452 protein-coding genes, 5 tRNA genes, 2 other RNA genes and 1 riboswitch (1 of these 460 running past the window's edge) are annotated in these 461,373 nt (G+C 28.7%); of the genes, 191 read left to right on the top strand and 268 right to left on the bottom strand.

The features are described from left to right. From lysA to BM335_RS02595, 6 genes are all read left to right on the top strand, one after another. Positions 1–321: the final stretch of a diaminopimelate decarboxylase gene (gene lysA, locus BM335_RS02620; protein WP_090222814.1), read on the top strand. Its footprint begins 888 nt before the window's first position; the window shows 321 of its 1,209 coding nt (coding positions 889–1,209); the start codon falls outside the window, past its left edge; its stop codon occupies positions 319–321. Between the two features lie 378 nt (positions 322–699). Then, complete coding sequence (gene thrA / locus BM335_RS02615) at positions 700–3,144, top strand: bifunctional aspartate kinase/homoserine dehydrogenase I (protein WP_090222812.1); 2,445 nt, start codon at positions 700–702, stop codon at positions 3,142–3,144. Positions 3,145–3,147: 3 nt separating this feature from the next. Further along, entirely contained in the window at positions 3,148–4,068 is a 921-nt protein-coding gene (locus BM335_RS02610) for a homoserine kinase (RefSeq protein WP_090222810.1), read from the top strand. Positions 4,069–4,176: 108 nt separating this feature from the next. Further along, the gene (gene thrC, locus BM335_RS02605; protein WP_090222805.1) at positions 4,177–5,472 is read left to right on the top strand and encodes a threonine synthase; all 1,296 of its coding nucleotides are present in this window, start codon (positions 4,177–4,179) and stop codon (positions 5,470–5,472) included. Between the two features lie 51 nt (positions 5,473–5,523). Further along, positions 5,524–6,021, top strand: coding sequence for a DUF6265 family protein (locus BM335_RS02600; RefSeq protein WP_090222803.1), 498 nt, complete (start codon positions 5,524–5,526; stop codon positions 6,019–6,021). Beyond that, positions 6,022–7,155, top strand: a complete 1,134-nt coding sequence (locus BM335_RS02595) for a trans-sulfuration enzyme family protein (protein ID WP_090222801.1) — start codon at positions 6,022–6,024, stop codon at positions 7,153–7,155. It abuts the gene before it with no gap. Between the two features lie 2 nt (positions 7,156–7,157). Here BM335_RS02595 and BM335_RS02590 read toward each other — a convergent pair whose 3' ends face one another. Continuing rightward, positions 7,158–8,612 (bottom strand): aminopeptidase P N-terminal domain-containing protein, encoded by a 1,455-nt coding sequence (locus BM335_RS02590; protein ID WP_090222799.1) that lies wholly within the window; start codon positions 8,610–8,612, stop codon positions 7,158–7,160. Positions 8,613–8,768: 156 nt separating this feature from the next. Between BM335_RS02590 and gcvT the strand changes: the two genes are divergently transcribed. Further along, positions 8,769–9,851, top strand: coding sequence for a glycine cleavage system aminomethyltransferase GcvT (gcvT, locus tag BM335_RS02585; protein ID WP_090222798.1), 1,083 nt, complete (start codon positions 8,769–8,771; stop codon positions 9,849–9,851). Between the two features lie 50 nt (positions 9,852–9,901). Here the strand turns inward: gcvT and BM335_RS02580 are convergent, their stop codons facing one another. Continuing rightward, the gene (locus tag BM335_RS02580; protein ID WP_090222795.1) at positions 9,902–10,447 is read right to left on the bottom strand and encodes a 1-acyl-sn-glycerol-3-phosphate acyltransferase; all 546 of its coding nucleotides are present in this window, start codon (positions 10,445–10,447) and stop codon (positions 9,902–9,904) included. A 91-nt stretch (positions 10,448–10,538) separates the two neighbouring features. Here BM335_RS02580 and rmuC point away from each other — a divergent pair, with 91 nt between their 5' ends. After that, positions 10,539–11,861, top strand: a complete 1,323-nt coding sequence (gene rmuC / locus BM335_RS02575; RefSeq protein WP_090222793.1) for a DNA recombination protein RmuC — start codon at positions 10,539–10,541, stop codon at positions 11,859–11,861. 38 nt (positions 11,862–11,899) lie between these two features. Here the strand turns inward: rmuC and BM335_RS02570 are convergent, their stop codons facing one another. The 3 genes from BM335_RS02570 to glyA form a co-directional block, all read right to left on the bottom strand. Beyond that, entirely contained in the window at positions 11,900–12,610 is a 711-nt protein-coding gene (locus tag BM335_RS02570) for a peroxiredoxin (protein WP_090222790.1), read from the bottom strand. A gap of 162 nt (positions 12,611–12,772) precedes the next feature. Continuing rightward, entirely contained in the window at positions 12,773–13,177 is a 405-nt protein-coding gene (locus tag BM335_RS02565; protein WP_090222788.1) for a DUF2059 domain-containing protein, read from the bottom strand. 13 nt (positions 13,178–13,190) lie between these two features. Beyond that, on the bottom strand, positions 13,191–14,465 hold the full coding sequence (gene glyA / locus BM335_RS02560; protein WP_090222786.1) for a serine hydroxymethyltransferase: 1,275 nt from the start codon (positions 14,463–14,465) through the stop codon (positions 13,191–13,193). Between the two features lie 120 nt (positions 14,466–14,585). Between glyA and fahA the strand changes: the two genes are divergently transcribed. Next, complete coding sequence (gene fahA, locus BM335_RS02555; protein ID WP_090222784.1) at positions 14,586–15,881, top strand: fumarylacetoacetase; 1,296 nt, start codon at positions 14,586–14,588, stop codon at positions 15,879–15,881. Positions 15,882–15,977: 96 nt separating this feature from the next. Beyond that, a complete protein-coding gene (locus BM335_RS02550; RefSeq protein ID WP_317041014.1) occupies positions 15,978–17,171 on the top strand; it encodes a hypothetical protein in 1,194 nt (397 codons plus the stop codon). Between the two features lie 51 nt (positions 17,172–17,222). On the opposite strand, the gene ytxJ is transcribed toward BM335_RS02550, so the two are convergent. After that, positions 17,223–17,561 carry a bacillithiol system redox-active protein YtxJ gene (gene ytxJ, locus BM335_RS02545; protein WP_090222780.1) on the bottom strand — a complete coding sequence of 113 codons (339 nt, stop codon included), beginning with the start codon at positions 17,559–17,561 and terminating at the stop codon, positions 17,223–17,225. A gap of 131 nt (positions 17,562–17,692) precedes the next feature. Here ytxJ and clpB point away from each other — a divergent pair, with 131 nt between their 5' ends. The 8 genes from clpB to BM335_RS02505 all read left to right on the top strand — a co-directional run bounded on the left by clpB (position 17,693) and on the right by BM335_RS02505 (position 25,243). Further along, positions 17,693–20,281, top strand: coding sequence for an ATP-dependent chaperone ClpB (gene clpB / locus BM335_RS02540; protein WP_090222778.1), 2,589 nt, complete (start codon positions 17,693–17,695; stop codon positions 20,279–20,281). Positions 20,282–20,473: 192 nt separating this feature from the next. Next, a complete protein-coding gene (locus BM335_RS02535) occupies positions 20,474–20,902 on the top strand; it encodes an Hsp20/alpha crystallin family protein (RefSeq protein WP_090222775.1) in 429 nt (142 codons plus the stop codon). Positions 20,903–21,029: 127 nt separating this feature from the next. Next, positions 21,030–21,527, top strand: a complete 498-nt coding sequence (locus BM335_RS02530; protein WP_090222773.1) for a SixA phosphatase family protein — start codon at positions 21,030–21,032, stop codon at positions 21,525–21,527. A gap of 85 nt (positions 21,528–21,612) precedes the next feature. Continuing rightward, on the top strand, positions 21,613–22,071 hold the full coding sequence (gene smpB, locus BM335_RS02525) for an SsrA-binding protein SmpB (protein WP_090222771.1): 459 nt from the start codon (positions 21,613–21,615) through the stop codon (positions 22,069–22,071). Between the two features lie 7 nt (positions 22,072–22,078). Next, positions 22,079–22,987 carry a geranylgeranylglycerol-phosphate geranylgeranyltransferase gene (locus BM335_RS02520; RefSeq protein WP_090222769.1) on the top strand — a complete coding sequence of 303 codons (909 nt, stop codon included), beginning with the start codon at positions 22,079–22,081 and terminating at the stop codon, positions 22,985–22,987. Positions 22,988–22,989: 2 nt separating this feature from the next. Then, on the top strand, positions 22,990–23,571 hold the full coding sequence (locus BM335_RS02515) for a Maf family nucleotide pyrophosphatase (protein WP_090222767.1): 582 nt from the start codon (positions 22,990–22,992) through the stop codon (positions 23,569–23,571). A gap of 50 nt (positions 23,572–23,621) precedes the next feature. Further along, positions 23,622–24,575: a transketolase family protein gene (locus BM335_RS02510; RefSeq protein WP_090222765.1), complete on the top strand. Its 954-nt coding sequence runs from the start codon at positions 23,622–23,624 to the stop codon at positions 24,573–24,575. Between the two features lie 50 nt (positions 24,576–24,625). Continuing rightward, a complete protein-coding gene (locus BM335_RS02505; protein ID WP_090222762.1) occupies positions 24,626–25,243 on the top strand; it encodes an outer membrane beta-barrel protein in 618 nt (205 codons plus the stop codon). A gap of 69 nt (positions 25,244–25,312) precedes the next feature. Here the strand turns inward: BM335_RS02505 and BM335_RS02500 are convergent, their stop codons facing one another. Beyond that, positions 25,313–26,110, bottom strand: a complete 798-nt coding sequence (locus BM335_RS02500) for an FKBP-type peptidyl-prolyl cis-trans isomerase (RefSeq protein WP_090222759.1) — start codon at positions 26,108–26,110, stop codon at positions 25,313–25,315. A gap of 80 nt (positions 26,111–26,190) precedes the next feature. Here BM335_RS02500 and BM335_RS02495 point away from each other — a divergent pair, with 80 nt between their 5' ends. Genes BM335_RS02495 through BM335_RS02480 form a run of 4 tightly spaced genes read left to right on the top strand, consistent with a single transcriptional unit; the run spans position 26,191 to position 28,432 of the window. Further along, positions 26,191–26,562 carry an RNA-binding S4 domain-containing protein gene (locus BM335_RS02495; protein WP_090222756.1) on the top strand — a complete coding sequence of 124 codons (372 nt, stop codon included), beginning with the start codon at positions 26,191–26,193 and terminating at the stop codon, positions 26,560–26,562. After that, the gene (locus BM335_RS02490; RefSeq protein WP_317041013.1) at positions 26,549–27,337 is read left to right on the top strand and encodes an SDR family oxidoreductase; all 789 of its coding nucleotides are present in this window, start codon (positions 26,549–26,551) and stop codon (positions 27,335–27,337) included. The genes BM335_RS02495 and BM335_RS02490 overlap by 14 nt, the downstream gene beginning before the upstream one ends. Before the next feature lie 3 nt (positions 27,338–27,340). Continuing rightward, positions 27,341–27,928: a class I SAM-dependent methyltransferase gene (locus tag BM335_RS02485; protein ID WP_090222752.1), complete on the top strand. Its 588-nt coding sequence runs from the start codon at positions 27,341–27,343 to the stop codon at positions 27,926–27,928. Between the two features lie 6 nt (positions 27,929–27,934). Continuing rightward, entirely contained in the window at positions 27,935–28,432 is a 498-nt protein-coding gene (locus BM335_RS02480) for a phosphoribosyltransferase family protein (protein ID WP_177219138.1), read from the top strand. Here the strand turns inward: BM335_RS02480 and BM335_RS02475 are convergent, their stop codons facing one another. Then, positions 28,433–28,942 (bottom strand): shikimate kinase, encoded by a 510-nt coding sequence (locus BM335_RS02475; RefSeq protein WP_090222748.1) that lies wholly within the window; start codon positions 28,940–28,942, stop codon positions 28,433–28,435. A 123-nt stretch (positions 28,943–29,065) separates the two neighbouring features. Here BM335_RS02475 and BM335_RS02470 point away from each other — a divergent pair. The 7 genes from BM335_RS02470 to BM335_RS02440 all read left to right on the top strand — a co-directional run bounded on the left by BM335_RS02470 (position 29,066) and on the right by BM335_RS02440 (position 34,595). Then, positions 29,066–29,138, top strand: a tRNA-Lys gene (locus tag BM335_RS02470). A gap of 43 nt (positions 29,139–29,181) precedes the next feature. Continuing rightward, positions 29,182–29,266, top strand: a tRNA-Leu gene (locus BM335_RS02465). A 145-nt stretch (positions 29,267–29,411) separates the two neighbouring features. Beyond that, a complete protein-coding gene (locus tag BM335_RS02460; protein ID WP_090222745.1) occupies positions 29,412–29,792 on the top strand; it encodes a hypothetical protein in 381 nt (126 codons plus the stop codon). A gap of 131 nt (positions 29,793–29,923) precedes the next feature. Continuing rightward, on the top strand, positions 29,924–30,412 hold the full coding sequence (locus tag BM335_RS02455; protein WP_090222742.1) for a hypothetical protein: 489 nt from the start codon (positions 29,924–29,926) through the stop codon (positions 30,410–30,412). A gap of 252 nt (positions 30,413–30,664) precedes the next feature. Beyond that, positions 30,665–32,896 (top strand): ATP-binding protein, encoded by a 2,232-nt coding sequence (locus BM335_RS02450; RefSeq protein WP_245780592.1) that lies wholly within the window; start codon positions 30,665–30,667, stop codon positions 32,894–32,896. A gap of 21 nt (positions 32,897–32,917) precedes the next feature. Then, positions 32,918–33,709, top strand: coding sequence for a Rossmann-fold NAD(P)-binding domain-containing protein (locus BM335_RS02445; protein ID WP_090222739.1), 792 nt, complete (start codon positions 32,918–32,920; stop codon positions 33,707–33,709). A gap of 64 nt (positions 33,710–33,773) precedes the next feature. Then, the gene (locus tag BM335_RS02440) at positions 33,774–34,595 is read left to right on the top strand and encodes a carboxypeptidase-like regulatory domain-containing protein (protein WP_090222737.1); all 822 of its coding nucleotides are present in this window, start codon (positions 33,774–33,776) and stop codon (positions 34,593–34,595) included. Positions 34,596–34,693: 98 nt separating this feature from the next. Here the strand turns inward: BM335_RS02440 and BM335_RS02435 are convergent, their stop codons facing one another. From BM335_RS02435 to BM335_RS02345, 19 genes are all read right to left on the bottom strand, one after another. Continuing rightward, positions 34,694–35,521: a prohibitin family protein gene (locus BM335_RS02435; protein WP_090222735.1), complete on the bottom strand. Its 828-nt coding sequence runs from the start codon at positions 35,519–35,521 to the stop codon at positions 34,694–34,696. Positions 35,522–35,611: 90 nt separating this feature from the next. Then, positions 35,612–36,748, bottom strand: a complete 1,137-nt coding sequence (locus BM335_RS02430) for an efflux RND transporter periplasmic adaptor subunit (RefSeq protein ID WP_090222732.1) — start codon at positions 36,746–36,748, stop codon at positions 35,612–35,614. Positions 36,749–36,757: 9 nt separating this feature from the next. Further along, complete coding sequence (locus tag BM335_RS02425) at positions 36,758–41,086, bottom strand: CusA/CzcA family heavy metal efflux RND transporter (protein ID WP_090222729.1); 4,329 nt, start codon at positions 41,084–41,086, stop codon at positions 36,758–36,760. A gap of 79 nt (positions 41,087–41,165) precedes the next feature. After that, positions 41,166–41,543 carry a hypothetical protein gene (locus BM335_RS02420; protein ID WP_090222726.1) on the bottom strand — a complete coding sequence of 126 codons (378 nt, stop codon included), beginning with the start codon at positions 41,541–41,543 and terminating at the stop codon, positions 41,166–41,168. Between the two features lie 130 nt (positions 41,544–41,673). Continuing rightward, positions 41,674–43,701, bottom strand: a complete 2,028-nt coding sequence (locus tag BM335_RS02415) for a hypothetical protein (RefSeq protein ID WP_090222722.1) — start codon at positions 43,699–43,701, stop codon at positions 41,674–41,676. Between the two features lie 11 nt (positions 43,702–43,712). Further along, positions 43,713–44,459 (bottom strand): 3-oxoacyl-[acyl-carrier-protein] reductase, encoded by a 747-nt coding sequence (gene fabG / locus BM335_RS02410; RefSeq protein WP_090222718.1) that lies wholly within the window; start codon positions 44,457–44,459, stop codon positions 43,713–43,715. 92 nt (positions 44,460–44,551) lie between these two features. Further along, entirely contained in the window at positions 44,552–46,951 is a 2,400-nt protein-coding gene (locus BM335_RS02405) for a glycoside hydrolase family 31 protein (protein WP_090222717.1), read from the bottom strand. 137 nt (positions 46,952–47,088) lie between these two features. Further along, positions 47,089–48,996 carry a 1,4-alpha-glucan branching protein GlgB gene (glgB, locus tag BM335_RS02400; RefSeq protein ID WP_090222715.1) on the bottom strand — a complete coding sequence of 636 codons (1,908 nt, stop codon included), beginning with the start codon at positions 48,994–48,996 and terminating at the stop codon, positions 47,089–47,091. 3 nt (positions 48,997–48,999) lie between these two features. Further along, entirely contained in the window at positions 49,000–50,262 is a 1,263-nt protein-coding gene (locus tag BM335_RS02395) for a glucose-1-phosphate adenylyltransferase (protein ID WP_090222713.1), read from the bottom strand. Between the two features lie 3 nt (positions 50,263–50,265). After that, positions 50,266–51,675: a glycogen synthase gene (locus tag BM335_RS02390; protein WP_090222711.1), complete on the bottom strand. Its 1,410-nt coding sequence runs from the start codon at positions 51,673–51,675 to the stop codon at positions 50,266–50,268. Positions 51,676–51,838: 163 nt separating this feature from the next. Beyond that, positions 51,839–54,103 (bottom strand): aconitate hydratase, encoded by a 2,265-nt coding sequence (locus tag BM335_RS02385; RefSeq protein ID WP_090222708.1) that lies wholly within the window; start codon positions 54,101–54,103, stop codon positions 51,839–51,841. A 179-nt stretch (positions 54,104–54,282) separates the two neighbouring features. Next, positions 54,283–54,585: RNase P RNA component class A (gene rnpB, locus BM335_RS02380), an RNA gene on the bottom strand. A gap of 161 nt (positions 54,586–54,746) precedes the next feature. Beyond that, positions 54,747–55,868, bottom strand: coding sequence for a molecular chaperone DnaJ (dnaJ, locus tag BM335_RS02375; RefSeq protein WP_090222707.1), 1,122 nt, complete (start codon positions 55,866–55,868; stop codon positions 54,747–54,749). Positions 55,869–55,878: 10 nt separating this feature from the next. Continuing rightward, positions 55,879–56,406 (bottom strand): nucleotide exchange factor GrpE, encoded by a 528-nt coding sequence (locus BM335_RS02370; RefSeq protein ID WP_090222703.1) that lies wholly within the window; start codon positions 56,404–56,406, stop codon positions 55,879–55,881. A 128-nt stretch (positions 56,407–56,534) separates the two neighbouring features. After that, a complete protein-coding gene (gene murA / locus BM335_RS02365) occupies positions 56,535–57,848 on the bottom strand; it encodes a UDP-N-acetylglucosamine 1-carboxyvinyltransferase (protein WP_090222701.1) in 1,314 nt (437 codons plus the stop codon). 21 nt (positions 57,849–57,869) lie between these two features. Next, positions 57,870–58,484, bottom strand: coding sequence for a DUF4290 domain-containing protein (locus BM335_RS02360; protein WP_090222697.1), 615 nt, complete (start codon positions 58,482–58,484; stop codon positions 57,870–57,872). Positions 58,485–58,551: 67 nt separating this feature from the next. Beyond that, positions 58,552–60,879: an ATP-dependent helicase gene (locus BM335_RS02355; RefSeq protein ID WP_090222694.1), complete on the bottom strand. Its 2,328-nt coding sequence runs from the start codon at positions 60,877–60,879 to the stop codon at positions 58,552–58,554. A 69-nt stretch (positions 60,880–60,948) separates the two neighbouring features. Beyond that, a complete protein-coding gene (locus BM335_RS02350; RefSeq protein ID WP_090222692.1) occupies positions 60,949–62,172 on the bottom strand; it encodes a hypothetical protein in 1,224 nt (407 codons plus the stop codon). A 115-nt stretch (positions 62,173–62,287) separates the two neighbouring features. After that, complete coding sequence (locus BM335_RS02345) at positions 62,288–63,676, bottom strand: OmpP1/FadL family transporter (RefSeq protein WP_090222690.1); 1,389 nt, start codon at positions 63,674–63,676, stop codon at positions 62,288–62,290. A 298-nt stretch (positions 63,677–63,974) separates the two neighbouring features. Here BM335_RS02345 and BM335_RS15645 point away from each other — a divergent pair, with 298 nt between their 5' ends. Next, on the top strand, positions 63,975–64,496 hold the full coding sequence (locus tag BM335_RS15645) for a DUF7935 family protein (protein ID WP_177219137.1): 522 nt from the start codon (positions 63,975–63,977) through the stop codon (positions 64,494–64,496). Positions 64,497–64,544: 48 nt separating this feature from the next. On the opposite strand, the gene BM335_RS02335 is transcribed toward BM335_RS15645, so the two are convergent. After that, on the bottom strand, positions 64,545–66,446 hold the full coding sequence (locus tag BM335_RS02335) for a TonB-dependent receptor plug domain-containing protein (protein ID WP_090222688.1): 1,902 nt from the start codon (positions 66,444–66,446) through the stop codon (positions 64,545–64,547). Positions 66,447–66,535: 89 nt separating this feature from the next. After that, a riboswitch (cobalamin riboswitch) is annotated at positions 66,536–66,746 on the bottom strand. Between the two features lie 68 nt (positions 66,747–66,814). On the opposite strand from BM335_RS02335, the gene BM335_RS02330 reads away from it, so the two are divergent. Continuing rightward, positions 66,815–67,939, top strand: a complete 1,125-nt coding sequence (locus BM335_RS02330) for an ABC transporter substrate-binding protein (RefSeq protein ID WP_090222686.1) — start codon at positions 66,815–66,817, stop codon at positions 67,937–67,939. Here the strand turns inward: BM335_RS02330 and BM335_RS02325 are convergent. The 10 genes from BM335_RS02325 to BM335_RS02280 all read right to left on the bottom strand — a co-directional run bounded on the left by BM335_RS02325 (position 67,931) and on the right by BM335_RS02280 (position 80,317). Continuing rightward, positions 67,931–70,561: a DNA gyrase/topoisomerase IV subunit A gene (locus BM335_RS02325; protein ID WP_090222684.1), complete on the bottom strand. Its 2,631-nt coding sequence runs from the start codon at positions 70,559–70,561 to the stop codon at positions 67,931–67,933. The genes BM335_RS02330 and BM335_RS02325 overlap by 9 nt on opposite strands. 1 nt (position 70,562) lies before the next feature. Next, entirely contained in the window at positions 70,563–72,419 is a 1,857-nt protein-coding gene (locus BM335_RS02320) for a DNA topoisomerase IV subunit B (protein ID WP_090222681.1), read from the bottom strand. 116 nt (positions 72,420–72,535) lie between these two features. Next, on the bottom strand, positions 72,536–73,630 hold the full coding sequence (gene ychF, locus BM335_RS02315) for a redox-regulated ATPase YchF (protein WP_090222679.1): 1,095 nt from the start codon (positions 73,628–73,630) through the stop codon (positions 72,536–72,538). Positions 73,631–73,803: 173 nt separating this feature from the next. Further along, positions 73,804–75,273 carry an IMP dehydrogenase gene (gene guaB / locus BM335_RS02310; RefSeq protein ID WP_090222677.1) on the bottom strand — a complete coding sequence of 490 codons (1,470 nt, stop codon included), beginning with the start codon at positions 75,271–75,273 and terminating at the stop codon, positions 73,804–73,806. Positions 75,274–75,333: 60 nt separating this feature from the next. After that, positions 75,334–75,831, bottom strand: a complete 498-nt coding sequence (locus BM335_RS02305) for a hypothetical protein (RefSeq protein WP_090222675.1) — start codon at positions 75,829–75,831, stop codon at positions 75,334–75,336. Beyond that, complete coding sequence (locus tag BM335_RS02300) at positions 75,831–76,355, bottom strand: FMN-binding protein (protein WP_090222672.1); 525 nt, start codon at positions 76,353–76,355, stop codon at positions 75,831–75,833. The genes BM335_RS02305 and BM335_RS02300 overlap by 1 nt, the downstream gene beginning before the upstream one ends. Before the next feature lie 95 nt (positions 76,356–76,450). Continuing rightward, entirely contained in the window at positions 76,451–77,593 is a 1,143-nt protein-coding gene (locus BM335_RS02295; RefSeq protein ID WP_090222670.1) for a porin family protein, read from the bottom strand. Between the two features lie 162 nt (positions 77,594–77,755). Next, positions 77,756–78,619 carry a hydroxymethylglutaryl-CoA lyase gene (locus BM335_RS02290; RefSeq protein WP_090222668.1) on the bottom strand — a complete coding sequence of 288 codons (864 nt, stop codon included), beginning with the start codon at positions 78,617–78,619 and terminating at the stop codon, positions 77,756–77,758. A 20-nt stretch (positions 78,620–78,639) separates the two neighbouring features. Next, positions 78,640–79,260, bottom strand: a complete 621-nt coding sequence (locus tag BM335_RS02285; RefSeq protein ID WP_245780591.1) for a LysE family translocator — start codon at positions 79,258–79,260, stop codon at positions 78,640–78,642. A gap of 13 nt (positions 79,261–79,273) precedes the next feature. Then, a complete protein-coding gene (locus tag BM335_RS02280; RefSeq protein ID WP_090222663.1) occupies positions 79,274–80,317 on the bottom strand; it encodes a GDP-mannose 4,6-dehydratase in 1,044 nt (347 codons plus the stop codon). Positions 80,318–80,453: 136 nt separating this feature from the next. Between BM335_RS02280 and ftcD the strand changes: the two genes are divergently transcribed. Next, the gene (ftcD, locus tag BM335_RS02275; protein WP_090222660.1) at positions 80,454–82,145 is read left to right on the top strand and encodes a glutamate formimidoyltransferase; all 1,692 of its coding nucleotides are present in this window, start codon (positions 80,454–80,456) and stop codon (positions 82,143–82,145) included. Between the two features lie 63 nt (positions 82,146–82,208). Here ftcD and aroQ read toward each other — a convergent pair whose 3' ends face one another. After that, positions 82,209–82,622 carry a type II 3-dehydroquinate dehydratase gene (aroQ, locus tag BM335_RS02270; protein ID WP_090223231.1) on the bottom strand — a complete coding sequence of 138 codons (414 nt, stop codon included), beginning with the start codon at positions 82,620–82,622 and terminating at the stop codon, positions 82,209–82,211. 57 nt (positions 82,623–82,679) lie between these two features. Then, entirely contained in the window at positions 82,680–83,237 is a 558-nt protein-coding gene (locus BM335_RS02265; RefSeq protein WP_143102372.1) for a porin family protein, read from the bottom strand. A 99-nt stretch (positions 83,238–83,336) separates the two neighbouring features. On the opposite strand from BM335_RS02265, the gene xerD reads away from it, so the two are divergent. Continuing rightward, positions 83,337–84,233, top strand: a complete 897-nt coding sequence (gene xerD, locus BM335_RS02260; RefSeq protein ID WP_090222654.1) for a site-specific tyrosine recombinase XerD — start codon at positions 83,337–83,339, stop codon at positions 84,231–84,233. Between the two features lie 91 nt (positions 84,234–84,324). On the opposite strand, the gene rny is transcribed toward xerD, so the two are convergent. The 4 genes from rny to BM335_RS02240 form a co-directional block, all read right to left on the bottom strand. Beyond that, positions 84,325–85,893: a ribonuclease Y gene (gene rny / locus BM335_RS02255; RefSeq protein ID WP_090222652.1), complete on the bottom strand. Its 1,569-nt coding sequence runs from the start codon at positions 85,891–85,893 to the stop codon at positions 84,325–84,327. 50 nt (positions 85,894–85,943) lie between these two features. Next, a non-coding RNA gene (gene ssrS, locus BM335_RS02250) (6S RNA) lies at positions 85,944–86,051 on the bottom strand. Between the two features lie 53 nt (positions 86,052–86,104). Beyond that, the gene (locus BM335_RS02245; protein WP_090222649.1) at positions 86,105–86,401 is read right to left on the bottom strand and encodes a cell division protein ZapA; all 297 of its coding nucleotides are present in this window, start codon (positions 86,399–86,401) and stop codon (positions 86,105–86,107) included. A gap of 13 nt (positions 86,402–86,414) precedes the next feature. Next, on the bottom strand, positions 86,415–86,705 hold the full coding sequence (locus BM335_RS02240; RefSeq protein ID WP_090222647.1) for a hypothetical protein: 291 nt from the start codon (positions 86,703–86,705) through the stop codon (positions 86,415–86,417). 164 nt (positions 86,706–86,869) lie between these two features. Here BM335_RS02240 and BM335_RS02235 point away from each other — a divergent pair, with 164 nt between their 5' ends. Together BM335_RS02235 and BM335_RS02230 are read left to right on the top strand one after the other, a co-directional pair. Continuing rightward, positions 86,870–88,582 carry a M23 family metallopeptidase gene (locus tag BM335_RS02235; protein WP_245780590.1) on the top strand — a complete coding sequence of 571 codons (1,713 nt, stop codon included), beginning with the start codon at positions 86,870–86,872 and terminating at the stop codon, positions 88,580–88,582. Positions 88,583–88,585: 3 nt separating this feature from the next. Then, positions 88,586–91,036, top strand: coding sequence for a TonB-dependent receptor (locus BM335_RS02230; RefSeq protein WP_090222644.1), 2,451 nt, complete (start codon positions 88,586–88,588; stop codon positions 91,034–91,036). Positions 91,037–91,044: 8 nt separating this feature from the next. Here the strand turns inward: BM335_RS02230 and BM335_RS02225 are convergent, their stop codons facing one another. The 3 genes from BM335_RS02225 to bcp all read right to left on the bottom strand — a co-directional run bounded on the left by BM335_RS02225 (position 91,045) and on the right by bcp (position 93,636). Continuing rightward, positions 91,045–91,440, bottom strand: a complete 396-nt coding sequence (locus BM335_RS02225) for an HU family DNA-binding protein (protein WP_090222642.1) — start codon at positions 91,438–91,440, stop codon at positions 91,045–91,047. A 360-nt stretch (positions 91,441–91,800) separates the two neighbouring features. Further along, on the bottom strand, positions 91,801–93,003 hold the full coding sequence (locus tag BM335_RS02220) for an NHL repeat-containing protein (protein ID WP_090222640.1): 1,203 nt from the start codon (positions 93,001–93,003) through the stop codon (positions 91,801–91,803). A 177-nt stretch (positions 93,004–93,180) separates the two neighbouring features. Then, positions 93,181–93,636, bottom strand: a complete 456-nt coding sequence (gene bcp / locus BM335_RS02215) for a thioredoxin-dependent thiol peroxidase (protein WP_090222638.1) — start codon at positions 93,634–93,636, stop codon at positions 93,181–93,183. Between the two features lie 126 nt (positions 93,637–93,762). Here bcp and nth point away from each other — a divergent pair, with 126 nt between their 5' ends. Continuing rightward, the gene (gene nth / locus BM335_RS02210; RefSeq protein WP_090222636.1) at positions 93,763–94,410 is read left to right on the top strand and encodes an endonuclease III; all 648 of its coding nucleotides are present in this window, start codon (positions 93,763–93,765) and stop codon (positions 94,408–94,410) included. Positions 94,411–94,461: 51 nt separating this feature from the next. Then, positions 94,462–94,617, top strand: coding sequence for a hypothetical protein (locus BM335_RS15640; RefSeq protein WP_177219136.1), 156 nt, complete (start codon positions 94,462–94,464; stop codon positions 94,615–94,617). Here BM335_RS15640 and BM335_RS02205 read toward each other — a convergent pair. Continuing rightward, the gene (locus tag BM335_RS02205; RefSeq protein WP_090222633.1) at positions 94,612–96,519 is read right to left on the bottom strand and encodes a S9 family peptidase; all 1,908 of its coding nucleotides are present in this window, start codon (positions 96,517–96,519) and stop codon (positions 94,612–94,614) included. The two genes, BM335_RS15640 and BM335_RS02205, sit on opposite strands and share 6 nt — an antisense overlap. A 250-nt stretch (positions 96,520–96,769) precedes the next feature. On the opposite strand from BM335_RS02205, the gene BM335_RS02200 reads away from it, so the two are divergent. The 9 genes from BM335_RS02200 (at position 96,770) to BM335_RS02155 (ending at position 108,039) form a co-directional block, all read left to right on the top strand. Beyond that, positions 96,770–98,077, top strand: a complete 1,308-nt coding sequence (locus BM335_RS02200) for a sensor histidine kinase (RefSeq protein WP_177219135.1) — start codon at positions 96,770–96,772, stop codon at positions 98,075–98,077. A 358-nt stretch (positions 98,078–98,435) separates the two neighbouring features. Then, positions 98,436–99,209, top strand: a complete 774-nt coding sequence (locus BM335_RS02190) for an XRE family transcriptional regulator (RefSeq protein WP_090222628.1) — start codon at positions 98,436–98,438, stop codon at positions 99,207–99,209. Further along, a complete protein-coding gene (locus BM335_RS02185) occupies positions 99,209–100,612 on the top strand; it encodes an exonuclease domain-containing protein (protein WP_177219134.1) in 1,404 nt (467 codons plus the stop codon). The genes BM335_RS02190 and BM335_RS02185 overlap by 1 nt, the downstream gene beginning before the upstream one ends. A gap of 38 nt (positions 100,613–100,650) precedes the next feature. Then, positions 100,651–101,667, top strand: a complete 1,017-nt coding sequence (gene mgrA, locus BM335_RS02180) for an L-glyceraldehyde 3-phosphate reductase (protein WP_090222626.1) — start codon at positions 100,651–100,653, stop codon at positions 101,665–101,667. A gap of 108 nt (positions 101,668–101,775) precedes the next feature. Next, positions 101,776–103,296 (top strand): bifunctional GNAT family N-acetyltransferase/carbon-nitrogen hydrolase family protein, encoded by a 1,521-nt coding sequence (locus BM335_RS02175; protein ID WP_090222625.1) that lies wholly within the window; start codon positions 101,776–101,778, stop codon positions 103,294–103,296. A gap of 8 nt (positions 103,297–103,304) precedes the next feature. Continuing rightward, positions 103,305–104,363 (top strand): magnesium/cobalt transporter CorA, encoded by a 1,059-nt coding sequence (gene corA / locus BM335_RS02170; protein WP_090222624.1) that lies wholly within the window; start codon positions 103,305–103,307, stop codon positions 104,361–104,363. A 74-nt stretch (positions 104,364–104,437) separates the two neighbouring features. Next, a complete protein-coding gene (locus tag BM335_RS02165) occupies positions 104,438–105,994 on the top strand; it encodes an NAD(P)/FAD-dependent oxidoreductase (protein ID WP_090222623.1) in 1,557 nt (518 codons plus the stop codon). 101 nt (positions 105,995–106,095) lie between these two features. Further along, a complete protein-coding gene (locus BM335_RS02160; protein ID WP_090222622.1) occupies positions 106,096–107,349 on the top strand; it encodes a DEAD/DEAH box helicase in 1,254 nt (417 codons plus the stop codon). A gap of 75 nt (positions 107,350–107,424) precedes the next feature. Beyond that, positions 107,425–108,039, top strand: a complete 615-nt coding sequence (locus BM335_RS02155) for a fumarylacetoacetate hydrolase family protein (protein ID WP_090222621.1) — start codon at positions 107,425–107,427, stop codon at positions 108,037–108,039. Positions 108,040–108,066: 27 nt separating this feature from the next. Here BM335_RS02155 and BM335_RS02150 read toward each other — a convergent pair whose 3' ends face one another. Genes BM335_RS02150 through BM335_RS02130 form a run of 5 tightly spaced genes read right to left on the bottom strand, consistent with a single transcriptional unit; the run spans position 108,067 to position 113,437 of the window. Further along, a complete protein-coding gene (locus tag BM335_RS02150) occupies positions 108,067–109,296 on the bottom strand; it encodes an ABC transporter permease (RefSeq protein ID WP_090222620.1) in 1,230 nt (409 codons plus the stop codon). A 2-nt stretch (positions 109,297–109,298) separates the two neighbouring features. Further along, positions 109,299–110,477 (bottom strand): ABC transporter permease, encoded by a 1,179-nt coding sequence (locus BM335_RS02145; RefSeq protein ID WP_090222619.1) that lies wholly within the window; start codon positions 110,475–110,477, stop codon positions 109,299–109,301. Beyond that, complete coding sequence (locus BM335_RS02140; RefSeq protein WP_090222618.1) at positions 110,470–111,462, bottom strand: HlyD family secretion protein; 993 nt, start codon at positions 111,460–111,462, stop codon at positions 110,470–110,472. Before BM335_RS02140 ends, BM335_RS02145 begins: the two co-directional genes overlap by 8 nt. Before the next feature lie 7 nt (positions 111,463–111,469). Next, a complete protein-coding gene (locus BM335_RS02135) occupies positions 111,470–112,852 on the bottom strand; it encodes a TolC family protein (RefSeq protein WP_090222616.1) in 1,383 nt (460 codons plus the stop codon). Then, positions 112,853–113,437, bottom strand: a complete 585-nt coding sequence (locus BM335_RS02130; protein ID WP_177219133.1) for a TetR/AcrR family transcriptional regulator — start codon at positions 113,435–113,437, stop codon at positions 112,853–112,855. A 111-nt stretch (positions 113,438–113,548) separates the two neighbouring features. Between BM335_RS02130 and BM335_RS02125 the strand changes: the two genes are divergently transcribed. The 3 genes from BM335_RS02125 to BM335_RS02115 are packed head-to-tail and all read left to right on the top strand — an operon-like array spanning position 113,549 to position 117,080. Next, entirely contained in the window at positions 113,549–114,121 is a 573-nt protein-coding gene (locus BM335_RS02125; RefSeq protein WP_090222611.1) for a pentapeptide repeat-containing protein, read from the top strand. Between the two features lies 1 nt (position 114,122). Next, the gene (locus BM335_RS02120) at positions 114,123–116,444 is read left to right on the top strand and encodes a GH92 family glycosyl hydrolase (RefSeq protein WP_394332761.1); all 2,322 of its coding nucleotides are present in this window, start codon (positions 114,123–114,125) and stop codon (positions 116,442–116,444) included. 9 nt (positions 116,445–116,453) lie between these two features. After that, positions 116,454–117,080: a class I SAM-dependent DNA methyltransferase gene (locus BM335_RS02115; RefSeq protein WP_090222605.1), complete on the top strand. Its 627-nt coding sequence runs from the start codon at positions 116,454–116,456 to the stop codon at positions 117,078–117,080. On the opposite strand, the gene BM335_RS02110 is transcribed toward BM335_RS02115, so the two are convergent. Beyond that, positions 117,077–117,841 (bottom strand): MBL fold metallo-hydrolase, encoded by a 765-nt coding sequence (locus BM335_RS02110; protein WP_177219132.1) that lies wholly within the window; start codon positions 117,839–117,841, stop codon positions 117,077–117,079. The two genes, BM335_RS02115 and BM335_RS02110, sit on opposite strands and share 4 nt — an antisense overlap. A gap of 383 nt (positions 117,842–118,224) precedes the next feature. Here BM335_RS02110 and BM335_RS02105 point away from each other — a divergent pair, with 383 nt between their 5' ends. From BM335_RS02105 to BM335_RS02075, 7 genes are all read left to right on the top strand, one after another. Further along, the gene (locus BM335_RS02105) at positions 118,225–119,340 is read left to right on the top strand and encodes a Re/Si-specific NAD(P)(+) transhydrogenase subunit alpha (RefSeq protein ID WP_090222600.1); all 1,116 of its coding nucleotides are present in this window, start codon (positions 118,225–118,227) and stop codon (positions 119,338–119,340) included. Between the two features lie 3 nt (positions 119,341–119,343). Beyond that, a complete protein-coding gene (locus tag BM335_RS02100) occupies positions 119,344–119,652 on the top strand; it encodes an NAD(P) transhydrogenase subunit alpha part 2 (RefSeq protein WP_089376657.1) in 309 nt (102 codons plus the stop codon). Continuing rightward, the gene (locus BM335_RS02095) at positions 119,652–121,040 is read left to right on the top strand and encodes an NAD(P)(+) transhydrogenase (Re/Si-specific) subunit beta (RefSeq protein WP_090222598.1); all 1,389 of its coding nucleotides are present in this window, start codon (positions 119,652–119,654) and stop codon (positions 121,038–121,040) included. Before BM335_RS02100 ends, BM335_RS02095 begins: the two co-directional genes overlap by 1 nt. A gap of 121 nt (positions 121,041–121,161) precedes the next feature. Then, a complete protein-coding gene (locus tag BM335_RS02090; protein WP_090222595.1) occupies positions 121,162–122,616 on the top strand; it encodes a nicotinate-nucleotide adenylyltransferase in 1,455 nt (484 codons plus the stop codon). 57 nt (positions 122,617–122,673) lie between these two features. Beyond that, positions 122,674–123,216: an RNA polymerase sigma factor gene (locus BM335_RS02085; protein ID WP_090222592.1), complete on the top strand. Its 543-nt coding sequence runs from the start codon at positions 122,674–122,676 to the stop codon at positions 123,214–123,216. Between the two features lie 33 nt (positions 123,217–123,249). After that, complete coding sequence (locus BM335_RS02080) at positions 123,250–123,870, top strand: hypothetical protein (protein WP_090222589.1); 621 nt, start codon at positions 123,250–123,252, stop codon at positions 123,868–123,870. Between the two features lie 10 nt (positions 123,871–123,880). After that, positions 123,881–124,336 carry a sensor of ECF-type sigma factor gene (locus BM335_RS02075; RefSeq protein WP_143102371.1) on the top strand — a complete coding sequence of 152 codons (456 nt, stop codon included), beginning with the start codon at positions 123,881–123,883 and terminating at the stop codon, positions 124,334–124,336. Positions 124,337–124,364: 28 nt separating this feature from the next. Here BM335_RS02075 and BM335_RS02070 read toward each other — a convergent pair whose 3' ends face one another. After that, on the bottom strand, positions 124,365–125,990 hold the full coding sequence (locus BM335_RS02070; RefSeq protein WP_090222583.1) for an ABC-F family ATP-binding cassette domain-containing protein: 1,626 nt from the start codon (positions 125,988–125,990) through the stop codon (positions 124,365–124,367). A 157-nt stretch (positions 125,991–126,147) separates the two neighbouring features. Here BM335_RS02070 and BM335_RS02065 point away from each other — a divergent pair, with 157 nt between their 5' ends. After that, positions 126,148–127,539 carry a hypothetical protein gene (locus BM335_RS02065; RefSeq protein ID WP_090222580.1) on the top strand — a complete coding sequence of 464 codons (1,392 nt, stop codon included), beginning with the start codon at positions 126,148–126,150 and terminating at the stop codon, positions 127,537–127,539. Positions 127,540–127,630: 91 nt separating this feature from the next. Continuing rightward, positions 127,631–129,454: a DEAD/DEAH box helicase gene (locus BM335_RS02060; protein WP_090222578.1), complete on the top strand. Its 1,824-nt coding sequence runs from the start codon at positions 127,631–127,633 to the stop codon at positions 129,452–129,454. 54 nt (positions 129,455–129,508) lie between these two features. Here the strand turns inward: BM335_RS02060 and rocD are convergent, their stop codons facing one another. Further along, the gene (rocD, locus tag BM335_RS02055; RefSeq protein WP_090222576.1) at positions 129,509–130,747 is read right to left on the bottom strand and encodes an ornithine--oxo-acid transaminase; all 1,239 of its coding nucleotides are present in this window, start codon (positions 130,745–130,747) and stop codon (positions 129,509–129,511) included. 234 nt (positions 130,748–130,981) lie between these two features. Between rocD and BM335_RS02050 the strand changes: the two genes are divergently transcribed. The 11 genes from BM335_RS02050 (at position 130,982) to BM335_RS02010 (ending at position 138,486) form a co-directional block, all read left to right on the top strand. Further along, positions 130,982–131,410, top strand: a complete 429-nt coding sequence (locus BM335_RS02050; protein WP_090222573.1) for a c-type cytochrome — start codon at positions 130,982–130,984, stop codon at positions 131,408–131,410. 70 nt (positions 131,411–131,480) lie between these two features. Then, on the top strand, positions 131,481–132,890 hold the full coding sequence (gene rlmD / locus BM335_RS02045) for a 23S rRNA (uracil(1939)-C(5))-methyltransferase RlmD (protein WP_090222570.1): 1,410 nt from the start codon (positions 131,481–131,483) through the stop codon (positions 132,888–132,890). Between the two features lie 5 nt (positions 132,891–132,895). After that, on the top strand, positions 132,896–133,345 hold the full coding sequence (locus tag BM335_RS02040) for a DUF6452 family protein (protein ID WP_090222567.1): 450 nt from the start codon (positions 132,896–132,898) through the stop codon (positions 133,343–133,345). Beyond that, positions 133,320–134,003, top strand: coding sequence for a DUF6048 family protein (locus BM335_RS02035; protein ID WP_245780589.1), 684 nt, complete (start codon positions 133,320–133,322; stop codon positions 134,001–134,003). Before BM335_RS02040 ends, BM335_RS02035 begins: the two co-directional genes overlap by 26 nt. Positions 134,004–134,039: 36 nt before the next feature. Continuing rightward, positions 134,040–134,987: an isopenicillin N synthase family dioxygenase gene (locus BM335_RS02030; protein ID WP_090222565.1), complete on the top strand. Its 948-nt coding sequence runs from the start codon at positions 134,040–134,042 to the stop codon at positions 134,985–134,987. Beyond that, complete coding sequence (locus BM335_RS15635; protein WP_177219131.1) at positions 134,984–135,157, top strand: hypothetical protein; 174 nt, start codon at positions 134,984–134,986, stop codon at positions 135,155–135,157. Before BM335_RS02030 ends, BM335_RS15635 begins: the two co-directional genes overlap by 4 nt. A gap of 28 nt (positions 135,158–135,185) precedes the next feature. Further along, positions 135,186–135,536 carry a translation initiation factor gene (locus tag BM335_RS02025; protein WP_090222561.1) on the top strand — a complete coding sequence of 117 codons (351 nt, stop codon included), beginning with the start codon at positions 135,186–135,188 and terminating at the stop codon, positions 135,534–135,536. A gap of 4 nt (positions 135,537–135,540) precedes the next feature. Beyond that, entirely contained in the window at positions 135,541–136,413 is an 873-nt protein-coding gene (locus BM335_RS02020) for a nucleoside phosphorylase (RefSeq protein WP_090222559.1), read from the top strand. 50 nt (positions 136,414–136,463) lie between these two features. Beyond that, entirely contained in the window at positions 136,464–136,619 is a 156-nt protein-coding gene (locus BM335_RS15630) for a hypothetical protein (protein WP_177219130.1), read from the top strand. Between the two features lie 143 nt (positions 136,620–136,762). After that, positions 136,763–137,695, top strand: coding sequence for a peptidylprolyl isomerase (locus tag BM335_RS02015; protein ID WP_090222556.1), 933 nt, complete (start codon positions 136,763–136,765; stop codon positions 137,693–137,695). A 98-nt stretch (positions 137,696–137,793) separates the two neighbouring features. Continuing rightward, positions 137,794–138,486 (top strand): tetratricopeptide repeat protein, encoded by a 693-nt coding sequence (locus tag BM335_RS02010; protein WP_090222553.1) that lies wholly within the window; start codon positions 137,794–137,796, stop codon positions 138,484–138,486. Positions 138,487–138,527: 41 nt separating this feature from the next. Here the strand turns inward: BM335_RS02010 and BM335_RS02005 are convergent, their stop codons facing one another. Then, positions 138,528–141,209 (bottom strand): TonB-dependent receptor, encoded by a 2,682-nt coding sequence (locus BM335_RS02005; protein WP_090222551.1) that lies wholly within the window; start codon positions 141,207–141,209, stop codon positions 138,528–138,530. 161 nt (positions 141,210–141,370) lie between these two features. Here BM335_RS02005 and BM335_RS02000 point away from each other — a divergent pair, with 161 nt between their 5' ends. The 4 genes from BM335_RS02000 to BM335_RS01985 all read left to right on the top strand — a co-directional run bounded on the left by BM335_RS02000 (position 141,371) and on the right by BM335_RS01985 (position 148,083). Continuing rightward, on the top strand, positions 141,371–141,838 hold the full coding sequence (locus BM335_RS02000) for an Mpo1 family 2-hydroxy fatty acid dioxygenase (protein ID WP_090222548.1): 468 nt from the start codon (positions 141,371–141,373) through the stop codon (positions 141,836–141,838). A gap of 7 nt (positions 141,839–141,845) precedes the next feature. Continuing rightward, positions 141,846–144,734, top strand: a complete 2,889-nt coding sequence (locus tag BM335_RS15970; protein ID WP_143102370.1) for an OmpA family protein — start codon at positions 141,846–141,848, stop codon at positions 144,732–144,734. Positions 144,735–144,740: 6 nt separating this feature from the next. Further along, positions 144,741–145,082 carry a tRNA-binding protein gene (locus tag BM335_RS01990; protein ID WP_090222545.1) on the top strand — a complete coding sequence of 114 codons (342 nt, stop codon included), beginning with the start codon at positions 144,741–144,743 and terminating at the stop codon, positions 145,080–145,082. 103 nt (positions 145,083–145,185) lie between these two features. Beyond that, entirely contained in the window at positions 145,186–148,083 is a 2,898-nt protein-coding gene (locus BM335_RS01985) for an FAD-binding and (Fe-S)-binding domain-containing protein (protein WP_090222542.1), read from the top strand. Positions 148,084–148,116: 33 nt separating this feature from the next. Here BM335_RS01985 and BM335_RS01980 read toward each other — a convergent pair whose 3' ends face one another. The 16 genes from BM335_RS01980 to BM335_RS01905 form a co-directional block, all read right to left on the bottom strand. Further along, positions 148,117–148,620, bottom strand: a complete 504-nt coding sequence (locus BM335_RS01980; RefSeq protein WP_090222539.1) for a GNAT family N-acetyltransferase — start codon at positions 148,618–148,620, stop codon at positions 148,117–148,119. A 63-nt stretch (positions 148,621–148,683) separates the two neighbouring features. Continuing rightward, positions 148,684–149,880: an outer membrane beta-barrel protein gene (locus BM335_RS01975; RefSeq protein ID WP_090222536.1), complete on the bottom strand. Its 1,197-nt coding sequence runs from the start codon at positions 149,878–149,880 to the stop codon at positions 148,684–148,686. Between the two features lie 33 nt (positions 149,881–149,913). After that, positions 149,914–150,582, bottom strand: coding sequence for a DUF4919 domain-containing protein (locus tag BM335_RS01970; RefSeq protein WP_177219129.1), 669 nt, complete (start codon positions 150,580–150,582; stop codon positions 149,914–149,916). A gap of 130 nt (positions 150,583–150,712) precedes the next feature. Beyond that, positions 150,713–151,075 (bottom strand): DUF2200 domain-containing protein, encoded by a 363-nt coding sequence (locus tag BM335_RS01965; protein WP_090222531.1) that lies wholly within the window; start codon positions 151,073–151,075, stop codon positions 150,713–150,715. A 1-nt stretch (position 151,076) separates the two neighbouring features. After that, positions 151,077–151,499, bottom strand: coding sequence for a DUF3788 family protein (locus BM335_RS01960; RefSeq protein ID WP_090222528.1), 423 nt, complete (start codon positions 151,497–151,499; stop codon positions 151,077–151,079). A gap of 175 nt (positions 151,500–151,674) precedes the next feature. Then, positions 151,675–152,319 (bottom strand): hypothetical protein, encoded by a 645-nt coding sequence (locus BM335_RS01955; protein ID WP_090222524.1) that lies wholly within the window; start codon positions 152,317–152,319, stop codon positions 151,675–151,677. A 131-nt stretch (positions 152,320–152,450) separates the two neighbouring features. After that, entirely contained in the window at positions 152,451–153,113 is a 663-nt protein-coding gene (locus tag BM335_RS01950; protein ID WP_143102369.1) for a hypothetical protein, read from the bottom strand. Between the two features lie 141 nt (positions 153,114–153,254). Continuing rightward, entirely contained in the window at positions 153,255–153,872 is a 618-nt protein-coding gene (locus BM335_RS01945) for a hypothetical protein (protein ID WP_218157797.1), read from the bottom strand. A gap of 183 nt (positions 153,873–154,055) precedes the next feature. Next, positions 154,056–154,619 (bottom strand): hypothetical protein, encoded by a 564-nt coding sequence (locus tag BM335_RS01940; RefSeq protein WP_090222517.1) that lies wholly within the window; start codon positions 154,617–154,619, stop codon positions 154,056–154,058. A gap of 152 nt (positions 154,620–154,771) precedes the next feature. After that, positions 154,772–155,674, bottom strand: a complete 903-nt coding sequence (locus tag BM335_RS01935) for a DUF2167 domain-containing protein (protein ID WP_090222514.1) — start codon at positions 155,672–155,674, stop codon at positions 154,772–154,774. A gap of 155 nt (positions 155,675–155,829) precedes the next feature. Beyond that, complete coding sequence (locus BM335_RS01930) at positions 155,830–156,687, bottom strand: hypothetical protein (protein ID WP_090222511.1); 858 nt, start codon at positions 156,685–156,687, stop codon at positions 155,830–155,832. Between the two features lie 158 nt (positions 156,688–156,845). Beyond that, positions 156,846–157,841, bottom strand: a complete 996-nt coding sequence (locus tag BM335_RS01925) for a DUF262 domain-containing protein (protein ID WP_090222508.1) — start codon at positions 157,839–157,841, stop codon at positions 156,846–156,848. A 1-nt stretch (position 157,842) separates the two neighbouring features. Then, positions 157,843–158,451: a hypothetical protein gene (locus BM335_RS01920; RefSeq protein WP_090222506.1), complete on the bottom strand. Its 609-nt coding sequence runs from the start codon at positions 158,449–158,451 to the stop codon at positions 157,843–157,845. A gap of 162 nt (positions 158,452–158,613) precedes the next feature. Next, on the bottom strand, positions 158,614–159,069 hold the full coding sequence (locus BM335_RS01915) for a hypothetical protein (protein WP_143102368.1): 456 nt from the start codon (positions 159,067–159,069) through the stop codon (positions 158,614–158,616). A 1,327-nt stretch (positions 159,070–160,396) separates the two neighbouring features. Beyond that, positions 160,397–161,593 (bottom strand): C40 family peptidase, encoded by a 1,197-nt coding sequence (locus BM335_RS01910; RefSeq protein WP_090222500.1) that lies wholly within the window; start codon positions 161,591–161,593, stop codon positions 160,397–160,399. Between the two features lie 8 nt (positions 161,594–161,601). Continuing rightward, a complete protein-coding gene (locus BM335_RS01905) occupies positions 161,602–164,232 on the bottom strand; it encodes a valine--tRNA ligase (RefSeq protein ID WP_090222497.1) in 2,631 nt (876 codons plus the stop codon). 114 nt (positions 164,233–164,346) lie between these two features. On the opposite strand from BM335_RS01905, the gene BM335_RS01900 reads away from it, so the two are divergent. Further along, complete coding sequence (locus BM335_RS01900) at positions 164,347–164,790, top strand: DUF1573 domain-containing protein (protein WP_090222494.1); 444 nt, start codon at positions 164,347–164,349, stop codon at positions 164,788–164,790. Positions 164,791–164,830: 40 nt separating this feature from the next. Here the strand turns inward: BM335_RS01900 and BM335_RS01895 are convergent, their stop codons facing one another. Beyond that, positions 164,831–166,027, bottom strand: coding sequence for a PDZ domain-containing protein (locus BM335_RS01895; protein WP_177219128.1), 1,197 nt, complete (start codon positions 166,025–166,027; stop codon positions 164,831–164,833). A gap of 303 nt (positions 166,028–166,330) precedes the next feature. On the opposite strand from BM335_RS01895, the gene BM335_RS01890 reads away from it, so the two are divergent. Then, the gene (locus BM335_RS01890; protein WP_090222490.1) at positions 166,331–167,521 is read left to right on the top strand and encodes a pyridoxal phosphate-dependent aminotransferase; all 1,191 of its coding nucleotides are present in this window, start codon (positions 166,331–166,333) and stop codon (positions 167,519–167,521) included. A gap of 4 nt (positions 167,522–167,525) precedes the next feature. After that, the gene (gene murB / locus BM335_RS01885; protein ID WP_090222488.1) at positions 167,526–168,527 is read left to right on the top strand and encodes a UDP-N-acetylmuramate dehydrogenase; all 1,002 of its coding nucleotides are present in this window, start codon (positions 167,526–167,528) and stop codon (positions 168,525–168,527) included. Between the two features lie 59 nt (positions 168,528–168,586). Here the strand turns inward: murB and BM335_RS01880 are convergent, their stop codons facing one another. Then, entirely contained in the window at positions 168,587–169,723 is a 1,137-nt protein-coding gene (locus BM335_RS01880; protein ID WP_090222486.1) for a cysteine desulfurase family protein, read from the bottom strand. A gap of 82 nt (positions 169,724–169,805) precedes the next feature. Between BM335_RS01880 and BM335_RS01875 the strand changes: the two genes are divergently transcribed. Further along, positions 169,806–170,306 carry a hypothetical protein gene (locus BM335_RS01875; protein ID WP_090222483.1) on the top strand — a complete coding sequence of 167 codons (501 nt, stop codon included), beginning with the start codon at positions 169,806–169,808 and terminating at the stop codon, positions 170,304–170,306. Here the strand turns inward: BM335_RS01875 and BM335_RS01870 are convergent, their stop codons facing one another. After that, positions 170,307–170,873: a DNA mismatch repair protein MutS gene (locus BM335_RS01870; RefSeq protein ID WP_090222481.1), complete on the bottom strand. Its 567-nt coding sequence runs from the start codon at positions 170,871–170,873 to the stop codon at positions 170,307–170,309. Between the two features lie 102 nt (positions 170,874–170,975). Here BM335_RS01870 and BM335_RS01865 point away from each other — a divergent pair, with 102 nt between their 5' ends. From BM335_RS01865 to BM335_RS01855, 3 genes are read left to right on the top strand one after another with little or no spacing between them, the layout of a single operon-like run. Then, entirely contained in the window at positions 170,976–171,608 is a 633-nt protein-coding gene (locus BM335_RS01865) for a low molecular weight phosphatase family protein (protein ID WP_090222479.1), read from the top strand. A gap of 50 nt (positions 171,609–171,658) precedes the next feature. Then, entirely contained in the window at positions 171,659–171,931 is a 273-nt protein-coding gene (locus tag BM335_RS01860; protein ID WP_090222477.1) for a CD225/dispanin family protein, read from the top strand. 49 nt (positions 171,932–171,980) lie between these two features. Beyond that, entirely contained in the window at positions 171,981–172,340 is a 360-nt protein-coding gene (locus tag BM335_RS01855; protein ID WP_218157796.1) for a DUF2752 domain-containing protein, read from the top strand. A gap of 1 nt (position 172,341) precedes the next feature. On the opposite strand, the gene BM335_RS01850 is transcribed toward BM335_RS01855, so the two are convergent. From BM335_RS01850 to BM335_RS01840, 3 genes are read right to left on the bottom strand one after another with little or no spacing between them, the layout of a single operon-like run. Further along, positions 172,342–173,187, bottom strand: coding sequence for a phosphatase PAP2 family protein (locus tag BM335_RS01850; RefSeq protein WP_090222473.1), 846 nt, complete (start codon positions 173,185–173,187; stop codon positions 172,342–172,344). Between the two features lie 35 nt (positions 173,188–173,222). Next, the gene (locus BM335_RS01845; protein ID WP_143102365.1) at positions 173,223–173,633 is read right to left on the bottom strand and encodes a hypothetical protein; all 411 of its coding nucleotides are present in this window, start codon (positions 173,631–173,633) and stop codon (positions 173,223–173,225) included. Continuing rightward, the gene (locus BM335_RS01840) at positions 173,630–174,202 is read right to left on the bottom strand and encodes an RNA polymerase sigma factor (protein WP_090222469.1); all 573 of its coding nucleotides are present in this window, start codon (positions 174,200–174,202) and stop codon (positions 173,630–173,632) included. Before BM335_RS01840 ends, BM335_RS01845 begins: the two co-directional genes overlap by 4 nt. Before the next feature lie 138 nt (positions 174,203–174,340). Here BM335_RS01840 and BM335_RS01835 point away from each other — a divergent pair, with 138 nt between their 5' ends. After that, positions 174,341–174,697: a DUF6249 domain-containing protein gene (locus BM335_RS01835; RefSeq protein WP_177219127.1), complete on the top strand. Its 357-nt coding sequence runs from the start codon at positions 174,341–174,343 to the stop codon at positions 174,695–174,697. A 65-nt stretch (positions 174,698–174,762) separates the two neighbouring features. Here the strand turns inward: BM335_RS01835 and folE are convergent, their stop codons facing one another. The 7 genes from folE to nadC form a co-directional block, all read right to left on the bottom strand. Continuing rightward, a complete protein-coding gene (gene folE / locus BM335_RS01830) occupies positions 174,763–175,437 on the bottom strand; it encodes a GTP cyclohydrolase I FolE (protein WP_245780588.1) in 675 nt (224 codons plus the stop codon). 63 nt (positions 175,438–175,500) lie between these two features. Next, positions 175,501–176,871 carry a histidine--tRNA ligase gene (gene hisS, locus BM335_RS01825; protein ID WP_090222461.1) on the bottom strand — a complete coding sequence of 457 codons (1,371 nt, stop codon included), beginning with the start codon at positions 176,869–176,871 and terminating at the stop codon, positions 175,501–175,503. Between the two features lie 43 nt (positions 176,872–176,914). Continuing rightward, complete coding sequence (locus BM335_RS01820; protein ID WP_090222459.1) at positions 176,915–177,391, bottom strand: DUF4271 domain-containing protein; 477 nt, start codon at positions 177,389–177,391, stop codon at positions 176,915–176,917. Then, positions 177,388–177,960: a DUF4126 domain-containing protein gene (locus BM335_RS01815; protein ID WP_090223222.1), complete on the bottom strand. Its 573-nt coding sequence runs from the start codon at positions 177,958–177,960 to the stop codon at positions 177,388–177,390. Before BM335_RS01815 ends, BM335_RS01820 begins: the two co-directional genes overlap by 4 nt. 5 nt (positions 177,961–177,965) lie before the next feature. Beyond that, a complete protein-coding gene (gene kdsB / locus BM335_RS01810; RefSeq protein ID WP_090222457.1) occupies positions 177,966–178,700 on the bottom strand; it encodes a 3-deoxy-manno-octulosonate cytidylyltransferase in 735 nt (244 codons plus the stop codon). Between the two features lie 4 nt (positions 178,701–178,704). Next, on the bottom strand, positions 178,705–179,631 hold the full coding sequence (locus BM335_RS01805; RefSeq protein ID WP_090222455.1) for a YihY/virulence factor BrkB family protein: 927 nt from the start codon (positions 179,629–179,631) through the stop codon (positions 178,705–178,707). Then, positions 179,628–180,488 carry a carboxylating nicotinate-nucleotide diphosphorylase gene (gene nadC / locus BM335_RS01800; RefSeq protein WP_090222453.1) on the bottom strand — a complete coding sequence of 287 codons (861 nt, stop codon included), beginning with the start codon at positions 180,486–180,488 and terminating at the stop codon, positions 179,628–179,630. Before nadC ends, BM335_RS01805 begins: the two co-directional genes overlap by 4 nt. Before the next feature lie 75 nt (positions 180,489–180,563). Between nadC and rlmH the strand changes: the two genes are divergently transcribed. Genes rlmH through BM335_RS01775 form a run of 5 tightly spaced genes read left to right on the top strand, consistent with a single transcriptional unit; the run spans position 180,564 to position 184,494 of the window. Continuing rightward, positions 180,564–181,037, top strand: a complete 474-nt coding sequence (rlmH, locus tag BM335_RS01795) for a 23S rRNA (pseudouridine(1915)-N(3))-methyltransferase RlmH (RefSeq protein ID WP_090222451.1) — start codon at positions 180,564–180,566, stop codon at positions 181,035–181,037. After that, on the top strand, positions 181,030–181,617 hold the full coding sequence (locus BM335_RS01790) for a non-canonical purine NTP diphosphatase (protein ID WP_090222446.1): 588 nt from the start codon (positions 181,030–181,032) through the stop codon (positions 181,615–181,617). The genes rlmH and BM335_RS01790 overlap by 8 nt, the downstream gene beginning before the upstream one ends. Next, positions 181,611–182,645 (top strand): FecCD family ABC transporter permease, encoded by a 1,035-nt coding sequence (locus BM335_RS01785; RefSeq protein WP_090222441.1) that lies wholly within the window; start codon positions 181,611–181,613, stop codon positions 182,643–182,645. Before BM335_RS01790 ends, BM335_RS01785 begins: the two co-directional genes overlap by 7 nt. Beyond that, on the top strand, positions 182,645–183,442 hold the full coding sequence (locus BM335_RS01780) for an ABC transporter ATP-binding protein (protein ID WP_090222439.1): 798 nt from the start codon (positions 182,645–182,647) through the stop codon (positions 183,440–183,442). The genes BM335_RS01785 and BM335_RS01780 overlap by 1 nt, the downstream gene beginning before the upstream one ends. Before the next feature lie 32 nt (positions 183,443–183,474). Next, complete coding sequence (locus tag BM335_RS01775) at positions 183,475–184,494, top strand: M28 family metallopeptidase (RefSeq protein ID WP_090222437.1); 1,020 nt, start codon at positions 183,475–183,477, stop codon at positions 184,492–184,494. A 33-nt stretch (positions 184,495–184,527) separates the two neighbouring features. On the opposite strand, the gene holA is transcribed toward BM335_RS01775, so the two are convergent. Continuing rightward, positions 184,528–185,532 carry a DNA polymerase III subunit delta gene (holA, locus tag BM335_RS01770; RefSeq protein ID WP_090222435.1) on the bottom strand — a complete coding sequence of 335 codons (1,005 nt, stop codon included), beginning with the start codon at positions 185,530–185,532 and terminating at the stop codon, positions 184,528–184,530. A 29-nt stretch (positions 185,533–185,561) separates the two neighbouring features. Here holA and BM335_RS01765 point away from each other — a divergent pair, with 29 nt between their 5' ends. Beyond that, the gene (locus BM335_RS01765) at positions 185,562–186,002 is read left to right on the top strand and encodes a type I restriction enzyme HsdR N-terminal domain-containing protein (RefSeq protein WP_090222433.1); all 441 of its coding nucleotides are present in this window, start codon (positions 185,562–185,564) and stop codon (positions 186,000–186,002) included. An 18-nt stretch (positions 186,003–186,020) separates the two neighbouring features. Here BM335_RS01765 and BM335_RS01760 read toward each other — a convergent pair whose 3' ends face one another. From BM335_RS01760 to bshB1, 3 genes are all read right to left on the bottom strand, one after another. Next, entirely contained in the window at positions 186,021–186,689 is a 669-nt protein-coding gene (locus BM335_RS01760; RefSeq protein WP_090222430.1) for a hypothetical protein, read from the bottom strand. Between the two features lie 121 nt (positions 186,690–186,810). Then, positions 186,811–186,886 (bottom strand) — tRNA-His (locus BM335_RS01755). Positions 186,887–186,937: 51 nt separating this feature from the next. Further along, positions 186,938–187,654, bottom strand: a complete 717-nt coding sequence (gene bshB1 / locus BM335_RS01750) for a bacillithiol biosynthesis deacetylase BshB1 (protein WP_090222428.1) — start codon at positions 187,652–187,654, stop codon at positions 186,938–186,940. A 225-nt stretch (positions 187,655–187,879) separates the two neighbouring features. On the opposite strand from bshB1, the gene BM335_RS01745 reads away from it, so the two are divergent. The 9 genes from BM335_RS01745 to BM335_RS01705 all read left to right on the top strand — a co-directional run bounded on the left by BM335_RS01745 (position 187,880) and on the right by BM335_RS01705 (position 199,644). Beyond that, complete coding sequence (locus BM335_RS01745; protein ID WP_090222426.1) at positions 187,880–188,719, top strand: leucine-rich repeat domain-containing protein; 840 nt, start codon at positions 187,880–187,882, stop codon at positions 188,717–188,719. 129 nt (positions 188,720–188,848) lie between these two features. Continuing rightward, positions 188,849–189,310, top strand: a complete 462-nt coding sequence (locus tag BM335_RS01740) for a MarR family winged helix-turn-helix transcriptional regulator (protein ID WP_177219126.1) — start codon at positions 188,849–188,851, stop codon at positions 189,308–189,310. A 2-nt stretch (positions 189,311–189,312) separates the two neighbouring features. After that, positions 189,313–190,434: an efflux RND transporter periplasmic adaptor subunit gene (locus BM335_RS01735; protein WP_090222421.1), complete on the top strand. Its 1,122-nt coding sequence runs from the start codon at positions 189,313–189,315 to the stop codon at positions 190,432–190,434. After that, complete coding sequence (locus BM335_RS01730; RefSeq protein ID WP_090222419.1) at positions 190,434–193,613, top strand: efflux RND transporter permease subunit; 3,180 nt, start codon at positions 190,434–190,436, stop codon at positions 193,611–193,613. The genes BM335_RS01735 and BM335_RS01730 overlap by 1 nt, the downstream gene beginning before the upstream one ends. Continuing rightward, positions 193,600–194,919, top strand: a complete 1,320-nt coding sequence (locus BM335_RS01725) for a TolC family protein (protein ID WP_090222417.1) — start codon at positions 193,600–193,602, stop codon at positions 194,917–194,919. Before BM335_RS01730 ends, BM335_RS01725 begins: the two co-directional genes overlap by 14 nt. A 192-nt stretch (positions 194,920–195,111) precedes the next feature. Beyond that, the gene (gene ppdK, locus BM335_RS01720) at positions 195,112–197,841 is read left to right on the top strand and encodes a pyruvate, phosphate dikinase (RefSeq protein WP_090222415.1); all 2,730 of its coding nucleotides are present in this window, start codon (positions 195,112–195,114) and stop codon (positions 197,839–197,841) included. 78 nt (positions 197,842–197,919) lie between these two features. Continuing rightward, positions 197,920–198,681: a Rossmann-like and DUF2520 domain-containing protein gene (locus BM335_RS01715; RefSeq protein WP_090222413.1), complete on the top strand. Its 762-nt coding sequence runs from the start codon at positions 197,920–197,922 to the stop codon at positions 198,679–198,681. After that, positions 198,665–199,192, top strand: a complete 528-nt coding sequence (locus BM335_RS01710) for a KdsC family phosphatase (RefSeq protein ID WP_090222410.1) — start codon at positions 198,665–198,667, stop codon at positions 199,190–199,192. Before BM335_RS01715 ends, BM335_RS01710 begins: the two co-directional genes overlap by 17 nt. A 17-nt stretch (positions 199,193–199,209) precedes the next feature. Next, on the top strand, positions 199,210–199,644 hold the full coding sequence (locus BM335_RS01705; protein WP_090222408.1) for a DUF2147 domain-containing protein: 435 nt from the start codon (positions 199,210–199,212) through the stop codon (positions 199,642–199,644). A 32-nt stretch (positions 199,645–199,676) separates the two neighbouring features. On the opposite strand, the gene BM335_RS01700 is transcribed toward BM335_RS01705, so the two are convergent. Continuing rightward, positions 199,677–200,318, bottom strand: a complete 642-nt coding sequence (locus BM335_RS01700) for a protein-L-isoaspartate(D-aspartate) O-methyltransferase (protein WP_090222405.1) — start codon at positions 200,316–200,318, stop codon at positions 199,677–199,679. Between the two features lie 86 nt (positions 200,319–200,404). Between BM335_RS01700 and BM335_RS01695 the strand changes: the two genes are divergently transcribed. From BM335_RS01695 to BM335_RS01685, 3 genes are read left to right on the top strand one after another with little or no spacing between them, the layout of a single operon-like run. Continuing rightward, entirely contained in the window at positions 200,405–201,364 is a 960-nt protein-coding gene (locus BM335_RS01695; protein ID WP_090222403.1) for a Gfo/Idh/MocA family protein, read from the top strand. 1 nt (position 201,365) lies between these two features. Continuing rightward, positions 201,366–202,142, top strand: coding sequence for a PhzF family phenazine biosynthesis protein (locus BM335_RS01690; RefSeq protein ID WP_090222400.1), 777 nt, complete (start codon positions 201,366–201,368; stop codon positions 202,140–202,142). Positions 202,143–202,151: 9 nt separating this feature from the next. Next, positions 202,152–203,039, top strand: coding sequence for a 3-hydroxyacyl-CoA dehydrogenase family protein (locus tag BM335_RS01685; protein ID WP_090222398.1), 888 nt, complete (start codon positions 202,152–202,154; stop codon positions 203,037–203,039). A 34-nt stretch (positions 203,040–203,073) separates the two neighbouring features. On the opposite strand, the gene BM335_RS01680 is transcribed toward BM335_RS01685, so the two are convergent. The 5 genes from BM335_RS01680 to BM335_RS01660 form a co-directional block, all read right to left on the bottom strand. Then, positions 203,074–203,454, bottom strand: coding sequence for a hypothetical protein (locus BM335_RS01680; RefSeq protein ID WP_090222395.1), 381 nt, complete (start codon positions 203,452–203,454; stop codon positions 203,074–203,076). 181 nt (positions 203,455–203,635) lie between these two features. Continuing rightward, the gene (locus BM335_RS01675; RefSeq protein ID WP_090222393.1) at positions 203,636–204,745 is read right to left on the bottom strand and encodes an efflux RND transporter periplasmic adaptor subunit; all 1,110 of its coding nucleotides are present in this window, start codon (positions 204,743–204,745) and stop codon (positions 203,636–203,638) included. 46 nt (positions 204,746–204,791) lie between these two features. Further along, positions 204,792–206,039 carry an ABC transporter permease gene (locus BM335_RS01670; RefSeq protein WP_090222391.1) on the bottom strand — a complete coding sequence of 416 codons (1,248 nt, stop codon included), beginning with the start codon at positions 206,037–206,039 and terminating at the stop codon, positions 204,792–204,794. A gap of 2 nt (positions 206,040–206,041) precedes the next feature. Further along, positions 206,042–207,271, bottom strand: a complete 1,230-nt coding sequence (locus BM335_RS01665) for an ABC transporter permease (protein WP_090222389.1) — start codon at positions 207,269–207,271, stop codon at positions 206,042–206,044. A 3-nt stretch (positions 207,272–207,274) separates the two neighbouring features. Beyond that, positions 207,275–207,967 carry an ABC transporter ATP-binding protein gene (locus BM335_RS01660; RefSeq protein WP_090222386.1) on the bottom strand — a complete coding sequence of 231 codons (693 nt, stop codon included), beginning with the start codon at positions 207,965–207,967 and terminating at the stop codon, positions 207,275–207,277. Between the two features lie 101 nt (positions 207,968–208,068). On the opposite strand from BM335_RS01660, the gene BM335_RS01655 reads away from it, so the two are divergent. Continuing rightward, positions 208,069–208,482 carry a thiol-disulfide oxidoreductase DCC family protein gene (locus tag BM335_RS01655; protein ID WP_090222385.1) on the top strand — a complete coding sequence of 138 codons (414 nt, stop codon included), beginning with the start codon at positions 208,069–208,071 and terminating at the stop codon, positions 208,480–208,482. A gap of 7 nt (positions 208,483–208,489) precedes the next feature. On the opposite strand, the gene BM335_RS01650 is transcribed toward BM335_RS01655, so the two are convergent. Further along, positions 208,490–209,797 carry a dicarboxylate/amino acid:cation symporter gene (locus tag BM335_RS01650; RefSeq protein ID WP_090222383.1) on the bottom strand — a complete coding sequence of 436 codons (1,308 nt, stop codon included), beginning with the start codon at positions 209,795–209,797 and terminating at the stop codon, positions 208,490–208,492. Positions 209,798–209,897: 100 nt separating this feature from the next. Then, the gene (locus BM335_RS01645) at positions 209,898–210,389 is read right to left on the bottom strand and encodes a hypothetical protein (RefSeq protein WP_090222380.1); all 492 of its coding nucleotides are present in this window, start codon (positions 210,387–210,389) and stop codon (positions 209,898–209,900) included. 142 nt (positions 210,390–210,531) lie between these two features. On the opposite strand from BM335_RS01645, the gene BM335_RS01640 reads away from it, so the two are divergent. Both BM335_RS01640 and BM335_RS01635 read left to right on the top strand, forming a co-directional pair. Beyond that, on the top strand, positions 210,532–211,152 hold the full coding sequence (locus tag BM335_RS01640; protein WP_090222378.1) for a DUF937 domain-containing protein: 621 nt from the start codon (positions 210,532–210,534) through the stop codon (positions 211,150–211,152). Positions 211,153–211,259: 107 nt separating this feature from the next. Further along, positions 211,260–211,571: a DUF6787 family protein gene (locus BM335_RS01635; RefSeq protein WP_090222375.1), complete on the top strand. Its 312-nt coding sequence runs from the start codon at positions 211,260–211,262 to the stop codon at positions 211,569–211,571. Here BM335_RS01635 and BM335_RS01630 read toward each other — a convergent pair. From BM335_RS01630 to BM335_RS01620, 3 genes are all read right to left on the bottom strand, one after another. Beyond that, a complete protein-coding gene (locus BM335_RS01630; RefSeq protein ID WP_090222373.1) occupies positions 211,558–211,845 on the bottom strand; it encodes a hypothetical protein in 288 nt (95 codons plus the stop codon). The genes BM335_RS01635 and BM335_RS01630 overlap by 14 nt on opposite strands. A 45-nt stretch (positions 211,846–211,890) precedes the next feature. After that, positions 211,891–212,520, bottom strand: a complete 630-nt coding sequence (gene msrA / locus BM335_RS01625) for a peptide-methionine (S)-S-oxide reductase MsrA (RefSeq protein WP_177219125.1) — start codon at positions 212,518–212,520, stop codon at positions 211,891–211,893. Between the two features lie 138 nt (positions 212,521–212,658). After that, complete coding sequence (locus tag BM335_RS01620) at positions 212,659–213,681, bottom strand: threonine aldolase family protein (protein WP_090222371.1); 1,023 nt, start codon at positions 213,679–213,681, stop codon at positions 212,659–212,661. A 45-nt stretch (positions 213,682–213,726) separates the two neighbouring features. Here BM335_RS01620 and prfB point away from each other — a divergent pair, with 45 nt between their 5' ends. From prfB to BM335_RS01595, 5 genes are all read left to right on the top strand, one after another. Further along, positions 213,727–214,836, top strand: coding sequence for a peptide chain release factor 2 (gene prfB, locus BM335_RS01615; RefSeq protein WP_090222369.1), 1,110 nt, complete (start codon positions 213,727–213,729; stop codon positions 214,834–214,836). Continuing rightward, entirely contained in the window at positions 214,826–215,461 is a 636-nt protein-coding gene (locus BM335_RS01610; RefSeq protein ID WP_090222367.1) for an HAD family hydrolase, read from the top strand. The genes prfB and BM335_RS01610 overlap by 11 nt, the downstream gene beginning before the upstream one ends. Positions 215,462–215,615: 154 nt before the next feature. Continuing rightward, positions 215,616–218,006, top strand: coding sequence for a TonB-dependent receptor (locus BM335_RS01605; protein ID WP_090222365.1), 2,391 nt, complete (start codon positions 215,616–215,618; stop codon positions 218,004–218,006). A 35-nt stretch (positions 218,007–218,041) separates the two neighbouring features. Next, positions 218,042–218,380, top strand: coding sequence for an arsenate reductase (glutaredoxin) (arsC, locus tag BM335_RS01600; protein WP_090222360.1), 339 nt, complete (start codon positions 218,042–218,044; stop codon positions 218,378–218,380). 219 nt (positions 218,381–218,599) lie between these two features. Then, a complete protein-coding gene (locus BM335_RS01595) occupies positions 218,600–221,071 on the top strand; it encodes a TonB-dependent receptor (protein ID WP_090222357.1) in 2,472 nt (823 codons plus the stop codon). A 58-nt stretch (positions 221,072–221,129) separates the two neighbouring features. Here BM335_RS01595 and BM335_RS15620 read toward each other — a convergent pair whose 3' ends face one another. From BM335_RS15620 to BM335_RS01565, 6 genes are all read right to left on the bottom strand, one after another. Then, positions 221,130–221,297 (bottom strand): hypothetical protein, encoded by a 168-nt coding sequence (locus BM335_RS15620; RefSeq protein ID WP_177219124.1) that lies wholly within the window; start codon positions 221,295–221,297, stop codon positions 221,130–221,132. Positions 221,298–221,417: 120 nt separating this feature from the next. Next, entirely contained in the window at positions 221,418–223,025 is a 1,608-nt protein-coding gene (locus BM335_RS01585) for a fumarate hydratase (RefSeq protein ID WP_090222351.1), read from the bottom strand. A 527-nt stretch (positions 223,026–223,552) separates the two neighbouring features. Continuing rightward, positions 223,553–224,098 (bottom strand): pyridoxamine 5'-phosphate oxidase family protein, encoded by a 546-nt coding sequence (locus BM335_RS01580; protein WP_090222349.1) that lies wholly within the window; start codon positions 224,096–224,098, stop codon positions 223,553–223,555. A gap of 149 nt (positions 224,099–224,247) precedes the next feature. After that, positions 224,248–225,681: an amidohydrolase family protein gene (locus BM335_RS01575; protein ID WP_090222346.1), complete on the bottom strand. Its 1,434-nt coding sequence runs from the start codon at positions 225,679–225,681 to the stop codon at positions 224,248–224,250. Positions 225,682–225,840: 159 nt separating this feature from the next. Beyond that, positions 225,841–226,635, bottom strand: coding sequence for a cation efflux transmembrane domain-containing protein (locus BM335_RS01570; RefSeq protein WP_090222342.1), 795 nt, complete (start codon positions 226,633–226,635; stop codon positions 225,841–225,843). Positions 226,636–226,734: 99 nt separating this feature from the next. After that, the gene (locus BM335_RS01565) at positions 226,735–227,622 is read right to left on the bottom strand and encodes a hypothetical protein (RefSeq protein ID WP_090222340.1); all 888 of its coding nucleotides are present in this window, start codon (positions 227,620–227,622) and stop codon (positions 226,735–226,737) included. A gap of 335 nt (positions 227,623–227,957) precedes the next feature. On the opposite strand from BM335_RS01565, the gene BM335_RS01560 reads away from it, so the two are divergent. The 3 genes from BM335_RS01560 (at position 227,958) to BM335_RS01555 (ending at position 229,210) form a co-directional block, all read left to right on the top strand. Then, positions 227,958–228,368, top strand: coding sequence for a DNA-binding protein (locus BM335_RS01560; protein WP_090222337.1), 411 nt, complete (start codon positions 227,958–227,960; stop codon positions 228,366–228,368). 212 nt (positions 228,369–228,580) lie between these two features. Further along, positions 228,581–228,805, top strand: coding sequence for a hypothetical protein (locus tag BM335_RS15535; protein WP_143102364.1), 225 nt, complete (start codon positions 228,581–228,583; stop codon positions 228,803–228,805). Continuing rightward, positions 228,806–229,210 (top strand): integrase core domain-containing protein, encoded by a 405-nt coding sequence (locus BM335_RS01555; protein ID WP_394332760.1) that lies wholly within the window; start codon positions 228,806–228,808, stop codon positions 229,208–229,210. Positions 229,211–229,365: 155 nt separating this feature from the next. On the opposite strand, the gene BM335_RS01550 is transcribed toward BM335_RS01555, so the two are convergent. Further along, a complete protein-coding gene (locus tag BM335_RS01550; RefSeq protein ID WP_090222332.1) occupies positions 229,366–229,986 on the bottom strand; it encodes a hypothetical protein in 621 nt (206 codons plus the stop codon). A 793-nt stretch (positions 229,987–230,779) separates the two neighbouring features. On the opposite strand from BM335_RS01550, the gene fumC reads away from it, so the two are divergent. After that, positions 230,780–232,177, top strand: a complete 1,398-nt coding sequence (fumC, locus tag BM335_RS01545; protein ID WP_090222329.1) for a class II fumarate hydratase — start codon at positions 230,780–230,782, stop codon at positions 232,175–232,177. A 71-nt stretch (positions 232,178–232,248) separates the two neighbouring features. Here fumC and BM335_RS01540 read toward each other — a convergent pair whose 3' ends face one another. Together BM335_RS01540 and pta are read right to left on the bottom strand one after the other, a co-directional pair. Continuing rightward, on the bottom strand, positions 232,249–233,439 hold the full coding sequence (locus BM335_RS01540) for an acetate/propionate family kinase (RefSeq protein WP_090222327.1): 1,191 nt from the start codon (positions 233,437–233,439) through the stop codon (positions 232,249–232,251). Further along, positions 233,439–235,532, bottom strand: coding sequence for a phosphate acetyltransferase (gene pta / locus BM335_RS01535; protein ID WP_090222324.1), 2,094 nt, complete (start codon positions 235,530–235,532; stop codon positions 233,439–233,441). Before pta ends, BM335_RS01540 begins: the two co-directional genes overlap by 1 nt. Positions 235,533–235,685: 153 nt before the next feature. Here pta and hutI point away from each other — a divergent pair, with 153 nt between their 5' ends. After that, positions 235,686–236,924, top strand: coding sequence for an imidazolonepropionase (gene hutI / locus BM335_RS01530; RefSeq protein ID WP_090222321.1), 1,239 nt, complete (start codon positions 235,686–235,688; stop codon positions 236,922–236,924). Here hutI and BM335_RS01525 read toward each other — a convergent pair. Together BM335_RS01525 and BM335_RS01520 are read right to left on the bottom strand one after the other, a co-directional pair. Further along, positions 236,921–239,386 (bottom strand): polysaccharide biosynthesis tyrosine autokinase, encoded by a 2,466-nt coding sequence (locus BM335_RS01525; RefSeq protein ID WP_090222319.1) that lies wholly within the window; start codon positions 239,384–239,386, stop codon positions 236,921–236,923. The genes hutI and BM335_RS01525 overlap by 4 nt on opposite strands. A gap of 8 nt (positions 239,387–239,394) precedes the next feature. Continuing rightward, positions 239,395–240,180 (bottom strand): polysaccharide biosynthesis/export family protein, encoded by a 786-nt coding sequence (locus BM335_RS01520; protein WP_090222317.1) that lies wholly within the window; start codon positions 240,178–240,180, stop codon positions 239,395–239,397. A gap of 86 nt (positions 240,181–240,266) precedes the next feature. Here BM335_RS01520 and BM335_RS01515 point away from each other — a divergent pair, with 86 nt between their 5' ends. From BM335_RS01515 to secA, 4 genes are all read left to right on the top strand, one after another. Next, positions 240,267–241,043: an O-methyltransferase gene (locus BM335_RS01515; RefSeq protein WP_090222315.1), complete on the top strand. Its 777-nt coding sequence runs from the start codon at positions 240,267–240,269 to the stop codon at positions 241,041–241,043. Positions 241,044–241,074: 31 nt separating this feature from the next. After that, the gene (locus tag BM335_RS01510) at positions 241,075–241,650 is read left to right on the top strand and encodes a cob(I)yrinic acid a,c-diamide adenosyltransferase (protein WP_090222313.1); all 576 of its coding nucleotides are present in this window, start codon (positions 241,075–241,077) and stop codon (positions 241,648–241,650) included. Between the two features lie 89 nt (positions 241,651–241,739). Then, complete coding sequence (locus BM335_RS01505) at positions 241,740–241,961, top strand: DUF2795 domain-containing protein (RefSeq protein WP_090222311.1); 222 nt, start codon at positions 241,740–241,742, stop codon at positions 241,959–241,961. 169 nt (positions 241,962–242,130) lie between these two features. Continuing rightward, positions 242,131–245,469 (top strand): preprotein translocase subunit SecA, encoded by a 3,339-nt coding sequence (gene secA / locus BM335_RS01500; protein WP_090222309.1) that lies wholly within the window; start codon positions 242,131–242,133, stop codon positions 245,467–245,469. Between the two features lie 56 nt (positions 245,470–245,525). On the opposite strand, the gene ppk2 (BM335_RS01495) is transcribed toward secA, so the two are convergent. The 10 genes from ppk2 (BM335_RS01495) to BM335_RS01450 form a co-directional block, all read right to left on the bottom strand. After that, positions 245,526–246,317: a polyphosphate kinase 2 gene (gene ppk2, locus BM335_RS01495; protein ID WP_090222305.1), complete on the bottom strand. Its 792-nt coding sequence runs from the start codon at positions 246,315–246,317 to the stop codon at positions 245,526–245,528. Position 246,318: 1 nt separating this feature from the next. Then, a complete protein-coding gene (gene ppk2, locus BM335_RS01490) occupies positions 246,319–247,176 on the bottom strand; it encodes a polyphosphate kinase 2 (RefSeq protein WP_090222303.1) in 858 nt (285 codons plus the stop codon). Positions 247,177–247,181: 5 nt separating this feature from the next. Then, complete coding sequence (locus BM335_RS01485; RefSeq protein WP_090222301.1) at positions 247,182–247,901, bottom strand: sulfite exporter TauE/SafE family protein; 720 nt, start codon at positions 247,899–247,901, stop codon at positions 247,182–247,184. Between the two features lies 1 nt (position 247,902). Then, the gene (locus tag BM335_RS01480; protein WP_090222298.1) at positions 247,903–248,355 is read right to left on the bottom strand and encodes a FixH family protein; all 453 of its coding nucleotides are present in this window, start codon (positions 248,353–248,355) and stop codon (positions 247,903–247,905) included. After that, complete coding sequence (ccoG, locus tag BM335_RS01475) at positions 248,356–249,771, bottom strand: cytochrome c oxidase accessory protein CcoG (RefSeq protein ID WP_090222293.1); 1,416 nt, start codon at positions 249,769–249,771, stop codon at positions 248,356–248,358. It lies immediately after the preceding gene. A gap of 153 nt (positions 249,772–249,924) precedes the next feature. Further along, complete coding sequence (locus BM335_RS01470; RefSeq protein WP_090222291.1) at positions 249,925–250,572, bottom strand: cbb3-type cytochrome c oxidase N-terminal domain-containing protein; 648 nt, start codon at positions 250,570–250,572, stop codon at positions 249,925–249,927. Beyond that, positions 250,565–250,759: a CcoQ/FixQ family Cbb3-type cytochrome c oxidase assembly chaperone gene (locus tag BM335_RS01465; RefSeq protein ID WP_090222289.1), complete on the bottom strand. Its 195-nt coding sequence runs from the start codon at positions 250,757–250,759 to the stop codon at positions 250,565–250,567. Before BM335_RS01465 ends, BM335_RS01470 begins: the two co-directional genes overlap by 8 nt. 6 nt (positions 250,760–250,765) lie before the next feature. After that, positions 250,766–252,934 carry a cytochrome-c oxidase, cbb3-type subunit I gene (gene ccoN, locus BM335_RS01460; RefSeq protein WP_090222287.1) on the bottom strand — a complete coding sequence of 723 codons (2,169 nt, stop codon included), beginning with the start codon at positions 252,932–252,934 and terminating at the stop codon, positions 250,766–250,768. A gap of 21 nt (positions 252,935–252,955) precedes the next feature. Continuing rightward, a complete protein-coding gene (gene ccoS, locus BM335_RS01455; protein WP_090222285.1) occupies positions 252,956–253,165 on the bottom strand; it encodes a cbb3-type cytochrome oxidase assembly protein CcoS in 210 nt (69 codons plus the stop codon). Positions 253,166–253,260: 95 nt separating this feature from the next. Continuing rightward, complete coding sequence (locus BM335_RS01450) at positions 253,261–255,636, bottom strand: heavy metal translocating P-type ATPase (protein WP_090222283.1); 2,376 nt, start codon at positions 255,634–255,636, stop codon at positions 253,261–253,263. Positions 255,637–255,771: 135 nt separating this feature from the next. Between BM335_RS01450 and BM335_RS01445 the strand changes: the two genes are divergently transcribed. Further along, the gene (locus tag BM335_RS01445) at positions 255,772–256,458 is read left to right on the top strand and encodes a Crp/Fnr family transcriptional regulator (protein WP_090222281.1); all 687 of its coding nucleotides are present in this window, start codon (positions 255,772–255,774) and stop codon (positions 256,456–256,458) included. Between the two features lie 78 nt (positions 256,459–256,536). Here the strand turns inward: BM335_RS01445 and BM335_RS01440 are convergent, their stop codons facing one another. The 3 genes from BM335_RS01440 to BM335_RS01430 form a co-directional block, all read right to left on the bottom strand. Next, complete coding sequence (locus BM335_RS01440; RefSeq protein WP_090223217.1) at positions 256,537–257,781, bottom strand: cysteate-C-fatty acyltransferase; 1,245 nt, start codon at positions 257,779–257,781, stop codon at positions 256,537–256,539. Between the two features lie 155 nt (positions 257,782–257,936). Then, complete coding sequence (locus BM335_RS01435) at positions 257,937–258,974, bottom strand: cysteate synthase (RefSeq protein ID WP_090222278.1); 1,038 nt, start codon at positions 258,972–258,974, stop codon at positions 257,937–257,939. A gap of 84 nt (positions 258,975–259,058) precedes the next feature. Next, positions 259,059–261,122, bottom strand: a complete 2,064-nt coding sequence (locus BM335_RS01430) for a S9 family peptidase (RefSeq protein WP_090222275.1) — start codon at positions 261,120–261,122, stop codon at positions 259,059–259,061. A 71-nt stretch (positions 261,123–261,193) separates the two neighbouring features. Between BM335_RS01430 and BM335_RS01425 the strand changes: the two genes are divergently transcribed. Beyond that, positions 261,194–261,514, top strand: a complete 321-nt coding sequence (locus BM335_RS01425) for a YbaB/EbfC family nucleoid-associated protein (RefSeq protein ID WP_090222273.1) — start codon at positions 261,194–261,196, stop codon at positions 261,512–261,514. 15 nt (positions 261,515–261,529) lie between these two features. Here BM335_RS01425 and BM335_RS01420 read toward each other — a convergent pair whose 3' ends face one another. After that, entirely contained in the window at positions 261,530–262,957 is a 1,428-nt protein-coding gene (locus BM335_RS01420) for an ATP-dependent DNA helicase (protein WP_090222270.1), read from the bottom strand. Between the two features lie 109 nt (positions 262,958–263,066). Between BM335_RS01420 and BM335_RS01415 the strand changes: the two genes are divergently transcribed. The 3 genes from BM335_RS01415 to rsmD are packed head-to-tail and all read left to right on the top strand — an operon-like array spanning position 263,067 to position 265,169. Further along, positions 263,067–263,801, top strand: coding sequence for a hypothetical protein (locus BM335_RS01415; RefSeq protein ID WP_090222268.1), 735 nt, complete (start codon positions 263,067–263,069; stop codon positions 263,799–263,801). Continuing rightward, positions 263,767–264,615: a DUF3822 family protein gene (locus tag BM335_RS01410; RefSeq protein ID WP_090222266.1), complete on the top strand. Its 849-nt coding sequence runs from the start codon at positions 263,767–263,769 to the stop codon at positions 264,613–264,615. The genes BM335_RS01415 and BM335_RS01410 overlap by 35 nt, the downstream gene beginning before the upstream one ends. Beyond that, positions 264,615–265,169 carry a 16S rRNA (guanine(966)-N(2))-methyltransferase RsmD gene (gene rsmD, locus BM335_RS01405; protein WP_090222263.1) on the top strand — a complete coding sequence of 185 codons (555 nt, stop codon included), beginning with the start codon at positions 264,615–264,617 and terminating at the stop codon, positions 265,167–265,169. The genes BM335_RS01410 and rsmD overlap by 1 nt, the downstream gene beginning before the upstream one ends. On the opposite strand, the gene BM335_RS01400 is transcribed toward rsmD, so the two are convergent. The 5 genes from BM335_RS01400 to BM335_RS01380 form a co-directional block, all read right to left on the bottom strand. After that, on the bottom strand, positions 265,166–266,119 hold the full coding sequence (locus BM335_RS01400; protein WP_090223215.1) for an AAA family ATPase: 954 nt from the start codon (positions 266,117–266,119) through the stop codon (positions 265,166–265,168). The genes rsmD and BM335_RS01400 overlap by 4 nt on opposite strands. Before the next feature lies 1 nt (position 266,120). Beyond that, a complete protein-coding gene (locus tag BM335_RS01395; protein WP_090223213.1) occupies positions 266,121–267,500 on the bottom strand; it encodes a peptidylprolyl isomerase in 1,380 nt (459 codons plus the stop codon). Position 267,501: 1 nt separating this feature from the next. After that, positions 267,502–268,350, bottom strand: coding sequence for a peptidyl-prolyl cis-trans isomerase (locus tag BM335_RS01390; RefSeq protein WP_143102363.1), 849 nt, complete (start codon positions 268,348–268,350; stop codon positions 267,502–267,504). Between the two features lie 3 nt (positions 268,351–268,353). Further along, positions 268,354–269,961 carry a peptidylprolyl isomerase gene (locus tag BM335_RS01385; RefSeq protein ID WP_090222258.1) on the bottom strand — a complete coding sequence of 536 codons (1,608 nt, stop codon included), beginning with the start codon at positions 269,959–269,961 and terminating at the stop codon, positions 268,354–268,356. A gap of 104 nt (positions 269,962–270,065) precedes the next feature. Beyond that, a complete protein-coding gene (locus BM335_RS01380) occupies positions 270,066–270,347 on the bottom strand; it encodes a DUF493 family protein (protein ID WP_090222255.1) in 282 nt (93 codons plus the stop codon). A 116-nt stretch (positions 270,348–270,463) separates the two neighbouring features. Here BM335_RS01380 and BM335_RS01375 point away from each other — a divergent pair, with 116 nt between their 5' ends. The 5 genes from BM335_RS01375 to BM335_RS01355 all read left to right on the top strand — a co-directional run bounded on the left by BM335_RS01375 (position 270,464) and on the right by BM335_RS01355 (position 274,953). Then, entirely contained in the window at positions 270,464–270,997 is a 534-nt protein-coding gene (locus BM335_RS01375) for an AAA family ATPase (protein WP_090222253.1), read from the top strand. Then, a complete protein-coding gene (locus tag BM335_RS01370; protein WP_090222251.1) occupies positions 270,997–272,895 on the top strand; it encodes a RecQ family ATP-dependent DNA helicase in 1,899 nt (632 codons plus the stop codon). The genes BM335_RS01375 and BM335_RS01370 overlap by 1 nt, the downstream gene beginning before the upstream one ends. Continuing rightward, positions 272,892–273,836 carry a methionyl-tRNA formyltransferase gene (fmt, locus tag BM335_RS01365; RefSeq protein ID WP_177219123.1) on the top strand — a complete coding sequence of 315 codons (945 nt, stop codon included), beginning with the start codon at positions 272,892–272,894 and terminating at the stop codon, positions 273,834–273,836. The genes BM335_RS01370 and fmt overlap by 4 nt, the downstream gene beginning before the upstream one ends. A 186-nt stretch (positions 273,837–274,022) precedes the next feature. Continuing rightward, complete coding sequence (locus BM335_RS01360; RefSeq protein WP_090222248.1) at positions 274,023–274,295, top strand: HU family DNA-binding protein; 273 nt, start codon at positions 274,023–274,025, stop codon at positions 274,293–274,295. Between the two features lie 100 nt (positions 274,296–274,395). After that, positions 274,396–274,953 carry a YqgE/AlgH family protein gene (locus tag BM335_RS01355; protein ID WP_090222245.1) on the top strand — a complete coding sequence of 186 codons (558 nt, stop codon included), beginning with the start codon at positions 274,396–274,398 and terminating at the stop codon, positions 274,951–274,953. Here the strand turns inward: BM335_RS01355 and BM335_RS01350 are convergent. After that, a complete protein-coding gene (locus tag BM335_RS01350) occupies positions 274,945–275,763 on the bottom strand; it encodes an aminotransferase class IV (RefSeq protein ID WP_090222242.1) in 819 nt (272 codons plus the stop codon). The genes BM335_RS01355 and BM335_RS01350 overlap by 9 nt on opposite strands. 74 nt (positions 275,764–275,837) lie before the next feature. After that, positions 275,838–276,221 carry an START-like domain-containing protein gene (locus BM335_RS01345; RefSeq protein WP_090222240.1) on the bottom strand — a complete coding sequence of 128 codons (384 nt, stop codon included), beginning with the start codon at positions 276,219–276,221 and terminating at the stop codon, positions 275,838–275,840. 127 nt (positions 276,222–276,348) lie between these two features. Between BM335_RS01345 and BM335_RS01340 the strand changes: the two genes are divergently transcribed. The 3 genes from BM335_RS01340 to BM335_RS01330 all read left to right on the top strand — a co-directional run bounded on the left by BM335_RS01340 (position 276,349) and on the right by BM335_RS01330 (position 277,950). Further along, positions 276,349–276,422, top strand: a tRNA-Met gene (locus BM335_RS01340). 43 nt (positions 276,423–276,465) lie between these two features. Then, on the top strand, positions 276,466–277,650 hold the full coding sequence (locus BM335_RS01335) for a tyrosine-type recombinase/integrase (RefSeq protein WP_090222238.1): 1,185 nt from the start codon (positions 276,466–276,468) through the stop codon (positions 277,648–277,650). Between the two features lie 12 nt (positions 277,651–277,662). After that, positions 277,663–277,950, top strand: coding sequence for a hypothetical protein (locus BM335_RS01330; RefSeq protein ID WP_090222236.1), 288 nt, complete (start codon positions 277,663–277,665; stop codon positions 277,948–277,950). Between the two features lie 47 nt (positions 277,951–277,997). Here BM335_RS01330 and BM335_RS01325 read toward each other — a convergent pair whose 3' ends face one another. The 12 genes from BM335_RS01325 to BM335_RS01270 are packed head-to-tail and all read right to left on the bottom strand — an operon-like array spanning position 277,998 to position 290,014. Next, on the bottom strand, positions 277,998–278,651 hold the full coding sequence (locus tag BM335_RS01325; protein WP_218157795.1) for a hypothetical protein: 654 nt from the start codon (positions 278,649–278,651) through the stop codon (positions 277,998–278,000). Position 278,652: 1 nt separating this feature from the next. Further along, positions 278,653–279,063 carry a DUF5675 family protein gene (locus BM335_RS01320; protein WP_090222231.1) on the bottom strand — a complete coding sequence of 137 codons (411 nt, stop codon included), beginning with the start codon at positions 279,061–279,063 and terminating at the stop codon, positions 278,653–278,655. Continuing rightward, a complete protein-coding gene (locus tag BM335_RS01315) occupies positions 279,063–279,584 on the bottom strand; it encodes a phage holin family protein (RefSeq protein ID WP_090222228.1) in 522 nt (173 codons plus the stop codon). The genes BM335_RS01320 and BM335_RS01315 overlap by 1 nt, the downstream gene beginning before the upstream one ends. 19 nt (positions 279,585–279,603) lie before the next feature. Next, on the bottom strand, positions 279,604–280,107 hold the full coding sequence (locus BM335_RS01310; RefSeq protein ID WP_090222225.1) for a DUF7103 family protein: 504 nt from the start codon (positions 280,105–280,107) through the stop codon (positions 279,604–279,606). Position 280,108: 1 nt separating this feature from the next. Further along, complete coding sequence (locus BM335_RS01305) at positions 280,109–280,624, bottom strand: hypothetical protein (RefSeq protein ID WP_090222223.1); 516 nt, start codon at positions 280,622–280,624, stop codon at positions 280,109–280,111. Positions 280,625–280,633: 9 nt separating this feature from the next. Next, positions 280,634–282,055 carry a BspA family leucine-rich repeat surface protein gene (locus BM335_RS01300; protein WP_090222220.1) on the bottom strand — a complete coding sequence of 474 codons (1,422 nt, stop codon included), beginning with the start codon at positions 282,053–282,055 and terminating at the stop codon, positions 280,634–280,636. A 3-nt stretch (positions 282,056–282,058) separates the two neighbouring features. Beyond that, on the bottom strand, positions 282,059–282,757 hold the full coding sequence (locus tag BM335_RS01295; protein ID WP_090222218.1) for a hyaluronate lyase N-terminal domain-containing protein: 699 nt from the start codon (positions 282,755–282,757) through the stop codon (positions 282,059–282,061). An 11-nt stretch (positions 282,758–282,768) separates the two neighbouring features. After that, the gene (locus tag BM335_RS01290) at positions 282,769–282,960 is read right to left on the bottom strand and encodes a hypothetical protein (protein WP_090222212.1); all 192 of its coding nucleotides are present in this window, start codon (positions 282,958–282,960) and stop codon (positions 282,769–282,771) included. Beyond that, on the bottom strand, positions 282,960–284,669 hold the full coding sequence (locus BM335_RS01285) for a hypothetical protein (protein ID WP_090222209.1): 1,710 nt from the start codon (positions 284,667–284,669) through the stop codon (positions 282,960–282,962). The genes BM335_RS01290 and BM335_RS01285 overlap by 1 nt, the downstream gene beginning before the upstream one ends. Then, positions 284,666–285,031: a hypothetical protein gene (locus tag BM335_RS01280; RefSeq protein ID WP_090222206.1), complete on the bottom strand. Its 366-nt coding sequence runs from the start codon at positions 285,029–285,031 to the stop codon at positions 284,666–284,668. Before BM335_RS01280 ends, BM335_RS01285 begins: the two co-directional genes overlap by 4 nt. A 5-nt stretch (positions 285,032–285,036) precedes the next feature. Further along, positions 285,037–286,257 carry a DUF5977 domain-containing protein gene (locus BM335_RS01275; RefSeq protein ID WP_090222204.1) on the bottom strand — a complete coding sequence of 407 codons (1,221 nt, stop codon included), beginning with the start codon at positions 286,255–286,257 and terminating at the stop codon, positions 285,037–285,039. A 4-nt stretch (positions 286,258–286,261) separates the two neighbouring features. Then, positions 286,262–290,014: a phage tail tape measure protein gene (locus BM335_RS01270; protein WP_090222201.1), complete on the bottom strand. Its 3,753-nt coding sequence runs from the start codon at positions 290,012–290,014 to the stop codon at positions 286,262–286,264. A gap of 88 nt (positions 290,015–290,102) precedes the next feature. Here BM335_RS01270 and BM335_RS01265 point away from each other — a divergent pair, with 88 nt between their 5' ends. Next, complete coding sequence (locus BM335_RS01265; RefSeq protein WP_090222199.1) at positions 290,103–290,702, top strand: hypothetical protein; 600 nt, start codon at positions 290,103–290,105, stop codon at positions 290,700–290,702. A gap of 371 nt (positions 290,703–291,073) precedes the next feature. Here the strand turns inward: BM335_RS01265 and BM335_RS01260 are convergent, their stop codons facing one another. The 11 genes from BM335_RS01260 to BM335_RS01210 form a co-directional block, all read right to left on the bottom strand. Next, the gene (locus tag BM335_RS01260) at positions 291,074–291,643 is read right to left on the bottom strand and encodes a hypothetical protein (RefSeq protein WP_090222196.1); all 570 of its coding nucleotides are present in this window, start codon (positions 291,641–291,643) and stop codon (positions 291,074–291,076) included. 223 nt (positions 291,644–291,866) lie between these two features. Then, positions 291,867–292,313 (bottom strand): hypothetical protein, encoded by a 447-nt coding sequence (locus BM335_RS01255; protein ID WP_090222194.1) that lies wholly within the window; start codon positions 292,311–292,313, stop codon positions 291,867–291,869. 53 nt (positions 292,314–292,366) lie between these two features. Further along, positions 292,367–292,891 carry a hypothetical protein gene (locus tag BM335_RS01250; RefSeq protein ID WP_090222189.1) on the bottom strand — a complete coding sequence of 175 codons (525 nt, stop codon included), beginning with the start codon at positions 292,889–292,891 and terminating at the stop codon, positions 292,367–292,369. Between the two features lie 3 nt (positions 292,892–292,894). Further along, positions 292,895–293,281, bottom strand: a complete 387-nt coding sequence (locus tag BM335_RS01245) for a hypothetical protein (RefSeq protein WP_090222187.1) — start codon at positions 293,279–293,281, stop codon at positions 292,895–292,897. After that, positions 293,271–293,699, bottom strand: coding sequence for a hypothetical protein (locus tag BM335_RS01240; RefSeq protein WP_090222185.1), 429 nt, complete (start codon positions 293,697–293,699; stop codon positions 293,271–293,273). The genes BM335_RS01245 and BM335_RS01240 overlap by 11 nt, the downstream gene beginning before the upstream one ends. After that, positions 293,687–293,968 (bottom strand): hypothetical protein, encoded by a 282-nt coding sequence (locus BM335_RS01235; protein WP_090222183.1) that lies wholly within the window; start codon positions 293,966–293,968, stop codon positions 293,687–293,689. Before BM335_RS01235 ends, BM335_RS01240 begins: the two co-directional genes overlap by 13 nt. Continuing rightward, on the bottom strand, positions 293,961–294,287 hold the full coding sequence (locus BM335_RS01230) for a DUF6706 family protein (RefSeq protein ID WP_090222180.1): 327 nt from the start codon (positions 294,285–294,287) through the stop codon (positions 293,961–293,963). The genes BM335_RS01235 and BM335_RS01230 overlap by 8 nt, the downstream gene beginning before the upstream one ends. Next, positions 294,287–295,585 (bottom strand): major capsid protein, encoded by a 1,299-nt coding sequence (locus BM335_RS01225; RefSeq protein WP_090222178.1) that lies wholly within the window; start codon positions 295,583–295,585, stop codon positions 294,287–294,289. The genes BM335_RS01230 and BM335_RS01225 overlap by 1 nt, the downstream gene beginning before the upstream one ends. A 4-nt stretch (positions 295,586–295,589) precedes the next feature. Beyond that, the gene (locus BM335_RS01220; protein WP_090222176.1) at positions 295,590–295,958 is read right to left on the bottom strand and encodes a hypothetical protein; all 369 of its coding nucleotides are present in this window, start codon (positions 295,956–295,958) and stop codon (positions 295,590–295,592) included. Between the two features lie 10 nt (positions 295,959–295,968). Further along, on the bottom strand, positions 295,969–296,658 hold the full coding sequence (locus BM335_RS01215; RefSeq protein ID WP_090222174.1) for a hypothetical protein: 690 nt from the start codon (positions 296,656–296,658) through the stop codon (positions 295,969–295,971). Positions 296,659–296,738: 80 nt separating this feature from the next. Next, positions 296,739–297,077: a hypothetical protein gene (locus BM335_RS01210; RefSeq protein WP_090222171.1), complete on the bottom strand. Its 339-nt coding sequence runs from the start codon at positions 297,075–297,077 to the stop codon at positions 296,739–296,741. Between the two features lie 20 nt (positions 297,078–297,097). On the opposite strand from BM335_RS01210, the gene BM335_RS01205 reads away from it, so the two are divergent. Continuing rightward, the gene (locus BM335_RS01205; RefSeq protein ID WP_090222168.1) at positions 297,098–297,295 is read left to right on the top strand and encodes a hypothetical protein; all 198 of its coding nucleotides are present in this window, start codon (positions 297,098–297,100) and stop codon (positions 297,293–297,295) included. On the opposite strand, the gene BM335_RS01200 is transcribed toward BM335_RS01205, so the two are convergent. The 17 genes from BM335_RS01200 to BM335_RS01120 all read right to left on the bottom strand — a co-directional run bounded on the left by BM335_RS01200 (position 297,284) and on the right by BM335_RS01120 (position 311,282). Next, entirely contained in the window at positions 297,284–298,948 is a 1,665-nt protein-coding gene (locus BM335_RS01200) for a hypothetical protein (protein WP_090222167.1), read from the bottom strand. The two genes, BM335_RS01205 and BM335_RS01200, sit on opposite strands and share 12 nt — an antisense overlap. 58 nt (positions 298,949–299,006) lie before the next feature. Beyond that, positions 299,007–299,252, bottom strand: coding sequence for a hypothetical protein (locus tag BM335_RS01195; protein WP_090222165.1), 246 nt, complete (start codon positions 299,250–299,252; stop codon positions 299,007–299,009). 11 nt (positions 299,253–299,263) lie between these two features. Further along, positions 299,264–299,470 carry a hypothetical protein gene (locus BM335_RS01190; RefSeq protein WP_090222162.1) on the bottom strand — a complete coding sequence of 69 codons (207 nt, stop codon included), beginning with the start codon at positions 299,468–299,470 and terminating at the stop codon, positions 299,264–299,266. Continuing rightward, on the bottom strand, positions 299,470–300,837 hold the full coding sequence (locus tag BM335_RS01185) for a phage portal protein (RefSeq protein ID WP_090222159.1): 1,368 nt from the start codon (positions 300,835–300,837) through the stop codon (positions 299,470–299,472). Before BM335_RS01185 ends, BM335_RS01190 begins: the two co-directional genes overlap by 1 nt. A gap of 11 nt (positions 300,838–300,848) precedes the next feature. Then, entirely contained in the window at positions 300,849–302,366 is a 1,518-nt protein-coding gene (terL, locus tag BM335_RS01180) for a phage terminase large subunit (protein ID WP_090222157.1), read from the bottom strand. After that, complete coding sequence (locus tag BM335_RS01175; RefSeq protein ID WP_090222155.1) at positions 302,350–302,862, bottom strand: terminase; 513 nt, start codon at positions 302,860–302,862, stop codon at positions 302,350–302,352. Before BM335_RS01175 ends, terL begins: the two co-directional genes overlap by 17 nt. Positions 302,863–302,998: 136 nt before the next feature. Then, on the bottom strand, positions 302,999–303,214 hold the full coding sequence (locus tag BM335_RS01170; RefSeq protein ID WP_090222152.1) for a hypothetical protein: 216 nt from the start codon (positions 303,212–303,214) through the stop codon (positions 302,999–303,001). 36 nt (positions 303,215–303,250) lie between these two features. Continuing rightward, a complete protein-coding gene (locus tag BM335_RS01165; RefSeq protein WP_090222149.1) occupies positions 303,251–303,865 on the bottom strand; it encodes a Mom family adenine methylcarbamoylation protein in 615 nt (204 codons plus the stop codon). Further along, a complete protein-coding gene (locus BM335_RS01160; protein ID WP_090222147.1) occupies positions 303,862–304,446 on the bottom strand; it encodes a ParB N-terminal domain-containing protein in 585 nt (194 codons plus the stop codon). Before BM335_RS01160 ends, BM335_RS01165 begins: the two co-directional genes overlap by 4 nt. An 11-nt stretch (positions 304,447–304,457) precedes the next feature. Further along, a complete protein-coding gene (locus BM335_RS01155; RefSeq protein ID WP_090222145.1) occupies positions 304,458–304,748 on the bottom strand; it encodes a hypothetical protein in 291 nt (96 codons plus the stop codon). A 184-nt stretch (positions 304,749–304,932) separates the two neighbouring features. Further along, positions 304,933–305,005: transfer RNA gene (locus BM335_RS01150), tRNA-Met, on the bottom strand. A 71-nt stretch (positions 305,006–305,076) separates the two neighbouring features. Then, positions 305,077–305,394 carry a hypothetical protein gene (locus BM335_RS01145; protein WP_218157794.1) on the bottom strand — a complete coding sequence of 106 codons (318 nt, stop codon included), beginning with the start codon at positions 305,392–305,394 and terminating at the stop codon, positions 305,077–305,079. 52 nt (positions 305,395–305,446) lie between these two features. Further along, positions 305,447–305,818 (bottom strand): VRR-NUC domain-containing protein, encoded by a 372-nt coding sequence (locus BM335_RS01140; protein ID WP_177219122.1) that lies wholly within the window; start codon positions 305,816–305,818, stop codon positions 305,447–305,449. Between the two features lie 447 nt (positions 305,819–306,265). Then, positions 306,266–307,555: a DNA methyltransferase gene (locus BM335_RS01135; RefSeq protein WP_090222138.1), complete on the bottom strand. Its 1,290-nt coding sequence runs from the start codon at positions 307,553–307,555 to the stop codon at positions 306,266–306,268. A gap of 12 nt (positions 307,556–307,567) precedes the next feature. Then, positions 307,568–308,680, bottom strand: a complete 1,113-nt coding sequence (locus BM335_RS01130; RefSeq protein ID WP_090222136.1) for a hypothetical protein — start codon at positions 308,678–308,680, stop codon at positions 307,568–307,570. Between the two features lie 2 nt (positions 308,681–308,682). Next, positions 308,683–309,291, bottom strand: coding sequence for a hypothetical protein (locus BM335_RS01125; protein ID WP_090222133.1), 609 nt, complete (start codon positions 309,289–309,291; stop codon positions 308,683–308,685). Further along, positions 309,291–311,282 (bottom strand): AAA family ATPase, encoded by a 1,992-nt coding sequence (locus BM335_RS01120; protein ID WP_090222131.1) that lies wholly within the window; start codon positions 311,280–311,282, stop codon positions 309,291–309,293. The genes BM335_RS01125 and BM335_RS01120 overlap by 1 nt, the downstream gene beginning before the upstream one ends. A 364-nt stretch (positions 311,283–311,646) precedes the next feature. Here BM335_RS01120 and BM335_RS01115 point away from each other — a divergent pair, with 364 nt between their 5' ends. From BM335_RS01115 to BM335_RS01105, 3 genes are all read left to right on the top strand, one after another. Then, on the top strand, positions 311,647–311,862 hold the full coding sequence (locus BM335_RS01115; RefSeq protein ID WP_090222129.1) for a hypothetical protein: 216 nt from the start codon (positions 311,647–311,649) through the stop codon (positions 311,860–311,862). A 138-nt stretch (positions 311,863–312,000) separates the two neighbouring features. Next, complete coding sequence (locus BM335_RS01110) at positions 312,001–312,255, top strand: DUF2188 domain-containing protein (protein ID WP_090222127.1); 255 nt, start codon at positions 312,001–312,003, stop codon at positions 312,253–312,255. A 6-nt stretch (positions 312,256–312,261) separates the two neighbouring features. Next, positions 312,262–312,882 carry a hypothetical protein gene (locus tag BM335_RS01105; RefSeq protein WP_090222125.1) on the top strand — a complete coding sequence of 207 codons (621 nt, stop codon included), beginning with the start codon at positions 312,262–312,264 and terminating at the stop codon, positions 312,880–312,882. A 149-nt stretch (positions 312,883–313,031) separates the two neighbouring features. On the opposite strand, the gene BM335_RS01100 is transcribed toward BM335_RS01105, so the two are convergent. The 25 genes from BM335_RS01100 to BM335_RS00985 all read right to left on the bottom strand — a co-directional run bounded on the left by BM335_RS01100 (position 313,032) and on the right by BM335_RS00985 (position 327,990). Continuing rightward, positions 313,032–313,310, bottom strand: a complete 279-nt coding sequence (locus BM335_RS01100) for an ASCH/PUA domain-containing protein (RefSeq protein WP_090222122.1) — start codon at positions 313,308–313,310, stop codon at positions 313,032–313,034. A 13-nt stretch (positions 313,311–313,323) separates the two neighbouring features. Continuing rightward, positions 313,324–313,569 carry a hypothetical protein gene (locus tag BM335_RS01095; protein ID WP_090222120.1) on the bottom strand — a complete coding sequence of 82 codons (246 nt, stop codon included), beginning with the start codon at positions 313,567–313,569 and terminating at the stop codon, positions 313,324–313,326. Position 313,570: 1 nt separating this feature from the next. Further along, positions 313,571–314,347 carry a DNA adenine methylase gene (locus tag BM335_RS01090; RefSeq protein WP_090222118.1) on the bottom strand — a complete coding sequence of 259 codons (777 nt, stop codon included), beginning with the start codon at positions 314,345–314,347 and terminating at the stop codon, positions 313,571–313,573. A 274-nt stretch (positions 314,348–314,621) separates the two neighbouring features. Beyond that, entirely contained in the window at positions 314,622–314,828 is a 207-nt protein-coding gene (locus BM335_RS01085) for a hypothetical protein (protein WP_090222116.1), read from the bottom strand. A gap of 15 nt (positions 314,829–314,843) precedes the next feature. Continuing rightward, positions 314,844–315,212 carry a hypothetical protein gene (locus BM335_RS01080; protein ID WP_090222113.1) on the bottom strand — a complete coding sequence of 123 codons (369 nt, stop codon included), beginning with the start codon at positions 315,210–315,212 and terminating at the stop codon, positions 314,844–314,846. Next, entirely contained in the window at positions 315,205–316,104 is a 900-nt protein-coding gene (locus BM335_RS01075) for a hypothetical protein (RefSeq protein ID WP_143102360.1), read from the bottom strand. The genes BM335_RS01080 and BM335_RS01075 overlap by 8 nt, the downstream gene beginning before the upstream one ends. Beyond that, a complete protein-coding gene (locus BM335_RS01070) occupies positions 316,025–316,804 on the bottom strand; it encodes a hypothetical protein (RefSeq protein WP_090222109.1) in 780 nt (259 codons plus the stop codon). The genes BM335_RS01075 and BM335_RS01070 overlap by 80 nt, the downstream gene beginning before the upstream one ends. A 17-nt stretch (positions 316,805–316,821) precedes the next feature. After that, positions 316,822–318,483, bottom strand: coding sequence for a DEAD/DEAH box helicase (locus tag BM335_RS01065; RefSeq protein WP_090222106.1), 1,662 nt, complete (start codon positions 318,481–318,483; stop codon positions 316,822–316,824). 1 nt (position 318,484) lies between these two features. Then, positions 318,485–318,940 (bottom strand): hypothetical protein, encoded by a 456-nt coding sequence (locus BM335_RS01060; protein WP_143102359.1) that lies wholly within the window; start codon positions 318,938–318,940, stop codon positions 318,485–318,487. 5 nt (positions 318,941–318,945) lie between these two features. Next, entirely contained in the window at positions 318,946–320,562 is a 1,617-nt protein-coding gene (locus tag BM335_RS01055; protein WP_090222102.1) for a ParB/RepB/Spo0J family partition protein, read from the bottom strand. 54 nt (positions 320,563–320,616) lie between these two features. Continuing rightward, positions 320,617–320,799: a hypothetical protein gene (locus tag BM335_RS01050; RefSeq protein ID WP_090222100.1), complete on the bottom strand. Its 183-nt coding sequence runs from the start codon at positions 320,797–320,799 to the stop codon at positions 320,617–320,619. Then, the gene (locus BM335_RS01045) at positions 320,792–321,427 is read right to left on the bottom strand and encodes a hypothetical protein (protein WP_090222097.1); all 636 of its coding nucleotides are present in this window, start codon (positions 321,425–321,427) and stop codon (positions 320,792–320,794) included. Before BM335_RS01045 ends, BM335_RS01050 begins: the two co-directional genes overlap by 8 nt. 14 nt (positions 321,428–321,441) lie before the next feature. After that, positions 321,442–321,699: a hypothetical protein gene (locus BM335_RS01040; RefSeq protein ID WP_090222095.1), complete on the bottom strand. Its 258-nt coding sequence runs from the start codon at positions 321,697–321,699 to the stop codon at positions 321,442–321,444. Positions 321,700–321,718: 19 nt separating this feature from the next. Beyond that, positions 321,719–322,054 carry a hypothetical protein gene (locus BM335_RS01035; RefSeq protein ID WP_090222092.1) on the bottom strand — a complete coding sequence of 112 codons (336 nt, stop codon included), beginning with the start codon at positions 322,052–322,054 and terminating at the stop codon, positions 321,719–321,721. After that, entirely contained in the window at positions 322,051–322,491 is a 441-nt protein-coding gene (locus tag BM335_RS01030; protein ID WP_090222089.1) for a NinB/YbcN family protein, read from the bottom strand. The genes BM335_RS01035 and BM335_RS01030 overlap by 4 nt, the downstream gene beginning before the upstream one ends. A 107-nt stretch (positions 322,492–322,598) precedes the next feature. Beyond that, positions 322,599–322,823: a hypothetical protein gene (locus BM335_RS01025; protein ID WP_090222087.1), complete on the bottom strand. Its 225-nt coding sequence runs from the start codon at positions 322,821–322,823 to the stop codon at positions 322,599–322,601. A 2-nt stretch (positions 322,824–322,825) separates the two neighbouring features. Next, positions 322,826–323,563, bottom strand: coding sequence for an MBL fold metallo-hydrolase (locus BM335_RS01020; protein WP_090222083.1), 738 nt, complete (start codon positions 323,561–323,563; stop codon positions 322,826–322,828). Then, the gene (locus BM335_RS01015) at positions 323,563–324,444 is read right to left on the bottom strand and encodes a recombinase RecT (protein WP_090222080.1); all 882 of its coding nucleotides are present in this window, start codon (positions 324,442–324,444) and stop codon (positions 323,563–323,565) included. Before BM335_RS01015 ends, BM335_RS01020 begins: the two co-directional genes overlap by 1 nt. A 104-nt stretch (positions 324,445–324,548) precedes the next feature. Continuing rightward, positions 324,549–326,561, bottom strand: a complete 2,013-nt coding sequence (locus BM335_RS01010) for an AAA family ATPase (protein ID WP_090222078.1) — start codon at positions 326,559–326,561, stop codon at positions 324,549–324,551. Positions 326,562–326,622: 61 nt separating this feature from the next. Beyond that, entirely contained in the window at positions 326,623–326,838 is a 216-nt protein-coding gene (locus BM335_RS01005) for a hypothetical protein (protein ID WP_090222075.1), read from the bottom strand. Positions 326,839–326,843: 5 nt separating this feature from the next. Next, positions 326,844–327,032 (bottom strand): hypothetical protein, encoded by a 189-nt coding sequence (locus BM335_RS01000; RefSeq protein ID WP_090222072.1) that lies wholly within the window; start codon positions 327,030–327,032, stop codon positions 326,844–326,846. Continuing rightward, entirely contained in the window at positions 327,032–327,259 is a 228-nt protein-coding gene (locus tag BM335_RS00995) for a hypothetical protein (RefSeq protein WP_090222069.1), read from the bottom strand. The genes BM335_RS01000 and BM335_RS00995 overlap by 1 nt, the downstream gene beginning before the upstream one ends. Beyond that, a complete protein-coding gene (locus tag BM335_RS00990; RefSeq protein ID WP_090222067.1) occupies positions 327,260–327,496 on the bottom strand; it encodes a hypothetical protein in 237 nt (78 codons plus the stop codon). It lies immediately after the preceding gene. Positions 327,497–327,500: 4 nt separating this feature from the next. Continuing rightward, positions 327,501–327,650 (bottom strand): hypothetical protein, encoded by a 150-nt coding sequence (locus tag BM335_RS15615; protein WP_177219120.1) that lies wholly within the window; start codon positions 327,648–327,650, stop codon positions 327,501–327,503. Between the two features lies 1 nt (position 327,651). Further along, entirely contained in the window at positions 327,652–327,990 is a 339-nt protein-coding gene (locus BM335_RS00985; protein WP_090222065.1) for a response regulator transcription factor, read from the bottom strand. Between the two features lie 156 nt (positions 327,991–328,146). Here BM335_RS00985 and BM335_RS00980 point away from each other — a divergent pair, with 156 nt between their 5' ends. From BM335_RS00980 to BM335_RS00970, 3 genes are all read left to right on the top strand, one after another. Beyond that, positions 328,147–328,851 (top strand): helix-turn-helix domain-containing protein, encoded by a 705-nt coding sequence (locus tag BM335_RS00980; RefSeq protein ID WP_090222063.1) that lies wholly within the window; start codon positions 328,147–328,149, stop codon positions 328,849–328,851. Positions 328,852–328,870: 19 nt separating this feature from the next. Continuing rightward, positions 328,871–329,428 carry a DUF4468 domain-containing protein gene (locus BM335_RS00975; protein WP_090222061.1) on the top strand — a complete coding sequence of 186 codons (558 nt, stop codon included), beginning with the start codon at positions 328,871–328,873 and terminating at the stop codon, positions 329,426–329,428. A gap of 210 nt (positions 329,429–329,638) precedes the next feature. Next, entirely contained in the window at positions 329,639–329,890 is a 252-nt protein-coding gene (locus BM335_RS00970) for a hypothetical protein (protein WP_090222059.1), read from the top strand. 304 nt (positions 329,891–330,194) lie between these two features. Here the strand turns inward: BM335_RS00970 and BM335_RS00965 are convergent, their stop codons facing one another. The 14 genes from BM335_RS00965 to BM335_RS00895 all read right to left on the bottom strand — a co-directional run bounded on the left by BM335_RS00965 (position 330,195) and on the right by BM335_RS00895 (position 344,555). Then, the gene (locus tag BM335_RS00965) at positions 330,195–332,420 is read right to left on the bottom strand and encodes a CocE/NonD family hydrolase (protein WP_218157793.1); all 2,226 of its coding nucleotides are present in this window, start codon (positions 332,418–332,420) and stop codon (positions 330,195–330,197) included. Between the two features lie 34 nt (positions 332,421–332,454). After that, positions 332,455–333,075 (bottom strand): hypothetical protein, encoded by a 621-nt coding sequence (locus BM335_RS00960; RefSeq protein WP_090222056.1) that lies wholly within the window; start codon positions 333,073–333,075, stop codon positions 332,455–332,457. 118 nt (positions 333,076–333,193) lie between these two features. Continuing rightward, the gene (locus BM335_RS00955; RefSeq protein ID WP_090222053.1) at positions 333,194–333,916 is read right to left on the bottom strand and encodes a LytR/AlgR family response regulator transcription factor; all 723 of its coding nucleotides are present in this window, start codon (positions 333,914–333,916) and stop codon (positions 333,194–333,196) included. Beyond that, entirely contained in the window at positions 333,903–334,991 is a 1,089-nt protein-coding gene (locus BM335_RS00950; RefSeq protein WP_090222051.1) for a sensor histidine kinase, read from the bottom strand. Before BM335_RS00950 ends, BM335_RS00955 begins: the two co-directional genes overlap by 14 nt. A gap of 113 nt (positions 334,992–335,104) precedes the next feature. After that, the gene (locus tag BM335_RS00945) at positions 335,105–335,734 is read right to left on the bottom strand and encodes a CatB-related O-acetyltransferase (RefSeq protein ID WP_090222048.1); all 630 of its coding nucleotides are present in this window, start codon (positions 335,732–335,734) and stop codon (positions 335,105–335,107) included. A 167-nt stretch (positions 335,735–335,901) separates the two neighbouring features. Continuing rightward, positions 335,902–336,351, bottom strand: coding sequence for a hypothetical protein (locus BM335_RS00940; RefSeq protein ID WP_090222044.1), 450 nt, complete (start codon positions 336,349–336,351; stop codon positions 335,902–335,904). A gap of 620 nt (positions 336,352–336,971) precedes the next feature. After that, positions 336,972–337,943, bottom strand: coding sequence for an alpha/beta hydrolase family protein (locus BM335_RS00930; protein ID WP_218157792.1), 972 nt, complete (start codon positions 337,941–337,943; stop codon positions 336,972–336,974). Positions 337,944–338,417: 474 nt separating this feature from the next. Beyond that, entirely contained in the window at positions 338,418–339,824 is a 1,407-nt protein-coding gene (locus BM335_RS00925; protein WP_090222035.1) for an alpha/beta hydrolase family protein, read from the bottom strand. A gap of 112 nt (positions 339,825–339,936) precedes the next feature. Beyond that, positions 339,937–340,389: a cytidylyltransferase family protein gene (locus BM335_RS00920; RefSeq protein WP_090222032.1), complete on the bottom strand. Its 453-nt coding sequence runs from the start codon at positions 340,387–340,389 to the stop codon at positions 339,937–339,939. A 116-nt stretch (positions 340,390–340,505) separates the two neighbouring features. Then, complete coding sequence (locus BM335_RS00915) at positions 340,506–341,162, bottom strand: hypothetical protein (RefSeq protein WP_090222030.1); 657 nt, start codon at positions 341,160–341,162, stop codon at positions 340,506–340,508. Further along, positions 341,146–341,637, bottom strand: coding sequence for an RNA polymerase sigma factor (locus BM335_RS00910; RefSeq protein ID WP_090222028.1), 492 nt, complete (start codon positions 341,635–341,637; stop codon positions 341,146–341,148). The genes BM335_RS00915 and BM335_RS00910 overlap by 17 nt, the downstream gene beginning before the upstream one ends. Positions 341,638–341,737: 100 nt before the next feature. After that, the gene (locus tag BM335_RS00905; protein ID WP_177219118.1) at positions 341,738–342,784 is read right to left on the bottom strand and encodes a serine hydrolase domain-containing protein; all 1,047 of its coding nucleotides are present in this window, start codon (positions 342,782–342,784) and stop codon (positions 341,738–341,740) included. Between the two features lie 64 nt (positions 342,785–342,848). Then, entirely contained in the window at positions 342,849–343,949 is a 1,101-nt protein-coding gene (locus tag BM335_RS00900; RefSeq protein WP_090222025.1) for an acyltransferase family protein, read from the bottom strand. A 12-nt stretch (positions 343,950–343,961) separates the two neighbouring features. Then, positions 343,962–344,555: an ankyrin repeat domain-containing protein gene (locus BM335_RS00895; protein WP_090222024.1), complete on the bottom strand. Its 594-nt coding sequence runs from the start codon at positions 344,553–344,555 to the stop codon at positions 343,962–343,964. 237 nt (positions 344,556–344,792) lie between these two features. Between BM335_RS00895 and BM335_RS00890 the strand changes: the two genes are divergently transcribed. The 5 genes from BM335_RS00890 to BM335_RS00865 all read left to right on the top strand — a co-directional run bounded on the left by BM335_RS00890 (position 344,793) and on the right by BM335_RS00865 (position 352,179). Further along, positions 344,793–346,886, top strand: a complete 2,094-nt coding sequence (locus BM335_RS00890) for a helix-turn-helix domain-containing protein (RefSeq protein WP_090222021.1) — start codon at positions 344,793–344,795, stop codon at positions 346,884–346,886. A gap of 200 nt (positions 346,887–347,086) precedes the next feature. Beyond that, entirely contained in the window at positions 347,087–347,347 is a 261-nt protein-coding gene (locus BM335_RS00885; RefSeq protein ID WP_090222018.1) for a heavy-metal-associated domain-containing protein, read from the top strand. Positions 347,348–347,350: 3 nt separating this feature from the next. Continuing rightward, positions 347,351–348,640 (top strand): APC family permease, encoded by a 1,290-nt coding sequence (locus BM335_RS00880; RefSeq protein WP_090222016.1) that lies wholly within the window; start codon positions 347,351–347,353, stop codon positions 348,638–348,640. Between the two features lie 800 nt (positions 348,641–349,440). Next, positions 349,441–351,090: a MutS-related protein gene (locus BM335_RS00870; protein WP_090222011.1), complete on the top strand. Its 1,650-nt coding sequence runs from the start codon at positions 349,441–349,443 to the stop codon at positions 351,088–351,090. A 198-nt stretch (positions 351,091–351,288) separates the two neighbouring features. Beyond that, positions 351,289–352,179 carry a lysophospholipid acyltransferase family protein gene (locus tag BM335_RS00865; RefSeq protein ID WP_090222008.1) on the top strand — a complete coding sequence of 297 codons (891 nt, stop codon included), beginning with the start codon at positions 351,289–351,291 and terminating at the stop codon, positions 352,177–352,179. A 161-nt stretch (positions 352,180–352,340) separates the two neighbouring features. Here the strand turns inward: BM335_RS00865 and BM335_RS00860 are convergent, their stop codons facing one another. The 9 genes from BM335_RS00860 to BM335_RS00820 form a co-directional block, all read right to left on the bottom strand. Beyond that, on the bottom strand, positions 352,341–353,165 hold the full coding sequence (locus BM335_RS00860; RefSeq protein WP_245780587.1) for a hypothetical protein: 825 nt from the start codon (positions 353,163–353,165) through the stop codon (positions 352,341–352,343). Positions 353,166–353,169: 4 nt separating this feature from the next. Continuing rightward, positions 353,170–354,552, bottom strand: coding sequence for a phosphoglucosamine mutase (glmM, locus tag BM335_RS00855; protein ID WP_090222005.1), 1,383 nt, complete (start codon positions 354,550–354,552; stop codon positions 353,170–353,172). A 105-nt stretch (positions 354,553–354,657) separates the two neighbouring features. Next, positions 354,658–356,523, bottom strand: coding sequence for a 30S ribosomal protein S1 (rpsA, locus tag BM335_RS00850; protein ID WP_090222002.1), 1,866 nt, complete (start codon positions 356,521–356,523; stop codon positions 354,658–354,660). A gap of 284 nt (positions 356,524–356,807) precedes the next feature. Continuing rightward, positions 356,808–357,761, bottom strand: a complete 954-nt coding sequence (locus tag BM335_RS00845) for a sugar phosphate isomerase/epimerase family protein (RefSeq protein WP_090222000.1) — start codon at positions 357,759–357,761, stop codon at positions 356,808–356,810. An 8-nt stretch (positions 357,762–357,769) separates the two neighbouring features. Next, entirely contained in the window at positions 357,770–358,522 is a 753-nt protein-coding gene (locus BM335_RS00840) for a LytR/AlgR family response regulator transcription factor (protein ID WP_090221998.1), read from the bottom strand. A 96-nt stretch (positions 358,523–358,618) separates the two neighbouring features. After that, positions 358,619–358,933, bottom strand: a complete 315-nt coding sequence (locus tag BM335_RS00835; RefSeq protein WP_090221995.1) for a 2TM domain-containing protein — start codon at positions 358,931–358,933, stop codon at positions 358,619–358,621. 11 nt (positions 358,934–358,944) lie between these two features. Then, a complete protein-coding gene (locus BM335_RS00830) occupies positions 358,945–359,232 on the bottom strand; it encodes a 2TM domain-containing protein (protein ID WP_090221992.1) in 288 nt (95 codons plus the stop codon). 51 nt (positions 359,233–359,283) lie between these two features. After that, positions 359,284–360,627, bottom strand: a complete 1,344-nt coding sequence (locus BM335_RS00825; protein WP_090221988.1) for a 2TM domain-containing protein — start codon at positions 360,625–360,627, stop codon at positions 359,284–359,286. Positions 360,628–360,657: 30 nt separating this feature from the next. After that, positions 360,658–361,086: a DUF2141 domain-containing protein gene (locus BM335_RS00820; RefSeq protein ID WP_090221986.1), complete on the bottom strand. Its 429-nt coding sequence runs from the start codon at positions 361,084–361,086 to the stop codon at positions 360,658–360,660. A 236-nt stretch (positions 361,087–361,322) separates the two neighbouring features. Between BM335_RS00820 and BM335_RS00815 the strand changes: the two genes are divergently transcribed. The 6 genes from BM335_RS00815 to lipA all read left to right on the top strand — a co-directional run bounded on the left by BM335_RS00815 (position 361,323) and on the right by lipA (position 367,757). After that, positions 361,323–363,428: an elongation factor G gene (locus tag BM335_RS00815; RefSeq protein ID WP_090221984.1), complete on the top strand. Its 2,106-nt coding sequence runs from the start codon at positions 361,323–361,325 to the stop codon at positions 363,426–363,428. 341 nt (positions 363,429–363,769) lie between these two features. After that, positions 363,770–363,955, top strand: coding sequence for a membrane or secreted protein (locus tag BM335_RS00810; RefSeq protein ID WP_090221982.1), 186 nt, complete (start codon positions 363,770–363,772; stop codon positions 363,953–363,955). Between the two features lie 2 nt (positions 363,956–363,957). Next, the gene (locus BM335_RS00805; RefSeq protein WP_090221980.1) at positions 363,958–365,064 is read left to right on the top strand and encodes a glycosyltransferase; all 1,107 of its coding nucleotides are present in this window, start codon (positions 363,958–363,960) and stop codon (positions 365,062–365,064) included. Further along, a complete protein-coding gene (locus tag BM335_RS00800) occupies positions 365,058–365,624 on the top strand; it encodes an RNA polymerase sigma factor (RefSeq protein ID WP_245780586.1) in 567 nt (188 codons plus the stop codon). The genes BM335_RS00805 and BM335_RS00800 overlap by 7 nt, the downstream gene beginning before the upstream one ends. Continuing rightward, on the top strand, positions 365,621–366,850 hold the full coding sequence (locus BM335_RS00795) for an NRAMP family divalent metal transporter (RefSeq protein WP_245780585.1): 1,230 nt from the start codon (positions 365,621–365,623) through the stop codon (positions 366,848–366,850). Before BM335_RS00800 ends, BM335_RS00795 begins: the two co-directional genes overlap by 4 nt. A gap of 34 nt (positions 366,851–366,884) precedes the next feature. Further along, the gene (gene lipA / locus BM335_RS00790; protein WP_090221978.1) at positions 366,885–367,757 is read left to right on the top strand and encodes a lipoyl synthase; all 873 of its coding nucleotides are present in this window, start codon (positions 366,885–366,887) and stop codon (positions 367,755–367,757) included. A gap of 457 nt (positions 367,758–368,214) precedes the next feature. Here the strand turns inward: lipA and BM335_RS00785 are convergent, their stop codons facing one another. After that, positions 368,215–368,802: a sigma-70 family RNA polymerase sigma factor gene (locus BM335_RS00785; RefSeq protein ID WP_090221977.1), complete on the bottom strand. Its 588-nt coding sequence runs from the start codon at positions 368,800–368,802 to the stop codon at positions 368,215–368,217. Positions 368,803–369,073: 271 nt separating this feature from the next. Between BM335_RS00785 and uvrA the strand changes: the two genes are divergently transcribed. Next, positions 369,074–371,863, top strand: coding sequence for an excinuclease ABC subunit UvrA (gene uvrA, locus BM335_RS00780; RefSeq protein WP_090221974.1), 2,790 nt, complete (start codon positions 369,074–369,076; stop codon positions 371,861–371,863). A gap of 36 nt (positions 371,864–371,899) precedes the next feature. Continuing rightward, entirely contained in the window at positions 371,900–372,907 is a 1,008-nt protein-coding gene (locus BM335_RS00775; RefSeq protein ID WP_090221972.1) for a glycosyltransferase family 2 protein, read from the top strand. Here BM335_RS00775 and BM335_RS00770 read toward each other — a convergent pair. The 8 genes from BM335_RS00770 to nusB form a co-directional block, all read right to left on the bottom strand. Then, positions 372,894–373,523 (bottom strand): L-threonylcarbamoyladenylate synthase, encoded by a 630-nt coding sequence (locus BM335_RS00770; protein ID WP_090221969.1) that lies wholly within the window; start codon positions 373,521–373,523, stop codon positions 372,894–372,896. The genes BM335_RS00775 and BM335_RS00770 overlap by 14 nt on opposite strands. A gap of 73 nt (positions 373,524–373,596) precedes the next feature. Beyond that, complete coding sequence (locus tag BM335_RS00765) at positions 373,597–374,292, bottom strand: response regulator transcription factor (RefSeq protein ID WP_090221967.1); 696 nt, start codon at positions 374,290–374,292, stop codon at positions 373,597–373,599. A 12-nt stretch (positions 374,293–374,304) separates the two neighbouring features. Further along, positions 374,305–375,876, bottom strand: coding sequence for a sensor histidine kinase (locus BM335_RS00760; RefSeq protein WP_090221964.1), 1,572 nt, complete (start codon positions 375,874–375,876; stop codon positions 374,305–374,307). A gap of 80 nt (positions 375,877–375,956) precedes the next feature. After that, positions 375,957–376,556: a dephospho-CoA kinase gene (coaE, locus tag BM335_RS00755; protein WP_317041008.1), complete on the bottom strand. Its 600-nt coding sequence runs from the start codon at positions 376,554–376,556 to the stop codon at positions 375,957–375,959. After that, positions 376,556–377,521, bottom strand: coding sequence for a CdaR family protein (locus BM335_RS00750; protein ID WP_090221958.1), 966 nt, complete (start codon positions 377,519–377,521; stop codon positions 376,556–376,558). Before BM335_RS00750 ends, coaE begins: the two co-directional genes overlap by 1 nt. 70 nt (positions 377,522–377,591) lie before the next feature. Then, the gene (gene yajC / locus BM335_RS00745) at positions 377,592–377,912 is read right to left on the bottom strand and encodes a preprotein translocase subunit YajC (RefSeq protein ID WP_090221956.1); all 321 of its coding nucleotides are present in this window, start codon (positions 377,910–377,912) and stop codon (positions 377,592–377,594) included. Positions 377,913–377,939: 27 nt separating this feature from the next. Further along, positions 377,940–378,392, bottom strand: coding sequence for a DUF1573 domain-containing protein (locus BM335_RS00740; protein WP_090221954.1), 453 nt, complete (start codon positions 378,390–378,392; stop codon positions 377,940–377,942). A 29-nt stretch (positions 378,393–378,421) separates the two neighbouring features. After that, positions 378,422–379,360 (bottom strand): transcription antitermination factor NusB, encoded by a 939-nt coding sequence (nusB, locus tag BM335_RS00735; protein ID WP_090221951.1) that lies wholly within the window; start codon positions 379,358–379,360, stop codon positions 378,422–378,424. Positions 379,361–379,536: 176 nt separating this feature from the next. Between nusB and BM335_RS00730 the strand changes: the two genes are divergently transcribed. Next, positions 379,537–381,291: an ABC transporter ATP-binding protein gene (locus BM335_RS00730; RefSeq protein WP_090221949.1), complete on the top strand. Its 1,755-nt coding sequence runs from the start codon at positions 379,537–379,539 to the stop codon at positions 381,289–381,291. Between the two features lie 82 nt (positions 381,292–381,373). Then, the gene (locus BM335_RS00725; RefSeq protein ID WP_090221946.1) at positions 381,374–381,745 is read left to right on the top strand and encodes a PUR family DNA/RNA-binding protein; all 372 of its coding nucleotides are present in this window, start codon (positions 381,374–381,376) and stop codon (positions 381,743–381,745) included. A gap of 107 nt (positions 381,746–381,852) precedes the next feature. On the opposite strand, the gene sucC is transcribed toward BM335_RS00725, so the two are convergent. Both sucC and BM335_RS00715 read right to left on the bottom strand, forming a co-directional pair. After that, complete coding sequence (gene sucC, locus BM335_RS00720; protein ID WP_090221944.1) at positions 381,853–383,046, bottom strand: ADP-forming succinate--CoA ligase subunit beta; 1,194 nt, start codon at positions 383,044–383,046, stop codon at positions 381,853–381,855. 159 nt (positions 383,047–383,205) lie between these two features. Continuing rightward, complete coding sequence (locus BM335_RS00715) at positions 383,206–383,901, bottom strand: Crp/Fnr family transcriptional regulator (protein WP_090221938.1); 696 nt, start codon at positions 383,899–383,901, stop codon at positions 383,206–383,208. Positions 383,902–384,059: 158 nt separating this feature from the next. Between BM335_RS00715 and BM335_RS00710 the strand changes: the two genes are divergently transcribed. The 9 genes from BM335_RS00710 (at position 384,060) to BM335_RS00675 (ending at position 392,820) form a co-directional block, all read left to right on the top strand. Then, positions 384,060–384,302: a hypothetical protein gene (locus BM335_RS00710; RefSeq protein ID WP_090221936.1), complete on the top strand. Its 243-nt coding sequence runs from the start codon at positions 384,060–384,062 to the stop codon at positions 384,300–384,302. 63 nt (positions 384,303–384,365) lie between these two features. Further along, on the top strand, positions 384,366–384,506 hold the full coding sequence (locus BM335_RS15610; protein ID WP_177219117.1) for a hypothetical protein: 141 nt from the start codon (positions 384,366–384,368) through the stop codon (positions 384,504–384,506). Between the two features lie 145 nt (positions 384,507–384,651). Beyond that, on the top strand, positions 384,652–387,066 hold the full coding sequence (locus tag BM335_RS00705; protein WP_090221933.1) for a DUF5916 domain-containing protein: 2,415 nt from the start codon (positions 384,652–384,654) through the stop codon (positions 387,064–387,066). A gap of 38 nt (positions 387,067–387,104) precedes the next feature. Then, positions 387,105–387,767 (top strand): ABC transporter ATP-binding protein, encoded by a 663-nt coding sequence (locus BM335_RS00700; protein ID WP_090221931.1) that lies wholly within the window; start codon positions 387,105–387,107, stop codon positions 387,765–387,767. Between the two features lie 10 nt (positions 387,768–387,777). Continuing rightward, the gene (locus tag BM335_RS00695; protein ID WP_090221928.1) at positions 387,778–388,512 is read left to right on the top strand and encodes a 5'-methylthioadenosine/adenosylhomocysteine nucleosidase; all 735 of its coding nucleotides are present in this window, start codon (positions 387,778–387,780) and stop codon (positions 388,510–388,512) included. A gap of 42 nt (positions 388,513–388,554) precedes the next feature. Then, positions 388,555–390,513, top strand: coding sequence for a BatA domain-containing protein (locus tag BM335_RS00690; RefSeq protein ID WP_090221926.1), 1,959 nt, complete (start codon positions 388,555–388,557; stop codon positions 390,511–390,513). Further along, positions 390,510–391,763 carry a dihydroorotase gene (locus tag BM335_RS00685; RefSeq protein ID WP_090221923.1) on the top strand — a complete coding sequence of 418 codons (1,254 nt, stop codon included), beginning with the start codon at positions 390,510–390,512 and terminating at the stop codon, positions 391,761–391,763. The genes BM335_RS00690 and BM335_RS00685 overlap by 4 nt, the downstream gene beginning before the upstream one ends. A 13-nt stretch (positions 391,764–391,776) precedes the next feature. Next, complete coding sequence (locus BM335_RS00680) at positions 391,777–392,106, top strand: DUF4870 domain-containing protein (protein ID WP_090221921.1); 330 nt, start codon at positions 391,777–391,779, stop codon at positions 392,104–392,106. Positions 392,107–392,166: 60 nt separating this feature from the next. Beyond that, positions 392,167–392,820 carry an alpha/beta hydrolase gene (locus BM335_RS00675; RefSeq protein WP_090221919.1) on the top strand — a complete coding sequence of 218 codons (654 nt, stop codon included), beginning with the start codon at positions 392,167–392,169 and terminating at the stop codon, positions 392,818–392,820. Between the two features lie 27 nt (positions 392,821–392,847). On the opposite strand, the gene BM335_RS00670 is transcribed toward BM335_RS00675, so the two are convergent. Continuing rightward, the gene (locus BM335_RS00670) at positions 392,848–393,249 is read right to left on the bottom strand and encodes a hotdog domain-containing protein (protein WP_218157791.1); all 402 of its coding nucleotides are present in this window, start codon (positions 393,247–393,249) and stop codon (positions 392,848–392,850) included. 180 nt (positions 393,250–393,429) lie between these two features. Here BM335_RS00670 and ppgK point away from each other — a divergent pair, with 180 nt between their 5' ends. Next, positions 393,430–394,161, top strand: a complete 732-nt coding sequence (ppgK, locus tag BM335_RS00665) for a polyphosphate--glucose phosphotransferase (protein WP_090221917.1) — start codon at positions 393,430–393,432, stop codon at positions 394,159–394,161. Between the two features lie 99 nt (positions 394,162–394,260). Here the strand turns inward: ppgK and BM335_RS00660 are convergent, their stop codons facing one another. Genes BM335_RS00660 through BM335_RS00635 form a run of 6 tightly spaced genes read right to left on the bottom strand, consistent with a single transcriptional unit; the run spans position 394,261 to position 400,367 of the window. Beyond that, a complete protein-coding gene (locus tag BM335_RS00660) occupies positions 394,261–395,592 on the bottom strand; it encodes a DUF58 domain-containing protein (protein WP_090223192.1) in 1,332 nt (443 codons plus the stop codon). 2 nt (positions 395,593–395,594) lie between these two features. Next, entirely contained in the window at positions 395,595–396,581 is a 987-nt protein-coding gene (locus BM335_RS00655; RefSeq protein WP_090223189.1) for an AAA family ATPase, read from the bottom strand. After that, positions 396,568–397,776 (bottom strand): DUF4350 domain-containing protein, encoded by a 1,209-nt coding sequence (locus BM335_RS00650; RefSeq protein ID WP_177219116.1) that lies wholly within the window; start codon positions 397,774–397,776, stop codon positions 396,568–396,570. The genes BM335_RS00655 and BM335_RS00650 overlap by 14 nt, the downstream gene beginning before the upstream one ends. Position 397,777: 1 nt before the next feature. After that, positions 397,778–398,518: a DUF4129 domain-containing protein gene (locus BM335_RS00645; protein WP_090221912.1), complete on the bottom strand. Its 741-nt coding sequence runs from the start codon at positions 398,516–398,518 to the stop codon at positions 397,778–397,780. A 3-nt stretch (positions 398,519–398,521) separates the two neighbouring features. Then, positions 398,522–399,409, bottom strand: a complete 888-nt coding sequence (locus tag BM335_RS00640; RefSeq protein ID WP_090221910.1) for a hypothetical protein — start codon at positions 399,407–399,409, stop codon at positions 398,522–398,524. Beyond that, on the bottom strand, positions 399,399–400,367 hold the full coding sequence (locus tag BM335_RS00635) for a stage II sporulation protein M (protein ID WP_090221908.1): 969 nt from the start codon (positions 400,365–400,367) through the stop codon (positions 399,399–399,401). Before BM335_RS00635 ends, BM335_RS00640 begins: the two co-directional genes overlap by 11 nt. Before the next feature lie 107 nt (positions 400,368–400,474). Here BM335_RS00635 and BM335_RS00630 point away from each other — a divergent pair, with 107 nt between their 5' ends. From BM335_RS00630 to BM335_RS00615, 4 genes are read left to right on the top strand one after another with little or no spacing between them, the layout of a single operon-like run. Next, complete coding sequence (locus BM335_RS00630; RefSeq protein ID WP_090221906.1) at positions 400,475–401,191, top strand: RDD family protein; 717 nt, start codon at positions 400,475–400,477, stop codon at positions 401,189–401,191. Next, positions 401,191–401,802: a trimeric intracellular cation channel family protein gene (locus BM335_RS00625; RefSeq protein ID WP_090221903.1), complete on the top strand. Its 612-nt coding sequence runs from the start codon at positions 401,191–401,193 to the stop codon at positions 401,800–401,802. The genes BM335_RS00630 and BM335_RS00625 overlap by 1 nt, the downstream gene beginning before the upstream one ends. Continuing rightward, positions 401,803–402,435 (top strand): NUDIX hydrolase, encoded by a 633-nt coding sequence (locus tag BM335_RS00620; protein ID WP_090221900.1) that lies wholly within the window; start codon positions 401,803–401,805, stop codon positions 402,433–402,435. It begins immediately after the preceding gene. 42 nt (positions 402,436–402,477) lie between these two features. Beyond that, a complete protein-coding gene (locus tag BM335_RS00615; protein WP_090221898.1) occupies positions 402,478–403,284 on the top strand; it encodes a lysophospholipid acyltransferase family protein in 807 nt (268 codons plus the stop codon). Positions 403,285–403,333: 49 nt separating this feature from the next. Here the strand turns inward: BM335_RS00615 and BM335_RS00610 are convergent, their stop codons facing one another. Further along, positions 403,334–403,804, bottom strand: a complete 471-nt coding sequence (locus BM335_RS00610) for a Dps family protein (protein WP_090221896.1) — start codon at positions 403,802–403,804, stop codon at positions 403,334–403,336. A 105-nt stretch (positions 403,805–403,909) separates the two neighbouring features. Between BM335_RS00610 and BM335_RS00605 the strand changes: the two genes are divergently transcribed. After that, a complete protein-coding gene (locus BM335_RS00605) occupies positions 403,910–404,857 on the top strand; it encodes a LysR substrate-binding domain-containing protein (RefSeq protein WP_090221894.1) in 948 nt (315 codons plus the stop codon). Here BM335_RS00605 and BM335_RS00600 read toward each other — a convergent pair. Next, positions 404,854–405,066: a hypothetical protein gene (locus BM335_RS00600; protein WP_090221892.1), complete on the bottom strand. Its 213-nt coding sequence runs from the start codon at positions 405,064–405,066 to the stop codon at positions 404,854–404,856. The two genes, BM335_RS00605 and BM335_RS00600, sit on opposite strands and share 4 nt — an antisense overlap. A gap of 119 nt (positions 405,067–405,185) precedes the next feature. Continuing rightward, the gene (locus BM335_RS00595; RefSeq protein WP_090221890.1) at positions 405,186–405,452 is read right to left on the bottom strand and encodes a hypothetical protein; all 267 of its coding nucleotides are present in this window, start codon (positions 405,450–405,452) and stop codon (positions 405,186–405,188) included. Between the two features lie 472 nt (positions 405,453–405,924). Between BM335_RS00595 and BM335_RS00590 the strand changes: the two genes are divergently transcribed. Further along, positions 405,925–406,290 (top strand): hypothetical protein, encoded by a 366-nt coding sequence (locus BM335_RS00590; protein WP_090221887.1) that lies wholly within the window; start codon positions 405,925–405,927, stop codon positions 406,288–406,290. Between the two features lie 36 nt (positions 406,291–406,326). Here BM335_RS00590 and BM335_RS00585 read toward each other — a convergent pair whose 3' ends face one another. Then, positions 406,327–406,779 (bottom strand): peroxiredoxin, encoded by a 453-nt coding sequence (locus BM335_RS00585; protein WP_090223186.1) that lies wholly within the window; start codon positions 406,777–406,779, stop codon positions 406,327–406,329. 192 nt (positions 406,780–406,971) lie between these two features. Here BM335_RS00585 and BM335_RS00580 point away from each other — a divergent pair, with 192 nt between their 5' ends. From BM335_RS00580 to BM335_RS00570, 3 genes are read left to right on the top strand one after another with little or no spacing between them, the layout of a single operon-like run. Beyond that, complete coding sequence (locus tag BM335_RS00580; protein ID WP_090221884.1) at positions 406,972–407,976, top strand: adenosine deaminase; 1,005 nt, start codon at positions 406,972–406,974, stop codon at positions 407,974–407,976. Positions 407,977–408,015: 39 nt separating this feature from the next. Continuing rightward, positions 408,016–408,606, top strand: coding sequence for a hypothetical protein (locus BM335_RS00575; protein ID WP_090221882.1), 591 nt, complete (start codon positions 408,016–408,018; stop codon positions 408,604–408,606). Between the two features lie 52 nt (positions 408,607–408,658). Continuing rightward, positions 408,659–408,862 carry a YgaP family membrane protein gene (locus BM335_RS00570; protein ID WP_090221880.1) on the top strand — a complete coding sequence of 68 codons (204 nt, stop codon included), beginning with the start codon at positions 408,659–408,661 and terminating at the stop codon, positions 408,860–408,862. A gap of 49 nt (positions 408,863–408,911) precedes the next feature. Here the strand turns inward: BM335_RS00570 and BM335_RS00565 are convergent, their stop codons facing one another. From BM335_RS00565 to idi, 3 genes are read right to left on the bottom strand one after another with little or no spacing between them, the layout of a single operon-like run. Further along, entirely contained in the window at positions 408,912–409,325 is a 414-nt protein-coding gene (locus BM335_RS00565; protein WP_090221878.1) for a 6-pyruvoyl trahydropterin synthase family protein, read from the bottom strand. Continuing rightward, entirely contained in the window at positions 409,309–409,605 is a 297-nt protein-coding gene (locus BM335_RS00560; protein WP_090221876.1) for a hypothetical protein, read from the bottom strand. Before BM335_RS00560 ends, BM335_RS00565 begins: the two co-directional genes overlap by 17 nt. A 4-nt stretch (positions 409,606–409,609) precedes the next feature. After that, a complete protein-coding gene (gene idi, locus BM335_RS00555) occupies positions 409,610–410,128 on the bottom strand; it encodes an isopentenyl-diphosphate Delta-isomerase (RefSeq protein ID WP_090223184.1) in 519 nt (172 codons plus the stop codon). Between the two features lie 125 nt (positions 410,129–410,253). Between idi and BM335_RS00550 the strand changes: the two genes are divergently transcribed. Beyond that, positions 410,254–411,840, top strand: coding sequence for a peptide chain release factor 3 (locus BM335_RS00550; RefSeq protein ID WP_090221873.1), 1,587 nt, complete (start codon positions 410,254–410,256; stop codon positions 411,838–411,840). A 128-nt stretch (positions 411,841–411,968) separates the two neighbouring features. After that, positions 411,969–412,187, top strand: coding sequence for a hypothetical protein (locus BM335_RS00545; RefSeq protein ID WP_143102358.1), 219 nt, complete (start codon positions 411,969–411,971; stop codon positions 412,185–412,187). A 4-nt stretch (positions 412,188–412,191) separates the two neighbouring features. Here the strand turns inward: BM335_RS00545 and BM335_RS00540 are convergent, their stop codons facing one another. Then, positions 412,192–413,427: an ABC transporter permease gene (locus BM335_RS00540; RefSeq protein ID WP_090221868.1), complete on the bottom strand. Its 1,236-nt coding sequence runs from the start codon at positions 413,425–413,427 to the stop codon at positions 412,192–412,194. A gap of 8 nt (positions 413,428–413,435) precedes the next feature. Between BM335_RS00540 and BM335_RS00535 the strand changes: the two genes are divergently transcribed. Beyond that, positions 413,436–414,683 (top strand): exo-beta-N-acetylmuramidase NamZ family protein, encoded by a 1,248-nt coding sequence (locus BM335_RS00535; RefSeq protein WP_090221866.1) that lies wholly within the window; start codon positions 413,436–413,438, stop codon positions 414,681–414,683. 28 nt (positions 414,684–414,711) lie between these two features. Here BM335_RS00535 and BM335_RS00530 read toward each other — a convergent pair whose 3' ends face one another. The 3 genes from BM335_RS00530 to BM335_RS00520 all read right to left on the bottom strand — a co-directional run bounded on the left by BM335_RS00530 (position 414,712) and on the right by BM335_RS00520 (position 418,041). Next, the gene (locus BM335_RS00530) at positions 414,712–416,097 is read right to left on the bottom strand and encodes a M16 family metallopeptidase (RefSeq protein ID WP_090221864.1); all 1,386 of its coding nucleotides are present in this window, start codon (positions 416,095–416,097) and stop codon (positions 414,712–414,714) included. Between the two features lie 2 nt (positions 416,098–416,099). After that, positions 416,100–417,413 carry a M16 family metallopeptidase gene (locus BM335_RS00525; protein ID WP_090221861.1) on the bottom strand — a complete coding sequence of 438 codons (1,314 nt, stop codon included), beginning with the start codon at positions 417,411–417,413 and terminating at the stop codon, positions 416,100–416,102. A gap of 130 nt (positions 417,414–417,543) precedes the next feature. Beyond that, positions 417,544–418,041 (bottom strand): YkgJ family cysteine cluster protein, encoded by a 498-nt coding sequence (locus BM335_RS00520; RefSeq protein WP_090221859.1) that lies wholly within the window; start codon positions 418,039–418,041, stop codon positions 417,544–417,546. A 75-nt stretch (positions 418,042–418,116) separates the two neighbouring features. On the opposite strand from BM335_RS00520, the gene BM335_RS00515 reads away from it, so the two are divergent. From BM335_RS00515 to BM335_RS00495, 5 genes are all read left to right on the top strand, one after another. Then, positions 418,117–419,640, top strand: a complete 1,524-nt coding sequence (locus BM335_RS00515; RefSeq protein ID WP_090221857.1) for a serine hydrolase — start codon at positions 418,117–418,119, stop codon at positions 419,638–419,640. Between the two features lie 53 nt (positions 419,641–419,693). Beyond that, complete coding sequence (argS, locus tag BM335_RS00510; protein ID WP_090221855.1) at positions 419,694–421,463, top strand: arginine--tRNA ligase; 1,770 nt, start codon at positions 419,694–419,696, stop codon at positions 421,461–421,463. 102 nt (positions 421,464–421,565) lie between these two features. Next, positions 421,566–422,954: a dihydrolipoyl dehydrogenase gene (gene lpdA / locus BM335_RS00505; RefSeq protein WP_090221853.1), complete on the top strand. Its 1,389-nt coding sequence runs from the start codon at positions 421,566–421,568 to the stop codon at positions 422,952–422,954. Positions 422,955–423,092: 138 nt separating this feature from the next. Then, positions 423,093–423,530, top strand: a complete 438-nt coding sequence (locus BM335_RS00500) for a hypothetical protein (protein WP_090221851.1) — start codon at positions 423,093–423,095, stop codon at positions 423,528–423,530. Positions 423,531–423,544: 14 nt separating this feature from the next. Next, on the top strand, positions 423,545–423,964 hold the full coding sequence (locus tag BM335_RS00495) for a hypothetical protein (RefSeq protein ID WP_090221848.1): 420 nt from the start codon (positions 423,545–423,547) through the stop codon (positions 423,962–423,964). Positions 423,965–423,970: 6 nt separating this feature from the next. On the opposite strand, the gene bshC is transcribed toward BM335_RS00495, so the two are convergent. From bshC to BM335_RS00480, 3 genes are all read right to left on the bottom strand, one after another. Then, positions 423,971–425,569: a bacillithiol biosynthesis cysteine-adding enzyme BshC gene (bshC, locus tag BM335_RS00490; RefSeq protein WP_090221845.1), complete on the bottom strand. Its 1,599-nt coding sequence runs from the start codon at positions 425,567–425,569 to the stop codon at positions 423,971–423,973. Positions 425,570–425,574: 5 nt separating this feature from the next. Continuing rightward, a complete protein-coding gene (locus tag BM335_RS00485) occupies positions 425,575–426,237 on the bottom strand; it encodes a methyltransferase domain-containing protein (protein ID WP_090221843.1) in 663 nt (220 codons plus the stop codon). 74 nt (positions 426,238–426,311) lie between these two features. Then, positions 426,312–427,016, bottom strand: a complete 705-nt coding sequence (locus BM335_RS00480; RefSeq protein ID WP_090223181.1) for a Dph6-related ATP pyrophosphatase — start codon at positions 427,014–427,016, stop codon at positions 426,312–426,314. Positions 427,017–427,114: 98 nt separating this feature from the next. Between BM335_RS00480 and BM335_RS00475 the strand changes: the two genes are divergently transcribed. Further along, entirely contained in the window at positions 427,115–429,574 is a 2,460-nt protein-coding gene (locus BM335_RS00475) for a M14 metallopeptidase family protein (RefSeq protein ID WP_090223178.1), read from the top strand. A 49-nt stretch (positions 429,575–429,623) separates the two neighbouring features. On the opposite strand, the gene rimO is transcribed toward BM335_RS00475, so the two are convergent. From rimO to BM335_RS00440, 7 genes are all read right to left on the bottom strand, one after another. Beyond that, the gene (gene rimO, locus BM335_RS00470; protein WP_090223175.1) at positions 429,624–430,934 is read right to left on the bottom strand and encodes a 30S ribosomal protein S12 methylthiotransferase RimO; all 1,311 of its coding nucleotides are present in this window, start codon (positions 430,932–430,934) and stop codon (positions 429,624–429,626) included. Between the two features lie 88 nt (positions 430,935–431,022). Continuing rightward, a complete protein-coding gene (locus BM335_RS00465) occupies positions 431,023–432,672 on the bottom strand; it encodes an amidase family protein (RefSeq protein ID WP_090221841.1) in 1,650 nt (549 codons plus the stop codon). 82 nt (positions 432,673–432,754) lie between these two features. Then, positions 432,755–433,708 (bottom strand): signal recognition particle-docking protein FtsY, encoded by a 954-nt coding sequence (ftsY, locus tag BM335_RS00460; protein ID WP_090221838.1) that lies wholly within the window; start codon positions 433,706–433,708, stop codon positions 432,755–432,757. 86 nt (positions 433,709–433,794) lie between these two features. After that, positions 433,795–433,947, bottom strand: coding sequence for a DUF4295 domain-containing protein (locus tag BM335_RS00455; RefSeq protein WP_090221835.1), 153 nt, complete (start codon positions 433,945–433,947; stop codon positions 433,795–433,797). Between the two features lie 9 nt (positions 433,948–433,956). Continuing rightward, positions 433,957–434,142: a 50S ribosomal protein L33 gene (gene rpmG, locus BM335_RS00450; protein WP_090221834.1), complete on the bottom strand. Its 186-nt coding sequence runs from the start codon at positions 434,140–434,142 to the stop codon at positions 433,957–433,959. A 7-nt stretch (positions 434,143–434,149) separates the two neighbouring features. Further along, positions 434,150–434,389 carry a 50S ribosomal protein L28 gene (gene rpmB / locus BM335_RS00445; RefSeq protein WP_090221832.1) on the bottom strand — a complete coding sequence of 80 codons (240 nt, stop codon included), beginning with the start codon at positions 434,387–434,389 and terminating at the stop codon, positions 434,150–434,152. A gap of 80 nt (positions 434,390–434,469) precedes the next feature. Continuing rightward, complete coding sequence (locus BM335_RS00440; RefSeq protein WP_090221829.1) at positions 434,470–435,714, bottom strand: competence/damage-inducible protein A; 1,245 nt, start codon at positions 435,712–435,714, stop codon at positions 434,470–434,472. 99 nt (positions 435,715–435,813) lie between these two features. Between BM335_RS00440 and BM335_RS00435 the strand changes: the two genes are divergently transcribed. After that, positions 435,814–436,227, top strand: a complete 414-nt coding sequence (locus tag BM335_RS00435) for a hypothetical protein (protein ID WP_090221827.1) — start codon at positions 435,814–435,816, stop codon at positions 436,225–436,227. Positions 436,228–436,265: 38 nt separating this feature from the next. Here BM335_RS00435 and BM335_RS00430 read toward each other — a convergent pair whose 3' ends face one another. Beyond that, positions 436,266–436,877: a fumarylacetoacetate hydrolase family protein gene (locus BM335_RS00430; RefSeq protein ID WP_090221825.1), complete on the bottom strand. Its 612-nt coding sequence runs from the start codon at positions 436,875–436,877 to the stop codon at positions 436,266–436,268. A 22-nt stretch (positions 436,878–436,899) separates the two neighbouring features. Continuing rightward, entirely contained in the window at positions 436,900–437,739 is an 840-nt protein-coding gene (locus tag BM335_RS00425) for a 1,4-dihydroxy-2-naphthoyl-CoA synthase (RefSeq protein ID WP_090221823.1), read from the bottom strand. A gap of 172 nt (positions 437,740–437,911) precedes the next feature. Between BM335_RS00425 and BM335_RS00420 the strand changes: the two genes are divergently transcribed. Continuing rightward, positions 437,912–440,296 carry a GAF domain-containing protein gene (locus BM335_RS00420; RefSeq protein WP_090221821.1) on the top strand — a complete coding sequence of 795 codons (2,385 nt, stop codon included), beginning with the start codon at positions 437,912–437,914 and terminating at the stop codon, positions 440,294–440,296. Here BM335_RS00420 and BM335_RS00415 read toward each other — a convergent pair. Beyond that, positions 440,288–441,523 carry a Pycsar system effector family protein gene (locus BM335_RS00415; RefSeq protein ID WP_090221818.1) on the bottom strand — a complete coding sequence of 412 codons (1,236 nt, stop codon included), beginning with the start codon at positions 441,521–441,523 and terminating at the stop codon, positions 440,288–440,290. The two genes, BM335_RS00420 and BM335_RS00415, sit on opposite strands and share 9 nt — an antisense overlap. Before the next feature lie 71 nt (positions 441,524–441,594). Here BM335_RS00415 and BM335_RS00410 point away from each other — a divergent pair, with 71 nt between their 5' ends. From BM335_RS00410 to BM335_RS00400, 3 genes are read left to right on the top strand one after another with little or no spacing between them, the layout of a single operon-like run. Then, entirely contained in the window at positions 441,595–445,293 is a 3,699-nt protein-coding gene (locus tag BM335_RS00410) for a metallophosphoesterase (RefSeq protein ID WP_245780583.1), read from the top strand. A 12-nt stretch (positions 445,294–445,305) separates the two neighbouring features. Continuing rightward, on the top strand, positions 445,306–446,508 hold the full coding sequence (locus tag BM335_RS00405) for an alpha/beta hydrolase (RefSeq protein ID WP_090221813.1): 1,203 nt from the start codon (positions 445,306–445,308) through the stop codon (positions 446,506–446,508). Positions 446,509–446,530: 22 nt separating this feature from the next. Then, entirely contained in the window at positions 446,531–447,688 is a 1,158-nt protein-coding gene (locus tag BM335_RS00400; protein WP_090221810.1) for a C1 family peptidase, read from the top strand. A 30-nt stretch (positions 447,689–447,718) separates the two neighbouring features. On the opposite strand, the gene BM335_RS00395 is transcribed toward BM335_RS00400, so the two are convergent. Together BM335_RS00395 and menD are read right to left on the bottom strand one after the other, a co-directional pair. Further along, positions 447,719–448,135 carry a S1 RNA-binding domain-containing protein gene (locus BM335_RS00395; protein ID WP_090221808.1) on the bottom strand — a complete coding sequence of 139 codons (417 nt, stop codon included), beginning with the start codon at positions 448,133–448,135 and terminating at the stop codon, positions 447,719–447,721. A 4-nt stretch (positions 448,136–448,139) separates the two neighbouring features. Beyond that, a complete protein-coding gene (menD, locus tag BM335_RS00390; protein WP_090221806.1) occupies positions 448,140–449,807 on the bottom strand; it encodes a 2-succinyl-5-enolpyruvyl-6-hydroxy-3-cyclohexene-1-carboxylic-acid synthase in 1,668 nt (555 codons plus the stop codon). Between the two features lie 147 nt (positions 449,808–449,954). Between menD and BM335_RS00380 the strand changes: the two genes are divergently transcribed. Further along, positions 449,955–451,082: an AraC family transcriptional regulator gene (locus BM335_RS00380; RefSeq protein WP_143102357.1), complete on the top strand. Its 1,128-nt coding sequence runs from the start codon at positions 449,955–449,957 to the stop codon at positions 451,080–451,082. 198 nt (positions 451,083–451,280) lie between these two features. On the opposite strand, the gene BM335_RS00375 is transcribed toward BM335_RS00380, so the two are convergent. Both BM335_RS00375 and BM335_RS00370 read right to left on the bottom strand, forming a co-directional pair. Beyond that, a complete protein-coding gene (locus tag BM335_RS00375) occupies positions 451,281–452,354 on the bottom strand; it encodes a chorismate-binding protein (RefSeq protein WP_245780582.1) in 1,074 nt (357 codons plus the stop codon). Between the two features lie 27 nt (positions 452,355–452,381). Continuing rightward, positions 452,382–452,798, bottom strand: coding sequence for a PaaI family thioesterase (locus BM335_RS00370; RefSeq protein WP_090221798.1), 417 nt, complete (start codon positions 452,796–452,798; stop codon positions 452,382–452,384). Positions 452,799–452,873: 75 nt separating this feature from the next. Here BM335_RS00370 and BM335_RS00365 point away from each other — a divergent pair, with 75 nt between their 5' ends. After that, on the top strand, positions 452,874–453,374 hold the full coding sequence (locus tag BM335_RS00365) for an IS1096 element passenger TnpR family protein (RefSeq protein ID WP_090221796.1): 501 nt from the start codon (positions 452,874–452,876) through the stop codon (positions 453,372–453,374). Between the two features lie 35 nt (positions 453,375–453,409). Here BM335_RS00365 and BM335_RS00360 read toward each other — a convergent pair whose 3' ends face one another. Continuing rightward, positions 453,410–454,474 carry a hypothetical protein gene (locus tag BM335_RS00360; protein WP_090221794.1) on the bottom strand — a complete coding sequence of 355 codons (1,065 nt, stop codon included), beginning with the start codon at positions 454,472–454,474 and terminating at the stop codon, positions 453,410–453,412. Between the two features lie 87 nt (positions 454,475–454,561). Between BM335_RS00360 and BM335_RS00355 the strand changes: the two genes are divergently transcribed. The 4 genes from BM335_RS00355 to BM335_RS15605 all read left to right on the top strand — a co-directional run. Beyond that, complete coding sequence (locus tag BM335_RS00355) at positions 454,562–455,464, top strand: ABC transporter ATP-binding protein (RefSeq protein WP_090221791.1); 903 nt, start codon at positions 454,562–454,564, stop codon at positions 455,462–455,464. Next, positions 455,464–456,291 carry an ABC transporter permease gene (locus tag BM335_RS00350; RefSeq protein ID WP_090221789.1) on the top strand — a complete coding sequence of 276 codons (828 nt, stop codon included), beginning with the start codon at positions 455,464–455,466 and terminating at the stop codon, positions 456,289–456,291. The genes BM335_RS00355 and BM335_RS00350 overlap by 1 nt, the downstream gene beginning before the upstream one ends. Before the next feature lie 62 nt (positions 456,292–456,353). Further along, positions 456,354–459,713 (top strand): T9SS type B sorting domain-containing protein, encoded by a 3,360-nt coding sequence (locus BM335_RS00345; protein ID WP_090221787.1) that lies wholly within the window; start codon positions 456,354–456,356, stop codon positions 459,711–459,713. A gap of 70 nt (positions 459,714–459,783) precedes the next feature. Then, a partial coding sequence (locus tag BM335_RS15605) for a PKD domain-containing protein (protein ID WP_245780581.1) occupies positions 459,784–461,373 on the top strand: 1,590 nt, incomplete at its 3' end.

Here is a 461,373-nt window from a genome sequence, read left to right as displayed (position 1 = left end):
ATCAGACCAATGATGTATGATAGTTACCACCATATTCACAATATTTCAAATCCAAATGGCAGAGAACGCTACTATTCTGTAGTTGGTTATATTTGTGAAACAGATACTTTTGGAAGCAATAGAAGAATTAGTGAAATTAGAGAAGGTGATGTTTTATGTTTTAACAATGCCGGAGCCTATTGTTTCTCAATGTCATCAAACTATAATTCGCGTTTTAAACCTGCTGAAGTGTTGGTGTATAATGGCAAGGATTATTTGATAAGAAAAGAAGAAACTTTTGAAGATTTATTAAAAAATCAGATAATTATTGATATAGAATAAAAGAACAACTCCGGAATTTATTTCGGAGTTTTTTATTATTCGTAAAAAGTACTTTGAAATATTAGTTAGAATATAGTTGAATTGTAATAAAAATAAAATTTCAACAAAAATTAAGATAAAAGTTTGCTGTTTTAAAAAAACAAGTAAATTTGTGGTATGCAAAATCAAAAATCAAATATTAATTTATTAAACACACAAATTGTGTGTGATTTTACAATTGCTATTACTACAACTACAACAACCCTTTAGGGGTTCTATTCTATTCATATCATCGTATTTATATTCGTTTTCATTAAAAAATGAAACAAGGAATATTATTAAAAAACAATCAGTTTAAAATCACGAAATTTATATAATTTCTATTCATAAATTAAAAAGATGAAAGTATTAAAATTTGGAGGCTCTTCGGTTGCTTCTTCTGAAAATATTAACAAAGTAATAAATATAGTTAAAGATAGTTCGTATAAAAATAACATAGCATTGGTAGTTTCAGCACTTGGAGGCGTGACAGATTTGTTATTAGAAGCTGGAAATTTTGCTTGTAAAAACAACGCAAAGTATTTAGAAAGTTTTAAAATTATTGAAGAAAAGCATTTACAAGTTACTAGAGAATTAATTCCTGTAAATAATCAAAGTGGTGTTTTAGGAACCGTAAAAAAAATGCTAAACAAATTAGAAAACACCTTAGAAGGTGTGTTTTTAATTAATGAATTATCTCCTAAAACTTCTGATAAAATTGTGAGTTTTGGTGAGTTATTATCTTCATATATTATTTCTGAAGCATTAAAAAACAAGAATTTAGATGTCGTTTTAAAAAATTCTCAAGAATTAATAATTACCAATGAAAATTTTTCAAACGCAGCTGTTAAATTTGATAAAACAAATGTAGCTATTGAAGATTTTTTTAATGATAACAAACACAAAATAGTTGTTTTACCTGGTTTTGTAGCTTCCACTGAAAATGGCGAAAATTCAACATTAGGTCGTGGTGGATCAGATTATACTGCAGCTATTGTTGCTGCAGCTGTAAATGCTTCAATATTAGAAATTTGGACGGATGTTAGTGGTATGTTTACTGCAAATCCTAAAATAGTAAAAGAGGCATTTCCTATAAAAAACATTTCATATCAAGAAGCTATGGAATTGTCGCATTTTGGAGCAAAAGTATTGTATCCACCAACAATTCAACCAGTACTTAAAAAAGAAATTCCAATTAGCATTAAAAACACTTTTGATGCCAAAGCTGAAGGCACTTTAATTACAAAAGTTTCTAGCAACACAAATCCAATTAAAGGGATTAGTCATATAGAAAATATGGCATTAATTACGTTAGAAGGTAGCGGAATGGTTGGTATTCCTGGTTTTTCAAAACGATTATTTGGTGCACTTTCTGAACAAAAAATTAATGTTTCGTTAATTACACAAGCATCTTCAGAACACTCAATTTGTATAGCCATCAGCAATAATGATGTAGATAAAGCAAAGGAAGCTATTGATACTGAATTTAGCTATGAAATGGAACATCATAAAGTGGATGAATTAGTGATTGAAAAAAACAATGCTATTATTGCATTGGTTGGTGATAATATGAAAAGCCACCAAGGCATTAGCGGTAAAATGTTTAGTACTTTAGGTAGAAACAACGTAAATATTAGAGCTATTGCGCAAGGCGCTTCAGAAAAAAATATTTCTGCAGTAATTTCGCATAAAGATATTAAAAAAGCATTAAATTCTTTACACGCTGAATTTTTTGAAAATCAAACCAAACAATTAAATTTATTTGTTGTTGGTGTTGGTAATGTTGGAGGTAAACTAATTGAGCAAATTAGAAAACAACAGCAATATTTATTAGACAATTTAAGAGTTCAGGTTAGGGTAATTGCATTAACAAATTCTAAAAAAATGGTTTTTAATGAAGATGGAATCGATTTAGAAAACTGGAAAAGTGCTTTAGAGAAAGGTGAAGTTTTAAATATGGATACTTTCCACAACAATGTAACAGTCCTAAATTTACGAAATAGTATTTTTGTAGATAATACTGCCAACGAAAATATATCTAAATTATATGCTAACTATTTAAAGCAAAGTGTTGCTGTTGTAACTTGTAATAAAATAGCTTGTTCATCTAATTATGCAAACTACCAAAAGTTAAAACACTTGGCGCGCGAGTACAATGCTCCTTTCTTATTTGAAACCAATGTTGGAGCTGGATTGCCAATAATAGACACGCTTAAAAATTTAATTGCATCAGGAGATAAAGTAACTAAAATACAAGCAGTTCTATCAGGTAGCTTAAACTTTATATTTAATAATTTTAATGAAGATTCTGCATTTTACGATGTTGTAAAACAAGCGGGTGTTGAAGGTTATACAGAACCAGATCCACGAATAGATTTAAGCGGTGTTGATGTGATGCGAAAAATTTTAATTTTAGCTCGTGAAAGCGGAACAAGATTAGAATTAGAGGATATCAAAAATAATTCCTTTTTACCTAAAGCTTCATTAGACGCTAAATCTGTTCCTGATTTTATGGAAACATTAAAAACAGAAGCTGCTCATTTTAATAAAATTCAACAAAAAGCTGCTGCAAACAATTGCAGATTAAAATTTGTTGCAGAATTTGATAATGGAACCGCAAATGTTGGTTTACAAGAAATTCCTTCAGATCATCCGTTTTATAATTTAGATGGAAGCGATAATATTGTGTTATTTTTTACAGAAAGATATAGTAAACAACCTTTAATTATAAAAGGTGCTGGCGCTGGTGCAGATGTAACTGCTTCAGGCTTATTTGCTGATATTATTAGAATTGGAAACAATTAAATTATGGAACAAATAAAAATATTTACACCTGCTACTATTGCCAATGTTTCCTGTGGATTTGATGTTCTTGGTTTGGCTTTAGATACTGTTGGTGATGAAATGATTATTAAAAAAGTTGCTAAAAAAGGAGTAACAATCACAAAAATAATCGGTCAAAATTTACCATTAGAAACACATAAAAATGTTGCAGGTGTTGCTGCATTAGCTTTACTTTCAGAAACAAATTGTGAGTTTGGTTTTGAAATAGAAATTATAAAAAACATAAAACCAGGAAGTGGTATTGGTAGTAGCGCCGCAAGTTCTGCTGGTGCTGTTTGGGCAATCAATGAAATTCTTGGAAAACCTTTTAATACAACAGATTTAGTCCGTTTTGCAATGGAAGGTGAGCGTTTAGCAACTGGCGTACCACACGCGGATAATGTTGCTCCTGCCCTTTTTGGCGGATTTACATTAGTTAGAAGTTATCAACCTTTGGATATAATTAGTATTCATACTCCAAACGAATTATTTGCCACTGTAATTCATCCACAAATTGAAGTAAAAACTTCAGATGCTCGTGAAATACTAAAAACCACCGTTTCTTTAAAAGATGCCATAAAACAATGGGGAAATGTTGGCGGATTAATAAGTGGTTTATATACAGAAGATTACGATTTAATTGGGCGATCGTTAGAAGATTATATTATTGAACCTATTCGCTCTATTTTAATTCCAGCTTTTGATACTGTGAAGCAACAGTCGTTAAAAGCCGGAGCTTTAGGATGTGGAATTTCAGGTTCTGGTCCATCCATTTTTGCGTTAAGTAAAGGTGAAGAAACAGCTAAAAAAGTAGCAGACGCAATGAAAATGGTGTATGAAAAAGTAGGCATTGATTATGATATTCATGTATCTAAAATCAATAAAAAAGGAATAAAAATATTATAAAATATTAATTAACGTCAACCTGAAATTATTTCAGGTTCTCATCAATGGTATAAATTAGCACATTGAGATTCTGAAACAAGTTCAGAATGACTTATAAAATTAAATAAAATGAACTATTATAGTTTAAATAAAAAAGCACCAAACGTATCTTTTAAAGATGCCGTAATTAAAGGTTTAGCTCCGGATAAAGGATTATATTTCCCTGAAAGTATTACACCTTTAGCAAAAGAATTTTTCAATCATATTGAATATTTCACCAATAATGAAATTGCATATGAAATTATTAAACAATTTGTTGGTGATGAAATTCCTGAAAAGGAATTAAAAAAAATTATTGCTGAAACATTGGTTTTTGATTTTCCTATGGTTGAAATTGAAAAAAACATTTCAACATTAGAATTATTTCACGGACCAACAATGGCTTTTAAAGATGTTGGTGCACGCTTTATGGCACGTTGTTTTGGGTATTTCAATAAAGATGAAAATAGTACTAAAGTTACTGTTTTAGTTGCAACTTCTGGTGATACTGGTGGCGCAGTAGCCAGCGGATTTTTAGGTGTTGAAGGTATAGATGTTGTTATTTTATACCCAAGCGGAAAAGTTAGCGAAGTACAAGAAAAACAGCTAACAACACTTGGCAAAAACATAAAAGCACTTGAAGTTGATGGTACTTTTGATGATTGCCAAGCTATGGTTAAAAAGGCTTTTTTAGATACTGAATTAACTTCAGTAAAAAATTTAACTTCAGCCAATTCAATTAATGTTGCTCGTTGGTTACCTCAAATGTTTTACTTTTTCATTGCTTACAAACAGTTAAAAAATAAACGTAGAAAAATTGTTTTTTCCGTCCCAAGTGGAAATTTTGGAAACATTTGTGCAGGAATTATGGCACAACAATTAGGCTTACCTATAAAACAATTTATTGCATCGACAAATATTAATGATATTGTTCCAAATTATTTAGAAACGGGTATTTACACTCCAAAACCATCAAAGCAAACCATTTCAAATGCAATGGATGTTGGTGATCCTAGTAATTTTATCAGAATTCAGGAAATTTATAAAAATGATGATACTTTATTAAAACAACATTTAACATCGTATTCTTTTACTGATAAAGAAACAAAAAAAGCGATGGTTAATATCAACAAGAAATCTGGATATATTGCCGATCCTCATGGAGCAGTTGGTTATTTAGGGTTGAAAAAATACTTTAAAAATAAAAAAGCACAAGGCATATTTTTAGAAACTGCGCATCCAGTTAAATTTTTAGATGTTGTGGAGCCTGTTTTAAATACAACAATTGAGTTTCCTGCACAAATTCAGGAAGTAATAAATAAGAAAAAGGTGACAATTAAAATTTCTAAATACGAAGAATTAAAACAATTTTTATTGAAATCGTAATTCATAAATTTTAAAATAAAAATAGTAGATTAGCTAGATAAAAATCATTTTATGAAAAATTATCTAGCTTTTTTATTTTGTATAGTTGCACTTAATTTATTTTCTCAAAACACTTTAAAGTATGAAGATTCAAAAGAAACATTTAAAGCTAGTATTGATAATGTTTCTTGGATTGCAGGTTATTGGGTTGGAGAAGCTTTTGATGGTGATATAGAAGAAGTTTGGACAAATCCGTTAGGAAATTCTATGATGGGTTCTTTTAAATTAGTAGTTGATAATGTTATTCAATTTTATGAATTATGTACTATTTCAGAAGAAAATGAGACCTTAGTTTTTCGTTTAAAACATTTTCATAACGATTTAAAAGGATGGGAAGAAAAAGATGAAATGATTGAAGCTCCATTGGTTAAAATTGAAAATAACAAAGCCTATTTTCATAAATTTACTTTTGAAAAAATAAGTGAAACGGAATTAAATATTTATGTTTTGTTTGAAGAAACTACTGGAAATGAAACTGAAATGAAATTTAATTATAAATTAAAACATTAAATGAAATCAAAACCAAAATTTGAAACTTTAGCCATTGAAAGCACAAAAAATGAGTTTTTAAATGCGCAACCAATAAGCACTCCTATTTATTTATCCAGCACTTACAAAAGAAATAATGACGGGTCTTATAATAACGATTTTGTATATTCTAGAACCGACAATCCAAATAGAAAAATTTTAGAAAAAAGTATTGCTTCGCTTGAAAATGGAAAATTTGCATTTGCATTTGCATCAGGAATGGCGGCAGTGCACGCTACAATTCAAAGTTTAAAAGCTAATAGTCATATTTTACTTCCTGATGATATTTATTTTGCGATTCGAAAATTAGTAGACGAAGTTTTTAAAGATTGGAATTTAACCTATGATTTAGTTGATATGACTAATTTACAAGCTGTAGAAAAAGCTGTAAAATCAAATACTGCGCTTATTTGGGTTGAATCTCCATCTAATCCGCAATTAAAAATTAGTGATATTGAAGCCATTTCAAAAATTGCAAAAAAGTACAACATACTTTATGCAGTTGATAATACATGGGCAACTCCGGTTTTTCAAAATCCTTTAGAATTAGGTGCTGATATTGTGGTTCATTCTACTACAAAATATTTTGGTGGACATAGTGATGTTTTAGGTGGTTGTGTTGTTGTAAATGATGAAAAAATTGCTGAAAAAATAAAAGCTATTCAATCTTTATCTGGAGCAGTTCCTGCTCCTTTTGATTGTTGGTTGATTGCTAGAGGAATTCAAACCTTGCCTTTAAGAGTTCATAAACAAACGGAAAATGCGTTAAAATTAGCGCAATATTTAGAAACTCATCCTAAAATTGAACAGGTTTTATATCCTGGTTTGGAAAGTTTTCCTCAACATAAATTAGCTAAAAAACAGCAGAAAAATGGTTTTGGTGCCATGCTTTCTGTATTAATAAAAACATCAAAAGAAGAAACCCTTATAATCTCCACAAAACTTAACTATTTTACAACTGCAACTAGTTTAGGAGGCGTTGAAAGTTTGGTTGAACATCGAAAATCTGTTGAAGGTGGTGATACAAGTCCAACCCCAGATAATTTGTTAAGAATTTCTGTTGGAATTGAACATATTGATGATTTAATTGCAGATTGGCAACAAGCCTTAAGCTAGATTTAATCTAATTTTGGTAAAATAAAACTATCTAAAACACTTGGTAATTGCATAGCGGCTTCAATATCATCAGAAGTTCTTGGCGCTAATACCGATAAATTTACTGGTCCGTTTTTAGTAATTAAAATATCATCTTCAATTCTTATGCCTATTCCCCACCATTTTTCATCACAAGGACTTCCTTCTGGAATATAAATTCCAGGTTCCATAGTAACTACCATATTTTCTTCAAATTTATTGTAGTTTCCAGGATCGTGAACATCTAACCCTATATGATGCGAAGTTCCGTGTGGAAAATATTTATGGTAGGCTTTTTCTGAACTTATTATTCCTAAATCTGCTAAACCTTTGTTAATAATTTTTATAGCAATTTTGTTTGGAGTGCTCATATCTGTTCCAATGGTATATGCTGCAATTCCAGCTTCTTGTGCTTTATACACTAAATCGTAAATTAATTTTTGCTCTTTAGTAAATTTCCCATTTGCAGGAATGGTTCTAGTAACATCGGCAGTATAACCGTGGTATTCCGCCCCTAAATCCATTAAAATTAAATTAGAATCACCTATATTAGTTTTAGAATTTTCAACATAATGTAAAATACAACCATTATTTCCAGCACCAACAATTGACGGATACCCTTCATATTCAGCACCATATTTTTTATATATAAATTCGTGCACACCTTGCGCTTCTGTTTCAGACATATCGGGATGCATTGCTTTCATCATTTCTAACTGTCCGACAGCTGAAATTTCAACAGCTTTTTTAAGTAAAACTAATTCTTCTTTTGTTTTTACCTCACGCAGTGTTGCCATAAAGCCTTTTAACGACTTGGTATCAATTCGTTTTTTGGTTTCATTATAAATTTTATCATTGTCATTGTTTTCAATGGTAATATAATCAAATGAAACTTTTTCTTTAAAAGTTTTAATTAAATCGAATAAATCAGCTGTATCACGAGTATCTCTCACATCATTTTTAAACTGTTCAAATAAAATTTTATCAAATTTTGAAAAATCAATTTCAAAACTCTTAAAATCACCACCATTAAAAACAATTCTAAATCCTAAATTATCTTGTGCACCTTTTACTCCGAGCCTTTTTCCTGTCCACATTTCAGCATATTCATTTCGCTCTTGTACAAATAGTACTTCATTAAAAGTTTTTCCTTGAATATTTTGCTCATCTTTAAATACCATCAATAATGCATGTGGTTCTTTGTAACCTGTTAAATAATAGAAGTTTGGATCTTGGTGATACACATATTCTACATCATTTGCTCTGTTTCTTACTGCATTTGCAAAAAATACCGCAACGCTGTTTTTAGGAAGCTCTTTTCTTAAGGCTTCTCTTCTCTCTTTATGAAACTCTTTTGTTAAATAATCTTGCGGTAAGTAAGGATTTTGTGCGTTTAATGAAACTACAAAAAAGAAAATAATGAAGTGTTTAAAATTCATCAGATAAATATTTTTTTCAAATATAGCTAAAAATAATAGCTTCAAAACAAAATAGATTTTGTATTCAACACAATTTATAAATAAGATAATAAAAAGGTAAATAAATACCATTTGAATTATTGAATAATTAGTATTTTTGTTACAAATTTATATTAAATGAAAAATACAGCGTTAACACATATTCATGAATCTTTAGGGGCAAAAATGGTGCCTTTTGCTGGTTATAATATGCCAGTACAATACGAAGGAATTAATATTGAACACGAAACCGTTAGAAACGGTGTTGGTGTTTTTGATGTTTCACATATGGGTGAATTTTTCCTAAAAGGAGAAAATGCATTACAATTAATTCAAAAAGTTACTTCTAATGATGCTTCTTTATTGCATATTGGAAAAGTACAATATAGCTGTATGCCAAATAATGAAGGTGGAATTGTTGATGACTTGTTGGTATATCAAATTGGAAATGAGGAATATATGCTGGTAGTAAACGCTTCAAATATTGAAAAAGATTGGAATTGGATTTCTAAACATAATAATTTACATGTTGAGATGATTAACAAATCTGATGAAATATCTTTATTAGCAATTCAAGGTCCTGATGCTGCTGAAGCGTTACAACCTTTAACTTCAATTGATTTATTTAATATGAAGTATTACAATTTTGAAATTGGCACTTTTGCTGGTATTGAAAATGTAATAGTTTCTGCTACAGGTTATACTGGCTCTGGCGGTTTTGAAATCTATTTTAAAAATAAAGATGCTGAACAAATTTGGAATAAAGTTTTTAACGTTGGAGAAAAATTTGGGATAAAACCAATTGGATTGGCAGCAAGAGATACTTTGCGTTTAGAAATGGGATTTTGTTTATATGGAAATGATATAAACGATACAACATCGCCTATTGAAGCTGGTTTAGGTTGGATTACAAAATTTACCAAAGATTTTATAAACTCTGAAAATTTAAAAAACCAAAAAGAAACTGGAGTCACAAAAAAATTAGTTGCTTTTGAAATTTCTGATAAAGGAATTCCTCGTCACGGTTATGAAATTGTAACAGAGAATGGCGAAATTATTGGCGAAGTAACTTCTGGAACTATGAGTCCTTCTTTAAAAAAAGGAATTGGAATGGGTTATGTTACAAAAGAATTTTCAAAAATTGGTACACAAATAGGTATTCAAATTAGAAATAAAGCAATTCCTGCAGTTGTAGTTAAATTGCCATTTTATAAAGGATAAACACTTTTTATACAAAAAAAGGAACTAAAATTTAGTTCCTTTTTTTTGCTTTATAAATTAAAATTCTCTGGAATTTTACCTTTAACACCTGAGTAAAATTGATAAAAATGCTTAAAATCATTTTCCATAGAGTCCGTTAAATAATACGGTTCTGCAATTTTCACTTGTTTTTTGCCAAAATCTAAAGTAGCCATAACAATAGGAACATTTGCACCTTTTGCAATGTAATAAAAGCCTGTTTTCCATTCATCAATCTTTTTTCTTGTGCCTTCTGGCGATAATGCTAAAACAAAGTTTTCGTTTTGATTAAAAACATTTACAATGGCCTGTACTTTATTAGTACTTTCACTTCTGTTTACAGGTGTTCCGCCTAACCATCTAAAAATAAATCCAAATGGTGGCTTAAATAGTGAAGCTTTCCCAATATAATTTATTGGTGCTTGATGAATCCATTTTACTAAAATACCTAAAGGAAAATCTTGCCAATGCGTATGTGGAGCAGCTATAATTACATATTTTTTTAAATTTTTTGGAAAAACGCCTTCAATTTTCCATCCTAAAATTGTAATGAGTAAAAATTTTGCAAATAATTTCATAAGGTTGTTAATAACTACTTTCTTATTTTTTATGTAGTAATTATTACGGCAAATATAAAAATCTTAATTTAGTAAACTAATTAAATTTAAAATGACACCAACTTTTTTATATTTTTTAATTGCTATTGTTTGTTTAATTTTTGGCTTTATAATTGGCAAATTACTTACTAAAAGCACGCTAGAAAAACTAACTTCTGAACTTGAAATACGAAATAAACTTTTACTTGAAGAAAAAGAAGTTACTAAACTTATTTTAAATACTTTAAGTGAAGAGAAAAATACATTAAGTAAAGAAAAACACGAAATTGATTTGTTGTATAATCAAAAAATATCTGAGCTTAAAAATTTAGAAGATAAATTGCAAGAAAATAAAAATGAAGTTGAAAAATTACAAGATAAATTTTCTAAAGATTTTGAGATTTTAGCCAACAAAATTTTGGAAGAAAAATCAACTAAATTCACAGAACAGAATAAAGAAAACTTAAAAAATATACTAAATCCACTTCAAGAAAAAATACAAACTTTTGAGAAAAAAGTAGAAGAAACTCATAAAGAAAGTATTGATTATCATGCAGCTTTACGTCAACAAATTGTTGGTTTAAAAGATTTAAATCTTCAAATGAGTAAAGAAACTATCAACCTAACAAAAGCATTAAAAGGTGACAGCAAAATGCAAGGAAATTGGGGTGAATTGGTATTAGAGCGAGTTTTAGAAAAATCTGGTTTAGAAAAAGATAGTGAATATTTTGTACAACAAAGTTTTGTAAATGATGAAGGAAAACGCATAATGCCCGATGTAGTTATTCATTTACCAGATGAAAAGAAAATGATTATAGATTCTAAAGTTTCCTTAACCGCTTACGAGCAATATGTAAATGCAGAAGATGATACTGAAAAAACTCATTTTATTAAAGAGCACGTAAACTCTTTAAAAAGACATATTGAACAGTTAAGCGATAAAAAATATGAAGATATTTATAAAATTGATTCACCCGATTTTGTGTTGCTTTTTATACCAATTGAACCGGCCTTTGCTGTAGCATTAAATTTTGACAATCAACTATATAATAAAGCCTTTGAGCGAAATATTGTAATTGTAACACCAACTACACTTTTGGCTACTTTACGCACTATTGATAGTATGTGGAACAATGAAAAACAACAACGTAACGCTATTGAAATTGCGTTGCAAGCGGGTAGATTGTATGATCAGTTTGTAAATTTAACCGATGACTTAATTAAGGTTGGAAATCAATTAAAAACTGTACAAGGTTCTTATGATGGTACTATGAAAAAACTTACAGGAACTGGTAATTTAATTAGAAAAGTGGAAAGCATTAGAAAATTAGGCGCCAAAGGAACTAAAAATTTTAATGATAAATTGTTAGAACGTGCTGAAGAAGCTGATGAATAAATAAAAAATCCCACTTTAAAAGTGGGATTTTTATTGCTTTATTTTTTAAGAACTTTCTTTAAAACAACATCCTTATCTAATTTTCTAGTACAGAAATACCAATCTTTACAATCCATATCTTCTTTTCCTTGCATTCTATCTTCTGCTGAACCACATGAACCTGCTGGTCCAATTATAACATCATCTCCAGGTTCCCAGTCTGCCGGAGTTGCAACTCCAAATGCATCAGCAGCTTGTAACGCAATAATTACTCTATATAATTCGTCAAAGTTTCTTCCTAAACTTAATGGATAATAAATGATGGCTCTAATAATTCCTTTTGGATCTACAAAAAATACAGCTCGCACAGCTTTTGTAGAATCTTCATTTGGCTGAATCATACCATATTTTTTAGCAACTTCCATAGTGATATCTTCAATCAATGGAAATTTAACTTCTACATTTTTCATTCCTCTGTACTCAATTTTATCTTTTATTGAGCGTAACCAAGCAATGTGACTGTACAAACCATCAATAGATAAACCTACCAATTTACAATTTGCTTTTAAAAATTTTTCTTCCATAGTTGCAAACGTCATAAATTCTGACGTACAAACTGGCGTGAAATCTGCAGGATGACTGAATAATATTACCCAATCTCCTTTATAATCATTAGGGAAATGAATGTTCCCTTGTGTAGTAACGGCTTTAAATTCAGGAGCTTTATCTCCTATTCTTGGCATTGATGTAATTTCTTGTTGTGTTTCCATTTTAATAAATTTATAATTTAATACTGTATTTAGTAAATACAATAACAATTAAAATTACTGAAAGCTATTTAAAGAATTGTAACCAAAATCACCTATTTTTATTAATACTAAAGCAAAAAAAATCCCGCATAATGCAGGATTTTTATAGTTGTTAAAAATTATTTATTGATATTTTTGCAATATACCTTGTAATTTCATTCCCCAAGCTTGTCCAGCAGCCATACCTTTTTGACTTAAGTCACCTGTTTTAGCAGCTAATTTTTTTCCTACAGGAGTATCATAAAAAGCTAATAATTCTTTTATTTCATTGTGAGAAAATTCTTCTTTATAAATTTCAGCCATAGCAGCAAATAATTCAGGAAAAGTAGCTTTAATGTCTGCTACTAAATCATCTTTTTTGTCCTCAGCAACCATTCCAGAAAATTGATCAATTACTGGAGAAAATGCCGATTCTGAAACTATTTTTACTAATTTTTGTGCATCTGCTGTATAAGCATCTTCTACTTCTTGTGCATTAATTGTTATTGAAAAACATACAAACGCTACTAATAATAATACTTTTTTCATAATTTTTTTGTAATTAAAATTTAAATAATGGTCTGTGTGACATCATTTCATTTACTTTTTCTGCTACTTGTTCTAAAATGGCTTCGTCTTCAAAATTATTTATTACTTCATCAATTAAATCAACAACTGCAACCATGTCTACTTCTTTTAAACCTCTAGTAGTTACTGCAGCAGTTCCAACTCTTATTCCAGAAGTTACAAATGGTGATTTATCATCAAAAGGAACCATATTTTTATTTACCGTAATATCCGCTTTTACCAATGCGTTTTCAGCATCTTTACCACTAATGTTTTTATTTCTTAAGTCAATTAACATGCAGTGATTGTCCGTTCCTCCAGAAATAATTTGGTAACCTTTACTTACTAAAGCCTCAGCCATAGCTGTTGCATTTTTCTTTACTTGAATTTGATAGTGTAAAAAGTTATCTGTTAATGCTTCACCAAAAGCAACAGCTTTAGCAGCAATAACGTGTTCTAATGGTCCTCCTTGATTTCCAGGAAAAACGGAAGAATCTATTAAACTAGACATTTTTTTAAGCGTTCCGTTTTTTAATTTTTGACCAAATGGATTGTCAAAATCTTTTCCAATCATAATAATTCCACCACGTGGTCCACGTAAAGTTTTGTGAGTTGTAGTGGTTACAAAATGACAATGAGGAATTGGATCGTTTAAAATTCCTTTAGCAATTAAACCTGCTGGATGAGAAATATCCGCTAAAAGCAACGCTCCAACTGAATCAGCAATTGCTCTGAACCTTTTAAAATCTATATCTCTAGAATATGCAGATGCACCTGCAATAATTAATTTTGGTTTTTCAATTTCGGCAGTTTCCTGAATTTTATCATAATTTAAAACGCCAGTTTCTTTATCAACACCATAAAAAGATGTCTTATACAATTTTCCTGAAAAGTTAACTGGAGATCCGTGTGTTAAATGTCCACCATGTGAAAGATCAAAACCTAAAATTTTATCTCCTGGATTTAAAACTGCTTGATAAACTGCTGCATTTGCTTGTGAACCAGAATGCGGCTGTACATTAACATATTCTGCACCAAATAATTCTTTAGCTCTATCAATAGCAATTTGTTCAACTACATCAACAACTTCACAACCACCATAATAACGTTTATTTGGATAACCTTCAGCGTATTTATTTGTTAAAACAGAACCCATAGCTTCCATAACTTGTTCACTTACAAAGTTTTCTGAAGCAATTAATTCTAATCCATTTATTTGTCTTTCTTTTTCGTCTTGAATTAAATCGAAGATAATTTGATCACGTTGCATTGTTGTTTAATTTTATAAAAGTTAAAATAATGGCAAAAATACTAATTTCATTTTGCATTTAATAAGAAACTTCTATATTTGGTAAGAATATATAAATAACTATTTAAATAGTTCATAATTATGCAAATTTCAGCAAATAATCCAACTAGAAAATCGTGGCTACCAGTAAGTGAAGGTTGTGATTTCCCAATACAAAATATTCCATTTGGTGTATTTTTAACAAAAGATGATATAATAACTATAGGAACAAGAATAGGAGAATATGTAATAGATTTAGGAGCTTTTCATCAATTAGGCTATTTTAAAGGAATTCCATTAACAGATGATATGTTTATGCAAGATTCTTTAAACGATTTTATTTCTGATGGTAGAAAAACATGGCGATTGGTTAGAAATAGAATTGCAGATGTGTTTGATGCTAAAAATCCAGCTTTAAGAGATAATGCAAAACATAAAGAGGTTATTATTTTTGATATAAAAGATGTTGAAATGCTATTACCAATTAACGTTGGTGATTATACCGATTTTTACTCTAGCAAAGAACACGCTACAAATGTAGGTTTAATGTTTAGAGGTAAAGAAAATGCATTAATGCCAAACTGGTTGCATGTACCTGTTGGTTACCACGGTAGATCATCTTCTATTGTAGTTTCAGGAACTTCAATTAGAAGACCTTACGGACAAACGTTGCCTGCAGGTAAAGAAAATCCAATTTTTGGACCTTCACAAAAAGTTGATATGGAACTAGAAACTGCATTTATAACAACTGATGTAAATAATTTAGGTGAACCAGTTCCTGTTGATGAAGCCAGCGAATATATTTTTGGAATGGTGTTGTTTAATGATTGGAGCGCACGCGATATTCAAAAATGGGAATATGTACCATTAGGTCCATTTATGGGGAAAAATTTTGCATCAACAATGTCTCCTTGGATTGTAACTATGGACGCTTTAGAACCTTTTAGATGTGAAGGTCCAAAAAAAGAATTTAAACCACTTCCCTATTTACAACAAAAAAGAAAAGATACTAGTTACGATATTAAATTACAAGCGTTTTTAGCAACTGAAAATGGAGAAAGTAACTTATTAACTGAAACTAATTTTAAATACATGTATTGGTCAATGTCTCAACAATTAGCACATCATACAGTGAATGGTTGTAATGTTAGAGCAGGTGATTTAATGGGAAGCGGCACAATATCTGGACCAACAAAAGGCAGTTTTGGATCTATGTTAGAACTTACTTGGGGAGGAAAAGAACCTCTAACTTTAAAAGATGGTAGTACAAGAACCTTTTTTAATGATGGAGATAAAGTAATATTAAAAGGATATTGCACAAAAGATAATGTGAGAATAGGTTTTGGAAATTGCTCAGGTAAATTATTACCACCTATAAAATATAAATTCCCTATTTAATAATATACTATATATAAGCCCTTTTATTAATTTATAAAAGGGCTTTTTTATGTACATTTGGCATTGAAATTGTATACATGTATTTAAAAATATTTTATGATAAAAAAACTACTCCTTTTCACTTTAAGCATTACTACCATTGTAAGTTGCTCAAGTATTAAAAAAACGCAAGAGGCTTTAAATTATGGTAACTATGATCAAGCAATACAAATTGCAGTAAAAGAACTTAGAGAAAATAAAACAAAGAAAAGTAATCAGGATTATATACTTATGCTTGAGGAAGCTTTTGAAAAAGCTACATTAAAAGATATTGAAAACATTACTTTTTTAAAAAAAGATGGGAATCCTGCAAATTTTGAAACCATTTATAATACGTATTTAAATTTAAAAAATAGGCAAGAATTAATTAAACCATTACTTCCTTTACCAATTTTAAGCAAAGGTAAAAACGCTAAATTTTCATTTACAGATTATACCAATGAAATTTTAGCAACTAAAACAAAATTGTCTGATTATTTATATGCAAATGCTAAAAACTTATTAAAATCATCATCAAATAAAGAAGATTTTAGAAAAGCTTTTGATGATTTAAATTATTTAGATAAAATAAATCCGAATTTTAAGGATGTTCGCGATTTAATTGAAGAAGCACATTTTAAAGGAACAAATTTTGTGTATGTTTCACTTCAAAATAAATCTGACAAAGTAATTCCAATGCGTTTAGAAGAAGATTTATTAAATTTTGACACCTATAAATTAAACGATTTATGGACTGTTTATCATAACAACAAGCAGCCCAAAACAATTTACGATTTTGAAATTGAAATTAGTTTTAGAGAAATTAATATTTCTCCAGAACAAGTAAAAGAAAAACAAGTTGTAAAAGAAAAACAAGTGGTTGATGGTTGGAAATATTTAATTGATAAAAACGGTAATACTGTAAAAGATAGTTTAGGAAAAGCCATAAAAGTAGACAAATACAAAACAATTGTTTGTAAAGTTGAAGAAATTACGCAGTTTAAATCAGTACAAATAGTTGGGCAAATTAAATATATAGATTTAATTACCAATCAGTTAATAAAGAATTTCCCTTTATCCAGTGAATTTATTTTTGAACATAAATACGCCACCTATTCTGGTGATAAAAATGCGTTGGAAAAAGAATATTTAAATTTATTATCATATAAATTTATACCTTTCCCAAGCAATGAACAAATGATTTATGATACTAGTGAAGATTTAAAAAATAAAATTAAAAGTATAGTTTCACAAAATAAAATATATTATTAATTGAAAACTAATAACGTTAAAAGAGCATTTAAAAAATTAAATGCTCTTTTTTTATTTACCAAGTTGAAATTTTAAACTTTCAACGGATATATCTCCGTGAGAAGCCGTAAAAATTACTTTACCATTTTTTAACAACAACAACTGTGGTGATTGATGTAAAACATCAAAATCACCTGCAATATTATTTGATATTTCTCTAAATTTTAATAAATCTAAAAAATACATTGTAATTTCTGATTCTGGTATATCAAATTCTCTTTCAAAATTTTTCAAAACCATTCTGCTAATTCCACAGCGAGTACTATGTTTAAAAATGGCTATATATTCATTTTCAACATTGGCTTTAATAGCTTCTAATTGTTGGTTATTTGTTAAGGCAATCCAATTCATAATAGTTCTTTTTTAAGGTCAAATTGTCCGTAAACAACTAAAAAATAAGACAAAATGACTTATTTTAAGCATTTATGCGATGTGGAATATTTTTTGACATGACAAATATAGAAACAAAAAAATAATACGTTATGAACTTTAATAAATTTACAATAAAATCGCAAGAAGCTATACAAAAAGCACAACAACTTGCAGAAAATTACGGACATCAACAAATAGAAAATTCTCATATTTTAAAAGGAATTTTTGAAGTTGATGAAAATGTTATTCCTTTTATTTTTAAAAAATTAGGGATTAACATTGAACTACTTAAAAGTTTAATAGACAAAACATTAGAAAGTTACTCAAAAGTTACTGGTGGCGAAATATCATTATCTAGAAATGCATCAAAAATGCTGAATAACGCCACAGATGAAGCATCAAAAATGAATGATGAATTTGTGTCTATTGAGCATTTATTACTGGCACTTTTAAATACTAAAGATACAACATCACAAATTTTAAAAGACCAAGGAGTTACAGAAAAAGGTTTAAAAATAGCCATTGATGAATTACGAAAAGGAAGTAAAGTTACCTCGCAAAGTGCCGAAGAAACTTACAATTCCTTAAATAAATATGCTAAAAATTTAAATCAATTAGCCAAAGATGGAAAATTAGATCCTGTTATTGGTAGAGATGAAGAAATTAGAAGAATTTTACAAATTCTATCACGCAGAACAAAAAATAATCCAATGTTAGTTGGTGAGCCAGGTACAGGTAAAACTGCCATTGCTGAAGGTTTAGCACATAGAATTGTAAAAGGTGATATTCCAGAAAATTTAAAAGATAAGCAAATTTATTCGTTAGATATGGGCGCACTAATTGCGGGCGCAAAATATAAAGGTGAGTTTGAAGAACGTTTAAAATCTGTAATAAAAGAAGTGACTTCTGCTGAAGGAGAAATTGTGCTTTTTATTGATGAAATTCACACTTTAGTTGGTGCTGGTGGCGGACAAGGAGCTATGGATGCAGCAAATATTTTAAAGCCTGCATTGGCAAGAGGTGAACTAAGAGCAATTGGCGCAACAACATTAGATGAGTATCAAAAATATTTTGAAAAAGATAAAGCACTTGAGCGTAGATTTCAAAAAGTAATGGTAAATGAGCCAGATACCGAAAGTGCTATTTCTATTTTACGTGGTATTAAAGAAAAATATGAAAATCATCATAAAGTACAAATTAAAGATGATGCCATAATTGCTGCTGTAGAACTTTCTCAACGTTATATTTCTAACCGTTTTTTACCAGATAAAGCTATTGATTTAATGGATGAAGCGGCTGCTAAATTACGTATGGAAATCAATTCAAAACCTGAAGAGTTAGATGTTTTGGATCGTAAAATTATGCAAATTGAAATAGAAATCGAGGCAATTAAACGTGAAAATGATGAAAAAAAATTAGCTAGTTTAAAAGAGGAATTAGCCAATTTAAAAGAAAAGCGAAATGAAATTAATGCTAAATGGGTAAGTGAAAAAGAATTGGTTGACAGTATCCAAGCAAGTAAAGAAGCTATTGAAAACTTTAAGCTTGATGCTGAGCGTGCAGAACGTGAGGGCGATTATGGTAAAGTTGCAGAAATAAGATATGGGAAAATTAAAGAAGAACAAGAAAAGTTAGACAAACTTCAAGTCGAATTAAATGAAAATCAAAGTTCCGCTTTAATAAAAGAAGAAGTCACAAGAGATGATATTGCAGAAGTTGTGGCAAAATGGACTGGTATTCCCGTAAGTAAAATGCTGCAAAGTGAACGTGAAAAATTGTTGTTATTAGAAGATGAATTACACAACAGGGTTGTGGGTCAAGAAGAAGGAATTGCTGCCGTTGCTGATGCTGTACGACGTTCTAGAGCAGGTTTACAAGACTCTAAAAGACCCATAGGAACGTTCCTGTTTTTAGGAACAACCGGGGTTGGTAAAACAGAATTAGCAAAAGCATTGGCTGAATATTTATTTGATGATGAAAATTCGCTAACTAGAATAGATATGAGTGAATATCAAGAGCGTCACTCTGTTAGCAGATTAGTTGGTGCGCCTCCAGGATACGTAGGTTACGATGAAGGTGGGCAATTAACAGAAGCTGTAAGAAGAAAACCATATTCTGTTATTTTATTAGATGAAATTGAAAAAGCACATCCTGATACTTTTAATATTTTATTACAAGTATTAGATGAAGGAAGATTGACTGACAACAAAGGAAGATTGGCTGACTTTAGAAATACTATTATAATAATGACTTCTAATATGGGTTCTCAAATTATTCAAGAACGATTTGAAAAAATGGATATGAAAAATAGAGATGCCATAACAGATGTTACCAAATTAGAGGTTGTTGCTTTATTAAAACAAACAATTAGACCAGAGTTTTTAAACAGAATTGATGAAATTGTAATGTTTACACCTTTAAATGAAAGTGAAATAAAACAAATAGTTAAATTACAATTAAACGGTTTAATTAAAATGTTAAAAGCGCAAGATATTCAAATTGAATATACGGAAGACTTGGTAGATTCATTAGCAATAAAAGGATTTGACCCTCAGTTTGGTGCACGCCCTGTAAAGAGAGTTATACAAAAAGAAGTTTTAAATGAATTATCAAAAGAAATTCTATCTGGTAAAGTAACAGCAACCAGTCGTATTTTATTGGATGCTTTTGATGATAAAATTGTGTTTAGAAACAAGTGATTTCATTTGTAATTTTTTAGAAAAACTGACAAAAAATATTGTCGGTTTTTTTTAATTAAAACATTAATTGTCAGATGTATAATGTCATTTTATCAGTTATTCTGTTTTTTTGACATAAATTTTAAAATGGCATTTATTTTGCTTTTTATTAAATAAATAAAACATATTGTTTAACCTTAAAATTATAATATTATGTTAGTAAAAACATCCGGTATTCCTGTAATACCAACAATATTTGATGATTTCTTTAGAGATTGGTCTAGTTCTAATTTTTCAAGAACAAATACAACTTTACCAGCTGTAAATATTAAGGAAGACGATGAACAATTTGTAGTGAAAGTTGCTGTTCCTGGAATGGATAAAAAGGATTTTAATATTAATTTAGACAACAACATTTTAACTATTCAATCGGAAAAAGAAGCTGAAAATAATGATGAAAGTGAAAATTATACTCGTAAAGAGTACAGTTATCAATCATTTAGAAGAAGTTTTACTTTACCTAAAAACGTAGTAGATAGCGATAAAATTGAAGCTAACTATGTTAATGGCGAATTGCAAATTATAATTCCAAAATTAGAAATTGCAAAACCAAAACCAATAAAACTTATAGAAGTTAATTAATTATTTAAAAGGCAGTTTAATTAAACTGCCTTTTTTTATTTCATAAATTTTAAAAATTGGAAATTAACTTTTAAATAGATACATTTATTTTCATAATGAAATTTTCCACTTCAATAAAAAAATTCAAATGAGAAAAATAGTATTGTTAATTATATTTTTAGGTTCAGTAGCATTGTATTCACAAGAAAATATGACTACTACGTATTATTTTATTCGGCACGCTGAAAAAGTACTAAAACCATCAGAAAATAATCCGGAATTAACAAAAAAAGGTAAAAAGCGTGCAGAAAATTGGAGTAATGTTTTTAAACACGTAAAGTTTGATATGGTTTTTTCTTCAAATTTTAAAAGAACAATTGCTACTGCCTCTCCTACTGCTAAAAGTAAAGGCTTAAAAATACAATTATACGATGCTAAAAATGCTATTAACAAAAAGTTTCTAGAAAATACTAAAGGTAAAACAGTTTTAATTGTTGGGCATAGTAATACAATTCCAAATTATGTAAATAAACTAATTGGCAAAAAAAAATATTTAGATATTTCAGATTCAAATAATTCGAACCTATACATTGTAACAGTTAACAACAAAACAGTAAACAACATATTGTTGAAAATTCCTTTTTAAACTAAAAAGTTGTTTAAAAAACATACAATTTATACACAACTAGAAATACAATTAATTTTATAATTTGTAGTACATTTGCCTTAGTATGCAAAAAAATATCAACATAAAAAATAAAAAAGCTCGTTTTGAATACGAGATTTTAGATAAATATATAGCAGGCATTCAATTAACTGGAACCGAAATAAAATCCATTCGCGAAAGCAAAGCACGTATTACCGAAAGTTTTTGTGAGTTTAATGAAAAAGGTGAGTTATTTGCCGTAAATATGTATATTGAAGAGTATTTATATGGCAACGCTTATAATCATCTTCCAAAAAGTGAACGTAAACTTTTATTAAACAAAAACGAATTAAAAAAGTTATATAAAGAAGTTCAAAATGTTGGGTTAACTATTATTCCTCTTCGTTTGTTTTTAACTGAAAAAGGTTGGGCAAAATTGGAAATTGCACTTTGTAGAGGTAAAAAGAATTACGATAAACGTGAAAATATTAAATCTCGAGAAAATAAAATTAATTTAGATAGAATTAAAAAGAATTTTAATTAAACCAATAATGCAGTTATCCGCTTTTTTTAATTTAATTAGATGGAAAAATTTACTGCTTATTATATACATTCAAATTGCTATTAAATTTTTATTTTTTCCAAATTTTGATATAGGTACTAATCTAACTAATTTTCAATTTTTTATACTATTACTAGCAATTTTAAGCATTACCGCTGCAGGTTATATTATAAATGATATTTTTGATATTGAAACCGATAAAATTAACAAACCTAAAAAGTTGATAATTAGCGTAATTTTTAATGAAGAAACTGCTAAAAGATGGTATTTATATTTAAACACAATTGGTATTTTCTTCGGAATTTTTATATGTTTAAAAATTGAAAAACCATCACTTTCATTCATATTTATAGGAGCTGCACTACTACTCTATTATTATTCAAAAAAACTAAAGTCACTTCCTTTAATTGGTAATTTAATCGTTGCTCTTTTGGTTTCAATTAACGTACTTATTTTACTAATTTTTGATTTAAATACTACTGGTAGTGTTACTAATTTAAATTATGTAAAAACGACTATATTAATTGTAACCTTTTTTGCATTTTGCATCAATTTCATACGAGAATTAGTTAAAGATATAGAAGATATAAATGGCGATTATAAACTAAAAATGAATACATTACCTATTTTAATTGGAATAAAAAGAACAAAAAATATTATTAGTATACTCTGTGTTTTTTTAATATTTTTATTGGTTTTATTTTTAAATTATTTTACTTCTGGACAGATTGTTATTTCATTATATATTATAGTTTTTATACTACTTCCAATATTGTATGTTACTATAAAAATTAATAAAGCTAAATCCCAAAAAAAGATACATACAATTAGTTCATTATTAAAATTAGTGATGTTTTTTGGAATCAATATATTAATAATTTTATCAATTATACATTAAAAATGCTTGTAGAAAAATTTAAAAACAACACTATAATTTTAGCATCTGCTTCACCTCGCAGACAAGAATTATTTAAAGAATTACAAATTCCTTTTACAATTGAAGTAAAATCTATTAATGAAGTGTATCCAACAAATTTAAAAGGTGAAGAAATTACCAATTATTTGGCCACTTTAAAAGCAAAAGCTTTTGAAACTTCTATTGCTGAAAATAACATTGTAATTACATCAGACACTATTGTTTGGCTAAATAATAAAGCGCTTGAAAAACCAAAAAACAGCAACGAAGCTATAGAAATGCTTCAAAAAATATCTGGAAAAAGTCATAAAGTAATTACATCTGTTTGTATAAAAACAATTGCTAAACAAGTGGTATTTTCTGACACTACAGTTGTAAATTTTAAACAATTAAGTACAGAAGAAATTAACTTTTATGTTGAAAATTATCACCCTTTTGATAAAGCCGGTGCTTATGGAATTCAAGAATGGATAGGTTTTATAGGAGTTACAAGTATTGAAGGTAGTTATTATAACGTTATGGGATTACCTGTTCATAAATTATATCAAGAATTAAAAATTTTATAAGTAGTACTCATTAATAATCATTATTTTTGAGCCGTTTTAATAAATAAAAAATGAAAAAATACACATTTACAGAAAAGAAAGATACCAGATCGGGATTTGGAGCAGGTTTAGCTGAATTAGGAAGAACAAATCCTAATGTTGTTGCATTATGTGCTGATTTAATTGGTTCATTAAAAATGGAAAAATTTATTGAAGAAAATCCAGAAAGATTTTTTCAAATTGGTATTGCGGAGGCAAATATGATTGGTATTGCTGCTGGTTTAACAATTGGAGGTAAAATTCCATTTACAGGAACATTCGCAAACTTTTCAACAGGAAGAGTGTACGATCAAATTCGTCAATCAGTAGCTTATTCTGAAAAGAATGTGAAAATTTGCGCATCACACGCTGGTTTAACTTTAGGTGAAGATGGTGCTACACATCAAATTTTAGAAGATATCGGGCTGATGAAAATGTTGCCAGGTATGACAGTAATTAATACTTGCGATTACAACCAAACAAAAGCTGCTACTATTGCAATTGCTGATTACCACGGACCAGTTTATTTACGTTTCGGACGTCCAGTTGTTCCTGTTTTCATGCCAGAAAATGAAAAATTTGAAATCGGAAAAGCTATTCAATTAACTGAAGGAACCGATGTTACTATTGTTGCAACAGGTCATTTAGTTTGGGAAGCATTACAAGCAAGTGAGCAATTAGAAGCTATGGGAATTAGTGCCGAAGTTATTAACATTCACACCATAAAACCTTTAGATGAAACTGCTATTTTAAAATCTGTTGCTAAAACAGGTTGCATTGTAACGGCTGAAGAACATAACATTATTGGCGGTTTAGGTGAAAGCGTTTCAAGAGTATTGGTTCAAAATAATTTAGTTCCTCAAGAATTTGTTGCTGTAAATGATAGTTTTGGAGAATCTGGAACTCCTGCACAGTTAATGGAAAAGTACGAATTAAACGATAAAGCCATAGTAAAAGCTGTTCAAAAAGTAATTTCCAGAAAATAAAGGCATAATTATTGCGTTTTAAGTAGTGAAAACAATAAAATTAAAATCTTATGAAGAAAAAAATTCTATTACTTACAGCTACTTTTCTGTTTTTTTTAATTTCAGCTCAAGCCCAAAGTAGCTTTGGTTTAAAAGGCGGTTTAAGTTACAATTCTAATGGTGATTTAAGTGAATTTACTACTGAAGCAAATTCAATTATTAAAGATAAAGGAAAAGGTAAATCTGGGTATAATATTGGAGTTTATGGTAAAATTGATTTAGGTAATTTATATATTCGTCCTGAATTAGTTTATACAAAAACAACCAGTGAATACGAATTAAATTCTGGAAACCAAGATTTTGAATTATCTAAAATCGACGCACCAGTTTTACTTGGTTTTGAACTTATTGGTCCTTTAAGTGTTTTTGCGGGTCCATCATTTCAATATATTTTAGATAATAATATAAATGGTATTGATTTTGACAAAGTTGAAAACGAATTTACAATGGGATTAAATATTGGTGCTAGTTTAGAATTTGGAAGATTAGGAATTGATGTTAGATATGAAAGAGGTTTAAATGAGAATGAAGCAAAATTTGTTAGCAACAACACAAACTTTAAATTAGATACTAGACCAGAGCAAATTATTGTTAACCTTTCATTTAGTTTAACGAAGAGTAATAAGTAAAAATATAACTAAGCATAAAAAAAGCTTCTCAATTGAGAAGCTTTTTTTATGATATACTAAATTGATATTTTAATTATCTGGATCTAAATAATTTGGAGTCCCATCTTGATCATCATCATCTGTTAAACTTTCATTTTTAGTTAATATTCCATCACCATCATCATCAGTATCAACATAATTAGGAATTCCATCATTATCAGTATCGTCATTCTTCACATTACCATCACCGTCAATATCTTCATCTATAGATAAAATTCCATCATTGTCATGGTCAGCATAATTTACATCGTGTAATTCAATTTTAAATACTAATGGTGAATTTTCTGGAATTACACCTTGTGCACTGTTTGCATATGCAAGTCCTGAAGGAATAAATAAATAACCTTCACCGTAATTTTCAAAATGAAAAGATTCATCAGTATTAACTACTTTTGTTCCACCTTTAAATTTTGTAAATCCATAACTCCATCCATCAATTAAATTTGTTAAAGAAAACCAACTTAAGCTAGCGTTTGAATCAAAAACAATACTATCTAAAGTTATTCCTGCATACTTCGTTAAAATTGAATCTGGCCTTTTTGGACTTATTGTAGAACCTTCATTTTCAATTAAATAATACAATTTATAAGAAATATCATCTTTTGAAACTGTCATAACATCAACCTGGCTCATTAAAGGAGTTTCTCCATTTGTAATAGTCCATATTGCGCCATCATCGTTTAAATAATGTGACTGTAAATATTCAATTAAACTAACATCATCAATTTCAGCTTGTGCTACTGCATCAAAAGGTTCTTTATTATCTTTTCCACAAGCAAAAATTAATAGGCCAAAAGTTGCTATAAAAAATATGTTTTTAATTTTCATTTATATTGTTTTTTAAGGAGCGCAAGATACTATTTTCATACCTTTGGAAAAAGATAAAAAGTAAATTTTAACTTTATTATATGAGAATTGATAAATATTTATGGTGTATCCGTTTTTATAAAACTAGAAGTATTGCTACAGAGGCTTGTAAAAAAGGACATGTAAAAATTAATGGCGATAGTGTAAAACCATCAAAAATTGTGTTTAGTGGCGAAAAATTAACTGTTAGAAAAGATCAAATTAACTATCAAATTCAAGTATTAGATATGCCTACCAGCAGATTAAGTGCTAAATTAGTAGATTTATATAGAAAAGATATAACACCTGCTGAAGAGTTTGAAAAGTTAGATTTATTAAAATATTCTAAAGATTTTTACAGAAAAAGAGGCACTGGAAGACCTACAAAAAAAGACAGAAGAGATATTGAAGATTACCAAGATGATGAAGATTAATTTACAACATAAAAGAGCACTTGTTGGGGGAAGTACTCAAGGCTTAGGAAAAGCAATTGCCTTAAAATTAGCAAAATGTGGAGCCTCCGTAACTTTAATGGCTAGAAATGAGCAAAAATTAAAAACAGTTTTAAATGAATTAGACACAAGTTTAAATCAAAAACATAACTATTTAGTAGTTGATTTTTATGATTTTTCTTCATTTGAAAAAATTACAACCAACTATTTTAAAAATAATACTATTGATATTTTAATAAATAACACCAATGGCCCAGAAGCTGGAGGCGTTTTTGAAAAAGAAATCATTGATTATCAAAATGCATTTGATTTACTGTTTAAAACAACCAACCATTTAACCATGTTGGCATTACCACAAATGAAATTAAATAATTTTGGAAGAATTATAAATACAACTTCCATATCTGTAAAAACTCCACTTTTGCATTTAGCACTTTCAAATACTATTCGATCAGCAGTAGTAATGTGGGCAAAAACATTATCAATAGAAGTTGCAACTTATGGAATAACTGTAAACAATATTTTAACTGGAATATTTGATACAGAAAGAATTAAACAATTAAATAAATTTCAAGCTCAAAGTAAAAACATTTCATTAGAAGAAAATTTGAAATTAATTACCGATGATATTCCTACTGGAAGATTAGGAAAACCAGAAGAATTTGGATATTTAGTTGCATTTTTAGCATCTGATTACGCTGCATATATTACCGGAACAAATATTCCAATTGATGGTGGTTTAATAAAATCTATTTAAAAAATGAATTCAAGGTTTAATAAAGATTATTGGGAAAATAAATATAAAGAAAATGCTACTGGCTGGGATATTGGTTATGCTTCTACTCCACTAACAACATACTTTAATCAACTTACAAATAAAGACTTACGTATTTTAATTCCTGGTGGAGGAAACTGTTATGAAGCTGAATATTTATTTGAACATGGATTTAAAAACGTATTTGTTATTGATATTGCTTTACAACCTTTAAAAAATTTAAAAAAGCGTTTCCCAGATTTTCCTGATGAGCATTTAATTCACGATGATTTTTTTAACCATTCCGAAACGTATGATTTAATTATTGAACAAACTTTTTTTTGTGCTTTAGATCCTAATTTAAGAACCGCATATTGTAATAAAATGCACAACTTATTAAATAAAAATGGTAAAGTTATCGGGCTGCTTTTTAATTTTGAACTTACCGAAGTTGGTCCACCATTTGGAGGAAGTATTGTAGAATACACAAAACTATTTTACGAAAAATTTTCAATAAATGTATTAGAAAGATGCTATAATTCTATAAAACCTAGAGATGGAAGAGAATTGTTTTTTATCTTTGAAAAAAATTAAATAACCATGGATAGTTCTATCATATTAACAAATGAGCAAATTCAAAATAAAACAAGAAGAATTGCTTATCAAATATACGAAACTAACAGTAACGAAAAAGAAATTATTATAGCCGGAATTAATGGAAATGGCTATGTATTTGCTCAAAATATAGTTAAAATATTAAAAGAAATTTCTACTATAAAAATTGTTTTGTGTGAGGTGAAAATTGATAAAAAAAATCCATTAAAAAAGGTTGAAACAGATATACCTTCTAATGATTATAAAAATAAATCTTTAGTTTTAGTTGATGATGTTTTAAGTTCAGGAACAACATTAATGTATGGAATTAAACACTTTTTAGAAGTTCCGTTAAAAAAATTTAAAACAGCAGTTTTAATAAATAGAAATCATAAAAAATATCCAGTAAAAGCAGATTTTAAAGGAATTTCGTTATCTACATCTATGCAAGAGCACGTTGCTGTGGTTTTTGAAAAAAATAAGGCGCTAGCAATAATTGAGTAATTAAATAAATGTCATTATTTCTTTTGAAACTTCACTAATACTTTTATTATTAACTAAAATGGTATTATCAGATCTTTCATAAAACTGATTTCTTTCAAATAAATGCTTGGCAATAAACTCCTTTAAATTATTTGTTCCTAAAGTAGCAACTAAAGGTCTTTTAGATGTTTCACCAATCAATCTTTCGTAAATAGTGTTTATAGATGCGTTTAAATAAAAAGATTTGGATTTATTTTTAATTATTTCCATATTATTTCCATAGCATGGTGTTCCGCCTCCTAATGAAATTATTAAATTTTTATCAAAATTTAATAATTCTTTTAAATATTCACCTTCTTTAATTCTAAAATATATTTCTCCTTTTAATTTAAATATTTCAGAAATACTTAATTGTTCTTTTTTTTCTATAAAATCATCTAAATCAACAAATTGAATATTTAATTCTTTAGCTAATAATTTACCAACTGCAGATTTACCACTTGCCATATAGCCTAATAAAACAACTTTCATACTCTTAATTTTGAGCTTTAAAATTTAAAAAAACAAATATCGGTTAAAAAACTACATAAAAAAACTTGTCATATATAACTATTGGTTATATATTTGCACTCGCAATTGCGAAAAAGGAAGAATGACCTGGTAGCTCAGTTGGTAGAGCACCTCCCTTTTAAGGAGGTGGTCCTGGGTTCGAGCCCCAGCCCGGTCACAAAAGGTCAAGCCAAGTGCTTGACCTTTTCTTTTTTAATTTAGCGCGTGTGGCGGAATTGGTAGACGCGCCAGCTTGAGGGGCTGGTATTCGCTTAGAATGTGCTGGTTCGAATCCAGTTACGCGCACTTAAAATTAAATTTATACAATAATTATAGACTTTAAATATTGTTGTAAGTTCCTTACCCATCTTTAAAATAAGTTTTTTTAACTTTTTTTATAAAAAAATACAGTTTTGGTTTTTTGAATTAAAAAACGATTTACATTTGTGTCATGAAAAAATGGTTTTTTTTAAGTATTATTTGCTTACTTTCAGTGCACTACTGCTTTGCAACTGAAGGTATTGATAAAACTGTTCAAATTAAATCCAACATTTCTCAAACTAAAATTAGTAAACTTCAAAAAGATACTGGTTTTACTTTTGTAGCTTCTACAATAATAACATCTATTGCGGAAAATGAAAGTTCTTTACAAGAATCTAGTCAATCTCAAATTTCCACATTTAAAAATAATTCGAATAATTTTTCACTTTTTTTAAAAATAACTGAAGAAATTTATTCAAGTACCTTTTCGCAATACACAACTGCTTTTTATAATTTTTTAATAAAATATAGAAAAACAGATCTTATATATCCTTTCCATTATTTTTGGTGATTTTATTTTAACACTTACGTATTTTAAAGCATCATAAACAGCTATTTTATATTTAAACACATCATATGTGCATAAATTTAGTTTTATATGCTATTGATTTTTAAATAAATAATTAAATAAAACATAATATAATGGATTCAAGTACACTTATAATTGGATTAGTAATGGTTGCGCTTTGCACCTTACCATTTATACTATCAGGAAATAGTAGAACAAAAAATGAACAAAAAATTAAAAATGCTTTTTTTGAATTAGCAACTAAAAATAATACAACCATTTTACAAAATGATATTTGGTATAAATCTGCAATTGGCATAAATACTACCAGTAATGAATTGTTTTTTTATAGAAAAATTAAAGACACTGAAACTTCAGAAATAATACAATTATCTGATTATCAAAAATGTAAAATAATGAAATTAAATGACAGTAGTAATCATATTGAATTATTACAGTTAGTTTTAACATCAAGCTCTTCAAATAAACCAGAAATAGTTTTAGAATTTTATAATGCAGAATTAAACCCTCAACTAAATAAAGAGGTACAATTAATTGAAAAATGGTCGAAATTAATTAATGATACTATTCATTCTTCAATAAAAATTAAAAAAGCAGTTTAAATACACTCTAGAGCACATTTAATAAAATTTTAAATTATTAAATGTGCTCTAAAATATATTAAAATCTTTAGTCAACTACTTTAAAAGAATTATTATATTTAGTTTATTGTAAGTGACATAAGTCAATTATTAATAAAATTAAATTTTAGAAATTTGCATACATCTTTAGTGTGAGTTTTTAAAATTTATCAGATGTAATCATATTTAAATTTTACAAAACTTAAAACATAAGTCTTATTTAAACTATACTTAATGGATTTTGATAAAAATAGAATTGAGCAAATGAATTATAATAAATTCACTTTATCATTTCCTGAAGAGAAAGAAATTTTATATCGAAAAAAATATTTTAAAGACTCACTTTTACAACTAAGAATTGCACTGCTTTTACTTGCAACTATATACGGTTTATTTGGGTTTTTAGATTTTCAAATATTTCCTGAATATGCTGATATATTTCTTAAAATTAGATTTTTAGTTGTAATTCCTTTTATTTCATTTGTTTTAATATTTTCATTCTCTAAAATATTTCAAAAGTATTGGCAAGCATTATTAATAATTAGTTTTATTGTTGGTGGGACTGGTATAAGTGTAATGACCATGTTTGAACCTGAAAATTACTCATATTATGCGGGCTTAATGTTGGTTTTTTCGGCTGGATATTTTTTTATTAAATTACGTTTTTTTTACGCCACTATTGCTGGTTGGATTACGTTGATTATTTTTAACATACTTGCTATCTTTATTATACAAGCACCGCTAATAGTTATTATATCTAATAATTTCTTTTTTATTAGCGCTAATGTTATTGGCATGGTTGCTAGTTATAATATTGAATTTCAAAAACGTAATAACTTTCACTTAAACCAAAAATTAGATGATGAAAAACTATTAATTGAAAAATTAAATAAAAATTTAGAAAAAAAAGTAACGGAAAGAACTCAAGAATTAACCCTTGCAAAAGAAATAACTGAAGCAATAAATTCTAATATTACGGCAATTATTGAAGGTACAACAAATAGCATTTGGGCTTTTGATAATGATTATAATATTTTATACATAAACCATGTATTTCAACAAGAATTTTACAATTCTTTTAATGTGCTATTAACACAAGGCTCTAATTTAGTAAAAGGACTTCCTGAAAATTTAAGGCCAATTTGGAAACCAAGATACGACAGAGTATTAATTAACGAGCAGTTTTCTATTGAAGATATTGTAGATTCACCAAACGGAAAAATATATATACATATTGATTTTAACCCAATTATAAAAAACGGAAAAGTAATTGGTGGTTCATGTTTTGGAAGCAATATAACTGAAAGAAAACTTATAGAAGAGGAACTTTTAAATGCAAAAGAAAACGCTGAAAAAAGCGATAAATTAAAATCTGCATTTTTGGCGAATATGAGTCATGAGATACGAACTCCAATGAACGGTATCTTAGGATTTTCATCACTATTGCAAGAACCACACCTTTCAGGAGAAAAACAACAAAAATATCTTGAAATTATTGAAAAAAGCGGAAATAGAATGCTTAATATTATTAATGATATTATAGATATTTCGAAAATAGAATCTGGATTAATGCAAGTTTCAATAAAAAAAGTAAATATTAATGAGCAGTTAGAATATATTTATTCCTTTTTTAAACATGAAGCTGAGAATAAAGCTTTACAACTTACTTTGCTAAAAACACTTCCAGATGAAGATGTGATTATAAAATCAGATCCTGACAAACTATCTGCAATACTTTCAAATTTAGTTAAAAATGCAATCAAATATACTTCAAAGGGATCTATAGAGTTTGGATATCATAAAAAAGAAAATAATATTGAATTTTTTGTAAAAGATACAGGTATTGGTATTCCAAATGATAAGCAGAGTGTAATTTTTGAAAGATTTATTCAAGCCGACATAGCTGATAAAATGGCAAGGCAAGGTGCTGGATTAGGATTATCAATATCCAAAGCATTTATAAAAATGCTGAATGGTGAAATTTGGGTAGAAAGCGATGAAAATAAAGGAAGTACTTTTTATTTTACACTTCCTTACTCCAATAACATATCAAAGCAAACAACTGCAAATAATAAAGTTCAATCAACCAATACTAAAAATCTAAATCTTAAAATTTTAATTGCAGAAGATGATGAAACTTCCTCATCGTTACTTTCAATTTTAGTAAAAGAAATTAGTAGTGAAATAATTACTGCTTTTGATGGTGTTCAAGCTGTTGAAATTTGCAAAAAGAATCCTGATATTGATTTAATTCTTATGGACATTCAAATGCCAAATTTAAACGGATTAGTGGCAACAAAACAAATAAGACAGTTTAATAAAAATGTAATTATTATTGCTCAAACTGCTTATGGCCTTTCTGGAGATGAGGAAAAAACAATTGAAGCAGGTTGTAATGGTTATATTTCAAAACCAATTGATAAGGATAATTTATTTGCATTAATTACAAAATACTTTAAAAATTAGTAAGTTTGTACAAAAAGTATATTGAATAAAACAATAAGTATTTTAGGATGTGGATGGTTAGGATTACCAACAGCAAAACAATTAGTTAAAAACGGTTATTTTGTAAAAGGTTCTACAACTTCTGAAAATAAAATTAACCTATTTAAAGATTTAAAAATTGAACCGTATTTAATTTCATTAGAAAATTTATCAAATTCTAAAATTTCTGATTTTTTAAAATCAGAAATTCTCTTAATTGCAATACCTTCTAAAAATATTGATGGTTTTAAAAAACTACTCACTTACATCAGCACATCCACAATAAAAAAAGTGATTTTCATAAGTTCAACATCTGTTTACACTGCTAAAAATAATATAGTTACAGAAAAGGATGTTTTAGAATCTTCACCGCTTTTAGAAATTGAAAACCTTTTTTTAAAAAATAAACAATTTAAAACAACCATTATACGTTTTGCTGGTTTATTTGGCTACAATAGAAAACCGGGTAACTTTTTTATGAATGGTAGAGTTATTCCTAATCCTAATGGTTTTGTAAACATGATTCATCAAGATGATTGTGTAAATATTTTATATGAAATAATTTCAAAACAAATTTGGGGTGAAATATTTAATGCTTGTGCTGATATACATCCAAATAGAAGAGATTATTATATAAAAGTTAAAAGTGATATTGGTGTTGAACAACCTGTTTTTGAAGAAAAAGACAACAGTCCTTTTAAAATAGTATCAAATAAAAAACTAAAAAAAGCATTAAATTATTCTTTTAAATATCCTGATCTTTTAAAAATAAATTATAATTCTCCAGACTTATAAAAGTGAATTATTTTTTAATTATAATTAACATTATTTTATAAGATTAATAGTAATATTGCATATGATGAAAAAATTATTATACATAGCCATAATCCTTATTTCATTTGATGGAATTTCTCAGCAAATAAAGTTAAAGGACTCATTAAAACCACTAGAACACACATTTCCTCTATATGGACAAATAGTGGATTTTTCAGACAAACAGCCTTTAAAAGCTGCCAATCTGTTTAATTTAAATAGTGTTATTGGAACAGTAACCAATGATGAAGGAAATTTTGAAATTCCTACAGCGGTTAATGATACTTTATATATTTCCTATTTAGGCTATCAATCTATAAAATTGAAAATTACTAATGATTTGTTAAAAGGAAATGAATTAGTAATAGAATTGCATGAAAAAGCAGAACAACTAAAAGAAGTTGTAGTAAAATCGCATAAACTTATTGGTGTTTTAGAAATTGATGCAAAAAATGTACCTAAAGATAAGTATGCTCGTATACACATAAATGGAATTCCTCAAACTTATGAAGTTGGTGTTAAACAAGCTAAAAGTTACAATTCTGCAGTTGACGCATTGTTTAGACCAATTGATTTTATTTACAATAAGTTTGGAAAAAAACCACAACAGTTAGCAAAGCTTAAAAAACTAAGAGATCAAGATGAGTTAAGATCTTTATTAGAATCAAAGTTTAATAGAGAACTCATGATGGAATATTTAGAATTGGATGAAAATGAGTTGAACGAATTATTAAATGAATGTAATTATTCTGATTATTTTATTAAACAAGCCAGTGATTTACAATTAATTGAAGCCGTACTTTTATGTTATGAGAATTATAAAGCCATAAAAAAAGGAAGTACTATTAAAGAAAAAGACAAACAATAATTTTTAAAGATTATTTCAATAAAACTTATCATAATAATAAATGCCTGATAAAAAATTATCAGGCATTTTTATGCATTATATAAAATGGAAATTTATAATTAATTATTTCCCAATATTAATGGTAAACCATCTTTAGAGCTACCAACAATAACCACTTTACTATTTGGAGATTTTGAAAGCTCTAATGTAGCTTCAATACCTTTATCTTGTAAAATTTTATCAGTTAATGATGCACTTAAAATTTTATTTGCATCAGCTTTACCTTTTGCTTCAATAATTTGTTTTTGAGCTTCCTTTTGTGCAGTTACCAATCTAAATTCGTATTCTAAAGATTCTTGCTCTTGTTTTAATTTGCGTTCAATTGCATCTTTAATTGTAGCTGGTAGTGTTACGTCACGTACCAAAACTTCGTTTAATTGAATGTATTGTACATCAAGAATTTTTTTAGTTTCTTCAAAAATTTCACTTTGTATAACATCTCTTTTGCTAGCATATAACTGTTCTGGTGTATAACGACCTACAACACTACGTGCAGCAGAACGCAAAGCAGGTTTTATAACACGTTCTAAATAATTTTCACCTTTTTCTTGATGTAATTTTCCTAAATTTTCGTGTTGAGGAACATACCAAGCAGAAACTTCTAAAATAATATCCAATCCGTTAGAAGAAAGAACTTTCATTTTTTCAGATAATTCTTGTTGACGCACTTCATAAATAACTACACTATTCCAAGGTGCTACAATATGAAATCCTTCACCCATTGCTGGTTCATCTATTACTACTCCTCCATCAAAACGTTTCCACAAAACACCAGATTCACCGGCATCAATAGTTACTGTAGATTTAGAAAGAAATATTATTAAAACTATTCCTAATATAATTAAAGGCATTAAACTTTTAGGCAATTGTAATTGTCCGTTACTCATCTTTATTTTTTTTAAAATTTTATCAAAAATACGAAACAGAAGTTAGATATCTTAATTAAAATAGAATATTCGGCATCAATCATTCAATGTTTATTCTTCTAAAGGAGTAAAAACACCTTTCACTAAAATTTGTTTATCTTTTAATGAATTTTCAGAATCTAAAACTTCTACAAAATTTTCATTTTTTAACCCAATTTCAACAGTTCGTTTTTCAAATTGATAATTTCCATCTTTCTGTTCAGTTAGCAGCAAAATAGCATAAGAATTATCTTCTTCAATTATTGCAGAAATTGGTAAAGCCATTCTTTGTAATTCATTAGTAACAATTTCAGCTTCTACAAACATGCCTACTAAAAAATCTTGTTTCTCGTTTTCTAAATGTCCGTGTACTTTTACCGTTCTATTTTTTTCGTCAATAGCTTTTCCAATTAAATGCACTTCGGCATCGTACCAATTTGTTGAGTTTTCCGGTAATTTAAAGCGTATTTTTTGGCCTTCTTTAACGTTCATTACATCTTTTTCAAAAATGACCAATTCAATATGTTTATGCAAATCATCAATAATTTCAACCAACACATCAGATTCATTCATAAATTTCCCAACACTTGCATACACTTGTGTTACACTACCATTTATTGGCGCATAAACTGGAATTGTACTTGTAAATTTACCAGCTTTTACATTGTTTATATTAATATTCATCAACCTTAATTTTTGCCCTAAACCATTAAATTGAGCCAACGAACTTTTATAATCACTCTCAGCTTTTAAATAATTTTTTTCTGAAGTAATTTTTTCATTAAATAAGGTTTTCTGACGTTCAAATTCGTTTTTTAAATACGTAAGCGTTTCATTCAACTCTAAATAATTTTGTTGAATTTCAATAAAATCTGGATTTTCAATAGTTAGCAATAATTGTCCTCTTTTAACTTTTGTACCAATTAATAAGTGTGAAATTTTAACATAACCGCCCATTATAGCACTTACCATTGCTCTATCAGTTGGTGGCACATCAATAAATCCGTTTGTTTTTATAGTTTCTGCAAACGTTTGATGTTCCATTGTTTTTAATTCCATTCCAGCACTTTTAAACTGAGCGTCTGAAACTGCTATTAAATTTGGATTTTTAGTAGTTTCAGTTACTTCTGTTTCTGATTCTTTTGAATTGTTACAAGCAGAAAATATGAAAATTGAGATTGCAACTATTGTATATATAAAATTTTTCATTGTTGAAGATTAAAGGTTTAAATAATTAATTTCTAAAGCAATTTGATTGTATGCGTTTAAATACATTAAATAATCAATTTGTAACTGATTGGCATTTTCAATACTTTGTATATATTGAAAAAAGTCTATTTCACCATTTTTATAACTTGCTGTGGCAGTCTTCAAAATAGCGCTGGCAATAGTGTTTCCATTTTCATTAAAATACGTTAATTGCGCTTCGTTTTTTTGTAACTCTTCCATTAAAATCGCGTATTTAGATTTTAACTTGAAATTAGCTTCTAACGATTCTTCTTGAGCAATATCGTATGCTATTTTTTTTGCTGAAATTTTACTGGATTTTCCCCAAAATGCTAATGGAATTGTGATACCTGCCTGAAAACTATTCACTGAATGATTGGTTGAAACATCTTCACTTCTAAAGTAATTAAAATGTAAATCTGGCAATAATTGCTGTATTTCCAACCCTTTTTGAGCCTTAAATAATTTAGAATTTTCTGTATAATATTTATTAATTAAATGATTTTCTAACTGCTGTTCTTTAATAGTTATTTTATGCAATTCTGAAGTTGAAATTTCAAAATCTTCATCTTTCTGCAATAATTGTTTTAAAGTTTGATAGGCAATTAAAATATCATTTTTAAGCTGATTTAATTGCAAGCTAAATTGCTTAAATTTTGCTTTTGAAGTAATCATTTCTAAATAATTAGACTCGCCCAATTCAAACTTTCGTTGCGCTGCATTTGAAAAATTACTATATAAACTGTCCATATATACTAAATATTCTAATTTTTTATTTAGAAATACAATTTGATAATATGATTTTGATACCTTTTTAATCAATTCATTTTTAGCTATTTCAAACGAAATTTCCGACATATTAGTTGATAAATTTGCCGTTTTATTTCGTGCAAAATACACCGTTGGAAACTCAATAGTTTGACTAAAACCATACGTTTCATAAGGTTTACCATCAACTCCTAAATTGGTTCTGTCTTTTAAATAATAAACACTTGTTTTATCAATATCAAAAGCACTCATTTTTGATTTATTAGATTTATCAATTTCCAAAGATTTTATTTGCAGTTGTTTGTTATTTTCTACAGCTATAGAAATTGCATCGTCTAAACTAATCGCTTTTATTTGTGAAAAACTAACTACTGGAATTAGTAACAATAACAATAGCAAAGTTTTAGTAATTTTCTTTTTTCGTTTCACTTTTATTAATTTTTTATCAAACAAAGCATATAAAACTGGTAACACTACCAAAGTTAAAAATGTAGCAGTTACCAAACCTCCAATTACTACAGTTGCTAATGGACGCTGAACTTCTGCTCCAGCATTTGTGGAAATTGCCATTGGTAAAAACCCTAAAGCAGCGGCTGCGGCAGTTAAAATTACAGGGCGTAAACGTTCTTTTGTACCTTTTAAAATACGTTCGTGAACATCATCAAAACCTTGTTCTTTAAGTGATTTTAAATGCTCAATTAACACAATACCATTTAGTACGGCAATACCAAATAATGCAATAAAACCAACTCCTGCAGAAATACTAAAAGGTAAATCACGCATCCATAAAAATAATACGCCTCCTACTGCAGAAAGCGGAATTGCTGAGAAAATCATTAAGGCATCTTTAATTGAATTAAATGCAAAATGCAACAATATAAATATTAATAATAATGCAATAGGAACAGCTAATTTCAATCGTGCTTTTGCGCTATTTAAATTTTGAAACTGACCACCGTAAGAAACTGTGTATCCAACTGGCAACTTAACATCTGCTTCAATAATAGTCTGAATATCTTTCACAACTGACTCCATATCTCTATTACGTACGTTTACACCAATTACTATACGACGTTTGGTATTATCTCTAGAAATTTTTGCTGGACCTTTTGTGTACTCAATAGTTGCTACTTCGTTTAATGGAATTTTATAACCAGATGGTGTGTCAACATATAAATTTTTAAGATTATCAATATTTTTTCTGTAATCTGCTTGCAAACGAACTACCAAATCAAAACGACGTTCACCTTCAAAAACACTACCCATTGTATGTCCAGCAAAAGCCATAGACACAATTTGATTTAAATCTTGAATATTTAAACCATAACGCGCCACTTTATCTCTTTTATAACTTACTGTCATTTGTGGTAAACCATCAATTTTTTCTACAATAATATCCGATGCACCTTCAACGTTTACAATCTTATTTCTAATTTCATCGGCTTTTGATGCTAGAATAGCTAAATCTTCACCATAAATTTTCACAGCAACATCAGATCTAACACCCGTAATTAATTCGTTAAAACGCATTTCAATAGGTTGCGTAAATTCAAAATCAATTCCTGGTATAATGGCAAGTTTCTCTTTAAATTTATCAGCTAATTCATCTTTTGAATCTGCTGAAACCCATTCGCCTTTTGGTTTTAATTTAATAATTACGTCACTTTCTTCCATAGACATTGGATCGGTTGGTACTTCCGCTGCACCAATTCTAGAAACAACTTGATCTACTTCAGGAAAATTTTCTAATAATATTTCCTCAATTTTGGTTGTAATTTCAGTAGTTTTTGTTAAAGTTGTTCCAGTTTTTAACACTGGTTGAATAACAAAATCACCTTCATCTAAGGTTGGAATAAATTCTCCACCCATAGTAGAAAATAAAGCGACTGTTCCAAATAATAAAGCAACAGACATTGCAATAACTGCTTTTTTATGTTTTAATGCCCATTGAATAACAGGCTCGTACATTGCAGTAAAAAAGGCCATTAAACGTTTAGAAACGTTGTTTTTAGTAACTTTTTCGGGTTTTAAAATAATAGAAGATATTACTGGAACGTACGTAAAACATAAAAACATTGCGCCAATTAAAGCAAAACTAAATGTCATTGCCATCGGTTTAAACATTTTTCCTTCAACCCCACTTAACGATAAAATTGGTATAAAAACTATTAAAATAATTAACTGTCCAAATACTGCTGAAGTCATCATTTTTGAACTGCTTTTATACGTAATATCATCAATTATTTCTTGACTTTCATATTTAGATAACTGCAATAATTCAGCTCTGCTACTCGTAATTTTAAAAGCAATATATTCAACAATAATAACAGCTCCGTCTATAATTATACCAAAATCTATGGCACCTAAACTCATTAAATTTGCATCAATATTAAAAATGTACATTAATGAAATTGTAAAAAGCAAGGCTAACGGAATTACAGAAGCAACCACAATACCCGATCTAAAACTACCTAATAATAAAATTACTACGAAGATTACGATAATTACACCTAAAATTAAATTTTCGGCAACAGTAAAAGTTGTTTTTCCAATTAACTCACTTCGCTCTAAAAAGCCATTGATATAAACGCCTTCCGGTAGTGATTTTTGAATTTCAGCAACACGTTGTTTTACTTGATCAATTACTTTATTAGAATCTCCATCTTTTAACATCATTACCTGACCTAATACCTTCTCTCCTTCTCCATTACCAGTAATAGCACCAAATCTATTAGCCGAACCAAAGTTTACATCTGCAATATTTTTGATTAAAATAGGAACTCCTTCCACATTTTTTACAACTATATTTTCAATATCCTCTAAAGATTTTATCATTCCTTCACCACGTACAAAATAACTTTCATTGGCTTTTTCAATATAACCACCACCGGCAACGCTATTGTTTTTTTCAATTGCTTCTAAAATTTCCGCATGAGAGATATTCATCGATTTTAGTTTCTCCGGATTTAAAGCAACTTCATACTGTTTTAAAAAACCACCCCAAGTATTTACTTCTACTACTCCAGGAATACCAGATAATTGACGTTTAACCACCCAATCCTGAATGGTACGTAATTCCATTGCGGAATATTTTCCTTTAAATTCAGGCTTAGTTTCTAACGTATATTGATAAATTTCTCCTAAACCTGTAGTAATTGGCCCCATTTCTGGTGTTCCAAATCCTTCAGGTATTTTTTCTGAAGCTGTTTTAATTTTTTCGGCTATTAACTGTCGTGGCAAATAAGTACCAATTTTATCTTCAAAAACAATGGTAACAACCGATAACCCAAATTTTGAAATAGATCTAATTTCTGTAACACCCGGTAAATTAGCCATTTCTAACTCAACAGGATATGTAATAAATTGTTCCACATCTTGTGTTGATAAATTTCTGGAAGTAGTTATTACCTGAACCTGATTATTTGTAATATCAGGTACTGCTCCAATTGAAATTTGGGTGAGAGAAAACAATCCAAATCCAAAAATTGCAGCGGTCATTAATAATATAATAAGCTTATTATCAATACTTGACTTAATAATTTTTTGTAACATAATGTATTAATTAGTAATGAGTAGTATTGAAAACCAAAACCATGATTCTCAAATTTATTAATAAAAAAACGAAGCTATGTTACTTTTGTGGAGGTTGTAAAAAGTTGTTTGTGAATTGATTTGATGTAGGTTCTTTGTATATGAAGTTTTTAGTATTAAAACCTATTTCAAGATTAGATACATTTAATTTTAAATTATTCATCACAAATAATTGCATATGAGAATCGGAATGTTGATGCTTAAATGGTAAATCTTTGTGTTCTTTATGTTTTTCTTGATGAGAATTTGATTTATTACCATAATGTAAATCAATAAAATTACCAAAGTTATCTCCATTCTCAATATGACAAGTAATATGATTTATTAAAGTAGGTAATTTGTATACATCATCTATTTCAAAGTTAAAACTTTGAAATAATATAGTAAATGATAATATAAATGCGCCAATTTTACCCACAAATACAATAATATATATTGAGATTATAATATGATGCTAAATGTTTCGAAATTAAATTGAATTAATAAAATTATTTTGATAAGGTTTATTGATAGTGCTATTTGATAAATTTATTGAATGTGATAAAATATTAAATTTTTCCATAATATTTACGCATAAACCACTCTATAGTTAATAAAATTACAATAAAAGCAAGCAACCATTTCCACTCAATTAGTGGAGTTTTTTCAATGGTTGATTTTTGGATGATTTTATAAGAATCATTTAATAAAAGTTGCTGTATAAGCTTATTTTCCTGATTATTATAAAAAATAGTACCATTGGTATTTTGTGCTAAAATCTTTAAATCTTGTGGGTTAGAATTACTAAATTGTTGCTCAACATCAAAAGGTAATACTTTAAAAATTCCAGAAACTGTTTCTTTTTGATTTTCTACCGATACAGTATAATTATAATCTCCAGCCTTTAAATCAGATAGTTCTAAGTTAAAACTATTAAATTCCAATGCAAAAGGAACTTTCTTTAAAATTGTTTTATTATTGTTAAAAACAGTAATCCATAGCTTACTTCTATCATCAAAATTTAAGTTTTTATCTAAATAACTTGCTGAAATACTAATAGTTTCATTTGTATAATACATCGGCTCAATAACTACATTTAACCTTTTATTCAACTGAGTTGAAGATAAATATTGAATTAAGTTAGCTATAAATCCATCAAACTGTTCAAAAGATCTATTTTCTTTAAAATTATTCATTCTCCATTGCCAACTATTTTCGCCAAATAAAATGGCCCCTTTTTGGTTGGCAACTTCATACGTTGCTAAAAGTGGTTTTTGCAACGTAATAGTTCCAATTTTTTGATACAACAATGTGTTGTAAGTACTGGAAAAATTTACTTCACCAAATAAATCTTCTAAGGGTGCAAAACTGTTAAAATCAATTTCATTCGTTTGAAAAATTGCGTATTCTTTATTTAATACTGGACTATATTTTTCTGATTGATTTGTAACTGTTTTTGAAAATATTTTTTGTGCAGAATTTAAAAAATTCCAGTCAGTACTTAAACCTGTAATTATAAAATGGTTTAGTTTTTTATCAACTACTTCTTTAAAAACAGCATTAAACTTATTGTTTGGCTGATATATTATAATCAATTGATAATCAATTAATTTTAAATTTTTATTATCAATATTTAAAATAGTAACAGACCGTTGTTTATTACTTTCAATAGCTTTTTTTAACATCCCTAAATCTGGATGAGTAATTGATGTTAACAACAAAATTTTAGTCTGATCTTCAATGACATTTACACTAAATATTTTTGAATTATTCTCTTTGTTTTTTTCATTTACAAGTGGCTCTATTACAGCAGTATAATATTGATTTCCACTTTGTTTAGATGTTATAAAAAACGATTCAGTATGTACTTTTTTTGTTGTCGAAAATTCTATCTGCTTGTTATAAACTACTTTATTATTGTGGTAAACCTTAAATGTTTTAGTTACTGATTTATCGCCATTATAATTTATAAAAACTTCAACTGGTAAATTATTATTTATATATGTAAATTGATTAACATTTAATTGATTGATAAAAATATCTTCTACAATTGTAGTATCTCCAACAATAAATGGATAGACAGGACTTTTATAATTAGCAAACGCTACATTATTACCAAGGGTTTGATTACCATCAGTAATAATTACAATTGGATTTGTTTCATCTTTATATAACTTTGAAAATTCCTTAAATGGAAGTTGTAAATTTGTTTTACTCTCTTTAAATGAAAGGGAATCTAAAGTATTTAATTGAGTGCCAAATTGATAAAAATCAACTTCAAATTTATCGTTTAAGGCAGTATTATTTTTTAATAATTCTACAAAATTTAAAACATTTTCAGATTGTGATTGGTGTTTTATAGAACTTGAATTATCAATAGCAACCAATAATTTTGGTTTTATAGTTTCAATAATCCGTTTTTTTACACTTGGATTTATGAGTAAAATAAAAATTGAAAACAAGGCTAAAAAACGTAAAAAAGAAAGCCAATAATTTAATTGGCTTCTTTCTTTATTTTTAAAAATATATTGAAACCCAGCGATACCTACTGCAACAAAAAAAGCTAAAACAATAAATATCAACACTTTAGTTTCCAATTATTTATGTTTTATGTTAACATACCACCATCAACACTTAGTGTTTGTCCAGTAATATATGAACTCATGTCAGAAGCTAAAAATACGCAAGCATTGGCAACATCTTCAGGAGTTCCACCTCTTTTTAATGGAATAGCATCTCTCCATCCTTGTACAACATCTTCATTTAATTTTCCAGTCATTTCAGTTTCAATAAATCCTGGTGCAATGGTATTACAACGTATATTTCTTGATCCTAATTCTAAGGCAACAGATTTTGTGAAACCTAAAATTCCAGCTTTTGACGCAGCATAATTTGCCTGTCCTGCATTTCCTTTTATACCAACTACAGAACTCATATTAATAATAGAACCAGCACGTTGCTTCATCATTGGACGAATAACGGCTTTTGTTAAATTAAATACAGACTTTAAGTTTACTTCAATAACTGTATCAAAATCTTCTTCAGAAATACGCATTAATAAATTATCTTTTGTAATTCCTGCATTATTAATTAAAACATCAATCGTTCCAAATTCTTTTAAAACATCATTAGCAAGTTGTTGAGCTGCTTCATAATTTGCTGCATTAGATTGGTAACCTTTTGCTTTAATACCAAAAGACTCTAATTCTTTTTCTAAACTATTTGCTGCTTCAACAGAAGAACTATAAGTAAATGCTACGTTAGATCCTTGTTTAGCAAATTCTAATGCAATTCCTCTGCCAATACCTCTAGTGGCTCCTGTTACTAAAGTTGTTTTATTTTCTAAAAGTTTCATTTTTAATTTTTTAATTTTTATAAGTTCAAATATACACAATTGATATAAAAAAAGCTTCTATTAAGAAGCTTTTAGATATTGCATATTAATATTTATTTACCTGTTATATATAATTCTCTAAACTCTTTTGTAACTTCAAAAGTGACAACGCCATTTATTTTTGATATATCTATGGCTTCATTATCAACTTCAATTTTATCAATTTTAAATGGTAAGCCATGTATGTTGATTTTAAAAGAATTATAAGAAGTTATAAATTTACCGGATTTAAACTGTTGAATTGTTAATGAATTGGGTTTACCAACTTGGTTAAAATTACGTAAACTATATCTTCCTTTTTTGTAATCGTAACCATCACCTGCATCTTCATAAACTTCTGAAGATTCTTTTCCTTCTTTATAATAAACATCTAATTCTAATTGCTCAATAATCTTTTCACCAACATATTGTTGAATTGGATACTTTGGTATAATCGCTCCTTCCTTTACAAAAATTGGCATACTATCAATATCCGCATCAACCCAAACTTCTTCTCCACCAATCATTATTGAATTATCCCAAAAGTTGTACCATCTTCCTCTAGGAATATACATTCTTCTACCTTTTGAATTAGGCTCAATAATTGGACATACTAATATTTTTTCACCAAAAATAAATTCGTCATTTCTATAATGTGTATTCGAATCTTCTTGATCAAAAAGTACTAACGACTTTAAAATTGGAATTCCTTCATCTGCATATCTCCAAAATGTAGTGTATAAATATGGTAATAGTTGGTACCTTAATTCAATAAATTTTCGAACAATATCAGTTACAGTTTTTCCAAAAACCCAAGGTTCTTGGTCACCGTGATCACCTGATGAGTGTACTCTACAAAAAGGATGAAATACGCCTAATTGAATCCAACGTGCAAATAATTCTCCGTTTGGTTGTTCTGCAAATCCACCAATATCTGATCCTGCAAAAGAAAAACCAGACATACTCATACGTTGTGCTTGTTGGTTAGCAATAGATAAATGATCCCAAGTTGCAACATTATCTCCTGTCCATGTTGATGTATAACGTTGCGTACCTGAATAAGCTGCTCTTGTAATTACAAAAGGACGTTTTGGGTAGCTAAATTTCTTTAAACCATGATATGTAGCACGTGCCATTTGCATTCCATAAATGTTATGTGCTTTTCTATGGCTACAAGGATTTCCGTCATAATCATGACGAACATCATCTGGAAAAGATTTTCCTGGAACATCCATAACGGCTGGTTCATTCATATCATTCCAAACACCTGCAACTCCAATATCTTCAATTAACTCTTTAAAAAGTTCACTCCACCATTCACGAACTTCAGGATTTGTAAAATCTGGGAAATAGCACTCACCTGGCCAAACTTTTCCTTTCATATAAGGACCGTCGGCACGTTTACAAAAATAATCTTTTTCTAAACCTTCTTTAAAAACACTGTAATCATTATCAATTTTTATTCCTGGATCAATAATAACAATAGTTTTAAAACCATCATCTGCCAATTCTTTTACCATTTTTTTGGGATCAGGAAAGTATTCTTCACTCCAAGTAAAGCATCGGAATCCTTCCATATAATCTATATCTAAATAAATAGCATCACAAGGAATTTGCAATTCCCTAAATTTTGAAGTTATTTCTTTTACTTTAGATTCTGGATAATAACTCCATTTACATTGATGAAATCCTAATGCCCAAAGCGGTGGAATATGTTGTGGACGCCCAGTTAAATCGGTATAATTTGACACAACTTCTGTCATTTCAGGACCGTAAATAAAATAGTAATTCATTTCACCACCTTGCGCCCAAAAACTTGTGATGTTTCTTCTTTCATTACAAAAATCAAAATAACTTCTGAATGTGTTATCAAAAAACACTCCATAAGATTTTTCATGATGAATGGCTGTGTAAAAGGGAATTGTTTTATAAATTGGATCTGTTCCTCTGCCATAAGCGTAAGAATCTGTTACCCAATTTTGAAAACGTTTGCCTTTTAAATTATTTTCAACAGGTTTATCACCTAATCCATAATAATTTTCTCCTTGTTGTGATTTTAATGACATTTTTACAATATCACCACCAATTTCATAACTTTCTTCCCAATGAAATCCTAATTCATCTTCACAAATTAAGGTATTGTCTTTTACATCAAAAATAGTTTTACGCATATCAATCTTAGATATATGGCATACTAATTTTGAAGTAGTAATTATATATTTATCGTCATCTTCAGTAATTTCTAAATGGTTGTAACCTTTACTTGCATATATAGTAATTGCATAAGAAAAGTCTTTATCAAACATTCCTGTTGTACTATATCTAAAACGCAAAACACTATCTCTTTCGATAGTTAATTGTAGTACAACACCGTTTTCACTTTTAAAGTACAGAACGTTTACGTGCTTTTTGTAAAAAATTATTTTTGAAGGAAATAAGTTTCCTTTATATTCTAATTCAGTGTTTAAAATCATATTCTTTTCATTTAATCTAATTGCAAACGTACTAAAAAACTTAAGTTTTACTACTTTCTTTTCAATAAAAATGCACCTATAATTTTTCGAGATTTATAAAATTATAGGTGCAATTTTTTAATTAGTTAAAAACTATTCTATTTTAACTGTAAAATGATGATTCCTAAGGGCGGCAAGGTTAATTCAGCTGAATATTCTCTACCATTCCATGGTTGCTTTTTACTTGTTATTTGTTTTAAATTTAATATACCACTTCCACCAAACACTTCACTATCACTATTAAATATTTCTTTTAACTTAGATTTGTTTGGGACTCCAACTCTATATTTTTGAATTGGGTTTGGTGTGAAATTGCAAATAACTAATACATTGTCTTCTGGTTTATCTCCTTTTCTGATAAAAGATATTACGGAGTTTTCTGTATCATCATAACTAATCCATTCAAAACCAGCTTGTGTAAATCCGTTTTCAAATAACGCCGGTGTTGTTTTATATAGTTTGTTTAATTCTCTAAAATAATTTTGTGTTTTTTTATGAGGTTCAAATTCTAATAAATTCCAATCTAAACTTTTTTGAAAATTCCATTCATTATACTGGCCAAATTCACCTCCCATAAACAATAATTTTGTGCCAGGATGCGTAAACATACAACCATAAAGCAACCTTAAATTTGCAAAACGTTGCCATTCATCACCAGGCATTCTTCCTAAAATAGAATTTTTACCGTATACTACTTCATCGTGTGAAAGTGGTAACATAAAATTTTCAGTAAAAGCATAGGCTAAACTAAAGGTTATTTCATTTTGATGATATTTTCTATAAATAGAATCTTTTGCAAAATATTGTAAAGTATCGTGCATCCATCCCATCATCCATTTCATTCCAAAACCTAAACCTCCAGCAAATGTTGGTTTTGATACCATTGGAAATGCTGTTGATTCTTCTGCAATTGTTTGAACATCGGGAAAAGAGCTATATACTTCAATATTTAATTCTTTAAAGAATGAAATAGCATCTAAATTTTCATTTCCACCATATTCATTTGGTTCCCATTCACCTTCTTCTCTAGAATAATCTAAAAACAGCATAGATGCAACTGCATCAACTCTTAAACCATCAGCATGATATTGGTCTAGCCAAAAAATAGCATTACTAATTAAAAAAGCACGAACTTCATTTCTGCCATAATTAAAAATTAAACTTTTCCAATCTTGATGGTATCCTTTTCTTTTATCTGGATGCTCATATAAATGCGATCCATCAAAATAACCTAAACCGTGAACGTCTTCAGGGAAATGTGAAGGAACCCAATCTAAAATTATTCCAATTCCGTTTTGATGTAATTTATCAACTAAAAATTTAAATTCTTCAGGATATCCAAAACGAGATGTTGGTGCAAAATATCCTGTAATTTGATAGCCCCAAGAAGGATCGTAAGGATATTCCATTATTGGCATAAATTCTACATGAGTAAAATTCATATCTTTTAAATAGGCAACCAATTCATCTGCTAATTCAAAATAAGATAACGATCTATCTTCTTCCGCTTTTTTTCTCCAGGAACCTAAATGAATTTCATAAACAGAATATGGCGATTTTAATGAATTATGCTCTTTACGAGTTTTCATCCAATTTTTATCCTTCCATTTATAAGTGTCTTCCCAAACTACTGATGCTGTTTTAGGAGGATGTTCACAACGTCTAGCGTACGGATCAGCCTTTTCACTTATATATCCTTGATTGTTTGAGTGAATTTTGTATTTGTAGATAGTTCCTTTTCCAACATTTGGTATAAAACCTTCCCAAATACCTGAAGAATCCCATCTAACATTTAATTTAAATTCGCCATCTACCCAATGATTAAAATCTCCAATAACTGACACCTGATTTGCTGTTGGTGCCCAAACTGAAAAATAAGTTCCTTTAACTCCATCAACAACTACAGGATGTGAACCAAATTTTTCATACAACCGAAAATGTTTTCCTGCCTTAAATAAATTGATATCAAAATCTGTAAATAAACTATACGATTGTACTTTACTCATAATTTAAATTATAAAACCATTAGGAATTATTGCATCTTTTTTAACAACTACAATACCATCTCTTACTACATAAGTGTCTGTTTCACAATCTGGTAAATGTTTACCTCCATTAATTCTAACATCATCTCCAATGCAACAATTTTTATCTAAAATGGCATTTTTAATAAAACATCTAGCTCCAATACCCATAGAGACTACATTTGGATTTACAATATCTTCAAGTGGTTGATAATAATCGGCTCCCATCATATAAGTATTAATCACAGTTGATTCAGCATCTATCCTAGATCTAACACCTATTACTGAATGTTCAATTTTACCTGCATTTATAATACAACCATCTGCAACAACTGTTCTATCTAAAATAGTTCCAGAAATTTTAGTTGTTGGTAACATTCTAGCATGCGTATATATTGTTCTTTCTCTACAGTATAAATCAAACTTTGGAAAGTCATCGGTTAATCCTAAATTGGCGTCAAAGAAAGAATCTATATTACCAATGTCTGTCCAATATCCTTCATATTGATAACTAAACACTCTATTTTTGTCAATAGCTTGTGGAATTATTTCTTTACCAAAGTCATTGGTATCTGGGTTTTCCATTAATTTAATCAATAAATCTCTATTAAAAATATAAATACCCATAGAAGCTAAATAATCTCTTCCTACTTTTTGCATATCATCACCAGTATCTGAAGTCCATTCTGGTAATAATTCAGCAGCTGGTTTTTCTATAAAAGATGTAATTGCGTCTTTTTTATCAGTTTTTAATATTCCAAAAGAAGTAGCGTCTTTTGCATTTACAGGAATCGTAGCTATGGAAATTTCAGCTTTATTTTTTATATGAGCGCTTACCATTTCATTAAAATCCATTTGATACAATTGATCTCCAGAAAGTATTAAAGCGTAATCAAAATCATGACTCACAAAATGGTGCATACTTTGTCTAACTGCATCTGCTGTTCCTTGAAACCAAGTACTGTTACCTGGTGTTTGTTCAGCTGCTAAAACATCAACAAATGCCGAGCTAAAAAAACTAAAGTGATATGTATTTTTAATATGCCTATTTAACGACGCTGAATTGAATTGTGTTAATACAAAAATTCGCTTAATTTCAGAATTAATACAATTTGAAATAGGAATATCTACTAACCTATATTTACCTGCAATTGGTACAGCAGGTTTTGAACGTGTTGCAGTTAGTGGATATAATCTGGAACCTTGTCCACCTCCTAAAATAATTGCTAATACTCTTTTTCCTGACATAATTTATCCTTTTAATGATTTGTATAATTTGATATATTCTTTTGCGGAAGCATCCCAAGAGTGGTCTATACTCATTATTTGCTTTCTTATTTTTTTAAATTTAGTTTGATTTTTATATAAATCTAACCCTCTTGAAATTGCATGAACAATTTCAGAAACTGTTACGTTTTGATGACAAATTCCAAAGCCATTTTCTTCAGAAATATCTATAACGGTATCTTTTAAACCACCAATATTTCTAACAATTGGTATTGTTCCATACCTTAGTGCGTACATTTGATTTAAACCACAAGGTTCTACACGCGATGGCATTAATAGAAAATCTGCGCCTCCATAAATTATATGAGATAATTTTTCATCATATCCAATATATGCGTTGTAAACTCCTTTGTGTTCTTCTTTTAATTTTTCCAATTGTTCTTCAACATCTTTGTTTCCAGAACCTAACAATAAAATTGAAATATCTTTATTTATCAATGCATTTCTAAAAACCTCTGGGAATAAATCAGATCCTTTTTCACCTACTAATCTTCCAATAAAAGCGAATAATGGTTTTTCAAAATCTAAATTAAATTCATCACATAGCCATTTTTTTTGAGCGTTTCTACCAGATTGAACAGTTTTAATTGAATAATTTTTTATTAGATAAGTATCTTTTTCAGGATTCCAAACATCCGTATCAATTCCATTTAATATTCCAACACATTTTGCGCTTTCATCATTTAACAACCATTCTAAACCATTTGCAGATAGTTTTAATTCTTCCATATAACTAGGTGAAACGGTATTTACTCTCCAAGCACATTTTAATGCTGCAGCCATTGGATTTATACAACCGCCCCAATCTAACAATCCTACATTAGAAAAATCAAATTCAGGAATTAATCCAACCTTATCATGTGAAAACCATCCTTGATATTGTGCGTTATGAATGGTGAAAATTGTAGGTATTTTATTTAAGTCTTTATATTTTAATGATTGTGAAATCATAAACGGCGTTAAACCTGTATGATGATCGTGACATTGAATAATAGTTGGTTTCTTTTTCCAAGTTAATACCCAATCTAATGCAGCAATTTGAAATGCTAAAAATCGATCAGTATCATCATTAGAGTACACATACTCTTTAAATAAAAGCTCAGGTATATCAACTAAAAATAAATCATAACCTAACGTGTTATTTTCAATTGAAACTATTCTGTATTCAAATGCTGTCTCTCCTAATTTTACTACCGATTTAAATTCTTCAATAAATTTATTTTCTTTAGTAAACTTATTATTATAAAAAGGCATTATTACTTGAGATGTAACATTTTTTGAATTTTGATATTTTGGAAGTGCTCCTACCACATCAGCTAATCCACCAACTTTAGCAATAGGATAACATTCAGCACTTATATGAAGTATTTTCATAATTTTTTTGATAAAAAAAGTAGTTTTTAAGAGTAATCTATATTACTAAAAATGTAAAGAAATTCCTAATAAAATAGTTATAAAAAAATGCGGGTTTATAAAAAATAAAAGAGGAACATAATGTTCCTCTTTTATTAAAATATTTAAATAGTTAATACACTAATTAACAAGCATTTTCCTTTTTAATTAAATTTAAGGCTGAACCTTCATTATACCAAGCAATTTGACCTTGATTGTATGTGTGATTTAATTTAATTGTGTCTTTATTACCGTTTTCGTGAACAATTTCAAGTGTTAATTGTTTTCCTGGTGCAAATTCATTTAAATCAATAAAGTTAAATGAATCATTTTCTTGAATTAAATCGTAATCAGTTTCATTTGCAAAAGTTAAGCCTAACATACCTTGTTTTTTAAGGTTTGTTTCATGAATACGTGCAAAAGATTTTACAATAACGGCAGCAACACCTAAATGACGTGGTTCCATTGCCGCATGCTCTCTTGATGATCCTTCACCATAATTATGATCACCTATTACAATTGATTTAACTCCAGCAGCTTTATAAGCTCTTGCTGTATCTGGTACTGGACCATATTCTCCTGTTAATTGATTTTTTACAGAATTGGTTTCTTTATTAAATGCATTTACTGCTCCAATTAAACAGTTATTAGAAATATTATCTAAATGTCCTCTGTAACGTAACCAAGGTCCAGCCATTGAAATATGATCTGTTGTACATTTACCAAAAGCTTTAATTAATAATTTAGCATTTGTAATAGAATTACCAATTGGCTCAAAAGGAGTTAGTAATTGAAGTCTATCAGAATCTGGTTTTACAATTACACTTACTCCAGAACCATCTTCATAAGGTGCTTCGTAACCAGCATCTTCAACTGCAAATCCTTTTGGAGGTAATTCTAATCCTGTTGGTTCATCAAAAGTAACTTCTTCTCCATTTTTATTAATTAATGTATCAGTCATAGGGTTAAAATCTAATCTACCAGCAATTGCAATTGCTGCAACCATTTCTGGAGAAGCCACAAATGCATGTGTATTTGGATTTCCATCCGCTCTTTTAGAAAAGTTTCTGTTAAAAGAATGAATTATAGTGTTTTTTTCTTGCTTTGACGCTCCTTCTCTATCCCATTGTCCAATACAAGGTCCACAAGCGTTTGTGAAAATTTTAGCATCTAAATCTTCAAAAATCTTTAATAAACCATCTCTATCGGCAGTATATCTAACTTGTTCAGAACCAGGGTTAATACCAAACTCTGCTTTAGCAACCAATCCTTTATCTACTGCTTGTTTTGCAACTGAAGCTGCTCTTGACAAATCTTCGTATGATGAATTTGTACACGATCCAATTAATCCCCATTCAACTTTTAATGGCCAATCATTTTTTGTAGCTTTTTCTGTCATTTCACCAACCACTGTAGTTAGGTCTGGTGTAAAAGGACCATTTAAATGAGGTTTTAATTCTGAAAGGTTTATTTCTATAACTTGATCAAAATATTTTTCAGGATTTGCATATACTTCATCATCTCCAGTTAAATAAGAAGCAATTTTATTTGCTTCATCTGCTATTTCATTTCTATCAGTAGAACGTAAATAACGCTCCATAGAGGCATCATAACCAAAGGTAGAAGTTGTTGCTCCTATTTCAGCTCCCATATTACAAATGGTACCTTTTCCAGTTGCTGATAAAGATTTAGCACCTTCACCAAAATATTCAACAATGCAACCTGTTCCTCCTTTTACAGTTAAAATTCCTGCAACTTTTAAAATTACATCTTTTGGTGCAGACCAACCGGAAAGCTTACCTGTTAATTTAACACCTATTAATTTTGGAAATTTTAATTCCCAAGCCATTCCAGCCATAACATCTACAGCATCAGCTCCACCAACACCTATCGCAATCATTCCCAATCCACCTGCATTAACTGTATGTGAATCTGTTCCAATCATCATTCCTCCAGGAAATGCATAATTTTCTAAAACTACCTGATGTATTATTCCTGCTCCTGGTTTCCAAAAACCTATTCCGTATTTATTTGATACTGAGGCTAAAAAATTAAAAACCTCACTACTATTATTTAATGCGGCTTGTAAATCTTTATCTGCTCCTATTTTAGCTTGAATTAAATGGTCACAATGTACAGTTGTTGGAACAGCAACTTTGCTTTTTCCCGCTTGCATGAATTGTAATAACGCCATTTGAGCTGTTGCGTCTTGACAAGCAATACGATCAGGAGCAAAATCTACATAATCTTTACCTCTTTCAAATGCTGTGGTTGCTTTTTCATCCCAAAGGTGATTGTATAATATTTTTTCAGCTAACGTTAAAGGTTTACCAACAATGGATTTTGCAGCGTCAACACGTTCTGCCATTCTTCCATAAACACCTTTAATCATTTCAATATCAAAAGCCATATCTATAATAATTTATTTAGTTATTTTAATTGTGCGAAGTTACAAAAAATCATTCCTTTTATTGTGTTTTCGTTACCTACAAAAGCATTTTTAGAGATATAAATATTAAGTGTGTACTTTTTTTTATTATAGATAAAAATCACCTACGAAAACGTTGTAAATATTAGGAATATGATAAAAAACTAAGTAGGTCTATAAGCCGAATTTTGTACTTTTAATAAGTTCTTATCATTTATCTAGACAATAAATTACTTTATTGCTCAATCTGCCTACCCCTTGAAATAGAACGAGTAGCTCTAAAATTTCAATATACATGGCATTGCACCGCATAGAGTTTACCTGGTTTCACTACAGCCTAACTGTACTTGCTTTCTGTTGCACTTGTCCTCAGCTCACGCTGGACGGATGTTATCCGCTATGCTACTCTGTGGTGTCCGGACTTTCCTCTTCAATAAAATTGAAGCGATAAGACGACCTACTTAATTTTGAGCAAAAATACGTTATTTATATATATAAAAAAACCCACTCAAAGTTTGAGTGGGAAAATTGCTATGAAAAAGAAAAAGTGTTATCATTTATTTCGCTGATAACACTTCAAATATAATTTATTTTTCGTTAAACTGAAAATAAAATAAATACTTTTTTATGAGAACATATCTTTTACTTTTTCAAAAAACGATTTATCAAATTTTGATGGATTTGGTTTAAAATTTTCATCATTTTGCATTTCTTCAAAAAATTTCTTTTGTTCTTTATTTAAACTCTGTGGAGTCCAAACATTTACATGGACTAACAAATCGCCATTTCCATAATGATCAATGCTTGGCAACCCTTTACCTCTTAGTCTTAAAATTTTACCAGATTGTGTTCCTGGTTCAATTTTAATTTTTACTTTACCAGTAACAGTATCAATATTTTTATTAGCTCCAAGTACTGCCTCTGAAAAATTAATATACAAATCGAAATGTAAATTAGTACCTTCTCTTTTTAAGCTATCATGTACTTGTTCTTCAATAACTACTATTAAATCTCCATCAATAGAATTATTACCTGGCGCTGCATTTCCTTTACCGTTTACTTTTAACTGAACACCTTCAGTAACTCCGGCAGGAATTTTAATAGAAACTGTTTCTTCTTTAAACTCTAATCCTTGTGCATCAGCATTTTTTGATGATTTATCTAAAATCTCACCTGCTCCTTGACACGAAGGACAAGTAGATGCTGTTTGCATTCTACCTAAAATAGTGTTTGTAACTCTCATTACTTGCCCTGAACCATTACACGTTGTACATGTTTTAAATGTAACCCCATCGGCCAAGACTTTTCTTCTAACTTTTACTTTCTTCTCAACTCCACTAGCAATTTCTTCAAGGGTTAATTTTACTCTAATACGTAAATTACTTCCTTTAACTCTCGCTCTTCCTCTAGATTGACCACCGAAACCTCCAAATCCACCACCAAAAGCACTACCAAAAATATCTCCAAATTGGCTGAATATATCATCCATATTCATTCCGCCTCCGCCAAAACCACCTTGACCGCCTTCAAAAGCCGCATGACCATATTGATCATATCTCGCTTTTTTATTTTCGTCACTTAAAACTTCGTATGCAGCGGCGGCTTCTTTAAATTTTTCTTCAGCCTGTTTATCCCCTGGGTTTTTATCTGGGTGATATTTTATAGCCATTTTTCTATAGGCTTTTTTTATTTCGGCTGGTGTAGCATTTTTTTCAATACCCAATACTTCGTAATAATCTTTCTTCATTTTTATAAAATTATTGTCCTACTACTACTCTAGGATATCTTATTATTTTATCTCCTAATTTATAACCTTGTTCTACTACATCTATTATTTTACCTTTTAAATCTTCACTTGGCGCAGGTATTTGAGTTATAGCTTCATGAAGTTCTACATCAAAAACATCTCCTGATTTTACACCTATTGGTGATAATCCTTTCTGCGATAATGAATTACGTAATTTATTATTAATTAATTCCATACCAATTAGCGCAGCTTCTTCATTTGTTTTTTTCAATTCGGCTAAACCTCTATCAAAATCATCTAAAATAGGCAGTAAAACTGTCATTAATTCCTCATTGGCAGTTTTAAATAGCTCTATTCGTTCTTTTGATGTTCTTTTTTTGTAATTCTCAAATTCAGCAAATAATCGTAAAAACTTATCTTTTTCTTGACTTACTTCTTTTTTTAGCTGCTCTTCAATGCTAATATCTTGAACTTCAGGCTGAATTTCTTCATTTTCAGAAATTTCTTTTTCTGCCTTTGTATCTTTCTTTTTGCTCATATTAATTGCTTAAAATTTTTCTCAATAATTTATTACAAAAGTATTGCCAATATTGATTTTATGACAATCTGACACTTTTTTATAACAAATTGAATTGTTTAAATTAGAATTGTTTAAATTGTGAAGTTTTAATTTGCAGCAACTCTTGTTATTTTAGCACCAATTGCACGTAATCTTTCGTCAATATTTTGATATCCACGATCAATTTGTTCAATATTGTGAATGGTACTTTTCCCTTTTGCTGAAAGTGCTGCAATTAATAATGAAATTCCTGCTCTAATATCAGGTGAAGTCATAACTGTAGCTTTTAAACTAGATTCGTGATTCATACCAATAACAGTTGCTCTATGCGGATCACAAAGTATAACTTTTGCTCCCATATCTATTAATTTATCAACAAAAAACAAACGGCTTTCAAACATTTTTTGATGTATTAAAACGCTTCCTTTTGCTTGAGTGGCAACAACTAAAATAATACTTAATAAATCTGGAGTAAATCCAGGCCAAGGTGCATCTGAAATTGTTAAAATTGATCCATCAATAAAATTTTGGATTTCATAATTTTCTTGTTCAGGAATAAAAATATCATCGCCTCTTCTTTCTAAATTAATACCTAATTTTTGAAAAACACGCGGTATTAAACCTAAATTATCCCAACTTACATTTTTAATGGTAATTGAAGACTTAGTCATAGCAGCCATACCAATCCAGCTACCAATTTCAATCATATCAGGTAAAATTCTATGAGAACAACCGCCTAAATTTTTAACACCTTCAATTTTTAATAAATTAGAACCAACACCAGTAATTTTAGCTCCCATACTATTCAACATTTTACATAATTGTTGAATATATGGCTCACAAGCTGCATTATAAATAGTAGTAATTCCTCTTGCTAAAACGGCTGCCATTATAATATTTGCAGTACCCGTTACTGAAGCTTCCTCCAACAACATATCAGTTCCTGTTAAATATTCTGCTTCAACTCCATAAAATTTTTCATCGGTATTGTATCTGAATTTTGCACCTAAATTAATAAAGCCTTCAAAATGCGTGTCTAATCTTCTTCTTCCTATTTTATCTCCTCCAGGACGAGGAATATATCCTTTTCCAAAACGCGCCAATAAAGGACCAACAATCATAATAGAACCTCTTAAAGAACTTCCATCTTTTTTAAATTTATCAGATTCTAAATACTCTAAATCAATATCATCAGCCTGAAACTCATAAGTATCTTCATTTAACCTATTTATTTTAACGCCTAATTCACCAAGTATAAAAATAAGTTTATTAACATCAATAATATCTGGAACATTGCTTATTGTAACTTTTTCTGGAGTTAAAATAACACTACAAATTACTTGAAGGGCTTCATTTTTTGCACCCTGAGGAGTTATACTACCACTTAATTTATGACCTCCTTCTATTACAAATGTTGACATTAATTTTGATTTAAATAATTACTACTTCTTTTTCTGGCGATTATTTTTATTGGTATTTGATTTTCTTTTGCGCATTAAATCTTTAACTTCTGATAAATTTTCATTACGCTTATCTAAATCAATTTTTCCATTAGAAAGTTCTTTTAAATGTTTAAAAATCACTTCATCTTCAACAGTATCTTTATTCCAATTTAAATAACATTTTTTCATATGGTTTGCAATTGCATAATATAATGCAGTTCTAGCTTCACCTTCTTCCCAGGTTAAAGCCGTATCAATCATTGTTTGAATGTTATTTCCATAAAAACGATATTTAGAATCGTAATTTGGATAAGCTAATCTATCTGGTTTAGCTTGTAAAACTTCCCTTTCTGGTTTTTCATAAGGAGATTCTACATCCAATTTAAAATCGGACATAATAAATAATTGATCCCAAAGTTTATGTTTAAAATCGGGTACGTCTCTTAAATGTGGTTGTAAATTTCCCATTACGTGCACAATTGCTTTTGCCATTTTATTACGTTCTTCAACATCTTCTAAAGCAATACAATGATCTACTAATTTTTGTATGTGTCTTCCGTATTCTGGGATTATTAAATGCGATCTTTCAGCATTGTATTCTAAATCAAATTCCATATATCTTTACTTCGTTATTTTAATATTGCAAATTACAATATATAAATTGGTTTTACAATGTAAATATTTAGCTAATTATAGTAAGCTTTGCAAATTGTAGTAATAATTTTTTAACACCTACCGATGCAAATCTAATTTCTGCTTTTTGATTTGCTCCTGAACCTTCTAAACTTAGCACTTCACCTTTTCCAAATTTAGTATGTGAAACTATTGCTCCAACGGAAATGTTAGCATCAAATAAATTAATAGGATTGTTAGTAGTTTTAACCACTTTTTTTAAGTTTTTTGGAGGTTGAAATTCTACTTTAGGTGCTGAAGTTGGTTTAACCGGCGTTCTTTGTATTGGTTTTTTAAAACGAATTCTATCTTGTGGAACACTTCCAAAAATATCTTCATTAATAAATTTATTTTGTACAGGTTTATGGTTAACGGTGGTTAAATTTTCTAAATATTTTTCGTCTATTTCTTCTAAAAACCTACTAGGTTCGCAATCAACCAATTTTCCCCAACGGTAACGCATTTGTGCATGACATAAATACGCTTGTTTTTCGGCTCTGGTTAGTGCTACATAAAATAATCTTCGCTCCTCTTCTAACTCACTTCTTGTAGTCATACTCATTGCTGAAGGGAATAAATTTTCTTCTAAACCTACAATATAAACATACGGAAATTCTAATCCTTTTGCTAAATGAATGGTCATTAAAGAAACTCTAGGTTTATCATCTTTTGTAGCAACATCGCTACTGGTTTCTAACGCAGCTGTTTCTAAAAAATGTGCTAAAGAATCATCTTCAGCTTTTTCTTTTTGTTCTTCGGTAAAGTTTTTTACTTTGTTTAATATTTCCTGGACATTTTCAACTTTACTTACACCTTCTGGGGTTCCATCTTGTTCTAAATCTTTTATAAACCTCACTTGTTTTATTACAAATTCTGCAACTTCAAAGGCATTTTTGGTTTGCGCTTCAATTTGAAAATGCTGAATCATGGTTACAAAATTGAGCAATTTTGTTCGTGTTCCAGAGTTAAAATTTAAATCATACTGATCTAAATTTTCTAAAATCTCAAAAATTGATTTTTTATAATGATTGGCTGCGACAGCTAATTTATCAATAGTTGTAGCGCCAATTCCTCTGGCTGGATAATTTATAATTCGCTTTAAAGCCTCCTCATCATTCGGGTTTATTAAAATACGCAAATATGCTACAACGTCTTTTATTTCTTTTCGTCCGTAAAATGAAATTCCTCCGTAAATCACATAATCTATATCTTTTTCACGCAAAGCATCTTCCAAAGCTCTAGATTGCGCATTTGTTCTGTATAAAATAGCGAAATCAGAATTTTTTAGGTGATCATTCATTTTATGATCAAAAATAGAATCGGCTACAAACCTTCCTTCTGTAACTTCATTTACAGTTTGTTTTACTTTTACTTTTGAACCTTCATCATTGGCTGTCCAAACTTCTTTATCTAATTTAGTTTTATTCTTTTCAATTACACTATTTGCTGCTTGAACTATATTTTTTGATGACCTATAATTTTGTTCTAATTTAAAAATTTGAACATTGTCATAATCACGTTGAAAGTTTAAAATATTTTGAATATTAGCACCTCTAAATGCGTAAATACTTTGAGAATCATCACCAACAACACATATATTTTGAAATCTATCTGCCAATGCTTTTACAATTAAATATTGCGAATGGTTTGTATCTTGATACTCATCAACTAAAATATATTTAAAACGCTGTTGATATTTTGATAACACTGCTGGAAAACGAGTAAGTAACTCATTGGTTCTCAGTAATAAATCATCAAAATCCATGGCACCTGCTCTAAAACAACGCTCTACGTATTGATGGTAAATTTCACCTACTTTTGGGCGTTGCGCCATTTTATCAGCCTCAATTAAATCAGGATTTCCAAAATATGCTCTAACCGTAATTAAACTATTTTTGAACGAAGAAATACGTGCCAAAATTTGCTTTGGTTTGTATTTTTCTTTGTCCAATTCCATTTCTTTAATTATTGAAGTAATTAAGCGAACGGCATCTTGCGTATCGTAAATTGTAAAATTCTGAGGAAACCCAATATGATCTGCTTCTGATCGTAAAATACGTGCAAAAACAGAGTGAAAAGTTCCCATCCATAAATTTTTAGCTTCAGAAGTACCAACCACATTGGCAATTCTTTCTTTCATTTCTCTCGCAGCCTTGTTGGTAAAGGTTAATGCCAAAATATTAAACGGATCAATATTCTGATTCATTAAATGAGCAATTCTATACGTTAAAACGCGAGTTTTACCAGAGCCTGCACCAGCAATAATAATCATCGGTCCTTCTTTGTGTAAAACAGCTGCTTTTTGAGATTCGTTAAGTTCTTGTATGTATTTATTCACAGGAATTCTTTAAAATTCAAAAGTACTATTCAAAATTAAGTTTGGCAATAAAAGTTATCGACAATAATATTACAAAGTTGCTTTTTGCTTAAAAAGTTGCGAAATAAATAGTAAAAATATTCCTAAAAATAATATAACGCTGCAAATTAGTAATAGTGCGTTGTGATTAGAAATCGGTTTTAATTTCGCTAAAATCAAAAAACCTTGTCCAAATAATAAAAATTCTGTTAAAATAATTCCTGCTAAAAAAGTAAATAATCCAAATTTTGAACTATTGTTTGTGAAAAATATTTTATTTAATTCACTCAATACCAACACTATAAAAACGCTCATAAATGCTAGTGTAAATAAATGTAAATATCCTATGATAAAAAAAGGCTTTAAAGCAATTGATTTTTGAACAAAATATGGAAAAGCAGAAAATAACTGGCTAATAATTTTTAAACTATATGCAATTATTAAAAATTTTAATAAAACTTTTGATAAAATATTCCATTTTAAATTTAAAAATGCCTGCTGCATAATTTTAAATAAAAACAGTAATGAAATTAACTGTAAAACTGCTGCTGCAAAACCCAAAACATAAAAAAATGTAGAAACATTACTCCACAAAATTGACAATGCATATGCAGGAATACAAGCTACATTTAAATACATAAAAAATAGCTTTTTGTATTTTTCAGAAATTTTAATTTTTTGATTTTCAAAAACTTTAAATAACAACCCGAAAAGTGCGAAAACAAAAAAACCATTGTATAAAAAATGTAAATAAAAATAAATAGTATTATAATATAAATCCGATTTTCCAAACTTTATAATCACAAAAACTAAAAACCAAGTTGCTAAGCTTGAAATTAAGTAATAATAAATTGAAAATCGTATTAATTTAGTTGAAGTATCACTTCCATTTAGATGCTTCAAGATGTTAAAAGACAATATATATGATGAAATACCAAAAACAACAAGTAATACTATAGAAAATGCTTTATAACCACTAAATGGAAAGCTAAAAAGCATTAAAAATATACTAATTACAGCAATAATTATTGAAATTTTGAAAGTGTTATTCCATGTGTATTTTGGAACAAAAGTGTGCAAGATTAAACCGAAAACTGCTAAATATCCCCAACCTAAAAAAGCAACATGAGAGTGTCCTTGCACAAAATTTTTATATGAAATTAATGCAGATGGAAACACAAAACTCCATCTAATTAGCAAACCAAGAAATGCAGATAGTACAAATAATGCAAGGGCTATTAAATAGATGTTTTTAGAAATTAATTTTTGAAGCATTTTTAAAAAAAATTTATCATCTTACAAATAAACAAGAAAATAAATAATTTGTATTATCAAAACAAAAAAAAAGCGACTTCAATTTGAAGTCGCTTTTTAAAATTTAATTTATTATTTATTTTGAAAAAGTATAAGAAACTCCTAACATAATCATATCAGTGGTCATTTCATATCCAACTTTAGTACCTGGCACAGATCCATAAGGATTTGTTTGAGAAGCCATCATTGGATTTAACATTGGACCTTCTGTTTTTCCATCACTTGCACCGTGATGATACACTCCATTTAAAGTAATTTGGTCATTAAAGTGATAACCAAAACCAAATTGAAATGCATTTTTAATAACTGCAGTTGCAGGTAATGAGAAAAATGCTAATTCTTTATCAATTGGATTACTACTATAAGTATAACCGACTCTTAATGGTAATTTTTCAATCCCTTTATATTGTATACCTGCAGAAAGAATATTAATATTTTTCCAACCAAAACCTTGAACTGAAGCTGTTTGAGTCCAACCTTTTGCTTCAAAACCTTCTGTATTTTCATAATCAACTTGTCTATAGTCAACAGCAAAATCAAAACTATCTGTAGAATATCCTAAACCAAAAGATAAAATTGCTGGATAATCCATTGTAAATGCAACATCCGGAGCAGCAGAACCATCTAAATAAGTATTACTGAATTCAAATTCACTAAATTTTTGAGCAGTTTTATAAGAAGCTCCTAATTTTATACCGCCTGGAGAATTATAAAAAATACCAAATTGTGCACCATATCCAATTGCACTTGCTTTATCACTTACAGGATAACCTAAAGTCATACTTGGTGATGATAAAGGATTTGGAGCTAATTCTAACGATGAATAATTAATAGTTGGTTGAATTCCGATAGAAAAATTATCAGTAATTTCATATGCCCAAGCTAAACCTACTTGCAACAACATATAATCAGATTCTACATGTCCAAAACCATTCATGTTTTGTGGATAGTTTATTGGATTTGAATCATTTGGATTCCAATTAGGGTTTGGATTGTTATTTACATCCATTGGTAAACTTGTTTCTTGTGGAAAAGTAACACCAAAACCACTAATACCAAAAGCAGATGCACCAAATGTATGTTTACTATCTTCCTTTCCCCAAACCATTGCTAATGCAGGCATTGGAGATACGCCTCTATCATCTTTAGTAATTCCTGAAACTTGTGGAGATGCTGGTGAACCTGGACCGAAAGCATTTTCTGGCCACATCATTCCTGCTGGAATTGTTGAACTTAATTCTGGAGAAGAAAAGAATGCACCTATATCAAAGTTCATAATTTTACTATCAAAAGTAGAAATTGAAGCTGGATTCCATTGTAAAGCTCCACTAATATCTAAAGGTTGTGCAGTTGCAGCTCCTCCCATTGACATATTTACTGATCCTACACCTTGCATTATATGACCTGCTTGTGCAAAAAGAGCTGTAGAAAATAATAATACTACAAATTTTAATAAATTTTTCATAATATAAATTTAGTTTAATTGATGTTTGTTTGCTTTGTAACAATTGTTACAAACTGTGTTACAAGTACTTATACTGTAATTTTAAAACAAAATTAGAGTCTTTAGTTTCTATAAATGCTGACAATTATCATTAATTCAACAGCACATGGTAACAATTGTTACGCTAGTATTATGTAATTTTTTTAAATAAATCTAAATCAAACACTTGAAAAAAATACAATAGTACTTATTTTAATTTTTCATTTAATTATATGAATGTTCTATTAAAAATAATAAATTTGAATTTTACTAAATATTTATGAAATTAGATCAAATTTTAGAATTACTAAGCTTTACGATTCCGGCGATTGTTACAGGCGTTGTTGCATATTATTTCTTTTTAACACACGCAAAAAATGAAGAAGTTAAAATGAAATTATCTATGGTTAAGGCTAACAGAAAACAAGCTTTACCAATTAGATTACAAGCCTATGAGCGCATGACTTTATTTTTAGAGAGAATAAATCCTTCTAATTTATTATTAAGAGTAACTTCAGTAAATAATGATAAAAAAGCCTATTCTTTAAGTTTAATTAATACTATTGAACAAGAATTTGAACATAATCTTACACAACAAATATATATTTCAGAAAAATGTTGGAGTGTAATTGTAGCATCTAAAAATGCAACCATACATATTATTAAACAAAACTCAGAAAATGAAAGTGTACAAAATGCACAAGAATTACGTGAAGCTATTTTAAAAACTGTTTTAAACTCTTCATCTCCGTCTACTGCTGCATTGTCTTTTATTAAAGAAGAAGTTAGAGATTTTATATAAAACAATCTAGCATACGTACACTAGATTGTTTTTATATAAATAATATTTCTAAAAATTAAAATCTAAACCAATTTTATAATTTCTACCTTTTGTAGTATACCCTAATACTTCAACAAAATCTTCATTAAATAAGTTATTTACTTGCGCAAAAACAGAAACTTTATTTTTAATTATTGAGTAGCTACCATAAAAATCAATTAAACTATACGCATCAAATTTCATAGTTGAACCTGTTCCCCATTGATCAAAAAATGTTCTTTTAGATATATGTTTAAAATTTAAAGATAAATAGGTGTTTTTAAAAGAAGTAGTTCCAACCTCAGCAGTAATCTTATGCTTAGGAATATAATCTATATCTGCATTTTTATAAGTATATGTGTGTCCTAAACTAATGTTTAAATGGTGTATTTTATTTGTTTTTAAAATTGTTTCAACACCTTTTGCATTTATACTTTCATTGGCATTTTCATAACTACTTGCGCCAAATAAAATAGCATCTTCCATATTTCTATAAAAGAAAACAGTATTTAATTCAACTATATCATTTAATTTATAAATAATTCCAGCTTCAACAGAATTATCTTTTTCAGGGTTTAAGTTTACATTTCCATATTCTGAAAATAATTGATAAATACTTGGTGAAATAAATGCAGTACTATAGCTTGAAATTAACCTAAAGTTATTTGAAATATTGTATGACGGATTTACATTGTAAACAAAATGATTACCATATTCACTATGAATATTTAAGCGCGCACCTGCGTTTATATTTATTCCATTTTTTGAATTATAAACTATTGTTGCATAAGGATCTAACATATTAAACTTCGCCAAATCTTCATCAATTTCTCCGTAAGGAGAGTTTGTTTGATTACGCTGGTTTTGATAAGAAATCCCAGTTATTAATTGAAATTGATTATTAAATTTAAACTCATTTACAACATCAGCAAATATACTTTTTCCAGTATATTCATAATAATTCATACTGTTTGTCCAACTACTATATTCATCTAAAAATCTATTATTTTGATTATACGATGCAATAAATTTTAAGTTTCCTTTGCTATAATTAAGATTTGAAGAAAATCCAAAACGACTTTGCTTATTTTCACCATTGTTAATATCTGAATCGGTAAATGCGCCACCATCATAATCATAAATATCTTTATCAAAATTATGAAATAGCGCTACATTTAATTTTTCAGAAAAATTATAACCTAACTTAACATACGTGTTAGTTGGTTTAAATTTATCATACTCAAATTTTGTTGTACTATTTTCATCACTTGCATCTGACATACCACTAATTGATGATGCATTTACATTAACCAAATAATTAAATTTATTTAACGAGCCATTTATGGCAATATTTTGGTTAAAATCATTTAAATTGATAGTGGTATTATCTTGAGAATTATTAGTTCCAATTGCTAACTGATAATGTAATGCTATTGGCTTTTTAACAGCTTCTTTTAATTTAATATTAACAACTCCGGTAGCAGCTCCAGAACCATATAATGTACTTGATGCTCCATTCATAATTTCAATAGATTCTATTTGATTTAAAGTTAATAATCTTAAATCAAATGCATTATTAATTCCAGATGGATCACTTAAAGGAACTCCATCAATTAACACCAAAGTTTGATAACCTCTTCCTCCTCTTACATAAGCACTTTTGTCTTTTCCTGCCGAACTATTATTTCCAAAAATTTGAATTCCGGCTAAATTATCCAAAACATCAGCAACAGATTTTCCCTGAGCATTGGCTAATTCTTCTTTTGTAATTTGATAAATAACTTTACCAATTTTTTCTTTTTCAATAGCAAATTTTGTAGCTACAACGGTAACTTCACTTAATTTTTCTACTTTTTCAGTAGTTTCTTGTGCATTTAAAGTACCCAATGTTAAAAACATAGCAGTACATAAATGAAATACATTTTTTTTCATTTTTAATGATTTAATTAATAAAATAAATCAGGTAAAATTATAAGTACAGATAAAAAAAGCCATACTCAAACCATTTTCTCCCGAATGTTTGAACTATACTGATTTTGGCAGGTCTCCTGACTCGCGTATTGTTATTCACCTTCCCATTCTTAAAAGAACAGTGGTTAAAAGTTTAATAACAACCATCGAAAAAAATCGACTAAGCTTACAGTTGCGGGTACAGCGTTGGATTTAAACCAACTTCCCTTTTCATTTATGCATACAGAAGTAAACATAAAAACCATAATCGGATGCAAAAATAAGTAATTAAAGATTAATTAGTACTATTAAAAATGTAAAATAGTACATTTGCAAAAAAAACTTTTTAAATGAATACTTTTAAATTTGCACTTACTTTAATATTTATTTCACTCTCTTCAGTTGCTTGTAAAAATGAAGTTAAAAACAATAAATCTGAAAAAAGCATTACTAAAAGCTTCATTAAATATGCAAAAGGATTTGAAATTCAGCAGTTTAATGACTATAAAAAAGTTATAATTAAAGCACCCTATAATGGATCAAAAGAAACTTTTGAGTTTATTTTAACACCCAATAAAACTACCAAAAATAATGAAATTACTATCCCCGTAAATTCCATTGTTGTTACAAGCACAACTCATATTCCAATGCTTGAATTGTTAAACGTTGAAAATAAATTAATAGGTTATCCAAATACCGATTATGTTTCATCAGTAAAAACCAGAGCGTTAATTAATAATGGAAAAATAAAAGAACTTGGCAACGAAGAAAGTATAAATACTGAGTTATTATTAGATTTAAACCCCAATGTTGTTATGGGATTTTCTATAAATAGTAATAGCAAAATGTTTTCAACCATTCAGCAATTTGGTATTCCCGTAATTTTAAATGGTGATTGGTTAGAAGAAACACCCTTAGGAAGAGCTGAATGGATTAAATTATTTGGCGTTTTATTCAATAAAGAAAAACAAGCGGATAGTATTTTTAATGAAATTGAAAAAAATTATTTAGAAGCAAAAAGTATTGCCTTAAACGCAACTAATCAACCAACAATTATCTCTGGAGGTTTATTTAAAGACATTTGGAATTTACCTGCTGGAAATAGTTTTGAAGCTACTTTTTTAAAAGATGCAAACACTAACTATTTATGGAAAAACACTGAAGGTAAAGGAAGTTTGTCTTTAAATATTGAAAATGTTTTTGAAAAAGGGAAAGATGCAGATATTTGGATTTCACCGAGTTTTCATACATCTTTAGAAGATTTAAAAACATCTAATGCTATTTATTCCCAATTTAATGCGTTTAAAAACAAAACTATTTATTCATTTATAAATAAACGTGGTGAAAAAGGTGGATTCATATATTTTGAATTAGCTCCTGCCCGACCAGATTTAGTGTTAAAAGACATTATTAAAATTGCTCATCCAGAATTGTTAAAAGACTATGAACTTACATTTTTTGAACAATTAAAATAACTTAATTTGTCCATTACTGTCTTTTTCATCATTATTTTTGTCATCTTCAATTTCACCATCTAACTCAAAAGTAATATCTTCATTCTCTATAACTTCCTCATCATTTACTTCAACATCATCAACTTCTTCTGGAACATAAGGTAATGATTCTAATAACGTTACTTGCTTAATTTTATCAGAAGTTAACTGATTTCCTAAAGCTTTTATTCCTTTAACAGCTATAAACTCTTCTAAATTAATAGTCATATTTTCAATACTTCGTTTAGAAAACGTGATTTCAGCCATTGGTCTGTAATCTGTAGAAACAATTTCTAGTTGCGATTTTGGATGTTCAGAAATAAATACTTCTTCTTTATTTGGGTTATCAATCATAAACCGTTTTATAAAGTATTTTTCTTTTTCACCATCAAAATAAATAGCTGAAATTGGTTTTTGAGGAATCCATTTTTCCAAAACAATCATATCGTTATCAAAATGTGTTGTTAACTCTGGTTTTATGGTTTTTACAATACCTTTTTGGTTAATTATAAGCAATCTATCTTCGCCTCTAAATTCGCCTAAAAGATCACCTCTTTCATCAACATTTAAACGTTGTACAGTTTCATCAAACCAAATTTTACGTGGTTTTAAAGTAGAAACTCCTTCGCTTTTTAATTCAATTTTTTTAATAGCATATTTGGTTACAGTATTTCCTTTTGAGCTTCTTCCTTTAATTGCTAAATCGGAAAAATCTATATCCCATTTTAATTTTTTAATAGATCCAACTGCTCTTAAAACAATAGAAACTGTTTCTGCTTCTCCATTTGGATTTGCGGTAAAATATAATACCGATGAGCCTTTAGTTCCGGCTGTTAAATCGTATTCTTTATCGCGTGTTACCCCAGTAACATTAAAGCGTTTCATATAACTTGGGCCACTTTTACCATCACGGTAAATCATATTATACACAGTACGTTTATCATTCTTTTTAAATACTGCAATATGAATAATGTCTTTTCCTACAAAAGTTTTTGAATCAACTTTAGTAATCATCATAACACCATCTCTTCTAAACACTATAATATCATCAATATCGGCGCAATCATCAACATATTCATCTTTTTTTAATGATGTACCTACAAAACCTTCCTCACGGTTTACATATAATTTTGTGTTACGCATTACTACTTTGGTAGCAACAATATCATCAAACAATCTAATTTCAGTTAAACGTTCTTTGCCTTTTCCGTATTTCAACTTTAAGTTTTTAAAATAGTCGATAGCAAAATCTATTAAATTAGCTAGATGATTTTTAACTTCTGCTATTTTATCTTCTAAACTTTCAATAAATTGTTTTGCTTTGTCAATATCAAATTTTGATATTTTTTTAATTCTGATTTCAGTTAAACGAACAATATCTTCTTCTGTAATAGCACGTTTTAAATGTTTAATGTGCGGCTTTAAACCTTCATCAATAGCTTTTATAACGCCTTCCCAGGTTTCTTGCTCTTCAATGTCACGGTAAATTCTATTTTCAATAAAAATACGTTCTAATGAAGCAAAATGCCATTGTTCCTCTAATTCATTTAGCTGAATTTCTAATTCCATTTTTAGCAATTCAACTGTATGATCAGTAGATCGTCTTAAAACTTCAGAAACGCCAATAAAAACAGGTTTATTATCATCAATAACACAACACAATGGTGAAATAGAGTTTTCGCAATTTGTGAAAGCAAACAAAGCATCAATTGTTTTGTCTGGTGAAATTCCCGGAGGTAAATGCACTAAAATTTCAACATTTGCAGCAGTATTATCTTCTATTTGTTTTATTTTAATAGTACCTTTATCATTGGCTTTTAATATAGAATCTATTAAACTAGAAGTTGTAGTACCAAAAGGTATTTCATTGATTACTAGCGTTTTTTTATCTATTTGCGAAATTTTTGCGCGCACTCTAATTTTTCCACCTCGTTTTCCATCATTATAATTAGACACATCAGCAATTCCTCCAGTTAAAAAATCTGGAACAATGCTAAAATTTTTACCTTTTAAATGTTTAATTGAGGCATCAATTAATTCATTAAAATTGTGTGGTAATATTTTTGTTGATAAACCTACTGCAATTCCTTCAGCGCCTTGCGCCAATAACATTGGAAATTTTACAGGTAAATCTATGGGTTCTTTTCTTCTACCATCATAAGAAGATTGCCATTCGGTAGTTTTGGGATTGAAAACAACGTCTAAAGCAAATTTAGATAAACGAGCTTCAATATAACGTGATGCAGCTGCACTATCACCGGTTAAAATGTTTCCCCAGTTTCCTTGCATATCTATCAACAACTCCTTTTGACCAATTTGCACCATTGCATCAGCAATAGAAGCATCACCGTGCGGATGATATTGCATTGTATGTCCAACAATGTTTGCTACTTTATTGTAACGGCCATCATCTAAATCTTTCATAGAATGGAGTATTCTACGTTGTACAGGTTTAAAACCGTCTTTTATACCAGGAACTGCACGTTCTAAAATTACATAGGATGCGTAATCCAAAAACCAATCTTTGTACATTCCTGTAACTTTGGTAATGGTTTCTTGATTTCCAAATTCTTCGTCAATCGGTTCGTTGTTTTCTTCTTGCATGTTATGCTTCTTCTACAATATCTAATTCTATTTTTAAATTTCTAATGATAAACTTTTGTCTATCTGGCGTATTTTTACCCATATAAAATTCCAACATTTTTTCAATTGGCATTTCTTTGTCTAACATTACAGGGTCTAATCGAATATCTTTTCCTATAAAATGCACAAATTCATCTGGTGAAATTTCACCAAGTCCTTTAAAACGTGTTATTTCTGGTTTTCCTTTTAATTTATTAATGGCATCTTGTTTTTCTTCTGGAGAATAACAATAAAATGTTTGTTTTTTATCTCGCACTCTAAACAATGGCGTATCTAAAATATATAAATGGCCTTCTTTAATTAATTCTGGAAAAAATTGCAAGAAGAAGGTGATTAATAACAGTCGAATATGCATTCCATCAACATCGGCATCAGTTGCAATAACTATATTATTATACCGTAAATCTTCTAAAGAATCTTCTATATTTAGCGCTGCTTGCAATAGGTTAAACTCTTCATTTTCATACACAATTTTTTTATTCATTCCATAGGAATTCAACGGCTTACCACGCAAACTAAAAACGGCTTGGGTATTTACATCTCTAGATTTTGTAATAGATCCACTTGCGGAATCTCCCTCAGTAATAAATAAGGTGCTTTCAAGTCTATTTTCTTTTTTTAAATCGTTAAAATGCACTCTGCAATCACGTAATTTTTTATTGTGAACACTTGCCTTTTTTGCACGTTCTCTAGCCAATTTTCGTATGCCGGATAAATCGTTTCGTTCTCTTTCTGCCTGTAAAATTTTCTTTTGAATTTTTTCAGCAACATCTGGATTTTTATGCAAATAATTATCCAAATTGGTTTTTACAAAATCTGTTATATAAGTACGTACAGTTGGTAAGCCATCACCCATTTCTGTTGACCCTAACTTTGTTTTAGTTTGGCTTTCAAAAATTGGCTCCATCACTTTTACACTGATTGCAGAAACTATGGATTTTCTGATATCGGAAGAATCGTAATTTTTACCAAAATATTCTCTAATTGTTTTTACAATAGCTTCTCTAAATGCATTTTGATGTGTTCCTCCTTGTGTTGTATGTTGGCCGTTTACAAAAGAGTGATATTCTTCACTATATTGTGCCTTGCTAAAGGTTAATGCAACCTCAATATCATCACCTTTTAAATGAATTATTTTGAATAGTTTAGATTCATCGTCAATATTTTCATCTAATAAATCTCTTAAACCATTTTCTGAATAATATTTTTCACCGTTAAAAATGATTGTTAAACCTGTGTTTAAATACACATAATTTTTAATCATTTTTATAATATACTCATTTCTAAATTTAAATTTTGTGAAAATAGTTTTATCAGGCACAAAGGTTACTTTAGTACCTTTACGTTGCGAACTTTCTTGTGGCTTTTCTTCATTCGTGATATTACCTTGCTCAAATTCTGCAGTAACAGTTTGATTATCTCTAAAAGATTGTACTTTAAAATATGAAGACAATGCATTTACAGCCTTTGTTCCTACGCCATTTAATCCAACAGATTTTTTAAAAGCCTTAGAATCGTATTTTCCACCAGTATTCATTTTAGAAACAACGTCTACTACTTTACCTAATGGAATTCCGCGTCCGTAATCTCTAATTGAAACTGTTTCATCTTTTACAGAAACTTCTATAGTTTTTCCAGCACCCATTACATACTCATCTATTGAGTTGTCGAGTACTTCTTTTATAAGAATATAAATACCGTCATCAGGTGAAGAACCATCACCTAACTTACCAATATACATTCCAGGACGCATTCTAATATGTTCTTTCCAGTCTAATGAGCGAATATTATCCTCGGTATACGATGTTTGTTCTGCCATTTATTTTTGTAAAATTCTTGAAGAGTTGCTAAAGTACTATTTTGCCAACTAAAATAAAAAAAAGTCTGCTAATATTTTTATTAACAGACTTCTTTAATTTATACTATATTTTAAGATTATACATTAAATCGGAAATGCATAACATCACCATCTTTTACAATGTATTCTTTACCTTCAACTCTCATTTTTCCAGCTTCTTTTACTTTAGCTTCACTTCCATATTTTACATAGTCATCATATGCAATAACCTCAGCTCTAATAAAACCTTTTTCAAAGTCTGAATGAATAACACCTGCTGCTTGTGGTGCTGTATCTCCAATATTAATTGTCCAAGCACGTACTTCTTTTACTCCTGCTGTAAAATATGTTTGAAGATTTAATAATTTATATGCTGCTCTAATTAAAACTGCTGAACCGGCTTCTTCTAATCCTAAATCTTCTAAAAATAACTGACGTTCTTCAAAAGATTCTAATTCTGTAATATCAGCTTCAGTACCAACAGCTAACACAATAACTTCTGCGTTTTCATTTTTAACAGCTTCTTTTACTTTGTCTACATATTCGTTTCCATTTACTGCTGATTTTTCATCAACATTACAAACATATAATACAGGTTTGTCTGTTATAAATTGTAACGGAGTTACGTATTCTTCGCGTTCTTTTTCAGTTAATTCAATAGCTCTTACTGAAACTGCAGCTTCTAAACCTTTTTTAACTTTTTCTAAAACTTCTTGCTCTTTTTGAGCATCTTTATTTCCTGTTCTCGCAGTTTTTCTAACCTTTTCCAGTTTTTTATCTAAAGATTCTAAATCTTTTAGTTGCAACTCAATATCAATGGTTTCTTTATCTCTAATCGGATTTATATTTCCATCAACGTGCACAATATTACCATTATCAAAGCAACGTAAAACGTGAATAATTGCATCTGTTTCTCTTATATTTCCTAAAAACTGATTTCCTAATCCTTCACCTTTACTTGCGCCTTTTACCAAACCAGCAATATCAACAATATCAACAGTAGCTGGTAAAACACGCTCTGGATTAACCAATTCTTCTAACTTTACCAATCTATTATCAGGAACATTTACAACACCTACATTAGGCTCTATGGTACAAAATGGAAAGTTTGCACTTTGCGCTTTTGCATTTGATAAACAGTTAAACAATGTTGATTTTCCCACATTTGGCAATCCTACTATACCAGCTTTCATATTCTTATTATTTTGTGAATCCCTTTTTTAAAGGCTGCAAATATAACATTTACAATTGTATTAAATATAATTAATTAGCTTTAAATTTATGGTTCTTTTTTATATAATAATTGGTGATTTATAACTAAAAAGGCGCAAAATAATTTGCGCCTTTTTAGTTATTTTTTTAAAATTTAACGAGAATAATTTGGAGCTTCTTTTGTAATTGTTACATCATGTGGATGACTTTCACGCATACCTGCTGAAGTAATTTTAACAAATTTTGCAAGTTTTTGTGCTTCTATATCTTTAGCGCCACAATAGCCCATTCCGGCTCTTAAACCTCCAATAAATTGATGCATTGTTTCATTCAATTCACCTTTATATGGAACTCTTCCTACAATACCTTCTGGTACTAATTTTTTAATATCATCTTCAACATCTTGAAAATATCTATCTTTTGAACCATGCTTCATTGCTTCAACAGATCCCATTCCTCTGTACGATTTAAATTTTCTTCCTTCAAAAATAATGGTTTCTCCTGGCGATTCTTTTGTACCTGCTAATAAAGAACCTAACATTACAGTATCTGCTCCAGCAGCTATAGCTTTTGGAATATCACCTGTGTATCTAATTCCACCATCTGCAATAACTGGTACTCCTGAACCTTTTATGGCATTCGCCACATCAATTATTGCTGATAATTGCGGAAATCCAACACCTGCAACAACACGAGTTGTACAAATAGATCCTGGTCCAATACCTACTTTTACTGCATCTGCACCTGCTTCAACTAAGTATTTTGCGGCTTCACCTGTTGCAATATTTCCAACAATAACATCTGTATCTGGAAACTTACTTTTTACTTGTTTTAAAACAGTAACTACACCTTTTGTATGTCCGTGAGCTGTATCAATAATTAAAGCATCTACTCCTGCATTAATTAAGGCTTCTGCTCTTTCTACAGCATCACCTGTAACACCTAATGCAGCAGCAACTCTTAATCTACCATACTGATCTTTGTTGGCATTTGGGTTTTCACTAACTTTAATAATATCTCTAAATGTAATTAACCCTACCAATTTATAATTTTCATCAACTACTGGAAGTTTTTCAATTTTATTTTCTTGTAAAATTATTTCCGCTTGTTTCAATGATGTTCCCTTTGCAACAGTTACCAAATTTTTTGAAGTCATTACTTCAGCAATTTTACGAGTGTTATCATTTTCAAAACGTAAATCTCTGTTGGTTACAATTCCGATTAAAGTACCATGTGCATCAACTACAGGAATTCCACCAATACCATATTCGTGCATTAAAGCTTTAGCTTCAAAAACAGTTTCATCTTTAGTAATTGTAACTGGCTCTATAATCATTCCAGACTCAGATCTTTTTACTTTTCTAACTTCTGCAGCCTGTTGTTCAATAGTCATATTTTTATGCAAAACTCCAATACCTCCTTCACGTGCCATAGCAATTGCCATGTCAGATTCCGTAACTGTATCCATAGCTGCGGACACAATTGGAACATTTAAAGTAATATTTTTTGAAAATTTTGTTTGAATACTAACTTCTCTTGGAAGTACTTCAGAAAAAGCAGGAATAAGTAAAACGTCGTCGTAGGTTAATCCTTCTCCTACAAATTTATCGGAATGTGAAATCATGGTGCAATCAATTTAGTAATTAATTGCGTGCAAATTTACACTTTTTAATTGAAATATATGTTAATATCTCTTTTTAGAAATTAATATTTGATATAGTATTGAAAATGTGGCTACTACAAAACTTAAGGTCATAAAAAAACCAGAAATTACAATAATATATTTAACCCAAGTAAAACCTTTCCATAAAAAATAAATACCGCCAAAAGTGAATACGATTGATAAAAAAGGCTCTATCATTAAAAAATATTTTAGTTTTTTATTGATGGAAGTTGTAGAAAGAATTAAAGACAATAGCAAAAAAATAACTGATAATGACAAGATATGATTGTGAACAACGGTTAAAATTTCGCGTTCACTTTTTTTGAATTTCATATCCATTGCTTCCTCATCATCTTCATTTCCTAAATAATGAGTTTCAATGCCATTTACATGCATTGATGTTGTGGTATTTACAAAACTCAATCCACCATAAAAGCCAATGCTTAAAACACTTATAAAAGCAACAATAACTACTTTTATTTCTTTTGGAAATTGATGAATTAAACCGTGTAATTGCATTATAATACTTGTTTTTGATGTAAAATTTGAACTGTTTTAAGCAATTTATTTATTTCATTTGTCATAGATTTTGCCGAAATAGTAGCTCCAGAAATTGCCGCAATATCTTTTTGATATATTAAATTATCAGCTTTTGATTTTCCACTAAACTGATTTAACCAACGTTTGCTACCTACTTCACCTCCGTGATCTTCTCTGTAAACCAATACCTTAACTTTAGAAACTATTAAATTTTTATCAAAAATAACAATAAAGTCGAAATAATCTGCTTTCCCGAAAGCTTGTCCAAAATAATAATACCCTAATAATTTTTGATTGTTATAAATTTTATAAAAATTAGTATCGGTAATCTTTTGGGGTAAATTTTCACTTATATCATTTGATATTGAAATATTCTTTTTTTGAAACGTTTCAACAGAAAAGATACTTTTTATTTCCTTAGCAATAAGGGCTTCAATTCTTTTTGAAACGGTAAAACTAGAAGTTAAAAATACTAATGCAGTTATGTAAATAATTTTTTTCATAAATACTATATTGTAATAATAGTAATTTTAAAATTAAAATGAGGCCACCATTAATTAATAAATATTAATGCAGCCCCATTTCTATACTATTTTAATTAAAACCAAACTGCAACTCCAGCATTAAATACTTTAGATGTATCACTTCCTGAAACTGCATTGTTCACCAATTGGTAATCTATTTTAAAGGCAGCTCCGTTGGCTACTTTGTAGTTTAATCCAAAAATAACTTCGTCTTTTTCAAAAGCTTTATTAACAGCTAAACTTCCAGCCGTATCAGCGTGTGTATTGTATTTTTCATAACGTATAAATGGCGTTAATTTTTCTTCTCCTTTTAAATCAAAACCGTAAGCAATTTCACCATACAAACCAGTCATTTTAGACCCTAAATCTTTACCTGTTAATGTATTGTAATCTTCTGTATCAGATAAATTTGCAAGAATATATTGTCCTCTTAATTCTAGATTGTTGTATTTGTAACGTGCATCAAACCCAAGCATTGAAACGCTAACTGTTGATGCTTCTAAAGAAGTATCATCTGTTTGAGTTCTCCCAAAATAACCAGATAACCCAACTCTTAATCCTGCAATTCCATAATAATCTAATTTAGTTGAGAAATTAGGCGAATTTACTGTAGACTCTGCTCCTTTTTGACGACCAGAACGTAATCCGTTTGAACCTTTAATTAATCCTGATCCTGCTGCATACGATTTAAATCCGTTAAACAAATACGCTTGATATTTTAGCGATGCATTGTCAATTTTACCTGAAACACCAATTCCTAATTCTCTCCAAGTTGTTGGAACAATTACGTTATCAACATTTGGGCGTTCAACACCATAGTAAGTTGTAGGTTCATGATATTCGTTAATAATTCCCATTGGCACTAACATTAAACCAGCTAAAATATTAGCGTTTTCATTTAATTTGTATTTTAAATAGGCTTGCTCCACATAAACTTCTTCCACATGCTCATATTCAATTTCAGTTAAGAAGCTTACTTTATCGTTAAATTTATAACCAAACAATAATACCAAACGGTGAACATCTAATTTTCCAGGTGCAGAACCGTCTGCTTCATTATAATCTATTTGTCCATATCCACCAATAGTTATCCCTTTTGGTAAATTGTCATTTAATAATTTGTTTCCTGAATTTTCATAGGTTTCGTTGTTAGTTTCTTGTGAATATGCTACCACACTAATTAGAATAGCTACTAAAAGTAATTGTAATTTTTTCATTTTTGATTAATTGTTTATTTTTATTTAGACTTGTTTTAAATAATGAAGCAAAAATATGTAACTATAATTACATAGCAAAGTCTTATTTAGAATAAATATAAATAATATGACAAATGTCAGTAAATTAATACCTAAAAAAATAAAGTACTAAAATACAATGTGTTAAATTTTCTCGAAAATTTTTAAAGCTTCATTATAAGCGCTTTCAAAGCTCATTGCATTCATATTTGTATTACATTTTTGTTGATTGAAGTACGTAATCAACTTTTCTGTAGGCATATTTCCAGTTAACTCATCTTTTGCCATTGGGCAACCACCATAACCTCTAATTGCTCCATCAAAACGGTTACAACCAGCTTTGTAAGCAGCATCAACTTTTTCAAACCAAGTGGTTGGTGTGGTGTGTAAATGTGCACCAAATTCAATCTTTGAATATTGTGGAATTAAATTTGAAAATAAATAATCTATTATTTCAGGTGTTGAACTACCAATGGTGTCTGACAATGATAAAATCTTCACTCCCATTTCTGCCAATTTATGCGTCCATTCAGAAACAATATCAACATTCCAAGGATCTCCATACGGATTTCCAAAACCCATTGATAAATACGCTACTACTTCTTTATTTTTTTTTGCAGAAATATTTAAAATTTCATCTAAAACTATAATAGATTCTGAAATTGTTTTACCAGTATTTCGCATTTGAAAATTTTCTGAAATAGAAAAAGGATAGCCTAAATAATTAATTTCTTCAAATTTTGAAGCCTCTTCAGCTCCACGTACATTTGCTACAATGGCTAATAATTTACTTTCGGTTTTGCTTAAATCTAATTTAGAAAGAACATCCGCCGTATCGCGCATTTGAGGAATTGCTTTAGGCGAAACAAAACTTCCAAAATCTATAGTATCAAAGCCAACTCGCAACAAAGCATTTATATATTGTGCCTTTTGTTTTGTATCAATAAAATGAGATTTAATGCCTTGCATGGCATCTCGTGGACATTCTATGATTTTTACTTTGTTCATATAATTCAAATGTACAATAACTAGTTTGAAAAAATTATAAAAAAAGCGATACCAGCAAAAACAACAATTTTAAACCATTTTATATTGGTGTTAAATTTTGGGTGCATTTTTAAATATGCTGCAAAACTACCCGACAGTACTGATACTAATGAGAAAATTATAAATGCTTGCAACATAAATAAAAAACCTAAAACATAAAATTGTACAATAGTACTTTGTGTAGCACTGTATAAAAACCCAGGAAAAAAAGCCAAAAAGAAAATAGAAACTTTAGGATTTAAAACATTCATAATAAAACCTTGTTTAAATAATTTCAACAATCCTTTTTTTTCTGCTTTTGAATTTAGTAAAACTTCTTCATCAGATTTATAGGTTAAATATGCCAAATACAACAAATAAAATGCACCAAATAGTTTAATTGAAAAAAATAAATATGCTGAACTCTTTATAATTGCAGAAACGCCAAAAGCAACTAAAGTTGTATGAATAATAATTCCAGAAACCAAACCTAAAGCTGTAGCAATGCCAAATTTTTTACCGTTACTAACGCTTTGCACCAATACATAAATAATGTCTGGTCCTGGCATAATTGTAAGCAACATGGATGCGCCTATAAACGATATGAGTATTTCTAAATTCAATTAAAGTAAAATATTAAGTATTTAACTTTAAATAATTATTTACAAACAACTTAACCCCTTCTTCTAAATCTGTTGAAGGCTTAAAATTTATATAATTAAACAAACTTTCAACATTAGCATAAGTAGATTTTACATCACCAGGTTGCATCGGTTTAAAAACAATTTTTCCTTTTTTATTCAAAGCTTTTTCAATAGCTTTAATAAAATCCATTAAGGCAACTGGACTATTATTTCCAATATTAAAAATTTGATATGGTTTTGAACTTTTTGAAGACACTGGCTTTTTAAGATTAAAGTCAGCATTACTTTTTGGAGCTAAAGGAAGTAAACGTTTAATACTTTCTACAATATCACCAACATAGGTGAAATCTCTACTCATATCACCATTATTAAACACTTCAAACTCTTCATCATTTACAATTGCTTTTGTAAAAATATGTAGTGCCATATCTGGCCTTCCCCAAGGTCCATAAACCGTAAAAAAGCGTAATCCTGTACTTGGAATATTATATAAGTTAGCATAAGAATGTGCCATCATTTCATTAGCCTTTTTACTTGCGGCATACATGGCTAAAGGATGATCTGTACAATTGTCTTCACTAAAAGGAATTTCTTCGCTTAGGCCATAAACAGAGCTTGATGATGCAAAAACCAAATGTTCTACAGGATATGCTCTACAACTTTCTAAAATATTTAAAAAACCAGTAATATTGCTATCTACATAAGAATGCGGATTTTTTAAAGAATACCTTACTCCTGCTTGTGCTGCTAAATTAACAACATAACTAAACTGTTGATTTTTAAATAATTGTTTAATATTTTCTAAATCAGTTAAATCTAGTTTAATAAACGAAATATTGTTACCAACTAATAATGTATTGTATGCTATTTTTGAAGTGTCAAATCCTAAATCCTCAAGTCGTGCCAACTTTAAATTTTGATCATAATAATCATTTATATTATCCAATCCTACAACTTCATAATTATTATTTACCAATAGTTTTGCTAAATGGTAACCAATAAAACCTGCCATTCCAGTAATCAATACTTTTTTCATAAATACAACATTGTTATTTAAACACAAAAATAGAATTAATTAAACAAACGGTTAATATATGTGCAATTTATTTTAAAATAGTAATAGCCAATTAAAAATTAACTACCTAAATTTGAAACACCAAAATATAATAACAATGAACAAACAATTAATTGAATGTGTACCTAATATAAGTGAAGGAAGAGATAGTGCTAAAATTAAAGCCATTGCTACTGTAGTTGAAACTGTTGATGGTGTTAAATTATTAGATATCGATCCTGGAAACGCAACTAATAGAACCGTAATTACTTTTGTTGGTGAGCCAGAAAATGTAATTGAAGCTGCCTTTAGATTGATAAAAAAAGCGTCAGAATTGATAGATATGAGTAAACATAGTGGTGAGCACCCTAGATTTGGAGCTACCGATGTATGTCCATTAGTACCAATTTCTGGAATTACCTTAGAAGAAACTGCCGTTTTTGCTCATAAATTAGGCGAACGTGTTGGAAGAGAATTAGGAATTCCTGGATATTTTTATGAAAAGGCAGCAAAAGAAGAAAAAAGAAAAAACTTAGCGAATTGCAGATCTGGAGAATATGAAGGATTGAAAGAAAAACTAATAAACCCAACTTGGAAACCTGACTTTGGTCCTGCTGAATTTAATACTTCAGTTGTAAAAACAGGAGCTATTGCAATTTCAGCGCGTGATTTTTTAATTGCCTACAATATAAACTTAAATACAACTTCTACAAGAAGAGCTAATGCAATTGCTTTTGATATTCGCGAAGCTGGAAGGGTTCAATATGAAGGAAATAAAGTTTCAGGAAAACCAATGTTAGATGCTAATGGTGAACCCATTAGAATTCCAGGAAAATTAAAAGCCGTAAAAGGTATTGGATGGTTTATTGAAGAATATGGTATTGCTCAAATATCATATAATTTAACAAATATAAATATAACATCTATGCATGTTGCTTTTGACGAAACTGTAAAAGCTGCAACAGAAAGAGGTTTAAGAGTTACCGGTTCTGAGTTAATTGGATTAATTCCGCTAAAAGCGATGCTTGATGCTGGTGATTATTTTTTAAAAAAACAACAACGTTCTTTAGGAATTTCTGAAGAAGAAAAAATAAAAATAGCTGTTAAATCTTTAGGCTTAGATGATTTAAAACCATTTAATCCTAAAGAAAAAATTATTGAATATTTACTAGAAGACAACACTAAAAAGCTTGTAGATTTAACAGTTAAAAATTTCGCAGAAGAAACCGCTAGCGAATCTATGGCTCCTGGTGGAGGTTCTATTTCAGCGTATGTTGGTGCGCTTGGAGTTTCTTTAGGAACTATGGTTGCTAATTTATCTGCTCATAAAGCTGGTTGGGATGATAAATGGGAGTATTTCTCAGACTATGCTGTAAAAGGACAAGCTTATAAAAATAAATTATTGTTTTTAGTTGATGAAGATACCAATGCTTTTAATAAAATTATTGAAGGATTTAGAATGCCTAAATCTAACAATGAAGAAATTGAAAGTAGAAAAATTGCCATTGAAAATGCCACAAAATATGCTACTGAAATTCCGTTTCAGGTTATGGAAACAGCTTTTAATTCATTAGAAATTATGAAAACTATGTTAAAAGATGGTTTACAAAGTTCATTATCTGATGCTGCTGTTGGTGTTTTATGTGCAAGAACAGCTGTTGTTGGAGCGTATTTTAATGTAAAAATTAATGCTAAAGACATAAAAGACAGAGTTTTCGCTGAAAATATAATAAATAAAGCTACTGATATTTATACTAAAACTATAGCTGCTGAAAAAGAAGTGATAGATTTTATAAATTCTAAGATGTAAAATATTATAAGTATTAAAAAAGCCTAAGAAATCCTTAGGTTTTTTTAATTTACTGTTTTGTACTTATAAAAAACTCTTTAAAGCTAGTTCATAACTTTGCAAGCCAAAGCCAGCTATTACACCTTTTGCATTTGGCGCAATAAATGAAATATGCCTAAAATCTTCTCTTGAATGCACATTAGATATATGAACTTCAATTACGGGCGTTTCAACTCCTTTTATAGCATCACCAATAGCCACTGAAGTATGTGTGTATGCGCCTGCATTTAAAATAATTCCATCAAAACTAAAACCAACTTCATGAATTTTATTTATGAGTTCACCTTCTACATTACTCTGAAAATAATGCAAATCAATAGTTGAGTATTTCTCTTTTAAAGTATTAAAAAATTCTTCAAAAGTTAAACTTCCATAAATAGCTGGTTCTCTTTTTCCTAAAAGATTTAAATTAGGACCGTTTAAAATTAAAATTTTCATAAAATTGTTTAAAATCATCGTTTTCAAAAGTAAAACATTTCTTTTTTATATGTTTACTTAATTATCAAATTTATACGCCAATCCTATTTGAATGCAGTTTAATTTTTTATATGAATTATAACCATAGTCTATATATTTAGAAAGCGCCAAATTATAACGAGCATCAAGTGATAAATTTTCAGAAATTAGAAAACTTGCACCTAAATCTGCAGCTAAAATAAATTTTTTATAACCACCTTCTTTAATATTTGTATTGCTTACTTTTAATAAAAACTGTGATTCTGGTCCTCCATAAATTTCAAATTTATTGCCTAATTTATACTTTAGCAAAATTGGAATATGCAATAAACTAATATTGTCATTCACCAAATTATCTGTAGAAGAATAATTAATTTCTGGTTGAATAGAAAAATCTACGGTTCTAACAAACTCCATAAAAACACCTACAAAAAAACCTGTTTTATTGGTTGTAGATGATGTTTCATCTAACTTTGAATGAATTCCCATCATATTAACACCTGCTTTAACTCCAAATTGGTTTAAACTTTGAGCATTTAAAAATTCAGAATTTAACACCAAACCCATTATCAGTAAACTTAAAATATATTTTTTCATAATTTTTAAAATTTTGCTCAACTAATATACTTAAAATCAACAAAAGATTAGCATTAAATTATTTTAAACAAAAAACAATTTTAAGCATATATTTACAATATGAAATGGTTAGATATTTTAAAAGATTATCAATTTTATTTAAAAATAGAAAAAGGCTTATCCAAAAATTCTATAGATAGTTATTCTCGTGATGTTAAAAAATTAATCTATTATTTAGAAGAAAATAATATAATTGTTACTCCTATTTCAATAACTAATGATGATATTCAACAATTTATTTACACAGCAGCAAAATCAATTAATGCGCGTTCTCAATCTAGATTAATTTCAGGATTACGAAACTTTTTTGATTATTTAGTTTTTGAAGATTATAGAAAAAATAATCCCACTGATTTAATTGAATCTCCTAAAATTGGCAGAAAACTACCCGATACACTTTCTTTGGAAGAAATTGATTTATTAATAAATGCTATTGATTTAAGTGAACCACAAGGCGAAAGAAATAGGACAATTTTAGAAACACTTTATAGTTGTGGTTTACGTGTTTCTGAACTCATAAATTTAAAACTGTCTGATTTATTTTTTGAAGAAGGTTTTATACGTGTTTTAGGAAAAGGCAACAAAGAACGGTTTGTACCTATTAACACACAAACTCAAAAATACATTCTTTTTTATATCAATACTATTCGTGTTCATTTAAACATTCATAAAAAATACGAAGACACTATTTTTTTAAATCGAAGAGGAAAAATTTTAACAAGAGTTATGATTTTTACAATCATTAAAAATTTAGCTGTAAAGGCTGGTATTAAAAAGAAAATTAGTCCACATACTTTCCGGCATTCATTTGCAACCCATTTATTAGAACGTGGAGCTGATTTAAGAGCGATACAACAAATGCTTGGACACGAAAGTATTACAACTACCGAAATATATATGCATTTAGATAAAAGTTTTTTAAAAGATGTATTAAACACATTTCATCCAAGAAAATAAATAGTTAAAATAAATTCAAAAAAATAGTTACTAACAAAAAAATCTCACCGAAGTGAGATTTTTCAATTTAATTTATTTTAACAATAAATTGCTATTTAGCAATATTTACAGCGCGTGTTTCTCTAATAACAGTTACACGAACCTGACCTGGATAGGTCATATCATTTTGAATTTTTTGTGATATATTAAACGATAATTCAGAAGCTTTTGCATCATTCACTTTCTCACTTTCAACAATTACACGTAATTCTCTACCTGCCTGAATTGCATATGCTTTTTGAACACCTGTAAAACCAAAGGCAATATCTTCTAAGTCTTTTAAACGTTGAATGTAAGAATCTAATACTTGACGACGAGCGCCTGGTCTTGCTCCAGAAATAGCATCACAAACCTGAACAATTGGTGCAATTAAATATTTCATTTCAATTTCATCGTGGTGAGCTCCAATGGCATTACAAACTTCGGCATTTTCATTATATTTTTCAGCCCACTGCATCCCTAATAATGCGTGTGGTAATTCGCTTTCAGTTTCAGGAACTTTACCAATATCGTGTAATAAACCTGCGCGTTTCGCTAATTTTGCGTTTAAACCAAGTTCTGCAGCCATGATACCACAAAGGTTTGCAACTTCACGTGAGTGTTGTAATAAATTTTGTCCGTAAGAAGAACGGTATTTCATACGCCCGATAGTTTTAATTAATTCTGGATGTAATCCGTGAATTCCTAAATCTATAACGGTACGTTTACCTATTTCAATAATTTCTTGTTGAATTTGTTTTTCGGTTTTCTTAACAACTTCTTCTATTCTTGCTGGGTGAATTCGCCCATCAGTTACCAAATTATGTAATGACAAACGTGCAACTTCTCTTCTAACTGGATCAAAACAAGATAATATGATTGCTTCAGGAGTATCATCAACAATAATTTCAACACCTGTTTCTGCTTCTAAAGCACGAATATTTCTTCCTTCTCTACCAATAATTCTTCCTTTTACATCATCCGATTCAATATTAAAAACTGAAACACAGTTTTCTACTGTTTGCTCAACACCAACGCGTTGAATAGTATTTAATATAACTTTTCTAGCTTCTTGCTGTGCTGTTAATTTTGATTCTTCTATGGTTTCTTGAATAAATGCCATAGCATCAGATTTTGCTTCTTCTTTTAACGATGCAACTAATTCTTTTTTAGCATCATCAGCAGATAAACCAGAAATTACTTCTAAATTTTCAACTTGTTTTCTGTGTAACTTATCAATTTCTTCTGTTCTGCGCTCTAAATATTCAATTTTGGCATCATAATCTAAAATTTTTGCCTCAATTTCATTATTCAGTTTTTTGTTTTTGTCTAATTCTTGTGAAACTTGAGATTCCTTATCTCTGATACGTTTTTCGGTATCAGCCATTTTTTTATCGCGGCCAATAATTACTTTTTCGTGCTCAGATTTTAACTCAATAAATTTTTCTTTGGCTTGTAATATTTTATCTTTTTTAATAGCCTCAGCCTCAATTTTAGCTTCTTTTATAATTGTTAAAGCTTCTTTTTTGGTGTTTTTTATAATTTGGGTTGCTTTTGTTTTTTCTAAAACTTTTGCTATTATATAACCTATTGTTAACCCTATTGCGATACCAATTATAATTGGCACTATGTAATTATCCATAATTTTTGAAATGTGTATATATAAAAAAACCTACATCAGTGAGGTATTGTAAACTCCTTATAAACAAGTTTAGGACTAACAAACTGGTTGAGGATCCGTTCTAAGACGGCTTGCTCTAACAATTTAGACTCATCCTTTATAAAGATCTAATGTTGAGTTTAACAAACAATTACTAATGTAGGCAGTATTATTAATTAATATTTTAAAGAACTTATTTTGTTAAATGCTCATCAATTATGGCATTTAATTTATTTAATTTTTCTGCTGCTTCATTTAAATCAACCTCTTTTGTAATGGCATTTATTTCTAAAAGTGAAGCAAATTGTAATGCGCACATTGCTAAAACATCTTGCTTATCACTTACAGAATAATTCTTTTCAAATTTTGTAACCAAATCATTTATTTTTTTTGCTGCTTTTCGCATTCCTTCTTCTTCATGTGCACTATTCACTTTTATAGGATATACTCTTCCTGCAATGGTTACTTTTATTTTTAAAGCTTCTGTCATTTTTTAAAAGATCTTATTCACTCAATTGTGCTATGCAAGCATCAATTTCACGAATTAAAGCGTTTATTTTGAGTTTTGTTTCTCTCGAATCTTCTTTACTGCCCTCTATAGTTTTAGCAATTTTTAACAATTGATATTGTTTTTCAATTTCATTAAACATTTGCTTCTCTTTAGCAATTTGAGCTTCTAATCCTGCAATTTTCTTGTACAATAACTCATTTTCTTCTTTTAAAAAATTATAATTCTCTAAAAGTATTTTGAGTTTATCTTCAACTAAATTAACAACTTGTGTTATACTACTCATTTGGCTAAAGTAACTAAACTATTAAATACAAAGTTAACATTAGTATATTAATATTACAACTGTTTTTATTCATTTTATAAAAAAGTAATGATTTATTTTATAATTGCTTGAATATTTCATAATTAAGAACTATTAATTTTATTATTTTAGCCAAAACAATTTTTGTGAAAAACATAATTTATATATCATTTTTAATTTATACTTCAGTTTGCTTTTCGCAAGGTGATATTTCAATAAACAATTCGTATCCAACAAATTACTTTACCAACCCAATGGATATTCCGTTAATTTTATCGGGAACTTTTGCTGAATTAAGACCTAACCATTTTCATTCTGGGTTAGATATTAAGACAAAACAACGCGAAGGAATTGAAGTTTTTTCTAGTGCTGATGGCTATATTTCAAGAATTAAAATTTCTTTATGGGGATTTGGAAAGGCAATTTATATAACGCACCCAAATGGCTACACAACCGTGTACGCACATTTGCAAAAATTTAGTGATAAAATAGAAAATTACATACGCAAAGAACAATATAAAAATGAAAGTTTTGAAGTAGAAGTATTTCCTAAAAAAGATGAATTACCTGTTTTAAAAAAGGAATTAATTGCGTTTAGTGGAAGAACCGGCGGTTTTATGGGTCCTCATTTACATTTTGAAATTAGAGACACCGAAACTGAAAAAACTATTAATCCGCTTTATTTTGGAATAAATATAAATGACACCAAAAAGCCAACTATTAATACTTTAATAGGTTATTGTTTAGATAGTATTTCGCAAATAAATCAAATTAACGAGCCTAGCCAATTAACTTTAATAAATGATGCTAATGGTAATTTAGTTGCAAAAAATATTACTGCTTCCGGAAAAATTGGTTTTGGAATAAATGCTTATGACCAGCTAGATGATGCTGCAAATAAAAACGGAATTTATAGTCTTGAGACTTTTGTAAACGGGCAAAAAATTTACGAATTTAAAGCCGAAGAATTTGCATTTTACGAAACAAATCTTATCAATGTTTTAATAGACTATAAAAGATTTCAATTACTTAAGCAGCGTATTCAAAAAAGTTTTAATCAATATAAATACAATTTAAGTTTAACTAAAGATTCTTCAACAAATGGTATTATTACTATTGAAAACGGATTAAATTACATAGTTGAAATAGTTGCCAAAGATTTTAAAGGAAATGAACAAAAAATCACCATTCCTATTACTGGCAAAAAAGAAAATATTATTGCTAAAAACATAGAAAATGTAACTCCTTATAAAATTAAGCATCAAGAATTTAATGAGTTTACTAATGAAAATGTAAAGGTTACTTTTCCTAAAAATACGTTTTATAGCGATTTTTATTTAGACTTTACGATAACAGATAACATTGTAAAAGTACATACACCAATTGTTCCTTTAGCAAATAATTACACCTTAACTTTTGATGTATCTAACTATAACGAAACTGAAAAAAACCAACTTTATATCGCTTCAATTTCAGAAAAAGGTAAAGAAAATTACGAAACAACGATTAAAAAAAATAACACTTTTTATACATCAACAAAAAAATTAGGTAAATTCACATTACTTGCTGATAATGAAAAACCTACAATATCATTATACAACTTTAAAAATGAACAATGGATATCCAATCACACCTCTATAAAAGTAAAAATTTCAGACAAAGAAACCGGTGTAAAATCGTTTAGAGGAGAAATTGATGGCAAATGGATTTTAATGGAATACGATGTTACAACCGGAATTTTAACCTATGATTTAAAAAATATAACGTACACTGATGCAAAACATCATCTTAAAATTGTTGTTATAGATAATGTTGGAAATTTAAACACATTAGAAGCTACATTCTACCGAAAAAAATAAAATATGATAAAAAGAATAACATTAATTTTATTATTACTTTTTACAATTATTTTAAATGCTCAAAATGGTGTTATAAAAGGTGTTATAAAAAATTCTGATAAACAACCTATTGAAGGCGTAGCCGTTTCTTATTTAAATAACGGAACAATTTCTGATGAAAATGGCGCATATACATTAACAGTACCTGATGAAGTTAAAATTGAAATTATCTTTAGTCATGTATCCTATAAAACACTTCAAAAAAATATTGTAATTCCTAAAAATAAAACTGTAAGGTACTACCCTATTTTAGAATTTAAGGTTGAAGAAATTGATGAAGTTATAGTTAAAGATTACAAAAGAGATGCACAAGGAACCATAAAAATAAATCCTAGTGATGTTGTTAAAATTCCTGGAGCAAACCAAGGAATTGAAAATATTTTAATGACACTTCCTGGCGTAAATAATAACAATGAATTAAGCACACAATACAACGTGAGAGGCGGTAATTTTGATGAAAACTTAGTGTATGTAAATGGTATTGAAATATATCGTCCTTTTTTAGTAAGATCAGGGCAACAAGAAGGCTTAAGTTTTGTAAATCCACATTTAGTGCATGATATTAAATTTTCTGCTGGAGGATTTCAAGCAAAGTATGGCGATAAACTTTCTTCTGTGTTAGATATTACTTACAAAACACCCACAGAATTTGCGGCATCCGTAAATGCAAGTTTATTGGGTGGAAACATTTCAGTTGAAGGTACAATGTTTAATAATAAACTAAAAGCATTATTTGGTGTTAGATATAGAGATAACAGCCTATTTATTAATAGTAAAGACATTAAAACAAACTCAAACCCCAATTTTACCGATGCACAAACATATGTATCTTACGAAGTAAATTCAAAATTAAATATTGATTTTTTAGGAAACTTTTCTTTAAATAACTACAACTACACACCAAAAACAAGACGAACAAAATTTGGAACAATTTCCGATCCTTTAGAACTTATTGTGTATTATGACGGACAAGAAAAAGATAAATTTAAAACCGTTTTTGGAGCATTAAAAGGAAGTTATGAAGTAAATTCTAACTTAAATTTAAATTTAGTTACATCATCATATCATACAGTTGAGGAAGAATATTACGATATTTTAGCTAGTTATAATATTGGGGAAGTAAATAACGATTTTGGTGCTGATAATTTTGGTGAAGTGGAATTTTCTGAAGGAATTGGCTCACAATTAAACCACGCCAGAAACGATTTAGATGCTTTAATTGTAAATTCTGAATTTAGCGGTTCCTTCAAAAAAAATGAGTATCAAATTGATTTTGGTATAAAATTTCAGAATGAAGATATAAAAGATAGAATTAAAGAATGGGAAGTAATAGATTCTTTAGGTTTTAGCGTTCGTCCGCCTTTAACTGCACCAAACAACCAACCTTACGAGCCTTTTACGGGTGAATTAATTCCTTATAAAAACATTAGCACACAAAACCATATTACTATAGACCGATTGGTTTATTACGCACAATACAGTAAAAAAACCGATTGGAATAACCATAAAATATGGTACAACTTTGGTGGCCGCGCACATAATTGGAATGTTAATGGCGAAAATGTTGAAACATCAAACCAAATTATTTATAGCTTACGTGGGCAGTTTTCTATAAAACCTGCTTGGGAAAAAGATATGTTGTTCAGAATTTCTGGTGGAATGTACAACCAACCTCCTTTTTATAAAGAATTAAGGAATTTTAAAGGTGAAATTGTGCCAGATGTTAAAACTCAAAAATCGTTACAAGTTGTTTTTGGTAACGATTATAGTTTTAAATTATGGGAACGACCTTTTAAATTAGTTTCAGAAATTTATTATAAAAACTTAACAAATATCAATTCATATACGGTTGATAATGTTAAAGTTAGGTATGTTGCCAACAATAATGCAAAAGGTTATGCTACAGGTTTAGATTTACGGTTAAACGGTGAATTTGTTCCTGGAACTGAAAGTTGGGTAAGTGTAGGATTTTTAAAAACTGAAGAAAATTATAACAACCAAGGATATATTGCGCGTCCAACAGATCAACGTTTTAAATTTGCCATGTTATTTCAAGATTATGTACCAAATATACCGAACATTAAAATGTACTTAAATTTAGTATTTAATGCTGGTTTACCAGGCGGATCTCCATCATACACCAATTCGTACGATTATCAAAACCGATTAAATTCTTACAAACGTGCAGATATTGGAATATCTTATGTATTTAAAGATGCCCAACATCAAACAAACAGCGGTTTATTTAAGAATTTTAAAGAGTTTTCTGCCGGATTTGAGATTTTTAATATGTTTGATGTACAAAACTCAATTACAAATACTTGGGTGCGTGATGTGTATTCAAAACGTTTTTATGGCATTCCAAATTACATGACACAACGTGTGTTTAATATAAAATTTGACGCTAAGTTTTAATAAAGATTTTACTTATTAAAACCTTCTTCTTTGGTAAATTTTAAACTCGACAATAGATTCTTTAATCTTTTGTCAGGGCGAAATAACACTCGTTTTTGTTTCACCGATTTGATCCCTAATTCTTCTTTTGTTGCTGCTCCATGAGAACTGATGCTAATTTGAAAACTTCCAATAGTTCCAAACCGTACAATTTTACCTTGGCTTAATGCATCTTTAACATTGTGTTCTAAAGCCTTTATCACAGCATAGCAATCTGCTTCTTTTACGGTACATTGTCCAGCGGACTGTAATGCCAGCTCTTCAAAAGTTACTTCACCTGTAGACTTGGTTGAAACATAAAATTTGGTGGGTTTTGTAACATCTCTTGGATCTCTTTTTTTAACAATTTTTAATGGTAATGACATAGCTAATTTTAATAATTAATGAATAGTTTAAAATTATTAAGAAAATTTTAATTATTGCTAAAAACTTTTTTGAAACTTACTAATAAACTTAAGTAAAACATCTAGATGTTTATACTAAAACAACCAGATGTTATAATATAAACATCCGGTTGTTTTTATTTAATCACTAAGCTATTTAAAAATTTTACTTACTAGAATGTTTAAAGTACTAAACAGAATCTGTTCTACTATTCTTTAGAGTTTTTATATCTAAAAAATAAATAATAGCGTATTATAGTTTTACGGGAAACAACATTAGTTTATATAAAGCAAAAAACCCAAGTAATACTTAGGTTTTTTGCTTTATTATTAAGAGAATTTTTAAAATTCTTGAGAAGGAACATTGGCACTCCAAGCAACTCTTGAAATAGCAGTTCTTTCTTTTGAAGTTATAACTCTTGCTTTATACCAATAATAAGTTATTTTAGACAACTCTGACACAAACTTTTTGTGAAGATAATTATAATTATCGCCATTATATTGTTCGTTCATTAATTCAATCAAATCATCTATTTGATCCATCATTGTAGTGCCTGGTTTTACAAACTCATTATCAATATCAAAATCAGTATTATCAATATAAATTGTAGGATTTAAATTAGAATATGGATATGGATCATTAGCATCTTCTACTCCATCACAGTCATTATCAATATTACCAAAATTTTCTGCATTCAAAAACATTAAATCTTTGATACTTGAATAAGAACCTGTTGGGCTTAACACTGTATTTACTTCTTCAGAATCCAAATCTATTGAATAAATAATGTCACAACCGAAAGTTGAAGATGAAATAAATTTATTATAACCCAAATACTCAATTCCTTGAGCAGTTCCACAACCTGGAGTATAAAAAGAAAATAAGTAGTTAACATCTCCATCTTCAGCATCAATTTCATACAATTCAACAGGTTCATCTGAAGTAGCGTAAATTAATCTATTATCATCTTCATCAAATGTTAAACCAACTCCTCCGCTTTGAGAAACTGTAGTAAATGCATTCATTGTATTCGTTGAAAAATCATAAGTATTTACCTCTCCTGATTGAAAAACAAAATACAAAGTTCCATCATTACCAAAAGTTAAATCTTGTGGTCTTGTATTTCCATTTGCTGAAACAATTTCATCAACAAATGTAACAATTCCAGTTTGCATGTTTAAAGTGTAAAGTGATCGCCCATTATTTCCATCAGCTAATAAATAAACTAATCCATCTTCTTTATTAAAATCAATACCATAATTGTTACTGGTTTGTGTGCTTTTAGTACAATACTCATTTAAATAAATATCATTAGTCATAGGATTATATATATATTTTGAAATATTATCTGATGATTCCCAAGGAGCTAAAGCAAATAAACTACCTTCAGAAATATCAATGTCAGGTCTAGCACTTACCTTAACTATCTCTGAAGTTTTAGAATTCAAATTAGCATTTTCTGGTAGCATTGTTATTTCTTTATCACAACTAACAAAAAAAGTAGTAAATGAAAAAAGTGCAATACAAATTTTAAATTGTTTCATGTTAAAAAGTTTAAGGTTAATTAAATTTACATAATACCATAATACCTAGTATGATTTTTAATAATATTAGATCTTATTATTTATAAAACTACAAATAATATTCAAATATTAAAACTATTTCAAAAAATATCAATACTTAAATATTTCACTTTTAATAAATAAAGTATAAATAATAATTTAATTACTCAAAATTTGGCTAGCGTGCTCTTTTGTTTTAACTTTTGAAATTACTTCTTCAATAATTCCTTGTTCATCAATTATAAAAGTAACTCTATGAATACCGTCAAACTCACGCCCCATAAACTTTTTTGGTCCCCAAACGCCAAATGCATTTATTACTTTTTTATCTTCATCAGCCAATAAAGGAAATGGTAATTCATTTTTAGCAATAAAATTTTGTTGTTGTTTGGCAGCATCTGCGCTTACGCCCAACACATCATAACCTTTGGCTAAAAAACTATGGTAATTATCTCTTAAATTACAAGCTTCCATAGTACAACCTGGTGTACTCGCTTTTGGGTAAAAAAACAACACTAACTTTTTTCCTTTATAATCTGCTAGTTTTACAGTATTCCCATTTTGGTCTAATGCTTCAAAATTTGGTGCCTTATCTCCTACTTTTAATGTATTCATAATTGATTTTTTTAATGAATATCAAATATACTAAGTGTTAAAGGAAAAAACTAATTGCATTTTTATATTAATTTTAAAACCTTTTGAAACTTTGTATATTTACAACCTTATACCATAAAAATTAAAATGACCAAAAAAGAAAAAGTTCAATTTGTTATTGATACACTTGAAAAATTATATCCTGAAGTTCCTATTCCTTTAGATCATAAAGATCCGTACACTTTATTAATTGCGGTTTTATTGTCTGCCCAAAGCACCGATAAAGGTGTTAATAAAATAACGCCCATTTTATTTGCAAAAGCAGATAATCCGTACGATATGATAAAACTTTCTGTTGAAGAAATTAGAGAAATTATAAAACCAGTTGGCTTATCACCTATGAAAGCCAAAGGAATTTATGGATTATCCAAAATTTTAATTGAAAAACACCATGGAAAAGTTCCTCAAAATTTTAAAGATTTAGAAGCATTACCAGCAGTTGGACATAAAACCGCGAGTGTAGTAATGAGTCAGGCTTTTGGCATTCCTGCTTTTCCTGTTGATACGCACATTCAACGTTTAATGTACCGATGGAATTTAAGCAACGGAAAAAATGTGGTTCAAACTGAAAAAGATGCGAAGCGTTTATTTCCCAAGGAATTATGGAATAAATTGCATTTACAAATTATATTTTATGGTCGCGAATATTCTCCTGCAAGAAGCTGGAATATTGAAAAAGATATTATTACCAAAACAATTGGTAGAAAATCGGTTTTAAAAGCCGAAACCAACTAGATTCGCATTGATAATGGATTACTAATCTTTACACCTCTACAAAATATTATTATGGCAAAAAAAGGAAGTGCAAAAAACACAAAAAACAAAGCACTACACTCCAAGTTAATGGAGCGTAAAAAAAATAAATTAAGAGATGAAAAAATTGCGCACAAAGAAAAATTGAGAGCAATTATTAAAAAATCTCAAGAAAATACTAATTTATAAGGTTTCCTGTAACCATTTAAAAAATTCGCGTTGCCAAACCAAACTGTTTTGAGGATTTAAAACCCAGTGATTTTCTTCTGGGAAATACAATAATTTACTTTTAATTCCTTTTAACTGTGCCGCCTGAAAAGCTTCTAAACCTTGCCCAATTGGCACTCTATAATCTTTTCCTCCTTGAATAATTAAAATTGGCGTTGTCCATTTATCCACATAATTAACCGGATTAAATTTCTCAAAAGATTGTTGAGCTGCTACATTTGATGCATCCCAATAATTACCACCTAAATCCCAATTTACAAAAAACAATTCTTCGGTTGTTCCGTACATACTGCGTAAATTAAACATTCCGTCGTGCGCAATAAAACTTTTAAATCTTCCTTCGTGTATACCTGCCAAATAAAATACCGAATAACCTCCATAACTTGCTCCAACGGCTCCTAATCTATCGGTATCTACATAGGGTTCTTTAGAAATATCATCAATGGCAGATAAATAATCTTGCATATTTTGTCCACCATAATCTTTACTAATTTGTTCATTCCATTCCACACCAAAACCGCTCATTCCTCTTCTACTTGGCGCAACAATTATATAACCATTTGCAGCCATTAATTGATAATTCCATCTAAAAGAGTACGATTGACTTAAAGGCCCTTGCGGACCACCTTTACAATATAAAATTGTTGGATATTTTTTTGAGGAATCAAAATTTGGTGGATAAATTACCCAAGTTAACATATCTTTTCCATCGGTAGTTTTTACCATTCTTTTTTCAACAGTACTTAAATCCAAACCATTGTAAATTTCTTCATTTTCATGAGTAAGCTGGTTCATTTTACCAGTTTTTAAATCTACAGAATACAACTCAATTGCATGATTCATATCTCTTCTGCTCACAACAATGGCATTATTAACTTGCCCAACAATTCCGCTTACATCAAACTGTCCTTCAGTAAGTTGCTTTGGTTTGCTTATTTTTTTTGTTGAAGTAGGAATTGCAATTTCAAATAATTGCATTGTTCCAAAAGTTGGTGCAATAAAGTAAATTTTTTCACCTTTATCTTGCCAAACAAAACTATCAACAGTTTCATCCCAAGCGCCTGTTAAATTAACCGATTCATCATTAATTTTTATAATAATATCATTCTTATCAGCCTCATAACCATCTCTTTTCATTTGTAACCAAGCCAATTGCCCTTTTGAAGAAAAAGCAGGTTGCGTATCATACCCTTTGTTTTCTTCAGTTAAGTTTTTGGTTATTTTTGATGCTAAATCATACTCGTAAATATCTGTATTTGTACTTGTTGCATATTCAGTTCCTGTAAGCTTTTTTGCAACATATAAAATACTTTTACTATTTGGGTTCCAAACGTAATCTTCCGAGCCTCCAAATGGTTTTGTAGGGCAATCAAATGGTTCATTAAGCATAATATCTATCCAATTGTCATTTTTATTTTGAGTAGATTGATACCCAATATGACTATACTTTCCATCTTCCCAAGTATCCCAATGCCTGTAGTTAAGTGCATCATAAATTTGAACATTTGAATTTGACACATCATTATAAAAATCTGAACCCTCAATATTTTGAAGCTTCACCTCTGAAGTTGAAATGATATATGCTCCGTTTGGTGAAACATTTTTATTTGAAAGCAATGTTTTATAATTATCTATTAGCATTGCTTCTCCTCCTGAAATTGGTATTGAATAATAGTTAGTTTTACTTGTGTTTAGGCTTTTATTGTATTTTGATACGGAATAAATAACATGGTTTCCATCTTTTGAAATTCCTTTTCCTGAAACTTTATTTAGTTGTAATAAAATTTCTGGAGTCATTACATTTTGTGCTGATAATTGCAAGAAACAAAAAGCAAAAACAATACTTAAAAATAATTTATTCATACTCATTTGATATTTATTTTGGATAAAGAGCAAATTTAGTTTTTTATTATTTTACTATACAACTTCTTTTAATTATTCTGTGTAATAAATATTACTGTGAATAATTAAAAAAAATTGAATTTTAATACTAATTAGTATTTTTAATTAGTAAATTTACTTAATTGCTATAAAGAACCCCTATATCATGAATATTGATGTGCACACCCTTTTTTATATTTTTTCTCTTGGAAAATATTTAATAATTTTTTTCTTGTCTGTTTATGTTATTTTTTACAACGTAAAAAATCCAATTTTATATATTTTTATTATTTCAAAAATACTATATGCATTTTTATGGATTTTATTAGCTTTAAGAGATAATATTCCTTGGTTTTATGGAGTAGTTTTACCAAATACTTTTCTAATTTTTGCTATATTTTTAGATCTTTATTCTATTATAAATGCAAACAAAAAATTTGCAATAAACCATTTTAAACGCTCTATAACCATTCCTGTTGTATTATCAATTGTTTTCTTATTTGCTGGAAATCTACATGAAGGAACTAGAATAGTAGTTATGTCTATAATTATTGCATTTTTATATATTGCCGGAAGTTTACTGCTAATTTTTAAAAAGGATAAAACTAAAATTCAAGAATTAGTTAGTTTTCTTTGCTTTTTAATTGGCTTAACATTTGTTTTCAGAAGCTTTTGGGCTTATTTCCAAGAATCTTCAGTGATATTGAATATAAATAATAATGTTCAAATTATTTCTTACCTACTATTAATAATAGGTTCTTTTTCTTTCCCAATGATATTGTTGTTGATTTTAAAAGAAGTTGAAGAAAAAGAAATTAAAATTAAAAACGAAACTTTAATACAATCAAATAAAAATAAAACAAATTTTTTTGCAATTATAGCGCACGATTTAAAAGGACCTTTAGGTACTTATACGCAAATGATAGAATTGCTTATAAATAGACATAAAGAAATGCCAGCATCAAAAATAGAAGAGTTTTTAGTAAAATTACACAACAGTTCTAAACAAACCTTTCATTTATTAGAAAATTTATTGCAATGGTCACGTGCAGAATCAGGAACAATTAAAGTGCATCCAGAATACGTTCAATTAAAAAATATTTTTAATCCGGTAATTTTATTGATGAAAAATAGCATTTCAATTAAAAATTTATCATTAGAGGTTCATATTCAGGAAGAAGCAACTGTATATTGTGATTATAATATGATTATGACAGTTGTTAGAAATTTAATTTCAAATGCCATAAAATTTACACCTAACAATGGAAAAATTATAATAACTTCAAATATTAACACTGAAAATTATATTGAAATTTCTTTTGAAGATTCAGGTGTAGGAATATCAAAAGAAAACTTAAAAACTATTTTTGATTTAAACTTTAATTCAAATACAAAAGGAACAAACAATGAGTCTGGAACAGGCTTAGGCTTAAAATTAGCGAAAGAATATATTGAAAAAAATAATGGTTTTATTGGAATTGAAAGTGAGGTAAATGTAGGTACCAAAGTTTGGATACAAATACCAACAACAGAATTATAAAACATTAAATATCTAATTTTCAATTTTTTAAAAACATCTAATATTCATAATTAATTTTTTTATATTAAAAATTTATAGCTAAATTTACTATACAAGTTTAAACCAATTAAAATTTTTTACAATGGCAAAAAGTCAAGATGCAAAAAAAAACGTAAAAAAAGAACCTCTTAAAACTGCTAAAGAAAAAAAAGCAGCAAAAAGAGATAAAAAACCTAAATACGAATAATTTTTAATGTCCTTGTTTTTAAAAACAAGGATTTTTTTTTGAAGTTATTTTAATTCAAAATAATTTTATAATTCATAAAATAATTTTATATTGCTCATTATTTTAGCAAAGTAAGCACCTATATTTAGCAATATGAATTATTTATCAAATAACATTAAGCATTTACGCAATTTAAAAGAACTAACGCAAGAGCAATTTGCTCAAATTTTAAACGTTTCTCGCTCAAGAATAAGTTCTTATGAAGAAAACAGAGCCATTCCTCCTATTGAGTTTTTAGTAGCAATTTCAAACTATTTTGGAATTAGTATTGATATGCTAATAAAAAACGATTTAACAAAAATTAAAGACGTATCATTATTAAAAATAGGAAATGACCGACTTTTATTTCCTATCACCATAAATGAGCAAGATGAAGAACTGATTGAAATTGTTCCTATAGAAGCATCTGCTGGTTATTTACAAGGATATTCCGATCCGGAATATATAGAACATTTATCCAAAATAAAATTACCTTTTTTACCAACAGGAACACACAGAGCATTTCCAATAAAAGGCGACTCTATGCTACCCGTAAAAAGCGGTTCGTACATTGTTGCAAAATTTATTGAAAACATTAGCCAATTAAAAAATGGAAAAACCTACATTGTTCTTACATTAAATGATGGAATTGTATATAAACGAGTATACGATAAAATTGAAGAACATAATATGTTGCTTTTAGTATCTGACAATACAAAATATGATCCGTATTATGTGCCTGTTAATGAAGTTCTTGAACTATGGGAGTTTACTTGTAGTATTAACACTCAAGAATATGACGAACACGAACTAAAAATAAGCAGTATTGCAACTATGTTAAATCAATTAGGCGTTGAACTAAAAGCACTTGAAAAATCTTTAAAATAATGTATGCAATAGTTGATATAGAAACAACAGGACATAGTTCAAAAATTACAGAAATTTCAATTTTTATACACAACGGTAAAAAAGTAATTGGTGAATTCACAACTTTGGTAAACCCACAATGTAGCATTCCTCCTTTTATCACAAACTTAACAGGTATTAACAACCAAATGGTTGCCAACGCTCCAAAATTTTTTGAAATTGCAAAAGAAATTGAAGAAATAACTAAAGACACCATTTTTGTTGCCCATAATGTTAATTTCGATTATACTATTATTCAACAAGAATTTAAAGATTTAGGTTTTAGTTTTAAGCGCAAAAAACTGTGCACAGTTCGCTTATCAAGAAAGTTGCTTCCAGGTTTAAAATCATACAGTTTAGGCGCTTTGTGTAGCTCTCAAAATATTGTAATAAAAGACAGACACAGAGCAAAAGGTGATGCAGAAGCCACAACAATTTTATTTAAAAAATTATTGGATTTAGATGAAGATAAAACCGTTTTCAGTTCATTTTTAAATCCACGCTCAAAACAAGCAACTTTACCTCCATTGCTTTCTAAAAAAGTTTTTGATGCATTGCCAACTACAACAGGTATTTATTATTTTAAAAATACGAAGGATGAAATAATTTATATTGGTAAAGCCAACAACATAAAGCAACGTGTATTAAACCATTTTTACGATAAATCTAAAAAAGAAGTTACCATGTGTTTAGAAACTTCAAACATAACTTTTGAAGAAACTGGAAACGAACTTGTGGCACTTTTATTAGAATCATCTGAAATAAAAAAAAGATATCCAAAATTTAACCGAGCACAAAGAAGAAACAATGAAAGCATTGGCTTATTTTATTATGAAGATAGAAACGGTATTATTCACCTTGCATCTAACAAATTAAAGTTAATTTCAAATCCAATTCAAAAATTTTATACTGAAACTGAATGCCGACTTTTTCTTGAAAAATTATGTGAAACTTTTGAGCTTTGCCCAAAATATTGTCACTTACAATCCAACGTAAGTAGCTGTTTTCATTATCAAATTAAACAATGTAAAGGAGTTTGTAGAGATGAAGAAGACATACATTCATATAATAAAAGAGTGATGGAAGCTGTAAATTCCATTAAATTCAAAAATAAAAATTTTGTGATTAAAGAATCTGGTAGAGTAAAAAATGAAACTGCTTATATTTTAGTACTAAACGGTATTTATAAAGGTTTTGGCTTTGCAAAAAATGAACATAAATTACTAACTGCTAAAGATTATTTAAATATAATTACACCAAAAAAAGACAATAGTGACATACATAGAATTTTAAAACCCTATGTTAATAATGAAGAAAAAATAATACATAATTTTGAAAATGAAATTAATGTAGAGTCAATTGAACTTTTTTCAACTTTATTTTAATTAATTTTGAACTTTTAGAAAACTACAAAACGATACTTATGAGTGAATTTAATGTTCCTAGTGAAAAAATATACCAACCAAGTGCCAACAGATATGAGCATATGAAATATAACCGAACAGGAAAAAGCGGCTTACTTTTACCTGCAATTTCATTAGGTCTTTGGCATAACTTTGGTTTTACAGATAATTTTGAAAATTCAAGAAATATTTTAAAATGTGCTTTTGATAACGGTATTACCCATTTTGATTTAGCTAACAATTACGGTCCTCCATACGGATCAGCAGAAAATACATTTGGCACAATTTTAAACAGAGATTTTAAACCTTTTAGAGATGAATTAATTATTTCATCAAAAGCAGGGTACGATATGTGGCCTGGACCATATGGAAACCTAGGTTCTCGCAAATATTTAATTTCAAGTTTAGACCAAAGTTTAAAAAGAATGGGATTAGAGTATGTAGATATTTTTTACCATCATCGTCCAGATCCAGATACACCTTTAGAGGAGACAATGGGTGCGTTAGACCAAATTGTTAGACAAGGAAAAGCGTTATATGTTGGATTATCAAATTACCCAGCAGAAGAAACTGTCAAAGCATCAAAAATACTAAAAGAACTAGGCACACCTTGCCTTATTCACCAACCAAGATATAATATGATGGATAGATGGGTTGAAGATGGATTACTAGATGTAATAGAAAATGAAGGTATTGGTGCAATTGCCTTTTCTCCTTTAAAACAAGGAATTTTAACCAGTAAATATTTAAATGGCTTTCCTGAAGATTCAAGAGCTGTAAAAGATGGTCGCTATTTGCAAACATCACAGTTAAATGAAACTGTACTTAATAAAGTGAAACAACTAAATGAAATTGCTATTTCAAGAAATCAAACGTTGGCACAAATGGCAATAACTTGGCTACTTAAAGATAAAAGAATTACATCTGTTTTAGTTGGAGCAAGCAAGCCAGAACAACTTTTAGATAGCTTAAAAGCATTAGACAATTTAGAATTTAATACTGAAACTTTAAATAAAATTGAAGCTATTTTAAAATAAAAATTAAATAAAGAATATATTATTATTTTATATAATTTTAATGAGAATTAAATAAAAATTATTATTATAACAAAATAGACCCTTTTATATTTAAACTGCACATTACAAATGAAAAAAATTGAAAATATTGAACTTACATTTTTAACTCAGGACGATTATCAAGAGCTTAAAAAAGCTATGATAGAATCTTATACAACTATGCCCAACTCCTATTGGAGAGAGCATCAAATTGATTCATTAATCAACCGATTTCCTGAAGGCCAAGTTGTTATAAAGGTTAACAATCAAATTGCAGGCTGTGCATTGTCTATTATAGTTGATTATAGTAAAATTCGCAAACATCACACATATCAAGAAATTACTGGAGATTATACATTTAATACACATACTGATGAAGGTGATATGTTGTACGGCATAGATGTATTTATAAAACCAGAATTTAGAGGTCTTAGACTTGGTAGAAGATTGTATGATTACAGAAAAGACTTGTGTGAAAAACTAAATTTAAAAGGTGTTGCATTTGGAGGAAGAATTCCAAACTACCATAAATATTCAGATAAATTATCACCAAAAGAATATATTGATAAAGTTAGAAAAAAAGAAATTCACGATCCAGTGTTCAATTTTCAAATTTCTAATGATTTCCACCCTGCTCGTATATTAAAAAGTTATTTAGAAGGTGATGAAGCATCAAATGATTATGCTGTTCTATTAGAATGGGATAATATTTATTATGAAGAAGAATCTACCGAGGCAACAACTCAAAAGAAAATTATTCGTCTTGGGCTCATCCAATGGCAAATGCGTTCTTATAAAAATTTAGAAGAACTGCTGCAACAAGCCGAGTTTTTTATAGATTCTGTTTCTGGTTACAGATCCGATTTCGCATTGTTTCCAGAATTTTTCAATGCGCCTTTAATGGCAGAAAATAACCATTTAACTGAGCCAGAAGCTATTAGAGAGTTGGCAAAACATACCGAGCCCATTGTGCAAACATTTTCAAAATTTGCCATTTCATACAATATCAATATTATAACAGGAAGTATGCCTGAATTTATTGATGGTAAATTATACAATGCTGGTTATTTATGTAAAAGAGACGGAACCATAGAACGCTACATAAAACTTCATATTACTCCTAACGAAGCGAAAGTTTGGGGCATGGAAGGCGGAAGTGAAATAAAAACATTTGATACAGATTGTGGTAAAATTGGAATTTTAATTTGTTATGATGTGGAATTTCCTGAATTAGGAAGATTATTAGCGGAAGAAGGAATGGATATTTTATTTGTACCTTTCTTAACCGATACACAAAATGGATATTCACGTGTTAGAAACTGTGCACAAGCTAGAGCTATTGAAAATGAGTGTTATGTAGCCATTGCTGGTAGTGTTGGAAACTTGCCAAAAGTGCATAATATGGATATTCAATACGCACAATCTATGGTATTTACACCGTGTGATTTTGCATTTCCAACAAACGGAATTAAAGCGGAAGCAACTCCTAACTCTGAAATGATTTTAATTGCAGATGTTGATATTGATTTATTACGCGAATTAAATAAACAAGGAAGTGTTCGTAATTTACATGACAGAAGAACTGATTTATATAGTTTAAAAATGAGATAAATTAATTAATGGCTAAAAGAAAGTTTTTAAATAGAAAAAATTTGAATCCTTCAACTCCTGTTTTTACAGGAGTGAAACATTCCGATAATTTAAGTGTTCAATTATTTAAATATAATAAAGATGAATATTTAGAAGAAATAATTTTTTCTGAAAATGATTTAAAAGAGTTTTCTGATAGCAATTACCAACATTGGTTAAATACCCACGGAATACATGATGTTGAAAAAATTACAGCACTGTGTAAAACACTAAACATTCACGATTTAGTAATACAAGATATTTTAGATGTAAACCAACGTCCAAAATTTCAAGAGTTTGATGATTATTGGTTTTTTTCAACCAAATCCATTTTACCATCTAAAACTAATGAAATTGAATCAGAACAATTAAGTTTTATAATTGGTAACCATTTTTTAGTTTCATTTCAAGAAAAAAAAGGCGATTATTTTGAGCATATTCGTTATAGAATACGAGAAAAAGTAGGCATAGTTAGAGAACGTGGTGCTGATTATTTATTGTATTTATTATTAGAAGCTTTATTAGATAATTATTTTAAAACGCTTGAAAGAATTGATAGTGAAGTAGAAAAGTTTGAAATAATTGACATTAATAGTGACCCTTCACCAGAAATTTTAAATACTATTGAAGCATACAAACGTCAAATAAATTTTATAAAAAAAACAATCATTCCAATTAAAGAAATTGTAACTAAGGTAGAAAGAGAAAAATTTCATTTAATTCAGAAAAAACATATAAAATACTATTTTGAGTTAAAAGATTTAAGCTTAACCTTATTAGATATTTCTGACTCAATATTATCTCGATTAGAAAGTAGTGTTAACCTATTCTTCTCTGTTCAAGGACACCGTATGAATATGGTAATGAAAACATTAACTGTAATTTCATCTATTTTTATTCCACTTACATTTATTGCTGGAGTTTACGGAATGAATTTTGAAAATATCCCAGAACTTCATTTTAAATGGGGTTATTTTGCAGTTTGGGGAATTATGATCTTAATTTTTGTATTGATGCTTTTTTACTTCAAAAAGAAAAAATGGTTTTAGCTCGCTAAAAGTTTTCCTTTTGCCATTTATACTTCTATACCAATTTCATCAAAAAAATAAGTAATTTTGCAGCTATGATTCAAAACATTCAGCTTAGAGTTTCTATTAAAGAAGAAAAATTAGAGGGAATTTTAGTTTTTAAATGTGCCCAACAATTAGGTATTTCTAAAAACGAAATAACAGCCGTTAAAGTATTGCGTAAATCAATTGATGCACGTAAATCACTAATATTTTTCAATTACAAAGTAGCTGTGTACATTCAAGAAAAACCTTCCGAGACACCTGAATATATTTTTGATTATAAAGATGTTTCCAAATCCAAGGAAGTTCATATTATTGGTTTTGGTCCAGCAGGAATGTACGCCGCATTGCGTTGTATTGAATTAGGTTTTAAACCAATTGTTTTAGAACGTGGTAAAAATGTACGGGACAGAAGAAGAGATTTACGTGCCATAAATCAATTTCATATTGTAGATGAAGATTCCAATTATTGCTTTGGCGAAGGTGGTGCCGGAACGTATTCTGATGGAAAATTATACACCCGAAGTTTAAAACGTGGCGATGTTCGTAAAATATTTGAAAACCTTGTGTATCACGGAGCAACAGATCAAATTTTGGTGGATGCGCATCCTCATATTGGCACTAATAAATTACCAAAAGTTGTTAAAAATATTCGAGAAACCATTTTAAAATATGGTGGTGAAATTCATTTTGAAAGCAGAGTTACTGATTTTATCATCAAACAAAATAAATTAGTTGGATTAAAACTTTTAAATGATAAAGAATTTCATGTAAATGCGGTTATTTTAGCAACAGGCCATTCTGCACGAGATATTTATTATTTATTGCATAAAAAAGCAATTTCTTTAGTAGCAAAATCTTTTGCAATGGGCGTTCGTGTGGAACATCCACAAGAAATTATAGACTCTATTCAATACCATTGCAAAGGTAAAAGAGACGAACTTTTACCAGCAGCTTCATATAGTTTAGTGCAACAAGTTAATGACCGTGGCGTGTATTCATTTTGTATGTGTCCAGGTGGATTTATTGTTCCTGCAGCAACAGCTAATGGTGAAGTGGTTGTAAATGGTATGTCGCCATCAAAAAGAAATAATTTATTTGCAAATTCAGGAATGGTGGTTGAAATTAATGTTGATAAAGATATTGCTAACTACGAAAAATTTGGCGTATTAAAAGGCTTAGAATTTCAAAAAAATATAGAAAAAATGGCTTTTGAAGCTGGTGGAAAAACACAAACTGCTCCAGGACAGCGATTAGCAGATTTTGTGGAAGGCAGATTATCAAAAAACTTAAACCCTACCTCCTATCAACCAGGTTTAAATTCAGCACCACTTCATACCTTATTACCAAATTTAATTGGCAATAGATTAAGAACTGGTTTTAAAGCATTTGGACAAAAGATGCACGGTTTTTATACCAATGAAGCCAATATCATAGGTGTTGAATCACGAACATCTTCTCCTGTTAAAATTCCGAGAACGGAACAATTAGAACATCCAGAAATTGAAGGATTATACCCTTGCGGTGAAGGTGGCGGATATGCTGGTGGAATTATTTCTGCAGCAATGGATGGCGAACGTTGTGCAGAAGCAGCAATTAAAAATTTATAAGATTTAAAAAAATCATTAAACGTATTGATTATTAACAACTTATGATTAATTGCGAATATTAAAACAATTAACCTACCTTTGCGCCCAATTAAAAATAATACATGACATTTCAAGATTTAGAATTAATAGAGCCTTTACAAAAGGCCATAAAATTAAAAGGATATACACATCCAACCCCAATTCAAGAACAAGCAATTCCAATTTTATTAAATAAACACGATTTATTAGGCTGTGCTCAAACAGGAACAGGAAAAACCGCAGCTTTTGCATTACCAATTTTACAACAAGTTTTTTTAAATAAACAACAACACAATAAATACAGAAAAATAAAAGCCTTAGTACTTACGCCAACTAGAGAATTAGCCATTCAAATTTCAGAAAATTTTACAGAGTACGGTAAATTTACTGGACTAAAAAATAGTGTAATATTTGGTGGCGTAAAACAAGGTGCTCAAACCCAAGAATTAAAACGAGGCGTTGATATTTTAATAGCAACACCTGGAAGATTGTTAGATTTAATGGGGCAAGGTTTTATTTCATTAAAAGATATAGAATATTTTGTATTGGATGAAGCCGATCACATGTTAGATATGGGTTTTATTCACGATATAAAAAAAATTGTAAAAAAATTACCTGTTGATAGACAATCACTTTTTTTCTCGGCAACAATGCCGCCTGAAATTATTGATTTATCAAAAGAAATTGTTGGAAATCCTAAAAGAATTACTATAAAACCAGAACAAGCTACTGCTGAAAAAGTTGAACAAGCAGTGTTTTTTGTTGAAAAAGCAAATAAAACAAAACTATTATTACACTTATTAGAAAGTAATGAACCTCAATCTACATTAGTATTTTCAAGAACGAAGCATGGGGCCGATAAAATTGTAAAGTTTTTAGCAAAATCATCCATAAAAGCAGAGGCAATTCACGGAAATAAATCGCAAGGAGCTAGACAAAGAGCGTTAGGGAACTTTAAAAATAGTGATACATTTGTTTTAGTTGCAACTGATATTGCAGCAAGAGGAATAGATGTTGACGATTTAGCGTTGGTTGTAAATTACGATTTACCAAATATTCCTGAAACTTACGTACATAGAATTGGAAGAACTGGAAGAGCTAAAGCAAGCGGTATTGCCTTATCGTTTTGCGCAACTGATGAACGTCCTTTTTTAAGAGATATTCAAAAATTAATAAACCAAACTATTGAAGTTGTTGATCATCCTTTTAAAGAAGATGGCGCTACTAATCCAACAGAAAAACCTGTACATACAGCACATAAACCTTCAAAAAATGCTAGAAAAAAAACTGCAAGAAGAAAAAATGACAGCTTTAAAAGGTTTCCAAAAAACAATTAGCAATAATGCTTTGTATTTCAATTTTAATTAATTTTACTAGGTGTTAAATTCAATAATTAAAATCATACATTTAAAATGAAAATACTTGCAATTGGGAAGAATTATGTAAACGATGTAACTGAAATTTTTTCAAATAAAAATGGGCAACAAATTATTTTTTCAAAGCCAGAATCTAGCCTTGTTACTAATAATAAAAATGTTGAATATCCAGATTTTACAAGCAATTTAATTTACGAAGCTGAATTAGTAATAAAAATTGGGAAAAAGGGTAAAAAAATAAGTGAAAGTGATGCTGTAAGCTATATTTCGGAGATTGGTATTGGAATAGATTACACTGCAAAAGATATTTTTGATGCATCTAGAGAAGGAAAAGGACCTTGGGATTTAGGAAAAGGTTTTGATGGTGCGGCTCCTATTTCTTCATTTAAAAATATTTCAAATTTTAAAGATATAACAAACATTAATTTTGGATTAAAAATTAATGGAAAAGAAATGCAAAAAGGAAATACAAGCTTAATGATTTATAATTTTAGCGAGATAATTGCTTTTGTTTCTAAATTTATGACATTAGAACCAGGTGATTTAATTTTTACTGGAACACCAGCACACGGAACTGGTAAAATATTGAAAGGTGATCATTTACAAGCTTCTATTGAAGGTGAACTACTTTTAGATTTTAAAATGGTTTAAATTCATATTAAAAGAGATTGTTTAATATTAAACAATCTCTTTTTTTGCAATTAAATTTAAGTGATTAAATTCTTTTAAAGCTCTAATTTTTAATGAAATAGCAGCAAAAACAAAATAAATAGCTGTTAAAATCCATAAATGATTCCATTCATTAATTATTTCTAAAAAAGATGCTTCCATTTGTGTTAATCTCACAAATCCATTAATTCCTGGTGTTGAAGGAATTATTTTTGAAATTAGTTGATAAAATTCTGAAAAGCTTTCTATAGGAAAAGACAAACCACTTAACATTAAAGATGGAATAGAAAGCAATACTAAAAAAACAATGGAATCTTCCCTTCTTTTAAACAATGCACTAATAGTAATTCCTAAAAATACCACTGAAAATACATACGGAATTATAAATATATACATTAAAAGTAAAGAAGACCGCACTGGTATTCCAAATAAAGCATACACAATACCAACTTGAATAGGAATAATTACCATAAAAATTGCAGTGTACAAACAAGCTTTGGCTAACAACACAGGAATTGTTCCTCCTTTATGCAATAACCTCGGAAAATTGGTATGTGTAGTTACTGTTTCTCTGCGTGATCCGCTTAAAATACCAATTCCCATTAACAATACTAACTGAACAATTAAGGCTGTTAAAACAGGAATTATATATGTTGCATAACCGGCTGTAGTATTAAATAAACTTGTAGAAATAGCTTGAATAGGCGTATAATTTTCCTGAGCTTTAGCAACAGAAACACCTTTTGCCATTTCCTTTTTTATAAAAATACCTGCACTAAAATACCCATTAATGGTTGTTACATCTCCTAAAATTCGTTTATAAAAAACCATATTAGAAGCATCCGAAAAAGTTGTAATTACAACTTGTTTACCACTTCTTATATTTTTTTCAAAATCTTTTGGAATAATTACAATTCCCTGAACATTTTTTGAATAATAGGCTCTTTTAGCTTCTTGTAAATCTGTATAGGTTGAAATTGCTTTTGTACCTTCAGTAGCATCTAACATAGCAATATAATCTCTACTCATTTTTGTAGCATCCTGATTAACAATTGCTACCGGAACTTCTTTAACTACTTGATTTGAATATATATACGTGTAAACAACTAAAATAATAATAGTTACAGAAAGAAATGTGCTTATAACTGCTTTATCAGATTTAATAGACTTCCACTCCGTTGAAAATGTATTCCAGAAAGAGATTTTTGCTTTATAATATAATTTGAATAAATTTTTCATTTTTAAATATTATGATTAAATACTCCTTTTGAAAACAATCTTTTTAATTTAAACCAACCTAATGAAACTGGCACAATACACAAAACCACTAAAATAATAAGCGGTTTTAATGAATAAAATACTGGAAATCCTCGTTGAGATTGATCTAATAATAATTCAAAAAAATGTGTAAACGGAAAAATTTGACTCAACCATTGCAATACTTTTGGCATTCCAAAAATTGGAAAGGTTATTCCTGAAAATGACAAACTAACAGCTGCAAAACCTGATCCTATAGTTAAAGCTTCTCTAAAACTGCTACTTACAGCAATAAAAAATAATGCGTATGATTGATTTGCAATAATTAATAACAACAATCCAACTAAAACAGCTAATTTATTTCCAAAAAATGGAAAATCTTGCCAAACATACATACTGAAAAGCGTCATAATACCAACTAATAAAAACCAAACAGTATAAGGCAATACTTTTCCTATAATTATGGCTGATAAATTTCCTTCCGTAATATTTAATAATTTATTTCCTTTACTATACTTTAAATCTGCTCCAAAACAATAAATGGTTGTTAACATTACAAATATTTGGAAAAACATTGCCAAAAAACCTGTATTTAAGTAGTACGAATAATTTGTATACGGATTTGACAATACATGATTGTTTGAAACAATTGGTTGATAATTAACCTTTGCTTGTTGTATTGACACTCCTTGTTTACGTTGTTTTTCAATATTAATACCTGCTGAAATAGTTCCAATAACTTTTCTAAACGCTTTATATTCTAATCCTCCTGGCAACAATAAATTACTGTTATATTGATTGATAATATGTACTTGTTTACCACTTTTTAAATCTGCTTCAAAATTTTGAGGAATTGTTATTACACCATACACTTTTCCCAACCGCACCAATTCTTCACCTTTTTGTTGATTTAAAGGAAAGTAATTTACTTCAATTTCCGGTGCTGCATCTAATTGTGCAATTACATTTCTTGAAATTGCAGTATGATCTAAATCTACTACGGCAATAGGTAAATTCCGCGCTACACCTTCACTTAACAGCGTATTAAAAAACAATATTGAAACAAACGGAAGTACAATTGCAAAAACAAAAGTAGAGCTACTATTAAATAACAATGCCACTTCTCGTTTTGCAATTCGTAAAGATGGTTTTAGTTTACTCATCAAATTGAGAATAATCAATTAAAATACTCATTCCTGGTCTTAAATCTACTTCTTTTGAAACAGGAACAGCTTTAATTTCAAAAGTTCTTACATCAAAATCTCCAGTTGCTTTAGTAGCGTTCCAAGTTGCGTAATCAGCTAAAGCAGCTATATAATAAATTCTAAATTTTACTTTTTTGTTATCTAAAGCAGGAATGGTTGCTTCAAAAATTGCATCTTTTTTAAAGTTAGATAAACTTGTTTCTTTAATATTTAAAACCGCATAACTATTTGCTAAATCTACCAAATGAACAACAGGATAACCGGCTCCAATTAATTCACCTTCTTCAGGTAAAAAATTAAGAACTTCAGCATCTATTGGCGAAACAATATTTCGTTCATTTTTATAACCTTCCAACTCAGACAAAGCTCCATCTGCTTGTTTCACTAAGGCTGTTGCAGCATCAATATCTTCGTTTCTAGCTCCTTTCATTGCCATTTGATACATACTTAACGCAGCCTCTTGATCTTTAATAGCTACTTCTTTTTTAGCAAAAACTTCATCACGCTGTTGTTCAGATATAACGCCATCTTTAAATAAGTTTTCCATACGTGCAAAGGTTTTTTTCATAACATTGGCAGCTGCAGTTGCTTTTTCATACACACTTTTTGCAGCTCTTATTTCTTCTACACGCGCACCGTTAGTTGCTTTATTTTTTTGAGCATTTGCTGCTTCTCTTAAAGCCAAAGCTTGTTGTTCTTTAGCCATAATTTCTGGACTTGTTAGCGTTGCTAATAATTGTCCTTTTACAACACTTTCACCTTCTTTTACTTGAAAAGAATTAATTCTGGTAGGTATTTTAGCAGATAAATAAATTTCTTTAGCTTCAATTCTACCTTGTAAAACAAGTGCTTTTGGTTTAGAAATAAACCAAACACCCGATAATACTAAGATGGCAATAATTACAATGCTAATTAATGATTTTATAAATTTTGGATTTCTCATTTTAATTTTAATTTTGATTTAAGAAAGATGCTGTTTTACCTGTAAGTACCATTAACTCACCATAAGCTACATTATACTCAAACAAGGCTTTTATTTTATGTAATTGTATTTCTGATAGTTTTAAAGTAGCGTCAACCACTTCTAAAGAAGTCCCTGTGCCTTCTTCAAAAGCACGTGTACGCATAAATTTTAATTTTTTAGCCAAAGCTTCATCGGCATTTAAACTTTCATATTGTTCTAATTCTTTTTGCATTGTATTGTACAATTTTTCTGTATAAGTTGTTAAATTTAATCTTGCTTGCTTATCAAATTCTTCAACTTGTTCAATTTTATATTTTGATGCTTTAATTTTATGTTCTCTTTGAAAACCGTTAAATAATTCCCACTCAACACCTACTCCAACAAACCATTTGGTATCAACTAGTGGCAAATTATCTTTCCAAAGTATGTACTTTCCCATAACACCAACTTTCGGAAAATAATCACTGTTTTCAACTTTTACACCAACTTCTGCTAATTCATGATTTTTTTCAATAGTTTTTAACTGGTTATTTTCAGTTAACATATCATCTTGAAATTCTTTTAATGGTTTTACAATTGTTGGTTCTTTAAATGTGGTTGCTATTCCTTCAATAGAATTTAAACCAATTAAATTTTGTACAGCTGTAATTGCTAATGCTTCATCTTTTTTTGCGGCTAGTAATTCTCTTTTAGCATTAGATAATGCCACTTTTGCATTTAATGTTTCTACTTCTGGAATTAATCCATTTTCAAAAAACTTAGTTGCCTGGATGTTATGTAATAAAATAACATTGTATACTTCTTGCCTAAGTTGAACGGCTTCTTTTGCTAATTTTAGTTTAAAAAAGTAGTTGATTAAATTGATGGTTAACTCATTTTCTTTAATTTGATGTTTTGTTTCTGTTAACTCTAATTTTATTTCTGAAGCTTTGCTGGCTGCATTAATTTTTCCTCCAGCAAAAATTGGCATAGAAAAATCAGCAGTTGCAAACCCCAAGTTTTTTTCCTGTAAGGTAAAATTCCAATCTCCTAAAACTGTTGCTGGATTGGGAATGCTTAATAAACCTCCCACCATATTTCTTTGTGTATTTAAATCAACTGCAATATCTTCATCTAAATGTAAATAAGTCCCTGATACACCTACTGTAGGTAATCTAAGTCCTTTCGTTGCTTTATGTTCTTCCTCCATAGCTTTTAATTCAAAACTGGAAGCTTTGGCTTCGCCATTGTTAGATAACATTAAATTATATGCTTCTTTTAAAGTTAAGTCTTGAGCATTTGTTACTGTTGTAATAAAACCTAACAACAGTAATAATTTTATAGGTTTGTTACTTAATTTTATTGAACTAAAATTTATAATTGTTTTCATTTATTTTAAAATTTTTAAAATATTTTCTGTAATACTTTTCACATCATTAATAGTTACTTCGTGCTCACCAAATATATTTTTACGTGTAAAATTTATATAATCTACCGGATAAACTAAAATGTGATAATGCAATTGATATGTTGTAATTGTTGATGAAATTTCACCTGCTTCAATTCCTATTTTTTTAATGCGTTCCATTAATTTTAAATTAGCGGTTTTAATTTCATCTGTTGTTAAAAAATTATCATTATGCAATAATTGATAAAAAAATTTAGAAGCAATTGGCTCATTTAAAAAATAAATTACCCTGTTTTGTATAAACGACTCAATCAGTGGTTTTACACTTGTTTGATTAAGTGCTAACAAAAATTCTAATTCTTTAAATAATGAGTTTACTTTATCAAAATACAATTCATTTATCAAATCTTGTTTTCCAGCGTATGTTCTATATAGGTAGCCTCCACTTACATTCGCTTTTTTTGCAATCATAGCTATGGTAGTTGCTTCAATACCTTTTTCTACGATTACTTGCTTGGTAGCTTCTTTAATTCGAAGAATTTTATCTTCATCAATTTTACGTGCCATTTTATATTTTTTGATTTGCAAATTTATGAATAAATATTCATTCATTTAATATTTTGTAAAAAAAAATATACAAAATAGATTGTCGAAAATTAAAATGTTTAAATTTACTATATGAATCAACCATACATTGAAAGCAAAGAATTTAAAGGTAAAAATTATACCAATACACCTTTTGAAACAGCAGATTATGATAATTGCACTTTTTTAAATTGTAATTTTTCAGGAATTCATTTATCTAATAATCAGTTTATTGAATGTCATCTTATTAACTGTAACTTAAGCTTATCTAAAATTAAAAATACAGCATTTAAAAATGTACATTTTGAAAATTGCAAATTAGTTGGATTGAATTTTAGCGAGTGTGATCCCTTTTTACTTGAGTTAAAGTTTACAGAATGTCAATTAAATTTAGCTTCGTTTTATAAGTTAAAATTAAAAAACACCTCTTTTAAAAACTGCCATTTAAATGAAACCGATTTTGTTGAAACTGATTTAACAAACTCTATTTTTGATAACTGTGATTTAAAATTAGCCGTTTTCGAAAAATCTAATCTTATGAAAGTAGATTTCACTACTTCTCGCCACTACTCTATTAACCCAGAAAATAATAATGTAAAAAATGCCAAATTTTCTAGAGATGGTTTGGCTGGTTTATTAGAAAAATATCAACTTATAATTGAATAATATGAAAAACTTAGTAAACATTTACATAACATTGTTTATAACTTGCGTGTACGCAAACAACACTAAAAATTTTATGACTTTAAAAGACTCCATAAAACATAAAAACCTTATTCAGTTTGTAAATCCGTTTATTGGAACTAAAAATATGGGACACACTTTTCCTGGCGCAACAACTCCATTTGGAATGGTTCAATTAAGTCCAGAAACCAATCAACAACCTATGTTTATTGATGGAAAATACAATCCTGACACTTACAAATATTGTGCTGGTTATCAATATGATGATTCTACAATTTTTGGATTTAGTCATACACATTTTAGCGGAACAGGACATTCAGATTTAGGCGATTTTTTAATAATGCCAACAACTGGAAAATTGAATTTAGAACCTGGTAATGCTAATATTCCACAAAGTGGTTATCATTCGCAGTTTTTACACAAAAATGAATTTGCCGAACCTGGTTTTTATAAAGTTGAACTAGATGATTACAATATTTTAGCAGAATTAACGGCTTCAGATAGAGTTGGTTTTCACCAATACACATTTCCAAAATCAGAAGATTCTCATATAATTTTAGATTTAATTTCAAACATTTATAATTATGAAGATAAAAATGTTTGGACGTTTGTTCGAGTTGAAAACGACTCATTAATAACTGGTTACAGACAAACAAATGGTTGGGCGCGAACAAAAAAAGTGTTTTTTGCTATGCAGTTTTCAAAACCTTTTAAAAGCTATGGACACAAAAAATACGACAATGTACAATACAACGGCTTTTACAGACGCTTTAATGAAGAAGAAAACTTTCCAGAAATGGCTGGAAAAAATATAAGAGCTTATTTTAATTTTGATACTGTAGAAAATGAACAAATAAAAATAAAATTTGCACTTTCAAACACAAGTGCTGCTGGAGCTTTAAAAAACTTGGATGCTGAAATTCCACATTGGGATTTTAATAAAACAAAACTTGAAACCCAACAAAAATGGAACGACGAATTAAATAAAATTGTTGTAGAAACTGAAACTAAAGCTGAAAAAGAAACATTTTACACAGCATTATATCACACTATGTTAAGTCCTATTATTTATGAAGATGTTGATGGCGCTTACAGAGGTTTAGATCAAAATATTCATCAATCAGAAGGCTTTACCAATTACACTATTTTTTCACTTTGGGATACTTACAGAGCATTACATCCATTGTTTAATATCATTCAACCAGCAAGAAATAACGACATGGTAAAATCTATGGTTGCACATCACAACCAAAGCGTACATAAAATGTTACCTATTTGGAGTCATTATGCCAATGAAAACTGGTGTATGGTTGGCTACCATTCTGTAACTGTAATTGCAGATGCTATTGCAAAAGAAACTACAAATGTAGATTTAAACCAAGCATTAAAAGCTTGTGAAAACACAGCAAATGTTAGCTATTTTGATGGAATTGGTGACTATATAAATCTGGGTTTTGTTCCTGAAGATAAAAGTTCTTCTTCCGTTTCTAAAACTTTAGAATATGCTTTTGATGATTGGTGTATAGCACAAATTGCAAAAAAAGCTAAAAATGAAACAGTTTTTAATACATTTTTAAATCGTTCTAAAAATTATAAAAATGTATATGATAAAGGTATTGGATATATGCGACCAAAATTAAGCGATGGAACTTGGCGAAAAGATTTTGATCCAATTGATACACACGGACAAGGTTTTATTGAAGGAAACGCTTTAAATTATGGACTTTATGTTCCTCATGAAATAGATAATATGATTGCAATGATGGGCGGAAAAGATAAATTCTCAAATCATTTAGATTATATTTTTAACACAGAAATAGAAGATAAATACATAGAAAAAAACGAAGATATTACACGCGATGGAATTATAGGAAATTATGTTCATGGTAATGAACCAGGACATCATATTCCGTATTTATATAATTGGACAAATCATCCGTATAAAACTCAAGAACGCGTTAGAATGATTATGAATACTATGTATAGTAATGGTGAAGATGGTTTGTGTGGAAATGATGATGCGGGGCAAATGAGCGCTTGGTATGTTTTTAGTGCATTAGGGTTTTATCCTGTAACGCCTGCTTCAAATGATTACGCAATTGGAAGTCCAATGATAAAAAACGCACAAATTAATTTAGAAAATGGTAAAACAATTTTTATAAATACAGTTAATCAAAGTAGTAAAAATGTATTTGTAAAAAAAATAGAAGTAAATGGAAAAAGTATAAACAACTACTTATTAAATTACAACGCAATTAAAAATGGCGGTACCATAACTTTTTATATGGCATCAACTCCAAAATAAATTAAAAAAATGAGCACTACACACTTTGATAAAAAAGCTAAAGATTGGGATAAAGATGTTGAAAAAAGCACAAGAGCCAAATTAATTGCAACTAAAATTGTAAATTATATAAAACCTACAAATCAAATGAATGCTTTAGAATTTGGTTGCGGAACGGGTTTGTTAAGTTTTGCTTTAAAAGATGCTTTTAAAACAATTACGCTTGTAGATTCATCTGAAGGAATGATAAATGTTTTAAAAGAAAAAATTGAAAATCAACAAATTAAAAACTTTAAACCTTTATTGATTGATTTAATAAAAACTCCTTCAAAAATAGAAAAAACCGATGTTATTTTTACCTTAATGACACTTCATCATATTAACAATATTGAGCAAATTTCAAATATATTTCACTCATTACTAAATACAAATGGTTATTTATGTATTGCTGATTTAGATGAAGAAGATGGATCGTTTCATCCAAAAGAGCAAAATTTTGATGGACATTTTGGTTTTAACAAAAATAATCTTGAAACAATACTTAAAAATGCTGGTTTTGAAATTGTACACTATTCCATTCCATATACAATAGAAAATAAAGAAACGGATAAAAAGTATCCTGTTTTTTTAATGATTGCTAAAAAAAATACTGCTTAATTAATTTCCAACACTAATTCATCATAAGCTATAAACACATTTTCTGGTAATATTTTTTCTATTTCGGCATGAAAACCTAAATGATGACTAATATGCGTTAAATATGTTTTTTTTGGTTGTAATTCATTAATTAAATCTAAAGCTTCTTCTAAATTTAAATGAGAATGATGTGGCTTAAACCGAATGGCATTAATTATTAAAATATTTAAATTTTTAAGTTTTTCTTTTTCAGATGCATCAATAGTTTTTACATCGGTTAAATATGCAATATTGTTAAACCTATAGCCAACTATTTTTAATTTTCCGTGATTTATTTGAATAGGTAAAACTGATAAATTATTTAATTTAAACTCTTGATTATCAATAACATTTTGCTGAACACTTGGTGCACCAGGATATTTATTTTCATCGTTAAAAATATAATCAAACCTAAAGGCTAAATTATCCATCACTCTTTTTTGAGCATAAATTGGCACACTTCCTAATTGAAAGCTAAAAGGCCTCAAATCATCTAATCCAGCGGTATGATCTGCATGTTCATGTGTAAATAATACGCCATTTATTCTGGTAACATTGGCACGTAACATTTGATATCTAAAATCTGGTCCGCAATCAATAACATAAGCATAGTTTTCCCATTCTATTAAAATTGAAACACGCAAACGTTTATCTCGTTTATCTTCAGACAAACAAACTGGATGCGAACTACCAATAACTGGAATGCCTTGTGAAGTTCCTGTACCTAAAAATGTGATTTTCAAATTAAATTTTTTATAAAAATACATGAATATTTAAAACTTACTAAACTGCTTTTAAAAAAATATTAATGAAATATTTATTTTTTCAATTCTTTTTTAGCAACAATTATTACACAATTCGCAATTATGTTATTGATTATTAATAATCCATCAAAAATGTGATTTTTATCAACTTTTATAAATTATTAAGTTTATATATTTACTTACTATCAAATTTATTATAATAATGAAGTTATTTTTAACAACCTTAATCAACTTTTATAATATTTTTTTTATGCATTTTATTTTATAAAACTTAATTTAAAACTAGCTTTTGGCTGGTTTTTATTTTTATAAAATAACAACAAATTAATGTTTAATAAACATTTTAATAAAAACTTAATTAAATGAAAATAGGAATATTAAAAGAAACTCAAAAAGGAGAAAGACGAGTATGTATTTCGCCTTCAATTGCAAAACAACTTATAGAAAAAGGTTTTGAAGTAATTGTTGAAGATGACGCTGGTTCAACTTCATCTTTCAAAAATTCAGACTATGAAAAAATTGGAGCAGTTGTTGAAAAAAGAGGCGTAGTATTTAAAGAAGCGCAAGTTTTAGTTAAAATAAATCCTTTTGATGAAGAAGATTTAAAACTGGTTGATGATTCTCATATTTTAATGAGTCAATTATTTCATAAATCACATCCTGAACTAATAAAAGCTATCGCAGAAAAAGGTGCTACAGCATTTTCTATGGATGCAATGCCACGTATTTCTCGAGCACAAGATATGGATGTTTTAAGTTCACAAAGTAACCTAGCTGGCTATAAAGCTGTTATTTTAGGTGCTTATGAAATGACAAAAATATTCCCTTTAATGATGACCGCAGCAGGAACAATAACACCTTCAAGAGTTTTAATTTATGGTGTTGGAGTTGCAGGTTTACAAGCAATAGCCACTGCAAAACGCTTAGGTGCTGTTGTTGAAGCAACCGATATTAGATTAGAAACAAAAGAACAAACGGAATCTTTAGGTGCTAAATTTATAACCGTTGATAATACTGGCGAAGAAAAAGCTGAAGGTGGTTATGCCAAAGCAGCTTCTGAAGATTATATTAGAAGACAAAAAGAAGCAGTTAACAAATCTTTATTTCAAGCTGATTTAGTTATCACTACAGCAATGGTTCCAGGAAGAAAATCTCCAATTTTAATTACCGAAGACCAAATTAAGCAAATGAAAAATGGTGCTGTAATTATTGATTTAGCTGCAGCTCAAGGAGGTAATTGTGAATTAAGCAAATTAAACAAAACAGTAATTGAACACGGAGTAAAAATTATTGGAACAACCATTTCTCCTGAAAGCGTTTCTACAAATGCAAGTGATTTATACGGTAAAAATATGTTAAATTTTATAAAACATTTAACTGAAGAAAATAAATTTAAGTGGGATTTAGAAGAAGAAATAACAGACGAAACTTTAATTGTTAAAGATGGAATAATTAGAAAAAACGGTAAAACTGAATAAAAAATGACAGAATTTATAGATTTTATTAGCAATAACCTCCAAATGATATACATAGTTATATTAATGATATTTGTTGGAGTTGAAATAATTGGCCATGTTCCTGCAGTATTGCATACACCATTAATGTCTGGGGCAAACGCAATACACGGAGTTGTAATTATTGGTGCAATTTTAGTAATGTTAGGCGCTGAACCAGATAATATTCTTGCATTATCTCTGGGTTTTGTGGCTGTATTACTTGGTACTTTAAACGTAGTTGGTGGATTTGTTGTAACCGACCGCATGTTAGAAATGTTTAAAAAGAAAAAATAATGGAATATATATTTAGTCTCGAATTTATTTACTTAATAGCATCAGTCACCTATATTTTAGGATTAAAAATGCTTGGACATCCTGAAACCGCAAGAAGAGGAAATTTAATTGCTGCAGCTGGTATGACAGCTGCAATTTTTGGTACAATTTTTTTATACCAAGGTGAAGTAGCTAACATAATTTATATTTTAATTGCAATAGCCATATTGATTGGAACAGTCATTGGTTGGATGGTTGCTAAAAAAGTAGGAATGACCAAAATGCCTGAACTAGTTTCTCTATTTAATGGTATGGGTGGTGCAAGTGCCGCTTTAATTGGCTTAATTGAATTCCATCATTACATTGGCGATCAACTTTCAATTTTAACAATTATTGCAGGAATGATTATTGGAAGTGTTTCTTTTTCTGGTAGTATGATTGCCTGGGCAAAATTAAATGGAACATTAAATAAACCTTTAAGATTGCCACAATACAACATTATAAATAATATTTTCCTATTAGGTATAATAGGATTTGGTGCATACATTGTATTTAGTGGTTCTGATAGTTCTCTGTTTTTATATGCGTTATTTTTTGCAGCATTAGCCTATGGAGTGTTATTTGTTTTACCAATTGGAGGTGCAGATATGCCTGTTGTTATTTCTTTATTGAATTCATTTACAGGATTAGCGGCTGCATTTGGTGGTTTTTTATACGGAAATATGGTAATGTTAACTGGAGGTATCCTAGTTGGATCAGCAGGTACCATTTTAACACTTGCTATGTGTAATGCTATGAATAGACCTTTATCCAACGTTATTTTTGGAGCTTTTGGTGAAAGTAGTAGTACTCCAGGTGCTGGAGGCACTATTGAAGGAAGTATAAAAGAAGCTTCTGCAAGTGATGTAGCCATCTTAATGAATTATTCAAGAAAAGTAATTATTGTACCTGGCTATGGTTTAGCCGTTGCTCAAGCACAACATATAATTCATGAATTAGAACAACTTTTAGATAGCAAAGGAATTGAAGTAAAATATGCAATTCATCCAGTTGCAGGTCGTATGCCTGGTCATATGAATGTTTTATTGGCAGAAACCAATGTTGATTATGATAAATTGGTAGAAATGGAGGACATTAATCCTGAATTTAAAAGCACGGATGTAGTCTTTGTTGTTGGAGCGAACGATGTTGTAAATCCAGCAGCCCATAACGATCCTTCAAGTCCAATTTACGGAATGCCAATTTTAGATGTTGAAAATGCAAAACATATAATTGTAAATAAGCGAAGTATGAAACCTGGTTATGCAGGAATAGAAAATGAATTATTTTATAATCAAAAAACATCAATGTTATTTGGTGATGCAAAAGCAGCATTAACTAAACTTGTCGCAGAATTAAAAAACATGTAAATTAATTAAATTCATTGTTTTAAAAAGGGCTAACAATATTGTTAGCCCTTTTTATTTTCAGAAAAATTAAGCTTGTAACTCTCATTTTTTATTAATTTTGCATCAAACTAAAAAAAATCATATGCCGTTACAGTTAAAAGGTGATGTTATTTATAACGAAATTCCTTCAAGTAAAGACAAAGCACTAAAAATAAATTTAAATAAATTCATTTATGGTACCTTTTCTGAAATTGGTGCTGGTCAAGAAACTGTTCGTCATTTTTTTAGAGCTGGTGGTGCTTCAGGAACTATTGCAAAAGCAATGAGCGCTTATGATAAAGATTTTTCCGACTCTATTTATGGTATTGAAGAAGACGGAAGATATGTAACTGAAATTAGACTTAAAAAAATGCTTTCGCATGAAATTGAATTAACTGAAGACAGGTTAAACAGAAAACACCACCCAGGAAAAATTTTCTTTTCATACGCAAATACTGTAACAACTATAGATTTTGCAAGAAAATTTAAAGGACATGGTTGGGTTGGAATTAAATTTCAACTTGATCCTTTAGAAGAATATAATGAAATTATACTTCATATCAGATTTAAAGAAACTGATGCCAAACTTCAACAAGAAACACTTGGTATTCTTGGTGTTAACTTAATTTATGGTGCATATTATTTAAATGATAAACCTAAAGAACTTTTAAAATCGCTTTATGATAATTTACATAAAGTGCAGATTGAAATTGATATGATTAATTTTTCGGGACCTCGATTTTCATATGTTGATAACCGATTAATGAGTTTATTATTGGTTAAAAATGGCATGACAAATGCCGTAATGTTTGGACCTGATGGTAATAATTTATTACCTGCACAACAATTATATAAAGCAAATATATTGGCATTAAGAGGTAGTTTTAGACCGGTAACAAAAGTAAACATGGATATGTTTAACTCAGCCGAAAAACTATTTTTAAAAGAAAGTAGAGTTGAAAAAGATAATACAAAAATAATTTTTGAAATAACGCTTACCAACCTAAGTGCTGAAGGAGAAATTGATGAAAGAGACTTTTTAGAACGTGCTGAATTATTATGCTCATTGCATCAAAATGTAATGATTACTAATTTCCAAGAATATTACAAATTGGTAGAATATTTTTCAGAATTTACAAAAGCACGTATTGGTTTAGCAATGGGTGTTTCTAGTTTTGTTCAAATTTTTGATGAAAAATATTATAGAAATTTAAGTGGAGGAATATTAGAAGCATTTGGAAAACTGTTTTTTAAAGATTTAAAAGTTTACCTATACCCTCTAAAAGATCAACGAACTGGTGAAATTAGAACCAGTGAAAATTTAAAAGTGCATCCACGTATGAAAGAATTATATAAATTCTTTAAATACAATGGACGTGTTGTAGATATTAAAGATTACAATCCTGAAATTTTAGATGTATTTTCTAAAACTGTATTAGAAATGATAGCCAAAGGTGAACATGGATGGGAAGAAATGCTTCCAAAAGGAATTGCAGAAATAATTATTGAAGAAAGACTATTTGGTTATTCTAGAAGAAAATTTGCCAAACTTAAATAATTTCTTTTTCATTAAACCTTTACTAGTTTTAACAGTCTAATAATAAACTATTAGTAGGTGATTAACGAAAAAATATTAGTAGAAAATCTGAAAAACCCTAAAAGACAAGAAGAAGCTTTTAGAGAACTTATGGGTTTATACAAAAAACGATTATATTGGCATATTCGTAAAATTGTATTATCACATGATGATACTGATGATGTATTACAAAACACTTTTATAAAGGTTTTTAAAAATATTCATGCATTTAATGAAGATAGCAAATTATATTCGTGGATGTACAGAATTGCTACAAATGAGGCGATAACTTTTATCAATCAAAAAGCAAAAAAAAGAAACATTGAATTAAGTGATTTACAAATTGAAATGGCTAATAACTTGCAATTTGAAAATGATTTTACCGGAGACGAAATACAACTACTTTTACAAAAAGCTATTGTAACATTGCCACACAAGCAACAACTGGTATTTAATATGAAATATTTTGACGAAATGAAATATACAGAAATGTCTGAAATATTAGAAACATCGGTAGGCGCATTAAAATCATCTTATTTTCATGCTGTAAATAAAATTGAAGAATATTTAAAATCGCATTAAACCATTATTCAAAAAGTTTGTCTTAATATTAAAATGAAAACAAAAAAACTACATAAAATTGCACCAACTTTAAGTAGTATCAAAAAAGATACAGGTTTTCAAGTATCCGAAAATTATTTTCAAACTATTGAAGATGGCGTTTTTGCAGCTATTTCCGAAAAAAAATTAGTTAATATTAAAAAATCAGAAAATTTTAAAGTTCCTGATAATTATTTTGAAAACACTGAAGATGTGGTACTTACTAAATTGAAATCAGAATTACTTGAAAATAAAAATAATTCAATACCAGAAAATTATTTTGAAAATTTAGAAGATCGTGTTTTTACAAAACTCAATAAAAAACAAAAAGTTATTTCTTTTAGAAAAAATACGTTTAAATATGCTGCCTCTTTTGCTATTGCTGCATCATTAGCACTTATTTTTATATTGACCCCATCAAATAAAGGTTCAGAAATTACTTTTGACTCTTTAGAAACATCTGAAATTGAACAACTTATTCAAAATGGATTAATTGAGGTAAACTCTGTAACATTATCTTTAGCTTTTCCTGATTTTGAAGTAGACAATAGCCTAAATAATAACAGTATTTCAAATGAAGATTTATTAAATTATTTAGACTCTCAAAATATTGAAAATTTACTTATTGAAAATTAAAAATATACCAATGTTTAAAAAACTTATAATAATAATTTTACTTATTGTTTCAACAAATTCAATATTTGCACAACAATTTAGGCAAAAAATTTACCTATTAAAATCATCGTACATTACAAATGCCTTAAGCTTAACACCTAAAGAGGCTGAAAAATTTTGGCCAGTATATAATTTATATTCTGATAAAATTCATGAATTAAAATTTGAACTTGAAAATAATTTAGACAAGAAATTATTAAAAAATGGAAACTTGGAAGCACTTTCTGATAATGATGCTGAAAAATACCTCAATAATTCGTTACAAATGGAACAAGAAATTGTAACTCAAAAAATAAAAATGCAAAAAGAATTATCTAAAATAATTTCGGCTAAAAAAATAATACTACTTCAAAAAGCTGAAAAAGATTTTAATAGACGAATGTTACAAGAATATGGCCGAAGAAAAGGAATGATGAAAAACCAATAAAAAAGGGAGCAAATTGCTCCCTTTTTTATTATGAATATAATTGATTTCTTAAATCTTTAATTTTAGGGTCGTCTAAATACTCATCAAAAGTTGAATACCTATCAATAACACCTTTTGGTGTAATTTCTATAATTCTGTTTGCAACTGTATGTGCAAATTCGTGGTCATGAGTTGTAAAAATTACGGTTCCTTTAAAATTACTTAATGAATTATTAAATGCCTGAATAGACTCTAAATCTAAATGGTTTGTTGGTTCGTCTAACATTAAAACATTGGCTCTAATCATCATCATTCTAGACAACATACATCTTACTTTTTCACCTCCCGAAAGCACATTACATTTTTTTAACGCTTCTTCTCCACTAAAAATCATTTTACCTAAAAATCCTCTTAAAAAAACTTCTTCACGCTCCTCTTCAGTTTTTGCATATTGACGTAACCAATCTACTAAATTTAAATTAGAATCTTTAAAAAACTCTGAATTATCAAGTGGCAAATATGATTGTGTTGTAGTTACACCCCATTGAAATTTACCTTTATCAGCTTTATCATGTCCATTTAAAATTTCATAAAAAGCTGTAACTGCTCTTGAGTTTCTTGAAATTAAAGCAACCTTATCTCCTTTATTTAAGTTAAAGCTAATATCATTAAATAACACTTCTTCTTCTGTTGATTTTGATAAGTGTTCAACATTTAAAATTTGGTCACCAGCTTCTCTTTCTCTTTCAAAAATAATTGCAGGATATCTTCTACTTGAAGGTTTTATTTCATCAATATTTAATTTTTCAATCATTTTTTTACGACTGGTTGCTTGTTTAGATTTAGCAACATTTGCAGAAAAACGACGAATAAATTCTTCTAACTCTTTCTTTTTATCTTCAGCTTTTTTACTTTGTTGCGCACGTTGTTTTGCAGCTAATTGACTTGACTCGTACCAAAATGTGTAGTTTCCAGAATAATGATTTATTTTACCAAAATCAATATCAGAAATATGTGTACAAACAGCATCTAAAAAGTGACGGTCATGCGAAACAACAATAACGGTGTTTTCATAATTTGCTAAAAAATTCTCTAACCAACCTATAGTTTCAAAATCTAAATCGTTGGTAGGCTCATCCATAATTAGCACATCAGGATTTCCAAATAATGCCTGCGCTAATAAAATACGCACTTTATCTTTCCCTTCAATTTCACTCATTAACATATAATGCATATCTTCTTTAATGCCTAAAGAAGACAATAAACTAGCTGCATTACTCTCTGCATTCCAACCATTCATCTCTTCAAATTCAACACCTAATTCTCCTGCTTTTATACCATCTTCTTCAGAAAAATCTGGCTTTGCATATATAGCATCCATTTCATTTTTAAGATCATATAATTTTTTATTCCCCATCATAACGGTATCTAAAACTGGAAATTCATCAAAAGCAAAGTGATTTTGAGAAAGTACAGACATACGTTTTCCTGGATCTAGATTTACATGACCTGAGGTTGGATCAATTTCTCCTGAAAGAATTTTTAAGAATGTTGATTTTCCTGAACCGTTGGCTCCAATTATACCGTAGCAATTACCTATAGTGAATTTTGTATTAACGTCGTCAAACAAAATTCGTTTACCGAATTGAACTGACAAATTTGATACTGAAAGCATGTTGTGTATTTATTTTTAAATTTTTGCAAAAGTACTAAATTAGATTTACTAAAAATTGCATAATCAAAAGTTAATTTTGTGAATTTTCTTGTTATTTAACAGCATATTAACAAGTAAAAAAAGAATATGTATGTATTTTTGTTTCAATTCAATCTCAATGAAATATTCAATTCACATTATAGCAATTTTACTTTTAATTAGTTGTAATACAACTAACAACAAAGATTATTTAACCTATTTTGGAGGTGAAATTATAAATCCAAAAGATAGTTTTGTTGTTCTTTTAAAAGATGATAAAATTATTGATACACTTCAGCTTGATAATAAAAATAGATTTATTGCAAATTATAAAAACTTAAATGAAGGGCTTTATACTTTTAAACATGGTATAGAATTTCAGTATATTTATATTGAACCTACAGATAGTATTTTAATTCGTTTAAATTCTTGGGATTTTGATGAATCCATAGTTTTTAGTGGAGATGGTAGCAGTAAAAATGAGTTTTTAATCAACTTATTTTTACAAAATGAAAAAGAAGAAAGAGCCATGTATCAATATTTTAGCTTAAATGAAGTCGCATTTTCAAAAAAAATTGATTCATTATTATTAGAAAGACAATCAATTTTTAATGAATTTTCATCAACTGAAGAAAATATTTCTGAAGGATTCCAAAAACTTACCGAATCGGCTATTAATTTTCCATTATATAGGTTAAAAGAAATTTATCCTTACTATCACAAAAAGGCTTTAAATCTAGATACGTTTCCTGATTTAAATAATGATTTTTATAAATTTAGAAACAACATAAACTTTAATGAAGAAGATTTAATTTCATTTTATCCTTATCAAAATTATGTAGTTAGCTATTTATACAACTTAAGTTATCAATTAATTGAAAAAGATAGCACTAAAAATAATTTAACAATAAATATTTTAAACGCTATTGATGATAATATACAATTGCCTGAATTTAAAAACACGCTTTTAAAACGGGTTGTTGTAAATGATTTTTTAAAAAGTGAATCTTCTTGTACTATCCATGAGCCAACATTAAACTTATTTTTAGAAAAATGTACCAATGAAGAATACAAAACTCAGGTTAAAAATTTAGTAAATGATAGTAAAGCTGTTGAAACTAACAAACCATTAATTAGTTTTGATATACAAACAAGCAATGATGAGATTACAGATATTAATAAAGTAATAAAAAATAAAAATGCAGTGATTTATTTTTGGACTACTGAATTTATGTCAACCGAATATTTAGTAAATAGAATAAAATACCTTAAATATAAATTTCCTTCAATTTTATTTATTGGTATTAATATGCAAACCACATTTAAAGAAATTAAAACCGAACCTCATTTAAAAAAGTTGGATATTCAGCAACAATATAAATTACCAAAAACAAGTGCAGCCTACTCTTTTTTAACAAGTTATTACCCAAGAGTTATTATAGTTGGTAAAGATGGTCTTGTAAAAAATGGCTTTACTTATTTGGATTCCAAGAAATTAAATTCAGAATTAGTAAAATTAGAATTAAATTAATATTTTGTTGGTGGTATTAAAATTAGCCGTACCTTTGCACGATTTTTAACCGGTTTATAGATGGGCATCTGTAAATCAATAATTTAACAGAATGTCGACATTTAAAGAATTAGGGCTTAGCCAAAATGTGCTAAAAGCCTTAACCGATTTAGGATACGAAAATCCTACACCAATTCAATTACAATCAATTCCACAAGTACTAGCTTCAAAAGTAGATTTAAAAGCTTTTGCACAAACAGGAACGGGAAAAACAGCAGCATTTAGTTTGCCAATTTTAGAACAAATTGAGGCTAAAAGCAAAAACACACAAGCAATTATTTTATCACCAACACGTGAGTTAGCAGTTCAAATTGCTAAAAATATTGAAGAATTCTCTAAATATTGTGATGGCGTTAATGTATTAGCGGTTTATGGCGGATCAAGCATAGAAGATCAAATAAGAAAACTTAAAAAAGGAGTACAAATTGTTGTTGGAACTCCTGGCAGAACTGTTGATTTAATAAAGCGAAGAGTTTTAGATTTAAACTCAATACAATGGGTAGTTTTAGATGAAGCTGATGAAATGTTAAATATGGGATTCAAAGATGAATTGGATGCTATATTAGAAGCTACTCCTGCAACAAAACAAACATTACTTTTTTCTGCAACATTCCCAAGAGAAGTTGAAGATATTGCACGTCATTATATGACAAAACCTGTAGAAATTACTTCAGGTGAGAAAAATAAAAGTTCAGATCAAGTTTCACATCAATATTACGTAGTTTCAGAAAGAAACAGATACAATGCTTTAAAAAGAATTGCAGATGTTAATCCGGATATTTACAGTATTATATTTTGTAGAACTAGAAGAGAAACACAAGAAGTTGCTGATAATTTAATTAGAGACGGATACAATGCAGATGCACTTCACGGAGATTTATCTCAAGCCCAACGTGATAGTGTTATGGAAAAATTCAGAAAAAAACATTTACAAATTTTAGTAGCTACGGATGTTGCTGCCAGAGGTTTAGATGTGAATGATTTAACGCACGTAATAAACCATAAACTACCAGATCAAATTGAAAGTTACAATCACAGAAGTGGTAGAACAGGTAGAGCTGGAAAAGAAGGAATTTCAATTGCTATTGTAACCGCACGTGAAAAAGGAAAATTAAGCCCAATTGAAAGAAATATTGGTAAAAAATTTATCAGTACTCCTATTCCAACAGGAAAAGAAATTTGTCAAAATCAATTATTAAAGTTAATTGATAAAGTACATGATATAAAAATAAATGAAACTGAAATTTCAGATTTCTTACCTTCTATTTATGAAAAATTAGAAGGAATGGATCGTGAAGAATTAATTAAACGTTTTGTTTCTTTAGAATTCAATACCTTTTTAACCTATTATGAAAATGCTCCAGATTTAAACGATAGTGGGCATATGAAACGTTCTTCTGATAGTAGAGGAAAAAGTAGAGATGATGAAAATATGACGCGTTTCTTTATTAATATTGGACGAAAAGACAAATTAAATCCAGCACGTTTAATTGGATTAATTAATGACCAAAGTATTGCAAAAAACATTGAAATTGGTCAAATAGAAATTTTAGATACTTTTTCATTTTTTGAATTAGATAAAAATTATCAAGAAGAAACACTTACTGCTTTTCAAAAAAATGATGTTGATTTTGAAGGTAGAAATGTAAATGTTGAAATTACTGAGAAAAAACGTTCAGGAAGAGGTGGTTCTGGAAGTTCTAGAGGAAAAAGAAGAGAAAAAAGCGAAAACAGCTCAGAGGGAAGCGGAAGAACCAGAAGTGGTGGTGGAAGAGCTAGAAGCAAAGATAGAAAAACTGCTGGTGGAGGAGATTTTAGTAAATTTGGTAGAAAACGCTCTGATAGCAAAAGCACTAAAAGAAGAGGAAGAGATTAAATATTAAATACTTAATCATAAAAAAAGCGGCTTAAAAGCCGCTTTTTTTATGAGTTAAAACTCTTGTATTGTTTTCTTAATAATTGAAACACAATCTAACAATTGTTCTTCATTCATTACCAAAGGTGGTGCAAAACGAATAATATTTCCGTGTGTAGGTTTTGCTAACAAACCATTATCTCTTAATTTCATACAAATATCCCATGCAGTAGTACTATCTTCTGTATCATTAATAATTATGGCATTCAACAATCCTTTTCCTCTTACTAATTTTACTAAATCGAACGAATCAACTATTTTTTGAATTTCACTTCTAAACAATTGACCTAATTTTTCAGCATTATCAGCTAATTTTTCATCTTGTATTACTTCTAAAGCAGCAATTGCCACAGCACAAGCCAATGGATTTCCTCCAAATGTAGAACCATGTTGCCCTGGTTTAATAACATTCATAATATTATTATTTGCCAAAACTGCGGAAACCGGATAAACACCACCGCTTAAAGCTTTTCCTAAAATTAAAATATCTGGAACTACATTTTCATGATTTACAGCTAACAATTTACCTGTACGTGCTATTCCTGTTTGCACTTCATCTGCAATAAACAATACATCATATTTTTCACATAATGCTTTTGCTTTTGCCAAATAACCTTTTGAAGGCACGTAAACACCTGCCTCACCTTGTATTGGTTCAACTAAAAAACCGGCAATATTTTTTGTTGATTTTAATGCATTTTCAAGTGCATCTAAATTATCATAATCAATTTTTATAAAACCTGCAGTATATGGTCCAAAGTTTTTACGCGCATCTTCATCATTAGAAAATGAAATAATGGTAGTTGTTCTTCCATGAAAATTATTTTTACAAACAATTATTTGCGCTTCATTTTCAGGGATATTTTTTTGTTCATAAGCATATTTTCTACATAATTTTATAGCAGTTTCAACAGCTTCAGCACCAGTATTCATAGGTAAAACCTTATCAAAACCAAAATATTGAGTTAAATATTTTTCATATTTTCCCAATACATCATTATAAAAAGCACGTGATGTTAAAGTTAAAGTTGTTGCTTGTTTTTGCAATGCATCAATAATTTTTGGGTGACAATGTCCTTGATTTACAGCTGAATACGCCGATAAAAAATCATAATATCGTTTACCTTCAACATCCCAAACATACACACCTTCTCCTCTACTTAAAACTACTGGTAAAGGGTGATAGTTATGTGCTCCGTATTTGTCTTCTAAATTAATTGCTTGTTGTGATGAAATTTGTTCAGAAACCATCATTAAATAAGTTTTAAAAATTGAAAATTATCAATTCCTCATTTTAAGGAGAGAAATCATCCTATTTTAAACTGCAAATTACAAATAATTTATCAATAAAATAATTTCGGTGAATATGATTTTTAAATAATAACTTTAAAATTAACAATTCAACTCACAAAATATTTTTTGTCATAAAAATCACACTATGTTTAATTTAAATCAATAAATTTGTCGAATAATTTATAACAAAAAAAAATGAAAAAATCAGTTTTAGTTTTAGGGTTAGCTGCACTATTTTTTGCAAGTTGCGGTGAAAAAAAGAAAGACGAATTAAAAAAAGAAGTTGAAACTCCAGTAGAAGAAGTAAAAGAAGTTGCTACGGAACCTGCAAAAGGACCAGCAGAATATTTAGTTTTGGGTGAAAAACTTTTTACAGAAAAAACTTGTGCTACTTGTCACCAAGCAGACACTAAAGTTATTGGACCTTCAATAAAAGAAATTAGTAAAGTTTATGCTAAAAACAATGCAAATATTGTAGCATTTTTAAAAGGTGAAACTCCTGCAATTGTTGATACTGACCCAGGTCAAGTTGCAATTATGAAAGCTAATTTAGATGGTTTTGTGAAAGACCTAACTAGTGAAGAAATTGCTGCTTTAGCAGTTTATATGGCTAGCATAAAATAAGAATTCTTAAACATTTTTAAAAGCATCCCTTTAGGATGCTTTTTTTATGCTAAAATGCTACATTTGCAAAATGACAAGAAAGAAAACACAAACAATTTTTGAACACATTGAAGTTGTTGATGCCGGTGCAAGAGGTAAAACTGTTGCAAAAGCACCAGATGGTAGAGTTATTTTTTTAACAAATACAGTTCCAGGAGATATTGTTGATGTTAAAACAGGCAAAAAACGCAAAGCATATTTTGAAGGTACCGCAGTTAAATTTCACAAATACTCAGAAAAAAGAACGGAGCCTGTTTGTGAACATTTTGAGCATTGTGGCGGTTGCAAATGGCAAAATATGAAATATGAGCATCAACTTGCTTATAAAGAAAATGAAGTAAAAAATAACTTAATTAGAATTGGACATTTAGAATTACCTGAAATAACACCAATTCTTGGCTGCGAAAATATCTTTTTTTACAGAAATAAAATGGAGTTTTCTTTTTCAAACAGTCGATGGTTAACACAAGAAGAAATAAATTCAACCGAAGAAATTGATAACAGAAATGCTTGTGGATTTCATATTTCTGGAATGTGGGATAAAATTTTAGATATAAAAAAATGTCATTTACAAGAAGATCCATCTAATGCAATCCGTAATTTTATTAAAGATTTTGGAATTAAAAATGGTTTAGAATTTTATAACCCAAGAGAACAGTCTGGTTTATTAAGAACTATTATGTTAAGAATTTCTTCTATTGGAGAAATTATGGTAGTTATTCAGTTTTTTAAAGAAAATATCAAAAAAAGAGAAGTATTGCTAAATGCGCTTGCTAATGAGTTTCCTCAAATTACATCACTTCAATATGTTATAAACGGAAAAGGAAATGATACTTTATATGATCAAAATATCCTACTTTTTAAAGGTAGAGATCATATTTTTGAAGAAATGGAAGGTTTAAAATTTAAAATTGGTCCAAAATCTTTTTATCAAACCAATTCTAAACAAGCATATGAATTGTACAAAATAACTAGAAATTTTGCAGGTTTAACAGGCAATGAAGTTGTGTACGACTTTTATACCGGAACTGGAACTATCGCTCAATTTGTTGCTAAAAATGCAAAAAAAGTGATTGGTGTTGAATCTGTTCCTGAAGCTATAGAAGATGCAAAACTAAATGCACAATTTAATAACATTAAAAACGTTGAGTTTTATGCAGGTGATATGAAAGATGTTTTTAATGATAACTTTATTAAAAAACACGGACAACCTGATGTAATTATTACAGATCCACCAAGAGATGGAATGCATAAAAATGTAGTTGCAAAAATTTTAGAAATTGCACCAAAAAAAATAGTGTACGTTAGCTGTAATTCAGCTACACAAGCACGTGATTTAGCATTAATGAAAGATTACTATAAAATTATTAAAACTCAAGCTGTTGATATGTTTCCGCAAACGCATCATGTAGAAAATGTTGTACTTCTTGAACTTAAATAAAACATATGAAAAAATATAGTTTACTCTTATTCATTTTAATTGTTGCATTAACCAATTGCGAAAAAGATGATATTTGCATTGAAGCAACAACGCCTAATTTAATTATTAAGTTTTACGACACAAATGATCCTGAAACTTCAAAAGCAGTAAATTCACTCACAGTTACAGCTAATGAAAAAGAAGATATTTATACCGGTGTATCTTTAGATTCTATTATAATTCCATTAAATTTATCTGAAAATAGTACAACTTATAAATTTCAATCTGGAACAAAAACCGATACAATAATTTTTAATTATGATAGAAAAGATGTATTTGTATCGCGTTCTTGTGGATACAAAACAGTATTTGAAAATTTTACGATGCAAACAACTAATAACTGGATAAAAAGTTATGTAATTAATAATTCAACAATTGAAAACGAAACAAATGCGCATATCAATATTTATCATTAGTTTATTTATATCAGTTGCTGGATTTTGCCAACAAGAAAATGATACTATTAAACGAAAAGAAAGTTATGGAATAAGGATTGGGGCCGATATAAGTAAACCCATAATTTCATTTTTAGATAGCGACAAAAAAGGGTTTGAATTAACTGGAGATGTTCGGTTTTTAAGAAATTATTATGCTGCAGTTGAATTAGGCTTTGAAGATGTAATTTCCACTGAAGATTACATGAAATTCACCACAAAAGGTTCTTTTATAAAAGTAGGTGTAAATTATAATGCATATCAAAATTGGAAAGGAATGACTAACGAAATTTATTTTGGAGGTCGTTACGGATTTAGTTTCTTTAACCAAACCTTAAACAGTTATACACCAAATATAAAAGGCACCTATTTTGAAGCTACGTTACTAGAACCAAACACAGAATTTAAAGACCTTTCTGCACATTGGCTAGAATTTGTTGTAGGAATGAAAGTAGAAACATTCAAAAACCTGTATTTAGGAACTCAAATAAGTATCAAAAAAATAATAAATACAAAAGAGCCAACTAATTTTAAAAACCTTTACATTCCAGGATTTAATCGTGTATTTTTAAATGATATGGGAATTGGTTTTAACTACAGCATTAGTTACTTAATACCTATTGTAAAAAAAAATAAATAAAATTTTGTATTTTTAATTTGTTAATTAAAATATATAATGAAAAATATACCTAGCGTTAATTTAGCTGATTTTCTCTCTGAAGATGCTAAAAGAAAACAAAAATTTATACAAGAAATTGGTGAAGCTTATGAAGAAATAGGTTTTGTAGCATTAAAAGGTCACTTTTTATCCGATGAACTTTCACAAAATTTATATAAAGAAGTCACCGCTTTTTTTGATTTGCCAAAAGAAGTTAAAGAATCTTATGAAATTGATGGAATTGGAGGTCAACGTGGCTATACATCCTTTGGAAAAGAAAGTGCAAAAGGTAAAAAAGAAGGCGATTTAAAAGAATTTTGGCATTTCGGACAAGAAGTTGTTGGAAACGATAAATTAAAAGCTGAATATCCAAAAAACGTCCTTGTAAATGAAATTCCAGACTTCAATAAAACGGGAATGGAAGCTTATAAAATGTTGGAGAAAACGGCCATTTATGTTTTAAGAGCGTTGGCTTTATACATTGGTTTAGATGAAAAATATTTCGACAAATATGTGATCAACGGAAATAGTATTTTGCGCCCAATCCACTACCCTCCTATTAAAGGTGAACCAAAAGGTGCAGTGAGAGCTGCAGCACATGGCGACATTAATTTAATTACTTTACTAATGGGTGCATCGGCAGCTGGATTAGAAGTTTTAAATAAAAAAGGAGAATGGATTCCTGTAACTGCCTTGCCTGAACAATTAGTAATTAATGTTGGAGATATGTTAGAGCGTTTAACAAACAACAAATTACGCTCAACTATACACCGTGTTGTAAATCCACCAAGAGATGAATGGGACAAGCCTCGCTATTCTATTCCATTTTTCACACATCCAATAAGTGAAATGAAATTAAATTGTTTACCAGAATGTATTACAGAAACGCATCCAAAAGTGTATGATGATATTACAGCTGGCGAATTTTTAAACGAACGTTTAAGAGAATTAGGTTTATTAAAATGATTTCAAAAAAAGTAATCTCGCTTTTTACTTTTGGTGTTTTTCTAATAATTGCTGGTGCCATTTTAAAAATTGCAAATAATCCTCAAGCAAGTATTATTTTAGCAATTGGTTTGGTTTTTGAATTATTAGCAGCACTACTTTTTATATGGAATAAACTTCATAAAAAGTAATATTTCAATTACCTTAGATGATTATAAAATGAGTAAAAAAAAATTAAATAGTTTAGAAGATTTAGGTGGATTTGTATTTTCTACAAATACCAATTTTGAATTTGAAAACGAAGAACAAGAAGAAACTTTAGTACCAAAAAAGCAATTTTTAGAAGCCCATTTTTCTAATAAAGGAAGAGGAGGAAAAACAGTTACAGTAATTACAGGTTTTGTTGGATCGGAAGATGATTTAAAATCTTTAGGAAAACTACTGAAAACAAAATGCGGCGTTGGTGGAAGTGTAAAAGATAATGAAATTATAATTCAAGGGAATTATAGAGATAAAATAATGGAAATCCTTAAAAAAGAAGGATATAATATAAAACGCGTAGGCGGATAAATTTATGAACAAAATAGCAGCTTCAGAGCTAATTTTAAACCCAGATGGTAGTGTTTATCACTTAAACTTAAAACCAGAAAATATTGCTACAAATATTATTTTTGTAGGCGATCAAAATAGAGTACCAAAAATAACGGCACATTTTGATAGTGTTGAATTTGAAACTCAAAAAAGAGAATTCAGAACCATTACAGGAGTGTATAAAGGCACAAGAATATCTGTGATTTCTACAGGAATTGGACCTGATAATATTGATATTGTAATGAATGAATTAGATGCTTTGGTAAATATTGATTTAGAAACCAGAACACTAAAAAAAGAGCATGTACAACTAAATATTGTTAGAATTGGAACTTCAGGTTCTTTACAAAAAGATATTCCTGTTGATAGTTTTGTGCTAGCGAAATATGGTTTAGGTTTTGATGGAATGTTACATTCATACGATTGTGAACATATTTTAGAAAAAGATTTTGAAGATTTATTTATAAAACATACTAATTGGAGTCCAAGAAAAGCACGTCCTTACGTAGTAAAAAACAGTGCTGAGTTAGAAAAAAAATTAACTAGTGATAACGTATTTGTTGGTGTAACAGCTACTGCGGGTGGCTTTTACGGCCCACAAGGTCGTGTTTTGCGTTTAGCATTACAAGATCCTGCTTTAAATAGTAAAATTGATAATTTTGAGTTTAATGGGGTAAGAATTACAAATTTAGAAATGGAAACTTCCGCTATTTATGGATTATCTAAATTGCTAGGACACAATGCTTGCTCAATGAATGCAATTATTGCCAACAGAGCAAACGGTACTTTTAGTGAAAATCCTTATAAACCAGTTGAAGAATTAATATTGTACACTTTAAATAAACTAGTTTCATAAAATAATTTAGTATATTCATTCGTTAATAAAATAATTGAAATAAAATCGTAATGAAAAAATTCATCATAAAATTAGTTGGAATTACTTGTATAGTACTGATATTTGGCGCTTGTAAAGCAAAAAAAGGAGGATGTGGTTTAACAAGTGATGCTTCAAAAATTGAGCAAACAGTAAAAATTCAAAAAATATCAAAGGCAAACGTTTAACTTTATAACATATCTAAAAACCGCTTTAAAAGCGGTTTTTTTACCTAATTTTTCAGCAAAATATATTCTATCAATAAGTTTTTTATATTACATTCTATTTAAATGAAAGCATGTATCTTTGCTAAATTCAAAAAAACAAGAAAATGAATAACGGATTATACGCAAAATTTAACACTTCAAAAGGTGTTATACTAGTAAATTTAGAATTTGAAAAAACTCCTGGAACAGTAGGAAACTTTGTTGCTTTAGCAGAAGGAAATTTAGAAAATAACGCAAAACCACAAGGAAAACCTTATTATGATGGGTTAAAGTTTCATAGAGTTATTGCAGATTTTATGATTCAAGGAGGTTGCCCACTAGGAACTGGAACTGGATCTCCTGGTTATAGTTTTGATGATGAATTTCACCCAACTTTAAAACACAATGCACCAGGTATTTTATCTATGGCAAATTCTGGGCCTGCTTCTAATGGAAGTCAATTTTTTATAACACACGTTGCAACGCCTTGGTTAGATAATAAACATACTGTTTTTGGAAATGTTGTTGAAGGACAAGATGTTGTTGATGCGATTGCTCAGAATGACATAATCGAGTCTATTGAAATAATTAAAGTTGGAGAAGCTGCTGAAAAATTTAATGCCGTTGAAGCATTTAGAACTTTTGAAGGCTCAAGAGCAAAAAGAGAAGCTGAAGCAAAAGCTGCAATGAAAGCGCAAATGGATAAAATTGCTGCTGGTTATGATGAAACTCCTAGCGGATTACGTTATAAAATATTACAAGAAGGTACAGGAAAAAAAGCAACTAAAGGAAGTATGGTTTCTGTGCATTATAAAGGTCAGTTGTTAGATGGTCAAGTTTTTGATTCATCATACCAACGTAAAGAGCCTATTGAATTTCAAGTTGGTGTTGGTCAGGTAATTGCAGGTTGGGACGAAGGAATTTTATTATTAAATGTTGGCGACAAAGCTCGTTTTGTAATACCATCAAACTTAGCCTACGGAAGTCGCGGTGCAGGTGGAGTAATTCCTCCAGATGCAACCTTAATTTTTGATGTTGAGTTAATGAACGTATTATAAAACTTTTGTTACTAATTCATATTTAAATCGTCTAACCTTGCAAAGGTCTGGGCGATTTTTTATTTTTAACATTCTCATTTCATTTATATCTTTCAATTATGAAAATAAAATCCTTTTACATATTTATAGTTACACTACTATTTATTAGTTGTAATTCAAAAATAAATAGTCCTGAATTTATTGAAAATACTACTGGAAGGTATTTGTACAATTCTGATGAAGTAATTGAAGTTTACTTTAAAAATTCTGAATTATTTTTAAAATGGCGAGGCGCTAATGAAATAAAACCTTTAAAAACTGATGAAAATACATTTTATGTAAAAGAAATGAATGAAAAAATTCAATTTAAAATAAATCCAGCTAACAATAAAGAATACATAGTTTTACTACCTAAAAATGAAAAAGATTCGCTTCAATATAATTATAGAAAACTAAATGAAGATGAAAAAACACCTACTGAATATTTATTAAATGATGAATTTGATAATGCCTTAGAAGCCTATAAACTAATTAAATTTAATGATTCATTAGATCCTTTAATTGAAGAGGCCTATTTAAATAGACTCGGTTATAATCAATTAAAAGACAATAATTATAAAAAAGCCATTGATATTTTTAAAATAAACGTTGCGTTATACCCAAACAGTTCAAATGTATATGATAGCTATGCTGACGCCTTGTTTAAACAAGGCGACACATTAAAAGCTATAGAAAACTATAAAAAATCATTAACGCTAGATTCTGGGAATAAAAATGCCATAAGACAAATTAAACGCCTAGAAAAAAAATAACAATATTTTTTTACACTAAAGTACTGAAGAGATTAGACGAATTAATGAAAATGTCTTCTTCTATCATCAGAACCTCTTTTACTTTCTTTTCCTGAAGGAGGTTTTATGCTATATGTAAAACTTAACATTGCATAAGTCCCAAGGCTTTTCTTAAAGGTTTCTTCAAAATAATTATCAGAACTCACTCTTTCAATTTCAATATTTTTATCTAAAATATCAAGTACTTGAAACTTTAAATTTCCGCGCTTACCTTTCAAAAATGCATATTCAACTGCTACGTTCCAAATTGGAACTGTTTGCGAATCAAAGTTATTATCAGTGTATAATGAATAATCAAACTGGGTATTAAAATTGAAACTATTAGTAATATCCCAATCAAATTTTGAATAATAATTTTGTTTAAAATAGTCTCTATCCCTTCCTTGAAGTGAGTAAGTTGTTTTGTCTAAATCATAATTTGCACCAACAGTAATATCAACATTATTTTTAACATCATTACTTAAACTTAATCCAAAACTATTGCTGTTTGTTTTTGTTTTATTATAAGCATTATCAATAATTGTTGTGTAATCATTAAAACTAGAGCTTACCCTTAATGTATACCTAACAGGAAGTCCTTTAATTTTATTTCCATAATGAATCATTCCTCTAATATTCGTTTTAGAACCGTAATTTTCATAAGTTCTGTTTGCTACATAATTTTCATCAATACTTCTATTAGTAACAATTGCATTAGTAGTTTTGCTATAATTAATAAAACTAAAAAAACTTGCTGCTGTTTGAAAATTATGTGAATACATTCTTAAATTAACATTATTTGATTCTTCTGGAGTTAAATTTGGATTTCCTACAGTAATTGATAATGGATTAAAATCGTTTACTATTGGTGTAACTTGATTAGAACTTGGTAATGATGTAGATTTATTATATCTAAACCTTAAACTTTTACCTTTTTTAAATTCATAATTTACAGTTGCACTTGGTAAAAAATTGTCGTATTTATTGTTGATGTTTGAATTAGAGTCTATATCCAATTTTTGCTTCATTGTTTCTAAACTTCCAGATAAATACACTTGAATTTTATCTTTACTATACACATAACCTAACTGATTTTCAAACGTTTGATTTGTATAATCTAATTGATAGATAAAAGGATTTTGTTCAATTGTATTTATGGTTTTTGTTTGATCTAAACTTTCATCACTTGCATTATTTTCAAAACTTGTTGAAAAACTTATTAAATGATGTTCAATTATAGGTTCCATATATCTAAAAGAAAGATCATAATTAAACCCTTTATTTCGTTCTTTTCTTTCCGTTCTTTCATCAGATTCTGTATATGAATTTACATCTGAAATGTTGTATTTAGTTAACGAGTTTTGATAATTTACATCATCATTATCAGAAAAAGAAATTGCACTTCTAACTCTTATATTTCTTCCTTTTTCATTTATTTTTTTTCGATATGAAAAATTTAAATTTCCACTATTTCTTAAATCATCACTGCTAGTATTTCTTGTACTATTGGTGTCTTCTATTTTATTTTCATCAAAATAGGTTGTTGTATTTGTATTTGATGAAGATCTATTATCGTTTTTAAAGTTTCCTCTAAACTCTAAATACGTATCTTTTTTAGATCTATCGCGTAAACTAAAGTTTACATTATGGTTGTCTGAAATATTTTCACTGGTAGTTTCTTGCTCATTTGTAAAAGATGTTTCACTTGTAAACTCTGTTCTATTAGAGCTTTCTTCTTGTTCTCTATCTGAATGTCCAAAATGATAGTCTAAATTAAAATTTAAATCCTTTTTAAACTCATAATTATAATTAGCACCAGCTGTACCTGTGGTTAAATAACCACTTCCATCTCCTCTACTTCCATCTCTACTAAAAACAGCTGCTCCAGTGTTATTTATGTTATTTAAATTTCCAAATACTGCTAATTGAGAATTTTTGGTAAATCTATTAATATCAAAATTAGAAGTATATCTATCATTTGTACCTATACCTGCACCCATTTTACCAAAGTAACCTGATTTTTTACCTTCTTCTAAAACAAGATTTATAATTTTAGTTTTTTCGCCATCTTTAACACCTGTTGTTCTGGCATCATCACTTTCTTCATCAATAATTTGAACACTTTTAATAGCATCAGCAGTTAAGTTTTTTAATGCAATTGTTGGATCGTTATTAAAAAATTCTTTCCCATCAACCAAAATTTTAGTAATTTCTTGTCCTTGTGCAGTTACAGATCCGTCTGTTCCAATTTGTACGCCCGGTAACTTTTTTATTAAATCTTCAACATTATCATCTTGTTTAACTTTAAACGCTTTGGCATTAAAAGCAACAGTATCTTGTTTAATTTTAATTGGCACAATTGCATTTACCACAATTTCATTTAAATTATTCACCTCTTTTTCTAGCTTAATTGTACCTAGGTTTAATGGTGAATTGGTAACTTTTAAAACCCTTTGATTGGCTTGATAGGTCATTAAATACACTTGAAATAGATATGTATTTTCCTTAAATTCAGACAATTCAAATTTTCCATCAACTCCAGTTGTGGTATATTTTATAAGTAAAGAATCTTTTTGTTGTAGTAACGCTACAGAAGCAAATTCTAGCGGATTATTATCTTCATCAACTACAACACCTTTTATACTTTGGGCATATATGGAAATAAAACAACTTAAACTTAAGAATAGTGTTACTATTTTTTTCATTTTAATAGAATAATTAATTTATATGATATGCTTTTTTAAGCAAATATTTGCGGTTCTAAATTTTTAATATCTTTATAGCAAAGTTTTAAACACCAAAATTGAGTTAAAATATTTTAAAAACCCACTTTTAATAGTTAATAAGTGTTAACAAAACTAAAAAAATGAAAAAATTACAAACTTGGTTTGATGAATATGCAATAAGTCATCAAAATAAAACAAATCAGTTAATACATTATATTTGTGTACCCGCTATATTTTTTAGTATTGTTGGTATGTTTATGAGTATTCCTTCTTCAATATTTACAAATACTTTTAATATTCAGAATCCTATTATAGGAAATTGGGCAACCATACTACTTGTTGTAGTATTACTATTTTATTTACGATTATCTTTCTCTTTGTTTCTTAAAATGTTTATTTTTTCTGCAATATGTTTAATTGGAAACCGTTATTTATCTATTGTTTTTCCATTATTTTATGCTTCATTAACTATTTTTGTAATTGCATGGATTGGTCAATTTTATGGACATAAATTAGAAGGGAAAAAACCATCTTTTTTTAAAGATTTACAATTTTTACTCATTGGTCCGGCTTGGGTTTTTGAAAAATTAACAAATAACAACCGTTAAAAAATATATGAAGAAAGTAACTCTTTTATTAATTTTATTTTATGTCAATTTAAGTTTCTCTCAACAAAAAGATTACGAAGTATTTAACACTGCAATTAATTCTAAATTTGCTGAATTAGGCACTACTTTTTTAAAAAATAACACTTTAATTTTTGCTTCATCAAAAAAAATTGACGACGACAAAAATTTTTTAAAAGACCGAAGAAAAAATAACGGACAATCATTTTTAGAATTTTATACTGGAATTGTAAATGATAAAGGTGATATTATTGAAACAGGAAAGTTTACTAATGAAATTAAAAATAAATTTTTTGAAGCCGACATTACTTTTAGCCCCGATTTAAAAACAGTGTACTTTACTTGGAATAATTTTTATAGCATTGAAAGTAAGGAAGATATTGAAAAATGGAAAACCTTACGAATTGTTAAAGCTACACTAAATGAAAATTTTGAAACAAGTGATATTACATTTTTACCATTTAATAGCGAAACATATTCTGTAAGAAGTCCTATTGTAAGTAATAATGGTAAAAAATTGTTTTTTGTGTCTGATATGCCCGGTGGTTATGGCGAAAGCGATATTTATTTTGTTGATATTCATACTGACGGAACATATGGAAAACCTGTAAATTTAGGTCCAAATATAAATTCAGCGTATGATGAGCAATATCCAACCTTAGATGCCAATGAAACACTTTATTTTTCAACAATTGGAAGATCTGGTAAAGGTGGTTTAGATATTTTTAAAAGCGAATTTAAAAATGGCGAATACCAAAAAGCAGAAAATTTACCAGAACCTATAAATAGTAAATTTGACGAATTTGGTTTTGTATATAATAACGCTACTGATTCTGGTTTTTTTACTTCAAATAGAAAAGATGGTATTGGAAATGTAGATATTTATGCATTTGTACCAAAAGAATTACTTTGTAAACAAGATTTTGCATTTAATTTTGTTGATGAAAAAACAAAAAAAGAAATAGACAATTTAAACATTACCCTAACTAATTCAGACAATCAAATTGTAGAGGTACTTTCAGATAAAAATAATTTAGCATACAAAACACAACTTAAATGTAATTTAACCTACAAATTAATTGTTGAAAAAGAACATTATAGACCATTTGAAACTTTTATTACAACCAACAATACATTAAACAACAAAATTTCTGAAACGTACAATTTAACACCTTTAGATTGTAATCAAGTTGTTGAAATCACTATTCTTTTTGAAGATAATAACAAAATGGTTGATAATTGTACTGTTTTAATTGTAGATAATAAAGGATCTGTATTAACACAACCAGTTGATGAAACACATAAAATTTCATTTAAAGCTGATTGCAATACATCGTATAATGTAATAGCAAATGCAACTAATTATTTACAATCTGAAATTGCATTTAGTACAGACAGTGCTTATAATACACAATTTAAAAAAGAAATTACGCTTACAAAAAAATCTTGTAACCAAACAATTACTGGTGTAATCACCAACACAAATAAACTTCCTATTACAGCCAATGTATCCTTATTTATTGATGGAAAATTAATTGAAAAACAGGTTACAAATAATTTCAATTTTAAAGTAAACTGTAATGCTACTTATGTAATTTTAGCTGAAGCAGATAATTACCAGCAAAGTGAAATTTTAATTAAAACAGGTGCTAATGCCAATATTGTTAATAATGCATCACTAGAGTTACAACCTAAAATATGTAACCAAGTAGTTGAAGTTAATGTAAATACCAACACTACAGATTTTGAACTTAATAACGTAACGGTAGCTTTGTATTCTAACAATGTTTTAATGGAACAAAAAAATATAAACAACTCAAATACAGTTAGTTTTAATTTAAATTGCAATACTTCTTATAAAATAATTGCTACAGCTACAAATTTTGAAAATAATGAAATTTCTTTTAAAACAGATACCGAAAATAATTTTAAAATCAATAAATCAATCACATTAACAGCAAAAAAATGTCAACAAAAAATTGAATTATTAGTATTTAACAAACTAACAAATCAGCAAATAAAAAATACTAAAGTTTCAATTTACAGTAATAATATGTTACTTGAAGAAAAATATATTGCAAATAATAACGCCTTAATTTTTGATGTAGCTTGTAATACAAGCTATAAAATTATTGGTGAAGCTGAAAATTTTGAATCCGAACAGTTAGAATTTAATACAGATTTAACTTTTGATTCCAGTACAACAAAGCAATTATATTTAAATCCAAAACCTTGTATTCAAACCTTAACACTCTCAATTTTTAATAAAGAAACAAAAGAAGCATTACAAGGTGCAAAAGTTACTATTTTTAAAAACAATGAAATTTTAAACAGCCATTTATTAGCAAATGAAACTACTTCTAATTTAGAATTAAATTGTGATACCAATTATAATTTAAAAGTAGAACTTGAAAAATTTGATACACAATTTTTTGAATTTCAAACAACTAACATTTACAATAGCGAGTTAAACAAAATTATTTACTTAACCCCTTCTGTAGAATATGTAACATTAGGAGGGCAGAAATTAATAAATACAAATAATATTTATTTCGATTTAGATAAAGCGGATATTAGAAATGATGCTGCTATAGAACTTAACAAAGTTGTGAGTTATTTAATAAACCATCCAACTATTAAAATTGAAGTAAAATCACATACCGATAGTAGAGCACCAGATAATTATAATTTAAAACTTTCTGATAGAAGAGCAAAATCTGTTATAAATTATATCATTTCAAAAGGCATAGATGCATCAAGAGTAACTGGAAAAGGTTACGGAGAAACACAACTATTAAATGAATGCTCTAATGGTGTTAAATGTACTGAAGCGCAACATCAACTTAATAGAAGAACCGAATTTGTAATTATTGAATAACCTAAAATGAAACCAACAATTAATTTTGATGACTTTTTAAAAGTTGATATTCGTATTGGAACCATTATTGAAGTAAAAGATTTTCCGAAAGCCAAAAAACCGGCATACCAATTAACTATTGATTTTGGTGAATTAGGCTTAAAAAAATCTAGCGCACAAATAACCAATTTATATAGCAAAGAGCAACTTCTTAATAAAAAAATTACTGCTGTTGTAAATTTTCAAAAAAAACAAATTGCAAATTTTTTTAGTGAATGTTTAGTGTTAGGAATTGAAAATAACAACAAACAAATTGTGTTATTACAACCCACTAATAACATCATAAAAAATGGAGAACAAGTTAGTTAATTATCCTTTTTTAACATCCTATTTTTAATTAAAAGTAAGCTTTAAACTCAGTAATATTTTAGTATCTTTCCATTGAATTAATTTTTCAATTTGAAATAAAAAAATGCTTCAAAATTTATCAAATTCTTTATCTGGTGAATTATTTTTTGATGATTTACTTAAAAGTATTTACGCTACCGATGCTTCAGTTTATAGAAAAATCCCATTAGCTGTCGCATATCCAAAAAACACGGAAGATATACAAACACTTATTGCGTTTGCAACTAAAAATAAGATTTCTTTAATTCCCAGAACAGCAGGAACTTCATTAGCTGGACAATGTGTTGGTGATGGAATTGTAGTGGATGTTTCTAAATATTTTACAAAAATTGTAGCGTTTGATGAGTACTTGAAAACAATTACTGTACAACCAGGAATTATTAGAGATGAGTTAAACTTATTTTTAAAACCTTTCGGCTTATTTTTTAGTCCAGATACCTCAACCACCAACCGTTGTATGATTGGCGGTATGGTTGGAAATAATTCATCAGGCACAACATCTATTAAATATGGCGTTACGCGTGATAAAGTATTGGCTTTAAAAACTATTTTAAGCGATGGTTCTGAAGTTACTTTTGAAGCCTTAACCAATGAAGAATTTCAACTTAAAAAAAGAGGAAGTACCTTAGAAAGTGCTATTTACACTAACATTTATAATGAACTTTCAAATCCTGAAATTCAACAAGAAATTGAAAAAGAATTTCCAAAAGTTGCTATACACAGAAGAAATACTGGTTATGCAGTTGATGAATTACTAAAATCATCTATATTTTCTGATTCAGAAGAAAAAATAAACATCGCTAAACTTTTATGTGGAAGTGAAGGAACGTTAGCTTTTACAACAGAAATTACACTACAATTAGACAATTTACCACCAACTGAAAGTGTGTTAGTGGCGGCGCATTTTAACAGCATTCAAGAAAGTATGGAGGCGGTTGTGATTGCAATGAAACACAACCTTTTTATGTGCGAATTAATGGATAAAACCATTTTAGATTGCACAAAAAATAACCGAGAACAATTAAAAAATAGATTTTTTGTTGAAGGAGATCCTAAAGCTATTTTAATGTTAGAAGTGAAATCGGACACCATTACTGAAACCCAAAAATTAGCGGATGCATTAATTGCCGATTTACAAAAGCATAATTTCGGTTATGCGTATCCTAAACTTATTGGCGAAAATATTCACAAAGCTATTAATTTACGAAAAGCCGGTTTAGGTTTACTAGGTAATATTGTGGGCGACAGAAAAGCAGTAGCTTGTATTGAAGATACTGCTGTAGAAGTAGTTGATTTGCCAAATTATATTAGTGAATTTTCTGCAATGATGGCTAAATACGGGCAAGATGCTGTGTATTATGCACACGCCGGTGCAGGTGAAATTCACTTACGCCCTATTCTAAATTTAAAAAAGAATGAAGATGTTGTTTTATTTAGAACCATTACTACTGAAGTTGCCAAATTGGTAAAAAAATACAAAGGTTCATTAAGTGGAGAACACGGAGATGGTATTGTAAGAGCTGAATTTATCCAGTTAATGATTGGCGAAAAAAATTACGATTTATTAAAGCGAATTAAAATTACTTTTGACCCAAATACCATTTTTAACAAAGGAAAAATTGTAAACGCTTTTCCAATGGATCAGAGTTTGCGTTATGAAATTGATAGAACTGAACCAATTATTGAAACCATTCAAGATTTTTCTGATAGCCAAGGAATTTTAAGAGCTGCAGAAAAATGCAATGGTTCAGGCGATTGTAGAAAACCAGTTTCGGCAGGTGGAACCATGTGTCCGAGTTACAGAGCAACCAAAAATGAAAAAGATACAACCAGAGCACGTGCAAATGCACTGCGTGAATTTTTAACCAATTCTGATAAAATCAATAAGTTTGATTCTGAGGAATTAAAAGATGTTTTTGATTTATGTTTGAGTTGTAAAGCTTGTGCCAGTGAATGCCCTAGCAATGTAGATATTGCGGCATTAAAAGCAGAGTTTTTATACCAATATCAAAAAGCAAACAAACCTTCATTACGCACACATTTATTTGCTTACAACAACAAATACAATAAATTAGGAAGTATGTTGCCTTTTGCAACTAATCTACTTTTAGATTCCTATATTACTAAAAAAGTATTAGGGATTGCTACACAAAGAAGCATTCCAAAGTTGTATAAAACAACACTAAAAAAATGGTACAAACTAAATGTTGAAAAACTTCAAAAAGGTAACTTTATAAATGGTGAAGTCTATTTATTTTGTGATGAATTCACTAATTATTACGATGTTACCATTGGAATTGACACTGTTGAATTATTAACTAAATTGGGTTATAAAGTACTGATAATTAACCACAAAGAAAGCGGCAGAAGTTTTATTTCTAAAGGATATTTAGATGAAGCTAAAGTAGTAATTGATAAAAATATTGAACTATTTAAAGATAAAGTTTCAGAAAATACACCTTTAATTGGGATAGAACCGTCGGCTATTTTAGGTTTTAGAGATGAATATATTCGTTTGGCAGATGATAAAATAAGTGCTAAAAAACTAGCATTAAACACCTTTACAATTGAAGAATTTATCAAAAAAGAATTTGAAAAAGGTGCTATAAAAGTTTCTAGTTTTAAGAATACTGCCAAAGAAATTAAAATACATGTGCATTGTCAGCAAAAATCATTAAGTACAACTGAAGCCACCTTTGTAATACTTAACATTCCAACCAATTACAAACCTACTATTTTAAATACTGGCTGTTGCGGAATGGCTGGTTCATTTGGTTACGAAAAAGAGCATTATAACATTTCTATGCAAGTTGGAGAAGATACGTTGTTTCCAAAAGTGCGAAATACACCAATAGAAATTGAAATTTCAGCATCTGGAACTAGTTGTAGACATCAAATAATGGATGGAACTAAGCGTACAAGTAAGCATCCGGTAAGCATTTTAAAAGAAGCTTTAGTTTAACACATAAAAATACTTTAGTTAAAACGTAAATTTTTAGTTGTTTTTTCTAACTGCGTAAATAAGTTCATCTAAATAAACACCATTTTTATACAATGTGTTTTTAAATGTACCTTCTAAAATAAAACCAGCTTTTTCTAAAACTTTTTGCGAACCTATATTTGTTCCAAAAGGTCGTGCAAATATTCTATCAATATCAAAATTTTCAAATCCGTATGTTACAATTTCTTTCACTGCATTGCTAACAATTCCCTTTCCCCAATAAGGTTCAGCTAACCAATAACCAAGTTCTGCGTTTTTTTTATGAATATCGGTTTGCGGATGCAAGCCAATTCCACCAACAGCTTCACCATTAATTTCAATTGCAAAAATACTTATGGGATTACCTTTGGATGCCATTTCAATAAATGCTTTTCCGTTTTCTAAAGTATAAGGATGCGGAAATTGATCTGTTAAATTTGCTGCTATTTTTTTATTATTAGCATATTTAACCAAGCTATTAATATCATCTAATGTCCATTTACGTAATTTGAACTCCATATTTTAACTTAATATTTGTTTATTTTTAAATCAAAAATATCATTATTTTTACTCGTTCTAATACTAAAGTATTGAATATCCAATTATAAAAGATATAGATTTATATGTAGAATCCCAAGAAACATAGTTCGTTAATAAATCTCTATCACTATGATATCTAAACTCTAAACTAACTTTTTCATTATAATTATAACCAATTCCAAAAGCAATATTAGTACCTGATTTTATATCTAATGTAGAATCATATTGTCTTTTAAATTTCATTGTTGAGTTTAAATTAAAATCCATGAGTACAAATCCATTTATAAATAACTTAGAATTTTGATTGATATACATATAGTGCCTTACACCAAATGGTATTTCAATAGATTTATAATCTACTTCAGATTTTAGTGTTGTGGTTTCTTTTTTAGCTGTGAAGTTTTGGTATGTAGGCTCAATTATTATAGCCCATTTATTGTTATTAAAAGGTAAAAATATTTCAGCCTCAACTCCTACTCTAATTCCAACTTTATTACCAAAATCAGTTTCTTTTAATTTTGATACACTGTTTTTAATGTCTAAAGATGCACTTTTAATTCCTGCCTTAAAGTACAAATTAAAAGTTCCTTTATTATTTTTAACTTCATAATTAGTAAACTGTGCGTTGGTACATTTATTATATTTTACAAAAATATCAATTAACTTATTTGACTTATAATCAATATTTTGAACATCATTAATTGAAATATCACTACAATTTAAATTTGTAAAAATTTGTTGTCTGAAATTGTTATTTTTTAAAACTTGATTTTCATCAGATAGGTAACTTTTATAAATAAGTTGCTCTATTTTTGCATTGTTAACACTAAAAAAGAATTTTTCAATATTATTAGCATTGTAAACATATAAATTGGCTTTTCCTTCAATTAAAACTTTTAAAAATAGTTGTTCTTCTTTAAAAATTGGATTTCTATTACTATCCAATGAATTTAAAAAATTACTTGACCTATCGATGTTTACAGTATGTTTTTGATATTTATTTTTACCTATAATTTCAAACTCTTTAATAGTTTCAATACTTACTGTTTTAGGTTCTTCATTTTCAGTTAATTTTACACTAATCGCTGTTGGATTATTTAACCAATCATTATTTAAAATCAAACATGGTACTTTTTCATTATTAGTAGTAATGTAATAACCTGATTCATAAGAAGTTTGTGAAATACAATTTACACTTACAATTGTTAAAATTGCAATTAAAATTAATTTTAGTTTCATAACAAAGTGCTTTTTAGGGGTGATTTTATAAATTTATTTAAACATATTATTTAAAGCGTTTAAACAAGGTGAAACATCAAAATACAATCCTTCAATGTTACTATCATTTTCAGCTAATTTTAAATAATCATAATGATCAATTAAACGTTGATCATCTCCATATTGAAATCCAATAACATCTAAAATATCATATTCATGACTTGGATTAATTACATAAAATGCTGTTTCCTTGCTCAGTCCATCTCCAGTACTTAATATGGCATCTAAAACCATGGTGGCTTTTGTTAAGCAATTTTGAAATTCTGTAATTTTAAACATTTTTTCTAAAGCATATAATTTTATATTCATGGTTCTAAGATCAAAAGGATATTCTTTTAAAATAGCATCAGAAAATTTATTTAATAAATCAAAATCACTCATTTCAATATTTTTTTTATTGAGTACTATGGATAAACTATCTTTAAAATTTGAGTTTCCGTAAGGCGCATACTTTTCATTATTTACATACCCAAAATACAAATGTCTCCGTTCATTGAGCGTCATGGTAGTATCAGATGCCTGGTATCTTTGCATTAATTTATCATAAAACAAATTAGAATTGGAATCTTTAATTGCGATTGCTATTTTTTTATAATCTGGTTGTTCAAAATTTTGATTTTGAGAAAATCCTTGTTTTAGAAACAAAAAAAGGATTGCGAACATAATTAGCTTTTTCATAACTGTACTATTTACTTTTAAAATGCAATTTTTACACAACCAAAAATACCATAATTTATGTTTAGAAGCATTTTAAATTTGTAAAGAAATATTGGTTTTAATTAAGATTTACTTGTTATTTTCTTAATATTTTTTCCATTGCTTTCCCTTTTGCCAACTCATCTACCAATTTATCTAAATATCTTACTTTTTTTGTCAATGGCGTTTCAATTTCTTCTATCTTATAACCACAAATAACTCCTTTTATTAAATGAGCATTTGGATTCAATTTTGCAACAGCAAAGAATGTTTTAAAAGTTACTTTTTCGTCGATAAGTTCTTGAAGTTTACAATCATCAAAACCTGTTAACCATGTTATAACTTTATGTAAGTCATCCTTTGTTCTGCCTTTCTTTTCAACTTTATTAATATAATGAGGATATACTGAGGCAAATACCATGTTTGCAATTCGTTCATCATGTGCTAGTGTTGTTTTCATATTATTTTAATTTCTTTTTGTATTCAATTATTTTAAGCACATCATTAATTTGTTCAATTCTTGACACGTTAATTATTAAAGGAATTAGTTTGCCAATATTTTCACTTTTACTAAAATCTTCTTTAATTCTATTTTCAATATCCAATTCATTAATTCCTAAACGTGTTTTTTCGGTAAAATAGAATCCTACTTTAAAGAATTTATTCCAAGCTGAAATCCAACACACAGTCTTTTTTTTATTGGAAACTTTGCATAACCAAGATTGTCCGTCTTTATAAAATCTCCATTCCGGTACAAGAGCATATTTTTCATTTGAGAGAGTTTCTATTAACGCATTAAACGCCAAATAACTTTCTCCTAAAACTTTTTCTAAAACTTCTTTATTTGGATACACTTCTTTTTCTCCTAATAATCTTGTTTCCATGTTATTAAGTATTTTAATTAGAATCTTGATTTCTGCAAAGCTTACAATGGGCTTTTATAAGGTTTGTGTGACTGGAAAATCGGAGATTTTTCGGACGTAATAAATCGTTTATTGAATGTTTGTTGTTTATATTAGTTTAAATTTAAGCATAAATTATATGAGTTGTTGCCTAAAGTTATTTATTCAGTTTATATTTTTCTCCTTGAATTTTTATCAACTCTTTATCAATTCTCTCAAATTGATAAGTTCTTTTTTCTCCGAAAATCCAAGTTGATTTGGATAAAGCCAATTTTATCAATATTTCATAACTCTTGTCATTTTCAATTCGAAACTTAAAATTCTCATAACCAAAAAATTCAACCTCATAATTTTCATTCACTTGATTTTTCATATATTTAAAAGTTATAATTCCATTTGGATTCGAAATATTCTCGTTGAATTCAAATTCTCCAGATTCTTTATGGAGATTAACTCCCATCATTTTAATTCCGTATTGGTCAACAAATTTGAATTTATGAATTATTGAGTCTTTCGTAGTGTTTTTAATCTCTGAAATCTCAATTTCACTTCTAAATTCTTTGTCATTATTGTCAAATGATAAAATCAAATCAGAGCTCTTAATTTCATAATTACCAATTCCATATTTATAGGTTCCTAGACATCCAGATAAAATAAATACAAATCGATTATTTTCTTTAAAATTAATACAGGTTACATCAGATTCGCCTATTGGAATTGTACAATAGTTTCCTATCAATTTTTCTTGAGAAAAAAGAGTAATCTGAATCAGTAAAAAGTTTAGCAATACTATCTTTTTCATAATTTTAGGCTACGACGAGTTTTTACATGATTTTTTCGACTGGAAAATTGGAGATTTTTCGGACGTTGCAAATCGTTTGTTGGATGTTTATTGTATGTGCTAGTTTAAATTTTATAAGGTGTAATATGCAGTTAATCATTCCAAATTCCTTTTTCTCGTTGTTCTTTTATTATAGTAACAATATTACTTTTTAATTCAGAAACGTCGCTATTCAAAATTTCCTGAGCCATTTCTCTATTTGTTGTATTAGACTCAAGGTATTCTTTAACTTTCTCGTGCTGTTTTGAATTTGAGCATAATGACCATTTAGCTGAAGCTCCTGTCAAAAAGAGATTAAAATCTGTTCTGTTTTCCGCCTCTGAACAATTGTTAAATATCAAATCAAGATATTCAGTTTTACCTGTTGAGAAGAAAGCAGCCCAATTCATATCGTTAAAAGATGGAGAAATTGGATATTTACTCATAAAGGTTTTAATATTTTCATTAGTAAGTGAAGTGAACATGTTTTTAATGTTCTCATTTTGAAATTTTTCAATATTATTTTTAAAATCATTTTTTATTTCAGGTGAATCGATAAATAATCCTCCAAAAAATCCAATAATAATATGTTTTAAATTTTTATTGTCAGGATTAATGTTGTTGAAAAAATCAATAGAATGTTCAAGTAGCATATTATCTTTTTCAATGTAATATGTTTGAAGAATTTGGTTGAAATTTCTTTCATTGTTTTGACTAAATAACGTATTGGAAAAACTTAAAATTGTTACTATTAATAATGCTATTGTTTTTTTCATAAGTAATTTTTTTGTAATTGCATACAAGGTGTTTTTATAAGATTTGAGTTGCTTGAAAATCAAAGATTTTTTAGGTGTTTATTGAATGTTTGTTAGTTATTCTAATTCAATTTTAAGTATAAATTTTATGAGTTGTGTTGTTTAATTAAGTTCAACGAAGCCATTCAATAATTTTTCAATTTCCGAACTATAACTATCAATTAAATTTTGTGAAGTATATGTTACGAATTGAACGGTTCCATTTGTGTTTGAAAAATAATAACTATAGTAGGAAACTTTAATTCCTTGCATAGTTCCATTCATTTGAAGAAGAAGTACTTTGAATCCGTTAACAGTTCTATATTCTTCCTTTACAATTTTTAGATCTGGAGCAACTGATTTACCGTTTTCTAATGCAATTGATTTCATTGTTTCAAGTGGGATGTGAACTTTTTCAGATATTATAATTCCATATAAATCTCCACCTTTCAGTTGAAGTTCATATTCTGAATCAGGATTATCAGTTGATTTTTTAAATGACCATATCTTTGGATTTAACCAAAAACCAACATTAAATTTAGTACTTTTTAGTAAAAACGTTGAATTCTCATCCTTCTCAAACTTTTTTGAATTGGTTGGTATTTCAGTTTCTTCTATATGCTCACCATTCTTATATTCCCATGTTCCATCATCAAATAAAATTACTTCTTCTCCAGTTTCTGTAACTGCTTTTTGTTGAGCTTGAGATAAAGAAATTATTAATAAGCATGATAATAGCAATGTTATTCTTTTCATATTTTTTGTTTTAAATACAAACAATAAGTTTCTATAAAATTTGCTACAACTTGAAAAATTTTTGATTTTTCAAGTTGTAGCAAATCGTTAGCTGAGTGTTTGTAAGTTATTTTAGTTTAAATTTAAGCATAAATTATTTGAGGTGTTACAAATAGTACTTTTTAAAATTTAATTATTACAGTTTGAATTATAAAAATTCACTATTTTTTCAACCTCTCGTTTTTTAATCTCATTTTTATCCAATTTTTCAATTAATGTATAGCAGTCTTGAAATAATTCGAGTGTTTTTTTATCTAATCTAGTACCAGTTCTAATAAGTCTATTATCTTTTTCAATAAAATAGACTATCTTAGTAAATGAACCCATTGGGGTCATCACTCCACTAGGTCCCATAGGAATCATATGGGTACCAGAATTGTTAACACTAAATAAACTAATTTTCCCTGAAATCTCCATTTTCATAGGTCTTAAAAAAGATGCGTTTTCGACTATCTTGTATCTGTATTTTTCAATGTCATTCTCTTTCTTAATGTCATATCCGATAATATGCTTTTCGTCATAGTAAATTTCTTTCGAATTTTCATCTAATTTGAAAATTATTCCATCAAACTTTTTAACTTTAATTAATCCTTTTTTTTCTTTTCCAGTTTTGTCGTAAATTATTCCTTCTCTGAATTGTCCATAAGATAGCAAAAATGATAGAAGCGCAATTAGTGTAAATATTTTTTTCATAGAGTATTATTTGTAACGTGATTTTATATGATTTGTACGACTGGAAAATCGGAGATTTTTCTGCCGTAGCAAATTGTTTGTTGAATGTTTGTCGTTTGTACTAGTTCAAATTTAAGCATAAATTATTTGAGGTGTTGGCAATAGTTTATAAATTATTCACTCAATTCTTTTTGATTACTGCTTGTAATTTCATGATTCTTTTTTCTAAATAAATTCATGAGTGGTTTAAAAAATGCAGCCACTGCAATAAGAATAATTTTCCAAAATTTTAAGATTAAGGCAAAGAACCCAACTTTTGTTAATACTTTTCCAGCAACTAAACCTCCAATTGTCCAAGCAGCAACATCATCAATAGATGAGTCAAAATCAGCATACTTATTTCCTTCCGAGAATTGTACAATATCTAATACTTTCGGGATATCATTTTGAACGTATGTTAAATCGGGTATTGTAGCTATGGCATTTAAAACAAGAACTCCTTTTCTTCCTAAAATTCTGATATTGTAATTTAATGTATTAATTTCTTGATCACCAAATTTTATTTCTTTAGCCCAATGTAAAATTTTTTTACTTTTATCATAATAAGGTTTTGATGCCCAGCCAATAATATTTATTGGTTCATAACCTTCCTTAATACGTTCCTTATTTTCTTCCTTTGAATCATCTTGAATTTGAGTTAACAATTCATCATAGTCAATTTTATTAGCATCATCATCCTCAACATAACCAATTTCATCATATTGAATATTAAAAACGTATCCATTATCATCCATTATTCCTTGGTTTTCAGGAAGAATCAATCCAAGAGTCATATCTGTATATTTTGGATTTCCCCATAAATCAGTAAGGACTCTTTCTGATTGCTCAATATTAAGGTATTTGAAACCATTTGGGATAATTATTTTACCTATATTATTTTTTAAGGATATTGTTCCATATTCATAATTAAATGATTTTTCTATAGAGTCAATTTTTTGTTGATAGTCTTCTTCTTCTTGTGAAAAAGCAAAAGACACAAAGAGTAATGTAATAATAGTGAAAGTAATTTTTTTCATAGTAATTTTTTTAAATAATTGCAACGTGTTTTTATATGATTTGTGCGCCTAAAAATCGGAGATTTTTCGGTGGTAGCAAATCGTTTATTGAATGTTTGTCGGTTTGTACTAGTTCAAATGTAAGCATAAATTATATGAGGTGCTGTAGCACGTTTTTATTCTATTAAAAATAAATATTTTATTGGTCTTTTTAAATTTTCAATTTTTACTGAATTTAATTTCCTCAAATCAATTTGGCAGTATTTATCAAAAGGCTGATTACCTACAAATACTGATTCTAAAATTCCATCTTTGCTAATGTGAATAATAACAGGTATTGGATATTGATAATTGATGTTTTGTTGTTCTAAAGAAGTTTTAATGTCTTTAACAATTTTAGATTTTAGCTTTCTGGGAATCTGTTCATAATAATACCCATTTCCAATGCTTAAATCATCATCCATAGTTGCATTTATGCTAGTCACATTTTCAGCAATGAATTTGAATGTTGATTTGTACGATTTTTTTACATCAAAAGAAGAACTTTCTTTTGAAAGATAACTTGAAATAGGTCTAATTAAATTACTTATTTCTTTGAATAAACTATCGGAATACGTCCAATTACCTAAGGAGATAGCACTTGAAGCTGATATTGAACTAATTTCACCATCTTGTATCATATAATTCATAATTTCTTTGGTGGATGTTCTAATAATTATTTCTAGTTCATTGTTGTTATCTATGTCTTTAGAAATTTTAAAACTTTTAGAATTCAATTTATTAAGAGGGATTTCATACAAAAACTGATAATAATGAACTTTATCTTTTTTTGATTTCCTTAAATCTTGAATTAGAAGAACGTTTTGAAATGAATCAAATTTGAAATAGTATTTTTTTTCTGTATTAAATTCAGGAGCTTTTACTTCAATTGTATTTGGTAGATTGTTTAAGTTTTGAAATACCTCTTGACCAACTATATCATTTATATTTAACATTGTTAATATAATAATAACTAATAATATTTTTTCTTTCATTTCTATTTTTTTAAATGTGCTACAACGTGATTTTATATGATTTGTACAACTGGGAAATCGGAGATTTTCCGGTGGTAGCAAATTGTGCGTTGGTTGTTATTTGGTTCATAGTTAGTTTAAAAGTAAGCATAAATTATGCGCGGTGTTGGCAGTTGGCGTTATATCAATACATTCTTCTTTAAAAATTCACTTCTGATAACTCTTGATTGTCTACTATTAGTTCCAGCATACATACTTGCATAATATTTTGCAAATTCATTTGTGCTTTTATCACCGGTTTTATTTTGTATAATATTTGATTCAGCTATATTCAAATTTTCAAGAATATCAACTATCTTCTTATTTGATAATGAGATTTCACAAACAAGCGTAAAAAAATTAGATTTTCTGAACCAAATAGAATCTAATTCTAAATCACTAGTCAAAATATCTATTATTGTTTCTGATATTATTGTTTTTGCATTCTCAAAATTGGGAAATTCATTATTATATTTTGAAATATATTTTTCAACTTCTTTATCTTGGGTGAAGTAGCCACCTTCTTCTAAAGTTGCCATTACTAAAAGTATAAAATGCAAATCAGCCATTCTGGTTAATTCACTTTCACTAAATATTGGAACTTTTAATTCATTATCATTTATAATACTTAAAATTTCTTTTGCACAAGTTATGAACTCGCCATTATATAAAGCGTTATTAATTTCAATAGCTGTTAATGTGAAATTTGTTGAATTTATTCTTTTAAAGATTTCTATGATAGTATCAGCAGAGACATCTTTTAAATCACGTATTGTAACGTCATAATTTAAAAATTCTCTCTGTTCATTTTCAGATAGTTCTTTATATTTAGGAATTCTTTTTTCAAAATCCCAATCACCATCAATATATCTCTTAATAGTCGTTAATCTTTGTTGTCCATCAACAACAACATTTTGTGTTGATAATGTAGTTAGGTCAATTCCTTTTTGAGAAATATATATTTCCGGAAACGGATAGCCATCAAGAATGGTTTTAATAAAGTTTTCCATATGAGATGGAGTCCAAACAAAACCTCTTTGAAATTCGGGTTGAAGGATTAGCTCGTTTCTTTGAATTTTACCTATAAGATCTGATATAGTTTTTTTATCTGGTTGTGCAGGAATTTGTTTTGACATTTTAAATATTTTTTAATTTATAGGTAATTTCTTCAATTGAAAAGCGATAGTATTTTTCTGCAAATGATTGATTTTTAAACAAACCAGCCTTTACTTTATAATTTCCAACTTGTGATTTAGAATAGGAGATACTTAAGAAAAAATCATCCCAATTTTGTCTAATCTCCTTAAATTCAGTCGTATTTTGTGGTAGTAAATCGGGTCTCATCCATCCTCGTATAAAATATTTTATAAATTTTAAATATTCTTTGGATTGTGCCGAACTTAGCCTTATAATTTGTTTTTTAATTTTGTATTGATATTCACTTATTAACTCGAAATAAATATCAAATAATTTTTCATTGAAAATTACAACATCAATATCTGAATTTAATGAAAAGTCTGTTAATTTATATGGGCTGAAACCAAATTTAGAAGAACCAACAATTAGAACCTCATAAAAATCAATTTTAAAATTATCAGCAATTTTTTTTCGGAAATAGTAATACTCATTTTCTCTATTCTCAAAAACTAAAGGTAGTCCGTGAAAGTAGTGTTTCTGAGTGAAAATTTTCTTATCATCTTCACTCTTTAATTCTAATATTTCTTCTTGATATTCTTTTTTTGTCACAATTTCTATTTTTAGCTTACTGCCAACGTGTTTGAATATGCTTTGTTGCGTGGTTTAAGCACCTAATTTAGTAAATAATTACCGAATAGAAAATCCGCGAGGATTTTCGTAAGTAGGCTATGACCAAGCAATAAAGTATATGCAGTGTTGCCAGCTTTTATTTTAATATGTATTCTCAATTCTATTTGAATTATTTCCTATTCTATGATTAATTCTTTCTCCTGTAACTGGATAAGAATAAATCGTTTCATGCTTAGTTTCTCCGTCAATTCTATATTCAAGAATAATGGGATTTTCAGATTTTATTGGAATCCACTCAGTTTGTCTTTCTCCAACTCCAAGCTCATTTATTATTTTAGTTTCTCCTCCAATTATTTTTAAATCAGTCAATTTAGCTCCAGTTTCATTAATCAATGAAATTCTCATAGTACTCATTAAAAACATAACAATAAAAAAATAGAAAACCGCGATAGGAATATTTAAAATCATTATTCCAGATGTTAGAATATGTTTTTTTCTATTCTCTTTTTCGTTTATTAAATTAATCAGAACTTTTACCAAAACGCCTAAATTAATAATTCCTGCAATAGCAATAAAAATCATTCCGAATAATGTCATGGAATATGAATTTGTCAAATAAAAAATAATTAACAAAATTGTTCCAATCAAAAATGAAATCAAAGCAGTAAAAAGTCCTATTTTATTTGTCATTTTTCTTGTAATCTAATTGCTGGCAACGGTTTAGTATGAACCAAAGTTGCGTTTGGTTTTTACAATTTTTCGATGTTAAATATAACATTTTAAGAATTAAGAATTGTTCTAATTTAGTGAAATAAGCAATTTTGGTTATACAATGTTAGCCACATTAGGGCAACACCAAACTTTGGGCAAAAACGTACCTTATTTATTTTCACCAAAACCAACCGAGACAGAATGCCAGCGATACGTTTTTAAACAAACATTTCAATTTTGATAAATCGAATCACATTTAAAATACAAAACCAACTATCTTGCATTTAGGTTGGTAGTTTAAGATTTTCATTTGCGCCTTTTTTGGATTAGAACGAGGCAGAACGCAACCGAAAATTTTCTTTAAACGACTCATTTATCAATGTAGATTTCAGTTTCTTAAAAAACTAAAACTATCTAGCGTTTAGTTCCCAAAAAAGGATCAAATCTATCCGATTAAATTTAAAGAACGTATTTATAATTTGTTAAACAATTCGTTCATAATGAACTACTTAATTCGTCTTGACCTATTGTTGCTAACTTGTTATATCCATATAAAAATAACAATTATCAAATTAAAATTTTACGGATAACCGTATAATACGTTCATTTATTCGCAATTTTTAAATTAAATAGTATCTTTTTGTTAAAATTAGTAAAGTATCTGTTAATAAAAAAACAACAAAATAAGGTTTATTACTACAAAATATAGTATCTTTATAGTAGCATAAGTTATTATAAAATTCGCTCAAATAATAAGTCCTTTATTTATAAAGTACTACTTTTATAAATTAATTGTACAACATTTTTAAGATAGTTGTACATTTTTTTACAATAAATTGTACAACTTTTTTTTTAAAGTAAAGCAACTTTACTTACAAAACCCAGCAACTTTGTATCAATTTGTGAGCAGTATTTATATAGAAGTACCATCACAAAATTTGGGTGCTAAAACAAAAAGGGGTGCTCATTGCTGAACGCCCCCTTTTCTGTAGTACATTCACAACCCCAAAGTAAATGCACAGTATTTGTAAATATGAAATAAAAATAACGCTTTATACTATATTTAACTTACGGCTTTCCATAATTGATCCTTTTTTTAACAAAATTATATGATTTTTAAACAACAAAAAGGGATGCCAATAAATTAGCATCCCTTTTCTAAATACATTCACCAACCACAGTAAATGTATTGTTTTATGTTTTTAATTGGGTGTTACGGTTCAATAGTTGCTAAAGTAGTCAATTTTAAATTAGTAATCAATGTATCATTTACACCTAAATAACGTTTACTTCCTAAATAATGTGTCACCAAATACTCATTGTAAACCGGTGAATTAACATCGGCTGAATTAATTCTTACACGTTCTGATGCATGAATGTATTCTTTTTTACCATTGTCTAACCAAATTCCTACGTGTGTTACACGCTGTTTTTTATCTCCATCAGCTTTGGCTCCAAAAAAAAGTAAATCTCCTTTTTCTAAACCTTCAAAAGTTAAATTTTCATCTACTACTTTGCCAGCATAAATTTGTTGCGATGCATCTCTAGGAATTACAAAACCATTCATTAAATAAACCGTTTTTACAAATCCGCTACAATCCATTCCTTTTGATGAAGTTCCTCCCCATAAATACGGTGAACCTAAAAAAGATCGCGCATACGTTTCTATCAATTCTTTTGATGGGGTTACATTTGCTATCCAATCATCATATAAACTGGCTTCATTATTTTTTATATAGCCAATTCTACCATCTGGAAATTGAACCTGATACCTGCTTTTTTGCTGGTTAATTAATTTTAGCTGTGCACCAATTACAATATCAGACATAATAGTAGTACACGCTTCATCTTCGTATACATTACCAACAATTTGAGTATAAATTACTTTTTTAGCTTGTTGCCACGCTAAAAAAGTAGTTGCATCCATTAACGTAATACCACCTGCATCTACCCAAGAAATATAACCATCTGGTGTTTGTACTAAATAAAAATAATCATCATATTTAAACACTTTTAATTCGGTTCCTAAAATAGCTTGTGTAGCTAATTCTGCCGCATGATTAGGATTACTTCTAATATTGGCTATAGAATTATTTACAATGGCATACTTTAAAGTAGCTATTGTAGCATTGGGCAATATGTCAACATTGTTTTTAAAAACTACTTTATCATGTTTTAATTTTGTAATCAATTCATTTACAGCTTCTGCATTGTTTGTTTCACCACTTAAAAATAACGTATCGTTTTTCATTTCAATAGCTACAGTATATAGCGCCACTCTCCTATCTGGCGCATACTTTAATTGTATGTTTTTATTGTATTGTACATACTGGTCAATGTTTTTAGTAGCAGTATTACACCCTATTAATATAATAAAAGTACCAATAATAAAATTTTTAAGTGTGCTCATAATTTAAATTATAAACTATTTAAACTTGCTTTTATGGTTTCAATTTTTGCCAATGCATCTGCTTCTTTTTGGCGTTCTATTTTAATTACTTGTTCTGGCGCATTATTTACAAAACGCTCATTACTTAATTTTCCTTGCACCGATTTTAAGAAACCTTGTGTGTATTTTAATTCTTCTTCTAGTTTTGCTTTTTCTGCTGCTACATCAATAGCGCCCACCATTGGAATAAAATATTCGTTGGATTTTACTCTAAAACTCAACGCACCTTCTACCGTTGAAGTTACATAATTAATTGCCGATAAGTTACCCATTTTTTGAATAACCGTATCAAAATTAGTACTTACTTTATCGTTATTCAATACTGAAAACGCTATCGTTTCTTTAAAAGAAATGTTTTTATCTTTTCTGATGGTTCTAATTCCTGAAATAACATCCGCAGCTACGTTAAACTCACTAATTAAAGCCTTATTAAATGATTTTACTTTTGGATATTCCGCAATTATTAACGCTTGTTCAGGAGTTCTAGGTGCAATGTCTTGCCAAATTTCTTCTGTTAAAAATGGCATAAACGGATGTAATATTTTTAAATTATCTTCTAAAAACCCAATAACTTCCTTGTACGTTTTAGCATCAATAGGTTGTTGGTATTCTGGTTTTACCATTTCTAAAAACCAAGAAGAAAAATCGTCCCAAATTAATTTATAAATATTCATTAAGGCTTCACTTAAACGGTATTGTTCAAACGAGCTATCTAATTCTGCTAATACTTGTTGAAATTTTGCATTGTACCACTCTATAGCAATGGCTGATGAAGCTGGTTGCTCAATAGTTTCTGATACTTCCCAACCTTTTACCAATCGGTAAGCGTTCCATATTTTGTTAGAGAAATTACGTCCTTGTGCACATAACTCTTCATCAAATAACAAATCGTTTCCAGCAGCTGAACACAATAACATACCAACACGTACACCATCGGCACCGTATTGTTCCATTAATTCAATTGGATCAGGTGAATTTCCTAATGATTTCGACATTTTTCTACGTTGCTTATCACGTACAATTCCTGTAAAATACACGTTTGAAAACGGTTTTTCATTTCTAAACTCGTATCCTGCAAAAATCATTCTGGCAACCCAAAAGAAAATAATATCAGGTCCGGTTACTAAATCGTTGGTTGGATAATAGTAATTAATTTCTTCATTGTCAGGAAAACGTATTCCGTCAAAAACTGATATTGGCCATAACCACGATGAAAACCATGTATCTAACGCATCAGGATCTTGTGTTAAATCACTAGTTGTTAGTTGTTGGTTGTTGGTTTTTTGCTTTGCTAATTCTACAGCTTCTTCAATAGTTTCTGCAACTACAAAATCATGTTCACCATCGCCATAAAAATAAGCAGGAATTTGATGTCCCCACCACAATTGACGTGATATGTTCCAATCGCGAATATTTTCTAACCAATGACGGTAGGTATTGTTATAATGTTTTGGAAAAAATTTAATTGCTGAATCTTCTAACACTGCTTTTAAAGCAGGCTCTACAATAGTTTCCATTTTTAAAAACCATTGTGCTGATATTTTAGGTTCAATAACTTCTTTGGTTCTTTCAGAAGTACCTACTTTATGTAAATGTTGTTCAATTTTTACCAAACAACCCAATGCTTCTAATTCTTTGGTAATTTCTTTACGAACTACAAAACGATCTTTTCCTTCGTAATGCAATCCAAAAGAATTTAAAGAAGCATCATCATTAAAAATATCAATCACTTCTAATTGATGTTTTTCACCCAATATTTTATCGTTCTGGTCGTGTGCAGGCGTAACTTTTAAACAACCTGTACCAAACTCAATATCTACATACTCATCTTCAATAATAGGAATTACTCTATTACAAATTGGTACAATGGCTTTTTTACCTTTTAAATGTGTAAAACGGGCATCATTTGGATTGATGCAAATGGCTGAATCTCCTAAAATGGTTTCAGGACGTGTGGTAGCAATGGTTAGCACATCATTACTTCCTTCAATTTTATAATTTAAGTAATATAAATTTCCTTGACGTTCTTCATAAATAACTTCTTCATCAGACAACGTTGTTTTAGCAGAAGGATCCCAGTTTACCATGCGGTATCCACGGTAAATTAATCCTTTATTATATAAATCGATAAAAACTTTGGTAACGGCTTCACTTAAATCTGCATCCATCGTGAATTTTGTACGTTGCCAATCGCACGAAGCACCTAATTTTTTTAATTGTTCTAAAATAATACCGCCGTGCTTATCTGTCCATTCCCACGCATGTTTTAAAAACTCATCACGTGTTAAATCGGCTTTATTTATACCTTGTTGCTTTAACTTATCTACCACCTTAGCTTCTGTTGCAATAGAAGCGTGATCAGTACCCGGAACCCAACATGCATTAAAACCTTTTAAACGTGCACGTCTAATTAATACATCTTGAATGGTATTGTTTAACATATGCCCCATATGTAACACACCAGTAACGTTTGGCGGTGGAATTACAATGGTGTACGGCTCTTTTTCATTTGGTGTAGAATGAAAATAATTATTTTCCATCCAGTAATTATACCATTTATTTTCTATGTCTTGTGGGCTATATTTTGTAGCTAAACTCATTTTGGTCTGATATTTGTAATAGATTTTGCAAATGTACAATTATAAGAGATAACACAAAATATTTTGAAAGCTTAAAAAAATAACTAACTTTACAATATTAAAACGATTAAAAAAATGAAAAAAATAGCACTATTATTGTTTATTGGACTTGTATCACTTTCAATAAATGCACAGGAAAAAACGACAGCTACAACTGATTCAAATGCTGCGGTATTTGAATTTGAAACTGATGTAATTGATTATGGAACTATTCAACAAAATGCTGATGGTTTACGTGTTTTTAAATTTAAAAACGTGGGAAAATCACCATTAGTAATTGAAAGAATTCAGTCTACATGTGGATGTACTGTACCTAAAAAACCAGAAGGACCTATTATGCCAGGTGCAACAGGTGAAATTGAGGTTAAATACAATACACATACTCCAGGTGGATTTTCAAAAGCTATTACCGTATATTCAAATGCATCAGAGCCAGCTAAGATGTTGAGAATTAAAGGAATTGTATTAAAACCAGAATCTGAAGTGGTAAAACAAAAATCTTCAGTTTCTTCAAAATAATTAAAGAATACAAAATAAAAGGCTGTTTATACAGCCTTTTTTAGTTTATAGCATTTTCTAATCTAAAACTAAAGTTATAATCTTGATGATTTCGTTCAATAACTAGGTTAATTTTCATACCTTCTTTTTGATAAAAGTAATCTACAACCTCATCAAACTTCATTCCGTAGGTATACTTACCATTTATTTTTACTAAAATATCATCTTTTTTTAAGCCTGCTTTATGTGCTGGAGAACCTTCAGTAATTTTATATATTTTATATGATGGTTTAAAAGTGTATTTATAACTGTAATCAATTAGTGTTATAATTTTATTATCTGACTGTGTCTTATCTCCAAATTTTATTGAATTACCCGCATTTTCTTTTACCAAAATTTTTCCATTATGAACCAGCTCTATACCGCTCATATTATACCTAAATGCATCATTAAAACCACTTCCTTTTTTAAATAGAATTTCATTATTTGGATAGTTAAAGGTAACAACAAAACGTTTTAAAACGGAAGCACCAATACTACCATTTCTTTCTTCAAATTTAAGCGCATGAGCTACCGATAAAGAATCTGGAAATGAAACTGTTGGTTTTTTAAATTCAAATTTTCCAATTACTAATGCTTCAATTATAGATCTTTTACCGTGTACAGCACCACTTAAACCTTCGCCTAAAAAATCTTCAAAATACTTGGTGGGCGCTACTATTTCAGGCGCACTATTTTCAAATAGCCACATAGCATCACTTCCGCCAGAGTCTATAAGTAATTTTACTGGAATTGTTTTGTTTGGATTGGCTTCTAATTTAACCCCTACATTGATATATGGTTTATACGAATTAAATTCAATAGGTAACAATTCGCATTTTCTACAATTTTTAGGTTTATAACTTTCCGCGGCTATAAATGTTAAGCTTTTTAAGTTATAATTAACAGTTACAACAAAATCTTTTAAAATATCATACCCAATAATGCCATGAATGGTCAGTCCCATTTTTGATGACAAATCAAAACTATCATCAAAAATTACATATAAACTTTGATTTTCACCAACAATATTCTTGAGTTTAAATACATTGTTTTCAGATAAAACGGCTTCCACAGCATCGTCTTCACCAAGCCCCTGCAACTTTATTTTATGGGTATTAAATAGCGGAATAGAATCGTTGTGGTTGATATTAAATAAAATAGTTTTTCCAACACCAGAATCTAAAATAAAATTTAATTCCTTTCCATTAATTTCCACCGGAAAAACAATTAAGTTGCTTAACAATTGAAATTTAATCGTTTGCTTTTTGGTATTGTTTAAAAATTTATAGTTGCCTTGCGAAAACGAATTTTCGGCACTACAAAAAAATAACAACACTAAAAAAAAATGTAAATACCTCTTTATCAATTTATATAAATTTAATTATTGTTAATTTACAAAATCATACGTCTACAGCACAACTTTTGTGAAAAATTTAACCTTTAAAAAATCGATAAAAAGTTACACTTTTTAAATTTAATTTCGCAATTTTGTTACATCATTTTTAATAAAAATTGAATAATGCCTACAATATCTCTTAAAGGAAAAAATATGCCTGAATCACCAATTAGAAAATTGGTGCCTTATGCAGAAAACGCAAAAAAGAAAGGAATTGAAGTTTTTCATTTAAATATTGGACAACCTGATATTAAAACTCCTGAAGTTGCTTTAAATGCTATTAAAAACAATACTATAAAAGTGTTGGAATATAGCAGATCTGAAGGTTCAGAAACCTATCGCCAAAAAATTGCCAATTATTACGAAAAATATAACATACATGTATCAGCAACAGATATTATTGTAACAACTGGAGGTTCTGAAGCGTTGCTTTTTGCTATAGGAAGTATTACAGATCCGGGAGATGAAATTATTATACCTGAACCATTTTATGCAAATTATAATGGTTTTTCAACCGCTTCAAGTGTTTCAATTGTACCCGTAATTTCTAAAATTGAAAATAATTTTGCATTGCCTCCTATTAGTGAGTTTGAAAAATTGATTACACCAAAAACTAAGGCAATTTTAATCTGTAATCCAAACAATCCAACGGGTTATTTATATTCTAGAGAAGAAATTGAAAAACTGGCTGAAATTGTTAAAAAACACGATTTATTTTTAATTGCTGATGAAGTATATAGAGAGTTTGTGTACGACAATGTTCAACATCAATCGGTATTAAATAATTTTGGGCTTGATAACCATGCTATAATAATAGACTCTGTGTCAAAAAGATATAGTATGTGCGGCGCAAGAATTGGTTGTATCGTTTCAAAAAATAAAGAAGTAATAAGTACTGCTTTAAAATTTGCGCAAGCACGTTTAAGTCCACCAACATTTGCACAAATTGCAAGTGAAGCGGCATTAGAAACACCACAATCATATTTTAATGAAGTAACCGTTGAGTATAAAAAAAGAAGAGATATTCTTATTGAAGAGCTTTCTAAAATTGAAGGTGTAAAAGTGGCAAATCCGAGAGGAGCATTTTATTGTGTTGTTGAATTACCTGTTGATAATGCTGATAAATTTGCACAATGGCTTTTAGAAGATTTTAATTTAAACAACCAAACTGTTATGGTTGCTCCTGCCGCAGGATTTTATTCTACCAAAGGAATTGGCACAAAACAGGTTAGAATTGCCTATGTGTTAAAAAAAGAAGACCTTATAAGATCGGTTGAAATTTTAAAAGCTGCATTAATTAAATATAACGCTTAGCGCATTGACTATTTTAGAAAATATATCTTTAAAACCGTACAATACTTTTGGAATTGATGCCATTGCAAAGCAATTTGTAACTGCGAATTCTTTCAATGATGTAAAAAGCATTTTATCGTTAAAAAAAGAGCTTTTTTTGTTAAGTGGCGGTAGCAATATGCTATTAACTAAAAATATTGAAAAACTTGTTGTACACTTAAATTTAAAAGGAATTACTACAAGTGATATAGATGAAAATTACGTGTTGGTTACTGCAGAAGCTGGTGAAAATTGGCACGAATTTGTTTTGTGGTGCATTTCAAAAAACTATGGAGGTTTAGAGAATTTATCGTTAATTCCAGGGTATGTTGGTAGTTGTCCTATACAAAATATTGGTGCGTATGGTGTTGAAATTAAAGATACTTTTTACCAATTAGAGGCTTTAGAAATAGCTACCGGAAAAACCCATATATTTAATAATAGCGATTGTAATTTTGGGTATAGAAATTCTGTATTTAAAAATAACTTGAAAGGAAAATATATTATTACTAAAGTTACTTTTAAGCTTACCAAACAAAATCATCAGTTAAATATTTCATACGGCGCTATTAAATCTGCTTTAGAAAACAACCAACATCCAACACTTAAAGATATATCTGATGCCGTAATTGCTATTAGACAAAGTAAATTACCTGACCCAAAAGAAATAGGAAATAGCGGTAGTTTTTTTAAAAACCCAGTAATTGATACGGAATCTTTTAAAAAACTTCAAGAAAAGTATCCTGAAATGCCACATTATATAGTTTCAGAAAATGAGATAAAAATTCCTGCTGGATGGTTGATTGAACAAAGTGGTTTTAAAGGAAAACGTTTTGGAGATGCTGGTATACACAAAAATCAGGCTTTGGTTTTGGTAAACTATGGAAACGCTACTGGCAAAGAAATTCATGAACTTGCCCAACATATACAGCAAACCATTTTACAAAATTTTGCTATTGAATTAGAAATAGAAGTAAATGTTATTTAAACAGTTGTTTCTACGTTTTCCGTAATTTATTTTAACAAACTTTAATGGATAATTACGTGTTAGCGAATCAGTGTTTTTAAATTATCTATTACAAAATCAATTTCTTCAGTAGTATTTAACTTACTAAAAGAAAAGCGAATGGATGTATTTTTTGCTTCTTTTTCTGATAAAATTGTATTTAAAACGTGTGAACCTTTACTGCTTCCACTCTGACAAGCACTTCCTCCTGAAACTGCAATCCCTTTTAAATCTAAATTAAAAAGTAACATTCCATATTCTTTTGGAAACTGAACATTTAAAATAATATAACTACTAAGTTGCTCATTATCTGATGTTCCATTAAATTTTATACCTTCAAAATTATCTTTTAACTGTTGAATAAAATAATTTTTTAAAGTTTGAATTTCAGCAGCTTCTTGGTTTAAATTTGCATAGGCAATATGCAAGGCTTTATCCATTCCTAAAATGCTGTGCACATTTTCTGTTCCAGCTCTTGCGCCTCTTTCTTGCTCACCACCGTGTACTATTGGGTAAATGCCAATTCCTTTTTTTATATAAGCAAAACCCACCCCTTTTGGTCCGTGAAATTTATGTGCGCTTGCAACAAAGAAATCGATTGGTGTTTTTTGAATATCAAATTTAAAATGACCAACTGCCTGAACAGCATCAGAATGAAAAAGCGCTTTATATTTGGTACATAAACTTCCTACTTTTTCAATATTTAAAATATTACCAATTTCGTTGTTTATATACATTAAACTCACCAATTTTTTAGAATCATCTTGCTGTAACAATGCTTCCAAATGCGTTTCATTTATTTCACCATTATTGGTTAAATCAACCCATTTTACAGTAATACCAAACTCTTTAATTAAATTGTCAATAGTATGTAAAACGGCGTGGTGTTCAATTTTTGAAGAAATAATGGTAGTTACTCCTAAATTGATGACTGCATTTCTTAAAATTAAATTATCTGCTTCACTTCCACCTGCAGTAAATACAATTTCTGATGCCGATACATTAAAATGTTTAGCTATGTTTTTTCTAGCTGTTTCAACTAAAGATTTTGCTTTTCTACCAATTTGATGAATAGAAGAAGGGTTGCCATAAATATTCTGCATAGCCTCAGTAATTGTAGTAATTACTTCAGGCAATAGTGGCGTTGTTGCTGCGTTATCTAAATATACTTGTTTCACTTAGCAAAAATAACTAAAATAAATGGTTTCAATTAGTGCTTAATAGTTGAAAACATTTATTTTTGCTTCATAAAATTTTAAAATGAAAAAAATACTGACTCTTTTATTAATTTTTTCACTAAGTTCTTGTAGCGATGGTGATTTTGATGTTCCTTCATTTAATTTTACAGACACAGTTACTAGTTGTGGCGAATATGTTTTATACGTTACTAATAGTAGTAAAACTGAGTTATTAGCACTTTCTTTAGTAAAAACTCACTTAGGAACTACTGTTGGCGAAAAAACTATCACTCTTGGAAGCACTGCTGCCGCAACCTCTATTAAAGCTACCTACAGAATTGTAGCCTCTGCAATTGGTACAGATTATTTTTGTCAAAATATTCCTCCATTAGAACCAAAAGTATCTAAAGAATTAATTGCTACTAGCGGAACTGTTACCATTAAAACAACCGAAGTTTTATCTGGTACAACAATTACTGGTTACAAGCATGAAATTTCTTTAAACCAATTATTATTTTTTGATGGTACTGAAAGAGTATTTTTTGAAACTTTTCCGTTTGGTACAGTTACAGTTAAAATATAATTACTTCGGGTTTTGATAAATATATACTTCTGTTGCGCCTAAACCATATTTTTTATAAGAAGCTGCGTATGAAGTAATATTGTATTGTTTAAATAAAAATTCTAATTCACTTTTTAACACACCTTCACCAACGCCGTGAATAAAAACAATTTTTGGTAATCTGTTTTTTATGGCAAATTCTATTTTGTGTTTTGCCGTTTCAATTTGTAGATTCAACATATCATAATTATCCATACCTACGGTAGATTTTGTAAGTTGATGAATGTGCAAATCTACTTCCATAGGCGGTAAATCTTCGGGCTTCATAGTACTCTTAAATTTCGGAGTATTTTTCTTTTTCTCTTGGTAGTTTAATTTTTCTGTTAAGCCTTCATTAAAAATATCGGAATATTTAGATAAATCTGCCTGATTTTCTTTAACAACCACTAATTCGTTCGGAAAAAACTCAAAAGCAAAACCTTCGGTGCTTTCTACACTAATTTTTCCATGAGCAATACCTACTACTTTACCTTTAATTACATCATCTAAAACTGCAACTGTATCACCTATTTTAAATTCTCTTTGCATTTTTAATTATTTTTAATTGAAAACAAATTTCTTAACTTTTTAGTAATTTTGACGAAATATGCGTTATTTCTATTAAAATTATTTTTACGCAAAAATATAAAGATGCTGCGAACTGAATCTATAAATACCGAACATTTTTTTAAAAGTGCTTTAGAAAACTTAACAATTGATGAAAATAGGAAGCAACTATTAAAATCAATTGCTATTTATATTGCTAAACAATTAACGGCAAACAAAAAAGTGAACATAAATTATATTTGTACACATAACAGCCGAAGAAGTCAATTAGCACAGGTTTGGAGTAGTTATGCTAACAATTATTATAAGTTTTCTGATATTAATAGTTTTTCTGGAGGCACTGCAGCAACGGCTTTTTATAGAAATACTGTAAAAACATTACAAGAAGTTGGATTTACATTTCAAATTATTGAGTTCTCTCATCAAAATCCGGTGTATGCTATTAATTACAAAAATGGTATAAACCCAATTGTAGGTTTTTCTAAATTATATGATGATGAGTACAATAAAAAACCTTTTATTGCTATTACAACTTGTTCAAATGCAGCGGAAAATTGTCCTTTTATTACAGATGCTATAGAACGTTTTCACTTACCTTTTAATGATCCAAAAACATTTGACAACATATTATATCAGTCAGAAAAATACTTAGAAATCAACCAACAAATTGCGGGTGAAATACATTTTATTTTTAAAAATATAAAAAATATGCTTTAAATAATTGTATCTTAGATTTATAATATAATTATTTTGCATTATTTATTTATATGGAACAATTTCAACCCAAAAATTACTTAATTGAAGCAATTTTAGCTACTATTTTTTGCTGTCAACCATTTGGTATTATTAGTATTATTTATGCTGCACAAGTAAATTCTAAATTTGCTGAAGGAAATTACGAAGGCGCTGCTAAAGCCTCTAAAAACGCAAAAAATTGGATGATTGCAGCAATTGTTTCTGGTTTAATTGTAGCTATTTCAACTGTTATTTTTATAGTAGCTATAGGTGGCTTCACAATATTAGAATCTGGTGATTTTTAATAAATTAAAAAAAAATAAATTCAAGTATTTTGTAATGCTATTTTTTGGAATGGGATTACTTTTTATCTATTCTACCATAAACCCAACCAATGTAAATTTTTTACCAAAATGTCCCTTGTACGTTACTACTGGTATTTATTGTCCTGGTTGTGGAAGTCAGCGCGCAACACATTATTTATTGAATTTAAATTTTATTGGAGTTGTTAAACAAAATGTATTGTATATTTTAGGCCTTTGTATTATTGTTTATCATTTTTTAATTATTGCAATTAATGCAGTTTTAAAAAAAAGAATTTACAATTACATTTACCACCCCAAAACACCTTTAATAATTTTAATTATTGTACTACTATTTTGGGTGTTGCGCAATTTACCCTTTGCCCCTTTTCATTTATTAGCGCCACACTAAATTAAAAAGTACCTATTAAACCTATATTGCCAACACCAATATTTACATTCCAATTTATAAGTTTTTCTTTACTACTATTTTGCTTTTGTTGCAAAAAATTATCAATCCCATCAACAATTACAACCCCTAATACCATTCCTAAGGTTACATCCGTTAACCAATGAGCTCCTGCCCATAATCTTGAAACTGGTGCAATTAACCCAACAGTATAAATCCCCCCTTTTACCCATATATTTTTAAATTGTTTTGCAATTGCATGTGATGCTGTAAAAGATAAAATTGAATGACCCGAAGGAAAGGAATGATAGCCAGATTCTTTACTCATAAATTTGAATTTTCTACTTCCAACATCTTGTGATGGTCTAGCTCTACCAAAAGCATTTTTACTTATCGTTTGTATTAACCCAGTTGCCACAGCTGAAGAAATAATTAAAACACCTGTGTGCCTAAACGCTTCATTTTTAGCAAATAATCCGTATCCATATATCCCTGCAGAAATCATAAAAAAGTTTTGAGGACTACCATAATACCAACCAATTTCTTTTAACATTTGTGGGGCATTTTTATTTTGATTTACAAAATACTCACTAGTTTGCTCATCATAAATATACATAAATGCAGTTCCTGCAACAATTCCTCCTGCCGTTAACCAATCATCCTTTTCCCATTTAAGTGGTTGTGTGTAAGCATGCTTAACACTTTGTAATATTAAAGTACCATCTTTTTTAAAAAGATTCCAAGTATTTTCTTTAACTTCTACTTTTTCAGTTTCTTGACAATTTACCAAATTAACAAAAGCAACAGCTAACGATATACAAATAATGCGATTAATTTTTTTAAATATCATTGCGCAAAATTAACAATTAAAATTTTTAAAAAAATTTAAAAATGATGCTGTTTGTTAAAATAATTTTTAATTACAATTAATTGAAAAATTACGAATATTGAAAATACAATAAAACTTAAAGTAAATGTATTTGAAAAATGAATTTTTGAAAATATTTCTATTGATGGTATATTTTTAAAAAATGAAACATCAATAAAGTTAAACATAGCAGGTAATTTTGTTTCAATATTTAATAAATAACCAATAACACTAGCAAAAATTAATACAATTACAAACCATGATGTATTTGAAATTAATGGTTTAAAAGAAGTATTTAACGCTGTTGTATTCTCTAAATAAATTGCATCCATTACCTTGTTTACAAATTCTTCAGATGGTTTTTCAACACTCGCTTCTTTTACTATATATTTTGCAAATTCGTCTATTTCTTTATCTGTCTTCATCATAAATCTATGGTATTTATTTCTATCACATTTTTTAATAATTCTGCTAACTTTTTTCGAGCTCTAAATAGTTTTACCTTTACATTATCTTCAGATAAACCTACCACAATTACAATTTCTTTAACTGGTAATTCTTCAAAATAATACAGCGTAACTATCACTTTATCTTCTTCCGATAACTTTAACAGCGCTTGATTGATAATGTTTTTTCGCTCGTTATCGTGTAACTCACTATCTGAATTGTGAGAATCTTCTAAATAAGCACCCTTTATTACATCAATATTTTCAGCATTTACTTGGCGTTTATTGCTTTTCAATTTATCTAAACTTGCATAATAGGCAATTTTGTAAATCCATGTGGAAAATTTTGAATCTCCTTTAAAATTAGCTAAATTTCTATAACCTTTTATAAAAACATCTTGAGCAATTTCTTCTGCATCTTCTCTGTTTTTAATAATCCTGACTGCCAACGTAAAAACCATATAATTATACCTTTTAACTAAAAAAGCATAAGCATTTACGTTTCCATTCAACGTTTCTTTAATATAATATTCGTCTGGTTTACCGGTCATTTTGTTTGTATGACGATGCTAATTAAAAAGTGGTTACAATTTAATGCAAAAAAAATTAATAATTATTTTTTGTAACCGAGTTAAAACAATTGTCGTCATACCAAATGAAACACATTAGAAACTTAAAAATTTATTATTATGCCAGAATTAGTATTCATATCATTATTTGTAATTATTTTCGGAATTTTTTATTTACACTATTCCACCAGAAATAAAGAACGCCTTGCTTTAATTGAAAAGGGTGCAGATGCAAGTATATTTTTTAGCGCAAAAGCTGCACAAAAAATTCCATCAGTGCCAATTTGGAAAGTTTTAATATTAAACTTAGCTGTTTTATTAATTGGTATTGGAATTGGAATATTTTTAGGTTCAATACTTGAAGCGTACACTATTTTAAATGAAGATGTAGCTTATACAGGATCTATATTTTTAATGGCAGGTATTGGATTATTTACTGGATTTACTTTATCTAAAAAATTAATTGAAAAAGAATAATTTTACATCTATACATAAAAAAAGCAGCTTTAAAAGCTGCTTTTTTTATATAAACTAGTAAATTATTACTGGATTTCGTTAAAATTCGTATCCATTTTTATATAATCTAAAAATTCTCTACGAATATCTTTATCTTTAAATTTTCCTCCAAATTCTGAAGTTACAGTACTACTTTCAATATCGCGTACACCTCTAGAATTTACACATAAATGTTTTGCATCTATAACACAAGCCACATCATCCGTTCCTAAAGCTTCTTGTAAAGCTTGAACTACTTGCATAGTTAAACGTTCCTGAACTTGAGGGCGTTTTGCAAAGTAATCTACAATTCTATTCATTTTAGATAAACCTATTACATTTCCGTTAGAAATATAAGCTACGTGCGCTCTTCCAACAATAGGTAATAAATGATGTTCGCAGGTTGAATAAACTGTAATGTTTTTTTCAACTAGCATTTCACCATATTTATAATTATTATCAAAAGTTGATAATTTTGGTTTATTAGCTGGATTTAAACCAGAAAATAATTCATTTACAAAAGCTTTAGCAACTCTTCTTGGAGTTCCTTTTAAGCTATCATCTTGCAAATCCATTCCTAAAGTCTCTAAAATATCTCTTACACTCGATTCGATTCGATTTCTTTTTTCTTCATCTGAAATTTCAAAAGCATCGGCTCTTAAAGGTGTTTTAGCAGAAGATCCAACGTGATCATCTCCTCTTTCATCGATTTTATTTGTCATTATGTTTTTACTTTCAAACATTTTTTAGTTATTAGTCTGCAAATTTACAACTTTGTTTTAAAGTTATTGGGTGATTTTAAGTAATTCTTCTAAACTACATTCTTGTTGTTCACCAGTTTGCATGATTTTTACAGTATATTTATTTTTTTCTATTTCAGAAGAACCAACAATTACCACAAACGGAATTTCTCTTTTGTTTGCATAATTCATTTGTTTCTTCATTTTTGAACTATCTGGGTATAATTCCGATTTTACGTTGTTTTCTCTTAATTTTACTAAGGCTTTCATACAAAAAGCAGCTTCTTTATCGCCAAAATTAACAAACAACACTTTTGGTTTTGGTAACTCAACAGTATCAAATAAATTTAGTTCTTCCAATACTAAATAAATTCTATCTAAACCAAAAGATATTCCAACACCGCTCATATCTTTCAATCCAAAAATCCCCGTTAAATCATCATATCTTCCGCCGCCGCCTATCGAGCCCATTTGAACTCCTTTTGGCGCTGAAACTTCGTAAATTGCTCCTGTATAATAATTTAAACCTCTTGCCAAAGTAACATCAATAGTTAAATGAGCACTTTGTAATCCTAAAATTTCAATAGTATCAATTACAAAACGTAAGTCGTTTACTCCATTCGTTCCTTCCACAGAATCAGCTAACAACACTTGTAACTGATTTAATTTTTCTTGATTTGTACCATTAAAATGAAACAACGGTTGCACTTTTTCAATGGCAGATTCTGAAATTCCTTTCGCTAACATTTCCTTTGTAACTCCCTCTGCACCAATCTTATCTAACTTATCTAAGGCAACTGTAAAATCAATTAATTTATCGGCCTCACCAATAATTTCGGCAATTCCTGCTAATATTTTTCTATTATTTAGTTTGATAGTCGTTCCTGTTAACTTTAACTTACTAAAAACAGCATCATATAATTGAACAAATTCTATTTCTTGCCACAAACCTTTACTTCCAACCACATCGGCATCACATTGGTAAAACTCTCTAAAACGCCCTTTTTGTGGTCTATCAGCACGCCAAACTGGTTGCATTTGATAACGTTTAAAAGGAAACTCAATTTCATTTTGATGTTGCACTACATAACGTGCAAAAGGCACAGTTAAATCGTAACGCAATGCTTTTTCAGATATTGATGCTGTTACTTTTAAACTATCTTTTGATGCTAACAATGTTTCATCAACTTTATTTAAATAATCACCAGAGTTTAAAATTTTAAAAATTAATCGGTCACCTTCATCACCATATTTTCCCATTAATGTTTCTGAATTTTCAAAACTTGGTGTTTCAATTGGCTGAAATCCATACGTTTCAAAAACATTTCGTATCGTTGAAAATATATAGTTACGCTTTGCAACTTCTGTAGGTGAAAAATCACGTGTTCCTTTTGGTATGCTTGGTTTTTGTGCCATTTATAAAAATTAAGGTGCAAATATCCGAAATTTAAAAAACTATTTAAAGCTTTTCTAATAGAGATTTTTCTTTGTTTGTTAAAGGCACATCATTTACAAATTTATTTTTAGTTGGATAAATGGCTAACATCATTAAAACCAAAATACCTACCAATATAAAATAAAAGCTATTGTTAGATTGCCAAACAAAAAATACACACATAAAAGCAGGAAACTGTAACATTGCCATTCTAAAAATATGTGCTGTACTATACTTAATGGCTTTTAGTGACAAATCTGCATCTTTTGGAATTTGATTTATCAATTTTGCATATATAAATTTACTTGTTAAATTTCCAGCAAAAGCTATAATTATAGCTAAATATAAAAATGCTTTACCCTCTTGATACGAAAAAAACAAACGATCTTTTGCATTAAATGCAACATATGAGGCAAACACTAACACTGCTGCTAGCAATGCAAAATGAATAATTTGTAACGATTTAATAAAATCCTTTGGTTGTCTGTTGATATAACTCATTGCTTAGGTTTTGATGATTTGAATAACTTAAATACTTTAAAAATGAGCCAAAAAATAATGGCTACACATATAATTGCTACTACCGGAATAAAAATTGAAAATACCGACATTGCAATTGACGAACCCGTTTCTATTGTTGAAATTACAGGATTTGCAATACCTCCTGTTGTTGCTGTTGATGCCAATCGTGAGGTACTGGTTGAACCTTTTATTGCAGTTGCAGTTCCTCCTCCAGCAATAATTGCCAATGCCCAAGTAATTACGGGACTTAAATCGCTTACGGTTGCTACCATAACTGCTGTTCCTGCAATTGCGGCCAATGGAATTGCTATGGTATCTAACAAATTATCAAACCAAGGAATAAAATATGCTAAAATTTCAACAATTGTGGCAATACCCAATAATAGCAAAGCATTTGAACTACCAACCCATAGCCAACTTTCATTTAACGGAATTATATTGTAATAAGAAGCTATACTTAATGCAAAAAGTGGCACAAATATTCTGAAACCAACGGATGCTGCTAAACCTATTCCTATTAAAATACTAAAAATTGTTTCTGGAGAAATGCTCATTATTTTTTCATTTTAAAAATAGCATTGGCTTTTTCTAAATCTTCCGGCGTATCAATTCCTATAGCTATCTCATTGGTTTCTAACATTTTTACTCTTAATCCGTGCGCTAAAAAACGTAAATTTTCTAATTTCTCAGCCGCTTCTAATTCATTGATAGGTAATTTTGTAAATTTTAACAATGCTTCTTTTCTAAAGGCATAAATACCAATATGTTTAAAATATTTTGCTTTTGAAGCATCTCTTGGATATGGAATTGGTGAACGTGAAAAATATAGCGCAAAATCATTTTCATCCGTTACAACTTTTACGTTGTTCGGATTATTGATCTCTTCTGCATCTTCCATTTTAAATTTTAATGAAGCAATATCAATTAGTTGTTTTTCATCATTTTTAAAAACTTGTAATAGTTTTGAAAGTGGCTCGGTTTTAGTAAAAGGCTCATCGCCTTGCACATTTACCACAATATCTACCGCTAAATTTTCAATAGCTTCGGCAATTCTATCACTACCACTTTCGTGCTGTTTTTTACTTTTTATGGCTTTTCCTCCGTTTGAAATTATTTCATTAAAAATAATATCGCTATCGGTAACTACAAAAACTTCATCAAATAAATTGGATTGTTTTGTGGCTTCATACGTTCTTAAAATAACTGTTTTTCCAGCCAAATCTTTCATTAGTTTTCCTGGAAATCTGCTAGCTTCATATCTGGCAGGAATCATTGCAATTATTTTCATTTTTTTATTGTTTTATATGAAATCGTCTTAAACTATTTATACTGGCATTTAATTCAAAACCAAGCAATAAAATGATGGAGTTAAGCCATACAAAAAGCATTAAAACTAATAAAGTTCCTATAGAACCATATAACTGATTATAGGTTGCAAATTTTAATACATAAATTCCGAATAACTTAAACATTAATAAGGTTAATAAAGTAGTTAAAATAGCTCCTGCATTAAAAAAAGAAATGTGTTTTACTTCTTTTGTTCCATATTTATATAAAAAGGATACTACCACAAAAATTAACATTACAAAAAATAAAAACTGTCCTTTTTCTATCCAAAATAAATCATTTTCCAACCAACCTTTACTTTTTAAATTAGCAATTCCAATTTCAAAATAAACTAAAACCGCTACGGAGAATATGAGTGTTAATGATAATAAAATTGCCATTCCCATTGAAACAAAGTATTGACGAATGATGTTACGCATTTCTGTTACGTGATATGAATATTCAAAACCTCCTAAAATAGCATTTACACCATTTGCCATTAAAAAAATGGAAGCTATAAAACCAAATGATAATAAATTGCCATACCTATTATTTATAATGTCATTTATAACTACATCAACCGAATGGGCAGTATTTGGTGGTAATATTTTTTGAATTGTGAATAAAAAATCGCTTTGAAAATTATCTATTGGAACATAGGGAATTAGTGTTAAGATAAATAACAAAAAAGGAAACAATGCCATAAAAAAACTGAAAGAAATTCCTCCAGCTCTAGCTGTTAAAGCACCTTTAATAATTCCAATAAAATACAATTCAATAACATCATATAAAGACATACCCGATAACCCTGGAATTATAACACTTTTCCCAAGTTTTACAATCCATTTTACAATTGGAATTTTTTTAAGGTTATCTTCAACGATTTTTGTCATTCCACAGCTTTTAAACTTAAATCCATGTTATAAACGGAATGGGTTAAGGCTCCTGAAGAAATATAATCTACACCACATTCTGCATATTTTCTGGCTGTTTCTAAATTAATTCCACCGGATGATTCTGTTTGACATTGATTTCCAATTATTTGAACTGCTTCACGAGTTCCATCATAATCAAAATTGTCTATTAAAATTCTGTGAACTCCTCCAACGGCTAAAATTTCTTTAATTTCATCAATACTTCTAGCTTCCACAATAATTTTTAAGTCTAAATTATGATCTTTTAAATACTGTTGCGTTTTTAAAATGGCTTTGGCAACACCACCACAAAAATCTATATGATTGTCTTTAAGCATAATCATATCATATAATGCAAACCTATGATTTTCTCCGCCTCCTATAACAACAGCCCATTTTTCTAGCGCTCTAATTCCTGGTGTAGTTTTTCTGGTATCTAATACTTTGGTTTTTGTGCCTTCTAAAAGTTTGGCAAATTCTTTGGTTTTTTTTGCAATAGCACTCATTCGTTGCATTACATTTAATACCAATCGTTCCGATTTTAAAATGGATTGTGAGCTTCCTTCTACATAAAAAACAATATCGCCGTATGATACTTCAGCTCCATCATTTATTAAGGTTTCTACTTTTAGATCTTTATCAACATAGTTAAAAATACGTTTTGCCATTTCTACTCCGGCAATAATTCCGTCTTCTTTCACCAGCAATTTTGCTTTCCCTTTTGCATCTATAGGTATACAAGCTAAAGAGCTATGATCTCCTTCCCCAACATCTTCTCTTATGGCATTAGAAATTATTAAATCAAGTTCATTTTCAAATTGTTTTTTTGTAATCATTGTGCGTAATTTTCAAACAAAAATAACTTTTTTATTTTCAAAAGTTTCAACTTTAATTCTTTTTATATTTGCCTTATGAAAATTAAATTACTGGCAATCGGTAAAACCGACGATAAAAATTTACAGACTTTAATTGAAACGTATCAAAATAGATTAAAGCATTATATTCAGTTTGAAATTGATATTATTCCTGATTTAAAAAAAGTTAAAAACTTAAGCGAACAGGAACAAAAAGAAAAAGAAGGCGAATTAATCTTAAAAAAATTAGCACCAACAGATGTGTTAATTTTACTGGATGAAAAAGGAACAGCATTTAGATCTGTAGATTTTTCAGACTATCTTCAAAAGAAAATGAATGCTGGAATTAAACAATTGGTGTTGGTGATTGGCGGACCTTATGGTTTTTCTGAAGCTGTTTACAAAACAGCAAAAGGAAAAATTTCTTTATCAAAAATGACCTTTTCTCATCAAATGATTCGCTTATTTATTGTAGAGCAAATTTACCGAGCATTTACCATTTTAAAAAATGAACCTTACCATCATGAATAAATTAAAACTAGTTTTTGCCACTAACAATGCCAATAAATTAAAAGAAGTTCAGGCAATGTTAACTAATTTTGAAATTATTAGTTTGGCTGATATTCATTGTTTTGATGATATTCCAGAAACCGCAAATACGTTAGAAGGAAATGCCATTTTAAAAGCAAATTATATTACAGAAAAATTTGGATACGATTGTTTTGCTGATGATACTGGACTGGAGGTAAATGCTTTAAATAATGCACCTGGTGTTTTTTCGGCACGTTATGCTGGAAAAGAAAATAATGCAGAAGCAAATATGCAAAAATTATTAAACGAGCTGGGAACTAATTCTAACAGAAAAGCACAATTTAGAACTGCAATTGCATTGAATATTAACCAAAAACAGTTTATCTTTGAAGGCCTTTGTGAAGGACAAATTTTAACAAAAAAACAAGGTTCTAGTGGTTTTGGATACGATCCAATTTTTATGCCTAATGGTTATACAAAATCCTTTGCTGAAATGAATATAAATGAAAAAAGCACCATCAGTCACAGAGGAAAAGCCATTGAAAAATTAGTAACATTTTTAAACAAAAAAGATTGGTAAGTCCAACAAAATCATACAAAAACACATTTATTATTTTAATAATAACGCTTTTTCTAATATTTATAATTAATATAAGTTTAGGTTCAGTGTACATTCCATTAAAACAAATATTTCTGGCTTTTATAGATGGGAATATTGAAAAAGAATCGTGGAAATCTATTATTTTGAATTACCGATTACCAAAAGCAATTACTGCAATTATTGTAGGTTCCGGACTTTCAATTAGCGGATTATTAATGCAAACCTTATTTAGAAATCCTTTAGCCGGACCTTTTGTTTTAGGAATAAGTTCTGGAGCAAGTTTAGGAGTTGCTATTTTAATTTTAGGAGGTTCATTTTTAGGCGCAAATATTTTAAGTTATGCATTTACAAGCTGGGGACAAGCTTTAGCTGCTAGTATTGGCGCATTTTTAGTACTATCAGCTGTAATGATTGCTGCTGCTAAAGTTAGAAACACCATGTCAATTTTAATTATTGGTTTAATGTTTGGTAGTTTAACTTCTGCAGTGATTAGTGTTTTAGCCTATTTTAGTAGTGCAAATCAATTACAACAATATATGTTTTGGAGTTTCGGCAGCTTGGGTAATTTAAGTTGGAAAGAAATCACAGCACTTTTAATCGTTTTTATTATAGGAATTTCGTTTGTAGTTTTTATTATAAAACCTTTAAACAGTTTACTTTTAGGTGAAAACTATGCCAAAAGTATGGGCGTAAATGTAAAACAAACACGTAATTTTACATTAATAGCAACTAGTTTATTAACTGGAGTTATAACGGCTTTTTCAGGCCCCATTGCTTTTATTGGTTTAGCTGTTCCACATTTAACAAAATTATTGTTTAGCACATCAAACCATAAAACGTTATTACCAGCTGTTGCCATTAGTGGTGCTATTATTATGCTTATTTGCGATAGTATTGCACAAATGCCTAATAGCGAATATACATTGCCAATAAATGCTATAACATCATTATTTGGCGCACCAATTATTATTTGGTTACTGGTTAGAAAACGTAAGATTTATTATTAATGACGCAACAAGAAAAATACATTTTAAAAGTTTCAAATTTAAGCATTGGTTATCGTTCAAAAAAACATACTTCAACCATTGCATCTAATTTAAATATTAGCTTAAAATCTGGAAATATGGTGTGCTTGTTAGGTAAAAATGGTATTGGAAAATCTACATTATTAAGAACTTTAACTAAAGTACAGCCACAATTAAATGGTGATATTTTTATTGATGAAAAAAACTTAAAATCCATTACAAATAACGAATTAGCTAAAACACTTAGTTTAGTACTTACCGAAAGATTGCCAGATAGCAGTTTAACTGTTTTTGAATTAGTTGCACTAGGGCGGCAACCTTTTACAAATTGGATTGGTTATTTAACCAATGAAGACATGGAAATTATTTATGCTGCATTTGAAAAAACAAACACCAAGCATTTAATGAATACTAAATGTTATGAGTTAAGCGACGGGCAATTACAGCGTGTTTTAATTGCACGCGCACTTACACAAAATACACCTATTATAGTTTTAGATGAGCCAACTGCCCATTTAGATTTGCACCATACAATTAGAACTTTTTCACTATTAAAAAACCTGGCTTCTGAATTTAATAAAACCATTATTATTTCTACTCACGAAACAAATTTAGCACTACAATTAGCTGATGAATTATGGTTAATGTCTGCCTCAAAATTTGTAAGTGGAGAAACTAGTCAACTTATTGAAAATAATGAATTAGATAACTTGTTTGATTCTGAATTAATTTATTTCAACAAAACTCTCAAACAATTTACCATCTCAAATTCAAAATAGTTTTAATATATTTGAAAAACATCCTACAGAAAATGAAAAAAACAATACTATTAATTTTAGGGCTTATTTTTTTAAGCTGCGGTAGTAATAACCACATATCCGAAAACAGTGAACCCATTATAACTACTGGTGAAACAGCACAAAATTTTGCCAACACAATATCTGTATCAGATTTAAAAACACTTTTATACATCATTGCTTCTGATGAATTTGAAGGAAGAGAAACCGGTGAACCTGGACAAAAAAAAGCAGCAGAATATATAAAAACATTTTATAAGGATAGAAATATTGCGGCGCCTTTAGGTGATGATGATTATTTTCAGGAAATCCCAAAAGAACATTTAAGACCTAATTTAAATCCTTCAGAAAATGTATTGGCTTTTATTGAAGGCTCAGAAAAACCTGAAGAAATAGTTGTAATTTCTGCACATTATGATCATCTCGGTATTAAAAATGGCGAAATATACAATGGCGCTGATGATGATGGCTCTGGAACAGTTGCTGTAATGGAAATTGCTGAAGCATTTAAAAAAGCATCAGAGAATGGTAACGGACCAAAAAGATCAATTTTATTTTTACATGTTACTGGTGAAGAAAAAGGATTGTTAGGTTCAAAATATTATATCAATTTTCCAATTTTTCCATTGGCAAATACAGTAGCAAACTTAAATATTGATATGATTGGCCGTGTGGATGATGCTCATGAAAATAATCCTAATTTTGTTTACTTAATTGGGTCGGATAAATTAAGTACTGAACTTCATCAATTGTCTGAAGAGATGAACGAAAAATTCATAAAATTAAAATTAGATTACACCTATAATGACGAAAATGATCCGAATAGATTTTACTACAGATCAGATCATTACAATTTTGCAAAAAATAATATTCCAATTATCTTTTATTTTAATGGAACGCATCAAGATTACCATAAACCATCTGATACGCCTGATAAAATAAATTATGAATTATTACAAAAAAGAACACAATTAATTTTTTATACTGCTTGGGAAATTGCCAACAGAGAAAAAAGAGTTGTTGTAGATAAATAACGATGGGTGTTTAATGTTACTTTTATCAACAAGTTAATGTATAATTTTAAACAATAATTCTTTTAAAATATCTCCTGCAGGTAAAGCATTAGCTCCAACACCTTTGCTTTTTACATCTGCATCACGTAATAACGCAATTACTTGTGAAACTTTACGCATTGGATAATTTTTTCCTGCTGTTATATAATCTGGCACAAAAAAAGGATTTACACCCAATGCTCTTGCTACACTATTGTTAGATTTATCTTTTAAACTATGATAAATAAGCAATTGAGTAAAAAAACTATTTAATAAAGAAATTGTCATAATCAACGGATTGGCTTTTTGATTTTGTGCAAAATGATTGATAATTCTATTTGCATTCAACACATTTCTTTCGCCCACAGCTTTGCGCAATTCAAAGTTATTGAAGTCTTTACTAATACCTATATTTTCTTCAACAATTGTTGGAGTAATGGTTGAGCCAACTGGTAAAACAACCATTAATTTATTCAGTTCATTGCTAATTTTACTTAAATCATTGCCTAAAAACTCTACCAACATTAAAGTTGCTTTTCCTTCAATTTGGTATTTTTTACCAGCTAAAACTCTTCTAATCCAATCGGCTATTTGATTTTCGTATAATTTTTTACTTTCAAATATCAATCCATTTTTTTTAATTGCTTTATACAGCTTTTTTCTTTTATCAATAGTTTTATATTTATAACAAAGTACTAAAACAGTTGAAGGTTGCGGATGATCAGCATATGCTGCTAAGTTTTCAATAGTACGAGATAAATCTTGTGCTTCTTTTATAATGACAACTTGTTTTTCAGCCATCATTGGGTAGCGCTTTGCATTATCTATTATATCTTCAATAGTGATATCTCTACCATACAAAACCATTTGATTAAATCCTTTTTCATCTTCACTTAAAATGGTTTCATCAATAAAATCTGAAATTTTATCAATATAATAAGGCTCATCACCCATTAAAAAATAAATTGGTTTTACATTTCCTGCTTTTATATCAGAAACTATTTTGGCAACATCACTCATTTATGAAAATAATTTAGCATTTTTGCTGTATGCAGACATTGAATTTACCTACTTATAAATTCAGAATCAAAAGTAACGAAAATAAGCTTTTTATTTTTGATATTCTTCGAAAAAAATATGTTGTTCTTACACCAGAAGAATGGGTTCGACAACATTTTGTGCATTATTTAATTGAAGAAAAGAACTATCCTATTTCACTTATTGCTATTGAAAAAAAGCTAACAATTAATGGTTTAACTAAAAGAACTGATATTTTAGTTTTTAATACCAACGGCGAACCTTATATTATTGTAGAATGTAAATCGCCGTCTATAAAAATAAACCAAGACACTTTTGATCAAATTGCACGTTATAATTTAAAATTACAATCGCACTTTTTAATTGTAACCAATGGTTTAGAGCATTTTTATTGCACAATGGACTTTAAAAACGAAAATTATCAATTTTTAGCTGATATTCCTGATTTTTAAAATTTTACAAACGTTGTTTTATTCTATAGTTAACAATTTACTTTTAGCAAGTGAAAATTCAGGAAATAACTTTAAAGCTCTTTCAAAACTTAATTTAGCTTCAGCTTTTTTATCTAAATTTAGTTCAATTAAACCTTGTATGTAAGCAATTGCAGGTTTAAGTGGTACATTTTGATTGTAATTTTTATTTACTTGAAAGTTTACAGTTATTTCCGCATTATCCAACATTTGATCCGCTTTTTTTATAGAAACTAACGCTTCATCAAACTTACTCATGGCTAATTGCAATCCTGCAATTTTATAGGCGTGGTAGTTATTGTTAGATTTTAAAAGAAGAAGTTTATATTTTTCAATAGCTTTTTCTATTGCCCCTATTGATTCTAATGAAATTGCATTCATTTCTAAAATATCAACATTTTCTGGGTTATTTTTTAATAAATCATTGGTTACTAAAAAACACGAAACAAAATTTCTTTCATTAAAATATAAATAAGCCAAACTATCTTTATAGGTACTTGTTGGACCTTCTAATGCAATTATTGAAAACATTGAATTTGCTGCTACAGTTTTATCGCTATAAATAAGGGCTTGTTTTAATTTTTGTTTTTCTAACTCTAGATTATTAGCAGTTTGAGCAATTGCTGACACTGTTATTATAAAAGTAAAAATATACAGTAAGTTTTTCATTTTTTAGAATTTTTATTAATTGTGGTAAAACTATAAAATTTAAATCTAAAAGCGATTAAAATATTCTTAAATAAAACATTGTTATACAAAAAAAGGTCTGTAAAAACAGACCTTTAATTTTGGGTGGAAGACCGGGTTCGAACCGGCGACCTTCGGAACCACAATCCGACGCTCTAACCAACTGAGCTACAACCACCATTTAATGAGGATGCAAATGTAATACATTTCTTATTTTTTACAAATATTTTTTAAAATAAATTATCTAAATTTTTAACTGCCACGTAACGCTCTGTATTAAAGCCTTCTGCAAACTCAACCCCCACTATTCTACCTAAATCTTGGGCTCTATAATACACACTATCTAAAAAGTTTTTGCTTGAAATAGGTGAAGTTGGTTCTTTACTGTTAGGATCATAAAATTGTGAGCTATATGCTTTCACTGCATTCATTTTAATATCTATAAAACCGGTAACATCAACCACAAAATCAGGAGTTACATTTTTCCATTGTATATAATGGTATACTTGTTTTGGTCGCCAAACGTTTTGTTTTTTATCATTTAATTCAGTTTCAATTTTAATTAAGCCAGATAAAAAGCACGCATCTGAAACTAATTTACTTCCTTTTGGATGATCAATATGTCGATCATCAAAAGCGTTACACAAAACAATATCAGGTTGGTATTTTCTTATTATTTTAATAATTTCTAATTGATGTTTTTTATTGTTTTCAAAAAAACCATCGTCAAAGCCTAAATTTTCTCTCACGGTAATTCCTAAAATTTCAGCTGCTTTTTTAGATTCTACATCTCTTATTTCAGCAGAACCTCGTGTTCCTAATTCGCCTCTTGTTAAATCTAAAATACCTACTTTTTTACCTAAAGATATTTCTTTTGCAATTGTTGCCGAACATCCTAGTTCAACATCATCTGGGTGCGCTCCTATGGCTAATATGTCTAATTTCATATTATTTTATCTATTCTTTTAAACAAATATAACACATTTTTTATAGGTAATATTTTATTAATACGTCTACTTTTTAAAATACATAAAAAAACAATAAAAAGCATAAAAAATAAATAAATGGTAAGTTTTTGTAAATAAATGGTAATTTTATTTGTTTAATTAAATTTAATTATATACTTTTGATTTATAATTTCAAGGAATAGTTTTAACTAAATCCCAAAGACAATGAAAAAATTAATAGTTTTAGTAGCGTTTATTTTATCAGCCCCTCTTGTTAGCGCTCAAATTTCTGATTTGGAAAGAAATGCTTTAATTGATTTATATAAATCAACGAATGGTAACGAATGGAATTCTTCTTGGAATATTAATGAAGATGCATCAACTTGGTTTGGTGTTACCGTTAAAAATAATAAGGTTGTTGAATTGAATTTAAGTATGAATAACTTAAATGGTACAATTCCTTCTTCTATTAAAAATTTAACAAGTTTAAAAGTTTTAAATTTAGGTTTCAATAAAATTAACGGTACAATTCCGTCAGAAATTACATTAATTAAATCGTTAGAAAGTATTCAATTATTTATGAATCAAATTGAAGGCGTAATTCCATCAAACATTGGTGATTTAGCAAGCTTAAAAGAATTAGTATTATTTAATAATTTAATAAGTGGTGTTTTACCAAATTCTATTTATAATTTAACAAATTTAGAAGTATTACAAATTAGTAGCAATAAACTATCTGGAGTTATTTCTGAAAGAATTTCTAACCTTACAAACTTAAATACACTTAGCTTTTTTGACAATTCTATGTACGGAAAATTACCAGCACAACTTGGAAAATTAGTTAATTTAAAAGAATTAGCATTGGCAAATAATTTATTTGAAGGTGCTATACCAACTGAATTAAGCAACTTAATTAAGTTAGAAGTATTATTACTTAATGATAATAGATTAAGTGGAACTGTTAGTGAGTCTATTAAATCCCTACCCCTTTTAACGATTTTAGATTTCAATAATAATCCAAAAGCAATTGAGGTTTTAGCTAACCCAGTATCAATTTCACAATAAATCAACCCCCACAATAATAATAGTTAACAGATAAAAATCACTCTAATTTTAGAGTGATTTTTTTATTAACACTATTTAACATAGTTGCATATGCAACTTTATCAATTTCTACTATATTTGTATTTTTTCATGGAAATTAGCACAGAAAATTCTGACTTTAATAAAACATTTGCTCCTTGGATAAGCATTACTTATAAAATGATTGATGGGTATATTGCCGATATTTTTTTAAAAGAAAACATTCAAGTAACTAAGCAACAATGGATTATTTTAAAAATTTTGTATGAAAAACAAAATGAAATAATTCAGAATGAATTGGCATTTATTACCAACAGAAATAAAGCTTCCCTAACTCGGCTTATAAGCGTAATGGAAAAAAAACATTTAGTTGTAAGAAATCAATCTGAAAATGATGCCCGAATAAATTTAATTTGCATTACCGAAAAAGGAAAAGAATTATTTCTTAAAATGAAACCATTAATGCTTAACAGCATACAAAAAATTCAAAGCGGACTTACACAAACCGAAATAAATACTTTAATTGAAACGCTCTTAAAAATTCAACAAAATATACAAAAACAAACAATATAACTATGAGAAAAAATATATCTATAGTATTTGCTATTCTCCTTTTAATTGCAGCTTTTTTACTCGCAAAATATTTAATTGATAACAAACAAAAACCAGCACCAAAAGCAGAAAAAATAGTTAAAACTGTTTTTGTTGATGAAGTTAAAAATACAACCGTTCCAATAATCATAAATGCCAATGGAAATTTAGTAGCCAAAAATAAAATTGAATTGTATGCTGAAGTACAAGGTGTGTTGGTTAGTACTAACAAAGATTTTAAACCTGGAACCACCTTTTATAAAGGTGAAACAATTATAAAAATAAATAGCGATGAGTTTTACGCTAATTTACAAGCACAAAAAAGTAACTTATACAATGTAATTACAGCATTAATGCCGGATTTAAAGTTAGATTTTCCAAATAACTACAATGCTTGGCAAAATTACCTTCAAAATTTTGATATAAATAAATCAATTCAAAAATTACCAGAGCCAATTTCAGAAAAAGAAAAATTCTTTATTTCTGGTCGAGGGATTTACACAACATATTACAATGTTAAAAATTTAGAAGTTAAATTAAGTAAATACAGTTTAAAAGCACCTTTTAATGGAATTATTACAGAATCAATGGTAAATCCAGGCACATTAATTAGAAGTGGTCAAAAATTGGGTGAATTTATAGATCCTTCTGTTTATGAAGTAAGCGTTTCCATAAAATCTGAATTTAAAAATTTATTACAAGTTGGCAAAGAAGTTACACTCTATAACTTAGAAAAAACGAATAATTGGACAGGAAGAGTTGTGAGAATTAATGGAAAAGTAGATACGGCAACACAAACCATTAAAGCCTTTATTGAAGTGAGAGCCAAAGATTTAAAAGAAGGACAATATATTGAAGTTGCCCTGCAAACTACTCCAGAAGAAAATGCCTTTGAAGTTGCTAGAAATTTATTGATAGACAATTCTAAATTATATATTGTTAAAGATTCTGTTTTAGATTTAGTTGATGTAAACCTTATTTTTGAAAATAAAAACACTGTAGTTGTTAAGGGGTTAGAAAATGGTACTAAAGTAATTTCTAAACCAATTCCTGGAGCTCATGCAGGAATGCTCGTAAAAATATTCAACGCTAATAAACCGCAATAATGAGAAAAGTAATTACTTATTTTATAAAGTTTCCAGTTGCGGTTAATGTATTTATTTTTGCATTTATTGGTTTTGGTTTAGCAGGAGCTTTATCCATGAAATCTTCCTTTTTTCCACTTACAGAATCAAGAAATATTTCAATTAATTTAAATTATCCGGGCGCTTCTCCACAAGAAATGGAAGAAGGTATTGTTTTAAAAATTGAAGATAATTTAAAAGGAATTGTAGGTGTAGATAGAGTTACTTCGGTTTCAAGAGAAAACTCTGCTACCATAAATGTTGAAATTATTAAAGGAAAAAATATTGATGTTGTTTTAGCTGATGTAAAAAATGCTGTAGACAGAGTCCCCTCCTTTCCGTCGGGAATGGAACCTCCAATAATTGCTAAAATTGAAAACATTCGGCCAACCATAAGTTTTATTATTTATGGCGATAATATTTCATTAGCAACATTAAAACAATATGCCAGAAATGTTGAAAACGATTTAAGAAGTGTAGATGGTATTTCACAAGTTCGCCTTTCAGGTTTTCCTGATCAAGAAATTGAAATAGCCGTTCGTGAAAATGATTTGTTAGCTTACAATTTATCTTTTACTGAAGTTGCAAATGCTGTTAGCAAATCTAATTTATTAATATCGGGTGGGAATATTAAAACAGATGCTGAAGATTATTTAATTAGAGTAAGAAATAAAAATTACTATGGAAACGAACTTTTAAATTTAGTTGTAAGAGCCAATGAAAATGGAAACATTATTCGTTTAAGCGATATTGCTGATGTAAGTGATACTTGGTCAGAAAATCCTGACAGACTCTATTTTAACGGTAAAAAATCTATTGATATAACAGTAAGTAACACAAATAGTGAAGATTTACTCTCAACTGCTGAAAGTGTAAAAAAATACATTGAAAAATTCAATCAACAACAAAGCGAAGTTAAAATAGACATTTCTAGTGATAACTCCATTACACTAAAACAACGATCAGAATTACTACTTAAAAATGCTGTAATGGGTGTTTTATTAGTACTGTTCTTTTTAGCATTATTTTTAAATATAAGATTAGCTTTTTGGGTAGCAACAGGTATTCCAATTGCCTTTTTTGGAATGTTTATTTTTGCAGCAAATTTAGGAGTAACAATAAATGTTTTATCATTATTTGGGATGATTATTGTTATTGGTATTTTAGTTGATGACGGTATAGTTATTGGTGAAAATATTTATCACCATTACGAGAAAGGAAAATCACCAATTCAAGCTGCTATAGACGGAACTTTAGAAGTAATTCCACCTGTAGTTTCAGCCATTTTAACTACGTTAATTGCCTTTTCAACTTTTTTCTTTTTAGATGGTAGAATTGGAGAATTTTTTGGCGAAGTTGCCTTAATTGTAATTCTAACATTAAGCGTTTCATTAATTGAAGCATTAATTATTTTACCGGCACATATTGCACATTCAAAAGCTTTAGAACGAAAAGATAAAAAAAGAAATCAACTAAACACCTTTTTCTTTAACATTAATCAAGCGGCAGAAGTTGGACTCTTTTTTGTTAGAGATAATTTATACGCACCCTATTTAAGATTTTTTCTAAAAAATAAATTATTAGGTTTTGCCATTCCTATTGCTCTTTTAATTTTTAGTTTTGGTGGACTTGGTGGAGGCATCGTAAAAACATCTTTTTTCCCTTCCGTTGCAAGTGACAGGGTTTCAATTGATTTAAAAATGTTGCAAGGAACTAATGAAAAAATTACCGATTCTATTATTTCTGAAATTGAAAAAACTGCTTGGGATGTTAACGATGAATTTACAGGCAAACAAATAAGTGGCGAGCCAATTATTCAAAATATTATAAAAAGAATTGGTCCAGGTTCGGCAAATGGAAGTTTAACAATAAATTTATTACCTGGAGAAGCTAGAGATTTTTCATCACCTGAAATTACAAATGCAATTAGAGATAAAGTTGGTAAAGTTCATGGTGTAGAAAGTTTAACTTTTGGTTCTGGAGGAAACTTTGGAGGTAGCCCTATTGCTGTTTCATTACTAGGTAATAATATTGATGAACTTAAAGCAGCAAAAGATGAATTAAAAACAATTTTAAATGATAATCCTTTACTAAAAGATATTACTGATAATGATCCTGCAGGAATAAAAGAAGTTAGAATAAAATTAAAAGACAATGCTTATTTACTTGGTTTAAATTTACAAAATGTAATGAGCCAGGTCCGTTCAGGATTTTTCGGATTACAAACACAGCGTTTTCAGCGTGGACAAGATGAAATAAAAGTTTGGGTGCGTTATAAAAAAGATGACAGATCTTCTTTAAAAAATTTAGATGATATGTGGATTGCAACGCCGTCCAATCAAAACGTACCATTTTCAGAAATTGCAACCTATGAAATTGAACGTGGAGATGTTTTAATTAATCATTTAAATAGCAAACGTGAAATTCAGATTTCAGCAGATCTAAAATCACCTGATGAAAGTGCTTCCGATATTTTAGATGAGATTAAAACAACTATAATGCCTGAAATTTCATCAAAATATCCAACAGTAAGTGCCGTTTATGAAGGGCAAAATAGAGAAGCTAATAAAACTAAAAATTCTGCTTTTAGCGTTGGATTCACAATTTTAGCATTAATTTATATGGTAATTGCGTTTACATTTAGATCTTATGAACAACCTTTACTGTTAATTTTATTAATTCCATTTAGCTTAATTGGAGTAGTTTGGGGACATTGGTTACATGATTTTCCTGTAAACATTTTATCTTGGTTAGGAATTATAGCTTTAATAGGTATTATGGTAAATGACGGATTAGTACTTATTGAAAAATTCAATACTTATTTAAAAGAAGGTATGAAATATGATGAAGCTCTTTTACAAGCTGGAATATCTAGATTTAGAGCTATTTTATTAACTACCTTAACAACCGTTGCTGGTTTAGCGCCTTTATTATTAGAAAAAAGTAGACAAGCACAATTTTTAAAACCAATGGCAATTTCAATTTCGTATGGTATGGCAATAGCTACTGTTTTAACACTAGTTATGTTGCCATTACTTCTATCTGTTTCAAACTCTATAAAAGTTTTTATTAAATGGATGCGTACAGGTAAAAAAGTAACAAAAGAAGAAGTTGAAAGAGCAATCATTGAACAAAAAAGTGAAGAACATGAAACATATTAAAAACAATTTATACTTTTTATTTTTATTGATGGGTATATTAAGTTTTTCGCAAGAACAACTTAGTAAAAAAGAGGCAGTTTCATTAGCTTTAGAAAATAATTATGGAATTTTAATTGCTAAAAATAATATTAAAATAGCAGAAAATAACGCCAGTATTTTTAACAGCGGTTACTTACCTAAAGTTACCGCTTCCTCTGGTATTAACTATTCAAATAACAGTACTGAAAATACATCGCAAAATAATATCATTTCAAAAACTACAAATGCAGAATCAAAAAACTATAATGGTTCTATTGGTTTAAATTATACAATATTTGATGGGTTTGGAAGAACTTATAACTATAAAAAACTAAAAGAAACTTATAATTTATCAGAATTAGAAACAAAAGCAATCATAGAAAATTCATTATTACAAGTTTTCACTATGTATTATGAAGTTGCCCGTTTAACTGAAGATACTAAAAATATTTTTGAAACATTATCTATTTCAAAACAACGATTAAAACGTGCCAATTACGCTTTTGAATATGGACAAAGCACAAAATTGCAATTATTAAATGCTGAAGTTGATGTAAATAATGATAGTATCAGATATATCAATATCAACCGTTTATTAGCAAATGCAAAACGTGATTTAAACTTATTGTTAGGAAGAAATGTTACTACCAATTTTAATGTAAACACAAACGTTTCTTTTAATTTGTTTTTTGAATACAATGCGATTTTAGAAAAAGCAAAATTGAAAAATATTGAAATTCAAAAACTAAATAAAAGTATTGTTTTAAATGAATTTGATCTTAAAATTAATAAATCAGATTTATTGCCTACCCTTAACTTAAATAGCTCGTATGGTTTTAGCAAATCTGACAACGACGCTACTTTCAATTACGCAGAACAACTTTCAAAAGGATTATCAGCCGGAATCAGTTTAAATTGGAATATTTTTGATGGAGGAACAACAAAAACTCGTATACAAAACTCTAAAATAATTGCAGATAACCTGCAAATTCAAAAAGAACAAATTAACAATAGTATAGAACGTTCCATTGCAAACGCACTTGAAGTTTACAATAATGCATTGTTTATTTTACAAGCCGAAGAAAAAAATGTGGAAACCAACTTTAGAAACTTTTCAAGAACAGAAGAACAATTTAAATTAGGACAAATTACTACAATTGAATTTAGACAAGCTCAAATAAACCTTTTAAACGCTCAATCTAGTTTAAATCAGGCTAAATACGATGCAAAAAACGCCGAATTAATAATTCTACAACTTTCTGGTGACCTTCTAAATATTGAATTTTAATTCTATAAAAATAAATTTATTTAAGGGAGGTTTAATAACCTCCCTTTTTTATTGAATTATTGGGCTCGTAACAATAATTACATTGCATTAATTTGATAAAATTGAATGACATAAATCATAATAATCTACAGCGACTCTTATTAAATTTGTAAACATTAAAACTAAAGATTAACATAAATATAAAATTTAAAGATGGAGACGAGTCAAGAAGTCAAAACTAGAGTTTACAAGTTTGGAAATAAAACTGCAGACGGAAATAGTAAAATGAAAAACCTATTAGGTGGTAAAGGCGCTAACTTAGCCGAAATGAGTTTAATTGGTATTCCTGTTCCTCCTGGATTCACAATCACTACTGAAGTATGTACAGAATATAACCTTTTAGGTCAAGAAGCTGTAGTGAATATGATTACTCCTGAAGTTGAAAAAGCAATCGAAAATATTGAAAATATAATGGGAGCTAAATTTGGTGACAAAGAAAACCCATTATTAGTTTCTGTACGTTCTGGAGCAAGAGTTTCAATGCCAGGCATGATGGATACAGTTTTAAACTTAGGTTTAAATGATGAAGTTGTTATAGGTTTAGCCAACAGAACAGGAAATGAGCGTTTTGCTTGGGATTCTTACCGTCGTTTTATCCAAATGTATGGTGATGTTGTTTTAGGTATGAAACCAGAATCAAAAGAAGATATTGATCCTTTTGAAGAAATCATGGAAGCCTTAAAACATAAGCGAAATATTGAATTAGATACACAATTTACAGTTCAAGACTTAAAAGACTTAGTATACGATTTTAAAGATGCAGTAAAAAAACGTACTGGTCATGATTTCCCAACAAACCCTTACGATCAGTTATGGGGAGCTGTTGTAGCTGTTTTTAATAGCTGGAATGGAGATAGAGCTGTTTACTACAGAAATATGCACGGATATCCATCAGATTGGGGAACTGCAGTAAACGTTCAGGCAATGGTGTATGGAAATATGGGTGATAATTCTGGTACTGGAGTTTGTTTTACACGTGATGCTGGTACAGGAGAAAATCTTTTTAATGGTGAATATTTAATTAATGCGCAAGGTGAAGATGTTGTAGCAGGAACTAGAACTCCTCAACAAATTACTAAAATTGGATCTATCCGTTGGGCAGAATTAGCTAAAGTTGAAGAAGATGATAGGTTAGCAAATTATCCTTCACTAGAAGAATTAATGCCTACTATTTATAATGAATTAAATGATTATCAAGAAAAATTAGAAAAGCATTATAAAGATATGCAAGATATGGAGTTTACTATGCAAGACGGTAAACTTTGGATTTTACAAACTAGAAATGGTAAACGCACAGGAGCTGCAATGGTTAAAATTGCAATGGAAATGTTAAAAGAAGGCTTAATTACTGAAAAAGAAGCTCTTTTACGTGTTGAACCAAATAAATTAGACGAGTTATTACACCCAGTATTTGATCCAAAAGCATTAAAAAAAGCAAACGTAATTGCTCAAGGATTACCAGCTTCTCCAGGTGCTGCAACTGGTCAAATAGTTTTCTTTGCTGACGAAGCTGCAAAATATAAAAGTAGTATTTTAGTTCGTATTGAAACTTCTCCTGAAGATTTAGAAGGAATGAATATTGCTAAAGGTATTTTAACTGCTCGTGGTGGTATGACATCTCACGCAGCTGTTGTTGCACGTGGAATGGGAAAATGTTGTGTTTCAGGTGCTGGTGCGTTAAAAATTAATTACAAAAACAGAACTTTAACCGTTGATGGTCACGAATATCAAGAAGGTGATTGGATTTCTTTAAATGGTTCTACTGGAAATATTATTGAAGGAAAAGTTGCAACTATTGAACCAGAATTAAGCGGGGAATTTGCTGAAATTATGGAATTATCAGATAAATATGCAACAATGGCAGTTAGAACAAATGCTGATTCTCCTAAAGATGCAAAAATAGCTCGTAGTTTTGGTGCTCAAGGTATTGGTTTAACAAGAACAGAACATATGTTCTTTGAAGTTGATCGTATTAAAGCAATGCGTGAAATGATTTTATCGGACACAGTAAAAGGTAGAAAACAAGCATTAGATCAATTATTACCAATGCAACGTGATGATTTTGAAGGAATCTTTGAAGCAATGGCAGGCTTACCTGTTACTGTTCGTTTACTAGATCCACCTTTACATGAGTTTGTACCTCATGCTTTAGCGCAACAAAAAGAATTAGCTGAAGAAATGCACATTTCATTAGAGGCTGTTAAAAGTAAAATTGTTGAGTTAGAAGAATTTAACCCAATGTTAGGTCACAGAGGATGTAGATTAGGTATCACTTATCCTGAAATAACAGAAATGCAAGCAAGAGCAATTATTGAAGCTGCATTAAATTTAAAAGCAAGAGGAATTGAAGCAAAACCAGAAATTATGGTTCCGTTAATTGGAACAATCGCTGAGTTTGAAAGTCAAGAAGGAATAATAAGAGCAACAGCTCAAAAGGTTTTTGAAGAAAGAAATGATAGTATTGAATTTTTAGTTGGAACTATGATTGAAATTCCTAGAGCTGCTTTAACTGCTAACTTAATTGCTGAAAAAGCTGATTTCTTCTCATTTGGAACCAATGATTTAACTCAAATGGCATTTGGTTATTCAAGAGATGATGCTGGAAAATTCTTACCAATTTATATTGAAAAAGGTATTTTAAAAGTTGATCCTTTTGAAGTATTAGATCAAGAAGGTGTTGGACAATTAGTTCAAATGGGTACAGAAAAAGGTAGAAGTGTAAAACCTAATTTAAAAGTTGGTATTTGTGGTGAACACGGTGGTGAACCAAATTCAGTAGAATTCTGCTTTAATACTGGTTTAAACTATGTTAGTTGTTCTCCTTATAGAGTGCCTATTGCACGTATCGCATCTGCACAAGCTGCTATTAAAAAACAAGGATAAAAAATATTGTTAAATACTATAAATTAAAAATTCCGTCTTTTTAAAAGGCGGAATTTTTTTTATGTTTATATTCGCATAATGATTAAAGTTGTAGTACTTGGTGCTGGTAATTTGGGCTATCATTTAACACAAAAAATGTTAAACAGTACTACTATTAAATTAATTCAAGTTTATAATAGAAATATTCATAAAATTGAATATTTAAAAGATAAAGTTGAAATAACCAATAACTTAAATCATTTAAAACAGGCCGATATATATATTTTATGTGTTTCAGATAATGCAATTCAAGAAATATCATCACATTTAAATTCTCCAACTAAATTAGTACTTCATACTTCAGGAGCAACAAGTATAGATAATTTAAAATCTAATTCGGAAAAAGGAGTTATTTATTTTCCGCAAACATTTTCAATAGATAAAAATGTAAATTTTAATAATATCCCAATTTGTATTGAAGCATCTGCTGATAAAAGTCTTACACTCTTGAAAAAATTTGCATCAGAATTTTCAAACAATATTTATTTAATTAATTCTGAACAAAGAAAAGTTGTACATTTAGCTGCAGTTTTTGTAAATAATTTTGTGAATCATTTATATTATAATGCCGAGCAAATTTGTAATGAAAAAAATGTCCCATTTGAAATATTACACCCAATTATTTTAGAGACTGTTCAAAAAATAGATAAAATTTCGCCCTTTAAAGCACAAACAGGACCTGCAAAAAGACAAGACACTAAAACAATAAATACACATAAAGCAATGCTAACATCTACACAGTTAGATATTTACACATTGTTAACAAAATCTATACAAGAAACTTATGTCAAAAAGTTATAAAGAAATTATGCCACAAATTTCAACATTTATATTTGATGTTGACGGTGTTTTAACCAATGGAATTGTACACATTTCAACAACCGGAGAACTTACAAGAGCCATGAATATTAAAGATGGTTACGCTTTAAAAACAGCTATTGATTTAGGGTACAATATTTGCATTATATCTGGAGGTGCCAATGAAGGTGTAAGAAAAAGACTAGAAGGTTTAGGAATTAATGATATTTACTTAGGAGCACATAACAAAATGTTTCAATTTAAAGAATATTTAGAAATTAAAAATATTAGTCCAAATGAAATTTTATATATGGGTGATGATATTCCAGATTTTCCAGTAATGAAAGAAGTTGGTTTAGCTTGTTGCCCAAAAGATGCAGTTCCTGAAATTCAAGAAATTTCATTATACATTTCACATTTTAAAGGCGGTTTTGGATGTGTTAGAGATGTGATTGAACAAGTTTTAAAAGTTCAAGGCAAGTGGAATGGACAATTTGATGCAAAATACGATTAACAAATAAATATATAATTATGAAAAAAAACGTTTTATTATTAGTAGTCCTGGGCTTGTTTATTACATTCTCAAGTAATGCACAATCTATTTTTGGAAAATGGAAAACCATTGATGACGAAACTGGAAAAGAAAAATCTATTGTTGAAATATACAATGTTAATGGAAAAGCTTATGCAAAAGTTTTGCAAGTTTTAGAAAAAGGAAAAGAAGACAAAGTTTGTGATTTATGTAAAGGTGACAAAAAAAACAAACCCGTAAAAGGAATGGTAATTATTGATGGTTTATCTAAAGATGGTGATGAATGGAACGATGCTAAAATATTAGATCCAAAAACTGGAAAAGAATACAAATGTTATATTACTTTAGAAGAAAATAATAAATTAAAAGTAAGAGGTTATATTGGTTTTGCCTTAATAGGAAGAACTCAATATTGGACAAGACTTAACGACTAAACAAAAAAACGCCCTTTTAAAAGGGCGTTTTTTTAATTCTTTTCTTTTAGCATAGGTACAAACCTAAATTCGCCTAGTTCGTGCTTCTCAAAATCTTTTTCACTGTTTCTAACAAATAGAGTCATAATTTGAACCTCATCTCCAATAGGAATCACCAACTTACCTCCTATTTTTAATTGTGCTAATAAAGCATTTGGCACTATTGGTGCGCCTGCAGTAACTATAATTCCATCAAACGGAGCTTCTTCTGGTAAACCTTTATAACCATCACCAAAAACCATTTTTTTAGGTTTATAATGCAATTTCGGCAAAAAAAACTTTGTTTTTTTAAACAATTCTAGCTGTCTTTCAATCGTATAAACTTTGGCTCCTATTTCTATTAAAACTGCTGTTTGATAACCCGAACCTGTTCCAATTTCTAATATTTTTTGATTTGGTTTTATGGCTAATAATTGTGTTTGAAAAGCAACTGTATAAGGTTGTGAAATTGTTTGGTCTGCAGCTATAGGAAATGCTTTGTCTTGATACGCAAAATCTACAAAACCAGAATCCATAAATAAGTGTCTCGGTACTGCAGCTATTGCATTTAAAACATTTTTATCTGTAATTCCTTTTTCAGAAATTATTTTTACTAACTGATTTCTAAGTCCTTGATGTTTGTGGGTATCTTTCACTAATAATTAAAATTTGAAAGGCTAAAAATAGGAATAAATGAGCAAAGATTCTTACTTTTGTTAACATTAAAATAAACATACTTATTATGCTAAAAGCAGGAGTTTTAGGTGCTGGCCATCTTGGAAAAATACATTTACGATTATTAAATCAATCAAATAAATATGAATTAGTAGGTTTTTACGATCCAATTAAAGAAAATGCAAAAAAAGTTGCAGAAGAATTTGGCTATAAATCTTTTGATACTATACAAGAATTAATTGAAGCAGTTGATGTGGTAGATATTGTTACACCAACGCTTTCTCATTTTGATTGTGCCAAAGAAGCCATTGAAAAAGGGAAACATATTTTTATTGAAAAACCAATTACAAAAACAATTGAAGAAGCAGAAACTTTAATTGAACTAACAAAAAAACACAACGTAAAAGGTCAAGTTGGTCACGTAGAGCGTTTTAATCCAGCTTTTACAGCTGTAAAAGATTCTATACATAACCCAATGTTTATTGAAACACATCGGTTAGCCGAATTCAATCCGCGTGGTACAGATGTTCCTGTAGTGTTAGATTTAATGATTCATGATATTGATATTATTTTAAGCGTAGTAAAATCAAAAGTTGTAAGTGTACATGCAAGCGGCGTATCTGTAATTAGTGATACTCCAGATATTGCTAATGCACGTATTAAATTTGAAAACGGCTGTGTTGCTAACTTAACCGCAAGCAGAATTTCATTAAAAAATATGCGTAAATCGCGTTTTTTTCAAAAGGACGCATACATTGCAGTAGATTTTTTTGAAAAAGCTACTGAAGTTGTAAAAATGAAAGATGCACCAAAAATTCCTGGTGATTTTGATATGATTTTACAAAATGCGGAAGGTATAAAAAAACAAATTTATTTTGAAAACCCAACAATTGAAGGAAATAATGCTATTTTAGATGAGTTGGAAACTTTTGCCGATGCTATTAACAACAATACAACACCAATTGTAACTTTAGAGCAAGGAACAGAAGCTTTAAAAGTTGCACATATGATAATTAACGATTTTTAACATGAATATTTACCAGGTTGATGCTTTTACAAATGAACTATTTAAAGGAAATCCTGCTGCAGTTTGTCCTTTAAAAAACTGGATTTCAGAAGATGTAATGCAAACTATTGCAGAAGAAAACAATTTATCTGAAACTGTATTTTTTGTTCAAAACAAACATCAATTTGAAATTAGATGGTTCACTCCTACTTGTGAAATTGATTTATGTGGACACGCAACTTTAGCTGCTGCGCATATAATTTTTACAGAATTAAATTATACAAAAAACAGCATAGAATTCAGTTCTAAAAGTGACATTTTAACTGTCGAAAAAAATAATGATTGGTATATTTTAAATTTTTCATCAGAAGAAATAAAAGAAATTGAAACGCCTATAATCCTTCAACAAGCATTAAATGTTCCAATTTTAAAAACTTTTAAAGGAAAATGGAAAATAATAGCATTGCTTCAAAATGAAGAAATAGTTCAGAATTTACAACCTAACTTTAGTAAATTAACTGAACTTGAGTTTTCTGGAGTTATTGTAACTTCAAAAGGAGATTCTTTAGATTTTGTTTCTCGTTTTTTTGCACCAAAAATTGGCATTAATGAAGACCCTGTAACTGGATCAGCTCATACATTGTTAATACCTTATTGGGCAAACATATTAAACAAAAACATATTAATTGCTAAGCAATTATCTAAACGTACAGGATTTTTAAAATGTAAAAATTTAGAAAACAGAGTTGAAATGAGCGGCCAGGCAGTAACTTATTTAAAAGGAAAAATAACTATTTAAACTAAAAAAATGAAAAACATAGCTGTTATTGGTGCAGGAACTATGGGCAACGGTATTGCGCATGTGTTTGCACAACAAAATTTTAAAGTTTGTTTAATTGATATTTCTCAGGAAGCATTAAATAAAGGTTTAGCAACTATCACTAAAAACCTTGATAGATTAATTGAAAAAGAAAAAATTTCGGTAGAGACTAAAAATAGTACTTTACAAAATATTTTAACTTTCACATCTATTGAAGAAGGAGTGAAAAATTGCGATTTAGTTGTTGAAGCTGCTACAGAAAATATAGAATTAAAACTGAAAATTTTTAAACAATTGGATGAATTTGCTCCTGATAATACAATTTTAGCATCTAATACTTCATCTATTTCAATAACTAAAATTGCTTCGGTAACAAAAAGACCCGAAAAAGTAATTGGAATGCATTTTATGAATCCTGTTCCAATTATGAAATTAGTTGAAATTATAAATGGTTATAATACTTCAAAAGAAGTGACGGAAACTATTATGAAACTTTCAGAAGCCTTGCAAAAAGTTCCTGTAGCCGTAAATGATTATCCTGGTTTTGTTGCTAACCGCATTTTAATGCCAATGCTTAATGAAGCTATTGAAACTTTGTACAACGGAGTTGCTGGTGTTTATGAAATTGATACAGTTATGAAATTAGGAATGGCACACCCAATGGGACCACTTCAATTAGCAGACTTTATTGGGTTAGATGTATGTTTATCTATTTTAAATGTGCTATATGATGGATTTAAAAATCCAAAATACGCTCCTTGTCCATTGCTTATTAATATGGTACAAGCCGGAAAATTAGGAGTAAAATCTGGTGAAGGATTTTATGATTATTCGCAATCTAAAAAAGCTGAAATAATTTCAAAACAATTTAAATAAAAAAAGAGTCGCAAAATTTGCGACTCTTTTTTTATTATAAATATTTAAGGAAAAAATCCATCATATCTTCTTTTAAATCGTAATGCATTTTAACAAAGGTTTTCATTTCATCTTTTAATAGTATTTGTTTTTCTTGAAATACTACTTCTGGTTTATTTTCAACTTTTGCATGTGCAATCTCACGCTTTTTCATTCTAATCCTATGTCTTAAATGACCCATAACCTCACGTTCACGAATTATTTTATTTTGAAAATGTTCTAATCGAACCATTACTTCTTTTCCTAAATCACGAATTGCTATATGTTCTAATTTTTCTTCAAAATAATCCATTTCACTTTCTTGAAACTTTAATTCTCTTTTCCACACCTCTAAATTGAAGTTTAAATCACTTAAGAATAATATCTGACTTTCCATACGCTATATACTTTTAAATTTTAATAATATAAAGTTCATACTTTTAAAATAATATATGTCTGATAAAAATCATAAAACAAAATGTAAAACAATAATTATTATTAAAGTACTTGTATAAATATACAAAAAAAGCGCTTTAATATAAATTAAAACGCCTTAAATTATTGATAAAAATTATTTACTAATTTTCTTCTTCTTCATCTTTTTTTGATGTTTTATTCCATATTTTAATTTCATCATTTATTGTTACTCCTGATAAAATTTCAACATTAATACCATCAGAAATTCCTAACTCTACATCTTTTCTTTCAAACTGTTGATCACCTGTCTTAATTTCTACGTATGGAGCTTCCGTTTTTTTATCGAATTGAAGTAATGCTTCTTTAATTGATAAAACACTATCTTTCTTTTCTAATACAATATCAGCATTTGCACTATAACCAGCTCTTACAAAAAACTCGTCATCTAAAGTTACATCACCTTTAATTTTAAATTGTACTGCGCCATTTTCTTCTGTTCCTTTTGGAGCAATAAAATTAAGTTTTGCAGGATATTTTTTCTTTTCAATAGCTCCTAATGAAACTTCTAAAACAGTACCATTTTTAATTTTACCTACTTCGGCTTCATCAACTTTTCCTTCAAAAATCATTTTTGTCATATCTGCAATAGTTGCAATAGTAGTTCCTGCATTAAACGTATTACTTTCTATAACTTGATTTCCTTTACGGACTGGTATTTCTAAAATTGTTCCTGAAATTTCAGCTTTCACATATGTGTTTGCTGTTTTTCCCATTCCTGCAGCAGATCCTTTTTTAATAATATCTAAATTATTTTGCGCATTATTTAAATCTTGCTTAGCGCTATTAAAATTTAATTCAGTTGCTTCAAATTCTTGTTTAGATACCACACCTTTTTCAAATAAAGATTTATTTCTTTCATACAAAGTTTTTGTATTGTCGTATCTTAATTGAGCCGTTTTAACTGCACCTTGCGCACTGTTTAAAGAAGCTACATTTGGTACAACTCTAATAGTAGCAATTAAGTCTCCCACCTTAACAATAGCTCCTTCTTCAACAAATATTTCTTCTATAATTCCTGAAACTTTAGGTTTAATTTCAGCTTCCTCTAAAGGAACTACTTTTCCTGTTGCTACTGTTTTTTTAACAATATTTGTTTTAAATGGTTTTTCTGTTTCGTATTGAATTGGCGATTTACTGTTTTTAGCTCCAAACCATAGTAAAACAGCAATTAATGCTACTGCTATTGATCCAAAAATTATAGTTTTTTTCATTGGTATTGATTTTCAGTTTATGTGTTTATTTTTTTCTTTTTGTAATTTACTCTTCTCTTAATGCTTCTATTGGTCTTATACTAACTGCTGTTTGGGCAGGAATTAGCCCAATTAATGTACCTAAAACAACTAATGTTAATGCGGCAATTAATATCACTGGAATATCTACTGTAGGATTTGTTAATACTGGTTCATCTCCTTTTCCTAAGGTTGCGTCAATAATCATTAATATAAAACCTCCAAAAATAATTCCTAAGGCACCAGCAATAGTTGTTAAAAAAACAGATTCCATAATAATTTGACGTTTAATCTCCCAAGGTTTCGCGCCAAGTGCACGTCTAATTCCTATTTCTTTGGTACGTTCTTTTACGGTAATTAATAGTATATTTCCAATTGCAAATACCCCTGCAATTAATGTAGCAATACCCACAAACCAAGTTAAAAACTGCATACCTGTTATAAAACCAGTTACTTTTGCTATTTCTTTTCCTAAGTTAAAACTTCCAAATGCTCTATTATCCTTTGGATGTACATTGTGTAAGTTTTTTAGCAACAATTTTACATCTGATTCAATTTGGGTAATATCAAAGCCTGGTTGCCCAGTAATCATCATCCACCCAACGCTATCACCTCTATTATATACTTGTTGAAATGTGGTAAAAGGAATATGAATATTTCCTTGCGGACCACCACTTCCTATTTGTCCTTCTTTATACATTCCAACAACATTATAATTGATGTCATTTATTTTAATGTATTGTCCTATTGGATATTCATCTTTATCAAAAAGTTGTTTGTAAATTTCTTCCTCAATTACACAAACTTTCTTCTTTTCTTTTATGTCATTATCATTAATAAATCGTCCATATACTAAATTTCTTTTTTGAACTTTATCAAACTCAGGATAATCTCCAAAAACACCAAAATTTCCGGTTTTAAATTTATTAACTGTAAGTGCTTGTGTTTGATGACGCGGTACCACAAATTCAAGCCCTTTAATCTCATTTCTTATGCTTTCTAAATCTGACATTTTAAGGGTTAACCCTTTACCTTCCTGAAAACCTTTAAATGGTTTACTAGTTTGTTGTGCCCATACAAAAACACTGTTGGTGGCAAAATCTCCAAATAATCTATTAAAATTATTTTCAACTCCTTTTGCAGCTCCTAATAAAACAACCAATAAAAATATACCCCACATTACACCTACTACAGTTATTGCTGTTCGCATTTTATTTTTGCGAATGCTACTATAAATTTCTTGCCAGGTATCTGTATCTAATAAAAATTTAAACATAATTATTCGTCGTTTAATGCTACAATTGGTTTAATACTTGCTGCTCTTTTAGCAGGAATATAGCCTGCAATGGTTCCTGCAATAATTAGTACTATAGTTGCGCCAACAACTACATAGGTTTCAACACTTGGATTAAGAATGAAATATTTCTCTAAACTATCACCCAAGGCTCTTAAAGCAAATACTCCCAACATTAATCCGGTATAACCAGCTAAAGCAGTAATAAAAATTGATTCCATTAAAATCATTCCTATTATTGAACTAGGAGTTGCTCCTAAAGCTTTTCTAATTCCTAATTCTTTAGTTCTTTCTTTTACTATATATACCATAATATTACTTATACCAATGATACCTGCAATTAAAGTTCCTATCCCAATAAAAAGAATAATTACATTTAAAACTGTCATAAATTGTTGTACATTTTTAGTTCCTTCTGCATAATTACGAACTCTAATAGCCGCTTGATCTCTTGGATCTATATTGTGCTTTTCTTTTAAAACTTTGGTAAGTAAATTACTGAAAGCCAACGCTTCATCTACACTAAGTTTAGAGTTGAATGTAAGTCCAAAATAATCTACTTCATCATTAGGTTTATACATTCCTTGTATGGTAGTAAACGGTGCATAAATGTAACGTTCGTCATTATCTCCCCCAGGATCATTAAAAACACCTACAACTTTATATGAAATACCATCAAGATTTATATTTTTACCCATAGCACTTTTTGCTCCAAATAAATCTTCTTCCACCAATCTTCCAATAGCAATAACTTTTGCTCTTCTTTTGATATCTATATAACTTAAAAAACGACCATCTTGAATTACAGCTGATTCCAATGGTTGATAATCTGGATAAACGCCTCTTACTGTATATCTGTTTTGCTCACCTTTATAAATTGCCTGCATACTACGTTGAATATTTGGGCTGAAAAATTGAATTTCATCTGGAAATTTTTCATTTATAAATTTAGCATCTTCATTTCTAAATTGAATTTGTCTACCGCTTTGTAATCCTTTATAAGGTTTGGTAGTAGTTCCTGAATTTATATAAACAGAATTTTGGGAATCACCCGCAAACTGTTTTTCAAAAGTATGTTTTAAGCCATTTCCAATACCGAACAATAATGTAAAAAGCAAAATAGCAAATGCAATTGTAAAACCAGAAAGAATAGTTCTTAGCTTATTTTTACTAATAGTTTGGAAAATTTCTTGCCAACGATCTAAATCAAACATAGCTTATACTTTTGATTTTTTTAAAGTTTTTTCATCGCTAATAATCACACCATCTTTTAAACGTACAATTCTATCGGTTTCTTCGGCAATATCTTCTTCGTGTGTAATAACAAAAACGGTCATTCCTTCTCTATTAATTTCTTTTAACAATTCCATTACAGAATGTGATGTTGAAGAATCTAATGCTCCTGTAGGTTCATCAGCCAAAACAACTTTAGGTTTTGTTACCAATGCCCGCGCAATAGCAACACGTTGTTTTTGCCCACCAGAAAGTTCACTAGGCAAATGAGTTGCCCAATCTGCCAATCCCACTTTTTCTAAATATTGCATAGCAATTTCATTGCGTTCTTTTCTTCCCATTCCTGAATAATATAAAGGAAGTGCAACATTTTCTAGGGCATTTTTATAATTTATTAAATTAAATGATTGAAATACAAATCCTAAAAATTTATTTCTAAGTATGGCTGCTTTCCGTTCATCTAAATTTTCAATTAACTGACCGTTTAAATAATAATTTCCAGAATCGTGCGCATCTAATAAACCTACAATGTTTAATAAAGTTGATTTCCCAGAACCCGAAGAACCCATAATTGCAACAAATTCGCCTTCTTTAATATGTAAATCTAATCCTTTTAATACGTGAAGAGAATCTTTTCCTATTGGATATGATTTGTGTAGTTTTTCAATCTTGATCATTTGGTTGTTGTTTTATAACGAATTTAAAAATTGATATTGAGAGTTGTTACTAATTTTTTGTTAAAACCATAAAATATTAAATAATCATGTAACTTTACTCTATGAACAATTTTGAAGGAAAATCAATTATTTTTTTTGATGGTGTTTGTAATTTATGTAACTCCTCGGTTAACTTTATTATTAAACACGATAAAAAAAAGCAATTTTTATTTGCCTCACTTCAATCAGACGCTGCAAAAGAAATTTTGTTACAGTATAATTCAAAAAAAATAAATTTAGATTCAATTGTTTTATTAGATAATGGAAAGTTATACGAAAAATCTACAGCTGCCTTAAGAATTTCTAAACACTTAAACAATGGTTTATTTTTGTTATATATCTTTATTATAATACCCACATTTATAAGAGATTACTTGTACAATTATATTGCTAAAAACAGATATAAATGGTATGGAAAGAAAGATAGTTGTATGATTCCCACTATAGACTTAAAAAGTAGATTTTTAGAATCTTGAAACTGTATTATTTTCTTTTATGATACTCATCATCCCATTCCTTAATATTTGGCTCATGAAGTTTTCCTAACCACTTTGCAACTAACATAGAAACTGATGCATCACCAGTAACATTTACAGTTGTTCTGCACATATCTAAAGGTCTATCAATAGCAAAAATAAGTGCCAAACCAGCTTCAGGTATTCCTGCCTGACCTAATACAATTACCAACATTACCATTCCTGCACCTGGAACAGCTGCCGATCCAATACTTGCCAACGTTGCAGTAACAATAATTCCTAATTGAACGCCTAATGACAAATCCATACCAAAAGCTTGTGCAATAAAAACTGCTGCTACAGCTTGATATAAACTTGTTCCGTCCATATTTATGGTAGCGCCAATTGGCAGTACAAAACTACTTACCTCTTCATCAACTCCAAGATGTTCTGTTACACGTTCCATAGTAACAGGTAATGTTGCGGCACTACTACTTGTTGAAAATGCTAACAATTGCGCAGGAGAAATTCCTTTAAAAAATGTAGAAGGATCTTTTTTAGTAATTAACCAAACAAGTAAATTATAAAAACCTATCATTAAAATTAGACCTAAAATAACTGTAAATGCATACCAAATTAATGCCTTAAATAAATCTATACTTGGTGATTCTACAACTAAAGCTGCTAACAATGCAAACACACCGTAAGGTGCAGCCAGCATAATTAAATCAATCATTTTTAGAATTACTTCATTGAAACCATCAAAGAATTTTTTTACAGGTTTTGATTTTTTTTCTGGAATTAATATTAAACCAATACCAAAAAAGATGGCAAAAAATATAATTTGCAACATATTTTTATTTTCAGATGCGGCTCCAAAAATATTATCAGGAACAATATCAACCAAAGCTTGTAATGGTCCACTCTCTTTTTGTTTAAATGCTTCTTCGGAATATTTGGCTGCATCACCACTATAATTATTCACCAATTCTTGTCTGGTATCTTCAGAAATTGAATTTCCTGGCTGAATAATGTTTACTAATAAAAGACCAATTGTTACTGCAACTACTGTAGTTATTAAATATAAACCAATGGTGCGAGTTCCCATTTTAGATAGTTTAGAAATATCTTTTAAATCTGAAACACCTTTTATTAATGATGCTAAAATTAAAGGTACAGCTATTAATTTTAAAGAATTTATAAAAATAGTACCAAACGGTTTAATCCAATCTTGTACAATATCTTTTCCTTGTTCGAATTGAGTCATCAATAATCCAATTAAGACTCCTAAAGCCATCCCAATTAAAATTTGCCAATGCAAAGCTATTTTCTTCATTTAATAATTTTAAATATTATGGAAAGATAAAAAATACCCTGCGATTATAAATGTTATAAGCAAAAAAAAAGCACTTAATAGTGCTTTTTTTTAAAATTTTCTAAAACTGATATCTAACAGACAAGGCTAAATCTAAATCTGTATCTTTACCATAATCCCCTATAAGCCCAATTTCTGGCCTAAAATCTAATGAAATTAAAAAAGGTGCGTTAAAGTTATATTCTATTCCAATGTTTCCATCTGCATTTAAAAAAATTCCATCATCATTATAATTAGCATCAAAACCATTATCAATGCTCCAAGAACCTACACCTGCACCAAAACCAGCATACCAATTGAAACCACTATCAATATTCCAAACCCATTGATAAATACCTGAAAGTTTAAATGCATTATAATGTTTATGGTCTCTGTAACCTAAATCAACTTCCAATCTATTAATATCGGAAAGTTTCTTTTGATAAGATATTTCACCTCCAAATCCATCATTATCACCCAAACGCAATCCTAAAGCATTGTTAGAAATTTCTTGAGCTGTTAAAAAATTTGCTGTAGCAAACATAATTGCTATTGCTAAAAATATTTTTTTCATAAATTAAAAAGTTAAATTTTATTATATTTTAAAAAGTTTACGGCAATAGCATCATAACGAGTAATTATTTTTTTTATTTTGCAGTGACTTCTTAAAAATTATGGTGTCATAGTAACAAATTATTAATTTCATATACAAAAAAATGGCAGGACTATTAGATTTATTAAACAGCGATTTAGGAAAAACATTAGTGAACAACGCAAGTTCACAAATTGGGGAAGACAAAGTTAAAACAGCTTCAGCATTATCAACGGCGATGCCTTTAATTTTAGGTGCAATGAAAAATAATGTATCTACACCTCAAGGAGCAGATGGATTATTAAATGCTTTATCTGGGAAACATGATGGAAGTTTATTAGATAATTTAAACGGAATGCTTGGAAATAATGATGTTTTATCTGATGGTGCTGGAATTTTAGGACATATTTTTGGAGGAAAACAACAAACAGTAGCGAATGTAGTTAGTAAAAAAAGTGGTATAGATGTTAGTTCTGCAATGAATTTATTACAAATGGTAGCGCCATTTATAATGGCTTATTTAGGAAAACAAAAAAGGGCTCAGAATGTAAACAATAGTAATGAAATTAGTGATTTATTAGGAAATATACTTGGTAATGGAGCTGAAAAAGAGCAAAGCCTAATTACAAAAATACTAGATGCCGATGGTGATGGTAGTGTTATTGACGATATAATTGGAATGGCTGCTGGAGGAAAAAAGAAAGGTGGAATTGGTAGTTTATTAGGCGGTTTATTTAGTAAATAAACTTTTATTTGAATAAATTTTAAAGGTCGAGTAAAAACTCGGCCTTTTTTAATGAAAAATTTTCTATTTAAAATATAAATGTATTTTTGCCTCGGAAAATTATTTAAATGAAAAAATTAAAACAACGCTGGGGCATAAAAACTAATTTTCAAATAGTTTTAATACTATTGGTTTTTTCAATAAATGGTTCCTTTGCTACATATATTGCTAAGCCTTTAACAGAATTTATTGGTTTAAATTACGAAACTACAAATCCTTGGTTGTTTTGGCCTGTTAGAATTCTATTAATATTTATTATTTACCAAATAACGCTTCCAATCGTTGGGTTTTTCTTTGGACAATTTAAATTTTTCTGGAATTTTTTCACAAAAAAAATGTTATTAAGAATAGGTTTTAAACGCTATTTTAAAGAGGTTTAATTTCATCATTGTCTTTCTTTAAAATAAATTTATAAATCCAAGTAAGTGTAAATGTTGGTAAAAAATCAGTACCAAAAATACCAGCTTCTTCAACAAATGAAATAATACTACTTACTTTACCTTCAGTACCTTTAAACATTTTATAAATTAGAAAAGCCGAAACTGGCGCCCATAAAATATCAAATGTTTCGCCAATAAATGGCACAACAAATGATAACATTCCAACAAGGTCAAAAATCACACTAAAAATAAGTAATTTATATTTTTTTTGCATTAATAATTGTTTAATTTATAGAATACAATAAGGATGCCAGATTTTTTAATCTTTTAATTTAGCCTTGTATTTTTTTATAAATTTTTCCAATTTTGGATTGATTACTGCTACACAATACCCCTGCGTTTTATTGTTATTATAATAATTCTGATGATAATCTTCCGCCTTATAAAATGATGTAAATTCCGTAACCTCTGTTACTATTTTAGCATCAAAAACCTTTGCATTAGTTAATTCCTTAATAAAATTTTCAGCAATATTTTTTTGCTCTTCTGAATGATAAAAAATTGCAGATCTGTATTGAGTACCAACATCATAGCCTTGTCTGTTTAAAGTTGTAGGATCGTGGGTACTAAAAAAAACATCTAATATTTCTTGAAAAGAAATAATAGTTGCATCAAATTTAATTTCAATAGCTTCAGCATGGCCCGTTCTACCTGTAATTACTTCTCTATAAGCAGGATTTTTAATGTTTCCTCCAGAAAAACCAGAAGTAACAGACTCTACTCCTTTTAATCTTTGAAAAATTGCTTCTGTACACCAAAAACAACCATTTGCTAATGTTGCAGTTTCTATTTTTTTATTCATTTGATTTTTTTTAGTAAATGTAGATTGTGCTTTAGTTTCAGATAATCCCAAACCTAAAACAATTAGAACTAATATAATTTTCTTCATCTTGAATTATTTATAGTTCAGTCGGAATAAATTAAATAAAATTACATTCCTGATTAAATCAATCTTCTTGGAAATTGAGTTAACCTTTCTGTCTCATCTTTTTCAACACTAGCAACACCAAATAAATAATGATACTTTTTATATATGTTCAATAGTATTTACAACCATTTCTAACATCTCTTCGGTAAAATCAATATGTGTTACCATTCTTAATTTACCTTGCCCCATAGATATTAATGATATTCCAGCTTTATTTAATCGATCAATAAAATCGTTTTCATTAATTTCATCAATTACATTAAAAATAATAATATTGGTTTCAATTGGTTCTACATGCTTAATTAACTCACAATTTTGAAGCGCAACACCAATAATTTTTGCTCTTGTATGGTCAATGGCTAATCTTTCTATATGATTATCTAACGCATAAATTCCTGCTGCAGCTAAATAACCTGCTTGTCGCATTCCTCCTCCAAATAATTTACGAATTCTTAATGCTTTTTCCAGATGTACTTTAGAACCTAATAATACAGAACCCACTGGAGCTCCAAGCCCTTTAGATAAACAAATTGAAATAGTATCAAATACTTCTCCATATTGTTGTGGTGTTTCATTTTTTGCAACCAAGGCATTAAATAACCGAGCCCCATCTAAATGAAACGCTAAATTATTTTCAGTACAAACCTTTTTAATTCGTAAAATTTCTTCAAAATCCCAACAAGCTCCTCCTCCTTTATTTGTTGTATTTTCTAAAGCAACCAATCTTGAAAAAGGTGCATGAATATCAGACCTATTTCCTGTAATAATTTCGCTCAACTGATTTGCTTTAAACATGCCTCTATTACCATCTATTAAACAAGAAGTCACTCCAGAATTAAATGCAGGACCACCTCCTTCAAAATTATAAACATGTGCCCATTTATCACAAAACATTCTATCACCTGGTTGTGTGTGCAGTTTTACAGCCGCTTGATTTGCCATTGTACCTGATGGAAAAAACAATGCGTCTTCCATACCAAACATTTTGGCCATTTTTGTTTGAAGTTTATTTACCGTAGGGTCCGTTTTAAAAACATCATCACCTACTTTTGCGCTCATAATAGCAGCAAGCATTCCTTTTGTTGGCTTAGTAACAGTGTCACTAATTAAATTTATTTGCATAGAATTAAAAATGAAAAGTTATTTTTGTATTTCATAATATATGAAATGATAACAAACGAACACATAAATAAATTACAGGAACGCCTGAGCAATTTAAAAACTTACCTTGAAATTGACAAGAAAAAAATTGAAATTTCTAATGAAGAAGAAAAAACTGCTAATCCTAATTTTTGGAACAACCCAAAAGAGGCAGAAATTGTAATGAAAAAACTTCGACTTGAAAAAAAATGGGTAGAAGATTTTGAAAATGCAGTGGCTAATTTTGAGGATGTTACTGTTTTATATGAATTTTATTTAGAAGATGAGATTTCAGAAACTGAAGTTGAAAACAAATACAAATTAACTTTAGATTTAATTGAAAACTTAGAGTTTAAAAATATGTTATCTGAAGAGGGAGATAACTTAAGTGCTGTTTTACAAATTACTGCTGGCGCTGGAGGAACTGAAAGTTGTGATTGGGCACAAATGTTAATGCGTATGTATTTAATGTATAGCGAAAATCATGGATTTAAAGTTAAAGAGCTAAACTTTCAAGAAGGAGATGTTGCTGGCATAAAAACGGTTACTCTTGAAATTGAAGGTGAATTTGCTTTTGGATATTTAAAAGGTGAAAACGGTGTTCACAGACTTGTAAGAATATCGCCATTTGATAGCAATGCAAAACGTCACACATCATTTGCATCGGTATATGTGTATCCTTTGGTTGATGATAGTATTGATATTGTATTAAACCCAGCTGATATTGAAATAATTACCTCAAGAAGTAGTGGCGCTGGTGGACAAAATGTAAATAAAGTTGAAACTAAAGTTCAACTAACACATAAACCAACCGGAATTCAAATTTCATGTTCTGAAACTCGATCACAACACGAAAACCGAGATAGAGCATTACAAATGCTAAAATCGCAATTGTACGAAATTGAATTAAAAAAACAGCATGAAGCACGTGAAGATATTGAAGCTGGTAAAATGAGAATTGAATTTGGTTCACAAATACGTAACTATGTAATGCATCCTTATAAATTGGTAAAAGATGTGAGAACAAGTTTTGAAACTGGTAATGTTGATGCTGTTATGGATGGTGAAATAGATGGTTTTATTAAAGCTTATTTAATGCAGAACGGACAAAAAGATTCTTCTTCTAATGAGTTATAATACAAATGAAATAGAAATAAATACAATTATTTTTGATATTGGAGGTGTTTTAGTTGATTGGAAACCTGAATACGTGTACCAAAAAGCATTTAATGGTGATAATGAAAAAATGCAATGGTTTTTAAAAAATGTATGTACGCCAGAATGGAATATGGAACAAGATGCTGGAAGAACTATTGAAGAAGGCGAAAAACTTAAAATTGCTGAATTTCCTGAACATGAACAGCTTATAAAATTGTTTTATAAAAACTGGACTGAAATGTTTTCCGGACCAATTAAAAAAAATGTTGAACTTTTTAAAAATTTAAAAAACTCAAACAATTACAAAATTTATGCACTTACCAACTGGAGTGATGAAAAATGGGAAACAGCCTTAGAGTTATTCCCTTTTTTAAAAAATTTTGATGGTGTTGTGGTTTCTGGAAAAGAAAAAACTAGAAAACCATTTGAAAAAATTTATACTATTTTATTAAATCGTTTTAATATTATTCCTGAAAAAGCCTTGTTTATTGACGACAATTTTGAAAATTGTGAAACTGCAAAAAAGTTAAAAATAAACAGCATTCATTATGAAAATTACAAAGACTTAATAAAAAATTTAAAATTGCTTAAAATTAAAATTTAAGATTCCTTTTGTCTTATAAACAATAAACAGTATTTTTTTTTACATAAAGCGCTGTTTATTAACAATATTTTGTATTTTTATCGCGAATAAAGATTAAATTATCATTATTATTAATGATAAAAAAAATTGTTGTGAACAAAATAACCAATAAAATATGAGAAAAGTACTTTTAATACTTATCTTAGTGCTGCCTACTCTTCTTTTTAGCCAAAAGAACCATACCAATATTTATACTGTTTCTGGGAAAATTTTAGATGCTGAAACCAAAAAACCAATTGAAGATGCAACTATTATATTTAAAGATCAAGATTCGGTAAAAATAAAATGTGGTGCAATTACAAATTCTAGAGGTAATTTTACCATTGATGTTAAAGAAGGTAATTATTCTGCAAGCGTTGAATTTCTCTCTTACAAATCTAAACAACTAAATATTTCAACAGTAACAAGAGACTTAAACATTGGTATTGTATTATTAGAAATCGATACCGAATATTTAAATGAAATTGAAGTAATTTCTGAAAAAAAATCATTGGATTTAAAATCCAATAAAATGGTTTTTAATGTTGAAAAAGATTTGTCGTCAGCAGGAAGTTCAATATCAGAAATTTTAAATAACATACCTTCTGTGAATGTTGATCCTGATGGAGAAATTACTTTAAGAGGACAAGGTGATGTTACCGTAATGATTAACGGACGAACATCTACAATGACAAAAGCCGAAGCGTTAAAAGCATTACCTGCTGGTTCAATTGAAAAAGTTGAAGTACTTACAAGCCCTGGCGCAAAGTACAAAGCAACTTCCACTGGAATTATAAATATTATTTTAAAAAAAGGAAAAGATGAAGGTTTAAATGCGTCTATTACTTCATCTGGCGGATACAAAGATTATTTTGGTGGTTTATTAACTTTAAATCACAAATCCGAATACGTTAATTTTTTCACTAATACTTCATTTTCTAATAGCAACCCAATTACAACTGCAAAATCTGAAAATGAATATTTTAATAACGGAAATACTACTGCTTATTTAAATGAAAATAGCGAATTTGACAACAAGCAAAAAGGATTTACTTCAACAATTGGTGCTGATTATTTTTTTACAAAAAACACCACCCTTACAACCACATTTAATTATACTGATTTAAATTACAATAGTTTAGGAAAAACGAATTCAGATTTTTTAAATACATCAAAGGAAATAACAACAACAAATAACAGAAGCTATGATAGTGAATTTTCAAATGAAATTTTTGAATTTATTATAGATTTTGAACATAATTTTAAAAAAGAAGGCAGACAATTAACTTCATCTTTTAGGTACCTAAAAGATGATGAAAACACAAATAGTGAAATTAATAATACCAACTCAAATTTTACAGATGAGAGTTTTGTACAAAAAAGTTTTCTTAAAAATTCAATTTTTGACATAAACTTTATCAATCCAATTGGAAAATCATTTTGGTATACCATTGGTTATGAGGGTGAATTTGGAAAAATTCCATTTATATACACCGGAACAGCTACCCATAAAGATTTAGATTATTCTGAAAATATTCATAGTACATTTTTAGATTTGGAATACGAAACAGAAAAATTCTATTTTACAGCTGGTTTACGTGCAGAATTTCAGGAATCTACAATTAATTATATTAATTCAAGTATTACTTTAGATGAAAATCAAAATGACCTATTCCCTTCAGCGTCAATTGATTACACAATAAGTGATGCAAATAGTATTGGTATAAGTTACCGCACAGGAATTCAACGTTTAGCACCTTCTATTTTACAACCTTATGAAGAAAAAATTAGCGAAACATCATCATTTATTGGGAATGAAAAAATTAATCCGGTTGATATTTATATGACTAATTTAACCTATTCATATAGTGGTAATAGATTTTCAATTTCTCCAAGTATATTTTATAACAGATATAATCGCTATTGGGAATACGTTACTTATGAAACTGGAGAGCAAATTAACGGCATTAATAAATTAATAACGACTCCTTTTAATGTAGGAAAATTGGATTATTACGGATTAAATTTAACATCAACTTTTAAAGCAAATAATAATTTAAATTTTAGTGGAAATTTATTATTAGTCAATTTTGATCAAACTGGTACTTTTGAAATTATTAATACAGCAAACCAAACAATTACTAAAAATTACAACCATAAAAATTTAATAGGTTCTATTAGTTTGCTTACTCAGGTTAAAGTTCCAAACGTGTTTGATTTTCAAATTAATGCAAAACACCAATTAGCATCTAACGCTTTATATTTTAAAAGAAAAGCATATACCTATGCAAGTGCAGCTTTTAATAGAGATTTGTTTAATAAAGAAGCATCTATAAGCCTAACTATTGATGATATTTTTAAATCTAAAACCATTAATAGAGATAGATTTGATACTGGTTATTTATCAAAAAGTATCATAGAAAATAAATACCGAACTATTATTTTATCATTTACCTACAGGTTTAATCAAAGTAAAAAAGATAGACAAATTGACTTTGATAAAAAAGATACTAAACCTAATTACTAATTTTTTTATTTTAGCTATATTTAAAAAAATAAAGAATGAAAATTTATCACAATCCACGTTGCAGTAAAAGCAGAGAAGGTTTAGCTATTTTAGAAGCTTCAAAAATGAAATTTGAAACCATTCAATATCTTGACAATCCGCTTACAAAAGAAGAACTTACTGAAATTATAAAATTACTGGGCATTAAACCTATAGATTTAATTAGAAAAAACGAAGCTATTTGGAAAGAAAATTATAAAGGAAAAACATTATCAGATTTAGAAATAATAAATGCAATGGTTGAAAATCCAAAATTGATTGAAAGACCTATTGTAATAAATAATGATAAAGCTGTAATTGGCCGTCCACCAGAAATTATAAAATCTATACTATAAAATTTAAGCTTTTTTTAACAAAAAATCTTAACAAAAATCATCAATTAATTTTGATGATTTTTTTATTTAAATAAACCAAGTTACTTATTATCAGTTTTTTATATTTTTAAATTCAATAAGAATCAAATAAAATAACCTTTAATATTCATTAACACTAGTTAACATATAAGTAGTTAAGCATAAAGTATATTTGTACCATAAAAATTTAACTAAAAATCAATGAAAAAATTCATTCTTTTAACTTTAAGCTTTATTTCCTTAATAAGTATAGCTCAAAATCCAGGAAACCAAAGTCCACAACTAAAAAACAATTCGGCACAACAATATTCTATTACAGGAATTGTTTTAGATGCAGAAACTAAACAACCATTAGAATATGCTACAATTGTTTGCACACCACTAAATGGAAAAGCTATTACTGGAGGAATTACTGACCAAAACGGAAAATTTGATGTTCAAGTTGCAAAAGGTTCCTATGATATTTCTGTAGAGTTTATTTCATTTAAAACCAAAACATTTAAAAATAGAGAAATAAAAGAAGATTTAAATTTAGGCACTATATTATTAGAAATAAATGCAGAATCTTTAAATGAAGTTGAAATAATAGCAGAAAAAAGTACTGTTGAAATTAGACTTGACAAAAAAATATACAATGTTGGTAAAGATATGACAGTAAAAGGAGGAACTGCTTCTGATGTTTTAGACAATGTTCCATCAGTTAGTGTAGATGTTGAAGGAAACGTAAGTTTACGTGGTAGTGAAAATGTACGAATTTTAGTAAACGGAAAACCTTCTGGTTTAGTTGGTTTAAGCGGAACAGATGCCTTACGCCAATTACCAGCCGATGCAATTGAAAAAGTTGAAGTAATTACAAGTCCATCTGCACGTTATGATGCTGAAGGAACTGCAGGTATTTTAAACATTATTCTTAGAAAAGGAAAAGCATTAGGCTTTAACAGTTCATTCACTGCAACTGCCGGAAATCCTGATTATTTTGGAGCTTCAGCTAATTTAAACTACAGAACAAATAAAGTAAATTACTTTACTAATATTGGTTATAATTACAACAATTCTCCAGGAAAATCTAAAAGTGATGTAACTTATTTAAACCCAATAAATGATGCGCCAAAATATATAAGTGAAAACACAAAATATACTAGAGAAAATAACAGATTTAATTCACAATTTGGTGTAGAATATTATATTAATGATAAAACTTCATTAACTGGTACTGTTTTATACAGAACATCTGATGGAGATGATGCATCTACAAATACAAGACAAGAATTTAATGCTTCAAAAAGTTTATTAGCAAAAAATTATAGACTTGAAGATGAAACTGAAAAAGACAAAACCTTAGAATATACTTTAAATTTAACAAAAGACTTCAAAAAAGAAGGTCATAAATTAACAGTTGATTTTAGATATGGAAAAAGTAATGAAGATAATAAAAGTAATATTTTTGAAGAAGATGATTTAGGAATTGTTGATGAAAATACTATAGAAAGAAGTTTTACTGATGAAACATCTGAAGATGTTTTATTAAAAGCAGATTATGTACTTCCTATCAACGAAAACACTCAATTTGAATTTGGCGTAAATGCAGATTTAAATAATCAAACAACCGATTATTTATTAGAAGAATTTGAAAATAACCAATATGTTAACAATACCAATTTTTCAAATACATTAGATTTTCAACAAAATGTATATTCTGTTTACTCACAATATGGACAAAAAATAAATAAATTTTCATATTTATTTGGATTACGTTTAGAAAATACAGACAGAACAATTAAATTAATTCAAACCAATGAAGATTTTTCTGAAAACTTTACAGAACTATTTCCAACTGTAAATTTAGGTTTAGAATTCAGTGAATCTGAAAATATAACATTAGGTTACAGTAGAAGATTAAGCAGACCGCGTAGTTTTTACTTAAATCCATTTGAAACAAGAACAAGCAAAACATATATTAGATCAGGAAATATTTATTTAGATCCAACTTATACCAATTCATTTGATTTTGGTTATTTAAAAAGATGGGATAAAATTACTTTAAACTCATCAATCTATTACCAACACACAATTAATAACATTGAATGGGTAGAATCAGAAACCTTAAGAGATATTGATAACGTTGAAACTTTAGTAATACTTAGATCACCAATTAACTTAAGTTCACAAGATAGATATGGTTTTGAGTTTACCACAAATTATACGCCATTAAAATGGTGGAAACTAACCAATAGTTTTAACTTTTTTAAATCTTCAACTGAAGGAAACTATAATAATGTAAGTTATGATAAAGAGGATACTAATTGGTTTACTAGACTAGAATCTAGAATTACGTTACCAGGAAAAATAGATTGGCAAACAAGCGGAATGTATATGGGCCCATCAGAAGGAGCGTTTTCTAAAAGAGATGGAATATTTTCGGTTAATTTAGCTTTTAGTAAAGATATTTTAAATGAAAATGGAACATTATCATTAAATGTTAGTGATTTATTAAATTCTAGAAAAAGAACGTCAAGTAGTTATACTAATAATACGATATCTAAAAGTGAATTTCAATGGAGATCAAGACAAATTCTTTTAAACTTTACGTATAGATTTAATCAAAATAAAAAACGTGAGAGATCTAGAAGTTTTGATAGTGGAGGTGGAGAAGAAGAAATGTTTAAAGCATAAAAACAAAAAAGGGACGATTAAAAATCGCCCCTTTTTTTATATAAATAAGAATAATAAATTATTTTTTTGCTACTGTTTTATCTTCTTTTCTGTACTTCCATGCTTCTCTAAAATATCCAACTAACCAATATGGAATTACAAATGTCAATAAAAAAATCATCAACCAAAATCCCATGGTGAAAATTGCTAAAAATACTAAGAATCCTGAAAATTGAGATAAATCCATAATTTGTGAATGTTTTTTTATTTTTTACAAAATTAATATTTATTTTTTAATTAACTATAGTAGTTTTTAATTTTTTAATGATAATTCTCATCTTTTAATTTAAAAATTTATTTACCATTGTTATTTAAATTCTGCAAAAAAATCATTCCCTTTATCATCAACCAATAAAAATGCAGGGAAGTTTTCAATACGAATCTTTCTAACAGCTTCCATTCCTAATTCAGCAAAATCTACTACTTCAACAGATTTAATACTTTCTTTAGCTAAAATTGCAGCTGGCCCTCCTATTGAACCCAAATAAAAACCACCATTTGCTTTACAAGCATCGGTTACTTGTTGTGATCTGTTTCCTTTTGCAACCATAACCATACTACCTCCAACTTTTTGAAAACTATCTACATACGGATCCATTCTACCAGCTGTTGTAGGCCCAAAACTACCTGAAGCCATTCCTTTAGGTGTTTTAGCAGGCCCAGCATAATAAATAGGATGATCTTTAAAATATTGAGGCATCTCCTCACCTTTGGCTAACATTTCGCTTATTCTTGCGTGCGCCATATCACGTGCAACAATCAATGTTCCTCTTAAATTGAAACGTGTTTTTACAGGATATTTTGAAAGTTCTTCACGAATTTTATCCATTGGCTGATCTAAATCAAGTTCTACAGCATTTGCTAAATGTGGCGCTTCTTTTGGTAAATATTGTCCTGGATTTTTTTCTAACTCTTCTAAAAAAATACCTTCTTCAGTAATTTTCCCTTTCACATTTCGGTCGGCACTACAGCTAACACCTAAACCTACTGGGCATGATGCCGCGTGACGCGGTAAACGAATTACACGAACATCGTGCACAAAATATTTTCCACCAAATTGCGCTCCTACACCACTTTCCTGACAAATTTTAGTTATCTTTTCTTCCCATTCCAAATCTCTAAACGCTTGTCCGCCATCGTTACCTTCTGTTGGTAAATGATCTAAATAACCTGCCGATGCTTTCTTCACCGTTGCTAAATTTGCTTCTGCTGAAGTTCCTCCAACTACAAATGCTAAATGATAAGGTGGGCAAGCGGAAGTTCCTAAATCCATAATATGTTTTTTAACAAAGTTGGTTAGGTTTTCTTCTGTTAATAAAGATTTTGTCATTTGGTATAAGTATGTTTTATTACCTGAACCACCACCTTTTGTTATAAATAAAAATTCATATTTATTACCAGTTTCAGCATAAATATCAATTTGTGCAGGAAGGTTAGTTCCTGAATTTTTCTCTTCTAACATTGTTTGAGGAACAATTTGAGAAAATCTAAGATTATCTGTTTGATATGTATTAAAAACACCTTTTGAAATATATTCTGCATCATTTACACCTGTATACACATCTTCACCTTTTTTAGCTACACAAATTGCAGTTCCTGTATCTTGGCACGTTGGCAATTCACCAGCTGCAGTAACCATTTGATTTAGCAACATTGTATAGGCAACAAAACGATCATTATCTGTAGCTTCAGGATCTTTTAAAATAGTTTCTAATTTTTTTAAGTGAGAAGCACGTAAATAAAAAGATACATCGTGATAAGCTGCTTGCGAAAGTAATTCAAGTCCTTCAGGAGCAACTTTTAATATTTTACGTCCATCAAATTCTACCACAGAAACGTGATCTTTAGTTAATAAACGATATTTTGTGGTATCCTTTGTAATAGGAAACGGTTTTTGGTATTTAAATTCAGCCATCTTATATATATTTTTTTTAATTCAATTTAAACTCCTACAAATATACAATGGCTATAGAAAATAGCAGAATATAAAAAGATTTATTTACCTTTTTATTTGCAAAAAAGTGAAACAATGCACTAAAAATTAGTAGGTACATTATACTTAGAATAGGTTGCCTAATTTTTGTATCAATTTGTTAGCCCATTTTAATTGTATAGGAGCTATTAAGCATAATAAGGCTTTATATCCTAATAATTTTTTATATCCTATTTTAGAACTATAATTTTTTTGTTGCTTATTAGCATGGGTGTGCAGTTAGGGAGCATTTGTATGGCTATTTTTACTTAATAGCGTTACAAACGTTCTAGTTTTATTGTTTAAGTAGTAGGTACTTTTTTAATATAATAAAGTGTTTTTACAAGATTTGTGTGACTGGAAAATCGGAGATTTGTAGGTGATAGCAAATCGTTTGTTGAATGTTTGTCAGGTTGTACTAAGTCAAATTTATGCATAAATTATATGAATTGTTGGCTCCTGAGTTTATTTTATTTACTTAATATTTTTGTTTCATATCCGTCAATACTTCTAACATTTTTCTCGCTCCAATATTTTTGAATTCCACTATCACCTTGCTTGTCTGCCCATGAATTAAGAGTAGTTCTTTCTTCTTTAAAATCCATAAATGGGACCGCAAATCCACAAGAGGTTTGAACTAAGTCAATATCCATTTCAATTATTTGTCTTGAACCTGAAAATTTTGGAAAGTAGTTTAAATATTCTTTAAATTTTTTATCACGCTTGTGAAAAATATTTGCAACTCCATAGAGTCTCAATATCAGAGGTTTTTCTTCAAACCCACAAAACATTATTGTCATTCGGTTATTTTTAATCAAATGAGCAGCTGTTTCATTTCCACTACCAGTTAAGTTTAACCAAACAATTTTATTTTCCCCTAATACTCTAAATGTATCAATTCCTTTTGGAGAAATATTAACCCTACCTTGTTCAGCTGCTGTTCCAACAAAGAATATTTTCTGTTTTTTAATAAATTCACTTAATTCAGATGTTATTTTTTCTAATTTTTTTCCCATTTTATTTAAAATTGGCCGCAACAGTTAGGGTATCAGCTGTTGTAGGTTTTACAACTAACTTTTCAGTTTAGCACTAAACTTTGTTTTATTTTTATACTTTCGTTTTAGCATTTTCGCCTCAATTGCTTATAGCTCTTGTTAGCTGCAGATTACTTTTCAAATATTAAATTTTCTAAATACCTAAGCGCAGAAGCCATTAGATTTTTTCGATTCTTTGCCTTTTCATTATAAAAATCCAAAGTCTCTCTATTTAATTTCCGTCCCTTTACAAAAACATAGGTCGGATTTTCAAGTGTTGACAACGCTAAAAGAGGGTTTTCATCAACTAATAATAGATTAGCCATTTTACCCACCTCAATAGTTCCCATAGAATTCATAATAGAATGTGTTTTGGAAGCATTTACAGTAGCCGTTTTTAATACTTCGTAATTAGAAAGTCCACATTCTTTATAAAATTTAAGCTCTTTATGTATTGAAAACCCAGGAAGTGTAATTCCAATACCAGCGTCCGTTCCACAAACTATATTTACTCCTGCTTTATGTAGTTTTCGTACAATGGCAAGATGAAAATCATGTTGATTTTTTATTCTACTAACTACATTAGAGTCTTTTTGCTTTTCATTGAACCAACGGTCAAATTGATTTTTACTATCTACTTTTTTGATGAGTGGATTCATAAACTCCAATGATTCTGAATCTAAAATTGAATCATCAATCATCATTTGGTAAATATTATTAAATACCGTAATTGTAGGACAATAACTTGTGTGATTTGATAGAGCGATTGAATCTATAATTGGTTGCAGTTTAATAGTATCTAAATCAAACTGTAAAGGTTGTTGTACTATTTCTTCGGCATGTTCAATAGATTTAATTTGTGGATTTAAATGATATGAAAAAGGTACTTTTTGAGAAGGATGAGCAACAATATCGGTTTCAGAAATTTTGGCTTGTTCAATCACGGCATCAAAAATGTCTTTATCCAATCCGTAATAAGTTTTAATGAAATCATAACCTCTGTTTTTATATGAAATTACCATTTCTTTAACCTCACTAGGATTAGTTATATTTAAATTATCGTCACCTATGAATACTCTACCTGTTAATTTTGGTCCTGATGTAAAAAACTCGGGTGAAAAAATATTGTTTTTAATTACGTCTTCTTTTATTCTCAAATGCATAGGCATACCCCATAGATTTCTAACTGCTGTTACACCATTTGATAGGTACAAACCTAGTTCATATTTATCCCACACATGAACGTGCATATCTATAAGACCAGGTGTTAAGTATTTGTTTTTTGCGTCAATAATTTCAATTCCTTTAACCCTAATAGAGTCTGCAATCTTTTCAATTATACCTTCTTTTATGTACACCATTTTATCTATTAAAATAGTGTCTTTATTCATTGGTATTATATTTACATTGATAATTAAATAAGAATCATTTGATGTTGGTTCATTTTTATTGATTCTTAAATAACTAGTTCCTAATGAATCAAGCCAAAGTGTAATAACTCCGGTAAGCACAAGTACTCCAATAAGAGCAAAGATAATTTTTAAAAGTCGTTTTAATATTTTCATTTATCTAATCTAATTATTGTTAACGTGATTTTATATGATTTGTGTCACTGGAAAATCGGAGATTTTTCGGTTGTAGCAAATCGTTAGTTGAATGTTTGTCGTTTGTATTAGTTCAAATTTAAGCAAAAATTTTATGAGGTGTTGTGGATAGTACTTTTTTCATTTACTTAATTTCAATATTCTAAATGCACCTTGAATTACTAAAATAAAAACAATAGTTCCGATAATCAAATCAGGTTTACTCGAACTTAACCAATTTACTAAAATTCCTGCGATTATTACTCCTAAATTGATAATCACATCATTTGAAGTGAAAATCATACTTGCTTTCATATGAGCTTCTTCTTTACTTTTTGACTTTTGTAAAATGTATAAACAAATTCCATTAGCGATAAGTGCAAAAATAGAAATGATAATCATAGTCGAAAAATTCGGAATTTTTTCGTTTCCAAAAAATCTCCTTAAAACTTCTACAAATCCAATAATAGCAAGAGAAATTTGAAAATATCCAGCAAGTTTTGCAATTCGCTTTTTCTTAATCACAGTTCCGCCAACCGCAATCAAACTAATTCCGTAAACAAAACTGTCGGCAAGCATATCCAAACTATCTGCAACAAGTCCCATTGATTTTGAGATAATTCCTGTTGTCATTTCGATTATGAAAAAGGCAAAATTTATTGCAAATACAGACCAAAGTAGTTTTTTTTGATTTGCATTTTCTTTAAATTCCGTTTGGTCGGTTTGTTCAGTCGAGATTTTCTTTCCGCCTAAATTCAGTTCGATAACAGACTTTTCGATTTGGTCAATTTCTCCACTGTGAAAAACGGTTAGTTTTCGATTCGCAATGTCAAAGTCCAAATTTGCAATACCTGAAATTCCTTCTAATTTCATTCGGATTAGATTTTCCTCTGATGGACAGTCCATTTTAGTGATTTCAAATATTGTTTTATTCATTCAGTTTTTCGGTTAAACATTGACCTTTTTTATCATTACTTACTTTTATTTTAGCGGTTACACCGCTATTATTTTTATACATTGTTGTGGGCAGTTTATTTATATTTCGTTTATTTTAATATGAAAAATAGGTTTGTTATCGTCTTCGTTATCTACACATATACTTTCCAAATCTCCCATTTCGAATTCGTATTCACAATATTCTAGATAACAAACATCAGCATCAAATATATTCATCATTGAAACTACAGCTAGGGGGTAAATGTCCATATCATCCAACGCATAAGCATATTTGATAATGTCTCCAACGTCATTATAGCTCTCTGAGAAAATCTGAAATTGTCTCCAAGACCTTTCTTTAGATTTAACTAAATGGTTGGTCTTACCAACTTGTTCTCTTATTCTTACATAAATGTTATCCCAGTATTCTTCCCACAAATTATGCATTACAGGAATGAAATGTGCTTTTTCAATTCCAGCATCTAAATATATCTCACTCCAAATATTGTTATCTGTCATTGTATAAATCTCGGAATACGCTTTTTTCTCAATGAAATATTTTAGCTCTTCAATTTTACCTTCATAAGTGTCCATTATGTATTCTACTTCATCTGTTCTGAAGTAAATTATTTCACCGACTGTTTGCAATTCATATGATTTTTTTTCTTTTCCTTCTAATTCAAGAAAATGTTCAAAAGCTTCAATAAAACATGAATATTTAGGAACACCATTACTTTTGTTATTCCAATCAAAGAGAAATTCTGCTAATTTGCTTATACCACCAGTCTTAATTATAACTTCAACTCTATTTATTTCTTCTTCAATATTTTCATTTTCATTATTGAAAGGCAAAATGTACTTTTTTAAATCACTAATTGTATAATAGTACGGGTGATTCCATTTTAATTCTTTTTTATTATTATCCCAATCATTTTTTTTTGGCTTATAATTAAGATTGATAATTCTCGGTTTATCTTTAAGATTCAATATAATTTGAAGTCCAAATTTTGAATTATTTTTAACATCAAAAAATGTTTTGGTTACTCTTGATTTTTTTGTTAAGTAAGAGTAGTCTGTTACATAAGATGATGATGTTTTATGTGAGGTTGACCATTTTTGGTTGATAATTATAGTTTAAAAATAGTTAAAGTAATCGGAACATTGATAAGATTTTTTAAAAAACTCCCTTCGGGTTTTAAAAAACTTACCAACATTCCTACGCTGATTTTTTTGCATAAGATTTATATTTTTGCTGGTTGAAATTTAAGTGTATGTACTTTCCTGAAATAAGTTGACTAAAAATTAAACACTTTTAGTAACTTATGGATACACAACAAAATTCAACCTGTCGAAAAAAGGAGTATCAAAAAATTAGTTATGAGCTCAAACTTTCCATCATTGACCAAATTGCTAACGGACAAATTTCTGTTAATTACGCATCCAAAAAATATCAAATATTTCGAAGCTCTATTTTCTATTGGACAAAAAAATTGAGTAATTTTAAACAAAAATCTACTTCTATTGGTAAAAATAACGAACTTAAAAAACTGCGCGAACGTATTGAAGAATTAGAGTTTATCAAATACTTTCAACAAGATATAATTGCCGATTTTGAAAATATTACTGGTGAAGAATTTTCAAAAAAGTATTTGCCCGAGGCATTAGCAAAAGAGATAGAGAAAAAGAAACAAGCCCTTTTAAAACAAAATGGCTCTATCAATGCTTCGGAGTAAGCAAACAAGCTTATTATCAAAGAATAAAGGCAAATCAACTAAAATAAAAGCAATACAAAATTCTACTTAATTTAATTCTAAATATTCGTAAAAGAATGCCCAAAGCTGGTACACGAAAATTATATAAACATATTAAAAACGAACTAGAAATAAACAACATCAAAATGGGAAGAGATGCTTTGTTTAACTTGCTCTGATCCTATGGATTATTAGTGAAGAAAACTAGACGATTTCATATTACAACAAACTCCAATCATTTCTTTTACAAATCCCCTAACCTACTTAAAGAGTTAGAAATAATACACGCTGAACAAGTTTTTGTAAGTGATATTACCTATATTAAAATTGACGGCGGACACGCTTATTTAGCCTTGGTAACCGATGCCTATTCTAAAAAAATTATGGGCTATAAATTGGATAACCATATGAAGATATAATTGTGTGTAGATACGCTTAAAATGGCTATTAAAAATCGAAAATACCCTAATCAAAAGATCATACATCACTCCGACAGAGGTTTTCAATATTGCAATCCTAAATATACCGATTTTGCTGAAAAAAATGGAATCATTATGAGTATGACTGAACAATACGATCCTTATGAAAACGCTCTTGCCGAAAGAGTTAACAGAACTTTAAAATACGATTACGCATTAAAGAAAACAATTAAAAATACAGAACTCGCTCAAAAAATAGTTAAAAATGCAGTTTATATTTACAATCATTTAAGAACTCATTTTAGCCTGAATTTAAGAAAACCTTTTGAGGTTCATAATAATCCTAACATCAAATATAAATCGTATCGAAAAAATAAAGTAAGTTTACTCGAACTTAAAATTTAAGACCGAACTTTAAGTTCAATCATTTTTTGCCACTCAAAGGCTAAAAAAATGGCTTAACTGGATAAATAAAAAACGAAATAACCATTAAAAATGGTCAACCTATTTCAGTATAATACAAACAAGCAATTACTTTAGTCATTGCTATAAATAGTTTTTTATTCAGGTAGCTCAACGTTCAAATTTATATCTTCAATAGAATCAAGTTTATATTCGACAAATTTTCCATTTGTATTTATTCCTTTTGCTTTTAAAATAAGGAAGTTTTTTGAAGGAATAATCTCTGTAAATAATAGTGTTTCTAATGAGGAAAGTTTAAAAATCGAGAATAATTTTTTTTCAGTTTCCTTTATTTTTAATTTATACTTGGCAATTCTTTTATCTCTGTTATTTAAAATTTTAAATATAACTTCTTTGGAACCCTTGTTCTCCTTTATTTCTGAAAATTCAAATTTATAATCCTTAACAAATTTCTTTAAACTTTTAGTTTTAATAAACTTTAATTTCAGTGAATCTGCTTTATCTATATAAAAATAATGAACTATATTTTCTTTAGTATCGAATATTCTAGACACCAAAGAATCATTACTATAATAAATTTGCATATGATACGAATCATCTTCGGTATTAAAAAGGTTAGTATGTTTTTGATTCGGAATATATTTAGTCGAAAATGTATTATTCACTATTTTGTCAAATTTGTAATTTTTTTGTCCATAAGAATTACAAATCACAAGAAAGATAAATATCGAAAAGGTAGTTTGAATTATGTTTTTCATAAATTATTAACAACTCATTATATCTATGTAAAGCAGCACATTTATTTTCATGGATTTGCAGATAAACGCAGGCTTTGTACATTTTATTAGTTTGCACTATTTTTATAGTAGTCGCAATTTATTAACTGTTTAAATATACTAAAAACTTGAAAACATACAATTTCACTTAAAAAAAAACTGCAAATTGTTAGTAAGTTTACAGGTAGTTAACAGCTTTTATAGGCTCTTTTTTGTATATTTGAGTAAGTTTCTACAACTCTTTATTTATAAGGGTTTTTAAGTACTTTGTAAATTAAGTACATTTTTCACCTATTTTATCTACATTATTTAATGATTTTATGTACATTATCTTATAAAGTATTGTACTAAGTTAACAAGTAAGCTACCTATCTTTAACAAGACTTAATTGTATCTTTTACAAAGTTTATACGTATAAATAACAAAGTTGTTCCGTATGTATTTTTAAAAGTATTGTTATCTACAAACAACTAAGTTTTTATTTATTGTTTTTATTAAATTAATTAATAATTAAAATTTTTGCTATTTTTTGTATTACCTGCATATGCAATAAATGCGAATATAAATGTAATAAACACCTATCAAAACTACTTGTAAAACAAAAATATCGTGTTTTTTATATTATAAAAATTGATGGTTGCGTATTTAGCTTTAATAACGTATCTTTTTTTTGAAAAAGATTTCAACCAGTACACATATAAAAACAACCCTTAAATTAGTGTAAGGCATAAGAATTATATAAATTTCAAAATTTACAAAACAAAATAGTTTACTTATGAAATATAGAATTGAAAAAGACACTATGGGAAAAGTGGAAGTTCCTGCAAACAACTATTGGGGCGCACAAACAGAACGTTCCAGAAATAATTTTAAAATTGGGCATTCAGCATCTATGCCATTAGAAATAATTTATGGCTTTGCCTATTTAAAAAAAGCAGCAGCACACACAAACTATGATTTAGGCGTTTTATCTGAAGAAAAAAGAGATTTAATTGCTGTTGTGTGTGATGAAATTTTAGCTGGAAAATTAAACGATGAATTTCCTTTAGTTATTTGGCAAACTGGCTCTGGTACACAAAGCAATATGAATGTAAATGAGGTAATTGCAAATAGAGCACAAGAAATTTCAGGAAAAATAATTGGACAAGATGAACCAACAATACAAGCTAATGATGATGTAAATAAATCGCAATCAAGTAACGACACCTTCCCTACTGCAATGCATATTGCTTGTTATAAAATGCTTATAGATGTTACTATTCCTGGTATTGAAAAACTAAGAGATACTCTTCAAAAAAAATCAATTGAATTTGCAACTGTTGTAAAAATTGGTAGAACACATTTAATGGATGCTACTCCTTTAACTTTGGGACAAGAATTTTCTGGTTATGTATCGCAGTTAAATCACGGTTTAAAAGCCTTAAAAAACACATTACCACATTTAGCTGAATTGGCTTTAGGTGGAACTGCTGTAGGTACCGGATTAAACACTCCAAAAGGATACGATGTTTTAGTTGCTAAAAAAATTGCCGAGTTTACCGGTTTACCTTTTATTACTGCTGAAAATAAATTTGAAGCATTAGCATCACACGATGCCATTGTTGAAAGCCACGGAGCATTAAAACAGTTGGCAGTTTCATTAAACAAAATTGCCAATGATATTAGAATGATGGCTTCGGGTCCGCGTTCAGGAATTGGAGAACTCATAATTCCGGCTAATGAACCAGGAAGTTCAATTATGCCTGGTAAAGTAAATCCAACACAGTCTGAAGCTTTAACAATGGTTTGTGCACAGGTGATGGGAAATGATGTGGCAATTACTGTTGGAGGTACGCAAGGTCATTATGAATTAAATGTATTTAAACCATTACTGGCTTCAAATTTTTTACAATCGGCTCGTTTAATTGGTGATGCTTGTGCTAGTTTTAATGAGCATTGTGCTGCGGGTATTCAGCCAAATTATTCGCGTATAACTGAATTACTCAATAATTCATTAATGTTAGTAACTGCTTTAAATCCTAAAATTGGGTATTATAAAGCTGCTGAAATTGCAAATACTGCACATAAAAACGGAACAACATTAAAAGAAGAAGCAATACGGTTAGGTTATGTAACTGCCGAAGAATATGATGCTTGGGTAAAACCAGAGGATATGATTGGCTCTTTAAAATAGAAATTTTAAGGCTTTGAAATAAAAAAAGCGTTGAACAAATTCAACGCTTTTTTTATAATTACATCTTGTTATTAACTTAATAATTGAAAAGATTGTTTTGCAATTTCTAACTCTTCATTAGTAGGTATAATTAATACTTTTACTTTTGAGTTTGCTGAATGAATTTCAGTTAATTTTCTTGCTTTCACATCATTCTTTACTTCATCAATTTCAATTCCAAAGAAATCTAAATGATCACAAACCATTTTTCTTAAAACTATTGAATTTTCTCCAACTCCAGCAGTAAATACAATAGCATCAACACCATTTAAATTGGCAATATAACCACCTAAATAATGTTTAATTCTGTAGGCACTCATATCTAAAGCTAATTGGCATTTTTCATCGCCTTTTATGGCTTCTGCTTCAATATCTCTATAATCAGATAAACACCCTGTTAAACCAATCATACCGCTTTCTTTTTGAAGCATTGTGTTTACATCATCAAGCTTATACCCTAAATTATTTACCAAGTAAAAAATAATTGAATTATCAACAGCACCACTTCTACTTCCCATTATTAATCCTTCATTTGGACCAAATCCTAAAGATGTGTCTACACTTTTTCCATCTTTTACAGCAGTAATACTACAACCGCCACCTAAATGGATCGTTATCATTTTTTGCGATTGTTCTTCACCTAAATGAAGACGTGCTTGTTCTGCTACATATTTATGACTTGTTCCGTGAAAACCAAATTTACGTATGTTATGTTCTTCTAAAAGTTTGTTTGGAATGGCATATTTATAAGCTTCAACAGGCATAGTTTGATGAAAAGCTGTATCAAAAACTGCTATTTGAGTTGCTTCAGGAAATATTGTTTCGGCAACTACAATTCCTTCATAATTAGCAGGGTTATGTTGTGGCGCTAAAGAAAATAATTCTTTAATTTTTGCTTTTACATTTTCATTAACTACAACAGTATCAGAAAACGCACTTCCTCCGTGCACAACTCTATGACCAACAGCAGCAATTTCAGAAGTAGATTTTATAACACCCGATTCTTCATCTAATAACAATTTTACAACTTTCTCTAAACCTTCTTTATGGTTGGTGATCATACAAACTCTATCAATTTTATGATCTTTTGACTTATAGTGTATTTCTGGGTTAGTCAATCCTATTCTTTCAACTAAACCTGAACAAATTACTTCTTCTTGAGGCATATTAAATAATTGATATTTAATGGAAGAACTACCTGAATTAATTACTAAAACTTTCATTATAAACCTTGTGCTTGTATTGCAGTTAATATTACTGTGTTAAAAATATCGTCAATTGTACAGCCTCTACTTAAATCGTTTACTGGCTTGTTTAAACCTTGTAACATTGGGCCAATTGCTAATGCTCCTGTTTCTCTTTGCACTGCTTTATACGTGTTATTTCCTGTATTTAAATCAGGGAAAATTAATACGTTAGCTTGCCCTGCAACTTCCGAGTTTGGCATTTTGCTTTTTCCTACTGAAGGATCAACTGCTGCATCATATTGTATTGGTCCTTCAACTTTTAAATCTGGACGTTTTTCTTTTACTATTTCTGTAGCTTTTCTTACAATATCTACATCTTCACCTTTTCCAGATGCGCCCGATGAGTATGAAAGCATTGCTATTTTTGGTTCAATTCCAAAATTAATACTTGATTCTGCTGAAGAAATTGCTATTTCTGCTAATTGTTCTGCAGTTGGATTTGGGTTAATTGCACAATCTCCAAACACAGAAACTCTATCATCTAAACACATAAAGAAAACCGATGAAACTACCGAAACTCCTGGTTTTGTTTTTACAAATTGCAATGCTGGTTTTATAGTATGTTGCGTTGTGTGCGCTGCACCAGAAACCATTCCGTCTGCCAATCCTTTATAAACCATCATTGTTCCAAAGTACGAAACATCGCTCATTAAATCTTCTGCAATTTCTTTTGTTACACCTTTAGCTTTTCTTAATTCATAAAAAGTGTTTACAAAATCATTATAATAACTAGAATCTAGTGGATTGATAATTGAAACTTTATCAAAATCCATTTTTAAACCAAGTCTTAGTAAGGTTTCTTCAATTTTATTTTTATCGCCTAAAATTGTTATATCAACAATATCCATTTGAATTAAACGAACTGCTGCAGCAATAATTCTATCATCATTTCCTTCAGGTAATACAATGTGTTTTCTGCTGGTTTTTGCTCTTTTTAATAAATTGTATTGAAACATTCTAGGTGTAATTCCATTATTTTTAAATGTTTCAAATTTCTCTGTTAATTTATCAGCATCACAATATTTATCAAATGTGTTTAAAGAGGTAATAATTTTCTCTTTATTCTCTGCATACATATGAGAACGTACAGCTCCAATTTTATTGGCAACATCAAAAGTTCCTTCATTAACCGATAATATTGGTACAATATGTTGTAAACCATCAATTAATTTTACAATTGGTTCTTCTGGTAAAATTCCACCTGTTAACACAATTCCTGATATTGATGGATAATTAGATGAAATATTTGCTTGTAAAGCTCCTAAAATTATATCGGCTCTATCACCTGGAGTTATAATTAAACAATCTTGCTCTAAATGCGTTAAATAATTACGCAATTGCATTGCGCCAACTTTAAACGTAGTTGTTTGATTATTTAAATATTCTTTACCAAAAATTACTTTTGCATCAATAGCTTTTGCAATTTCTTTAATTGTTGGATTTTGTAATGATGGAATTAATGGAATTACATTTACAGAAACATCTTTAGGTAAATTCTTCTCAACACCTTCTCTAACAATTTCAATATTTTTTTCTTGCACTTTGTTGGCAATTACTGCTAAAACTTTTACTTCTTTTTCGGCAAAAGAATCGTATGCAATATGTAAACCATTAATAAATTCATCTAAAGTTTTTCCAATTCCGCTTGAAACTATAATAGCAGGAATTCCTAAATTTTTTGCAATTAAAATATTTGCATCTAACTCAATTGCTGTTCCTTCACCTGAAAAATCTGTACCTTCTACAAGTACAAAATCGTTCTTCTCCTCTATTTCTTTATATTTTTCAATAATAGTATCATATATTTCACCTTCTTTACCTTGGTTTCTTTTGCTTATAAATTCTGCCCTGGTAAATGCAAATGCTTCATTTGGGTTTATATCTAATTCAAAATGCGATATAATTGTGTTAATATGATTGTCTTTTTTCCCTCCTTTATGACCATCAATTATTGGCCTAAAATACCCAACTTTTGCAGTTTTACCTAACAGCATTCTCATGAGTCCTAAAGCAACAATTGATTTACCACTATTTGCTTCACTTGTTGCAATATATATAGCTTTGTTCATTCTTAAAATTTTTTGCAAAGATACTCTATACTCACTGGTTTACCACTTTTTTTTTAATTAATTTTTGTGACATTTGTCACGTTTTCAAAAAAAAAACTGCATAAAATACTCTATAAATTATCTGTATATTTGAATTAAATTTTACCTCAAATTATGAAAACTGCATTTATTAACATAAAAGAACTGATTCAAATTGAAGATTTACCAAAAAAATATGTGTCAGGTAAAGAAATGAGTAAACTCCCAACATTAAAAAACGCTTTTTTAATTGTTGAAAATGATATTATTTCAGATTTTGGCACTATGGATAATCTACCTAATAATATCCATTTTAATTCCATAATAGATGTTACGGGCAAATTGATATTACCAACTTGGTGTGATAGCCATACACACATTGTTTACGCGGGTAATAGAGTTCAAGAATTTGTTGATAGAATTCACGGACTTACGTATGAAGCAATTGCAAATAAAGGTGGAGGTATTTTAAATTCGGCAAAACTTTTACAAAAAACTAGCGAAGAAGATTTATATGCGCAAGCCGCAACACGTGTAGAAGAAGTAATGCAATTAGGTACTGGCGCTATTGAAATAAAATCTGGCTACGGCTTAACAAAAGATGCCGAGTTAAAAATGTTAAGGGTAATAAAAAAGTTAGATAAAAATTATCCCATTACAATAAAAGCAACATTTTTAGGGGCACACGCGCTACCTACTGAATTTAAAGATAGAAAGAATGAATATTTAACAGCTGTAATTGAAAATATTTTACCAACTGTTGCTAAAGAAAATTTAGCCGAGTTTATAGATATTTTTTGTGAAACTGGCTATTTTTCTGTTGAAGATACCGAGCAATTATTAGAAGCCGGAAAAAGATATGGTTTACAACCAAAAATTCATGTAAATCAATTTAATGCAATTGGTGGCATTCAAGCTGGTGTTAAATACAATGCCCTTTCTGTAGACCATTTAGAAGCAATGAGAGACGAAGATATTGAGTACCTAAAAAACACCCATACAATGCCCGTTGCATTGCCCTCTTGCTCCTATTTTTTAAGTATTCCATATACGCCTGCAAGAAAAATGATTGATGCTGGTTTACCGTTAGCTTTGGCTACGGACTATAACCCAGGTTCTACTCCATCTGGAAATATGAATTTTGTGGTTGCTACTGCTTGTATAAAAATGAAAATGACGCCTGAAGAAGCGATAAATGCAGCTACAATTAATGGTGCATACGCAATGGGTTTAGAAAAAACTCATGGAAGTATTTGCAGAGGGAAAAAAGCAAATTTTGTAGTGACTAAAAAAATTCCAAATTATAATTTTATTCCTTATTCATTTGGTAACAACCATATTGACAGAATATTTATAGAAGGTGTTGAAATTTAAAATTTCTTTTTCTTAAATATTTTGCTAAAAAATGATTGTTTTTCATTTTCATGGTATCCATTTGAATATTTTCCATAACCGCCATAACCGTAACCGTATCCGTAACCATAGCCATATCCGTAGCCATATTTTGTTTTAATTTTAAAATCATTTAAAACAATGCTAATGTTAGAAATTTCTTCCTTCTTATATTTTTCATTAATCATACGTAACATCCCTTTTTGAGAATATCCTTGTCTAACAACATAAATTGTAGAATCTGCATATTTTAATAATTCAATAGCATCACTAACCAATCCAATTGGTGGTGTATCAAGAATTATATAATCATACGTTTCTTTTAAATAATTTATTAATTCATCAGTTGCTGAACTAATTAATAATTCTGATGGGTTTGGAGGAACTGGTCCTGAAGTAATTACATCTAAATTTGGGATAGTTGTATTTTGAATAATCGCTTCTTTATTTTCCTCATCTATTAAAAAGTTCACAACTCCTTTTTCGTTGGTCAATTCAAAATCACCAAATATTTTTGGCTTACGTAAATCCAACCCAACTAAAACAGTTTTTTTACCGCCTAAAGCAAAAACGGTAGCCATATTAATAGACACAAATGTTTTTCCTTCACCACTTACAGAAGAGGTTACAATAACAGTTTTTGACTTATCTTTTGATTTTCTGACAAATAAAAACTGAATATTTGATCTTAATGCTCTAAACGATTCAGCTACTGTAGATTTTGGTTTTAAAAACACCGCCAAATTATTTTTAGCAGTATTTCTACCCACAATGCCTAGTATTGGTATTGGAGAAACTCGCTCAATATCTTCAGCTGTATGAATTCTATTATCTAAAATTTCTTTAGCAATTATTACAAATAATGGCAAAATAATTCCTAATAACAACGCTATCATATAATTAAAAGATACTCTTGGCAAAATAAAACCTTGACCGGTATCTTTGGCTGAATCTAACATAGAAATATCTGAAACACTAGCTGCAATTGCAATATCGGCTTCATATCTTTTTTGCATTAAAAACACAAAATTAGATTCTGTTAAACTATATTTTCTTTGAAAATTTAATAACTTTTGTTCTTTATTTGGTAATTTATTTAACTCATACGTATAAGAATTAAGCCTTCTTAAACTATTGTTTAAACTAACTTTTGTTGCTTCTTTTAATGATGATAAATTTTCAAGTAAAACATTTCTGGCTGTTTCAATTTCTTGATTTGCTAATTTTAAAGAAGGATGATTTGCGGTTACCTCTTTAGATAGTTTTTCTTTTTTTATGGATAATTCAGTTAAATTGCCAACCATTCCAGCAATTGAGGCATCTTCTATATTAATAATTGCTGGCGCTGGTATTTTAGCATAATTATTATGCGTTTGTATATAATTTTCTAAATTATTAAAATAGGCAATTCTATCTGAAAGTTGTTTTTGCATTTTATCTAATCCCGTAGTTTGAGAAAATATTTCTCCACCCTGCGCTGATAAATCATAAATTGAATTTTTTTGTTTAAACTCTTCAATATTATTTTCAATTAACTTTAAACTATCCGAAGTATTTTTAAACTGTGCGTCAATAAATTCTTTGGTGCTTCTGGCGTAATTTGTTTTTTGTTCTAATTCAACTTTCGCTAAAACTTCAACAGTTTTGTTTAAAAAATCAACCAATCTATTTTTATTGGTTCCGGTTAAAGAAAGTTCAATTAATGACGTTCCTGCCAAACCTTTGGCGCGTACATTTTGGTATTTTCCTGTAACCTGGTCAATCGTATTAAATTGAATATAATATGAAGCTCCTTTTAAACTTTCTTCAGTTGGTTGTACACTAATCTGTCCTTTTAAAAAAGGTAAATTTATGTATTCATCTACTATAAAAGTTTGTGAAAATTGTGAAGAATTACTTTTAAAATTTTTGGTAGATTGATCTTTATAATTAATTAATTTATACTTTCTTTCATTCTCAAAATTCACAGACAATTGAAATGATGTATTGTCAATAAAATCAATTTTAATAAGCGTATTTAATAACTGATATTGGTTGGGTTGTAACGTAATTTTAAAAGGAGTCATTCCATAAACATCTTCCTTTCTAAAACGCCCTTCTTTTAAATAATCAATGTAAAATTCTAATTCTTTAACAACATTTTCATTATGAGATCTTGATACTAAGGCTTTCCTGATAGATTCAACTTTATCACTTACGCCTCCCCAATTAAATGCTATGTTTGTTCCAGAAGAAAACAGTGGATTGCTTTTTTCCTTAACTTCAATGGTATTGGTTAATCCATATATTTTTTCAGTTGAAATATTAAAATAATATGCAATGGCTAGCGCCACTGGAATAGTTACTAAAAACCATTTCCAATTAGATAAGATTCTAAATAAATAGTCTTTTATATCCGAAATATGGTCTCCAGGATTTTCAATAAATTTGAACTTATTATTCATTACAATTATTATAAATTTTTAACCAATAATACTGAACTTACTAAAAAAGATAAGATTGTTACAGCGGTAGAAAATGTTTGTAAACCAGTTGTTCCTGTACCCCAAGATTTTTGTTTTAAAGGTGGTACATAAATAATATCATTTGGCTGAATGTAAAAATTATCAGATTCAAAAATGGCGATTTTTGTAAAATCTAATTTGTATTTTTTAACACCATCTAACGATTTTCTGATTACAATTACTTCTTGTCTATTCCCCATTTCTGAAATTTCTCCGGCATTAGCAATTGCATCAATAATAGTTACTTCATTTTGCATTAAATTAATTGTTCCTGGCGAGCCAACTTCACCAGTAGCTACAAATTTAATTCCTGCTAATTTTACAGTTACAAAAACCGCTTCCGGATTTTTTAAAAATTTTGCTAGTTCAACTTCAATTTTTTCTCTTATCTCTTTTTCAGTGTAACCTAAAACATTTAAATCTCCAATATATGGAATTCTAATATTTCCATGTCTATCAACAGTATAACCTGTAAAATACAAACCCTCTCCTTTTGCAGCTGCTCCGCCAGCATCATTACTTCCACTACTTTTAAATAATGATACTATTTCTGGATTTTCAGCTTTAATATCAATATATAAAATATCATTTACTTGTAATCGATATGGTTCATTATTTAATTTATAAATATCCGATTTGCTAACCGGTTCACCTTGAAAGTAAGTGGTTTGCTTTGTAGAAACACATGAGGAACAAATGGTAATAAAAATAAGGTATAAAAATATTTTTTTCATATAAATAAATGTGGGTAAGGCAAATATAATTTTAAATCGCTTATTAAAATAATTTTTCTATTATTTTCGCATTAAAATAAGCTTTCATGTGGTTTAAAATTTCTACATATTTATCATTTTTATTAAAATCAACAAATCAACATGGGGTGCATTCGCCTTTTGTTTATAATTTAGTTACAAAATGCTTTTATAAAAAAACATCTGAAGACAAAGTTTTATTGTTTAAAAAAATTAGAAATAGTTTAACTACTAATTATGCTACCATAGAAGTTTTAGACTTTGGAAAAGGCTCTAAAATTTTTAAAAGCAATACACGTAAAATTTCAGATATTGCCAACATTGCTGGAATTTCAACAAAAAAAGCCTTATTATTAATCCGATTAGTTGCATATTTTAAACCTAAAAATGTGCTTGAAATTGGAACTTCCGTTGGTTTAGCAAGTAGCGCTTTAAGTATTGGAAATTCAAATTCAAAAATAGTTACACTTGAAGGTTGCGAAAATACAGCGAAAGTTGCTGAAAATACATTTCAAAAGTTTCAATTAAAAAACATTCAATTAACCGTGGGCGATTTTAAAAATACGTTACCAGAAATTTTAGTTTCCTCAAATTTTGATTTCATTTACTTTGATGGAAATCATCAAAAAGAAGCAACTTTAAACTATTTTAATAGGTGTATAAAAACAGTAACGAACAATTCAGTTTTTATTTTTGATGATATTTACTGGAACCCAGAAATGACCGAAACTTGGGAAATAATTAAACAACATCCAAAAGTAACTGTTACAATAAATACGTATTTTTGGGGAATTGTTTTTTTTAGAAAAGAACAATTAAAACAACATTTTACAATACGAATTTAATAACGTAAGCATTAAATTAAACATATAGTTTATGAAAATATATACCAAAACAGGCGATAAAGGAGAAACATCATTATTTGGCGGAACCAGAGTTCCAAAATACCATTTACGAATTGAAGCCTACGGAACAATTGATGAATTAAATTCCTATTTAGGATTAATTCGCGACCAAAAAATAGATCAACATTCCGCAGATATTTTAATTGCAATACAAAATAAACTATTTACTTTGGGCGCAATGTTGGCAACGCCACCAGAAAAAACCTTTTTAAAAAGTGGAAAGGAACGCTTAAATATCAATAAAATTAATACTGAAGCTGTTGCGCTTTTAGAAAATGAAATTGATACAATGAATGAAACTTTACCTGCAATGACTCACTTTGTTTTACCTGGCGGCCATACAACGGTGTCATTTTGTCACATAGCAAGGTGCATCTGCCGAAAAGCGGAAAGAATTACAACTCAATTAAGTACTGAAAGTGAGATTGATGAGCAAATTTTAATTTATTTAAACCGACTTTCTGACTACTTATTTGTGCTGGCACGAAAATTGACTTACGACAATAACGCTCAGGAAATTCAATGGATTCCTGAGAAAATAAAATAAGTTCTTTTTAATAGTGAAAAAAAAGCAAAAAATACTTGGTTTTTTAAGTAAAAAAATTATTTTTGCAAAAATTTAATACACATAAAATTATGTATTGGACATTAGAATTAGCATCTTATTTAGCAGATGCACCTTGGCCAGCAACAAAAGATGAGTTAATAGATTATGCAATTAGAACAGGTGCTCCTTTAGAAGTTGTTGAAAATCTTCAAGAAATTGAAGACGACGATGAGAATTTTGAATCAATTATCGAAATTTGGCCTGATTATCCTTCCGATGAGGATTATCTTTGGAATGAGGATGAATACTAAAAAATATTAAAAACCTAAAAAGTCTCTATTGAGGCTTTTTTTTATTTTTTAACTTATTATTTTAATTTGAAGTTAAGATATAATCTTAAATTATTTTAACTTCGCTTTGTAATATTTAACACTATTAAACCCTTTTTAAAAGTTGGTATAATAAAAAAATAACCTAAAAATGAGTATATTAAATTCAGTTCTAAAAATATTTGTTGGAGATAAAAAGAAGAGCGATCTAAAACTACTACAACCAATAGTTGCCAATGTAAGAGCCTTTGAAAGTGAAATTTCAAAACTATCTAATGATGAATTAAGAGCAAAAACAAATTATTTCAAACAAAAAATTAACGAAGGAACATTAGAATTTACTTCAAAAATAACAGCACTAAACGAAGAAGCTCATGATGCTAATGTTGACAGAAAAGAAGAAATTTACGCCGAAATTGATAATTTAGAAGATTTACGTTACGAAGCTTCTGAACAAATTTTAAAAGAAATCATGCCTGAAGCATTTGCCGTTGTAAAAGAAACAGCAAAACGCTTTGTTGAAAATGAAAATATTACGGTGTCTGCAACGCCTTTTGATAGAGAACTTTCCGCAACAAGAGACAATATTAGTTTAGAAGACGATAAAGCCATTTGGAGAAATACTTGGGATGCACAAGGTAAAGAAGTTACTTGGGACATGGTACATTACGATGTTCAATTAATTGGTGGAGCCGTTTTACATCAAGGAAAAATTGCTGAAATGATGACTGGTGAAGGAAAAACACTAGTTTCAACGCTTCCAGTATATTTAAATGCACTTACAGGAAAAGGAGTTCATGTTGTAACAGTTAACGACTATTTAGCAAAACGTGATGCTGCTTGGATGGGACCAATATTTGAATTTCACGGATTAAGTGTTGATTGTATTGACCATCACCAACCAAACTCTGACGAACGTAGAAAAGCTTATAATTCAGATATCACATACGGAACAAATAACGAATTTGGTTTCGATTATTTACGTGATAATATGGCACATTCGCCAAATGATTTAGTGCAACGTCCACACAACTATGCAATTGTTGATGAGGTCGATTCAGTTTTAGTGGATGATGCCAGAACACCATTAATTATTTCTGGAGCAACAGCCAATGCTGATCGCCATGAATTTAATGAATTAAAACCTAGCGTTGACAGAATTGTTACCACGCAACGTAACTATTTAACAGGTGTTTTAGCTGAAGCTAAAAAACTAATTGCTGAAGGCGATACAAAAGAAGGCGCTTTTTTATTATACCGTGTTTTTAGAGGATTACCAAAAAGTAAAGCATTAATAAAATATTTAAGTCAAGAAGGTATTAAGCAATTGTTGCAGAAAACGGAAAACTTCTACATGCAAGATAATAACCGTGAAATGCCAAAAATTGATGAAGAATTATATTTTGTGATTGATGAAAAACATAATTCAATTGAATTAACTGATAAAGGAATTACATTTTTATCAGGAGATGATGGCGATGAAAACTTCTTTATTTTACCAGATTTAAGTACCGAAATTGGAAAAATAGAACAAGAAAATACTTCAACAGAAGAAAAAACAGAGAAAAAGGAAACGCTTTACAGAGACTTCAGTATCAAAAGTGAGCGTATTCATACAATGAATCAACTATTAAAAGCATACACCTTATTTGAAAAAGATATTGAGTATGTAATTATGGATGATAAAATTAAAATTGTTGATGAGCAAACTGGTCGTATTATGGAAGGCCGTAGATATTCAGACGGTTTACATCAAGCAATTGAAGCAAAAGAAAATGTAAAAATTGAAGCAGCTACACAAACATATGCTACGGTAACACTTCAAAATTACTTTAGAATGTACCGCAAACTATCTGGTATGACGGGTACTGCAATTACAGAAGCTGGCGAATTTTGGGACATTTATAAATTAGATGTTGTTGAAATTCCAACAAATGTTCCTTTACAACGTTTTGATAGAGAAGATTTGGTATTTAAAACCAAACGTGAAAAATACAATGCTGTAATTGATGAAATTGTAAACTTGGTAAATCAAGGTCGTCCAGTTTTAGTTGGTACAACATCTGTTGAAATTTCTGAATTATTGGGTAGAATGCTTGCCATCAGAAAAATAAACCACAATGTATTAAACGCGAAATTACATAAAAAAGAAGCCGACATTGTAGCGCAAGCAGGTAATGCTGGTGTTGTTACCATTGCAACAAATATGGCGGGTCGTGGTACGGATATCAAATTGTCTGAAGCTGTTAAAAAAGCTGGAGGTTTGGCAATTATTGGTACAGAACGTCACGATTCTAGACGTGTTGACCGTCAGTTACGTGGTAGAGCTGGTCGTCAGGGAGATCCAGGATCATCACAATTTTATGTTTCTTTAGAAGACAACCTAATGCGTTTATTTGGGTCTGAAAGAATTGCCAAAATGATGGACAGAATGGGATTACAAGAAGGTGAAGTAATTCAACATTCTATGATTACTAAATCTATTGAACGCGCACAACGTAAAGTTGAAGAAAACAACTTTGGTGTTCGTAAACGTTTATTAGAATATGATGATGTTATGAACTCTCAACGTGAAGTAGTTTACAAACGTCGTCGTCACGCATTATATGGCGATAGATTACAGGTTGATATTGTAAATATGGTATATGATACCTGTAGTGCATTAATTCAGGAAAATAAAGGTACAAATGATTTTCAAAATTTTGAGTTTGAATTGATTCGTTTTTCTTCAACAAGTTCTCCTTTTACTGAAGAAGAATTTAAAACATTACCAGCTCAAGAATTAACTGATATTTTGTTTGATAAAGTTTATAAACATTATAAAGAAAAATTAGCTAGAAATGCACAAGCTGCATATCCTGTTATTAAAGAAGTTTACGAAAAACAAGGTGACAGATTTGAAAGAATTGTTGTTCCTTTTACAGATGGCTCAAAAGAATTGAAAGTTGTAACAAACCTAAAAGAAGCTTATGAAACTGAAGGAAAAGGGTTGGTTACAGATTTTGAAAAAAATATCACTTTAGCAATTATTGACGATACTTGGAAAGATCACTTACGCCAAATGGATGAATTAAAACAGTCTGTTCAAAATGCTACTTATGAGCAAAAAGATCCGTTATTAATTTACAAATTTGAATCATTTGAGTTGTTTAATTCGATGCTTGATACCATAAATAAAGAAGTATTATCATTCTTATTTAAAGGTAGTTTACCTTCTCAAGATTCAAATCAAGTTTATCAGGCTAGAGAGCATAAACGTGAAAAAGTTAAGTTAAGTAAAGAGGAATACCAAAGTCCTACAGAAGCAACACAAACCAACCAAACTCAGCAACCACAAGTTGTTGAAACCATTGTACGAACTGAACGTAAAATAGGTAGAAATGAGCAAGTTACTATTAAAAATGTGATGACAGGTGAAAATAAATCTGTGAAATACAAACAAGCAATTCCTTTAATTCAAAAAGGTGATTGGGTAGTTGTTGAAGAGTAACTTATTTTATAAATAATAAAAAAGCCTTAATTAAAATTTAAGGCTTTTTTATTGAATTAAATTTCCAACTTTTTATCATAAGGAATACTCTTTAATATATGATTTATGGCTGCTACTCTAGCAAAAGTCTTTTTATTAGCTCTTATAACTTTCCAAGGCAAACCGCTTAATGCTGTATTTTCAAACATTTTTGCTTTATAAGCAGTATAGGTATCCCAAAGTTCTTGTGCTCTCTCATCAACAGAAGTCATTTTCCAATGTTTTAAAGGATCATTTTTAATATCTTCAAAACGTTTTGCTTGCTCGCGTTTAGAAATTGACATATATATTTTAACCAAACGTATACCTGATTCGGTAATCATTCTTTCAAATTCGTTGACTTGTCTCATGAAAGTTTCATATTCTTCAGGTGTACAAAATCCGTTTACAGGTTCTACTACTGCTCTATTATACCAGCTTCTATCAAAAAAAACGATTTCACCAGCTTTTGGAAATTGATTAACATATCGTTGAAAATACCATTGTGTTTGCTCATCTTCTGTTGGTTTAGGCAAAGCTATAATTCTTAAATGACGAGGATTCATACGTTCCGTAGCTCGTCTAATTGCGCCACCTTTTCCTGCTGCATCTCTTCCTTCAAAAATTATAATTACACGTTCATTTTCATTTATTGCCCATGTTTGTAAACGAATTAATTCAACTTGTAATTTTTTTAATTTTTTTTCATATTTAACATACCTAACAGCTCTTTCTAAATTGTAAGGCTCTTTAGATAATATTGCTTTTAATCCTTTATTTGAATTCAGAATTTCAACATCTTCTTCTGTAAGTTTAAACTTCTTCTCCATATTAATCAATTTGTTTTGATGAACGATAATATCTTGAAATTATGTTTGGATCTGGCAATAAAATAGTTAAAGCTTCACTTTTACCATCATAATTAAACAATGATAATACATGACGAATACTCTCAAGCCTTGCGGTTTTTTTGTTGTTTGCTCTCACTATAATCCAGGGGCTATAACTGGTATGTGTTTTGCTATACATTAACTCTTTAAAGTGTGTATACTTGTCCCAAAGTTCTTGACCTTTTCTATCTACCGGGCTATATTTCCAACGCTTTAGTGGTGTTGAAATTCGTTCATTAAATCTGGCTAATTGTTCTCCTTTAGAAATTGAAAACCAAAATTTTATAAGTACAACACCGTCTTCATAAAGCATATGTTCAAATTCAGGAACTTGTACCATAAAATTATCATATTGAGATTCATTACAAAATCCCATTACTGGCTCTACTACAGCTCTATTATACCAACTTCTGTCAAAAAAAACTATTTCTCCAGAGTTTGGTAATTCCTTTATATACCGTCTAAAATACCATTGCCCACGCTCAACTTCTGTTGGTTTAGTTAACGCAACTACACGCATTGCACGCGGATTTAAATGTTCTGTAAACCTTCTAATATTTCCTCCTTTTCCAGCAGCATCTCTACCTTCAAAAATTATGGCAACACGCTTTTTATTTTTTACAACCCACTTTTGAAATTTTACCAATTCAATTTGTAATTTCTTTAGTTCTTCTTCGTAAAATATTTTGGCATTTACTTTTTCTAAAGATATTTTTTTATCGTTTATTAGTTCAATAAGTTCTTGGTTTGTTGATATACTTTCAAAATCATTAAGAGTTAGCTTTGGGTTTTCTTCCATAAGTACTATTCATTTTCAACGGTTATACATTCTGCTGGATTATTAGAAATTTGTAATTTCGCATCAGAAGGTGAAATATACGGAATACCTAAACCTAGCCCTCGCAAAATAAATAATATTCCGATAATAACAACAAAAACTGGAATTGCTTTTTGTATTTTTTTTCGAAGAGTTAAATTAACAAAATTTCCTAATAAAATTGCTGCTGTCATTAAAGGAATTGTTCCTAATCCAAATAAAAACATATACAATCCTCCATTTAACGCATTACCTGTTGAAATTGAACCAATTAAAGCCATATAAACTAATCCACAAGGTAAAAAACCATTAAAGAACCCAATTAAAAAAATTGATTTATTTGATTTTTTATTGAGATAAAGTCCTAATTGTTGCTTAATTTTTCCAATAATTTTATATAAAGGTTTTGTGAAATTATATTTATTGAATAGTGAAACTGGAATTATTATTAAAAAAATCATTAAAACGCCCACCAAAATGGATAAGCGTTGTTGAAAACCTGCTAAATACAATCCTTTTCCAATAAATCCAAAAAGAACACCAATTATAGAATAACTTAATAATCTACCAAAATGGTACAAAAACGTTTGAAAACTTAATTTTGATTTGGATGATTTATCTACAGGTAAAACAAAAGCGATAGGACCGCACATACCAATACAGTGAAAACTACCAGCCAATCCTAAAATTAGTGCAGTCCAAAGCATATTAATAAATTAATTTTTCTTTGTATAAATAATCAATATTATTCACATTCCACTCAATTTTTACATCCCACCTACCTTCAACTAATTTTTCATCTTTAATTAAAATTTCATTTGAAGTTAATTTAATTGGAATATTAAAATCAATTTTATCGTTTGATAGTCTAACAAAAGAAATGGTGCCATTTATTTTTGATGGCTCAAATTCAACAGGAAATATAATTGTTAAGCCTAAAGAGTCCTTTTTAATTTTTATATTTTCTTTTAAAGCAACACCTTTATTTTCTTTATTAATTTCCTGCTGATAGTTAAGTTCATCTTTATAATATTCTTCAGAAACTAAATGATGGTCGTATTCTGGCATAAATGTAACTTTATACACAAATGATAGAATAAAAATTACAAACGCTGTAATTGCTATTATAATTCCCGTTGGCCAACTTATTTTTAATTTCATTTAGTTTATTTTTAAAGGTCCGGTAAAGTTAGTTGAAGTGGTTTCAATTAATTTACCTTTGGAATAAATTCCAATTTTTAGTTTTTCTTTCGACGAATTTAGGTCTTTTTTATTAATTTCAATAAATAAAGTACCTTCTTTTAAACCTTGTTTTTTTACATTTAAAGTGCCTCCAACCATTAAAATTTCACCTTTGTGTGATATTAATTTAATTTCAACATCATCAATATCTTCCGTAGTTTTATTAATTAATTTTACGGTATATACATTTTTAATTGTGTTTTCTGTAGATTGAAATGTTTGTCCTGGTAATCTCAAAATAGTTGCTTCTACATCATTTCTTAAAAACAACATGGTAACTAAAACTCCTATTAAAATTGTTAATATTACTGAATATGCAATTAATCTTGCTGTAAATTTAAATTTCTCTTTTTTCTCAATATTGTCTTCAGATGCATAACGAATTAAACCTCTTTCAAATCCAGTTTTATCCATTATATCATTACAAGCATCAATACAAGCAGTACAGTTTATACATTCTAATTGAGTTCCATTTCTAATGTCAATACCTGTTGGGCAAACTTGTACACATTGTTTACAATCTACACAATCTCCATACCCTAACGTTTCTCTATCTTCACCTTTTCTAATCTTTTTCCTACCTTTTTCTCCTTCTCCTCTAACAAAATCGTAAGCAACATTTATAGATTTATTATCTAATAAAACACCTTGCAATCTTCCATATGGACAAACAATAATACACACTTGCTCTCTAAACCAAGCAAATACAAAATAGAAAACAGCTGTAAAAGCTAATAATTTAATTAGCATACTCACATGAGCTAAAGGACCTTCTGATATATATGCTAAAACTTCATCAGATCCAACAATATATGCTAAAAATACATTTGCAATGATAAATGAAATTAAAAAGAAAGCAATCCATTTTGTTACTCTTTTTCTAATTTTCTCGGCATCCCAAGCTTGTTTTTCAAGTTTTATTTGTTTACTTCTATCACCTTCAATTAGGTATTCAATTTTTCTAAAAACCATTTCCATAAAAATAGTTTGAGGACACATCCATCCACAAAAAATTCTACCAAAAACAACTGTAAACAATATTACAAATACAACACTTACCAATAGAGATATTACTAATAAATGAAAATCTTGCGGCCAAAAAGGAAACCCGAAAATATGAAATTTACGTTCTATAACATTAAATAACAAAAATTGATTTCCTTTCACTTTAATAAAAGGAGCTGCTAATAAGAATGCTAATAAAAACCAACTTACATAGGTTCTGTAATTGTATAATTTTCCTTGTGGTTTTTTTGGAAAAATAAATTTTCTTTTTCCACTTTCATCTATTGTTCCAATAGAATCTCTAAATTTTTCTTTTACTTGTTCTCCCATATTTTGATAAAAAAAGGCTTTCTTTTTATTTTTTCACTTTCCAAATTTATAGCTAATAACTTAACTTAATAGAAACAAAAGTGACAAAAAATAAAAACAAAGCCTAATTGATAGCCACTAATAAAAACTATTCAATTTCTATTTATTTTAACCTTATTCTTCAGGCCAAGTAATATCTCCTTCAGGCGCTTTTGGCGTTGCTGGTTGAGTCCCTTGCATTGAAACAATATAACTTGCTAACTGAATTCTTTCTTCTCTACTAATTGTACTTTCCCAAGCTATCATACCTTTTCCTGGTCTTCCACCTTTAGAAATAGTGTTAAAAATGCTTTTAACATCTCCACCTAAAATCCATTTATTGTCTGTTAAATTAGGACCAATACTTCCTCCTAAATCAGCTAAATGACAAGCGAAACATGTTTTTTCAGTAAATAATGCTTTTCCTTTTGCTAAACTTTCTTCATCAGTTAATGCAACTATATTTGAATCATCAAATAATTGAGGGTTAGCAGCTTTATAGGCTTCTACCTGAGCTTTTCCTTCTGCTATTTCTGTAGCAAATTCTTCTGCTTGACTATATTCTTCTGAATTATAAAATACTTGAATATAATAAAATATACTAATTGCTATTGTTATATAAAACCCTGCTAACCACCAAGGTGGCAATACGTTATCTAATTCTTTTATACCATCATAATCATGGTCTAACATAATATCTTCTTCGGTTCCTAAGTCGTGTGCTTTGGTCATAGATTTCATAAACCTTTTCCAAGCAGATATGTTTTCTGAATTTTTATTCATGGTTAAATTCTTTATTATTATCGTTATCTAAAGGCAATTGACTAACTTCATCAATATTTCGTTTTGGTAATTTATATACAAAAACAATCATAGTTACAAATACTGTAAAAAACAGTAATAATGAAATTATTGGGTATATTTCTACGCCATCAATGCCTTCTAAATTATGCTTTATAAATTTTAACATATAAAATTATTTTAATGCTGTTGTGTTTGCTTTAATATCCGTACCTAAACGTTGTAAATAAGCAATTAAAGCAACAATTTCTTTATTTTGAATATTACTAGAACCGTAATTTTTCACAAATTCAGGATCTTGTCTTAAATTTCCTTCTATTTCTTTTGCTTGTGCTAAAAGTGCTTGTTTAGCTCCGCTAATATCTTCTGCAGTATAAGGTACTCCTAATGTTACTAAACCTTTCATTTTACTTTCTAAATTTGAAGCATTCATGTCATTTTTAAGTAACCAAGAGTAACGTGGCATTATTGAACCTGGAGATGTTGAACGTGGATCCATCATGTGATTAAAATGCCAGTTGTCATTATATTTTCCTCCAACTCTATGAACATCTGGTCCAGTTCTTCGTGATCCCCATAAGAATGGAAAATCATATACATATTCTCCAGCTTTTGAATATTCACCATATCGTTCTACTTCTGAACGGAAAGGACGAATCATTTGAGAGTGACAGTTATTACAACCTTCTCTAATATAAATATCTCTTCCTTCTAACTCAAGCGGGGTATAAGGTTTTACACTTTCTATAGTTGGAATATTTGATTTTACTAAAATTAATGGAACAATTTCAACCAAACCACCAATTAAAATAGCAACTGTGGTTAAAATTGTAAATAATACTGTTTTTCTTTCTAACCAAGTATGGAAACCTTCACCTGCAACTCTTTGTCCGCTAATTTTTTTCAACGGAGCAGCTTCTGCTAATTCGTCTTCAACAGTTGAACCTGCTTTTGCAGTTTTAATAACGTTTATTGCTAATAAAATAAATCCGGTTAAATATAAAGTACCACCAATTGCACGCATTGCGTACATTGGAATTACTTGTGTAACTGTTTCAAGGAAGTTACCATACACTAACGTTCCATCAGGATTAAATTGTTTCCACATAAAAGCTTGTGTAAACCCAGCAACATATAATGGAATGGCATAAAATAAAATACCTAAAGTACCTAACCAAAAATGCGTATTTGCTAATTTTCTAGAATATAATGGTGTTTTCCAAAGTTTTTCAGCTAACCAATATACAATTCCAGCAATCATAAATCCGTTCCAAGCTAATGCTCCAATATGAACGTGACCTACAATCCAATCAGTATAATGTCCAATAGCATTTAAATTTTTAAATGATAACATTGGTCCTTCAAAAGTTGCCATACCATAACCAGTAATTGCAACCACAAAGAATTTTAACACTGGGTTTTCACGAACTTTATCCCAAGCACCACGCAATGTTAATAAACCATTAATCATACCACCCCATGATGGGAAAATAAGCATTACAGAAAATACGGTACCTAAGTTTTGTGCCCATTCAGGTAAAGCAGTATATAATAAATGGTGAGGACCAGCCCAAATGTATAAGAAAATTAATGTCCAAAAGTGAATAATGGATAATCTATAAGAATAAACAGGTCTATTCGCTACTTTAGGTACAAAATAATACATTAAACCTAAAATTGGTGTTGTTAAGAAAAATGCCACAGCATTATGTCCGTACCACCATTGTACCAATGCATCTTGCACTCCTGAATAAACTGAGTAACTTTTAAATGCAGATACTGGCATTTCTAAATTGTTAAATATATAAAGAACAGCAATTGTTACTAATGTGGCAATATAAAACCAAATAGCCACATAAATATGACGTTGTCTTCGTTTTAAAATAGTACCAATTAAGTTAATTCCAAAAACCACCCAAATTAAAACAACCGCAATATCAATTGGCCATTCTAATTCTGCATACTCTTTTGAAGATGTTAAACCTAAAGGCAATGTTATTGCAGCGGCAACTATTATTGCTTGCCAACCCCAAAAATGAATTCTACTTAAAACATCATTAAACATTCTCGCTTTTAATAATCTTTGCGTAGAATAATAAACTCCTAAAAAGATTCCATTACCCACAAAAGCAAAAATAACTGCATTGGTATGCAATGGGCGTAAACGACCAAAGCTTAACCAAGAAATTGCGTTATCTGCTCCTGCAAATTCTAATAGTCCTGGGAAAACAAAAAGTAGTGCTACTAAAAGCCCTACTAACATTCCTACAACTCCCCAAAGAATTGTAGCCCAAAGGAACATTTTTACGATTTTATTATCATAATAAAACTGTTCTTTTTCCATACTTATTTGATTAATTGTTAATTATTTATTTTTAGTTGATTGAGATTTCTTTTCAGTGTCTTTGTGTTTGTCTTTATTTTTTTCAGTAACTAACTCATCATCAAATAGCATACGTACTGATGGCGTATACGTATCTTCATACTGCCCAGATTTTACTGATTTAATAAATATAATGAAAAAAAATATGGCTACAATAATACTAACGCCTATTGTAATATATACGACTTCCATTTTTTAGTTATTAGTTTTTTACTGATTTTGCTACAAAAATAATTTTTTCGATGAAAAATTATATGATAATTATCATATTAAAAAAATAATGTCAACTAAATTACAAACTTTTTTGAAACCAAATTAGTCATAACTGTTACAAAAACCACAATACTTATTGAACTTAACGGCATTAAAATTGCTGCTACAACTGGCGTTAACTGACCAGTTAATGCAAAATACATACCTATTAAATTATATAGTAATGAAATTACAAAACTTGTTTTAATTATTTCAATAGTTTTATTTGACAGTGTTAAAAACTTTGGAAATTTGTTGAAAAGTTTTGCATCTAAAATAGCATCACAAGCTGGAGAAAATACATTTACATCTTCTGAAATTGCAATTCCAACATTGCTTTGCGCTAAAGCTCCCGCATCATTTAAACCATCACCAACCATCATTACCTTTTCTCCTTTTTGCTGTAAATTTTTTATGTAATTTAATTTATCTTCTGGTTTTTGATTGAATTGAAATTTAGTGTTTTTAGGTAAAAAATTTTGCAAATAAGTTTTTTCACCTTCGTTATCACCAGATAAAATAATTAAATTGTAGTTTTCTTTTAATGTATTAAACACTTCTTGTAAACCATCTCTATAACTATTTTGAAATATAAAACATCCTTTTACTTCATTGTTTATTTTAACATAAATTGAAGTTTCATTTATACTTTTAGATGCTACTTCAACAAAACTCGCAGAACCTAATTGAATTGACGTATTATTTATAGTAGCTTTAATACCTTTTCCTAATATTTCATCAAAAGAAGTTAGTTTTTCTGCAAATGGTTTTTTATTAATATGCTCATACAAAGTTCTGCTTAAAGGATGATTTGAAGCTCTTAAAACTGTTTTAATTATTTTAAGTTCGTCAGATGTTAAAGCTGTTCCAGTATATTCCAATTGTGTTTTATGACTTGTAGTAATAGTTCCTGTTTTATCAAAAATAATAGTAGTTACTTTTGAAATTTGTTCTAAAGTTTCGGCATTTTTTAAATAGAATTTTTTGTAACCAAAAATTCGTAACATATTACCAATAGCAAATGGCGCAGACAAAGCTAATGCGCACGGACAAGCAATAATTAATACGGCTGTAACAACGTTAAATGCCATTGATGGATTTTTAAAATACCAAAATATACCCGCAAAAAATGCAATAGTTAAAATGGCAATGGTAAAATATTTACTTATAGAATCTGTTAAATTTTTTATGGTAAAATCAGTTGTTTTATTAAATACATCATTACTCCATAATTGTGTTAAATAACTTTGAGAAATTGTGCTAATTACTTCCATTTCAATGGCGCCTTGCGTTTGTTTTCCTCCTGCAAATAACTTATCGCCGCTTTGTTTTACTGTTGGAACAGACTCACCTGTAACAAAACTATAATTGATAGCTGCATTTCCGTTAATTAAAATTCCATCAACAGGTATTAATTCTTCATTTCTAATTAACAATCTATCACCTTTTTTAATATCATTCACTGGAATATTTATTTCCAATCCATCAACAATTTTAGTCACTGCAATGGGAAAATACGATTTATAATCGCGTTCAAAAGATAAAAAATTATAGGTTTTTTGTTGAAAAAATTTACCAAGTAATAAAAAGAAAATCAATCCAGCCAAACTATCAAAAAAACCAGAGCCAATATCTAACAGTATTTCAATAGTACTTCTAATAAATAATACTGAAATTCCTAACGCAATAGGTACATCAATATTTAATATTTTATGCTTTAACCCTTTATAGGCCGAAATAAAATAGCCTTTTCCTGAATAAAAAACTACCGGAATTACCATTACAAACATGAGCCATCTAAACAAATATTTATATTTTTCCAACCAAAATTCATCAACCTCAAAATATTCAGGAAACGATAAAAGCATAATATTACCAAAAGCAAAAGCTGCTATTGATACCTGATAAATTAATGTTTTATCAACTTTATGTAACTTTTTATTGTCGTCTTCTAAACTTATGTAGGGTTCGTACCCAATTGAAGTGATTAATTCTGCTAACTCTTTTAAGTGACATAAGTCATTTTTAAAAGTTATTCGCAATGTTTTATTTGGAAAGTTTACCATAGATGTAATTACACCTTTATTTAATTTCGATAAATTTTCCAGCACCCAAATACAAGAACTACAATGTATGCTTGGTATATAAAATTCAACAACCGAAGTAGATCCATCATTAAATTCTAACAATTTTTCAACTATTTCGGGGTTTTCTAAATAATTAAATTTGCCTTTAATCTCTTTAGGAATAGTGCCCGGAGCATTTTGCAAATCGTAATAACAAGTTAATTCATTGGCATTTAAAATCTCGTAAACGGTTTTACAACCGTTACAACAAAACTCTTTTTCGTTAAAAATAATTGGTTTTTTACCACAATCTGCCCCACAATGGTAACAATCTTTTGAACTCATACTTATTATTTACGTTTGCAAAACTATAAATTAGTTGAATTTTATCTATGACAAATATCATACATTGTAAGTGATATTTGTCATTTTATTTTTTAAATTTGTAATCGATAACACTTTATTTAAATTTAATGATATATGTCGAACTGCAGACAATGCATAATTAAACGTTTTAACGCTTTAAAGACATTAACCCAAGAAGAATTAGAAAAATTTTCTGATCACAAAACTACTTTGGTTATAAAAAAAGGAGAAAACTTATTAACTGAAGGAAACGCTATAAATGGACTTTACTGCATTAGAGATGGTAAAGGTAAAATGACTAAACTAAATACCAACGGTAAGGAACAAATTATAAAGTTTATTAAAGGTGGTGATATATTAGGACATAGGTCTATTTTAAGCGAAGAATTAGTTGGTTTAAATGCCATTGCCCTTGAAGATATGCATGTTTGTTTTATTCCTAAAGGTGATATTTTAGAAACCATAAAAGAAAATGCTAATTTTTCGTTGGATTTAATGCGAAATATTTCTCAGCAACTAAATGATGCCAATACTTCTATTTCACAAATGGCTCAAAAACCAGTGAAAGATAGATTGGCTGAAACTTTAATTTATTTAGAAGAAATTTTTGGAGTTGATAATGAAGCTTGTATTGATGTTATTTTAACACGAGAAGAAATAGCAAACACTATTGGTACTGCAACAGAATCAGCAATTAGATTACTTTCTAACCTAAAAAAAGATCGTGTTATAGATTTAATTGGAAAGAAAATTAAAATTATAAATAAAAGTGCATTAAAAAATATTTCAGAAGGATATTAAAATGTTGTTCTTTTAATTAAAAAAGCCTTTTAGAAATTTCTAAAAGGCTTTTTTAATTTTATAAATATATTAAAAGATTTACATCATGGAAGCTGCAATTCTTTTATAAATACCTTTTTCAAGTTTTTCTCTAATTGCAGAAAACGACTCAATTGTTTCTTTTACATCTTCTAAAGTATGAGCTGCAGTTGGAATTAATCTTAAAATTATCAATCCTTTTGGAATTACTGGATACACAACTATAGAACAAAATATTGCATAATTTTCACGTAAATCATTTACCATTGCCATGGCTTCTGGAATATCACCTTCTAAAAACACTGGTGTCACACACGTATTTGTTTTACCAATGTTAAATCCGTTCTCTTTTAATCCATTTTGAAGCGCATTTACATTTTCCCATAATTTTGCTTTCAATTCAGGCATTGTACGCAGCATATCTAAACGTTTTAATGCCCCTTTAACCATTGCCATTGGTAATGATTTAGCAAACATTTGTGAACGCATATTGTATTGTAAATACTGAATAATATCTTTATCTGCAGCAAAAAATGCTCCAATACCAGCCATAGATTTTGCAAATGTTGCAAAGTATACGTCAATTCCATCCTGCACACCTTGCTCAAAACCAGCACCTCTTCCGCCTTCACCTAAAGTTCCAAAACCATGTGCATCATCCACTAAAAATCTAAAATTGTACTTATCTTTTAAACCTACAATTTCTTTTAATTTACCTTGCTCACCGCGCATTCCAAAAACACCTTCTGAAATTACAAGTATTCCACCGCCAGTTTCTTCTGCAAGTTTAGTAGCACGCTGTAAGTTTTTTTCTAAACTTTCAATATCATTATGTTGATAGGTAAATCTTTTTCCATGATGCAATCTAACACCATCAATAATACAAGCATGAGAATCAATATCATACACAATTACATCATGTTTAGTAACCAATGCATCAATAGCAGAAACCATTCCTTGATACCCAAAATTAACTAAATATGCGGCTTCTTTACCAACAAATTCTGCACATTCTCTTTCTAGTTGTTCATGGTAAACAGTGTGTCCAGACATCATTCTAGCTCCCATTGGATATGCCATTCCATATTCAGCTGCAGCCTCAGCATCTGCTTTTCTAACTTCTGGATGATTTGCTAAACCTAAATAGTCATTAATACTCCAAGTAACAACATTTTTACCGTTAAATTTCATTCTGTTTGAAATTTCACCTTCAAGTTTAGGAAATACGTAATAACCTTCAGCTTGTTTTGCCCATTTTCCTAACGGACCTTTATCTTTTACGATTCTTTCAAATAAATCTTTCATTAGTATATTATTTATGTCTAAAATGTAACTAAACATCTTGCATTTTTACAAGTGCAAAGTACGTTATTTTTTTTGTGGTTTTCAAATGTAAATTTTATAAAAAAAGAGGTTAGAAAAAATATTCTAACCTCTTTTAAATTTTTTACAATATATTTTTATTTTATAAACTCAACTTGTTGGTGAGCGTGTGTTTTTGAGTCAAAAAAACCTTGTTCTTTCATCCAGTCATCACTATATATTTTTTCCATATAACGCGATCCATGGTCAGGTAAAATTAGTACTACTTTTGAGTTTTCATCAAAATATCCTTTTTCACCATATTGCATTGCTGCTTGAATAATTGCACCACTTGTGTATCCTGTAAATAAACCTTCAGTTATAGCTAATTCTCTTGCGCGATGCGCTGCATCTTCGTCTGACACTTTTTCAAAAACATCTATCACATCAAAATTGGTAGCAGTAGGAATTAAATTCTTTCCTAATCCTTCTATTCTATATGGGTATATTTCATCCTTATCAAATTCGCCAGTTTCGTGAAATTTCTTTAAAATTGATCCATATGCATCAACACCTAAGACTTTTATTGCTGGATTTTGCTCTTTTAAATATTTTGCAACTCCAGATATTGTTCCTCCTGTTCCACTTGCTGCAATTAAATGGGTTATTTCTCCATTTGTTTGTTCCCAAATTTCTGGTCCAGTAGAATTATAATGTGCATCAGCGTTTAACTGATTGAAGTATTGGTTAATATACACTGAGTTTGCAGTTTCTTCGTGTAATCTTTTTGCTACTTGATAATATGAGCGAGGATCATCTGCACTGACATGTGCTGGACAAACATATACCTTTGCTCCCATTGCTTTAAGCATGTTAATTTTACCTTCAGAAGCTTTTGAGCTTACGGCTAACATACATTTATAACCTTTAATTATACTAACTAAAGCGATACTAAAACCTGTATTACCAGATGTAGTTTCAATAATAGTACTTCCTTTTTTAAGTATACCTTGTCTTTCTCCTTCTTCAATAATATGCAAAGCAATTCTATCCTTCATAGAATGTCCCGGATTGAAACCTTCGTACTTAGCATAAAAATTTCCAGAAAGATTATTGGTGATTTTATTTAATCTAATTAAGGGAGTATTACCTATAAGGTCTAAAATATTGTTACTTATACCTTTATTTTTTGTCATTTTTAATAGTTTAATTCAGATATAATATTTTTCAAAAATGAAATTAGAATAATAATCTATAACGTGCAAATTTAATAATTTTTTTTAAATTATTGTTCGTCCTTCCAAATCAATAATAAAAGAATAATCTCTAGCTACTTCTTTTAAGGAGTCAAAACGCCCGGAAGCCCCGCTATGACCTGCATCCATATTTATATGCATTATTAAAATATTTTTATCAGTTTTTAATTCTCGAAGCTTTGCAACCCATTTTGCAGGCTCAAAATATTGCACTTGTGAATCATAAAGACCTGTTGTAACTAACATATTTGGATAATTTTGTTTAGTCACATTATCATAAGGAGAGTACGATTTCATATAATTATAATACTCTTTTTCGTTCGGATTTCCCCATTCGTCATATTCACCAGTTGTTAATGGAATACTATCATCTAACATTGTCGTAACTACATCTACAAAAGGAACTGCAGCAATAATTCCGTTAAAAAGTTCTGGTTTTATATTAATCACAGCTCCCATTAGCAACCCACCAGCTGAACCACCATAAGCGTATAAATGTTTTGCTGATGTAATTTTGTTGTCTTCTAAAAACTGGGCACAATCTATAAAATCAGTAAACGTATTCATTTTATTGAGTAGTTTACCATCTTCGTACCAATTTCTACCTAAATATTCACTTCCTCTTACGTGTGCAATGGCAAATATAAAACCTCTATCTAACAAACTTAAACGTGTTGAACTAAAACTAGGATCAATAGTATGACCGTATGAACCGTAACCATACAATAATAAAGGAGTATTTTCTGAAAATTCAGTATTTATATGATGTACTAATGAAATAGCCACTTTTGTTCCGTCTTGTGCTGTTGCCCAAAGTCGTTCACTTTTATAGTTTTTCTTATCAAACTTACCACCTAAAACTTCATGTTCTTTTACAATATGTTTTGTTTTAGAAACTACATTAAAATCTATTACTGAACTTGGTGTAGTCATTGAATTGTAACCATATCTAACAATATCAGTATCAAATTCTGGATTATAATACACGCCAGCAGAATACGTTTCTTCCTCAAATGGTAAATAAAAATCTTCTGTTTTATCCCATTTTATGATTCGTATTTTACTCAATCCATTTTCACGCTCTTCAACTACTAAAAAGTTTTTAAAAATTGAAATATCTTCAAGTAAAACATCTTTTCTATGTGGTAATACATCTACCCAATGTTCTTTTTCGGTTTTATCTTCAGATGTTTTCATCAATTTAAAATTGGTGGCTTCATCTTTATTGGTAAGTATGTAAAAATCAGAATCGTAATGCGCAATACTATATTCTAAATTGCGTTCTCTAGGTTGCAAAATTTTAAATTCTCCGTTTGGATTATTAGCATCTAAAAAACGATATTCGGTTGAAACTGTGCTATACGAACCTATTACAATATATTTTTCCGATTTTGTTTTATATACAAAGGTGTTAAACCTTTCATCTTCTTCAAAAAACACTTCCACATCTTCAGAAACATTAGTCCCTAAAACGTGTTTAAATATTTTTTCACTTCGTAAAGTTATCGGGTTGTTTTTGGTGTAAAAAATAGTTTTATTATCATTTGCCCAAGTGCTTCCGCCTGTGGTATTGTGTATTTTTTCAGAAAATAACTTTCCTGATTCTAAATTTTTAAACTGTAATTTATACTCTCTATTTCCTTTTGTATCTATACCAAATGAAACTAATTTATTATCTGGACTCACAGACAATCCGGATAACTTAAAGTAAGAATGCTTTTTTGCCATTTGATTTACATCAAACAAAATTTCTTCTTGTGCTTCAAGAGTTTCCTTTTTGCGTGTATAAATCGGATATTGTTTTCCTAATTGAAACTTCGTAATATAATGGTAGTTATTTTTTTTATATGGAACCGATTCATCATCTTCTTTAATCCTCGCCTTCATCTCTTCATATAAAGCAGACTGAAATTTAGTGGTATGCGCTGTTACATGATTGTAATAATCATTTTCTTCATGTAAATAATCAATAACATTTAGGTTTTCTTTATCGTTTAACCAATAGTAATTATCAATTCTTACATCTCCATGAATTTCTAATTTCTTTTCAATTTTTGTAGCTTTAGGCGCTTTTATAATTTTTTCCAATATTAATTTATTTTCAATAGTCCGCAAAAATACTATATTTGCTTGGTATCAACTGTTAAAAATGTAACAAAATGTTTGGAGACTTATCTGGAATGATGGCTAAATTAAAAGAAGCGCAACAAAAAATTGAAGCTACTAAATTACGATTAAACACTATTTTAATTGATGGTGAAGCAGGTAATGGTTTGGTAAAAGTTACTGTAACAGCCAATAGAGCCGTTAAAAACATAGCTATTTCTGAAGAACTTACCGATAAAGAAGAAATAGAAGACTTGTTAGTTATTGCTTTAAATAAAGCTTTAGAAAAAGCAAATTCTATAAGCGAAGCTGAATTAGCTGCTGCTGCAAAAGATGGAATGCCAAATATTCCTGGAATGGATCTATTTAAATAGTTTTAAATAGTTTTACTATTCAACAAAAAAATCATCTTTAAAACCAATTAAATACACTTTTTCCTGCGCTCTTGTAACTGCTGTATATAACCAACGCAAATAAGGAATACTTTGTCCGTCTGGCAAATAAGGTTGTTCAATAAAAACTGTTTTCCATTGTCCACCTTGTGATTTGTGGCACGTTACTGCATAGGAAAACTTTACCTGCAATGCATTAAAATGTTTACTTTTTTTAATACCTAATAGTTGTTTATATTTAGATGTTTCATGTGCAAAGTCTTTGCCAACTTCATGGTATAATTTGTTAGACTCTTCATAAGATAATGATGGTGTTTCTGAAGTTAAAGTATCTAACAACAAAACAGTTTCAAAAGGTTTTTGATTTGGGTAATCAATCATTCTCACTTTTACTTCAGCAAATCTAAATCCGTATAACTCATTTATAGAGAATATTTGGAGAATTTCACAAATATCACCATTGGCAATAAAACCTGCATCGCTACTTTCTTTTAACCAATAATAGTTGTTTTTTACTACCATTACAAAATCTCCTGTAGAAATTTCGTTTTCTTGCCCTCTAATTTTACTTCTTATTTGCTGATTGTACTGATTGGCTCTTTTATTTGAGCGTACAATAAATGCAGTATCTTCTACTCCAAAATTATCATACGCACTATTAATGGCATCTTCAATTTCATAACCATCAATTAAACGTATTAAATCAGGATAACCCAATTTAAATTTAAAATCGCTAAAACCATTATTTGCTAAAATATATCTTAAATCTGTAGCATTCACTAAAATTCCAGATTCTGCATGTTGACGCATTACTTCGTTTAACTCAATTTCGGTTACAATTTTATCGTAATTTAACTCTAATTTTTGTGCATCTAAAGCCGGACTTAATTCCAACTTTACTGGCGGTAATTGCGCTGTATCGCCTATTAAAACCAATTTACAGCGTGCTCCGGAATACACATACGACATTAAATCATCTAATAATGAAGAATTTTCAAATAAATTTCCGTTTGTTGATGAATCTGGAATCATAGAAGCTTCATCAACAATAAAAATTGTATTTGTATGCTTATTTGTTTGTAACGTAAAATCTACTCCTCCTGATTTATTTTTTTTAGGATGGTAAATTTTTTTATGAATTGTAAACGCTTGCCTACCCGAATATCCTGAAATTACTTTTGCTGCTCTACCCGTAGGCGCCAATAAAACTGCTTTTTTACCAGCTTTCCACAAATTATTAACTACCGTACTAATAGACGTTGTTTTACCTGTACCCGCATAGCCTTTTATTAAAAACAATTGTTTAGAATCATTTTCAAAAATAAAGTCAGTTAATTTTTCAAGCAGCAAATCTTGTAAATTTGTAGGCTCAAAAGGAAAGTTTTCAATCAGGTTTTTGTAAAATTCTTGTGTAGTTTTAATCATTTTGTAATAAAATTCAAATATACAAATTGATTTATGCTTAAAAGTTTTTCTCATTAAAAAAAATTTGTAGATTTGCGTACACAGATAAAAATTACAAACACAAACACAAATGACAACAATATTGATTATTATAGCGGCGATTGTAGTTACCGCATTTTTAGCTTATGCCATAGTTAATTTTATACCAAAAAAATTACACTGGGTTTTATCGGTTTTATTAATTGCAATTGCAGCTTTTTTAGTGTATAAAATCAATTTCGAAATACAAAAACCTATGCAATTTAACAAAGAGAAAAAAGTTAAATATGCTAGAGTAATTGAAAGCATGAAAATTATTAGAGATGCTGAAGTTGCATTTAAAAAAGTAAAAGGAAGATATACTGATAATGGACAAGAATTAATTGACTTTATTGATAATGGTAAATTTGCCTTAACCCAAACCAGAAACGTAGTTAAAACCGTAAATGTTGGTGGAGGTATCACTAAAGAAATTGAAGAAAGAGTTGTTGATACTATTGGATATGAAGACGTAAGAGCAAAATTTGCGGGTAAAGACTATAAAAATATGCTTAAAATTCCTGGTACTGACCAAAATTTTAAAATTGAAATTGGTTTTGTAGAAAAAATCGCTGGTTTAAAAGCACCTGTTTTTGAAGTAAAAGTAGACAAAGCTTTAATTTTAGATGGTATGGATATGAATCTTATCAAACAAGAAAAAGAAGCCATTGGTGGAGAAGAAATTAAAGGTGAATATATTAGAGTAGGATCATTAGGCGAAGTTAGTGAAGACGGTAACTGGCCACCATTTTATGATAAAGCAGACAAAAAAGATATCGAAGAATAATACTATAGATTTTAACAATCTAAAAGATTACCATTTATCCATCCAACTTAGTTTGGATGGATTTTCTTTTTGTATTTGTAATATTCATACTAAAAGCATTGAATATTTTAACTCTTTTGAATTTGCTGATGAACACAAAATTTCGCCATATAAACATTTAGAGTTAGTTGAGCACGTTTATAATAAAGAGTCTATTCTTAAGTATAAATATCCATCAGTAAGTGTTACGCACTTTAATAACTTAGTTACGCAAGTTCCAAAACCAATTTTTGATAAAAATAATTTAGCCAATTATTTAAAATACTCAATTAAAGTTTTAGAAAACGACTATATTACTTTTGATGAAATTAAAAATTCTGACATTGTAAATGTTTACATACCGTTTGTAAACATCAATAACTTTTTATTTGATATGTATGGTTCATTCATTTTTAAACACGCATCAACAGTTTTAATTGAATGTTTATTAAATGAATTTAAAAATAATATTGAACAACAATATTTTGTTAATGTTACTAAAAATACATTTGAAATTGTTGTAATTAAAAACAAAAAACTAGAACTATATAACATCTTCAATTTTAAAACAAAAGAGGACTTTATATATTACATTCTTTTTATAGCCGAGCAATTAAATTTAAATCCTGAAGAATTTCAATTAATACTTATGGGCGATATTGAAAAAGAATCTGAACTCTATAAAATTGTATACCAATACATTAGAAATGTAAGTTTTTATAAAAATTTAACTTATAACAATATTATTGATGGTATTTCATCACACGAGCATTACACTTTATTAAATCAAATTTAATGAGAATTATTTCTGGAAAATTTAAGAGCAAAAGGTTACAAGCTCCAAAAAAATTACCTGTTAGACCAACTACAGATATTGCTAAAGAAGCTTTATTTAATATTTTGAATAATCTTTACTACTTTCATGAAATAGCTGTATTAGATTTATTTTCAGGAACTGGAAACATTAGTTATGAATTTGGCTCAAGAGGTACAGAAAAAATAACAAGCGTTGATGAAAACTTTGGTTGTATAAAATACATTAATCAAATTTCTGATGAACTTGAGTTAGGCATTACAACCATTAAAAGTGATGTTTTTAAATATTTAGAAAAAAATAGTAAAACTAAATTTGATGTTATTTTTGCAGATCCTCCTTATGGATTTGAAGAAGTTCAATTTGAAAAAATAGTAGAACTCGTTTTTAAAAATCAATTATTAGATGAAGGTGGTGTGCTAATTATTGAACACTCTAAACATACTAAAATTGAAAATCATGAGTTTTTAAGCTATCAAAAAAAATATGGAGGTAGTGTCTTTAGTTTTTTTGAAAACTCTGAAATATCATCTTAGAACAGCGATTCAATAACTTGTTTTTCAGTAACACCCTCAGCTTCAGCTTTGTAATTTTTAACAATTCTGTGCTTTAAAATTGCATAAGCAACTTCTTGCACATCTTCAATATCTGGTGAATATTTTCCATTAACAGCTGCATTTGCTTTAGCTGCTAAAATCAAATTTTGCGATGCTCTAGGTCCAGCTCCCCAATCAATATAATTATTTACTATTTCTGGCGCATTAATTGAATTTGGACGAGTTTTAGACACCAATTTAACAGCATACTCAATTACATTGTCTGCAACTGGAATCCGTCTAATTAAATGTTGAAATTCATTTATTTCATTCGCCGAAAGCAATGGATTGATCACTGCCTTAATATCACTTGTGGTAGTTTTAACAACTTCAATTTCCTCATTAAAAGTTGGATATTCTAAATTAATTGAAAACATAAATCTATCCAACTGCGCTTCAGGTAAAGGATAGGTTCCCTCCTGTTCTATTGGATTTTGAGTTGCTAAAACAAAAAATGGTTTTGCCAATGTGTGATGATGGCCGGCAACGGTTACAGAACGCTCCTGCATAGCTTCTAAAAGTGCTGCTTGTGTTTTTGGAGGTGTTCTATTAATTTCATCTGCTAATATAATATTGCTAAATATTGGTCCTTTTATAAATTTAAAATGATTTGTTTCATCTAAAATTTCACTTCCTAAAATATCGGAAGGCATTAAATCTGGAGTAAATTGAATACGTTTAAAATCTAACCCTAATGTTTGCGCTATTGTATTAACTATTAAAGTTTTAGCAAGTCCTGGAACACCAATTAATAGCGAATGACCTCCACTTAAAATAGAAAGTAAAATATGATCAACTGCTTTATTTTGACCAATAATAATTTTTCCTATTTCCTGTTTTAAAGCTGTATGTTTTTCAACAAGTTGTTTTAACGCAGCAACATCCGACATATTAATCTTTTTTCCAGTTATTTTTAAAATCGCATTTTTTAAAATCATTGCCTATTTTAATATAGGTATCTCCAATTTTATTTTGCACCCATTTTTCAATAGCTTCTTCTTGTTTCTTTTGCAAAGTAAGTTGTTGAATTTTTTCGTAATCTTTTACAAAATCTGCTTTATGAGTTTCATTTTTGCTTTTTAGTAAAATAATTTTATGCATTTTTTCGCCACCTCTTACTTCTTCATAAAAAGGTTCAGTAATTTCTCCAGTTTTTAAATTATTTACTTTGCTATATAAATCAGGTCCCATTAAAGTTAAATCAAATTTTGTATCATTTGATTCAGGGTTTAATATTAAACCTTTATTATTTCTTGTTTCAACATCATCAGAATATTTTAAAACGGCATCTTCAAAGGTTATTTCACCACTTAAAATTTCACTTCTAATTTTTGCTAGTGCTGCTTTTGAAGCATTTAATTCATCTTCACTTATTTTTGGTTGAATTAAAATATGACGCACATCCCGTTCTTGACCTTTAATTTTTTCAACTTGAATAATATGATATCCAAAACCAGACTCAAATGGTTCAGAAATTTCACCTTCATCTAATGAAAAGGCTACTTCTTTAAACTCTTTAATAAATCCGCTTTCACGTGTAATTGTATATTTACCTCCTGAACCTGGGCCGTTTCCAGAAACCGCAGGATCATCAGAATTAATGATTGCTTTTAATCTAAAACTATAGCCATCTTCAATCTCTTTTTTTAACTCTTTTAATTTAGTTATTACTCGGTTAGTTTCTTCTTCAGTTGGTTTTAAATATTTTACTATTTGAGCTAATTCAATTTCTGCACTAAATTCAGGTAAATTATTACTTCTTTCAAGATTTTTAAAGTATGTTCTAACTTCTTCAGGTGTTACATCAATTTTTTCAGTGATACTAGATCGCTCTCTTTTTACTAAAATTTGTTCTTTTTGTATTTCTGACAATTCGTTTCTCAAATCTTCTTCATCATTAAAACCATACATTTTAAGTACTTTTTCCATAGAACCTAATTGTTGTGTAAAATAACTTATATTTCTTTCAACTTCAGATTGTATTTCTGCATCAGTTACCACAACGCTATCAACAACTGCGTGGTGCGCTATTAATTTCTGAGTCATTATTTCTTCTAAAATTTCGCAATCTGAAATTTCAATTTTACCTTCTATACGTTGCTGCAATTCTTTTTTAAACTTCTCTATATCAGAATCTAACACAATGTTTTTTCCTATAACAACTGCTACTCCATCTACTTTAATTCTTTCGCTTTTTATACTTAAACTATCTTGTGCTTTTAACGTAAAGGCAACTAATAAAAAAGCGATAATTGTTATTTTTTTACTCATTTTAATATATTTCAAATTGTTTTTTGTTTTGTGCATCTTCTATTAATGTTTCTTCAATATTTTTTAATAATTGCAATTTTCTTTGATGCAAAATCATCTGTTTTATTGAAGGTGTAATATAACTTTTAGGAGCAACATCATTCCTATTTAATACATTTTTAATTTTGACCAAATATAAGCTTAATGAATCTTCTTTTTTAACAAAATTATCTTTTTTTAGAAGTTCTTGTTTATCAATATCTTTTAATATTGGTACTTTGGAATATAGTTCACTTAACTTTACCCAAATTGAATCGTTTAAGTGGTGTGCTTTTAAAAATATTTCTCGTGCTTGAAGCGTATCTAAATCTTTCTTTTTTGAAGATTCAAAGAGTTTAATTAATTCATTTTTGTTAATTAAATTTTTTCCTATTTTAATGTACTTTAATTTAACTAACTCTTCATTTAATTTAAAATTTTGACTGTTTTCTATATAAAACTTGTCAATATCTTCTGGTGTTATTTCGTAATCTAAATACTGTTTTACAACGGCTTCTTTATAGGAATTTATATATAAATCTTCTCTATATTTTTTTACCAATGCTTCAAAATCAAATTGACTATCTTCTAAATTTATTTGAGCTTTTGAAAGTAACAACTGTTGTTTTACCCAATTATTTATATAACTATTTGCTAATAATATACTATCTTGTTTTGATAAATCTGAATTAAAAATCTTTAATAAATCATCTTTATATAAGTACGTATCATTTACTCTTGCAACTGCCTCTCTTTCATTACTTTTAAAAGTAAAATAATTGCAGGATTGCAAAAGCATTAATAGCACTAAAAATTTAATTAAATTTTTCAATAGTTATATTTTAAGTTTTAGAAGTTTTCTTTTTTCAGATTTATTAAATACTACATTGTACTTTAAATATAAATCTTTTATCCATTGTTTCTCTAAATATTCTTGAAAATCTGAAATTACGGTTCCTTTTATATTTGACAACTCTTTATTTTGATATTTTTCTACTTTATTTTGATTAAAATAATTTGCTAACGCTAAGCTGTCTTTAGATGTATTCCACACTTTCTTTTCAATTAAATCGAATAATAATAATCCTTCTTTAAATTCTTTAAACATTAACGCAAACTCCTCATTATCAGTTTCAATATGTTGTTTGTAATACTGTATAACTTCTTTTTCTTTAAAACCTGCAAATGCTTTATTTATATCCGTATTTTTAACTGTTTTTAAGTAAGATATAAAGCTGCTTTGTGGAATATGTATATCTTTTATTGTTAATAAATTACTTGTGAATTTTTCTGGAGAATCTTTCCAATTATCCGTATTAAGCTTTTGTAAAGCATCTTCATTAACAGCAACATTATATTCTTTAAAAAGTCTTTTAATAACTGTTTCACCAATTAAATTTGATCGCTCATCATTTTCTACTTGTTGGGTAATTTTTTCTTTTAATTTATCAAAACTTTCTATTGGATATTTTTTTAACAACTTAACAATATGCCAACCAAATTGTGTTTGAAATGGTTTAGAAACTTCACCTTCATTTTCTAATTTAAAAGCTTCAACTGCAAAACTTTCAACCATTTGTCCTGTGCCAAATTTATTCAATCTCCCGCCCTGTATAGCGCTTGCTTTATCATCAGAAAACTGTGTTGCTAATTCAAAAAAATTGGCATTTTTAGTACTTATTTGATTGTAAATAGAATCAATTTTAATTTTAGCATTACTACTATCATTTTTAATCATTATATGAGCAACTTCAACATCGCCTTTTGATTTTCTAATATTGTGAACTTTTAAAATGTGGTAACCAAATTTTGTTCTGAATGGCATTGAAACATCACCAATACTTGTAGTAAAAGCCTTATTTTCAAAAGGATAAACCATTTGCAAACCAGTAAAATATCCAATTCTTCCGCCATTTTGTTGTACTGTTGGATCTTCAGAATACTTTAAAGCTACATCACTAAAATGATTTCCATTCATTACTAAGTTTCTAGCTTCTATTAGTTTATTATAAGCATCTAAAGTATCTTTAGGAGTAGCATCTGGCTTTAAAAATAATAAAATATGACTTACATCAACTTCTTTTAAAATTCTTTCATAAGCTTCATTAATTAAATGTTCTGAAACTTTTTTATCTTTTAAGTAAGGTGCTATTAAACTTTCTTTGTATGAATTTAATTCATTTTTAAATTTAGGAAATGTATCTAAACTAAGCTCATACGCCTGCTTAACTTTTAACTTATAATTTACGTATAAATTTAAATAATTTTCAATTCCTTTTTTTGAAGAATCTTCTATTAATGCACTGTTTTTCTTATAAACATCAATAAATTCTTGCGTAAAAACAGGTTCATCATTAATACTAAACAACACTTTTTGGTTATTTTGTGCTACTATATTAGTAGCAATAAAAAGTACAATAAGCGTTACAATTCTAAAATTCATATTTTTTAAATATGCTTGTTATCAAACTATTGATTTATTGAAGTTTTTTGAGTTAAAAAACGTTGCAATTTATTTTTTATTTTTTGTTTTTCATGTTAAAAGTATCACAAAGAAATAATACCTTCTATTTTTTCAGCTTCCATATATTTTATAATAATATGATCGGCTTTTTTCATAACCACATGAATAGACACACTGGTATACTTTCCAGTTTTTGATGATGTTTTATTTATTACAGCACCTTCATAATTAAATAAATTTTCAATTTGATTTATTTTATCTTCATCCGTAGGTACAATAAACTTAAACAAGTATTTAGAAGGAAATGTAGTATCTTGCTTTAATTTTTTCTTTAACTTTTTATAAAATTGAGTTCTATTATCCATTATCTTTTTTATTTATAGTACTCAAATTTAGTACCATAATTAAACTGTTAATATTTAACTGACAAAATTACACTATTATTTTTAGTATTATTTTATGAAAAACTTATTTTTGTAGTATGCAAAAAAAAATTGTTTTAACTGGTGGGCCTAGTACTGGCAAAACCACGGTAATTGAAGAATTATTGAATAGAAATTTTATGTGTATGACAGAAATTTCAAGAGAAGTTACTTTAAATGCCCGAAAAAAAGGTGTAGAACAATTATTTTTAACCAAACCACTATTATTTAGTGAATTACTTTTAGAAGGAAGAATTAACCAATACATTGAAGCTGAGAAAAAAAATTGTGATTTAGTTTTTTTTGATAGAGGAATTCCAGATGTTCATGCATACATGAACTATATTAGTATTGATTATCCAGAAACATATATTGAAAAAAGCACATTGTACAAATACGATTATATTTTTTTAATGCCTCCTTGGGAAGAAATTTATATATCAGACAGTGAACGCTACGAAAATTTTGAACAAGCGTTGGCAATTCATAATCATTTAGAGCGTACCTATAAAAAATTAAATTATAATGTTATTGAAGTGCCTTTTGGTACCGTAGAAAAAAGAGCCGATTTTATTTTAGACTTTATAAAATAATGGCAACTCCACTAGAAATTCTTCAAAAATATTGGAATCATAACCAATTTAGAGCGCCGCAAGAAGAAATAATAAACGCTGTTTTAAATAAACAAAACACCGTAGTTTTATTACCAACTGGCGGAGGAAAATCACTTTGTTATCAAATACCTGCAATACTTTCACACGGCGTTTGCATTGTTGTTTCACCATTAATTGCACTAATAAAAGACCAAGTAAACAGTTTAAAAGATAAAAACATTAAAGCCATTGCCTTAACCTCACAATTATCTCAAGATGAAACTATTACTGCATTTGATAATTTACAATTTGGTGATTATAAATTTTTATATATTTCACCCGAAAAATTACAATCACCTTTAATTCAAGAAAAAATAAAGCAATTAGAAGTGTCAATTATTGCAATAGATGAAGCACATTGCATATCGGAATGGGGACACGATTTTAGACCATCCTATTTAAAATTACACATTTTAAAAGAGTTACATCCGGCAGCTACTTTTATTGCTTTAACGGCAACTGCTACAAGCAATGTTTTAAATGATATTCAACATAATTTAAAACTTGAAAATGCGCAGCTATTTAAAAAATCATTTCAAAGAAAAAACCTTCAATATTATGTTATTGAAACTGAAGATACCTATAATAGACTGTTAAGTATTACAAAAAAAATAAACGCTCCAACAATAATTTATACCAAAAGCAGAAAACAAACTAAAGATATTTGCAATTTTTTAATTAACCATAATTTTAAAAGCAGTTTTTATCATGGAGGCTTATCTGTTGATGAAAAAAATAATGCCTTTAATAATTGGATGCAAGAAAAAACACCCATAATGGTTGCTACAAATGCTTTTGGAATGGGAATAGACAAAGCCAATGTTACAGCAGTAATTCATATAAATATTCCAGATAGTTTAGAAAATTTTATACAAGAAGCTGGAAGAGCTGGAAGAGATGATAATAATGCTTATTCATTTATTTTAACTAATAATGCTGTTATAAATGATTCTTTAACAAAATTTAAAACCACATCACCAACGGTAAAATACATAAAAAAAATCTATCAACATTTAAATAGTTTTTATAGTATTTCTTATGGAGATTTACCTACTGAATTGTTTAGTTTTTCACTACAAGAGTTTTGTGCAACTTACCAATTAAACATTTTAAAAACCTACAATACCATAAAAGTTTTAGAACGAGAAAATATCATTCAATTAGATGAAAATTATAGCAAAAAATCTACCATACAAATAGCTTTAAACAATCAACAATTGTTTAATTACATAAATTCTCATCCAACGTTCCAAAATTTATTAAAATTGCTTTTAAGAACTTATGGTGGCATATTTGACCACATAACTTTAATTAATGAGTTTTCTTTAGCATCAAAATTAGGGCTTTCAAAAACTGAAATTATAAAACAATTAGAAAGTTTAACTAAAGATGGTATCATAAATTACACCTATCAAGATTCAACATCTAAACTATCTTTTTTGGTTAACAGAGAAGATAATTACACTATAAATAGAATTTCAAAAAGAATAGAACAACAACAACTGCTAAAATTTGAAAAGCTAAATGCTACCATAAATTATCTTCAAAATAAAAAAACGTGTAGAAATAAATTATTACTCGCTTATTTTAATGAAATAATAACTGAAGATTGTGGTAAATGCGATAACTGTCTAGCAAAAACAAAAAATAAAGCTACGTTTAAAAACATATCTGAAGCTATTTTAAATTTCCTAGCAATTTCATCCTATACTTCAATAGAAATAATTAACAACTTACAATATTCAGAAAAAGAGATTTTAAATACACTTAAAATACTTTTAGAAAAAAATAAAATAACGATAACTTCGCAAAATAAAATTAAAAGAACCGATTTATGAGAGATTTGAGAATTGTATTTATGGGAACTCCAGATTTTGCAGTTGCAACATTAGACGCTGTTTTAAAAGCAAACTACAATGTTGTGGGCGTAATTACTGCACCAGACAAACCAGCTGGACGCGGACAAAAGCTTCAACAATCTGCAGTAAAAAAATATGCTTTAGAAAATAACTTAACTATACTACAACCAACAAATTTAAAAAGTGAATCCTTTTTAAATGAATTAAAAAACTTAAATGCTAACTTACAAATTGTAGTAGCTTTTAGAATGTTACCCAATATTGTTTGGAAAATGCCTGAATACGGAACCTTTAATCTACACGCATCGCTATTACCAAATTATAGAGGTGCAGCGCCAATTAACTGGGCAATTATAAATGGTGAAACTAAAACGGGTGTTACTACTTTTTTTATTGATGAAAAAATTGATACTGGAAATATAATTTTACAAGAAGAAGTTGCTATTGCTGATAATCAAACTGTAGGTGAATTGCATGATACATTAATGACAGTTGGAAGTAATTTAGTAGTAAAAACCATACACCTTATTAAGCATGATAAAGTTATTACAACCAAACAACCAGAATTTGAAGAAAAAGCCGCTCCAAAAATTTTTTCTGAAACCTGCAAAATAAATTGGGAAGCATCTGTAAATACTATTTATAATTTAATTCGTGGTTTAAATCCTTACCCAGCAGCTTGGACAACATTAAAAAATAATGAAGAAGAAATAAAAGTTAAAATTTATGATGTGAAAAAAGAACAAATTCATCATCATCTAAAACCAGGTTCTATAGTATGTTCTAAAAATGAAATAAAAATTGCCGCAAAAAATGGATTTATTTTAGTTGAAAGTTTGCAATTAGCTGGTAAGAAAAAAATGGACACCAAAAGTTTATTAAACGGATTTACATTTCAAGAAAATTATATAATGCTATAAACCCTTAATTTTAAAGGCTTTTGTAAATAATAGTAAAAATTAATGAAGGTTATTAACATTTACACTCTTTTATTAACAAAAGAGTGTTTTTTTTAGGCAAAAACTTGCACAAACCCTTATTCCGTCTAACTTTGTTAAGCTATTAAAAGCGAAATATGTTTAACCAATTAATTTAACATTTAAATTATGAACAAATCAGATTTAATTGATGCAATGGCAGCTGATGCTGGCATCACAAAAGCAGCAGCAAAAGCAGCTTTAGAATCATTAACAGACAATGTAACTAAAACTCTTAAAAACGGTGGGAAAGTTGCATTAGTAGGCTGGGGAACTTGGTCTATCTCTAAAAGAGCAGCAAGATCAGGAAGAAATCCTCAAACAGGAAAAACTATTAAAATTGCGGCTAAAAACGTAGTTAAATTTAAAGCTGGAGCTGGTTTTAGCGATGCTGTAAATTAATATATAAGAAATATTCTTATTCTTAAAACTCTTCAATTTAACATTGAAGAGTTTTTTTTATTCCTAAATTTCATTATATTTAATTTAAAATATATCTTATATGCTATCTAAAAATCCATCAAAAGGAAAATTATTAGTTGCAGAACCATCTATTTTAAATGATAAAGAATTTAATAGATCGGTGATATATTTAACGGAATATAATAAAGAAGGTTGTATTGGTTTTATACTTAATAAACCAAGTGAATTTGTTTTAAAAGATTTAATACCTGATATTGAATGCAACTTTACCATATATAATGGTGGACCTGTTGAGCAAGAAAATTTATATTTTATCCATAAACTTCCTGAACTTATTCCAAACAGCATTAAAATTGATAAAGATATTTATTGGGGCGGTGATTTTGAAACTTTAACAGAATTACTAAATTCAAAAAAAATAGCAGAAACGGATATTCGCTTTTTTTTAGGATATTCTGGTTGGTCAGTAGCGCAATTAACTGAAGAATTAACAGAATCTACCTGGTTAATAATCCCAAATAAATACCCAAATATTTTTGATATTGATAGTGCTACTTTTTGGAAAAATCAACTAATGTCTATTGGTGGCGAATATCAAATTTGGGCAAATGCACCAATGAACCCAGAATTAAATTAATTTATCTAACATATTTTTTATTTCATTAGAAACAGCTGTTTTATAAACCATTTTTTTATAAAAATTAACTGGTTGAATTCCAATAATTGCATTTGTTATAAATACCTCATCAGCCTTTTGTAGCTCAAATGGTGATATTTCAGTTTCTTCTAAAGTATAAGTTGTATTATTTAAAATTATTTCAATTATTTTTTTTCTAATAATACCTTTTATACAACCTTGAGAAATAGCAGGAGTTTTAATTGTATTTCCAAAAACTAAAAATATAGTACCATTTAAAACCTCAACAATATTCCTTTTTTCATTTAATAAAACACAATTATCTAATTCATTTTCTTCAGCAAAAATAGCAGCTAATACATTTATAATTTTATTGGTAGTTTTTACAGTTGATAGAATTCCTGAATACACATAATAATCCTTAAATAATTCAATGGTGTAGTCATTTTTTAAGTTCAATATCAACTCCTTTGCTTCTACTAAATATTCAATTTTATTTGATGCTGGATTGTACAAGCCTCCATCCACTCTATAAACTGTACAACGCACTCTGCTATCCGTTAAATTATTTGCTTTTACTGTTTTTAAAATTTCTTCTTCAAAAAATTCCATGGTAAAATTTAATGGAATTTCCATACGCAACATTCTCATAGAAGCCATTAATCTAAAGTAATGATCTTCTAAAAAATGAATTTTTGAGTCTGTTATTTTTAAAGTTTCAAAAAGTGCATCACCGTATTTAAATGCCCTATTTTCAAAGGTTAAATTAGCGTCTAAATTATTTATTAAAGTACCGTTTAAATTAATCATTTTACAAAATTAGAAAGAATCTTACATAAAAAAACCCTGAAAAAATCAAGGTTCTTTTATGAGTATTTTCATTTTTAAGCGCCTATCGTATGTTTTAATTCATCTATTTGATTTTCCCAAAACATTTTAGCTTCATCTATTTCATCTTCATCTGCAAAATCGGTTACAATTAATGATACGTCTTTTGTTATTTCATCTACTTCTATACGAAATTCAAAAAACGATTTTTCATCATCTGTATCCATCCATCTAAATTTAATTTTTTCATCTGGTCGTTCTTGAAGTACTTTTGCTTTTTCTTCAGACCCATCCCATATAAATGTATATACTTCACCTCTTGAATTTACGTTATCGGCAAACCATTCTGATAATCCCGATGCGGTACCAAAATATTGATATAACATATGAGGTGATGCGTGAATTGGGAATTCTATTTCAAATTTTATTTTTGTTGACATGCTTTATTTTTAAACGCACAATATATATAATTTATCTATCCTAAAAAAATTTAAATTATTAAAAAATTATCCATTTTTTATTTGCTAGAACAAGTTTTTTATTTTTATATTTGCACCCTCAATAAATGGCGTGGTAGCTCAGTTGGTTAGAGCGTCGGATTCATAACCCGGAGGTCTCCAGTTCAATTCTGGATCACGCTACAAAATGGAAGTCAATAAGAATGCGCTCTAAAGCGCATTTTTTATGGCTTCAATACTTATAAAATTACGTACCGAATATTTTACCGAATATTCTATGAAGCAGTATTCTAAAGTAAAAATTTACCACGGCGGCAAGGATTTTGACTTGTCAAAGAGGTGGTATGTCTATTTTAATTATGCTCATCCAACGCTTAAAAACACTGATGGCTCTCCAAAGCTAGTGCAACAAAATCCTATTTATTATAACATAAATAAATTGTATCATATAAAGTCGGAACGTATGAAAGCATTAAAAGAGTTGAGGGATGATGTTGAGGAACTTCTAAAAAAAGGATGGTCACCATATGAAAATGAAGAAAGTAGAATTCAATACAAGGCTTCATATTCACTGGATTTTGCTCTAAAAATAAAAAAAACTGAAGTAAAGGAAACTACTTATAAAGATTATGAAAGTCGAATTAATCAGTTTAAAGATTTTCTGAACAAAGAAAATTTTATTGAACCAATTGATAAAATCGACAAACAATTAATATCTAAATTTCTTAAAACTTTCCCAGGAGCAAAAAACAGAAATAATGTTAAAGCTGCATTAAGTTCAATTTTTTCAATATTATCAGATGAAAGTTTAATCCCTTTTAATTTTATTAAAGAAATCAGGAATGCTAAAGTTCGTACAAAAGCTACAAAACTAATTGATGCAAAAACAATACATAAAGCCTACGAATTACTTAAAGAACAAGATCAGGATTTATGCGTTTACATAGATTTGATAAGTATTATGTTTTGGCGACCAATTGAAATAGTTCGCATTAAAATATCAGATATTGATTTATCAAATAAATTAATGGTTGTAAATACTAAAGGGAAAGATTCAAAAATAAAAATAATTCCTTCAATAATTTATGATGTTGTTGCTAATTATATAGAAAATAGAACTGGTAATATGTTTGATTTAAAAGCAAAATCAGACATTGATAAAAGAGGTTATATGACTGAACGATTCCGAAAATTCAGGATTAAAAACAAACTTGATTCTAAATTAACACCTTACTCTTTTAGGCATTACAGAATTACACAACTATATTTAACTTTAAGAGAAACTTTTAATCAAGAGGAAACAATTAAACAATTGAGTTTAATAACAGGTCACGAAAGTAAAGCTATATTCAATTACATACACACCAATGATATTGAATTACCTGAAGATTATTCCGATTATTTGAAATAAAATTTGCGATGTATGGATGAAACATTATTCAAAAAATTAACTAGAATATCATTTGATGACTTTAAACATAATATTGTAAATGCTCCATTTATTGATATAGATGATGATTATTACAGCACTTGTTTAAACGATTTAGAATCTGATATATCTGGGAGTTTTATTAAAGCATCAATTAAAAATGAATTTAATATTGAGTCTTCAGAATTAAATAATTTAATTGATAAATATCAGAAAATAGCTCATAAATCAGCTTTAAATTATATTCAAGATTTTAAAAAAAAATCAAATAATAAAGAATAATCAAATATTTACTTTATATTTGATTGTTGCCGAAAGGCAATTCTTTTTCATAGCAATTTACCCACTTCTAACAGAGAAGTGGGTTTTTTATTTTTATCAATAACAAAAGTTTGAGTGTTTCCGCAAGCATCCTTAATAATTACAGTAGCTTGTTTTCTTCCAAATAGTCTTGTTTTTATGCCTAAAAACTTCCACTGATTGCGTTCCCAATATTTAATAACATCACTTGTGTTTTTAAATTGCCGATCTGTTATGTTTAAGCTTAAAGTGTCATTTTCAAAAACAACATACCCTTTAATTATCATACAAGCTGTAGAATCTATTACAGGAACTTTTATGTTTTGTTTTTGCTTAATAGCATCTAAAATTGGTTGTAGATTTACGTTTTTAATAGTTGTATCTCTATATTTTAAACTTTGCGTAATAATTTGCTCAATCTTTCGAGTTGCTATTTTATTTTCTTTAAGAAATTGCTGTAAATCTTTTCTGTTGTATTCTAAATATTGGTCTAATTCTTTTTTAGTGTAGGTTTGTGAAGCAAATTTTAAACTATCATATTTTCTAATTTGCTCCATATTTTCAGCTTGTCGTTGCATTTCTACACCTCTAAATTCCCAACTTTTATAAAACCACACCACACAAATAATTGCTATTATGAGCGCATATGTTTTTAAATTTTGTATTGATAGCAGCTGTAACATTTTATTCATTTACAATTATTAATTCGAACTCTGCAGGAGCAATTTCTAAAATACGTTTTAATGTTTTTTTAGAAGAAGTAACATCTCTAAAACCATCACCATTAATATCTGTAAAAGCATTACCAACAATTATACAACCTCTTGTATCAGTATAGTAGTTTCCAAAATGAATGAGAATTAATTCGCGACCTTTAACATTTAATAAAATGTAATGCCATCCGTATTTTTCTGAATAACGTAATTTACAAGTGTATTTTCCTTCCGGAACTCTACTTATAGAATTATCGTTGTTACGGTCTGGCAACTCTAAAGCTTTGCATTCAAAAATTAAATTTACGTCATCATCAAAAAATAAAAACGCATCTAATGTTTGTTTAGCTTCCTGTACTAATCGTATTAATTTTGCTTTCATTATTCTTTAAAGTTTTTTAAATCCAAATTTTCTTCAAATTTTTTCAATTTGTTCATCCAACCAATTGGTGGAAACTTCCCTTTTGTTAATATTGAACTATTATAAAAAGCTGAGCCTGCTGGGTACATAAAAACAGTTAATCGCAAAACAATAACCAGGTACTCTTTTATAAATGAATCATCTTTTGCAATAGCATTAACTCCTTCAAATAAAAAGCCTACAGCAACCACTAATCCTATTTTAGTTATTAATCCTGTAATATTTTTTTTAAGTGAAAAATCACGTTTAATTAAATGAAGAATTGAACCAAGTAAATGATCTATTGCAATTGCGATAAATACAAACATTACATATTCTTGATTATCAAATGCCCAATGCGTAATTTTCTCCGTTACATAAGCAATTGGACTTAGTGCAATTGCTAATGAAGCACTTGATTTTAATTTTACTAAAAATGTACCTTTATGAATTAAAGCTAAATTTGAAGCAATAAATGTGTAAATTAGGGTGATGAATTTCATTTTTAATCTATTTTAATTTTTAATCTATTTTTCCGAGTGTTTCTCCAATAAAGTGAATTGCAATTGGAACCACCCCTAACCATTCCGCTATTAATAAGCTGTACCATTCAAAAACAAAATGGCCAAGCATACCAATAACAATAAAAGCTGCTGCATATATTTTAAATTTTCGTTGCTCTTTGGAACTGTACAAAATCATAACAACTATTGAGTAAGCAAAAAATAAACCTGCTAATGTAAAATGTAGTGTTGGAAAACTTAAATGTGGAGTAAGTACAACACCAGCTAATAATGCACCTAAAATTATGTTGTAGTTTTTTCGCCAGATGGCACCACTATAACCAAACATTGAAGCTGAAATTATTAGCAAAAAGTAATAGACTTGATTATGTTGCATATACACGTAATTACTAATACTATTGCGCACAATTCCGTTATCAAAAGCAATTAAAACTATTGGCATTGTTAGTAACAAAACTACAAGCCATTTTTCGTAATTAAAAAGTCGGTTTCGTAAATTCATTTTATTTAAAATTTTCTATTCTATTTTTAAATTCTTCTGCTTCTGGAGTATCAAATCTGAAAGCTTTTAATTTTGCTACATTATTGTAACTTAAATACAATTGCAATACTTGATTAATATTTGATTTAGTTGTTTCTAATTCAACTACTAAGTCTTTTAACGCTTGCGGAACATCTCCTTTAAGCAGGTAGTTTACTCCAGCTTTGGCTAACGAAGTTCTAAATTCATCAAAAACAATTTTACCTTGCTCAATTAGCTCATCATATAATTGCTGCGCTGTTGGTTCAATTTCTTTATTCACACCAACCAATACTTCCATAGTTTCATCATTAAAATTTGACAATTCTATTTCCTTATAACTTTCACCTTTATTCAATAATGGATAAATAATTAAGTAAAAACCTAATTGTTGTAATTGAATATCTGATAGCCCAATTGAAATAGTACTATTGCCTATGCTAGTTGGATACTTGGCGTACTTTTGTATTTGGTTATTTATTTTTGTTGCGTATTTCATATCGATTGTTTACTGAGGTAATAAAATTGCTTGTACATTATCAACTGAGCCATTAAAAGTTCTGCCTACTTGATTTATATATAAATTATATCCTGCACCACTAAATACTAAATCTTCTTCATAATGTCCAATTTGAGTTCTTGGTGTACCTAAAGTACCATTACCACAATCTATTCTAACAGAACCACTTATTAATGATACTATATCGTATTTAATTCTAAATGTTCTTCCTGTTAAATATGAAGGCAAACTTTGGTAAGCCCTACCCCCACCATTATCAATAAATAATCCTCCAGATATACTCCAACTAGAATCATAATTCCATTCTGTATCAGTATCAAAACCGCTATTTCTAATCGCATTATAGTTTTCAAGAAATCTATACCCTCCATCAGTTATAACCCATCCATCATTAATCAAATTATTTCTAGCTGTATTAGATGGACTGTTTAAAGTATATTTTGCACTTCCAGCACTAAATATTACATTACTTTTATGTGTTTGACTTTGCCATCCTATTAATAGTAAATCATAGTTATCCGAGTTAAAATAAGAAGTTGTGAACATTACACGAGCATCTGTAACTTGACTAATATTCCAATCACTTATATCTTGATTAAATGCATCTGATAAAAAGAACATGTAACTAATATCTTTCACAGATGCTGTGTTCCAATTATTTAATGGTTGATTGAATACTCTTGCATCTAAGAACATTTGATACATCGTAGTTACTTTTGAAACATCCCAATTATTTAATGGTTGATTGAATGATGTACTCCCATAAAACATTCTACCTAAATTAGTAGCTTTAGACATATTCCAATTACCTATTGCTGAGTTAAACCCACCACTTTGATAAAACATAGAAGAAAAATTTAAACCATTCCCAACATCCCAATTAGATAAATCATTAGAAAACGAACATAGTTGAAAACTTTCAGCAAAATTTATAACTTTAGAAACATCCCAATTTTCTAAATTATTTATAGTCATTGCACCATTTTCTGCAAATAACCTTTGAATAGTTGCATTTGTACCGAAAATAGGTATATCTAAAGCAGTAATATTTAAGTTTTGACAACCTTTAAAATTAAGTGCATACCAAATGTTTGTACCCCATTGTATAACTTCAAATATCTTATTTCTATCTGTATAACTATTAGATACAAAAGCTCCTATAATTCCACTTATTTTTACTGTATATGTACCTGCAGCAACATATGTATGAGTATTATTAATATCATTATAAGAAGTGATGTTTGTATCATTACTTCCATCACCCCAATCTACTGTAAAATCATATGAATATCCATTAGCTAAAGGAAGTGAAATTGTATCGTTATTAGCAACAACCCACTTAGTAATAAAAGATGTAACATCATTTTTTATTAATCCAAATCCAACATTTTTATTTCCGAATATTGCCATAATTTAAGGTCTTAAATAATTTGACATTCTAAATATTGGAGTTGTTCCATTCAAACATTGAGCAGAAATATAATTTACAATTCCACTTGTTGTAAAATCAATAGGTACATCATCAAAATCAGCAACATTAACGCCTGTTTGCCACGTTATAACATTGCTTGGCGAACTACTGCTAATATGTAAGTCTTGCACTTTTGCGCCTGCATAATCAGCATACTTTGTCATTGTTAATGTTACATTTCCTATTAAATGCAATTTATAACGAACCGCTAAACTCCAATCTAAATTAACAGTTCCGCTTACGTTACCTAAGTCTATAATTGTTTTAAAAGCTGGTTTAAGTTCGGCATAGCCAACACTATTAATTGGCAATAAACCTGCTGCACTACCACTATCTACCCAATCAGGCGTGTCAACGTCCCATATCCAAACGGTATCAGTTGCGCCAACAATGGCATAATTACCCTCAATGCCAGTTGGATGGGCGGCTCTTAATGCAGATTCTGTTGCGTAATATCCTAAATTTAAAGGATCGGCGGAACTCACCGTTTTGTATTGTAAATCATTCCAAGCTGTAACGCCATCACCGCGCTTTTCTTTTCCCGTGTCTGTTTCATAACCTTCTTCCCCCTCTGCTAGAGTTGGATTTCTTGAGGTCCACAGTGCAGCTGTTCCTCTTCTTATTTGTATTATATCTGCCATAATTTTACTTTTTAAGGTTCGCCACCATCACATTTTTGAGTTGGCAAATACACGCTATCTGGCGCGCCACCATCTATTTTTTTCGATGGGTATCCTGTTTTTCCAAACAAGCCATCTTCATCAACCGTTGCCAAATAAACTGGTGTTTCAACTGTTTCTAATTCTTTAACTTTTAGCTTTAATATTTTATGAATCCAACTCATTATTGCTCTATTTCTATAGTTTCTATTTCATCATAATTTTCAGGTAAATATTGATTACCTCCTTTGTATCTCCATTTTAAAACAAAAGTGTACCTATCCCAATAATTACCCCAGATAAAATCTCCTGGTTCTAAAATTTGAGAATTCACTGTATTGTCATAACCTTTATCAAAATAGTATTTACGGCCATTTATAACTACGGTATTTGGTTCTGGATAAACTGTGGTGTAAACATTTGTTACTTCAGTTCTATTTGAAGTATTACTTATGTTGTTTATGTTTTGAATGTAATTTATTCTGTTTGCAATACTTTGAACAGCTTTACTTGAAATTGTAGTGTTTTTAGTCACTAATTGTTGTAAAGTGTATGGTATAAAATCTGCAATAATTGCTTCAATTTGATGCTTATTAACTAATGGAAATGATACTTGTGAAATTCTAATTGCTCTATCAATTCCAAATTGACTATCTACAATTGTAACCAAATCACCAGCATCTAAAGTAATTGCATTCTCTTTAACATATTTTGGGTTTATAGTTGCGAAATACAACATTTTAGGCACGCTATTTTCATCTAAAAATCGTTGTGTTGCATCTTTTAAATCTTGTTCAGCTTTTATTACATAACTATAAGGCATTTCTAAATCCCCCAAAGTATAAGTATCTCCTACTTTTGGCATTAAAGTTTTGTTTGGTAATTTGTATGTATCACCATCAATAAATGGATTAAAATAGATGCGTTTATTGATGTGGTCATATTTCCATATCTCAAATTGATTTCCTGTTAGATCACCAGTTTTAAAAACAATTTTAGCAGTTAAACCACTTAGTAAATAATCATTAATATCGAAATCAATACTAGAATCTTCTATATAACTATCGGTTACATTAAAATCATTTTCTTCAAATAAAATATTTGTTACTGTTAAAGCTCCTGTGCGCTTTGGGTAAATTTCATCATCAGTAAATTGTGCTTCACGTATTCCAAAAATTGAAATATTTTTTTCAAGTTTCCTTTCTTCAAACACCAATCTTTTAGCTCTCTCTCTATATGTATATGGTATATTTTTTGTACCTCCAAATCCATATACACGGGTAAATACACTTTTATTATCTACTTGTCTGCGCTCAATACTGTAAAGACCATTTCCTCTACCGTATTGAAAGGTATAAGGTTTTACAGTTCCAATTGCTTTCTTAAAGTGAATGGTTTTCCCTACTAATTGAAATTCATATTTAAAAGCTTCAGAAACTTTTGTTAATGCAGTTCTACAAGTTTCATTTACAAAATCAATGGTTTTATCATAACTCTCATCAATGGTTCCAACTGTCCAACCTGTTGAAATTTCATTCATTGAATTCACAATCATTTGAATATAACTAGTTGCATTTCCAACATAGGTAAAATCACTTAAGCCATCCGATGAAATTAAAAGTTTATTGTACAAATCATACAACACACTTTGAAAAGTTGCAGTATATTTATAGGTATTAGAATTCACTTTTTCAATACCTGGTAACTGATTTAAATAGTAATATTTAGTATCAAAAACAATATAATCACCTAACTCAATAGGTAAAACTGCTGATGTAAAAAATTCAGAATTTATTCTATCTTCATTCATCAATTTTTTGGTAAGTATTGTTTTTTCATCAATAATTACTCTTGCAACTTCTACTGCACTCCTATATATAATTAACTCACTCATACTATTGTTAATTTTATATTGAAACTCGCATATACTTTTCCATAAATACGCACCTTATCTATTCTAAAACCATCAACAGCAAAACAATTAATTGCATTATTATCTAAAACAATTGAACGTAATCCTGCACTTTTAAAAACTGTTGAAAGTGAATTTATTTTAGATTTAAAATCTGTTATGTCATTTGCTATTATAAATCCATTCAATTCAAGTGTTGATGCTTTATGCTTTGTAATTTGATAACCTTCTTTTCCGTAAATTGTAAATAATTCTGTTTTGGCACTTTCAAGCATTGCAATACCTTTGGATGTTGAAATGTGTAATCCGTAGGTTGTAAATGATATGTTATCTATAGTATACATAAATATTAAGATTGAACATTCCAAAGTGGTTTATCACCAATCCAATGAGTTACTGAATTAGATGCATTTAATTGTATTACTAAAATATTTGAACCCTCAATAGTTGCTACTGGTTTATAACCAGGAGTTCCGTGCAATGGTGTTTGATTAAAAAATGACCAACTTTCTTCTGTAGTATTATTAATTTTATTGATTAGTTGATTTACTATTGATGTTGGGGTATCACCTAAAAGTGATGTATATGATACTGTTACATTATAAATCATAATATTGTAAACTGTTCCATGTACAACACCCTCTCCTACTTGAAATTTTTGAGTTCTAATACTACCATAAATTGTAATTTGACTTATATAATTTGCTGTTTGTTCAAATTGTGGTGACATTGTGCAAAAACCTTGTTCATTTGCATATGATTGTGTTAATATAGAATCTAATTCAGCTTGAGCTTTAGCATCTGCATCCGCTTGACTAATTAAAGAACTATATTTATATGCAGCAATTTCATAATTTACTGTCGAACCAAAATATCCGGATCCACAATCATTTTTAATCATTTCACCAAATTTTCTAGTATTGTAATAAACCGTTGGATTTAAAATACAAGTACCACTCACATTGGCATAATCTTGTTTGTTTTCACGCACCCAATTAATTGCTAATTGATTGGCTGCATATTGACTTAATGTACTTGTAAATTGTCCAGCAGTAGCAGTTAATGCAACTTCTGATCCGTGATAACCACTTTCACAATTATTTTTGATTGCACTTTCACTATATTCAACTGAATAATACGTTGTAGTTGAACTTCCAATATTACAAACAGCACCAACTTCTGGTTCTCTAAATTCAATAATTAAAGTTGAAGCGTTTCTAAAAAATGTAGGAGTAATTTTATCCACTTTCACACAAAATATACCATAAGGTGTTTCAAATGGAACAACACTTGTAAAATCATTAATTGTAGCTTTTAACAACTCAATATTAGTTTCAACTTCACTTTTTGTTCCTTTAATAATTCCAGCAAAATAAATAGTTCTACCTCCAAAAAACAGTTCATCAGCATCAACATATGGTTCAACTCCATTTTCATCATCCCATTCCTTTTGCGTTATACCAATTCTTTTAGGCATATCAAAACAACCTTTTACGGCAATTCCCTCACCAATCATTTTACCAGGAATAATTCCATAAGTACCTAATGCTATGTTGTTTAATTTATACATTTCTTTATCCTAAATCCAATAAATAATGTTCACGAGTATTCTTTGAAATATCTTTTAATTCTGCAACAGCAAATTGTAATTGTTCTACAGTTTGTGATGTATATAATTTTATGAGTTGAAGATTTTCAATTGCAGTTTTACTATAGTTTAAACCTGTTTTAATATCGTCTGCAACATTTCGTATAATTCCTGACAAAACTGATGCGGTTTCTTCAGTCATTTCTCGCCTTAAAGCTTTAGTAAGTGAATTTTGATAATTGTTAGAATTTCCAAAAACAACTCCAGATATTCCAGCATCAGATAATATTTGATTTAATGCTTCCATTTCAGAAGCTGAATTTTGTATTAATTCATTAAAATTGCTTCTTAATAGGTTTATTTCTGCTGATGTAAGAATTTTATCGCTTTCTGATAATGTTCCAAAAAGTTCAAAAAAATCATTTGTAGCATTCTCTAAATATTTAAGTTTAAAACTTTCAATTATAGCATCTTTCATTAGGTCCTCAAAAGTCCCTGCAAAATCTTCTATTGATGATTTCCCATTTTTAAAACCCTCCACAATACTATCAGTAATTGATTCTGAAGTGGTAGCGGTTAAAGTTTCATAAATCTCTATTTGTAAATTTTTTAACTTATGTTCTAATTCATCAATATTATCTTCAAATTCTTTAATCTTATCTGCATCAGTTCCAGAACCAGCACCTTTATCTCCAACATTTATTCCTAAGAATTTTATTTTTTTCCGCGCTTCTAGTTCTGCTTCTAATGCATTTTTATTAGCTTTTAACAATTCAGATTCTTCTCTTAATGCATCCAACCTCAAATCTATTTTATCAATACCTATTGCATCATTAATATCTCTTGAAAGTCTGTTTAAAACAATAGTTAATCTTTCAATTTCCTTTTCAAATTTTGCAGTATCACTTTCAATTTCAACAGTAATTGCAGCATTTAAAACTTGTAATGAACCTTGAATTACAGCAAGTGGATTTCCTGTTGCTACTCCAATAGCTATATTGCTAACACCTTCGGCAATACCAGCTAATTGATCTAGCAATTTTGCGGTATCTTCATCACCAAATTTTCTAAATAATGATGATGCTTCATTTAAAACTCCAATTATGTCCCCTATTGTTTGTTGAGTTTTATCTGCTGAAGCTTGTTCAGCATCTTCAATTTCTCCTTTAAGTTTTATAATTTCAGCTGCATATTTCTTTTCATCTTTTAGTTTTTCTGAAAGTTCTTTCTTTTTATTGTTTATTAATAACCTTAATTCTTTTGAAGATAAACTTGCAATAGTTCTATTTAAATCCTTGTATAAATCCTCTTGTTTGTCTAAACTTTTTTTAGCTTCATCAAGTTTCTTTTCTTCAGATTTAATTTTTTCTGCAATACTCAATCTTTCAGATTCAAACTGTGCTTTGTTCCACTCTTCATATAATTTTTTAATCTTTAATTCAATTGCAGCTATTGATGTGTTATCTATTGTAAATCTTAATTGAATTGGTGCTACCGTAGTTACTATTTTGTCAACTGCTTTTCTATCATTTAATCCAGATCCCTCTTTATCCAATGCTTCTAAAACTTTAACCTTATCATCCGCTTTTTCTTTAGCATTGTATAAGTTTCTTAAATAAGTAATGTAATCCTCTTCATTTAATTTGTATTGCACTTTTAATTGTTCTGCAAATTCTTTGTCATTATTTAACAATGCTAATTGATAAGCCTCATATTGTTTTTTCTTGTTTGACAATGATTTTTCAAATGATTCATCATCATTTTCTAATCCTGTAGGTTTAAAAGTCAAATAGGCTTTTCTTTTTTCTGCAGCTGCTTTAATTTCTTCATTTTCAGATTTTAAATATTCAGCTAATGCATTTGGATTTTTTTGATATGATTCTTTGGTTATTGAATTAATGTCATTGATGATTTTTAATACTTCTCTCCTTTCAGTAATAGCTTCTTTAATTTTTGAATAGGAGTAAGATTTATCATAAAAATCCAATTTTGATAATTCTGTTATCTTTTTTATTTCACTTAAAACATCCTTATATCCTTTTTCATTATCCCTCAACAATATTTCTTGCTTTGTAAGTTCTGATGTTTGTTTTTCTAATTCTTTAGTTACATTAAAAGACTTATCCTTAAAAAGTGTAATTGCGTTATCAAATTCAAATAAACGTTTGGTAATATCATTTGCATCACCAAATAGTTGGTCCCAAATACCGTTATTTTTGTCAGTAACAAATGCAGATCTAATTTTTTGATATAAAATATGTGGATCTTCCGTCAAAGAAATATTTAATTCTATTCCATTTAATTTTGCAAAATCTTGAGCTTCTTTAACTACACTATAAAATCCAGATAAATTCTTTTGAAGAATTGCATTTAGCTCTTCTTTCTTTCTATTTAAATTATCAATACCCTCTTCATATCCTGATAATTGAAGCCTTCTTTCATGAAGTTTATTTATTTCTTCTAATGTTCCTTTTACTTCTTTTAAAGTATCCTCTAAATTTTCATTTTTTATTTTATCTAGGTCTAAACTTTCTAAATAATCTGGATAATCCTTTTTTAATTCTTTTAAAATTTCAAGTTTTTTATCATATTCTGTATTAGTATCTATTAGTGTATTTTTCAGTAATTCATAAGCAGCAGCATTGTGAGCCGTTTCTTCTCGTAATTTAGACGATTGCTCAAATGCTTTGTTCAAAATTTTAGCCAATCCAGTGCTTAATTGTAAAACACCATCACCAATACCTTCTAAACTTCCTTTAATATTATTGCTAAATAATTTCCATTGATTTTCATTAGTTCCAACCATTTTTGAAAAAGCTTTTTCACTCTCACCAGCTGAATTGGATAATGCTTCAAAATCTTTTGCTGCCCCTTCAGCATTTTTACCAGCAATACCAAGTATAGCAGAAACAGCTTCTACACTACCAACTAATTTTTGAACACCAACTTGACTACCATCTGCTTTTTCATAAATTAATTGAAATGCTTCCTGAAGTGACATTGCATTAGACCAACCATCACCTAACGCTTGATTTGCTCCAATAATAGCTTGACGAATTTGTGTCATTGCTTGTGCAGTTGGAACACCTTGTTTAGTTAAAGATGCAATTGAAGCTAATATTTCTTGATAACTAATATTTGATGCAGCTGCTATTGGAGCAACGGTTGCCATATTTGCAGCTAATTCGCTAAATGTTGTTTTACCAAGTTTTACCGTTTGAAACATTGCATCTGCAACGGCTTCACTTTCTTCTGCTTCTAATTTAAATGCATTTAAAATAGTTGTTAAACCATCTGCAGCTGTTTCTGTATCTGTAATTCCACCAGTTGCAGCTTTTGTAGCTACTTCTAATAATTTCAACCCTTTTGCACCATCATATCCAGCAGAAACAATTTGATAATAAGCTTTTGCTAATTGTGCCGGTTTATCCGTAGAAATATTTGAAAGTTCAAAAACACTCTTAGCAATTTTGTCATAGTTTTTTTGAGTTGCCTCAGAAATTGTTTCTACTTCTTTCATTGCAGTTTCAAATTCTCTTGACATTTTATAGGCCGAATCTGCAATAATTGTCATAGCAGTTATAGCACCAACAGTTAATGCTGCAAATGGATTAATTTTAGATATAGTAGACCCTAAGCCTTGTACAATATTAACTGCATCAAGAGCACCTTGTCTCAATCCAGAATTATCTAAACCAGTTGCAAAAAACAAACTATTTTCACCTCTAACAGCACCCATTTAAAAAATATTTTGAATAAAAGTACTATTGGCATAAACAGAATTAAAGTATATTTGAAATAGAAATCAGTAGTTGCACTAACTTTTTATGTACACACTTCAATTCAAAAAAAACAGCTCTAAATATTTTAATGATGCATTAGCATTTGCTTATGAATTAAATGCTGATTTTGAAAATGATATTATTACAATTAGAGTTCCTGATGAATATTTAGTAAATGCATATGCCACATTTAGATCATTATTTGGAATAATTCAGAATTGGAAAGGAACCGTTGCTTATTATAATAACAAAGAAGTTCATCCATTTCAATTTATATTGAAAGCTCATAATATTGGTGATTGCGAATTAAAAAGAACCAATTGTAATAGTTATGATTTTGGTTGTAAGTTTTTAAAGTTAACCTGGTATAAAGTTGGAAATTTTAATGGTGAAAAATGGGTAATTGACAAACCTAAAATAAAAGCAAAATTAGAACATCAAATAAATGAAAATGCAATCAACATTTGTAATATTTTTGATAATAATCAAGTGAGCTATTTTATAGAAAATTTACCTGATTTTATTATTCCTGATAATATTACTTTTAAAACTATTTATAAAGATAAATATGTTGATGGTATTAAAATTTCGGTGCCATTTTCAGTATCACCAATTAGGGAATATAGAAATGCAATTATTTTATAAAGTGAATTTTAGATATTTTTATTTATAATGAATTTAAATTAAAGAAATAATATAACTGATTAAATTCAATTTTATATATTTACACCATAATACTAGCCATTGTAGTATTATAAAAGAAAAAATTAAAGCCTTTAACTGACGAGTTAAAGGCTTTTTTCGCAGATACACCACTGCGAGATGTTGGTGAATTCTTTTAATTCCTAAATTTGTTAACAATGGCGAAAACAGGAGAGGGTAAAAAGAAAGTGTATGTGAAACCTCATACAACTACTCGCAAGGGTAAAGAAGTGAAGGTTCCAGCGCACTATCGTTCAACACCTAACTAAAGGTGACCCGATCCCCCTTTCGAGGGGGATTTTGTTATGGTAAATTTATTGAATTATACTAAAAGCTCTACTTGAAACTAATCCAGTTGCATTTTCATGTTTAATTACAAATGCATAATCTTTGGCTTCAACAGTAGCATTTCCCCAAGCTTCAACTTTACTTTGATAATCAGCAATACATTTACATTTATCAAAAGCTTCACCAATACATTCTTTAACTCTAAATGTTGAATTTTGAAATCCTTTTACAAAACTACTGTCAAAAGCTTCACAATGTGCATAATCAAACAAAATAACTTTACTATGTCCATCTGCAGTTATTTTGGCATCACCTAAACCAATTGCTTTTTTATCAGTAATATGAATGGTTCCAGTTATATAAATATTATGTGAGTTTAATTCCGTTTCATTAAACCATTTTTTAATATCTGATGTTGATGCAACACCACTATTAATTAACCATTCAAAATTATTGGTTAACAATTTCCAACATGCATTCTCATCATAGTTATTATGTAAATCAATTATCTTTCTCCAAAAGGTTGAGCATAAAATATTTTCATCCAATTTCAGTTTTAATAATCTTTTATAAATAGTATTAAATGCTTTTTTCATAATTATTCAGTTAATGGTATTCCTTTCATTATATCATTAAAATCATTGGATTCTTCCTTTTCAGTACTATCATCATTTTTATTTTTTGAATTTGATTTAGGAACAGATGATGACAACATTATTAAATTTTGATAACTTATTTTATTTACAACCTCATCCCATGATAAATGAAAATAATTACAAACAGAACCAACGAATTTATAAGGGTTGAAAATTATTTCATTTAACTTTTTAACGTCATTGGATTTATTGCTTCTGCAATCTGGATAGATTTCAAAAAAAAACTGGATTGTGTTTTTAATGCTGCCTCTGAAAATAATTGAAATAATTCTTTTGGTGTAACATTATGAATTAAAAAATCTACCCACCAATTAGGAAAATCACTTGTTTTTCCATAGGCTAAAATTGAAAATGCAGTAGCCATTTCAATTATGTATTTTGAAGCTTTTTCAAATGATACAATAGATCCAGGTTGCTTTAAATCATCTGGTATTTTTGCCATAGTTAAACCCGCTTTTGATAAAACAGATAATACAGGCGGTTTTAATACAAATTCAATTTCATTATTATCTTTTAAATCATCTGGGAGCATAGAATTGTCAGAAACTGATATTTTAAAAACAGTTGGTTTTTCATAAAATGCTTCTAGTATTTTTTCTTGTGCAGTCATAAGCTAAAAAAGGGTGTAAATAAAAACACCCTTTTAATTTAAAAATATAAGTTTTATACAGTTATTTCCTTTCTGTTATATGGTGCATATCGTGTGCCATTAGCTGCAACTGGAGTATTTGCAATAATTTCTACATCTATTGCTGGCAATCCATTTTTAGTGATATTACCTTGTTCACGTGCATTAATTTTTCCATAAGGAATCTCTAATACTTGTTTAACACCACTAATTTCTTTTCCTGTTAAACGTACACTTAACCAAATATCAGGAACTACCTCTGGAGCATCCCAAGTTTTTGTTCCTGCGGTATATGTTCCGCCCATTAACATTGGAAAATCAGCTTTATCAACTCCATACAAACGAACAACCAATTTTGCTGGTGTTGCATTTGAATTTAACGTGATGTAACTATCTTCTTGTTCTGTTGGAATTGTTTCTGTATTGGCTTGTGGTCCATCAAAAACCATTGAATTAACCTCTACTTCAGAGAATTCAGTTAATGCAGCACCCATAATTCCATCACCTGGCACACCCATTTCGAATTTTCCAACACCTAATAAATTTTGTGTTTTTCCCATTTTTTATAATGTTTGAAATTTTAATTTTAAATTATAGAAATACATACTATCCTTTTCAACATCTTTAAAAATGCCTTTATCATCATCAATTTGAAAATAGACATTATCACTCATTGAATCCTCCAATAAAGGAATCAGAACAGCTATTATTTCATTGAACTTTTCAAGGTTTGGTCTTCCAGACTTCACCTCTTTTATATGAACATTTACATTTGCATAACCACTTTGCAAATATTCATTTGGATTTGTTAATGTGTTTAACGTAATATTTTCATCCTGATTTCCATCTGGCTCATCACCAATAAAAACTTCACCAGAAATAATATTATTAACTACATCAACATTTATTAGTTTATATAAAGCTGATAATATTTGTAAACTAGATTTCACTTAAAATTGATTTTAACAATTCAACTTCAGGAGCTGCACCTGTAATAACATCAAATCCTTTTGCTTCAACAGCAGCTGCATAATTCATTCCTGCAACTCCAATTAAAACATATCCATCTGGATATTCAGTTTTAATTTCATTTGCAATTTCAGCACCTTTGTTTTTACCCACCTTCTTTCCTGAAAAGTTAGATTCAATTATTTTTCCATCTTTTAAAATAATGTACCCTATTGAACTTCTTAAATTTCCAGTTCTATCTTTGTAAGTGTCATTAGACCTTGCCTCATTTACAAATTTTTCACCTAAATATTGTAATATTTCTAAGAACTTATTGTTTGTTTGCTCTTCAAATTGTTCAAAAACTTCTCTAAATTGAGCACCTTTAAATAATGCCTTTAATCCATTTATTCCAGCCATATTTCGCAATGTGATTGGTAATTAAATAATTGCACTATTTTAAATTGTTTACCATTAAATTTAAATGATTTACCATCTGCTTCATAAGGAGTTAAATCCAATTTATCACAATACCATTTTGCTGAATAATCTAATGCTTTGCTTTGTCCTGATGGCTCATATCTTCCCTTCACTAATAACTCAATTTTAGAAATAGTAGGAATACCATTTTCATTTGATATTTCACTATTAATTATAATTGTACCAGTATGAGGAAATCTTTTAAGCATTTATAGCATTAACATTAACATTAATAATCTTAGGACCCATTTCAGAAAGTTTTGCATCATCATATTTTGTGTAAATACTTTTTGCTCTTGCTTTTAAATCTGAAACATTATATTTGATTGATAATTGTCCTTCTTTAAATTCTGGTAACAGAGCAATATCTAAATACAAATCAGCAGAAACCAATTCCACACTTTGCAAATCATTTTCAGTATAATTAGCCGCACCATCAATGATGCGGCCAATTAATTTGGAGTTTATATGTTCCAATGTTACCATTGAAAACAAAGGGTTTGCTTGTATGGCTTCTAATATTGTCATTATACAGCTACTAATTCAGCTTCAAACAATGCAACTCCTTCTTCAGATAAACTATTAATTTTCTTAGCTAAAGTTGCATCTAATTGTGAAATTGACGCCATTGGAACTTGTTCATCAATAACTCTAGCTGCATTAATACCAGTTACAACAGAGGCTTTCGTATAAAGTACTGTTTTGTATAAGTAATTTGCATCACCTTCAGTTTGAGTGTCTTCACTTGCGGTTGCTTCATTAGTATCTAATAAATAAATACTATCAACATTATCAATTACTGGAATTGCCAATGCTTGAACACTTGTATTTTCTTTCAATGGATTGTTAGTTCTAAACATAGAAACTAAAATAAAATCATCAACAACACTATATTCAACTCCAGCAACTGGATGATCCACTTCAGCAAGTTCACCATAAGTTAAAGTTCCTAAATCTGTAGTAGTTGTAAATGTAACCATTCCTTTTTCCCAAGGTTCAACAGCAACTTTTTTTCCACCTTTTTCAATTTGGCATACTTTATTGATAACAATTAATTGCAACCCATGTTCTTGAATTAAGTAATTCTGTAATTCTTCATTGGTAACTCTAAAAATATAATCTACATTTATTTTCATTAAACCTGCAAAAGCAGCCTTAACCTGTGCATTCAATTTAAATGCATTATACGTTACCTTATCAATAAACATATATTTTAAAATATGTCCATTTGAACGAGCTTTTGAAATTACATTTTCAATATCATCAATAGGAGTTGCGTCTGCATCGGTCCATACTTTTGTTATAGCACCAAGTTGATTTTCTTCTGGAATACCAAAATCAATTCTAATACCTTCGCCAGTATTTGTATTTTCATCAACCAATGTTACACCAGTAGATAATGCTTGTAAAAACATCATATCTAAACGTTCTTGAACACCTTTTACGCTATCAACAGCATCTTTAAATAATTTCTGTGCAATTTCGGCTTCTTTCTTTCCTCTGGCAGTAAGATTTTTCAAGGCTTGCAACATACTTTCATTTAATGCTTTTATCATACCAATTTTAGGAATTTCTCCAGTTGCTGATGCATAAGAACCTCTTTTCTTTAAGGTTAATTCTGAATCCAATGTTACAACATCTGCTGCAACAATGCTTGTGTTTGATGACAAGCTTTCGAATTTCATATCAGGTGAAAAATCCTTTTTTAAATACTTTTTATGTTCGTATTGAATTTCACCTTCTTTGTCATTTACCTTTTCGGTAATTTTCTTTGCTAATTTTGGAAATATTTTTCCAATTATATCTTTAAAAATTGAAGCTTCCATATTCTTATTCGTTTATGAATCTGATTAAACTTAAAGCTGTTTTTGCACCTGCAGGAATTGCATACTTTGCATAAGCTTCATTTACTGTTCCTCTTACCATAATTGCGGCCATTGCTTTAGCTGTTTCTATAGAAGCAACTAAAATACCTGCATAAGTATGACCTTCTGGCAATGTTCCACTTGTTGGAAGTGGTTTGTACTCGCCAGTTGCAGTTTCTTTGATAATTACGTGACCTGCTGATATTTCTGCATCAGCAAAGCCTGTAACATCTAATGTTCTACCACCAGCAATACCTTCTAAATGATTTACGATTACTACAGAATCATTTGTAGTATCAACATTGTTTTTGCTTGTTAAATTTACTGTAGCCATTTTGCTTTTTTTAGATTAAATTATCTGCAATTGCAGCAATTTCTTCATCTGAAGCTTCACCTGTTGGTGGATTACCACCTTGTGGTAAACCTGGAATTTTAACGTCTCCCAAAATAGTTTTGTGAATGTTAGTATATTCCGTTTCTAATCCTTTTAACTGTTCATCAAATGATGTTTCACTCTCCAAATTAAACCTGTTTATCCATTCCTTTTTAAGTGTATCTGGTAAAACTTTTGAAGCATTAATAACAGTTGTTGCTTGTTCTAATTTTGTTGATTTTGTTTTAGAATTTTTCAATTCTTTAACATCATCCATTAAAGCTTTTGCCCAAGCTGGCGTGTCATTGTTTTCATTTTTCATTTTTGTAGGATCATCATCATCGTTGTCTTCTCCATTTATTTTTTTGAAATACTTTTCCTGGAATGTTTTAATGCCAGCTGTTACTTTTTTATCATGTTCACTTTGTAAACTTTTTGATAATTTAAGCACATTGTCAAATCCAGTTTTAGTAATAAATTCAGAAAATTTAGGAGACCCCAACACAGTATTAAAGTCTATTTCACCATCATTAGATTGAGTTGATTGTAAACCAATTATAATTCCCTCAATTTGCGCTTCTGATGTAATGTTAATTGTTTCTGCAAGCTCCTCCGATAGCCCTGCTGCTTTGAGTGCCAGTTTGAGTTTCTCTTTTAGCATAAAATTTAATTATTGATTAAAATTATTATTGACAATAAAAATACTTCGAGCATCAATAATTAAGAATATTTAAACATTGTTTAATCAGTAGTTTCCTTTAATATGTCATTTTGAACAGTTTTTGTTGATGCAAATACCATTTCTGAAATATTTATGAATGATTTTTTTACAGATTGGGTTGCTTGGTTTTTAACAAAATACCATTCAGCAAATAGCTTTCTTTTTTCTAATAATCTTTTATCTCTTCTCATTTTCTCTAACTTGGAGTTAATATTTTCTTGTTTTAAATATGCTTCAAATTCAATATGCAATCTATACTTACGTTCAAATTCAATAAATAATTCTTCAACAGTACAAGGCACATTATGTTTATTGATGTACTTTTCTGCATCAGCTATTATATTTCTTGTTTTGCTCATTTTTTACTAATTTTGTTATTATGAAAGAAGAACTTACAACCAAAATGCACTCTGAATTCAGTATTGATTCTGAAACAGAAATATCACATCGTGTTTCTTGTGTTGTTGATGAATTAAATGAAGGGTATGACACCCTTGAAGTATTATTAAAAGATTATAATGTAACCATTGAACAATACAATAAGTATCGTTCTAAATGGGAAAAATTATTGAAATAAATAATTTAAAAACCATTCTAATTCTTTTTTATTTGTCAAATCAATGGTGCCACTCCACCAAGTACCTAACAATTCTTTTTTACCACCTTCTATATTTGCAAATCTTATCATTGGAAAAGGTTTATCATTTCCATATTTTTTATAATGATAATTTGCTTTTCGTTTAGCAATTTGCTTAAAAGCTTCATTTTGAGATTTATTAATAATATGTAAAACTTCACTCTTTTTAGTAGCTGAAAAACCATATTTGGCCCAAGCATAGCCACCCACATCAATATTAGCAGTTACGTTAATTTGTTTTATATTTCCAGCTTCATATTGTTTATATAATGTTTGAAACATTTTTTTAGTTAATCCTTTTCCTTGCGTGCTTTTTGGAACTCTCAAATATGCGTGGTATACACTATTAAAATCATCTTTATATTTAATTTCCCTAGTCATTTCAAAATCTCTACCTGATAATGAAAAATTAAATCCACTATTACTAAAATCAACAGTTTTTCTAATTCTTGAAATTCCATTTAATTGAAGTTCCGTTTCTAATGATGAAAACATAGTATTCAAATCGAAACCTTTTGCTTTGGAATTAAAATCGTTTAATGAAGTTTCATTAAAATTCACATGAACACCAGAGTTTTTAAGATTGGTAATCATATTGTTTTCAACCAATTTTGGAACTTTCACATCAACACCAATATTTTTTTTTAAAGAAAATCCAGCTTTTGTGTTTTTAAAATTTTCTGCAACAAAATGAGGTTTGTTTGTTAAACCTTTTATACGTTCAGAATTATTATTTAAATATCGTGCTGCATTAATAGGAATTGATTTCACATATTTTGATTGTGAAATTTCCTTTCCTTTCAAATATTTTACAAAATCTTCTTTTGATAATAATTTTGATTTTGAGTAACACAAACAATTAGGATGCCATCCAATAAAATTGAAGTTTTTAGGATAATCACCTTGCAATTCATCGCAAATATCATAAGCCGGATGCGCATTGCTTAAATGAACTTCAATACCTAAAACAAATGGTAAATTTTGTCGGCGCAAATTGTCTGCAGTTCTATAAGCAATATTAATTTCATTACGAGAAAGCCTAAGTGCATTTTTATAAGATGATCTATAAACCCCACGCCCAGGATGATAATTTTTTGCAGGATTGCTTAATATTAATTTTCCTGTTTCTGGATCTCGTAATCTTCTAAACCTTCTTTCAGGTTCTTTTAAAAATTGCTTTAAATCCAATGCTAATTTTGAAGCTGGACGACCAACGGTTAAACCTGATGAAATAAAAGTTTCTAATTGCTCACGCGTTTGATTTGTTAAACTCCAAACTCTATCAGATAACCGAAACCCCTCTTTGCCTCTATTTATAAAAGATTGAACAGCTGCTGCATTTCTTTGATAAAACTTTCTTTGATAATTATCAGGAATTGTAATTCCGTTAGTATAATTCGTTATTAAATTATCAGTATGATTATTAGATAATTCCCAAGATTGCTGAACACTATTTGATATATAATTAAAATACACACCTCTGAATTTGTTCATTAAAACATCTACTTTTCTTTTTACATCTTTATTTTTATACCAAACAGATTTATCAGTTACTTTATATTGCCTAAGAATTGAAGCTAAATCATTAGCCATATTGCTATATAATATATTCAGGTTGTTTTCCTGGATAATTAATAGATTTAAAAGTTCCTTATGATTTTTGGGTGTTGGCAATTTTAGATTTTTCTTTTATTATAAAATCATCAAAAGTTAAACTTCCATCAGCTGATAATTGCTGAATTGTTTTTTCTTTTTTATTAAAACTGATTGACTTTTTAAGTCCAGAATTAGTATAGCCTAATACCATAATAACAGTTTCTTTATCTGAATGAATTATTTGATTCTTTGTAAATCCATTTGTTTTAATGTATTGTTCTATTTCTTTTATTTTTTCCATGATATTTATTTTTAATCAATTCCTAATTTTACTAATACGTTTTGATCTTTTGTTAATTCAAAATCATACACAGCACTTTCATATCCTTTACTGGAAATAAAATACTTAACACCTGTTTGTCTTATTTCAATTCCAGTTACAAAATATTTTTCTTGTTCTAAATCGGTTTTCAAATACACAATTTGACCGATATAAAAAGCTAATACAATTTCTTTCATTATATAACCGTTGAGCCTAGTTCCACTTTTTTAGCATTGGTTTCTTCTTCTTGAATTGTTTCCAATTCTTCTTCATTATCTTCAACCAATGGATTATTTGCAACAGCTGTTGCTTGACTCATTGTAGCTTTACCTCCAGTTGCTTCAGATAAAATTTCCATAATTTCCTTTAAGTTTTTAGGCAAAACAGATTGAAATTGCACATTGAAATCATTTTCTTCTAAATCTATTTTTTTACCGTTGTAACCAAACACTTTCACACTCGCTTTCATAATATTGATTATCCTACTAATAACAACCTGGTAATCTCCTTCATCCCATTTAGCTTTTAAAATAGATCCATAAAACATTAACTCCATTGCATAATTGGCTACATTACCTATTCCTTTCATAGATTCGGTACTGAAGTTTGCTGTATCGGACAATCCATAAATCAATTTTTCTGAAGTTTCAAACTCTAATTTTAAAGCTTCGGGTGCTCTATCCCAAGAAATAATATCAACATCTCCAGAAACAACATTTCCATTTTCTGTTTCAACAATATCAACTTTAATAGCTGTTGTATCTTTATCTGGATAAGTTCCAACCGAACCTTTAATTTTGTATTTAGGATTTGCAAAATAATCGTTGGTATCACAAAATCTTGCAAAAGTGTTTTCAAACCTATCAATTAAGTCTTGTACTTCCCACCATTCAGGATGTTCTTGAGATAAATACACAATAGGAATTTTCTGCAATTCATTTTTTGTTTCTCCATTTTCACTTGCCAACAACCATTCTTTTTCATTTCTAAAAATGTAATTTGTTTCAGCAGTATATAAATACAAGTACTTTACTTTTTTATCATTTTCAGTTGTTTCATATTCCCAACCAAATGAAATCATATCTCCAAAAGCATCAAATTCTGGATATAACTTACCCGAAGTATTATCTAAAATTCTTGCCTTAATTTTTGTTTCAATTTCACCTTCTTTTTTCACAGGGAAAAAAACAATTGCTGCCGATGTTTCAGATTTCACAGTTTTACAAAAATTTAGGAGTAAAGAATCCATTCTTAAATCATCCCATAAATCGGTAATTATTGAATTATTATCATTTACTTCTTTTCCAATTAATTTAACTGGTTTAGCAAATAAAAATGAAGCAGCACTTTTAACAATTTTTCGCTGAAATGGAATAGGTATTTTAGCTACTTTAATAACTTCCTTTGCTGTAACTTTATCACTACGTTTACCAACTTGTGTAGCTCTTATTGTGCGGTCATTATTAAATTCTTTTGTGTATTTTTCAACATCACCAACTGCATTCTTTTGTAATAATTCTATTGCATCAGCTATTTTACCCTCTTTAATTAAATCTATTACCATTGTATGTTCATTTAAAATAATCCTAATTCTTCCTTACTTAATTCTGTTTTTAGTGTTACTTTTTTCACAGCTTCAGTTTCAATGATTCCTGTTAATGTATCAGGTCCATCATCAATTTTATTTTCACTAAATATTTTTTTATACGTTGTAATGTGCTGATAAAAATCTGGCCACCTTATATGCCAATCATCAGGCATTACAATTTCATTATTAACAGATGCACTTTCAGAAAATATTCGAGCTTCTTTATTATTCCCTTGATGAAACCATATAATTGCTGTGTTTTTATACTTTCTATTTTTTATTTCAGTTTTTACATTTCTAGCAAAACCACGTCCACCATTATTACTTTCAATTTTTGCCAAATTCACATTGTTATCATTCAACAATTTTGCTGTTTGTGGTTCTGTAACTTCCATCGCTTCATTTGTGAATAAAACATCAATTATATATTTATGAGTATCTATTTTATTTAATGGAATACCATATACTATTGAGCATAAATAATCTTTACCTGTATCAGCTGTATCTGTATAATTCTTAATAATCTTTAATTCTGGTAATTCTGTATATGTTTTGAATTTTCGATACAACAATCCTTTTTTATTCACTGGATTTCCTTGATGTAAACATTCAAATTTATCAGGATCTTTATCTCGTGTACTTTCTAACTTTTTTTTAGAATGTTTTTCTTCCCATAATGCCTCTCCTGGTTTTCTTGGATCTAATTCAGTTGGTTCTCCAACCTTTAAAGCTGGAAAGTTTATCATTAAAAATTGGTCATCTCTTAAGTTAGCAATTACTGTATCTAAATCTTCAGAACCGTCATATAAAACAACCAATCCTAATGAAATTAGTTTTGCAATTAAATCATTATCACTCCAACGCGTAAATGTGATGAGCTGTTGGGAGTCATTATGCAGTCTTGAATCTGCAACTGCTATATACCAATCCCAAACATTTTCTTGTACTATCGGTGAATTAGCTTCTTTCCAATCTTTATATAAATCATCCATTGCAAGTATATCAATTGCATCCCCTGTTAATGGACCACCAACACCTACAAATTTCATTGAACCTAAAGAATTTATGGATTCTCTTTCAGTATTTGTATTTGCTTTAGCACCTGTATAACCACGTTCAGGATATTGAACATTTGGAAAAATGTCTTTATATACCTGTTCACGCATAATTCCCATTATTTCCCTCCCAAATTTTTCAGATTTAGTTGCTGCATAACAAATTAAACCCATCTTTTCATCTGGTCTTAATCCAGCAATAAATGCGAATAGTCTTCTAGTTGCAGCTTCACTCTTTCCGTGTTGAGGAGGCATAGATGTAATCAGATTTTTAATTTCTTTGTGTGCAAATCTGTTTAATATGTCATAGAACTTAATATGAAATTCTTTTGGTGTGAATTTCTTAAATGTTGTTTTTGTGAACTTTAATAAATTATCTCGACTATCCTCAACATCATTCAAATACAATAAATGCTTTAATCTTTCATATTCATTATGATTCAGACTCATTGTGTTTTTTAATTAATTCCTGGATTTCAGCATCTCGTTCTTCTCTACTTAAATTCATTTTTTCACCTCCAGTGGTATGGTCAATATTCTTTGTATCTCTCCATTTTTCAGGTTGTCTATTTTTTAACCAAAATATTGCTGCTGTGGAATCAGGCGCATAATGTTTTTCAACTGGAACTTTCACTGGTTTTCCATCATGAAGAAATACTTTAGTATCTGGATGTTTAAATCCTATTGCTTTTTTATATAATGATGAAGCTACATTTGCATCAGCTTCAATTTTTCCCTTTTTTATGGACTCTGAAAATTCTTTATGTTTTAGTTTCCATAGATTAATAGTTGATTCAACTACACCAAAAAAATCAGCCATTTCAATATCTGTAGCACCTAATATTGTAAGTTTTAAAGCTTGAGTTGCATATTCAGCTTTATAACGCGTTGGCCTACCAACTTTTCGTTTGGTGGTTTTGACTGTATTTTTTTTACGAACAGGCATTAATAGATATTTCTATTCCTTTAAAAAAATTAATAAAACGTAATTGTGATTGGGTGCAATTGAATAATAGGACATTATTCCTTCACCTGTATTTCAAGTATTTATTGATTGTTTACAATCATTGTTTTAAAAAGAATTATTCTTCTTTTTTAAGCAATCCTTCAGCAGCATCAACATCATCTTCTAACTCTTCAATACGTCCTTTCATTTCAAAATAGCGTTGTTTTGCCATTGGTGATGCAGAACCACTATCAATTAAATCTTGAAGGTCTTTAAATGATTCTTTTCTTCTTTTTAATTTTCTTTTTAAGTAATCTATGTACATTAAAAACTTATTTTGAAAATCACTCATCTATTGAAAATATTAGACGACTAATTTAATTATTTTTTATAAATCTACCTCCACTATCTTTTTCGGATAGGGTTTTGCAATCTTCATTATCTTTTTACGCTGCCATTTATCTAATGGAAACACATATTTTATTTTAGCCTTACCTTTAACAATTTCAGCATTGGGGTCTACTTTTTCTTTTAAAACACTTAAAGTTGAAGTTCCATATTTTTTATTTATAGATCTACGATGTGTTAATTTTCCATTTAAAATAATACCTCTTTCATTTGCATATTCGCCTAAATAATACCAATTAGTAGCTTGGTAAATTGTTCCAATATGGTTTTGATTACGGTCTGCATAACTCACAATAATTTTTACAGCTGGAGCATCTTTTGTAATTTGACGTAATGTAGCTGCCAACACTTGGGATGTTGCATTTTGTTTACCATTTAATGCAACACGAACTAATTCTACAACTTGACCTTGTACCAATCCGAATTCTGATGCAATATGCGGATTTGCCCCATTTGAAAACAATACAACTCCGCACCATTCATTCGCATCATTAAAAACTGAATATCCCAAACGTATTTGAGGTACAGCTTTTGCATAATGAAATTTCATACAAGCATATTTAATGGCTTTTCCTGAAGCTTTTTCTATTTTCATAATTCACCTAAACTAAAACTGTATTTAATGTCCTGGAACAAAGGATTTATTCTTTTTAATTCAATAATTTCTTTTTCAAAATCATTCATTTGTTTTTCACTTACAAATGTTATTTTAATAGTTGGTGGGTTGTCTTTTTTAGGAGCCGTTAACTCATCCATTGTTGGCTCATCAAATAAACTTGTATCAATGTTTAATTCTTTAAAATCGAAACCTATATCTTCTAATTCAGCAATGCTAAAATCTAATTCCGATAATTTGTCTTCATTCCATTTACCACGATGTAAATTATCTTTCAACATTCTTTCCTTTTGAATATCATAAGGAACATCATTTTCAACAAAACAAATTGCACTATTAAAACCTAATAACTGTTGTGCTTTAATTCTTTGAGTTCCGGCATAACAATAATATGCTCCATTTGTAAAATTTATGAGTGATGGCCGTTGATGTAAAAAATTAGGATCCTTAGAAATATCATCCGATAATTTTTTTAATTCATCATCAGTAATTTCTCTTGGATTTTCTTCCAAAAGAATAATTTTACTTATGGGTAGTTTTATGTGTTCTATTTTACTCATTATTGATATTATTAAAACCAAACAGTATCACCTTTCTTCTTAGGTATTAAAACCAAGCTGGTGAGTTTTTTACTTTGTTTATTTCTTTTGATTTTGTGCTTTACAAATACTTGAATATTTTTATACAACTCATTTCTAACAACAATTAGATTTTGTGTGTATTGCATTTTCTTTCCTCCAATAATTGCAATTTGTTTTTTATTAATGTTTCGTTTTGAAAAACCGCTGGTAACATCGCGACTTTCAATTTCTGAAGCAGAAACAACCTTATATCTTTTTTTTAATAGGAAATCTAAAATCATACATTTAAATTTTAAAAAATGCTAGTCTTTCCTAGCAGTCAGAATTACTTTTCAATTCGGTCAGAAAATTATTTTGTTTGTAAATCCGTTTGATTATTCGCATAATTTAAAAGTCTTTCCTTTTTGTCAAATCAACACTTCTCGTTTACTACTCAAATTTTCATTCGTCTATCGGATTGCGTTGTAGCGAGAACAGGACTCGAACCTGCGACCTGGAGGTTATGAATCTCCCGAGCTGCCAACTGCTCTATCTCGCGATTTTTAAAAAAGCCTTTAACCTATTACACACATTAAAGGCTTTTCCTACTTAAACTAAATATTAACTAACTCAAATATTATCTCTTGGACACCTATACTTACTTACCAAAAAATCAGCATTTTTTTGTGTTGCATGTATTTTAAAGCTTTGATTCCAATTTTGCTTAAATACACTTTTATCCAAACAATCAAATTCAATTGCTAAAGGATAACTATTAATTAAAATAAAAACATCATTCATATCATATAGATCTAAAGTGAATTGATGCATTAATACATTATTGGTTACAATTGCTTCATTGATAAAGCTGTCATCAATTACATTAATGACATCCGATTTATTGGCAGCGGTGGTTGTAACCGTTCCACACACTGTGAACATCATCATCCCAATGATGCACACTAAAAGCCTACTCGCTTTCATAAAATTGTTTATATGGTTAATTGAAATAATCATCAATTACTGTTTTAGATTCATCAAATGAATAACACACTGCACATTTCCATCCAACAGATTTTAAATGCGCTAATACTTTTAATTGATTTTCAGAAGGTTTGTTTGGTTCAATTTTAAGTTCAATAGCTAAACCTATATTGCTAATTCCTTCAATTATGTTGTTGCCATTTTTAATGAATTTAGGTTGAAAAACCATAACATCAGGCATTCCAGATTTAACGCCTAAACGCTTCAATTTGGCACCACGAGCTGGTGAAGTTTTACGCTCATTGGCAATATGGCAAAACAATATTTTTGAATATTGCAAACGCAAATAGTCAGCAACTGATTGTTGAAGAATTTCTTCTTTAGTCAATGTTTTGTAAAATGTGTTTTGAAATATCGGCGCCTAAAGTGTTTCTATAGGACTTTTTGAAGTATCATACTAAATTCAAATATAGCTAAATAATTTGAAATTATAAAAGGTTTGAAAAGATTATTGATGTTGTATATTGGTTTAAAATAAATTTTAAACTAAACCTTTCAAATACTTTTCAACAACATAAGGTTGAATTTCTTATGTTACACATATTATACAAATGATTGGAAAAAAGTTACTGGATAAAGTTGTCAAATAAATGCGTTATTATTTTGAATGTTTTATAAACTTTTAGATTGATGGTTTGTTAGATTTTAAGTATAAAGCATATCGTAATGTCCTAAAAAACAAATTGTTTGATGAGCTGAGGAACTAACACTTAATAGTAATTTTTATATTAAGTTTGGAATTAATGGTATTAAAGTGTAAAAATCTTATACAAATTTATAATTTTGTCAACACAATTACACTTTCTCTCATGTTATCAATATTCATTTTTTTGGATTGTTGACTACTTGTCTTTATTGGCCTTGCAATTCTAATTTCTTCACATCTATATCCAATCAATTCAGCAGCTTTTGCAATAATTACATCAACCTCAATAATATGATTAGAATAAGCTGAATTTGATACATTAATATATAATTTAGCATTAGGATTTAACTTTGATTTTAAATCTAAAAGAAGATTTTGCATATCATTAAAATAACCTCTTACCATATTAGGAATATTTAGATTCCATAATTCAGCTTCATCACTTTCTAAATATGCAATTGTTTTTTCTAATTCTTCAATTTTTGGAAAGTCTACTTTAGGTAATTGTATTTGAACATGAGAAGTTAAAGCACTTTTTCTTATCACTTTTTCACTTTTATAAGTTGATACATAACCTAACATCCATAATTCAAGTCTATATATATCAGTATAGTCTCTGGAATTTAAATAAGGAGGAGATGTGATTACTATATCAATACCATCACTAATTTCTTTTATTTTTTTTCTTGAATCTCCAAAAAGAATATCATTTTCTTTATAAAAACCCCCATATTTTAAATCAATATTTTTTAAATCCTCTAAAATTACATTTTTTGAATGATTCAAAAAAAGTTGATGTACTTTTTCACGTTCATATTTTTTTTCTTGCCAATTTTTTTTGTAAGATAAACATTTACCATTTTTAAAAACGTTACTTACTTCTTGTAAAATTGTGGCTAATGATATTTTGAATACTTTTTTATATTCTTTATTATCTCCTTTACAGATTTTATCTATTGATTTAACAATATCAAAAATACCATTTGATGCAGATTGATGAAAAACCCATTTTTCTCTTTTTGAATTTTCAAAAAATGTCTTGGACTGTAGTTTTGGATGTTCAACTAAAGATTTGCTTTTTGATAAACTTATAGCAATTTTATTCATTAATTTCTCTAAAATGTCAGAAGATAAATTAGAGAAATTAATTTTAATATTAGATACATCATAAAAAAATGGACTTGATTCTATTGAAACACATTTAATCCCCATTTCATAACAAGTTAAAGCTGTAGTACCAATACCCCCGAAAGGATCAAAGCAAAATTCAGGTTTATTTTCTTGTTCTTCAATAATATTTTTAACAAAGTCTGTAGAATATCCTTCAACTAATGGATACCACCTATGAATTGGTGTGTTTTTATTAGGGGTAAATGTAACTAAATTAGAGTATTGGTTAGTGTAGTCTTTAAAATTCAAATTAATAATTTTTTATGATGGATGTTGATTAATTACTTTGAAATCTGGAATTTTTTTAAATCTTGGATAATACTTACTCAAATCTTCAATCAAATGCTTTTCATCAAATACATCAACAGTGTCTGGTAAATCTTCATTTCTTGCATCAAAAACAGCTAAATAAGCTAATTTGATATTCTTTCTTTCATTATTAAGTTGTCTGATATAATCTACAGTTTGTAAAACCGCATTTGGGTTTATATCTTTTGCTTCATAACAAGTACCTATTTTTTGTCCTAGTGAGTGTATACTTACACCAACCCATTTAACTTCAATTAAATAAAGCTCTCCAAAATCATCATTTATAAATATATCTAATCTTTTAAAATTTTCAAGAATATATTCTTTACTTAAAACTGTAGCTTTTAGATTTTTTGTCAAGTACATTCTTAAATCATCTCTAAACCTATCCTCTGGCTTATTTTCGAGTAATTGTTTATGTTCATTATTAAAATCCTCGTACTGTTTTTTAGTAGGATTATCAATTAAATGTTTGCAAAGTGAAGATTTTGTACTTTTAGATGCAAAAAATTTATAATAATTATTTTTTACTTTTAAATGGCTTCGATATTCATCAAATATTTCTATAATTTTTGTGATATCTTTTAGTTCATTATATGTATTTAGAGCATCAGTTGTAAAGAAAATTGCTTCTCCAACATCTTTACCATCTACAAAATAATGAACTCCTTTAGGGTTAATTAAAAATACACAAACTTCACAAGATAATTCTAAATAATATTTTCTTGCATCATTGTTATTCTTAATTTCTTTCCTCTCAACCTTTATTAAATCTAAATTTCCATCAAAAAGCAAATGATTATTTATAATACACTCATTTTCATCTAATGTTTTAAATAATTTATCACTAAAATCTGTAATTAAATTACTGATTTCATCTTTTGAAATTAATATGGCTGTAAAGTCTTGAATAGGTCTTTCTCTATGATAAGTTGCTATACATCTATGTAGATTTTTAAAATTATCAGTTTCCTGAATTCCACTTTCCGTTCGAATATGAATTTGTGATTCTTTATCTTTTAAAAATTGCTTGAAAGAATCTGTTCTAAAATTAAATCCTCCCATATTTATTCTTCTCTTAAAATTATTTTACTAAAGACATATTCAAAGTATAGTTCAAGATATTCATCTTTACTAATCTCTGATATGTCATTTAAAGTTTCTTCAAATGCAGCTTTGAATTCATTCAAAGTTTTTACTGTTTTATTTTCTGGAGAAGTATCTAATGTTTTTTGCGAATTTGTTTCTATAGCTTCTTTATACAACGGATCATTGATTGTGAAACTAAAAATTTTATTTTCGCCATATATACCTAAAATATAAACAATAGTTTTAAGCCAATTAAACTTCTTTTCATCACCTTCAAATTTATATTTAAATTGTGAAAGCTTTAAATTACCTTCTATATCTTCAGTTAAAATTTCTCTTACTTTTAAATCAAGTATTGAACGATTTATAAGCTCGGAATATGGACCAGTAATACTTATTGAGAAATAATAATCACTAAATAAATTTTCATTCTCATCATTAACGAATGTATAAAGTACTTTGGTTAAATATAGCGTTCTTTGTATAGATTGCTCTCTAATAGATTGCCAGCCAATTCCTTTGATGAGTTGTAGTAAACCAATTATATCATTGTTTGAATTATATAATTCTTTAGTGGACTGTTTCATTATTTAATTTTTAATTTAATTTTATTATAAACTTCTAACAATGTATTACTTGCATTTTGAATTACTGATTTTTTACCGATATCTAAAAGACTAATAATAGATATTTGATTTTTAGATAATTCTATCAAATGATTTAAGAATTCGCTATTATTTAAGTTTGTAGTCAATATTAATGAGTTATCTTTTTCCAAAAATTTCATAAATACTTTTGCGGCATTTTTTTCGTATGAAATATCTAAACTACTATCCGGAGTTTCAACTATATAAAAAGTTGGTTTTGTATAAAAAAAAGATAGAATACTCATTCTGAATGAATGGTCAACAAAAAACCTTTGTGATTCTGAAAGTTCTTCTTCAAATTGACGGGTCTTACCATCAATAACAGGATAAAACCTTTTATTTCCATCACCTAAATCAGCATATGTTAAAGAACATTTTACGCCAAGAAATTCTCCAGCAAATTCTGAAAATAATATAGAAAATCTTTTAGTTTCTTTTGAAATTTGTTCTTCAATTAATTTTGAAAATTCATCAGCTTTATTTTTTTCAATAGTACTCTTTTCTTGAAATTCATTTTTTAATTTTTCAAGATTAGCTATTTCATCATAGAAGGCTTGAAGTTGGTCTGTTTCAGAATTTGGCACTTTAGAATTACTAAATTCTAACTCTCTTAAAGTTGATTGAAATTCTCTTTTTCTCGCAGAAATAATCCTAAATTCTTTATCTAATTCTTTAAGAATTTTATCATTTTCACTTATTTCCTTTTGAAAGTTTTGTAGTTTGCGGTGTTCTTCAATTAATAATTTGTTTATTTCATCATATTCTAAATCTAAAGATTTATTTTCTACTTCATTAATTTCTTGATTGCATAATATACAATTATTAGAATTACTTAATATAGCTTCAGCGAAAGTATCTTCAACTTCCTTGGTGCATAAAGGACATATGTGATTAGTTTTTATACTTTTAAAATATAAATCATAATTCTTATGTAAATGCTGCCATTTATTTGCAAATAGTTTATTCTCAGCTGTTTTTTTATCCTTATCAAGGTTTGTCTCTTTTACACTAATCTCATTTATTTGATTACTTAATAATTGAATTTTATTATCAACTTTCTTCCTATAACTTTGTTTATTATCAAGTTGCTTATCAAGTTTTTCAATTTCATTTTTTATATTGATAATTTTAGAATTAATGGATTGAGTATTATCGTCTTTATTCTTACTATCATTAACTTTATCTAAAACTTTTTTAATAGCTCTAATATCTTCAGATCTGTGTCTTGCACTACTGTCAAAATATTTAGCTTGCCTCTCTGCTTCTTGTCTTAATTTATCTAATTCTGGAGTATTGAAATATTTATTAAATAATTCATTTTGAACATCATTCCCTATTTTACCATCATTCCATAAAATTGTTTTGTGATCTTCTCCAAAATATAATATTTCATTTACAAAGAAAATCAAATCATCAAATGATAGTTCAGACACTTTAGAAATATCATCTTCATATTTTTTCTGTAAATATTCGTGTTTTATATCATCACTTAAATCTTCATATTTACTTTGAGAAATAATTTTTCCTTCAATTTTATCTCCATTCAAAGAATAAGAATTTAAAGTAATACTTTCTATACATCTTGTGACTGAAAATAGATTATCATTAATTTCAAAACTTATTGTGATATTGGCTTTTGAATCAGTTGTTATTGAACTATCCTGCCTATTTTTATAATAATCCATTGGATGTAAAATCCTTTTTTCAATTTTACGGTCTTTGTAAGTTCTTGTAAAGTCAAAATCTTTTTTGTAATGACCAATTATGGAATATTTAATTAAATTAACAAGAGTGGTTTTTCCCATCCCATTTCCACCAATTATGATGTTTATTCCATTGATAAATTCATATTCAAAGTTTAAACCATTTGGATATAAAGTAAAGTTTTGTATGTGAATTTTTTTTAATGTTGGCAGATATATTTTTCTCATATGATTTGTAATATTTTCATCATTAACATTTTAAAATGTTCTTCCCGGATTAATGGATGGATGTGTGTTACTGAAGTTTTTTAAAATTGTGATTTGAATAATCATATTATTTTGATTTATTGCCATTTATTTTAAAACAACTGACTTATTAAGTCATCTATATTTTAAAAAAAATATTATTAACATTGCAAATATTTAAGCAAAATTTAAATAAACAGATTTCTTAAATAATTTAATTTTTATTCAAAAGTACTAAAAATATTGTGTGCTAGGAAACCTAATAAATATAATTGCAATACATTTAAAATAAATATTCATAAAAAGGTTTTATTATAAAAAAACTCAAATTAAAAACTAAAATGCTATGAAAATAAAATCACTTCTATTTGGAATATCTATCATTTTAAGTTTAGGTTTCATTACACCTATTGACAATACCGTTTATGTTTGTGGTAAAAGTGAAATTTATCACAACTCAAAAAAACATTCAGCTCTGGGAAGATGTAAATCAGGAATTAAAGAAATGAAAGAATCTGAAGCAAAAAAAGCTGGTAAAAGAATTTGCAAGTGTAAATATTAGTCATTTCACTATAATCCACAATGCATTTAACCTCTGATTAAAATAGATTCCGCAAGCTCCACAGTATTTTAATCAGGTAGTTGCCACACATTTGGAATAAAAATTGCAGTTAATTAAAAAAATATTATATTTGAATATATGAAAGCAGATAGAAAAAAAACATTAGGCGCAAGATTTCGTGCTGCTGGTTCTTCTGGGACTAAAGCTCATATCATTTCAAGAAAAGGACATTGGGTGATTTTCAAGGAAGGATCTGATAGAATTTTATCTGAATATTCTACAAGAAAAATAGCTATTTTAAACGGCAAAAAAATTCTTGAATCTGGTGAAGCCGACAAATTAGTTTTACACAAACCAGATGGAACTGTTGAGAAAGTTCAATTAGCCGATTAATCATTTATGCCTTTTGAAAATAATATATTTATTAATTGTCCTTTTGACAAAGCATACCAACCAATCATAAAAGCTATTGTTTTTGGAGTAGTATATTTAGGTTACAATCCTTTATTATCAGAAACAATTAACGGAGCAAATGCAAGAGTCGGTGGAATACAAGACTTAATAAATGAATCAAAATTCAGCATTCACGACTTATCCCGAATGGAATCGTCGAAAAAAGGAGAATTAGCAAGGTTTAATATGCCTTTTGAGCTTGGGTTAGATATGGGATGTAAAAGATTTGGAAGCCCTTTTCATAATGAAAAATACTTTTTAATATTTGATAAAGAAAAATATCGTTATCAAAAATCAATTTCAGATATTGCAGGAAATGACATCTGTATTCACAATAATGAACCTGAAAAAGCTCTTCGACAAATTAGGAATTGGATTAGAAAAGTTAATGGACAACATATTGACAGTGCCAACAAAATTTGGAGACTTTTTAATGAATTTAATGGTGATTTTTTTGAAATTGCAAGAGCAGATGAACTTAATGAAGAAGATATTAAAGAAATGCCTTGGGATGAACATTGTTTTTACATTAGAGAATGGCTAAATGGACGAAATAATTTTGAATAAAACGTGCGGCAAAAATGCATGACCAAAATTGTTGCATTTAATAATATATTATATTTCTTAATACTAATTTTGTTAGTTTTATAAAACGAAAAAATTGTCTTAACCAAAACACAACTTTGGTTATACTAAACCGTTAAAAGCAATGCTAACTATTCAGTAATCTTTGATGGTTCATTTTTAATCACTTCAATAATTCTAGTCCCAAGGATGCAATAAGCTTTATCTAAGCCATATAGTCCACCTTTCAGAATGTAAGTGACATAAACATGAATTTCTTTACCTGTATAGTTTACTCCATCCCATTCTTGAAGTTCTAATTTATCTCCAAGTTTATAATCTCTATCATTTTTACGAATCTCAAAAGGTTTATTTCCTGATGCTGCTGCTTGATAGTATTCGGGTAATATTTTTAGTTTGTGAGTTGACATAATTGGTTTAAATTTAGTGAGGCTTTATTTTTATTAGTTCTTGTACGTGTTCTAAATGATTGTCTTTTGGTAATGGCCCATACTTTACAATAACATATCCTTTTTGTTCGCAAAGTTCAATAACCTTACCTATAGTTTTGGTGCATCTATTTTTTACTGGAGTTCCAATGGCTAGTTTTTGTTTTTTTGCAGTTTCAGCTGCTTCATAACTGCTAAATAAATGGCAACTGCACGTGTATAATCCTATGATTCCTTTCATATTAATTAAAATTGAATGCTATTTGATGTTTACTGTAATTAGTTATTAAAATTTCTTGTTTTCTATTCTTTATATTTTTTCGCTCTTTTAAATAGATTACATTCATTTTATAATCTGACGCAAAGTCTAACACTTGTTCATTATAAAATTCAGACATAGCACAATTAATTCCACTTGTAGCCATAATTTTAAAGCAATCTTCTGTATCTGAAGTTTTCCAACTTGGCACTTTATAATAATGTTGCGTTCCTAAATAAACTGGATCTAGATAAACAAAAGCTTCATCTTTAGTAATTAGTTTTTTTGAAAATGAAATTTTAGGAATTACATTTCTAAAATCACAAGTTGTGAGTTTTACGTTTTGCAATTTTAAAAATGTTGGTTCAATATTCTTAATCAATATTTTTTTTGCATTATCTAATCCTAACCTTAACGTATCTCCTTTTCCTAAATAGGTAAAATTTGAGAGTAGTAAAAATCGTAAAGCTTTTTTCATTGGGTCAATTTCCAAATTAACTTTCCAATGCTTGATCAAACTTTCTGAAATTGGCATTAATTGAATTTGCTTAATTAATTCTTCTTTATTGTTTAGAATTACTAAGTATAAATTAGTAACATCATCATCAAAATCATTCAGAATTGCATATTTAGGCGCTGGCAAGTAGAAAAATGAGCCACCAGCACCAAAAAATAATTCTATACGCATTTTATGCTCTGGGAAGTAAGTTTGTAGCTGTGTTTTCATTTTTCTTTTATTGCCAACTCTAGTTAATACCATTACTCTAAATTTTCGTTTTTTAAATCGTTGCTAAAACCTAACAATGCATAACAGCAATTAAAAAAGCTGTTATAAAAACCGTTGTACGCAATTATGCTAACCGATATTTTTCATACAAAGCCCACAATATTCAACATCGTCAAAACCAGTCCGAATATTCGGATATTCACAATCACATAACTGTTTGCTTTGCTCATTTATAAATTCTCTAAAATCTTTCATTGTTATTTTTGTATTTAATTAAACTAATTTTACCAGTATCCGTTGGCAGTAATTATGATTTAGCAAATCTTTTAAGACAATCATTGAAGTCATCTTGACTGGTTCTACCTATCCTTCTTTTGTCTTTTCCAAATTTTTCTAACTTATCTTCAAGTTCTGTGAATTTGTCAAATACATTAAAACTAAGAGTATTCATTTCGTATTTTGCAATTCTCATCGCTTGGGCTAAAACCCTGGCTTCGTCCTTTGTTAATTTCATATCCAAAATTTTAGTTTATAAAATCAATGTCATTATAAATGTGTTTTCCTTTTTCTTAAAATTGAAGTAGTGTGATGTTTCCATATCTAAATCAAACAAGTCAGAAAATAAAATCCCCATTACTTTGTTTGTAAATGCTTTATATCCTTTTCTATCAGATAAATGATAGTTATCATCCTGTTTTTCTTCTAATTCTACTCTTACTTTTTTTTCTTCTTTATTGATATAAAACATTATTCCTTGTTTTACAGGGTCAATATTTAACAATTCACAAGTTGACTTATAGAACCTGAATTCACCTTTTGGAAGGCTTAAGCATACTTTAGGAATTTTATGTTTAGTACCTGTTATTCTTTCTTTTCTAATTGCTATAAATTCACTCATTGGTTTTAATTTTATTATTCAAATAATCTTTAAGTATTAAGTTTCTGCAATGGTAGCTTATATCAATTTTTCCTGTTTGAATAGCTTTCAGTGTTTTTTTAATTTGATAGTTTTCTTTAGGAATAAGAAGTAAATTATATTGCTTTAATACATTATGAACTTCAGCTTCACTTTTACCATTACCTAAATGAAATTTTATCAATGCTTTTCGTTTATTATTTTCAAGATTAGAAATTGAAATTCCTTTTGATTTGTAGAGTTGTTTATGAACTCTTTTTTTTATCCAATCAGTATATTTTTTATCATGACGTGGTAATTTTCCTTGTTTAAAAAGTTCATAGTATAAATACATATAATTTGCTTCAATCTCTCCAGTTTTAAGGAACTGTAATGTCATTTCGGTTAAATGTTTGTCTATTAATTTTAATCGGTCAGCCTCTGAAATAATGTGTTTTGGTAATTCTTTAACAGCTCCAACAATATTGTTATCTTGGCGCACTTTAGTTATAAAATCTGTATATTTCTTTAAAACTTTTGAAACATATTCCGCATTAAAAAGCTGAAAATGAGGTATTGCATCACCAGAATATCTATCGTGTTTAAATGCGAATTCTATTTCTTCTAATGATAAAAACTTGTATTTTAAAGAAATCATTTCAGCAATATCGGTTTTATTGATTTGACTAATTGGTTCTTTAATTCCGCTTAAATTTGAAGCCTTTGTAAAAATCATAGACAAACCACTTGCAACAGTCTTATTTTCTAAATTTCTTATTTTTTGAAATTCAGTAATTTTCTTTGCAAAATCAATTTCATTCAATTTCCCAGCCTTCGCTATTACTAACGATAGTTGCTGCTGTTTGACGGTTAATTGTTGGTTGTTTGTTTCCATTTTTATTTAATTCTTTTTGTTCAATACTTTGCCAATTAATAGCAAATCGTTGCAATCGTGCTTGTAAAACTTTGGGGACATAATCCAATGCTTCTTCTTCAACTTTTAAATCATACATCATCAACATTTTTTCAAATTCAGAAATAGAGTTTTTAAATTTCATTTGAAATTGTTCCCAAAAAATTAAATCATCTTTTAAAATTTGGTGTGGCGTTTTTTCTACGTTCCCTTGTTTAATTGGTTCATGGTTTATTTGTTTATTTATACTATCAATGCTTTCACCTGTGCTTTGTACAGTGCTTTCACCTGTGCTTTCACCTGTGCTTTGTACAGTGCTTTCACTTTTTTTGATAGAGCAAATACCATTTTTCACTAATGCTTTGTCAAGTGCTTTGTCAAGTGCTTTGTCAAAATTTGATAGAGCAATTATATTGCTGGAGTATTGATTTTTACTTATTTCAATCATTTCAATAAAACCCCATTCAACTAAATCTCTTAAAGTTTTTATATATGTGTTGTATGATTTAATTCCTATTGCTTCCATTGTCATAGAACTTGGTAAACCAAACTTTTCTTTCCAACCTAAACGATTACAATGTTCAATTGCAAAAAAGTAAATAGCTGTATGATTAGGCTTTATTAACTCAGGGTTTTCAAAGCAGAAATCAAACCAATTTCTTGAAAGTTCATATCCATTCATTTTGTATTAGCTTTAATCTATTTAAATAAATCTTTTACATTATTTATAAAATCAGTTTTCATTTCATCAGTAGCTCCAGTTATTGTATTTGCAGTTGCAGCTTTAGATTGGATCATTTCAAACAATTTTTCATCAATAGTATTTTCACCTAAAAAGTAAGTACACATCACATTATTTTTTTGTCCAATTCTGTGAGCTCTATCTTCACATTGTACACAATCTGCATATGTCCACGGATATTCAATAAAAGCAACTCTAGAACTCGCTGTTAATGTAATACCAACTCCAGCTGCTTTAATGTTGCAAACAATCAATTTAACATCTGGATTTTTTTGAAAAGCATCAATATTTGCTTGTTTCACATCCATAGAATCTCTTCCAGTAACAGTAACTGCATTTGGGTATTCTTGAAGCATTGCATCAACAATTGAGTGAAGTGAACAAAACACAATTAATTTTTGTCCAGAATCCATTACTTCATTCACAAACTCTTTTACCTCAGCTAATTTTCCTAATGCTGAAATGCGTTTTAATTCACCCATCTTCACCATTATTTCACCACGTAATTTTTTAGCTATTTCTTTATCATCCCAACCTTGCTCTTCTAAATATTTTACAAATTGGTTTTTAGCTCGGTTGTATTCATTCCTGGTAGTAATATCACATAAAATGGTTTGTCGTTGCTTTTCAGGTAAATCTTTTGCAACATCAACCTTTTCTCTTCTGAAAAAACAGTACTTGTTTAGCAAAAAATTAAGCTCTTTTAAATTAGATGCACCATAACCACCTTCACAATATCTTACTTTGTAGCCTTTTGGGCCTCCAAACTTATTTAAATGGCCCATAATGGCTAATTGTGGAAATAAATCAATTGGTTTATTAACCACTGGTGTTCCGGTTAATAAAATGCGCCAATGCTTATTTTGAGAAATACGCAAAGCAAATTTTGTTTGTTGTGTTTTAGTGTCTTTACATCTATGTGATTCATCAATTATTACAGATTTAAATAAATCTGCTCTTTTGTTCAACTTAATATCCATTGAATTGCGCATTTGTCCTTTCGGTGGCATATAATCAACAAAGAATTTTTTTAAGCTTTCATAATTTGTAATAAAAACATCAACCATTCCCATTTCATAAAAGCGGTGCCAGGTATTTTTATTTTTATCATCTAAAACAACTGCTTTTTTATCGGTCCATTGATGCCATTCTCGTTGCCAATTTATTTTAGTTGAAGATGGACAAATAACCAAGCACGGAAATGTTTCTTCACCTTGTTTATCTGCCACATATAAAGTTGAAATACTTTGAACAGTTTTACCTAAACCCTGTTCATCACCATTTATAAATCGTTTCAATTGCAACCCTCTTGCAACTCCATTTCCTTGATATGGTCTTAATGAACCTTGCTTTAATTGTAAATCAAAATCTAAACTTGGCAAAGGTGGTAATTCTTCAATTTTTATAGCATTTTGTTTTTCAACTACCAATAATTCAGCTCTATGTGTTTTCACTAATTCCAACACTTCATCTGATACTTGAATTGGAGCTACCCACATTTTTTTTACTGGATCAAATCTTCTATTGCTTAAAGCTTTAATAGCTTTCAAATTACGTTCGCGCCAATTGTTAAATGGTATCCTTATATGGAATTCTTTTTGATATTGAATGATTTGCATTTTAATTACTTGTATTAAATTTTAATTCCATTTTTAACTGAACTCCTAAGGTGTAGCCTTTTTCCTTGCAAACTTTCACAAACCTTTCAGGTGTTTTCACACTATATTTTAAATCATCTAAAATCAAATGGTCAATACTTTTGTAATACCAAACTTGGAATCTGCGATTGTTACATCCAAAATTGGCAATCAATTCATCATATTCAATGATAGTAATTTCTCTTTCTGCGATATAAGTCCAAAAATTTTCCATTCCACTTTTTCTGGTTGCATTTGGATTACTATCAATAATAAATGCAATGTATTTTCCTTGTGAACTATGTTTATTGTATAAAGCATACTTCACTTTATATGAATTTTTTGAAGTATGCTTTTTAATAAATGCTATTTCATCTGAACTGAATTTATATGTAGTAGGTTTACTCCATAATTCCATTATGTCATATGAACTATTCATTACAATTATTTTTTGGCTTTTGAAGTTTTTTTACCTTTCACTACTTTTTCTTCAACAACTTCAATTTTAGATTTTAAAGCATCTATTCTTTGACTACTTCGTTCAATACGTTTATCTGCAATTTCTTTTTGTGAAGCTTCAATTGCTTTAATTTCATCTGAGTAGTATTCTTCTAATAATTGTTTGTATGCAGCAGCACAGTTATTATTTTCATGTGAACCATAATTCACATTTAATTTATGACTTATAAAATGTCTAATAGTTAAATTTACTAACTGATCTGGAACAGCTTCAGTACGTATTTTATTAATGTTTAGATTTTTCACAAAATCTAATTCACTATGTAAATGGTAACATTCTGAAGCTAGCGCCACTATTAAGGCTACTTTTTCATTGTTTGATAATGGCTCATCATTATTTTTAAATGTACTTACATCAATTTCTTTTACAGCAGTCCAAATTTTTTCGGCATCTAACTCTAAAGCTCGTTTTGCTCTCTCTTCAATTTTAGCAATGTCATTTTTTATAGAATCATCATTTGAATTTAATTCTGAATTTGTATTTGAAGCAATTGGTTTTACCCAAATTGTTTCATATTTACCAATATCATTTCCGGATATATTGAAAGCTTGTTTTTCAATAAAGCCACCAACTTTATATGTCCGATAATCATCATAATACTTTAAAATTTTCACATCAAATTGTTTGCATAAATTCAATAAAAAATCATCAGGTTTAGCACTACCTATTATACATACATCTTCATTTTCATTTATAATTCTGGCTAACTCTTTTTGTGTAAAAGCATCCAATTTATCACTATAGCATTTTTCATCAAAACAACTATCTTCACTCTGAAATTCATCAAATAACATTGGGTTTGCTTTAGACCTTTTTGGACAAACAGTACAAGCACAAACACCCTTTATTAACTCATCATCTGCAATATCAAAAGGTGCTTCATCTAAATTCAACAAATCATCAGCAATGGTTTCTTTTAATTCTTTGTAGGTTCCATAATTAGGTTCGTCTTCTTCCCTCCAAGGTTTTGCATCTGCAAAAATTTCACCTTGTTTATTTTCATCACATTTTGCAATTAATGTAGCGTGACCTATTCCTAAATAGCCAGCTTTAAAATGTTCTCGAATTGGTTCTATTAAATCAATTAGTTTTAATCTTCCAGCAATAAAAGTTTCTGTTTTAGCCATTTTTGCAGCAATATCAGCTATTTGGTATTTGCCACTATCTAACATTTGTTTAAATGCATCTGCTTCATCTAAAGGATGAATATCTTTGCGTTCTAAATTTTCAATTAATTGTAATTCAAAAGCTTCATCATCATTTAAATATCTAATGTTTGCAGGAATGCTTTTTTGTTTAGCTAATAAAGAAGCTTTATATCTACGTTCCCCACAAACCAATTCAAATTCTTGTTCATTTTTTGAATTGAATCCATCTGGAATAGGTCTAACTAAAATTGGCTGAAAAACACCATTAGTTTTAATACTTTCAGAAAGTTCTTTTAATGCATTTTCATCAAAAGATTTTCGTGGATTTGTTTTTGAAATGAATATTTTATCCAATTCTAAAATTTGCAAGTTGTTGTCAATTTTTGTTTTCATTTTTTCAATTATTATGTTAATATGTATGGAACTTAAAAGATAATTTTCACGTCCCTACGCTCTTAATGAATTATATTTTTTAGCAATGATTTTATTGCAACTATGACGTTGTTTATACACTTTTACAATGGTGCCGTTTTTGTGTAATTCAAATCTTTTTGAGTGAATTCTATTGATATGAAATACATATCCGTTTTGATCTAAAAAGCCACACATAGCTCTGTATTTTTTACTCATCATTTGAAGCTGCAGAAACTGAAATTGTTATATCATTTTCTTCCATTATTTTTTTAAAATCACCCGCAATTTTCATAAATGGTTTATTTAAAGGTTCATCCATATTATCTTCTCCAAAATCAAAAGATTCTTGTTTTGGCATTGGTGCATGTTTACCGTTGTAATATTGATAAACTTCTTCTCTTAAAGCTTCAACTGCTTCTGTAAATTCACTTATAAATTTGTAATCTTCATCATCCCAGCGAATAAATGGTGTGCTTAAAACAATAGATTTTCCAGAAGTTAAATAGCGTTTACCTGAAATAACTACACCTTCAGAATTTGCTGAACCGGTAATTTTAAATTCTGATACGCGATAATCTTTAAAATATGAAGTATCTTCTTCAATATCATCAATACCATTGTTTATGGCCTTTTCAATAGTTTCATTCACCAATTCCTGTTCACATAATAAAATTAGATGAGGAATTAAATTCACATAAGCTTGTTGACAATCATCATGGATTGGTAAATCTGATTTCTTTGTAACTGTTTCTGTACAAGCTTCTTTTTTCTCTTCAAAAGAATATTGTAAAAACATTTGACTCAATACTTTGCCTGACTTTATAGTAATTGTAGATTCAATCATTTTTGTAGATTTTTTTAATTAATTTTTTGAATATTTATTCCTGGAAGATTGTTGAACTTTACTCCAGACTTTTTTGAAGTTTTACCATCATAAGAATGCTCAGCCATTACATCATCACCTTCTTTTAAATTGTCGCATAATTTTTTAAGAACACCTCTAAATTCTAAAAACACATAACCACTCTCATTGGTTTTAATAGATACTCTTTTTTTAAGGTGCACACCTTGAGATAAATCTTCAATCTCTTTAATTTTTCCTGTTACAATTCCCATTGTTAATTTTAATTTTTTGTTATACTTCAGCTTTTATTAATTGGTCACTATTAGATTTTCTTTTTTCAAAAAAACCTACAAACTCCGGGCATTCTTTTTCCAATAATCGAACATAGAATGGTGTGTAATTATTATTATATTTATATCCATCTTGTTTAAGATCACCACCCGTTTTAAAGCGCATCACTTGGAATAATCCGCGAGCTGAAAAATGTTTATGGCCTAAGTTTTTAGCATCAATAGCTAATTGTTTAAATTTTTGAAATACTGATGGATATTTAGTGTGGTATTCCAAAAATTTATCGGTGTGATTTGCATTTAAAGCATCAAAAATGTCATATTGTAAATTTTTCATAAGTATTGTTTTGATGATTGTTTACTAATTTCTATTTCAATGTCTTGCAACATTGCCAAGTCTTTAGGTTCTGGCAAATAAATTCCAGCTTCTTTACTCGCAAAATCTCTAAATTTATCAATAGCCAAAGTCATTTCTTGAGTATTTAAATCAGATGTGCTTAACCATTTTTGAATGGTTACTACACCATTTTTATCACCTTCATAAAACAACTCTGGGTTTACATGTTTTTTGAATATTTCTTGTTTAACTTCCTGAAGTGTATATCCAGTTTGCAATCCAAACCAAGAAAGAATTAAATGCAAATAGCTATTTTGAGCTATAGATCTCTTTTCTCGTTTCTGTTTTATTTCAAATATTTTTTTATTAGAAACAAGCCACTTTAAACGAGTTATTGCATTTTGCACGTCTATTTCTTTGTTTGGGTTGTAAATCATTTTTTAGTTACTTTTTAAAAACCTGCCCTGTATTTCAAGGGCAGGAAAATTGCTATGAAAAAGATGGTAGTTTTAACCCTTCACACTACCAAAGATTTTAAATACTGTTATGTGGTTAATTTAAATTGTGAAGCATCTACAATTAATAAGTGATTTTCATCATCAACTAAAAGAATATTGTTTTCGGTTTGCATCAGCTTATAATCTTTATTTGGCGGAACCACTTCTTTATAAATTTTCTTATATGTAAAATATTTACTCCAAAACCTGCAGAATACTTCATTTAAACCAATGCACTTAAATTTTCTTCCTGTAAACTGATAATCTTTCATTTTTAAAATGGTGTTTTATTAAAGTTGATACTTATACCATTATTGGCAACGGTTACTGTTTTTTGTGTAGCTTTTTCAACTGTTTTTTGAAATTCAACCTCATTGCTATTTGAATCTGATAAATGGATTAAAACAATGTTATTTACTTTCGAAAGGTCATTTTTTGATAATGCTTCCAAACAATTTTCTAAACTTAAATGTGATTTTAATATTCTATTCCTTAAAAACTCTGGAGTTGCTCCAGCTCTCATTTTTGCATCAATTATTTTTTGCGAAAAATTGGCTTCAATAATGATGTTATTTAGGTTTTTAAAAGTGTAGGCACAGTAAAAAGTATCTGTTAAAAACAATACATTTCCACAATCATTATGTTTGATAATAAAACCAAACGGTTCTGCTGCATCATGTTGCACATCAAAAGGCATTACTTTAAAATTTCCAATGGTTAACAACCCCTTATTAACCATTGGTATTGCACGATGATTTTCAATTTTTAAAGCTTTAAATGTTGCTTTTGAAGCATATGTATTGATTCCTACTTTTAATAAATCTTCAATGCTTTTTGCATGGTCCATATGTTCATGTGAAACAATACAACCAGCCACTTTTGATACATTGAAGTTTAAAGCTTGTTTTATAGATTGAATATTAACCCCTGCTTCAATTATAAGAGCTTCATTTTCATTTTCAAGCAGGTAACAATTACCTTTACTTCCTGTGCCTATTACTTTTAATTTCATTAGAATTCTGGTTGAGTAGCTTTTAATTGTATATTCTCTTTGTCTTCAATTGAATTCTTGGATTTAATTTCTGACTCCTCAATCGGTTGCTCATTTTCAGTCACATCTTCAGCATCAATGTCTAATGTTTCTTTATTGGCTTTTTCAGTTATTTCATTTTCAACAAATGCTACTGTAGTATCTGTAATTTCAATTTCATCAAACAAATCAGCATCATCAGAACTTCCAATTTTTGTTTTCAACAATCTAGAAACAACTGTTTTTTTTGCCATCTCATCTGGAAACTTTTGATGAGCAGGAGAATTACCTTTAGCTTTCCCCATTTCCCAAGATGACCTTATTTGTTCCATATTCATCACTTCTGCATCTGTGGTACCATCTTTAAAAATGGCAATTGCATAAGCTCCTTTAACTTTCTGAGGATTTATATTTTCAAAATTTTGCTCATGTTTTGTAATGTTTTTTCTTCCTGTTGTAAAATCAAAACCATATTCAAATACATCTCCATCATAAATTGCTATTGATACAACATCCTTAATTCCAGCAACTCTTTTACCAATTGCCATTGTTCCCATATAGCTTCGTTGCATCACTAATTTATTTCCATAAACAATATAGTAGCATTGCTTTTTTGATGGTGATAAACCTTGTAAAACTGTATCTAATAATGCATTTGCAATACTTTCTTTAGTGCAAACTTCTAATGCTGGACGTTTATTTAAATCTTGTGTTTCTTGTAAAATCAAAAAAGCACTTCTTAAAGCATTTTCAGCACTGTAATTTTCAGGTAATTTTAAGCCACCTTCTGTTTTAAATTGTTCTAATTTTGTCAATACTGAGCCTACAGTATCTTCAGTAAATTTTTTAATTTGTGTACTCATTTTTCAAATATTTAGTTAATTAAAATTTCAAATAAAAACAGTTCTTAACTCCCCAACTGTAAAAGCGGCTGTTCCTTTAACAGCTTACCTTTCTGAGTATATTTTTAAGCTACTCTTAAAGTTTTATCTGGTTTTGATACAATAAGATTTACTATTTGAGATTTACATTCAATTATATTGACAATGCTTTCTCGGTTATCTATGAATATCGGTGCTGTAATTTTGTAGAATTCACAAAGTGTATTTATAATGTCCAAACCAGCATTAATTTTTGAAGCTGTGTTTGCATCAGAAAAAGGAACACCATCAATTAAGGTATGACAACATTCAACCTCTGCACCATTAATTTGAGTTTCAAATAATTTGAATTTTACGAAATGAAATTTTTCATTAATCAAATTCTCAAGCGTATCAATTTTTCTTTTAATGAAGTTTTCAATAACAAATTGTTCCTTTTCTAGATCTGAAATTTGTTGCGCATAATTACTTTCTTGAACTTGTAATTCTGCCACACGCTTTTTAGCAGTTTCAATTTGTGTTTCAATTGCTAATTGAGCATTTATTTCAGTTATTATAACTTCTATTGATTTTTTATGATTCTTTAAATCTTCAATATTGATGGTTTCTTGAACTTGTGAAGCTGCTTCTTTGGTAGTTAGTTCAGCTTTTAATGTTTGATACGTTTCATTTTTACTTAAAGCACTTTGTATTTCAACATCAATATTAAGAACATCATTAGTAGAATCCTTAGTTGACAAACGCTCAATTTTGGCTTCAATATTTACAATGTCAAGTAAAATTTCATTGTTAAGTTCATTCCCTTTTGCAATTCTGCTTTTTAGTGTTTCAACCTCATTTAAAAGAGCTGTTCTTTGTTCTGCTAATAATTTACCCTCACTATTTATTGCAGTTAAATTTTCACTTTTTGTTTTAGCAAATGTTTCACTTATTTCACGTTTTTTAGCTGCAATATCACTACTTTCAAAATCACGTTTACACGTTGGACAATGAAAATTATGTTCATCAAAAGTTAGTTGTTTAGCGTTTTCATCTTCCCATTGTTTGCGTTTGTTAAAAATTTTAGTTTCATAAGAAACAACCTCATTTTCTAAACCTTGTAATTTTAATTGCAATGATTTTAATAAATTTTCCGCTGATTTTAGTTCACCCTTTTTTGCAATCAATTCGTTATTTAATTTGTCGATTTCTGAGGAACCTTGCTTTGCTGAATTAACAACTGTTTGTTTGGTTTCAAACTCAATGTTTTTAAGTTTGCTTTTAATTTCAAAAATTTCATTAGCCAATGCATTTCTTCTTTCTAAAATTGCATCAAAAGCTTTTGTTTTGTCATCTATTTGAGATTGAATTTTATCCAAAGATTTTTGATGCGCTGTTTTATCTAATGCTAACTGAACAAAATCTAAAGGTGCTGGCATATTTTTGTAAACCTCATCAACACGCGTTGGAATAGATTTAATTTCGTCGTTCAACTTTTTACGTTGTGCTGCTAATTGCTTTTTGTATTCCTCAATAGATTTATTGGTTAATTTGGCTAATAAATTGGTAAAATCTTTATTGGTTCCGGCAATAACTTCATCACTAACATTTCCAACCAATTCAATTAAAGCAGTTCTTTTATCTTGCCATTTCATTGAATTAAAAGCCAGCGGATTTGTAATCATTTTAAAAACAGATTCATCTAACAATGAGGCTATTTTTTCTTGATATTCCTTTTGAGATTTTGGAACATCATTCCAAAAGTAATCAGTTATGTTTCCAGAGAATTCAGCTTCTAAAGAACCACGCTTTTTTACCCAATTTTCTTTTAATATTCTTCGAACTGAAATTTCTTCACCATTTACTTCAATAATAGCAGCAACCTCATGTTCAATTTGAGGAATTACATTATTATTTTTATCGAGGGTTTTAATTTCAAAGTTTGTTCTATCAGTGCTGTCTTTACCGAAAAGCAACCATGTAAATGCATCGAATATTGTAGTTTTTCCAACTCCATTATCTCCGAAAATATTTGTGATGTGATTAAAGTTGATTGTTTGATTTCTCAACCCTTTAAAATTTAATAGGCTGATTTGTTTAATGGCAATTGAATTTTCCATAATTTTGAATACTTTTATAAATTAGACTTCGGTTTGATTGGCCCACAGTTGCAGCTGTGGGTTATTTTTTTAATTTTTCTGATATTTTTGGATCTACCCAGAAATAGTTACTTATAACATTTTTTAAATAGAATCCGATTGATAAAAACACACTTACATTTGCTAATAAAATCACAATAAAAAGTATGATCGAGATTTCTATAGATTTGAAGAGATATATTGATGCTGTTGGTACAGCAGCCAATGCTATGATTCCTTTTGTAATTTGGGTTTTCATAATTTTTACTTTGGTGGATAAAAAATGTGTTTTTTTAACCATTTGATTCTTTCAATTTTTCTTTGAGCCTTTTCTGATAAAATGTGTGAATTATCCATTCTCAACTGAATATCCTTTTCAAGCTGCTTAAACAACTTAAATTGCTCACTTACATCAAGTGCTTTAATAATTGGATATACAGTTTCAGCTAACATTATTTAATCATTACAGCATTTTTATTAGCGATAAAATTTTGCATTATAACAATTAAGTTTTCTTGAATTTTGTATTTTTTAGGGATTTCAAAACGATGAAACCACCCTACCCTAACTGATGATACTTCCAAACCAAATTCTTTGGCTACAACTTCATAAAACTCATTTCTGTCTTGCTGAATAGCTGCATCATTGAATAGATTTTTAATGTTGTCTATTTTTTTCATTTATATACTAATTTTACTTTGATACGATTTGTTTGTAATGATTGAATACAACGGATTTATTAAAGCTTCAATAGCTTTAATTCTTGCTACATTATTTGTAATTTCAATTTCATTCTGCTTTTTAAAAATAAATTCAATTACATCTGCTTCAGATTGAAGAAGATCATATTCCTTTTGCAACCAAATGTTAATGATTGGCAATGCAGGAAGTTTTATTTGAGGTTTTATAAAAAACATAATCTTAAATTGAATAGGTTTTAAAATGATTTTTAGCAATACTATTTCTGTATGAACTAATTATTGAACTCACTTTTTTTTGAATGGTGATTACACCATCAGGAGCACAAACAAAAACTGTTTCTAAAACTGGTAATTGGTACATTGTATTCATATTAATTAGATTTACGTACGTTAGTTGTTCTTGCTCTAAAGGTTTTTATTTTATTTACTCTTCTCATTTCAAAGTCATTTTCTGAAAAAATGATAAAACTCTGTATTACTAAAAACATTAAAGCTTGAACTATTTGCTTTGGATTGTCAATTGATCCCAAATAAATCAAAATAGCATGCGACATATTTTTGGCATTTAATTTTGATTTAATCCTCTTACAATGTGTTATTACTGTATTTACACTTCTAAATCTTGTAGAGGCAATTTCTTTGTTACTGAAACCTTGCATTGTATTTTGCAATATTTGTTCTTCAGTTTTGGTTAATGTATGTGTCCTCATTTTTAGGTATTTTAAATATTATGCTTGTTTTAACTCAGTCATTTAATTAACTTTGTTGTAACACATTACAAATATACATACTTTGTACCTAATGTACCAAATTTATTTAGTACATTTTTACAAATATTTTAGTACTTTGTATATAACTACTTAAATATGACAGGATTAGAACTAAGGGCTTTAAGAAAAAAGTATGGTTTATCTAGAATAAATTTTGCTGATTTATTAAATATTTCAGTACATACATTAGATTCTTGGGAGGGTGGCAAGAGAAATATACCTGATTTAAAAGCTGAAATGATACAAGTCAAATTAAATCAACAAGACACATTTAATGATGTTAATTTAATGGCTCCAAAAAATCAATTTAAACCTGAAGGAAAACTAATCAATGAAGAAGAATACCCTATAAAAGAAGTATACATAATACCAGTAAAAGGGCGTGGAGGATTAAGCAACGTTTATTTTGCAGATGAAGCTATTAAAAAATTGGAAACAGAAAAACTACAAGTAAAACAAATGCCTTCAAACGGAAGTAAATACTTTAAAATTGAAGTTGAAGGTATAAGTATGGATGATGGTTCCAAGAAAAGTTTAGCTGAAGGTGATTGGGCTTATTGTAGATCTATTCCAAAAATATATTGGAATAGTAAGCTACATTCTCATAAATGGGATATATTTTGCTTTTTTCATAATGAGCGAGGAATCATATTTAAAAAAATAAAGGCCCAGGATGTTGACAATGGAATTTTAACTTTAAGTTCCTTACACCCTGACAAAAAACAATTTCCTGATTTTAAGATTAAATTATCTGAATGTTCATATATATGCAATGTAATTAAAGTATTATCTGAATTTTAAACACTAATTTTTCAATGCTATGATAAAATTTTACTTAACCATTATAATTACACTTTTCACTTTATTTAGTTCAAATTGTCAATCCTTTAAGTTAACTCCAGATGGTTTTAAAACTATTGATGGTAATGAATATCTCGTAATAGATTTTGAAACTAGCAACAAGGATGTATTATTTAAAAACTCACTCATATATTTCAATTCAATTTATAAATCACCTCAAAATGTAATTAGCTTGGTGGAAAATGAATCAATAACAATAAATGGAAAAGCTAAAAATTCAATCAAAAGAAATTCTATGAATATATTTGACATGGATTATACAATCACTTTTCTATTTAAGGATGGAAAAATAAGAATTAACCCTCCAAATTTTGAATTGAAAAATTCAATAGACCACTCAAGAAAATTACATGTTAAATGGGCTAAAATTAGTATGAATGGATATGATCTTGGCATTTATGGGAAAAATGATAAATTAAAATCAGAATCAGCAAAAAATGATTTAGAAAACTATTTTAACACTTTTCTAAATGACTATATAAACAGTTTAAAGACTAATAAAAATTCTGATTGGTAAAAATCTGACAAAACAATAATAGCATTCTTATTGATGAATATTTTAGCGAATATTTTGACCTCAATTTTAAGTGAAATTGAATTTTTAACTAATTGATAATCAATAAAAATTATTTTCAAGTTAAATTCATAACCCGGAGGTCTCCAGTTCAATTCTGGATCACGCTACAAAATGGAAGTCAATAAGAATGCGCTCTAAAGCGCATTTTTTATGGCTTCAATACTTATAAAATTACGTACCGAATATTTTACCGAATATTCTATGAAGAAGTATTCAAAAGTAAAAATTTACCACGGTGGTTTAAAAAAGCGTTGGTACGTTTATTTTTCGTTTCAAAATCCAAAAACTGGAAGATTAAAGAGAGTAACTCCCTTTTATGGAGAAGCTCATAAATACAAAACAAAGTCAAATCGCATGTTTGTTTTAGCTGTTTATAAATATAAAATTACAGAGTTATTGTAAAGAAGGCACAATACTTTTGAAATTAATATTTGACTTATTAAAAAGGGCAAGAAGTATTATAAAACGTATTTTTATTTTGTAGAATATAACATTCTTAATTATGATATTTTAACCCTTCATATAAGATTATTAATGAAACTGAGGAATGGTTTTCTTTCTCAAAATACTCTTTTCAACATTTAAGCTCCCATCTGATTTCTCTTTCATTATTGCGTAAAGAAGATCTTGTCCTTTTTTTATTCTTCTCATAATTAGCTTCATTCACCCTAATTAGCAGTGATTATGTAAAGCTTTTTGTAATTTTCTAACTCTTTAGATCATCCCAAACAGGTAAAGAAATACTACTTTTCCCTGTTAGTATTATTTTTAAAGGAATCTCTGCATCTTTAATCGTCTCTAAATTCACATCCCTACCCGTTCCGTAGTTAATCTGAGCATTATTATTTTTATTGATATTAACAACAATTACAATACTACTTCCCTTTTCTAATTTTTTACTGATTAATTTAGAGTTATCAAATGCAATTTGTATTTTTTGATTCGGTATTAGTAAATTTCTATGTTCTCTGTCTTTAGCAAAACTAGCTCTACCAATATAATAGCTCAAATGAAAGTAGTTACCTTCTGGTGTTAATTGATATAATATCACAGAATAATCCACATCTTTTTTATTGATCGTAAATTCAAGATTCCCTAAAAAAGACCCATTTATAATTGCATCATTTTTTAAAGGCTCCGACTTAAAAACCAAACCATCTTTTAAATTGATACTCTCCTTTTCTAAAGGCCATGGGTAGTACTCGGTATTAGTCATGTTTTTTCTGTCTTTAAAATCAACAGTCATTTCAATTTTAGAAGCATTAGGTTTTGGTGTCAACGTATAAAAATCTTTTATTTTATGAGCACTTAAATGAAATTGCAATGTATCATTCGTCATAGCATTTATACTTGGTTTGTGCATCCACCTATTGGTGCCCATCACCTGAAAATTCACTTTGTCTTTCAAAATACTTGGTTTTTCTTTTCCTTTTAAAATATAATCAAACCACTGATAGACCAAATCATATCTAATATTAATTAAAGCTGCTTTATCTAATTTATAATTTCTCAAATATTCTACTGGTTTGGTTTGCGAAGTCCAATGATCATATGGACCAACTAATAGATAGTGATTTGGATTCTTTATATATTTATGATGTTGATTGTAGTAATACATAGCACCTCTTTGAGAATCATCATAATAGCCCGTAATGGTCAAAATAGGAATGTTAATTTTTGCAAATTCTTGTTGATATGGAATCATTTTCTTCCAAAAATCATCGTAACTTGGATGCTGCATATAAACATTCCATAATTTATTTTCCGTTCCATCAATGCTATCCAACTTATTAAAAGCCACTCCAGAATTATACCAGATGTTTTTTAAGTTCTCCCAACGGTTATAATCATTAGAAACTTCATTATCTAAAAATTTATTATTGCTTACATAAAAATTCCATGAATACGAATAATTGTGCAATACGTTGTTTTCCATCGGATAATCAATCCCAGGCGCAATTGCCACCATAGGAACAATAGTTTTTAATGCTGGATGTACTTTATGTTTCATAGATGCCCATTGCGTGAACCCATTATAACTTCCTCCGTACATGCCTACTTTTTGATTGGACCAAGGTTGTTTGCTAATCCAATCAATCACTTCATACACATCGGTATTTTCATATTCAAACGGCTTTACATCTCCACTACTTAATCGTTTCCCTCTGGTATTCATAATCACTCCAATATAGCCTTTAGAGGCTGACAACATCGCTCCAGTTTCATTGGTTCCAGCATAAATAGATGCAATTAATATGGCTGATTTTTTAATGGAAGTAGTTCCTTTTCTTTGAATTAACACCACAGAAACCTCGGCGCCGTCATTGGTTTGTATTAAAATGCTATCATTGATATGATATCTACGTTTGTGATCATGCTTAATTTCCTCAAAAAAGAGATTTCTTGTTGCTGCATAAACCGTTTTAAAAAAATACTTCTTGACTAAACTTTGGGCTCTTTCCATTGAAATAGTATCCGTTTCAATATTTTTGTAGCTATTGTTAAAATCAGCAATAAAATAGTCTGTTGCATCTCTAGAAATTAAGGTGTCATCTATATTTAGCACCTCAAAATCATCAGAATTCATGAGGTGCTTTCTGTATAATAGTTTAAAAGTATCTATAAAGTTCGAAGATATTATTGCTTTTAAATAAGCTTGATACATATCCAAATAGATACTTTCTTCTCGGGGAGTATCTTTGATGCTTTGTTCTATAGTAGCCACTGCATCTTTATACTTACCGCTTATTAATTGAAACTTAAATAGGTCAAATGCTGATAATTTTTTTTGATCACAGGCAGTTGCCAATTGCTTCATTTGATTTGCAAGCGCTATTGAATCTGATAGTTTTACCTTATTAAATGGTAATTCTTGTGCAAAAGAAGTAATACTAATTGCTAGTAGAAATAATAACAGGAATAATTTTTTCATTTTTTCTTGTTTAAGATTGATAACAAACCATGTGTTACCTATTATTTGGATTTGAGTAATTAATTAGCTCTTCATTATACAAAAAGTCGTCTTGAGTTTGTGTCATTTTAATAAAGTTTTTTATTTCCGGAGCGTATAACCAAACTTCATCTGTTCTTGCACTATATCCTCTTGAATTTGAAACTATTCCTTTATACAGAATGGTGTAAGCCATAAAGGTACCAGCTTCTACAGTTTCTTCTTTAAAAGATATAACTTCTGCATCTTGACTTTGTTTCCCCTTAGTGCCGTCTTGACTTGTCCAATTTTCTTCATATCTCCACTTTTCACCAACTTTTAAAGGCCATTTATATTTTGGCGTTTCGCTTGCTTCTGGCTTCACTATGTCTGTTACTGGAATAGTGTCTTTTCCAATGACCATACCTAAAACACCATCTAAACGAACTATTTCTCTTATATCTTGTCCATCCGAACGTACTTCACCTTCGCTTGTTACGCCTTTATATTTCCAAGTCCATTTTTCTCCAACTGTATAATCAGATAGGATTGGTTGTTCTGCTACTAAAGCATTGTTTTCATTACAATTTGATAACAATGAAACCATAGCTATAACTATGATTTTTGACATTTGTGATATTGCTTTTAAAAAATTCATAATATGATTTTTAAATTAATTATAGCGCAAAGTAATAGTGTTTATTACTATCAAAAAATGAAAAGTACAGGAGCGTAAATAAATGTAAATGAACGTTGAAAATTAAACGATTATTCCTTTATAAACTATTCCAATTCTTAAACTTCACTGATTGTCGGCTTGACACCTCTATCGTTTCACCAGTAGTTAGTGTAATATGAAGCGTATTGTTAAAATGCGGGTAAATTTCTTTAATGTAATGTGTATTGATGATTTGACTTCTATTGGTTCTGAAAAATACGGTTGGATCTAACTTCTCTTCCAATAGATTTAAAGAGCGTTTAATCAATGCTTTTTGATTCCCAAAATACAAGCGTGCATAATTATCTAGAGACTCAATAAAATAAATCTCAGACAAGGGAATAAAATAGCAATTTTCTCCATCCTTTATAAATATTTTTCGATGCATGGGTAATACATCCGTTTTAATTTCTTCTTTTTTTACTAACTCTGCTTTTACTTTTTCAATCGTTTTTGCAAAACGCTCTTTACGTAAAGGTTTTACTAAATAATCTAAGGCATTCAATTCAAATGCTTTTACGGCATATTGATCGTAAGCCGTGGTAAAAACAACTTCTGGTACTGTTGTGAGTTCTTCTAACAAATCAAATCCAGATTTTCCTGGCATATGAATGTCTAAAAATATAATATCTGGCAAAACACTTTCTATCATTTCCTTAGCTTCAACTACATGACTTGCTTCGCCAATAATTTCGAATTCTGGATACCCTTTCAATGCACGTTTTACTTCTTCACGAGCCAAACGTTCATCATCAATTATAATTGTTTTAAATTTCTTCATTGTCTATAAATGGTATTCTTATTTTTGCTTCCACCACATTTTGGTTTAGTTCAACTAAAACAATGGATGCGTTGCCTTTGTATTGTATTTTCAATCTTTCTTGAAGGTTTTTTAAGCCAAGTCCCTTATTTGTATTGTTTAAAAACAATCTCCCAGGATTTAGTACTTGTATAGAAACAAAATCTTCATCCTTTTTAATAGTTATAGAAACAATTCCACCTTCAATCTTTGAATCAATGCCATGTTTAATAGCATTTTCCACTAATAATTGAATGCTTAATGTTGGAATTTTAAAAGATTCTAGTGTTTTATCAACAGTAACTTGTAGCTGCAAACGCTCTTCAAAACGCATTTTCTCTAATTCTATATAATCTTTTACTAAAGCTAATTCATCTTTTATAGCAATCAAACCTTTGTCTTTTTCATACAAAGACGATCGTAATAAATCTGATAATAAATCAATAGCTCTTCTTGCTGTTTCTGGGTTTTCTATGACTAAAGATTTGATAGAATTTAAAGAGTTAAATAAAAAATGTGGATTTAATTGAGCTGATAAATTATCTAGTTGAGCTTGCTTAGCTATCACTAAAAGCTTAGCGTTTTGCTGGGTAGCTTCGATTTTATTTTGGTAATAATGATATAAATGATAGGCCAAAATCCATATTGACATTAATCGCAAACCTGTGAGAAGAACGGGATCCCAATATGTTAGTGAATTCCAAAAATTAATTTCTTTACCCCCTATAAATTGCCAGAATAAATGCCATTTTATATTTACAACTAACATGTATAATACTGCTAAAAGTATAATTGAAGGTAAAATTTTTCGAAATAATTGAGGCAAGCTAAGTGAGTTCCATTGTAATTTTAAAGCAATGAATCTATAACCATGGGTTAACGTTATGCCGATTAAAATGTCAAAAATGTAATTCAAAAAAGTTAAAAAGTATCCATAGTGATCTCTAGCAAATACAATATAAGCCCAATAAATGGAGACTGTTCCCCAACCAATAATTTGACATCTCCAATAAAGTGAAATGGATTTACTATTTACTATCTTTTCTATTTTACTCATAATTATCACAAAGTAAAGCAATACATACCTATATAAAAAGATAAAGTACAGGAGCGTGAAAATAAGGAAGTGGATGTGAAAATATTATAGCAGTTACTCCGTTTCTTTTATGCTTACATTTCTTCAATTAATTTTTCAATTTTATTGTCTGTTAAGTTCTGAATATTTTTTGTTATTTTTTCAATATCCCAATTCCACCATTTAAGTTCTAACAGTTTTGAAATGGTATCTTCTGAAAATCGCTTTTTGATTTCTATTGCAGGATTCCCTCCAACTATAGAATAAGGTGCTACATCTTTTATTAGAGTTGAGTTTGTCGCAATAATAGCTCCATCACCAATTGTTACTCCAGCCATAATAGTAGCATTGTAACCTATCCAAACATCGTTTCCTATATTTATATTTCCTTTTTGAGGATAAATTTTTCCATCCATTGCATGCTCCCAACCATTTCCAAAAATTGCAAAAGGATACGTAGTTAACGAATTTGTCAAATGATTTGCTCCATTCATTATAAATTTTACATCAGAGGCAATCATACAAAACTTTCCAATAATGAGTTTATCGCCTACAAAGTCAAAATGATATTTTACATTTTTCTCAAAATTTTCTACATTTTCAAAATCATCATAATACGTGTAATCCCCAACAATAATGTTAGGATTTTTTACAATATTTTTTAAGAAACAAAGCCTATCATAATTGGCTAGCGGGAATTTTAAGTTATTATCAGGTCCAGTCATAGTTTTGTTTTTTTTTATAATTATGTACAGCAAAGTATTATATTAAAAGTAGCAAGTTTTAGACATTTACTTTTCAGGTTATTACTGACATTTTTGTTAATACTTTAAATTTAGCACTTACTTTATTAGTATATTATTGTTAGTTGTTTTTAAAAACACTTAACACGTCATTTAGTTATTTGACTAAAATTCAATTGCTCTTTTTCCCAATTCCAGATTGACATACCAAAGTTTCCAGAATCCTCAATAACTTTCATTTTAATATTACTCATTATTTCAATAACTATTTTACCATTTAAATTACCTTTTCCAACAGAAATGTCTGACCAATCTAAGATTATCCGATTGTCAATTATTATTCCATTTCCAACGTGACACCAATTTTCACCTAACTCATTTTCTTTGGTCTTGTTGTTCATGCGTAACCAAAAGACTTTATTTTGGACAACATTAATCCAAAATAAATTCCCTCCGGTTGATTTCCAAACACCATTTTTTATCAAAATATTTTCATTTCTAATTTTAGACTTCATTTTGTTTCTATTATTGTTATTTACTTTACAACTAAAAATAGTTATAAATATAATTAAACTAAATATTTTTAGTCCTTTATTCATTGGGTTGTTTTTTTATTTAAACATAAAATGTTGCATAAGGTTTGCACCTAATTTCAGCAATTAATCAAGGTTCTCAATTACGAATAATATTATAATGTATAATCCGTTACTTTTATTAGTACAAACAATTAAATGTATAAACCTCTACTGGAAAATCCGCGAGGGTTCTCCAAAAAAGCAATGATCAAGCTATGGATTATATACTGTGTTACCATTAGTTATTTTTTGACTTTTCTTTTTCAATTTGTTTTTAGATGAACTTATAAGTAAAAACTCAATAAAGAAACCACATATTAAAATAAGGCTAATCTCTTTATTTGACTCACCTAATACTTGGTAACAAACTATGAGCAAAATAACCCAAAAAATGCTACTTATTATTTGAATTCTTGTTAAAATTTGAATTAGTTTTCTTGTGTTTTCCATTTCTTAAAATTTTAATTTATTATTTTTTTTAATGTCACTATTTAGTTAGTGACATTAAAAAAATATGACAAAAAATGATGTTTTATTTTAAAAAAACTTGATTCAATTTCTAGTTTACTTATTTTTGTTTGGGGTTGACGATACTCAAATAGCTTTATCTTTTTTAGGGAAATTCACTTTAATAAATAAGTTTTTTATCTTCCGTGATATTCCATATTTGGTTTTGATACATTGTTTTTTAAATATTTTTCGAACCAATTAAGAACTTGTTCATCAACTTCTTTTTTATGTTCAGAAATTCCATGGTCACCACCTTCAAACATTATAAGTCTGTAAGGAATTCTATATTTCTCAAATTCTAAAGCAAGTTTTAGGCTTTGTTCTGGTTTTACTCTCCAATCAGACGTTCCGTGCAGTATGAGTATTGGGACGTTTTTCGAAAATTTATCAGCCCACTTTATTGCAGACCTTTTTTCTAATTCAATAACTTTTTTCTCAGCGTAATTTGGAATTAATTCTGATAAAACTCCTGTTTCCATTTCAGGCCTATCTTCAATTGAAGCAAAATTATCTGAAATAGCTCCTCCAACAACTGCTGCTTTAATTTCATTGGTTTTGGTTAATACTAAATATGTCATCATTCCGCCACGACTCCATCCATACATACCAATTCTATTTGTATCGGCAACTTCTACTTCTTTTAACACTTCAGGTAATATAATTATATCATTCACATCTTTACCTCCAAACTCTTCTTGTCCTTCACTACCTCCATTTCCTCTATATTGACTTGCAATAACTACATAACCTTCTTTAGCTATTTGACCAAGTGTTATTGCTCCATGAGCAATTTTTAATGAACCAAAGTCTCTATTTCCACCTCGATTATATATAATACAGGGATATTTACCTTTTTTATTTGGACTCACCAAAAGTCCTTTTATTTTCAATCCATCACTAAGATATGTAATTGAATAGATGTCAATACTATCTAAATATCTAAATTGCTTTTTAAATTCAATCTGACCATCTATTTCCTCGGTTAATTTAGCGTAAATAGGTGTTTGAGATAGTGATATTAATTTTTGACTCAAAAGAAGTTTAGTTTCTTGAGCTTTACAGTTAGCAAATATTAAAATGAGAGCGAATATTTTAATGTATTTCATAAGTTTTATTTTTTTTCTATCAATTAATTCCATTTTGAAGCCACTGAGATGCAACATTTTCCGTTGAAAAAACATTAAATATAAATTTATCACATTTAATAAGTTCTTTATATAATAATGAAATTGCGGTTATTTGGGGAGTACCCATGATTGCTGTAATCATAATAAAATCATATTGTCCAATGCTTTATAATTTTCGACTTTAATTTCTTCATCTTTTAAGATTAAAATAGCATCAGCTTTATAGTTTTGCTTTCAGTTTTACACTTAGTTTTGATATTAATATCGTTTGTTAATTATTTACAGTTATGTATTATTTTATTCATTGTTTTCACAAAGTAAAGAAATAGACTCCAAATTTAAACAGATAAAATACAGAAGCGCAGAAATTTGGGAGTGAATGTAAAAATTTTATCGCAGCATCTCTTTTCTTTATATTTTATTTGAATTCCTGTAAAAATTTGATTAAATTTTTTATTTTATTTGAATTATTTCCAAAATCCAATTAGAAATTTCTTTCAATGCAATAGGAGAAATTGTCTGTTCAATATCTTTATATTCATTAATGTTTCCTGTTTTACATTCTTGAAATAAATGGTTCATGTTATCTAATTCTATAACCTTATAATTTTTGTTTCCACCTTTTATTAAAGCATTTCGTATCGCATTTTGATTTATGGTTGCATTCACCTGTGTATCCTTGCTTCCATTTAAAGATAATATAGGAATACTTAACTTTTCAAATTCATTCGCAGGATTAAAATTGTAGAAATATTTATTCCATGGCTTTAAAGCAGCCTCGGTTTCCTTTTCAATCAAAACTGAAATATTTTCATCTGTAGCTCCTAAAGATTTTAATATGGGGGCTAAATAGCTATTATTATGTTCTGTTAATGCGTTTCTTTTTTTCGAAATATCTTCGTTAGAAGATGCTATCTTAATTGCTTCTCTTACATTTCTCTCAAAAGATGCTTCATCAGGGACTAGAAAAGGCCTCAGAGATTTTGATTGCATAACAGCTACTTCATTACCTGGAATTCCTGTGGCAGCTAACGTAACTATAAATGATATATCAGCAGTTTGATTTGCAACCATTGGAGCAATAATACCTCCTTCACTATGACCAATCAAACCAATATGTTTTACGTCAATATCGTTTCTCGATTTCAAATAAGTCACAGCACTTAACACATCTTTTGCAAAATCTGCTGTTGTAGCTGTGTTAAAATCACCTGTAGATTCTCCAAAGCCTCTATCATCATAGCGTAAAACCGCTATACCTTTACGAGTAAGATAGTCTGAAAGCACCAAAAAAGGTTTGTGTGTAGGAATGGCTCCATCTCTGTCGTGACGACCACTTCCACTTATTAAAATAACCACCGGATACTTTCCCTTTTCATTAGGTTTAGTAAATGTTCCTGATAACTTAATTCCAGCTTCAGCATTTTCAAAAATAACTTGCTCTTCATAATAAGGATAAGGCTTTATTGGTTCTTGAGGTCTATTAATCTTAGCCATTTCAGGGTTCCCCTTTTTTAATATTAATGTCAATACATTGCCGCCTTCCGTATAAGAACCTTTAATCTGCTGCGTAGTTTCGTCAAATATTCCTTCGTATTTGATGCCTATATTTGAACCATCTACAATTAATTTTCCGCTATTAAATGTAGTTGCTCTTGGTTTGATACCAGCAACATTAAATGTTGGCACAGCCATTGTTGAATTGTATGTTTCTTGATTTTTTTCAAAAAGGAATACAAATAGAATTTCTTTATTATCAGAAGTTTTTGCTATTCCGTGCCAAACACCTGAGATGTTTTGAGCATAAGTTTTTACTATTGTAAAAATTATGCAGAATGATATTGTAATTAATGTTCTCATGTTCGTTAATTTAATTTTCGTTAAACTTTAAATGTAGTTTTCTAAGCCAAATTTTTATTTAGCCAAGTTGTTATAAAAAATAGTAGTAATTGTGTAGTAGTTAGAAGTTTTTTTACAGAACTGTTCCTGCTGTCTTCGCTTGTAAATCCATACGGCGACCTATAAATAAACCGATTAACATACCTAAACTTATTCCTAATGATAATCCTAAAGATCTTTCAAAACTTGCACCAAAAACACCCCCTAGAACAACGCCAAATGCAGTGCCAAATGATATCCCAATATTTGTATAATATCCTGCTGAAATTAAAGAATGCTTGTCTTTTAAATATTCTTTAAATTGTTTTAATATTTTGTTAAAGTGTTTTTTGTTGTTACCTATATTGGATTCTAAATTTAAGCTATCAAGTTCAGATTCAATAGATTTAATTTCATCTTCTGACAACTCTCTACTTTGCAATGCGTTTATAATATAGAGGAACTTTTCATAAATCTTAATTTCAGACTTCTTGTTTGTTTCGTTTTTTAAACTTTTAAAAAAGTTAGAAGCTTCTTGTAATGTCATAATAGTTAATGTTTTCTTGGTTAGTGGCTTACATCAATAAATATTACATGTTGAAACTTATTTTTTTTAAAAAAAATAACAAAAAGCCATTTAAAGTAAGTACATTTAAGCGGTATTTAACTTCTTAAACTTTCTATATCAGCCATCAATTCTTCCAATTTTTTAAATATTCTTCCGTAAACAATATTCACGTCCCACAAATAAATTCTACCGCCAAAATATGCCAGTAAACTTAAAATGATAACTACTATAACAATTCCTATTAGCGGAATTCCAAATATTAAATAGGTGTCAGGGAAATTGATAAGTATTTTATGCACTAATCTTTCTCCCAAAAAAACACCTTGTGCATCTTTAAACCAAAACCCTAAAATAAATGATAAAAATATAATTGGATAAAAAAATGTAGAGATCCTTTTATTCACAGCAACCTGTTTTTTTATCCATTGGTTAAATTCTTTAAGGTATTGATAACTATTTTCACCTTTATCTATATGCTCTAAACTATTTAATAAGCGTTTATTAATAATAACCAGCACCAATAGACTTATAAAAAATATAGCACCCATAATAGGTATTCCTACAAAATAAGATACAATTAAAAACAGAAATGAGAATACAATAATTAAAATTAAATTAATGCGAAACATTCTTTTAAATCTATCTATAATGTGAATAGATTTTTGATTGTATAGGTTATTAATTTTTGGTGCAATTAGCACATCACTTTTTAAAAAACCATCTTTCCATATATTTTCAATTGATTTTTCCATCTAATATTTTTTTTAATCTATCCTTAATTCTTTTTACGCGCACACCAATGTTGTTGGAATTTGTTCCTATAATATCAGCAATTTCCTTTTGTGATTTTTCTTCTAAATACAGCATAATAATCGCTCGGTCTATTTCTGATAACTTTCTAATAGCATCATATAATAGATTTAGAGATTCATCAGAAAAAGCATAATTAGTTTCAGTTTCTTCTGCTGGAACTGTATCTGATACAAAGTGTTGAACATTATTTTTCTTTTTCTTGAGTAAAGTCAGGCAAACATTTAATGAAATACGATAAACCCAAGTACTCCATTCTGATTCCTCACGAAAGTTTTCTTTACTCCTCCAAATCTGTAAACAAACCTCTTGGTAATAATCTTCAAAATCCTCCTGTGAATTCGTATATGCCCGGCATAACTTTATAATTATTCCAGCAAATGGCAAAATGGATGTTTTGTAAAAATCGTTGCTCAATATCTTTTTTTATAGTTAGTGGTGTAAATCATAAAATATTACATGAAAAGTAAAAATTTGTGGAACTAATTTTGCCGTATACTGCATAAACTAAATAATATTAGACTTGTTTTTTCTTTCTCACTATTTTCACAATCCGGTTATAAATTATCTCAGCTAAATTCCAGTCATATCCATGAAAGTTCGTTGTATTATTAAATTGAATAACAATCGTGTCGATATCTTTGTAGTATTTTGCAATGCTCTGATAGCCTGGAAGTAGACCTGTATGGTTGTAGACGTAAATTGAGGAATAGATTTCCTGTTCCCCTTCATTAAATACGGAGCCATCATTTAATGCTCTCAAAAATTTGCCCACATCTTCTGCGGTTGCTAACATTAAACCTGTATTTTCAGTTTTAAAATCTTTATCAATACCTACATAATAGCCACTCATCACGTCTTTTATATTCACTTCCTCAAGCGATCCAAAAGTATGTTTCAATCCAAGTGGTATCAATATTCTCTCCCTGATATATTGCTGATGTGGATACCCTAAGGTTTTATCTATAAGGTCCTCAATCAGCATATAATTAGTATTTGAATAGCCATAATCTTCATTTGGTTTAAAATCAGCTGGTAAATCCAGCGCATAATCAAGAGTTTCTTGTCTATTTTGGGGTGGTTTTATCCAATAGTTAGGATGGTCTACATAATTTGGAATACCGCTTCTGTGTTGTACCATCATTCTCAAGGTTATCTTATCTGAATTTTCAATTCTTCCAGCCAGCTCTGGAAAGTAATGAGCGAGTGTTTCATCTAAAGACAAACGTCCTTCTTTCACTAATTTTGTGGTTGCAACAGCTACATACAACTTAGTGATACTGGCAATTTTGAATAAGGCTTGTGGGTAAGCTGGTATTTCATTTTTTCGGTCATGCCAGCCTGCTGTATAGTACTCTGGTGCTTTCCCACCTTGGTCAACATAAACAATCATTCCGTCAAATCCGTATTTAATTCCTGCATTTAATTGTTCCTGAACAGTATTTGGTAATGGTGTTATCCACGCTCTTACCAAAATCCATGGTACATAAAACATGGAGATTATAGTTCCAACAAACAATGCAATTCTAAACATTTGTTTTGTTTGTTTCTTTGTTACTTTCATTTTTTTATCTAATTTTTATTTACTAATATCTGAAAATCAATCAAATATAAATATTTTATTTATTTTAGTTTAATTCAACAGGTTTTGATATTTCGCTAGCCTTTTTTTCAGTATTAAATTTCCATTTAAGTCCAAATAATGGTCTTAATATATTAACTCTTCTCAGAATAAATTCATATATAAAGTAACACGCAACAAACGCAAATAATGTTATAGCTATAAATTTCAACATTGGATGAATTTGCAGTGGTAAAATGAATAATGCACCCGCGTATAAGACAAACATATGAATAATATATACTGGGTATGCAGCCTGACTCAAATAACTTAGCAAGCTGCTTGGTTTATTGAGATAACGATATCCTAAACCAAAAACGCCAAATATCCAGCAATTAGATTCAATAGCTTTCAAGTAATAAATTGATGTTACATCAAAACCTTTTAAGCGAAGCGTAAATAAAACAGCTGCTATGGTAATATATAACCATTTCCACTTTGAAACCGTTTGCCAAAAAGTTTTTCCTGTGTAAACAACTAAATAGCCAAAAAAGAATGCAAGCAGGCCAATAAAAAATCCATGCCAAGTTTGCGCATATAATTCAAATAATTGTGGTTTCACTAACACTAACTCCAGCATAAAAAATACCGAAACAGATAAAGGTCCAATCGCATAAGTCATTATTTTTGAAAGCACTTTTTTGAATTTACCATTTTCATGCCTTTTCAGATAGAATAAAAGTGGTGAAAGTAAAATTACATAAGCAAAAATATTACCCAAAAACCATAAATGACCCATATGCGGAAAATAACTCAAAGCCATATTATAGTATTTCTGAAAAATTAAAAAATGTAATGGAGTGACAACCAAAATACCGAAAACAAACGGTAAAAGGATTCGTTTCGTTCGCTCAACAATTAATTGACTCCAGTTTCTTTTTTTCATTGCAAAATATAACCCCATTCCCGACACGTAAAACAAAAGTGGAATTCGCCAAACATTAAGCATCGTCAATGGAACCCATAGACTCTCTAACGATTCATCATTCCTCATAAAGCCTATGAACATGGCCCATGGTTGAAATATAATAGCTATATGATAAATAAGCAATAAACCAATGGCAATCACTCTTAACCAATCAATATCGTATCTTCTTTCTGTTGTCATTTTATTTTTTATTTATTGTAACATCATTGCAATAACAGGACGCGCTTTTTGTAGTTCATTCATATCAAGTTCAAAACCCATTGGTTTTAATTGCTGTGAAAGCATATCATAAATAGGTTTCATATCGGCAAACTCTCCCATTACTGTTTCTCTTGGTGTTGCTCCAAAATTGTTTTTTATAGTTTTGTCAGCTTTAGCATCAATCAGCATTTGTACAATTTCTATGCGCCCAAAAAATGCAGCAGCATGTAAGGCAGTTCCACCATCGTTGTTTTTTATAGACAAATTTGCCTGAGCATCAATAAGTACTTTGGCTATTTCTGGTTTATTAAATGTTGCTGCAGACATTAATGGAGTTGAACCACTCATTGCTTCTTTTTCATTAATATCAGTTCCTGCTTCAATATGTTGTTTAACCGCTTCAAGATTTCCTGATATAACAGCTGTATGAATATCTACATTTGGTTTATTGACTGTTTTTTTTATTTCAATAGTATTACTTTTAGTTGTCTTTTTTTCAGATTGTTCGCATGCGCTTATTAACAATATAGTAAATAATAAAATTCCGAATGTTGTTTTAAAAGAGTTCATTTTTAGTGTTTTCATAATTTAAATTTGTAATGATTAATTTTATACTTTTTTATTTCACAAAGATGTGATATTAAGTGAAGTAGCTATAAATATTTATGCAGCCATCTATATAAAGTTTGTTGTCTTTATGAAAATTATGAAGCATAAGTATTAATTATGACTCACATTCAAATTTTCAACAAAAGAAATTTAAACAATAAGCAGAAAATCATTTAAATAAATTTTTCTACTTTTGATTTAATTCAAAATGACATGTCTAATATCTCTTATCAAGGAAAATTTATTGAACAAGTAGAAGCCGTTGTTTTAGAAAATATTTCTAATGAACAATTTGGGGTTTCAGAATTAGCTGAAATAATGAACATGAGTCGTTCAAATTTGTTAAGAAAAATCAAAAAAGACACTCAACTTTCTGCAAGCCAATTTATACGACAAGTTCGTCTTCAAAAAGGATTGGAGCTATTAAAACAAACAGAACTCACTATTTCTGAAATTTCCTATCAAGTTGGATTTGGAAATAATTCTTACTTTATTAAATGCTTTAGAGAATATTATGGGTATTCACCTGGAGAAATAAGAAAAAAAGTTTTTGAAGAATTACCAATAAAAGATGATAGTAATTTTGAAAATAATGAAAATACACAAAAAAGCTTTTTCAAACAATATCAATTGCCAATCACTTTCTTAACATTTTTGATTGTTGTGATTGGAGTATTCATGATTTTCCAAAAGATATCACCCAAAACTGAAAGAGAAAATATTAACATTAAGAAATCTATTGCCATATTGCCTTTTAAAAATATGAGCAGCGATTCCACTAATCTATATTTTGTAAATGGACTTATGGAGTCTTCCTTAAACAACTTACAAAAGATAAAAAATCTTCGAGTGATAAGTAGAACTTCTGTAGAAAAGTATAGAAATACAGACAAAACTATTTCAGAAATTGCAAAAGAACTCAATGTTAATTTCATAGTTGAAGGAAGTGGACAACGCATTGGTGACCAAGTTTTATTGAATATACAATTGATTGATGCATTAAATGACACACCAATATGGACTGAACAATATAAACACAAAGTGTTAAATATATTTGATTTACAAAATACTGTTGCTAAAAAAATTACAGAAGCCATTAAAGCAACTGTAACACCAGACGAATTAAAACAAATTAATAAAAAACCTACTGAAAATCTACAGGCATACGATTTCTATCTTAAAGCCTTAGTACCATTTCAAAATGAAACAAAAGAAGGATTAAACGAGGCTATATTATTGTTTGAAAAAGCAATTACGTTAGATCCTAAATTTGCTTTAGCATACTCTAAACTTGCTATATCATATTATTACTTAGATATCAATCAAACTAAAAAGCAATACACAGATATTATAAATAATTATGCAGATAAAGCTTTACTTTATGATTCTAAATCTGCCGAAAGCCTAATAGCCAAGGCACTTTATTATATTAATATTAATGAGTTTCGGTTGGCAGTACCGCATTTAGAAAAAGCATTAGAATATAACCCCAACTCACCTTCTGTGGTTCAAATACTTGCCGATTTATATTCGCGTGTTATTCCCGATACAGGTAAATATTTAAAATATGCTTTAATGGGTTTGCAACTGGATATTGAAGCAAATGATTCAATAACTAAAAGTTATATGTACTTAGCGCTGAGTAATGCTTTTGTCCAAAATGGCTTTGTAGATCAAGCACATAAATATATAAATTTATCTTTAGATTATAATCCCGATAATAATTATGCACCATATTTAAAAATATTTATCAAATATGCTAAAGATCAAAATATGGAAAAGGCCACAAATTCTTTAGTAAAAGAATGGCAAAAAGACACTACACGTATAGATATTATGCAGGAAGTTGCAAAGTTTTATTATTTCCAAGAAAATTATGATCGTGCATTTTATTATTATAATAAGTTTATAACAATTAAAAATAAGAATGATTTAAATATTTACCCACAAGAAAATCTTAAAATAGGAATTGTATATGAAAAAATGGGGCTTATTAAACAAGCTGAAGAATTTTATAATGCGTATTCAACATATTGTGAAAATGATCAATCTATATATCAACCTGCGAGTTTGGCAATGAAATACTTACATGAAAAAAAACCTAATCTTGCCATTAAGCAATTAAAAATATTTGCAACAAAAAATAACTATCAGTATTGGATTTTGTTGTTTCTTGAAAAAGACCCACTTATGAAAACCTTAAAAAATCACCCTGAATATGATGATGTTATTAAAAAAATTAATGATAGATTCTGGGAAAATCATATTCAATTGAAAAAATTATTAAAAGAAAAAGAACTTATTTAATCTATCCAGTCTAAAATTAATGATAGAATAAATAAAATAATCAAAACCTACAGCTAACACCATTTAAAATTTATAGCTAGTTCCAGCCTGCTTATTAAAAAACTTGCAAATTTTTTATTCGGTTTTTATTTTTTAAATTAGGTGTTTAAACCACACTACAAACTAATTGCACTATTTAATAATAATTAAATTTAAGAAAAATGAGTTTAGAATCAGATAATGTAATTCCAGATAATCGCGGAAAAATATTTGGAACGAACGCAAAAAATCATCAAGATTTAATGAAAATAAAAAATGCTATTTTACATATAGCAGGAGTTAAAGATGTTATCATTGACGAAGATAAATTTCCTAGAGAATTTACCATTCATACAAAAGCAATAGTATCTGTTAAGGAAATAGAAGATGCTGTTAACAGTGTTGGGTTTCACGCAATACCTAAATCGTCGTTTGATCTTTAGTGTATGAACGGAAAAATTAGCCTTAAAGATGCTATTTCAATTGGAATTGGTGGAATGGTTGGTGGTGGAATTTTTGCAGTTTTAGGGCTGGCTGTTTCATTAGCTAAAGGAGGAACACCAATTGCCTTTTTATTTGCAGGAGTCATCGCTTTATTAACAGCATACTCATACGCAAAGCTTTCAAAAAAATATCCACAAGATGGTGGTACAGTTGAATTTGTAAATAATCAATTTGGAAATGGAATATTTTCAGGGGGAATTAACAACTTGCTTTGGATAAGCTACATTGTAATGCTTTCACTTTACGCCTCAGCGTTTGGTTCGTATGGCGCTGAATTAATTTCTTTAACGGGTACAAAGAGTTTAGATATTCATATTTACCAATCATCAATATTAACCATTGCATTAATAATTAATTATTTAAGTGTAAAATTGGTAAGTAAAATAGAATCGTTTTCCGTAGTAATAAAGTTATTGATTTTAATTGCGTTTATAGGCGTTGGATTTTATGGACTTTCTAAAAACCCTGAAAACCTTAATCAATTATCACCTGAAAATTGGGAAAATCCTATTTTGTTGCTTTCTGGAGGTATGGTAATTTTTGTTGCTTATGAAGGTTTTGAGTTAATTGCCAATTCAATATCTGATTTAAAAGACAGAGAAAAAAATACTGAAAAGGCATTTTTTATTGCAGTTGGGTTTGTAATTATATTATACATATTAATAGCAATTGTAACAGTAGGTGCTTTGCCATTTAAGCAAATTGCAGATGCACAAGATTACGTGCTTGCTAAAGCTGCAGAGCCTATTTTAGGACAAATTGGTTTTACAATTATAACTGTTACAGCTTTAATTTCCACTTTTTCTGCTATTAATGCCACAGTATTAGGAAGTGGTAGGGTAAATTATGACATTGCGGAAGACCAAGAACTACCAAAATATTTATGTCATAAATTTTGGGGCAAACCTATTGGTTTTACTTTAACCGCAATCTTGTCAATTATTTTAGTAAACTTATTCAACTTACAAAGTATTTCAACCGCTGGCAGTGCTGGATTTCTGTTGATTTTTAGTATTGTCAATTATATTGGATATAAAAAGCACAAAGAATTGAAATCTAATAAATGGATACACTTAATGGCAAGTATTCTCTGTTTAATAGCCTTTATTACTTTATTAATCCAACAATTTTCAGACAATAAAATGGGCGTTTTAATTGCATCGGGTATTATACTATTTTGTTTCTTATTAGAATTTATTTATAAAAAAACTTTGCCTTCACAACACATCTAATTATTTACTTGGTCTGTGTTTACTTGTAGATCGACCCAGGTTTCTCTTTAAAGCTATTCAAAATTCTAACTTTTCAAGCACCCATTATACAATTAAAGGGATTCTCCTTTTGCTTCAACAAGTGATTAAAATCATCAAGCATTACTATTCAACGCGAAATACTTTCACGAAAATTTGAAATGAAAGGATAACGAATTTATTTAGTACCAAGTATCTTATTAAAAGTTTTTAATTCACATTGATAAAATTGATTAAATTTATATTTCATTGATTTTAAAAAATTGCGCATATTCTAGTGTTTTTTTTGTGTTTAACTAACTATATGACAGAAAAGCATTACTATTGTTACATATTTTATGGATTTAAATGTGAAATGAATTGCAAAACCAAATTTAATAACGCTTGAAAATGAAAAATTCAAAACTGAATTGGATATTTTTACTTGTAATTTTTTGCCTAATTATTTTATTCCTGTATAGTGGATTTAAATTTGAGGAAACATTAACTCAACATATGAAATGGAAATCTGGGAGATTTGAAATGACAAACATTTCTAAACTAATAGGAATATTACTCATAATGTGTTTCCCAACTTATTTAATTATCAAAAATATATTAAAAGATAAAACAGATAATTAAAATTTACTGCAAACAAATTATAACTAAGCGTGGCTTTTCTTTTAATTAAAAGTTAATTGTATATTTATCCTGCTTGATTTCAAAAGCGGAAAATCTTTAATATTTTCCAAACATACATGATTGCTGAAACTGTTAACCAAAATTAGTGAATAAGAAAAAATATGAATTGGTTTTTAGGAATAATTGCTGTTCTGGTTTTAATTTTTTTAATAAACAATTATTACAGAAAAAAAAGATTTAAAGATTTAAAAGTAACACTTCAAAAAAATTGGGGAAAACAGAAAGAAAATGAGTATTTTAATTTTTATGTAATTAAACAATACTTTGAGAATAATTTTCGAAAAAATCAATTCTATCACCAAATTTCTGAAAGAACAAGTGTAGATTTAGATATTGATGAGCTTTTTAAATTTATTGACAGGACTTCTTCAAAAATTGGGCAACAATATCTTTATTTTAAAATAAGAACCATTGAAACGATTGAAAAATTAAAAAAATTTGAATCTTTAACTAACTTATTTTTAAACAATGGAAAATTAAGACTTAATTGTCAATTGGTTTTATCAAAATTAAATACCCAAAACTCTTATGATTTAGAAAAACTTATTAATGATAAACCCATTGATAAACCTAGCTATTTAAAATATATTTATGCTTCATCTTTCACTTCATTATTATTAATAATTATAGGTTTTTTAAATCCAATATTTTTTCTTTTTTTAGTGCCACTATTTTTTATTAATACAATCTTCCATTATAAAAACAAAGAAAATGTCACTTATTACATTAGTGCTGTAGGTCAACTTACAAAAGCTTTAAAAGTAAGTAAAGAACTTTCGTCTTTTAATGAAATTAAACAACATTTTTCTGATTTATCATTTATTAAACAAGTAAGTAAAATTCAGAATAAAACAGAATTTGTAGCCTTTGAAAATCAATTAACCAATGAATATGCTTTACTTTTTTGGTTACTAATTGAATTGTTAAAAATTCAATTTATGATTGAATATATTGTTTTTTATAACTTTATTGATGCTATATCAAAAGAAAAAGAAAACATTGATAAACTTTTTCAATTTATTGGAGAAATTGATGCTGCAATTTCTGTTGCTTCACTAAAATCAGATACGTTAGAATATTGTAACCCAAAATTCACATCTGAAAAACTTATTTATACAAAAGAAATTAAACATCCCTTAATTAAAAATTGTATAGCAAATGATATCAATCTTTCTGAAAAAAGTTTACTGTTAACGGGCTCTAATATGTCTGGAAAAACAACATTTATTAGAACTATTGCTATAAATTCTATTTTAGCACAAACTTTAAATATTTGTTTCGCAAAAGAATTTGTTGCTCCATTTATAAAAGTTTATTCTTCTATTAGAATATCGGATGATTTGCTTGATGACACTAGTTATTATTTAAAAGAAGTTTTAACTATTAAAGAATTAATTGAGGCTTCAAATGATGAACATCCTTGTTTATTTATACTTGATGAAATTTTTAAAGGAACTAATACAGTTGAAAGAATTTCTGGAGGAAAAGCAATTTTATCTTTTTTAAATAAAAAAAACCATATCGTTTTAGTATCAACTCACGATATTGAATTAACAGACTTATTAGTGAAAGAAAATTATGAATTATTTCATTTTAGTGAGTTTATAGAAAATGAGCAATTAATATTTGATCATAAATTAAAAGAAGGAAAATTAAAGACTCGAAATGCAATCAAAATTCTAGAATTATATAAATATCCAACTAAAATAATAGCTGATGCCAGAAAAACAGAACTAAACAACTTTGGCTAACATTTGGTTTGTGTTTTAAGTAGTTTTTAACTTATATTTTAAGTATCATAAAACATTCTATTTCAGTTATTTTATTAAAACAACTTTATAAATTTATCTTATTTTTATAACGTTAATCAATTCACTTTCTTAAAAAATTTAATCTATAAAAATAATAAAGTGCCAAATAAAAAATTTATTCGATATTTGTAGCCTCCTATGACAAATTTTATAATTTACATCCTCGTATATCCAATTGTTTGGTTATTTTCAATACTTCCTTTTAAGGTTTTATATATTATTTCTGATGGCGTTTATGCGTTAATTTACTACGTAATTGGCTATAGAAAAAAAGTAGTTTTAAACAATTTAAATTTAGCCTTTCCTGAAAATTCTTTAAAAGAAAATATAAAACTTAGCAAGCAGTTTTACCATCATTTTGTAGATATTTTTATTGAAATGATTAAATCGTTTACCGTTTCAAAAGAAGAAGTTTATAAACGTTATAAATTTCCTAACATTCAATTTTTTGATGATTTATATAAAGATGGGAAAAGCGTAATTTTAGTAGGATCACATTATGCAAATTGGGAATGGATTATGAGTTTAGACTCTTTTGTAGATTACAAAGGATATGCAGCTTACACAAAAGTAAGCAATCCGTATTTTAACAATAAAGTACTAAAATCTAGAGCAAAATTTGGCACAAATCTAATTCAAACCGCTAAAGTTGTTGGTGAAATACAGCACAATCAAATAAATAAAATTCAGGCAATGTATGGTTTGCTAAGCGATCAATCACCTCAACTTAAAAAAACATTTTATTGGCGTGAATTTTTAGGCGTAAAAGTTCCTATTCATACAGGAGCTGAAATGTTAGCCAAAAGATTTGATATGAATATGGTTTTTATGGATGTAAAAAAAATTAAAAGAGGATATTACGAAACTACTTTTAGCTTAATTACCAATGAAGCCAAAAAATTTCCAGATTACGCGTTGACCGATATTTTTTTAGATAAAGTTGAGCAACAAATTAAAAATCAGCCAGAATATTATTTTTGGACACACCGCCGTTTTAAACATAAAGATAAAGCACCTAAAGTGTCATAAAATAGGCTATCTAAAAAGTGATATTTCCCGTCAACCTAAACTTGTTTCAGGTTCGCATACCAATTAATAACCAGTATAATAAGATTCTGAATTAAATTCAGAATAACAATTTTCAATACTTTTTAAATAACCTCTTTTTATATTTATTTTATGTAAACTTATTAAATACCAAATCTAGCACCCAAAACATACATGTTTTCTAAAAAAGTAAAATGCTGCGATGCAGAGTCACTTTTATTTGCAGTTGTTCTAATATCTTGCATATTAATATAGCCCACTTTTAAATTTGATTGAATAAAAAAGTGTTTAAAAAATGTGATATTTAAACCAGCGTGTGCAGAAACTCCGTAACCAGAAACATGAAATTCATCATAACGCTCTTTACCCAATAAAGTAGTATTTGTTTTTGGATATAATATTCCAACCCCAACACCTTCGGTTAAATTAATATCAATATTTTTTACTTTAAATTTTAACCAATTATCTAAATTATCAAATCTGCTAAACTCAGCATTTACATAATTCAAGCCATCAGTATGTTCAAATAATAAAAAATCTTCTGTTAAAACAATATCATCGTTTGAATACGTTCCGTCAAAATCTCCACCCAAATTAATAGTTCCATTAATTTTTACTGTTTGATCATTTTTCATCACATATTTCATATGGTCTACTCCTAAAGAAATAGTATAATTTTCTTTAATAAAATAACCAATTCTAAAATTAGTTTGTGGAATTGTAACCTCATCAATTTTAAAATAATAAATTCCAAAAGGTTTAGGTTTGTCCTTGGCAGCCACATCACTTAAAATAAAATTATAATTATCGCCTTTAAAAGTAATGTCAGATCGTGAAAAATGCCCTCTATTCCATCCCCAAAACGCAAAAAACTTTCCTTTATTTGGACCAGCATCATTATAGTTAGTTTCTTGAGAAAAAACCATGATGGAACTCAAGAATACAACGGCTAAAAATATTTTTTTCATAGTATTAAATAATTGCTTTAATTTCATCTATAACTCTAATTGCCAAAGCATCTGCATCTTTTTGTGAAGTGCTTTCTGTATATATTCTAATAATTGGTTCTGTGTTCGATTTTCTTAAATGTACCCATTCACTTTTGAAGTTAATTTTAACACCATCAACAGTAATTACGTCTTCATTTTTATAGTTGGAAGCCATTTTTTTAAGAATATCGTCTACATCAATATCCGCTGTTAATTCTATTTTATTTTTACTCATAAAATAACTTGGATAACTATCACGCAATTGTTTACAAGACATTTTTAAATTGGCTAAATGCGATAAAAATAAAGCAACTCCAACCAATGAATCTCTTCCGTAATGCGACTCTGGATAAATAATACCACCATTTCCTTCGCCTCCAATTATAGCATTTGAAGTTTTCATTAATTCTACTACATTTACTTCTCCAACAGCACTTGCTTGGTAGTTGCCTCCATGTTTTTCTGTAATATCGCGCAATGCTCTAGATGACGAAAGGTTTGAAACCGTATTACCTGGCGTTTTTCCTAAAACATAATCTGCACAAGCAACCAATGTATATTCTTCACCAAACATAGAACCATCTTCGCAAATTAATGCTAATCTGTCAACATCTGGATCTACCACAATTCCAAAATCGGCTTTTTCTTTCACTACTAGTGCTGAAATGTCAGTTAAATGTTCTTTTAAAGGTTCTGGATTGTGAGGGAATTGTCCGTTTGGTGTACAATATAACTCAACACATTCCACATTTAATTCTTTTAATAAGGCTGGAATTGCAATGCCTCCTGTTGAATTCACAGCATCTACCACTACTTTAAAATTGGCTTTTTTAATAGCTTCTACATCAACCAATTTTAAATTTAAAACTTCTTGGATATGTTTTTCAATATAGTTTTTCTTTCTATCATACGTTCCTAATTCATCAACTTCAGAAAAAACATAAGCATCAGTTGCTGCTATATTTAAAACTTCTTCACCTGCAGCTGCATTTAAAAACTCACCTTTAGCATTTAATAATTTTAACGCATTCCATTGTTTTGGATTATGACTAGCTGTGATAATGATTCCGCCATCGGCTTTGTCTAAAACTACTGCTAATTCTACTGTTGGAGTAGTTGATAATCCTATATCTACAACATTTATTCCTAAACCTACAAGGGTATTACTTACCAAACTACTGACCATTTTACCCGATATACGTGCATCTCGGCCAATAATAACTGTTAAGTTTTCTTTTTTTGATTGTTTTTTAAGCCACATTCCATAAGCTGCAGCAAATTTTACGGTATCTATTGGAGTTAAATTATCATTTGTTTTCCCTCCTATTGTTCCTCGTATTCCTGATATTGATTTTATTAAAGACATAGCTAAAATTTAGTTGGACAAAGATAAATTTTCTAGTTGTAATAGCGAAAAAAAAAGCTGTATCAAATGATACAGCTTTTTATATATTATAAAATGAATGAAGAATTATTTATTCTTTTTTTCCATTTTTTTCTTCAACGCTAATAAATCTTCATTTAAATCACCAAGTGTAGTTTTTTCTGCAGAATCAGCATTTTTTTGTTGTACTGTTTTTACATTTTTCTCTTCTTGTTCTTTAAATATTGAAGTATGTGAAGCTACAACTCTTCTAAATTCTTTGTTAAATTCTAACACTTTAAATTCAGCTGTATCTCCTTTAGCTAGTTTCGTTCCGTCTTCTTTAGTAATAAAACGACTTGGTACAAAAGCCTCAACACCATTTTCTAATGTTACAATTAAACCTTTATCACTTTTGTCTTTTACAACACCTGTATGAACAGAATCAATAGTATAAGTTTCTTCGTGACCATCCCAAGGATTATCAGTAGTATGTTTGTGACCTAAGTTTAATTTACGTCCTTCAACATCTAATTCTAAAACTTGAACTTCTAATTTATCACCTACAGATACAAAATCTGATGGATGCTTAATTTTCTTAGTCCAAGATAAATCAGAAATATATACTAACCCGTCAATTCCTTCTTCTAATTCAACAAATACACCAAAGTTAGTATAGTTACGTACAGTTCCTTCGTGGGTTGAACCTACTGGATATTTCTCAGCAATGTTTGTCCAAGGATCTGGATGTAATTGTTTAATACCTAAACTCATTTTGCGTTCTTCTCTATCTAAAGTTAAAACTTGCGCTTCAACTTCGTCACCTACAGATACGAAATCTTGTGCAGAACGTAAATGTGTTGACCATGACATTTCAGAAACGTGAATTAAACCTTCTACTCCTTGTGCTACTTCAATAAATGCACCGTAATCTGCAAGTACAACTACTTTTCCTTTTACTGTGTCACCTACTTTAATGTTAGCATCTAATGCTTCCCAAGGGTGCGCGTTTAATTGTTTTAAACCTAATTGAATTCTTGTTTTCTCATCATCAAAATCAAGAATTACTACGTTTAATGTTTGATCTAATTCAACCACTTCACTTGGGTGATTGATTCTTGACCATGATAAATCTGTAATGTGAACTAAACCGTCTACACCACCTAAATCAACAAATACACCGTATGAAGTAATGTTTTTAACAACACCTTCTAATACTTGTCCTTTTTCTAATTTACCAATAATTTCTTTCTTTTGAACTTCAATATCAGCTTCAATAAGTGCTTTGTGAGATACCACAACGTTTTTAAATTCGTGATTTACTTTCACAACTTTAAATTCCATTGTTTTTTCTACATATTGATCGTAATCTCTAATTGGTTTTACATCAATTTGAGAACCTGGTAAGAATGCTTCAATTCCAAAAACATCTACAATCATACCACCACGAGTTCTACATTTTACGAAACCATTAACAACCTCTCCACTTTCGTGAGCTGCGTTAACACGATCCCAAGCTTTAATAACTCTTGCTTTTTTGTGTGATAATACTAATTGACCAGTACTATCTTCTCTTTTGTCTACTAAAACTTCTACTTTATCTCCAACTTTTAAGTTAGGATTGTAACGAAATTCGTTTAACGAAATAACACCTTCAGATTTTGAATTGATATCAATAATTGCTTCACGATCAGTTTTTCTTACAACTAATCCTTCAATTACTTCACGCTCACTCACTAAACCTAAAGTGCCATCTAAGGCAGCTTCAAATGCTTTAATGTTTTCTTCGTCAATTAAATCAATACCTTCTTCGTATTTATGCCAATTAAAATTAGCTAAAAATTCTTCTGGGTTTACTTTTTCAACTTTAGGAGCTTCTGCTACTTTTTCTGTTGCTTTTTCGGCTGTTGCCTCTGTTTGTTTTACTTCAGTAGCTGGTACTTGCTCTTCAGTTTTTTTTGTTTCTTCAGACATATGTGCTGATGATAAAAATTTGTATCTTGTTGTTATTCAGATTTTTAAACGACTATAACTTCAAGAGATTATTTATATATTTTTTCCTTTAACTCCTTTTTAAATCTGTTATCGTAAAAAGGCGTGCAAATTTAGTGATTTTTTTTAATTAACAAAAAGAAAATGAAGCATTTGTACTTTTTTAAACTAAAAATGTAGCGAAGTTTATAAATTGCGTTTTATTTTTGATATACAAACTGTATTTCATCCGTATTTTTTTATGTAACAAACTAAATAATAATCTGTTAGGCTTTACTCCATAATTTTTTAATAGTTGCCACATCTTTTCGCATGGCTTTATACATTAAGTTCTCTTGTTCCGCACTTGTTAAACGATCAAAATTTTCAGTTCCCAAATCATACTCAATATGTAAAGAAACTGGTACATTTATATGGTATTTTTTTAATAATTTAAAATAGGTGTCAAAATCTACCATTCCTTCGCCAATTGGCGTATTAACTACAGACCAAGCACCGTTTATCTTACTCCATTTAAAATCTTTTAAAACAATTGTTTTGATATTATTTTTTATCAATTTCAACCCATTTTCCCAAGAAAGCCCTCCTTCAACCATAGCATGTCTAATATCATATTGACTTCCAAAATAAGCTGAATCAACAAACTCTAATAATTTTTTCACTTCCCAAATAGACGAACCTACGTATTTTCCTGCATGATTTTGATAGCAACCCACAATCCCTAACTCTTTATTAATGTTACTTAGTCCAGTGACTTGTTGTTGATATTTTAAAAGTTCCTCTTCAATATTTCCTTCTTCTGAATATTTAAACCAATTAGATCTGTAATATTGAATACCTAATTTAGACGCTGTTTCTAAAACATCAATAGCTAATTCATTTTCAGCACTTTTAATATCAGTTACCATCATAATACATTGGGAACCTCCTTTTTTAATAGCATCTACAGCAATTGGTAAATCTCTTTTAACAAACTCTGGCAATACATGACCACCTTTTCTAACGGTTAAATCTACTCCTGCAAAACCTAACTCTGCAGTTTTTTCACCTACCGATTTATACTCTAAAAATTGAAAGTGTTTTGAAAAAATATGGATATTTAGTTCGTTTTCAATAGAATTTTCAGCCCACATACTTGTTTGAAAATTTAAAAATGGAATATACGCTGCTGCTGTAGCTGTTTTTTTAATGAATGTTCGGCGTGATTTTATGGCTTTCATAATTTATTTTAAGCAATCCAATTTTTAAAATCTTTTACACGCTCTCTGCTTACAATAATTTCAGATTCAGTAAAAGTATTTAAGATAATTTTTAGCCTACTGTTTGAGTATGAAATAATATCTTTTATCGCATTTATATTTACAAAATACTTTCTGCTTACTCTAAAAAATAACTCTGGATTTAAATTGTTTTCTAAAGTATCTAAAGTGTCTTCAATTAAATAATTCCTATTATCAATAGTGTGTATTTGAGTTGCTTTATTTTCACTGTAAAAACACTCTATAGTTTCAACAGCTATCATTTTTAAGTGTTGCCCAATTTTTACTGTAAAACGTTTTTTATAGAATTTTTGTAAAGGCGAAATGAGCAATTTTAATTGTTCTAAATCAAAATTTGTATTAGTGGCCGATGCTTGTAGTTTTTTAAATTGATCTATGGCATTTTCTAACTCATCAGAATCAATTGGTTTTAATAAATAATCTACACTGTTTAATTTAAAGGCTTTTAAAGCATATTCATCATACGCAGTGGTAAAGATTATAGCGCTTTTAATTTCTACTTCATCAAAAATTTCAAATGATAAACCATCGGATAGTTGAATGTCTAAAAAAAGCAAATCGGGATGTTCATGAGTACTAAACCAATTTACTGCTTCTTCTACTGAGTGAAGCATTGTTAATGGTTCAATTCCAAATTCATTCAGCATCCTGCTTAATCTTCTTGCAGCAGGTTTTTCATCTTCTATAATTACTACGTTCATTTAATTTTGGTTATTGAAATTCATTTAATTAAAAAATAACTGGTTATAAAAATAAGCATTGTTCTTAATAAAGCTACCTTTTTTGGTCTTATTAAATTACTCCCACAAATCGCGTTTATCATTATCCATTATTTCCTTAATCTTTTTTTCTTCCCAATTTTTACCTAATAAAAATTTCATTCCAAATACATTAAATGCATGAAAAAGAATTCCGATGCCCCAAAAAATTGCAGTATTATATGTTTGCCATTGCCAAAAGTTATTAAATTCTCCTTCAGTAAATACTCTAGTTGCAATTAAAAATGCATTTACCAAAATATATACCGTTAAATGCACATAAAATCCTTTAATTGCTTTTACTCTTTTTTTGGCTCTAATATATTTTTGTTCTTCTAAATTTGAATTTTCCATGTGCTATTTTTTTAATATTTATCTTGATCCATTATTTCTCTAATTTTCCTTTCTTCCCAATCTTTTCCAAAAATTAAATTGTTTCCAAAAACACCAAATGCGTGAAAGCCAAGGCCTATTCCCCAGCCAAACATTGGCCACCAAAACCAGTAATATCCTGGTGAAGTCATGTAATTTATAAAGAACAGAAAAGGAATTACTAAACAGTATGCTAATAAATTAGCATAAAACCCTTTTATATTATCAACTTTTTTCTTTGCTCTAATATATTTTTCTTCTTGTGTATATTGCTTTTGCATTTTTTATATGTTTTAAATTAATTATTTAATTTTAATTTTTTGTTTTATATATTACTCCCAATATTGCTTTTTATCTTCATCCATAAACTGTTGTATTTTACGTTCTTCCCAATTCTTTCCTAAAAAAGGATTGTATGCAAAAGCTTTAAATCCATGAAATGTTAATCCTAAACCCCAACCCATTGCAGGAAACCAAAACCAATGAAATTGTGGCACATAGGTTAAATTTATATATATTAGAATAGGAATAACAATACAATAAGCTATTAAACTTGAGTAAAAGCCTTTAATTTCTTCTACACGTTCAACTGCTCTTAAATATTTGCTATTTTCTTGTATTTCAGTTGTTTTCATAATACTTGTTTTTTGAGTTAATAAGGGTAGTTTTACAATAAAACTTTCTGAAGTTTTAATAATTTCTACCTTTTTTAATGTTAATAAATGATATCTATCCACTATATTTTGTAACCCAACTTTAGTGCCTTTTTCTAAAATTGCTTTTGGGTTAAAATTATTGGTAACTACTAAATATCCTTCTTTTTCTTCAATTTTAACCGTTAATGGGTTTTCTTCAGAAACAACATTGTGTTTAATTGTATTTTCTAATAATAGCTGTAATGATAGTGGAATAATTTTTAATTCTGCATTACTAGATTTTTCAGGAATTTGAAATGTTACCGCATTTTCAAAACGCATTTTCAACAATTCCATATACGTTTTTGCAAACTGTAATTCTTCGTCTAATTCAATTAAATCTTTACTTTTTTGCTCTAAAACATACCTGTAAACTTTAGAAAGTTTCGTGGTAAACTTTTCTGCTTGCTTCGGATTTTCACCTATCAGTGATGTTAACACATTTAAACTGTTAAATAAAAAGTGTGGATCAATCTGACTTTTTAACGATTCATATTTTGCGGTTTCTGTTTTTGCAACTATTTGTTGTTCCTTTACTTTGTTTTCAGTTAATGCTTTGTAAAAAAATATGGCATGAAAAACTAAAATTACAAGTAATGTAATTACTAAACTAAATACATAGTAATTTACTGCATACGGATCGTTAAAAAATGATGTTGTTGGTTCTCCTGAAATAATTACAATTGTTACAAATCGTAATACAACTAGTCCAACCATTGTTGCCAAAACTGAACCAATAGCACCATAAATTAACCGTTGTTTTGCATGGTCTTTCCAATTCAATTTTTTATCTAAAAAATAGAATAAATAGGCATTAATAGCTGTTAAAGTAAAAGCATACATAAAATGAATTCCCAATACTTTTAATAACTCATTCATTGTCAAATTAAATCCATCAGCGCTAAATAAACGTTCAATAACAAATATTACAGCGGTAAGTATTAATGAAATTTTAATTAAGTATTTGAAATTGGTTTTCATAAAAATGTATCTCTAAAATGTAACTGCAATTTAAAATTTAATTTCTAAAGTTAAAGCTTCCTCACCTACAATAAACTTGGCGTCTTCAAATTGTGGAGGGCCAAAATTAAAAGGGTTATTAGATGTACCATAACTTTCTTTCGGCATTCCGTTAATTTCAAAATCTAGTTTATTGTTTTCGTTTTCATCATGAAAACAAATTATAGCATATTCACCTATTGGAACAGTATCAAAAGTTGCGGTACTTACTCCGTTTTCAATACTAGCCACTTTACTAAATAATGGCTGCATTCTAAAATTTTCTTTAGTAAAAATTGCAAAATGTACAGTGCCATTATTATTTAATACGTTTGGTACTGAAACTTTTATAGTTCCAAATTTTTCAGTGTTACTTTCTTGCGCATTAGAAATTAATAGTGAAGAAAACACAAATACTAAGGTTAAAATTACTTGTTGCATCTTAAATGTTTTTTTAAATTCATAATTTATTTTACAGTCCAAAAATGCAGGTAAAAAACAGATTGTAAAATTTAAAATTACCGAATTGTATTTTTTTTAGGATGAATTGTAATTTTTTATAGTTTTTAAATATTTAGATATATAAAAACTCTTTCAAAAAAACCCTAACATAAGTCATATTTTTAACTAAAAAAGTTTGTAACTTTATAGAACCTTTTATATAAAATTATTACATTATGAAAATATACGATGATAAACACATTAAAAATGTGGCCTTTGTAGGAGCCAATAAAAGTGGTAAAACTACATTGGCCGAAACAATGCTCTTTGAAGCTGGATTAGTCAACCGTCGTGGTAGTGTAGAAAACAAAAACACTGTTTCTGACTATCACGAAATAGAACAAGAAAGAGAAACTTCCATTTTTGCCACACCGCTTCATACAGAGTGGCGCAACTACAAAATAAACATTTTAGATACTCCAGGATTAGACGATTTTATAGGTGAAATTGCATCAACAATGCGTGTTGCAGATTCTATAGTGACTGTAATTAATGGACAACACGGTGTTGAAGTAGGAACGGAAATAATTTGGAATTATGTTGATAAATATTCAAAACCTACATTGTTTGTAATAAATCAAATAGACAATCCAAATACAGATTTTGATGAATGTTATAAAAGTATCGTAAACCTTATAGGTAATAATGCAGTAAAAATACAGTACCCATTAGTTGTTGATGGCGCACAATGTATTATTGATGTGCTAAAAATGAAAATGTACAAATTTGGTCCTGAAGGAGGAAAACCTGAAAAGTTAGAGATTCCTGACAATCAAAAAGATGTAGCCAACGAATTACATAATGAATTGGTTGAAAAAGCTGCTGAAAATGATGAAGCTTTAATGGAATTGTATTTTGATCAAGGTACATTAAATGAAGATGAAATGCGCGAAGGAATTAAAAAAGGAATGTTAAACCATGAATTATTTCCTGTATTCTGCATCTCAGCGTTAAAAGATATGGGTAGTGGCCGTTTAATGGGCTTTATTGATAATGTAGCGCCGTCTGCAGCCGATTTAAAACCTGAACAAAGTGTTGAAGGAAAAACTGTAGAATGCAAAAATGATGCACCAACCGCATTATTTGTTTTTAAAACTTTATACGAACCAAACTTAGGTCAAATAAGTTTCTTTAAAGTAAAATCAGGTGAAGTTAAACAAAATGATAAATTAGAAAATTCCAGAAATGAAGAAATTGAAATTTTAAATCAATTATACATTATGGATGGAAAAAATCGTGATCAGGTTGAAAAACTAAGTGCTGGTGACATAGGTGCCACCCTAAAATTAAAATATACTGAAACCAACGATACATTAAGAGTAAAAGGATCAGACATTACAATTAAACCAATTGTTTATCCTGAACCAAGAATTACAAAAGCTGTAACTGCTGTTGACAAAAATGATGAAGAAAAATTAAGTGATGCGCTTAAAAAAATACACAGTCAAGATCCAACAGTGACCATTAAATATATGAAAGAATTAAAACAATTAATACTTTCATGCCAAGGTGAGTTACACTTAGCTACTATAGATTGGACTTTAAACAATGTTTACGGAATTAAAGCCGCTTTCGATCAACCTAAAATTGCTTATAGAGAAACCATACAGCGTTCTGCAACAACAAGTTACAAACATAAAAAACAATCTGGTGGTTCTGGACAATTTGGTGAAGTTCATATTAAAATTGAACCTTATTTTGAAGGAATGCCTGAACCTGAAGGATTTAACATTCGTGGTAAAGAAGAAGTAAAACTTGAGTGGGGAGGAAAATTAGTTTTTTATAATTGTATAGTAGGTGGTGTTATTGATGCACGTTATTTACCATCTGTTTTAAAAGGTATTTTAGAAGTAATGGAAGAAGGACCTTTAACTGGTTCTTACGCAAGAGATATAAGAGTTATGCTTTTTGATGGAAAAATGCATGCGGTAGACTCTAATGATATTTCATTTAAAATTGCCGGAGCACATGCCTTTAAAGAAGCCTTTTTAAATGCAAAACCTAAATTATTAGAACCAATACATGAATTATCTGTAAAAGTTCCGGAAGAATTAATGGGTAATGTTATGACCGATTTACAATCAAGAAGAGCTATTATTTTAGGAATGGATAGCGATGGAAAATACCAAACCATTAAAGCTAAAACACCATTAGCTGAAATGTATAAATATTCAACAACCTTACGTTCTATAACGCAAGGTAGAGGAAGTTTTAGCACTAAATTCTCTAATTTTGAATTAGTACCTAACAATGTACAAGAAGAATTAGTTAAAAACAGCTAACAAAAAATAGTTACTAAAATCAAAGACTCGTCATTTAAATGACGAGTCTTTTTTGTTTAAAATGATTAGTGTCTAATTAATTCAATCAATTTTAATAATTATCCAGTTTTAGTTGGTGCAAAGTCCACAAGAATTTTTTTAAAAACCTAAACACTAATCATATAGCAATTTAATAAATATTATAATACAAAACCAATAAAGTTTCTAATATTTAACATTTTAACTATATTTTAGATGGTATTTAACAAAATGTATTGCATATTTCATAATTGAAATTTTTAATATAAATGTATTTACCCTTCATTAAGAAATAAGTATATTTGCACCATAATTTTACACTCATGAAAATATTTTTAATAACTATTGTATTATTAGGTTTAGGTGTTATTGGTATTGCCATTAAGTTATGGGCAAAAAAAGATGGGAAATTTGCTGGTACGTGTGCAAGTCAAAATCCGCATTTAAATAAAGAAGGTGAACCTTGTGGGTACTGTGGTAAATTACCAGAAAATTGCGAAAATAAATAACAATGTTAGAATACGTTTTAATTGCTTTTATAGCAATATTTTGTATTCAATTTATTTTTTATGTTTTTATTTTTGGGGCATTTGCTTTTTCTAAAAGAAAATTACCCAACACTGCATTTAATAAGCCTGTTTCAGTGCTTATTTGCGCTAAAAACGAAGCTAAAAATTTAAAAAAACATCTTCCTCATTTCATTAACCAATCGTATCCTAATTTTGAATTAGTACTTATTAACGACCGCTCTAGAGATAAAACTTTAGAAATAATGAAAGAATTTCATCAGCAATATCCTACAAAAATTAAAATTGTTGATGTCAAAGAAAATGAACAATTTTGGGGAAGTAAAAAATATGCTTTAACCTTAGGTATAAAAGCTGCATCCAACGAGCATTTATTGTTTTCTGATGCCGATTGCAAACCAGTTTCTGAACATTGGATTTCTGAAATGACACAACATTTTTCTGAAAAAGACATTGTTTTAGGCTATGGAGCATACACAAAAGTTAAAAAATCATTCCTTAATAAATTAATTCGGTTTGAAACACTTTTAACCGCCATTCAATATTTTTCTTTTGCAAAAATTGGAAGTCCGTATATGGGTGTTGGTCGTAATTTAGCCTATACCAAATCTTTATTTTTTAGTGTCAACGGTTTTGCCGATCATATTAAAATTAAATCGGGGGATGATGATTTATTTATCAACCAAGTTGCTACAAAAAATAACACAACCAACTGTTTTTCAGCAAATAGTTTTACAGAATCTAAACCAAAAACAACCTTTAAAAACTGGATACTTCAAAAAAGAAGACATGTGTCAACAGCAACACATTACAAACCAGTTCATAAATTTTTATTAGGGTTATTTTATAGTTCACAACTATTATTTTGGTTATTAAGTATTGTTTTAATAGCATTTCTTTTTAACTGGATTATTGTAGCTTCCTTAATTTTTACACGCTTTTTAATTCAAAACTTGGTAATTGGATTTTCGGCAAAAAAATTAAATGAAAATGACTTGGTAATTTTAACTCCTTTGCTTGAAATATTTTTGATATTCGTACAATTGTTTATCTTTATAAAAAATACGATTTCAAAACCTCACCATTGGTAAATAAAAATATTGATATTGCCGACTTAATTGAAAAAGCAAAAAAGGACGATCAAAAGGCTTTTAACACATTATTAAACACGTATTGGAGTGATGTGTATCGTTTTCAGTTTTCAAAAACTGGCGATGAAGATGAAGCTGAAGATATTACCATTAAAACTTTTTCTAAAGCTTTTGATAAAATTCATTTATACAATAATCGGTACAATTTTAAAACCTGGTTAATTTCAATTTCAAAAAATATTTTTATTGATCATTTACGAAAAGAACGTACCAATACAATTTCAATCAATAAAAAAGAATCTGAAGCCTATAAAATTTTTGATGAAACACCTTCTGCCGAAGATCAATTAATTATAGATCAAAATTTAGCACAATTACTGCATTATTTAAAACAGTTAAAACCTCATCATCAAGAAATTATTAATTTGCGTTATTTTAGAGAAATGAGTTACAAAGAAATGGCCGAAAAATTGAACGAACCAATGAGTAACATAAAAGTAAAATTATTACGCGCCAAAAAATTATTGGCTGAAATTATTCAAAATCCTTCTGACAATTGATTGCAAAACGCACACATTGGCTTCATAAACTGGGTCCTGGTTTATTGTTTGCAGGTGCTGCTATTGGTGTTTCACATTTAGTACAATCTACCCGAGCTGGCGCTGATTTTGGCTTTGGATTAATATGGGCTTTGGTGTTAATTCATATTGTAAAATATCCTTTTTTTCAAATAGGCCCACGGTATGCCACTGCTACTGGAGAAAGTTTATTAGATGGCTATAAAAAATTAGGCAACGGTGTACTACTCGCCTATTTTATTTTAAATTTAGCTACCATGTTTACCATTCAGGCTGCTGTAACTATAGTTACTGCTGGGTTAGCTGCTAATTTATTTGGAATCACTACAAATCCCGTTATTTGGAGTGTGATTATCACTTTTATTTGTTTCATCCTATTAGTGATTGGAAAATATAAACTTTTAGATAATTTAATGAAATTAATCATTATCACCCTAACTATTAGTACTATCATTGCCTTAATTGTAGCCAGTATCAACTCAGAAACCACCATTAACTACGCGCAAATTTTACCCAAAGGAACAATAGAAGTTGGTTTTTTAATTGCTTTTTTAGGATGGATGCCTGCACCGCTAGATGTTTCTATTTGGCAATCGCTATGGGCTATTGAAAAACAAAAAGATAAAAGCTGTGAATTTAATACTCAACAAGCTATTTTCGATTTCAATATAGGTTTTATTGGAGCTTTAATTATTGGTATTTTCTTTGTGGCATTAGGTGCATTAGTTATGTACCACACAAATGAAACCTTTAGCAATAGCGCCGTTGTTTTTTCGCAACAGTTAATAAATTTATACACTAAAACTTTAGGTGATGGAATGTATATTTTTATTGCTGCTGCAGCATTTACAACTATGTTTAGCACCACTATTACAACCTTAGATGCATCGCCACGCGCAATGACTAAAACACTAGAATTACTTTCAAACAAAAATTTTAAACATGCCTATTGGTTTTGGATTAGTTTTTTAGCCATAGGAACCATTGCTATTTTGTTATTTTTTATGAGTGAAATGGGTGTTTTAATTAAAATTGCTACCGTGTTATCTTTTTTAACAGCGCCTTTTTTTGCCATCATCAATTTTATTTTAATTTCAGGTAAAAACACACCGCAAGCCTGGAGACCAACGCTGCAATTTAAAGTGCTAAGCTACATTGGTATTGTTTTTTTAATTGGTTTTAGCGGTTGGTATCTTTCAAGTTTATAAATTCTTTGTATTTTTGCAGTCAATTATTACTATAATGACTAAAGAAACTATAGAATCACCAAATACAATTCACAAACCAAAATGGTTACGTGTTAAATTACCCGTTGGTAAAAAATATACAGAACTTAGAGGTGTTGTAGATAAATATAAACTAAACACTATTTGTACCAGTGGAAGTTGCCCTAATATGGGAGAATGTTGGACAGAAGGAACAGCAACCTTTATGATATTAGGAAATATTTGCACACGCTCTTGTGGTTTTTGTGGTGTAAAAACCGGAAGACCAGAAAATGTTGATTGGGAAGAGCCAGAAAAAGTAGCGCGTTCCATTAAATTAATGAATATTAAACACGCTGTTATAACATCGGTTGATAGAGATGATATTAAAGATGGCGGTTCCATAATTTGGGCAGAAACCATTAATGCCATTAGACGCGCAAATCCAACAACAACTTTAGAAACTTTAATTCCAGATTTTCAAGGAAACACCACCAATATTGATAGAATATTAGCCGTTGCTCCTGAAGTAATTTCTCATAATTTAGAAACCGTAAGACGTTTAACACGTGAAGTGCGTATACAAGCTAAATATGATAGAAGTTTAGAAGTATTAAAATATATGAAAGACCAAGGGCAACGCAGAACAAAATCTGGCATTATGCTTGGCTTGGGCGAAACTGAAGCAGAAGTTATTGAAACGATGCAAGATTTAGCCAATGCCAAGGTTGATATTTTAACCATTGGTCAGTATTTACAACCAAGTAAAAAACATTTACCTGTTCAAGAATTTATTACACCTGAGCAATTTGCCAAGTACAAAGAAATTGGTGAAAAAATGGGCTTTAAATACGTTGAAAGTGGCGCTTTAGTACGTTCATCATACAAAGCACAACGACATTTGGTGTAAAAAAGCAGATATTATTAAACCTGAACTATTTTTAATAAAATACCGAACCCTGTTAGCGTTCGGTATTTTATTTTATAACCTTTAAAATTCATTAGTATAAAATTAAATTTTATACTAATAATACAATCAATTTATACTAATAAACTTCTAACTTTATTAGTATCTTTTCATGAACTTATTCTAATAAATAAAAATTTTATTAGTATAAATATTTTACTTCATTTTTAAAAGCACAAAAAAACCCATTTTTTAAAAAAATGGGTTTAAAAAGAACATTAATTCAAATTTAATTCAATATAGTTTTTGTTGGTTTTAATTACTCGTAACTGCTTTGAGTAATTGATTAAATATTGAATTGTTTCAGGTCTAGGTTGCTTCTTCATAGAAGACTTTTGAGTGTAAAGTTTCATCATACAGTACTGGTTTATACAGTAATAACGACAAAACTTTTTGTTTATTATGAGTTTACCAAAACAATTTGATGTTTCTCTATTAATTTTCTTAAATTTATTAAAGCGTAGCGCATTCTACCTAGAGCTGTATTAATACTTACATCTGTATTTTCAGCAATTTCTTTAAAACTCATATCTTTAAATAAGCGCATTACCAATACTTCTTTTTGGTCATCTGGTAATTCTTCAACTAAACTGGCTACGTCTTCTAAAATTTGATTTTTTATTAGTTGCTTTTCTATATTTAAAACATCATCACTAATTACTGAAAAAATATCAAACTCGTCGGTATTTTTAAATGTAGGTATTCTTTTTTGACGACGAAAATGGTCAATAATTAAATTGTGTGCAATACGCATTACCCAAGGTAAAAATTTACCTTCTTCATTATAAGCACCTCTTTTTAAGGTGTTTATTACTTTTATAAAAGTATCTTGAAAGATATCTTCCGCCAAGTCTCTGTCTAAAACTTTGGATAATATAAAACTAAAAATTCGTTGTTTGTGTCGTAAAATTAAAACCTCTAAAGATTTCTCATTTCCGTTAATATAATTGCATACTAAAACGCTATCACTTATAAGTGTACTTTCCATAACTTAAATACATTTTTATGGGATTAATAATTTGTATTTCTTAAAATTTATAAAAAGTAAAAGTGTTGTATAGGCGTTTTATGTTTTAAATGAATGTGTAAATATGGGTTTTATTTTTATAAATAGCAAATTTTAAATCTAACTTTTTAATTTTTAGCACAATAAACCATTTTGTAATTTTTTAGTACTCCTAAAACTTAAACATAGTATATACTGTAATTAATTCTATAAATTTGTAACGATTATAAAAACGTATATTTTTAAATAACCAATGACTCAAAATATTTCAGAACTAAATCCAAAAGAAAACATACTTATTAAAGGAGCAAGTTTGCATAATTTAAAAAATATTGATGTTGCAATTCCTAGAAATAAGTTAGTTGTAATTACAGGACTTTCTGGTTCTGGAAAATCCAGTTTAGCTTTTGATACACTTTTTGCTGAAGGGCAACGCCGTTATGTAGAAAGTTTATCATCCTACGCACGTCAGTTTTTAGGACGTTTAAACAAACCTAAAGTAGAGTATATTAAAGGAATTGCACCTGCAATTGCTATTGAACAAAAAGTAAATTCAACCAATCCGCGTTCAACCGTTGGTACATCAACAGAAATTTATGATTATTTAAAATTATTATTTGCCAGAATTGGTAAAACCTACTCTCCTATTTCTAACTTAGAAGTAAAAAAACATACAGTTACCGATGTAATTGAATTTATTAAAAAAACACCGTTAGATACTAAATTACTATTGCTATCGCCTGTTCATATCCCATCGGATAGAAATGTGCTTCAAACATTAAAAATATTAGCACAACAAGGTTATTCCAGAATACAATATAAAAACGATATAGTTAGAATTGAAGATATAACTACTGAAATTGAACACGATTTTTTATTGGTTATTGATAGAATAATTGTAAAAGATGATGAAGATTTTTATAACAGATTAGGTGATGCCATTCAAACTGCATTTTTTGAAGGAAAAGGCGAATGTATTATTGAAAATATACAAACAACGCATCAAACATTATTTAATAATAAATTTGAACTAGACGGCATTCAATTTTTAGAACCAAACACCCATTTATTCAGTTTTAATAATCCGTATGGCGCTTGCCCTAGTTGCGAAGGTTACGGAAATGTAATTGGTGTTGATGAAGATTTGGTAATTCCAAACACCTCACTTTCAATTTTTGAAGATGCCATTTTACCTTGGAAATCCGATTCGTTTTCAGAATATAAAAACAATTTAATTAATAGTGCTTATAAATTTAATATTCCCATTCATAAACCTTGGTTTGAGCTAACCAATGAACAAAAGCAATTAATTTGGAACGGGAATGCATCATTTAACGGATTGCATAGTTTTTTTAAATTTTTAGAAGAAAATAGTTACAAAATTCAATATAGGGTAATGCTTTCTCGCTACAGAGGTAAAACAAAATGCTCAGAATGTAATGGTAAAAGATTGCGAAAAGAAGCTAATAATGTTAAAATAAACAACAAAAACATTAGCGATTTAGTTGATTTACCTATTAATGAATTAATTGAATTTTTTAAAAATATACAATTAGAAGAATTTGAACAAAAAATTGCCAAACGATTATTGGTTGAAATAAATAATAGGTTGCAATTTTTAAACAACGTTGGTTTAAACTATTTAACCTTAAACAGAACTTCAAACAGTTTATCAGGTGGTGAAAGTCAGCGTATAAACTTAGCAACTTCATTAGGCAGCAGCTTAGTAGGTTCTATGTATATTTTAGATGAACCAAGTATTGGTTTACATCCAAAAGATACCGAACGATTGATTGACGTTTTAAAAAATTTACGTGATTTAGGCAATACTGTAATTGTTGTTGAACACGATGAAGATATTATGAAAGCTGCCGATATGATTATAGATATTGGTCCTGAAGCAGGTACCTTTGGTGGTGAAGTTGTTGCTGAAGGAAATTTTAATGAAATTTTAAAATCCAATTCCTTAACTGCACAATATTTAAACAACAGCTTGCAAATTGAAGTGCCTAAAAAACGTAGACCAACAAAATATAAAGTAGAAGTTATAGGTGCACGAGAAAATAATTTAAAAAATATAAATATTACTTTTCCTTTAAACAGTTTAACTGTTGTAACCGGCGTTTCAGGTAGTGGTAAAAGTACATTGGTAAGTAAAATATTATATCCTGCAATTCAAAAATTAATTGGAGACTACGGAGAAAAAGTTGGACAGTTTACCGAAATTAAAGGTGATATTAAACATATTGAACATATAGAGTTTATCAACCAAAATCCAATTGGTAGATCCAGCAGATCAAACCCTGTAACCTACATAAAAGCGTATGATGATATTAGAACACTATTTGCATCAGAAAAACTGTCTAAAATTAGAAATTACCAACCAAAACATTTTTCATTTAATGTAGAAGGTGGACGTTGCGAAGTTTGCAAAGGTGAAGGTGAAGTTACTATTGAAATGCAATTTATGGCTGATGTACATTTAGAATGTGAAGCTTGTAAAGGAGAACGTTTTAAAAAAGAAATACTAGCCGTTAAATTTCAAGGGAAATCAATTAATGATGTTTTAAACAGCACCATTGATGATGCCATTTCATTTTTTGCCTTACACAAAGAAACTAAAATTGTAAAAAAATTAAAACCTTTGCAAGATGTAGGTTTAGGGTATGTTACCTTAGGACAATCTTCTTCTACCCTTTCTGGTGGTGAAGCGCAACGTATTAAATTAGCATCCTTTTTAGTAAAAGGCAGCAGACAAAGTAAATCGCTTTTTATTTTTGATGAACCAACAACCGGACTTCATTTTCATGACATAAAAAAATTACTAAAATCTTTTAATGCTTTAATAAATAATGGACATTCTATCATTGTAATTGAACATAATATTGATTTAATAAAATGTGCCGATTATATTATTGATTTAGGCAAAGAAGGTGGTAAAAACGGTGGGCATTTACTATTTCAGGGAACTCCTGAAGAATTAATAAAATGTAAAGACTCATTTACTGCGCCATTTTTAGCGGAAAAATTAACCAACATTTAAAAGAAAATTGATAGAAATTAAAGTAAGTTTGCACCTGTGAAAATAGCCATTGTAATTCTAAACTGGAACGGTAAAACGTTGTTAGAAAAATTTCTACCAAGTATTATAAATTTTAGCAATCAAAAAAATGTTGAAATTTATGTTGCTGACAATGCTTCAACTGATAGTTCTGTTCAATTTGTAGCAACACAGTTCCCTACAGTAAAAATAGTGCAAAACGCTACTAATGGAGGTTATGCAAAAGGATATAATGAAGCTTTAAAACATATTAATGCTGATATTTATGGTTTGGTAAACTCTGATATTGAAGTTACCGAACATTGGCTAAACCCAATAATTTCAACTTTTGAAAAAAATGCAAATACGGCAATTATTCAACCAAAAATATTAGACTATAAAAATAAGACAGCTTTTGAATATGCCGGTGCTGGAGGTGGGTTTATTGATAAATTTGGATATCCATTTTGTAGAGGACGAGTTTTTTCAAAATTAGAAGTTGACACTTCACAATTTAATGATGAAATTGACATATTTTGGGCTTCAGGGGCTTGTTTTTTTATTCGGTCGGAAGTATTTAACAAAGTTCTTGGTTTTGATGAAGATTATTTTGCGCATCAAGAAGAGATAGATTTATGCTGGAGAGTTCAAAATTTAGGGAAAACCATTAAATATGTTGGTACATCTACTGTGTACCACGTTGGTGGAGCTACTTTAAAAGAAGAAAGTCCGAGAAAATCATTTTTAAATTTTAGAAACAGTTTGTTTTCATTGGTTAAAAACTTGCCAAAAAGTAAATTAATACCCATTATTTTTGTTCGGATGATTTTAGATGGCGTTGCTGGAGTTAAGTTTCTTTTTGAACTTCGTCCAATTCATACATTAGCAATAATTAGAGCACATGTAAGTTTTTATTACTACTTACCAAAGATGTTTAAAAAGCGTAAATTAAGCATTCAAAACAATACTTATTTTTTAGTGAACAGCATTGTTTGGCAACATTTTATAAAAAAAGTTAACACTTTTAAAGCGCTTAAGAAATATTAAAATCTTCTATACTACCTTTACCTTCTCTTAAAATTGTAATTTCACCATCTGATAAATCAATTACTGTTGAAGGTGTATTATCTCCGTAACCACCATCAATAACAATATCTACAATGTTTCCCCATTTTTCATAAATTAACTCAGGGTCAGTTGTATACTCAATTAAATCATCTTCATCATAAATGGAGGTAGAAACGATAGGGTTTCCTAATTTTTTTACAATATCGCGTACAATATTATTGTTTGGAATTCTAATACCAACCGTACTTTTATTTTTAAACGATTTAGGTAAATTGTTATTTCCTGGCAAAACAAAAGTATAAGGCCCAGGCAAATAGCGTTTTAAAATTTTATACGTAGGTGTATCAATTTGTTTTACATAATCAGAAAGGTTGCTTAAATCATAACAAATAAATGAAAAATTTGCTTTGTTTAATTTTACTCCTTTAATTTGAGCAACTTTTTCCATGGCTTTATTATTGGTAATATCGCATCCTATTCCATAAACGGTATCTGTCGGATAAATAATTAAACCACCTGCTTTTAGCACTTTAACTACTTTATCAATTTCCTTTTCATTAGGGTTTTCTTCAAATATTTTTATAAACTGTGCCATATTCTAATTTTGTAATTCACAAATGTAGCTTATTTTATAACATAAAAAAACCTGCTAAAAGCAGGTTTTTTTATTATTTTTCTATCAATCTGAAACCTTCACCGTGGATATTTAAAATTTCAACATTTTCATCAGCTTTTAAATATTTTCTTAGTTTGGCAATGTAAACATCCATACTTCTGGATGTAAAATAATTATCATCTCTCCAAATTTTAGTTAATGCTAACTCTCTTGGCATTAAATCGTTTTTATGTGTTGCCAACATTTTTAACAATTTACTTTCTTTTGGTGATAATTTTTGAGTTTCTCCTCCATTATATGATAAGTGACGTAATTTTGAATTAAAATCAAATTTACCAATTTTAAATTCAAAAGACTCATCTTCAACACTTTGTTCCGTTTCTTTACGCTGTAAAATTGCTTTAATTTTATATAACAATACTTCAGAATCAAAAGGTTTGTTTAAATAATCATCTGCACCTACTTGGTAACCTTTTAATACATCTTCTTTCATTGTTTTAGCTGTTAAAAAGATGATTGGAATTTCAGAATTAGTTGCTCTTACATCTTTTGCTAAAGAAAAACCATCTTTTCGTGGCATCATGACATCAAAAATACATAAATCAAAATCATCATTTTTAAACATAATTAAACCTTCTAAACCATCTTTAGCCAAGGTTACATTATAATCATTTAATGATAAATAATCTTTTAAAACTGTTCCAAAATTAGGATCGTCTTCTACCAATAAAATTCTATTGTTTTCCATAATTACTATTTTTTAAATTAAAGGTAATTTTATGGTAAAAGTGCTTCCTTGTCCTTTTTCACTTTCAACATAAATATCTCCTTGATGAATTTCTACTATTTTTTTTACGTATGAAAGTCCTAAACCGTGACCTTTAACGTTATGAATATTTCCTCTTTCTTCTCTATAAAACTTTTTAAAGATATTTTTTTGCACACTTTTATTCATTCCAATTCCTTGATCAGACACTTTAATAATAATGTTTTTGGCAGTATTTTCTGTTGTAACCTCTACTTTAGGAGCGTCTTCAGAATATTTTATTGCATTGTCTAAAACATTTACAATTACATTTGTTAAATGAAAATGGTTTGCCAAAATTTCATTGTTTTTAGCATTAAAATGTGTTTTTATATATCCGCCTTTATCTTTTATAATTAAATCTACATGCGTTATTGCTTCTTCTATTACTTCTTTTAAATCAATTTTTTCTTTGCTAACATCCAGCTGATTTTTCTCTAATTTAGAAATTCGTAATACATTTTCAACTTGCCCGTGCATTCTTTTATTTTCATCACGAATCATTTGAACATAGCGCATTACCTTTTCTTTATCTTCAATAATTTTAGGGTTTTTTATGGCATCTAAAGCTAAATTTATGGTAGCAATAGGTGTTTTAAACTCGTGCGTCATATTATTAATAAAATCTGTTTTAATTTCAGAAATTTGTTTTTGTTTTATTAATTGATACAAAGCTGTTACAAAAGCTAAAATAATTATAAATATAAAGAAAACTGAGAGAACAAGTATTTTTGAGATGGATGAAAGTATAAAATTCTTTTTCTCGGGGAACGTTACAAATAACTGAAAGTTGCTATTTCCTTCAGAATCTGTAAACATTGGCACCATATAACTTTTGCCTGTTTCTTTTCTAAAATAGCCCGATTTTACTTGTGTTGCCAAGCCATTACTATAAATACCATATTTAAAATTGGTTGTAATTCCTTTGCTTTTTAGCTCTCTATCTAAACGCAGTGTAAGTTCTTGGTTACTCACTCTTTTATGAATGGGCATTTTGGTTCTTGAAATATCAAAAGCACGTTCAAGTTGCGATTTTTCAGCGCCTTCAAATCTACCAATTTTCAAATAACGTTCTTCTGGTGCATTGATATCACTTCCTTTATTATCTAATGATTGATCTTTTACAATTACTATTTCTTCTTTTCTAAAAATTTCTTTAAAATCTATAGAATCATTTTCAAAGAACTCAGTTGGTACTTTATAATTTTCTTCAATAATACTTTGCGAATACGTAAAACGCTCGTTATTAGTTGTATCTATTTTTTCATAAATGTATTTTCGTACATCTGAATATTTTAATTTAGTACCTTCATCTTTAAAATTCTCAACAATATCTAAATAAAAAGCATTAAACTCATCTTCTTTAATATCTTCAGATACTTTGGCTAAAGCAAAACGCACATTTGAAGTAAACTGTTCTTCGGTAATTTGAATGGTGTTTTTAATCCAAAATACTTGAACAGATATAATACCTATTAAGGCTACGCTCATTAACACAATAATAAGTATAAATATTTTCTTCCCCATTCTGCAAAATTAAACTTTTATCAGCAAATCTATGTTTTATTAACTTTCGTTAACTAAATATATAATTTTTTAACAAATTCTTATGACATTTGATATTGTTTATCCAGTTGCCTTAAAATACTAAGAATTGTAGTCACTTGTTGTTTGGTATATTGTAAGTCATTATTTTTAATTACAAAATTCGATTTTAATATTTTAAAATCATCATTAAGTTGATGTTGCATTCTGGCCAAAACTTCTTCTTTAGAAACGCCATCACGAGCTATTATACGCTGAATTCTAGCATCTTTATCTGCAGTAACTGTAACAATATAATCACAAAGTTTATCACTCCCACTTTCAAATAAAATTGCTGCTTCATAAATAATTATTTGCTGCGGAAATTGTTTTTGAAACTTTAAAAAATGTTCCCTTACTTTTGGATGAACTAGCGCATTTAAAGCTGTTAGTTTTTCTGAATTATTAAAAACTACTGAAGCTAAATATTTTCTGTTTAAAATACCATCAACATAAGCTTCTTTACCAAATAAATTTTTAATTTGATGTATGAGCGCTGTATTAGAATTCATAAGTTTTTTTGCTTCTACATCTGCAATAAATACTTGTACACCTAATTTTTCAAATAATTGTAAAACAGTTGTTTTTCCACTTCCTATTCCGCCTGTTAAACCTACTACCATTATTTTTGAATTAAAAATTCTATTTTATTTGGATTTATTTTTAAGGTTGAAATCAAATCGCTTTTCTGTTCTATTACAGGAGAAAGATAGCGGACTAAAGTATCATTTTGGTATTGTAAATAATCAAAAACTACCGAAAAACTATTTTTATTAATGGAATTAAAATTACTGAGTCCGGCCTGATAAATAATTTCAATTTCTTTAGGAAACGGTATTAGTTTTACACCTTTTGGAATGTTTATAATGTTTACTGGTACTATAAATTTTCCTTCCGTAAATTTATCAACTTCACCAGTAACAGTAACGGTATTTGCCAACATTTTAATATTTTTCCATTTAGGCATTTTTAATTGCATTTGAACGTTTACATTTTCGTAAACTTCATTTAATTCTAAGTTGTTTGTAATAATTTCATCAATGCTATCTAAACTACTTTTTGGACCAGAAATACTTATAGAATCTGGACTTATTTTTAATTCTTCAATAAAATTATATCCTAATTTAAAATTCACTTTTAGCTTAGGGTTAACTGGAACTTTTTTAGAAATGTTAGTGCCTAAATTTACAAAAATGGTATCACTTAAAAAACGCACAATTGTAGAAGTACTTTCTAACTTTTGCTTTAAACTATTAATTTGATTATTAGGCAATAAATAATATTTAGATCCTTTTTTTTGACTTTCAACTAGGCTTAAAATTATTTTTGGTGGGTTTATGGTATATTTTAATAAATTAAATCCTGTTGCTTGAATAACAACCTCCATTTCATCAATAGGTTTATTGAGCAATAATTTATTTGAAGGTAAATTTGTGTAAACTAATTTAATTTTTGTTGTTGAAACATATGATTTTGATAATGCAACAATAAACCATATTACAGTAGTTAAAAAAAGAAAAAAAAGAAAAATTCTTATTTTTCGATTATACTTTAACGAAATTCCTGATGTTTTGTTACGTGAATTCATTTCAATTTAAAAATTAAATATACAAAAAAAGTGAGCTGTTGGGCTCACTTTTTTAGATGTTTATTTCTGTTTATTTACTTTCAACAGAAGTTTCGTACTTTTTACTTAATTCCATTGAAATTGCTGAACGCTCAAATTTAATTTTTCCAGCACCTGTTTCAACAATTACAGTGTTGTCACTATCAACAATATCAACAATTTTACCGTGGATACCACTTGAAGTAACTATTTTGTTTCCTTTTGCAATGGAGCTTTGGAATTTCTTTTCGTTTTTTGCACGTTTCATTTGAGGTCTAATCATAAAAAAGTAGATGACCACAAACATTAATAAAAATGGCAACATACTTGCTAAAGATCCACCACCTGTTTGTAAAAAAATTGTTGTATACATTCTATATTTAATTTATCTATTTATAAGTTAACTTTTTGCTGTTACAGTTCCTGTTAAGCGCACAGTTTCTGTTATTTTTTCAGCATTTGAAGTAATTGTAATTGATTTGTGTTGTTTTCCTACACGTCCATTAGAGTTAAAAGAAAATTTAATTTCTCCAGTTTCTCCTGGTTTAATAGGATCTTTAGTCCAATCTGGCGTTGTACATCCACAAGAAGGTCTTACAGCTGTTATTAGTAAATCTGTTTTGCCCTTATTTGTTACTTTAAAAGCACCATCAATTATTTCTCCTTCTACTATGGTTCCAAAATCGTATTCCATAGTATCAAATTCCATAATTGCTGAACCTAAACTAATTTTCGCGTCTCTTTCTTTTGCTGTTTCTAAATTAGCCGCATCAATTTTTGCTGTTGCATTTTCTTTACAAGAAATAAAAGCTATACAAACTAAAACTGCACTTAAAATTGTTATTTTTCTCATACTATTAATGTTTTTGTAAATTTAAAAAATTATAATAATCCTCTGCCTATTTTATTTAATCTTTTTGAAGTTGTTAAATCCTTCAATATTTTATCTAAAACACCATTAATAAAAAAACTACTTTTATTTGTTGAATAATCTTTAGAAATTTCAATATATTCATTTATAGTTACACGCGTTGGTATTGAAGGGAATTTTAAAAATTCGCAAATTGCCATTTTAATTAAAATCATATCAATTTCTGCAATACGCTCTGCATCCCAATTGGGTGTTTTATCTACAATATCTTTTTCTAGTTCTTTATGGTTTAAAACTACTTTTCTAAATAAATCTAACACAAATTGCTTGTCTTCATCATCTTTATATAACTTACCTAGCTTAAAAATACTATTTGGTTTTATTTGACTTAAAGATTTTACAACCCACGTATTTACAAAAGGAATATCATCAACCCAACTAATATGTTTATCTTCAAAATATTCTGCTAATTTCTCGTTAGGCGCAATAATTTCTTTAAAAATAGTTTCAACAAAAGCTACATCTTCTTTAAAAGTGGTTACCTCAGTTTCCATATATGAAGCGTACGCAGCACTTTCTTTTATCAACTTTAATATTTCGTTAATATACTCAGAGTCTAATTTCCAATAATTTAAATTATTGTTTACCAAGTATTCATTTAATGAAGCGCTTTCATCTAAAAGTTTAAAAACTTGATTGTCAATAAATTTTGTGTTTGGTTTTAATTCCTGAGGAGTTGCTAAAAACTTTTTCTTTGATATTTCTATATGGTTTCGCTCCATATCTCTAACTTCAACAAGTAAACACAATATTAAAACGTATAAATCATACATTTTATCAATACTTGCGTATAAAAACTTTTCTTCTTTGTTTAAGTTATCACTTTTAGATTGCAGCAATGCATAAACCGATTGCATTACTTTTACCCTAATATGTCTTCTGTTTATCATGTAAAGAACTTTGAAACTGTCTATTTTTAACTGCGCAAAAATACTATATTTTTTTAGAAAACTTATTTTGAAATCACTTTTTTATTAAAGTTAAATCTATCTTAATTATTGTCGCATTAAAATATTATTGCTGTATATTCGTGTTTTGAAAATTTTGCTGATTGGCAGTTACTTTTATGAAAGAATTAAAATACCTAAATAAATATTTTTTAAAATACAAATACCGACTTTTAATTGGTATTGTTATTACCATATTATCCAACGTTTTAGCGCTACAAGTTCCACAATTTATTAGAGAATCTTTAAACATTGCTGAAGATTATAGAAATGGAATTGTAACCGATTTAGCACTTGTAAAAACTGGTTTATTAAATAACATTTTATTAATTGTTGGTGCAGCATTATTATCTGGTTTTTTTACTTTTTTAATGCGTCAAATGATAATTGTTACCTCTAGATTGATTGAATTTGATTTAAAAAATGAAATTTACGCACAATACCAACGCCTATCTTTAAACTTTTACAAGAAAAATAGAACCGGCGATTTAATGAATAGAATTAGTGAAGATGTTACCAAAGTACGTATGTATTTTGGCCCAGCTATAATGTATTTCATGAATATGTTAGTACTATTTATTGTAGCTATTGTTAAAATGTACGATATTGATCCAGTACTAACAAAATATACGCTTTTACCATTACCAATACTCTCGGTTTCTATTTACGTTTTAAGTAGTATTATTCATAAAAGAAGTACCATTGTACAACAATTTCTATCAAAACTTACTGCAAATGCCCAAGAAATTTTCTCTGGAATAAGTATTGTAAAATCTTATAGCATTGAAAATAAAGTAATTGAAGATTTCACAAAATTAAGTGACGAGGCAAAAGATAAAAATATTAATTTTTACAAAGCACAAGCCTTATTTTTTCCATTAATGATATTGTTAATTGGTATCAGCAATATTTTAGTAATTTACATTGGTGGTTTACGCTACATTGAAGGCACCATAACCTTAGGTGTAATTGCCGAATTTATTATGTATGTAAACATGTTAACGTGGCCAGTTGCAGTAGTTGGCTGGGTGACATCTATTGTACAAGAAGCTGAAGCTTCACAAAAACGTATTAATGAGTTTTTAAAACATAAACCTGAAATTGTAAACACAAACACTTCAACTTCTGAAATTATTGGCGCAATTGAGTTTAAAAATGTAACATTTACGTATGATGATACAAATATTGTTGCTTTAAAAAATGTAAGTTTTAAAATACCACAAGGCGAAACATTAGCTATTTTAGGAAATACAGGTTCTGGAAAATCTACCATTATAAACTTAGTTGCACGACTTTATGATGTAGATAAAGGCGAAATATTAATTGACAATAAAAATATTAAAGACCTTAATATAGATAACCTACGCCAAAGTATTGGTTTTGTTCCACAAGAAGCATTTTTATTTTCTGACACCATAAAAAACAATATAAAATTTGGTGATGAAAATGCATCAGATGAAAAAATTGAAAAAGCTGCAAAAGACGCTTATATACATCATAATATCATTGAATTTAACCAAGGTTACAACACCTTTATTGGCGAGCGTGGTGTTACACTTTCGGGCGGACAAAAACAACGAATTTCAATTGCCAGAGCTATTATAAAAGAACCTAAAATACTAATTTTTGACGATTGTTTATCAGCTGTAGATACCGAAACAGAAGAGATTATTTTAAATAACCTTTATAACATTAGCAAAAATAAAACAACCATAATTGTTAGTCACAGAATTTCATCAATTAAAAATGCCGACAAAATTTTAGTAATTGACAATGGTAAGATAATACAACAAGGCACACATAATGAGCTTGTTGATACTAAAGGCTACTATAAAGAATTATATGAACAGCAACTTTTAGAAAAAGAATTATAAAAAAATTAAAATAACCCAAATATTTTTATAGATTTGTGAATGAATCTAAATAAATAACGATTAATTAAATAGAAAGTTTATTATGAGTGAAAACGAACATTTAGAACAGGAAGAGATATTCTCACAGGTTCTGAGAGCGGGAAGAAGAACTTACTTTTTTGATGTAAGAGCTACAAAAGCAGAAGATTATTACTTAACTATTACTGAAAGTAAAAAATTCACACACGACGATGGATCATTCCATTACAAAAAACACAAAATTTATTTATATAAAGAAGATTTTGAAGAATTTAATGAGATGCTAAAAGCAGCAACTGATTATATTTTAGATGAAAAAGGTGAAGAAGTTATTTCTGAGCGTCATCAAAAAGATTTCAAAAGACCTTCAGATGATGAAAACGATGATGCTGTAAGCACTGAAAGTTTCACCGATGTAAATTTTGAAGATATTTAAAAACCTATAGGTAAAACAAAAAACACTTCCCAAAAAGAAGTGTTTTTTTATGCATAAAAAAAACCAACGAGATCGTTGGTTTTTTAATTTTATAGTATTTAAAATTTTTAAGCAAGCACTTGTTGTACTTTATCAGCAGCTTCCTGAAACTCTGTTGCGGAAATTACATCTAAACCACTATCATCAATTAATTGTTTCGCTTCAATAGCGTTAGTTCCTTGCAAACGTACAATAATTGGTACTTTAATTGCATCACCCATATTTTTATAAGCATCAATTACCCCTTGCGCAACTCTGTCACAACGTACAATTCCACCAAAAATATTCACTAAAATAGCTTTTACATTTGGATCTTTTAAAATAATTCTAAACGCAGTTTCAACACGTTTTGCATCAGCAGTTCCTCCAACATCTAAAAAGTTTGCTGGTTCACCACCAGATTGCTTAATTAAATCCATAGTACTCATAGCTAAACCAGCACCGTTTACCATACACCCAACATTTCCATCTAAATCAACATAATTTAAACCTGCAGCATGTGCTTCTACTTCAATATCATTTTCTTCACGTAAATCACGTAATAAAGCTAAATCTTTATGACGGTATAATGCATTATCATCTAATACTACTTTAGAATCTACCGCTAAAATTTTATCATCAGAAGTTTTTAAAACTGGATTTATCTCAAACAATGAAGCATCTGATTTTACAAAAGCTGTATACAATGACGTCACAAACTTTATCATCTCTTTTAAAGCATTGCCTGACAAACCTAAATTAAAAGCAATTTTACGTGCTTGAAATGCTTGAATACCTAACAAAGGATCAATATCTTCGGTAAATATTAAATGTGGTGTTTTTTCTGCTACGGCCTCAATATCCATTCCACCTTCTGTAGAATACATAATCATATTTCTGCCAGTTGCTCTATTTAACAGCACAGACATATAATATTCTTCTGGTTGATTATTACCTGGATAATATACATCTTCAGCAATTAAAACCTGATGAACTTTTTTCCCTTGTGGAGGAGTTTGTGGTGTTTTTAACATCATTCCAATAATGCTTTCAGAAATAGTTTCAACTTCTGCTAAACTTTTTGCAAGTTTAACTCCGCCTCCTTTTCCTCTTCCTCCTGCGTGAATTTGTGCTTTAACTACCCACCAACCTGTACCAGTTTCTGCGGCTAATTGTTTTGCTGCTTCTACTGCTTTTTTATGATTGTCGGCAACAATCCCACGTTGAATTCTAACGCCAAAACTGTTTAACAATTCTTTTCCTTGATATTCGTGTAAATTCATTAGAAATTAGGTTTTTTTAATACTTATTCGCAAATGTAATAAATCAAAACTGAACTATTATACTGATTTTTTAAAAGTTTAAATTTTTGTAAGTAATTTTAAATATGTTGTATCCTACAATTTCAAACGATTTCACTAAAAAATTAGAGATTGATACTTTTAACCAAGAACACTTATTTGTTTTAGCTTTTTTAAATCTAAAATTTCAATTTTACGATCGCTTACATTTAAAATTCCTTCTTTATTAAATTTAGATAGCGTATTAATTATACTTTCTTTAGAGTAGCCCAACATATCTGCCAATTCTTTTCTTACAACTGGCAACATATAAGTTGAAGATTTATAAATGGTCGCAAAATCTAATAATAAAATTGATAAAGCGCCATCAATATTTTTTTGAGAAAGTCTTGTCATACTATGAAATAAACCATTTGCAATACCAGACATATGTCTAATTAATGCTAATGAAAAGGCTCCATTGTTTTTTATAAATGTTTCAAAAACATCCATTTCAATAAAACTAACTTTCGTGTTTTCAAGTGCAATAGCAGTAAAATCAAAATTTTTAAAGGCAAAACAACAAATTAATCCAACAAAACTATGAGATTGTACCAATCCTAAAGTTGATGTTTTATTATCATTTACTACCTCTAATTTTACCAAGCCATCGGTTACATAAACTAAATTACTTACAACGGCGCCTCTTTTAACTATAATTTCACCTGCATTAAATTCTAAATCGGTTTTATGCTGTACTAATAATTCCTTTTCATCATCCGTCAACATATTTAAACATTCTTTTGCATTTAAAAAATCACAATCTAATTGTGGCTTTTCTTTTAAAAAATCTGGCATCTTATTTCATTTACATTCTTTGCAATGTAAAATTACATCATAAATCATAAATAAATACATAAAAGTTCATAAAATTTACTGATGAAAAACGGCTTGTTAAGGCTTTATTTCATTGTAATTTTATAGTGTTGAATAATGACACTAAAATTTAAAAGAAAATGAAAAAAATAGTCTTAAAATCGGCTTTTTTAATACCCACTTTTATTTTTGCAATTTTTTTAATAATGACCATTATAGGTTGTACATCATGCTTATTTGGATTTGATCACGACTATTATAGTTGTGCATATTGCAATATTTTTAAAGGAATTACCATAATATCAATTATAGCTTATTTAACCATTTTATATTTAGATATAAAATTGGTATACAAAAAAAATTCATTTAACAAGCCTAAGTAAATAAAACTTAAAATGTATAAATGAAATTATTTGAAATAGTTTTTAAAAATTTAAAAAAATAAAATGAAAAATTTAGTTTTAAAAATAGCTATTTTAACACCTTTAATTCCTGTTGTTATATTTATAGTAGGCCTTTTTATACTATCATATATTGAATATGTAATTATGATTTTTAAAGTGTATTCTAAACTTATAATGCAATAATATTAGTTTTAAAAAGCTATTAGTTATTAATTTATCAAAATGTAGATTATAAAATTTAAATAAATGCCTTTATTAACATTTATTTAAGACGAATTTTGCTAGATGTTAAATATTTTAGCAAACAGTTTTTATATTATAACCTACAATGAAGAAATTCATATTTATTTTTTACCTTTTTACACAAATTAGCGCATTTGCTCAACTAAATCCAAACCCAAAATCCATTCAAGCTTTAAGAATTTCCTCAGCACCAACTATTGATGGTGTTTTAGATGAGTCTTTTTGGCAAAATGCAGAAACTGCAAAAGATTTTATTATGTTTCGGCCAGGTATTGGTACAAATGAACCTTCTGGAAAAAAAACAGAAGTAAAAGTAATTTATGATGATGAAGCTATCTATTTTGGAGCTTTACTTTATGATAATGATATAAAAAATATCCCTATAGAATCTGCTACAAGAGATAATTTTGGTCAAACAGATTGGTTTGGAATTATACTAAACCCGCTAAACGATGGACAAAATGATACAGAATTTTTTATTCAAGCTACCGGAAATCAAGCCGATGCCAAAGCATCCATTAACGATGAAGATTTTGGTTGGAGCGCTGTTTGGGAAAGTGCGGTTAAATTAGATAACGAAAAATGGGTTATTGAGGTTAAAATACCTTATTCTGCATTGCGTTTTTCAAATGAAGAAGTTCAAACTTGGGGTTTAAATTTTCACAGAAGAATGCAAAATACCAAAGAGCAATATACGTGGAATCCTATTGATAAAACTAAAGGAAATATTCAACAATATGCAGGAATTTTAAATGGTATTAAAAATATTTCACCACCAACCCGATTGAGTTTTTTCCCTTATGCCTCTTCATCCTATTCCATTTACAATGGTGAGAATCAATTTGATTCAAGCATAGGAATGGATGTGAAATATGGCATTAGTGAAAGTTTTACTTTAGACGCCACTTTAATTCCAGATTTTGGACAAACAGCATTTGATAACCTTACATTAAATTTAGGTCCATTTGAACAACACTTTTCTGAAAAAAGAGCTTTTTTTACCGAAGGAACAGAATTGTTTAACAAAGGAAATTTATTTTACTCAAGGAGAGTTGGTAACAGACCTTCAACCTACGTTAAAAGTAGCGATTTAGCTGAAAATGAAGAAATTTTAGATACTCCTTCAGATGTAAAAATGTTAAATGCTTTAAAAATTTCAGGAAGAACAAAAAATGGTTTAGGAGTTGGCTTTTTTAATGCAATCACAGAAAAAACAGTTGCTAAAATAAAAAACACCGATACTGATGAAATTCGGAAAATTGTTTTAGAACCATTTGCAAACTACAATGTATTAGTTATTGACCAACAATTTAATAAAAATTCAGCGATAAGTTTTGTAAATACAAATGTAATGAGAGAAGGTGCTTTTAGAGATGCAAATGTATCAGCACTACTGTTTGACCTTACAAATAAAGCAAATAAATATAAAATTGAAGGTGGTGGGGGTATGAGCTATTTAAATGAATTTGATACAACAACAAAAGGTTTTTTTACCGATGTTGCTGTTAGAAAAATAAGTGGAAACTGGCAATACGGACTTGAACATCATTTAGAAGATGCAAAATTTAATAAAAATGATTTAGGCTACCAACAAAGAAATAACTTTAGCAATTTTGAATCTTATATAAGCTACGAAACTTTTGAACCTAAAGGCAGATTTGATCGCTATCAGTTTACGCTTTGGGCAGATTTGGATTATCTATACAAGCCAAACAAATACACAAGCAATTCTATTGGTTTAAATTATTCCTTTCAAACAAAAGAAACTAAAATAGCTTATGGTGGAAATTTTAACACAATCATAAATAAAGAATTTGATTATTACGAACCAAGAATTTCAGGAAGATTTTATAAAAAACCAGGTAGAATATCTTCCAATCAATGGATATCAACTGACTATAGAAAAAAATTCGCAATAGATGCCAACGTTTTTATGGCATCAAGAATTAATGATGATAATTCTTATATTGACATTAGCTTTTCACCTCGTTATAGAGTTAACGATCAACTATCATTTGTGTACGATTTAAACTATTCTAAAGACACTAATGACAAAGGTTTTGTAGATATTATTGCAGATGATGAAATAATTTTTGGTAAAAGAGATGCAAAATCATTTACCAATGCTATTTCTGGAAAATATAATTTTAGCACAAAATCTGCTTTAAACTTAACTTTCCGCCATTATTGGTCGCCTGTTGAATATGATAATCAATATTATTTACTAAACAATAATGGAATACTTGTAGCAAATGATTACACTGAAAACCATGATATTAACTATAATATTTGGAATTTTGATTTAAGTTACACTTGGGAATTTGCTCCTGGAAGTCAATTAATTGCGCTATACAGAAACTCTATTTTTAATGAAGATCAATTAGCTGATTTAAATTTTAAAGAAAATTTAGATAATTTATTTGATGAATCTATGCTACATAATTTTTCAGTTCGTTTAGTATATTATATAGATTATAATAAAGCTAAAAATTGGTTGTAATAAAATATAAATTGTATTTTCACCTTTTATTTTAAAAAATGATTGAAGCAAAAGAAATCCATAAATTTTATGGAGAATTAGAGGTTTTAAAAGGTGTTAAATTAACTATAAAAAAGGGTGAAGTTGTTGCTATTGTTGGGCCTTCAGGTGCAGGAAAAACAACACTTTTACAAATTCTTGGAACGTTAGATCAACCAACCAAAGTTAAAAATGCCGAGTTAAAAATAAACGATACCAATCTGTTAGAATTAAAGGACAAATCATTATCCAAATTCAGAAATCAACATATTGGATTTATTTTTCAATTTCATCAGTTATTACCTGAATTTACAGCATTAGAAAATGTGTGTATACCCGCTTTTATTGGAAATAAATCGAAAAAAGAAACTGAAACTAAAGCAATAGAATTGCTCACTTTTTTAGGTTTATCAGATAGAATTCATCATAAACCAAATGAACTTTCTGGAGGTGAACAACAGCGTGTTGCTGTTGCAAGAGCTTTAATTAATAATCCAGATGTAATTTTTGCTGATGAACCAAGTGGAAATTTAGATTCAACTTCTGCAAAAAATTTACACGAACTATTTTTCACGTTGCGCGAAAAATTTAACCAAACTTTTGTAATTGTTACACACAATCAAGAGTTGGCAAATATGGCAGATCGCAAATTGGAAATGAAAGATGGTAAAATAATCAATTAAAATTTTAAAAATGATTGCAATTATTAGTGCAATGCAAGAAGAAATTCAAGCATTACTAAATAAATTACAAAACGTTTCTACCATAGAAAAAGGAATGCGAACTTATTATGTTGGAACACTTTTTAACAAAAAAGTAGTGTTGGTTTTCTCTAGATGGGGAAAGGTTGCTGCAGCCGCAACAACAACTCAGCTAATTAATGATTTTGATTTAGATGAAATTATTTTTACAGGCGTTGCAGGCGGCATTCATCCAAATTTAAATATTGGAGATATTGTGATTGGAAAAGACCTGTTTCAACACGATTTAAATGCAAGTCCGTTTTATAAAAGGTTTGAAATTCCGATTATTAAAAAGTTGTTTTTAGAAACCAAGAACCCGGATTCATTAATTGCTGCCACAACTATATTTTTACAAAATTACCACTGCTATGTAAAATTAAATGATGCGCAAATTTTTGACATTACAAAACCGAAATTGGTTTTTGGAGATATTGCTAGTGGTGATCAATTTATTTCAAGTTTAAAAAAAATAGCCAAATTAAATAAACAAATACCATCCGCAATTTGCGTTGAAATGGAAGGTGCGGCTGTAGCTCAAATTTGTTATGAATATGAAATGCCGTTTTCAATAATTAGAATTATATCTGACAAAGCAAATGATAATGCAACCATAGATTTTTCAAAATTTTCAAATACAATTGCCAGTAATTATGCATTAGGAATTTTAGAAAACTATTTTGCATAAGTTAAAATTGAATTTAATATCTTTGAGAAATCCTTTGAAAAAATGCAATTTAAACATCCTGAAATTTTATATGCATTATTACTACTTATCATTCCGATATTAGTTCATTTATTTCAACTACAACGCTTCAAAAAAGTTCCATTTACAAACGTTCAGTTTTTAAAAAAAATAGTACAGCAAACTCGTAAAAGTTCAAGAGTAAAAAAGCTATTAATTTTACTTACCAGAATGGCTACTTTTGCATGTTTAATTATTGCTTTTTCTCAACCATATTTTTCAAACAATTCACTGCAACAAAATTACCATACAACTATTTATTTAGACAACTCTTTTAGTATGCAGGCAAAGGGTGAAAATGGAGAATTACTAAAATCAATTGCGCAACAAATTATTGAAAATACCAATTCTAAAAACACCACATTTTCATTAATTACAAATAGTAAAGAATTTAAAAATATAGATAGCAAAACACTAAAAAATGAATTGATTACTTGTGATTATTCTCCAAATAAATTAGATTTAAACACGGTTTTATTGAAATTAAATAGTACTAATTTAAAATCAACAAACACTTTAAATAAAAATATAATAATATCTGATTTTCAAATTATTAATTTTAAAAATAAACCTGAAGTTACAAATGTAAACACAGCTATAAATGTATTAAAATTACATCCTAAAAAAAATACAAACATTTTTATAGACAGCATTTACATTGCAGAAGAAAAAGCAAATGAAATAACACTTTCAATAGTTGTAAAAAGCACAGAAAAAAATTCATTAACCATTCCAATTTCTTTGCAAGACAATACAAAGTTACTTGGAAAATCTATTATTAAGTTTAACAATTCTAACACCTCAATTATAGATTTTTCTATTCCAAACATTACAAATATGAATGGAATTATAACGTTAACAGATGCCAATTTAACCTTTGATAATACGTTCTATTTTACACTATCAAAACCTGAAAAAATGAACGTTTTAGCAATAGGAGAAAACGCGCAATTTTTAAATAAAATTTATACTGAAGATGAGTTTAATTTCACTTCAAATCAGCTTCAAAATTTAAATTATGATGCATTAAAAAATCAACATTTAATCATATTAAATGAGTTAGAAAACATACCTAATGAACTTACAAAAATACTGTTTGATTTTTCAAAAAATGGCGGAACAATTGTTATAATTCCTTCTGTAAATTCAGCCTTAAATTCGTATAATAATTTTTTAAAAATATTTAATGCTGGAACAATTTTAAATAAAACAGCTGAAGAACATAAAATTACTTCAATTGTTTTTGAACATCCTTTAATGACTCAAGTTTTTGAAAATAACGTGACAAATTTTCAATATCCAACAACTAATCTTTATTACAAGTTCCAATTAAAAAATGCTGCTTCTGTACTTAAATTAGATTCAAATGAAGCGTTTTTAACAGCTATTAAAAATAATAACAATGCTGTTTATTTATTTTCATCTCCTTTAAAAAAAGAAGTTTCCAATTTCATACAATCACCTCTAATAGTTCCTGTTTTTTACAATTTTGCAAAAAATAGTTTAAAAAATGCGCGGTTATATTACACTATTCAACCTGAAAACACTATTGAAATTATAACCAATATTGCAAAAGATAATGTGTTAAAAGTATTGAATAATAACAATGAGTTTATTCCGTTACAAGAAATTACACCTAACAAAGTTCTATTAAAAATTGATGGAACAGATTTAAAAAGTGGTTTTTACAACCTAACATCAAACGATAAAATAATTAAAACAATAGCTTTTAATTATAACAGAGAAGAAAGTGAATTAAATTATTTAAACCTAGCGTCACTTTTTAAAAACTCCGAAAACATAGTTATTAACACCGCTATTGATAACTTTTTTACCGAAATGTACAATGAACAGAAAATCAATTGGCTTTTTAAGTGGTTTTTAGCTTTTTCTGTTCTATTTTTGCTAATTGAAATGCTGTTATTAAAATATTTCAAAATATGAATATACTCATAAAGTCTGCTATAATTGTTGATCCTTCAAGTCCTTTTCATCAACAAAAAAATGATATTTTAATTGAAAAAGGGATTATCACCAAAATTTCCAAAACCATACAAAACCCAAATAATTATAAAGAAATTAAACTTGAAAACTTACATATTTCTCAAGGCTGGTTTGATTCTAGTGTTTGTTTTGGAGAACCAGGTTTAGAAGAACGCGAAACAATTGAAAATGGTTTGAACACAGCCGCAAAAAGCGGATTTACAGCAGTTGCAGTAAATCCAAACACAAGCCCAGCAGCCGATAATAAATCTACCATAGAGTTTATAAAACATAAAAGCTTTGGGTTTGCAACCAACCTCTACCCTATTGGAAATTTTACAAAAGGCGGACAAAGTGTAGATTTAGCAGAATTATATGATATGCAAAACTCTGGGGCCATTGCTTTTGGAGATTACAACAAATCTATAAGCAATGCTAATTTATTGAAAATTGGATTGCAATATGTGCAAAATTTTGATGGACTAGTTTTAAGTTTTCCTCAAGACAATTCTATTGCAACAGAAGGTTTGGTAAATGAAGAAATTAACAGTACAAAATTAGGCTTAAAAGGTATTCCTAGTTTGGCAGAAGAACTTCAAATTGCGCGTGATTTATTTATTTTAGAATACACTGGTGGTAAATTACACATTCCAACAATATCAACAGAAAATGCAGTAAAATTGATTAAAAACGCTAAAAAGAAAGGTTTAAATGTTTCGTGTAGTGTTGCTGCACACCATTTAGTTTTAACAGATGATGAGCTAAAAAGTTTTGATGCCAACACAAAAGTATTACCTCCATTAAGAACCTTAAAAGATACAAAGGCACTTATAAAAGGATTAAAAGAAGGAGTAATTGATATGATTACTAGCGACCACAACCCAATAGATATTGAGCACAAAAAAGTAGAGTATTACAATGCTAAATTTGGCACCATTGGCTTGGAAAGTTTATTTAGCGCATTAAATAAAAAAATTGATTTAGACGTTTTTATTGCAAGTTTAACTACCAATCCTAAAAAACGTTTTAAAATTAAAACCGAAACTATTAGCGAAGGAAATAAAGCCGATTTAACACTCTTTAATCCAGAGTTTGAATATCAATTTACAGAAAACAATATACTTTCAACCTCCAAAAATGCTATTTTCTTAAATAAAAAAATGAATGGAAAAGTATATGGTATTATTGCAAATAATCAAGTAGTTTTATAAAAAAAATAAAAAAATGGACGCTTACACTATTAAAGAAGGAAAGACAATTGCTATAATAAGTTATATAACTTGGATTGGTACTTTAATTGCCTATTTTATGAATAATGAAAAACGCAATGCTTTTGCTTCATTCCATATCCGTCAAGCTATAGGAATTTCTTTATTTTCTATTGCAAATAGTATATTTTTAATACGTTATATTGGATTATGGGCAACTGGCTTTATTGGAGTTGGATTGTTTATTTTACTTGTTATAGGTTTGGTAGGCGCTTTACAAGGAGAAACCAAAAAAATACCATTATTTGGAGATATTTTTCAAGATTGGTTTAAAGGAATTGCATAAAACTATATTAAAACTTACTTTTGAAGTCGTGCTAAACAGCACGACTTTTATTTTATACTTATGAAACAATTATCACTGCAATACATTTCAAGAGAGCCAAATAGTATCTCTGAAAAAACGTCACTTTTAATACTTTTACATGGCTATGGAAGCAATGAAGAAGACTTATTTTCATTCGCCACAGAACTTCCTGAAGATTTAATTATAATTAGCGCTAGAGCTCCACAATCTCTAGGTTTTGGCGGTTACGCATGGTATACAATACATTTTAATACATCCGTTGATAAATTTTCTGACATTCCTGAGGCCATCGCATCTCGTGATTTAATTGCAAAATTTGTAACTGAAGTTCAAGAAAAATATAATATTACACCAGCAAAAACTTTTTTATTAGGATTTAGTCAAGGGACCATTTTAAGTTATGCCGTTGCATTAAATTATCCTGAAAAAATACAAAAAGTAATTGCACTAAGTGGTTACATAAATCCAGATTTATTACCAAAAACCCTAGATGCTTCAAAATATACCAATTTAGATTTCTTTATTTCACATGGAAATGTTGACCAAGTTATTCCTGTTGAATGGGCAAATAAAACGCCTAAATTTTTAAATGACCTACACATAAAAAATTGTTATCAAGAATATCCTGTTGGACATGGTGTGGCTCCAAAAAACTTTTTCGACTTTAAAAAATGGATTGAAGAACGAATGTAAACTGAAATAACCTTTAAAAAATTAGTATTATTTATCTAAAACGTGTTTTTGTAAAGTAAAACAAACAAATTCACCTTCAAAAACTACTTCCTGTTTTTTATTAAATACCAAAACAGAAACAACTGTTTTTACATCATTTATTTTTTCTTTATAACTCGCTGTTGCAGTTAAAACATCTCCAACAACAGTAGGTTTTACAAATTTCACTTCAGCCTTACCTAAAACAACATTTGGGTGATTAATTAAAACCATTGCCGCATAATCTGCCAAGCCAAATGTAAAACCACCATGTGAAAGTCCTAAACTATCCACTACCATTTCTTCCGAAATATTCAACTGAACAATTGCCTTATCTTCTTCAATAGAAATAACATTACCTATTAATTTTTTTGAAGTTTTTAAATGTGTATTTTGAGTGATTGTATCCATTATTAGTTTATTTGATAGCAAAAATAACTTCTTTTTATTTTAGAAACATTCTAATTTATCTTATAAAACATCATTTTAACTTACTATAAATAGATCCTTTTAAATGAATTTTAATATTTATAGTTTCTATAATTCCAATTATAATATTTTTTAATAAATTGTAACCTTTAAATAAAATATATGGAAATTTTAGGAATAGACGTTGGTGGAACAGGAATTAAAGGTGCTGTTGTAAATACCAAAACTGGTGAACTTATTTCGAAACGAAGAAGAATAGCAACACCACACCCCGCAACACCTGAAGCGGTTGCGGAAACTATCCAAAAATTAATTCATCATTTTAAATGGAACGGACCTGTTGGATGTGGTTTTCCAACACCTTTAAAAAACGGTAAATGTTTAACTGGTGGAAATTTACATAAAGATTGGAAAAATTTAAAAGTTGATGAGTTTTTCAAAAGTAAAACGGGCAATCAATTTTCTGTTGTGAATGATGCAGATGCTGCTGGACTTGCCGAAATTACTTTTGGCGCTGGAAAAGATGTAAAAGGAACCGTAATTATGATTACACTTGGAACCGGAATTGGTTCTGCCTTATTTTTAGATGGAAAATTACTACCAAATACAGAATTTGGTCATGTATTGCATAAAAGTGGTTGCATTTTTGAAAAATATGCTGCAGATTCTGTACGAATTGAGGAAAACTTAAGCAGAAAACAATGGGGAAAACGCTTGCACAAATACTTTAAACACATTAATTTATTATTATCTCCAGATTTAATTATAGTTGGTGGCGGTTCTAGTAAAAAGTTTAGCAAATTTGAAGCCCAAATAAATATAGATACTAAAATTATTCCTGCAAAATCGGAAAACGAAGCAGGTATTATTGGTGCTGCTTTGGCGGCAGTTTAGAAATATTTTTTATTCAATTCTCAATTCTTAAAATTAAAAAAAGAAGGAAATTAAAACTTTAAATGCAATTTAGAACGACTTTAAAATGGCTAAAGATTATTAAATAAATCCTTTTGCCTTAAATTCTAAGTACTTATTAATCACATTTACTGTTAAATGTTGTGGTTTGGTAAGAATTCCATAAATACCTTTACTTTCTAATTCTTTTACAATCAAGCGTTTTTCGTAAGCAAATTTTTCTGCAATGGTTTTATGATAAATAGTTTGCAAATCTTCCGCATTTTCATTAATTAAATTATCAAGCTCTGTATTTTCAAAAAATACCACTACCAACAAATGAAATTTTGAAATAGCTTGTAAAAAAGGCAATTGTCTTTTTAATGCAGAAATATGTTCAAAATTTGTATATAAAATTAACAAACTTCTTTGGGTAATTTTACGTTTTATAAGCGCATATAAATACCCAAAATCAGAATCGGTATATTGTGTATTTATATTGTAAAGCGCTTCATTTATAGTATTTAAATGTGTTTTTTTATTACTTGCAGCAACAATGGTATCAACTTTTTTGGCAAAAGTTAATAATCCTGCTTTATCGTTTTTACGAAGAGCAATATTTGAAAATGCCAAGGTAGAATTTATAGCATAATCTAATAATTTCAATTCTTCAAAAGGCATTTTCATGACTCTGCCTAAATCTATAATAGAATAAATTGGTTGCGATTTTTCATCTTGATACTGATTTACCATTAACTGATTGCGCTTTGCAGTTGCCTTCCAGTTAATAGTTCTTACATCATCACCAGCGATGTAATTTTTAATTTGCTCAAATTCTAATGTATGACCAATTTTTCTAATTTTTTTCAGTCCAAATTCCGTTAAACGATTGCTCATTGCTAAAAACTCATACTTCTTCATTTGAATGTATGATGGATACACAGCAACCATTTCATTTTCTTGAAATTTAAAACGTCTAGCAACAATTCTTAAAGGTGTTGAAATAAATACATTTAAGTTTCCAAAATGATATTCACCTCGTTCAACAGGTTTTACAGAATATTCAAAATTATAGTTTTCAGCACTTTTTAATTGAATAATTTGTTCAAAATCTCTTTTTTGAAACTGAACTGGTAACTCATCAATTAATTTTGCTTCAATAGTAAATTTATAATTATTCTTTATGGTGATTGGAATTGGATTATCATCGGAATTTGAAAATTTTTCAGTTAAAATTCTTCTGGCAGAAACTCCTTTATTCACATTAAAAAGCATATAAATATCACCAAAAAATAACACTACTAAAATGGTTACTAAAAACCAAGCAGCACTGTATAATATTGGTAACCAAAAGGAAACCAAAAATGTTGCTGCTATAATTGTTAGATAAACAAAAAAGCGTTGGTGAATGTATAAACTTTTAAATATATTCATCATTATCGTGGTACTTCCACAGATTGCACAATCATTTCAATTACTTTATCTGCAGTCATACCTTCCATTTCACGTTCAGGTGTTAAAATAATTCTATGACGTAATACTGGTGAAATTACTTTTTTAATATCTTCTGGAATCACAAAATCGCGTCCATTAATAGCCGCGTAGGCTTTTGATGCATTTAAAACAGCAATACTTGCTCTTGGTGAACCACCCAAATATAAATGTGGATGATTTCTAGTTTTGGTAATAATTTGAGCGATGTAAGTCATTAATTTTTCATCAACTAAAATTTCGAAGATTTGATTTTTATATTCCAACAAATCAGCTTCAGAAAGCAACGGTGAAACTAAGGTTTGTGGCAAAATACCTTTTCTATCATGATGCGTTTTTAAAATTAAGATTTCTTCTTCTAAATTTGGATACCCAACATCAATTTTAAACAAAAACCTATCTAATTGTGCTTCTGGCAATGCGTATGTTCCCTCCTGCTCTATTGGATTTTGGGTAGCCAGTACCATAAACGGTGGTTTCATTTTATAGGTATGTCCATCAATAGAAATTTGGCGTTCTTCCATTACTTCAAACAACGCAGCTTGTGTTTTTGCAGGCGCACGGTTAATTTCATCAATCAACACTAAATTAGAAAAAATAGGACCGTTTCTAAATTCAAATTCAGAAGTTTTCATATTTAAAACAGACGTTCCCAACACATCGCTTGGCATTAAATCTGGCGTAAATTGAATTCGGCTAAAACCAGTATCAATAGTTTTAGATAATAATTTTGCCGTAATTGTTTTGGCAACTCCTGGAACACCTTCAATTAAAACATGACCATCTGCCAATAACGCTACAATTAGCAAATCCATAAAATGTTCTTGCCCAACAATTATTTTACTTAATTCTGCTTTTATTTGAATGACAGCATCTTTTAGTTTTTCTAAATCAACTCTATTATTAAAATTCAAATCGTTATTTTCTTCCATATTGAATTGTGTTTTTAAATTTTTCAATCATTTTATTTAATTTGATGAGTTCATCCATAGAAATTTGATTTTTTAAATGAATTTCATCACAAAATTTGAAGAGTTTTTCTACATCTTCAAATGTGTTTCCGCTACGCAAAGCAACATATTTATAAAAAGTTTCATCAATAGTTGTTGTTGGAATGTGCAGTTTAGTTCTGATAAATTCTAACAAATAACTAATTTTAAATTCGGCTAAATTTTTATGATCTTGCTGCTCATAATACATATTGGCAATAGTGCGCGTAAATGCCAATGTTTGGTTTTTTAGTGGTGTACGTATTGGAATACTGCGTTGTTTTCTTTTTCCTTCAAAAATTACAAAAAACAACACACCAATTAACGCCATATAATACGCCCATTTTAAATATTTTGAACTTAACAGATAATGCATTGGCGATGAAATTCCGCTTTTACCTGTTTTATAATACGAATCCCATAAAAAAGGTTTTGTACTATCAACATAAGATAAAATATTAGCTGTATGTTGCTCATATTCAGTATTTAAAATATTGTAATTTGTAAAAACTTCTGGAAATGTATGAAAGTAAAAATTCCCTTTTCCATAATTAAATTTCACAAAATTAACACCTTCATTTGTACGTTCATTGTTAGCATTTACATAACCTGTAATCCCTAAAACTGTGGTGTTTAAAGTGTCAATTTTAGTAAATACCTGATTTATAAATGCCCTATTAAAAGTAAATTCTTTGCTTTTAAATGCTTTATTGTAGAATTTAAAAAACACTTTTTCATCTAAATTACCAGTTACTAACCGCTTGGTTTTAAAATTAAGAGTATCTATCTGAATTCCGTGTGTTGAAATAAAAACATCGTTTCCTCTTTTTACAAATTCCATTAATCTAAAAAACTCTGCATCACCAAAATTAATGGCTTCATCAGCAAAAAAATAGGTTCCGGTTCTTGTAGAATCTTCTAAATAAATATATGGTGGAATTTTAATTTCATCAATAGTAACATTTGGTAAAAACGTTTTTAGTTCATTTCTTAAAACATACGTGCCATACGGAATTTTATGATTTTCCGCATAACTTGGAAACCAATTTATAGGTTGCTTTTTTGTGCTTTCAAGATATAAATACCCTAAAATTAGCAGTAAAAAAACAACAACGTATATTTTAAACGATTTATCCAATTTATTTTTTATTCAATAGTTTATTTACATTTTCAAAATCTGAAGATACTTTTGTAAACTCTAATTCATTAATATCAAAACTTCCGTACCAAATAAAATCGTACAATTTTGTTAATTTTTTAAAGGATAATTTTAAGTTGACTTCATTTATTTCTGTAGCGTAATCTTCGTTGGTTTTTTGTTGTTCCCAAGTAATTATTTCCTTTTCTTCTAACTGTTTTAACAATTGTAAATAATAATAACGAACTGCCAATCTGTAATTTTTATTCTCAATGGCTTTTGCTATTAATTTTGAAATATCTTTATTTTTAATTAACTCTTCATCTTCAGTAATAGTTACCACTGATTTATTTTTACTATTTGAAACAATGGCATTAGAATTGACTTTTAAAAAGAATTTAAACAATAAAAACAGCACTAATCCGGCAACAATGTATGGCAATGCTAATAAAATTGTTTTAAAAATTCCTTGTGCACTTTCTACTCCAAAAATCCACTCTAAAAAACGCACAATTTGTCTGCCAATCCAATTTAAAATACGATCTAACAGCGTAGGTTCTTTAAACTCTAAGTTTTCTGTATAATCAAAATCTTTATCTGCTTTGTATTCTTCTAAATTACTTTTATCAAACTTTTTTTGAGGTATAACTTCTTTATCTTTTTGTACGGTTAATGTATCTGATTGCGCAAAAACGCTCAAAGAGATTGTTAAAAACCATAAAAAAAGAAGTGTTTTCTTCATAAATTATAACGTAGTATCATTACCAATACTATCGATTTTTTCAAAAGTACCTGTTTGATTTTTTTGCTCATTTAAATCGTAATACACAAAAACAGTTGAAATTAATGGAATTGAGTATAAAATAAATTGAAAAACATAGGATAAAATATTTAATACCAAATAAATAGGATCTTTAAAAATTGAAAATACAGCTGTTGGGTCTTCTGTTCCAACCATAGTGCCTATTTTTATCATTTGATAAATAAATGCTGGAATTGAAAACGCTTGTCCTAAAATAACCAACAACATCCACACAACAATAAGTACTCCAAATGTATTCCACCATTCACCTTTAATTAATGTAAAAGCATGCGAAAATGTATCGCCAATACTTTTTTCTTCAAACACCATAATTGATGTTGCTAAAGACATAACAGTACCTAAATAAATACCTGGAATGTAACAAAAAATCATTCCAACAATGGTTACCAAAGTAATTAAAAAGCCTAATCCAATAAATTTCCAAATGTTTTTTAAAATATTGGTTTTTATTTCTGAAAAAATTGCGTTTCCATGATTATTGATATACGATTTTATAAAATATAACGATGCCATTGATAGCAATGTATACAATAAAATATACACGAAAATTAATCCAAAAACCCAAGAAAATAAGGTTCCTAAAAATGTACCTGGGTTATTTTGAATGCCTCCAACATTGGTAAATAAATCGGACATTGTAAACATATAAAACACCAAAACGGCAAGTGCTACTAATAAAACTGGGCCAACAATTTTTAAAACAGTTAAAAAATATTCTTTCCAATTTTCTCTAATAAATTTAAATGTATCAGTTATAATAGCACCTAAATCACGCTCTTTTTTAAATTCAATAAAATTTTTAACTTCCATCTACAATTTGTTTTTTTGATAACTTAATTGGGTATATAACATAATAGTACACAATTGTACTGAATGAAATTAATATTATAAAAACTGCTAACCAATCGGGCATTTCAGTATGTCGGGTTACAAAACCTTCTAAAAATCCAGCAACAATAAAAAACGGAATGGTACTTATCATAATTTTCATTCCTGCCTTAAAACTTCTTTTAAAAGATGCTAATCGAGTATAGGTTTGTGGAAATAATAAACCATTACCTAATACTAAACCGGCACAACCAGCTATGATAATTACAGAAATTTCTATGGTTCCGTGAATCCAAATTGTTCTAGAAGACTCCCATAATAATCCTTTTTCATAAAAAAAGTACAAAAAAGAACCTAACATAATTCCGTTTTGAAGCATTACATACAGAGTTCCAACAGACAATAATATTCCAAAAATAAAAGCTGTCATTGCAACTTTTATATTGTTTAATGTAATTGCAATAAACATAGTTGCTTCATCCATTTTTTTGTAAACTGCCATTGGATCACCTTTTTCAATGTTTTGCAAGGTTGTGTTTACGTAGCCATCTCCTAAAATTAAACGAACAAAATCACCATCAGTAGCTGCTGAATACGCGCCGATAATTCCAAAAAAAACAAAGGTTGAAAACGCTATTAATAGCTGTTTATGATATTTAACAAACTCTAAAGGAAATTCTGTTTTAAAAAAAGTAATTAACCTGTTTTTGCTTTCCTTTTTGGTTTTATAAATATTTTGATGCGCTCTGGATGCAATAGAATTTAAGTAAACCTCTGTATTACTTTGCGGATAAAAGGTTTTGGCATAACTCAAATCGTCCGTAATTTCAATATATAGGTCGGATAATTTATTGGGAGAAAGCTGTTCTTTTTTATCAAGAACATTTTCAAACAATAGCCATTTCTTTTTATTTGCTTTTACAAAGGATGCTTCACGCATTTTTATTATTTTTGTCGTTTCAATATAGCAATTAATACTATTGAAGATTCAAGTTAACGAAAGTAGAAAATCAAATTGTATCAGCCAAAAAAGATCACCTATAAATAATGGATAATTTTCATATTGAAACTGCCCAAAATGTAACAATTCAACAAAATGTAGCCAATTTAAGTACGCGTATAGGCTCTTTTTTAATTGATATGTTTATTGTTGGCGGATATTACCTAATAATTTACTTAATTTTAGATAGTTTAAATTTAATTTCTGGTGAACTTTATCTAATTTATGGATTGTTAAGTTTACCCGTATTTTTTTATAGTTTATTGTTTGAAACTTTAATGAATGGACAAAGTCCGGGTAAATATGTAAATAAAATTAGAGTTACAAAATTAGACGGTTCAAAACCTACATTTTCAAATTTTTTAATACGTTGGATGCTTCGAATAATTGATATTTCAATGGCATCAGGCTCTATAGCTTTGTTAACCATTTTATTAAATGGAAAAGGACAACGTTTGGGCGATATAGCTGCAGGAACTACCGTGATTTCAGAAAAAAAATTCATTTCAATTAATGATACCGTTGCTGTTGATATTCCTGAAGAATACCAACCAACTTTTCCGCAAGTAACTGTACTTACTGATAAAGACATTCAAACCATTAAAGAATTGTACTTGAAAGCAAAAAGAAAAGGAAATCATAATATTATTGTAAAAATTCATCAAAAAATTGTTGATTTAACAGGTATTCAAACCGATTTAAAACCAATTGATTTTGTGGATATTGTGATTAAAGACTACAACTATTTTACCCAACAAATGTAATGACGCTTTTTAACGTATTAGATATTTTAGGAATTATCTCGTTTGCAATTTCAGGATCTCTTGTTGCTATGCGAAAAAAATTAGATCCGTTTGGAGTTTTTATAATTGCATTTGCAACTTCAGTTGGTGGAGGAACACTACGTGATGTTTTAATTGGTGCACAACCCGTATTTTGGATGAAAAATACCGACATTATTTTTATAATAATGGGATCGTATTTTTTTGCAGTTTTTTTCCGTAGAAAGTTAAAATACTTAAATAAATCGTTGTTTTTATTTGATACCATTGGACTTGGTTTATACACCATTATGGGAACAGAAATTGGTTTAAATGCTGGTTTTCATCCTGTGGTAGTTATTTCAATTGCAACAATGTCCGCATCATTTGGAGGTGTTATTAGAGATATTTTATGCAATGAAGTTCCTGTAATTTTCAGAAAAGAAATTTATGCAACAGCTTGTGTATTTGGAGCTATGATTTATTTATTATTACACAATTTAGGGTTTAATGAAACTATTGTGTATGTGGCAACATCTTCTGTGGTTATAACAATTAGAATAATTGCAGTTGTGTTTCATTTATCATTACCAACATTTTATACCAAGCGTTAAGTGGATTTTACCTATTTTAAAAATAATTTAAACAGAATAACTTCTTTAGAACTTGGAGGCTTAGATGCGCAATTTAAATTAGCTCCTAAAGTAAGAACCAAATTATCGGAAGATTTTATTCAAGCTAAAAACCCAAAAAAAGCTGCTATATTAGTATTATTTTATCCTGATAAAAATAATAAAACTCACTTTTTATTAACACTAAGAGCCAATTATAACGGAACACATGCTTCACAAATTAGTTTTCCAGGCGGAAAATTTGAAACCGATGATATTTTACTTGAAAAAACAGCATTACGCGAAACACAGGAAGAAGTTGGTGTTGAAATAAATGACATTTCAATTTTTAAACAAATGACAGATGTTTACATTCCACCAAGTAATTTTATGGTTACGCCATTTTTAAGTACAATTAATTATTTGCCAAAGTTTGTGAAAAATCACGAAGTAGCAGCACTTATTCATGTATCAATGTCAGATTTTTTAAATGACAATAATTTAACTACACATATTTTATCAACTTCGTATGCTAAAAATATGATTGTACCATGCTTTAAATTAAATAATTATGTTGTTTGGGGAGCAACAGCAATGATGCTAAGCGAACTCAAAGAATTAATTAAAAAATTATAATCATTTTTTTTTACTAAATTTGTTGTAACCAAAACCAACTAAATGCCAATTTTTAAAAGAAATCCTTTTGGCCATATCCTATTTATAAAAAGGTGGCTTATTCGTATTTTCGGAGTAGTTTCTCACGGAAGATACCGAAGATTTAATTCACTTGAAATTGAAGGTTCTGAAATAATTAGACAATTACCCGATAAAAACGTACTTTTTATCTCTAATCATCAAACTTATTTTGCCGATGTTGCCGCAATGTTTCATGTGTTTAATGCAGCTCTAAAAGGAAGAGAAAATAGCATTAAAAATATAGGATACATTTGGAAACCTAAATTAAATATCTATTACATTGCCGCTTCCGAAACCATGAAAGCTGGTTTGTTACCAAAAATATTTGCGTATGTAGGTTCAATTTCAATTGAACGTACCTGGAGAAGCCAAGGTAAAGATGTAAACAGACAAGTTAAAATGTCTGATATTAGTAATATAAAAAAGGCTTTAAATGATGGTTGGGTAATTACTTTTCCACAAGGAACAACTACTCCTTTTAAACCAATTAGAAGAGGAACAGCACATATTATAAAAACCTACAAACCTGTTGTGGTTCCTATTGTAATTGATGGTTTTAGAAGAGCTTATGATAAAAAAGGATTGCTTATTAAAAAAAGGAATGTTTTACAATCAATGGTTATAAAGCAACCTATGGAAATTGATTATGATAATGAAACTATTGAAGAAATTATTGAAAGAATTCAATTTGAAATTGAACAACATCCATCACAATTAAAAGTAATTTCTCCTGAAGAATTTAAAAAACAAGAGGATGAACTTAATAAACAAAGAAAATTTTGGAGTTAAACATAAAAAAAGGGAAGCTGTTGCTTCCCTTTTTTATGTAATTAAAATATTAATTTAACCACGAATTTAACATCCATATTGTTTTTTCTTGTTCCGCAATAAAATCACTCATCATAGAGTTTGTTCCTTCATCATTTGCCTCTCCAGATTCCTCTAAAATTGAACGTTCAATTTTCAATAATTCAGTTAATGAGTTAACTACTAAAGCAACTGCTTCTGTATCTTTTGAAATATTTTTACCAACAGGTACTTTAGCTAAAGCTGAATAATCTTCAAAAGTATGTAAAGGATGTCCACCTAAAGTTAAAATCCTTTCAGCAATCATATCTATTTTTTCTTGAGAATCCGTATAAAACTCTTCAAATTTAACGTGTAACTCAAAAAATGATTTACCTTTTATATTCCAATGTAAACCTCTTAAACTTTGATAATAAACTTGAAAGTTTGCTAATAAATCATTTAAGCTAACTACAAGTTTTTCAGTACGGTTTTTGTCTAATCCAATAATTGTTGTGTTCATATATTTATTTTTTAAATTTCTATAACAAATATCGGCAATATTATTTATTGTTTAATATAAATATTATCGATTGTTTTAATATCTTTATCATAAAAATTTATATAAATGACAATCACACAACTTAAATACATTTTAGCGGTTGCCGAATACCAAAATTTCACAATTGCTTCAGAACATTGCTTTGTAACACAACCTACTTTAAGTATGCAAATTCAAAAATTGGAAGAAGAATTAGATACTCAAATTTTTAATAGAAATAAAAAACCAATTCAATTAACCGATGTAGGCACTAAAATTGTTGAACAAGCAAAAATTATTGTTGATGAAAGCAATAGAATTACTGATATTGTTGATCAGCAAAAAGGCTTTATTGGAGGAGATTTTAAATTAGGTATTATTCCTACTATTATGCCAACACTTCTACCATTATTTTTAAAAACATTTATAAAAAAATATCCAAAAGTTAACTTAAAAATTGAAGAACTAACTACCGAAGAAATTGTAAAAAAAATAACGGATGGTCATATTGATGTTGCTATTGCTGCCACACCTCTTGAAAATGATATTTTAAAAGAACGCGTATTATATTATGAACCATTTGTAGGTTTTGTACCAACAGAACACAGATTATTTAGCAAAAAAACAATTGATGTTGAAAATTTAAATATTGATGACATTTTACTATTAGAAGATGGACATTGTTTTAAAGAAAATATTATTAATTTATGTAGTGCCTTAGGCAATAAAAATTCACATTTTCAATTGCATAGTGGAAGCTTTGATACACTTATAAAACTATCTAAAGAAGGTTTAGGAATGACTTTACTGCCGTACTTACAAACGTTAGATATAAATGAAAAAGATAAAGTATATTTAAAAGATTTTAAAGAGCCTGTACCTGCCAGAGAAGTGAGTTTAATCTATCATAAATCTCAATTAAAGATACATATGATAGATTCGCTAAAAAATGTAATAGACAGTGTAATTAGAGGTGTTATTGCATTTAATGACGTAAAAATTATTAGCCCAATACAACAAAAAAAAGGAGCTTAAAGGCTCCTTTTTGTGTTTTCAACTAATGCTAAACAACCATACAATTCAGGTTTATTTGATGTAAAGTCTTTTAGCCAATAGAATAATTCTTTTATTTCATAGGGTAATAATCTGTTAACTGCTTTTTCTAATTCCTTTTTAAACAAATCTGCGTTAAAGCTAACTTTTTCGAGTACAGCTTTAGTATACTCAAACATTGCTCTTGCCATAAATTATAAAGATTTTAGTTGGTTATTAAAAGAACGTTATTTTGGGTTTATTATTGTATAAATTTAATCAAAAAAAATAATAAATCATAACAAAAAAAGCTTAAATAAATCCTAAAATATTATAAAGAATTAATTTTTGCTAACAATGCATTTGCAGTTTCTTCAAACTCTTTATTGATTGCTTTATAATGTGCTTTATTATCTTCCACTTTTTTAGCATTTACTTTTGCTATTAAAGAATCAAAAGAAGCAATAGCTTCATCAATAATTGCTTCAGCTTTTTTGTTATCAGCTCTTGGGTTTAATAATTCCCATACGTAACATTCTTCAATAATATCACCTAAAACGTAATTAATATCTTTCTTTAAATTTTTAACACTTGCCATAATAATATATTTATATTTTCGGGCAAATTTACAAGAATTTGAATCATTAATTAAATATTTTTTAAATTAATGTTTGATAATTAAAAAAATATTTTATTTTTGGAATACAATATGAAAGCAATTTTATACATACCAACTACTAATACATCAACTATGATTGATTTTAAATCATCGTATTCTGTTGTTTGTACTGTAGCTGTAAATATGCTTAAGCAACAGCAGGTATGTACACATAAAAGCACTTTCTATTATTGTTGATGATAACAAACTATTAAAATATATTTAAAAGGTGCTTTTTACAAAAAGCACCTTTTTTTTGCAATAATTATTAATTTAAAAACAACTATTATGAAACAATCACAAATTATCCAGCAAGTCTATTCCAAAATTTCAACGCTTTGTAATCAATTATTTATAAACAAAAATAGACACATTCCCATACCCTTATTAAATCATTATTAAAACAAAAACTATGAAAACATTAGAAAATACTTATACTAGTCCAGAAAGAAACTTCACAGTAACTGAAAAAGATATCAATAATAAAAACGCCCTTTTAACACACGTTTTATACAATGAAATGGAAGATTTTGTTAAAAGTATTATTACCAAACATGCGTATATGGCGTTTCCACTTCCTCAATTATACAAATTGCAGCTTTTAAAAAATGCCTTTTTAAACGATAAATTGCTTATAAAATCTCAAATTATTAAATACGATGCTTCGGAATTGCATTTATTGGCTACCGTTTATAACCAAGCACCGGAATTAAATGAAACTATTTGTAAAGCTGTTTTTAAATTCCCATTAAATGCAGCTATATCAAATGCTTCTTAACATAATATATTGCTATAAGGTTATTTATTTATAGCCTTATAGCTCTTTTAATTTATTTAGCGCATTTTCAATATGCTTTTCTTCACCGAATTGACTATTAAAAATATACCTAACAATACCCTTTTTATCAATTACATAAGTCACTCTTCCGGGTAAAAATATCATACTTTTTGGAACACCAAATAATGCTCTAACTTTATTATCTACATCAGCTAATAAAGTAAATGGTAAGTTATATTTTTCTTCAAATTTTTTATGTGAAGCCACGCTATCTGCACTAATTCCTATAACTGAAGCTCCTAAATCATTAAAACTTTCAAAATCATCTCTAAATTTACAAGCTTCTTTTGTGCAGCCCGGAGTATCATCTTTTGGATAAAAATAAATCACCATTCTTTTACCAATTTCATTTTCAATATTAAAAAAATTTCCATTTTGATCTTTTAAAATAAAATTAGGTACCTTATCTCCTATTTCAATTATTTTCATTTCTTCTTTTTTATTCAATAATAACAGCAGAACTATACCTATTGTTGCTGAAATTACTATTATTATTTTTTTCATTTATTTATTTTTAACAAATATGCTATAAAAATAATGTTTTATGTAGTTTTACAACTTTAAAATTGCTATTATAAATTTATAAAATAGCAAATTATATCTTAAAATTTTTTATTAAGAATGAAACAATTTATTCAAAATTTACCTAAAGCAGAATTACATTTACATATTGAAGGTACTTTAGAGCCTGATTTATTATTTAAAATAGCAAAAAGAAACAACCTTAAAATACCTTATAATACTGTTGAAGAATTAGCTAAAGCATATAATTTTAATTGCTTACAAGATTTTTTAGATATTTATTATCAAGGAGCAAATGTTTTAATATATGAACAAGATTTTTACGATTTAACCTATAGTTATTTAAAAAAATGTGCTGAACAAAATGTAAGACACACTGAAATTATGTTTGACCCACAAACGCATACAAAAAGAGGCATTTCTTTTAAAACTGTGATTACAGGAATTTCAAATGCCTGTGCTGATGCTGAAGTTAATTTAGGTGTATCTTCATTATTAATAATGAGTTATTTACGACATTTAAGTGAAGAAGATGCCTTTAAAACATTACAAGAGTCACTACCATTTAAAGATAAAATTACGGCGGTTGGGTTAGATTCTTCTGAAGCTGGAAATCCACCTTCAAAATTTATGAAAGTGTTTGAAGCATCCATAAATGAAGGTTATATTCCATTAGCACACGCAGGTGAAGAAGGTGATGCAGATTACGTTTGGGAAGCAATAGATTTATTAGGAATTAAGCGCATTGACCATGGTAATAATTGTTTGCAAGATGAAAATTTAATTGCTGACATTATTGATAGAGATTTGGCATTAACTATTTGTCCTTTATCAAACACTGCTTTAAAAGTTGTGGATGATTTAAAAAATCATCCGTTAAAAAAAATGATGGACTTAGGTTTAAAAGTTACTATTAACTCTGATGACCCTGCTTATTTTGGAGGACACGTAAACGATAATTATATAGCAATTCAAAAAGCTTTAAACCTTAACAAAGAAGAAATTTATCAAATTGCAAAAAATTCATTTCAATACTCATTAATTGATGATTTAAAAAAAGAAGAATATTTAATTGAATTAAACAATTATTATAATAATAAGTAACAACTCTTATCGTTTAAAAAAGAAAATTAAAATAAATATATGTTTAAAAATAAAATATTACTAATTGCATTCATTTTTTCTAGTACATTTTTTTATAGTCAATCAACCAAAAAATTTATTGATACTGGTTCTGTAAAAAATCAATTTGATTATTTAATTAATGAATCGAACAATTATCAAGACCATAAAGTAGTAAAACAACAATGGCTTTTAAAACTTAAAGCGAATGTAATTGATTCTATTTCAAAAAATAAAAATGCATTGGCTATTCATAAAAATAGTTTAATGAATTTTCAAAAAGAAATTGATAGTTTAAAAAATGAACTTACTGAAATTAAACAATTAAATGAAAAATTAACCACTGAAGAACAACAAATTTCATTTTTAGGAATATCCTTAAGCAAACATTTTTATAAAACATTAACTTATTTCCTTATTTTAGTCTTTATCGGTTTATTTGTATTATTTTATATAAAATTTAAGCAAAGTAATCAAATTACAAAAGAAGCTAAATTAAACTTAAAAGAGGTTGAAGAAGAGTTTGAAGAACACCGAACTAAAGCTTTAGAAAGAGAACAAAAAGTTATGAGACGGCTACAAGATGAACTAAATAAGCATAAAAAAGATTAATTACATTTCTTTTTTGTATTTTTATTTAACTAACAATCAAACACCTAAATATATGAAAGCAAATATGGGAACAGCCGATAAATTTATTAGAGTTTTAATTGGCGTTTTAATAGCAGTTTTATATTACCTAAATGTTATTAGTGGCACTACCGCTATAATTATTTTAGCTATTGGAATTGTATTATTAATTACAAGTTTAGCAAGTTTTTGTCCGCTTTATACTTTGCTTGGAATTAATACTTGTAAAAGAAAATAAAAGTATAAAAATAAAAAGAGCTCCATAAATTAAAATTATGGAGCTTTTTTTATACTTCGCCTGAGTAGGTTACAAAATTTCGTGGAGTTTCGTATAAGGTAATTGAAAGCTCCAACTTATTATCAATTTCTGCTCGTAATTTGTTCCAAATAACAACCACAATATTTTCAGCCGTTGGGTTTAAAGTTTTAAACTCTGCAACTTCTTCATTTAAATTTTTATGATCAAATTGCTCTTCTACTTCTTTTTCAATCAAGTATTTTAAAATCTTCATATCCATTACAAATCCAGTTTCTGGATGAATTTCTCCTTTTACCGAAACTATTAATTCATAATTATGACCATGGTAGTTTGGATTGGCACATTTTCCAAAAACTGTAGCGTTTCTAGCATCTGTCCAATCAGAATTGTACAATCTATGAGCCGCATTAAAATGCGCTTTTCTGCTAACTGTTACTTTCATTTTCTTGTTTCCTTTTTAATGCTTGATACCTTTTTTCATTAAATTTCCATATAAACTGCCAAAACAAAACTATTCCAACTAAAATAAATAGCGCTAAATAGTTTAAAAATGATTTTGTAAAATACACTTCTTTAAATGAATAAGCCGACAATTCAAAAATTTTGGTTAAAAAAGCAGTAAAAACACTCCATAAAACACCGGTTCTTAGTGCGTATCTATTTCTTCCGTTCTTTCTAACAAGTTCCCAACTTTCAATAAAATTTTCTTCTATTTTTTTCATTCAACTACTTATTAATAAAACTGTAATAATTTTTAAAAATTATTTTAAACCACTCCGTATAAATTGCCGGATTTTCTTCAATATCATTTTTCACTGCTTCCAACGGCATCCATTTATAACTTTCAACTTCATCACTATTAATTTTTGGCTCACTATTGTAATACCCAATTAATATATGATCTAATTCGTGTTCAGTTAAGCCATTATCAAATGGCGCTTTATATATAAACGATGTAACTTCTTCAATATCACACATAAAACCCATTTCCTCTTGCAATCTTCTTTTACCTGCTTCAATATTAGTTTCACCGTTACGCTGATGACTGCAACAAGTATTTGTCCATAATAAAGGTGAATGGTATTTATGAGCCGCACGTTGCTGCAACATTAATTCATTTTTATCATTAAAAATAAATACGGAAAATGCTCTGTGTAACACCGCTTTTTCATGTGCTTCCATTTTTGGCATTAAGCCTATTTGTTCGTCCTTTTCGTTTACTAAAATTACAAGTTCTTCTTTCATTTTTTTATCAATAAGCACAAACTTACAAAATACAAACGTTAAAAAAGTGCAAAACTGCTTTTCAAGTTTTAAACTTTTCAACTTTCAAACTTTATAACCTATATTTGCACCTCAAAATTTAACAGATGAGTTTTTTAAAAGAAATACAACGCAGAAGAACCTTTGGAATTATTTCGCATCCCGATGCTGGTAAAACTACCTTAACCGAAAAATTATTATTATTTGGTGGGGCAATTCAAGAAGCTGGCGCCGTAAAAAGTAATAAAATAAAAAAAGGTGCAACTTCCGATTTTATGGAAATTGAGCGCCAACGTGGTATTTCTGTTGCTACATCTGTATTGGCTTTTATTTATAAAGATAAAAAAATAAATATTTTAGATACACCTGGACATAAAGATTTTGCCGAAGATACTTTTAGAACTTTAACGGCTGTTGATAGTGTAATTGTAGTAATTGACGTTGCAAAAGGTGTGGAAGAGCAAACTGAAAAATTAGTTGAAGTTTGTAGAATGCGAAAAATTCCTATCATAGTTTTTATCAATAAAATGGATCGTGAAGGGAAAGATGCTTTTGATTTAATGGATGAAGTTGAACAAAAATTAGGTTTATCTGTAACGCCTTTAAGTTTCCCAATTGGAATGGGTTATGATTTTAAAGGAATTTATAATATCTACGAAAAGAAAATAAACTTATACTCTGGTGACAACAAACAAACTGTATCAAAAGGTGTTGAATTTACCGATATTACAACTCCAGAATTAGATAAAATTATTGGTGCTAAATCTGCCGAAACCCTGCGTGAGGAATTAGAGATTGTTCATGAAGTATATCCAGATTTTGATAAAGATGAATATTTAAAAGGAAACTTACAACCTGTATTTTTTGGCTCTGCATTAAATAATTTTGGTGTAAAAGAATTGTTAGATTGTTTTATTGAAATTGCGCCATCACCACAACCAAAAATGTCTGAAGAGCGTTTGGTAGACTCAAAAGAAGAAACTTTAACCGGATTTGTATTTAAAATTCACGCAAATATGGATCCAAACCACAGAAACCGTATTGCGTTTGTTAAAATAGTATCAGGAATGTTTAAAAGAAATGCTCCTTATTTACACGTCCGTCAAGGAAAAAAATTAAAATTCTCTAGTCCAAATGCTTTTTTTGCTGAAAAGAAAGAGATTGTTGAAGAATCTTATCCAGGTGATATTGTTGGTTTGCCAGATACTGGTCACTTTAAAATTGGAGATACATTAACCGAAGGTGAGCAATTAAATTTTAAAGGAATTCCAAGTTTTTCACCAGAGCATTTCCGTTATGTAAATAATGCTGATCCACTAAAAGCCAAACAATTATTTAAAGGTTTAGATCAGTTAATGGATGAAGGTGTTGCCCAGCTATTTACATTAGATATTAACGGCAGAAAAGTAGTTGGTACTGTTGGTGCGCTACAATTTGAAGTTATTCAATACCGTTTAGAACATGAATACGGCGCAAAATGTAGTTATGAAAATGTTCAAGTACATAAAGCGTGTTGGGTAGAACCAGAAAATCCGAAAAGCGAAGAGTTTAAGGAGTTTAAACGTGTAAAACAACGGTATTTAGCAACAGATAAACAAGGTCAATTAGTATTTTTGGCAGATTCAGCCTTTTCAATTCAAATGACTCAGCAAAAATATCCAACAGTAAAATTGCATTTTACTAGTGAATTTTAATACTTTTTATTTTTCATAAAAATTTACTATATTTATAATCACCTTATCCTCAACATGATAAGATATCTTTTCAATTAAAAAAATATATGTTTTTTTTAAGACTTTTATTAACTATTAAAATTACTATTATGAAAAACAAATTTCTTTATTTCGGATTGATTATCGGAATTAGTGTTGGAGCATTTTTACTTTCTGCTGACAAAGTAGACGTTTGCCATGTTCCTCCTGGTAATCCTGAAAATGCTCATACTATTAATATTGCTCGTGTAGCTGCATATGTACACATTGCATTGCACGATGGAGATACTATGGGAGCTTGTGGTTCAAATGAAGAGCCAGAAAAATAATATTTTATTCAAACTTAATTGATTTTACAGGACTTATTTTTGAAATAATAATTGTTGGAATTATTAACATTAATAAGCAAAGTATTAGTGTGCCTATATTTAATAAAATAATATAACCGAAATTTAAATAAATTGGCGCTTCACTTACATAATATGTCTCTGGATTTAACGTAATTACACCAAAATACTTTTGTATAAAAAGAATAGATAATCCTATTAAATTCCCCCAAAACAAGCCTTTTAATATTAAATAGGCGGCGTTATATAAAAACACTTTTCTAATACTAACATTACTACTTCCTAAAGCTTTTAAAATACCAATCATTTGAGTTCTTTCTAAAATTAAAACCAACAAAGCAGTAATCATATTTATTCCAGCAACTAAAATCATAATTACTATAATTAAATAAATATTATTATCAAAAAGGCTAATCCATTCAAAAATAGAAGGATATTTTTCTACAACACTTTCACTGTTTAATGTAGAGCCCGTTTGCATATAAACTTCGTTACTTTTGGGAATAATTTCATTAAAATCAGTAATTAACACTTCAAAACCACCTACTTGATCATCATTCCATCTATTCATTTTTTGAATATGTCTAATATCTCCTATTACAAAACTTCCATCAAACTCCTGAAAACCAGAATTATAAATTCCAACAATTTTTACTACTCTTATCCACGGTGCTTTTGATGGATCATTTTTAACAAAAAGAATGTTAAACTCATCACCTAATTTCAAAGCCATTCTATCTGCAATTTCTTTTGAAATTAAAACATCATTAGAAACTTCACTACTATAATTAGGCAATTTTCCTTCCACCAAATATTCTTGAAAAAATGTCCAATCATAATCATTTGCAACACCTTTTAAAATAATACCTTCAAAATCGGTTTCTGTTCTAATAATACCAGCTTTTGTAGCAAAAACCTGCACATTTTTAATATTAGATACTGTTTTAAATTCTGGATAAAAGTCCTGATTTTTTGAAACTGGCACCAAAGTAATTTCTGAATTATTATTATCAAAATTGGTTATTTGAATATGTCCATTAAAACCCGACAATTTTTCACGTATTTTCTGTTGCAAACCAATTCCAGTCGCTATAGCAATCATCATAATAATGATTCCTAGCGCAATTGCTATAATCGCAATTTTTATTATTGGAGATGATATGCTACTTTTATACTTTTTAGCAGCAACAATTCGTTTTGCAATAAATATTTCGTAATTCAATTTTATATATGATTTCTAAACCGTTCAAAAATACATATTTCTTCTTGTTTTCTTTTGTGTTTTTTATGTTGTTTTCTTGTAAACCTGCAAAACCTATTAATTCGGATGTAGAAATGGAAAAAATCACTTCTGAAAAAGACTCAAAAGGAAAAAAAAATATTATTACCGGAGCGCAACAAACATACATATATTTACCATCTTTATTTTCTAAAAAAATTGCAATTGTTGCAAATCAAACATCTGTTATTTTAAAAAAAAATAATCAATCGTATACTCATTTAGTTGATTCTTTACATGCGTTAGACATAACTATTAGTAAAGTTTTTTCACCAGAACATGGTTTTAGAGGAACTGCTGATGCCAGTGAACTTGTTAAAGATGGTATTGATACAAAAACAGGTATTCCAATTGTATCTTTATATGGGAATAATAAAAAACCAACCCAAGAACAGTTGAAAGGAATTGATGCAGTAATATTTGATATTCAAGATGTTGGCGTGCGATTTTACACTTACATTTCTACTTTACACTATGTGATGGAAGCTTGTGCAGAAGCTGGAATTCCAGTAATTGTATTAGACAGACCAAATCCAAACGGACATTATATTGATGGCCCTACTTTACAAATTGAATATAAAAGTTTTGTTGGTATGCATCCTGTGCCGTTAGTTTATGGAATGACTATTGGTGAATATGCAACCATGATTAACGGTGAAAACTGGTTAAAAACCAACAATAAATGTGACTTAACTGTTATTCCTTTAAAAAATTACACGCATAAAAGTATATACAGTTTACCTATTAGACCTTCGCCAAATTTACCGAATGATGTTGCTATTAATTTATATCCGAGTTTAGGTTTTTTTGAAGGCACAACTATAAATGCTGGTCGTGGAACAGAATTTCAATTTCAAAGATATGGTGCACCATTTTTTCCTGAAAATGAATTTAGCTACACACCTCAACCTAATTTTGGATCTAAACATCCAAAACATGAAGGGAAATTATGTTATGGCGTTGATTTAGAAAACACAGATAGATTAAGTAAAATTAACATTAACTGGCTTATTGATGCATACAAAAAAATACCAGTTTCCGAAACTTTTTTTGGAGCTACATTTACTATTCATGCAGGAAATACCTTACTTGAGGATCAATTAAAAACCAATGTTTCCGCTAAAAAGATTAGAGAATCTTGGCAACACGACATTAATGCTTTCAAAAAAATAAGAGAAAACTATTTACTTTATGAGTAGGTATTATATTTTAATATAAAAAATTATATTAATCTTTTATCTCTACTACAGTAACATCTCCATATTTTTCAGCAATTGGTTTAATTTCAGAGGCTTTACCCACTAAAACAAATTGTAAATTGTCTTTTGGAAAATACGTCGCAATAATGTTATTTGCTTTTGAAAGATCTAAACTATTTACATTATTTTCAAAATTATTAATAAATGATGCGTCAAAATTATACCAAAACATTTCTGAAAGTAATCTTGCCAGTTGATCGGTAGTTTCATAATCTGGAGGAAACTGACCTTTTACGTAATTTTTAGCCGAAGTTAGTGCTTTTTCATCAATACCATTTTGGTGTAATGACTTTAAAACTTCCAAAGCTTTATCAATCGCTTCTTGTGTAGTTTCCTTTGCTGTAAAAGTACTTATATAAAAAGTACCTGCATTTTTTAAAGTACTAAATCTACTACTTGCACCATAAGTTAAACCACTATTTACACGCAATTCATCGTTTAACATGGAGGTAAATCTGCCTCCAAACAACGTGTTTACAACGCTAATGGCTACAAAATCTGGATTATTTCTACTAATTCCAGTTGAACCAATATAAAATGTAGTTTCGTTAGCATCGTCTTTATTTACAAGCAATACATTATTTTTAGATGGCACTTTAACTGTTGCATCAAAAACATTTGCTCTAACAATATTCCTTTTTTTCCATCCTGAAAATAATTTTGTAATGGTTGATTTCATTTCTTTTGATGAAAAATCGCCCACAATACAAATGGCACTTTCATTTGGCAAATAATTATTTTCATAAAAGTCTTTTACATCGTTTACCGCCAATTTTTCAACACTTGTAGTAGTTCCGCTAATTACATTTCCATAAACGTGATTGCCATAAATTAATTTATCAAAATACGAACCAATTACGGCTCTTGGACTTTCTTTTTTCTGTTCGAGTTCTACCAACAATCTACTTTTTTCTTTATCAAATTCTTCAGAATTAAAAGTAGGATTCAACATAATTTCTTTAAATATTTTCAATACTTTATCTGAATCTTTTGAAGCAAATTTTGCGGACAAACCTGCAAATTCTTTCGATGCATAAGTGTTTATATTTGCACCAATAAAATCTATTTCTTCATCAATTTTAGCTTTTGAAAAATTTTGAGTACTATGCATTAAAGCCGCAGCAGTTAATGAAGCTAAACCGGGATTTTCACCGTCATAAATTGCTCCTGCAGCAACAATTGCAGACAAACTAATTACAGGAACATCATGTTGTTCCATTAGGTAAACCGTTAAACCGTTTGAAAGTTTAAAAGTTGTGTAATTTGGTAATTTATAACTTTGGGCAATTAAAGAAATTTGCGTAATTGCCAACAAACAAAATATTACTGTTGATTTTATATTTAAGATTTTCATAACTATTCTTCTACATTTGTTTTTAATACACCTACTGTTCTATTGCTTTTAGAAAAATATTTTTTAGCAACATTTTGTACATCTGTAACAGTTACCTTATTGTAATTTTCTGGTGCATTAAACATTTTTTTATAATCCCCAAAAAACACTTCATACGTTCCAATATTATTAGATTTACCATCAATAGTTTCAATTTGATTGTAAAACTCCATTAATTTTTGATTTTTTACTTTTTGAAGTTCAGTTTCGCTAATTCCTTCATTTTTAACTTTTTCAATTTCAAAATAAATGGCTTTTTCAATAGATTCTGAAGAAACATTTTTATTGGCAACAGCGTAAAAGTTAAATAAATTAGGGTCAAAGCTATCACCATAATCTGTAAAAACCATTGTTGCTAATTGCTGGTTATCAACTAAAGATGCATACAAACGTGATGATTTCCCTCTAGAAAGTATAGAACTTAAAATATTTAAAGCATAATAATCTTCATGTTTAGATTCTGGTGTTTTGTAACCAATCATTAGATACGGATTGGTAACTTCCTTTTGAACAGTTATTCTTCGTTCTCCAGTTTGTTTTGGCTCAACAATATGCACTTTAGGTGGTGCTGTTTGTGCTGGAATTGGTTGTAAATATTTTTCCGCTAATCTTTTAACTTCTTCAAATTTTAACGCTCCAGAAACTACTACCACACAATTATTAGGTGCATAATACGTTTTAAAATAACGCTCTAAATCTTGTTGTGTCCAGTTTTTCATATCATCTTCATAACCAATTACAGGCCAATGATATGGATGCTCTTGAAATGCTGTTGCTTGAAGCGATTGCGACAATAATCTCCAAGGAGAATTTTCTAAACCAGTACTTCTTTCACTCAACACAACTCCTCTTTCACTTTCAACCATTTCAGGATCAATACTTAAACTAGCAATTCTATCACTTTCCAAATCAAAAATAACTTCTGCAGCCGAAGCAGGAAACCAATTGGTATAAACGGTTACATTTTCTGTAGTATATGCATTATTTGCGCCACCATTAAATTCCATAGTTTGATCAAATTGCTTTGGTCCATATTTTTTGGCGCCATTAAACATCATGTGCTCAAAAAAGTGAGAAAGTCCCGTAATTCCCTGATATTCATTTCTACTACCAACTTTATAAAATAAATACATATTGGCATTTGGTATGGAAAAATCTTCTACCACTAAAAATTTCATTCCGTTGGTTAACGTAAACGTTTTTACGTCATCTACTTTCATTTGAGCTTTTAATACAAAAGCGGATAATACAAAAGCGACTAAAATTATTTTTTTCATAAATTATTAAAATCAGTTATTTTTTACTTTAGCTAAGTAATTTGTTTATCAAATAACATGAAAATAAATGACATTTCAAAAAAAATGATTTTTGACACTATTAAATATTAAAAAACGTTAGTAGTATTAACTAAATTGGTAGTTTCTTTTTTAAGGCCTCAACAATATTATAAGCAGCAGGACAAATTTCTGTATTTTTAATAGTTAAATTGGTAATTTGAATAAATTTACGTCTATCAGTATGTGGATATTCACTACAGGCTTTTGGGCGGACATCGTAAATGGTACACATATTATCTTCTAAATCTAAAAAAGAACACGGAGCAGTTTGTAGTACATAAAAATCATCTTCATCTCTTTTTAAATATTGATTTGTAAAATCTAATACTTTCATTCTAAAATGTTTAGAAATTCGTTCAATATCTTTAATTGTAAAAATCGGACTTGTAGTTTTACAGCAATTACCACACGTTAAGCAATCTGTTTTTTCAAATTCTTCCGTATGCAAATCTTGCATTATTAAATCTAAATTTTTGGGTGTACGTTTCTTTAGCTTCTGAAAATATTTTTTGCTTTCCTGCTCTTTTTCTTTCGCTAATTTTGGCAACTCCTTTAAAAAATCTTCCATAGTGCAAATATATCATGTTATTTGTTTGTGATAACTTTATAAATAGTATTAAATTCGTTTTTTAAAATCTTTTTTATGAAATTTCTCAAAACCCTATTAGCAATTTTAGTTGTAAGTACATCGGTTTTTTCACAAACCAAAGAACAAATTAATCACTTAGATGCCTATTTTCAAAAATCATTAAATGAATGGCAAATACCTGGAATGGCAATTGCCATTGTAAATGCAGATTCTATAGTATTTAGCAAAGGTTACGGGTATTCAAACATTAAAAAAAACACAAAAGTTGATGGAAACACGTTGTTTGCTGTAGCATCAAACTCTAAAGCTTTTACTGCTTCAGCCATTGCTATTTTGGTTGAAGAAGGAAAGTTAAAATGGACCGATAAAGTGATAGATTATTTACCATATTTTAAAATGTATGATGCTTATACAACACTAAATTTTACTATTGAAGATTTATTATGTCATAGAAGTGGTTTGGCAACTTTTAGTGGTGATTTATTGTGGTATGGAACAACATTAACTGCAGAAGAAATAATTGAAGCACAACAATATTTAACTCCAAAATATGATTTTAGAACCACTTTTGGCTATTCTAACATTGCATTTTTAGCTGCGGGTAAAATTGTTGAAAAAGTAAGTGGAAACAGTTGGGCTGAATTTGTAAAACAACATTTTTTAAGTCCGCTACAAATGAATAGAACCTTAACATCTACCTCTCAGCTTTCAAAAAGCACCAATGTTGCTACACCTTATTATTTTGAAAACGGCACAAACAATGAAGTAAATTGGGTTAATTGGGATAATATTGCACCTGCTGGCGCTTTAATATCATCGGTGAATGATTTTTCTAAATGGCTACAATTAAATTTACATGAAGGAACCATCAATAAAACCACCATTTTTAATGATAGAAGTTTTAGAAGAATAACCACACCTCACATAAATTTTGAAGTTGGTAAAAATACTGAAAACATTCATTTTAAATCATACGGCTTGGGTTGGGATTTACAAGATTACGAAGGTTATAAAGTAGTTTCTCACGGAGGTGGTTATGATGGAATGATTTCAAAATCGTTTTTTATTCCAGAGAAAAAAATAGGTGTTGTAATACTTACCAATAGCTTAAATTGGTTACCAGGCGCGCTTAGCAATAAAATTCTCGATGTTATTTTAACCAACAATTTAGAAGGTAAAGATTGGTCTGCCGATTATTTAGGATATAAAAACCAACAAGCAAAAAGAGATAGCATTCAATTCAGTGAAATTGAAAATTTAAGAGGAAAACTAAATAGTAATCACTTAACTATAGATAAATACACTGGGGTTTATAAAGATAAAATGTACGGAACAGTAACTGTTTCGGTAAAAAATAACAAGCTGCATTTTAACATGGATAAAACGCCTATTTTTTATGCCGATTTAAAACATTGGAATCATCATATTTTTACCTTTAGATTTCCCAAAGAATTATCATCACTTCCTGAAGGAAAACTATGGTTCGATTTAAATAAAGAAGGTGAAATTTCTAAATTACATATTGATGTTCCAAACCCAGATTTTGATTTTACTGAATTTGAGTTTATAAAACAGTAAAAATTCTATTGAATTTAGTACTTTTGCATTTCGAAATAATTTAGCCATAACATATGCAAACTAGTTTAGAAATAGCTGTAAAAAAAGGATTCAAAGAAATATATGATGTAGAAATTAATTCTGTTGAATTTCAAGCAACTAGAAAAGATTTTGAAGGAGATATTACAATTGTTGTTTTTGCTTTTTTACGTTTTGTAAAAGGCAATCCAGAAATCATTGGAACAAAAATTGGAGAATATTTAAAAGAAAATGTTGCCGAAATTTCCGATTTTAATGTGGTTAAAGGTTTTTTAAACCTAGTTATTTCTGATACATATTTTATTTCAGATTTCAACAAAATTAAAAATAACAGCACTTTTGGAATTGTTGAACCAAATCCTGACCATAAAGCTGTAATGGTCGAGTATTCTTCACCAAACACTAACAAACCGTTGCATTTAGGACATATCAGAAATAATTTATTAGGATATTCTGTTGCTGAAATTATTAAAGCTTCCGGTAAAAAAGTATATAAAACCCAAATTATTAACGATCGTGGTATACATATTTGTAAAAGTATGTTGGCTTGGCAACGATTTGGAAATGGCGAAACTCCGGAAACTTCTGGTTTAAAAGGCGATAAATTAGTTGGTAATTATTATGTTGCTTTTGATAAAGCCTATAAAGAAGAAATTAAACAATTAATTGCACAAGGTAAAACCGAAGAAGAAGCAAAAAAACTAGCACCTATATTACTTGAAGCACAACAAATGTTGCTTAAATGGGAAGCTGGAGATGAAGAAATTGTTGCACTTTGGAAAACAATGAATGAGTGGGTATATGCTGGTTTTAATGAAACTTATAAAGAATTAGGTGTAGATTTTGATAAAAATTATTACGAAAGCAATACGTATTTATTAGGAAAAGATATTGTTGCAGAAGGTTTAGAAAAAGGAATTTTTTACAAAAAAGAAGATGGCTCTGTTTGGATAGATTTAACGAAAGAAGGCTTAGATGAAAAAATTGTTTTAAGAGCAGATGGAACAGCGGTTTATATGACCCAAGATATTGGAACTGCAATTGAGCGTTTTAAAGATTTTGATCTGAATGAATTGGTGTACACTGTTGGAAATGAACAAGATTACCATTTTAAAGTATTATTTTTAATTTTAGAAAAACTAGGATTTGAGTGGGCTAAAAACTGTTATCACTTATCTTACGGAATGGTAGATTTACCAAGTGGAAAAATGAAATCTAGAGAAGGAACTGTGGTTGATGCTGATGATTTAATGTTAGAAATGACAGATACTGCCAGAACAATTTCTCAGGAATTAGGAAAACTAGAAGGTTATTCAACAGAAGAAAAAGAAACATTATATAAAACCATCGGTTTAGGAGCTTTAAAATATTACATCTTAAAAGTAGATCCTAAAAAACGTATTATGTTTGATCCAGAAGAATCTGTTGATTTTGCAGGAAATACAGGTCCTTTTATCCAATACACATATGCTAGAATTCAATCTATTTTAAGAAAAGCTAATTTTAATTATGCTGTAGAAATTTCGGAAATAAAATTACATCAAAAAGAACGTGAATTAATTAAGCAAATTCAATTATTTCCAGAAGTAATTCAAAATGCAGCTAGCAATCACAGTCCTGCTTTAATTGCTAATTTTACGTATGACTTGGTAAAAGAATACAATTCATTTTATCAAACTGTGCCAATTTTAGGCTGTGAAAATTTAAATGAAAAAATATTTAGAACTCAACTTTCTAATAAAGTTGCTGAAATTATAAAATCAGCTTTCAAATTATTAGGAATTGAAGTTCCAGAAAGAATGTAAAAACATTTCATTTTTAAATCTTTAATAATGATTTAAAAAAAGAAAATAAAATAAGTAAATTTGCTGAGTAAAATCAGTCATCAAATTAGAAAATCAAAAAACATGAAATACGACGTTATTATAATTGGTAGTGGTCCTGGAGGATATGTAACAGCTATTAGAGCATCGCAACTTGGCTTTAAAGTTGCCGTTATTGAAAAAGAAAATTTAGGTGGAATTTGCCTAAACTGGGGATGTATTCCAACAAAAGCCTTATTAAAAAGCGCACAAGTTTATGACTATTTAAAACATGTGGATGAATATGGTTTAAAAGCTGAAGCAATTGATAAAGATTTTGAAGCTGTAATTAAACGCAGTAGAAACGTTGCCGATGGAATGAGTAAAGGTGTTCAATTTTTAATGAAAAAAAATAAAATTGATGTAATTGATGGTTTTGGTAAAATTAAAACTGGTAAAAAAGTTGATGTTACCGATTCTGATGGAAAAGTAACTGAATACAGTGCTGATCATATTATTATTGCTACAGGTGCTCGCTCACGTGAGTTGCCAAACTTACCACAAGATGGTAAAAAAGTAATTGGCTATAGACAAGCTATGACATTGCCAAAACAACCTAAAAAATTAATTGTTGTAGGTTCTGGGGCAATTGGTGTTGAGTTTGCACATTTTTACAATTCAATGGGAACTGAAGTAACAATTGTTGAATTTTTACCAAATTTAGTTCCTTTAGAAGATATAGATGTTTCAAAACAATTTGAACGTTCATTCAAAAAATCTGGCATAAATGTAATGACAAACTCTTCTGTAGAATCTGTAGATACTTCAGGAAAAGGTGTAAAAGCTGTGGTAAAAACTAAAAAAGGTGAAGAAATTTTAGAAGCTGATGTAATTTTATCGGCAGTTGGAATCAAATCAAACCTTGAAGGAATTGGTTTAGAAGATGTTGGAATTGTTGTTGACAGAGATAAAATTTTAGTAAATGATTTTTACCAAACTAACATTCCTGGTTATTACGCAATTGGAGATGTTGTTCCTGGTCCTGCTCTAGCTCACGTTGCTTCGGCTGAAGGAATTACTTGTGTTGAAAAAATTGCAGGTTTACATACAGAGCCAGTAGATTACGGAAATATTCCTGGTTGTACGTATGCAACACCAGAAATTGCAAGTGTTGGTTTAACTGAAGCTAAAGCTATAGAAGAAGGATACGAAATTAAAGTTGGTAAATTCCCATTTTCAGCATCAGGAAAAGCAAAAGCAGCGGGAACACCAGATGGTTTTGTTAAAGTTATTTTTGATGCAAAATATGGAGAATGGTTAGGATGCCATATGATTGGTGCTGGAGTTACAGATATGATTGCTGAAGCAGTTTTAGGTAGGAAATTAGAAACAACAGGACACGAAGTGTTAAAAGCAATTCACCCACATCCAACTATGAGTGAGGCTGTAATGGAAGCAGTTGCTGATGCTTATGGAGAAGTAATTCATTTATAAAATTATATTCATAAATATAAAAGTCCGAACTACAAGCTCGGACTTTTTATTTTTATCAGCACCAAAACTGACGTGTTTTTGTATCTTTTTTAATTTCAGTATATTTGAAAAAACAAATAAAAAAATCAATACATTACTATGAAAAAACTGCTAACATATTTATTTTTATTTACATTATTTCTTTCATTGTCTTGTAAAGAAGATAAACCAAAAACCATTCCTGGTAGTAACACTTCAACAAAAATAACCAAGCATTACATTTGTGCTAATAAATGTGAAAATAGTGGCAGTGACACTGCAGGAAATTGTCCTGTTTGTAAAACACCTTACACACACAATCAAGCTTTTCATAATGATGAGTTTTTAAAAAGCGGCCCTATAAAAGTTGAAAGCAATACACCTTTACCAAACGCCAATAGCCCCTCAACAAATTCGGCTGCTGTTGAACCTGCACAAAATGCAAATGGAGTATATCATTACACCTGTAAAAACGCTTGTTATGGTGGAGCTGGAACGGCTACAAACTGCGCTTCTTGTGGAGAAGTTTTAGAACATAATGCAGCATATCACAATTAATATTTAAAAATACTATGGGATTTTCATTTTCAAACTTATTAAAATCAAAAAAAGAACCTATTTCTAACCAAGCATTTCCAAAAATTAAATTTGATGGCGGCACAAAATATGCTGAAAATGAAACGTGTGATGTATATTTAGATTTTGAAGAATTGGGTGGATTTCCATTTATCAAAACAATTTTAATAGCAGATTTTCCAGTTAAAATTAAACGTATTGGATGTACCTTAACTTTTCATTTTGAAAAAGATTCATTAACGATTCATTCTGACAATACAGATATTGATTCAAATGCCATTAAAAACACGCCTTTTCATGTTTCAGAAATTGATTTTGAAGTGAATGAAAAAGAAGCTGCTCAAATAAAAAACAACAAAGTTTTAAGAATTGAGTATGTTTTTAAAAATGAAACTCACTCATTTAAAACCATTTAATTTTTTTTAATATTCAATAACACTAAAAGTTAAATCTAACGGATTTAAAGATTCTAACAACATAGGAATTAATTCCTCTCCTATTTCTAAATAAAACTCTGAAAAATTTCGAGTTCGTTCTTCTAAACTTTTATTTGGAAATAATGCATTTTGAAGATTTTCCAATCTTAAAACTACATCAGATAATTTTCGCTTTTGCGCTTTTAACAAACGCTTTTCTAAATTACCCAAACCTTTTAATTGCTTAGTTTCCTGAGCGTTAACAGCACCAATAAACGAAACATCTGTTTGCTTCGCTAATTCTTTTAAATCCTTAAATTGCTCTTTTAAAAAAAGTTTTTGCTTAGAAAAATCAATATCAATTTCAGAAATTTCTTTTACTTTTTTATCTATTAAAGTAGGTTGTTTTAAAAATAATTCTTCTAAAGTAACATTTAATTTTTGTGCTTTTATAACTTGTTTTTTTGCAATTAATAATGCTGAGTTGCGAAGCAATAAAATTGGAAAAGGTGTATTTATTGCCGTAAAATAATCTTTTAACTGAAACCAATACGCCAACTCTCCACCGCCGCCTATATAACATAAATTTGGTAAAATAGTTTCCTGATAAACAGGTCTCATGATAACGTTTGGACTAAATTTTTCAGGATTATTTTCTAACTCCATCAATATTTCATCTTCAGTAAATGAAATATCAGTTCCATAAATTTTATATATACCTTCATCAAAAATAATACGTTCACGTAAATTTTCTGTAAGATAAAAAAGATTGATTTCTCTAGGATTTACTTGAATTTTATAACTCTCTGCAAGTTTTGTACTTGTTAAAGTTACCTTATTAAATGAAGTAGCATTCAACAATTCATCTTTTACAATAGGTGCAAATTGTTTTTTTAAACTTTTATCATCACCATCAATAATTACTAAACCGTATTCACCAAAAAGTTTGTTTACCAAATAGCGTGTGGAGTCTGTTAAATTTTTATGTTTTAAATATGCTTCTTCGAATAAAAATTTTAAATAATTAGCATTTTTTGTAGTACCTAAATGTTTTGAAAATTCATTAAAAACCTCATCAAAACCATCAGTCTTTAAACGACCTACGGCTCCACTGCTTCCTCTGTTCCAAACAACTTTTTTACCCTTAAAATTAAAATAGTTTATTTCATCAAAATCGTGATCTTCAGTTGCCATCCAATAGACCGGCACAAAATTATACGTTGGAAATTTTTCTTTTAACTGCTTTGTTAAATTAATAGTTGAAACAATTTTATACAAAAAATACAATGGCCCCGTAAAAATATTTAGTTGATGTCCAGTAGTTATGGTATAAGTATTATGCTTGCTTAAAGCATTTATATTACTTTCAGTTTTTATAGAAACTGGAAAATTTACATATTGATTTTTAAGAGCACTTACTAAAATACTCCTACTAGAATCTGAATCAAAATTAGAGTTTTGTCTTAATTTTAGTTGATTTTCAAATCCGTTTAAATTTGGATAATTATCATAAAATTCTGACAATTCAGCGTTTTTATCTAAATAATCTGAAATTAGTTTAGAAAAATAACCTGTATTTTGAAATGGAATAGAATGTACTTTCATTAATTTTATGCTGCTCTTTTAAATAATGAATACACATATTCTCTAGTATTTCCAGATGGTTGAATGTATGTGTAATTAAATGATTTTAATAACTGAAACTCTTTTCCTAAACCTTTTTGAAACATTTCTACATTGTAATTCACCACATTTAATCCGCAGCATTTTTTTGCGCCGTCTAAATTAAATTCTGCTAAAATTACAAAACCACCAACTTTAACTGTTTTTTTTATTAAATTAAAATAAGCTAATTGCTGAGATTCATCTGTAAAAAAATGCAAAACGGCTCTATCATGCCATAAATCAATGTTTTTTAAATTCAATAATTCTGTTGGATTTGTTAAATCATCAACAATAAATTGAATTTTTGTATGCTTATGTGATGTTAAGTTATTTTTTAATTCAGTAAGTGCAGATGCTGCAATATCATTTACAATTATATTGCTATAACCTTGGGCTACTAGTTTATTTATTAAGGTTGTAGCTCCTGCACCTGCATTAAAAATTAATGCATCGGATGATAAATTGCATTCATTTATTAAATCTACAGATTGTATTGGATTTTCTTCGTACCAACCCAAACTTTGTGTGGGCGTTTTTAAATATGCGTTATTCCAATGCTTTTCAAAATTGTATGAATTATCTTCCGAAATGCAAAAATCATCATTCATATTGATAGGTTTATTTTATAAAAGTAATCAATTTAGGCTGTTCGTCGAAATCTGATAAAATATCTAACAAAAAATTAACGATTATTTTTAGGAATTAAATCGATATACCAAAAACTAGTATCCCAATTTGTATTTTTATCTTTTTTATACTCTTTTTTAGTTTTTTCGCCCATAGAAAATTCAATTGGTTTTTTAAAAATTGGTCCGTCATATACAAATGTATGAAACTCGCCATTTTCACCACAAACATCAACACTTTCTGGTAAATCATTTATAAAATTTAAATCTAATACTCTTCCAACAAATGTTTCATCTAAATATGTTGAATTTACATTTACCGTGATTGCTTTAAACCCTAGTGAAATAAATTCTGTCATTATTTCTCTAGAATCTCTTTTCCAAAGCGGGAAAACACCTTTTAAATTCACTTCGGCTAATTTTTGTTCTCTATACTTTTTTAAATCTTCTAAAAATATATCTCCAAATACTGAGTATTCATATCCTTCGGCAACCAAATGATCCATACTGCTTTTCATAATTTCACCGTATAAATCCATTGAAACTTCTTCTGGAAAATATATTTTTTGCAAAGGTAAACCCAAACTTTCTGCTTGCTGATTTAATAACTCTTCCTGAACGCCATGCATTGAGACTCTATCAAAACTTTTATTTACAGAAGTAACCAATTTTTCAATCGAAAAATTAGAGTCTTTTAAAATAGTATACAGTGCCAATGCGGAATCTTTTCCGGTACTCCAATTAAAGAATGCTTTTTTCAAAATATATATTTTTTGCAAAAATAGGCCATAATAATTTTTTGCAATTAATTTCTATGAATTTATTTGAGTACTTTTGGTTTTCAAAATTTTTAAATTCAATGAAGAAAGCACTTTTTTTACTTAATTTTCTTATTACTACAGTAATTTCATTTACAAACGCACAGCAAATTATTTCGCCATCTAGTTTTTTAGGGTATGAATTAGGAACACAATTTACAAATCATCATAAAGTTGTTGATTATTTCTCTTACATAAGTGCAAACTCTAGCAATGTAATATTAGAAAAATATGGGATAACGAATGAAAACAGACCTTTGTTTATCTCATATATTTCTTCAGAAGAAAACATAAAAAATTTAGAGCAAATTAGACAAGATAATTTAAAAAGAACAGGTATTTTAAAAGGTAACCCAGCTATAAAAGTTGGAATTGTTTGGTTAAGTTACAATGTTCACGGCAATGAAGCATCAAGCACCGAAGCCGCTATGGAAACTTTATACAAATTAATAACAGAAAATAAAGATTGGTTGCAAAATACTGTTGTTATTATGGATCCTTGTTTAAATCCTGACGGAAGAGATCGTTATGTTAATTGGTTTCAACAAGTTAAAAATATACCTTATACAGCAAACCCCGATGCACTTGAACATAATGAACCTTGGCCTGGAGGAAGACCAAATCATTATTTGTTTGATTTAAATAGAGATTGGGCTTGGGCAACACAAATTGAAACACAACAACGCCTAAAAATTTACAACAAATGGATGCCACATATTCACGTGGATTTTCATGAACAATTTATAAATAATCCTTACTATTTTGCTCCTGCTGCGGAGCCTTTTCACGAAACAATTACAGATTGGCAACGAGAATTTCAAACTGAAATTGGAAAAAACCATGCAAAACATTTTGATAAAAAAGGTTGGATGTATTTTACCAAAGAGTCTTTTGATTTATTATACCCAAGTTATGGAGATACGTATCCAACCTTTATGGGCGCTATTGGTATGACTTACGAACAAGCTGGTCACGGAAAAGCTGGTTTGGGAATTATTACAGAAAACAACAGCGAACTTACTTTAAAAGATAGAATTGAACACCACACAACCACTGGATTATCTACTGTTGAAGTTGCTACCAAAAACACATCAAAAATGATTGAGGAATTTCAAAAATATTTTGACAATTCTGAATTAGAAGTTAAAAACTATGTTTTAAAAGGAGATGCTTCTAAAATTACAAGTCTAACAAAATTATTAGACAAACACGAAATTACATATTATACAACTAAAGAAAGTTCTGCTAAAGTTTACGATTATAATTCAAAAAGCAACAAAACAATTCAGCTAACTAAAACAGATTTAGTAATACCTACCAACCAACCTAAAGGAAAAATGGTAAAGGTTTTATTTGAACCTGAAACAAAAATTAAAGATTCATTAACCTATGATATTACTGCGTGGAGTTTACCTTACGCTTATGGTTTACAAGGATTTTCTACAAAAAATGAGTTGCCAAATGTAGCAACTAATAATCTTGACAATCAAAAAAGTACTTTTGTTGAAAATGCTTATGCGTACATTCACAAATGGAATGTAGTTACTGATGCAGCTTTTTTAAGTGAGTTATTAAAAAATACTATTAATGTGCGTTTTAGTAATGCTGATTTTTCAATTGAAGGTACAAAATATGTAAAAGGAAGTTTGGTTATTTTAAAAAATGACAATGAACACCTTTCTAATTTTAGTGATTTGATTAAAAATATTTCCGTAAACTTAAATGAGAAAATAGTTGCTGTAAATTCTGGTTTTGTAAGTACTGGTTTTGATTTTGGTTCATCAAATTATTCACTTATAAAACCAAAAAACATTGCATTATTAACTGGTGAAAAAGTTTCTCCCTATAGTTTTGGAGAAATCTGGCACTTTTTTGAAACGCAATTAAAATATCCGGTTACAGTTTTAAACACTTCAAATATGGGAAGAGTTAATTTAAATAAATATAATGTAATTATTTTACCTGAAGGATTTAATGCTAACGATAAAGAATTAAAAATAATTACCGAATACACAAAAAATGGAGGAACAATAATTGTCATTGGAACAGCACTAAACAATTTTTCTAATAAAAAAGATTTTTTATTAAAAACTAAAAAAGATTCTTTGTCAGGTAGTAAAAAACCAAATTTAGTACCTTTTAAAAATCAAGAAAGAAACTATTTAAACAAAATTATTACGGGTAGTATTTTTAAAAGTACTATAGATACCACGCATCCTTTAGCTTTTGGATACGACACTTTTTATTATAGTTTAAAATTAAATGGCACTTCATATAAATTATTTAATGAAGGAATTAATGTGGGTTATTTCCCTGAAAATGCTACTAATGTTTCAGGTTTTGCAGGAAAAGGAGCTTTAAAAAACGTTTCTAACTCTTTATTATTTGGTATTGAAAATAAAGGTAGAGGACAGCTTATTTATATGGTAGACAATCCGTTATTCAGATCTTTTTGGGAGAATGGAAAACTGTTTTTTGCAAATGCAGTTTTCTTAAATTAAGATAAAAAAAGCGAGCTAATGCTCGCTTTTTTTATCTTAATTTATTTTTTTAAACAGGCTCTGCGTACAAATCAAATTCTGTAGCTTCTGTAATTTTTACATTCACAAATTTACCAACTTGCACGTAATGTTTTGTTGCATCAATTAAAACTTCATTATCTACATCTGGCGAATCAAATTCAGTTCTTCCAACAAATAGATTTCCATCTTTTCTATCAATAATTACTTTAAATGTTTTCCCAATTTTTTCCTGATTTAAATCCCAAGAAATTTGGCTTTGCAATTCCATAATATCATTTACACGTTGTTGTTTAACTTCTTCTGGAACATCATCTTCTAAATTAGCTGCATGAGTGTTTTCTTCATGTGAATAAGCAAAAGCACCTAAGCGTTCAAAACGCATTTCTTGTACCCAATCTTTTAATTCTTGAAAAGCTTCTTCTGTTTCACCAGGATAACCAACAATTAGCGTAGTTCTAATTGCCATATCTGGAACAGCTTTTCTAAATTCGGCAATTAAATTAGTCGTTTTTTCGTGTGAAGTCCCTCTGCGCATCGATTTTAAAATATCATCATTAATATGCTGCAATGGAATATCTAAATAATTGCACACTTTTGACTCGTTATGTATCACTTCTAAAACATCCAACGGAAAACCTGTTGGAAAAGCATAATGTAAACGGATCCACTCAATACCATCAATTTTAACCAATTCTTTTAACAAATCGGCCAAGGCACGTTTTTTATAAATATCTAAACCATAATAAGTTAAATCTTGTGCAATTAAAATAAGTTCTTTAATTCCTTTTTTTGCCAGTTTAGTAGCTTCAATCACCAAGTTTTCTATTGGCGTTGAAACATTTCCACCACGCATTAAAGGAATAGCGCAAAATGAGCAAGGTCTGTCGCAACCTTCTGCTATTTTTAAATATGCATAATGCGTTGGTGTAGTTGTTAAACGCTCTCCTATTAATTCGTGCTTGTAATCTGCATCTAAAACTTTTAGTAAATTAGGCAAATCATGTGTTCCAAAATACTCATCAACATTCGGGATTTCTTTTTGCAAATCTGGTTTATAACGTTCACTTAAACAACCGCTTACATATACTCTATCTACTTCCCCTAACTCTTTTTTATTTACGTAATGTAAAATGGTATTTATAGATTCTTCCTTTGCATCACCAATAAAACCACAAGTGTTTATTACAACAATATTTCCATCATCATTTTCATCTTCATGAACCACATTTTTGTTGTTTGCTTTTAATTGTCCCATTAAAACTTCACTATCGTAAACGTTTTTAGAACAACCTAAAGTAACTACATTAATTTTATTTTCTTTCTTAGTTTTTGTACGCACAAATTTTGTATTTTGAATTATATTTTTTGCAAAAGTAATCAAACCTTTTTAATTGAGTTAAGTCTAATTATAAATACCCAAATTTTAACTATTTATAATTTTTAGGTTGTTTTCTAACTTTTGAAAGTTGCTCAAAAGCATAACCTAACTGCAATAATTTTTGTTCTTGAAAAGGTTTTGCAATAAATGTTAAACTAATTGGTTCTCCTGATTTTTCATACCCCATAGGAACTGTTAAACAAGGATATTTTGCAACCGCAGCAAAACCTGCATGATAATTATTTATTGATAAAATTGCATCTAAATTTAAAGAATCCATTGGTTCATTAAAAAATTGTTTGCCAGTTGCATTTAAATTACTTTTTATAACTTCAAGTTCAGCAAGCGTTGTAGAATCTTGCACAATTCCTTCAAATAATTGTTGACCATAAGGAGCTCTTTGAATTGAATCTTCTAAATTAATTTGAATAATATCTTCAATAGATTTTATTTTTAAATTTTTATCAGCATATGCATTTAAATATTTTGGCAAGTCATATTTCATATCTATATTTAACAAGGTTAAAAAACCTTCTAATTGTAATTGACGTGGCTCAAACTCAATTAGTATTGCTCCCGAATTTTTTAATAATTCAACATTTTTCTTGTAAATAGAATCAGATAATAGATCTTTTATCACCCCTAGCCTTTTCCCTTTAATGGTTGATGAAGTTAAATATTTTAAATAATCTACATTAGCATCAACATTTATTGTTGTAGTATCTTCAGTATCAACGCCTGTCATTGCTGCTAAAAAAATGGCATTATCAATCACACTTTTTGTCATTGGTCCAGGAGTATCTAGCGTACTAGAAATAGGTACAATTCCACTTCTACTTAACAAGCCAATTGTAGGTTTTAATCCAACAACAGAGTTTTTACTTGATGGCGATAATATGGATCCAGAGGTTTCTGTCCCAACAGCAGCCACAGCGTAATTTGCTGCAACACTTACACCACTTCCAGAACTAGATCCACCCGTTTCAAATAACTTTCTTCCGTAGGGATTTAATGTTTGTCCACCAACAGCACTATAACCAAGCGGGCAACCATCACAAAAATAATACGCCCATTCACTTAAATTAGCTTTACCCAAAATTAAAGCGCCGTTTTCCTTTAATTTTTTTACAATAAAAGCATCATCAGTATTTGTATTTTCTTTCAGCACAAATGCACCTGCAGTTGTAGGCATTCCAACAGTATTAATATTATCTTTTAATAAAATTGGCAATCCATATAAAGTATATTTTACATCTTTAGGTTTGCTTAAATCTTTATCTCTTGCTTCTTTTATTACATTTGGATTTAATGAAATAATACTATGCAACGCTAAATCATTTGAACTTTCAAATTTTCTGATTCTGTATAAATAGAAAAGCACAATTTTCTCGTATGATAAAATACCATTTTCTACTGATTCTTGAATAGATGGAATATCTTTTTCAATAATATACGGAAGTAAATTTTGATATTCATTTTCTGAAAAATAAGCCAAATCATTTTCAAAAGGTTCAAAAACAGCATTCATATCTAAATATTTAGACTGAATTAATTTAAATTTCATTCTTTCCAACTCATGACTTTGTTGCTCAAAAATTTCATTTGATTCATCATAAGCAGCAAAAACAATAGGATTTTCCTTTTGTTTGCAAGAAATTGATATCAATAAAACAGTTATAAGTACAATGGTATTTTTCATATTAAATAATTTAACATTAAAGATAAAAAAAGACCTTTAATGTTTTACAAAAAAGGTCTTTTTAATAGTACAATATTATTTTTTAATTGAAAAAAGAATCTACAAATTCAATTTTATTAAATACTTGTAAATCATCAATTTTTTCACCAACACCAATATATTTTACAGGAATTTGAAACTGGTCTGAAATTCCAATAACAACACCACCTTTTGCTGTTCCATCTAATTTTGTAACAGCAAGTGATGTAACTTCGGTAGCTTTTGTAAACTGTTTAGCTTGTTCAAAAGCATTTTGCCCAGTAGAACCATCTAACACCAATAAAACTTCGTGCGGAGCATCTACAACCACTTTTTGCATTACACGTTTAATTTTTGTTAACTCATTCATTAAATTAACTTTATTGTGTAATCTTCCTGCTGTATCAATAATTACAACATCGGCATTTTGAGAAACGGCAGATTTTAAAGTATCAAAAGCAACAGAAGCAGGATCACTTCCCATTTCTTGACGAACAATTGGCACTCCAACTCTATCTGCCCAAACTTGTAATTGATCAATGGCCGCAGCTCTAAAAGTATCAGCCGCGCCTAAAACTACTTTTTTACCATTTTTAGTAAACTGAGCTGCTAATTTACCAATAGTTGTAGTTTTTCCTACACCATTTACCCCAACAACCATAATAATATACGGTTTTTTATCTGTAGGAATTACAAAATCAGTTTCATTACCAACATTTGTTTCAGCTAACAAAGCTGCAATTTCTTCACGAAGAATTTTATTTAACTCATCAGTACCTAAATACTTATCTTTAGCTACACGCTCTTCAATTCTTTCAATAATTTTTAAAGTTGTATTTACACCAACATCAGACGAAATTAATATTTCCTCTAAATTATCTAATACACCATCATCAACTTTAGTTTTACCAGCAACAGCCTTCGATAGCTTAGAAAAAAACGATGTTTTTGATTTCTCTAAACCTTTATCTAGCGATTCTTTTTTTTCTTTCGAAAATATTTTTTTAAATAAACTCATTCTTTACAATTTATGGTATAAATATAAAAAAGAAAAAGCTACTCTCTATTATGAAAGTAGCCTTATTATTTTGAAATGAACAATTTTTATTTTTTGCTCAAAAATTCATTTACGTTTGCAGGATCCATAATAGCCTCTACAAATGAATACGCTCCTGTTTTAGGAGATTTCACCATTTTAATAGCTTTTGTTAATCTTTTTGATCCAGTTTGTAACGATGCTACTGCTTTCTTTGCCATAATCCTATATTATTTAATTTCTTTATGAACTGTCATTTTTTTCATGATAGGATTGAATTTTTTAATTTCCATTCTATCAGGAGTATTCTTTTTATTCTTAGTTGTAATATATCTTGAAGTACCTGGTAAACCAGATGCTTTATGCTCAGTACATTCTAATATTACTTGAATTCTATTTCCTTTAGTCTTTGCCATTTCCTAATTATTTTTTATAAAAACCATTTTCAACTGCTTTTTTCATAACAGCGGAGATTCCTAATTTATTTATATTCTTTAAAGCAGATGTGGAAATTTTTAATGTTACCCATTTATCTTCTTCAGGAATATAAAAACGCTTTTTTATTAAATTAGCGTCAAATTTTCTTTTAGTTTTATTCATGGCATGAGAAACATTGTTTCCAACCATTGCTTTTTTTCCAGTAAGTTCACAAACTCTTGACATATTTCTGTACCTTTATTTAGTGTTTTCTCAAACGAGATGCAAAATTATAATATTCCTTCTAAATACACAAACTTATTTCACTAGTTTTTTAAAATTTCTTTTCTAATCATTTCCAAAGCTTTATTTGTGGCTCTTTCTATAACTTTTTCACGTGGTTTTCCAAAGAAAAACTCTTCAGAATAAACCGCTGCAGGAGTTGCTACAGCAATAAAAACTGTTCCTACTGTTGTATCTGTATCGTCGGTTGTTGGACCAGCATTCCCTGTAGTTGCTATTGCATAGGTTGTTTGATATTTTTGTTGAATTCCTTTAGCCATTGCTTCAGCAACTTGACAACTAACCACAGAAAATTCGTCAATCAAACGCTTATCAACGCTTAATTCATTTATTTTCACACTTGCATTATACGCAATTACTCCTCCTATAAAATAATTAGAAGCTCCTGGAATTGCTGTTATTCTTTTACAAATGGAACCACCTGTACAACTTTCAGCAATTGCAATTGTTTGTTGTTTTTCTTTTAGCAATAATCCTATTGAAACTTCAATAGTTTCATTTTCCTCAAATCCTATAATAATATCAGAAATTATATTTTGCAATTTTACTACTTCAACTTTTATGGAATTTTCTAAAATTTCTTTTGAAATTCCTTTAGCTGTTAAACGTAATCTAACATTTCCAAAAGATGGTAAATAAGCTAACTTTATAAAATTTGGTAAATTATTTTCCCAATCCTCAATTCTTTCAGCAACTATACTTTCACCCATTCCGTAGGTTAAAATTGTTTTATGTAGTATGTATGGTAATTTAAAGGTTTGTTGAATTTTTGGTAAAACACTTAAACTCATTAATGTTTTCATTTCAAATGGTACGCCAGGTAAAGAAACAACAACTTTTTTATTGTTTTCAAACCACATTCCAGGTGCAGTTCCAACAGTATTAAATAATGGTGTACACGATGAAGGTAATAAACCTTGATTTTTATTTACTTCAGTAAATGGATAATTTACTTTTGCAAACATGGTTTTAATATGTTCAACAATTTCATCATTTAAAATTAATGTATCATTAAAATATTCTGCCAACGTTAATTTTGTAATATCATCTTTTGTTGGTCCTAAACCACCTGTAAGTATTACAATATCAGCTTTACTTTGTGCATTTTTTAAAGCTTCTAAAATATGTTTTTTATCATCCTGAATAGAGGTAATTTGATATACTGAAACTCCTATTTTATTTAATTCTGTAGCAATAAATTTTGAATTTGAGTCTAATATTTGTCCAATTAAAATTTCATCACCAATAGTAATTATTTCTGCTTGCATTTATTTTATAAAATTTTGTAACAAAAGTACAAATTACAACGCAACCTTTAGGCAAAAATTACATCTTGTAAATAAGAAAAAGCTAAAACCCTATACGCTATGATTACTACTAACGAAATGAGCGATAAAGAACTCTTAAAACAAATTGAGAATTGTTCTTTAGATCCGAGTTTATTTACCCACGAAGTTCTTTTAAGAATGGCGTGGATATTAATTAATAAATACGGGTTGGAAACTGCTATTATTAAAAACTGTGAGATTAAAGAAAATTATTTTAAAAACGCTTTAAATAGCAACAAATTTAATTATACTTTAACAAAGGCTTATACTGAAATTACAGGTCATTTTATGAAAAATTCTACAGCTAAAACTTTTGATAAGTTATTGAAAGAATTTCCTCGATTACAATATAATTTTAAAGATTTAGTGAAAACTCACTTTGGTTACAACATCTTAAAAGAGCACAGAAAAGAAGAGCCAAACATACCAAGGCCAATATTATTTACATTTTAATAAAAAAACCGCCAAACTTAAGTTTGGCGGTTTTTTTATTATTTAATTTTAATTTCAAAGGCCTTTTGATCACAAACTGTTCCAATTAGCACATCACTTTCTGTAACTTTACCAACACCTTCTGGTGTTCCAGTAAAAATAATGTCGCCTTTTTTTAAGGTAAAAAACTGAGAAACGTATGCTATTAATTCATCAATTTTCCATAGCATAAATTTTGAATTTCCATTTTGAACAATTTCTTCATTTCTTTGAAGTGTAAAATTTAAATCTAATAAATCTCCCAATTGATCTTTTGGATAAAACTCTCCAATTACAGCACTTCCATCAAAAGCTTTAGATTTTTCCCATGGTAATCCTTTATCTTTTAATTTATTTTGTAAATCTCTAGCTGTAAAATCAATTCCTAAACCAATTTCATCATAATATTTATGGGCAAATTTTTCATCAATATATTTACCTACTTTATTTATTTTTACCAAAACTTCAACTTCATAATGAATGTCATTTGAAAAAGGCGGTATAAAAAAAGGTTGATTTTTTGCTAAAATTGCTGAATCTGGTTTTAAAAATATGACAGGTTCTGTTGGCTTTTCGTTTTGTAATTCTTCAATGTGTTTGGTGTAATTACGACCAATGCAAATTATTTTCATAAATCATTCTAATTATTGATTATTATGGAATCCATTTTTTCTCGAAGTTTGGTTTGCGCTTTTCTAAAAAAGCATTCCTTCCTTCTTTTGCTTCATCTGTCATATAAGCTAAACGAGTTGCTTCACCTGCAAAAACTTGTTGTCCAACCATTCCGTCATCTGTTAAATTCATTGCAAACTTTAACATTTTTATAGATGTTGGTGATTTTGCTAAAATTTCTTGTGCCCATTCATAAGCTGTATTTTCCAACTCGTCATGTGGTATAACAGCGTTTACCATTCCCATTTCAAAAGCTTCTTGTGCGTTATAATTTCTTCCTAAGAAAAATATTTCACGTGCTTTTTTTTGCCCAACCATTTTAGCTAAATAAGCAGATCCGTAACCGCCATCAAAACTAGTTACATCGGCATCGGTTTGTTTAAAAATTGCGTGTTCTTTACTTGCCAAAGTTAAATCACAAACTACGTGCAAACTATGTCCGCCACCAACTGCCCAACCTGGCACTACTGCAATTACAGCTTTTGGCATAAAACGAATTAAACGTTGCACTTCTAAAATATTTAAACGATGGTAGCCATCATCACCAACATAGCCCTGGTGACCACGCGCTTTTTGGTCGCCTCCACTACAGAAAGAATACACACCATCTTTTGTTGATGGTCCTTCGGCAGATAACAAAACAACACCTATTGAGGTATCTTCACCTGCATCATAAAAAGCTTCATATAATTCTTTGGTAGTTTTTGGTCTAAATGCGTTTCTAACATTTGGTCTGTTAAAAGCTATTCTGGCAACACCATTACATTTTTTATACGTAATGTCTTCAAACTCTTTTACAGTTTTCCAGTTTATTTGATTCATTTTAATTAAATTTAGATGGTAAAAATAAAGGATTTAAACGGTAAAAAAAACTATATATTTAAATCTTAACGTATGTTACAATTGTAACTAAAATAATTTATTATTATTTAAATTAGTAATTTTGCATTTACAATAACGACAAATCATTTAAACTAACTTTTTAAATTATTGAATGAGAATTTTACTCACTAATTATAACGATAATGCTGAATTACCTCTAAAACTAAAAATTAGTTTTGAAGCGGTTTTTGATTATTTAGAAAAAATTTCTTTAGATGAAAATCACTATTTACAGTTAACGGCTATAAATTTATTAGAAGAATACAAACAATTCCCTGAACTTAAACAAGGCTTTGAAGATTTAAATTTACTTGAAAAATTTAAAAAAGAAATTAATAAATTATTATCAATTTTATTCCCAGATTTATTACAAGATAATGAAATAAAAGCCGCTACAATTCCTTTTGAATTTACAACATTTAAACTATCTAAACGATTTCAACAAATTATTGAAGATGCAGGAGAAGACTACAGTTTTAAATTAAGAAATTTTGATGAATCCAATATGTACATTTTAAGCTGTACATTTATTTTATCTTATTGTTATAATGTAAATATTGATTTTAGAAGACCTTTCTTTTTTGATATTCCTGATAAAAATACTGGAATTACAAAACATTACAGAACCATGATAAATGGTGATTTTTTTAAAGTTTACCCATTAAAATCAGCACCAAAAATTACCGACGATGATGTAAAATTATTGTTAGATAATTTTAACAATATTGATATTTGGAAAGAAAAATTTCCACCAAACAGCTATCAATTTACAGGGTTTGGAATGATGAATTTGTTTGATGTAACACAGGATCAATCAATTTCAACATTAAAGGAAAATTTATTGCGAAAAGATGAAAAAGGGTTTGAAGAATTAGAACATAGCATTTCTAAACTATTTGGCTCAACAGCCATTCAATTTGGTTTTTCAACATATTCTTTCAGCAAAGAAGGCATCACTTTTTCAAATCAAAAAGAGAAAAAAAGTTTTTTATTAAATAACAAATCTGATTGCAAAGTTAACGATTTCTTTTGCAAAGGAATTGTTAGTAAAGTTTTCAAAGACAATGAACTACTAGCCATTTCTGATATTGAAAAATATGGAGAATCAACCAACTACAATGGCTTATATACATCCTTAAAAAATCAAAATATTCAAAGTTTAATTTTAGTGCCAATAAAATTAAAAGAAGATTTTTTTGGAATTATGGAGTTAGTTTCTGTAAACAAATACGAACTAAACTCAATTAATGCATATAAATTAAAAGACGTAATTCCTGTATTTAAAATTGCAATAAGACGTTTCATGGAAGAATATGAAACCAAACTAGAATCTATAATTCAAGAAAACTACACATCATTACACCCAACAGTTAAATGGAAATTTTATGAAGAAGCTGAAGAATATATATTTAATATAGAAGATAGTTCGTCTAACATACATAATCTTAAAAACATAACTTTTGAAAATGTAGTACCATTGTATGGGCAAACAGATATAAAAGGCTCCTCCATTGCCAGAAATAACGCCATTCAAAATGATTTGGTTAAGCAATTAAAATTAGCCGGAAATATTATAAAAAAAGCAAATCACATATACAATTTACCTATTTATAGCGATTTACTTTTTAGAATTGAAACATGTTTAAAAAATATTAAAAATGGTTTAAATTCTGGTGATGAAGTAATGCTTACCGATTTTTTAAACAAAGATATTTATCCAGTTTTCAATCATTTAAAAACTGTTGACGAGTCATTAAAAGAAGATATTGCAAATTATATGCTACAAATAGATGAAAAACTTTTAGTAGTATATGACAAACGTAAAAAATATGAAGATAGCGTAACCATTCTAAATGAAGAATTAGCAAGTTTTATAGACCATAAACAAGTGGAAGCTCAAAATATGTTTCCGCATTATTTTGAACGGTACAAAACCGATGGTATAGATTACAATATGTACATAGGGCAATCGTTAGTAAAAAACCATACATACAATAAAATTTATTTGTACAATCTAAGGTTATGGCAATTACAAATGATGTGCGAGGTTGAAAATTTAGCAAATAATTTAAAAAATAAACTTTCGCACCCATTACAAGTTGCTTCCTTAATTTTGGTACACAGCAATCCTTTAGCCATTAAATTTAGAATGGATGAAAAACGTTTTGATGTTGATGGTGCATATAATATTAGATATGAAATTATAAAAAAAAGAATAGATAAGGCGCACATTAAAAACACCAACCAACGATTAACTCAACCCGGTAAAATAGCCATTGTTTATAGTCAAAATAAAGAAGCAATGGAATACATGAAATATATAAAGTATTTACAATCAAAAAAGTACTTATTAAATACAATTGAAAAAGTAGATGTTGAAGATTTACAAGGAATTTCGGGACTAAAAGCAATTAGGGTTCAGGTTAACTATCAAATTAAACATGAAAATAAAATTACTTTTGAAGAAATTATGAACACTGTAACAAACTTAAATTAAACCTGCTGTAAAACCTTCATTTTTCATCATTTCAAACGCAATAACAAATGCTATAACTGAAATTATTATACCAACCATAAAAATATTATAGGCTATTCTCAATAGCCTATATTTTTTTTCTAAAACTATACCTAAAAAATACAAATCTTTCATTAATGATTTGTACAAATATTCTCGATCATTCATAAGCACACTCATTCCTTCTTGAAATTCATCAAGTGGCATTTTATGAAAGTTTCCAAAAAATAATAAATTAACCTTTTTATTAACCACATCTTCTTTTGTAAACTTTCCAGAGGTAACTTTTGGTCGAGTAGATAAAATTGAAAAAATCATGGTAATAACAGTAACAAACAAAAAGAATAAGGTAGGATAAATTAAATAATAATTATCTGCTTTGTCTAACTTTGGAAATAATGTAGAAAGTGCAATTGACAATATTATTGCACTAACAGAAAGCAATATATTTGCTTTAGTATCAGCAATATCACTAAGTTTTATATGATTTTTTAACGTAACTCGGTACATTGTTTCAATACCTCGTTCTGGACGTTCAGCTTTATCTATTTTACGCTTTAGTTCCGCTTTTTTTTGCTTACTTTTTACAGTAAGTTCTTCTTCTTTAAGTTTCGCTTTTTTTAAATCTTTTTCAATTTTTAACCAATTTAATGTTTTTTGTGCAGTTAATTTAGAAAACGCATAATTAGTAAAGTATTTATGAGATTTTAAAAATGTTTCGTTTGTGGTTAAAAATTCAATATCAGTTAAATGCTTATTGCATAACATCTCCCACTCTGATCGTAGTAAATTTGATTTTTCAACAAAGCTTTCTGTTCCTAAATGGTACAAATCTGCATCACAAATAATTTCTTCTAATTTATTTGTAGGTTTTTGTGGCATTTTAGTAACACAAATTAATGTTGTTACTTTTTCAATTTTATGCGAATTATACCCTAATTTATGTAAATAGTTTTCAGCAATTTCTTTACTTTTTTCTTCATGTTTTTCATAACCATGAACAAATCCAATATCATGAAACCAAGCGGCTAATAATAATATTTCTATGTCTTCATCTGAAACACCTTCAGCAGTACCAATTTCAAATGTGTGTTTTACAACCTGATTTGTATGTTCAAAATTATGATAAACAACTTGAGGTGGTAATTCATTTTTAAATAAATTAAAAATAAAAGTTTCTACACCTTTAAAAAAATCATTTTCTAACATTTTAGCAAAATATAATTCAACTCAAAAGTACATAAAAATATGTATTTTTACCTTTCAAAAAACATTGATTAATGCGAACTTCTTCAATTTATCTATTTTCATATTCAATTGTGCTCATGTTTTTAGTTAGCTGCGCTTCTTATAAAGCACAGTATAAAAATGAAAAAAAATGGGATGCAACACTTCTTGAAAATGAAAAAAACTTAGAAATAGCACATACTTTTTATGCAATTGGCGATGCCGGAAATGCAAATTTAAATGAAAATTTAACGCATTTTAATTTATTAAAAAATGAACTTTCTTCTGTTGATAAAAATGCAACTCTTTTATTTTTAGGTGATAATTTATATGAAAAAGGATTGCCTAAAAAATCACATCCAACAAGAAAAATTTCAGAACATAGGTTAAATGCTCAAATAAATTTAGTTGAAAATTTTAAGGGTAAAACCATTTTTATCCCTGGAAATCATGACTATTACAACCAAGGTATAAAAGGATTAAAAAGAGAACAGGATTATATTACCGATAGGTTAGGTAAAGATTCATTTTTCCCAAAAGATGGTTGTCCTATTAAAAAAATTGACATTTCGGATGACCTTGTTTTAATAATAATAGACTCCCAGTGGTACTTAGAAAATTGGGACAAAAACCCAACAATGAACGATAATTGTGATATTAAAACACGAGAACTTTTTTTTGATGAATTTGAAAGTTTAATAAAAAAGAATGAATTAAAAACTACCATAGTAGCAATGCATCATCCACTTTTTAGCAATGGATCGCATGGTGGACAATTTTCATTTAAATCGCAACTTTATCCTGTAAATAATAATTTTCCTTTACCAATTATAGGAACACTTGCCAATATTTTTAGAACTACTAGTGGAATTTCTGTTCAAGATTTAAACAATAGCTTGTATTTAGAATTAAAAAATAGAATTGTTACTCTTGCACAAAAAGCAGAAAAAGTAATTTTTATTTCAGGCCATGAACATAATTTACAATATATTGTGCAAAACAACATTCCACAAATTATAAGTGGTTCTGGCTCTAAAACTGCTGCTGCACGTGTTATTAATGGTAGTGAATTTTCGTATGGAGGTTTGGGATATGCGAAAGTAGTTCTATATAAAAATGGAGCTACAGATGTTTATTTTTACACTGAAGCAAAAGAAAAAAAAATATTGCTTTTTAAAAAAGAAATATACACTTCAAAAAAAGATAAAGAAATAGTAAATTTTCCTGTAAATTTTCCAAAAACTGAAACAGCATCAATTTATTCAACAAAAGAAATTTCAAAAGGAAGCATTTATTTAAGTTTGTGGGGCAAACATTACAGAAAGTATTACGGAACAAAAGTTACTGCTCCAACTGTTTTATTAGATACACTTTTTGGTGGATTAAAACCCATAAAAACTGGAGGTGGACATCAATCTAAATCACTGCGATTAGAAGACAAAAACGGTAGACAATTTGTAATGAGAGCTTTAAAAAAAAGCGCCACACAGTACCTACAAGCTGTTGCTTTTAAAAATCAATATATAGAAGGTCAATTTGAAAATACTTATACTGAAGATTTATTGTTAGATATCTACACAACTTCGCACCCTTACGCACCTTTTACCATTGGAAAATTAGCAGATGCAATTAATTTGTTCCATACAAACCCAACATTGTATTATGTACCTAAACAAAATGCTTTAAGTAATTTTAATAATGAATTTGGAGACGAATTATATATGATTGAAGAACATGCATCAGACAATCATAACATTAAAAGTTTTGGATATTCAAAAGAATTAATTGGAACTGATGATTTATTAAAAAACCTTAGAAAATCAGACGATTTTTTAGTGGATGAAGATGCTTACATTAGAGCTCGTTTATTTGACATGCTTATTGGTGATTGGGACAGACATGAAGATCAATGGCGTTGGGCAACATTTAAAAATGGTAACAAAACAACTTATAAGCCTGTGCCAAGAGATAGAGATCAAGCATTTTCTAAAAATGATGGCTTAATTTTAGGATTTTTAACGCGTGCCATTCCTGCGCTTAAACTTATGCAAGTTTTTAATGAAGATATAAGAAATGTAAAATGGTTTAACTTAGAACCTTATCCGCTAGATATGGCGCTGATAAATAAGGCCGATTTTGCATCTTGGAATAAACAAGTAAAATTTATTCAACAAAATATTACACCAGAAATAGTTGATGAAGCTTTTAAAAATTTCCCAACCGAAGTTCATGACAAAACAATTTTTGATATTAAAAAGAAATTGCTGGGCAGATTAAAAAATTTACCTAAAATAGCAAAAATATATTACAAACATTTAGCTAAATATGCTGTTGTAAAAGGAAATGATAAAGACAATTTGTTTGAAATTGAACGCCTTATAAATGGAAAAACCCTAGTAAAAATTTATAACATAAAAAATAATGAAAAAGGCACTAAATTTTTTCAAAAAATATATTCAAAAGAAGAAACTTCCGAAATTTGGATATATGGTTTGGATGATAAAGATGTTTTTAAAGTAACTGGCGTAAAAAACAATATAATTCCAATAAGAATTATTGGTGGTCAAAACAACGACATCTATAACATTGAAAACAAAAAGAGAGTTACCATTTATGATTATAAAACAAAGAAAAATACATTTAATAATTTACATGTAAAAACAAAATTAACAAATAACTATAAAACCAATGTTTATAATTATAAAAAATTAAAATATAACCAAAATCAAATTATGCCTTCTATAGGCTCTAATCCAGATGATGGTTTTAGAGTTGGAATTATAAATACGTATACGGTTTTTGGATTTGAACGAAATCCATTTACACAACAACACACAATAAATGCGTCGTATTATTTTTCTAATAAGGGTTACGATATTTCTTACAATGCAGAATATGCAAACATTTTTAGAAATTGGAACTTATTAGTTGAAACAAAATTTACCAGTCCAAATTATAGTATCAACTTTTATAATTTCGGAAACGAAACCCAAAATTTTGAAAATGAATTTAACGATAATTATCACCGTGTAAAAATAAGTACTTATGCAGTAAACCCTTTTTTAAAATGGAAAGGAAGACTTGGTTCAGAATTTAAAATTGGTCCTTTATTTGAAAGTATTGAAGTAGAAAACACTGCAAACAGATATATAAATGCTATAAATTATAAGCAAGAAAAAAGAAAAACCTATACTGGAATTCACACATTTTATAGCTATGAAAATTATGATAATAAAGCATTTCCAACCTTGGGAATGAACTTTAGTTTAGAAGCCGGCTGGAAACAAAACATTGAAAAAAACACTGAAAATAATGGTTTCTTTAGCCCTTCACTTGGCATTAATTATAAAATAATAAGTAATGGAAAAATTGTCTTCGCTACAAAGTTTAAAGGAAATATAATATTTGGTGATACTTTTGAGTTTTATAATGCAGCAACAATCGGTGGAATAGATGGCTTAAGAGGTTTTAGAAATCAAAGATTTACTGGAAACTCATCCTTTTACCAAAATTCAGACATTCGCTTTAACTTAAGAAATGTTAAAACCGAATTAGTTCCAATGCAATTTGGTATATTTACTGGTTTTGATTATGGAAGAGTTTGGTTAAAAAATGAAAATTCAAATGATTGGAAAACAGCCTATGGCGGAGGATTGTGGCTAACAGGCGCAGACATGTTAAATTTAAATTTATCAATATTTAATAGTAAAGATGGTGCTTATGTTAAATTTGGTTTAGGTTTCGGATTTTAAAAAATTATACAAATGAAAAAAATATTTTTAGTTGTTTTTTTAGTAAACTTTTCACTTATTTCAAGTTCTCAAGATATTAAGGTGAAAAAATTTAATTCTATGGAATTAAATAATGATCGGTATATAAAAATTTATGTCCCTCCAAGTTATCAAACTGAAACCTCTAAATTATATCCAGTTGCAATTGTTTTAGATGCCGAATATTTATTTGATGTATATGTTGGTAATGCTATTTTATTTGCTAATAAAGATGAAGCTCCAGAACAAATAATTGTTGGAATTAATCAAAATTATAATGATGAAAGATATAGAGATTGCTCCTACCAAAAAGAAAATAGTTTACCTACAGAAGAAGGCGCCAGTTTTTATAGATTTATTAGCGGTGAACTTTTTCAATATTTAGAAGAAAATTATAGAGTTTCGCCATTTAAAACCATTGTTGGCACAACATTAACTGCTAATTTTATTAATTATTTTTTAATTGAAGAGTACCCAAGCTTTAATGCTTTTATCAATATAAATCCGTATTATGCAATAGACATGCCTTTGTTGCTTCATCAAAAAACTCTGAGTTTAAAAGATGAGAATATTTATTACTACCTATCTAACGGTAAAAATAATTCAGAAAACATACAAACAAAAATTAATGAAACAAAAGCATTATTAGACAGTGTTCAAAATCCAAAATTCAAATATAAATACGAAGCATTTAACAATAATACAACAGCAACCATAGGGCAATCTATACCAAGTGCATTAGCATCCATTTTTGAATTATATTCTCCCATATCAACCGATGAATTTGAAAATAATATTAAAAATTTGTCTCCAGCCGATGCAATTGCTTATTTAGAAAATAAATATGTTGAAATAGAATATTTATTTGGAAGCAATTTAAAATTAAGACAAAAAGATATTTTTGCAATAGAATCCATAATTTTAGATAAAGAAAATGGTGATTATTTAAAAAACTTTGGTGAAATGATTAACAAATTATACAAAGATTCACCTATTGGAGACTACTATATTGGTAGGTATTATGAAACCGGAAAAAAATACAAATTAGCTTTAAAATATTACAAAAATGGTTATATGAAATTACCCGAAGGCGATCCTAACGCTGATGGTTATTATGAAAATATTGAACGTGTTTTAAACAAAAGAGACGGTATAATTGATGATTCAGAAACTGAAAATGAAGAAAATAAACAATAAACTTTAATTTAAATACTTATATATGAAACAACTAGTATTATTTTTAATTTCAATACTACTAACAACCACATTGTATTCGCAAGAAGACACAGTAGTTGAAGTAAATATTCCTACCCAACAAAAATATCACTTTGTACCAATTATTGATATTGAAGCTTCGGCAATTAAAAATCAAGGAAATACAGGTACTTGCTGGAGTTTTTCAGCATCCTCTTTTATTGAATCTGAAATTTACAAAAATACAGGTGAAATGATAGATATTTCAGAAATGTACAATGTACGAGAAACATATCCTGTAAAAGCATGGAATTATGTAATGCGCCAAGGTAAAATTCAATTTAGTGAAGGCGGTTTAGCTCATGATGTTTTAAATTCTGTAAAATTACATGGATTGGTTCCCGAAAGCGCATACACAGGATTAATGTCAAATGCAACGTCACACAATCATTCTAAAATTGTTCCTGAAATTCAAGTAATTTTAGATGATTATATTAAAAATGACAAAAACTCTAAATATCCAAATTGGAAAATTTCTGTTGATTCAATTTTAGATTTAAAATTGGGTAAAAAACCTGAAAATTTCAATTATAATGGTATTACTTATACTCCAAAAACTTTTTTAGAAATGACTAAATTTGATCCGTCAAACTATGTTACTTTAACGTCATTTTTACATCAACCATTTAATTCTCAATTTATTTTAAATATCCCTGATAATTTTTCAAACGGACTTTTTTATAACATCACCTTAAATCAATTGGTTGAAGCTACAGACGATGCTTTAAAAAATGGCTATACGTTAGCGCTGGATTGCGATGTTTCTGAAAAAACATTTTCATCAAAATACGGTGTTGCAATTGTTCCAAAAAAATTAGATGATCAAGAAAAATGTTTAACTTATATTGTTGAAGAAAGTGAAATATCTCCAGAATTTAGACAACAAGAATTTGAAAATTACAACACTACTGATGATCATTTAATGCATATTGTAGGTTTGGTAAAAGATCAGAACAATAATGAATATTATAAAGTTAAAAACTCTTGGGGAGCTAATAGTGATAGAATTGGAAACGAAGGTTATGTATATATGAGCAAACCTTTCTTTAAACTAAAAACTATCTCTGTAATGGTAAATAAAAAGGCTTTAAATGAAGCTTTAAAAAAGGATTTAAAAATATAATAAAAAAATCACCTAATTAGGTGGTTTTTTTTATTGAACTAGCTTTATTCCATCATCTTCAATAGTAATAAGTTTTTGCTTAAATAAGCCTCCAACGGCATTTTTAAAAGCCTTTTTACTCATATTTAATTGATATTTAATTTCATCGGGTGAACTTTTATCGTTTAACCCAATAAAACCGTCTTGCTTTTTTAAGGCATTTAAAATAATAATTTCATTTTTAACAATGGTTTGTTTAAAACCAACTGCTTGAAGACTTACATCAATTTTTTCGTCATCACGAATTTTTTTAACATAGCCAACTAAGTTTTGACCTTCTTCAATTTTTTGATACAATTCGTTTTTATAAAGTAACCCTTCATATGCTCCATCTACCAAAACTGTAAATCCTATTCCTGTATTTCTAACTACAAGTAAATCTACTTTATCACCTACTTTTAAATCCATTTTTTTATTCTTTTAAATTATTGAAATATGCTTTTAATATTTTGTCATTTTCTTCTCTTGGCGTAAAAATTTCTAACAATTTTGGCTTTTCAGAATTTTTATAAAACTTTGTAAGCTCTTTGTTTAAACTATCAGAATTACACGCCGAAAAATACTCTAAATTATACATTTTACACAAATGCTCAGCGGTTAAATTATGAGGCGTTTCAAAATAATCTAAAGCATTCGATTTTTGTGGTCCAGGAATAAATCGAAATATACCTCCACCACCATTATTTATTACTATTATTTTAAAATTTGTTGGAATATATTTGTTCCACAATGCGTTACTATCATAAAAAAAACTAATATCTCCAGTTATAAAAACAGTATTTCCTTCAACTGCACATGCAGCACCAATTGCCGTACTGGTACTTCCATCAATACCACTTGTTCCTCTATTACAAAAAACTTTTATTGATTTATGAATATCAAACAATTGAGAATAACGTATTACTGAACTATTACTTAATTGAAGTTGGGTTTCATTTGGTATTGATTTCAACAAGGTATCAAAAACTTTTAAATCGGAATACTCACAATTTTCAATAAAGCTTTTATGTTTTAATAATCTTCCTGCTTTTTTTGTCAACCAAAATTGCTGATAATTACTTTCAACAGCTGAAACTTTTAATATAAATTGACTAAAAAAGTAATTTGGACTTACTTTAAAATGGTATTTTAAACATAAAAAAGTGTCGAATGCTCTTTTAGCATCAATATGCCAATGTTGTTTTGGTTGAAATTTTCTTAAATGCTGTTTAATTTTTTTTGACACAATTAAACCTCCCAAAGTCAATAAAATATCCGGTTGAAAAAATTCCAACTCATTATCTTCTAATGGAAAAATTAATTTATCAATACTATTTATAAATTTTGGATGCGAAACATTCGCCGTATTTTCAATTAAAATTAAAACCGAAGGATCATCAACAAAAAATTCTAACTGTTTTTGTAGCTCATCATTAGGAAAATGCTCTCCAACTAAAATCATTTTTTTTGAAGCTACATTCCAACTAGCTGAAAAAGCATCTAATGTATTAGTATCAATAAATTCTTTTTGTTTTGTTTCAATTACAGCATCAACAACTAATAAATCTTCTGATGTTTCATACAAAGGTTCGTCAAAAGGAACATTTATATGTACAGGACCTTTTTCTAATTTTACTTTATTAATTGCATTATTAATAATATTTTTTATAACATTTATATCGGTATAATTTTCTGTTAAATTAACTGATGTTAAAATGTGATTTTGAAAAACATTTTCTTGTCTAATAGTTTGTCCATCACCAATATCAATTAAATGTTTTGGTCTATCGGCAGAAATAATTAACAACGGAATATTGCTGTAAAAAGCTTCAGAAATTGCAGGATAATAATTTAACAATGCAGAGCCCGAAGTACAAACAATTGCAACAGTTTTTTTCAATTGTTGTGCCATTCCAACAGCAAAAAAGGCAGCACAACGCTCATCAACAATACTATATGTTTTAATTGATGGATGGTTTGAAAATCCTATAGTTAGCGGTGCATTTCTAGATCCAGGTGAAATTACCACGTGCTCAATAGCATTAGCTAAACAAGAAGCTAATACAATTTGGGCGAGTTCGTTTTTTGGAAATTGAGGCATTAAATATTAAAATTAATTTGCAAAGTTACATAAACTAAATTTAGAATTTTCGCCTTTTTTTATAAGATATGATATTGATAATTATCATACAATTTTTTATAAAGAAATAGTATATTTCGTTCAATATTACTCAACAAAATAGCTGTTTTGATTAAAATAATTGCCATATTATCTACTTTATTTGTTAATTTATTTAGTGCAATTACACTTATTTCAACATCAAGCAAAAAATATAAAAATCGTTTTTTTTTAGGACTATTCTTTTTCAATAGTTTTATTTTATTTGTGGGCCATTTTTTATCATTCAATGAATATTGGAGAGCTTTTAAATATTTTGATTTTATCTTTTTAGCTTCATTATTAGCATTTTACCCATTGTATTACTTATATATTTATAGTGCATTTAATTTCAAAATTGCACCTGTAAATTGGATCTATCACTTTACTCCAGCGCTATTAATAGGTATTTTAATGTTATTAGCTTCAAGTTTATCTAGCTGGGAAAGTTATTTAATTTATATGAATAATAATTTATACAATAGTGAATTAACCGATATAAATTCTAAAATTTTAGCATATTTATATAAAGGTAGTAGAGCATTTCATTTATTACAAATTGTAATTTATAACTTTTTAACTATTCGTTTTATTTTAAGAGTAAAATCAAGTATAGACAATTCATTTTCTAATTTAGATGTGTACCAAACTCGCCTATTTTATATAGTAACAATTTCCTTTATTTTATTTATGTCCATTCCAGGATTTTATGTTACTTTAATTGGACGAACACCTTTAAATACAAATGGAATTTTATTATTTTATGTGTGTTTACTATTTACAATATTATATTTAATTTTAACTATTATTGGTTTAATTCAAGTACCAACTACTGAAGATATTGAAAATAATTCTTTAGATATTGAAGAAATTCATTTAAATGATTTAAATGAAATTGAAAAAAATTTAAAGCTATATTTTACAAAAGAAAAACCTTGGTTAAACCCGCACTTAAATATATGGGATGTTGCTAAAGAAATAGGAACAAACAGGTCTTATATTTCAAAGGTAATAAATGATAATATTGGTTGTAATTTTAACCAATATGTAAATGAGTTTAGAGTTAACGAAGCTAAAAAATTATTGCACAAAACACCTGAAATTCCTATTGCAGAAATAAGTGAACTTTCGGGGTTTGGATCACTTAATTCCTTTATTAGAATATTTAAAATATCAGAAAATTGTACTCCTTCAAAATTTAAAAAACGCATACCGTAATTTTTACGATTTAGTACTTATTTTTTACGATTTAAAAAGTTTTCACATTTAAATTAAGTTAATTTTGGGTAAAGATTACACCGAGGTTTAGGTAGCGCTTTTGGGAACGAATTGCTAGAATCTGTTTTACATATTATCCCCCACTAAATGTGTAAAAATAAAATTGTTATAAAAAACTTAAAGCTTGGTGTTTCTTTTTTATAATATATTTTTCATTATTTGGCTTTTTGAAACTGTTTCTTCAAACTCTTTTTCAGGCACACTTTCATTTGTTATACCTCCACCAACAAATATTTCGGCACAATTATTTATAATTTGCATACATCTTAAGTTTACAAATAATTGTGAAGAATTATGCATATTCAACTCACCTAAAAAACCTGAATAGTATGTTCTTAAATAACTTTCATTTTCTAAAATAAATTGTTGTGCAGTATTTTTTGGCAATCCACAAACTGCAGGTGTTGGATGCAAAGCTGTTACTAAATCTTTTAACATATTTAAATGAATTAATTCACCAGAAATATCGGTACGTAAATGCAATAAACTACCAGCTTTTATGGTATAAGGCCCATTAATTTCCTTTATATCAACACTGTTTTTTATGTTATTGATAATAAAATCTGTAACAAACTGCTGTTCTTGTAGTTCTTTATCCTTCCAAACAACATCAGTTGTATTTACAAAAGGTTGTGTTCCAGCCAAAGCCATTGTTTTAAAATGGTTGTTTTTTATATTTAGCAAGCGTTCAGGAGTAGCGCCCATCCAAAGTCCAACTTGTGGATGAAACCATATGTAAACATAAGCATTTATATAATTTTTCAACATTTTTTTATACGTATTTACCATATTAAAATGAGAAAATTCTATAATTTCTTTTCTTGATAAAACAATTTTTTGAGACTTTCCTTCTTTAATAAATTTTAATGCTTTTTCAACTAAATTTATGTGATCTTCTTTTGCTTTATTAAAATTATTATCATTGGTAATTTTTACAACACTATTTTTAGTTAAAAGCGTATCGTATTGCGTAATTTTTGTTTGAAATGTGCTACATTCTTTAGCCGGAAAAAGCACCTTTCTACCATTATCATAAAATGGCATAAATACAAAACCTTGCTGATTATAATCTTCTAACTCATATAATTTTGTATTGTTTTGAACTATTAAAGACACAAGTTCTTCATTTGGTTTTCTATAAACAACAAATGGTTTTTGAGCTTTATATATAGCTGTTATTTTATTAAAAAAAGATGTAATTTCAGTTTGCAATGGAACTTATTTCAGTTTTAAATTATTTTATTTAGCCAAAATGTAATTTGTTAGTTTACATAACGAAATTACTCTACCTCTATCATCTACAATTTTAATTTCAACTAAATGAATGGTTTTTCCTTTGTGAATTATTTTTCCAGTTGCGGTAATATTTCCATGCTTTACACTTCGTAAATGATTGGCAGAAAATTCAATTCCGCGAACACTAAACTTGTTTAAATCAATAGCTAACATAGATGTTGGACTTCCAACAGTTTCTGCTAAAGCCATTGTTGCGCCACCGTTTAAAATACCGTCTGGCTGGTAAACGCGCTCATTAACTGGCATTGTAGCTACTAAATAATCTTCACCCAAATCTGTATATGTAATTTGTAATGTTTCATTTAAGGTGTTTTTACACATATCATTAAGTGCTTGTAATTTGGTTTCCTTTTCAGTCATATAAAAATTCTTGGATTGTAAAAATAAGAATTATAACTTTATATAGTACATTTGTAAATCATATATATAAAAACAATGGCTTATAAAATTAGAGTAATATTAGATGTTGAAAAAGATGTATTTAGAGATTTCCTTGTAAATGAGGCAACTAATTTAGAGGATTTACATTTTTTTATTGCGAAATCTTTTGGCTTTAACGGACAAGAAATGGCTTCTTTTTACAGAAGTAATAATGAATGGGAACAAGGTGATGAAATTCCTTTATTTGACATGTCTGAAGATGATACAGAAATTTCAATGAGTAATTGCTTATTAAATCATGTGTTAACTAAAGTAGGTGATAAATTAATTTATGTGTATGATTTCTTTTCTATGTGGACATTTTTTGTAGAACTTTCTGAAATAACCACAAAAAAAGAAAAAGACTTACCTAAAATTACCCTATCATTTGGTTTTCCTCCTGAAAAAGCTCCTGAAAAAGAGTTTAAAGCAGACAAAATGTATGACGACTTTGATAATTTTTTAGATAGCGATGATTTAGAAAATATTGATGACATAGATTTTGATAATTATTAAATCTATACACAAATTGTTTAAAAATTTTAATTAAACTATCTTATTATATAAGTGTTTACATTTTCATAATTTCTAACCACAAAAGCAAAAGCAACTTTTAAAATTTCGCCCATTGAGGTACATTTTTTAAAGTCTTTATCATTGGTATATTTTACTAAATCCATTTTTAACTGATGAATTTTTTCTGGAGTAGAAATTTTGTCATGCAACATACAAGCCAGCAAATCGTTAACTCTTTCTTGCGAACCTCTAATTCTTCTTGCAATTGCTGAACGTTCTTCCCTTTTATATTGCTCAATAGACTCTTTTTGTAAATTTTCTTCCACCATTTTTACAAACGGATAATTTTCTTTAAAAAATTGTGGAAAATAAACTTTTAAGTTACCTTCAAAACTTTGTTGGTCAAAATCCATAGCTCTAATTCTGTATTCAACTTGGTCAAAATCATACGAAGCTACAATTACATAATTATAAGAACGCATATCGCCCAACAAACGAATCATACATCGCTCATTAAATTTCACAAATTCTTTTGATAAACGTTTTTTTCCTCTAACTGAAACAGTTTTTAAATTTTCTGCTAAAAATTGATCACCAGGAATACCTAACACATGTTCTTCAATTAAAGTATCTTTATAAACCAAAAAGTTAATATTATTTGGCGATAAAATATGTTCTAACTCCAAACCATACACTCTTGATGCATCGGCTTTTTTAATATATAAATACGTATGATTATCGTTTAAAATATTTCTAACTTTAATTCTAAACGGTTTAGAATTTCCAAAAGTACAGTAATCAATAGCATCTACAGTTAAAAAAGGTAAAGAGTCTTCACTTCCATCACCATGCAAAATTAAGTACATACGTTTTAAACTTAAATCAATTTCATCACGCTCATGTTCAGCATAATAAACTCGAATCCACAACGTATCTTCACCATTTTTATCATATACATTTATGGCTCCTGCAAATCGTAATAAATCATCATAAAAAACAGGAATTTTAATATTTCTATTATATTCCGTTAAATAATCATATAATTGTTGATTGATTGGAAATGCTGGTTTTTTTTGAGAAATTAATTTTTGTTCTTCCATATAATAATCTTGTAAGGCTCAAATTTAGTATATTGCTGTAACAATTTTAAATAAAACTCGTCTTAATTTATACTAAACAAAAATCTATTGGAAACAATCTTAACAATAAATAACCTTAATAAAAAGTTTGGAAACATTCATGCAGTAAACAATTTATCTTTTGAAATTAAAAAAGGAAATGTTTATGGTATTTTAGGTCCAAACGGTAGCGGAAAATCTACAACGCTAGGAATTATACTAAATGTTGTAAATAAAACCTCAGGAAATTTTAGTTGGTTTGATGGTAATTTATCTACACATAATGCATTAAAAAAAGTAGGAGCCATTATTGAACGACCAAATTTTTATCCGTATATGACTGCAGTTCAAAACCTAGAGTTGGTTTGTAAAATTAAAGGAATTACATTTGATAAAATTGAGGAAAAACTAAAATTAGTAAACTTATTTCAACGAAAAGACAGCAAATTTAGCACGTATTCTTTAGGAATGAAGCAACGTTTAGCAATTGCTTCAGCGCTTTTAAATGATCCTGAAATTTTAATTTTAGATGAACCAACTAATGGTTTAGATCCGCAAGGAATTCATGAAATTAGAGAAATTATAAAAACAATAGCGCACAACGGAACAACTATTTTATTAGCATCGCATTTATTAGATGAAGTTGAAAAAGTTTGCACACACGTAGTTGTTATTAGAGAAGGTGTAAAATTGTACTCTGGAAGCGTTGATGAAATGATAGCTTCTTACGGTTTGTTTGAACTAAAAGTTGATGGAGAAACTTCTAAATTAGTAGAATTACTATCTAATTTTGAAGGAATTGGCACTGTAAAAATAGAAGATGATAAAATTATTGCAACATTAAGCAAAGCAATAAACGCAAAAGAGATTAACAACTATTTATTTAAAAATGGTGTTATTTTATCACATTTGGTAAAACGCAAACCTAGTTTAGAACAACAATTTTTAACATTAACCAACAACAAATTATAATGTTTAGACTTTTAAATATTGAAATTCATAAATTAAAATATAGCAAAGCAAGTAAAGTTTTAATTATCATTTATTTTGCATTATTAACTTCAATTGCTTTAATAGCAGCTATAAAATTTGATATTGGTCCTATAAAATTTCATTTAGCTGAACAAGGCATTTTTAATTTCCCATATATTTGGCACTTAAATACGTTTTTAGCTTCTTGGTTTAAATTCTTTTTACTGTTGGTTATTGTATCAATGATGGCAAATGAATACAGCAATAAAACATTAAAACAGAATTTAATTGATGGTTTAAGCAAAAAAGAATTCATCCTGTCAAAATTTTACACAGTAATTTTATTTTCACTTATTTCAACTGTTTTTGTATTTACTGTTTCACTTATTTTAGGATATATATATTCAGATTTTAACGAATTTTCTATAGTAACTACTGATTTAGAATATCTAATCGCTTTTTTTGTAAAACTTTTAGGATTCTTTTCTTTTGGACTTTTTCTTGGAATATTAGTAAAACGATCGGCATTTGCAGTAGGCGCAATGTTTGTTTGGTTTATTTTTGAAAGCTTTGTAAAGGGAATGCTTTATTGGAAAATAAAACCAAATGCCGAAGATATTATGCGCGTTTTTCCTTTAGAAGCTATGAGTAACCTAATTAAAGAACCATTTACACGCTTTAGTGCTGTTAAAAGTGTTGCTAAACAAGTTGGAGAAGATTTATCTAAAGACTTCTCTGTACAACCGTTAGATATTTTAATTGTTTTACTTTGGACAAGCGCATTTATTTATTTTTCCTTTTTACTACTTAAAAAAAGAGATTTATAACCATTATTAACAAACGTTTAAGCATATATTTATATATTTGAAATCTTTAGTGTTTTAAATATATGAAAAAATTACTTTTCCTTTTTTTACTTTTAATTTCTAGTACAATATTTTCTCAAGGCGAAGCAAATTTTTGGTATTTTGGAAAAAATGCAGGGATTAATTTTAACTCAGGAAATCCAGTTCCAATAACCGGAAAATTAAATACTAACGAAGGTTGCTCATCTTTTTCCGATAAAAATGGAAACCTTCTTTTTTATTCAGATGGTATTACCGTTTGGGATAAAAATAGCAATGTAATGCCTAATGGAAAAAATTTAAAAGGCGATCCTTCAAGTACACAATCTGCTATTATTGTTCCGCATCCTGGAAAAAACAACATCTATTATCTTTTTACAGTTGGTGCAAATAATTATGATATGGATGGAAATTTAATAAGTGCTACAGAAGGACTTCAATGTTATACCATTGATATGACTGCAAACGGCGGTTTGGGCGATGTTATAGGAGCTCCAATTGATTTATCAAACGGACAAAATGCAAATTGGACTGAAAAAATTACTTCTGTAAAAGGTGCTAATTGTAATTCTTATTGGGTAATATCATTAGTTAATAATACTTTTGTAACCTACAAGATTGATAGTACAGGTTTAATATCAACACCAATCATTTCAACCGTAAATAATTATTCGCAAGATCCAAGAGGCTACTTAAAAGTGTCACCAAGCGGAAAAAAATTAGCCAGTGCAACTTTTGGAGCATATGGAAATTTTTTATTGTACAGTTTTGATGATGCTACTGGAAAAATTAACAATGATGGATTACAACTAATATCTAATGTGGCTGCTGATGGTCACGTTTATGGTGTTGAATTTTCGCCTTTATCCACAAAACTATATTGTTCAACGTATAGTTCAAATACTAATAGACTTTATCAGTTCGATTTAGAAAGTTCAAATATTATAGCTTCCAAAAAATTAATTAACAAACAACCAGGTTACAGAGGAGCCTTACAATTAGCACCAAATGGAAAAATATATGCTACAGTTCCTCTAGATTATAATACAGGAACAAATTATCTTGATGCTATTAATTCTCCTGAAAAACTGGGCTTAAATTGTGATTATCAAGAAAAAGCATTAGACCTAGGTTCTAAAAGTTATGCAATGCAAGGTTTACCTCCTTTTATTTCATCAATATTATTACCAATTGAAATTACCGATGGAATAACTACAGAAAACCTAAATAAAACCGTTGCAAAAAGATGTTTAGGTGAAAGTTATAAACTTGCTTCAGAAAACATCTCTGGAAATGTAATTTATAAATGGATATTTAAAGGAAATGTTATAAGTACTAATGCCACTTTAAATATTAATAATTTAAGCGCCTCTATGGCAGGAGTTTATTATTTAGAAGCTGAAACTGTTGATAATTGTGGTTTTAAAATTATATACAAAGGTGAAGTAACTATTGAAGTTTTTGCAAAACCAACAATGTATAAACCTGCAAATATTTTACAATGTGATGCTGATGGTGTTAATGATGGTTTTTATACTATAGATTTTAATACAATTACTAGTCCACAAATTTTAAGTGCGCAAAGTGCTTCAGGTTTTGAAGTTTTGTATTTTAATACTCAAACTGATGCCAATCTAAATCAAAATCAATTATCCAATTTATATACTAACAAAACCGCATATGGAAGTGAAACTATTTATGCAAGAATACAAAATATAAATAGTCCATTATGTTACCAAATCACAACATTTAATCTGAGTATATTTGAAACTTCGTACCCACCAGTTAACATCACTAATTTATCGCAATGTGATTCTAACAATACAGGAACCGAAATTGATGGTTTTGAAATTTTTAATTTAACAACAAAAAATTCAGAAATACTTAACGGACAAGATCCAACAAAATTTACTATCGCTTATTTTTCTGATGCAGCATATAACAATCCAATAACAAATCCAACTTCATTTAAAAATACCACAATTAACATTCAGCCTATTTATATAAAAATAACCAATAAAAACAATCCAAATTGTAGCACAACTACATCATTTAATATAGAAGTAAATGCATTACCTATAATAAATTCAAATTTTACTTTAAAACAATGTGATGAAGATGGTATGGCTGATGGCTATACCGATTTTAATTTAAATGAAACAAATAATTACCTTTCAAATAATAATTTAAATTTAAAAATAACCTATCATTTAACTAATAATGATGCTGTATTAGGTACAAATGCAGTTATTAAGGCTCCTTTCTCAAACGCAACTCAAAATAAAGTTTTTGCCCGAATTGAAAACTCACAAGGTTGTTTTAGAATTGCTCAAGTAAATTTATTAGTTTCTTCAACCTCATTTCCAAAAAATTATCTTAAAAAAGTAATTCAATGTGATGATGATGCTATTTCTGATGGAAAAAATTTATTTAACCTTTCTCTTCAATCTGAAGAAATCAAAAAATTATTTCCTACTGGTCAAAATCTACAAGTTTCATATTACAGAAATTTAAAAGACGCACAATTAGAACAAAATATTATCTCTGTATCACAACCTTATTTAAATGAAACCCCATACAATCAAACCCTTTATGTTAGAGTTGAAAGTGAAGATAATGGCGAATGTTTTGGATTAGGACCTTATTTAAATTTAATAGTAAATCCTAGACCCAATTTTAACATTCCTGAAACAGCCATTTATTGCAAAAATCTACCACCAATTACAGTCGCTACATTTAATGCAAACGGACAATATACTTATGAATGGAAAAACCAAAATGGGCAAATTATTAGTACTTTACCAAGTGTACAAATTAGTGAAAAAGGTACGTATACTGTTATTGCTACATCAAATGAAGGATGTGAATCTTTCAAAAAAATACTAGAAGTTTTTGAATCTGAAATTGCAACAATTACTTATAATGATATTAAAATTGTAGATGATTCAGATAATAATAGCGTCACAATTTCAACAGAAAATTTAGGTATAGGTGATTATGAATTTGCTATAAATAATATCGGAAATTTTCAACCAGAACCTTATTTTGAAAATGTTGAACCGGGAATTCACACAGTATATATTAAAGACAATAACAATTGTGGTGTTGCAAAAATTGAAGTTTCGGTTATAGGTTATCCAAAGTTTTTTACACCTAATAATGATGGCATAAATGATACTTGGAAAATTTTAGGAGTTTCTGATAAATTTTATGTCAACTCAAATATCTACATTTTTAATAGATATGGTAAACTAATTACTCAAATTGACCCCAAAGGTGAAGGTTGGAATGGTATTTTTAACGGAAATTATTTACCTGCAACCGATTATTGGTTTTCAGTTGAACTAATAGATAATAATGGCGAAATTAGAATTAGAAAAGGGCATTTTAGTTTAATTCGATAAGTTTTAACACAATATAACTTTTTAATAAACAGATATATACTATCTTTATAACAAGAAGCCTCTCTAAATTATGAAAAGAGTAGTGTTTTTTTTGTTAGTTCTATTTCCTATTGTATCATTTTCGCAAAAAGAAGCTGCAATTTGGTACTTTGGTCAATATGCTGGGTTAGATTTTAATTCCGGTGCTCCTATTGTTTTAACAAATGGCCAATTAAATACCTTTGAAGGTTGCGCAACAATAAGTGATTATTTAGGAAATCTACTATTTTATACAGATGGTGTAACTGTTTGGAATAAAAACCATTTGGTAATGCCAAATGGAGCAGGATTGCTTGGAAATGCGTCAAGTACACAATCTGCCATAATAGTACCAAAACCAGGAAATTTAAATCAATATTATATTTTTACAGTAGATGACAGAAATGCCATATCTCCTTTATCAACCAATGGAATACGGTTTTCAACTGTAGATTTAACTTTAAATGGTGGATTGGGAGATATAATTCCGTCTCAAAAGAATTTAACGTTAGTTGCACAAGCCTACGAAAAAATAACCGCTGTAAAACACGCAGATAGCAATTCATTTTGGGTAATTTCATTTATACAAAATAGATTTTTAGCTTGGCGAGTTGATGCAACTGGAGTGAATACAACTCCAATAATTTCAAACGTTTCTAATGCTCCTGATTCTAGAGGTTATCTAAAAATATCTCCTGATGGGAAAAAAATTGCTTGTGCAAATTTTGGAACTGGAGCATCTATGAAAATTTATGATTTCAATCCTGCTACTGGTTCAGTATCAAACGAAACTCAATTAAATTTTGATACTGCTAATGACATCCCTTATGGCGTTGAATTTTCAATGCAAAGTCAAAAATTATATGTTACTACAAGTCAATTATCAGGAAATACTCACAAGCCTCCTGGTAAATTATATCAGTTCAATATGGCTAGTGCCAATATTTCTGCTTCTAGAATACTTATACACTCTTCAAATATAAATACTCGGGGAGGATTGCAATTAGCAATTGACGGAAAAATATATAGAGCGTTATCCATAAGTACTACCAGCCAAACAGGAACCTTTTTTTTAGGAGTTATAAATAACCCAGAGAGTAACGGGGCTAGTTGTAATTATGTACACAATGCTATTGATGTTAGTAATGGAAATCCAAACAGAAAAGTTGTAGAAGGCTTACCTCCTTTTATACAGTCATTCTTTTTATCATCCATTTCTTCAAAAAAATATTGTTTTGGTGATGCTACAGAATTTACAATTAATTCCACTGCTCCACCAACAAGCGTTGTTTGGGATTTTGGAGATCCAGCTTCAGGAGTGAATAATACTTCTACTGTTTTAAATCCTACTCATATATTTTCATCTGGAGGAAATTACACTATAAGTGCAGCAATAACCGTTGGTACAAGTACAAATATTATTTCAACAGATGTCACAATTTTAAATTCTCCTTCTGTTACATCTCCTGTGTCATTATTACAATGTGATGATGATATTGATGGTTTTGTAAACTTTAATTTAGAAGATGCTAATCCTTTAATTTCAGCCGAAAACCCAAGTCCTACAATTACCTACTTTTTAACGGAAACAAATGCCATTAATAATACAAATCCTATTACAAATACAACCGCTTTTAATAAT

The organism is Lutibacter maritimus, assembly GCF_900116115.1.
GTDB lineage: Bacteria > Bacteroidota > Bacteroidia > Flavobacteriales > Flavobacteriaceae > Lutibacter > Lutibacter maritimus.
Note: the sequence above shows the minus strand (reverse complement) of the source record. Positions and strands in the feature narration are given on the sequence as shown.

Excerpts from the sequence above, each read along its gene's own strand:
- thrA (WP_090222812.1), top strand. The coding sequence starts at position 700 with ATGAAAGTATTAAAATTTGGAGGCTCTTCGGTTGCTTCTTCTGAAAAT.
- BM335_RS02610 (WP_090222810.1), top strand. The coding sequence starts at position 3,148 with ATGGAACAAATAAAAATATTTACACCTGCTACTATTGCCAATGTTTCC.
- thrC (WP_090222805.1), top strand. The coding sequence starts at position 4,177 with ATGAACTATTATAGTTTAAATAAAAAAGCACCAAACGTATCTTTTAAA.
- BM335_RS02600 (WP_090222803.1), top strand. The coding sequence starts at position 5,524 with ATGAAAAATTATCTAGCTTTTTTATTTTGTATAGTTGCACTTAATTTA.
- BM335_RS02595 (WP_090222801.1), top strand. The coding sequence starts at position 6,022 with ATGAAATCAAAACCAAAATTTGAAACTTTAGCCATTGAAAGCACAAAA.
- BM335_RS02590 (WP_090222799.1), bottom strand. The coding sequence starts at position 8,612 with ATGAATTTTAAACACTTCATTATTTTCTTTTTTGTAGTTTCATTAAAC.
- gcvT (WP_090222798.1), top strand. The coding sequence starts at position 8,769 with ATGAAAAATACAGCGTTAACACATATTCATGAATCTTTAGGGGCAAAA.
- BM335_RS02580 (WP_090222795.1), bottom strand. The coding sequence starts at position 10,447 with ATGAAATTATTTGCAAAATTTTTACTCATTACAATTTTAGGATGGAAA.
- rmuC (WP_090222793.1), top strand. The coding sequence starts at position 10,539 with ATGACACCAACTTTTTTATATTTTTTAATTGCTATTGTTTGTTTAATT.
- BM335_RS02570 (WP_090222790.1), bottom strand. The coding sequence starts at position 12,610 with ATGGAAACACAACAAGAAATTACATCAATGCCAAGAATAGGAGATAAA.
- BM335_RS02565 (WP_090222788.1), bottom strand. The coding sequence starts at position 13,177 with ATGAAAAAAGTATTATTATTAGTAGCGTTTGTATGTTTTTCAATAACA.
- glyA (WP_090222786.1), bottom strand. The coding sequence starts at position 14,465 with ATGCAACGTGATCAAATTATCTTCGATTTAATTCAAGACGAAAAAGAA.
- fahA (WP_090222784.1), top strand. The coding sequence starts at position 14,586 with ATGCAAATTTCAGCAAATAATCCAACTAGAAAATCGTGGCTACCAGTA.
- BM335_RS02550 (WP_317041014.1), top strand. The coding sequence starts at position 15,978 with ATGATAAAAAAACTACTCCTTTTCACTTTAAGCATTACTACCATTGTA.
- ytxJ (WP_090222780.1), bottom strand. The coding sequence starts at position 17,561 with ATGAATTGGATTGCCTTAACAAATAACCAACAATTAGAAGCTATTAAA.
- clpB (WP_090222778.1), top strand. The coding sequence starts at position 17,693 with ATGAACTTTAATAAATTTACAATAAAATCGCAAGAAGCTATACAAAAA.
- BM335_RS02535 (WP_090222775.1), top strand. The coding sequence starts at position 20,474 with ATGTTAGTAAAAACATCCGGTATTCCTGTAATACCAACAATATTTGAT.
- BM335_RS02530 (WP_090222773.1), top strand. The coding sequence starts at position 21,030 with ATGAGAAAAATAGTATTGTTAATTATATTTTTAGGTTCAGTAGCATTG.
- smpB (WP_090222771.1), top strand. The coding sequence starts at position 21,613 with ATGCAAAAAAATATCAACATAAAAAATAAAAAAGCTCGTTTTGAATAC.
- BM335_RS02520 (WP_090222769.1), top strand. The coding sequence starts at position 22,079 with ATGCAGTTATCCGCTTTTTTTAATTTAATTAGATGGAAAAATTTACTG.
- BM335_RS02515 (WP_090222767.1), top strand. The coding sequence starts at position 22,990 with ATGCTTGTAGAAAAATTTAAAAACAACACTATAATTTTAGCATCTGCT.
- BM335_RS02510 (WP_090222765.1), top strand. The coding sequence starts at position 23,622 with ATGAAAAAATACACATTTACAGAAAAGAAAGATACCAGATCGGGATTT.
- BM335_RS02505 (WP_090222762.1), top strand. The coding sequence starts at position 24,626 with ATGAAGAAAAAAATTCTATTACTTACAGCTACTTTTCTGTTTTTTTTA.
- BM335_RS02500 (WP_090222759.1), bottom strand. The coding sequence starts at position 26,110 with ATGAAAATTAAAAACATATTTTTTATAGCAACTTTTGGCCTATTAATT.
- BM335_RS02495 (WP_090222756.1), top strand. The coding sequence starts at position 26,191 with ATGAGAATTGATAAATATTTATGGTGTATCCGTTTTTATAAAACTAGA.
- BM335_RS02490 (WP_317041013.1), top strand. The coding sequence starts at position 26,549 with ATGATGAAGATTAATTTACAACATAAAAGAGCACTTGTTGGGGGAAGT.
- BM335_RS02485 (WP_090222752.1), top strand. The coding sequence starts at position 27,341 with ATGAATTCAAGGTTTAATAAAGATTATTGGGAAAATAAATATAAAGAA.
- BM335_RS02480 (WP_177219138.1), top strand. The coding sequence starts at position 27,935 with ATGGATAGTTCTATCATATTAACAAATGAGCAAATTCAAAATAAAACA.
- BM335_RS02475 (WP_090222748.1), bottom strand. The coding sequence starts at position 28,942 with ATGAAAGTTGTTTTATTAGGCTATATGGCAAGTGGTAAATCTGCAGTT.
- BM335_RS02460 (WP_090222745.1), top strand. The coding sequence starts at position 29,412 with ATGAAAAAATGGTTTTTTTTAAGTATTATTTGCTTACTTTCAGTGCAC.
- BM335_RS02455 (WP_090222742.1), top strand. The coding sequence starts at position 29,924 with ATGGATTCAAGTACACTTATAATTGGATTAGTAATGGTTGCGCTTTGC.
- BM335_RS02450 (WP_245780592.1), top strand. The coding sequence starts at position 30,665 with ATGGATTTTGATAAAAATAGAATTGAGCAAATGAATTATAATAAATTC.
- BM335_RS02440 (WP_090222737.1), top strand. The coding sequence starts at position 33,774 with ATGAAAAAATTATTATACATAGCCATAATCCTTATTTCATTTGATGGA.
- BM335_RS02435 (WP_090222735.1), bottom strand. The coding sequence starts at position 35,521 with ATGAGTAACGGACAATTACAATTGCCTAAAAGTTTAATGCCTTTAATT.
- BM335_RS02430 (WP_090222732.1), bottom strand. The coding sequence starts at position 36,748 with ATGAAAAATTTTATATATACAATAGTTGCAATCTCAATTTTCATATTT.
- BM335_RS02425 (WP_090222729.1), bottom strand. The coding sequence starts at position 41,086 with ATGTTACAAAAAATTATTAAGTCAAGTATTGATAATAAGCTTATTATA.
- fabG (WP_090222718.1), bottom strand. The coding sequence starts at position 44,459 with ATGAAACTTTTAGAAAATAAAACAACTTTAGTAACAGGAGCCACTAGA.
- BM335_RS02405 (WP_090222717.1), bottom strand. The coding sequence starts at position 46,951 with ATGATTTTAAACACTGAATTAGAATATAAAGGAAACTTATTTCCTTCA.
- glgB (WP_090222715.1), bottom strand. The coding sequence starts at position 48,996 with ATGAGTAAAGTACAATCGTATAGTTTATTTACAGATTTTGATATCAAT.
- BM335_RS02395 (WP_090222713.1), bottom strand. The coding sequence starts at position 50,262 with ATGTCAGGAAAAAGAGTATTAGCAATTATTTTAGGAGGTGGACAAGGT.
- BM335_RS02390 (WP_090222711.1), bottom strand. The coding sequence starts at position 51,675 with ATGAAAATACTTCATATAAGTGCTGAATGTTATCCTATTGCTAAAGTT.
- BM335_RS02385 (WP_090222708.1), bottom strand. The coding sequence starts at position 54,103 with ATGGCTTTTGATATTGAAATGATTAAAGGTGTTTATGGAAGAATGGCA.
- dnaJ (WP_090222707.1), bottom strand. The coding sequence starts at position 55,868 with ATGAAGAAAGATTATTACGAAGTATTGGGTATTGAAAAAAATGCTACA.
- BM335_RS02370 (WP_090222703.1), bottom strand. The coding sequence starts at position 56,406 with ATGAGCAAAAAGAAAGATACAAAGGCAGAAAAAGAAATTTCTGAAAAT.
- murA (WP_090222701.1), bottom strand. The coding sequence starts at position 57,848 with ATGTCAACATTTGTAATAGAAGGAGGTCATAAATTAAGTGGTAGTATA.
- BM335_RS02360 (WP_090222697.1), bottom strand. The coding sequence starts at position 58,484 with ATGGAATTTGATTTAGAATACAATGCTGAAAGATCGCATTTAATAATC.
- BM335_RS02350 (WP_090222692.1), bottom strand. The coding sequence starts at position 62,172 with ATGCTTCAAAAATTAATTTCTAAAAACATCTATTTAATAGCCCTTGCA.
- BM335_RS02345 (WP_090222690.1), bottom strand. The coding sequence starts at position 63,676 with ATGAAAAATTTATTAAAATTTGTAGTATTATTATTTTCTACAGCTCTT.
- BM335_RS15645 (WP_177219137.1), top strand. The coding sequence starts at position 63,975 with ATGAAATTAGATCAAATTTTAGAATTACTAAGCTTTACGATTCCGGCG.
- BM335_RS02335 (WP_090222688.1), bottom strand. The coding sequence starts at position 66,446 with ATGAAAAAAAATGTATTTCATTTATGTACTGCTATGTTTTTAACATTG.
- BM335_RS02330 (WP_090222686.1), top strand. The coding sequence starts at position 66,815 with ATGAATACTTTTAAATTTGCACTTACTTTAATATTTATTTCACTCTCT.
- BM335_RS02325 (WP_090222684.1), bottom strand. The coding sequence starts at position 70,561 with ATGCAAGAAGAAAACAACGAACCGATTGACGAAGAATTTGGAAATCAA.
- BM335_RS02320 (WP_090222681.1), bottom strand. The coding sequence starts at position 72,419 with ATGGCAGAACAAACATCGTATACCGAGGATAATATTCGCTCATTAGAC.
- ychF (WP_090222679.1), bottom strand. The coding sequence starts at position 73,630 with ATGAAAGCTGGTATAGTAGGATTGCCAAATGTGGGAAAATCAACATTG.
- guaB (WP_090222677.1), bottom strand. The coding sequence starts at position 75,273 with ATGATTTCACATTCCGATAAATTTGTAGGAGAAGGATTAACCTACGAC.
- BM335_RS02305 (WP_090222675.1), bottom strand. The coding sequence starts at position 75,831 with ATGCAATTACACGGTTTAATTCATCAATTTCCAAAAGAAATAAAAGTA.
- BM335_RS02300 (WP_090222672.1), bottom strand. The coding sequence starts at position 76,355 with ATGAAAAAAATTATTTACATAACTGCATTAGTATTTTTAACTTCTAGT.
- BM335_RS02295 (WP_090222670.1), bottom strand. The coding sequence starts at position 77,593 with ATGAAAAAATTACAATTACTTTTAGTAGCTATTCTAATTAGTGTGGTA.
- BM335_RS02290 (WP_090222668.1), bottom strand. The coding sequence starts at position 78,619 with ATGAACAAAGTAAAAATCATAGAATGTCCACGAGATGCCATGCAAGGC.
- BM335_RS02280 (WP_090222663.1), bottom strand. The coding sequence starts at position 80,317 with ATGAAAAAAGTATTGATTACTGGAATGGCAGGTTTTATTGGTTACCAT.
- ftcD (WP_090222660.1), top strand. The coding sequence starts at position 80,454 with ATGAACAAACAATTAATTGAATGTGTACCTAATATAAGTGAAGGAAGA.
- aroQ (WP_090223231.1), bottom strand. The coding sequence starts at position 82,622 with ATGAAAATTTTAATTTTAAACGGTCCTAATTTAAATCTTTTAGGAAAA.
- BM335_RS02265 (WP_143102372.1), bottom strand. The coding sequence starts at position 83,237 with ATGAAAAAATATATTTTAAGTTTACTGATAATGGGTTTGGTGTTAAAT.
- xerD (WP_090222654.1), top strand. The coding sequence starts at position 83,337 with ATGAAATGGTTAGATATTTTAAAAGATTATCAATTTTATTTAAAAATA.
- rny (WP_090222652.1), bottom strand. The coding sequence starts at position 85,893 with ATGGATAATTACATAGTGCCAATTATAATTGGTATCGCAATAGGGTTA.
- BM335_RS02245 (WP_090222649.1), bottom strand. The coding sequence starts at position 86,401 with ATGACAGAAGCTTTAAAAATAAAAGTAACCATTGCAGGAAGAGTATAT.
- BM335_RS02240 (WP_090222647.1), bottom strand. The coding sequence starts at position 86,705 with ATGAGTAGTATAACACAAGTTGTTAATTTAGTTGAAGATAAACTCAAA.
- BM335_RS02230 (WP_090222644.1), top strand. The coding sequence starts at position 88,586 with ATGATAAAAAGAATAACATTAATTTTATTATTACTTTTTACAATTATT.
- BM335_RS02225 (WP_090222642.1), bottom strand. The coding sequence starts at position 91,440 with ATGTCATTACCATTAAAAATTGTTAAAAAAAGAGATCCAAGAGATGTT.
- BM335_RS02220 (WP_090222640.1), bottom strand. The coding sequence starts at position 93,003 with ATGAAACAATTTAAAATTTGTATTGCACTTTTTTCATTTACTACTTTT.
- bcp (WP_090222638.1), bottom strand. The coding sequence starts at position 93,636 with ATGAATACATTAAAAGTAGGAGATAAGGCACCAAATTTTGAAGCATTA.
- nth (WP_090222636.1), top strand. The coding sequence starts at position 93,763 with ATGACCAAAAAAGAAAAAGTTCAATTTGTTATTGATACACTTGAAAAA.
- BM335_RS15640 (WP_177219136.1), top strand. The coding sequence starts at position 94,462 with ATGGCAAAAAAAGGAAGTGCAAAAAACACAAAAAACAAAGCACTACAC.
- BM335_RS02205 (WP_090222633.1), bottom strand. The coding sequence starts at position 96,519 with ATGAATAAATTATTTTTAAGTATTGTTTTTGCTTTTTGTTTCTTGCAA.
- BM335_RS02190 (WP_090222628.1), top strand. The coding sequence starts at position 98,436 with ATGAATTATTTATCAAATAACATTAAGCATTTACGCAATTTAAAAGAA.
- BM335_RS02185 (WP_177219134.1), top strand. The coding sequence starts at position 99,209 with ATGTATGCAATAGTTGATATAGAAACAACAGGACATAGTTCAAAAATT.
- mgrA (WP_090222626.1), top strand. The coding sequence starts at position 100,651 with ATGAGTGAATTTAATGTTCCTAGTGAAAAAATATACCAACCAAGTGCC.
- BM335_RS02175 (WP_090222625.1), top strand. The coding sequence starts at position 101,776 with ATGAAAAAAATTGAAAATATTGAACTTACATTTTTAACTCAGGACGAT.
- corA (WP_090222624.1), top strand. The coding sequence starts at position 103,305 with ATGGCTAAAAGAAAGTTTTTAAATAGAAAAAATTTGAATCCTTCAACT.
- BM335_RS02165 (WP_090222623.1), top strand. The coding sequence starts at position 104,438 with ATGATTCAAAACATTCAGCTTAGAGTTTCTATTAAAGAAGAAAAATTA.
- BM335_RS02160 (WP_090222622.1), top strand. The coding sequence starts at position 106,096 with ATGACATTTCAAGATTTAGAATTAATAGAGCCTTTACAAAAGGCCATA.
- BM335_RS02155 (WP_090222621.1), top strand. The coding sequence starts at position 107,425 with ATGAAAATACTTGCAATTGGGAAGAATTATGTAAACGATGTAACTGAA.
- BM335_RS02150 (WP_090222620.1), bottom strand. The coding sequence starts at position 109,296 with ATGAAAAATTTATTCAAATTATATTATAAAGCAAAAATCTCTTTCTGG.
- BM335_RS02145 (WP_090222619.1), bottom strand. The coding sequence starts at position 110,477 with ATGAGTAAACTAAAACCATCTTTACGAATTGCAAAACGAGAAGTGGCA.
- BM335_RS02140 (WP_090222618.1), bottom strand. The coding sequence starts at position 111,462 with ATGAGAAATCCAAAATTTATAAAATCATTAATTAGCATTGTAATTATT.
- BM335_RS02135 (WP_090222616.1), bottom strand. The coding sequence starts at position 112,852 with ATGAAAACAATTATAAATTTTAGTTCAATAAAATTAAGTAACAAACCT.
- BM335_RS02130 (WP_177219133.1), bottom strand. The coding sequence starts at position 113,437 with ATGGCACGTAAAATTGATGAAGATAAAATTCTTCGAATTAAAGAAGCT.
- BM335_RS02125 (WP_090222611.1), top strand. The coding sequence starts at position 113,549 with ATGAATCAACCATACATTGAAAGCAAAGAATTTAAAGGTAAAAATTAT.
- BM335_RS02120 (WP_394332761.1), top strand. The coding sequence starts at position 114,123 with ATGAAAAACTTAGTAAACATTTACATAACATTGTTTATAACTTGCGTG.
- BM335_RS02115 (WP_090222605.1), top strand. The coding sequence starts at position 116,454 with ATGAGCACTACACACTTTGATAAAAAAGCTAAAGATTGGGATAAAGAT.
- BM335_RS02105 (WP_090222600.1), top strand. The coding sequence starts at position 118,225 with ATGAAAATAGGAATATTAAAAGAAACTCAAAAAGGAGAAAGACGAGTA.
- BM335_RS02100 (WP_089376657.1), top strand. The coding sequence starts at position 119,344 with ATGACAGAATTTATAGATTTTATTAGCAATAACCTCCAAATGATATAC.
- BM335_RS02095 (WP_090222598.1), top strand. The coding sequence starts at position 119,652 with ATGGAATATATATTTAGTCTCGAATTTATTTACTTAATAGCATCAGTC.
- BM335_RS02090 (WP_090222595.1), top strand. The coding sequence starts at position 121,162 with ATGCCGTTACAGTTAAAAGGTGATGTTATTTATAACGAAATTCCTTCA.
- BM335_RS02080 (WP_090222589.1), top strand. The coding sequence starts at position 123,250 with ATGAAAACAAAAAAACTACATAAAATTGCACCAACTTTAAGTAGTATC.
- BM335_RS02075 (WP_143102371.1), top strand. The coding sequence starts at position 123,881 with ATGTTTAAAAAACTTATAATAATAATTTTACTTATTGTTTCAACAAAT.
- BM335_RS02070 (WP_090222583.1), bottom strand. The coding sequence starts at position 125,990 with ATGCTTTCAGTATCAAATTTGTCAGTTCAATTCGGTAAACGAATTTTG.
- BM335_RS02065 (WP_090222580.1), top strand. The coding sequence starts at position 126,148 with ATGAAATATTCAATTCACATTATAGCAATTTTACTTTTAATTAGTTGT.
- BM335_RS02060 (WP_090222578.1), top strand. The coding sequence starts at position 127,631 with ATGTCGACATTTAAAGAATTAGGGCTTAGCCAAAATGTGCTAAAAGCC.
- rocD (WP_090222576.1), bottom strand. The coding sequence starts at position 130,747 with ATGATGGTTTCTGAACAAATTTCATCACAACAAGCAATTAATTTAGAA.
- BM335_RS02050 (WP_090222573.1), top strand. The coding sequence starts at position 130,982 with ATGAAAAAATCAGTTTTAGTTTTAGGGTTAGCTGCACTATTTTTTGCA.
- rlmD (WP_090222570.1), top strand. The coding sequence starts at position 131,481 with ATGACAAGAAAGAAAACACAAACAATTTTTGAACACATTGAAGTTGTT.
- BM335_RS02040 (WP_090222567.1), top strand. The coding sequence starts at position 132,896 with ATGAAAAAATATAGTTTACTCTTATTCATTTTAATTGTTGCATTAACC.
- BM335_RS02035 (WP_245780589.1), top strand. The coding sequence starts at position 133,320 with ATGCGCATATCAATATTTATCATTAGTTTATTTATATCAGTTGCTGGA.
- BM335_RS02030 (WP_090222565.1), top strand. The coding sequence starts at position 134,040 with ATGAAAAATATACCTAGCGTTAATTTAGCTGATTTTCTCTCTGAAGAT.
- BM335_RS15635 (WP_177219131.1), top strand. The coding sequence starts at position 134,984 with ATGATTTCAAAAAAAGTAATCTCGCTTTTTACTTTTGGTGTTTTTCTA.
- BM335_RS02025 (WP_090222561.1), top strand. The coding sequence starts at position 135,186 with ATGAGTAAAAAAAAATTAAATAGTTTAGAAGATTTAGGTGGATTTGTA.
- BM335_RS02020 (WP_090222559.1), top strand. The coding sequence starts at position 135,541 with ATGAACAAAATAGCAGCTTCAGAGCTAATTTTAAACCCAGATGGTAGT.
- BM335_RS15630 (WP_177219130.1), top strand. The coding sequence starts at position 136,464 with ATGAAAAAATTCATCATAAAATTAGTTGGAATTACTTGTATAGTACTG.
- BM335_RS02015 (WP_090222556.1), top strand. The coding sequence starts at position 136,763 with ATGAATAACGGATTATACGCAAAATTTAACACTTCAAAAGGTGTTATA.
- BM335_RS02010 (WP_090222553.1), top strand. The coding sequence starts at position 137,794 with ATGAAAATAAAATCCTTTTACATATTTATAGTTACACTACTATTTATT.
- BM335_RS02005 (WP_090222551.1), bottom strand. The coding sequence starts at position 141,209 with ATGAAAAAAATAGTAACACTATTCTTAAGTTTAAGTTGTTTTATTTCC.
- BM335_RS02000 (WP_090222548.1), top strand. The coding sequence starts at position 141,371 with ATGAAAAAATTACAAACTTGGTTTGATGAATATGCAATAAGTCATCAA.
- BM335_RS15970 (WP_143102370.1), top strand. The coding sequence starts at position 141,846 with ATGAAGAAAGTAACTCTTTTATTAATTTTATTTTATGTCAATTTAAGT.
- BM335_RS01990 (WP_090222545.1), top strand. The coding sequence starts at position 144,741 with ATGAAACCAACAATTAATTTTGATGACTTTTTAAAAGTTGATATTCGT.
- BM335_RS01985 (WP_090222542.1), top strand. The coding sequence starts at position 145,186 with ATGCTTCAAAATTTATCAAATTCTTTATCTGGTGAATTATTTTTTGAT.
- BM335_RS01980 (WP_090222539.1), bottom strand. The coding sequence starts at position 148,620 with ATGGAGTTCAAATTACGTAAATGGACATTAGATGATATTAATAGCTTG.
- BM335_RS01975 (WP_090222536.1), bottom strand. The coding sequence starts at position 149,880 with ATGAAACTAAAATTAATTTTAATTGCAATTTTAACAATTGTAAGTGTA.
- BM335_RS01970 (WP_177219129.1), bottom strand. The coding sequence starts at position 150,582 with ATGTTCGCAATCCTTTTTTTGTTTCTAAAACAAGGATTTTCTCAAAAT.
- BM335_RS01965 (WP_090222531.1), bottom strand. The coding sequence starts at position 151,075 with ATGAAAACAACACTAGCACATGATGAACGAATTGCAAACATGGTATTT.
- BM335_RS01960 (WP_090222528.1), bottom strand. The coding sequence starts at position 151,499 with ATGGAAACAAGATTATTAGGAGAAAAAGAAGTGTATCCAAATAAAGAA.
- BM335_RS01955 (WP_090222524.1), bottom strand. The coding sequence starts at position 152,319 with ATGAAAAAGATAGTATTGCTAAACTTTTTACTGATTCAGATTACTCTT.
- BM335_RS01950 (WP_143102369.1), bottom strand. The coding sequence starts at position 153,113 with ATGAAAAAAACAATAGCATTATTAATAGTAACAATTTTAAGTTTTTCC.
- BM335_RS01940 (WP_090222517.1), bottom strand. The coding sequence starts at position 154,619 with ATGAAAAAAATATTTACACTAATTGCGCTTCTATCATTTTTGCTATCT.
- BM335_RS01935 (WP_090222514.1), bottom strand. The coding sequence starts at position 155,674 with ATGAAAAAAATTACTTTCACTATTATTACATTACTCTTTGTGTCTTTT.
- BM335_RS01930 (WP_090222511.1), bottom strand. The coding sequence starts at position 156,687 with ATGAAAGAAAAAATATTATTAGTTATTATTATATTAACAATGTTAAAT.
- BM335_RS01925 (WP_090222508.1), bottom strand. The coding sequence starts at position 157,841 with ATGTCAAAACAAATTCCTGCACAACCAGATAAAAAAACTATATCAGAT.
- BM335_RS01915 (WP_143102368.1), bottom strand. The coding sequence starts at position 159,069 with ATGACATTATTCGGAATGATTTTTATTGCTATTGCAGGAATTATTAAT.
- BM335_RS01910 (WP_090222500.1), bottom strand. The coding sequence starts at position 161,593 with ATGAGCACACTTAAAAATTTTATTATTGGTACTTTTATTATATTAATA.
- BM335_RS01905 (WP_090222497.1), bottom strand. The coding sequence starts at position 164,232 with ATGAGTTTAGCTACAAAATATAGCCCACAAGACATAGAAAATAAATGG.
- BM335_RS01900 (WP_090222494.1), top strand. The coding sequence starts at position 164,347 with ATGAAAAAAATAGCACTATTATTGTTTATTGGACTTGTATCACTTTCA.
- BM335_RS01890 (WP_090222490.1), top strand. The coding sequence starts at position 166,331 with ATGCCTACAATATCTCTTAAAGGAAAAAATATGCCTGAATCACCAATT.
- BM335_RS01875 (WP_090222483.1), top strand. The coding sequence starts at position 169,806 with ATGAAAAAAATACTGACTCTTTTATTAATTTTTTCACTAAGTTCTTGT.
- BM335_RS01870 (WP_090222481.1), bottom strand. The coding sequence starts at position 170,873 with ATGCAAAGAGAATTTAAAATAGGTGATACAGTTGCAGTTTTAGATGAT.
- BM335_RS01865 (WP_090222479.1), top strand. The coding sequence starts at position 170,976 with ATGCTGCGAACTGAATCTATAAATACCGAACATTTTTTTAAAAGTGCT.
- BM335_RS01860 (WP_090222477.1), top strand. The coding sequence starts at position 171,659 with ATGGAACAATTTCAACCCAAAAATTACTTAATTGAAGCAATTTTAGCT.
- BM335_RS01855 (WP_218157796.1), top strand. The coding sequence starts at position 171,981 with ATGGGATTACTTTTTATCTATTCTACCATAAACCCAACCAATGTAAAT.
- BM335_RS01850 (WP_090222473.1), bottom strand. The coding sequence starts at position 173,187 with ATGATATTTAAAAAAATTAATCGCATTATTTGTATATCGTTAGCTGTT.
- BM335_RS01845 (WP_143102365.1), bottom strand. The coding sequence starts at position 173,633 with ATGATGAAGACAGATAAAGAAATAGACGAATTTGCAAAATATATAGTA.
- BM335_RS01840 (WP_090222469.1), bottom strand. The coding sequence starts at position 174,202 with ATGACCGGTAAACCAGACGAATATTATATTAAAGAAACGTTGAATGGA.
- BM335_RS01835 (WP_177219127.1), top strand. The coding sequence starts at position 174,341 with ATGCCAGAATTAGTATTCATATCATTATTTGTAATTATTTTCGGAATT.
- folE (WP_245780588.1), bottom strand. The coding sequence starts at position 175,437 with ATGACAAATAAAATCGATGAAAGAGGAGATGATCACGTTGGATCTTCT.
- hisS (WP_090222461.1), bottom strand. The coding sequence starts at position 176,871 with ATGGCACAAAAACCAAGCATACCAAAAGGAACACGTGATTTTTCACCT.
- BM335_RS01820 (WP_090222459.1), bottom strand. The coding sequence starts at position 177,391 with ATGAGTTATATCAACAGACAACCAAAGGATTTTATTAAATCGTTACAA.
- kdsB (WP_090222457.1), bottom strand. The coding sequence starts at position 178,700 with ATGAAAATAATTGCAATGATTCCTGCCAGATATGAAGCTAGCAGATTT.
- BM335_RS01805 (WP_090222455.1), bottom strand. The coding sequence starts at position 179,631 with ATGACAAAAATCGTTGAAGATAACCTTAAAAAAATTCCAATTGTAAAA.
- nadC (WP_090222453.1), bottom strand. The coding sequence starts at position 180,488 with ATGATTACAAAAAAACAATTTGAAAATGAACTTGATTTAATAATTTCT.
- rlmH (WP_090222451.1), top strand. The coding sequence starts at position 180,564 with ATGAAAATTAAATTACTGGCAATCGGTAAAACCGACGATAAAAATTTA.
- BM335_RS01790 (WP_090222446.1), top strand. The coding sequence starts at position 181,030 with ATGAATAAATTAAAACTAGTTTTTGCCACTAACAATGCCAATAAATTA.
- BM335_RS01780 (WP_090222439.1), top strand. The coding sequence starts at position 182,645 with ATGACGCAACAAGAAAAATACATTTTAAAAGTTTCAAATTTAAGCATT.
- BM335_RS01775 (WP_090222437.1), top strand. The coding sequence starts at position 183,475 with ATGAAAAAAACAATACTATTAATTTTAGGGCTTATTTTTTTAAGCTGC.
- holA (WP_090222435.1), bottom strand. The coding sequence starts at position 185,532 with ATGAGTGATGTTGCCAAAATAGTTTCTGATATAAAAGCAGGAAATGTA.
- BM335_RS01765 (WP_090222433.1), top strand. The coding sequence starts at position 185,562 with ATGCAGACATTGAATTTACCTACTTATAAATTCAGAATCAAAAGTAAC.
- BM335_RS01760 (WP_090222430.1), bottom strand. The coding sequence starts at position 186,689 with ATGAAAAACTTACTGTATATTTTTACTTTTATAATAACAGTGTCAGCA.
- bshB1 (WP_090222428.1), bottom strand. The coding sequence starts at position 187,654 with ATGAAATTAGACATATTAGCCATAGGAGCGCACCCAGATGATGTTGAA.
- BM335_RS01745 (WP_090222426.1), top strand. The coding sequence starts at position 187,880 with ATGAAAAAATTAATAGTTTTAGTAGCGTTTATTTTATCAGCCCCTCTT.
- BM335_RS01740 (WP_177219126.1), top strand. The coding sequence starts at position 188,849 with ATGGAAATTAGCACAGAAAATTCTGACTTTAATAAAACATTTGCTCCT.
- BM335_RS01735 (WP_090222421.1), top strand. The coding sequence starts at position 189,313 with ATGAGAAAAAATATATCTATAGTATTTGCTATTCTCCTTTTAATTGCA.
- BM335_RS01730 (WP_090222419.1), top strand. The coding sequence starts at position 190,434 with ATGAGAAAAGTAATTACTTATTTTATAAAGTTTCCAGTTGCGGTTAAT.
- BM335_RS01725 (WP_090222417.1), top strand. The coding sequence starts at position 193,600 with ATGAAACATATTAAAAACAATTTATACTTTTTATTTTTATTGATGGGT.
- ppdK (WP_090222415.1), top strand. The coding sequence starts at position 195,112 with ATGGAGACGAGTCAAGAAGTCAAAACTAGAGTTTACAAGTTTGGAAAT.
- BM335_RS01715 (WP_090222413.1), top strand. The coding sequence starts at position 197,920 with ATGATTAAAGTTGTAGTACTTGGTGCTGGTAATTTGGGCTATCATTTA.
- BM335_RS01710 (WP_090222410.1), top strand. The coding sequence starts at position 198,665 with ATGTCAAAAAGTTATAAAGAAATTATGCCACAAATTTCAACATTTATA.
- BM335_RS01705 (WP_090222408.1), top strand. The coding sequence starts at position 199,210 with ATGAAAAAAAACGTTTTATTATTAGTAGTCCTGGGCTTGTTTATTACA.
- BM335_RS01695 (WP_090222403.1), top strand. The coding sequence starts at position 200,405 with ATGCTAAAAGCAGGAGTTTTAGGTGCTGGCCATCTTGGAAAAATACAT.
- BM335_RS01690 (WP_090222400.1), top strand. The coding sequence starts at position 201,366 with ATGAATATTTACCAGGTTGATGCTTTTACAAATGAACTATTTAAAGGA.
- BM335_RS01685 (WP_090222398.1), top strand. The coding sequence starts at position 202,152 with ATGAAAAACATAGCTGTTATTGGTGCAGGAACTATGGGCAACGGTATT.
- BM335_RS01680 (WP_090222395.1), bottom strand. The coding sequence starts at position 203,454 with ATGGAAAGTCAGATATTATTCTTAAGTGATTTAAACTTCAATTTAGAG.
- BM335_RS01675 (WP_090222393.1), bottom strand. The coding sequence starts at position 204,745 with ATGAAAAAAACTATAATTTTTGGATCAATAGCAGTAGCATTAATTGCT.
- BM335_RS01670 (WP_090222391.1), bottom strand. The coding sequence starts at position 206,039 with ATGTTTAAATTTTTATTAGATACAGATACCTGGCAAGAAATTTATAGT.
- BM335_RS01665 (WP_090222389.1), bottom strand. The coding sequence starts at position 207,271 with ATGTTTGATTTAGATCGTTGGCAAGAAATTTTCCAAACTATTAGTAAA.
- BM335_RS01660 (WP_090222386.1), bottom strand. The coding sequence starts at position 207,967 with ATGATCAAGATTGAAAAACTACACAAATCATATCCAATAGGAAAAGAT.
- BM335_RS01655 (WP_090222385.1), top strand. The coding sequence starts at position 208,069 with ATGAACAATTTTGAAGGAAAATCAATTATTTTTTTTGATGGTGTTTGT.
- BM335_RS01650 (WP_090222383.1), bottom strand. The coding sequence starts at position 209,797 with ATGAAGAAAATAGCTTTGCATTGGCAAATTTTAATTGGGATGGCTTTA.
- BM335_RS01645 (WP_090222380.1), bottom strand. The coding sequence starts at position 210,389 with ATGAAAAAAATATTTTTAGCAATAGCAATTATGTTTGCTACAGCAAAT.
- BM335_RS01640 (WP_090222378.1), top strand. The coding sequence starts at position 210,532 with ATGGCAGGACTATTAGATTTATTAAACAGCGATTTAGGAAAAACATTA.
- BM335_RS01635 (WP_090222375.1), top strand. The coding sequence starts at position 211,260 with ATGAAAAAATTAAAACAACGCTGGGGCATAAAAACTAATTTTCAAATA.
- BM335_RS01630 (WP_090222373.1), bottom strand. The coding sequence starts at position 211,845 with ATGCAAAAAAAATATAAATTACTTATTTTTAGTGTGATTTTTGACCTT.
- msrA (WP_177219125.1), bottom strand. The coding sequence starts at position 212,520 with ATGAAGAAAATTATATTAGTTCTAATTGTTTTAGGTTTGGGATTATCT.
- BM335_RS01620 (WP_090222371.1), bottom strand. The coding sequence starts at position 213,681 with ATGCAAATAAATTTAATTAGTGACACTGTTACTAAGCCAACAAAAGGA.
- prfB (WP_090222369.1), top strand. The coding sequence starts at position 213,727 with ATGATAACAAACGAACACATAAATAAATTACAGGAACGCCTGAGCAAT.
- BM335_RS01610 (WP_090222367.1), top strand. The coding sequence starts at position 214,826 with ATGAGTTATAATACAAATGAAATAGAAATAAATACAATTATTTTTGAT.
- BM335_RS01605 (WP_090222365.1), top strand. The coding sequence starts at position 215,616 with ATGAGAAAAGTACTTTTAATACTTATCTTAGTGCTGCCTACTCTTCTT.
- arsC (WP_090222360.1), top strand. The coding sequence starts at position 218,042 with ATGAAAATTTATCACAATCCACGTTGCAGTAAAAGCAGAGAAGGTTTA.
- BM335_RS01595 (WP_090222357.1), top strand. The coding sequence starts at position 218,600 with ATGAAAAAATTCATTCTTTTAACTTTAAGCTTTATTTCCTTAATAAGT.
- BM335_RS15620 (WP_177219124.1), bottom strand. The coding sequence starts at position 221,297 with ATGGATTTATCTCAATTTTCAGGATTCTTAGTATTTTTAGCAATTTTC.
- BM335_RS01585 (WP_090222351.1), bottom strand. The coding sequence starts at position 223,025 with ATGGCTGAATTTAAATACCAAAAACCGTTTCCTATTACAAAGGATACC.
- BM335_RS01580 (WP_090222349.1), bottom strand. The coding sequence starts at position 224,098 with ATGGGAAAAAAATTAGAAAAAATAACATCTGAATTAAGTGAATTTATT.
- BM335_RS01575 (WP_090222346.1), bottom strand. The coding sequence starts at position 225,681 with ATGAAAATATTAAAACGACTTTTAAAAATTATCTTTGCTCTTATTGGA.
- BM335_RS01570 (WP_090222342.1), bottom strand. The coding sequence starts at position 226,635 with ATGAATAAAACAATATTTGAAATCACTAAAATGGACTGTCCATCAGAG.
- BM335_RS01560 (WP_090222337.1), top strand. The coding sequence starts at position 227,958 with ATGGATACACAACAAAATTCAACCTGTCGAAAAAAGGAGTATCAAAAA.
- BM335_RS01550 (WP_090222332.1), bottom strand. The coding sequence starts at position 229,986 with ATGAAAAACATAATTCAAACTACCTTTTCGATATTTATCTTTCTTGTG.
- fumC (WP_090222329.1), top strand. The coding sequence starts at position 230,780 with ATGAAATATAGAATTGAAAAAGACACTATGGGAAAAGTGGAAGTTCCT.
- BM335_RS01540 (WP_090222327.1), bottom strand. The coding sequence starts at position 233,439 with ATGAAAGTTTTAGTAATTAATTCAGGTAGTTCTTCCATTAAATATCAA.
- pta (WP_090222324.1), bottom strand. The coding sequence starts at position 235,532 with ATGAACAAAGCTATATATATTGCAACAAGTGAAGCAAATAGTGGTAAA.
- hutI (WP_090222321.1), top strand. The coding sequence starts at position 235,686 with ATGAAAACTGCATTTATTAACATAAAAGAACTGATTCAAATTGAAGAT.
- BM335_RS01525 (WP_090222319.1), bottom strand. The coding sequence starts at position 239,386 with ATGAATAATAAGTTCAAATTTATTGAAAATCCTGGAGACCATATTTCG.
- BM335_RS01520 (WP_090222317.1), bottom strand. The coding sequence starts at position 240,180 with ATGAAAAAAATATTTTTATACCTTATTTTTATTACCATTTGTTCCTCA.
- BM335_RS01515 (WP_090222315.1), top strand. The coding sequence starts at position 240,267 with ATGTGGTTTAAAATTTCTACATATTTATCATTTTTATTAAAATCAACA.
- BM335_RS01510 (WP_090222313.1), top strand. The coding sequence starts at position 241,075 with ATGAAAATATATACCAAAACAGGCGATAAAGGAGAAACATCATTATTT.
- BM335_RS01505 (WP_090222311.1), top strand. The coding sequence starts at position 241,740 with ATGTATTGGACATTAGAATTAGCATCTTATTTAGCAGATGCACCTTGG.
- secA (WP_090222309.1), top strand. The coding sequence starts at position 242,131 with ATGAGTATATTAAATTCAGTTCTAAAAATATTTGTTGGAGATAAAAAG.
- ppk2 (WP_090222305.1), bottom strand. The coding sequence starts at position 246,317 with ATGGAGAAGAAGTTTAAACTTACAGAAGAAGATGTTGAAATTCTGAAT.
- ppk2 (WP_090222303.1), bottom strand. The coding sequence starts at position 247,176 with ATGGAAGAAAACCCAAAGCTAACTCTTAATGATTTTGAAAGTATATCA.
- BM335_RS01485 (WP_090222301.1), bottom strand. The coding sequence starts at position 247,901 with ATGCTTTGGACTGCACTAATTTTAGGATTGGCTGGTAGTTTTCACTGT.
- BM335_RS01480 (WP_090222298.1), bottom strand. The coding sequence starts at position 248,355 with ATGAAATTAAAAATAAGTTGGCCAACGGGAATTATAATAGCAATTACA.
- ccoG (WP_090222293.1), bottom strand. The coding sequence starts at position 249,771 with ATGGGAGAACAAGTAAAAGAAAAATTTAGAGATTCTATTGGAACAATA.
- BM335_RS01470 (WP_090222291.1), bottom strand. The coding sequence starts at position 250,572 with ATGAATAAAAATTCAGAAAACATATCTGCTTGGAAAAGGTTTATGAAA.
- BM335_RS01465 (WP_090222289.1), bottom strand. The coding sequence starts at position 250,759 with ATGTTAAAATTTATAAAGCATAATTTAGAAGGCATTGATGGCGTAGAA.
- ccoN (WP_090222287.1), bottom strand. The coding sequence starts at position 252,934 with ATGGAAAAAGAACAGTTTTATTATGATAATAAAATCGTAAAAATGTTC.
- ccoS (WP_090222285.1), bottom strand. The coding sequence starts at position 253,165 with ATGGAAGTCGTATATATTACAATAGGCGTTAGTATTATTGTAGCCATA.
- BM335_RS01450 (WP_090222283.1), bottom strand. The coding sequence starts at position 255,636 with ATGAGTTCAAAAGATTGTTACCATTGTGGGGCAGATTGTGGTAAAAAA.
- BM335_RS01445 (WP_090222281.1), top strand. The coding sequence starts at position 255,772 with ATGTCGAACTGCAGACAATGCATAATTAAACGTTTTAACGCTTTAAAG.
- BM335_RS01440 (WP_090223217.1), bottom strand. The coding sequence starts at position 257,781 with ATGAAAGATTTATTTGAAAGAATCGTAAAAGATAAAGGTCCGTTAGGA.
- BM335_RS01435 (WP_090222278.1), bottom strand. The coding sequence starts at position 258,974 with ATGACAAAAAATAAAGGTATAAGTAACAATATTTTAGACCTTATAGGT.
- BM335_RS01425 (WP_090222273.1), top strand. The coding sequence starts at position 261,194 with ATGTTTGGAGACTTATCTGGAATGATGGCTAAATTAAAAGAAGCGCAA.
- BM335_RS01420 (WP_090222270.1), bottom strand. The coding sequence starts at position 262,957 with ATGATTAAAACTACACAAGAATTTTACAAAAACCTGATTGAAAACTTT.
- BM335_RS01415 (WP_090222268.1), top strand. The coding sequence starts at position 263,067 with ATGACAACAATATTGATTATTATAGCGGCGATTGTAGTTACCGCATTT.
- BM335_RS01410 (WP_090222266.1), top strand. The coding sequence starts at position 263,767 with ATGATAAAGCAGACAAAAAAGATATCGAAGAATAATACTATAGATTTT.
- rsmD (WP_090222263.1), top strand. The coding sequence starts at position 264,615 with ATGAGAATTATTTCTGGAAAATTTAAGAGCAAAAGGTTACAAGCTCCA.
- BM335_RS01400 (WP_090223215.1), bottom strand. The coding sequence starts at position 266,119 with ATGTCGGATGTTGCTGCGTTAAAACAACTTGTTGAAAAACATACAGCT.
- BM335_RS01395 (WP_090223213.1), bottom strand. The coding sequence starts at position 267,500 with ATGAGTAAAAAAATAACAATTATCGCTTTTTTATTAGTTGCCTTTACG.
- BM335_RS01385 (WP_090222258.1), bottom strand. The coding sequence starts at position 269,961 with ATGAATTTTAGAATTGTAACGCTTATTGTACTTTTTATTGCTACTAAT.
- BM335_RS01380 (WP_090222255.1), bottom strand. The coding sequence starts at position 270,347 with ATGGATAATAGAACTCAATTTTATAAAAAGTTAAAGAAAAAATTAAAG.
- BM335_RS01375 (WP_090222253.1), top strand. The coding sequence starts at position 270,464 with ATGCAAAAAAAAATTGTTTTAACTGGTGGGCCTAGTACTGGCAAAACC.
- BM335_RS01370 (WP_090222251.1), top strand. The coding sequence starts at position 270,997 with ATGGCAACTCCACTAGAAATTCTTCAAAAATATTGGAATCATAACCAA.
- fmt (WP_177219123.1), top strand. The coding sequence starts at position 272,892 with ATGAGAGATTTGAGAATTGTATTTATGGGAACTCCAGATTTTGCAGTT.
- BM335_RS01360 (WP_090222248.1), top strand. The coding sequence starts at position 274,023 with ATGAACAAATCAGATTTAATTGATGCAATGGCAGCTGATGCTGGCATC.
- BM335_RS01355 (WP_090222245.1), top strand. The coding sequence starts at position 274,396 with ATGCTATCTAAAAATCCATCAAAAGGAAAATTATTAGTTGCAGAACCA.
- BM335_RS01350 (WP_090222242.1), bottom strand. The coding sequence starts at position 275,763 with ATGATTAATTTAAACGGTACTTTAATAAATAATTTAGACGCTAATTTA.
- BM335_RS01345 (WP_090222240.1), bottom strand. The coding sequence starts at position 276,221 with ATGTCAACAAAAATAAAATTTGAAATAGAATTCCCAATTCACGCATCA.
- BM335_RS01335 (WP_090222238.1), top strand. The coding sequence starts at position 276,466 with ATGGCTTCAATACTTATAAAATTACGTACCGAATATTTTACCGAATAT.
- BM335_RS01330 (WP_090222236.1), top strand. The coding sequence starts at position 277,663 with ATGGATGAAACATTATTCAAAAAATTAACTAGAATATCATTTGATGAC.
- BM335_RS01325 (WP_218157795.1), bottom strand. The coding sequence starts at position 278,651 with ATGTTACAGCTGCTATCAATACAAAATTTAAAAACATATGCGCTCATA.
- BM335_RS01320 (WP_090222231.1), bottom strand. The coding sequence starts at position 279,063 with ATGAAAGCAAAATTAATACGATTAGTACAGGAAGCTAAACAAACATTA.
- BM335_RS01315 (WP_090222228.1), bottom strand. The coding sequence starts at position 279,584 with ATGAAATTCATCACCCTAATTTACACATTTATTGCTTCAAATTTAGCT.
- BM335_RS01310 (WP_090222225.1), bottom strand. The coding sequence starts at position 280,107 with ATGAATTTACGAAACCGACTTTTTAATTACGAAAAATGGCTTGTAGTT.
- BM335_RS01305 (WP_090222223.1), bottom strand. The coding sequence starts at position 280,624 with ATGAAATACGCAACAAAAATAAATAACCAAATACAAAAGTACGCCAAG.
- BM335_RS01300 (WP_090222220.1), bottom strand. The coding sequence starts at position 282,055 with ATGGCAATATTCGGAAATAAAAATGTTGGATTTGGATTAATAAAAAAT.
- BM335_RS01295 (WP_090222218.1), bottom strand. The coding sequence starts at position 282,757 with ATGGCAGATATAATACAAATAAGAAGAGGAACAGCTGCACTGTGGACC.
- BM335_RS01290 (WP_090222212.1), bottom strand. The coding sequence starts at position 282,960 with ATGAGTTGGATTCATAAAATATTAAAGCTAAAAGTTAAAGAATTAGAA.
- BM335_RS01285 (WP_090222209.1), bottom strand. The coding sequence starts at position 284,669 with ATGAGTGAGTTAATTATATATAGGAGTGCAGTAGAAGTTGCAAGAGTA.
- BM335_RS01280 (WP_090222206.1), bottom strand. The coding sequence starts at position 285,031 with ATGTATACTATAGATAACATATCATTTACAACCTACGGATTACACATT.
- BM335_RS01275 (WP_090222204.1), bottom strand. The coding sequence starts at position 286,257 with ATGTATAAATTAAACAACATAGCATTAGGTACTTATGGAATTATTCCT.
- BM335_RS01270 (WP_090222201.1), bottom strand. The coding sequence starts at position 290,014 with ATGGGTGCTGTTAGAGGTGAAAATAGTTTGTTTTTTGCAACTGGTTTA.
- BM335_RS01265 (WP_090222199.1), top strand. The coding sequence starts at position 290,103 with ATGTACACACTTCAATTCAAAAAAAACAGCTCTAAATATTTTAATGAT.
- BM335_RS01260 (WP_090222196.1), bottom strand. The coding sequence starts at position 291,643 with ATGAAAAAAGCATTTAATACTATTTATAAAAGATTATTAAAACTGAAA.
- BM335_RS01255 (WP_090222194.1), bottom strand. The coding sequence starts at position 292,313 with ATGACTGCACAAGAAAAAATACTAGAAGCATTTTATGAAAAACCAACT.
- BM335_RS01250 (WP_090222189.1), bottom strand. The coding sequence starts at position 292,891 with ATGGGAAAAACACAAAATTTATTAGGTGTTGGAAAATTCGAAATGGGT.
- BM335_RS01240 (WP_090222185.1), bottom strand. The coding sequence starts at position 293,699 with ATGGCTGGAATAAATGGATTAAAGGCATTATTTAAAGGTGCTCAATTT.
- BM335_RS01235 (WP_090222183.1), bottom strand. The coding sequence starts at position 293,968 with ATGCTTAAAAGATTTCCTCATACTGGTACAATTATAATTAATAGTGAA.
- BM335_RS01230 (WP_090222180.1), bottom strand. The coding sequence starts at position 294,287 with ATGACAATATTAGAAGCCATACAAGCAAACCCTTTGTTTTCAATGGTA.
- BM335_RS01225 (WP_090222178.1), bottom strand. The coding sequence starts at position 295,585 with ATGGAAGCTTCAATTTTTAAAGATATAATTGGAAAAATATTTCCAAAA.
- BM335_RS01220 (WP_090222176.1), bottom strand. The coding sequence starts at position 295,958 with ATGGCTACAGTAAATTTAACAAGCAAAAACAATGTTGATACTACAAAT.
- BM335_RS01215 (WP_090222174.1), bottom strand. The coding sequence starts at position 296,658 with ATGCTAAAAGAGAAACTCAAACTGGCACTCAAAGCAGCAGGGCTATCG.
- BM335_RS01210 (WP_090222171.1), bottom strand. The coding sequence starts at position 297,077 with ATGAGCAAAACAAGAAATATAATAGCTGATGCAGAAAAGTACATCAAT.
- BM335_RS01205 (WP_090222168.1), top strand. The coding sequence starts at position 297,098 with ATGAAAGAAGAACTTACAACCAAAATGCACTCTGAATTCAGTATTGAT.
- BM335_RS01200 (WP_090222167.1), bottom strand. The coding sequence starts at position 298,948 with ATGGCTAATGATTTAGCTTCAATTCTTAGGCAATATAAAGTAACTGAT.
- BM335_RS01195 (WP_090222165.1), bottom strand. The coding sequence starts at position 299,252 with ATGGAAAAAATAAAAGAAATAGAACAATACATTAAAACAAATGGATTT.
- BM335_RS01190 (WP_090222162.1), bottom strand. The coding sequence starts at position 299,470 with ATGAAAGAAATTGTATTAGCTTTTTATATCGGTCAAATTGTGTATTTG.
- BM335_RS01185 (WP_090222159.1), bottom strand. The coding sequence starts at position 300,837 with ATGGTAATAGATTTAATTAAAGAGGGTAAAATAGCTGATGCAATAGAA.
- terL (WP_090222157.1), bottom strand. The coding sequence starts at position 302,366 with ATGAGTCTGAATCATAATGAATATGAAAGATTAAAGCATTTATTGTAT.
- BM335_RS01175 (WP_090222155.1), bottom strand. The coding sequence starts at position 302,862 with ATGCCTGTTCGTAAAAAAAATACAGTCAAAACCACCAAACGAAAAGTT.
- BM335_RS01170 (WP_090222152.1), bottom strand. The coding sequence starts at position 303,214 with ATGAGTGATTTTCAAAATAAGTTTTTAATGTACATAGATTACTTAAAA.
- BM335_RS01165 (WP_090222149.1), bottom strand. The coding sequence starts at position 303,865 with ATGAAAATAGAAAAAGCTTCAGGAAAAGCCATTAAATATGCTTGTATG.
- BM335_RS01160 (WP_090222147.1), bottom strand. The coding sequence starts at position 304,446 with ATGAGTAAAATAGAACACATAAAACTACCCATAAGTAAAATTATTCTT.
- BM335_RS01155 (WP_090222145.1), bottom strand. The coding sequence starts at position 304,748 with ATGATTTTAGATTTCCTATTAAAAAAAAGATATAAGGTTGTTTCTGCT.
- BM335_RS01145 (WP_218157794.1), bottom strand. The coding sequence starts at position 305,394 with ATGATGATGTTCACAGTGTGTGGAACGGTTACAACCACCGCTGCCAAT.
- BM335_RS01130 (WP_090222136.1), bottom strand. The coding sequence starts at position 308,680 with ATGGGAGGATTTAATTTTAGAACAGATTCTTTCAAGCAATTTTTAAAA.
- BM335_RS01125 (WP_090222133.1), bottom strand. The coding sequence starts at position 309,291 with ATGAAACAGTCCACTAAAGAATTATATAATTCAAACAATGATATAATT.
- BM335_RS01120 (WP_090222131.1), bottom strand. The coding sequence starts at position 311,282 with ATGAGAAAAATATATCTGCCAACATTAAAAAAAATTCACATACAAAAC.
- BM335_RS01115 (WP_090222129.1), top strand. The coding sequence starts at position 311,647 with ATGAAAATAAAATCACTTCTATTTGGAATATCTATCATTTTAAGTTTA.
- BM335_RS01110 (WP_090222127.1), top strand. The coding sequence starts at position 312,001 with ATGAAAGCAGATAGAAAAAAAACATTAGGCGCAAGATTTCGTGCTGCT.
- BM335_RS01105 (WP_090222125.1), top strand. The coding sequence starts at position 312,262 with ATGCCTTTTGAAAATAATATATTTATTAATTGTCCTTTTGACAAAGCA.
- BM335_RS01100 (WP_090222122.1), bottom strand. The coding sequence starts at position 313,310 with ATGTCAACTCACAAACTAAAAATATTACCCGAATACTATCAAGCAGCA.
- BM335_RS01095 (WP_090222120.1), bottom strand. The coding sequence starts at position 313,569 with ATGAAAGGAATCATAGGATTATACACGTGCAGTTGCCATTTATTTAGC.
- BM335_RS01090 (WP_090222118.1), bottom strand. The coding sequence starts at position 314,347 with ATGGTATTAACTAGAGTTGGCAATAAAAGAAAAATGAAAACACAGCTA.
- BM335_RS01085 (WP_090222116.1), bottom strand. The coding sequence starts at position 314,828 with ATGAAATTAACAAAGGACGAAGCCAGGGTTTTAGCCCAAGCGATGAGA.
- BM335_RS01080 (WP_090222113.1), bottom strand. The coding sequence starts at position 315,212 with ATGAGTGAATTTATAGCAATTAGAAAAGAAAGAATAACAGGTACTAAA.
- BM335_RS01075 (WP_143102360.1), bottom strand. The coding sequence starts at position 316,104 with ATGGAAACAAACAACCAACAATTAACCGTCAAACAGCAGCAACTATCG.
- BM335_RS01070 (WP_090222109.1), bottom strand. The coding sequence starts at position 316,804 with ATGAATGGATATGAACTTTCAAGAAATTGGTTTGATTTCTGCTTTGAA.
- BM335_RS01065 (WP_090222106.1), bottom strand. The coding sequence starts at position 318,483 with ATGCAAATCATTCAATATCAAAAAGAATTCCATATAAGGATACCATTT.
- BM335_RS01060 (WP_143102359.1), bottom strand. The coding sequence starts at position 318,940 with ATGAATAGTTCATATGACATAATGGAATTATGGAGTAAACCTACTACA.
- BM335_RS01055 (WP_090222102.1), bottom strand. The coding sequence starts at position 320,562 with ATGAAAACAAAAATTGACAACAACTTGCAAATTTTAGAATTGGATAAA.
- BM335_RS01050 (WP_090222100.1), bottom strand. The coding sequence starts at position 320,799 with ATGAGTAAAAAATACAGAGCTATGTGTGGCTTTTTAGATCAAAACGGA.
- BM335_RS01045 (WP_090222097.1), bottom strand. The coding sequence starts at position 321,427 with ATGATTGAATCTACAATTACTATAAAGTCAGGCAAAGTATTGAGTCAA.
- BM335_RS01040 (WP_090222095.1), bottom strand. The coding sequence starts at position 321,699 with ATGGGAATTGTAACAGGAAAAATTAAAGAGATTGAAGATTTATCTCAA.
- BM335_RS01035 (WP_090222092.1), bottom strand. The coding sequence starts at position 322,054 with ATGAAAAATTTACAATATGACATTTTTGATGCTTTAAATGCAAATCAC.
- BM335_RS01030 (WP_090222089.1), bottom strand. The coding sequence starts at position 322,491 with ATGATTTACAACCCAAACAAAGAAATAGACGTGCAAAATGCAATAACT.
- BM335_RS01025 (WP_090222087.1), bottom strand. The coding sequence starts at position 322,823 with ATGAAAGATTATCAGTTTACAGGAAGAAAATTTAAGTGCATTGGTTTA.
- BM335_RS01020 (WP_090222083.1), bottom strand. The coding sequence starts at position 323,563 with ATGAAATTAAAAGTAATAGGCACAGGAAGTAAAGGTAATTGTTACCTG.
- BM335_RS01015 (WP_090222080.1), bottom strand. The coding sequence starts at position 324,444 with ATGAGTACACAAATTAAAAAATTTACTGAAGATACTGTAGGCTCAGTA.
- BM335_RS01010 (WP_090222078.1), bottom strand. The coding sequence starts at position 326,561 with ATGGAAAATTCAATTGCCATTAAACAAATCAGCCTATTAAATTTTAAA.
- BM335_RS01005 (WP_090222075.1), bottom strand. The coding sequence starts at position 326,838 with ATGAAAACCCAAATTACAAAAGGAATCATAGCATTGGCTGCTGTACCA.
- BM335_RS01000 (WP_090222072.1), bottom strand. The coding sequence starts at position 327,032 with ATGTTAGCTGAAACTGTATATCCAATTATTAAAGCACTTGATGTAAGT.
- BM335_RS00995 (WP_090222069.1), bottom strand. The coding sequence starts at position 327,259 with ATGAAAAAAATAGACAACATTAAAAATCTATTCAATGATGCAGCTATT.
- BM335_RS00990 (WP_090222067.1), bottom strand. The coding sequence starts at position 327,496 with ATGTTTTTTATAAAACCTCAAATAAAACTTCCTGCATTGCCAATCATT.
- BM335_RS15615 (WP_177219120.1), bottom strand. The coding sequence starts at position 327,650 with ATGAATACAATGTACCAATTACCAGTTTTAGAAACAGTTTTTGTTTGT.
- BM335_RS00985 (WP_090222065.1), bottom strand. The coding sequence starts at position 327,990 with ATGAGGACACATACATTAACCAAAACTGAAGAACAAATATTGCAAAAT.
- BM335_RS00980 (WP_090222063.1), top strand. The coding sequence starts at position 328,147 with ATGACAGGATTAGAACTAAGGGCTTTAAGAAAAAAGTATGGTTTATCT.
- BM335_RS00975 (WP_090222061.1), top strand. The coding sequence starts at position 328,871 with ATGATAAAATTTTACTTAACCATTATAATTACACTTTTCACTTTATTT.
- BM335_RS00970 (WP_090222059.1), top strand. The coding sequence starts at position 329,639 with ATGGCTTCAATACTTATAAAATTACGTACCGAATATTTTACCGAATAT.
- BM335_RS00965 (WP_218157793.1), bottom strand. The coding sequence starts at position 332,420 with ATGAAAAAATTATTCCTGTTATTATTTCTACTAGCAATTAGTATTACT.
- BM335_RS00960 (WP_090222056.1), bottom strand. The coding sequence starts at position 333,075 with ATGAATTTTTTAAAAGCAATATCACAAATGTCAAAAATCATAGTTATA.
- BM335_RS00955 (WP_090222053.1), bottom strand. The coding sequence starts at position 333,916 with ATGAAGAAATTTAAAACAATTATAATTGATGATGAACGTTTGGCTCGT.
- BM335_RS00950 (WP_090222051.1), bottom strand. The coding sequence starts at position 334,991 with ATGAGTAAAATAGAAAAGATAGTAAATAGTAAATCCATTTCACTTTAT.
- BM335_RS00945 (WP_090222048.1), bottom strand. The coding sequence starts at position 335,734 with ATGACTGGACCTGATAATAACTTAAAATTCCCGCTAGCCAATTATGAT.
- BM335_RS00940 (WP_090222044.1), bottom strand. The coding sequence starts at position 336,351 with ATGAATAAAGGACTAAAAATATTTAGTTTAATTATATTTATAACTATT.
- BM335_RS00930 (WP_218157792.1), bottom strand. The coding sequence starts at position 337,943 with ATGAAATACATTAAAATATTCGCTCTCATTTTAATATTTGCTAACTGT.
- BM335_RS00925 (WP_090222035.1), bottom strand. The coding sequence starts at position 339,824 with ATGAGAACATTAATTACAATATCATTCTGCATAATTTTTACAATAGTA.
- BM335_RS00920 (WP_090222032.1), bottom strand. The coding sequence starts at position 340,389 with ATGACATTACAAGAAGCTTCTAACTTTTTTAAAAGTTTAAAAAACGAA.
- BM335_RS00915 (WP_090222030.1), bottom strand. The coding sequence starts at position 341,162 with ATGGAAAAATCAATTGAAAATATATGGAAAGATGGTTTTTTAAAAAGT.
- BM335_RS00905 (WP_177219118.1), bottom strand. The coding sequence starts at position 342,784 with ATGAAAGTAACAAAGAAACAAACAAAACAAATGTTTAGAATTGCATTG.
- BM335_RS00900 (WP_090222025.1), bottom strand. The coding sequence starts at position 343,949 with ATGACAACAGAAAGAAGATACGATATTGATTGGTTAAGAGTGATTGCC.
- BM335_RS00895 (WP_090222024.1), bottom strand. The coding sequence starts at position 344,555 with ATGAAAACACTAAAAATGAACTCTTTTAAAACAACATTCGGAATTTTA.
- BM335_RS00890 (WP_090222021.1), top strand. The coding sequence starts at position 344,793 with ATGTCTAATATCTCTTATCAAGGAAAATTTATTGAACAAGTAGAAGCC.
- BM335_RS00885 (WP_090222018.1), top strand. The coding sequence starts at position 347,087 with ATGAGTTTAGAATCAGATAATGTAATTCCAGATAATCGCGGAAAAATA.
- BM335_RS00880 (WP_090222016.1), top strand. The coding sequence starts at position 347,351 with ATGAACGGAAAAATTAGCCTTAAAGATGCTATTTCAATTGGAATTGGT.
- BM335_RS00870 (WP_090222011.1), top strand. The coding sequence starts at position 349,441 with ATGAATTGGTTTTTAGGAATAATTGCTGTTCTGGTTTTAATTTTTTTA.
- BM335_RS00865 (WP_090222008.1), top strand. The coding sequence starts at position 351,289 with ATGACAAATTTTATAATTTACATCCTCGTATATCCAATTGTTTGGTTA.
- BM335_RS00860 (WP_245780587.1), bottom strand. The coding sequence starts at position 353,165 with ATGAAAAAAATATTTTTAGCCGTTGTATTCTTGAGTTCCATCATGGTT.
- glmM (WP_090222005.1), bottom strand. The coding sequence starts at position 354,552 with ATGTCTTTAATAAAATCAATATCAGGAATACGAGGAACAATAGGAGGG.
- rpsA (WP_090222002.1), bottom strand. The coding sequence starts at position 356,523 with ATGTCTGAAGAAACAAAAAAAACTGAAGAGCAAGTACCAGCTACTGAA.
- BM335_RS00845 (WP_090222000.1), bottom strand. The coding sequence starts at position 357,761 with ATGAAAGCCATAAAATCACGCCGAACATTCATTAAAAAAACAGCTACA.
- BM335_RS00840 (WP_090221998.1), bottom strand. The coding sequence starts at position 358,522 with ATGAACGTAGTAATTATAGAAGATGAAAAACCTGCTGCAAGAAGATTA.
- BM335_RS00835 (WP_090221995.1), bottom strand. The coding sequence starts at position 358,933 with ATGGAAAATTCAAATTTAGAAGAACAAAAATATATTAGAGCCAAAAAA.
- BM335_RS00830 (WP_090221992.1), bottom strand. The coding sequence starts at position 359,232 with ATGCAAAAGCAATATACACAAGAAGAAAAATATATTAGAGCAAAGAAA.
- BM335_RS00825 (WP_090221988.1), bottom strand. The coding sequence starts at position 360,627 with ATGAAAACCAATTTCAAATACTTAATTAAAATTTCATTAATACTTACC.
- BM335_RS00820 (WP_090221986.1), bottom strand. The coding sequence starts at position 361,086 with ATGCAACAAGTAATTTTAACCTTAGTATTTGTGTTTTCTTCACTATTA.
- BM335_RS00815 (WP_090221984.1), top strand. The coding sequence starts at position 361,323 with ATGAAAATATACGATGATAAACACATTAAAAATGTGGCCTTTGTAGGA.
- BM335_RS00810 (WP_090221982.1), top strand. The coding sequence starts at position 363,770 with ATGAAAATATTTTTAATAACTATTGTATTATTAGGTTTAGGTGTTATT.
- BM335_RS00805 (WP_090221980.1), top strand. The coding sequence starts at position 363,958 with ATGTTAGAATACGTTTTAATTGCTTTTATAGCAATATTTTGTATTCAA.
- lipA (WP_090221978.1), top strand. The coding sequence starts at position 366,885 with ATGACTAAAGAAACTATAGAATCACCAAATACAATTCACAAACCAAAA.
- BM335_RS00785 (WP_090221977.1), bottom strand. The coding sequence starts at position 368,802 with ATGGAAAGTACACTTATAAGTGATAGCGTTTTAGTATGCAATTATATT.
- uvrA (WP_090221974.1), top strand. The coding sequence starts at position 369,074 with ATGACTCAAAATATTTCAGAACTAAATCCAAAAGAAAACATACTTATT.
- BM335_RS00770 (WP_090221969.1), bottom strand. The coding sequence starts at position 373,523 with ATGGCACAGTTTATAAAAATATTTGAAGAAAACCCTAATGAAAAGGAA.
- BM335_RS00765 (WP_090221967.1), bottom strand. The coding sequence starts at position 374,292 with ATGGAAAACAATAGAATTTTATTGGTAGAAGACGATCCTAATTTTGGA.
- BM335_RS00760 (WP_090221964.1), bottom strand. The coding sequence starts at position 375,876 with ATGGGGAAGAAAATATTTATACTTATTATTGTGTTAATGAGCGTAGCC.
- coaE (WP_317041008.1), bottom strand. The coding sequence starts at position 376,556 with ATGGTAGTAGGTTTAACAGGCGGAATAGGAAGTGGAAAAACAACTGTT.
- BM335_RS00750 (WP_090221958.1), bottom strand. The coding sequence starts at position 377,521 with ATGAATTCACGTAACAAAACATCAGGAATTTCGTTAAAGTATAATCGA.
- yajC (WP_090221956.1), bottom strand. The coding sequence starts at position 377,912 with ATGTATACAACAATTTTTTTACAAACAGGTGGTGGATCTTTAGCAAGT.
- BM335_RS00740 (WP_090221954.1), bottom strand. The coding sequence starts at position 378,392 with ATGAGAAAAATAACAATTTTAAGTGCAGTTTTAGTTTGTATAGCTTTT.
- nusB (WP_090221951.1), bottom strand. The coding sequence starts at position 379,360 with ATGATAAACAGAAGACATATTAGGGTAAAAGTAATGCAATCGGTTTAT.
- BM335_RS00730 (WP_090221949.1), top strand. The coding sequence starts at position 379,537 with ATGAAAGAATTAAAATACCTAAATAAATATTTTTTAAAATACAAATAC.
- BM335_RS00725 (WP_090221946.1), top strand. The coding sequence starts at position 381,374 with ATGAGTGAAAACGAACATTTAGAACAGGAAGAGATATTCTCACAGGTT.
- sucC (WP_090221944.1), bottom strand. The coding sequence starts at position 383,046 with ATGAATTTACACGAATATCAAGGAAAAGAATTGTTAAACAGTTTTGGC.
- BM335_RS00715 (WP_090221938.1), bottom strand. The coding sequence starts at position 383,901 with ATGCCAGATTTTTTAAAAGAAAAGCCACAATTAGATTGTGATTTTTTA.
- BM335_RS00710 (WP_090221936.1), top strand. The coding sequence starts at position 384,060 with ATGAAAAAAATAGTCTTAAAATCGGCTTTTTTAATACCCACTTTTATT.
- BM335_RS15610 (WP_177219117.1), top strand. The coding sequence starts at position 384,366 with ATGAAAAATTTAGTTTTAAAAATAGCTATTTTAACACCTTTAATTCCT.
- BM335_RS00705 (WP_090221933.1), top strand. The coding sequence starts at position 384,652 with ATGAAGAAATTCATATTTATTTTTTACCTTTTTACACAAATTAGCGCA.
- BM335_RS00700 (WP_090221931.1), top strand. The coding sequence starts at position 387,105 with ATGATTGAAGCAAAAGAAATCCATAAATTTTATGGAGAATTAGAGGTT.
- BM335_RS00695 (WP_090221928.1), top strand. The coding sequence starts at position 387,778 with ATGATTGCAATTATTAGTGCAATGCAAGAAGAAATTCAAGCATTACTA.
- BM335_RS00690 (WP_090221926.1), top strand. The coding sequence starts at position 388,555 with ATGCAATTTAAACATCCTGAAATTTTATATGCATTATTACTACTTATC.
- BM335_RS00685 (WP_090221923.1), top strand. The coding sequence starts at position 390,510 with ATGAATATACTCATAAAGTCTGCTATAATTGTTGATCCTTCAAGTCCT.
- BM335_RS00680 (WP_090221921.1), top strand. The coding sequence starts at position 391,777 with ATGGACGCTTACACTATTAAAGAAGGAAAGACAATTGCTATAATAAGT.
- BM335_RS00675 (WP_090221919.1), top strand. The coding sequence starts at position 392,167 with ATGAAACAATTATCACTGCAATACATTTCAAGAGAGCCAAATAGTATC.
- BM335_RS00670 (WP_218157791.1), bottom strand. The coding sequence starts at position 393,249 with ATGGATACAATCACTCAAAATACACATTTAAAAACTTCAAAAAAATTA.
- ppgK (WP_090221917.1), top strand. The coding sequence starts at position 393,430 with ATGGAAATTTTAGGAATAGACGTTGGTGGAACAGGAATTAAAGGTGCT.
- BM335_RS00660 (WP_090223192.1), bottom strand. The coding sequence starts at position 395,592 with ATGAATATATTTAAAAGTTTATACATTCACCAACGCTTTTTTGTTTAT.
- BM335_RS00655 (WP_090223189.1), bottom strand. The coding sequence starts at position 396,581 with ATGGAAGAAAATAACGATTTGAATTTTAATAATAGAGTTGATTTAGAA.
- BM335_RS00645 (WP_090221912.1), bottom strand. The coding sequence starts at position 398,518 with ATGAAGAAAACACTTCTTTTTTTATGGTTTTTAACAATCTCTTTGAGC.
- BM335_RS00640 (WP_090221910.1), bottom strand. The coding sequence starts at position 399,409 with ATGGAAGTTAAAAATTTTATTGAATTTAAAAAAGAGCGTGATTTAGGT.
- BM335_RS00635 (WP_090221908.1), bottom strand. The coding sequence starts at position 400,367 with ATGCGTGAAGCATCCTTTGTAAAAGCAAATAAAAAGAAATGGCTATTG.
- BM335_RS00630 (WP_090221906.1), top strand. The coding sequence starts at position 400,475 with ATGGATAATTTTCATATTGAAACTGCCCAAAATGTAACAATTCAACAA.
- BM335_RS00625 (WP_090221903.1), top strand. The coding sequence starts at position 401,191 with ATGACGCTTTTTAACGTATTAGATATTTTAGGAATTATCTCGTTTGCA.
- BM335_RS00615 (WP_090221898.1), top strand. The coding sequence starts at position 402,478 with ATGCCAATTTTTAAAAGAAATCCTTTTGGCCATATCCTATTTATAAAA.
- BM335_RS00610 (WP_090221896.1), bottom strand. The coding sequence starts at position 403,804 with ATGAACACAACAATTATTGGATTAGACAAAAACCGTACTGAAAAACTT.
- BM335_RS00605 (WP_090221894.1), top strand. The coding sequence starts at position 403,910 with ATGACAATCACACAACTTAAATACATTTTAGCGGTTGCCGAATACCAA.
- BM335_RS00600 (WP_090221892.1), bottom strand. The coding sequence starts at position 405,066 with ATGGCAAGAGCAATGTTTGAGTATACTAAAGCTGTACTCGAAAAAGTT.
- BM335_RS00595 (WP_090221890.1), bottom strand. The coding sequence starts at position 405,452 with ATGGCAAGTGTTAAAAATTTAAAGAAAGATATTAATTACGTTTTAGGT.
- BM335_RS00590 (WP_090221887.1), top strand. The coding sequence starts at position 405,925 with ATGAAAACATTAGAAAATACTTATACTAGTCCAGAAAGAAACTTCACA.
- BM335_RS00585 (WP_090223186.1), bottom strand. The coding sequence starts at position 406,779 with ATGAAAATAATTGAAATAGGAGATAAGGTACCTAATTTTATTTTAAAA.
- BM335_RS00580 (WP_090221884.1), top strand. The coding sequence starts at position 406,972 with ATGAAACAATTTATTCAAAATTTACCTAAAGCAGAATTACATTTACAT.
- BM335_RS00575 (WP_090221882.1), top strand. The coding sequence starts at position 408,016 with ATGTTTAAAAATAAAATATTACTAATTGCATTCATTTTTTCTAGTACA.
- BM335_RS00570 (WP_090221880.1), top strand. The coding sequence starts at position 408,659 with ATGAAAGCAAATATGGGAACAGCCGATAAATTTATTAGAGTTTTAATT.
- BM335_RS00565 (WP_090221878.1), bottom strand. The coding sequence starts at position 409,325 with ATGAAAGTAACAGTTAGCAGAAAAGCGCATTTTAATGCGGCTCATAGA.
- BM335_RS00560 (WP_090221876.1), bottom strand. The coding sequence starts at position 409,605 with ATGAAAAAAATAGAAGAAAATTTTATTGAAAGTTGGGAACTTGTTAGA.
- idi (WP_090223184.1), bottom strand. The coding sequence starts at position 410,128 with ATGAAAGAAGAACTTGTAATTTTAGTAAACGAAAAGGACGAACAAATA.
- BM335_RS00550 (WP_090221873.1), top strand. The coding sequence starts at position 410,254 with ATGAGTTTTTTAAAAGAAATACAACGCAGAAGAACCTTTGGAATTATT.
- BM335_RS00545 (WP_143102358.1), top strand. The coding sequence starts at position 411,969 with ATGAAAAACAAATTTCTTTATTTCGGATTGATTATCGGAATTAGTGTT.
- BM335_RS00535 (WP_090221866.1), top strand. The coding sequence starts at position 413,436 with ATGATTTCTAAACCGTTCAAAAATACATATTTCTTCTTGTTTTCTTTT.
- BM335_RS00530 (WP_090221864.1), bottom strand. The coding sequence starts at position 416,097 with ATGAAAATCTTAAATATAAAATCAACAGTAATATTTTGTTTGTTGGCA.
- BM335_RS00525 (WP_090221861.1), bottom strand. The coding sequence starts at position 417,413 with ATGAAAAAAATAATTTTAGTCGCTTTTGTATTATCCGCTTTTGTATTA.
- BM335_RS00520 (WP_090221859.1), bottom strand. The coding sequence starts at position 418,041 with ATGGAAGATTTTTTAAAGGAGTTGCCAAAATTAGCGAAAGAAAAAGAG.
- BM335_RS00515 (WP_090221857.1), top strand. The coding sequence starts at position 418,117 with ATGAAATTTCTCAAAACCCTATTAGCAATTTTAGTTGTAAGTACATCG.
- argS (WP_090221855.1), top strand. The coding sequence starts at position 419,694 with ATGCAAACTAGTTTAGAAATAGCTGTAAAAAAAGGATTCAAAGAAATA.
- lpdA (WP_090221853.1), top strand. The coding sequence starts at position 421,566 with ATGAAATACGACGTTATTATAATTGGTAGTGGTCCTGGAGGATATGTA.
- BM335_RS00500 (WP_090221851.1), top strand. The coding sequence starts at position 423,093 with ATGAAAAAACTGCTAACATATTTATTTTTATTTACATTATTTCTTTCA.
- BM335_RS00495 (WP_090221848.1), top strand. The coding sequence starts at position 423,545 with ATGGGATTTTCATTTTCAAACTTATTAAAATCAAAAAAAGAACCTATT.
- bshC (WP_090221845.1), bottom strand. The coding sequence starts at position 425,569 with ATGAAAGTACATTCTATTCCATTTCAAAATACAGGTTATTTTTCTAAA.
- BM335_RS00485 (WP_090221843.1), bottom strand. The coding sequence starts at position 426,237 with ATGAATGATGATTTTTGCATTTCGGAAGATAATTCATACAATTTTGAA.
- BM335_RS00475 (WP_090223178.1), top strand. The coding sequence starts at position 427,115 with ATGAAGAAAGCACTTTTTTTACTTAATTTTCTTATTACTACAGTAATT.
- BM335_RS00465 (WP_090221841.1), bottom strand. The coding sequence starts at position 432,672 with ATGAAAAATACCATTGTACTTATAACTGTTTTATTGATATCAATTTCT.
- ftsY (WP_090221838.1), bottom strand. The coding sequence starts at position 433,708 with ATGAGTTTATTTAAAAAAATATTTTCGAAAGAAAAAAAAGAATCGCTA.
- BM335_RS00455 (WP_090221835.1), bottom strand. The coding sequence starts at position 433,947 with ATGGCAAAGAAAGCAGTAGCATCGTTACAAACTGGATCAAAAAGATTA.
- rpmG (WP_090221834.1), bottom strand. The coding sequence starts at position 434,142 with ATGGCAAAGACTAAAGGAAATAGAATTCAAGTAATATTAGAATGTACT.
- rpmB (WP_090221832.1), bottom strand. The coding sequence starts at position 434,389 with ATGTCAAGAGTTTGTGAACTTACTGGAAAAAAAGCAATGGTTGGAAAC.
- BM335_RS00440 (WP_090221829.1), bottom strand. The coding sequence starts at position 435,714 with ATGCAAGCAGAAATAATTACTATTGGTGATGAAATTTTAATTGGACAA.
- BM335_RS00435 (WP_090221827.1), top strand. The coding sequence starts at position 435,814 with ATGATTACTACTAACGAAATGAGCGATAAAGAACTCTTAAAACAAATT.
- BM335_RS00430 (WP_090221825.1), bottom strand. The coding sequence starts at position 436,877 with ATGAAAATAATTTGCATTGGTCGTAATTACACCAAACACATTGAAGAA.
- BM335_RS00425 (WP_090221823.1), bottom strand. The coding sequence starts at position 437,739 with ATGAATCAAATAAACTGGAAAACTGTAAAAGAGTTTGAAGACATTACG.
- BM335_RS00420 (WP_090221821.1), top strand. The coding sequence starts at position 437,912 with ATGAGAATTTTACTCACTAATTATAACGATAATGCTGAATTACCTCTA.
- BM335_RS00415 (WP_090221818.1), bottom strand. The coding sequence starts at position 441,523 with ATGTTAGAAAATGATTTTTTTAAAGGTGTAGAAACTTTTATTTTTAAT.
- BM335_RS00410 (WP_245780583.1), top strand. The coding sequence starts at position 441,595 with ATGCGAACTTCTTCAATTTATCTATTTTCATATTCAATTGTGCTCATG.
- BM335_RS00405 (WP_090221813.1), top strand. The coding sequence starts at position 445,306 with ATGAAAAAAATATTTTTAGTTGTTTTTTTAGTAAACTTTTCACTTATT.
- BM335_RS00400 (WP_090221810.1), top strand. The coding sequence starts at position 446,531 with ATGAAACAACTAGTATTATTTTTAATTTCAATACTACTAACAACCACA.
- BM335_RS00395 (WP_090221808.1), bottom strand. The coding sequence starts at position 448,135 with ATGGATTTAAAAGTAGGTGATAAAGTAGATTTACTTGTAGTTAGAAAT.
- menD (WP_090221806.1), bottom strand. The coding sequence starts at position 449,807 with ATGCCTCAATTTCCAAAAAACGAACTCGCCCAAATTGTATTAGCTTCT.
- BM335_RS00370 (WP_090221798.1), bottom strand. The coding sequence starts at position 452,798 with ATGACTGAAAAGGAAACCAAATTACAAGCACTTAATGATATGTGTAAA.
- BM335_RS00365 (WP_090221796.1), top strand. The coding sequence starts at position 452,874 with ATGGCTTATAAAATTAGAGTAATATTAGATGTTGAAAAAGATGTATTT.
- BM335_RS00360 (WP_090221794.1), bottom strand. The coding sequence starts at position 454,474 with ATGGAAGAACAAAAATTAATTTCTCAAAAAAAACCAGCATTTCCAATC.
- BM335_RS00350 (WP_090221789.1), top strand. The coding sequence starts at position 455,464 with ATGTTTAGACTTTTAAATATTGAAATTCATAAATTAAAATATAGCAAA.
- BM335_RS00345 (WP_090221787.1), top strand. The coding sequence starts at position 456,354 with ATGAAAAAATTACTTTTCCTTTTTTTACTTTTAATTTCTAGTACAATA.